The 461,373-nt window shown below is 71.3% G+C and carries 398 protein-coding genes, 1 tRNA gene, 3 pseudogenes, 2 CRISPR repeat arrays and 1 riboswitch (2 of these 405 only partly in view); of the genes and pseudogenes, 238 read left to right on the top strand and 164 right to left on the bottom strand.

What is annotated here, in order from left to right:
* Window positions 1-632: the 3' portion of a cellulose-binding domain-containing protein gene (locus tag Cs7R123_RS23305; RefSeq protein ID WP_212829844.1), read on the top strand. The gene continues 628 nt to the left of window position 1, outside the view; only the last 632 of its 1,260 coding nucleotides appear in the window; its start codon lies off the left edge, out of view; it ends in the stop codon at window positions 630-632.
* 72 nt (window positions 633-704) lie between these two features.
* Here the strand turns inward: Cs7R123_RS23305 and Cs7R123_RS23300 are convergent, their stop codons facing one another.
* Window positions 705-935 (bottom strand): hypothetical protein, encoded by a 231-nt coding sequence (locus tag Cs7R123_RS23300; RefSeq protein WP_212829843.1) that lies wholly within the window; start codon window positions 933-935, stop codon window positions 705-707.
* Between the two features lie 243 nt (window positions 936-1,178).
* Between Cs7R123_RS23300 and Cs7R123_RS23295 the strand changes: the two genes are divergently transcribed.
* A complete protein-coding gene (locus Cs7R123_RS23295; RefSeq protein ID WP_212829842.1) occupies window positions 1,179-2,051 on the top strand; it encodes a fructosamine kinase family protein in 873 nt (290 codons plus the stop codon).
* 80 nt (window positions 2,052-2,131) lie between these two features.
* Here the strand turns inward: Cs7R123_RS23295 and Cs7R123_RS23290 are convergent, their stop codons facing one another.
* The 3 genes from Cs7R123_RS23290 to Cs7R123_RS23280 all read right to left on the bottom strand — a co-directional run bounded on the left by Cs7R123_RS23290 (window position 2,132) and on the right by Cs7R123_RS23280 (window position 5,191).
* Window positions 2,132-2,650 (bottom strand): hypothetical protein, encoded by a 519-nt coding sequence (locus Cs7R123_RS23290; RefSeq protein WP_212829841.1) that lies wholly within the window; start codon window positions 2,648-2,650, stop codon window positions 2,132-2,134.
* A gap of 111 nt (window positions 2,651-2,761) precedes the next feature.
* Window positions 2,762-4,375, bottom strand: coding sequence for a glycosyltransferase 87 family protein (locus tag Cs7R123_RS23285; RefSeq protein WP_212829840.1), 1,614 nt, complete (start codon window positions 4,373-4,375; stop codon window positions 2,762-2,764).
* A gap of 60 nt (window positions 4,376-4,435) precedes the next feature.
* Window positions 4,436-5,191, bottom strand: a complete 756-nt coding sequence (locus Cs7R123_RS23280; protein WP_212829839.1) for a hypothetical protein — start codon at window positions 5,189-5,191, stop codon at window positions 4,436-4,438.
* Between the two features lie 209 nt (window positions 5,192-5,400).
* Between Cs7R123_RS23280 and Cs7R123_RS23275 the strand changes: the two genes are divergently transcribed.
* Both Cs7R123_RS23275 and Cs7R123_RS23270 read left to right on the top strand, forming a co-directional pair.
* Entirely contained in the window at window positions 5,401-5,823 is a 423-nt protein-coding gene (locus Cs7R123_RS23275; protein WP_212829838.1) for a DUF4259 domain-containing protein, read from the top strand.
* A 179-nt stretch (window positions 5,824-6,002) separates the two neighbouring features.
* Window positions 6,003-6,875, top strand: coding sequence for a LysR family transcriptional regulator (locus Cs7R123_RS23270; RefSeq protein WP_212829837.1), 873 nt, complete (start codon window positions 6,003-6,005; stop codon window positions 6,873-6,875).
* Between the two features lie 42 nt (window positions 6,876-6,917).
* Here the strand turns inward: Cs7R123_RS23270 and Cs7R123_RS23265 are convergent, their stop codons facing one another.
* Complete coding sequence (locus tag Cs7R123_RS23265; protein WP_212829836.1) at window positions 6,918-7,871, bottom strand: hypothetical protein; 954 nt, start codon at window positions 7,869-7,871, stop codon at window positions 6,918-6,920.
* Window positions 7,872-8,635: 764 nt separating this feature from the next.
* Between Cs7R123_RS23265 and Cs7R123_RS23260 the strand changes: the two genes are divergently transcribed.
* On the top strand, window positions 8,636-15,604 hold the full coding sequence (locus Cs7R123_RS23260) for an FG-GAP-like repeat-containing protein (protein WP_212829835.1): 6,969 nt from the start codon (window positions 8,636-8,638) through the stop codon (window positions 15,602-15,604).
* 512 nt (window positions 15,605-16,116) lie between these two features.
* Here Cs7R123_RS23260 and Cs7R123_RS23255 read toward each other — a convergent pair.
* Entirely contained in the window at window positions 16,117-16,272 is a 156-nt protein-coding gene (locus tag Cs7R123_RS23255; protein WP_212829834.1) for a hypothetical protein, read from the bottom strand.
* Between the two features lie 282 nt (window positions 16,273-16,554).
* Here Cs7R123_RS23255 and Cs7R123_RS23250 point away from each other — a divergent pair, with 282 nt between their 5' ends.
* On the top strand, window positions 16,555-18,120 hold the full coding sequence (locus tag Cs7R123_RS23250; RefSeq protein ID WP_212829833.1) for an SDR family oxidoreductase: 1,566 nt from the start codon (window positions 16,555-16,557) through the stop codon (window positions 18,118-18,120).
* Here the strand turns inward: Cs7R123_RS23250 and Cs7R123_RS23245 are convergent.
* The 6 genes from Cs7R123_RS23245 to Cs7R123_RS23220 all read right to left on the bottom strand — a co-directional run bounded on the left by Cs7R123_RS23245 (window position 18,039) and on the right by Cs7R123_RS23220 (window position 26,307).
* Window positions 18,039-18,950: an arginase family protein gene (locus tag Cs7R123_RS23245; RefSeq protein ID WP_212829832.1), complete on the bottom strand. Its 912-nt coding sequence runs from the start codon at window positions 18,948-18,950 to the stop codon at window positions 18,039-18,041. The genes Cs7R123_RS23250 and Cs7R123_RS23245 overlap by 82 nt on opposite strands.
* 93 nt (window positions 18,951-19,043) lie before the next feature.
* On the bottom strand, window positions 19,044-20,051 hold the full coding sequence (locus Cs7R123_RS40805) for an N-acetylmuramoyl-L-alanine amidase (RefSeq protein ID WP_212829831.1): 1,008 nt from the start codon (window positions 20,049-20,051) through the stop codon (window positions 19,044-19,046).
* Between the two features lie 163 nt (window positions 20,052-20,214).
* Window positions 20,215-21,573: a cytochrome P450 gene (locus Cs7R123_RS23235; protein WP_212829830.1), complete on the bottom strand. Its 1,359-nt coding sequence runs from the start codon at window positions 21,571-21,573 to the stop codon at window positions 20,215-20,217.
* Window positions 21,574-21,598: 25 nt separating this feature from the next.
* On the bottom strand, window positions 21,599-22,042 hold the full coding sequence (locus tag Cs7R123_RS23230) for a hypothetical protein (protein ID WP_212829829.1): 444 nt from the start codon (window positions 22,040-22,042) through the stop codon (window positions 21,599-21,601).
* Between the two features lie 64 nt (window positions 22,043-22,106).
* Window positions 22,107-25,868: an FHA domain-containing protein gene (locus Cs7R123_RS23225; protein ID WP_212829828.1), complete on the bottom strand. Its 3,762-nt coding sequence runs from the start codon at window positions 25,866-25,868 to the stop codon at window positions 22,107-22,109.
* Between the two features lie 13 nt (window positions 25,869-25,881).
* Entirely contained in the window at window positions 25,882-26,307 is a 426-nt protein-coding gene (locus Cs7R123_RS23220; RefSeq protein ID WP_244872453.1) for an HPP family protein, read from the bottom strand.
* Window positions 26,308-26,726: 419 nt separating this feature from the next.
* On the opposite strand from Cs7R123_RS23220, the gene Cs7R123_RS23215 reads away from it, so the two are divergent.
* Window positions 26,727-28,718, top strand: coding sequence for a protein kinase (locus tag Cs7R123_RS23215; protein WP_212829826.1), 1,992 nt, complete (start codon window positions 26,727-26,729; stop codon window positions 28,716-28,718).
* 47 nt (window positions 28,719-28,765) lie between these two features.
* On the opposite strand, the gene Cs7R123_RS23210 is transcribed toward Cs7R123_RS23215, so the two are convergent.
* Together Cs7R123_RS23210 and Cs7R123_RS23205 are read right to left on the bottom strand one after the other, a co-directional pair.
* Window positions 28,766-30,262, bottom strand: a complete 1,497-nt coding sequence (locus Cs7R123_RS23210) for a PQQ-binding-like beta-propeller repeat protein (protein WP_212829825.1) — start codon at window positions 30,260-30,262, stop codon at window positions 28,766-28,768.
* A 138-nt stretch (window positions 30,263-30,400) separates the two neighbouring features.
* Entirely contained in the window at window positions 30,401-30,574 is a 174-nt protein-coding gene (locus Cs7R123_RS23205) for a hypothetical protein (RefSeq protein WP_212829824.1), read from the bottom strand.
* Between the two features lie 154 nt (window positions 30,575-30,728).
* Between Cs7R123_RS23205 and Cs7R123_RS23200 the strand changes: the two genes are divergently transcribed.
* Window positions 30,729-32,000: an RNA-guided endonuclease TnpB family protein gene (locus Cs7R123_RS23200; protein WP_212829823.1), complete on the top strand. Its 1,272-nt coding sequence runs from the start codon at window positions 30,729-30,731 to the stop codon at window positions 31,998-32,000.
* On the opposite strand, the gene Cs7R123_RS23195 is transcribed toward Cs7R123_RS23200, so the two are convergent.
* The 4 genes from Cs7R123_RS23195 to Cs7R123_RS23180 form a co-directional block, all read right to left on the bottom strand.
* Window positions 31,931-32,395, bottom strand: a complete 465-nt coding sequence (locus tag Cs7R123_RS23195) for a hypothetical protein (RefSeq protein WP_212829822.1) — start codon at window positions 32,393-32,395, stop codon at window positions 31,931-31,933. The genes Cs7R123_RS23200 and Cs7R123_RS23195 overlap by 70 nt on opposite strands.
* A gap of 78 nt (window positions 32,396-32,473) precedes the next feature.
* Window positions 32,474-32,761, bottom strand: a complete 288-nt coding sequence (locus tag Cs7R123_RS23190) for a hypothetical protein (RefSeq protein ID WP_212829821.1) — start codon at window positions 32,759-32,761, stop codon at window positions 32,474-32,476.
* A 187-nt stretch (window positions 32,762-32,948) separates the two neighbouring features.
* A complete protein-coding gene (locus tag Cs7R123_RS23185) occupies window positions 32,949-33,794 on the bottom strand; it encodes a tripartite tricarboxylate transporter TctB family protein (protein WP_212829820.1) in 846 nt (281 codons plus the stop codon).
* A 134-nt stretch (window positions 33,795-33,928) separates the two neighbouring features.
* Complete coding sequence (locus Cs7R123_RS23180) at window positions 33,929-34,519, bottom strand: hypothetical protein (RefSeq protein ID WP_212829819.1); 591 nt, start codon at window positions 34,517-34,519, stop codon at window positions 33,929-33,931.
* A 98-nt stretch (window positions 34,520-34,617) separates the two neighbouring features.
* Between Cs7R123_RS23180 and Cs7R123_RS23175 the strand changes: the two genes are divergently transcribed.
* From Cs7R123_RS23175 to Cs7R123_RS23165, 3 genes are all read left to right on the top strand, one after another.
* Complete coding sequence (locus Cs7R123_RS23175; RefSeq protein WP_212829818.1) at window positions 34,618-35,031, top strand: MarR family winged helix-turn-helix transcriptional regulator; 414 nt, start codon at window positions 34,618-34,620, stop codon at window positions 35,029-35,031.
* Window positions 35,032-35,176: 145 nt separating this feature from the next.
* A complete protein-coding gene (locus Cs7R123_RS23170; RefSeq protein WP_212829817.1) occupies window positions 35,177-35,503 on the top strand; it encodes a helix-turn-helix transcriptional regulator in 327 nt (108 codons plus the stop codon).
* A complete protein-coding gene (locus tag Cs7R123_RS23165) occupies window positions 35,500-36,009 on the top strand; it encodes an SRPBCC domain-containing protein (protein WP_244872093.1) in 510 nt (169 codons plus the stop codon). Before Cs7R123_RS23170 ends, Cs7R123_RS23165 begins: the two co-directional genes overlap by 4 nt.
* 50 nt (window positions 36,010-36,059) lie before the next feature.
* Here the strand turns inward: Cs7R123_RS23165 and Cs7R123_RS23160 are convergent, their stop codons facing one another.
* Complete coding sequence (locus Cs7R123_RS23160; protein ID WP_212829815.1) at window positions 36,060-36,461, bottom strand: MerR family transcriptional regulator; 402 nt, start codon at window positions 36,459-36,461, stop codon at window positions 36,060-36,062.
* Between the two features lie 58 nt (window positions 36,462-36,519).
* Here Cs7R123_RS23160 and Cs7R123_RS23155 point away from each other — a divergent pair, with 58 nt between their 5' ends.
* On the top strand, window positions 36,520-36,936 hold the full coding sequence (locus tag Cs7R123_RS23155; protein WP_212829814.1) for a hypothetical protein: 417 nt from the start codon (window positions 36,520-36,522) through the stop codon (window positions 36,934-36,936).
* Between the two features lie 82 nt (window positions 36,937-37,018).
* Here Cs7R123_RS23155 and Cs7R123_RS23150 read toward each other — a convergent pair whose 3' ends face one another.
* The 5 genes from Cs7R123_RS23150 to Cs7R123_RS23130 all read right to left on the bottom strand — a co-directional run bounded on the left by Cs7R123_RS23150 (window position 37,019) and on the right by Cs7R123_RS23130 (window position 43,664).
* Complete coding sequence (locus Cs7R123_RS23150; RefSeq protein WP_212829813.1) at window positions 37,019-38,590, bottom strand: YbjN domain-containing protein; 1,572 nt, start codon at window positions 38,588-38,590, stop codon at window positions 37,019-37,021.
* On the bottom strand, window positions 38,587-40,377 hold the full coding sequence (locus Cs7R123_RS23145; RefSeq protein ID WP_212829812.1) for an HSP90 family protein: 1,791 nt from the start codon (window positions 40,375-40,377) through the stop codon (window positions 38,587-38,589). The genes Cs7R123_RS23150 and Cs7R123_RS23145 overlap by 4 nt, the downstream gene beginning before the upstream one ends.
* Window positions 40,374-40,808: a YbjN domain-containing protein gene (locus tag Cs7R123_RS23140; RefSeq protein ID WP_212829811.1), complete on the bottom strand. Its 435-nt coding sequence runs from the start codon at window positions 40,806-40,808 to the stop codon at window positions 40,374-40,376. Before Cs7R123_RS23140 ends, Cs7R123_RS23145 begins: the two co-directional genes overlap by 4 nt.
* 386 nt (window positions 40,809-41,194) lie before the next feature.
* Window positions 41,195-42,025 (bottom strand): M23 family metallopeptidase, encoded by an 831-nt coding sequence (locus tag Cs7R123_RS23135; RefSeq protein WP_212829810.1) that lies wholly within the window; start codon window positions 42,023-42,025, stop codon window positions 41,195-41,197.
* A gap of 205 nt (window positions 42,026-42,230) precedes the next feature.
* Complete coding sequence (locus tag Cs7R123_RS23130) at window positions 42,231-43,664, bottom strand: thrombospondin type 3 repeat-containing protein (protein WP_212829809.1); 1,434 nt, start codon at window positions 43,662-43,664, stop codon at window positions 42,231-42,233.
* A gap of 172 nt (window positions 43,665-43,836) precedes the next feature.
* On the opposite strand from Cs7R123_RS23130, the gene Cs7R123_RS23125 reads away from it, so the two are divergent.
* The 3 genes from Cs7R123_RS23125 to Cs7R123_RS23115 are packed head-to-tail and all read left to right on the top strand — an operon-like array spanning window position 43,837 to window position 46,525.
* A complete protein-coding gene (locus Cs7R123_RS23125; protein WP_212829808.1) occupies window positions 43,837-44,661 on the top strand; it encodes a CPBP family intramembrane glutamic endopeptidase in 825 nt (274 codons plus the stop codon).
* Window positions 44,662-44,690: 29 nt separating this feature from the next.
* Window positions 44,691-45,866: a sensor histidine kinase gene (locus tag Cs7R123_RS23120; RefSeq protein WP_244872092.1), complete on the top strand. Its 1,176-nt coding sequence runs from the start codon at window positions 44,691-44,693 to the stop codon at window positions 45,864-45,866.
* On the top strand, window positions 45,863-46,525 hold the full coding sequence (locus Cs7R123_RS23115) for a response regulator transcription factor (protein ID WP_212829806.1): 663 nt from the start codon (window positions 45,863-45,865) through the stop codon (window positions 46,523-46,525). Before Cs7R123_RS23120 ends, Cs7R123_RS23115 begins: the two co-directional genes overlap by 4 nt.
* 176 nt (window positions 46,526-46,701) lie before the next feature.
* Here Cs7R123_RS23115 and Cs7R123_RS23110 read toward each other — a convergent pair whose 3' ends face one another.
* On the bottom strand, window positions 46,702-47,190 hold the full coding sequence (locus tag Cs7R123_RS23110) for a hypothetical protein (protein WP_244872091.1): 489 nt from the start codon (window positions 47,188-47,190) through the stop codon (window positions 46,702-46,704).
* Between the two features lie 506 nt (window positions 47,191-47,696).
* Entirely contained in the window at window positions 47,697-48,659 is a 963-nt protein-coding gene (locus Cs7R123_RS23105) for a bestrophin family protein (protein ID WP_212829805.1), read from the bottom strand.
* Window positions 48,660-49,071: 412 nt separating this feature from the next.
* On the opposite strand from Cs7R123_RS23105, the gene Cs7R123_RS23100 reads away from it, so the two are divergent.
* The 3 genes from Cs7R123_RS23100 (at window position 49,072) to Cs7R123_RS23090 (ending at window position 52,345) form a co-directional block, all read left to right on the top strand.
* Window positions 49,072-50,682: a lipase family protein gene (locus Cs7R123_RS23100; protein ID WP_212829804.1), complete on the top strand. Its 1,611-nt coding sequence runs from the start codon at window positions 49,072-49,074 to the stop codon at window positions 50,680-50,682.
* A gap of 210 nt (window positions 50,683-50,892) precedes the next feature.
* Window positions 50,893-51,831 (top strand): lipase family protein, encoded by a 939-nt coding sequence (locus Cs7R123_RS23095; protein ID WP_212829803.1) that lies wholly within the window; start codon window positions 50,893-50,895, stop codon window positions 51,829-51,831.
* Window positions 51,832-51,979: 148 nt separating this feature from the next.
* On the top strand, window positions 51,980-52,345 hold the full coding sequence (locus Cs7R123_RS23090; protein WP_212829802.1) for a hypothetical protein: 366 nt from the start codon (window positions 51,980-51,982) through the stop codon (window positions 52,343-52,345).
* Between the two features lie 36 nt (window positions 52,346-52,381).
* On the opposite strand, the pseudogene Cs7R123_RS23085 reads toward Cs7R123_RS23090, so the two are convergent.
* Window positions 52,382-53,160 (bottom strand): annotated as a pseudogene (locus Cs7R123_RS23085) (transposase family protein).
* 31 nt (window positions 53,161-53,191) lie between these two features.
* On the opposite strand from Cs7R123_RS23085, the gene Cs7R123_RS23080 reads away from it, so the two are divergent.
* From Cs7R123_RS23080 to Cs7R123_RS23055, 7 genes are all read left to right on the top strand, one after another.
* The gene (locus Cs7R123_RS23080) at window positions 53,192-53,371 is read left to right on the top strand and encodes a hypothetical protein (protein WP_212829801.1); all 180 of its coding nucleotides are present in this window, start codon (window positions 53,192-53,194) and stop codon (window positions 53,369-53,371) included.
* Window positions 53,372-54,405: 1,034 nt separating this feature from the next.
* Window positions 54,406-56,301, top strand: a complete 1,896-nt coding sequence (locus Cs7R123_RS23075) for a hypothetical protein (protein WP_212829800.1) — start codon at window positions 54,406-54,408, stop codon at window positions 56,299-56,301.
* A complete protein-coding gene (locus Cs7R123_RS23070) occupies window positions 56,302-57,975 on the top strand; it encodes a hypothetical protein (RefSeq protein ID WP_212829799.1) in 1,674 nt (557 codons plus the stop codon). It begins immediately after the preceding gene.
* 775 nt (window positions 57,976-58,750) lie between these two features.
* A complete protein-coding gene (locus Cs7R123_RS23065; RefSeq protein ID WP_212829798.1) occupies window positions 58,751-59,200 on the top strand; it encodes a hypothetical protein in 450 nt (149 codons plus the stop codon).
* Window positions 59,201-59,775: 575 nt separating this feature from the next.
* The gene (locus tag Cs7R123_RS40800; RefSeq protein WP_280517325.1) at window positions 59,776-59,904 is read left to right on the top strand and encodes a hypothetical protein; all 129 of its coding nucleotides are present in this window, start codon (window positions 59,776-59,778) and stop codon (window positions 59,902-59,904) included.
* A gap of 196 nt (window positions 59,905-60,100) precedes the next feature.
* Window positions 60,101-61,747: an FAD-binding protein gene (locus Cs7R123_RS23060; protein WP_244872090.1), complete on the top strand. Its 1,647-nt coding sequence runs from the start codon at window positions 60,101-60,103 to the stop codon at window positions 61,745-61,747.
* Window positions 61,744-62,541 carry an SDR family oxidoreductase gene (locus tag Cs7R123_RS23055; RefSeq protein ID WP_212829797.1) on the top strand — a complete coding sequence of 266 codons (798 nt, stop codon included), beginning with the start codon at window positions 61,744-61,746 and terminating at the stop codon, window positions 62,539-62,541. The genes Cs7R123_RS23060 and Cs7R123_RS23055 overlap by 4 nt, the downstream gene beginning before the upstream one ends.
* A gap of 6 nt (window positions 62,542-62,547) precedes the next feature.
* Here the strand turns inward: Cs7R123_RS23055 and Cs7R123_RS23050 are convergent, their stop codons facing one another.
* On the bottom strand, window positions 62,548-63,102 hold the full coding sequence (locus Cs7R123_RS23050) for a TetR/AcrR family transcriptional regulator (protein WP_212829796.1): 555 nt from the start codon (window positions 63,100-63,102) through the stop codon (window positions 62,548-62,550).
* Between the two features lie 413 nt (window positions 63,103-63,515).
* Window positions 63,516-64,490, bottom strand: coding sequence for a helix-turn-helix transcriptional regulator (locus Cs7R123_RS23045; protein WP_212829795.1), 975 nt, complete (start codon window positions 64,488-64,490; stop codon window positions 63,516-63,518).
* Between the two features lie 398 nt (window positions 64,491-64,888).
* Between Cs7R123_RS23045 and Cs7R123_RS23040 the strand changes: the two genes are divergently transcribed.
* From Cs7R123_RS23040 to Cs7R123_RS22990, 11 genes are read left to right on the top strand one after another with little or no spacing between them, the layout of a single operon-like run.
* Window positions 64,889-65,152: a hypothetical protein gene (locus Cs7R123_RS23040; protein WP_212829794.1), complete on the top strand. Its 264-nt coding sequence runs from the start codon at window positions 64,889-64,891 to the stop codon at window positions 65,150-65,152.
* A gap of 33 nt (window positions 65,153-65,185) precedes the next feature.
* Window positions 65,186-66,949, top strand: a complete 1,764-nt coding sequence (locus Cs7R123_RS23035; RefSeq protein WP_212829793.1) for an AfsR/SARP family transcriptional regulator — start codon at window positions 65,186-65,188, stop codon at window positions 66,947-66,949.
* A gap of 17 nt (window positions 66,950-66,966) precedes the next feature.
* A complete protein-coding gene (locus Cs7R123_RS23030; protein WP_212829792.1) occupies window positions 66,967-69,138 on the top strand; it encodes a TOMM precursor leader peptide-binding protein in 2,172 nt (723 codons plus the stop codon).
* Window positions 69,135-70,988 carry a TOMM precursor leader peptide-binding protein gene (locus Cs7R123_RS23025; protein ID WP_212829791.1) on the top strand — a complete coding sequence of 618 codons (1,854 nt, stop codon included), beginning with the start codon at window positions 69,135-69,137 and terminating at the stop codon, window positions 70,986-70,988. The genes Cs7R123_RS23030 and Cs7R123_RS23025 overlap by 4 nt, the downstream gene beginning before the upstream one ends.
* 9 nt (window positions 70,989-70,997) lie before the next feature.
* On the top strand, window positions 70,998-72,581 hold the full coding sequence (locus Cs7R123_RS23020) for a SagB family peptide dehydrogenase (RefSeq protein WP_212829790.1): 1,584 nt from the start codon (window positions 70,998-71,000) through the stop codon (window positions 72,579-72,581).
* 5 nt (window positions 72,582-72,586) lie between these two features.
* A complete protein-coding gene (locus tag Cs7R123_RS23015; protein WP_212829789.1) occupies window positions 72,587-75,301 on the top strand; it encodes a lantibiotic dehydratase in 2,715 nt (904 codons plus the stop codon).
* 11 nt (window positions 75,302-75,312) lie between these two features.
* Window positions 75,313-76,392 (top strand): lantibiotic dehydratase C-terminal domain-containing protein, encoded by a 1,080-nt coding sequence (locus tag Cs7R123_RS23010; RefSeq protein ID WP_212829788.1) that lies wholly within the window; start codon window positions 75,313-75,315, stop codon window positions 76,390-76,392.
* Window positions 76,389-77,549 carry a peptidase M50 gene (locus Cs7R123_RS23005; protein WP_212829787.1) on the top strand — a complete coding sequence of 387 codons (1,161 nt, stop codon included), beginning with the start codon at window positions 76,389-76,391 and terminating at the stop codon, window positions 77,547-77,549. Before Cs7R123_RS23010 ends, Cs7R123_RS23005 begins: the two co-directional genes overlap by 4 nt.
* On the top strand, window positions 77,546-78,457 hold the full coding sequence (locus Cs7R123_RS23000; RefSeq protein WP_212829786.1) for an ABC transporter ATP-binding protein: 912 nt from the start codon (window positions 77,546-77,548) through the stop codon (window positions 78,455-78,457). The genes Cs7R123_RS23005 and Cs7R123_RS23000 overlap by 4 nt, the downstream gene beginning before the upstream one ends.
* Window positions 78,454-79,209 (top strand): ABC transporter permease, encoded by a 756-nt coding sequence (locus Cs7R123_RS22995; protein WP_212829785.1) that lies wholly within the window; start codon window positions 78,454-78,456, stop codon window positions 79,207-79,209. The genes Cs7R123_RS23000 and Cs7R123_RS22995 overlap by 4 nt, the downstream gene beginning before the upstream one ends.
* Window positions 79,206-81,128: a TOMM precursor leader peptide-binding protein gene (locus Cs7R123_RS22990; protein WP_212829784.1), complete on the top strand. Its 1,923-nt coding sequence runs from the start codon at window positions 79,206-79,208 to the stop codon at window positions 81,126-81,128. The genes Cs7R123_RS22995 and Cs7R123_RS22990 overlap by 4 nt, the downstream gene beginning before the upstream one ends.
* A gap of 63 nt (window positions 81,129-81,191) precedes the next feature.
* Here Cs7R123_RS22990 and Cs7R123_RS22985 read toward each other — a convergent pair whose 3' ends face one another.
* Window positions 81,192-81,368, bottom strand: coding sequence for a thiazolylpeptide-type bacteriocin (locus Cs7R123_RS22985; protein ID WP_212829783.1), 177 nt, complete (start codon window positions 81,366-81,368; stop codon window positions 81,192-81,194).
* Between the two features lie 149 nt (window positions 81,369-81,517).
* Here Cs7R123_RS22985 and Cs7R123_RS22980 point away from each other — a divergent pair, with 149 nt between their 5' ends.
* From Cs7R123_RS22980 to Cs7R123_RS22970, 3 genes are all read left to right on the top strand, one after another.
* Window positions 81,518-82,810, top strand: coding sequence for an amidohydrolase (locus Cs7R123_RS22980; RefSeq protein WP_212829782.1), 1,293 nt, complete (start codon window positions 81,518-81,520; stop codon window positions 82,808-82,810).
* A gap of 60 nt (window positions 82,811-82,870) precedes the next feature.
* Window positions 82,871-83,062, top strand: coding sequence for a hypothetical protein (locus Cs7R123_RS22975; RefSeq protein ID WP_212829781.1), 192 nt, complete (start codon window positions 82,871-82,873; stop codon window positions 83,060-83,062).
* 209 nt (window positions 83,063-83,271) lie between these two features.
* Complete coding sequence (locus Cs7R123_RS22970; protein ID WP_212829780.1) at window positions 83,272-85,116, top strand: serine hydrolase; 1,845 nt, start codon at window positions 83,272-83,274, stop codon at window positions 85,114-85,116.
* Between the two features lie 295 nt (window positions 85,117-85,411).
* On the opposite strand, the gene Cs7R123_RS22965 is transcribed toward Cs7R123_RS22970, so the two are convergent.
* Entirely contained in the window at window positions 85,412-86,269 is an 858-nt protein-coding gene (locus Cs7R123_RS22965) for a hypothetical protein (protein WP_212829779.1), read from the bottom strand.
* Window positions 86,270-86,691: 422 nt separating this feature from the next.
* Between Cs7R123_RS22965 and Cs7R123_RS22960 the strand changes: the two genes are divergently transcribed.
* The gene (locus Cs7R123_RS22960; RefSeq protein ID WP_212829778.1) at window positions 86,692-87,117 is read left to right on the top strand and encodes a tautomerase family protein; all 426 of its coding nucleotides are present in this window, start codon (window positions 86,692-86,694) and stop codon (window positions 87,115-87,117) included.
* A 38-nt stretch (window positions 87,118-87,155) separates the two neighbouring features.
* Here Cs7R123_RS22960 and Cs7R123_RS22955 read toward each other — a convergent pair whose 3' ends face one another.
* Entirely contained in the window at window positions 87,156-87,416 is a 261-nt protein-coding gene (locus Cs7R123_RS22955) for a hypothetical protein (RefSeq protein WP_212829777.1), read from the bottom strand.
* A 765-nt stretch (window positions 87,417-88,181) separates the two neighbouring features.
* Between Cs7R123_RS22955 and Cs7R123_RS22950 the strand changes: the two genes are divergently transcribed.
* From Cs7R123_RS22950 to Cs7R123_RS22925, 6 genes are all read left to right on the top strand, one after another.
* Complete coding sequence (locus Cs7R123_RS22950; protein WP_212829776.1) at window positions 88,182-88,823, top strand: MFS transporter; 642 nt, start codon at window positions 88,182-88,184, stop codon at window positions 88,821-88,823.
* Window positions 88,820-89,743: a hypothetical protein gene (locus Cs7R123_RS22945; RefSeq protein ID WP_212829775.1), complete on the top strand. Its 924-nt coding sequence runs from the start codon at window positions 88,820-88,822 to the stop codon at window positions 89,741-89,743. Before Cs7R123_RS22950 ends, Cs7R123_RS22945 begins: the two co-directional genes overlap by 4 nt.
* Before the next feature lie 586 nt (window positions 89,744-90,329).
* The gene (locus tag Cs7R123_RS22940) at window positions 90,330-90,755 is read left to right on the top strand and encodes a hypothetical protein (RefSeq protein WP_212829774.1); all 426 of its coding nucleotides are present in this window, start codon (window positions 90,330-90,332) and stop codon (window positions 90,753-90,755) included.
* Window positions 90,756-91,477: 722 nt separating this feature from the next.
* On the top strand, window positions 91,478-102,706 hold the full coding sequence (locus Cs7R123_RS40795; RefSeq protein ID WP_212829773.1) for a ricin-type beta-trefoil lectin domain protein: 11,229 nt from the start codon (window positions 91,478-91,480) through the stop codon (window positions 102,704-102,706).
* A 16-nt stretch (window positions 102,707-102,722) separates the two neighbouring features.
* Entirely contained in the window at window positions 102,723-103,307 is a 585-nt protein-coding gene (locus Cs7R123_RS22930; RefSeq protein WP_212829772.1) for an Imm1 family immunity protein, read from the top strand.
* Window positions 103,308-103,578: 271 nt separating this feature from the next.
* Complete coding sequence (locus Cs7R123_RS22925) at window positions 103,579-104,781, top strand: FAD-dependent monooxygenase (protein WP_212829771.1); 1,203 nt, start codon at window positions 103,579-103,581, stop codon at window positions 104,779-104,781.
* 97 nt (window positions 104,782-104,878) lie between these two features.
* Here the strand turns inward: Cs7R123_RS22925 and Cs7R123_RS22920 are convergent, their stop codons facing one another.
* Both Cs7R123_RS22920 and Cs7R123_RS22915 read right to left on the bottom strand, forming a co-directional pair.
* Window positions 104,879-106,510: a bifunctional 3-(3-hydroxy-phenyl)propionate/3-hydroxycinnamic acid hydroxylase gene (locus Cs7R123_RS22920; protein WP_244872089.1), complete on the bottom strand. Its 1,632-nt coding sequence runs from the start codon at window positions 106,508-106,510 to the stop codon at window positions 104,879-104,881.
* Window positions 106,511-106,615: 105 nt separating this feature from the next.
* Window positions 106,616-109,687 (bottom strand): AfsR/SARP family transcriptional regulator, encoded by a 3,072-nt coding sequence (locus Cs7R123_RS22915; protein ID WP_244872088.1) that lies wholly within the window; start codon window positions 109,685-109,687, stop codon window positions 106,616-106,618.
* Between the two features lie 229 nt (window positions 109,688-109,916).
* Here Cs7R123_RS22915 and Cs7R123_RS22910 point away from each other — a divergent pair, with 229 nt between their 5' ends.
* The 13 genes and pseudogenes from Cs7R123_RS22910 to Cs7R123_RS22850 all read left to right on the top strand — a co-directional run bounded on the left by Cs7R123_RS22910 (window position 109,917) and on the right by Cs7R123_RS22850 (window position 129,532).
* A complete protein-coding gene (locus Cs7R123_RS22910; RefSeq protein WP_212834428.1) occupies window positions 109,917-110,810 on the top strand; it encodes a hypothetical protein in 894 nt (297 codons plus the stop codon).
* A 72-nt stretch (window positions 110,811-110,882) separates the two neighbouring features.
* On the top strand, window positions 110,883-111,257 hold the full coding sequence (locus tag Cs7R123_RS22905) for a hypothetical protein (RefSeq protein ID WP_212829770.1): 375 nt from the start codon (window positions 110,883-110,885) through the stop codon (window positions 111,255-111,257).
* A gap of 79 nt (window positions 111,258-111,336) precedes the next feature.
* Complete coding sequence (locus Cs7R123_RS22900) at window positions 111,337-111,606, top strand: GlsB/YeaQ/YmgE family stress response membrane protein (RefSeq protein WP_212829769.1); 270 nt, start codon at window positions 111,337-111,339, stop codon at window positions 111,604-111,606.
* Between the two features lie 222 nt (window positions 111,607-111,828).
* Window positions 111,829-113,025 carry a cytochrome P450 gene (locus tag Cs7R123_RS22895; RefSeq protein ID WP_212829768.1) on the top strand — a complete coding sequence of 399 codons (1,197 nt, stop codon included), beginning with the start codon at window positions 111,829-111,831 and terminating at the stop codon, window positions 113,023-113,025.
* The gene (locus tag Cs7R123_RS22890) at window positions 113,018-114,571 is read left to right on the top strand and encodes an AMP-binding protein (protein WP_212829767.1); all 1,554 of its coding nucleotides are present in this window, start codon (window positions 113,018-113,020) and stop codon (window positions 114,569-114,571) included. The genes Cs7R123_RS22895 and Cs7R123_RS22890 overlap by 8 nt, the downstream gene beginning before the upstream one ends.
* A 121-nt stretch (window positions 114,572-114,692) precedes the next feature.
* Window positions 114,693-114,836: pseudogene (locus Cs7R123_RS22885) on the top strand (aspartate 1-decarboxylase); the annotation flags it as partial.
* Between the two features lie 42 nt (window positions 114,837-114,878).
* On the top strand, window positions 114,879-115,088 hold the full coding sequence (locus tag Cs7R123_RS22880; RefSeq protein WP_212829765.1) for a hypothetical protein: 210 nt from the start codon (window positions 114,879-114,881) through the stop codon (window positions 115,086-115,088).
* Between the two features lie 130 nt (window positions 115,089-115,218).
* A complete protein-coding gene (locus Cs7R123_RS22875; RefSeq protein WP_212829764.1) occupies window positions 115,219-116,586 on the top strand; it encodes a DUF6002 family protein in 1,368 nt (455 codons plus the stop codon).
* Entirely contained in the window at window positions 116,586-118,982 is a 2,397-nt protein-coding gene (locus Cs7R123_RS22870; RefSeq protein ID WP_244872087.1) for a non-ribosomal peptide synthetase, read from the top strand. Before Cs7R123_RS22875 ends, Cs7R123_RS22870 begins: the two co-directional genes overlap by 1 nt.
* 70 nt (window positions 118,983-119,052) lie before the next feature.
* Window positions 119,053-120,783, top strand: coding sequence for a polyketide synthase (locus Cs7R123_RS22865; RefSeq protein ID WP_212829762.1), 1,731 nt, complete (start codon window positions 119,053-119,055; stop codon window positions 120,781-120,783).
* Entirely contained in the window at window positions 120,776-123,085 is a 2,310-nt protein-coding gene (locus Cs7R123_RS22860; protein WP_212829761.1) for a lantibiotic dehydratase, read from the top strand. The genes Cs7R123_RS22865 and Cs7R123_RS22860 overlap by 8 nt, the downstream gene beginning before the upstream one ends.
* Before the next feature lie 13 nt (window positions 123,086-123,098).
* A complete protein-coding gene (locus tag Cs7R123_RS22855; protein ID WP_212829760.1) occupies window positions 123,099-126,566 on the top strand; it encodes a non-ribosomal peptide synthetase in 3,468 nt (1,155 codons plus the stop codon).
* Window positions 126,563-129,532: a type I polyketide synthase gene (locus Cs7R123_RS22850; protein WP_212829759.1), complete on the top strand. Its 2,970-nt coding sequence runs from the start codon at window positions 126,563-126,565 to the stop codon at window positions 129,530-129,532. Before Cs7R123_RS22855 ends, Cs7R123_RS22850 begins: the two co-directional genes overlap by 4 nt.
* Window positions 129,533-129,536: 4 nt before the next feature.
* On the opposite strand, the gene Cs7R123_RS22845 is transcribed toward Cs7R123_RS22850, so the two are convergent.
* From Cs7R123_RS22845 to Cs7R123_RS22835, 3 genes are all read right to left on the bottom strand, one after another.
* Window positions 129,537-130,910, bottom strand: a complete 1,374-nt coding sequence (locus tag Cs7R123_RS22845; RefSeq protein WP_212829758.1) for a condensation domain-containing protein — start codon at window positions 130,908-130,910, stop codon at window positions 129,537-129,539.
* A 52-nt stretch (window positions 130,911-130,962) separates the two neighbouring features.
* On the bottom strand, window positions 130,963-132,516 hold the full coding sequence (locus Cs7R123_RS22840; RefSeq protein WP_212829757.1) for an MFS transporter: 1,554 nt from the start codon (window positions 132,514-132,516) through the stop codon (window positions 130,963-130,965).
* A 366-nt stretch (window positions 132,517-132,882) separates the two neighbouring features.
* Window positions 132,883-137,239: direct repeats of the CRISPR family, unit length 28 nt; unit sequence GGATCACCCCCGCGTGCGCGGGGAGCAG.
* A gap of 80 nt (window positions 137,240-137,319) precedes the next feature.
* Complete coding sequence (locus Cs7R123_RS22835; RefSeq protein ID WP_212829756.1) at window positions 137,320-139,404, bottom strand: N-6 DNA methylase; 2,085 nt, start codon at window positions 139,402-139,404, stop codon at window positions 137,320-137,322.
* A 163-nt stretch (window positions 139,405-139,567) separates the two neighbouring features.
* On the opposite strand from Cs7R123_RS22835, the gene Cs7R123_RS22830 reads away from it, so the two are divergent.
* The gene (locus Cs7R123_RS22830; protein ID WP_212829755.1) at window positions 139,568-139,741 is read left to right on the top strand and encodes a hypothetical protein; all 174 of its coding nucleotides are present in this window, start codon (window positions 139,568-139,570) and stop codon (window positions 139,739-139,741) included.
* Between the two features lie 46 nt (window positions 139,742-139,787).
* Window positions 139,788-140,459, top strand: a complete 672-nt coding sequence (locus tag Cs7R123_RS22825) for a hypothetical protein (RefSeq protein ID WP_244872086.1) — start codon at window positions 139,788-139,790, stop codon at window positions 140,457-140,459.
* On the opposite strand, the gene Cs7R123_RS22820 is transcribed toward Cs7R123_RS22825, so the two are convergent.
* The gene (locus Cs7R123_RS22820) at window positions 140,422-141,804 is read right to left on the bottom strand and encodes a serine/threonine-protein kinase (RefSeq protein ID WP_244872085.1); all 1,383 of its coding nucleotides are present in this window, start codon (window positions 141,802-141,804) and stop codon (window positions 140,422-140,424) included. The two genes, Cs7R123_RS22825 and Cs7R123_RS22820, sit on opposite strands and share 38 nt — an antisense overlap.
* A 288-nt stretch (window positions 141,805-142,092) precedes the next feature.
* On the opposite strand from Cs7R123_RS22820, the gene Cs7R123_RS22815 reads away from it, so the two are divergent.
* Genes Cs7R123_RS22815 through cas6e form a run of 7 tightly spaced genes read left to right on the top strand, consistent with a single transcriptional unit; the run spans window position 142,093 to window position 151,899 of the window.
* The gene (locus Cs7R123_RS22815; protein WP_212829754.1) at window positions 142,093-144,201 is read left to right on the top strand and encodes a UvrD-helicase domain-containing protein; all 2,109 of its coding nucleotides are present in this window, start codon (window positions 142,093-142,095) and stop codon (window positions 144,199-144,201) included.
* Complete coding sequence (gene cas3, locus Cs7R123_RS22810) at window positions 144,198-147,041, top strand: CRISPR-associated helicase Cas3' (RefSeq protein WP_244872084.1); 2,844 nt, start codon at window positions 144,198-144,200, stop codon at window positions 147,039-147,041. The genes Cs7R123_RS22815 and cas3 overlap by 4 nt, the downstream gene beginning before the upstream one ends.
* A 34-nt stretch (window positions 147,042-147,075) precedes the next feature.
* Window positions 147,076-148,725, top strand: coding sequence for a type I-E CRISPR-associated protein Cse1/CasA (gene casA / locus Cs7R123_RS22805; protein WP_212829753.1), 1,650 nt, complete (start codon window positions 147,076-147,078; stop codon window positions 148,723-148,725).
* Complete coding sequence (casB, locus tag Cs7R123_RS22800; RefSeq protein ID WP_212829752.1) at window positions 148,722-149,417, top strand: type I-E CRISPR-associated protein Cse2/CasB; 696 nt, start codon at window positions 148,722-148,724, stop codon at window positions 149,415-149,417. Before casA ends, casB begins: the two co-directional genes overlap by 4 nt.
* Window positions 149,414-150,538: a type I-E CRISPR-associated protein Cas7/Cse4/CasC gene (cas7e, locus tag Cs7R123_RS22795; protein WP_212829751.1), complete on the top strand. Its 1,125-nt coding sequence runs from the start codon at window positions 149,414-149,416 to the stop codon at window positions 150,536-150,538. Before casB ends, cas7e begins: the two co-directional genes overlap by 4 nt.
* Window positions 150,535-151,230: a type I-E CRISPR-associated protein Cas5/CasD gene (gene cas5e / locus Cs7R123_RS22790; RefSeq protein ID WP_212829750.1), complete on the top strand. Its 696-nt coding sequence runs from the start codon at window positions 150,535-150,537 to the stop codon at window positions 151,228-151,230. The genes cas7e and cas5e overlap by 4 nt, the downstream gene beginning before the upstream one ends.
* 3 nt (window positions 151,231-151,233) lie before the next feature.
* Window positions 151,234-151,899, top strand: coding sequence for a type I-E CRISPR-associated protein Cas6/Cse3/CasE (gene cas6e / locus Cs7R123_RS22785; RefSeq protein ID WP_212829749.1), 666 nt, complete (start codon window positions 151,234-151,236; stop codon window positions 151,897-151,899).
* Window positions 151,900-152,054: 155 nt separating this feature from the next.
* On the opposite strand, the gene Cs7R123_RS40790 is transcribed toward cas6e, so the two are convergent.
* Complete coding sequence (locus Cs7R123_RS40790) at window positions 152,055-152,177, bottom strand: hypothetical protein (protein ID WP_280517324.1); 123 nt, start codon at window positions 152,175-152,177, stop codon at window positions 152,055-152,057.
* A gap of 89 nt (window positions 152,178-152,266) precedes the next feature.
* Between Cs7R123_RS40790 and cas1e the strand changes: the two genes are divergently transcribed.
* From cas1e to Cs7R123_RS22755, 6 genes are all read left to right on the top strand, one after another.
* Complete coding sequence (gene cas1e / locus Cs7R123_RS40280) at window positions 152,267-152,860, top strand: type I-E CRISPR-associated endonuclease Cas1e (RefSeq protein WP_244872083.1); 594 nt, start codon at window positions 152,267-152,269, stop codon at window positions 152,858-152,860.
* On the top strand, window positions 152,860-153,231 hold the full coding sequence (gene cas2e / locus Cs7R123_RS22775) for a type I-E CRISPR-associated endoribonuclease Cas2e (RefSeq protein ID WP_212829748.1): 372 nt from the start codon (window positions 152,860-152,862) through the stop codon (window positions 153,229-153,231). Before cas1e ends, cas2e begins: the two co-directional genes overlap by 1 nt.
* A 50-nt stretch (window positions 153,232-153,281) precedes the next feature.
* Window positions 153,282-154,895: direct repeats of the CRISPR family, unit length 28 nt; unit sequence CTGTTCCCCGCACGCGCGGGGGTGATCC.
* Window positions 154,896-154,978: 83 nt separating this feature from the next.
* Window positions 154,979-155,299 carry an ATP-binding protein gene (locus tag Cs7R123_RS40785; RefSeq protein WP_280517323.1) on the top strand — a complete coding sequence of 107 codons (321 nt, stop codon included), beginning with the start codon at window positions 154,979-154,981 and terminating at the stop codon, window positions 155,297-155,299.
* A gap of 129 nt (window positions 155,300-155,428) precedes the next feature.
* Window positions 155,429-155,755 carry a hypothetical protein gene (locus Cs7R123_RS22765; protein WP_212829747.1) on the top strand — a complete coding sequence of 109 codons (327 nt, stop codon included), beginning with the start codon at window positions 155,429-155,431 and terminating at the stop codon, window positions 155,753-155,755.
* Between the two features lie 151 nt (window positions 155,756-155,906).
* The gene (locus tag Cs7R123_RS22760) at window positions 155,907-156,071 is read left to right on the top strand and encodes a hypothetical protein (protein ID WP_212829746.1); all 165 of its coding nucleotides are present in this window, start codon (window positions 155,907-155,909) and stop codon (window positions 156,069-156,071) included.
* Between the two features lie 354 nt (window positions 156,072-156,425).
* Window positions 156,426-156,917, top strand: a complete 492-nt coding sequence (locus Cs7R123_RS22755; RefSeq protein ID WP_212829745.1) for a DUF1877 family protein — start codon at window positions 156,426-156,428, stop codon at window positions 156,915-156,917.
* 405 nt (window positions 156,918-157,322) lie between these two features.
* Here the strand turns inward: Cs7R123_RS22755 and Cs7R123_RS22750 are convergent, their stop codons facing one another.
* Window positions 157,323-157,970, bottom strand: a complete 648-nt coding sequence (locus Cs7R123_RS22750) for a TetR/AcrR family transcriptional regulator C-terminal domain-containing protein (protein ID WP_212829744.1) — start codon at window positions 157,968-157,970, stop codon at window positions 157,323-157,325.
* An 84-nt stretch (window positions 157,971-158,054) separates the two neighbouring features.
* Between Cs7R123_RS22750 and Cs7R123_RS22745 the strand changes: the two genes are divergently transcribed.
* Both Cs7R123_RS22745 and Cs7R123_RS22740 read left to right on the top strand, forming a co-directional pair.
* Complete coding sequence (locus Cs7R123_RS22745; RefSeq protein ID WP_212829743.1) at window positions 158,055-158,258, top strand: hypothetical protein; 204 nt, start codon at window positions 158,055-158,057, stop codon at window positions 158,256-158,258.
* Window positions 158,255-159,310, top strand: a complete 1,056-nt coding sequence (locus Cs7R123_RS22740; RefSeq protein WP_212829742.1) for a hypothetical protein — start codon at window positions 158,255-158,257, stop codon at window positions 159,308-159,310. The genes Cs7R123_RS22745 and Cs7R123_RS22740 overlap by 4 nt, the downstream gene beginning before the upstream one ends.
* Before the next feature lie 81 nt (window positions 159,311-159,391).
* Here Cs7R123_RS22740 and Cs7R123_RS22735 read toward each other — a convergent pair whose 3' ends face one another.
* Together Cs7R123_RS22735 and Cs7R123_RS22730 are read right to left on the bottom strand one after the other, a co-directional pair.
* Complete coding sequence (locus Cs7R123_RS22735; RefSeq protein ID WP_212829741.1) at window positions 159,392-161,809, bottom strand: glycoside hydrolase family 3 protein; 2,418 nt, start codon at window positions 161,807-161,809, stop codon at window positions 159,392-159,394.
* Between the two features lie 48 nt (window positions 161,810-161,857).
* A complete protein-coding gene (locus Cs7R123_RS22730; protein ID WP_212829740.1) occupies window positions 161,858-163,150 on the bottom strand; it encodes an MFS transporter in 1,293 nt (430 codons plus the stop codon).
* Window positions 163,151-163,302: 152 nt separating this feature from the next.
* Here Cs7R123_RS22730 and Cs7R123_RS22725 point away from each other — a divergent pair, with 152 nt between their 5' ends.
* The 10 genes from Cs7R123_RS22725 to Cs7R123_RS22680 all read left to right on the top strand — a co-directional run bounded on the left by Cs7R123_RS22725 (window position 163,303) and on the right by Cs7R123_RS22680 (window position 174,580).
* Window positions 163,303-164,310, top strand: a complete 1,008-nt coding sequence (locus Cs7R123_RS22725; protein ID WP_212829739.1) for a LacI family DNA-binding transcriptional regulator — start codon at window positions 163,303-163,305, stop codon at window positions 164,308-164,310.
* 138 nt (window positions 164,311-164,448) lie between these two features.
* Window positions 164,449-165,195, top strand: coding sequence for a GntR family transcriptional regulator (locus tag Cs7R123_RS22720; protein WP_212829738.1), 747 nt, complete (start codon window positions 164,449-164,451; stop codon window positions 165,193-165,195).
* Window positions 165,196-165,335: 140 nt separating this feature from the next.
* Window positions 165,336-166,262: a phosphate/phosphite/phosphonate ABC transporter substrate-binding protein gene (locus Cs7R123_RS22715; protein ID WP_212829737.1), complete on the top strand. Its 927-nt coding sequence runs from the start codon at window positions 165,336-165,338 to the stop codon at window positions 166,260-166,262.
* Between the two features lie 11 nt (window positions 166,263-166,273).
* The gene (gene phnC, locus Cs7R123_RS22710) at window positions 166,274-167,053 is read left to right on the top strand and encodes a phosphonate ABC transporter ATP-binding protein (protein WP_212829736.1); all 780 of its coding nucleotides are present in this window, start codon (window positions 166,274-166,276) and stop codon (window positions 167,051-167,053) included.
* Window positions 167,050-168,774: a phosphonate ABC transporter, permease protein PhnE gene (gene phnE, locus Cs7R123_RS22705; RefSeq protein ID WP_212829735.1), complete on the top strand. Its 1,725-nt coding sequence runs from the start codon at window positions 167,050-167,052 to the stop codon at window positions 168,772-168,774. The genes phnC and phnE overlap by 4 nt, the downstream gene beginning before the upstream one ends.
* Window positions 168,771-169,901: a TIGR03364 family FAD-dependent oxidoreductase gene (locus Cs7R123_RS22700; protein WP_212829734.1), complete on the top strand. Its 1,131-nt coding sequence runs from the start codon at window positions 168,771-168,773 to the stop codon at window positions 169,899-169,901. The genes phnE and Cs7R123_RS22700 overlap by 4 nt, the downstream gene beginning before the upstream one ends.
* Complete coding sequence (locus Cs7R123_RS22695; RefSeq protein ID WP_212829733.1) at window positions 169,898-170,566, top strand: HAD family hydrolase; 669 nt, start codon at window positions 169,898-169,900, stop codon at window positions 170,564-170,566. Before Cs7R123_RS22700 ends, Cs7R123_RS22695 begins: the two co-directional genes overlap by 4 nt.
* Window position 170,567: 1 nt before the next feature.
* A complete protein-coding gene (locus tag Cs7R123_RS22690; RefSeq protein ID WP_212829732.1) occupies window positions 170,568-171,614 on the top strand; it encodes a zinc-binding dehydrogenase in 1,047 nt (348 codons plus the stop codon).
* A 136-nt stretch (window positions 171,615-171,750) separates the two neighbouring features.
* Window positions 171,751-173,961, top strand: coding sequence for an alkaline phosphatase family protein (locus Cs7R123_RS22685; protein WP_212829731.1), 2,211 nt, complete (start codon window positions 171,751-171,753; stop codon window positions 173,959-173,961).
* Window positions 173,962-174,088: 127 nt separating this feature from the next.
* Window positions 174,089-174,580, top strand: a complete 492-nt coding sequence (locus Cs7R123_RS22680; protein ID WP_212829730.1) for a DUF3253 domain-containing protein — start codon at window positions 174,089-174,091, stop codon at window positions 174,578-174,580.
* Between the two features lie 117 nt (window positions 174,581-174,697).
* Here the strand turns inward: Cs7R123_RS22680 and Cs7R123_RS22675 are convergent, their stop codons facing one another.
* Window positions 174,698-175,069 carry a hypothetical protein gene (locus tag Cs7R123_RS22675; RefSeq protein ID WP_212829729.1) on the bottom strand — a complete coding sequence of 124 codons (372 nt, stop codon included), beginning with the start codon at window positions 175,067-175,069 and terminating at the stop codon, window positions 174,698-174,700.
* Between the two features lie 129 nt (window positions 175,070-175,198).
* On the opposite strand from Cs7R123_RS22675, the gene Cs7R123_RS22670 reads away from it, so the two are divergent.
* Window positions 175,199-176,107, top strand: coding sequence for a helix-turn-helix transcriptional regulator (locus tag Cs7R123_RS22670; protein WP_212829728.1), 909 nt, complete (start codon window positions 175,199-175,201; stop codon window positions 176,105-176,107).
* A gap of 182 nt (window positions 176,108-176,289) precedes the next feature.
* Here Cs7R123_RS22670 and Cs7R123_RS22665 read toward each other — a convergent pair whose 3' ends face one another.
* The 3 genes from Cs7R123_RS22665 to Cs7R123_RS22655 all read right to left on the bottom strand — a co-directional run bounded on the left by Cs7R123_RS22665 (window position 176,290) and on the right by Cs7R123_RS22655 (window position 180,459).
* On the bottom strand, window positions 176,290-176,679 hold the full coding sequence (locus tag Cs7R123_RS22665; protein WP_212829727.1) for a hypothetical protein: 390 nt from the start codon (window positions 176,677-176,679) through the stop codon (window positions 176,290-176,292).
* A 134-nt stretch (window positions 176,680-176,813) separates the two neighbouring features.
* Window positions 176,814-179,378 (bottom strand): protease pro-enzyme activation domain-containing protein, encoded by a 2,565-nt coding sequence (locus tag Cs7R123_RS22660; RefSeq protein WP_212829726.1) that lies wholly within the window; start codon window positions 179,376-179,378, stop codon window positions 176,814-176,816.
* Window positions 179,379-179,589: 211 nt separating this feature from the next.
* Window positions 179,590-180,459, bottom strand: coding sequence for a hypothetical protein (locus Cs7R123_RS22655; protein WP_212829725.1), 870 nt, complete (start codon window positions 180,457-180,459; stop codon window positions 179,590-179,592).
* Window positions 180,460-180,607: 148 nt separating this feature from the next.
* Here Cs7R123_RS22655 and Cs7R123_RS22650 point away from each other — a divergent pair, with 148 nt between their 5' ends.
* From Cs7R123_RS22650 to Cs7R123_RS22640, 3 genes are all read left to right on the top strand, one after another.
* On the top strand, window positions 180,608-181,861 hold the full coding sequence (locus Cs7R123_RS22650) for a C39 family peptidase (protein WP_212829724.1): 1,254 nt from the start codon (window positions 180,608-180,610) through the stop codon (window positions 181,859-181,861).
* 177 nt (window positions 181,862-182,038) lie between these two features.
* Window positions 182,039-182,830 (top strand): ABC transporter ATP-binding protein, encoded by a 792-nt coding sequence (locus Cs7R123_RS22645; protein ID WP_212829723.1) that lies wholly within the window; start codon window positions 182,039-182,041, stop codon window positions 182,828-182,830.
* Window positions 182,815-184,704: a hypothetical protein gene (locus tag Cs7R123_RS22640; RefSeq protein ID WP_212829722.1), complete on the top strand. Its 1,890-nt coding sequence runs from the start codon at window positions 182,815-182,817 to the stop codon at window positions 184,702-184,704. Before Cs7R123_RS22645 ends, Cs7R123_RS22640 begins: the two co-directional genes overlap by 16 nt.
* 4 nt (window positions 184,705-184,708) lie before the next feature.
* Here the strand turns inward: Cs7R123_RS22640 and Cs7R123_RS22635 are convergent, their stop codons facing one another.
* From Cs7R123_RS22635 to Cs7R123_RS22625, 3 genes are all read right to left on the bottom strand, one after another.
* Window positions 184,709-185,191 carry a hypothetical protein gene (locus tag Cs7R123_RS22635; protein ID WP_212829721.1) on the bottom strand — a complete coding sequence of 161 codons (483 nt, stop codon included), beginning with the start codon at window positions 185,189-185,191 and terminating at the stop codon, window positions 184,709-184,711.
* Between the two features lie 126 nt (window positions 185,192-185,317).
* Complete coding sequence (locus tag Cs7R123_RS22630; protein ID WP_212829720.1) at window positions 185,318-186,127, bottom strand: hypothetical protein; 810 nt, start codon at window positions 186,125-186,127, stop codon at window positions 185,318-185,320.
* Complete coding sequence (locus Cs7R123_RS22625; RefSeq protein ID WP_244872082.1) at window positions 186,124-186,456, bottom strand: PadR family transcriptional regulator; 333 nt, start codon at window positions 186,454-186,456, stop codon at window positions 186,124-186,126. Before Cs7R123_RS22625 ends, Cs7R123_RS22630 begins: the two co-directional genes overlap by 4 nt.
* Before the next feature lie 130 nt (window positions 186,457-186,586).
* Here Cs7R123_RS22625 and Cs7R123_RS22620 point away from each other — a divergent pair, with 130 nt between their 5' ends.
* Window positions 186,587-187,807 (top strand): sensor histidine kinase, encoded by a 1,221-nt coding sequence (locus Cs7R123_RS22620; protein WP_212829719.1) that lies wholly within the window; start codon window positions 186,587-186,589, stop codon window positions 187,805-187,807.
* The gene (locus tag Cs7R123_RS22615) at window positions 187,804-188,460 is read left to right on the top strand and encodes a response regulator transcription factor (protein WP_212829718.1); all 657 of its coding nucleotides are present in this window, start codon (window positions 187,804-187,806) and stop codon (window positions 188,458-188,460) included. Before Cs7R123_RS22620 ends, Cs7R123_RS22615 begins: the two co-directional genes overlap by 4 nt.
* A 16-nt stretch (window positions 188,461-188,476) precedes the next feature.
* On the opposite strand, the gene Cs7R123_RS22610 is transcribed toward Cs7R123_RS22615, so the two are convergent.
* Both Cs7R123_RS22610 and Cs7R123_RS22605 read right to left on the bottom strand, forming a co-directional pair.
* Window positions 188,477-190,195, bottom strand: coding sequence for a SulP family inorganic anion transporter (locus Cs7R123_RS22610; protein WP_212829717.1), 1,719 nt, complete (start codon window positions 190,193-190,195; stop codon window positions 188,477-188,479).
* A 59-nt stretch (window positions 190,196-190,254) separates the two neighbouring features.
* On the bottom strand, window positions 190,255-191,019 hold the full coding sequence (locus tag Cs7R123_RS22605; protein WP_212829716.1) for a hypothetical protein: 765 nt from the start codon (window positions 191,017-191,019) through the stop codon (window positions 190,255-190,257).
* Between the two features lie 363 nt (window positions 191,020-191,382).
* On the opposite strand from Cs7R123_RS22605, the gene sigK reads away from it, so the two are divergent.
* The 4 genes from sigK (at window position 191,383) to Cs7R123_RS22585 (ending at window position 195,268) form a co-directional block, all read left to right on the top strand.
* Window positions 191,383-192,000: an ECF RNA polymerase sigma factor SigK gene (sigK, locus tag Cs7R123_RS22600; protein ID WP_280517322.1), complete on the top strand. Its 618-nt coding sequence runs from the start codon at window positions 191,383-191,385 to the stop codon at window positions 191,998-192,000.
* Window positions 191,997-192,722, top strand: a complete 726-nt coding sequence (locus Cs7R123_RS22595) for an anti-sigma factor domain-containing protein (protein ID WP_212829714.1) — start codon at window positions 191,997-191,999, stop codon at window positions 192,720-192,722. The genes sigK and Cs7R123_RS22595 overlap by 4 nt, the downstream gene beginning before the upstream one ends.
* A 372-nt stretch (window positions 192,723-193,094) precedes the next feature.
* A complete protein-coding gene (locus tag Cs7R123_RS22590) occupies window positions 193,095-193,709 on the top strand; it encodes a fasciclin domain-containing protein (RefSeq protein ID WP_212829713.1) in 615 nt (204 codons plus the stop codon).
* Between the two features lie 59 nt (window positions 193,710-193,768).
* Window positions 193,769-195,268, top strand: coding sequence for a molybdopterin-dependent oxidoreductase (locus Cs7R123_RS22585; RefSeq protein ID WP_212829712.1), 1,500 nt, complete (start codon window positions 193,769-193,771; stop codon window positions 195,266-195,268).
* Window positions 195,269-195,321: 53 nt separating this feature from the next.
* Here Cs7R123_RS22585 and Cs7R123_RS22580 read toward each other — a convergent pair whose 3' ends face one another.
* The 3 genes from Cs7R123_RS22580 to Cs7R123_RS22570 all read right to left on the bottom strand — a co-directional run bounded on the left by Cs7R123_RS22580 (window position 195,322) and on the right by Cs7R123_RS22570 (window position 198,449).
* Window positions 195,322-197,208 (bottom strand): diguanylate cyclase domain-containing protein, encoded by a 1,887-nt coding sequence (locus Cs7R123_RS22580; protein ID WP_212829711.1) that lies wholly within the window; start codon window positions 197,206-197,208, stop codon window positions 195,322-195,324.
* A gap of 321 nt (window positions 197,209-197,529) precedes the next feature.
* Window positions 197,530-197,712, bottom strand: coding sequence for a hypothetical protein (locus tag Cs7R123_RS22575; protein ID WP_212829710.1), 183 nt, complete (start codon window positions 197,710-197,712; stop codon window positions 197,530-197,532).
* A 35-nt stretch (window positions 197,713-197,747) separates the two neighbouring features.
* Window positions 197,748-198,449: a Clp protease N-terminal domain-containing protein gene (locus Cs7R123_RS22570; RefSeq protein ID WP_212829709.1), complete on the bottom strand. Its 702-nt coding sequence runs from the start codon at window positions 198,447-198,449 to the stop codon at window positions 197,748-197,750.
* 105 nt (window positions 198,450-198,554) lie between these two features.
* Between Cs7R123_RS22570 and Cs7R123_RS22565 the strand changes: the two genes are divergently transcribed.
* Both Cs7R123_RS22565 and Cs7R123_RS22560 read left to right on the top strand, forming a co-directional pair.
* Complete coding sequence (locus Cs7R123_RS22565; protein WP_212829708.1) at window positions 198,555-198,968, top strand: group III truncated hemoglobin; 414 nt, start codon at window positions 198,555-198,557, stop codon at window positions 198,966-198,968.
* A 57-nt stretch (window positions 198,969-199,025) separates the two neighbouring features.
* A complete protein-coding gene (locus Cs7R123_RS22560; protein ID WP_212829707.1) occupies window positions 199,026-199,685 on the top strand; it encodes a TMEM175 family protein in 660 nt (219 codons plus the stop codon).
* Between the two features lie 9 nt (window positions 199,686-199,694).
* Here the strand turns inward: Cs7R123_RS22560 and Cs7R123_RS22555 are convergent, their stop codons facing one another.
* Window positions 199,695-200,096: a helix-turn-helix domain-containing protein gene (locus Cs7R123_RS22555; RefSeq protein ID WP_212829706.1), complete on the bottom strand. Its 402-nt coding sequence runs from the start codon at window positions 200,094-200,096 to the stop codon at window positions 199,695-199,697.
* 80 nt (window positions 200,097-200,176) lie between these two features.
* On the opposite strand from Cs7R123_RS22555, the gene Cs7R123_RS22550 reads away from it, so the two are divergent.
* The gene (locus tag Cs7R123_RS22550) at window positions 200,177-201,109 is read left to right on the top strand and encodes an NADP-dependent oxidoreductase (RefSeq protein ID WP_212829705.1); all 933 of its coding nucleotides are present in this window, start codon (window positions 200,177-200,179) and stop codon (window positions 201,107-201,109) included.
* 145 nt (window positions 201,110-201,254) lie between these two features.
* Complete coding sequence (locus Cs7R123_RS22545; RefSeq protein WP_212829704.1) at window positions 201,255-201,746, top strand: hypothetical protein; 492 nt, start codon at window positions 201,255-201,257, stop codon at window positions 201,744-201,746.
* Window positions 201,747-201,762: 16 nt separating this feature from the next.
* Here Cs7R123_RS22545 and Cs7R123_RS22540 read toward each other — a convergent pair whose 3' ends face one another.
* From Cs7R123_RS22540 to Cs7R123_RS22530, 3 genes are all read right to left on the bottom strand, one after another.
* Window positions 201,763-202,356: an ankyrin repeat domain-containing protein gene (locus tag Cs7R123_RS22540; protein WP_212829703.1), complete on the bottom strand. Its 594-nt coding sequence runs from the start codon at window positions 202,354-202,356 to the stop codon at window positions 201,763-201,765.
* 155 nt (window positions 202,357-202,511) lie between these two features.
* A complete protein-coding gene (locus tag Cs7R123_RS22535; RefSeq protein WP_212829702.1) occupies window positions 202,512-202,796 on the bottom strand; it encodes a hypothetical protein in 285 nt (94 codons plus the stop codon).
* A 188-nt stretch (window positions 202,797-202,984) separates the two neighbouring features.
* Window positions 202,985-203,419, bottom strand: a complete 435-nt coding sequence (locus Cs7R123_RS22530; protein WP_212829701.1) for a hypothetical protein — start codon at window positions 203,417-203,419, stop codon at window positions 202,985-202,987.
* 246 nt (window positions 203,420-203,665) lie between these two features.
* On the opposite strand from Cs7R123_RS22530, the gene Cs7R123_RS22525 reads away from it, so the two are divergent.
* Entirely contained in the window at window positions 203,666-203,950 is a 285-nt protein-coding gene (locus Cs7R123_RS22525) for a hypothetical protein (RefSeq protein ID WP_212829700.1), read from the top strand.
* On the opposite strand, the gene Cs7R123_RS22520 is transcribed toward Cs7R123_RS22525, so the two are convergent.
* From Cs7R123_RS22520 to Cs7R123_RS22510, 3 genes are all read right to left on the bottom strand, one after another.
* The gene (locus Cs7R123_RS22520) at window positions 203,944-204,531 is read right to left on the bottom strand and encodes an HD domain-containing protein (protein ID WP_212829699.1); all 588 of its coding nucleotides are present in this window, start codon (window positions 204,529-204,531) and stop codon (window positions 203,944-203,946) included. The genes Cs7R123_RS22525 and Cs7R123_RS22520 overlap by 7 nt on opposite strands.
* A gap of 101 nt (window positions 204,532-204,632) precedes the next feature.
* Window positions 204,633-205,208, bottom strand: a complete 576-nt coding sequence (locus Cs7R123_RS22515) for a hypothetical protein (protein WP_212829698.1) — start codon at window positions 205,206-205,208, stop codon at window positions 204,633-204,635.
* Between the two features lie 94 nt (window positions 205,209-205,302).
* On the bottom strand, window positions 205,303-205,800 hold the full coding sequence (locus Cs7R123_RS22510) for a PH domain-containing protein (protein ID WP_212829697.1): 498 nt from the start codon (window positions 205,798-205,800) through the stop codon (window positions 205,303-205,305).
* Between the two features lie 272 nt (window positions 205,801-206,072).
* Here Cs7R123_RS22510 and Cs7R123_RS22505 point away from each other — a divergent pair, with 272 nt between their 5' ends.
* Window positions 206,073-206,600 (top strand): SMI1/KNR4 family protein, encoded by a 528-nt coding sequence (locus Cs7R123_RS22505; protein ID WP_212829696.1) that lies wholly within the window; start codon window positions 206,073-206,075, stop codon window positions 206,598-206,600.
* A 100-nt stretch (window positions 206,601-206,700) separates the two neighbouring features.
* On the opposite strand, the gene Cs7R123_RS22500 is transcribed toward Cs7R123_RS22505, so the two are convergent.
* Window positions 206,701-207,006, bottom strand: coding sequence for an MTH1187 family thiamine-binding protein (locus Cs7R123_RS22500; protein WP_212829695.1), 306 nt, complete (start codon window positions 207,004-207,006; stop codon window positions 206,701-206,703).
* A gap of 71 nt (window positions 207,007-207,077) precedes the next feature.
* Here Cs7R123_RS22500 and Cs7R123_RS22495 point away from each other — a divergent pair.
* From Cs7R123_RS22495 to Cs7R123_RS22485, 3 genes are all read left to right on the top strand, one after another.
* A tRNA-Ser gene (locus Cs7R123_RS22495) sits at window positions 207,078-207,150 on the top strand.
* Between the two features lie 55 nt (window positions 207,151-207,205).
* A complete protein-coding gene (locus tag Cs7R123_RS22490; RefSeq protein WP_212829694.1) occupies window positions 207,206-207,640 on the top strand; it encodes a hypothetical protein in 435 nt (144 codons plus the stop codon).
* Window positions 207,641-207,691: 51 nt separating this feature from the next.
* Window positions 207,692-208,051: a hypothetical protein gene (locus Cs7R123_RS22485; RefSeq protein ID WP_212829693.1), complete on the top strand. Its 360-nt coding sequence runs from the start codon at window positions 207,692-207,694 to the stop codon at window positions 208,049-208,051.
* 141 nt (window positions 208,052-208,192) lie between these two features.
* On the opposite strand, the gene Cs7R123_RS22480 is transcribed toward Cs7R123_RS22485, so the two are convergent.
* The 6 genes from Cs7R123_RS22480 to Cs7R123_RS22455 all read right to left on the bottom strand — a co-directional run bounded on the left by Cs7R123_RS22480 (window position 208,193) and on the right by Cs7R123_RS22455 (window position 213,220).
* Entirely contained in the window at window positions 208,193-209,023 is an 831-nt protein-coding gene (locus Cs7R123_RS22480) for a hypothetical protein (RefSeq protein WP_212829692.1), read from the bottom strand.
* Window positions 209,020-209,328 carry a helix-turn-helix transcriptional regulator gene (locus Cs7R123_RS22475; RefSeq protein WP_308442910.1) on the bottom strand — a complete coding sequence of 103 codons (309 nt, stop codon included), beginning with the start codon at window positions 209,326-209,328 and terminating at the stop codon, window positions 209,020-209,022. The genes Cs7R123_RS22480 and Cs7R123_RS22475 overlap by 4 nt, the downstream gene beginning before the upstream one ends.
* Window positions 209,329-209,460: 132 nt before the next feature.
* Window positions 209,461-210,702 carry an MFS transporter gene (locus Cs7R123_RS22470; protein ID WP_244872081.1) on the bottom strand — a complete coding sequence of 414 codons (1,242 nt, stop codon included), beginning with the start codon at window positions 210,700-210,702 and terminating at the stop codon, window positions 209,461-209,463.
* Window positions 210,703-210,902: 200 nt separating this feature from the next.
* On the bottom strand, window positions 210,903-211,889 hold the full coding sequence (locus Cs7R123_RS22465) for a sporulation-delaying protein SdpB family protein (protein WP_212829690.1): 987 nt from the start codon (window positions 211,887-211,889) through the stop codon (window positions 210,903-210,905).
* Window positions 211,883-212,548: an SdpA family antimicrobial peptide system protein gene (locus Cs7R123_RS22460; protein WP_212829689.1), complete on the bottom strand. Its 666-nt coding sequence runs from the start codon at window positions 212,546-212,548 to the stop codon at window positions 211,883-211,885. The genes Cs7R123_RS22465 and Cs7R123_RS22460 overlap by 7 nt, the downstream gene beginning before the upstream one ends.
* A 36-nt stretch (window positions 212,549-212,584) precedes the next feature.
* Window positions 212,585-213,220, bottom strand: a complete 636-nt coding sequence (locus Cs7R123_RS22455; protein WP_212829688.1) for a hypothetical protein — start codon at window positions 213,218-213,220, stop codon at window positions 212,585-212,587.
* A 296-nt stretch (window positions 213,221-213,516) separates the two neighbouring features.
* On the opposite strand from Cs7R123_RS22455, the gene Cs7R123_RS22450 reads away from it, so the two are divergent.
* The 4 genes from Cs7R123_RS22450 (at window position 213,517) to Cs7R123_RS22435 (ending at window position 217,481) form a co-directional block, all read left to right on the top strand.
* Complete coding sequence (locus Cs7R123_RS22450; protein WP_212829687.1) at window positions 213,517-214,872, top strand: PLP-dependent aminotransferase family protein; 1,356 nt, start codon at window positions 213,517-213,519, stop codon at window positions 214,870-214,872.
* 29 nt (window positions 214,873-214,901) lie between these two features.
* On the top strand, window positions 214,902-215,285 hold the full coding sequence (locus Cs7R123_RS22445; protein ID WP_212829686.1) for a thiol-disulfide oxidoreductase DCC family protein: 384 nt from the start codon (window positions 214,902-214,904) through the stop codon (window positions 215,283-215,285).
* Window positions 215,286-215,446: 161 nt separating this feature from the next.
* Complete coding sequence (locus Cs7R123_RS22440; RefSeq protein WP_212829685.1) at window positions 215,447-216,115, top strand: Type 1 glutamine amidotransferase-like domain-containing protein; 669 nt, start codon at window positions 215,447-215,449, stop codon at window positions 216,113-216,115.
* Window positions 216,116-216,290: 175 nt separating this feature from the next.
* Window positions 216,291-217,481 (top strand): cytochrome P450, encoded by a 1,191-nt coding sequence (locus Cs7R123_RS22435; protein WP_212829684.1) that lies wholly within the window; start codon window positions 216,291-216,293, stop codon window positions 217,479-217,481.
* Between the two features lie 54 nt (window positions 217,482-217,535).
* Here Cs7R123_RS22435 and Cs7R123_RS22430 read toward each other — a convergent pair whose 3' ends face one another.
* Together Cs7R123_RS22430 and Cs7R123_RS40780 are read right to left on the bottom strand one after the other, a co-directional pair.
* Window positions 217,536-218,072, bottom strand: a complete 537-nt coding sequence (locus Cs7R123_RS22430; protein WP_212829683.1) for a DUF6529 family protein — start codon at window positions 218,070-218,072, stop codon at window positions 217,536-217,538.
* Window positions 218,069-218,191, bottom strand: a complete 123-nt coding sequence (locus Cs7R123_RS40780; RefSeq protein ID WP_280517321.1) for a hypothetical protein — start codon at window positions 218,189-218,191, stop codon at window positions 218,069-218,071. The genes Cs7R123_RS22430 and Cs7R123_RS40780 overlap by 4 nt, the downstream gene beginning before the upstream one ends.
* A gap of 189 nt (window positions 218,192-218,380) precedes the next feature.
* Between Cs7R123_RS40780 and Cs7R123_RS22425 the strand changes: the two genes are divergently transcribed.
* Complete coding sequence (locus Cs7R123_RS22425) at window positions 218,381-219,055, top strand: GNAT family N-acetyltransferase (protein ID WP_212829682.1); 675 nt, start codon at window positions 218,381-218,383, stop codon at window positions 219,053-219,055.
* A gap of 184 nt (window positions 219,056-219,239) precedes the next feature.
* Here the strand turns inward: Cs7R123_RS22425 and Cs7R123_RS22420 are convergent, their stop codons facing one another.
* Window positions 219,240-219,593 (bottom strand): hypothetical protein, encoded by a 354-nt coding sequence (locus tag Cs7R123_RS22420; RefSeq protein ID WP_212829681.1) that lies wholly within the window; start codon window positions 219,591-219,593, stop codon window positions 219,240-219,242.
* 411 nt (window positions 219,594-220,004) lie between these two features.
* On the opposite strand from Cs7R123_RS22420, the gene Cs7R123_RS22415 reads away from it, so the two are divergent.
* Both Cs7R123_RS22415 and Cs7R123_RS22410 read left to right on the top strand, forming a co-directional pair.
* Window positions 220,005-223,673 (top strand): alpha-L-rhamnosidase, encoded by a 3,669-nt coding sequence (locus Cs7R123_RS22415; RefSeq protein ID WP_244872080.1) that lies wholly within the window; start codon window positions 220,005-220,007, stop codon window positions 223,671-223,673.
* A gap of 228 nt (window positions 223,674-223,901) precedes the next feature.
* Window positions 223,902-224,348, top strand: a complete 447-nt coding sequence (locus tag Cs7R123_RS22410; RefSeq protein ID WP_212829680.1) for a DUF4878 domain-containing protein — start codon at window positions 223,902-223,904, stop codon at window positions 224,346-224,348.
* A gap of 182 nt (window positions 224,349-224,530) precedes the next feature.
* On the opposite strand, the gene Cs7R123_RS22405 is transcribed toward Cs7R123_RS22410, so the two are convergent.
* Window positions 224,531-224,734 (bottom strand): hypothetical protein, encoded by a 204-nt coding sequence (locus Cs7R123_RS22405; protein WP_212829679.1) that lies wholly within the window; start codon window positions 224,732-224,734, stop codon window positions 224,531-224,533.
* A 104-nt stretch (window positions 224,735-224,838) separates the two neighbouring features.
* On the opposite strand from Cs7R123_RS22405, the gene Cs7R123_RS22400 reads away from it, so the two are divergent.
* Window positions 224,839-225,960, top strand: coding sequence for an NAD(P)/FAD-dependent oxidoreductase (locus Cs7R123_RS22400; protein WP_212829678.1), 1,122 nt, complete (start codon window positions 224,839-224,841; stop codon window positions 225,958-225,960).
* 55 nt (window positions 225,961-226,015) lie between these two features.
* Here the strand turns inward: Cs7R123_RS22400 and Cs7R123_RS22395 are convergent, their stop codons facing one another.
* Window positions 226,016-227,449, bottom strand: a complete 1,434-nt coding sequence (locus tag Cs7R123_RS22395; RefSeq protein WP_212829677.1) for an L-fucose/L-arabinose isomerase family protein — start codon at window positions 227,447-227,449, stop codon at window positions 226,016-226,018.
* A 234-nt stretch (window positions 227,450-227,683) separates the two neighbouring features.
* Here Cs7R123_RS22395 and Cs7R123_RS22390 point away from each other — a divergent pair, with 234 nt between their 5' ends.
* Window positions 227,684-230,047, top strand: a complete 2,364-nt coding sequence (locus Cs7R123_RS22390; RefSeq protein WP_212829676.1) for a family 43 glycosylhydrolase — start codon at window positions 227,684-227,686, stop codon at window positions 230,045-230,047.
* A 12-nt stretch (window positions 230,048-230,059) separates the two neighbouring features.
* Complete coding sequence (locus Cs7R123_RS22385; RefSeq protein ID WP_212829675.1) at window positions 230,060-232,012, top strand: family 43 glycosylhydrolase; 1,953 nt, start codon at window positions 230,060-230,062, stop codon at window positions 232,010-232,012.
* Between the two features lie 43 nt (window positions 232,013-232,055).
* Here the strand turns inward: Cs7R123_RS22385 and Cs7R123_RS22380 are convergent, their stop codons facing one another.
* From Cs7R123_RS22380 to Cs7R123_RS22365, 4 genes are read right to left on the bottom strand one after another with little or no spacing between them, the layout of a single operon-like run.
* The gene (locus Cs7R123_RS22380) at window positions 232,056-232,682 is read right to left on the bottom strand and encodes an LUD domain-containing protein (protein ID WP_212829674.1); all 627 of its coding nucleotides are present in this window, start codon (window positions 232,680-232,682) and stop codon (window positions 232,056-232,058) included.
* Window positions 232,679-234,151, bottom strand: coding sequence for a LutB/LldF family L-lactate oxidation iron-sulfur protein (locus tag Cs7R123_RS22375; protein WP_212829673.1), 1,473 nt, complete (start codon window positions 234,149-234,151; stop codon window positions 232,679-232,681). Before Cs7R123_RS22375 ends, Cs7R123_RS22380 begins: the two co-directional genes overlap by 4 nt.
* The gene (locus Cs7R123_RS22370; protein WP_212829672.1) at window positions 234,148-234,891 is read right to left on the bottom strand and encodes a (Fe-S)-binding protein; all 744 of its coding nucleotides are present in this window, start codon (window positions 234,889-234,891) and stop codon (window positions 234,148-234,150) included. The genes Cs7R123_RS22375 and Cs7R123_RS22370 overlap by 4 nt, the downstream gene beginning before the upstream one ends.
* 3 nt (window positions 234,892-234,894) lie before the next feature.
* Window positions 234,895-235,920 (bottom strand): LacI family DNA-binding transcriptional regulator, encoded by a 1,026-nt coding sequence (locus Cs7R123_RS22365; protein ID WP_212829671.1) that lies wholly within the window; start codon window positions 235,918-235,920, stop codon window positions 234,895-234,897.
* A 246-nt stretch (window positions 235,921-236,166) separates the two neighbouring features.
* On the opposite strand from Cs7R123_RS22365, the gene Cs7R123_RS22360 reads away from it, so the two are divergent.
* The 10 genes from Cs7R123_RS22360 to Cs7R123_RS40775 all read left to right on the top strand — a co-directional run bounded on the left by Cs7R123_RS22360 (window position 236,167) and on the right by Cs7R123_RS40775 (window position 247,077).
* The gene (locus Cs7R123_RS22360; protein WP_212829670.1) at window positions 236,167-237,705 is read left to right on the top strand and encodes a sugar ABC transporter ATP-binding protein; all 1,539 of its coding nucleotides are present in this window, start codon (window positions 236,167-236,169) and stop codon (window positions 237,703-237,705) included.
* Window positions 237,702-238,661 (top strand): ABC transporter permease, encoded by a 960-nt coding sequence (locus tag Cs7R123_RS22355; protein WP_212829669.1) that lies wholly within the window; start codon window positions 237,702-237,704, stop codon window positions 238,659-238,661. Before Cs7R123_RS22360 ends, Cs7R123_RS22355 begins: the two co-directional genes overlap by 4 nt.
* Window positions 238,658-239,674, top strand: a complete 1,017-nt coding sequence (locus tag Cs7R123_RS22350) for an ABC transporter permease (RefSeq protein ID WP_212829668.1) — start codon at window positions 238,658-238,660, stop codon at window positions 239,672-239,674. Before Cs7R123_RS22355 ends, Cs7R123_RS22350 begins: the two co-directional genes overlap by 4 nt.
* A gap of 98 nt (window positions 239,675-239,772) precedes the next feature.
* Window positions 239,773-240,747 carry a substrate-binding domain-containing protein gene (locus tag Cs7R123_RS22345; RefSeq protein ID WP_244872448.1) on the top strand — a complete coding sequence of 325 codons (975 nt, stop codon included), beginning with the start codon at window positions 239,773-239,775 and terminating at the stop codon, window positions 240,745-240,747.
* Window positions 240,748-240,822: 75 nt separating this feature from the next.
* A complete protein-coding gene (gene rhaI, locus Cs7R123_RS22340; RefSeq protein WP_212829666.1) occupies window positions 240,823-241,989 on the top strand; it encodes an L-rhamnose isomerase in 1,167 nt (388 codons plus the stop codon).
* 3 nt (window positions 241,990-241,992) lie between these two features.
* The gene (locus Cs7R123_RS22335) at window positions 241,993-244,035 is read left to right on the top strand and encodes a bifunctional aldolase/short-chain dehydrogenase (protein WP_212829665.1); all 2,043 of its coding nucleotides are present in this window, start codon (window positions 241,993-241,995) and stop codon (window positions 244,033-244,035) included.
* 3 nt (window positions 244,036-244,038) lie between these two features.
* Complete coding sequence (locus Cs7R123_RS22330; protein WP_212829664.1) at window positions 244,039-245,511, top strand: rhamnulokinase family protein; 1,473 nt, start codon at window positions 244,039-244,041, stop codon at window positions 245,509-245,511.
* A gap of 95 nt (window positions 245,512-245,606) precedes the next feature.
* Window positions 245,607-246,077: a hypothetical protein gene (locus Cs7R123_RS22325; RefSeq protein ID WP_212829663.1), complete on the top strand. Its 471-nt coding sequence runs from the start codon at window positions 245,607-245,609 to the stop codon at window positions 246,075-246,077.
* Window positions 246,078-246,179: 102 nt separating this feature from the next.
* A complete protein-coding gene (locus Cs7R123_RS22320) occupies window positions 246,180-246,944 on the top strand; it encodes a maleylpyruvate isomerase N-terminal domain-containing protein (RefSeq protein WP_212829662.1) in 765 nt (254 codons plus the stop codon).
* A gap of 10 nt (window positions 246,945-246,954) precedes the next feature.
* The gene (locus tag Cs7R123_RS40775) at window positions 246,955-247,077 is read left to right on the top strand and encodes a hypothetical protein (RefSeq protein WP_280517320.1); all 123 of its coding nucleotides are present in this window, start codon (window positions 246,955-246,957) and stop codon (window positions 247,075-247,077) included.
* A 5-nt stretch (window positions 247,078-247,082) separates the two neighbouring features.
* Here the strand turns inward: Cs7R123_RS40775 and Cs7R123_RS22315 are convergent, their stop codons facing one another.
* Window positions 247,083-249,905, bottom strand: a complete 2,823-nt coding sequence (locus Cs7R123_RS22315) for a LuxR family transcriptional regulator (protein ID WP_212829661.1) — start codon at window positions 249,903-249,905, stop codon at window positions 247,083-247,085.
* A gap of 177 nt (window positions 249,906-250,082) precedes the next feature.
* Here Cs7R123_RS22315 and Cs7R123_RS22310 point away from each other — a divergent pair, with 177 nt between their 5' ends.
* Together Cs7R123_RS22310 and Cs7R123_RS22305 are read left to right on the top strand one after the other, a co-directional pair.
* Window positions 250,083-252,314 carry a M4 family metallopeptidase gene (locus Cs7R123_RS22310; RefSeq protein WP_244872079.1) on the top strand — a complete coding sequence of 744 codons (2,232 nt, stop codon included), beginning with the start codon at window positions 250,083-250,085 and terminating at the stop codon, window positions 252,312-252,314.
* Between the two features lie 353 nt (window positions 252,315-252,667).
* Window positions 252,668-253,738 (top strand): hypothetical protein, encoded by a 1,071-nt coding sequence (locus Cs7R123_RS22305; RefSeq protein WP_212829660.1) that lies wholly within the window; start codon window positions 252,668-252,670, stop codon window positions 253,736-253,738.
* A 26-nt stretch (window positions 253,739-253,764) separates the two neighbouring features.
* Here the strand turns inward: Cs7R123_RS22305 and Cs7R123_RS22300 are convergent, their stop codons facing one another.
* Window positions 253,765-254,508, bottom strand: coding sequence for a hypothetical protein (locus tag Cs7R123_RS22300; RefSeq protein WP_212829659.1), 744 nt, complete (start codon window positions 254,506-254,508; stop codon window positions 253,765-253,767).
* A 127-nt stretch (window positions 254,509-254,635) separates the two neighbouring features.
* Between Cs7R123_RS22300 and Cs7R123_RS22295 the strand changes: the two genes are divergently transcribed.
* From Cs7R123_RS22295 to Cs7R123_RS22270, 6 genes are all read left to right on the top strand, one after another.
* A complete protein-coding gene (locus Cs7R123_RS22295; protein WP_212829658.1) occupies window positions 254,636-256,126 on the top strand; it encodes a hydrolase in 1,491 nt (496 codons plus the stop codon).
* A 161-nt stretch (window positions 256,127-256,287) separates the two neighbouring features.
* Window positions 256,288-256,629, top strand: coding sequence for a DoxX family protein (locus Cs7R123_RS22290; protein ID WP_212829657.1), 342 nt, complete (start codon window positions 256,288-256,290; stop codon window positions 256,627-256,629).
* Window positions 256,630-256,820: 191 nt separating this feature from the next.
* Complete coding sequence (locus tag Cs7R123_RS22285; RefSeq protein ID WP_212829656.1) at window positions 256,821-257,474, top strand: 4Fe-4S single cluster domain-containing protein; 654 nt, start codon at window positions 256,821-256,823, stop codon at window positions 257,472-257,474.
* Window positions 257,471-258,859: a hypothetical protein gene (locus tag Cs7R123_RS22280; protein ID WP_212829655.1), complete on the top strand. Its 1,389-nt coding sequence runs from the start codon at window positions 257,471-257,473 to the stop codon at window positions 258,857-258,859. Before Cs7R123_RS22285 ends, Cs7R123_RS22280 begins: the two co-directional genes overlap by 4 nt.
* A gap of 13 nt (window positions 258,860-258,872) precedes the next feature.
* Window positions 258,873-261,422, top strand: a complete 2,550-nt coding sequence (locus tag Cs7R123_RS22275; protein ID WP_212829654.1) for an AAA family ATPase — start codon at window positions 258,873-258,875, stop codon at window positions 261,420-261,422.
* Window positions 261,409-263,172: a WD40 repeat domain-containing protein gene (locus tag Cs7R123_RS22270; RefSeq protein ID WP_212829653.1), complete on the top strand. Its 1,764-nt coding sequence runs from the start codon at window positions 261,409-261,411 to the stop codon at window positions 263,170-263,172. Before Cs7R123_RS22275 ends, Cs7R123_RS22270 begins: the two co-directional genes overlap by 14 nt.
* Before the next feature lie 58 nt (window positions 263,173-263,230).
* On the opposite strand, the gene Cs7R123_RS22265 is transcribed toward Cs7R123_RS22270, so the two are convergent.
* Entirely contained in the window at window positions 263,231-263,881 is a 651-nt protein-coding gene (locus Cs7R123_RS22265) for a hypothetical protein (RefSeq protein WP_212829652.1), read from the bottom strand.
* Between the two features lie 107 nt (window positions 263,882-263,988).
* Complete coding sequence (locus tag Cs7R123_RS22260) at window positions 263,989-264,927, bottom strand: hypothetical protein (protein WP_212829651.1); 939 nt, start codon at window positions 264,925-264,927, stop codon at window positions 263,989-263,991.
* 155 nt (window positions 264,928-265,082) lie between these two features.
* Between Cs7R123_RS22260 and Cs7R123_RS22255 the strand changes: the two genes are divergently transcribed.
* Entirely contained in the window at window positions 265,083-266,288 is a 1,206-nt protein-coding gene (locus Cs7R123_RS22255; protein ID WP_212829650.1) for an RNA-guided endonuclease TnpB family protein, read from the top strand.
* A 58-nt stretch (window positions 266,289-266,346) separates the two neighbouring features.
* Here Cs7R123_RS22255 and Cs7R123_RS22250 read toward each other — a convergent pair whose 3' ends face one another.
* On the bottom strand, window positions 266,347-267,498 hold the full coding sequence (locus tag Cs7R123_RS22250; protein WP_212829649.1) for a hypothetical protein: 1,152 nt from the start codon (window positions 267,496-267,498) through the stop codon (window positions 266,347-266,349).
* 177 nt (window positions 267,499-267,675) lie between these two features.
* Here Cs7R123_RS22250 and Cs7R123_RS22245 point away from each other — a divergent pair, with 177 nt between their 5' ends.
* The 10 genes from Cs7R123_RS22245 to Cs7R123_RS22200 all read left to right on the top strand — a co-directional run bounded on the left by Cs7R123_RS22245 (window position 267,676) and on the right by Cs7R123_RS22200 (window position 280,646).
* Complete coding sequence (locus Cs7R123_RS22245; protein WP_212829648.1) at window positions 267,676-268,005, top strand: CU044_2847 family protein; 330 nt, start codon at window positions 267,676-267,678, stop codon at window positions 268,003-268,005.
* A gap of 10 nt (window positions 268,006-268,015) precedes the next feature.
* The gene (locus tag Cs7R123_RS22240) at window positions 268,016-272,290 is read left to right on the top strand and encodes a serine protease (protein ID WP_212829647.1); all 4,275 of its coding nucleotides are present in this window, start codon (window positions 268,016-268,018) and stop codon (window positions 272,288-272,290) included.
* A complete protein-coding gene (locus Cs7R123_RS22235; protein WP_212829646.1) occupies window positions 272,287-273,426 on the top strand; it encodes an Hsp70 family protein in 1,140 nt (379 codons plus the stop codon). The genes Cs7R123_RS22240 and Cs7R123_RS22235 overlap by 4 nt, the downstream gene beginning before the upstream one ends.
* Before the next feature lie 7 nt (window positions 273,427-273,433).
* Entirely contained in the window at window positions 273,434-274,333 is a 900-nt protein-coding gene (locus Cs7R123_RS22230) for a GTPase domain-containing protein (protein ID WP_212829645.1), read from the top strand.
* Window positions 274,334-274,348: 15 nt separating this feature from the next.
* Entirely contained in the window at window positions 274,349-275,419 is a 1,071-nt protein-coding gene (locus Cs7R123_RS22225) for a hypothetical protein (RefSeq protein ID WP_212829644.1), read from the top strand.
* Window positions 275,416-276,612 carry a hypothetical protein gene (locus Cs7R123_RS22220; protein WP_212829643.1) on the top strand — a complete coding sequence of 399 codons (1,197 nt, stop codon included), beginning with the start codon at window positions 275,416-275,418 and terminating at the stop codon, window positions 276,610-276,612. The genes Cs7R123_RS22225 and Cs7R123_RS22220 overlap by 4 nt, the downstream gene beginning before the upstream one ends.
* 7 nt (window positions 276,613-276,619) lie before the next feature.
* Window positions 276,620-278,461 (top strand): dynamin family protein, encoded by a 1,842-nt coding sequence (locus Cs7R123_RS22215; RefSeq protein WP_212829642.1) that lies wholly within the window; start codon window positions 276,620-276,622, stop codon window positions 278,459-278,461.
* Window positions 278,458-279,939 (top strand): dynamin family protein, encoded by a 1,482-nt coding sequence (locus tag Cs7R123_RS22210; RefSeq protein WP_212829641.1) that lies wholly within the window; start codon window positions 278,458-278,460, stop codon window positions 279,937-279,939. The genes Cs7R123_RS22215 and Cs7R123_RS22210 overlap by 4 nt, the downstream gene beginning before the upstream one ends.
* Before the next feature lie 137 nt (window positions 279,940-280,076).
* Complete coding sequence (locus Cs7R123_RS22205) at window positions 280,077-280,286, top strand: hypothetical protein (RefSeq protein WP_212829640.1); 210 nt, start codon at window positions 280,077-280,079, stop codon at window positions 280,284-280,286.
* Between the two features lie 36 nt (window positions 280,287-280,322).
* Window positions 280,323-280,646, top strand: a complete 324-nt coding sequence (locus Cs7R123_RS22200; protein ID WP_212829639.1) for a hypothetical protein — start codon at window positions 280,323-280,325, stop codon at window positions 280,644-280,646.
* A gap of 15 nt (window positions 280,647-280,661) precedes the next feature.
* On the opposite strand, the gene Cs7R123_RS22195 is transcribed toward Cs7R123_RS22200, so the two are convergent.
* On the bottom strand, window positions 280,662-281,231 hold the full coding sequence (locus Cs7R123_RS22195; RefSeq protein ID WP_212829638.1) for a GNAT family N-acetyltransferase: 570 nt from the start codon (window positions 281,229-281,231) through the stop codon (window positions 280,662-280,664).
* 171 nt (window positions 281,232-281,402) lie between these two features.
* Here Cs7R123_RS22195 and Cs7R123_RS22190 point away from each other — a divergent pair, with 171 nt between their 5' ends.
* From Cs7R123_RS22190 to mraY, 3 genes are all read left to right on the top strand, one after another.
* Window positions 281,403-281,912: a SigE family RNA polymerase sigma factor gene (locus Cs7R123_RS22190; RefSeq protein WP_212829637.1), complete on the top strand. Its 510-nt coding sequence runs from the start codon at window positions 281,403-281,405 to the stop codon at window positions 281,910-281,912.
* Window position 281,913: 1 nt separating this feature from the next.
* Entirely contained in the window at window positions 281,914-283,068 is a 1,155-nt protein-coding gene (locus Cs7R123_RS22185; protein ID WP_212829636.1) for a hypothetical protein, read from the top strand.
* Window positions 283,069-283,250: 182 nt separating this feature from the next.
* A complete protein-coding gene (gene mraY / locus Cs7R123_RS22180; protein WP_212829635.1) occupies window positions 283,251-284,354 on the top strand; it encodes a phospho-N-acetylmuramoyl-pentapeptide-transferase in 1,104 nt (367 codons plus the stop codon).
* An 80-nt stretch (window positions 284,355-284,434) separates the two neighbouring features.
* Here the strand turns inward: mraY and Cs7R123_RS22175 are convergent, their stop codons facing one another.
* On the bottom strand, window positions 284,435-285,247 hold the full coding sequence (locus Cs7R123_RS22175; RefSeq protein WP_212829634.1) for a hypothetical protein: 813 nt from the start codon (window positions 285,245-285,247) through the stop codon (window positions 284,435-284,437).
* Window positions 285,244-285,930 carry a hypothetical protein gene (locus Cs7R123_RS22170; protein WP_212829633.1) on the bottom strand — a complete coding sequence of 229 codons (687 nt, stop codon included), beginning with the start codon at window positions 285,928-285,930 and terminating at the stop codon, window positions 285,244-285,246. The genes Cs7R123_RS22175 and Cs7R123_RS22170 overlap by 4 nt, the downstream gene beginning before the upstream one ends.
* Before the next feature lie 173 nt (window positions 285,931-286,103).
* On the opposite strand from Cs7R123_RS22170, the gene Cs7R123_RS22165 reads away from it, so the two are divergent.
* The 3 genes from Cs7R123_RS22165 (at window position 286,104) to Cs7R123_RS22155 (ending at window position 287,949) form a co-directional block, all read left to right on the top strand.
* Window positions 286,104-286,604: a Pycsar system effector family protein gene (locus Cs7R123_RS22165; protein ID WP_212829632.1), complete on the top strand. Its 501-nt coding sequence runs from the start codon at window positions 286,104-286,106 to the stop codon at window positions 286,602-286,604.
* Window positions 286,605-286,634: 30 nt separating this feature from the next.
* Window positions 286,635-287,354: a Crp/Fnr family transcriptional regulator gene (locus Cs7R123_RS22160; protein ID WP_212829631.1), complete on the top strand. Its 720-nt coding sequence runs from the start codon at window positions 286,635-286,637 to the stop codon at window positions 287,352-287,354.
* A gap of 70 nt (window positions 287,355-287,424) precedes the next feature.
* Window positions 287,425-287,949, top strand: a complete 525-nt coding sequence (locus Cs7R123_RS22155; protein WP_212829630.1) for a hypothetical protein — start codon at window positions 287,425-287,427, stop codon at window positions 287,947-287,949.
* Window positions 287,950-288,016: 67 nt separating this feature from the next.
* Here the strand turns inward: Cs7R123_RS22155 and Cs7R123_RS22150 are convergent, their stop codons facing one another.
* A complete protein-coding gene (locus Cs7R123_RS22150) occupies window positions 288,017-288,871 on the bottom strand; it encodes a hypothetical protein (RefSeq protein WP_212829629.1) in 855 nt (284 codons plus the stop codon).
* Window positions 288,872-289,055: 184 nt separating this feature from the next.
* Between Cs7R123_RS22150 and Cs7R123_RS22145 the strand changes: the two genes are divergently transcribed.
* Window positions 289,056-289,331 carry a hypothetical protein gene (locus tag Cs7R123_RS22145; RefSeq protein WP_212829628.1) on the top strand — a complete coding sequence of 92 codons (276 nt, stop codon included), beginning with the start codon at window positions 289,056-289,058 and terminating at the stop codon, window positions 289,329-289,331.
* 45 nt (window positions 289,332-289,376) lie between these two features.
* Here Cs7R123_RS22145 and Cs7R123_RS22140 read toward each other — a convergent pair whose 3' ends face one another.
* Window positions 289,377-290,273 carry an MBL fold metallo-hydrolase gene (locus Cs7R123_RS22140; protein ID WP_212829627.1) on the bottom strand — a complete coding sequence of 299 codons (897 nt, stop codon included), beginning with the start codon at window positions 290,271-290,273 and terminating at the stop codon, window positions 289,377-289,379.
* Window positions 290,270-290,815, bottom strand: a complete 546-nt coding sequence (locus tag Cs7R123_RS22135; protein ID WP_212829626.1) for a helix-turn-helix domain-containing protein — start codon at window positions 290,813-290,815, stop codon at window positions 290,270-290,272. The genes Cs7R123_RS22140 and Cs7R123_RS22135 overlap by 4 nt, the downstream gene beginning before the upstream one ends.
* A 296-nt stretch (window positions 290,816-291,111) precedes the next feature.
* Between Cs7R123_RS22135 and Cs7R123_RS22130 the strand changes: the two genes are divergently transcribed.
* The 3 genes from Cs7R123_RS22130 (at window position 291,112) to Cs7R123_RS22120 (ending at window position 298,752) form a co-directional block, all read left to right on the top strand.
* Window positions 291,112-297,852 carry a DUF5615 family PIN-like protein gene (locus tag Cs7R123_RS22130; protein WP_212829625.1) on the top strand — a complete coding sequence of 2,247 codons (6,741 nt, stop codon included), beginning with the start codon at window positions 291,112-291,114 and terminating at the stop codon, window positions 297,850-297,852.
* Window positions 297,821-298,141, top strand: a complete 321-nt coding sequence (locus Cs7R123_RS22125) for a DUF3027 domain-containing protein (RefSeq protein WP_212829624.1) — start codon at window positions 297,821-297,823, stop codon at window positions 298,139-298,141. The genes Cs7R123_RS22130 and Cs7R123_RS22125 overlap by 32 nt, the downstream gene beginning before the upstream one ends.
* Before the next feature lie 377 nt (window positions 298,142-298,518).
* Window positions 298,519-298,752 carry a hypothetical protein gene (locus Cs7R123_RS22120; RefSeq protein ID WP_212829623.1) on the top strand — a complete coding sequence of 78 codons (234 nt, stop codon included), beginning with the start codon at window positions 298,519-298,521 and terminating at the stop codon, window positions 298,750-298,752.
* A 94-nt stretch (window positions 298,753-298,846) separates the two neighbouring features.
* On the opposite strand, the gene Cs7R123_RS22115 is transcribed toward Cs7R123_RS22120, so the two are convergent.
* Window positions 298,847-299,464: a TetR/AcrR family transcriptional regulator gene (locus tag Cs7R123_RS22115; RefSeq protein WP_212829622.1), complete on the bottom strand. Its 618-nt coding sequence runs from the start codon at window positions 299,462-299,464 to the stop codon at window positions 298,847-298,849.
* Between the two features lie 122 nt (window positions 299,465-299,586).
* Between Cs7R123_RS22115 and Cs7R123_RS22110 the strand changes: the two genes are divergently transcribed.
* Window positions 299,587-300,582, top strand: coding sequence for an aldo/keto reductase (locus Cs7R123_RS22110; protein WP_212829621.1), 996 nt, complete (start codon window positions 299,587-299,589; stop codon window positions 300,580-300,582).
* A 48-nt stretch (window positions 300,583-300,630) separates the two neighbouring features.
* Here Cs7R123_RS22110 and sigJ read toward each other — a convergent pair whose 3' ends face one another.
* A complete protein-coding gene (sigJ, locus tag Cs7R123_RS22105) occupies window positions 300,631-301,566 on the bottom strand; it encodes an RNA polymerase sigma factor SigJ (RefSeq protein WP_244872078.1) in 936 nt (311 codons plus the stop codon).
* Between the two features lie 147 nt (window positions 301,567-301,713).
* On the opposite strand from sigJ, the gene Cs7R123_RS22100 reads away from it, so the two are divergent.
* Window positions 301,714-302,787, top strand: coding sequence for a nuclear transport factor 2 family protein (locus Cs7R123_RS22100; RefSeq protein WP_212829620.1), 1,074 nt, complete (start codon window positions 301,714-301,716; stop codon window positions 302,785-302,787).
* A 587-nt stretch (window positions 302,788-303,374) separates the two neighbouring features.
* Here Cs7R123_RS22100 and Cs7R123_RS22095 read toward each other — a convergent pair.
* The gene (locus Cs7R123_RS22095) at window positions 303,375-304,391 is read right to left on the bottom strand and encodes an HNH endonuclease (protein ID WP_212829619.1); all 1,017 of its coding nucleotides are present in this window, start codon (window positions 304,389-304,391) and stop codon (window positions 303,375-303,377) included.
* A gap of 784 nt (window positions 304,392-305,175) precedes the next feature.
* Window positions 305,176-306,555: an IS607 family element RNA-guided endonuclease TnpB gene (gene tnpB, locus Cs7R123_RS22090; RefSeq protein ID WP_212829618.1), complete on the bottom strand. Its 1,380-nt coding sequence runs from the start codon at window positions 306,553-306,555 to the stop codon at window positions 305,176-305,178.
* Window positions 306,556-306,941: 386 nt separating this feature from the next.
* Between tnpB (Cs7R123_RS22090) and Cs7R123_RS22085 the strand changes: the two genes are divergently transcribed.
* The 3 genes from Cs7R123_RS22085 to Cs7R123_RS22075 all read left to right on the top strand — a co-directional run bounded on the left by Cs7R123_RS22085 (window position 306,942) and on the right by Cs7R123_RS22075 (window position 309,584).
* Window positions 306,942-307,628 carry a hypothetical protein gene (locus Cs7R123_RS22085; RefSeq protein ID WP_212829617.1) on the top strand — a complete coding sequence of 229 codons (687 nt, stop codon included), beginning with the start codon at window positions 306,942-306,944 and terminating at the stop codon, window positions 307,626-307,628.
* A 100-nt stretch (window positions 307,629-307,728) separates the two neighbouring features.
* The gene (locus Cs7R123_RS22080; RefSeq protein ID WP_244872077.1) at window positions 307,729-308,634 is read left to right on the top strand and encodes an ABC transporter ATP-binding protein; all 906 of its coding nucleotides are present in this window, start codon (window positions 307,729-307,731) and stop codon (window positions 308,632-308,634) included.
* Entirely contained in the window at window positions 308,631-309,584 is a 954-nt protein-coding gene (locus Cs7R123_RS22075) for an ABC transporter permease subunit (protein WP_212829616.1), read from the top strand. Before Cs7R123_RS22080 ends, Cs7R123_RS22075 begins: the two co-directional genes overlap by 4 nt.
* 45 nt (window positions 309,585-309,629) lie before the next feature.
* Here Cs7R123_RS22075 and Cs7R123_RS22070 read toward each other — a convergent pair whose 3' ends face one another.
* A complete protein-coding gene (locus Cs7R123_RS22070) occupies window positions 309,630-310,328 on the bottom strand; it encodes a helix-turn-helix transcriptional regulator (protein ID WP_212829615.1) in 699 nt (232 codons plus the stop codon).
* A gap of 65 nt (window positions 310,329-310,393) precedes the next feature.
* Here Cs7R123_RS22070 and Cs7R123_RS22065 point away from each other — a divergent pair, with 65 nt between their 5' ends.
* Both Cs7R123_RS22065 and Cs7R123_RS22060 read left to right on the top strand, forming a co-directional pair.
* The gene (locus Cs7R123_RS22065) at window positions 310,394-311,071 is read left to right on the top strand and encodes a hypothetical protein (RefSeq protein ID WP_212829614.1); all 678 of its coding nucleotides are present in this window, start codon (window positions 310,394-310,396) and stop codon (window positions 311,069-311,071) included.
* Window positions 311,068-311,814 carry an isocitrate lyase/phosphoenolpyruvate mutase family protein gene (locus Cs7R123_RS22060; RefSeq protein WP_212829613.1) on the top strand — a complete coding sequence of 249 codons (747 nt, stop codon included), beginning with the start codon at window positions 311,068-311,070 and terminating at the stop codon, window positions 311,812-311,814. The genes Cs7R123_RS22065 and Cs7R123_RS22060 overlap by 4 nt, the downstream gene beginning before the upstream one ends.
* On the opposite strand, the gene Cs7R123_RS22055 is transcribed toward Cs7R123_RS22060, so the two are convergent.
* Window positions 311,780-313,942, bottom strand: a complete 2,163-nt coding sequence (locus Cs7R123_RS22055; RefSeq protein WP_212829612.1) for an MMPL family transporter — start codon at window positions 313,940-313,942, stop codon at window positions 311,780-311,782. The two genes, Cs7R123_RS22060 and Cs7R123_RS22055, sit on opposite strands and share 35 nt — an antisense overlap.
* Window positions 313,943-314,098: 156 nt before the next feature.
* On the opposite strand from Cs7R123_RS22055, the gene Cs7R123_RS22050 reads away from it, so the two are divergent.
* Window positions 314,099-314,743 carry a LysE family translocator gene (locus Cs7R123_RS22050; protein WP_212829611.1) on the top strand — a complete coding sequence of 215 codons (645 nt, stop codon included), beginning with the start codon at window positions 314,099-314,101 and terminating at the stop codon, window positions 314,741-314,743.
* Between the two features lie 35 nt (window positions 314,744-314,778).
* On the opposite strand, the gene Cs7R123_RS22045 is transcribed toward Cs7R123_RS22050, so the two are convergent.
* The 3 genes from Cs7R123_RS22045 to Cs7R123_RS22035 form a co-directional block, all read right to left on the bottom strand.
* The gene (locus Cs7R123_RS22045) at window positions 314,779-315,276 is read right to left on the bottom strand and encodes a DinB family protein (protein ID WP_212829610.1); all 498 of its coding nucleotides are present in this window, start codon (window positions 315,274-315,276) and stop codon (window positions 314,779-314,781) included.
* Window positions 315,277-315,344: 68 nt separating this feature from the next.
* Window positions 315,345-316,622 (bottom strand): glycosyltransferase, encoded by a 1,278-nt coding sequence (locus Cs7R123_RS22040; RefSeq protein WP_212829609.1) that lies wholly within the window; start codon window positions 316,620-316,622, stop codon window positions 315,345-315,347.
* Window positions 316,623-316,695: 73 nt separating this feature from the next.
* A complete protein-coding gene (locus tag Cs7R123_RS22035; protein ID WP_212829608.1) occupies window positions 316,696-317,898 on the bottom strand; it encodes a cytochrome P450 in 1,203 nt (400 codons plus the stop codon).
* A gap of 239 nt (window positions 317,899-318,137) precedes the next feature.
* On the opposite strand from Cs7R123_RS22035, the gene Cs7R123_RS22030 reads away from it, so the two are divergent.
* Genes Cs7R123_RS22030 through Cs7R123_RS22020 form a run of 3 tightly spaced genes read left to right on the top strand, consistent with a single transcriptional unit; the run spans window position 318,138 to window position 321,478 of the window.
* Window positions 318,138-318,989 carry a fumarylacetoacetate hydrolase family protein gene (locus tag Cs7R123_RS22030; protein WP_212829607.1) on the top strand — a complete coding sequence of 284 codons (852 nt, stop codon included), beginning with the start codon at window positions 318,138-318,140 and terminating at the stop codon, window positions 318,987-318,989.
* Window positions 318,990-319,017: 28 nt separating this feature from the next.
* Window positions 319,018-319,896 carry an alpha/beta hydrolase gene (locus Cs7R123_RS22025; RefSeq protein WP_212829606.1) on the top strand — a complete coding sequence of 293 codons (879 nt, stop codon included), beginning with the start codon at window positions 319,018-319,020 and terminating at the stop codon, window positions 319,894-319,896.
* 4 nt (window positions 319,897-319,900) lie between these two features.
* The gene (locus Cs7R123_RS22020; protein WP_212829605.1) at window positions 319,901-321,478 is read left to right on the top strand and encodes an FAD-dependent monooxygenase; all 1,578 of its coding nucleotides are present in this window, start codon (window positions 319,901-319,903) and stop codon (window positions 321,476-321,478) included.
* A gap of 2 nt (window positions 321,479-321,480) precedes the next feature.
* Here the strand turns inward: Cs7R123_RS22020 and Cs7R123_RS22015 are convergent, their stop codons facing one another.
* Window positions 321,481-322,176 (bottom strand): GntR family transcriptional regulator, encoded by a 696-nt coding sequence (locus Cs7R123_RS22015; protein WP_212829604.1) that lies wholly within the window; start codon window positions 322,174-322,176, stop codon window positions 321,481-321,483.
* 152 nt (window positions 322,177-322,328) lie between these two features.
* On the opposite strand from Cs7R123_RS22015, the gene Cs7R123_RS22010 reads away from it, so the two are divergent.
* The 6 genes from Cs7R123_RS22010 (at window position 322,329) to Cs7R123_RS21985 (ending at window position 328,693) form a co-directional block, all read left to right on the top strand.
* On the top strand, window positions 322,329-324,644 hold the full coding sequence (locus tag Cs7R123_RS22010) for a pyruvate dehydrogenase (RefSeq protein WP_212829603.1): 2,316 nt from the start codon (window positions 322,329-322,331) through the stop codon (window positions 324,642-324,644).
* 208 nt (window positions 324,645-324,852) lie between these two features.
* Window positions 324,853-325,338 carry a nuclear transport factor 2 family protein gene (locus Cs7R123_RS22005; RefSeq protein WP_212829602.1) on the top strand — a complete coding sequence of 162 codons (486 nt, stop codon included), beginning with the start codon at window positions 324,853-324,855 and terminating at the stop codon, window positions 325,336-325,338.
* Between the two features lie 23 nt (window positions 325,339-325,361).
* The gene (locus tag Cs7R123_RS22000) at window positions 325,362-325,895 is read left to right on the top strand and encodes a hypothetical protein (RefSeq protein ID WP_212829601.1); all 534 of its coding nucleotides are present in this window, start codon (window positions 325,362-325,364) and stop codon (window positions 325,893-325,895) included.
* 37 nt (window positions 325,896-325,932) lie between these two features.
* Window positions 325,933-327,054 carry an amidohydrolase family protein gene (locus tag Cs7R123_RS21995; protein ID WP_212829600.1) on the top strand — a complete coding sequence of 374 codons (1,122 nt, stop codon included), beginning with the start codon at window positions 325,933-325,935 and terminating at the stop codon, window positions 327,052-327,054.
* An 11-nt stretch (window positions 327,055-327,065) separates the two neighbouring features.
* Window positions 327,066-327,953 (top strand): SDR family oxidoreductase, encoded by an 888-nt coding sequence (locus tag Cs7R123_RS21990; RefSeq protein ID WP_212829599.1) that lies wholly within the window; start codon window positions 327,066-327,068, stop codon window positions 327,951-327,953.
* Window positions 327,944-328,693, top strand: coding sequence for an SDR family oxidoreductase (locus Cs7R123_RS21985; protein WP_212829598.1), 750 nt, complete (start codon window positions 327,944-327,946; stop codon window positions 328,691-328,693). Before Cs7R123_RS21990 ends, Cs7R123_RS21985 begins: the two co-directional genes overlap by 10 nt.
* 1 nt (window position 328,694) lies before the next feature.
* On the opposite strand, the gene Cs7R123_RS21980 is transcribed toward Cs7R123_RS21985, so the two are convergent.
* The gene (locus tag Cs7R123_RS21980; protein ID WP_212829597.1) at window positions 328,695-329,519 is read right to left on the bottom strand and encodes a trans-aconitate 2-methyltransferase; all 825 of its coding nucleotides are present in this window, start codon (window positions 329,517-329,519) and stop codon (window positions 328,695-328,697) included.
* 232 nt (window positions 329,520-329,751) lie between these two features.
* On the opposite strand from Cs7R123_RS21980, the gene Cs7R123_RS21975 reads away from it, so the two are divergent.
* From Cs7R123_RS21975 to Cs7R123_RS21965, 3 genes are all read left to right on the top strand, one after another.
* The gene (locus Cs7R123_RS21975) at window positions 329,752-330,921 is read left to right on the top strand and encodes an ankyrin repeat domain-containing protein (RefSeq protein WP_212829596.1); all 1,170 of its coding nucleotides are present in this window, start codon (window positions 329,752-329,754) and stop codon (window positions 330,919-330,921) included.
* A gap of 129 nt (window positions 330,922-331,050) precedes the next feature.
* On the top strand, window positions 331,051-331,608 hold the full coding sequence (locus Cs7R123_RS21970; protein WP_212829595.1) for an ATP-binding protein: 558 nt from the start codon (window positions 331,051-331,053) through the stop codon (window positions 331,606-331,608).
* 99 nt (window positions 331,609-331,707) lie between these two features.
* On the top strand, window positions 331,708-332,382 hold the full coding sequence (locus tag Cs7R123_RS21965) for a cytidylate kinase family protein (protein ID WP_212829594.1): 675 nt from the start codon (window positions 331,708-331,710) through the stop codon (window positions 332,380-332,382).
* A gap of 55 nt (window positions 332,383-332,437) precedes the next feature.
* Here Cs7R123_RS21965 and Cs7R123_RS21960 read toward each other — a convergent pair whose 3' ends face one another.
* Window positions 332,438-333,481 (bottom strand): trans-acting enoyl reductase family protein, encoded by a 1,044-nt coding sequence (locus Cs7R123_RS21960; protein ID WP_244872076.1) that lies wholly within the window; start codon window positions 333,479-333,481, stop codon window positions 332,438-332,440.
* 100 nt (window positions 333,482-333,581) lie between these two features.
* Here Cs7R123_RS21960 and Cs7R123_RS21955 point away from each other — a divergent pair, with 100 nt between their 5' ends.
* Together Cs7R123_RS21955 and Cs7R123_RS21950 are read left to right on the top strand one after the other, a co-directional pair.
* A complete protein-coding gene (locus tag Cs7R123_RS21955) occupies window positions 333,582-334,538 on the top strand; it encodes a helix-turn-helix domain-containing protein (RefSeq protein WP_212829592.1) in 957 nt (318 codons plus the stop codon).
* 65 nt (window positions 334,539-334,603) lie between these two features.
* Window positions 334,604-335,128, top strand: a complete 525-nt coding sequence (locus Cs7R123_RS21950) for a hemerythrin domain-containing protein (protein ID WP_212829591.1) — start codon at window positions 334,604-334,606, stop codon at window positions 335,126-335,128.
* A gap of 84 nt (window positions 335,129-335,212) precedes the next feature.
* Here Cs7R123_RS21950 and Cs7R123_RS21945 read toward each other — a convergent pair whose 3' ends face one another.
* Together Cs7R123_RS21945 and Cs7R123_RS21940 are read right to left on the bottom strand one after the other, a co-directional pair.
* Window positions 335,213-335,608: a hypothetical protein gene (locus Cs7R123_RS21945; RefSeq protein WP_212829590.1), complete on the bottom strand. Its 396-nt coding sequence runs from the start codon at window positions 335,606-335,608 to the stop codon at window positions 335,213-335,215.
* A 310-nt stretch (window positions 335,609-335,918) separates the two neighbouring features.
* Window positions 335,919-337,178, bottom strand: coding sequence for a triacylglycerol lipase (locus tag Cs7R123_RS21940; protein ID WP_212829589.1), 1,260 nt, complete (start codon window positions 337,176-337,178; stop codon window positions 335,919-335,921).
* Window positions 337,179-337,475: 297 nt separating this feature from the next.
* Here Cs7R123_RS21940 and Cs7R123_RS21935 point away from each other — a divergent pair, with 297 nt between their 5' ends.
* A complete protein-coding gene (locus Cs7R123_RS21935) occupies window positions 337,476-338,099 on the top strand; it encodes a hemerythrin domain-containing protein (RefSeq protein WP_212829588.1) in 624 nt (207 codons plus the stop codon).
* Window positions 338,100-338,115: 16 nt separating this feature from the next.
* Here Cs7R123_RS21935 and Cs7R123_RS21930 read toward each other — a convergent pair whose 3' ends face one another.
* On the bottom strand, window positions 338,116-338,712 hold the full coding sequence (locus tag Cs7R123_RS21930) for a TetR/AcrR family transcriptional regulator (protein WP_212829587.1): 597 nt from the start codon (window positions 338,710-338,712) through the stop codon (window positions 338,116-338,118).
* Between the two features lie 84 nt (window positions 338,713-338,796).
* Here Cs7R123_RS21930 and Cs7R123_RS21925 point away from each other — a divergent pair, with 84 nt between their 5' ends.
* A complete protein-coding gene (locus tag Cs7R123_RS21925) occupies window positions 338,797-339,768 on the top strand; it encodes an aldo/keto reductase (protein ID WP_244872075.1) in 972 nt (323 codons plus the stop codon).
* A gap of 177 nt (window positions 339,769-339,945) precedes the next feature.
* Complete coding sequence (locus tag Cs7R123_RS21920; RefSeq protein WP_212829586.1) at window positions 339,946-340,926, top strand: YihY/virulence factor BrkB family protein; 981 nt, start codon at window positions 339,946-339,948, stop codon at window positions 340,924-340,926.
* 635 nt (window positions 340,927-341,561) lie between these two features.
* Here the strand turns inward: Cs7R123_RS21920 and Cs7R123_RS21915 are convergent.
* Complete coding sequence (locus Cs7R123_RS21915) at window positions 341,562-341,771, bottom strand: CsbD family protein (RefSeq protein ID WP_212829585.1); 210 nt, start codon at window positions 341,769-341,771, stop codon at window positions 341,562-341,564.
* Window positions 341,772-342,055: 284 nt separating this feature from the next.
* Here Cs7R123_RS21915 and Cs7R123_RS21910 point away from each other — a divergent pair, with 284 nt between their 5' ends.
* A complete protein-coding gene (locus Cs7R123_RS21910; RefSeq protein WP_212829584.1) occupies window positions 342,056-343,561 on the top strand; it encodes a protein kinase in 1,506 nt (501 codons plus the stop codon).
* A gap of 55 nt (window positions 343,562-343,616) precedes the next feature.
* Here the strand turns inward: Cs7R123_RS21910 and Cs7R123_RS21905 are convergent, their stop codons facing one another.
* On the bottom strand, window positions 343,617-344,030 hold the full coding sequence (locus tag Cs7R123_RS21905) for an SRPBCC family protein (protein WP_212829583.1): 414 nt from the start codon (window positions 344,028-344,030) through the stop codon (window positions 343,617-343,619).
* Window positions 344,031-344,425: 395 nt separating this feature from the next.
* On the opposite strand from Cs7R123_RS21905, the gene Cs7R123_RS21900 reads away from it, so the two are divergent.
* Window positions 344,426-345,076 (top strand): DUF402 domain-containing protein, encoded by a 651-nt coding sequence (locus tag Cs7R123_RS21900; protein ID WP_212829582.1) that lies wholly within the window; start codon window positions 344,426-344,428, stop codon window positions 345,074-345,076.
* 147 nt (window positions 345,077-345,223) lie between these two features.
* On the opposite strand, the gene Cs7R123_RS21895 is transcribed toward Cs7R123_RS21900, so the two are convergent.
* From Cs7R123_RS21895 to Cs7R123_RS21880, 4 genes are all read right to left on the bottom strand, one after another.
* Complete coding sequence (locus Cs7R123_RS21895; protein ID WP_212829581.1) at window positions 345,224-347,332, bottom strand: diguanylate cyclase; 2,109 nt, start codon at window positions 347,330-347,332, stop codon at window positions 345,224-345,226.
* Between the two features lie 308 nt (window positions 347,333-347,640).
* Window positions 347,641-348,774: an EAL domain-containing protein gene (locus Cs7R123_RS21890; protein ID WP_212829580.1), complete on the bottom strand. Its 1,134-nt coding sequence runs from the start codon at window positions 348,772-348,774 to the stop codon at window positions 347,641-347,643.
* Window positions 348,775-349,231: 457 nt separating this feature from the next.
* Window positions 349,232-349,876: a carbonic anhydrase gene (locus tag Cs7R123_RS21885; protein ID WP_212829579.1), complete on the bottom strand. Its 645-nt coding sequence runs from the start codon at window positions 349,874-349,876 to the stop codon at window positions 349,232-349,234.
* Window positions 349,877-350,197: 321 nt separating this feature from the next.
* On the bottom strand, window positions 350,198-350,677 hold the full coding sequence (locus Cs7R123_RS21880) for an SRPBCC family protein (protein ID WP_212829578.1): 480 nt from the start codon (window positions 350,675-350,677) through the stop codon (window positions 350,198-350,200).
* A 630-nt stretch (window positions 350,678-351,307) separates the two neighbouring features.
* On the opposite strand from Cs7R123_RS21880, the gene Cs7R123_RS21875 reads away from it, so the two are divergent.
* Window positions 351,308-351,805: a flavin reductase family protein gene (locus tag Cs7R123_RS21875; RefSeq protein WP_244872074.1), complete on the top strand. Its 498-nt coding sequence runs from the start codon at window positions 351,308-351,310 to the stop codon at window positions 351,803-351,805.
* Window positions 351,805-352,209: a superoxide dismutase, Ni gene (gene sodN / locus Cs7R123_RS21870; protein ID WP_212829577.1), complete on the top strand. Its 405-nt coding sequence runs from the start codon at window positions 351,805-351,807 to the stop codon at window positions 352,207-352,209. Before Cs7R123_RS21875 ends, sodN begins: the two co-directional genes overlap by 1 nt.
* 82 nt (window positions 352,210-352,291) lie before the next feature.
* Here sodN and Cs7R123_RS21865 read toward each other — a convergent pair whose 3' ends face one another.
* The gene (locus Cs7R123_RS21865; RefSeq protein WP_212829576.1) at window positions 352,292-353,050 is read right to left on the bottom strand and encodes an SUMF1/EgtB/PvdO family nonheme iron enzyme; all 759 of its coding nucleotides are present in this window, start codon (window positions 353,048-353,050) and stop codon (window positions 352,292-352,294) included.
* A 116-nt stretch (window positions 353,051-353,166) separates the two neighbouring features.
* Between Cs7R123_RS21865 and Cs7R123_RS21860 the strand changes: the two genes are divergently transcribed.
* Window positions 353,167-354,057: a site-2 protease family protein gene (locus tag Cs7R123_RS21860; protein ID WP_212829575.1), complete on the top strand. Its 891-nt coding sequence runs from the start codon at window positions 353,167-353,169 to the stop codon at window positions 354,055-354,057.
* Window positions 354,058-354,218: 161 nt separating this feature from the next.
* Here Cs7R123_RS21860 and Cs7R123_RS21855 read toward each other — a convergent pair whose 3' ends face one another.
* On the bottom strand, window positions 354,219-355,211 hold the full coding sequence (locus Cs7R123_RS21855) for a YafY family protein (protein ID WP_212829574.1): 993 nt from the start codon (window positions 355,209-355,211) through the stop codon (window positions 354,219-354,221).
* Between the two features lie 80 nt (window positions 355,212-355,291).
* On the opposite strand from Cs7R123_RS21855, the gene Cs7R123_RS21850 reads away from it, so the two are divergent.
* The 6 genes from Cs7R123_RS21850 to Cs7R123_RS21825 all read left to right on the top strand — a co-directional run bounded on the left by Cs7R123_RS21850 (window position 355,292) and on the right by Cs7R123_RS21825 (window position 360,079).
* Window positions 355,292-356,029: an alpha/beta fold hydrolase gene (locus Cs7R123_RS21850; RefSeq protein WP_212829573.1), complete on the top strand. Its 738-nt coding sequence runs from the start codon at window positions 355,292-355,294 to the stop codon at window positions 356,027-356,029.
* A gap of 9 nt (window positions 356,030-356,038) precedes the next feature.
* Window positions 356,039-357,130, top strand: a complete 1,092-nt coding sequence (locus Cs7R123_RS21845) for a winged helix DNA-binding domain-containing protein (protein WP_244872073.1) — start codon at window positions 356,039-356,041, stop codon at window positions 357,128-357,130.
* A 598-nt stretch (window positions 357,131-357,728) separates the two neighbouring features.
* Window positions 357,729-357,890, top strand: a complete 162-nt coding sequence (locus tag Cs7R123_RS21840) for a hypothetical protein (RefSeq protein ID WP_212829572.1) — start codon at window positions 357,729-357,731, stop codon at window positions 357,888-357,890.
* Window positions 357,891-357,899: 9 nt separating this feature from the next.
* Window positions 357,900-358,484 (top strand): class I SAM-dependent methyltransferase, encoded by a 585-nt coding sequence (locus Cs7R123_RS21835; RefSeq protein WP_280517359.1) that lies wholly within the window; start codon window positions 357,900-357,902, stop codon window positions 358,482-358,484.
* Window positions 358,485-358,773: 289 nt separating this feature from the next.
* A complete protein-coding gene (locus Cs7R123_RS21830; protein ID WP_212829570.1) occupies window positions 358,774-359,424 on the top strand; it encodes a transglycosylase domain-containing protein in 651 nt (216 codons plus the stop codon).
* A 106-nt stretch (window positions 359,425-359,530) separates the two neighbouring features.
* Complete coding sequence (locus Cs7R123_RS21825; protein WP_212829569.1) at window positions 359,531-360,079, top strand: AAA family ATPase; 549 nt, start codon at window positions 359,531-359,533, stop codon at window positions 360,077-360,079.
* A 144-nt stretch (window positions 360,080-360,223) separates the two neighbouring features.
* On the opposite strand, the gene Cs7R123_RS21820 is transcribed toward Cs7R123_RS21825, so the two are convergent.
* Together Cs7R123_RS21820 and Cs7R123_RS21815 are read right to left on the bottom strand one after the other, a co-directional pair.
* Window positions 360,224-360,931 (bottom strand): Clp protease N-terminal domain-containing protein, encoded by a 708-nt coding sequence (locus Cs7R123_RS21820; RefSeq protein ID WP_212829568.1) that lies wholly within the window; start codon window positions 360,929-360,931, stop codon window positions 360,224-360,226.
* The gene (locus Cs7R123_RS21815) at window positions 360,931-361,149 is read right to left on the bottom strand and encodes a helix-turn-helix domain-containing protein (protein ID WP_212829567.1); all 219 of its coding nucleotides are present in this window, start codon (window positions 361,147-361,149) and stop codon (window positions 360,931-360,933) included. The genes Cs7R123_RS21820 and Cs7R123_RS21815 overlap by 1 nt, the downstream gene beginning before the upstream one ends.
* Before the next feature lie 128 nt (window positions 361,150-361,277).
* Between Cs7R123_RS21815 and Cs7R123_RS21810 the strand changes: the two genes are divergently transcribed.
* The 3 genes from Cs7R123_RS21810 (at window position 361,278) to Cs7R123_RS21800 (ending at window position 362,696) form a co-directional block, all read left to right on the top strand.
* Window positions 361,278-361,814, top strand: coding sequence for an alpha/beta hydrolase (locus Cs7R123_RS21810; protein ID WP_212829566.1), 537 nt, complete (start codon window positions 361,278-361,280; stop codon window positions 361,812-361,814).
* Window positions 361,815-361,967: 153 nt separating this feature from the next.
* Window positions 361,968-362,291 (top strand): STAS domain-containing protein, encoded by a 324-nt coding sequence (locus Cs7R123_RS21805; protein ID WP_212829565.1) that lies wholly within the window; start codon window positions 361,968-361,970, stop codon window positions 362,289-362,291.
* 6 nt (window positions 362,292-362,297) lie between these two features.
* Window positions 362,298-362,696: an ATP-binding protein gene (locus Cs7R123_RS21800; protein ID WP_212829564.1), complete on the top strand. Its 399-nt coding sequence runs from the start codon at window positions 362,298-362,300 to the stop codon at window positions 362,694-362,696.
* A gap of 12 nt (window positions 362,697-362,708) precedes the next feature.
* On the opposite strand, the gene Cs7R123_RS21795 is transcribed toward Cs7R123_RS21800, so the two are convergent.
* The gene (locus Cs7R123_RS21795; RefSeq protein WP_244872072.1) at window positions 362,709-364,292 is read right to left on the bottom strand and encodes a PP2C family protein-serine/threonine phosphatase; all 1,584 of its coding nucleotides are present in this window, start codon (window positions 364,290-364,292) and stop codon (window positions 362,709-362,711) included.
* A gap of 233 nt (window positions 364,293-364,525) precedes the next feature.
* Here Cs7R123_RS21795 and Cs7R123_RS21790 point away from each other — a divergent pair, with 233 nt between their 5' ends.
* The 3 genes from Cs7R123_RS21790 to Cs7R123_RS21780 all read left to right on the top strand — a co-directional run bounded on the left by Cs7R123_RS21790 (window position 364,526) and on the right by Cs7R123_RS21780 (window position 366,955).
* On the top strand, window positions 364,526-364,951 hold the full coding sequence (locus Cs7R123_RS21790) for a hypothetical protein (protein WP_212829563.1): 426 nt from the start codon (window positions 364,526-364,528) through the stop codon (window positions 364,949-364,951).
* A gap of 119 nt (window positions 364,952-365,070) precedes the next feature.
* Window positions 365,071-365,613 (top strand): dihydrofolate reductase family protein, encoded by a 543-nt coding sequence (locus Cs7R123_RS21785; protein ID WP_212829562.1) that lies wholly within the window; start codon window positions 365,071-365,073, stop codon window positions 365,611-365,613.
* Window positions 365,614-365,674: 61 nt separating this feature from the next.
* Window positions 365,675-366,955, top strand: a complete 1,281-nt coding sequence (locus Cs7R123_RS21780; protein ID WP_212829561.1) for an MFS transporter — start codon at window positions 365,675-365,677, stop codon at window positions 366,953-366,955.
* Between the two features lie 98 nt (window positions 366,956-367,053).
* On the opposite strand, the gene Cs7R123_RS21775 is transcribed toward Cs7R123_RS21780, so the two are convergent.
* The 4 genes from Cs7R123_RS21775 to Cs7R123_RS21760 form a co-directional block, all read right to left on the bottom strand.
* A complete protein-coding gene (locus Cs7R123_RS21775; RefSeq protein WP_212829560.1) occupies window positions 367,054-368,463 on the bottom strand; it encodes a PepSY domain-containing protein in 1,410 nt (469 codons plus the stop codon).
* 174 nt (window positions 368,464-368,637) lie between these two features.
* Entirely contained in the window at window positions 368,638-369,318 is a 681-nt protein-coding gene (locus Cs7R123_RS21770; RefSeq protein WP_212829559.1) for a DUF1775 domain-containing protein, read from the bottom strand.
* Between the two features lie 258 nt (window positions 369,319-369,576).
* Window positions 369,577-370,194: a LysE family translocator gene (locus tag Cs7R123_RS21765; protein WP_212829558.1), complete on the bottom strand. Its 618-nt coding sequence runs from the start codon at window positions 370,192-370,194 to the stop codon at window positions 369,577-369,579.
* Window positions 370,194-370,715: an acyl-CoA thioesterase gene (locus tag Cs7R123_RS21760; RefSeq protein WP_244872071.1), complete on the bottom strand. Its 522-nt coding sequence runs from the start codon at window positions 370,713-370,715 to the stop codon at window positions 370,194-370,196. Before Cs7R123_RS21760 ends, Cs7R123_RS21765 begins: the two co-directional genes overlap by 1 nt.
* 109 nt (window positions 370,716-370,824) lie before the next feature.
* Window positions 370,825-371,044: riboswitch (cobalamin riboswitch) on the bottom strand.
* A gap of 142 nt (window positions 371,045-371,186) precedes the next feature.
* On the opposite strand from Cs7R123_RS21760, the gene Cs7R123_RS21755 reads away from it, so the two are divergent.
* Window positions 371,187-373,067: a hypothetical protein gene (locus tag Cs7R123_RS21755; protein ID WP_212829557.1), complete on the top strand. Its 1,881-nt coding sequence runs from the start codon at window positions 371,187-371,189 to the stop codon at window positions 373,065-373,067.
* Window positions 373,068-373,109: 42 nt separating this feature from the next.
* Here Cs7R123_RS21755 and Cs7R123_RS21750 read toward each other — a convergent pair whose 3' ends face one another.
* Window positions 373,110-373,874: a carboxylesterase family protein gene (locus tag Cs7R123_RS21750; RefSeq protein ID WP_212829556.1), complete on the bottom strand. Its 765-nt coding sequence runs from the start codon at window positions 373,872-373,874 to the stop codon at window positions 373,110-373,112.
* Window positions 373,875-373,983: 109 nt separating this feature from the next.
* Here Cs7R123_RS21750 and tnpB (Cs7R123_RS21745) point away from each other — a divergent pair, with 109 nt between their 5' ends.
* Window positions 373,984-375,366 carry an IS607 family element RNA-guided endonuclease TnpB gene (gene tnpB / locus Cs7R123_RS21745; protein ID WP_212829555.1) on the top strand — a complete coding sequence of 461 codons (1,383 nt, stop codon included), beginning with the start codon at window positions 373,984-373,986 and terminating at the stop codon, window positions 375,364-375,366.
* Here tnpB (Cs7R123_RS21745) and Cs7R123_RS40770 read toward each other — a convergent pair.
* From Cs7R123_RS40770 to Cs7R123_RS21725, 5 genes and pseudogenes are all read right to left on the bottom strand, one after another.
* Window positions 375,363-375,563 carry a carboxylesterase family protein gene (locus Cs7R123_RS40770; protein WP_280517358.1) on the bottom strand — a complete coding sequence of 67 codons (201 nt, stop codon included), beginning with the start codon at window positions 375,561-375,563 and terminating at the stop codon, window positions 375,363-375,365. The genes tnpB (Cs7R123_RS21745) and Cs7R123_RS40770 overlap by 4 nt on opposite strands.
* 100 nt (window positions 375,564-375,663) lie before the next feature.
* A pseudogene (locus Cs7R123_RS40765) lies at window positions 375,664-375,723 on the bottom strand (hypothetical protein); the annotation flags it as partial.
* Window positions 375,724-375,770: 47 nt separating this feature from the next.
* Window positions 375,771-375,941 (bottom strand): carboxylesterase family protein, encoded by a 171-nt coding sequence (locus Cs7R123_RS40760; protein WP_212829554.1) that lies wholly within the window; start codon window positions 375,939-375,941, stop codon window positions 375,771-375,773.
* 297 nt (window positions 375,942-376,238) lie between these two features.
* On the bottom strand, window positions 376,239-376,580 hold the full coding sequence (locus tag Cs7R123_RS21730; protein ID WP_212829553.1) for a hypothetical protein: 342 nt from the start codon (window positions 376,578-376,580) through the stop codon (window positions 376,239-376,241).
* A gap of 199 nt (window positions 376,581-376,779) precedes the next feature.
* Window positions 376,780-377,052 (bottom strand): hypothetical protein, encoded by a 273-nt coding sequence (locus tag Cs7R123_RS21725; protein WP_212829552.1) that lies wholly within the window; start codon window positions 377,050-377,052, stop codon window positions 376,780-376,782.
* Window positions 377,053-377,269: 217 nt separating this feature from the next.
* On the opposite strand from Cs7R123_RS21725, the gene Cs7R123_RS21720 reads away from it, so the two are divergent.
* Window positions 377,270-377,746, top strand: coding sequence for a hypothetical protein (locus Cs7R123_RS21720; RefSeq protein ID WP_212829551.1), 477 nt, complete (start codon window positions 377,270-377,272; stop codon window positions 377,744-377,746).
* A gap of 866 nt (window positions 377,747-378,612) precedes the next feature.
* Here Cs7R123_RS21720 and Cs7R123_RS21715 read toward each other — a convergent pair.
* Entirely contained in the window at window positions 378,613-380,739 is a 2,127-nt protein-coding gene (locus Cs7R123_RS21715) for an MMPL family transporter (RefSeq protein WP_212829550.1), read from the bottom strand.
* Window positions 380,740-380,793: 54 nt separating this feature from the next.
* Between Cs7R123_RS21715 and Cs7R123_RS21710 the strand changes: the two genes are divergently transcribed.
* Both Cs7R123_RS21710 and Cs7R123_RS21705 read left to right on the top strand, forming a co-directional pair.
* Window positions 380,794-381,339 carry a MarR family winged helix-turn-helix transcriptional regulator gene (locus tag Cs7R123_RS21710; RefSeq protein ID WP_212829549.1) on the top strand — a complete coding sequence of 182 codons (546 nt, stop codon included), beginning with the start codon at window positions 380,794-380,796 and terminating at the stop codon, window positions 381,337-381,339.
* A complete protein-coding gene (locus Cs7R123_RS21705; RefSeq protein ID WP_212829548.1) occupies window positions 381,336-382,247 on the top strand; it encodes a hypothetical protein in 912 nt (303 codons plus the stop codon). Before Cs7R123_RS21710 ends, Cs7R123_RS21705 begins: the two co-directional genes overlap by 4 nt.
* 24 nt (window positions 382,248-382,271) lie before the next feature.
* On the opposite strand, the gene Cs7R123_RS21700 is transcribed toward Cs7R123_RS21705, so the two are convergent.
* From Cs7R123_RS21700 to Cs7R123_RS21680, 5 genes are all read right to left on the bottom strand, one after another.
* A complete protein-coding gene (locus Cs7R123_RS21700; RefSeq protein ID WP_212829547.1) occupies window positions 382,272-383,726 on the bottom strand; it encodes an NAD(P)/FAD-dependent oxidoreductase in 1,455 nt (484 codons plus the stop codon).
* The gene (locus Cs7R123_RS21695) at window positions 383,723-384,010 is read right to left on the bottom strand and encodes a (2Fe-2S)-binding protein (RefSeq protein ID WP_244872069.1); all 288 of its coding nucleotides are present in this window, start codon (window positions 384,008-384,010) and stop codon (window positions 383,723-383,725) included. The genes Cs7R123_RS21700 and Cs7R123_RS21695 overlap by 4 nt, the downstream gene beginning before the upstream one ends.
* Window positions 384,003-385,172 (bottom strand): FAD-binding oxidoreductase, encoded by a 1,170-nt coding sequence (locus tag Cs7R123_RS21690; RefSeq protein WP_212829546.1) that lies wholly within the window; start codon window positions 385,170-385,172, stop codon window positions 384,003-384,005. Before Cs7R123_RS21690 ends, Cs7R123_RS21695 begins: the two co-directional genes overlap by 8 nt.
* Entirely contained in the window at window positions 385,172-386,089 is a 918-nt protein-coding gene (locus Cs7R123_RS21685) for a dihydrodipicolinate synthase family protein (RefSeq protein WP_212829545.1), read from the bottom strand. The genes Cs7R123_RS21690 and Cs7R123_RS21685 overlap by 1 nt, the downstream gene beginning before the upstream one ends.
* 74 nt (window positions 386,090-386,163) lie before the next feature.
* The gene (locus Cs7R123_RS21680; protein ID WP_212829544.1) at window positions 386,164-386,700 is read right to left on the bottom strand and encodes a cupin domain-containing protein; all 537 of its coding nucleotides are present in this window, start codon (window positions 386,698-386,700) and stop codon (window positions 386,164-386,166) included.
* 299 nt (window positions 386,701-386,999) lie between these two features.
* Between Cs7R123_RS21680 and Cs7R123_RS21675 the strand changes: the two genes are divergently transcribed.
* From Cs7R123_RS21675 to Cs7R123_RS21610, 14 genes are all read left to right on the top strand, one after another.
* A complete protein-coding gene (locus Cs7R123_RS21675; protein ID WP_212829543.1) occupies window positions 387,000-388,607 on the top strand; it encodes an ABC transporter substrate-binding protein in 1,608 nt (535 codons plus the stop codon).
* An 89-nt stretch (window positions 388,608-388,696) separates the two neighbouring features.
* On the top strand, window positions 388,697-389,710 hold the full coding sequence (locus Cs7R123_RS21670) for an ABC transporter permease (RefSeq protein ID WP_244872068.1): 1,014 nt from the start codon (window positions 388,697-388,699) through the stop codon (window positions 389,708-389,710).
* Complete coding sequence (locus Cs7R123_RS21665) at window positions 389,707-390,612, top strand: ABC transporter permease (RefSeq protein WP_212829541.1); 906 nt, start codon at window positions 389,707-389,709, stop codon at window positions 390,610-390,612. Before Cs7R123_RS21670 ends, Cs7R123_RS21665 begins: the two co-directional genes overlap by 4 nt.
* Window positions 390,613-390,614: 2 nt before the next feature.
* A complete protein-coding gene (locus Cs7R123_RS21660; RefSeq protein WP_212829540.1) occupies window positions 390,615-391,592 on the top strand; it encodes an ABC transporter ATP-binding protein in 978 nt (325 codons plus the stop codon).
* On the top strand, window positions 391,589-392,545 hold the full coding sequence (locus tag Cs7R123_RS21655) for an ABC transporter ATP-binding protein (protein WP_212829539.1): 957 nt from the start codon (window positions 391,589-391,591) through the stop codon (window positions 392,543-392,545). Before Cs7R123_RS21660 ends, Cs7R123_RS21655 begins: the two co-directional genes overlap by 4 nt.
* Before the next feature lie 9 nt (window positions 392,546-392,554).
* Window positions 392,555-393,796, top strand: coding sequence for an amidohydrolase family protein (locus Cs7R123_RS21650; protein ID WP_212829538.1), 1,242 nt, complete (start codon window positions 392,555-392,557; stop codon window positions 393,794-393,796).
* A complete protein-coding gene (locus Cs7R123_RS21645) occupies window positions 393,793-395,460 on the top strand; it encodes a DUF885 domain-containing protein (protein ID WP_212829537.1) in 1,668 nt (555 codons plus the stop codon). Before Cs7R123_RS21650 ends, Cs7R123_RS21645 begins: the two co-directional genes overlap by 4 nt.
* 3 nt (window positions 395,461-395,463) lie before the next feature.
* Window positions 395,464-395,847 (top strand): nuclear transport factor 2 family protein, encoded by a 384-nt coding sequence (locus tag Cs7R123_RS21640; RefSeq protein ID WP_212829536.1) that lies wholly within the window; start codon window positions 395,464-395,466, stop codon window positions 395,845-395,847.
* Window positions 395,844-396,167: a TIGR04076 family protein gene (locus Cs7R123_RS21635; protein ID WP_212829535.1), complete on the top strand. Its 324-nt coding sequence runs from the start codon at window positions 395,844-395,846 to the stop codon at window positions 396,165-396,167. Before Cs7R123_RS21640 ends, Cs7R123_RS21635 begins: the two co-directional genes overlap by 4 nt.
* Window positions 396,164-397,165 (top strand): LLM class flavin-dependent oxidoreductase, encoded by a 1,002-nt coding sequence (locus Cs7R123_RS21630; RefSeq protein ID WP_212829534.1) that lies wholly within the window; start codon window positions 396,164-396,166, stop codon window positions 397,163-397,165. The genes Cs7R123_RS21635 and Cs7R123_RS21630 overlap by 4 nt, the downstream gene beginning before the upstream one ends.
* A gap of 444 nt (window positions 397,166-397,609) precedes the next feature.
* Window positions 397,610-398,641 carry a sulfate ABC transporter substrate-binding protein gene (locus Cs7R123_RS21625; protein ID WP_212829533.1) on the top strand — a complete coding sequence of 344 codons (1,032 nt, stop codon included), beginning with the start codon at window positions 397,610-397,612 and terminating at the stop codon, window positions 398,639-398,641.
* Window positions 398,638-399,486: a sulfate ABC transporter permease subunit CysT gene (gene cysT / locus Cs7R123_RS21620; RefSeq protein ID WP_212829532.1), complete on the top strand. Its 849-nt coding sequence runs from the start codon at window positions 398,638-398,640 to the stop codon at window positions 399,484-399,486. The genes Cs7R123_RS21625 and cysT overlap by 4 nt, the downstream gene beginning before the upstream one ends.
* Window positions 399,479-400,312: a sulfate ABC transporter permease gene (locus Cs7R123_RS21615; protein ID WP_244872066.1), complete on the top strand. Its 834-nt coding sequence runs from the start codon at window positions 399,479-399,481 to the stop codon at window positions 400,310-400,312. Before cysT ends, Cs7R123_RS21615 begins: the two co-directional genes overlap by 8 nt.
* Window positions 400,309-401,292 carry a sulfate/molybdate ABC transporter ATP-binding protein gene (locus tag Cs7R123_RS21610; protein WP_212829531.1) on the top strand — a complete coding sequence of 328 codons (984 nt, stop codon included), beginning with the start codon at window positions 400,309-400,311 and terminating at the stop codon, window positions 401,290-401,292. Before Cs7R123_RS21615 ends, Cs7R123_RS21610 begins: the two co-directional genes overlap by 4 nt.
* Window positions 401,293-401,380: 88 nt before the next feature.
* Here Cs7R123_RS21610 and Cs7R123_RS21605 read toward each other — a convergent pair whose 3' ends face one another.
* Window positions 401,381-401,797, bottom strand: coding sequence for an Rrf2 family transcriptional regulator (locus tag Cs7R123_RS21605; protein ID WP_212829530.1), 417 nt, complete (start codon window positions 401,795-401,797; stop codon window positions 401,381-401,383).
* A 232-nt stretch (window positions 401,798-402,029) separates the two neighbouring features.
* On the opposite strand from Cs7R123_RS21605, the gene Cs7R123_RS21600 reads away from it, so the two are divergent.
* Window positions 402,030-403,424 (top strand): hypothetical protein, encoded by a 1,395-nt coding sequence (locus Cs7R123_RS21600; RefSeq protein WP_212829529.1) that lies wholly within the window; start codon window positions 402,030-402,032, stop codon window positions 403,422-403,424.
* A gap of 44 nt (window positions 403,425-403,468) precedes the next feature.
* Here Cs7R123_RS21600 and Cs7R123_RS21595 read toward each other — a convergent pair whose 3' ends face one another.
* The 9 genes from Cs7R123_RS21595 to Cs7R123_RS21555 form a co-directional block, all read right to left on the bottom strand.
* Complete coding sequence (locus Cs7R123_RS21595; protein ID WP_212829528.1) at window positions 403,469-403,903, bottom strand: hypothetical protein; 435 nt, start codon at window positions 403,901-403,903, stop codon at window positions 403,469-403,471.
* Window positions 403,904-404,000: 97 nt separating this feature from the next.
* Window positions 404,001-405,194 carry a PP2C family protein-serine/threonine phosphatase gene (locus Cs7R123_RS21590; RefSeq protein ID WP_212829527.1) on the bottom strand — a complete coding sequence of 398 codons (1,194 nt, stop codon included), beginning with the start codon at window positions 405,192-405,194 and terminating at the stop codon, window positions 404,001-404,003.
* Between the two features lie 139 nt (window positions 405,195-405,333).
* Window positions 405,334-406,554 carry an RNA polymerase sigma factor gene (locus Cs7R123_RS21585; RefSeq protein WP_244872446.1) on the bottom strand — a complete coding sequence of 407 codons (1,221 nt, stop codon included), beginning with the start codon at window positions 406,552-406,554 and terminating at the stop codon, window positions 405,334-405,336.
* Window positions 406,555-406,613: 59 nt separating this feature from the next.
* Window positions 406,614-406,970: a YciI family protein gene (locus tag Cs7R123_RS21580; RefSeq protein WP_212829525.1), complete on the bottom strand. Its 357-nt coding sequence runs from the start codon at window positions 406,968-406,970 to the stop codon at window positions 406,614-406,616.
* A gap of 202 nt (window positions 406,971-407,172) precedes the next feature.
* On the bottom strand, window positions 407,173-407,541 hold the full coding sequence (locus Cs7R123_RS21575; RefSeq protein ID WP_212829524.1) for a TraR/DksA C4-type zinc finger protein: 369 nt from the start codon (window positions 407,539-407,541) through the stop codon (window positions 407,173-407,175).
* A 119-nt stretch (window positions 407,542-407,660) separates the two neighbouring features.
* Entirely contained in the window at window positions 407,661-408,851 is a 1,191-nt protein-coding gene (locus tag Cs7R123_RS21570; protein ID WP_212829523.1) for a hypothetical protein, read from the bottom strand.
* Window positions 408,838-409,347 (bottom strand): SigE family RNA polymerase sigma factor, encoded by a 510-nt coding sequence (locus Cs7R123_RS21565; RefSeq protein ID WP_212829522.1) that lies wholly within the window; start codon window positions 409,345-409,347, stop codon window positions 408,838-408,840. The genes Cs7R123_RS21570 and Cs7R123_RS21565 overlap by 14 nt, the downstream gene beginning before the upstream one ends.
* 79 nt (window positions 409,348-409,426) lie before the next feature.
* On the bottom strand, window positions 409,427-409,933 hold the full coding sequence (locus Cs7R123_RS21560) for a GNAT family N-acetyltransferase (RefSeq protein ID WP_212829521.1): 507 nt from the start codon (window positions 409,931-409,933) through the stop codon (window positions 409,427-409,429).
* A 118-nt stretch (window positions 409,934-410,051) separates the two neighbouring features.
* On the bottom strand, window positions 410,052-410,906 hold the full coding sequence (locus Cs7R123_RS21555) for a hypothetical protein (protein WP_212829520.1): 855 nt from the start codon (window positions 410,904-410,906) through the stop codon (window positions 410,052-410,054).
* A 168-nt stretch (window positions 410,907-411,074) separates the two neighbouring features.
* On the opposite strand from Cs7R123_RS21555, the gene Cs7R123_RS21550 reads away from it, so the two are divergent.
* Window positions 411,075-413,090: an FAD-dependent oxidoreductase gene (locus tag Cs7R123_RS21550; protein ID WP_212829519.1), complete on the top strand. Its 2,016-nt coding sequence runs from the start codon at window positions 411,075-411,077 to the stop codon at window positions 413,088-413,090.
* Window positions 413,091-413,099: 9 nt separating this feature from the next.
* Here the strand turns inward: Cs7R123_RS21550 and Cs7R123_RS21545 are convergent, their stop codons facing one another.
* A complete protein-coding gene (locus tag Cs7R123_RS21545; RefSeq protein WP_212829518.1) occupies window positions 413,100-413,615 on the bottom strand; it encodes a hypothetical protein in 516 nt (171 codons plus the stop codon).
* 179 nt (window positions 413,616-413,794) lie between these two features.
* Here Cs7R123_RS21545 and Cs7R123_RS21540 point away from each other — a divergent pair, with 179 nt between their 5' ends.
* Entirely contained in the window at window positions 413,795-414,511 is a 717-nt protein-coding gene (locus Cs7R123_RS21540) for a hypothetical protein (RefSeq protein WP_212829517.1), read from the top strand.
* Window positions 414,512-414,522: 11 nt separating this feature from the next.
* On the opposite strand, the gene Cs7R123_RS21535 is transcribed toward Cs7R123_RS21540, so the two are convergent.
* Both Cs7R123_RS21535 and hisD read right to left on the bottom strand, forming a co-directional pair.
* Window positions 414,523-415,293 (bottom strand): SDR family NAD(P)-dependent oxidoreductase, encoded by a 771-nt coding sequence (locus Cs7R123_RS21535; RefSeq protein WP_212829516.1) that lies wholly within the window; start codon window positions 415,291-415,293, stop codon window positions 414,523-414,525.
* Entirely contained in the window at window positions 415,290-416,600 is a 1,311-nt protein-coding gene (gene hisD / locus Cs7R123_RS21530; protein ID WP_212829515.1) for a histidinol dehydrogenase, read from the bottom strand. Before hisD ends, Cs7R123_RS21535 begins: the two co-directional genes overlap by 4 nt.
* Window positions 416,601-416,843: 243 nt before the next feature.
* Here hisD and Cs7R123_RS21525 point away from each other — a divergent pair, with 243 nt between their 5' ends.
* The 3 genes from Cs7R123_RS21525 (at window position 416,844) to Cs7R123_RS21520 (ending at window position 418,564) form a co-directional block, all read left to right on the top strand.
* Complete coding sequence (locus tag Cs7R123_RS21525; RefSeq protein ID WP_212829514.1) at window positions 416,844-417,671, top strand: peptidoglycan-binding protein; 828 nt, start codon at window positions 416,844-416,846, stop codon at window positions 417,669-417,671.
* Between the two features lie 105 nt (window positions 417,672-417,776).
* Window positions 417,777-417,962, top strand: coding sequence for a hypothetical protein (locus Cs7R123_RS40275; protein ID WP_244872065.1), 186 nt, complete (start codon window positions 417,777-417,779; stop codon window positions 417,960-417,962).
* Window positions 417,963-417,997: 35 nt separating this feature from the next.
* On the top strand, window positions 417,998-418,564 hold the full coding sequence (locus Cs7R123_RS21520) for a DinB family protein (RefSeq protein ID WP_244872064.1): 567 nt from the start codon (window positions 417,998-418,000) through the stop codon (window positions 418,562-418,564).
* A 3-nt stretch (window positions 418,565-418,567) separates the two neighbouring features.
* On the opposite strand, the gene Cs7R123_RS21515 is transcribed toward Cs7R123_RS21520, so the two are convergent.
* The 7 genes from Cs7R123_RS21515 to Cs7R123_RS21485 form a co-directional block, all read right to left on the bottom strand.
* The gene (locus Cs7R123_RS21515) at window positions 418,568-420,130 is read right to left on the bottom strand and encodes a phosphatidylserine/phosphatidylglycerophosphate/cardiolipin synthase family protein (RefSeq protein ID WP_212829512.1); all 1,563 of its coding nucleotides are present in this window, start codon (window positions 420,128-420,130) and stop codon (window positions 418,568-418,570) included.
* Window positions 420,131-420,181: 51 nt separating this feature from the next.
* Entirely contained in the window at window positions 420,182-421,135 is a 954-nt protein-coding gene (locus tag Cs7R123_RS21510) for a sensor histidine kinase (RefSeq protein WP_212829511.1), read from the bottom strand.
* The gene (locus Cs7R123_RS21505; protein ID WP_212829510.1) at window positions 421,132-421,965 is read right to left on the bottom strand and encodes an MEDS domain-containing protein; all 834 of its coding nucleotides are present in this window, start codon (window positions 421,963-421,965) and stop codon (window positions 421,132-421,134) included. The genes Cs7R123_RS21510 and Cs7R123_RS21505 overlap by 4 nt, the downstream gene beginning before the upstream one ends.
* A gap of 154 nt (window positions 421,966-422,119) precedes the next feature.
* Window positions 422,120-422,302 (bottom strand): DUF6767 domain-containing protein, encoded by a 183-nt coding sequence (locus Cs7R123_RS21500; RefSeq protein WP_212829509.1) that lies wholly within the window; start codon window positions 422,300-422,302, stop codon window positions 422,120-422,122.
* Window positions 422,303-422,432: 130 nt separating this feature from the next.
* The gene (locus Cs7R123_RS21495; protein WP_212829508.1) at window positions 422,433-422,969 is read right to left on the bottom strand and encodes a barstar family protein; all 537 of its coding nucleotides are present in this window, start codon (window positions 422,967-422,969) and stop codon (window positions 422,433-422,435) included.
* Between the two features lie 32 nt (window positions 422,970-423,001).
* Window positions 423,002-423,739 carry a HEAT repeat domain-containing protein gene (locus Cs7R123_RS21490; protein ID WP_212829507.1) on the bottom strand — a complete coding sequence of 246 codons (738 nt, stop codon included), beginning with the start codon at window positions 423,737-423,739 and terminating at the stop codon, window positions 423,002-423,004.
* Window positions 423,740-423,781: 42 nt separating this feature from the next.
* Window positions 423,782-424,369, bottom strand: coding sequence for a TetR/AcrR family transcriptional regulator (locus Cs7R123_RS21485; protein ID WP_212829506.1), 588 nt, complete (start codon window positions 424,367-424,369; stop codon window positions 423,782-423,784).
* 73 nt (window positions 424,370-424,442) lie between these two features.
* On the opposite strand from Cs7R123_RS21485, the gene Cs7R123_RS21480 reads away from it, so the two are divergent.
* Window positions 424,443-425,243, top strand: a complete 801-nt coding sequence (locus tag Cs7R123_RS21480) for an SDR family NAD(P)-dependent oxidoreductase (RefSeq protein ID WP_212829505.1) — start codon at window positions 424,443-424,445, stop codon at window positions 425,241-425,243.
* Between the two features lie 54 nt (window positions 425,244-425,297).
* On the opposite strand, the gene Cs7R123_RS21475 is transcribed toward Cs7R123_RS21480, so the two are convergent.
* From Cs7R123_RS21475 to Cs7R123_RS21465, 3 genes are all read right to left on the bottom strand, one after another.
* Complete coding sequence (locus tag Cs7R123_RS21475; RefSeq protein ID WP_212829504.1) at window positions 425,298-426,272, bottom strand: aldo/keto reductase; 975 nt, start codon at window positions 426,270-426,272, stop codon at window positions 425,298-425,300.
* 133 nt (window positions 426,273-426,405) lie between these two features.
* Window positions 426,406-427,071, bottom strand: coding sequence for a response regulator transcription factor (locus tag Cs7R123_RS21470; protein ID WP_212829503.1), 666 nt, complete (start codon window positions 427,069-427,071; stop codon window positions 426,406-426,408).
* On the bottom strand, window positions 427,068-428,354 hold the full coding sequence (locus Cs7R123_RS21465) for a sensor histidine kinase (RefSeq protein ID WP_212829502.1): 1,287 nt from the start codon (window positions 428,352-428,354) through the stop codon (window positions 427,068-427,070). The genes Cs7R123_RS21470 and Cs7R123_RS21465 overlap by 4 nt, the downstream gene beginning before the upstream one ends.
* Before the next feature lie 160 nt (window positions 428,355-428,514).
* Between Cs7R123_RS21465 and Cs7R123_RS21460 the strand changes: the two genes are divergently transcribed.
* Together Cs7R123_RS21460 and Cs7R123_RS21455 are read left to right on the top strand one after the other, a co-directional pair.
* Window positions 428,515-429,309 (top strand): ABC transporter ATP-binding protein, encoded by a 795-nt coding sequence (locus Cs7R123_RS21460; protein ID WP_212829501.1) that lies wholly within the window; start codon window positions 428,515-428,517, stop codon window positions 429,307-429,309.
* An 11-nt stretch (window positions 429,310-429,320) separates the two neighbouring features.
* The gene (locus Cs7R123_RS21455; RefSeq protein WP_212829500.1) at window positions 429,321-431,828 is read left to right on the top strand and encodes an ABC transporter permease; all 2,508 of its coding nucleotides are present in this window, start codon (window positions 429,321-429,323) and stop codon (window positions 431,826-431,828) included.
* A gap of 62 nt (window positions 431,829-431,890) precedes the next feature.
* Here the strand turns inward: Cs7R123_RS21455 and Cs7R123_RS21450 are convergent, their stop codons facing one another.
* Complete coding sequence (locus Cs7R123_RS21450; protein WP_212829499.1) at window positions 431,891-432,532, bottom strand: TetR family transcriptional regulator; 642 nt, start codon at window positions 432,530-432,532, stop codon at window positions 431,891-431,893.
* Between the two features lie 138 nt (window positions 432,533-432,670).
* On the opposite strand from Cs7R123_RS21450, the gene Cs7R123_RS21445 reads away from it, so the two are divergent.
* Complete coding sequence (locus Cs7R123_RS21445; RefSeq protein WP_212829498.1) at window positions 432,671-434,410, top strand: CocE/NonD family hydrolase; 1,740 nt, start codon at window positions 432,671-432,673, stop codon at window positions 434,408-434,410.
* A 154-nt stretch (window positions 434,411-434,564) separates the two neighbouring features.
* Here Cs7R123_RS21445 and Cs7R123_RS21440 read toward each other — a convergent pair whose 3' ends face one another.
* Window positions 434,565-435,326, bottom strand: a complete 762-nt coding sequence (locus Cs7R123_RS21440; protein ID WP_212829497.1) for an alpha/beta hydrolase — start codon at window positions 435,324-435,326, stop codon at window positions 434,565-434,567.
* Between the two features lie 123 nt (window positions 435,327-435,449).
* Here Cs7R123_RS21440 and Cs7R123_RS21435 point away from each other — a divergent pair, with 123 nt between their 5' ends.
* The 6 genes from Cs7R123_RS21435 to Cs7R123_RS21410 all read left to right on the top strand — a co-directional run bounded on the left by Cs7R123_RS21435 (window position 435,450) and on the right by Cs7R123_RS21410 (window position 442,232).
* Window positions 435,450-437,003 (top strand): NAD(P)/FAD-dependent oxidoreductase, encoded by a 1,554-nt coding sequence (locus tag Cs7R123_RS21435; protein WP_212829496.1) that lies wholly within the window; start codon window positions 435,450-435,452, stop codon window positions 437,001-437,003.
* The gene (locus Cs7R123_RS21430; protein WP_244872063.1) at window positions 437,000-437,806 is read left to right on the top strand and encodes a fatty acid desaturase; all 807 of its coding nucleotides are present in this window, start codon (window positions 437,000-437,002) and stop codon (window positions 437,804-437,806) included. The genes Cs7R123_RS21435 and Cs7R123_RS21430 overlap by 4 nt, the downstream gene beginning before the upstream one ends.
* Before the next feature lies 1 nt (window position 437,807).
* Window positions 437,808-438,404, top strand: a complete 597-nt coding sequence (locus Cs7R123_RS21425) for a TetR/AcrR family transcriptional regulator (protein ID WP_212829495.1) — start codon at window positions 437,808-437,810, stop codon at window positions 438,402-438,404.
* A gap of 71 nt (window positions 438,405-438,475) precedes the next feature.
* On the top strand, window positions 438,476-440,080 hold the full coding sequence (locus tag Cs7R123_RS21420; protein ID WP_212829494.1) for a PP2C family protein-serine/threonine phosphatase: 1,605 nt from the start codon (window positions 438,476-438,478) through the stop codon (window positions 440,078-440,080).
* A 291-nt stretch (window positions 440,081-440,371) separates the two neighbouring features.
* Window positions 440,372-441,667 (top strand): glycoside hydrolase domain-containing protein, encoded by a 1,296-nt coding sequence (locus Cs7R123_RS21415; protein ID WP_212829493.1) that lies wholly within the window; start codon window positions 440,372-440,374, stop codon window positions 441,665-441,667.
* Between the two features lie 73 nt (window positions 441,668-441,740).
* Window positions 441,741-442,232 (top strand): DUF3592 domain-containing protein, encoded by a 492-nt coding sequence (locus tag Cs7R123_RS21410; RefSeq protein WP_212829492.1) that lies wholly within the window; start codon window positions 441,741-441,743, stop codon window positions 442,230-442,232.
* Between the two features lie 45 nt (window positions 442,233-442,277).
* Here the strand turns inward: Cs7R123_RS21410 and Cs7R123_RS21405 are convergent, their stop codons facing one another.
* A complete protein-coding gene (locus Cs7R123_RS21405) occupies window positions 442,278-444,311 on the bottom strand; it encodes an endo-1,4-beta-xylanase (RefSeq protein WP_244872062.1) in 2,034 nt (677 codons plus the stop codon).
* 226 nt (window positions 444,312-444,537) lie between these two features.
* Between Cs7R123_RS21405 and Cs7R123_RS21400 the strand changes: the two genes are divergently transcribed.
* The 3 genes from Cs7R123_RS21400 (at window position 444,538) to Cs7R123_RS21390 (ending at window position 448,002) form a co-directional block, all read left to right on the top strand.
* Window positions 444,538-445,551: an MFS transporter gene (locus Cs7R123_RS21400; protein ID WP_212829491.1), complete on the top strand. Its 1,014-nt coding sequence runs from the start codon at window positions 444,538-444,540 to the stop codon at window positions 445,549-445,551.
* Between the two features lie 168 nt (window positions 445,552-445,719).
* A complete protein-coding gene (locus tag Cs7R123_RS21395) occupies window positions 445,720-446,907 on the top strand; it encodes an MFS transporter (protein WP_212829490.1) in 1,188 nt (395 codons plus the stop codon).
* 138 nt (window positions 446,908-447,045) lie between these two features.
* The gene (locus tag Cs7R123_RS21390) at window positions 447,046-448,002 is read left to right on the top strand and encodes a hypothetical protein (protein ID WP_212829489.1); all 957 of its coding nucleotides are present in this window, start codon (window positions 447,046-447,048) and stop codon (window positions 448,000-448,002) included.
* Between the two features lie 39 nt (window positions 448,003-448,041).
* Here Cs7R123_RS21390 and Cs7R123_RS21385 read toward each other — a convergent pair whose 3' ends face one another.
* Window positions 448,042-448,977, bottom strand: coding sequence for an aminoglycoside phosphotransferase family protein (locus Cs7R123_RS21385; protein ID WP_212829488.1), 936 nt, complete (start codon window positions 448,975-448,977; stop codon window positions 448,042-448,044).
* 240 nt (window positions 448,978-449,217) lie between these two features.
* Here Cs7R123_RS21385 and Cs7R123_RS21380 point away from each other — a divergent pair, with 240 nt between their 5' ends.
* Window positions 449,218-450,336: a lytic polysaccharide monooxygenase gene (locus tag Cs7R123_RS21380; protein WP_212829487.1), complete on the top strand. Its 1,119-nt coding sequence runs from the start codon at window positions 449,218-449,220 to the stop codon at window positions 450,334-450,336.
* A gap of 162 nt (window positions 450,337-450,498) precedes the next feature.
* Here the strand turns inward: Cs7R123_RS21380 and Cs7R123_RS21375 are convergent, their stop codons facing one another.
* Window positions 450,499-451,341: a hypothetical protein gene (locus Cs7R123_RS21375; RefSeq protein WP_212829486.1), complete on the bottom strand. Its 843-nt coding sequence runs from the start codon at window positions 451,339-451,341 to the stop codon at window positions 450,499-450,501.
* 219 nt (window positions 451,342-451,560) lie between these two features.
* Here Cs7R123_RS21375 and Cs7R123_RS21370 point away from each other — a divergent pair, with 219 nt between their 5' ends.
* On the top strand, window positions 451,561-452,781 hold the full coding sequence (locus tag Cs7R123_RS21370; protein WP_212829485.1) for an acyl-CoA thioesterase/bile acid-CoA:amino acid N-acyltransferase family protein: 1,221 nt from the start codon (window positions 451,561-451,563) through the stop codon (window positions 452,779-452,781).
* 74 nt (window positions 452,782-452,855) lie between these two features.
* On the opposite strand, the gene Cs7R123_RS21365 is transcribed toward Cs7R123_RS21370, so the two are convergent.
* On the bottom strand, window positions 452,856-454,136 hold the full coding sequence (locus Cs7R123_RS21365) for a M64 family metallopeptidase (RefSeq protein WP_212829484.1): 1,281 nt from the start codon (window positions 454,134-454,136) through the stop codon (window positions 452,856-452,858).
* 211 nt (window positions 454,137-454,347) lie between these two features.
* On the opposite strand from Cs7R123_RS21365, the gene Cs7R123_RS21360 reads away from it, so the two are divergent.
* Window positions 454,348-455,307: a LysR family transcriptional regulator gene (locus tag Cs7R123_RS21360; RefSeq protein WP_212829483.1), complete on the top strand. Its 960-nt coding sequence runs from the start codon at window positions 454,348-454,350 to the stop codon at window positions 455,305-455,307.
* A 59-nt stretch (window positions 455,308-455,366) separates the two neighbouring features.
* Window positions 455,367-455,762: a chorismate mutase gene (aroH, locus tag Cs7R123_RS21355; protein ID WP_212829482.1), complete on the top strand. Its 396-nt coding sequence runs from the start codon at window positions 455,367-455,369 to the stop codon at window positions 455,760-455,762.
* 7 nt (window positions 455,763-455,769) lie between these two features.
* On the opposite strand, the gene Cs7R123_RS21350 is transcribed toward aroH, so the two are convergent.
* The 5 genes from Cs7R123_RS21350 to Cs7R123_RS21330 form a co-directional block, all read right to left on the bottom strand.
* Complete coding sequence (locus Cs7R123_RS21350; RefSeq protein ID WP_212829481.1) at window positions 455,770-456,144, bottom strand: VOC family protein; 375 nt, start codon at window positions 456,142-456,144, stop codon at window positions 455,770-455,772.
* A 288-nt stretch (window positions 456,145-456,432) separates the two neighbouring features.
* Entirely contained in the window at window positions 456,433-456,993 is a 561-nt protein-coding gene (locus tag Cs7R123_RS21345) for an antibiotic biosynthesis monooxygenase (RefSeq protein ID WP_212829480.1), read from the bottom strand.
* A gap of 13 nt (window positions 456,994-457,006) precedes the next feature.
* Complete coding sequence (locus Cs7R123_RS21340; protein ID WP_212829479.1) at window positions 457,007-459,232, bottom strand: xanthine dehydrogenase family protein molybdopterin-binding subunit; 2,226 nt, start codon at window positions 459,230-459,232, stop codon at window positions 457,007-457,009.
* Window positions 459,229-460,224 carry a xanthine dehydrogenase family protein subunit M gene (locus tag Cs7R123_RS21335; protein ID WP_212829478.1) on the bottom strand — a complete coding sequence of 332 codons (996 nt, stop codon included), beginning with the start codon at window positions 460,222-460,224 and terminating at the stop codon, window positions 459,229-459,231. The genes Cs7R123_RS21340 and Cs7R123_RS21335 overlap by 4 nt, the downstream gene beginning before the upstream one ends.
* Window positions 460,225-461,009: 785 nt before the next feature.
* Window positions 461,010-461,373 carry the 3' portion of a hypothetical protein gene (locus Cs7R123_RS21330; protein ID WP_212829477.1) on the bottom strand. The gene runs 236 nt beyond the window's last position, so the window shows 364 of its 600 coding nt (coding positions 237-600); its start codon lies beyond the right edge, outside the window; its stop codon occupies window positions 461,010-461,012.

Raw genomic sequence — 461,373 nt, 5'->3', positions numbered from 1 at the left:
CCGGGGCGTGGACACTGGCCTACCCCGACTGCCAGGGCACCGGCACCGCCGTGGTCGACAGCACCGTGGCCCGCACCGGCACGCGCTCGATCCGGGTCGACGGCGCCGAAGGGTACTGCAACCACGTGTTCCTGAAGTCGACGCGCAACTTCAACCCGCTCAACGGGGTATGGTTCGGCCGGTTCTACGTCCGGCACACCACCGCGCTGCCCGCGTCGCACGTCACCTTCCTGGCCATGCGCGACGCCGCCGACGGCAACCGCGACCTGCGCGTGGGCGGCCAGAACGCGGCACTGCAGTGGAACCGCCAGTCCGACGACGCGACACTGCCCGAGCAGAGCCCGGCCGGGGTGGCGCAGAGCCGCCCGCTGCCGGTCGACCGCTGGGTGTGCATGGAGATCCGCGTCGACGGCCCCGCCGGGCAGGTGCAGACCTGGACCGACGGCAGCGAGGTGACGGGCCTGCGCGTCGACGGCGTACCCACCGCCGACGTGGACCGGCAGTGGCTCACCCGGGCCAACTGGCGGCCGAACCTGACCGACCTGCGGCTGGGCTGGGAGAGCTACGGCGTCGGCGCCGACCGCCTCTGGTTCGACGACATCGCCTGGGGCTCCACCCGCATCGGCTGCTGACCCAGGCAGCAAACGCTGATCGGCACCGGGCGGTACGCGAGTCCGGTGCCGGTCAGCGCCGCCCAGGGCCGGCTACGGCATCCAGTGGGCGACGACCTCACCCGCCGCGATCTGGGGCGGGTTCGGCAGCAGCGACGCCAGGTTGTCCTTCACCCAGTCCGCGGCCCTCGCGTTCGACTCCTCCGCGCCGGCCCGGCTCTCGAAGACGCTCGTCGACACCATCACGCCGTTCCCGGCGTCGACCCAGTAGTAGGCCAGCAGGCCCGGAACCGCGCGGATGATCGGGACGAACCCCTCCTGCACGCGCCGTCCTGCCTCGCGAGGGTCGGCCACACCTTCATAACGACGTACCGTCGCATACATGTGCTGCTCCCTTCCCTGCGTACAGATCCTGGCACAAAGCGATCGGACATCTTGCTTTATAGATCCTCTTATCTACCGGCCGTCTCGCGTCCGGGTCTCCGGCAGGCCCTGCTCCATCCCGTGTCCGCCGTTCATCGGGCCGCTCGGGTCGCGATCCGATGAGCCCATGTCTGGCAGGCCGCAGTGACAGAGCAGGAGCTGCTGCGCAGGAGGTTGGCTGCGTTGGGCCTTCCGGTTCGAGCGGTCGTGCCGGCCAGGGGCGGTGTCATCGCCACCGCAGGTGTGGTGACCCTCGATGACGGGCGGCAGGTGTTCGCGAAGACGCTCGCCGTGCCGCTCGACGGTCTGTTCGAGGCGGAAGCCGAGGGCTTGCGCGCGCTGCGGGAACTCGGCGGAGCCGCGACGCCGGAGGTACTGATAGCCGCACCGGAAGTGCTGGTGCTGGCGGCGGTGCGTCCTCGTGGCGGAGGCGCCGAATACTGGGAGGCGCTCGGCCGGATGATCGCGGACATGCACACCACGGCGATCGGCCCACGTTTCGGCTGGCATCGCGACGGCTGGCTGGGCCGAATGCGGCAGGACAACACCTGGCACGACGACGGGCACAGGTTCTTCGCGCAGCGCCGTATTCTGCGCTGGCTGCCTGAACCCCACGTGGTGGCGGCGTTCGACAAGGCGGAACGCCAAGCGCTGGAGCACCTGTGCGAAGCGCTGCCCGAACTGGTGCCGCCCCAGCCGCCGACACTCACCCACGGGGACCTGTGGAGCGGAAACCTACTCGCCGATCATGACGGCACTCCCGTGCTGGTGGACCCGGCGGTGTCATACACATGGCCGGAGGTGGACTTGGGAATGCTGTGGTGCTCGCCGGCAGAGCCGGGCAAGGAGCGCTTCTTCGACGCATACGCCGAGGTCGCGCCGTTGCACGACGGCTGGCGCGACCGCATGGAGCTGATGTTCCTGCGCGAGGTGCTCAGCACCATCGCCCACGGCGACGATGACTGGGGTGCCGCCGCCTTCGTTCGCCGCCTCATCGCTCCCTTCCGCCGAAGATAGACGGCAAGGTTCTGTCTCGCGGATCATGTCCGTCGCAGGTGGACGTGACGGCCCGGCGGGTGTAGATCGTCAATGGCTCATCAGTTGCAGTTGGCCAGGGCTATCTTGCTGGTCATCGGCCTGCCGAGCTGGAGCCCGGTCATGAGGTTCCCGGCCTCGACGAGATCTGCCGTGTCGAATTCGCCGCTGCCCATTGCTGTCCAATATTCGTCGGCCTCAACACAGGTACCGTGAGGGAACGTCATCTCCATCTCGATCTGTACGGTATCCGCGAGGTGGAGATCGATGTCATCCTCTGCATCTGACGGTTCACCCGGCACTCCGGCGCGCCATTCGACGGCAGGGATGGCGAAACGCCGAGCGAGCAACAACGCCGGCGGACCGTCCGGCCATTCGGCGACGCCGAACTCTACGACCAGCGTGTCCGCCTCTACGTCGTTCCCCCAGCGGTCGAAGAGGCCATCCAGCGGGATCGCGAGGAACGCCCGGAAAGCGCGCCAGGCAAGGTTCACGTCCTGGATGCGATCCGGGTCGCCACCTTCCGCCGTAACCAGTCTGCGCAGTTCCTGGACCCCGTCACGCCACGAGAGAGCTGTCATGGCCACATTTGATCATCCACGTCTCCAGGGCCGGCAGGCCGCGGGTCAAGTCCATGGAGAGTCGCGTAGGACTGCCCACCTGGTGTCTCGGGCTCACCTGAGTGGTCTCTGCTACTTCCACAGGTCCCGGGGCGGATTCTCGATCAGTCTTCCGTCGGCGTCGAATGCGAGGAACTGGGCGTAGTAGAGGTTGGTGCCGGAGAAGCTGAACACCCGCTCCCCGCCGCCGAGGTCCCAGATCGGCACGAAGTGCAGCGGCGCGCCGGGGGCGGTGCGCATCGCCAGCCGGGCGACCCGGGGGCTGACCCACCCGTCGACGCTGGCCCGCTCCCCGTCTGACCCGACCTCGTAGTTGAGAAGGAACAGCCCACCTTGCGTGCCGTCCCGGCTGCACCCGCCGGCACTGTCGCCCCAGCAGACGGACATCTGGGAGAAGACCTGCCGGGTCTGGTCCAAGTCGTCGAGCCGCAGGCCGGGGTCGACGCTCGGGGGCAGCGGCAGCAGCGCGAACACCGCGACGCCGGCTGCGGCGGAGGCCAGGCCGCGTGCCCACACCGACCTCGCCCCGGGCGTGACGGCGTTCTCCCGGGCAGCCTTGCGAGCGGTCAGGGCGCCGCCGAGGCCGACGCAGCAGATCACCGCGACGCTGATACCGCGGATGTTGCTGAACACGAACTGCAGGCCGGGTGTGGTCGCCGATTCGATGGCCAGGTTGCTCACCGACAGCGTCATGATGACCAGCAGGAATGCGCCCGCGGCCCGCCGGGCCGAGCCGGCTGAGGCGACCAGCAGCATTCCGGCGAGCACCGTCCACACCTGATGGTGGGTCCAGGACACGGGGCACGCGGCGATGGTGGCGCAGCCGACCAGCACCGCGGCATGTGCCCGGCGGCCCTCGGTGGCCAGACCGCGAGCCCGCCACAGGGCCAGGGCACAGATCACGGCGACGAGCACGAGCCACACCACGGGGCGGTACTCGGGGCCGATGCCGGCCCGGCCGAGGATGGCGTGCAGCGACTGGTTACCCAGCGACGCCATGTCACCGACCCGCGAGGTGCTGAACAGCGACGTGGTCCAGAACCGCAGGCTGTCTGCGGGCAGCGCGACCGCCGCCACGACGGCGCACCCGGCGAACGCCGCAGCGGCCCGCAGCGCATCCCGGCGGCGTCCGGCGAGCAGGAAGAACACCACGAACAGCAGGGGCGTGAGCTTGATCGCGGCGGCCAGGCCGACGAGCACGCCGCGCCAGCGGGCGGGGGTGATCTCGAGCGCGTCGAGCAGCGTCAGTACGACGACGAAGATGCTGATCTGGCCGAACCGCAGATCGCTCTGCACCGGCGCGGAGACGATCAGCACGCAGGCCAGGACCCCGGCGAACAGTTGCCGCCGGTCGGCGCGGTCCCAACGGGCCGCCAGCGCCACGGCGATCACCACGACGGCCACGACGACCGCCACCAGCCACAGCACGCGCGTCACCGACTCGGACAACCACCCGACCGGCCAGAGCACCAGCGCCGCGAACGGCGGGTACGTGAACGGGTCGCCGTTGTCGGCGGCGTACTCGTACAGCGGACGGCCCGACTGCACCTGCCGCACCGCACCGACGTACACATGCAGATCGGCGAGCCGGTCGAACTCAGGGCGGCGCAGAGCCAGCGCCCCCGACACCACGGCCACAGTCCCGAACACGAGCCACAGCGCGTTCACCCGCCAGTCTTTGAGCATCGCCGCAGGATAGTCGCCGGCGGACGGCGGCGGGTGCCCCGGAATCCACCGGGATTTCGTTCAGTGGACCGCCCCGGTGACCTGCGAGTTGCGGGTGAGACTGTCGAGGAATGCCTCGTAGTCCGCGTGGCCTGGGCCGACGATCCATTCCGGTGTCGTCGCCAGCGGCTGCCCGGCAAGCCGCGCCAGCAGCTCGCGGTACGCTTCGTCTTCGGGGGCGTATGTGTCCCAGAGCAGGCACGGTCCCGGGACCTGCGTGGAGATCTGCCGGTCGTGTGCCGTCACCACGATGTTGAATCGTTCCTCGACATCCATCAGGCACAACGGCCCGCCGACGGACAGCGCGAGCGTCGCGAAGGTCTGCCTGACGGACGGGGACGACAGGAACAGCCGGCTTTGGCCGCTGGTCGCCGGTGTGAAGTCGAAGATCCAGTGGTCGGGCAGCAGTGACGAGCCGTCGGACACCGTGAGATAGACGTAGCCGACGCGGACCCGGGTGGTGCCGTCCGGCCAAGCGCACGCGACGTCGACATGACCCGCCTCGTCGTCGCGGTATGCACGCAGTGGACCGTCCTGCGGAAAGCAGAGCGACAGGTCGAAGCTCGCACGGTCGCGGCCCGCGACCACGTCGGTCAAGTCAACTGTCCGGCCGGCCTCGAAGCGGCAGGTGGCGGGGAGCACCACCGACGTACCGTCGGGCAGGGCCACAGTGGTCCACTCGGTCTCCCGCCGGAAGCACAACGCCGCAACCGCCGTGATTAGGCGACCGACGTCGCGTCGGTGCACGTACACCTGAAAGCTGTAATCGATGCCCATGCCGTCACCCTGGGTTGTCAGCGGACGTCGAGCGTAGCGGAGGGTTGGTCTCCCCGGCATGTCATTTCAAGCAGCACGCGCGGTGCCGGATGGTGATGCCAGCCGTGACGATCGCGCTACTCTGCCGCGGTCCGTGCTCGGTGGCAGGCGCCGACGATGTCGCACCCGGGCGCTAAAGTCGCGCAACATCGCGAGCCCGGAGGCGTGGCATGGGGACCTGGGACATCGGCCCGTTCGACAACGACGGCGCCGCGGACTGGTGCGGCAACCTGCACGATGCCGATCCCGCCGAACGCGTCGGCGTCATCCGCCAGACTCTGCGGCAGGCAGCTGAGGAGAACGGTTTCCTGGACTCCCGCGAGGGGGAGCGGGCTGTCGCCGCCGCTGCCGTCATCGTCTCGCAACTGCCCGGCGGTGTTGCGCTGGCGTCGTCGTATGCTCCCGACTTCCTGACCGACGGCAACCGTCTGGAAGTGCCTGTGGATCTGCCCGCGCTGGCGGTCCGCGCCCTGGACCGGGTCCTGGCCGCAGACTCCGAATGGGTCGAGCTGTGGGAGGAGACCAACGATCCCGACGCCGCCTTCGCGGTGGTCCGCAACCTGCGCGCCGAGCTTCACAGACTGGCGGCGTGACCGAACCGCCCCGCCCGTCCGACACCTTCCATTTCACGAAAAGTGAGCCAGAACCCATAAGGGGTCTGACTGCTGCGACGGAACAGCAGGTCAACGGGGGTCTGGCGAATCGCGGCCGGACGGCGACGGCAAGATCGGTAGACTCCGTCGACCTGGCGCCCAGCAGAGCGGGGGACGGCGTGGAACTGCGGGATATCGAGATCTTCCTGACCCTGGCCGAGGAGCTGCATTTCGGGCGTACCGCCGAGCGGCTGCGGGTGACCCCGGCCCGGGTCAGTCAGGCGATCAAGAAGCAGGAGCGCCGCATCGGCGCGCCGCTGTTCGAGCGCACCACCCGCACCGTGCGGCTGACTCCCACGGGAAAGCATCTCTACCAGGAACTCTCTGCCGGATACCGGCAGATCATGGACGGTCTGCGCGCCGTCGCCGCCAACACGGGCGGGGTGCACGGAGTACTGACGGTGGGCGCCATGGGTGCGCAGCCGTGGCGGATCGCCGACCTGCTCGACCGCTACCGGACCCGCCACCCGGCGGTGGAGGTCCGCCACCGCGACATCCAGCCGACCGCGCCGCTGGACGAACTGCGGGCCCGCGAGGTGGACGTCGCGCTGGTATGGCTGCCGGTCCATGAGCCGGACGTCGCCGTCGGCCCGGTCACCCATAGCTGCGACGTCATGCTCATGGTCGGCGCCGGCCACCCGCTGGCCGGACGCGAGTCGGTGTGCTGGGAGGACCTCGGTGACTGCACGGTGCTGACCGGCACCGCGGTGCCCGAGTCCATGGAGGAGACGTTCCACCCCCGGCACACCCCGTCGGGCCGCCCCATCGCCCGCGGCCCCGCGGTGTCGAACTGGCATGAGCAGATCGCCCTCGTCGCGGGTGGGGACATCGTCTGCGGGGTGGTCGACGACGCCGCCCGCTTCTATGCCTGGCCCGGCATCGTCTACGTGCCGATCCGCGACGCGCGGCCCGCCCAGTGGGCGCTGGTGTGGCTCACGGCGCACGAGACTCCGCTGATCCGGGCGCTCGTCCAGGCCGCCGCCGACGCCTGAGATCCCGGAAGGTGTATCCCGGCCGTGCGTCCTGCGGGAGCTTCACCGACGAGTGTCGGCGCTCCCGGATACGTGATGTGTGCGGCCGAGGTCGGTCACAGCAGGCCACGGTCGCGTAGCCGGGCGCCGGTCCGGCGGCAGGCAGTCGGCCAGGTTCCGTTCCAGGTCGACTAGCTCCAGGTCCACCGGGTACACCACGAAGTCGTCGGTGACCGGCAGGGTGTCCGGCCAGTCGTGGAGGTTGAGCCGGGCCGCCACGGCGCACAGCAGCCGCCGGCCGGTCTCGGATCCGGCGGCGGCATCGAGGTCGTCGGCGTCAAGCAGGGCGAGTTCCTGCCGAACCAGCCGCACCGAAGCTATGTTGTCTAGGTTGACGTGGATACCGACGTCGAAGTCGGCAGGCGCCCAGGCGGCCTGGGGGTCGACCGCCGCCAGGACGGCGCGCTCCCCCTCCGTGGCCGCGCAGAGCTCGATGGACAGCACATCCGATCCGTAGTTCAGCGCGAGGCAGGCGGCAGGCCCGTCGACCGCCATGCTCGCCGCGGTGTCCGGGATCAGCGTGAGCAGTGCGTCCTCGATGGTGCGGCATGCCGCGTCGAGGTCGAATCCGGTCGGCGGACGCTCATAGCGCACCTCGGACCGGCGGCCCATGTCCTCCAGGACGCGGACCAGGCCGCGGTCGTCGTGCTCGGCGGTCAGCACCGAACGCGCCCAGTCGTCATGCTCGATGTCGACGCGGCTGATCCTCCTATCGTTGTACGTGTACACCTCCCGCCCCGAACCGCGCCGCGCGACCAGGTCGGCCGAGCGCATCAACCCGTCCACGTAGCGGTACTCGTGCAGGTAGACAGGCCCGTCAGGATCGAAGTGCGCCTTCTCGACCACGTCGCCGTCGCGGCGGACGAACGTCTCGTAGTACAGGCGGCCGTCGAGGAAGCCGCTGTACTCCTCGGTCACGACGGCTTGGCCCACGGCGTCGAACCCGATGCGCAGCACGTCCCGATCGGCCGGCGGTCGGGCGTCCAGTCGGCGGCCGGCCTTGATCAGGTCCCGTTCGAAAGTGCAGTGGACGGAGGTCGAGTCCCGGCCAGGTATACCAGTTCCAGCGCTGAACAGTCGCGGTCGTGGCTGCCCTTCGAGAGTCGCGCTCGGAAGCGAGCCGGGCGAAGCGCGCTGCAAGGTCGGACACGTCCGGGATCCTATGGGTCGCCCCGCCGGGCCGACCCTGCGTACCTTCGGATCCGTCGGCATCCGGTCGGCGGTCCGGTACGACCGATGGCTGGCGCGCCATGATCTCCGGCGGTCTCCAGCGCCGCCGCGAGCAGCGAGGTGCTGACGCCGCGGCCTTGCAGGTCGGGACATACCGATAGCGGGAGGGCACCACGGCGTCGACGACACCAAACTAGCGCAAACGAGGCCACAACAAGGGGCGCTCCGAGGCTCCTACTTGGCACATAGCACTAGACGGCGCTGTCAAGAGTGCCTCTGACCGGGGTCGGGTCACAGGCCGGCAACGATTGACAATGAAGCTCGGGTCATTTTGGTCATGTCGGATTCGCACCCTTGTGGCCCTCCTTTGTGATCATTAAGGTCTCCCCGCTTACAAATCTTCAAGGGGAGAACTCGTGTCTGCGTCATCAAGACGTGCGAGGCCATTGCATCGGACTCCGTTCGTGCTGGCATCGTCGTTGGCAGCCGGATTGTTGTGGCTGGTATGTCCGTTGGCGCCTGCTGCTGCGGCGCCCGCTGGCGGAGTGGCGGTGGATCGGTCGGTTCCGGTCCGGCCCGGCACGGTGAAGTTGCCGGCGTCGGGAACGCTTGCCGAGGCGTTCAAGCCATCTGCGGTGACGTGGCCGCAGGCAGGCAAGTCGGTCATCCGGATGGCTCTGGCCGCCGACGGACGATCGCGCGCCAAGGGATCGGCTGCGCCCGGGGGGCTGCCGGTGACGGTAACCGCGGTCGAGAACATCCCCGATGTGCTGTCGGGACTCGCGGTCCGCAATCTGCGGAGTGCGGCCGATCAGCCAGCCTCGGTGCAGGTTGAGGTCCTGACCAGGCAGCAGGCTGCGGCAGTCGGCGCGACGCTGCTGATGCGGGTGTCGCGCACGGACGGTACGACCGGCGGCGCGGTGCGGCTGGGCCTGGACTACTCTTCGTTCGCGCACGCTTATGGCGCCGACTGGGCATGGCGGTTGCGACTGTCGCAGGTGCCACCGTGTGCGCTGACCACGCCACAGGCGGCGGCGTGCGGTGTGGCAACGCCGTTGCGATCAGTCAACGACGGTACGGCCGGGCAGGTCTCGGCTGAGATCGTCCTGGACCGCCCGGCGCAGGCGCCGACCGTCGGCGCGCGGACCGTCGAAGGCCAGAGCGCAGGCGCCAACGGAGTCCTGGTGGCGCTGCTTACCTCGGGCGCCTCGTCGGACACCGGCAACTTCACGAAGTCGGATCTGAAGCAGTCGTCGTCGTGGTCGGCGGGCGGCAGCGCAGGCGACTTCACCTACTCCTATCCGATCCAGGTGCCGCCAGTGCCGGGCGACCTGACGCCGCAGGTGGCGTTGAACTACAGCTCGGCTGCGGTGGATGGTCAGACCGCGGGCGGGAACACGCAGCCGAGTGTGATCGGTGAGGGTTGGTCCTACTCGCCGGGGTTCATCGAGCGCACCTACCGCCCCTGTGCCGAGGACGGCGACAGCACCGACGGAGGCTACTCGCCGCTGTTCCCGGAACTGAACCACAATGACCTGTGCTGGCGCCGCAACAATGCGACGATCATGTTGAACGGGAAGTCGTCGGACATCGTGTGGGGTGACGACGGCACGTGGCGGTTGAAGGACGGCGACGGGGAGAAGGTCGAGCTCCTTCACGGCGTGCTGGATTCCAACCAGGACAAGGACGACAACGAGTACTGGAAGGTCACCACCCGTGACGGAACCCAGTACTTCTTCGGCCAGCACACCATGCGTACCGGTGCGACCACGGGTTCGGTCCAGTGGGTGCCGGTGTTCGCCAACCACACCGGTGAGCCGTGTCAGAACACCACCGGGGTCGCGTCGTCGTCGCGGTGCTCGCAGCAGGCGATGCGGTGGATGCTCGATTACGTCCTGGACCGCAACAACAACGAGATGACGCTGTTCTACTCCAGCACCGACAACCGGACTGCTCTGAACGGTAGTGCGAACACGACGCAGAACTACCGGCGTGACATCCGGCCGGTGCGGATCGAGTACGGCACGAACAAGGTGCTGGACGCGGCGACGGTGAAGGCGCGGGCGCAGGTGGTTTTCACCTACAGCGACCGCTGTCTGACCGCGTCGTGTAGTACGCACGACGAGGCGAACTGGCCGGACACGCCGTGGGACCTGGAGTGCACCGCGGCGCCGTGCTCGAACAACATGGTGCCGAGTTTCTGGTCGACCAAGCGGCTGTCGAAGATCGAGACGCAGGTGCTGTCGGGCGGTGTGTACGCGACGGTGGACGAGTGGGCGCTGGAGCACAGCTTCCCGTCGACCGGCACGTCGCTGTCGCCGGTGCTGTGGCTGAACAAGATCACCCACACGGGCAAAGTCGGCGGGACCGCGACCCTGCCGTCGTTGCAGTTCCCGGCGATCACCTCCGGCGGCGGGCGGTCGCAGAACCGGGCCGACTACGACCCGGGTGCGAGCATGGCCTCGCACATGAAGTACCGGATCGTGCAGATCAAGACCGAGAGCGGTAAGCAGATCGACGTTACGTACTCCGGTGACGACGCGAACAACTACGGTGACGGCGCCGACTGCGTCTTCGGCGGCACGCTCACTTTCCCGAACCCGGACGTCAACACCCACCGCTGCTTCCCGCAGTGGTACACCAACCCCTCCGGCACCAGCTCGGGCTGGTCCTGGTGGCACAAACGCGTCGTCATCAAGGTGGTCGAGTCCGACCTGGTGGGCGGCTCCCCGCCGGTCACGACCGCCTACGCCTACTCCACGGCGTCGTCGAACACGAAGGTGCTGTGGGCCCACGACGACGGCGCGGCGGTCTTCGGCTCACCCAGCGGCCGGTCATGGGGCAGCTGGCGTGGCTACACCGACGTGACCGTCACGACCGGACCTGCGGCGGGTACCCGGTCGCAGACGAGCTACCTGTACTTCCGCGGCCTGCACGGCGACTCCACCGACACCGGCACCCGCTCGGTCACCATCACCGACGGCATGGGCCTGGTCTGGTACGACCTGGAGAACCGCGCCGGGCACCAGCTCCAGGAGGCCACCTACGACCAGGCCGGTGGCACCGCCGTAGAGATGGTCCGCACCGAACCGTGGGAGATCACCACGGGCACGCGAACCCTGACGGACTGGGCGACACCGCCAGTCAACCATACGTACATTACCCGAGACCAGGACACGATCCGCTGGGAGTGGACCGGAACGGGCTGGTCGACCCGCGACGTCGTACGCCAGACGTTCAGCACGACCGCCGCCACCGCAGGTCGCCTGGTGGACAGCCAGCAGGAGTACGCGCCGGGTACCGGCCAGGACACCTGCACTCGGTACACCTACGCCGACGCCCCGACCGCGAACATGTACTCGTTCGTATCCCGGACGCAGACGGTCAGCAAGCTGTGTAGCGTCACCCCGACGATCCCAGCGGACCTGCTGTCGGACACCCGCAACTACTACGACACGGGTGCCTGGGGGGCGGCGCCGAGCCGAGGGAATGTCACCCAGTCCGACGCCAGTGACGGGACCGGCTGGGTCATCACCTCTCAGGGAGTCACCTACGACCAGAACGGCCAGGTCACCTCGACTAAGGACGCTCTCGGTCGGCAGACGCAGAGCACCTACTCCCAGAACGCCGACGGCCGTATCACGTCCGTCTCGGTGACCAACGCGGCCGGGCATGTGGTTGCGACGACACTGGACGCCTACCGGGGTCTTGCTGTCCAGGTCAGGGACGCCAACAACAAGATCACAACGGCGACCTACGACCCCATGGGAAGACTGATCTCGGTCACCAAGCCCGGCAATGCCAGTGGCCTGCCAGACACCAGCTACGCCTACGTCTTGTCCAACACGGCCGGCCAACCGTCGACGGTGCAGACCAAGGTGCTCGGTCCCAACGGCAACCAGATCACCTCCTACGAGCTGTACGACGGTTTCATGCACGTGGTGCAGACGCAGGGACCGTCGCCGGCGACCACAGCGGCCAAGCCGAACCAGCGGGTAATCGCCGACACGAAATACGACGACCGTGGACAAGTGGTCAGCACATCGACCTTCAACGACGACACGGCGCTTCCTGGCACCGTCCGGCAGACGTTCAGTGACGACCAGGTCGACAGGCAGACCCGCTACACCTACGACGGTCGCGGCCGGAAGCTGACCGACGAAACGTGGTCACGCAACGTGCTGCAGTGGAAGACGAGCACCGCTTACAGCTGGGATCGCAATACGATCACTCCCCCACGAGGCGGCACACCCACCCAGAACATCGTCGACGACCGCGGCAGTGTGATCGAGAAGCGCCAGTTCCATAGCTTCTCTGATTACCAGGACCTCGTCGCAGGCGACTTCAACAAGGATGGCAAGACCGACATTGTGGCCATCCGTCCTGGCGAGGGCTTCCGTGCAACCTACACCGGCAAGGGCGACGGCACCTTCACCTTCAGCCAGCCGACTGGCACAGGCTGGAACCAGTACCGGGACTGGACCGCCGGAGAGTTCTCCGGCGACACAGCCCCAGACCTCATCGGCGTCCGCAAGTCCGACGGCGCCCTGTGGCGCTACACCAACGACGGCACTGGCGGGTTCCCCACCAACAGCAAGCTGGCCGACGGCTGGAGCGGGCACGGTGAACTCGCCGCCGGCGACTTCACCGGCGACGGCAAAGCCGACCTGGTCGCTGTCCGGTCCGCGGACGGCATGCTGCAGCTGTGGACGGGCAACGGTGCAGGCACCCTGAGCGGACCGACAGACGTCACTGGTGGCTGGGCCGGATACAAGAACCTGGTCGCAGCCGATGTCGACGGCAATGGCAAAACTGACCTGCTTGCCGTGCGCACCGCCGATGGCATGCTGCGCCAGTGGCTTGGTAATGGCAACGGCACCTTCGCCACCGGTACGGACTTGCTCACCGGCTGGTCCAACCGGGTCAACCTTGCCGCTGGCGACTTCACCGGCGACGGCAAACCCGACCTGTTCGGCGCTGACGACGGCGACTTCGCCCTGCAGCGCTGGACACGTAACGCCACGACGTTCACATCGCTGGGAACGTTGCCGCTAACCGCGGGCCAGGGCTACGACACGACGAAGTACGACTACAGCCTGCGCAACGAACTTCTCGGAGTCACCGACCCGGCCAACAACCACTGGGCATACCAGTACGACATGCTCGGCCGGCCGACCACCACAGTCGACCCTGACTCCGGCACCACCGTCAAACAGTACGACAACGCTGGACAGCTTCTCACCAGCCAGGACGGCCGGGGTCAAGTCCTGGCCTACGTCTACGACAACCTCGGACGCAAAATCGAGGTGCGCGACACCAGCTCCACCGGCGCACTGCGCGCCGCATGGACCTGGGACACGGTCGCACTAGGCCAGCCGACCAGCTCAACCCGGTATGACAACGGACTCGCCTACGTCAGCGCGGTCACTTCCTACGACGACGGCTACCGGCCTACCCAGACGACCATCACCATCCCGGCGTCAGCACAGAATGGCGCACTGGCTGGCACCTACACCTCATCGACGCAGTACACCGACAGCGGCGCGACCAAGAAGGTGACCCTCCCGACGATCAACGGCGGCCAGCCCGTCGGTGGCTTGCCGCTGGAGACCGTCACCACCACGTACACCGACCAGGGCCTTCCCGCAACCATAAAGGGCGTGGACGACTACCTCGCCCGAATCGACTACCACTGGGACGGGGCCACCGACCAGACGTTGCACGGCACCTTCGGCAAACAGCTGCGCCAGACAAACAGCTACCAGGAGGCCACCGGGCGACTGGGAGCCCAGCAGATCGACACACAGAACCAGTCCAACCCAGCCAACTTCGACGACAAGTTCACCACCGAGTACAACTTCGACGCCACCGGTAACCTGACCTGGATCGCCGGCAAGACCAACGGCATCCGTGATGAGGCCGAATGCTTCGACTACGATGGCCTGCGCCGATTGACACAGGCATGGACCGAGGCGAGCATCTCCTGCGCCACTCCGCAGCGAGCCGGAGCCGATCCGTACTGGCGTCAGTGGGGCTTCGACATCGTCGGCAACCGGCTCAGCCAAGTCGACAAGGGCCCCGCCGCTGACACGGCATGGACATATCACTACGCGACCTCTGGCCAGACCCACACGCTGACTCAGGTCGACGCCTCAGGACCGCTGGCAGGCGCCAGCGCCAGGGCCTTCGACTACGACGCTGCCGGCAACACCCGCCACCGGCAGACGGAGACCGGAGTGACCCAGGATCTCACCTGGGATCGCGAAGGACACCTGGCCACCTTGGCCGAGGGCACCAACACGATCGCCTACGTGTACGACGCCGAAGGCGCCCGGCTCATCACCCGAGCTGCCGACAGCACGAAGCTCTACCTCGGGAGCACCGAACTCGAACTGAAGACCTCAGGCGCACCACTGGGCACGCGGTTCTACGCGAACGCCGTCCGCAATGCCACCGGGCTCAAATGGACCGTCCAGGACCATCACGGCACCCAGCAGGTGCAGATCGACGCTAGTCAACTGCTTGTCGTCCGCAACCGAACGATGCCGTACGGCGAGGACCGAGGTGCACAGGGGCTGTTCACCGGCGACAGAGGGTACGTCGGCGGTATCAAGGATCCCACCGGGCTCGTTCACCTCGGTGCCCGAGAATACGATCCGGGGCTCGGGCGGTTCGCGTCAGTCGATCCGCTGCTTGATCTCAACGACCCTGGCCAGTGGAATCCATACCTGTATAGCCGCGCCAACCCAACTACCTTCAGCGATCCAAGCGGGCTGATCGACTGCGGCGACATCGGGTGTCATCAATACAGAAACACTGGCGCGCCGGCCCGTACGGCAAAGGGCAAGCCCGTAAAGGAAGATGCGCCATGCGCGCCCAAGTGCCCGATCAATGGACCCGCCTGGTGCCCCGGAAGCTGCCAATTGACCCCGGAAGAGGTCCGGTTCGGCAACCAAACGGCAGTGAATGCATGGCGCTACGGGACATTGACAACACAAACATATTGCGACCATGGCCAAGGTTTTTGCCAGTTCGGCACTGATTACGAGAAGGGCTGGTGCCTGAAGGTAGGACCTTTTGCGTGCCAAATCGCCGGAGATGGTCGAGATTTTGCAGAAAAGAACGCTAAAGCGTCTAAAGACAAATGGAAAGCCAGAGATGGTTTGAAGTGGCAGTACGACGACGAGGTCTGGAATGCGAAACATCACGGCCTGTGGATGGCATACATGGTTGCTAATGGCGTGAGTCCAGAAGATGCGCTCGACTTGGCGTACGCCCACGAATTCAGTTCTAATGACAACGGCACGTCCACATACGGTAGCCGTGACATGCGTATCGATATGGTGAACAACAAGATCGGTATCGCTATTGGGCAGAGGATTCGCGCGATCAGTTCGACTCGGGGAAAATGGGACACGCCCGGCGCCACAAATGAGGAAATCATCTCCGGAGTATTTGCGATGATCCATCTGGATGGCTCGAGATGTGACGGCTGCTTTTCTCTCGATCCGCGATACTGAACCCAGGACGGGGTCGCAGTTAAGGGCTGGACGTAGCACCGGTCGGCAGGCGCTTCGCCGATAGGTGAGGCACTTGTGCCAGAGGGGAACGCTGTACCCCGCCCCGTGGGCGGGTACAGCGTTCCCCTCTCGTGGATGTGAGCTGGGTCCGATGACGGGCCATGCCGCACCGGTTCGGCCTGGAGCCGGACGGCGCCGAGGCGGAGGCATCATCGGGTGGCATCGACCTGCTGGCGGGTACCCCTGCCGATGCCTCGCCGATGGCCGGAGGTTTGGTCGTCCACACAGTGGGCGGGAGGACAGTTCCATAGGCGCACCCAGGATCCGGGTAGGGCAGCGAGGTGGGATGGTTACGGCAGATAAGAGTCGAATGGGCTTCTGGGCGACCTGCTGGGCTCCTTGTGCCATAGTCCCGTTCTGTTGGGCCGTCGCAACGGCAGACCGTTCCGGTGCCCTGCACTGGCGACCTGCCGCTCAGCGAGGGCACAGTCTGGACGTGCAGGCGCCAGCCGTCACACGACGAACCCCATGCTTCGGTATAGCCATACGGCATTCCACGAGATGAAGTCGCACTCCCCGGTTCTCAGGTCGACGGAGATCGGCATGTTGCCCGCCAGTTCGGCGTCTTCCATGCCGTGATCCAGAAGATCGACGGTGTTGTACGGCACGATGAGTCGATTGCCGTCGAGGAAGGCGGCTCCGGCCAGACCCGGATCACGCCGACCCGGCTCGGAAACTGCTGCGCAAGGTACTCGGCCGCCGCCGCGACCGCAGTTCGTTAGTTCAGCACCGGATGATGCTCGCGGCATCGCGCCCCGTCGGCAATCCGCCCCATCCGGGCCCGGAGCTGGCTGAGCGCCGTTGCGGCGGCCATGATCGGCGAAGCACAACCTCGCGGACTAGGGGAGAAGCTGCCCTTGCCGACGCTCCGAACGCCCTACGCTGGGCGTATGGCCGACCAGACGCGGGTGCTCGTCACCGGGGCGACGGGCTACATCGGCGGGCGCCTGGCGCCGCGCCTCATCGAAGCCGGACATCGGGTGCGGTGCGTGACCCGGTCGGTGAACCGGCTGCGCGACGTCCCGTGGGCGGCCAGGGCCGAGATCGTCGAAGGCGACCTCCTGAAACCCGAGGACATGCGCGCCGCGCTGGACGGCGTCGACGTCGCGTACTACCTGGTCCACTCGCTGGGCTCGGGTGACTTCGAGCGGACCGACCGGCGGGCCGCGCAGACGTTCGCCGCCGCCGCGCTGCGGGCCGGGGTCAAACGCATCGTGTACCTGGGCGGCCCGGCGCCGCATACGGGCCCCGGCGGCGGCCTGTCGCCGCACCTGCGCTCCCGCGAGGAGGTCGGGGCGATCCTGACCGCCTCGGGCGTGCCGACGGTGACGCTGCGCGCCGCGGTGATCATCGGGTCGGGTTCGGCCTCGTTCGAGATGCTGCGGTACCTGACCGAGCGGCTGCCCGTCATGGTCACCCCGCGCTGGGTCGACAACCGGATCCAGCCCATCGCGGTCCGCGACGTGCTGCACTACCTGGTCGCGTTCGCGAGCGTGCCCGAGGACCTGAACCGGTCGTTCGACATCGGCGGTCCCGACGTGCTCACCTACCGCGACATGATGCACCGCTACGCCCGGGTGGCGGGGCTGACCCCGCGCGTGATCATGGGGGTGCGCACGCTGTCGCCGTGGCTGAGCTCGCAGTGGGTCGGGCTGGTCACGCCGGTGCCGGGCGCGCTCGCGAAACCGCTGGTGGCCAGCCTGGTGCACGAGGCCGTCTGCCACGAGCACGACATCGAGGCGTACGCCGCACCGCCGCCCGGCGGCCTGAAAGGCTTCGACGAGGCGGTCGCCCTGGCGCTGGTCAAGATCCGTGACGCGGACGTGGAGACCCGCTGGTCGAACGCGACCTGGACGGGTGCGCCGGCCGAGCCGCTGCCGACCGACCCGGACTGGTCCGGCGGCAGCGTGTACCTGGACAACCGCACCAAGCTGGTCGACGCGCCCGCGAGCGCGCTGTGGTCGGTGGTCACCGGCATCGGCGGGGAGACCGGCTGGTACTCGTACCCGCTGGCGTGGGCGCTGAGGGGCTGGTTCGACCGGCTCATCGGCGGGGTCGGGCTGCGCCGCGGCCGCCGCGACCCGGTCGCGCTGTACGTGGGGGAGGCGCTGGACTTCTGGCGGGTGGAGGAGGTCGAGCCGGGGCACCTGCTGCGGCTGCGCGCCGAGATGCGCCTGCCGGGCCAGGCGTGGCTGGAGCTGAGGGTGACCCGCGACCCGGCCCGGTCCGGGCACAGCCGCTACGACCAGCGGGCGGTGTTCATCCCGCACGGCCTGGCCGGGCACGCGTACTGGTGGGCGATCGTGCCGTTCCACGCGCTGATCTTCGGCGGTATGGCCCGCAACATCGCCCGTGCCGCCGAGCGGTCGGCCGATCAGTCCCGGCAGAGCGCCTGGGCGAGCATGTCGACCAGTTCCCGGCCGCAGGCGCCGTCGGGGTCCTTGTCGGGGTTGTAGCAGCCCAGCGACATCCCGGCCAGTGCGGTGCTGCCCAGCAGCGGCCGCAGCAGCGCGCCGAGCTCGGGCAGGCTCAGCCCGCCGGGCATCAGGTAGTCGGTGGCCGGGAATGCGGCCTGGTCCAGGACGTCGACGTCCAGGTGCACCCAGTATCGGCCGGTCGCGGCCGACAGCTGCGCCGAGGTGTGCAGGCCCGCGGCGGCCATGCCGTCGGCCCGCAGCGTGTCCGGGGTGAGCTCCGGCTGGTGGCCGAGCTGCTCGGGCAGCCTGGTGGCGTAGGTGAGGGCTTCGGCGCGGTCGCGGGGGCCGAGCAGGGCGAGCTGGCCGGGCTGGAGCAGGGGTGCGCCGACGTCGGCGGCCCAGGCGGCGGGGCCGACGCCGGTGACGACGGCGATGGGCATGTCGGCGGGTTCGCCGGTGGGGGAGGTGCGGCCGTCGTACAGGTCGAGGTGGCCGTCGAGGTAGGCCAGCGCGGTGGGGCCGAGGGCGTCGCGGGCTCCGGCCAGTGCGCCGGGCAGCAGGGTGCAGCAGCCGCCGATGACGAGGGGGATGCGGTCGGCGGCGAGCAGTCCGGCGACGGCGGCGCGTACCGCGGCTGTGGTTTCGCGGACCGAGGGCCAGGCCAGTACGCCGGTTTCGGGGTCGCGGTCGCGGCCGACGAGCCGTACCGGCAGGTCTCCGGCGTCGGCCGCGCCGACGGCGCGGACCAGGCCGGCGCCGCGCAGCGCGGCGGGGGACAGTTCGGTGCCGAACGGCGGGTCGCCGGCCTCGGGCACGCCCACGCAGTCGATCGGCACTCCGAGCACGGTCGGCCACCGCTCGTCGATCACGTCTGCCAGTGTGGGCGACCGGGTTGAGCTGGGCAAGCGTGCCCGGGTCCGACATGCCGGAGCGGCCCGGGGCCGCTCCGGCGCGTGCGTGGGTCAGACGCGGGTCAGCCGGACGGCGTCGGCGATGACGTAGCCGGTGCCGGAGGTCCACCGGCTCACCCCGACGGCGTTGTAGTCGCCGGCGGCCAGGGTGAAGGTGCCCAGGGTGCGCCAGCTGCCGCCGGTGGCCTGCTGGTTGACGGCCACCGACTGGTTGCCGCCGGTGGTGGCGATGACGTACGGGGTGGAGTTGTTGTAGCCCGGCAGGGCGGGATACCAGACCTCGACCTTGTAGGAGGCGGTGGCCGGGATGTTGAACTTGTACCAGGCCGGGTCGGAGGCTGCCACCGGGTCGGCGTAGCGGTAGTCGGCGCCGTAGCGCTGCGTGGAGTAGGTCGAGGTGCCCCAGCTCGCCGAGGCGGTGAACCGGCCCGCGGTGGTGTTGTCGACGGTCTGTGACCACGACGGCGGGGTGGTCCCGTTGACGAGCTGCATGAAGTAGGTCCAGTTCCACTTCGAGCCCGGGTCGGTGTGGGTGGCGCCCGGGACCTCGTTGTGGCCGATGATGTGGGCGCGGTCGCGCGGGATGCCGTACTTGCTGGTCACGCTCCGCACGATCGCGGCCGACGCCTGGTACATCTCCTCGGTGTACCAGCCGTCCTGCTCGACGTAGCCCTCGTGCTCGATGCCGATGGACTGGGTGTTGTAGGTCCAGTTGCCGGCGTGCCAGGCGATGTCGGACTCGCGGACCATCTGGGTGACCGCGCCGGTCTTGGACACGACGTAGTGGGCGCTGACCTGGGCCGACGGGTTCTGGAACCAGTTGATGGCGCTGGTGTACGAGCCCTGGATCGTGTGGATGACCACGTAGTTGATGTTGTAGTCGGTCTCACGGCTGGCGTCGGTGTAGTTGCTGGTGCTGGCGGGCACCCAGGCGGCCGGGCCGTAGTCGGGGCTGGCGTGCGCCGCGGTGGGCACGGCCAGCGCGGCGCCGAAGGCGAGTGCGAATCCGCTGGCCAGTGCTGCGGCGCGGCGGATCAGTGGGGATCGGACGGATGACATGGGCCCTCCCGGGGGATGGGAAACAGTCGGCCCATAGACATTAAGGAATACACATCTTTGATATCGAGAAACTTCATGTAACAACTCGGTGGCGAAAATTAACTTCAGTCGGTGAAGCCGGGGTAGCGGGCGCCCCGTAGCCGACGGCGTCCGACGGCCGATGTCACGGCGAGGCGACGGGCGAGCGCGCAGCCTGCGCTTCGCCGGTAGCGCCGCGCGGGAAGGCGTTGACCTTGAACCGTCGGCCGGGGTTCGGACCGGGGGTGGCCGTGATCCGCAACGGGCGTTCCGGTCGCATCGGCGAGAGACTCAGCCGGCGGACCAGCATCGCGGTTGTCGCCACGGACAGGACCTGGGTCATCCCGGCGCCGAGGCAGGTGTGGCCGCCGACCGAGAAGGGCGCGTAGACCGCCGCGCTGCGCGCGGCTGCGAAGTCCCGGTCGAGGTCGAACCGCTGCGGATCGGGGAAGTGCTCGGGCAGCTGGTGGGTGACGCAGGTCGCGACGAGTACGCGCTGCCCCCGCTCGATGCGGAAGCCCGCGAAGTCGAACCCCTGCGTCGCGGTCCGGGCGGAGCCGGGCGCCGGCGGGTGGACCCGCAGGGTCTCCATCACCAGGCCATGCAGCGCGGGCAGATCGCGCAGGCGGTCGAACGACAGACGACCGCCGTGATAGGCGGCGTCGACCTCGGCCCTGACCCGAGCGAGCACGGCGGGATTGCGCAGCAGCACGTCGATCATGAAGCTGTAGAGGTAGGCGACCGTGTTGACGCCCGCGAAGTAGCCCTGCAACGCCATCCCCGCCCGCACGTCGAGCGGGTACGGGACGCCGTGCTCGTCGGTAGCGTCGAGCGCCAGGTCGAGCAGGTCGGGGGTGCCGTCGCGCGGCCCGGCCGCCCGCTCGGCGAGCGCGGCGCGGGCGAACCGGTGGATCTCTGCCCGCGACCGGCGGTAGGACGGCCACCGCAGTGCCGCAGCCGGCCATTTCCCGGCGATGGTGACGTCGAGGACGAGCTCGAAGGCCGATCGCAGCGTCTCGAACCGGGCGGCCGAACTCGCCCCGGTGTAGGCGATGGACAGCTGGGCCGCGGCGAGCCGCTGGCACGCGTCGACCACGGACACGGCGGGCTGGTCCGCCCAGCCGTCGAGGATCTGCTCGGTCTGGTCGGCGACCTGGTCCCACCGCGCGGCGAGCAGGTCGCGGGACAGACCGGTGGCGAGCAGTTTGCGCAGGTGCCGGTGCGGGCGGCCGCGCAGCACGTGGACCCGCATGCCGAACTCCCGGTCGAGCCCGCCGAAGCTCTCCTCGCTGGTGAACACCTGCTCGCCGTGTTCGATCAGGAAGCGGTTGGCGGCGGCCCCGGCCATGATGACGAACGGCTGGTTCAGGGCGCGTACCCGGAACACCGGGCCCAGGTCGTGGTAGGAGTCCACAAGGAACTGCTGGACGTCGCCCATCATCTGCAACGCGTTGCCCAGCAACGGAATACCGGGGACGATCGGCGGCGGGGGGCTCAGGGTCACGTCCGGAGATTGTCCGGCACGGATGTCACGACAGCCAGTGCAGCTCCGGAACGAGGGCCTCTGCGGGGATGTGCTCTCGGGCGTTCGGGTGGTCCCCGCCGCCCCGACCGACGACGTCCACGCCCGCAGGGGTGACCAGGGATCGGGCGAACGACAGGACGATCAGGTTCCGGTCGTCGCTGAGGTGCTCCACCCGCCACCGGCTGCTGAGCGGCCGCAGCAGGCCGCGCCCGCGCCAGGTGAACGCCCCGGTCGCCGGGTCGAACCGGTCGACGCCGAGGATCCGTTTCGTGGCGCCGCCGCGGGTGCGGTAGGTGACCTCGTCGCTGAACGTGAGCGGCTCGTCGGCGAGCAGCCCGTACCGGAACATGGGTTGCAGCCGTCGTCCCGACAGCCACATGGGGAAGGTCGTCGCCAGGACCCGCCACTCGCCGGGAAGTGCCTCGCGCAGCGTTTGCAGGTCAAGCATCCGCGAAGCGTACCAACGGGTTCGACTCGCCACCTCGTCGTAGGACGGCGGTGGCGCAGGAGCGTCAGTTCCCGGTCGGCGGTTGGTCGGGAACCAGCAGCGGGCCGCCGTGACCCGGCAGGCCCCGGTCCACCGGAATCGCCTCCTCCACCGCATCGTCGGCGGTGACGCCGTGCGTGCGGGTCTGCCCGGCCAGCCGCGTGTAGTAGGCCGACACCGCGGCGAGCGCGTCACGGGTGGCTTCCAGCAGCGTGGTTCCTGCCTGCTCGACGACGTCGGCCTCGTGGATCTCGAAGGCCCGGATGCCCCGCAGCACGGCGGTCTTCAGGTCGCTGAGCAGTTGGACGTCGGCATGGGCGTACGTGCGGCACAACGCGGTGACCCGGCGGTGGTCGTCGTCGGCCAGCAGCAGTGCCTTGACGGCGGTCACGGAGTTGCGGACCAGTGCGACGTCCGGCTGGGCCGACAGGGCGGCGAGTTCGGTGTCGAAGTGCCGGATGTCCTGCCGCGGGTCGCAGAAGCCGACGGTCTGCTGCCACAGGGTGCGCAGGTCGCCGTGCAGGAGCCCGTCGAGGTAGCTGACCAGGAACCGGCGGTGCCCCTCGATGACGTACTGCGCCTTGAAGGGCGTCAGCTCGCCCGGATCTTCGCCCATGGTGGTGACCGAGGCGGTGAAGCCGTAATCGGCGGTGAGCGCGTTCTTCATCGCGACCAGCATGTACAGGAACCGGACCCAGGTCCGGAACAGTTCCTCCAGCGGCAGCGCGTGCAGGCCGTCCTCGGTGAGCACCACGCCCCAGCGGGCGCCGAACTGAAGCCGGCGCAGGTGGCCGATCTGGTACATCGACAGCTGGGAGTCGATCTCGGCGTTGGCGTGGTGCAGCACCTTGCGGTACGCGGCGGTGGCGTCCATGCCGACGTAGTTGCGTACGATGTGCGGCCCGCCGATGTGCAGGTGGATGAACTCGCTGACGTCGACCACGGCGCCGCCGATCGCCATCCAGTAACCGGCGTCGGGCGTGTCGTGCTGCGCCAGGTCCGATATCTCGACGCGGGGGGTCTGCTGGGCGTGGCCGAGATAGGTGGTGAAGACGTCCTGGGACAGGCGCCCGTCGGCCACCAGCTGGCGCAGGAACTCGCGGCCGTCACCGGGCACGATGTCGGTCAGCGCCTGGAGGACGGCGACCGCGAAACGCGAACTGCCGCAGACGTAGACGGAAGCGCCGCCGCCGCCGTCCGCGACGGGCCGCAGCAGCTCCCAGAGGGCGTCGGCTTCGGCACGGATCACGTCGTCGACCCGGCGCCGCTGCCCGGCACCGACGCTGTGGCGCCGGCCGTCGAAGTGGATCGCGGCTTCGGCGCGGGAGAACGCCACGGACAGGCGCAGCCGGCCCGCGGCGGCCGCATCGTCGAGGTCGGTGTGTTCGACGAACTCGTCCGGTGTCCGGATGCCCAGGTAGAGCCGGTTCTCGCCCGGCCCGGTGCGGGCGGCGACGAACCCCAGGAACGGGGCGATCCCGGATCCGGCGGCGAACATGACGACGGGCCGGGCCGGGTCGGCCGGCAACCGGAACCTGGGCGTGGCCACGATCTGCAGCGAGAGCCGCTGCCGGCCGTCGAGGCCCGCCCGGCGCAGGAAATGCGAGGCCGCGCCCTGCCGTGCACGCGGGTATGACCACGGCGTGCGGGCGGAGGTGTAGGCGAGCCCGGCGACGACCAGTCGCAGGGTGGCCGCCGGTTCGCCGGGCGGCGCAGCAGACGCGATCGAGTACAGCCGGAACGGCTCAGGTGCGATGACCGCGCACAGGGCGTCGTCGTCGGTCGACTCGGCCCGCCACAACCGGGTGACGTCGTATCCTCCCGCGTACAGCAGGTTCAGGACGTCCCACAGCTCCCACTGGTCCTCCATGCGGGCGTCGACGACCCGCTGCCACGCGCCGACGGCCGTGAGCCGCACCAGCCGCTTGGCGACCTCGCGGCCGATCGGCCGGAGCTGGGCGAAGCGCAGCAGCGTCCGCAGCGGCAGGACGTCGACCTCGCCGTAGCCCTCCCGGCACGCCACCGCCGCCCGCCACCGCGGCGTGAGCGGGACCAGTTCGTCGCCGGTGGCCTGCAGCGCGGCGACCGTGCGGCGTACCAGGTCGTCGTCGTGCTCGGCCAGCACGCCGACCCGGTCGCCGGGCAGGTGGTGCACGCCCTGGCCGGTGACGTCGATGTCCAGATAGCAGGTCCAGGCACCGGACTCGCCGGTGACGACCCGGCCCCGGCGGGCGGTCCCGAACACCACGGGCGCTCCTACCGGAGGGCGGCGCTCCTCACGGACGACGGCCAGTTCCCCGTCGACCTTGTCCCAGGTCCGGTCTTTGAACAGGCCTGTGAACCGGGCGCCGGTGGTCACCTGCCGGCCGACCTTGAACGCCACCTCCAGGAAACCGTACGCCTTGATGCGGTGCAGGCCCATCCAGCCGCGGTCGCCGGTGTAGGCGTCGAGCATGGCGTTGTAGACGCCGCGCAGGGCGCTGCTGCGGGAGTCTTCCACGTACTGGCGCACCGACACCTCGCGCAGCGCCGCCACGAGTTCCTGCCAGTGGCGGGGGAAGTATCCGGCGAGGTAGGTGCTCTGCTGGCCGACCATGGTGCCGTAGTCCCTGCGCTCCAGGAACGCGTCCAGGGCGTGGATCTGCGGTTGGGCGGTGCCGCTCGGGCTGGGCGCGCCGTCGAAGATCGGCACTCCGGCGGTGCCGACGGTCTTGGCCCACAGCACCTGGTCGAGCGGATACCGGCCGCGGGGGTTGGGGTCGATCTGCGGGTAGATGGACTGCGTGACGTGCTGCAACCGGTCCAGGATCGTCAGCAGCGCGCCCTCCAGGGCGGCCGGGTCGTCGGCGACCACCGCCTCCTGGGCGTTGAGCATCGCGCCCAGCACGGGGGTGAGCCCCATCGCGAACTCGGTCGTGACCAGGTAGAACACCCGCTCGGCGGCGTTGTTCCAGGTCGGCACGAGCAGGTCCATGTTGTCCAGCGCGCGCGGGCCGGCCGGGTCGCGCAGGCGCCAGTTGTAGAAGAACAGGTCGATGTACGACACGGCCGGGGTCTGCTTGCCCAGGCGGCGCGACACGGTGGTCCACGGTCGCAGCAGCGAGTCGGGCAGCGCGGCCGGCGGGTCGATCGCCATGTACTGGTAGGCGTGGGCGAACACGCCCAGCAGGGTCGAGGCGCGCAGCAGATACCGGTCGGGCAGCGCCTCAGGCCGGGCGTCGAGGACCGGCATCGCGTCGAACGCCCGGCGCACCTGGAGCCTGCGGAACAGGTCGGGCAGCCGGTCGGTCATCTCGTCCCAGGCGCGGTGCGAGTCGGGGAACGCCGTCAGCGGCGGCTGTGCGGGCAGGAACCCGTGCGCCAGCGACAGGAACCCGTCGAGTTCGTGGCCGACCCGCTGGTTGTGCGTCTGCGCGGCCTCGACCACCCGCCGTGCGGCGACCTCAGGCGGGCTGTCCGGCCGCAGGATGGTCCGGTGGGACTCGTCGAGCAGCACGGTGGCGTTGCGGTCGAGGAACGTCCACGTCAGGTCGTACCGGCCGATCCGTAGCCGATCCCCGGTCACCAGCGCCTGGCGGCGGCTCAGCCGCTCGTCGTTGACGTAGGTGCCGTTGGTGCTGTCGAGGTCGGTGAGCACGAGATAGTTGTCGATGATCTCCAGGCGTGCGTGCTGCCGGGAGATGGTGGGATCGTCGAGCGCGACCGCGGCCATGCCGACATCACGGCCGAAGGTGATCGGCAGCGCGCACACCTGCTCGCTGGTCGCCTGGGTATGCCGGTCGGTCACGACCAGCCGGAGCTCAGGAATGGTAGATCACCGCTCGGCACAGGTCGGCGCGTGACAGCGTGCCCACGAGCTTGCCGTCGTCGACGACGGGAAGCCTCCGGATCCCACGGTCGATCATGACGATCGCCGCTCGGGCGAGCTCGTCGGTCGAGCGCACGGTCGCCGCGTCGCGTACGACGAGGGGATCGACGGGGCGGTCGGCGAGGCTGCGGCCCCGCTCCAGGAACAGCTGGAATGCGTCGGCAAGCGTCCCACCGCCGGCGGTGACGTCATCGAAGCCGGGCAGCATGGCCCGCACCAGGTCCTCTTCGGCGAGCGAGCCGACGAACCGGCCTTCGTGGTCCAGCACCATCAGCTGGCCGACCTCTGACACGCTGAGCACCTCAGCCGCCCTGCGGATCGTGGCGCCAAGCCGTATGTACGCAGGGAACGCAGCCATCACGTCGCTTACCCGCACGCCACCTCCCAGGTCCGATCCGCGCTGCCTGTCCGGCGTCCGGCTCGAAGAGCGGTGCTGCCGGGCACCGGTCGAGTTTAGTCAGACCCGGCAGCCGCGGCTGATCCGATGATCGGTGGAGGCCCGCAGCCGGTTAGGACGACGCCGGTGACGCGGGGCGGGTCTCGCGGCCCAAGGCCCCTGCCGGTTCGGGTCCGCTTCCCGGCCAGGTGCGGGGCCGCCGGAGACCGTATGTGTCGTATCGCTTGCCGCCGTGCGCCGTCCCATCGACCTGGCGGTAGAGTCGGCGCCGCGTGGCCTGCCACCGGGACCTCCCCGTCCGCGGTGCCCCGGCGCGCCGACGGCGCCGCAGCAGGCGCCAGGTCGCGACAGTTTCGGCGGACGTGCTACCGGGGGTCTAGGTGCTACACGAGGGTGATCTCGTCGGCGGGCGCTATTTGGTCGAAGCGGTCATCGGCGTCGGCGGCATGGGCCGGGTCTGGCGCGCGACCGACCAGCTGCTGGGCCGCACGGTCGCCGTCAAGGAGCTGTTCGCGGTCGCGGGGGAGACCGGCAACGACGACGTGATGGCACGCGCGGCCGCCGAGGCCAGAGCCGCGGCGCGGCTGTCCCATCCGGGCATCGTCACCGTCCACGACGTCATCGTCGATGCCGACTCCCCGATGATCGTGATGCAGTTCGTCTCCGGCGGATCGCTGCACCAGTACGTCGAGCAGCACGGCACCATGACCCCGACCCGGGCCGCGCAGGTGGGCCTGTCCATTCTCGACGCGCTGCTGCACGCCCACGAGCAGCGGGTGCTGCACCACGACGTGAAACCGTCCAACGTGCTCCTGACCGAGCAGGGCCGGATCTTCGTCACCGACTTCTCGATCGCACGGATCGTGTCCGACGTGGCGCGCAGCCATACCAGCCTGGCGTTCGGCTCACCCGGATACATCGCGCCCGAGCGGATCGTCACCGGCCGCGTGGGCGTCGAAGGCGACTACTTCGGCCTGGGTGCGGTCCTGTACTTCCTGGTCGAGGGCACGCCGCCGTTCTCGCACGACGACCCGGTGGCCGGTATGTTCGCCAGCGCGACACGGCCCCACCCGCCCGCGGTCAACGCGGGCACCGCCGGGCTGGCGGAGGTCATCGAAGGCCTGCTGGTGAAGGAGCCGCGGCAGCGGATGCGCCCGGAACGGGCGCGGGAGTTGCTGCTGGGCGCCTCACCCGGCGGCGCGGGCGGCACGGTCGCACCGGCTGCGGCGCCGGCGACCCTGCTGGCCGCCGACGCGGTCGCGGTCGGCGCCGCCGACGGCCCGCCCGTCTCCACCGTGCCACCGCCGCTACCGCAACCGGTCACGATGAGCCTGCCCGACGTCTCGCCGGCGCCGTCGTCCCCGCAGCTGCCGCCCACCCCGGTGTACGCATCCGCAGCGGTTCCCGCGCGGGAGGCCCACACCCCGCACCTTCCGGCGTACGTGCCCGCCGCCCCGGGCGCGGGCGCCACGGCACGCCCCGGCCGACGCTGGGGACTGCGGCTGGCGATGGCAGGAGCCGTCGCACTCGCCCTGGTCACCGCTGCGGTGCTGATCAAACTCGCCAGCGACCGGGCCGCCAACGGTCCGAACGCGGTCACGGCCAGCAGCTCCGCGCCGTCGCAGCCGTCCCGGGCGGCCCGGTACGCCGAAGCGGTGCTGGCAGCCCGGCCGGTGGACTACTTCCCGCTGCGTGAACGCACCGAGGCGACGGCCGCCAACGTGGCGTCCACGACCGAGGCCACCTACCACGACGTGCGGCTGGCCGCGGTCGAAGGGCCGTTCGGGGCGCAGACGCCGGCGCCCTCGTTCGCCGACGACAACGGCGGCCCGGCCGCCCGGCCCCGGTTCGTGGAGCTGCCGCGCCGCGACTCGCTGCTCAAGGGCAAGGCCCTGACCGTGACCATGTGGTTCCAGGCGAACGGACCGGGCGTGCTGTACGGCACGTCGAAGACGCCGCTGCTGGAGTACGCCGAGTTCGGCCTGGAGCCGTCGCTGTACGTCGGCACCGACGGGCTGCTGCACGCCGGCTACTACGACAGCGGGGTCAAAGGCCTGCCGGTGCGCAGCATGACGACCCGGTCGAGGGTCGACGACGGCCGCTGGCACCACGTCACGCTGACGAAGTCCGCCGACGGCCTGCACGAGGTCCTGTACCTCGACGGGGCCGAGGCGGGCACCCGGCAGCTGAAGGGCCGCCCGGCGTACCTCGTACCGTCCTACGCGTACCTCGGGGCGGGCAAGTGGACGCACTGGGACGCGGCCGCGGGCGACGTGGGCTCGTTCACCGGCGCGATAAGCGACTTCGCCTATTTCGACCGGGTGCTGAGCCCAGAGGAGGTCGCGGGCCTCCAGGCGGCGGCCCGCGGCTGAACACGTCGGCGGTGATCGGCGCTGGGTGCATCCCTGACGGGTGGCAGCTAGCCGACCGAGCAGTCCAAGATCCGCCCGTCGCTGGTGCCTACGAGCAGACGTCCGGGTCCGGCCACGGTCAGTGCGGTCGGTATGGCGGGCACCCCGGCGACGGCGAGCTGCTCGCGCCAGCGTACGGCGCCGTCGTGAAGGTCCAGCGCCACGATCTCACCATCCTCATAGGCGACATAGGCGGTGTTCGCGTCCGCGTCGAGGTCGGTGGCCTTCCGGTCGGTCCGGAATATCCAACGCGGCTGTCCGTCGGTCACCGTGCGCCTTACTACGAACGAGCCACCGGGTTGCAGTCCCTGGCCGTGATGGACGGTCCCGGCGTGGACGAGGCTGCCGTCCGCGATCTCCGCGCCAGGGCCGGCGAAATGTGTCTCCCCTGGCGTCCACGAGTACGGAGACAGGCGACGGAAGTCCTGCTCCGCCGGTTCACGGGGATGCCCGTCTGTCGCCGGATCCTGCAGGTCGGCTGCGGCGAGCCAGGCTTCAGCCGGTCCGGGCGTCCACTCGCGCTCGCGGTCGATCTGCCGAACGTAGATCCGGCTGCCGCGCCGGATACGGAGCCTGCCGCCCTCCCCGGCGGGTGCGACGGCCGGGAGACCGTCGCCGCAGCGCACCAGCGACGCCGGGGCGGCCGACGTGAGCTGCTCCAGCTGCATCCCGTCCTCGGCCGAGAGCCTGACCAGGGGCTGAGGACGTTCCTCCCACTCGGGCCGCATCAGACAGACCCAGACCGATCGCTCGTCGGCAGCCACGACGAGGTCGCGGCCGCCCATGTCGTCCGGAACGATCCCCTGCCGCTCCCCGGAGGGCAGCCAGGACTCCGCCTGAGCACCGTCGAGCGTTGCCACGATCCTGCCGTCGGACAGCTCCTCGACCCCACGGACGTCACGGCGCGGATCCCAGTCCGCGCTCAGGCCGGAGACCGCGCGGCGGGCGTCCTCCCGGCCGTCGAGGCGAGGTGCGGCGACCCGCGGTCCGGCCAGCTCGTCCCCGGTGATCGACCTGGGTGGTACGACTCGCCAATCGCGTCGGCGCACCACCGCGACGTGTCCGTCAGTCCATGCCTGCTTGTCCTGCCAGTCGTCAGGCGGCGCCATCAGCACGCGCAGTTCCTGACCGGTGAGCCATTCCAGGGCGAGCACCTGACGGCCCAGCGGGTCCTCGATGAGTGACACCCCGGCACCTGTTTCCAGGTCCATCAGGAGCAGCTCGCCTTCGAAGAAGTAGCCGCCGTCGTAGCCGCCTGTGCCTACCGCCAGCAGGGGAGACGTGGGATGGAAGGCCATCGCGTGCACGGGGTGTCCCGAGCGGAGGATGGCGCGGCAACCCAGATCGCCGATGCCGTAGACGCCTACCGGCGCTGTACCGAACTTGTCCGTGCCGGCCACTGCCAGCAGGCCACGACTCTCGTCGGCGACGGCAAGGGCGGGTTCACCGATCTCGGCGAAGGGCCGGTCACCGAGAACCCGGTCGATACGCAGCGCGCTGGTCACGCCAACGATCTTCTCACCGGCCGCGCAGACGCACCGCCCTCAGGCACCCTTCCAGCCGAGGAAGTCAGCTCGGCTCGCCTCAGCCAGGAAGGTCTAAACTTACAGATGTCCAGACCGGGCCCTGCTCAAGCTGGAGCATCAGGTCTTCGAGACGCAGATGACGCTCAGGAAGGTGCTCATGGGCGTCCCGGCATACCCGCCGTTGTCCAGAAAGGTCTGCATCACGCCGATCTCGTCGTCGTCCGGGTCGATGTACCACTCCAGGTTGACCTCGCCCGCGTCGCCGTCCTGGCCGCCGCCCACCCCGGTCATCGGATTCCTTCCGTGGATACTTCGGCCTTCAGGCCGGGAGGAAACGGAGCCCCTGCGGAGCGGGACGGGCAATGCCGATCCGCTGCCAGGGCGGACCGGCGTCCACTCGTACCTCGGGCCGGGGTTCGCGGTGTGTCCGGTTAGGATGTGTGGTGTGACCGGGGCGGTGAAGCGGGCGTTCAAGTTCCGCTTCTACCCCACCGATGCGCAGGCTGCGCAGCTGACGCGGACGTTCGGTTGCGTCCGGCTGGTCTACAACCTGGCCTTGCAGACCCGGACCGAAGCCTGGACCCAGCGTCAGGAGCGGGTGAACTACAACGCGACCTCGGCCCTGCTCACCGAGTGGAAGAAGACCGACGACCTGGCGTTCCTCAACGAGGTGTCGTCCGTGCCGTTGCAGCAGGCGCTGCGGCACCTTCAGGTCGCGTTCACCAACTTCTGGGCCAAACGCGCGAAGTATCCGACGTTCAAGTCCAGGAAGCGTTCGCGCCGGTCGGCGGAGTACACCGCCAGCGCGTTCCGGTGGCGCGACGGCACCCTGACCCTGGCCAAGATGACCGAACCCCTGGACATCGTGTGGTCGCGGACCCTGCCGCAGGGCTGTACGCCCTCGACGGTGACCGTGTCGCAGGACGCAGCCGGACGCTGGTTCGTGTCTCTGCTCTGCGACGACGTGATCGTCCAGACCGCCGCCTGCGGCGCGGTCGGGATCGACGCCGGGATCGACAGCCTGCTCACCCTGTCCACCGGCGAGAAGATCACCAACCCCCGGCACGAGCGCACCGACCGCAAACGGCTCGCCCGCGCGCAGAGGGATCTGGCCCGCAAGCAGAAGGACTCGGCCAACCGCGCCAAGGCCCGGATCAAGGTCGCCCGTGTCCATGCCCGCATCGCCGACCGCAGACGCGACCACCTGCACAAACTGACCACTCGGCTCGTTCGTGAGAACCAAGCGATCGTGATCGAGGACCTGACCGTGCGGAACATGATCACCAACCACCGCCTGGCCCGCGCGATCAGCGACGCGGCCTGGCGGCAGTTGCGCACCATGCTGGAGTACAAGGCCGCCTGGCACGGCCGGGACCTGATCGTCGTGGACCGCTGGTTCCCCTCGACCCGACTGTGCTCGACCTGCGGCGCGCTCGCGCAACGGATGCCCCTGGAAGTACGGTCGTGGACGTGCCGCTGCGAAGCCGTCCACGACCGTGACGTGAACGCCGCACGCAACATCCTGACCGCCGGACTGGCGGTGACAGCCTGCGGAGACGATGCAAGACCTCAACGAGAGTCCTCTCGGACGGGGCAGTCGTCGGTGAAACAGGAAGACCCGAGGGCGACCAAGGGAATCCCCGTCCTTCAGGGCGGAGAGGATGTCAAGTACGAGTGGTTGCCGGCCTCCCAGCCACCGCAGCGCTCAGCCTCGTAGTCGTCGGCGTACACGTACCGGCCGTCGACGACACTGATCCCGTAGCCGTGCTGCTCGCCGTGGAACACCACCGTTGGCGGGGGCGTCGCGCACACCACCACCGCGCTGACGCTCCAGCTCGCGGACGTGCCCGACGGCAGCTCGCTGGCGATCGCCCGCGCCGAGTTGGGTATCGACGGGAACGACACCCACGAGTTGCCGAATATCCCGAAGCCGACGTCGTCGAAGCGCACCGCAGCCGTACCCGTGTTGATCTGCGCGTCCATACCCGCCCGGGTCAGCCCCGTAGGGCACTGCGCCACCGCGGACCTCGACCTCGAGCTGTTGGCCACCGTGGTGGCCCGCACGTAGGTCAGGTTCGGGTACGCCGGCCCGCATGCCACGACGACCCGCAACTGCTAGGTCCCCGCATAGCCCAGTGGGAGGTCGGACCGCTCCACGGCCCGCACCAGCAGGCCGTTCTCTATGGCGCTTTATACCGGCTCGGTCCGCTGGATGATCACCTGGTTGGTGGCCCCGAGCACCTGCGCGCCGCCGCCGAACGGGCGGTAGCCCGCCGGGCATTCGGCCCCGAACTCCACGACGGCCGCCGATGCCGGCCGGCTGTACACGGTCCGGTAGACGATGCCCGGGTTGTACGGGTCGGTGTCCGATCCCGGCGGCGGGGGCGCCGCCTGCGCCGACGTCGACGCAGCGGCGAGCAGCGCGACGGCCAGCATCGTCAGCGTCCTGCCGATCGGATGGCGCGAAACCGGGCCCATCTCCGCCTCCTCGACGGTCGCGACGGGACCGCACCCGCCGGTGCCGCCAGGGTGGGCGGTCGTCGAGCGGCTCTCCCCAATCCTGTTGATGATCTGTCCCTGGTACGCGGCTGCCTGACGTAGGCTCGCAGGCCCTCAGGCCGGGGCTGGGACGTCGGCGGTGTGCTGGTGGGCGGGACCGGGTTCGTCAGGCGGGGCCGCTGGTCGGCGGGGGTGCGGCGCTGTCCCATACCGTTGCTTCGACCTTGGTCGTCAGCGAGTCCAGCGCGCCCGACCGCGACAGCGCGACCACCGTGAGGTAGCCGATCCTGCCCGCCCGGGTCTGGAAACACACGACCGAGCCGACCCTCACCTCGACCCGGTGCTGGCCGACGACCATGCTCAGGCGGTTCGCGCAGTCGGCCCAGGTCGGCGGCGAGGTGGCCTCCCATTCGACCATCGCCTCGCCCGCGATCTCGGTATACCCGGTGCCCTGCACGTCGCCGAGAAGGGCATCGCTCGGCGGCACCGAGTCGAGCGAGTAGCCGGGGCCGCCGCAGCAGTCCATGACCAGCAGGCCATGCCACCGGACCCGGACGACCGGTGCGGCGGCCGGAGTCGTCGGGTCGGCGGTCGGCTGCGCGGCCGGCGACGGCGAGTCGGAGGCGGTCGGCGTGGCGGGTTGGCCCGTTGCCGAAGGCTGGCCGGTGGGCGTGCCCCCGTTGTTGTTTGCGGGCGGGTCTATGGGGGGATGCCAGGTCGGCAGAACCAGTGCGACGAGGGCGAGACCGACCGCTACCGCACCCACCAGCCAGAACACCGGCCGGCGCATGATCGCGGTATAGCCGGCAGCCGGACGGCCGCGCTGGTCGTGGACCGCGAGGAGCACCGCCGCGATGAGCATCACCACCGTGAGCAGCCAGATGAACGGCTTCCAGCCAGGCGGCAGCTGGACCGAGTTCACGGCCAGCCCACTGACCAGGGTGAACACTCCACCAGACATGGCGATCAGCGCCGGTATCCGCCACGAGGGCTTGCCGTCGTCCGCGCTCATGTGCCGGTCTCCTCAGCGTCGGATACGGACTCACTATCCCATGTGGACGCTCGCCCCGCCCCGGCGAGATCTAGCTGTCGGATTGGACGACGGGGCGGGTGGACGGCATGCCGGACTGCGGGGCGGGTGTGGGGCTACCGCGTGGTGGACGGTTCGGGCCGGGTGCTGCGGCGGCGCAGGCGCAGGACCGCGGCGGTGATCAGGCCCGCGGTGGTCCACAGGTAGACCGCGGCGAACCCGGCGAACTTGAGCGCGGCTGCGGTCGAGTACGCCAGTGCCAGCGGTTGGCTCACCGAGGACGGGTCCTGTAGCAGCGCGAACGACAGCAGGTTCTCCAGCGCGTCGAAGGCGGGCGCCACCAGGCCGAACGGCACGACGCAGATCGCGATCGCGCGGGCCCGCGTGCCTGCGGGCAGAGCTCGTGCGACGACGAGCAGCAGGGCGGTGAACAACAGGGCGGTGGCGGCGATGAAGCCGAAGTCGACGAACTGGGTCTGCCAGTAGACGCCGAGTGTGCCCGCCCGCTGCATCGTCGTGTACCAGCCGGACAGCTTCTCGCCGCTGAACGAGAGCTGGCCGACGTAGTAGGGGACGGGGTACCCGGAGCGGGCGTAGAACCCGTCGAGGATTGTCTGGGAAATCCGCTGGGTGGCGAAGGCGAGCAGCAGCGCGCCCAGCAGAACCGGCGGGCGGGCGGCGAGGGCGCGGCGGGTAATCCATTCCATGGAATATATGTTGGCCGAGAACGGGTACGCCCGTCAAGTCTTCCGCGGAATACAATTCAGCGATGCATGGCGACCGTCCCGAAACCCAAGGTCAGGCATTGCGTGAACTGGCCATCGTCCAGCAGTTGGCCACCACCCGGCTCAACCGGGCGCTCAAACCGCTCGGGCTCACCATGACCCATACCAGCCTGCTCTTCCACCTCCTGTCGTGTCCGGACGGCGCCTCGATCGGTGAGATCGCCGACGCGATGGAGGTGAACCAGCCCGCCGTCTCCAAGACCGTCGGCGGACTCGCCGAACGCGGCATCCTCACCGTCGAGACGGCACCCGGCGACGCCCGCCGCCGCACCGTGCGCCTGACCGGCCAGGGCCACGCCCTGCTCGGGCAGGCGATGGCGGCCATGCACCCCGACGCGACCCACGTGTTCGCACCGCTCGACGACGCCGACCTCGCCAGTCTCACTGGACTGCTCGCCAGGCTCCGGACCCACCTCGACGCGACCCGAGCCTGATCTGGTCTCTCCGTACGGTGAAACGCAAGAGTCGCCTACGCGCATGTCCCGTCGGCGTCGGATGATCCTGCGCCCGAGCTGCCGCTGCATGTCCTTTTGCCTATGTACCTAGATGGTTACGTAACCGGTCGGGTACATTAAGGTCATGGATGCCGTGCTGAGAGCCGTGGCCGACGAAGGGCGACGTACGATCCTGCGCGCCCTGGCCGACGGTCCGGCCACCGCGGGCGATCTGGCCTCCCTGCTGCCGATCGCTCGCCCAGGCGTGTCCCGCCACCTGCGGGTCCTGCGCGAAGCCGAATTGGTCGAGGTTCGCCAGCAGGCCCAGCGGCGGGTCTACAGCCTCCGCCCGGAACCACTGGCCGAGGTCGACGAATGGCTGAGCGGCTACCGGAATCTGTGGCAGCACCGCATGGCCGCCCTGCACGCCGAAGTCGCCCGAGGCAAACGCGAACGGAGGAGCACCACGTGACCACCCCTGAAGGTCCCCGCATCCTCGGCCACCTCCGGGCGGCCGACGGCACAGGCGTCGTCCACACGCAGGACCGCTTCGACACCAGCATCGACGACCTGTGGTCGGCCCTCACCGATCCCCGGCGGCTGGGGCGCTGGCTGGGCGAGTTCGACGGCGACCTCCGCCTGGGCGGCGAATTCCACGTGCGCTACTTCGGCAGCGGCGCCGAGACCACCGCCCGCGTCGAAATGTGCGAGCCGCCCCTGCGGTTCCGGGTGGTGAGCAAGGACGACAAGGTCATCGAAGCGACGCTGACCGCCGACGGCGACGCGACCGTCCTCACTGTCGAGCATCGCGGCCTGCCGGTGGACCGGCTCCCGGCGTACGGCGCCGGGATTCAGATCCACGTCGAGGATCTCGCCGCTCACCTGGCCGGGCAGGAGCGTTGCGACTCCGACGTGCGGATGGGCGAACTCTACCCGGCGTACCGAGGACTCCAGATCGACGCCGAAACAGCGATCTGATACCGCGGGCCAGCAGCGGCGCGTGCGATCACCGGCATCTCGCCGGGGCGTCAACGCCCAAGGCCATGCCGCGGTGTCGATGCAGCAGCGGATTCTGCCTCGTCGGCCCGCAGCGGACAGCCGGTGCCGACGCGCGCCGCGAGCTCGGCCCGCAGCTCGGCCAGGTCGGCCATCCGCGAGTCGATGACCTGGATCTTGTCCGCGAACAGCGCGGACAGCGCGGCCGCCTGGTCCGGTGCGTCACTCAAGCGCTCGCCGGCACGCGCGATCTCGGCCAGGGAGAACCCGAGGGACTGGGCGGTGCGCACGTAGTGCAGCCAGGGCAGCGTCTCGGGCGGGAAGTCGCGGTATCCGTTGGGCAGCCGCCGCCCGGTGACGAGGCCGACCTTCTCGTAGAAGCGGACGGCGTCCGTGGTCAGGCCGGCCTGGGCGGCCAGTTCTCCGATACGCATGATCCTCTGCCTCCCGGACTTGACCTTGGAGCATACTCCAGGGTTTAGCGTCAGGCACATGAACGCCGCTCGCTATCTTCGCGTCGTACGGGTGAGTGCCTGGTACGACCTGATCGTCACCGCAGGTTTCGCAACGCCGTGGACCTACGCGTGGCTGCACGACGGGTTGTCGGCGTCGGCCGAGGCCTTCGGCTTCGACGGCATCCCCGCGCTCGACCCGATGCAGACGCTGTACGCCAACCTGATGGGATCGGTGGTGGTGGTCTGGGCACTGCTGCGCATCACCCGGGCACTGCCGGTACACGGGTTGCTCGACGGAGCCGCCCGCGCGCTGTTCTCCCTGTGGCTGGCGTACGCCCTCGCTCACGGCGTTTCCGGCCTGCTCTGGGGGTTCCTGGTGATCGAGGTGACGTTCGGCCTGGTCCAACTGGTGCCATGGAGGAGATCCGGCCCGTACCGTGACAGCGTCGTCTGACCAGATCGGTACCGGCGCCCGAGGACAGGCACGAACAGGCGCCGCTGCGGCCACGGCCTGCGGCCGCAGCGGCGCGGCAGGTTCACTTGGGCAGCGCCGTCGCCTCCTCCGCGAACTGCACCCCGGTCATGATCGCGGCATGCATGAGCACCGCCAGCTGAGGTGCGGCCACGCCATGCTCCAGGTCGGTGACGATGTCGCCGGCCAGGATCAACTCACCCTCGCCGGTGTCGTGCACGTACGCCTTCGGCAGCACCCTGTCGTGATTCCAGGCGTTGCAGAACGCGTACGCCTCCATCAGCCGATCGGCGGGCAGCGTACGCTGCACCACCACCCGCACGTGCAGAACCTCGCCGCGCTCGCCCGCCCGGTCGAACGTGAACACGCCCTCGCCCCACTGGCCGACCACCGAGCCTTCCTCGTCGACCTGGTAACGGTCCCCGCGGTCGTCCAGGACCGCCGTGACGGCCTGCACACTCAGCGGCTCGACCAGCTCGTCGCGGCCCTCCGGCGGCAACCCGACCTCCGGGTCCCACGCCGAGACGGGCCGGTCCGGCGGCAACTCGATCCCGTCGGCGACCGGCGCCTCCGCCAGCAGCACCGCGACCCGGCGGGACTGGTGACCCGTGCCGTTGCGGGCGTCGAACCGCTCCGCGAGATCGCGCGCCTGCGCCGCGAGATCGGCGCCGAGCTGCACCACGGTCAGGTCGGCTTCGGCCCGGTCGCCGAACGACGGCCGGTGCACGACCCGGCCGGCGTCGCCGGCCAGCCGGCACGCCAGCGCACCCGCCGCCGCGAACTCCATCGCCGACGACTCGTCATACGGCCGGTCCAGCCAGCTCAGATGCTCGGCGAGGATGTCGACCCCGCGATCGGCGTTGCCGCTCAGCGAGCAGAACCGGATGTGCTCGACCAGGAACGGGAACGCATCGCGCTCATGGCGGTGCCGCCGGTAGGAACGCACGTGCGCCCGCCCGGCCTCCTCGTACCGGCCCAGCCGCAGATACGCCATCTGCGCCACGACCAGTGCCTTCTCCGGCTGCTCGGCACAACCGACCATGCCGCTCAGCACCGGCTCGACGGTCTGCAGCGCCTGCTCCCACTCGCCCCACCCGGCGAGCAGATCGGCCTGCCGCGACGGGTCGCAGCCGGCGCAGTCGCTGTTCTCGTCACGCTCGGCCGTACGCCACCGGTCCAGCCAGCGGCGGGCCTCGGCCTCGTCACCGAGATGGTCGGCGATCCGGCACCGCAGGTTGTAGATGGTCTGCATGCTGTGACCGCCGGCGCGGAAGCGCCGCTCCATGTCGTCCAGCGCGGCGACGGTCTGCGCCAGGCCCACCCGTGGCGTGGTCCGCAGCGTCGCCACCGCCCACTTGTGGAACCAGCGCAGCTGCTCGCCGTCCCAGTCGTCGAACATGGACGGATCACGGTCGAACGCGGCCAGGCACCAGCCGAACGGCGGCAGCATCCGCCACCGCTCGGTGTGGTGGTTGAACGTCTCGATCAGCTCGATCCGGGCGTCGTAGCCGAGCCGCACATCGCCTGCGGCGTCGGCGTGCGCGGTGATGCGCTCCAGCTCGGCGATCTTACTGTCGCCGGGCGGCATGCCTTCGGCCTCGTCGAGGGCGTCGCGCAGGCCGGGCAGGCTGGTCATAAGTTCTCCGTAGGGAAAGCGCGGTCAAGCAGCGCGAGGAACGAGCGGTTCAGCGCGGCGGTGTCCACCGCACGCAACGGGTGATGCCCGGCCAGCAGGGCCTGGCCGTACAGCGCCTCCACGGCATGGCGCAGCGCCGGGCCGGGCGGATACGAAGCGAGCTTGCGGATGAGCGGATGCCGCCAGTTGAGCACCAGCTCCGGCCGGTGCTCCACCGTCACGTCGTCGAACGCCGACAGCACATCGGACCACAGCTCGTCGGCGCTGTCGATGCTGCGCCGCACCGTGTCCTGGGTGCGGGCCTGCTGGCTGACCAGGTACAGGGCGGGCACGGTCACCGGGTCGAACTGGCGGATCAGCGGCACGCAGTCCAGCTCCCGCAGCACGGCACGGGCCAGCTCCAGGAACGGCGCGACCGTCTCCTGCTGGCCGGGCGACAGCGGCTCCAGCTTGGCGGCCAGCTCACCGGAGTCGAGCCGGCGCACCCGGGCCTGCGGATCCACCCTGGACAAGCGCTCCAGGATCTGGGTGTCATAGGCGAAACCGGCATTGACGATCGGCGTCCCGGCCGCGCTTGCGATCGCGGCCAGTGCGCGGAACTCATCCACGGTCTCGACATACCGGATCATCGACCGGCTCTGGCGGAACGTGCGCAGCGGCATCGCGCCGTGGCTCGTCTCGAACGGCAGCCAGGCGTCGACCAGGCGCAGCATCTCGTCGTCGCGGACGGCGAGCGCCTTGACGCCGAGGTGGTGCACCCGTAGGAACCTCGACAGCCGTTCCGGGTGGTTGACCGACAGGTCCAGCAGCCAGTCGCGGATCTGCTCGCCGAGCGCGTCGCGGACCGAGGAGAGCAGGTCGTCCTCGTACAGGGCCTCGCGGCTGGCGGTCGGCCGCAGCATGCTCGTGTCGACCACACACCGGACGAAGAACGCCCACTCGGGCACCAGTTTGTTCGTGTCCTCGTTGAGCAGCATCCGCTTCAGGTAGACGCGGTGCCCGCCCTGGCCCACCGCTGTCGGCGACGCCAGCACGAAACCGACGCCGCGCAGTCCGGCCTCGGGCACGCTGAGGTCGATGACCTCCATCGGGCGGCTGCCCAGGACGCGGGCGCCGTAGTCGAGCAGCGCCGCCCGGCGTTGCTCCGGATCGTCGTAGGCCGCCTCCCACGGAGCCTGCGGCTCCGTCACCCGTACCTGGTCCACCGTCACGTCGACGCTCAGCAGATGGGCGTACGACGACGCGAGGTCGCGCACGGCCGCCGGGCTGAGCCAGTGCTCGGCCCCGGGGCGGGGACGCAGCGTGACCGTGGTGCCGACCTCGGCGCCATCACCCTCGTCCACGGTGTACCGGCCGTCGGCGAAGCCGGACCAACGCACCGCCGGGCCGCCCTTGGCCGAGCGGGACACCACCTCGATGGCGTCGGCGACCATGAAACAGGACAGCAGCCCGATGCCGAACTGGCCGAGCAGGTCCTGCCGGGCGAAGCCCAGGTCATCGCGCTTGGACGTACGTCCGACGCTGGCGAGGAACGTGTGCACCTCGTCCTGGGTCAGGCCGATGCCGTTGTCCGAGATGCGCAGCGCACCGCCCGGCAGCGGTTCGATGACCACGCGGCCGGCGGGGGCGTCGGGGTCGGTGCCGTGCCGCGCGGTGATCGCGTCCGCGGCGTTCTGCAGCAGCTCGCGCACGTAGACGCGGGGACTGGCGTACAGATGGTGGCTGAGCAGGTCGACGACTCCCCGCAGATCGACCTGGAAGCGGTGCTCGGTGCGGTGCTCGGTCACGCCGTCAACTCCGCGGCGGCCTCGGCGAGCCGGCAGCCGCTGGAGATGCCGCAGCCGAGGAGCTGGTCGAGCTGCCGGTGCGACACGCCGCGATGCAGATCGGCCATGACCTCGCCGACGACTCGGGCGGTGCCGTCGTCGTTGACGTGCACGTACGCTTTGGGCCACAGCCGGTCGTGGTTCCAGGCGTTGCAGAACGCGTACAGCCGGGGCACGTCGTCGATCGTGAACCCGGTCGCGGCGAGCGTCCGCACCTGGAGCGACTCGCCGTCGGGACCCTGCCGCAGGAAGTAGACGACGTTGTCGTCCCACATCCCGCCGATGTCGCCGTCGTCGTCGATGTTGAAGCTGTATCCGCGGGCAGTCAGCACGGCCGCGATCAGCTCGTTCGTCAGCGGCATGAGGGTCTGCACCTCGCCATCGGATGGCATGAAATCTGCTCCTGTTCCTGACGTCAGGCAAGGCGGCGACCGTACCAGCCGATGCTGACAACCAGTCGCACCGCCGCAGGGGCCTCGTGCGTACCGATGACGGCGACTGCGATGGCGGACCTGGCGGCGGCACGCGCCGGACGCGACGAGTTCTACTCGTCGGCCTGGCATCAGGCAGCGTCGTGCCTGCGGGTGCGCGTGCCGACAGTCCTGACGCCACGGTGGACTGACCCGGCCGTCGTGGCCGACAACCCAGGGAATTCCCGGTCCCGGCCGTCATGGTCGTGCGCCGCGCCGACCGGCGACGGCATGCCGGCCGGCGTCAATTCTGGGTTGCCGGGCGGCGACAGCGCTGGACCGGGTCGACCGTGGCGCGCCAGGCCGTATCAGCCGATGCCGTCGACCGCGGCCTTGAGTGCGCTGATCGACGGGTCCCAGGTGAAGTTCAGGACGGGTAGGCCGGAGGCGGCGGCATTGCTGTCGCCGCCGAGGACCACTGCCCGCGGCTTGTTGGTGCCCTGGGGGACTATCAGGTACCAGCTGCCCTTCACGTTCGCGATGAACACTTCATCTACCTCCTGGTCGGGCGGGTTCGGGTTGGCGACGTCTCCGACATAGTTCTCGAAATCCACCGTCGCGCTGAAATTCGTCGGACTGCCGGTATTCAGCCAGAGACTGGTGTGCACATGCGGTCCGACACCGGAGTCGCTGCCGTTGGCCGAGGAGCCGGAATATGCGATCGTCTGGCCTCGCGACACACGTTGACCGGTGGCGACGATGATCCTCGACAGGTGCAGGTGCCGGGTGTAGTTGCCGTCGTCATGGGCCATTCCCACCACACGGCCGGTCGCGGCGGAGGTGTCGGTCTTCACGAAACGGATCGTGCCGCTCGCGGCGGCCATGACGGCAGTGCCGGTTCCGACCGCATAATCGGTGCCCGGCTCAGCCGAGGGCGGCGTCCGGTTCCGGTGGTCCTGCCAGGAACTGGAGATCCGGACGATTCCGCACGGCCTCTGATAGCTGCCGGCAGCCTGAGCGGAGCCGGGCAGCAGGGCGAACGCGGCCGACACCCCGGATGCCGCCAGCGCGGCGCTGGTGATGAATCCCCTTCTCGTGAGTCCCCGCAGGTAGGCGATGCCGCCGAGATCCTCGGGCCGCGGATCGCCGTGGCCGAGGATCTGGGGTGGGCCGAGGGGAGGCCCGTCACTGAGGATCATCAATGTAAACTAAGGCTGCTTCCGGTTTAGGGCAAGGATCCGTTCCCGCCAAGTGGCGCGGCGTCACCGACGTCGACCGGAAGAAAGCGGCGGCAAACCTGGCTCTGGACACCTTTCGCGGTCGGGGTCTGGTCGGGGCCGGTGGAGAAGGACCTGTCCTCTCCGCGACCCCGACTCATCGACCCGCTGCCGTGACGAACAGGCTTCAGCTGCACAGACCGCCGCAGGGGCCGCCGCCGCCGGTCGGTGCGGCCTCGCTGGGACTGGGCAGGTCGGGACGTCCCTCGGGCTGTGCCGTGGTGACCCGCGGCGGCGACAGCAGGTTGTATCCGGTGGCGAGGTCCGAGTCGATCAGCGACACGAGGCCCGGGTCGTTCGGGTTCGCCGGGTCGTTCTCGAACCCGGGTGCGGTCCAGCCGTCGACCACGGTGACGGCGGCGCCGCGCATACGCAGCGTCTTGTCGACCATCTCGAACGTGACGACGTCGGTGTCGGCGTCCGGGTCGACGTATTCCTCGTCGTCCGGATCGTCGCTGTCCTCGTAGTGGGAGTCGTCGGTGGTGCAGTTGCTGCCGCTGGCGTCGCAGCTCTGGACGACCTGCGAGGTCGAACCCCAGGACCCGTCCTTCGAGATGTAGGTGGCCGTGGTGACCACCACCGTGCCGATGACCTTGCCGTCATCGTCGCGGACGAAGGTCGTGCTGACCTCGACGGCGCTCGACCCGCCGTCGGGGTGCTCGTGGATGTCGACGTAGGTCACGTTGGTCGTGTCACCGTTGGGCAGGAACGTGGACCGCTTCTCGCGCGAGCCGGTGGAGGTGTCCTGGTGCTGGACGACCGTCGTCGGGCCCTCCGAGCCGTCGGAGTTGGTCGTCGTGACGACGGCTCCGCCCTCACCGTCGCTCCTCGACGTACGCGAGGTGCCGTCGTTGAACTCGTAGTGGGTGCCGGTGCCGCCGTCGATCAGCTTGCTGCTCTTGACCCCACCGTGCTCCTGGCCGAAGGTGTACTGACGCTGGTCCTTGTCGACGGTGATCAAGCTGCCGAACCCGGAGGAGCCGAAGCTGGCGCCTTCCTGCGAGAGCAGGGCGACGTCGATGCCGCCGACCTTGATGCCCGGCATGGAGCCCTTGCCGCCCTTGCCGTTGAGCCCGAGGGTGAAACCGTGCGTCGGGTCCAGGTCGACGCCCTTGGTGTTGATCTCACCGAAGGTCATGCCGAGGTGCTCGATCGTCTTGCGCCGGGAACCCATGTCGAAGGCGCCGAGAACGTCGATGCCGGCCTTGGCGCGTGCGTCGAGGATCTGCTGCGGTACGGCCAGGAACGCGCCGAGGCCAGCCTCGAACGACGGCAGCTTGCGGTCCACGGCCAGCTGCACGACCACGGTCAGCAACGGGTGGCTCGTGGCGTCGTGGGGGTTGGTGCCCGCCATCAGTTCGTCGGCGTCACAGAAGCCGTCCCCATCGGAGTCGACCACCCTCCAGGCGAAATAGCAGCCGGTCGGGTCGCACAGGTGCAGCGTGGCATAGGTGGGCCTGGGGTCGGCGGCATGGGCTGGAGCCGCCGCGCCCAGCGAGGCTCCCCATGCCAGGAACGCTGCGAAAAGAACGGCCTGCAGCCGTCGCGATAGCGAATTCATCCACAGAGGATGGCTATGCATCACGGGATCGGCAGCCTGACGTAAGACAGATCCTTGTCCGATAGCTGGCACGGAACGCAGGGCACATTTCTGGTCATCCCCCGTGCGGGGGATCGCGATTGCTCACTTCATGGTGACGACCGCAGGTCCGTTCCTTCCTAGCGTCTCCGGTATGACTTCGACGGAATTCGCGCATCTGCCGCACTGGTTGCGGCCCGCGGGCGTACGCGGACTGCTCCTTCTTCTCGCCTTCGCCGGCCTGCTCCTGGTCGCCGGGCCGATCGAGTCGGCCGCCGCCGGCCACGCCGTCGCCGGGCTCCTCGTCGGCGCGGCGGTCGCGACGGCGGGCGTGGTCGGCTACCGGGCGCTGGTCGGATGGCTCGAACGCCGACCGGTCCACGAGCTGGCGCTCGGCCCGGCGCCTAGCGGCCTGCTGCGCGCGTTCGGGCTGGGACTGCTGCTGTTCGGCATCGTGATCGGGCTGATCGCGATGTGCGGCGGCTACCGCATCGCCGGCTGGGGCTCGCTGACCGGCACGATCGCCACCTTCGGCCTCATGTGCGGGGTGGCGGTGACCGAGGAGATCCTGTTCCGCGGTGTGCTGTTCCGGCTGATCCAGCAGTGGGCCGGCACTGCGGTCGCTCTCACCGTCTCCGGCGTCCTCTTCGGCGCGTTGCACCTGCTCAACCCGGGGGCGACCCTGTGGGGAGCACTGGCGATCGCGGTCGAGGCGGGCGTGCTGCTCGGCGCCGCGTACACCGCGAGCCGCAGCCTCTGGCTGCCGATCGGCCTGCACCTGGGCTGGAACTTCGCGGAGTCCGGCCTGTTCGGCGCGACCCTGTCCGGATCGGCCTTCCACGGCGGCCTCGTGCAGGGCGTGCCGCACGGGCCCAGCCTGATCAGCGGAGGCGGTTTCGGACCGGAGGCGAGCATCTTCGCGATCACGGTCGGTGTCGCCGCCTCGGTATGGCTGCTCCGTTCGGACCGTTCCCGTTGATCACCGTGCCGCGCCGCTACGCTGCTGCCGTGTCCACACGTTCGCCGCTGCTGCGCGACGCGGCGCTGGCCCTGGCGCTCGCGCTGGTCGCGTTCGTGCCGCCGCTGGCGACCCACGGCACCCGGCTGGGCGAGCTGCCGCACCGCTCGCTCGATGCGCTGGCCGTGGCGGCCGCGTTGGCCCAGTCCCTGCCGCTGGCCTTGCGGAGGAGATGGCCGGCGGCCACCTTGGCGATGGTGGTGGCCGGCTTCGCGGTTCAGGAGCTCCGGGGATACGCGACGTTCGCGAGCCTGGGCCTGCTCATCGCGATCTACAGCGCGGCGGCGCATCAGCACCGCCTCCGCCGCTGGACTGCCGGCGTCGCGACCGCCGGTTATCTGGCGCTCTCGATCGGGTTGCACGTGGCCGGCTCGGCCAACCGCGTCGCCGACTATGTGGTCTTCTATCTCTGTATGGCCGCGGCCTGGCTTCTCGGGGCCTACGTGCGGGCCTTGCGGTCGGCCGAGGAGGTGCGGCGCCGGGTCGAGGCCGACGCGGCCCGCGCCGACGAGCGGGCCCGGATCGCCCGCGAGCTGCACGACGTGGTCGCCCACCACGTGACGGCCATGGTCGTGCAGGCCAATGCGGCCCAGTTCCTCCCGCCCCACTCGGCCCGCGAGAGCCTGACCGCGATCAAGGAGACCGGCAAGAAGGCCCTCTGCGACCTGCGTGATCTGCTCGGGGTGCTCGATCCGGCCCGGGAGGCGCGCCGCGACCGGCTGCCCGGGCTGACCGAACTGCCGCTGCTCATCGAGCAGACCCGGGCGGCCGGGCAACCGGTCTCGCTGATCGAGCAGGGCCGTGCCCCGGTGGCGCTGGGCGCCGGACGGGAGCTGACCGCCTACCGCGTGGTGCAGGAGGCCCTGACCAACGCCCTGAAGTACGCGGCGGGCCGTCCCACGGTCGTCCACCTGGGCTACCGGCCGTCGGGGGTGGACATCTCGGTCAGCACCGCGCCGTCACAGGGACCGGACAGCGCCGACCCGGTGGGCGGGCGCACCGACCGGTCCGGGCACCGATCCGGCGAGCCGATCGGCGGGTCCGGGCGGGGCCTGACCGGCCTGCGGGAACGGGTGGAGCTGTTCGGCGGCTCGCTGTCGGCGGGGCCGGACGGCCACGGCGGATTCACGGTGGCCGCGCACCTCCCGGCCGGGGAAGCCGCATGATCAGCGTGCTGGTCTGCGACGACCAGGCCCTCGTACGGACCGGGTTCGCCACCATCCTCGACGCCCAGCCCGACCTGACCGTGGTCGGCGAGGCCTCAGACGGCAGGGCGGCCGTCGACCTCGCCCGCCGGCTGCGGCCCGACGTCGTCGTCATGGACGTGCGCATGCCGGTGATGGACGGCATCGAAGCCACCCGCGCCCTGGCCGGCGCCGGTGTCACCGACCCGACCAAGGTGCTGGTGGTGACCACATTCAACATCGACGAATATGTGTACGAAGCCCTGCGGGCGGGTGCGAGCGGCTTCCTGCTCAAGGACGCCGACCCGCCCGAGATGGTCGACGCCGTCCGCACCGTGGCCCGCGGCGACGCCCTGCTCGCCCCGGCGGTGACCCGCCGCTTGATCGGCCGGCACGCCGAACGGATCCGCCCGGCCGCCTCAACCATTACCGCCGTCGACGCGCTGACCCCGCGTGAGCTGGAGGTCCTCCGCCTGATCGCGGCCGGTCTGTCCAACGCCGAGATCGCCACCGCCCTGGTGATCGGCGCCGAGACCGTCAAGACCTACGTCGCCCGGATCCTGATGAAGCTCGACCTGCGCGACCGCGTCCAGGCGGTCGTCTTCGCCTATCGCATCGGCCTGGTCGAGCCCGGCGGCTGACGGCCCTACGCCCCGTGCTCTCGCCTGAAGCTCTCGACGACACGCCGCCTTGTCGAGTGCGCCACCGGACGCCGGTTCGTATGGGTCGACGATGAGATCATGCGGAGCTGACCGGACCCGGGTAGCGGGAGGCTACAGCTCGCCTGCGGTTGTGCGCCGTTCGGCGCAGTCGAGCGTCAGGTCGTTTCTCGGATGAAGTCGGCCTCGATCGCGTCGGCCGCCCCTTGCAGGATCACTGCGAATTCTTCCGGTTCGATCTTGGTGACGAATACCCTGCCAAGATCGCCTGGGTAGGGATGCGTTGTCCGCCAGAACGCGAAAACGATCACCAGGACGTCGTCGAGGTAGGCGTAACACGACAGGTTGTCGACGGTCTCGCCCCAGTGCATGAACCAGAATCGTTCCCGGAACTCTGTCTCGTCGGCATGAAGGAGCCGGTAGTTCTCCTCTGGCGAGCATCCAGGAAAGGGGCAGGACGGAATGTCGCGCTGGCGAACCTGTGCAGCGGTAGGCCGGATGAGGCGGAGAAAGGAGGGGATGAAGGCGACGTTGTCGTCGGTCGTTATGCGTTTGCCCGCTGCCCAGAGATCAACGACGCGAAGTGCTGGCGAGCTGGTCTCGCCGAGCTCGACGGCGAATGTGGTCCGATCACCGAATCGTCTCATCAGCTCGGGAGGCTAGCAGCTGGCTGGAGCCGCAGTCGTCGAGTAACCGTGTGGGACGGGTCAGTTGATGGCGTACGCCTGCCAGCGGATCGCGGCATGTCTCTGGTGAGGCGGCGAACCATGCCACTGATCGCGGCCCAGCGGATCATCGCTTCGGCGGTGGCGGGGTGACATTTGTAGTCGCGGGCGAGCCTGCGGTGAGCCAGGCCAGGGATCTCTCGACGACCCATCTGCGGGCGATCATCGCGATCCTTTCTGGCCCGGAGCTTTGCGCACGATGTGCAGAGTGGTGCGCAGAATGCGCTGGCACCACTACTGGCCCTCACCACCCCTGGCTCTGGCAAGCATCACCACCAGCGAGGTTGTCGCCTTGGCCGTCGCCGAGACCCGGCGCCTGTTCAACACGCTGTATCACACCACCCGACACCGCCCATCTGCTGTGCTGGTCCTGCTGGCGACGCCGACACCAGACCCCTGTTCGGACCGGCCACTATCGCCGACGCGAGTTACAGCAGCTCAGCTGCCAAACGCGATTGCCGCACCACGGCCGGTACCTCGACGGATGTGTCGCCCGTGGCCGTGAGCCGCCGGGCCATGACCGAGGCACCGGAGATGTCTTCCACGCCGTCCGCGATCGCCTGGGCGATCTTGTCGATGGGCAGGTCATTGGGATCATGCCCGAACGGCTCTTCGATCTCGACTCCGATTTCATCGATGCCGATCAGGGCATAGGCGATGAAGGCACTTGCTATCGGAGTCAGCCAGCGGGTTGTGTCGGCGATCGCAAACGGCACCGTGGCCGTATACAGCAGCAGTGCCAGTTTGATGTGCTGCGCGTAGGCGAACGGCACAGGCGTACGCACGATTCGTTCACATCCACCGAAAGCATCCTGAAGCGCGGTGATATTCGCATCAATCAACATGACGTGATGGGGTTCCAGCGCACCGGCGCGCGCCAACTCCGCGATGCGGGCCGACATCAACGAGGTCATCATCGGCGCGCGGCCTGCATGAGACCGGAGGACATTCCTTTCCGCTGCGGTCAGAAGGTCGCCGAGTGCGGCCAAGTCCCGCTCGCCTCGCAAGCTCTGCGTACCGAGCTTGAAGAACGCGTTCAGGTATCGGCAGACATCAGCCACCGCCGGCTGCACATCTGGCAGGTCACCGTGAGGGAAGGAGGTCACCTGTCGGGCGAGGTCCCGTGAGCGGGTGACCATCACACCGAGCAGCTTCCGGCCCTCCCAGTACCGCTCATACGAAGCGTTGGTGCGGAACACCAGCAGCAACCCCAGCGCGACACCGATGAGCGTATGCGCGGTGGCCGACATCTTGAATCCGCGCATGCTGAGCAGCGCCGCCACAAGGCCGAGGGCGGCTGCGATGCCCACCCGTACAACCAGCCGCGGTGCGATCGTTCCATGGGACCGCGCCACGACCGATACCCAGTTCTTCGGATCGTAGTCAATCATCAGCAATAGACTTTAATGGTAAAGATCGGGCAGGCGGGATGGGCGCGCCAGGCGGCTCCGTCATCGTTCCCAGCCTGGCTTCCCACGCAAGGCCTCGCCTGAATTGCTCGCCGCGGTCTCGCGGCTGATGCCGAGCACGCCGGTGGCGCTGATGTGCGCTCGCCTGCGGCGCGCTCGCGTAGCTGGCGGGCCTTCCCCGGTGGTCAGGGTGAGTCCGTACTTGGACGGGTGATCGGTCGGCGGACTGCCTCGGCGGACACGTGGTCACGGCCCCGTCATCGGCCCGAGTCCACCCACGACTCTGCCGCGTCATCGACACCAAGGTGAACCGCTACGATATAGTTTGTCCCGATTGTCGGGCTGGCGGAAGATGGAGCCACCCCGGGGAACAGCGTGTGGAGGGTTGCCAACTATGCGGTCCGAGGTGCGGTTGTCTGGTTCCGAGCACAAGCCTGGAACGCTTCTCCATGCCGAGGAGCTACCCCGGGAACTGTGGCCGGTCGGCACGGCGCAGGCCTTCCGCATCGAGTACCAGGGCGTGGACTACCTCGGGGGGCTGCGTTCCGTCGCCGGGTCGGTCTTCGTCCCTGAGGCTGAGTCGACGGGAGCGACCCGGCCGGTGCTGGGATGGGCGCACTGCACCGTCGGGCTCAACAGCAACAACGCACCTTCCCGGGTGGGCCTGCTTCCCGCCGAGCGTGACCACCTCTCGGATTGGCTGCGGCAAGGGTTCGTCGTGGCCGCCAGCGACTACGAGGGTCTGGGGACCGCGGAGCCGCACCCGTACCTCAACGGTGAGGCGATCGCCGACGACATCGTCGACATCGTGCGTGCGGTCCACCAGCTCGACATCTCGGTGGACACCCGCACCGTGATCGGGGGGTTCTCCCAGGGCGGCCACGGCGCGCTCTACACGGCCATCATGTGCACCTCCTACGCCCCCGAGTTGGACCTGCGCGGCACCGTCTCCCTGGCCCCGCCGGTGCGGTTCATCGACTTCATCACGCTCAGGACCGCCAAGGGCGACGAGCACGTCGATGCCCTCGTTCCCGTGGTCCTGGCCGGACTACGGGTGATGCACCCCGAGTTCGCGGCCGAACGGTTCCTCACGGACAAGGGCATGCATCTACTGAACCTGGCCGCGACGCAGTCGATGCGGGCCGTCGAGAAGGCGGCGGCGACCACCAGCAACGACGACGCCGGTTTCACAGGCCTCACCGAGCGCCGCGAGGTACAAGTCCTCCTCGCCTACGCCGATCTTCCGGTCACCCGATGTGACCGTCCGCTGTTCATCGGCGCCGGGGAGCTGGACCCCATTCTCCCCGCGGTACAGGCCGCGGCGTTCGCAGGGGAGATGAAGACCGCCGGCAACGACGTCACCTTCCACGGTTATGACGGGGCCGACCACCTCGAACTGTTGAAGCCCGCAGGGGCGGACGCCTCCGCGTGGGCCCGGGCGCTGGTCGACACCGCATCCCGTGATCTCCGGCCGGCAGAAGGAAAGGACTCCGACAGGGACAGGCGGTTTCGTGTCCTCGATGCCACGGGTGACGGCCACCTCAATGCCGGCGACTTCGAGGCACTGGCGCTGCGGCTGGTACAACGTTTCGGCCAGGCTCCTGGCGCGCCACTGGCCAGGCAGATCCGTGCGGGATACCGCGCGCTCTGGCGCGTCCTGCAAGAACAGCTCGACACCGACGGCGATGGCACCATCAGCCTCGAAGAATTCCTCGCCTCATCCGACGTCGCCACCTCACCGGAGTTCGACCCCACAGTCGAGGCTCTCGCAAGAGCGGTCATCGCACTCGTCGAACCCGACGGCCATGTGCTCACATCGGAGAAGTTCCGCGCCCTACTCGCCGGGTGCGGCGTCGGGGAGAACGAATCAGCCGAGATCTTTGCCGAACTCGACACCAACCGCGACGGCAGCCTCAACGTTACGGAGATCGTCGCCAGCATCCGCGACTTCTGCCTCGGCAAAAATCCTGAGGCCCCCGGCTACTGGCTGTTCGGCCGTGCCTGACCGGCAGGACACGAACTCCCGCATGGGCACGCTCGGCGCGACCGGTCGTCCGGCATGACTCTCGTCGACTCCGCCAGGCCACACCTCCTCGCGGAGACATCGGGCACACTGGCCCGAGCCTCGGCGCTTCCCGCCGACCTGTGGCCCGAGGGCAGCCGGCAGGGAATACGACTACGGTACTGGAGCAGAGGACGACTGACCTCAGGCTCGGTGTTCCTTCCGAAGGCCACGCCATCCGAGGCGGGCTGGCCGGTCGTGACCTGGGCGCACTGCATGGTCGGGATCGGCGGGCCGAACGCTCCGTCGCTGAGAGGCCTGCCCCGCCTCGAACGCATCCACCTCACCGCCTGGTTGCAACGAGGGTTCGCGGTAGCCGCGGCAGACTACCTGGGGCTCGACGCCCACGGGGTCACCCCGTACCCCTATGGGGAGCCGCTCGCCAGCGACATTCTTGACATCGCCCGAGCCGTCAAAGGCCTGGGAGCGCCGATCGGCGCTCCGGTGATCGCCGCCGGCTTCTCACAGGGTGCCGACGTGGCACTGTATGCCGCACTACTGTGGCAGTCCCACGCACCGGAGCTGGACTTCCGTGGGACGGTCGCCTTGGCCCCGCTGGACCATCCGACGTTCTTCACCGCCGTCACCAAGGATGAGGATTCCCCTGTCGAGCAGCTGGTACCTATGCTGCTCGCCGGCGCCCGAGCACACAACCCGACCTTCCAGCCCCGCGACTTCCTGACCGACCGCGGGAACCGACTGGTCGAGCTGGCGGCCATCGCGTCGATGCCGCAGATGCGGGCCGCCTTGGCGCCGTTTCGCAACGGTGACCTCGGAGTCGGCGGCATGGTGCGACGGCTCGACGTCCAACGCGTACTCGCCGAGGCCCGGCCCCCAGTCACCCGATACCAGCGACCCTTGCTGCTGTGCACCACCACCCAGGACATCCTCTCGCCCCCAGGGAGCACAGCGCACCTCAGTAGCCGACTGCGCGCGTGTGGCACCGACGCCACGTTTCACTGCCACGAAGGCGTGAACCACCTATCCGCCCTACCCGCCTCGGCTCACGACAGCGCGCAGTGGGCCCGCGACCTCCTCCAGACACACCCGACACGCTGCATCGCCACGAACTCAGATCGAACGCGATCATGAACCAGGCGACTACTGACTGCGTCCCCGATGACGTGGGACGGGGGACCAATAGCGCACCCCGCCAGCCCTCATCCCCTTTGCATTTATCCCGGCCGACACTCTATTTGCAGGACTGCGGGCGTGACTTCCGGCGCGTATTCTGCGGCTGGTGACCGCTATCTCTTTGATGCTCGCGGTGCCGGACGCTCCCGTGGCATCCGCCTGGTATCAACGCGCTCTCGGCGCCACCGAGCTGTGGAACCTCGGCTCGGTGATCGGCTTGGAGATCGATGGGGCGCCGTTCTTTCCGGCCCAGCCGGAGGGCAACCGCTGGGAGAGCCCGGTTGAGCTGGGCACCACGACGGTACGGGTCGAGGTCTTCGTGGACGACCCGGACTCGTTTGCCAGCGGCGCCGCGGCTGCGGGGGCGGATTACCATGATCCGGTACGAGACCATGAAGCGCCGTGGGGGAGACATCGGCAAGGAGGCTTTTTCGATCCGTACGGGCATCTCTGGCTAAAGCGCGTTTCATAAGGCCGGAAGTCGTTGTGCTGCAACGACTTCCGGCCATTATCGGCCGCTCATGGCGAGGTTGTGCATGCGGGCGATGGCGCTTGCTGCGTGGTGAAGGCGGTCGCCCTTGAGGCGGCAGTCGCGCAGGACCTTCCAATCCTTGAGCCGCCCGATGACGTGCTCGACCCTGGCTCTGACCTGCCGGTGGGCGGCGTTGTCCGCCTCCTGGAGGGGCAGTAGGGCCCGTCCGGGGCGTTTGCGGTGTGGGATGACCGCGCCGGTGCCGTGATAGGCCCCGTCGGCAAGGACGATGACTCCGGCGCGGGCGATGTCGGCCGCGGCGCCGGAGTCACGGTAGGCATGGGCGTCTGCGTGTTGCCCGGCAGTGGCTTGCCGACGGAGGTGACCAGTCGGCTGTCGGCGTCGATGATGATCTGCACGTTCGCCGAGAACCGGTAGTTCTTGCTGGATGCGGCCAGTTCACGGTCACGGACCGGGACCAGGGTGCCGTCGACGATCCAGATCCGATCCGGGGCGTCGGGCAGCCGACGCACCGGGGCCAGGGCCAGTAGCGGACCCAGCCTGCTGATGATCCGGTGGACCGTGGCCGAGGAGATCCCGAACAGCGGGCCCAGCTGACGCATCGTCAGGTTCGTCCCGTAGTACACCGCCACCAGCAGTACTCGGTCGGTCAGCGGCAGCCGCCACGGCCGCCCGCCGCCCGGCCCTTCACCACCCCGGCGGCGCACCACGGTCACCAGCTTGGCGAACTGAGCAGCCGAAAGGCCCGAGAACGCCTCGACCCACACCGCGTCTGCTCCACATAGCACGGTCATAACCGGGCAACGAGAGAACGCGAAGGGGGTTATGAAACGCGCTTTACGCCACTACGTGAAGCAGATCGGTTACGAGGCCGACGACGTCACCGTAGTTCCAGCATCGGTCAGCGACTCGCACAACATCCTGCAGACGGCGCTCGACGTCGCGCCCTGGCACACCGGCGACACCGTCCTCGGCGCGATCGAGGAGCTGAACCAGGCCCGGTAACACGGCCCAGCGGCGTCGACGGTCGGAGTCCTACCGGCCACGTGCGCGGCGACGGCGTCGGCGCCGAGGCTGGCGTAGCTGCGGGTGTTTCAGGCTTGCGGACGACATGCATAAGCCCAACCGTCGGACTGGTGCGATGTTGCGGGCGAGGATGTGTGCTAAGCGCCCTTTGACGTCGTGACTCGGCGATTAGCCTGGCCGTCAGTTCCGCCGAGGGGAGGTTGGACTGCGGCCTCCGACTCCCAGCGACGGACATTGTCCGGCTTGGGGCGCTGGCTTCGTTGGTAGTCGTGTCCCTTCCGTAGCCCGTTTTCCACCTCGTGCATAAGTAGTGCCTGGTCGCCTTCAGCGCCAGGCTGCAACGCGAACTCATATACCCCTGGAGGGTCGATCTCATAGCCGCCTGTTGAGGTGACGGAGCGCGTCGATCACGGCTGGTCTGTCAAATGATGTACTGAGCCCGTTGAGCATGGGAACGAGTGACTTAAGTGCAACGGCCACAACTGCTGGCACGAGGTCGGCCTGGTCTCCAGAGTTTGCCGGTGGCGAGATCGACGGCCCGCTGGGCGCGAAGCCGCGGCTGCTGTAGGACGTCGCCAACTTCGATGACGCAGATCTCAGTTACCTCATCAACACGCTGTAAGTGAGAAGGGTTCTCTGCCGCGGGCTGGATAGTTCGGGCCATGGGCGCCGGATGGTGAACGCGACGGTCATCGGGCCGTGCGCTTGATCACCTCTCTGGTCGGTACCGGAGGGATCGGGGTGGACGTCGCTTACATCCTGCTCGTCGTACCGCTGGGCGACCCCGACGTGGCCGACGTCTGCTTTGTCATCCGCGCTTGCGCGTGACCGTGCGTCGCTCGGCCCGCGTCCAGCCGTGAACTCGAATCACTCGTTTCACGCCAGGATTCATGAAAATCAGCCCTACAGACCGGCCACGGTCGACGCCGCACGTCGTCGCCGCGCCACGTCGTCACGATTTTCACCCGAGGGGTTGACTATCTGTAGTGGACTGATCGCACTAACCTTTGCTGGTGCTGGCGGATCTGACCCTGTCTACGCATCCAGATCTATCGACCTTGGTCGCCGAGCAGCATCACTGGCGGCATCCCGGACACCACCTGCCCATCGTCGTGCTGACAGCCCCCGCCGGCGGCGGCGCGCTCGAAGCCATCCGGGAGCTCGAACACCGGTACCGCGAGCTGCCCAGCGCGCTGATCGACCTCGCGCCGTACCGTGAGGCCACCGTGGTCGACGTGCTCGCCGCGCTGGCCGACCGGCTCAGCCTCGGTCGGCCGCACCGCTCCAGCCTCATCTTCCCTCGGTTCCTGCTCGGACTGCTCGCCGCGCGTTCGCCGAACGCCGACGGCAAGGCGGCGATGGCCGCGCTACAGGCGGACTTCAGCCGCGCCCGGGTGTCCGAGGACCTGCGCGCGGTCGCCGCCAAGGCCACCAGGACCGCCGCCGAGATCGTGAGCGGCGCCAGCGGGGTGCCCCTGCCCGTCATCGAACTCGCCTGGGAGGTGTTCCGCCTGGTCCGCCGGGGCCAGCGGTCTGCCGCCGACCGCTGGTGGATGGCGGCCAACGGCCGGCCGAGCACCGACGCGCTGCTACAGCTGCGCAACGACCTGCGCAGCAACATCCCTGCCGAGGTCGAGCGAGCCGAGCTCAGCCTCGGCGAGGCGTTCCTCGCCGACCTGAGAGACGCCTACCGCGGCGGCGTGTTCGCCGGCCAGCCACCCACGTCGGCGCTGGCCCTGATCGCCAACGTCCAGACCGATGCCGGCCAGCGGCTGCTCGAACTGATCACCCAGGCCCGAGCCCGAGCCGCGGCCAGCCCCGACCCGCTGCTGATCGTGGTGACCGCCGCCGCAGACCTGCGGCTGCTGAACGGCGTCCCGCCTGCCGGCGCCACGGTCCGGCCGATCGAGCCCACGGTGCGGACCTCCTGGCTGCACCCGATCACGATCGACTCCATCACCGAGGATCAGCTCGTCCTGATCGCCGGTGAGGCAGGCGTGATCAACAGCGACACCGCCCGACGGATCTGGCGGCTCACCGGGGGGCACCGCGGGGCTCTGGCGGCGGTGCTGACCCAGAAGCCGTCCGGTGAAGCCCTGCGCAAGCAGCCCGAAGATCTACCGCCCTGGCTGCTGGACGCCTTCGACCCGCCGAGTCACGACCTGTCCCCGCTGGTCGGTGCGCAGCTCGCCGGTTGCCTGCCCGGGATGTCGCCCGAGCTGACCCACCAGCTGATCACCTGCAGCGCGGTCAGGCGATTCGACGTCGTCGAGCTCAGAGCCGCACTGGACTCCGAATCCGCCCGGGATGTGGCCCGGTTGCGCATCGAGATGCAGGACCGGCTCTGGCTCGGATCCGAGGGCATGCTGCATCCCTGGCTGCGGTGGCTGCTGCGCGAGCACCTGCGCCACCGCGCCGATGACGGCCCCTCCTGGGCGGCCGTACACGACCGGCTGCATCAAGCAGCGCGCACCCGCGGCGACACGATCACCACCGCCTACCACCGGCTGGCCGGGTCCGGGCACGAGGACGCCCGTGGCAGGTTCTTCCTCGACGGCCTGCGTGATACGGCGGCCGAACTCGACCGCTGCCTCGACGAGCAGAACGGCACCACCTGGACCGACGCGCTGCTGGCGATCGGCGACGCCCCCAACGGCCTGCCCCGGCGCCGGGCCGTCACCATCGGCGAGCTGACCGGCTGGTCGGCTTCCCTGGGCCGCCGCCGCCAGCTCGTCGCACGGCTGGTCGCGGCGCTGTGGATCGACGCCGACCCGCTGCTGGGAGCGAGATCGGAGATCGCGAGCGAGATCGTGAACCATCTCATCGAGCTGAGCGGCCTGGTTCCCGCTTCAGCCGGTGAACTCATCGCCCTGAGCCGTCGATTCGAACGGAGAAGGAGAACTCTGTAGATGGTCCGCTTGTGGTCCGGAGTGTCGCCCCGTCGGCGCACCCGCAACGTCGTCCTCATCATGCTGGCCCTGGCCATGCTGTCGGCCGGCACCGTCTGGGGTGTCTCGTACCTGAACGAGCTGACCAGCCGATGCGGGACGCCGAGCGCCCTGACCGAGGTCCGGCGTTTCATGGACTCGGAAGAGTGCGTCGGGTTCACCGACGGCAGCCGCCCGTTCGAGGTCAGCGACGCGTTGACGGACATCCAGAAGAAGATCAAGGCGGAGAACGACAAGGCCGGGGACAAGACCCCGCTCAACGTCGTGATCGCCCTCGCGCTGCCGTACGGCGGCCAGGGCGGCGTGACCCCGACCTCGGCGGCCGACCAGCTCACGGCGGCCCACTGGGCCCAACTCGAGGCGAACAGGCGCGGTAACGACGTCTGGTTCCGGCTGCTCATCGCCAACATAGGGCACGACAGCGTGGCCTGGGAGCCGGTTTCGAAGCAGCTGATCGAGCTGCGCCACCGCAAGGAACTGGTGCTGGTCACCGGACTCGGGCAGAGCAAGGAGGGCACCGAGCGCTTCGCCTCCGCCCTGGCCGCGGCGGAGATCCCGATGATGGCCACCCTGCTTACGGCGGATCGGCAGGTCGGACTGGACGCGGCGCCCGGCGACCGCTTCCCGGGAATCCACCGGATCGCCCCGACCAACCGCTACCAGGTCCAGGTCGCCCTCGAGTTCATGCGCACCCGGCCGGACAAGGCCCACGACGGGTGGGAACCCAGGCCGGTCACCCGGGCGAACACCGTGCTGGCGGTCGTCGACGACCCGAAACATCCCGACCCCTACGTCCAGTCGCTGCGGGCCGACTTCAACAGCCTCGTCGCCGGCGCCGACAGCCCTCCCGCCGAGATCTATCTGAAGCTCGTCACTTCGCCGGAGACACCCGGCAAAGTGTTGAACCTCATCTCCGAGGACATCGCCGACCGAGTGCTGGCGTACTGCCCGAACGGCTCGGTGGACACCATCTACCTGGCCGCACGCGCGAAGTACGTGCGCAAGTTCGTGAACAAGCTCGACGAGCGGTGCAGCCCCGACCGGCCCATCACCCTGATCACCGGCGACGATGCGACCGATCTGGTCAACCTGCCGGTCGAGGACGCTGAGGACAAGGACGGCGAGGCGCTGACCGCCGCGCTGTCGCGGGAGAAGCCGGGCGTGCAGCTGTACTACACCGGGTTGGCCCATTCCCGGCAGTGGGCGGGCCGGCCCGAGGCCTCGGACGTGCAGGAGCGCATCGACGCGCTGACCAAGGAAAACGACGGACGGGCGCCCAGCGGGACACAGATGATGAGTTACGACACGCACACCATCGCGTTCCGGGTGGCGCTGAAAGCTCTGACGAAGCGCAAAGACCCCCACCAGCCGCCCATGGAGTACCTGAGCATCCAGGACAGCTCCGTCCTCCCGTTCGACATCCCGTTCTGCGGGACGGTAGGCCCGGTCCGGTTCGCGAGCGAGGCGAAGGCGCCCGTCTACGAGGGTGATGCCATCAGGCGGGCCGTTCCGGTGATCCGGGCCGTGGTCGGGTCCGAACCGGCCGTCTACCCGCTCTTCCCGACAGAGGAGGTCAAGCAGGAAGCTCTCGCCGATCTGAAGGACGACTGCGCACCCACGGGTGGTCCGGCCTAGCGCGGCCGGACCACGGGTCGAACCGCCACGCCGGCCGGTGACCGGCGTGGCGGCGACCCCGTCGAAGCGCTCGGCGAGCAGGCAGGCGGCCTGATGCTCGCCGAGCATCGACAGCGCCGGCAGTGCGGATGGAACCGGCACCCGGCCGGGATCCGTGACTCCCGACAGCACGATCGGCGCCCGCCCACCCGCCTCCGGCAGCATCGAGATCAGCGCCGCCGTGTATGGATGCCACGGCACCGCAAGCACCTGCTCGGTCCGTCAGATCTCGATGATCTGCGCAGGTACATCACCGCCAACCGGTCGGCGAAGCGCCAGCGCAGGTCGTGCGTGACGAGCGCCGCAGGGCCCAGGCCGACAGCGACATCCGCAGCCCGGCCAGAGGCTCGACATCGCCGCGCGATCCCCACGTCGTCAACAGCACACCAAAATCGCCCAATTGAGCAGGTCGTGGTTCCAGATCGGCCATGTCCTGCAGGCATGGCTGGGCGACGGGCCCTCGCGGTCTGCGCCGCCGAGGACGGGACAGGACGATCCAGCCACAACATCGTATGTAGCGTGGGCCGCAGGCACCTGGTCCATGCGGCGTTTCGTCGAGCATGCAACGCCCATGAGCTGCTTCGCGATTACCTCGTCTAGGTCGGTTAGGGACAGCCGACGGCCGGGGTGAGGCCGGTTGGGCGTCGCAGCGGCGGCAGTCGGCTCTCGCGCACTCGAGACAGTCTGCCAGGCCCCTGACAGAAGATGTCAGGGGTAGTCCGCCACGATGGTTGGCATGAACGACTTCGACTTCCTCATCGGCTCGTGGACCGTGGTCAACCGTCGGCTCAAGACACTGTTCGCCGACAGCGACGACTGGGAGACCTTCCCCGGCATCACCACCTGCCGGTCGATCTTCGACGGCGCCGGCAACACCGAGGAGATCATCTTCCCGACGCTCGGCAGCCGCGGCTTCACCCTGCGCCTGTTCGACACCGAGCGAAAGGAATGGTCGCTCAACTGGGCGAACAGCCGCACCGGTCTGCTCTACCCGCCGGTCGTCGGCACCTTCACCGGCGGCCGCGGCGACTTCTACGGCGACGACACGCACGACGGCAAGCCGATCAAGGCACACTTCATCTGGTCCGACATCACACCCACCTCGGCGCGGTGGGAGCAGGAGTTCTCCCTCGACGGCGGACAGACCTGGGAGTCCAACTGGGTCATGGAATTCACCCGAGCCTGACCGAGCGGCTCGGCCCAGCAGCGGCCGAGCCGCACCCCGACCCACCGGCTGCACACCGTGCGATCGGGCCGGTTCTGCGGCGGTGGGCGGGCACAAGTGACCGGCGTGCGTCCGTAAGCTGGGCCGCTCGGCGATCTTGCTCTGCCCCGAGCGCCGCAGGGAGACCGATACTCCACAGCTGGAGCGAACGCACCTACCATCTCGACCACGCCTAACGGCGATGCCTACGCTTCGATCGACCTATCCGCTCCACACACGGACCGGTCGAAGGGTAGCCACCCTCGCTGATCATCTGTCCACGCCCGCCGCAGCCGTGGCATGGTGCAAGGACCTCGAGGCGATCTGGAGCTTGCGGCTGAATCGCCTCCGACGCCTACGCAATGCGCTCGCCCACGGCGGCCCAGCCGCGGCGGACGCCGTCGCGACAGTCGGGCCCTTCGGGATAGAGCTGGCTCGGACCGGATTTGCTTCCGCGCTCCTCGCATAGGCGGCACCTGGTAGCCAGTGGCCTCCTCTTCCCACTCGCTGAGTGCCCAGGCCAGGTGGGAGTCGACGACCAGTCGACGCTGCAACCGATGGACGACACCGCCTGGACCTTCCTGGACGGCCGCATCGACGCGGTACTCACGACGGTCCGGGCCGAGTCTGCGGACCGGGCCGCGCAGGGGCAGGCGCTCACCGCACTGATCACGTCCCTGGGCTGACCGCCCGGATCTCGGCCCGGACCGGATGGCGGGTGCAGGACCGCGGTTCAGTCCGCCGGGCGGAGATCCTCCCGTGGTGCCGATCGTGTTCGGCGCCAAGCGGCGGGCGGCAGGGGAGGTCTTGCGTTTTGCCGGGGCGCGCGTCATCCTTGTCCTCCAACCGGACACATGTGTCCGGTTGGAGGAGGAGTAGATCATGGTGGACTTCGACAGGGAAGTCGACGTCCTGATCGTCGGCACCGGCGCGGCCGGATTCGCCACGGCACTCGGCACGGTCGACGACGGCCTCTCAGCCCTGATGGTGGAGAGCACCGGCAAGTGGGGCGGGAACAGCGCGAAATCCGGCGGCGGTATGTGGCTGCCGAACAATCCGCTGATGCAGGCCGACCGCGTCGCCGACTCTCGCGAGGAGGCGCTGGCCTACCTGGAGGCCACCGTCGGGACCGAGGGCCGGGCCGACAGCCGGGAGCGCAAGGAGGCGTTCGTCGACGGCGTCGCCGACTTCGTCGACACCGCCCGCAGGCACGGCATGACGTTCGTACGCGCACCCGAGTACGCCGACTACTACCCCGAGCGGACCGGCGGCAAGATCGGCCGGGGCATCGAGCACACCCCCTTCGACGTCCGCCGCATCGGCGCCTGGTGGAAGACCTCCCAGGCCCCTGCGGCGATGCCCGTCCTCACCGACGACGTCTGGCTGCTCGGCCGCGCCTGGTCCACGCCCAGTGGCTTCCGCCGCGGCGCCAAGCTGGTCCTCCGCGCGCTGGCCGGCATCCTCACCGGCAAGAAGCTGGCCGGTATCGGCGCCGGCTTGACGGCCTCGTTCCTGCGCACCGTGGTCATCGACAACAAGACCGAGCTGTGGCTCAACTCCCCGCTCGAAGACCTCATCGTGCAGGACGGGCACGTCGTCGGTGCGCGGATCAGCCATGACGGCCGAGTGCTGGCCGTCCGGGCCCGCAGAGGCGTGATGCTCGCCGGCGGCGGGTTCGACGCCAACAAGGCCTGGCGCCGCAGGTACCACGGCATCGACGGCAACCCCTCCGGCGCCCCCGGCAACCTCGGCCGCCCGATCGAGATCGCGATGGCGGCAGGGGCGGCCGTCGAGCTCATGGACGACGCCTGGTGGGGGGCCTCGGTCGCGCCGACGTCGGTCTCCGAGCCATCGTTCATCGTGGGGGAGCGGTCCTTCCCGTACACGGTCATCGTCGACGCCAACGGCGACCGCTTCGCCAACGAGTCCGAGTCATACGTCGACCTCGGCCACCACATGCTCGAACACGACCGGCGGGGCACGTACTGGATGATCGCCGAGCGGCGCCACGCCCGGCGCTACCTGCGCACCTATGCCATGGACCCGAAGGCGAGCCAGGCCATGAAGCGGGAAGGCGTCATGTTCCAGGCCCGCACCCTCGCCGAGCTCGCCAGCAGGATCGGTGTCGAGCCCGCGCGGCTGACCGCCACCATCGAGCGGTTCAACGGCTTCGCCCGCGCCGGTGTCGACGGCGACTTCGGCCGCGGCAACTCCGCCTACGACCGCTACTACAGCGACCCGCTGGTGCACCCGAACCCGAACCTGGGGCCGCTGGAGCGGGGACCGTTCACCGCGGTGAAAGTCGTCGTCGGCGACCTGGGCACCAAGGGCGGCGTGGTCACCGATGCCGACGGACGGGCACTGCGCGAGGACGGCTCGGTGATGGAAGGGCTCTACGCGGCCGGCAACAACTCCGCCGCCGTCATGGGACGCACCTACCCAGGCCCCGGATCCACCATCGGCCCGGCCGTGGTCTTCGGACTGCGGGCGGCCCGCCACATGGCCCGCCACACGAAGGAAGCCGCATGAAACTCGACAACAACGTCTTCGTCGTCACCGGCGGCGGCAACGGCATCGGCGGCCAGGTGGTCATCGGACTGCTCTCCGCCGGCGCCCGCGTCGCGGCAGTCGACCTCAACGCCGCCGCGCTCGGCGCCGTCGCGGCACGGGCGAACGCCGGCGACCGGCTCACCGTCCACGCCCTCGACATCACCGACCGCTCGGCGGTCCTGGCGCTGCCGGACACGGTCGTGGCCGCACACGGGCAGGTCGACGGACTGGTCAACGTCGCCGGCATCATCCACCAGTTCAAACCCCTCAGCCAGCTCGGGTTCGACGACATCGAGCGGGTCATGGCGGTCAACTTCTGGGGCACGGTCAACACCACCAAGGCGTTCCTGCCGCTGCTGCAATCCCGGCCCGAATCGGCGCTGGTGAACGTCGCCAGCATGGGATCGCTGGTGCCGGTCCCCGGCCAGAGCGCCTACGGTGCCAGCAAAGCCGCCGTCAAGCTGTTCACCGAAGGGCTCATCGCCGAGCACCAAGGCATCCAACCCAAGGTCAGCGTGGTGTTCCCCGGCGGCATCGCCACCAACATCCTCGGCAACTCCGGCATCACCATGCCGGGCGCGAACGCCTCGGCGTCCGCCGTCAAGCTGACCTCGCCCGAGCAGGCCGCCCGACAGATCATCGACGCCGTCAGGACGGGTCGGCCCCGAGTGGTCATCGGCCAGGACGCCAGAGCACTCGACCGCCTCGGGCGGCTGGCACCCACCCGCGCCATCCCGTTCATCGCCGCCAAGATGCGCGACTTGATCAAGTAGGGCGGCTCACGGTCGCAACGCGCGGTCGAGCAGGGACCAGGCCGCCTCGGCCGTGGCACGGCGCTCCGACTCGGGCACCTTCGCCACCAGCGAGGCGATCATGCCCACGGCCAGCATCACGTCGTCGACGGTCACCGCCGGGCGGAGCTCTCCCGCTCGGCGGGCCTCGTCGACCACACCGACCAGCGCCGCACGCACCCGGTCGTAGATCGCCTCTAACCGCGGGTCGCGATCGGCACTGGTCACGATGTCGACGAACGCCACCGAATCGATCATCTGCCGGGTCAGGGCCGCGAACAGGTCGTCGACGCCGCAGCCGGGAGCGGCGGACAACGCCTCGATCTCCGCCACGTTCGTGTCGAACGCCGCCAACGCCAGACTGACCCGGTCAGGAAAGTGCCGGTAAAGCACTCCCTGGCCGACCCCGGCCCGTTTGGCGACAGCGTTGAGCGGGGCGTCGATACCATGCTCCGCGAAGACCTCGGTCGCCGCCGCGACCAGCGCCAGCCGGTTCTCCGCAGCGGCGCCCCGACCGCGATTGGCGCGGGGGCGGGCGGTCATCGGCGGTCGAGGCGGTCGATGGTCATACCGCAACAGTACGGGCCGGACCGGCGCGCCCGGCAACCTCCGGCTCGCGGGCAAGAATGCTCGCGTGTGTCAGCGGCTGCGGTCGTAGAGCGGGATCGACATTGGGATGGTCGATCTCGGCCGTGGGCTGGCCGCGGACACCGCCCCTTGCGACGGCGAGCGGCCGGGTCGGCGGGTCGGGTTCCCGAGGTTCCCCGGTACGGCGCCGAATCCTCCGGCAGGCTGGCGCCCTACGCCCTGGCCGGGCCGTCGGGCCAGCCGGTGTGGATGACCGGGTGGAATCTGTACGCGGCAGGCGGAAGCGGCTCCGACACCCTGGGCGACCGGTAACCGCCGTCACCGATACGCGTGTCCGCGCCCCAGCGCTGGTGTGCGTCCGGGCGCGGTCACACCCAGCCCCGGGCGGCGGCCTCGACGCCTGCCTGGAAGCGGCTCTCCGCGTCGAGGCGCTTCATGATCTCGGCGACGGTGCGCCGGACGGTCCGTTCGGACAGGCCTAGCTGGCGGCCGATGGCCTCGTCGGTGCGGCCGCGTCGCAGCAGGTTCAGGATGGCCAGAGCCTGATCGGTCAGACCGTTCTCGTCCACCCGCGTCCGGTCGGCCAGAACCCTGCCCTTGTCCCAGGTCAGCTCGAACAGCAGGCGCAGTGCCGAGACCAGCCCGTGGCTGCGGACCTCCAGTGCGCCGCGGCCGGACTGCCGGGGTTCGGCGGGGATGAGGGCGTACCGGTCGTCGACGATGATCATGCGTAGGGGCACGTCGCTGACGATGCGGCTGTGTTCCCCCTGCGCGGACATCCAGGTGGCGAACGCCAGCGTCTCCGGATCGTTGAGGATGCTCTCCTGGTAGACGCCGCGCACGGTCACCCCGCGGGACATGGCCAGCGGGGCGATGGCGTGGCCGAGGGCGATGGCGCCCGGCGGGATGGCCCGGCCCGCCGTAAGGATGAGGCAGCTCTCCGCCGCGGTTCGGGCGAACTCGGTGAGCCGGTCGCGGATGACGTCCGTGCCCTCCAGCCGGACGATCTCCTCCCGGCCCAGCTCCGGCTCCTGGCTGGCCGCCCGCGCCAGGATCATGGCCCGGGTGACCTGGATTTCGAGCTGCTGCGCGTTCATCTCCTGCTGGGCGCGGTCCAGCAGGGCGAGCAGCCCGATGCGGGGGTTGACCGCCCGTAGCGACCCGGGCTGGCTGTGGGAGGGCTGTACGAGCGCGTGGTCGGCCAGTGCCGACAGGGCATCGTGCACCGCCGACTCCGGGGCGCGGATATGGTGCGCGATGTCTGCGACGTCCCAGTGCGGATGTTCCAGCATGGCCCAGTACACCGATTCGGCTACCGCGGGCACCCCCAGCCGTTCGAGCACCCCATCCTCCGCATTGATAGTCGAGGACGAAGATTAACGGAATTTGACCACGCCGCAATACCCACCTAATGGGACATGGCGTGAATGCGTCCTGGCCGCAGCGTTTCTGCCCGCCTGTCATCCCATGACCTGTCACATGATCTTCATCGTCCCGGCACGTGGGACACCCGGTCGGCTCCATCCGGACGCGGTCCGGAAGCGGCCACGGCCGGTTCCGCCACGACAGCGGATGGTGACACCGTCGTGTTTGGACGGCACGCTCAGTGCGCCCCACACCCCCGGCGGCACCACAGGCGAGGAGTCACCCATGCGCACCCGGCGACGCCGCACGACCATTCCGGCACCGGCCGACGGCTCCGCCCCGGAGCGCTGAGGCCGCCCGTCCCCGGAGATGCGCCGTGCTGCTCACGCGGATCGCGCTGCGCCCGCCCCCGGACACCTGCGCCGGACTGTCCGCCGGTGAGCTGGGCGACCTGCTGTGGCTCAACGTCACCGCCGCCGACGGCATCCAGCACATCCACGCCCGGACGGTTGCCGGCCGCATCGAGGTCGCCGTGTTCACCGTGGCCTCCGAACAGGCCATCTCCGACTACATCGTCGAGCGGATCTGCCGCCGCGCGGTCCGGGTCGTGCCCGCGCTGCGCGGCTGGACCGTCGCCTGAACCCGCCACCACCACCCTCACAGGGAGAACGCCATGAGCGACGGCCCTCCGGCCCGGGAGCAGCGCCTCGACGCGCCGCAAGCCCCCCGGCCCGCGGCCGTGTTCCGTGTGCTCGGGCCGCTGACCATCACCAGCGGCAGCGAGGCGCTGGTGCTGCCGCCGTCGAAGGTGACCTCGCTGCTGGCCACCCTGCTGCTGCATCCCGACGAGGTCGTGTCGACCGGCATGCTCCAGGAGGCCATCTGGGGCGACCAGCGCCCCGGATCGGCCCGCGCCGCGTTGCAGACCTGCGCGCTGCGGCTGCGGCAGATGTTCGCCCGGCACGCCATCACCGGCGCGGTGATCAAGACCGTCCCCGGCGGCTACCGCATCACCGGCAGCGCGCACACCATCGACCTGCTCCACTTCCGCGACCTGGTGAGCCAGGCACGCGACGAGCCCGACCCGGACGCGGAACTGGCCGCCCTCGAGACCGCGCTGAGCCTGTGGCACGGCCCGGTGCTGGCCAACGTGCCCTCCGAGTCCCTGCACCGCGACGTCGTACCCCGCATCGTCGAGGAGCGCGTCCGCGTCATCGAACGCGTCTGCGAGCTGAAGATCAGGCTCGGACGGGACCGGTCCGCGCTGGTCGACCTGTGGGCGGCGACCCGCGCCCACCCCGCCAACGAACGGTTCGCCGCGCAACTGGCCGAGGTGCTGTACCGCACCGGCCGCCAGGCCGACGCGCTGGCCGAGCTGCGGCGCGTCAGAGAACACCTCAACCACGAACTCGGCGTGGACCCCGGGCAGGGCCTGCGCGCCCTGGAACTGTCCATCCTGCGAGGCGAGCGGCCGGCCGCGGCCGAGCCTCCCGCACCGGCAGGCCCGATCAGCATCACCTCGGCGTTCGTCGGCCGCGACGCGCTGTGCCGCGCCGTCGTCGAACGGCTGGCGGCGGGCATCCCGATCCTGGTCCTGAGCGGCCAGCCCGGCATCGGCAAGACGGCCTTGGCCCGCCACGCCGCGCGGCTGGCCGCCGACGCGTTCCCCGGCGGCCAGATCCTGATGGCCATGCGCTCGCCCGACGGGCGGCCGTCGGCCCCCGAGCGGCTGCTGCCGCAGGCGGGACCGCCTGGACGGCGGCTGCTGGTGCTCGACGACGTCGCCGACAGCGACCAGGCGCTACAGCTGCCGGCACTGCTGTCCGACGGCGACACCATGCTGCTCACCAGCCGACTGAGCCTGTCCGGGCTGGTCGCCCGATACGGCGGCTGGCTGCACCGGCTGGAACCGCTCGAACCGGCCGAGTCGGTGCGGCTGCTGGGCGGAGTGCTGGGCCCCGAACGGATCAGCGCCGAACCGGCCGCCGCCGCCGAACTCGCGGCGCTGTGCGAACACCTGCCGCTGGCGCTGCGGATCGTGGCCACCCGCATCCTGCTGCGCTCCCGGATGACCCTCGACGAGGCCGTCGGCTGGCTGGGCGCCGACCGGCTGGGCCGGCTGAGCCTGCCCGGCGAACGCGACATGTCGGTGCGCGCCCGCTTCGACGACGTGCTGGCCCAGGCCGGGCCGGACCACGCCGGAGCGCTGCGGCGGCTGGCCGCCACCGGCCTCGCCGCGATCACCGTCGACGAGGCCGCGGCGACGCTGGACGTCACCACGGCGGCAGCGCGCCGCCTGCTCGACGAACTCGTCGACCGCAGCCTGCTGGAGGAGTCGGCGGCGCACTACCAGGTCGGCGACCTGCTGCGGCTGCACCTGCACGAACCCGCCGCGAGCCACCCGCACCCCGGCCACACGCCACCCCACCTGAACTGACCGAAGGGAGCCCTGCGATGAGCACGGCATACGAGACCGTGGCGCATAGCCGGCCCCGGATGCGCCACGACGTGCTGTACACCCGCACCGAGGACGGGGTGCTGTTCCACAACTCCAACAGCGGCTTCCGGCTGACCTCGCCGACCGCGTACCGGCTGGCGTCGCTGCTCGTGCCGCACCTCAACGGCCGCAACCGGGTCGCCGACATCTGCGCGCCACTGCCCGACGCGCAACGCACCATGATCGGCGAACTGATCCGCGCCCTGTACGACCGCGAGTTCGCCCGCGACATCCCCGACGACGACGCCGACCCGTCGGCGGTGCTGGACCCGGCCGTGGCCGCGCACTTCGCCGCGCAGCTCGCCTACATCGACCACTACGTCGGCGGCGCACCCCGGCGGTTCGCGGACTTCCGAGCGGGCGCGGTGACCGTCCTGGGCGACGGCCCGATCGCCCGGGCGTGCGCGGCCGGGCTGCTGCGCAACGGGGCGGCGTCGGTGACGGTGTCCGCCGGTGTCACCGCAGCACTAACCGCGGACCTGGCCGAACTGGACGAGGCCGGTTGCAGCGTGACAGTGGCCGAAATGCCCGCGGGCCTGAGCGAACCGCGCTGGGCCGACCTGGACGACAGCGGGATCGTCGTCGTCGCGGGCGGCCCGGACGCGCCCCGCGACATCCTGCGACTGCTGGCCGAGGGCATCCCGGCCGGTCGGCTGCTGCTGCCCGCGTGGGTGGCCGGGCCGCGGCTGCTGATCGGGCCGCTGCACGGCCCCGGCCGACACGGCTGCTGGTGCTGCGCCATGCTGCGGCTGGCCGACAACGACACCACGGGCGCCGCCGCACGGGTGTGGCAGGCCGCGGCACTGCCACCCGGGCACGCGGTCGCGGGCGAGCAGCCCGGCGGCCCGCTGGCGGCCATGGTCGGCAACCTCCTGGCGTACGAGGTGTTCCGGCTCGCCACCGGCGCACTACCCGCCGAGACCGACGCCGCCGTGCTGGTGCAGCACCTGGCGTCGCTGGACGTGCTGGCCGAGCCGCTGCTCACGCACCCGTCATGCGGCTTCTGCCGCCCCGGACCCGCCCCATACGACGTCAGCAGTGTGGCGCTGGACCCGCCGCGCGAGGCCGGGCAGGACCCGACCACCGCAGCCGAGGCGGCGGTGGCGCAGCTCGCAGCCCACCAGCCGCTGCTCCAGCCGCACCTGGGCCTGCTGCGCCGCTACGACGACGAGCAGTGGGACCAGACCCCGGTCAAGGCCGGCGGGGTGGAGCTCACCGCAGGCGGCCGCCGCCGCACCGTGACCGCCTTCGACGTGCACCACGTGGCCGCCGCCCGCCTGCGGGCCCTGCGCGCCGCCGCAGTGGCCTACACCGGCCACACCGCGGTCACCGAACCCGCCCCCTCCGATCTGCCCCGCCACGACGCCGCCCGCCTCGGCCTGGCCTCGGGCTGGGCCGAAAGCGGCCCGGCCGCCTGGGTCCAAGCCCGCCTGCTGGCCACCGGCCGTCCGGTCGCGGTGCCCCGGGCCGCGCTGGAACCGTTCGGCCCGGCCAACACCGACCACGCGGTCGAGCCGACGTGCGCCGGCGCCGGCGCGGGCGCCGACCTCGCCGAGGCAGTCCGCGCCGGGCTGGCCTCGGCACTGAGCCACCGTGCCCTGCGCAGGCTGCTCGACGGCGCGGGCGAGGCCCGCCAGATCCGGCCCCAGACCCTCGGCGACACACCCGAGCTGAGGTTCCTGACCAAGTCGGCGGCCAACCTCGGGGTGCAGGTGGAACTGCTCGACCTGGGCGGCGGCCCCGCGCCGTCGGCCGCCACCGTGCTGGCACGCTGCGAGGACGCCGCCAGCGGACGCACCCTGCATGCCCTGGCCACCGACCCGGACTGGACGGTCGCGGCCACCGCGACCCTGCGCGACGTGCTCGGCCAGGCCCAGCTGCTGCGGCAGAAGCCCGGCCGCGACGTCGACACCGGCGACCCGCTGCTGGTCGACTTCGACGCGGCGGCCGTCACACCGGCAGGCGACGCCGACGGCCGACCCGAGGCGCGCGGCACCTGGACCGACGTGCTCGCCGAGCTGCGCACCGCAGGTCTCGACGTGCTGGTCGCCCCAGTCTCCGGCCCCGACCTGGCCCGCGGCGGCCTGATCGCGGTGCGGGTGCTGCTGGCCGCGGAGGCCGACCGGTGACCACATCGGAGCTGGTCTGCGCGGGACTGGCCCGCCTACTGGCCGAGCGCGGCTGCCCGGCGCAGGTGCTGGCACTGGGGGCACGCGACGAGCTGACCGCACCCGCCACCGCCGCGCCAGGCCCGCACATCCTGATCTACGGACGCCACGCCCTGATCAGCCCCATCGGGCCGGCCTGCACGTCGTGCCTGGCCCGCCGGTGGCAGGCGGTGCGCCACCGCGACCTGCGTGACGCACTGGAACTGGGCGGCGACACGGCCGCGGCCGGGCCCTGGCCCTACGCGACCCCGTTCGCCGCCGACCTGCTGCACCACCTCGTGCAGGCCCGGCAGGCGATGCCCGCCGACCCGGTGCTCGGCACGGTCCACCAGGTCGACCTGCAGACCCTCCAGGTGCGGCGGGTGCCGCTGGTGCCCGACCCGGAGTGCCCGGCCTGCGGCCGGGCCGTCGACGACGCGCCCGGACTCGCCCCGGTCGACCTGCTGCCCACGCCCAAGACCAGCCCTACGGCGTTCCGCAGCAGGCCCGTCGACGACTACCGGCTCGACGTCGAGGCGTTCGCCAACCCGGTCTGCGGGGCGCTGGGCGCCACCCTGTGGCAGGACACCACCTCGCTGTCCACATCCCCGGCAATCGGGTCGTTCACCCTGCGCACCGGCCGCTACCTGCGCGAGACCCTGTACGGCGGGCACGCCGACGGCTACCGGCGCAGCTCCCGCATCGCGGTCCTGGAGGGCCTGGAACGCGCCGCCGGGCTGCGGCCGCGCGGCAAGCGCACCGCCGTCACCGCGAGCCTGGACGAACTGGGCGCGGCCGCGCTGGACCCGCGTACCTGCGGCCTGTACAGCGACGAGTTCTACCGCACCAACCCGTACGTGCACCGCTTCGACCCGAGCCGCCCGATAACCTGGGTGTGGGGCTGGTCGCTGCGCGACCGGCGTCCGGTCCTGGTCCCCGAGATCCTCGTCTACTACCACGCGTCCTCGGTCGACGAGCGGTTCGTGCAGGAGACCTCCAACGGCTGCGCGTCAGGCTCGTCACTGGTGGAAGCGGTGTACCACGGTCTGATGGAGGCCGTGGAACGCGACGCGTTCCTACTGGCCTGGTACGGCGGCCGGACCCTGCCCGAGATCGACCCCGACAGCATCGACCGGCCGCAGATCCGCGCCATGGTCGACCGGCTGGCGATGTACGGCTACCAGGCCCGGTTCTTCGACACCAGGATGACCTTCGACATCCCCGTGGTCACCGCCGTGGCGGTACGCCGCGACGGCGGGCTGGGCACGCTGGCGTTCGGCGGCGGCGCCAGCCTCGACCCGTACACGGCGATGACCGCGGCGCTGTGCGAGATCGCCACCGACTCGGTCATGGTCCGGGTCCGGGCCCACGCCGACGAGGCCCGCCTGCGCGCGATGGTCGACGACTTCGGCAAGGTGCAGGGCCTGCACGACCACCCGCTGCTCTACGGGCTGCCCGACATGGCCCGGCACGCGGCGTTCCTACTGGAGCGCGGCCCGCGGCCCGAGACCATGCAGCGGCTGTACGAACACCACCGGCCCGCGCCGCCGCTGTCGGCCGACCTCGCCGACGACCTCGAACTCTGCGTCAAGACCGTCACCGGGCAGGGCTTCGACGTCATCGCCGTCGACCAGACCATGCCCGAGCAGCGCGACCTGGGCGTGCACACCGTCAGCGTGGTCGTGCCCGGCCTGCTGCCGATCGACTTCGGCTGGCTGCGCCAGCGCGCCCCCCGCTCGCCGCGCCTGCGCACCGCGTTCCGGCAGGCCGGGATCCTCGACCGCGACCTGCGCGACGACGAGATCCACTCCGTCCCCCACCCGTTCCCGTGAGGTGCCGCCATGACCGCTGACCCCACCGGCTTCGCCCACGCCTACGCCTCCGCCATCCTGCGCCGCGGCCGCGAGCCCATGCCGCCGACCGACTTCGCCCCCGACTGGTCCGACGCGCCCCGCCGCGGCAAGTACTACCCGCACGCCACCACGTTCCCGCTGCCGGAGCCCCGCCCCGCCGGTGCAGCCCTGGACACCGCGCTGGCCGCAGGCGCCGACACCGACGCCCCGTTCACCACCGAGCTGCTGGCCGGCATGCTGCACCACTCCTACGGCCTGCTCGGACGCAGACTCGGCATCCAGGCCAACACCGATCTGGGCGCGCTGCCGTCCTATGCCCACGCCAACTGGCACCGCGGCACCGCCTCCGGCGGCGGCCTCTACCCGTGCAGCGTCTACTGGGCCGCAGGCCCCGGCGCCGGGGTCACCCCCGGCGTCTACTACTACGCCCACGCCCGCCACGCCATGCAGCGCCTGCTCGCCGGGGACGTCACCGACCGGGTCCGCGCCGCGCTCGGCGGCCACGCCGCAGGCCAGTTCCTCATCATCGGCGTCAAATACTGGCAGAACTCGTTCAAGTACAACAACTTCTCCTACCACGCCGTGTCGATGGACGTCGGCACCGTGCTCCAGACCTGGCGGATGTGGGCGGGCGCGCACGGCCTGCGGATCCGTCCCGTGCTGTGGTTCGACCAGGCGGCCCTCGGCGACCTGCTCGGCCTGGCGACCGACGACGAGGCCATGTTCGCCGTCGTCCCGCTGACCTGGACCATCGCGCCCGCCGGACCACCGCCGCGGACGGCCCCCCGCCCCCGGGTGCGCCACGCCGACCAGGAACGCTCCCGCACCCTGCTGGACTTCGACACCCTGGGCCGGATCCACCGCAGCACCGCAGCCGCGGCCGCGCACCGCCCGGCCGCCGGAGCGCTGGCCGCCGCCGCGGCCCACCCGGTGCCACCGGGGCCGCGGCTGCCGCTGCCGCCCGCCGAGCCCATGGACATGCCCCTGTCCGACGCGCTGCGCCGCCGCCGCAGCAGCTTCGGGCGCTTCCAAGCCGACCGGCCCATGACCGCCGCGCAGCTGTCGGCACTGCTCAGCGCGACCGCAGCCACCGCGGTCGACTGCGAGGCCGCGACCGCCCAGGACGGACCCCTGGCCAAGGTGTACGCCTTCGTCAACCACGTGACCGGCGTACCCGCCGGAGGCTACGAGTACGACCCTGCCGGGCACTGCCTGCGCCGGGTCACCGAGGCACCGCCCGGCATGTTCCTCCAGCGCAACTACTTCCTGGCCAACTACAACCTGGAGCAGGCCGCCGCCGTCCTCGTCCCGACGGTGCGCAGCCACGCCGTGCTCGACGCGGTCGGCGACCGCGGCTACAACCTGGTCAACGCCACCATCGGCGCGATCTCGCAGACGTTCTACACCGCGGCGGCCGCGCTGCGGCTGGGCGGCGGCGTGGCACTGGGCTTCGACAACGTGTCCTACGTGGAGGAGCTGGGCCTGGCACAGACCGGCGAGTTCCCACTGCTGATCATGCTGGCCGGGCACGAACGCGGCGGGCTCGGCGACTACCGCTACGAGCTGCGGTGACCCCCATGCCGACGACGACCCCGACACACACCCCGGCCGGCTGGCGGGCCGGGGACTTCTTCGCCGCCCGGGTGGCGGGCCTGCCGCTGTCGGTGGTCGAACCGCTGCGCTGCCCGGACGCCTGCGCGTGGGCCGACGCCGTCCTCGCCCAGCGCGGGCGGCTGGCCGACGACGGCGCGCACCTGAGCGACCTGCTCCACGAGCTGATCAACGCCAACGACGACGACGCCGCGCGCCGACGGCTGCTGACCCTGCGCCGCCAGGTCTTCAACAACACGCTGCCAGCCGATCCGGCACCGGCCCTGGCCGCCGTCGAGGCCGCCCGCCCGGCCGCGGTCCCCGCCGTCACCGCATGGCTGGACCTGCGGGCCGACCTCGCCCGGCTGGAGCAGGACGGCGGCGCCCGGTTCGCGGCGGACACCGCGCTGGCCCGCACGCACCTGTGGCGGCTGGCCGACGAGCCGCGCCTGCGCGGCGGAATCCAGGTCGCCTCACCGGTGCTCGACGAGCACCTGGCCACCACAGCCCCGCCGGACCCGGCCGCACCCGCGAACAAGAAGGCCCGCCGCACCGAGCGGTCGCTGCTGTCCTACCTGTACCGCACCGCGTGCAAGACGAGCCCGTTCAGCACGTTCACCGGGGTGGCCTGGGGCAGGCTCGAGGACACCGCCGCCGGACTGGACCTGCCGGTCGCCGACGACTGGCACCGCCACACGCGCCTCAACGTCGTGGTCGTGGCGCGGCTGGCCGACCTGATCGCCGCCGACCCCGGCAGGCGCGGCGACCTGCCGGTCGTGCTGAGCCCCGGCTGGCGGCGCGACGCCGACCGCATCCGCTACGTGCGCCACTGGGTCACCGCGGGCGACGACAGCGCCGCGGTCAGCTTCGACTCGGTCCGCGACGGGCTGTTCTTCCTGCGCCGCAGCGGCGTACTGGACCGGCTCACCGCGCACCTGCACGAGCACGGCACCGTCCGCTGGGCAGACCTGGTCGACTGGCTCAGCGCGCAGACAGGCGCCGAGCGGCCCGACGCCGAGGCGTACCTGTCGATGCTGACGCGCCTGGGCATGCTGCGACTGCTGGGCCTGGACACCGACGTGCACGCCGCCGACCCGGTCCGGGCACTGCGCGCCGCCCTCGACCACGTCGACCGGCCCTGGGCGGCGCGGCTGTCCGACCAGCTCGGCGAGGTGTCGGCGCTGGTCGCGGCATACTCGCGGGCCGACCTGGGCGGCCGCCGGGACCTGCGGCACCGGCTGCGAGCCTCGCTGCACGCCGCCGCGGCGACGCTGGGCGCCGACACCGCCGCACTGCCGCAGGCGCTGCTCTACGAAGACGCCCGCATCGGCGGGCAGCCGCTGGCCGTGCCGGCCGCCACCTGGCGCGACATGCTCGGCCCGGACCTGGCCGCCGTCGAGCAGGTGCTGCCCGCCTTCGACCAGACCCTGCCGCACCGGATCATGTTCCACGGCTTCTTCCTGGCCCGGTTCGGTGCCGGCGGCCGCTGCGGCGACCTGCTGCGACTGGTCGACGACTTCCACGACGACCTGTACGACCAGTACTCGGCCTACACCGCCGGCCGCCGCCCGTTCGCCGAGGACGGCACCTACACCCCAGAGGAGAACTGGCTCGGCAGGCCCGAGATGGCCGCGCTGGACACGGCGCGGCAGAGCTTCGCCGCGCGGATGCGGGAACTGGCCGCCGCCGACCCCGACGCGGCAGAGCTGCGGCTGCCGCCGCAGGCGCTGGCCGAGATCGGCTCGCAGCTCGGCGCCGCCGCCATCGGGTTCCGGCCGCAGGGCCACTTCGCGCAGCTCGCGCAGCGCGACGACGGGCCGCTGCTGGTGCTGAACCAGTCCTTCGGCGGGCTGTCGTTCCCGTTCAGTCGGTTCACGCACTGCTTCGACGGCGACCGGCACGACCTGGCGGGGCTGCTGCGCGAACACGCCCGCACGCAGGCGCCCGAGGGAGCGGTGTTCGCGGAGCTGACCGGCGGCGCGGCGACCACCAACCTCAACCTGCACGCCACGCTCACCGACCACGTCATCGTCTGCCCCGGCGAGACCAGCGACCTGCCCGCCGAGCGGCAGCTCACCCTCGACGACCTGCACCTGGCGCACGACGAGGCCGCCGACCGGGTCGTGCTGCGCTCCACCCGACTGGGCTGCGAGGTGATCCCGGTGTACCTGGGCTACCTGATGCCGATGGCGCTGCCGCAGATCCCGCGGACCCTGCTGCTGCTGTCACCGGCGTCGATGATCCGCCTGGACGTGTGGCGGGGCGTGCCAGGCGTGCCCGGTCCCGGCGGGATCACCGCGCGGCCCCGGGTGCGGGTCGGCAACACGGTGCTCAGCCGCCGGAGCTGGTCGCTGCGCGCAGGGGACCTGCCGGCGGCCGGCGACCCCGGCGCCGACCCGCGGGCGTTCCTGGCCTGGCGCGGCTGGCGCGCCCAGCACGGCCTGCCCGCGCAGGTGTTCGCCACGGTCTACCCGGCCGACCCCGGCCGCGTCGCGGCCAACCCGAAACCGCAGTACGTCGACTTCGACAGCCCGCTGTCGCTGCAGGTGTTCCAGGCCGATGTGGACGATCCCGGCGACCGGGTCGTGCTGCGTGAGATGCTGCCCGCCGCGGGCGAGCTGCACGCCCGCAGCGCGCACGGCGCGCACGTGGCCGAGCTGGCCGTGGAGACCTTCCGCACCTACTCCAGGGACGCCCGATGAGGGGAGAACCGATGAACACGGCGCCCGACCTCGCGCCCGGCGGCACCGGCGGCACCGACGGCGCGCAGGCGCCGGGGGAGTGGCTGGCGTTGCACGTCTTCTACGCCGCCAACCCGCAGCCGCTGCTGACCGAGTGCGTCGGCCCGCTGGTGCGCGAACTCACCGAGCAGAACCTGCTGTCGGGGCACTTCTTCATCAACTACTGGCTGGAAGGCCCGCACGTGCGGCTGCGGCTGCGGCCGCGCACTCCCGCCGACACCCCCGCCGTGCGGGCCGCGGCCGAGGCCGCGGTGGCCCGGTTCCTCAAGGCCCGCCCGGCGCTGTACGCGATGGGCTTCGGCTTCCTCGGCGAGCTCTACGACATCCTGTTCGCGCTGGAGTACCCGCAGGGCAAGCCCGCCGAACTGGTCGACGCCGACGGCCGGATGCGGTTGCAGCCCAACAACTCCTTCAGCTACCGCCCCTACGAGCCCGAGTACGGCAAGTACGGCGGCCCGCAGGGCGTGGCGGTGGCCGAGTGGCACTTCCAGCACTCGTCCGACCTGGTCATCGGTGCCATCTCCTCGATGAACCTGCACCTGCGCCCGGTGCTGCTGGGCACCGCCGCGCAGCTCATGACCGTGCTGGCGGGCACGTTCCTGCCCGACCGCGCCGCCCTGCTGGACTTCCTGGACGAATACCACAGGTTCTGGCACCGGGCGTTCACCGGGACCGATCTCATCGGCTCCGACGAGTACGCGCGCATGTACGACGGCGTCGCCGACGAGCTGGGCCGCCGGGTGCGGCTGATCCTCGACCTGCTCGCCGGCGGGCAGGCGCAGCGGCTGCCGGGGCTGCTGCGCGGCTGGGCCGGGCACGCGGCCGAGCTGAAGGGCAAGGTGCTGGAACTGGCCGCGTCGGGCCGGCTGGTCATCAGCACCTGGCGGGGCGGCGAGAAGACGATCACCGACGGCGGCGAGGCACTGGCGACGCTGCTGTCGCCGTACCTGCACATGACCAACAACCGGCTGCACGTCACCATCCGCGACGAGGCCTACCTGTCCTACCTGCTGGCCCGGGTGCTGCGGGAGCAGCCGGCGGTGGCGCGATGACCGGATCGGCGCTGCTGGCCAAGCGGCCCCGGCTGCGCGAGGACCTGCTCGTCTCGCGGGCCCTGCGGCGCGGACCGGACACCGTGCACCTGGTCAAGGACCGGACCGGCGGCCGCGCGTTCGAGGTCACCGCCAAGGAGCACTTCCTCATGGTCCGCCTCGACGGATCGCGGTCGCTGGCCGACATCGGCGAACAGTACGCCGCCCGCTTCGGCCGCCGCCTCGGCGACGACCACTGGACCCGGCTGCTGTGGCTGCTGCACGAACGCAACCTGCTGCACCCGCCCGCCGCGGCGGCCGTGGCGCGACCGGCCGCGGTCGAGCTGCGCCGCGGGGTGCGGTGGTTCGGCTGGACGCTGAGCCTGCCGGTGCTCGCGGTGCTGTGCGTCCTGGCCGCGGCGTCCCCGGCCGCCGTGGCGCTGTGCCTGGACCCGTTGTGGCAGGCCGCCCGCCCGGCCTTCGGCGACCCGGTGAGCTGGCTGCTGCTGGGCCTGCTGGCGTGGATCAGCGCCGCGGCGCACGAGTTCGCGCACGGGGTGGCCGCGGTCCGCCTCGGCGCCACCGTCACCCGGATCAACCTGGTCACGTTGACCTGCCGGGTCGAGGACTACCAGTACCTGCCCCGGCGCGCCCACCAGATCGCCATCGCCGCAGCCGGGGCGGTGGCCAACGGCCTGCTGCTGGCGCCGGTATGGGCCGCGGCGCTGGCCACCGGCCCCGGGCACCCGGCCCACCCGGTGCTGTGCGCGTACCTGCTGGTCGGCAGCGTGCAGACGCTGGTCAACCTGGTTCCGCTGGCGCCCCTGGACGGATACAAGATCGTCAGCCATGCCCTGGGCATGCTCGACCTGGCCACCGAGAGCCGCCGCTACCTGAGCACCCTGCCCCGGCGGCTGCTGCGCCGCCGCGGCCCCGCCTACCCCGCGGGCACAGCCGCGTGGCTGGGCCTCTACGCCGCCTGGTGGCTGCTGGCCGTGGCCGCCGTCGCCGCCGCCGTGAGCTACGGCGCCGGGCGGTGGCTCGAACCCGCCCTGGGCGCCTCCTCCTACCTGCTGCCCGCCGCAGCCGTCACACTGACCGTGGCCGGTTGGCTCGCCCGGCCCCGCCCGCACCGCTCCCGATCAGACAACCCGCAGATTCCGAAAGGTGAGTCATGAGTTCGACCGACGCGCCAGCCATCGTGCTGGACGCAGTGAGCAAAACCTACGGTGAGGTGAGAGCCGTCGACAGCGTGTCGCTGACCGTCGGCCGCGGCGAGTTCTTCGGCCTGCTGGGCCCCAACGGCGCCGGCAAGACCACCCTCATCGAGATGGTCGAAGGGCTGCGGGTCCCCGACAGCGGCTCCGTCAGCGTCCTGGGAATGTCGCCGGCGCCGCGCAATCTCGCGCTGCTGCCGCTGATGGGCGTGCAGACCCAGCGCTCGGCGTTCTTCACCCGGCTGACCGCCCGCGAGCACCTGACCACCGTCGCGGCCCTGTACGGCCTACCCGCCGCGGCAGCCGACAAGACCCTCGCGATGGTGGGGCTGACGGCCTCGGCGAATGTCCGGGTCACCAACATCTCCGGCGGTCAGCGCCAGCGGCTCGCCATCGCCTCGGCGCTGGTGCACGACCCGCAGGTGATCTTCCTCGACGAGCCGACCGCGGCACTGGACCCGCAGGCACGCCGCGACCTCGGGCAGATGCTGCGCGAGCTGAAGGCGACGGGCAAGACCATCGTGTACACCACCCATCACCTCGACGAGGCCCAGGGCCTGTGCGACCGGGTCGCGATCATGGCCGCCGGCAGCGTCCTCGCCCTGGGCAGCCCCCGCGACCTCATCGCCCGCTCGCAGGTGGGCACCCGGCTCATCGTGCCCGCCAGCCGCCTGGCCGCCGAGGACGCGGGCCGGCTCGACGGTGTCGACGGCGTGACCGTCGAGGACGGCACGCTCGTCCTGCGGACCAGTCAGGCAGCACGGGTGCTGGCGGCGCTCGGGGCCAGCGGTGGCCTCGACGACGTCGAGACCCGCCCCGCGACCCTCGAAGACGTCTACCTCGAACTGATGGGAGCACCCCGGGCATGAGCACCTACGCCGCGCTGACCCGCGCCAGCTACAAGGCCACCGTCCGCGACGCGACGACGCTGTTCTTCACGTTCGCGTTCCCGCTGGTGTTCCTGGTCATCTTCGGGCTGATCTTCCGGGGCCGGGAGGTCGCCGACACCGGCCACGGCTATGTCGACTTCATCGCCCCCGGGGTGCTGTCCTGGGGCCTGGCCAGCGCCGCCCTGTTCGGGGTCGCGTTCACCCTGATGCAGTGGCGCGCCGACGACCTGCTGCGCATCATCCGGCTGTCGCCGGCGAGCATCCTGTCGGTCGTCGGGTCTCGCTACGTCGTCGCGCTGGGCATCGGCGTCGCGCAGAGCCTGCTGTTCGTCGGCGTGGCGATGCTGCCCGTGTTCGGCATGCGTCCCGACCCGACCTGGCCGCTGGCGCTGCCGGTGATGCTGCTGGCGGTCACCTCGTTCCTGGCCCTGGGCCTGATCGTGGGCTCGCGCGCCAACACGCCCGAGGCGGTCGCCGGGATCGCCAACTTCATCGTCGTGCCGATGGCGTTCCTGTCCGGGTCGTTCTACCCCCTGGAACTGATGCCGGACTGGCTACAGGCGATCTCGCGGGCGCTGCCGCTGCGCTACGTCAACGACGGCATGGCGTACGCCCTGTCCGGGCAGGGCGACATGAACGACTACCTGCTGGCGTGCGGGGCGCTGGTCGGGTACAGCGTCGTCTTCGCGGTCATCGGCGTACGCACGTTCCGCTGGAGCAACGACTCGTGACCCGCACCGCGACGGGGGCGGCGCCAGCCGCCCCCCTGGCGGCGGCCGCGACCCGACTGCACGACTTCCTGCTCACCCGCTGGGCCCGCACCCGCGCGGGCGACCCGCCCCAGGTGGCGGTCCTCGGCGCCGAGGACGTGCCCCACACCCCGGACCCGGCCCGGCGCGACAGCGACGTGCACCTCAGCGCCGCCGCTGTCCTGATCGGACCGTTCGGGGCACCCCGGGGCGCGGCGGCCTGCGGGCACTGCCTGGCGATCAGATGGCAGCGGCTGCGCACCCGCACCGAACGCGACGCCCTGGAGACCGGCGGCCCGCTGACCCCGGCCGGTCCGTGGCCCCACCTCACCGGCCACCACCTCGACGCGGTATGGCAGCTCCGCCAGCACGTACGCGCCTACCGGCCGCCCGCCCCGGCCGACGACCCGCACAGCGGACAGCTGGCCCGCGTCGTCTCCCTGGACCTGCGCACCCTGCGGCCGCGCACCTTCCCGGTGCTGCCCGAACCCCGCTGCCCCTCCTGCTCGACCGCGCACCCCGACGAGCCCCGGCCGCTGGCCCTGCGGCCGCGACCCAAGCCGCGGCCGGACTCCTACCGCCTGGTGGCCCCCGGTGACTACCCGCTGCCGAGGTCGGCGCTGGCCAACCCCGTCTGCGGGGCACTCGGCGCGGGCACCCAGCTCACGATCACGTCACCGACGACCGCACCGGTCACCGGCAGCGTCTTCGTCCGCGGCTACGGCGGCCTGCTCGACGTGTCATGGAGCGGGCAGTCCACCGGCTACGCCGCCAGCGCCTGCCTGGCCTACCTGGAGGGTCTGGAGCGGTACGCGGGCACCCACCGCCGCCGCAACGTGGCACCGGTCGTCGCCGCGTACCGCGACGTCGCCGACCGGGCGCTGCACCCCGACCGCTGCGGTACGTACCCCGAGCACGTGTACGACACCGACCCGATCCTGCGGCGCTTCGACCCCGACCGGCCCATCCCCTGGGTGTGGGGCCACAACCTGCACACCGGGCAGCCGGTGCTGGTGCCGCGCCGCCTGTGTTTCTACAGCTCCGCCGCCGACGGCGACACGTTCGCCCTGTCGTCGTCCAGCGGCTGCGCCACCGGCAGCTGCCTGGAGGAGGCGGCCCTGTTCGGCCTGCTCGAACTGGTCGAACGCGACGCGTTCCTGCTCGCCTGGTACGGCGGCCTGCGGCTGCCGCGCATCGACCCGGACACCTGCGGCCCGGCCGTGCGGGACATGGTCGCCCGCGCGGAGCTTCAGGGCTACCGCATCCTCGCCTTCGACAACCGGATCGACCTGGACATCCCGGTGGTCACCAGCCTCGCCGTACGCCACGACGGCGGGCCCGGCCTGCTGTCGTTCGCGGCCGCGGCGCACCTCGACCCGCGGCAGGCCGTGGCCGCAGCGCTGGCCGAGTCGCTGACCTACATCCCGCACCAGCCCGCGACCGTACACCGACGCCGAGCCGAACTGGAGGCGATGGCCGACGACTACACGCTGGTCCAGCGCCTGCCGGACCATGCCGCGCTGTTCGGGCTGCCCCGCATGGCCGGCCACGCCGCGACCTATCTGGACGACCGCCCGACCCTGCCGCTGGGCGACGCCTACACCGGCTACCGGCCGCCCGGCACCGGCGACCTGCTCGACGACCTGCGCGCCGTGCTGGACACCCTGCGGCGACGCGGCCTGGAGGCTGTGCTGGTGGACCAGACCACACCCGAGCAGGAGGCGGTGGGCCTGCGGTCGGTCTGCGCCATGGTGCCCGGTCTGCTGCCGATCGACTTCGGCTGGACCCGTCAGCGGGCGCCGCACCTGCCCCGGCTGCGCACCGCGGCCCGGACGGCAGGGCTGGCCCCGGCCGACCTCACCGACGCGGACCTGCGGTTGGTGCCGCATCCCTTCCCCTGAACGCGGCACCGCCGAGGCGCGGCGGCAGGCCGACCGGAGACGGCCCGCCACCGCCTGCGGCCATCAGGCCGAGCAGCTCGTGGTGGAGGTGGTGCTGCTGCACGTCGAGGTGGTGCCCGAGGACGAGCACGAGGCCAGGATGGCCTCGGAGGCGTCCGCGTAGTCGGAGATCGCGAACGTCTCGGACTCCAGCTCGAGGATCTCCTGGGCGAGGGCGTTGAGGTCGGTCTGCGGCGCCATGAGGGGACTCCTGTCGTCATAGGCCGGACGTCCCGGCCCGCTGCCGCCAAGCACACCACGTGCCGCTCACCGATCACCTGGCAGCGGGACGACAGCCCGCTGTCGCCGGGTGACAGCGAAATGACAGCGAAGTGATCTTGACTGGCCCCATGGCGACACGCTCGGCGCAGGCCGCCGCCCCGGACCGCCCGGCCGTCGACGCCGACCTGTCCGACGCGGCCGTGCGGCTCTACCGTGAGCTGCACGCCCACCCCGAGCTGTCCGGCGCGGAGCAGCAGACCGCCGAGCGCTTCGCCGCGGCACTGCGCTCGGCCGGACACGACGTCACCACCGGCGTCGGCGGCCACGGCGTCGTCGGCGTGCTGGCCAACGGGCCGGGCCCGACAGTGCTGCTGCGCGCCGAACTCGACGCACTGCCGGTGGCCGAGCAGACCGGCCTGCCCTACGCCAGCACCGCCACCGGCCGCACCCCGGACGGACGCGACGTGCCGGTCATGCACGCCTGCGGACACGACCTGCACCTGGCCGCCGCAGCCGGGGCCGCCGCCACGTTGACCCGCCGCCGGGACAGCTGGCAGGGCACACTGCTGGTGATCGGCCAGCCCGCCGAGGAGACCCTGCACGGGGCCGCGGCCATGCTCGCCGACGGACTCCACGAGCGCTTCGGCCGCCCCGATGCCGTGCTGGCACAGCACGCGGCCGTGCTGCCGGCCGGGATGGTGGCCCACGGCGCGGGCCCGATCACCGCCGGCGGCGTCACGTTGGAGATCACCATCACCGGGCGCGGCGGCCACGTCGCCACGCCGCACCTGTGCGTCGACCCGGTGGTGATCGCCGCAACCGCCGTGGTGCAGCTCCAAGCCATCGTGTCCCGCCAGACCGGCCCGGCCGACCCGGTGTCCCTGTCGGTCGGCACGATCCACGGCGGCAGCCACGCCGGTGTCATCGCCGACCAGGTCACCCTCGGCGTCACCCTGCGGGCGCTGTCCGAGCCGACCCTGCGGCACCTGCTCGACAGCACGGTCCGCACCGTCCGCGCCTGCTGCGACGCAGGCGGATGCCCCGAGCCGCCGCTGATCCGCGAGGCGTCGCGCAGCCCGGTCAACCGCAACGACCCGACGCTGGCCGCCCGGGTGCGGGCCGCCCACGAGGCGGCGCTGGGCGCCGAGCGGGTCGCCTGGTGGCCGCCGTCGCTGGCGACCGAGGACTTCCCGCTGCTGGGCGACGGCTGCATCCCGACCGTGTACTGGATGCTCGGCACGGTCGGACCGAGCCGGTGGCGCGCCACGCCGGGCGGCAGCGCCGCCGAGAAGATGGCGGCGCTACCGACCAACCACAGCGCGGCCTTCGCGCCGTACGACCGCCTGGCCGTACCCGGCGGCATCCACGCACTGACCACCGCGGCCCTGGCCGTGCTGGCACCGGTGCCCCCGGCTCGGTGACCGCGAAGCGATCCGCGCCGCCGTCCGTCTCCCCAGTCCCGACCCGTGAAGGAGTCCGTTGTGAAGTTCTATGAGCTGATCGGTGTCATCTGGATCTGCGGCATGGTGGTCATCGCGCTGACCTGGATCGTCCTGCGCCATCGCCGGGAGCAGGCGCGGACGGCGGCCGCGGCCGCCGGCGGCTCTGCGGAGCTGGCCGACCTGCGGGCCCGGGTGGCCCGGATCGAGGCGCTGCTCGCTGAGACCGAGTGACGGCCCGGACCGTGGCACGGCGGCGGCCGACCGCGCCCGAGCCGGCCGTCGCCGCAGGGGGCCCGCCTGATGGCCCGTGGCGTCGACCTCGACGGGGCATCGTGCCTGCGCTGAACGATCACCTGGTGCGGGGTATGCCGAGATGCGTCGGGGCCGTCGACAACGGGAGTGCGGCGTACTAGCTTTCGAACATGGATAGGCGTCGATTTATGAACCTCGCCCTGGCCTCCGGGGCGGGAGCGGGACTGTCCAGCCTGGTCGGCGAGGCCGCACAAGCCGCGCCGTTCAACTACTTCGACCGGCGCATCCCCGACGAGGCCCACCTGAAGATCGCCGAACTCGCGCCACAGGGGATCTCCGCAGTCGCCTTCACACCCAGCAACGGCTGGGTCGTCGTGACGCAGACCGGCACCTACTTCGCACGCAACATCCCGCCGGAGTGCTTCACCACGCTCGGCCAGCTGATCGCATCAGGTGTGCAGATCAACTGCGTGGCGTTCCCGCCCGCGGGAGGCAACAGCTGGGTCATCACCGGCAACGGCGGGTTCTTCTGCCGCAACATTCCGCAGGAGTGCGCGGACACCATCGCTCAGCGCTACACCGCAGGGCAGCCCGTGACCGATGTGGCATTCCCCCCAGGCGGCGCAAACAGCTGGACGGTCGCGACCGCCACAGGCTTCTTCGCGCGCAACGTGGACGACGAGTGCTTCCAGATGATGCGCAACCTCACCCAGGCCGGGCGATCCGTGACCCGGGTGGCCTTCCCCTACACCGGCGGATGGACGGTCGTCGCCCAGGACGAGTTCTTCGCCCGCAACATCGACGCCGAGTGCTACCAGCAGATGAACGCGTTCGCCGCAGGCGGCTGGCAGCTGCACACGATCGCGTTCTCGCCGGTCAACAACGGCTGGTCGCTGTGCTCGCGCGGACCGGTACCCCCGCTGCCGCCCGACCCGATCCGCCAGATCGAGCGCATGGTCGGCAACGGCATGGGCATGTGGGCGAGCATGGCCGCCACGGGCGCACCCGGGGTGGCAGCGGCCTTCCTGGTCAACAACCAGATCGCCTGGTCGACCGGCTACGGATGGCTGGAGGCCGGCCAGCCGGTCGCGACCCATCCCGAAAGCGCGTTCCAAGCCGCGTCGATCAGCAAGGCCGTGGCGAGCCTCGGCTTCATGCGCCTGGTCCAGACGTCGATGGGCGCCCTGCCACTCAACGCCGACGTGCGACCCCTGCTCAACTGGCCACTCGGCCAGCGCGCATGTCTGGCCCCCGGACCCGCCCCCACCCTCGACCTGCTGCTGGCACACCGGGCCGGTGTCATCGGCCGCGGCTCCACGTTCCCGCTCAACGCCTGCGCCGGCTTCGACGCCAACTCCGGCGGCGGCTTCTCAGGCTACGGCCCGGGAGTGCCCGTACCCACCCTGCTCGACGTCCTCAACGGGCTGGGCAACTCGCCACGCGTCGAACTCAGCACCACGCCAGGCACGCAATACCATTACTCCGGCCCAGGATTCACCGTTCTGCAACGGATGCTCGAGCAGCGCACCGGCCAGACCCTGGCCCAGTACATGGCAAACCAGATCTTCGCACCGCTGGGCATGACCACCAGCTCATACGACCTCGCACCGGCGTTCCAGCTCGCCGCCGGGCACGTCGGCGGAGCCGTCATCCCCGGCAAACGCAACCGCTACCCCGAATCCGCAGCCGCCGGCCTCTACACCAACGTCCTGGACCTCGGCACGCTGCTCGGCTACCTCAACCGCGCCTGGACCGCACCCGGCGACATTCCGGGCCCCCTGAACAAGGCCAGCGTGACCACGATGCTGAGCCCGGGCCCGACACCCGACATGGGCCGAGGCTGGTTCCTGACCGCACCTGGCACCCCCAACTTCTCCTACAACCACACCGGTTCCAACTTCGGCTTCAAGACCGAGATCCGCGGCTACCCGACCCGCGGCATGGGCTACGCCATCCTCACCAACGGCGACGACTTCAACCTCGTCACGGCGATCGCCGATGCCATCAGGGCAACCTACGGCCTACCCGCCTGACCCGGCCCAGAGGCTTCCAGCGTCGCGAACGAGGAGGACACCCGATGCGCGGCCGACATCGGCGACCTGGATCCGGGACAGGCTGGCCAGCTCAGGGTCGGCCTGAGGCCAACTGCCCCGAGCCGGGACCACCGACGACGATGGTGGTTCACCAAGTCCGGCCGGTGATCGGTGCGGTGGTGCTCCCTTGCCGGTGCACCACCGCCTAGCAGGGAAGAACGACGATGCGACTGGTCACACCCAGCGACTGGTCACACCCACCACAACAGACCCGGCCGGGAAGGCGCCGTGGAGGCTAGCTGCTCAGAGGCGAGCTGGCCGAGCCGCCGAGGTTGCTGCGTACGGTGATCGATTGCGGGTTGGTGACCCAGCCCCGCTGGTCGGAGTAGCGGCCTCCGCCGTTGTTGGTCAGATTGAACATGAACCCGCCGGAGCTGGTGTAGACGCTCAAGATCGCGCTCGGGTTGGTGCTCGTGGCCTCGATCGTGAGCAGGCCCTGCTTCCAGCGCGCCTTGGTGATGCGGACGACGTCGGGCGCCGGGGGCGTCCCGGGGCTGACCGTGACGGTGGCGGTGGCGGTCACCCCGAACCAGCGCGCGGTGATGGTCACGGTCGTCGTCGACGACACCGGCGATGTCGTGAGGTTGAAGGCGCCGGTGGACTGGTTCGCAGCGACCACGGTGTCGGTCGGGACCTGGGCCACGGCCGGGTTGCTGCTGAACAGCTGCACGTTCGCGCCCTGCGTCATCGCCGCACTGAAGCGGACCGTGCCGGTGGCGTTCTGCCCGCCGACCAGGGCCGACGGGGTGAGCGACACCGAGGTCAGCGACGGGCCGGGCGGCGTGGCGGCGTTGACCGACAGGTTGGCCGACCGTGGGGTGTTGCCGACCCAGGCGGTGATCTGCACGATGGTCGGTGGCGCGGCGGCGTTGGTGGTGATCGGGAACGTGACCGCACTGGACCCCGCCGGGACCACTGCCGACGCGGGAACGGCAGCGACGTTCGGGTCGCTGCTGAACACCAGCACCGTGTTGTCGACGGTGTCGGGGAAGGCCAGGGTGACCGTGCCCTGCGCGGTTTCGCCGTCGCGTACGGTCGACGGCGCGATCGACAGCGAGCTGATGATCCCGGTGGCCGCGGCGGGACTCGGCATGAGCAGCACTGAACTGAGGGTTGTCAGGATTGCGAGTACGCTCAACCGGCGCATACGGCCTCCCCAAGGGCTTGTTTCTATCGTCGTGAGTCTATGGGCTGCCTGTGTGGCGCCGCCACCGCACGAAACGACCGTCGATGCACGCGCCGTGGTCGCCACTGACTGCCTCGCTGAAGAGCTGCCATGAGGTCCCAGGTACCGCCGACTTCGCTGTCGGCGTGCCACTGCTGCTGCACGAGGCTTGGGCTTTGGAACCCGACCGTCCGGCGGCATTCAGGCGGGAAAGCTGACGCGTCGACCGCCACCAGCGGTAATTTGATCTGATGAGGCTGCGGCGATCGGGGCACCAGCCCAGGACCGGCGCGGTGACCGTCGTCCGTCGCCCGCCGTCATATCTGAGCGTGCAGGAGCTGTGATCTGCCATGCCGCTGTGGAACGTGTATCACACGCCCGGAGTGTTCACGGCCGAGCAGAAGCGTCGGCTCGCTGCTCGCATCACCGAAAGCTACGAGGCGATCGGGCTGCCGCGGTTCTACGTGATGACGCTGTTCCACGAGACCCGTCCCGAGGACTTCTTCGTCGGCGGGGAGCCGGCGTCGGTCGCGGTCCGCGTCGTCATCGATCATATCGCCCGCCACAATCCTGACCAGGACAGCAGGCGCCGGACGGCCCGGTGGGTCGAGGAGATCCTGCGGCTCGACATCGCAGACATCCCGGGGGTGCACTGGGAGTTCCACGTGGACGAGACCAGCGAGGACCTGTGGATGATCAACGGCCTGGTGCCGCCGCCGGGTGGCTCCGAAGCCGAGAGGCTCTGGGCACGGAACAACGCGACATCGCCCTACTGACGCTCCCGGCCGATGCCACACGCCCGTGCACGGCGCCGTCAGCGCAATGCGGTCTCACCGGCACCTACGGCTCGCATGGCGCGTTCGACGGTTTCCTCGTTCTCGCCGACCGGAGCCACGTAGCCGACGACGTCGCGAGCGGCCGCCTGCCCCAGAGCTCGGGTGATCACCCAGGTCGCCAGGTACTGTGACGCCAGGCAGCCGCCGGCGGTGGCGATGTTGCCCTCGGCGTGGAACGGCGCGTCCAGCACGGTGAGCCGTACGCCTCGACGTACGGCCGGCTGGTCAGGTCCGTGCACGCCGGCATGGTGCCCAGCAGCCCGAGCCGGGCCAGTACGAGCGCCCCGGAGCACTGCGACCCGATCAGCTGCCGCGAAGGGTCGAGCGGCAACAGTGACAGCAGCCGGTCATCGGCGATCACGTCGCGGGTCCTCACTCCGCTGCCGATCAGAACGGCGTCGGCCTCGGTGACGAACTCCAGCGGTCGCTGACCGGTCACCTCGACGCCATTCATCGACGTGACCGATGGCGTGGGGGTGGTGATGAAGGCCCGCAGACCGCTCTTGCGACACCTGTTGATCATCGAGGCGGCGATGAATGGCGTCGAGCTCGTTGAACCCGTCGAAAGTCACCACGGCTACCTGCATCGCCACTCCTCACCTGGGCACGTCCGACGTCAGCGTGCCTGTTGCGGCGCAACTGTGGGTAGGGCCAATCTGCTGCTGCTGGCCTGGACTCCTGCGGCGCAGGCCAGATCCGGCTGCCGCCGCGGCGCAGCCTTCGCTGATACGGACCGGCGCCGCCGGGTGCCCGGTCCGCGGCCGAGAAGTCCGGTCCTACGTCCAGCGGTCCGGCGGCGACCCGGACACGCCGGAAACCTCGCCGATCCGGGCGGCGGTGCGGCCCACAACCTCACGACGCCGGATGGATGGTGAAGGCCACCACGCCCGGACGATACCGGTCGTCGGAGCAGTGCACCGGCCGACCCTGGTCCGTCCAGCTCATCCAGCGGTCGCGCAGCAGCGGGCTGGACCGCCTCGACCCGCAGCAGCGCGTGTGTCGCCGTGTTCGGCGTGCTGCTGCTGGCACTGTTCGTCCGAGACCACCGCGGCGCACTGCCCCCGGCCAAGGTGTCGCCAACGGCCGCTTTCGGGCTGTTGCGCGGACGCCGGTTCCGCACCCTCACCGTGGCCGCGGTACTGCTCGGCCTCAGCACCGTCGGCGACGGCTTCGTGTACCTGATCCTGCAGCGCCGCGACGACCTGCCCGTCCTGGCCTTCCCGCTGCTGGCCGTCGGCACGAGCCTGGCATACCTGCTCCTGTCCATCCCCGCCGGCAGACTGGCCGACCGGGTGGGCCGCTGGCCGGTGATCCTCGCCGGATACGCCGCCCTGCTCGCCGTCTACCTGCTGCTGGCCGCCGGGCAAGGCCCACTGCCGCTGATCCTGCTGCTGTACGGGGCGTTCTACGCAGGCACCGACGGCGTCCTGATGGCACTGGCCGGTTCATTGCTACCCGAAGCGCTGCGCACCAGCGGCCTGGCACTGATCCAGAGCGGGCAGGCGCTGGCCTACCTCGGCTCGTCGGTGCTGTTCGGCCTGGCCTGGCAGTTCTGGGGCGCGCCCGCCGCGTGCCTGGCCGCGGCCGGCGCCGTTGCCGTGGCCCTGCCCGTGTCCGCAATCCTGCTCAAAGGACGTGACTCATGAAATGGCGCATAGTCACCACCGTCGCCGCAGCTGCGCTGCTCGCGGCCGTCGCTGTGGGGTACGCGCTGGCCAGGCCCGTTCCGGCCGTGACCGAAACCGGCGTCGCCCTGACCGGGCCAGGGCTGCTGGTCCGAGACACCGTCTCCGGGCGCATGGCCGTGCAGTATCCCGACGGCACTCGGGCGCAGACGCCGCTGGTCTGCGCCCGGGTGTACGCCGCGGCGGGAACCGGGGCCTGCCTCCGCGAGGGAGCAGGCTCCTACCAGCTCGTGGTGCTCGACAACGCACTGCGGGAGCTGCGCACCGAGCCGCTCGGCGGGGTACCCAACCGGGTGCGGGTCTCGGCTGACGGCCGGATGGTGTCGTGGACCGTGTTCGTCACCGGGGACTCCTACAACACCGGCGAATTCTCGACCCGCACCGGGATCCTCGACACCCGTACCGGAACGCTCGTGGACAGCCTGGAGGGGTTCACCGTGCAGGACGGCCGCCCCAACCAGGACGCCAATTTCTGGGGAGTCACGTTCGCCGCCGACGAGAACCGGTTCTACGCGACGATGTCCACGGGAGGCCGCCGTTTCCTGATGGAGGGTGACTTCGCCACCAGGTCCATGCGGCGGATAGCCGAGAACGTGGAGTGTCCGTCACTTTCGCCGGACAACACCCGCCTGGCGTACAAGAAGATGCTCCCGGACCGCAGCTGGCGGCTGACGGTGCTGTCACTGGCCGACCTGACGCAGACCCCGCTGGCCGAGACGCGCAGCGTCGACGACCAGGTCGCGTGGCTCGACGACCGGACCGTGGCCTACGGGCTGCCGCGCCCTGGATCGGGAGCCGATGTGTGGACGGTACCTGCGGACGGCGGCGGCGCACCACGGCTGCTGGCCGCCGACGCCGAGTCCCCGGCCGTCCTGCGCTGAGGCGGCCACGAGGGCGCCCCACCGTCGGCGTCGAGGTTGCCGCGGACGAGCTTGATCGGACGGTTGTCCGGCGGCAGGCCGGTAGCCCAGACGCCGGTGACGAGCAGGTCCGCCGCCTCCATCCGGGAAGGGCCGGGGTGTGTTTGCCCGCGGGCTTGTTCGGGGTGTCCTGGGCGGCGGCGCTGGCACCTCACGGCGCGGCGTGGCAGTCGAGGCCGAAGCACGCGAACGCGCCGGCGGTCGCGAGTGCTTCCAGGCGGCCGACGCTCAGCCCGGCCCGACGACGGTGACCCGGACGCGGCGATGGTCGCGAGTCGCGGCATGCGGCGTTCTGCGGTCCTGCCGGCCATCATCCGAAGGTGAGTCCGCTGCGATATCTGCTGGCGGGTTGCCCGGTTTGGTGCGGACTGGAGCATGGTTGCGGGACGGGTACCAGCCGCCCATGCACCGAGTCTTGACACGACGGGGGCGCTGCGGGACCTTACTGCCTTGATCTAGTGAGGCGGACGTTCAGGGGGCCGATGTGGGTCGGGTGCGGTTCTGGTGGTGGGGGTGGGCGGTCGCCGCGCTTATCGTGCTTGGTGCCGTGGCATGGCAGATGCTGATCGTCGCAAACGACGGTGTCGATGAGGAGGCAAGCTCTCGGACGTACCGTGACGAAGCCGTGTGTCTGTTGACTGATCAGGACGGGATCCTGAAGGAACCAGCCAAGCAGGTGTGGCTTGGCCTGAGCGACGGGTCGTTACAGACGCTGGTGAAGGTGCAGTACCTGGCCGTCACCGGTGCGCAGACGGCCGACAACGGCCGGACGTTCGTGGCAGGGCTGGCTCAGTCGGACTGCGAGATGATCATAGCGGTCGGTGACGTTCCGGTTCAGGCTGTGCGTGAAAGCGCTTCCCGGTTCACGGGTCAACGGTTCGTGTTGGTGGGTGTCGATGATGGAGCGGGGTTGGAAACGCTGCAAGCGTCGCGAATGGCGGCATGCGATCTCATCACGGATGTATTCGGTTGATGCGTGGCCGGAACTGCACTGATGCGGGAGAGAGCTGCAAACCATAACGACCAACGCGCAGGCCTTCAAAATGGTTCACGAGACACGGTAACGAATTGGTAAAGATTCTTCTCGGTTGACGCAGGTGCGAGTCGGCCAGGTGTCGCCATCAAGTCGGTAACTGTGGGTAGTTGACCGATGTCACTGCCACCATATACATAGGGGAGCATGCGTTTATGGCTTGAGCCGATCCCGTGCGTATGCGGCTGATAGCGGCGGTGCAGGGGCAGCGGTGGGCTGATTGATCTCGGTATGGTGCCGCCTGCCGTTCGCCGAGCAGGGAGTGCAGCCATGCCGAGCCGCCAGCCTCGTTATGTCATAACGACAGCAGTCAGCTCCGGACGCACGCCTGCGTCCGCCGGGCTGCGGCGCCTGGCCGCCGTCGTGGTGGTGACGCTGTCATTGTCGCTAGCAGTTCCCGCCGGGGCAGTGCCGCCTGGTGACGACTTCCCGGTCTCCTGGCTGTGGTCGTGGCTGCGCCCCGGCTGGGCATGGTCGGACAACGACCCGCGGCTGCCGCAGCAGGCGGGGGGCAAAGGCGCACGCGACAGCCATTACACCTCAGCCGATGCCACCCAAGCCAACGGCGGGTCCGGTCGCAAGCCGGTGTCCGTCCCCGGCGCACTGGCAGCCGAGCAGCCGAGCAGCCGGACCCGAGCGGGCAGCCATGGACGACCCCGGCCTTGGACGGCGTCTTCGATGAGAAGACCAGTACCCGGCTAGCTGACAAATCCACGCGCAACAGCACCGCCTACCGCAACGCCGACGGTTCCTTCACCCGCAGACTGTTCACCGGCCCCGTCAACTACCGCGCCGGGGACGGCACCTGGACCCCGATCGACACCAAGCTGGCCAAACGTGGCGACGGCCGACTGCATGTCGCGGCCAACACAGTCGACACCTCGATCGCCGCCCAAACCACGCCTGGCACTGCGTGGGTGACATTGCCGCTTGCGGCTGACCAGTCGGTCGGGTTCTGGCTCGACGGCGCGGCCTCTGTCCAGCCGACGATCGAAGGTTCGACCGCGCTGTACCGCGATGTGCTGCCCTACACCGACGCCGAACTCGCCGCGACGCCGACCGTGGTCAAGGACACACTGATCCTGCGTTCCCCGCTGGCGGCCAACTCATGGCTTTTCCCGCTGCAGACGAAGGGTCTGACTCCGCGGATCGGCGCCGACGGCGGGGTCGAGTTCACCGACAGCACAGGCGTGGTCCGAGCCGGGATCCGGCCGGGCCACATGGAGGACTCCTACGTACGGCTGCCCAGCGGCGACCGCTCCTCTTCGGACGAGGTCACCTACACGCTGGAGGACCACGCGGGCGGGTACGCGCTGCGGGTGACCGCGAGCCGGCAGTGGCTGTCGGACCCGGCGCGGGTATACCCGGTGCGAGTCGACCCGCCGATCGAACCGATCAGCACCTACACCAGCGACGACGTGTTCGTCGACAACGACAGCAGCACCGGGACGTCGAAGCAGGACGGCGACGACCTGGCCGTCGGCTATGACGGCGAAGGTAAGGCCCGGTCGTTCATCCACTTCAACGATTTCGACGACCAGGGCTTCCTCGGCACACGCATCACCGGTGCGACGCTGAAGCTGTACCACACCTGGTCCTGGGACTGCGTCACCCACCTGCCGGTCTATGTGCACAAGGTGCTGCAGTCGTGGACGGTGAGCGCGCTCAAGCAGGACGACACCTACCCGGGCCCGTCCATCAGCAGCCCGATCGGCACGCTGCAGATCGACGACAACTACCCGGCCTGCCAGAACACGTCAGGCAACCGCAGCACCGGCGAGTGGCGCAGTGTCACGCTCAACCCGGCCACGTTCAACGACTGGTCGACCGGAGGAGCCAACAACGGCCTGGCCCTGACCGCCAGCGAGTCCAACGCGGCCGGGTGGAAGCGGTTCACCTCCGACAACTACGTCGGCGACGCGCTTAGCCCAGAACTGGTCCTCACCTACGCCCCGAACACGGCGCCGCAGGTGTCCGCCCAGTACCCGGCCAACGGGTACAACTCCCCGACCCTGACCCCGGAACTGCTTGCCACGGCGGTCGACCAGGACGCGTTCCCGAAGAGCCTCACCTACAAGTTCATCATCTTCGACAAGGACGCGGAGGTGCTCCACGAGTCGCAGGCGCAGAGCACCCGCAGCTTCCAGGTCCCGACCGGCCTGCTGAACTGGAACGAGACCTACCTGTGGACGGTCGTGGCCTCCGACGGGGCGCTGACCTCCGGGCAGACCATGAACGTGCTGCGCACGCCGGTGCCGCAGCCGCTGACGACCTCATCGCTGTCTAGCAACGGCGGCAAAGGCTTCGACCCGATGGCAGGCAACTTCACCACCGAGGCCACCGACGCCGTCGTCGCGACAGTCGGGCCGGCGCTGTCACTGACCCGGTCCTACAACAGCCAGGACCCGCGCACCAACGCGTTCGGTCGCGGCTGGGCAACCCTGGCCGACGCGAAAGTCACCGAGCGGGGCAGCGGCGGCGGCCGCACCGTGGTGGTGACCTACCCGTCAGGCCGAGAAGCCGGGTTCGGCCGCAACGCCGACGGCACCACCTTCACCGCCCCGCCCGGCCGCTACGAAAGCCTGCGCCAGATCAGCGGCGGCTACGAGCTGACAGAGAAGAACGGCACCGCCTGGACCTACACCAAGGTCCTCGCCACGGGCCAGTGGGCACTGACGTCGGTACGTGACATGCAAGGCCGCACCATGACGGTCACCTACACCGGTAACGAGCTGTACCAGCTGACAGCAGCGTCCGGTCGCAAGCTCACCTTCAACTGGTCGACGATCGCCGGGGCCAGCACCCGGCACGTCACCTCGGTCGTGACCGACAAGGCCGTAGCCAGCGACCCGACGTCCACACAGACCTGGAACTACAGCTACCTCGGCGACAAGCTCGCCGGGTTCTGCCCACCGACGACGACGACCGCGTGCACGTCCTACACCTATGAGACGAACTCGGTCGCCCAGGGCATGACGCTGAACATCGGCCCGCACTCCTACTGGCGGCTCAACGAGACCACCGGCGCGACCTCGGCGGCCAGCTCGGTGATCGCCAACGGGCAGACCGACCAGGGCACCTACGCCGGGTCGGTCACGCTCGGCCAGACCGGGCCGCTGGCCGGCGGGGCGACCTCGGCCGCCGGGTTCAACGGCAGCTCGGCACGGGTGGCGTTGCCGGCCGACCTGGCCAGCAACGCCACGTTCCAGTCGGTGAGCATGTGGTTCAAGACCACCACCGCCACCGACGGAGTGCTCCTCGGCCAGTCCTGGGACCCGGTCACCTCGTCGACCACCACCGGCGCCTATAACCCGACGCTGTACATCGGCGCCAACGGCAAACTCGTCGGCCAGTTCCCCACCGTGCCCAAACCCGAAACGGTCGGCAGCTTCGTCGGCTACGGCTCCGGCCGCTGCCTGGACGTCGAAGACGGACTAGCGGTCAACGGCGCCCGGCTGATGATCTACGACTGCGCAGGAGGCGCCGACCAGCAGTGGACCCTCACCGCCGCCGGTGAGCTGCGCACCACCATCGGCGGGGTCACCAAATGCGTCGACGCCCAAGCCGCAGGCCTGGTCGACGGCACCGACGTACAACTGTGGTCCTGCAACAGCGGCAACAACCAGAAGTGGGTCCCGCTGGCCGACGGCCGCATCATGGGCCTGCAGTCCGGCAAGTGCCTGGACGCCGAACTGAACCACACCACCAACGGCACCTACATCCAGCTGTGGTCGTGCGGCTCGGTCCGCAAGACCAACCAGGCCTGGTTCGCCACCACCCACTCCCCGCTACAGACCACCGGCTCGGTCGCCGACGGCCAATGGCACCACGTCGTCCTGACCGCCAACGGCACCAGCCAGACCATGTACGTCGACGGCACCTTCGTCGGCACCAAGTCCGACGCCGCGATCGCCGACATCGACCCGGTCTACAACTACCTCGGCGTCGGGTTCCTGGGCGGACAATGGCCCAACCAGACCCACACCAACACGATCAAGAACACCGGCACCCTGGACTACTTCACCGGCTCGATCGCCGAGGTCTCCGTATTCGACCGGCCGCTGGACGAGGAAGCCATCGCCCAGCTCTACCGGGCCCGCCAGTCCGTCGACCTGCTCACCAACGTGGGCAAGCCCCGCGGCGGCGCCTCCGCGCACGTCACCTACAACCCCAAGACCGGCATGCTCGCCACGGTCACCGACGCCCACGGCAGCGTATGGCAGACCAGCACGCCCGCACTCGAGCGCAGCGGCACCGCCTACGCCGGCGCTGTGCTCGGCGCGGCCCCGACCGACTACTGGCGCCTGGCCGAAACCGGCACCCTCACCGCCACCAACCAGGTCAACGGCCACACCGCCACGTACAACGTGGTCACCCTCAACAACACCGGCGGTCCGTTCACCGACACCAAGGTCGCCTCGTTCAACGGCACCACCTCCTACCTGCAAACCGGCACCGACGTGATCGCCCCCACCACGACCGGGTCGGTCGGCATGTGGTTCCAGACCAGCACCCCGGGACGGGTCCTGGCCGCCCACGACAACCGGCCCGTGCTGTGGATCGGCGCCGACGGACTTCTGCGCGGCGCCGCCCCCGGCACCGCGGCCACCGGTCCGATCACGTCCGTACCCGGTGGCGTCACCAAGTGCATGGACGTGTCCAGCAGCCACCCCGGCTGGGTGGTGATCCACACCTGCCACGGAGGCACCAACCAGAGCTGGACCCTGCAAGCCGACCAGACCCTGCGCTCGGGCGGCAAGTGCCTGCAGGTCGCCGGCACCGCCGCCGGATCACTGGCCACCGCCGTCACCTGCCCTACCACCCCGACGACCGCCCAGCTGTGGGAGTCCTACAACGGCGGCCTACGCAACCCGATCTCCGGCCGATGCCTGGACATCCCCTCCTCCTCGACCGTCGACCAGACCCAGATGCAGCTGTGGACCTGCAACGGCACCCCCGCACAGAAGTGGACCCAGGGCGTCACCGCCGCGAACCGTGTCGACGACGGCAAATGGCACCACGTCGTGCTGACCGGCACCGATACCGTGCAGACCCTCTACCTCGACGGGATCCCCGCGACCACTACCGACGCCTCAGCCCGCGCGGCGGCCCAGCCCGCCGCGCTGCGCGTCGGCGGCGGAGCCACCGGCAACGGCCTGGCCGGCCTAGGCGGCGGTACGACCAGCTATTTCAACGGCAAGATCTCCGACATCGCCGTCTACGCCACCGCGCTGACCAACGAACAGGTCAACGACCAGTTCACCGTCCGCGACACCAGCATCGACATCACCGGCGTCACTGCGGTCGTCACCGATCCCGCCAGCCAGCAGCTGACCTACATCCACGACACCAGCAACCGCATCGTCGCCGAGTCCGACGCCCTAGGCCACTTCACCCTGTACGGGTACGACACCGGCGGGTTCCTGCGCACCGTGACCGACCCCAACGGCAACATGTCGATCAACGAACACGACGTGCGCGGCAACACCCTGGCCACGACCACCTGCCAGGACCGGTCGGCCAACAAGTGCTCCACGACCTACTACGTCTACGACGGCTACCCCACCCGCGACGCCAAGGTCCTCACCCCCGACCCGCGCAACGACCAGGTCCTCGAGGTCCGCGACGTCCGCTCCAACTCGCCGACCGACAACCGGTACCTGACGACGTTCACCTACGACACCGCAGGCAACCGCACCGCCGTCACCAGCCCGGTCACCGACACCACCACCCGCACCAGCACCATCGCCTACACCGGCGCCAACACCGACGTAGCACTGGATCCGGCGACCTACGCCCCGACCAGTCCCGCCGTGTACGTCCCGGCAGGCCTGGCCAAGCAGTCGGTCAGCGCCACCGGCGCCGTGCAGACCAACGCCTACTTCGCCACCGGTGACGTCGCCCAGACCACCGACGCCACCGGCAAGATCACCCGCTACGCGTACGACGGCCTGGGCCGCACCACCAGCCAGACCGAGATCACCGAAACCTTCCCCGGTGGCCTGACCACCCAGCTGGGATACGACAAACTCAACCGCGTCACGACCGTCACCAGCCCCGGTGTCCTCAACCGGGTCACCGGCGCCGTACACACCGCGGTCATCACCAAGGTCTACGACGACGACGGCAACCTGCTGTCACAGACCGTCGACGACACCACCGGCAGCGACGACGACCGTTCCGTGTCGTCGACGTTCAACCTGCTCGGCCAGCAGCTGACCGCCACCGACGCCCGCGGCAAGACCAGCAGCTTCACCTACGACGAGTTCGGGCGCATCGAGACCCAGACCGCCCCCGACGGCACCGTCACCCGCACCGACTACGACCCCGCCGGCAACGTGCTGGACACCGTCATCGTCAACTGGACTGGCAGCCCCAACAACCCGCTGCCACTGCCCGTCGAACTGACCCTGCAGTCCAACACCTACGACCCCGCCGGCCGGCTCGCCTCCACCGTCGACGCCGACGGCTGGACCAACACCTACACCTACACCGACAACAACCTGCCCGCCAAGGTCACCCGCACCGACGGCACCAACACCTTCATCTACCAGCAGAGCACCTACGACAGCGCCGGCAACCTCATCGAACAGCTGACCAACAACGGCACCACCAAGACCACCTATACCGTCGACAACGCCGGACGCCGCACCAAGACCGTCGTCGACCCAGGCGGCCTCAACCGCACCACCGAACTCGTCTACGCTCTCAACGACACCCTGCTGGCCTCCAAGATCACCGACGGCGGCAGCGCCGTGGGCGAGTACGCCGAGTCGTTGTTCGACCCGGCCGGCCGACAGATCGCCAGCACCACCTACACGTCGACCGGCCTCACGCCGGTAGCCTGGTGGAAACTCGACGAGACCAGCGGCACCACCGCCGCCGACGCCTCCGGCAACTCCCCGGCCACCGCCACCGCCGTCACCTGGGCGTCGGGCAAAGCATCGTTCAACGGCACCAGCAGCTGGATCGGCAGCACCGGCCCGCTCATGGACACCACCGCCTCCTTCACCGTGTCGGCGTGGGTGAACCTCGCCGACAAGAGCGTCGACCGGGTCGTGGCCGCCACGACATCGGTCGACAGCGGCGCCATGAACATCCGCTACCAGAAGAGCAGCGACCGGTGGGTGTTCCAGATGCCGTCGGTCAGCGCCGCCCCGCAGACCTTCTACACCGCGACCTCCACCAGCGTGCCCGCCACCGGCGTCGACACCCACCTCACCGCCGTCTACGACGGCCCCGCCAAGCAGATGAAGCTGTACGTAAACGGCAGCCTCCAGGCCACCGTGTCCAACGTCGTCGCGTTCAACGACCACCTGTCCGACTTCCGCATCGGCCGCTCCCGCGGCGGCTACTTCTCCGGCAGCATCGACGACGTCCGCGTCTTCACCAAGGCCCTCGCCAGCACCGACGTCAGCGCCGTCTACAACAACACCGCACCGGCGAACCGCGTCATCCGCACCTACTACAGCCGAGACAACGCCGGCCTGGTCAAATCCGTGCGCGACCCCAACGGCAACACCACCGACCTGGCCTACGACGAAGCCGGCCGCGCCGTGGTCACCACCGCACCCGCGGTGCTCACCGAAACCTACGGCAACAGCCCCGTCCTGGCGCGCCCCGTCACCTCGGTCGGATTCGACACCTTCGGGCAGCAGACCCACAGCAAGGATCCGTTCGGCAAGGTCACCACCAACACGTACAACCACGGAGGCATGCTGCTGACCTCCACCGGCGCGGCCTACACCCCGCCCGGATCGGGCACCCCGATCACCCCGGTCGTCAGCAACACCTACGACACCCTGGGCCGGCTCAAGACCACCACCGACCCCCGCGGCAAAACGTCGACCAACAGCTACGACCAGCTCAACCGCGTTGCGTCGGTTACCGCCCCGGACGGCGGCATCACCCGCTACAGCTACACCAACACCGGCGCGCTGCTGCAGACCACCGACCCCACCGGTGCCGTCACCGCCGCCACCTACGACTACCTCGGCCGCTTGGACAACAGCAGCACCACCGAACGCCTCCCCAGCCCGGCGACGTTCACCACCGACTACCACTACAACGCCGCCGGCTGGCTGTACACCGTCACCAGCCCCCGCGGCGTCACCACCACCTACACCAGCTACAACGCCGCCGGCCAACCCCTGACCGTCACCGACGACGTCGGCAACGCCACCACCTACCTCTACGACACCGCAGGACGACGCACCCGCACCACAGCCACCGACGGCAGCTACACCCAAACCGACTACGACCTGGCCGGGCGGCCCACCGCCACCACCGAGGACGCCGCCACCGGGCCACTGGTCCGAACCACGTCGGCAACCTACGACAACGCCGGGAACGTCCTGTCGTCCACCGACGCCCGCGGCACGACCTCCACCTTCACCTACGACGCCACCGGGGCGCTGGTCAGCCAGATCCAGCCCGCCTCCGCCACCGAGTCGATCACCACCAGCTTCGGCCACGACCTCGCCGGCAACACCACCCGGTTCACCAACGGCCGCGGCGACGCCTTCTACACCACCTACAACCCGTGGGGCCTGCCCGAGTCCACCATCGAACCGGCCACCACCGCCTACCCCAACGCCGCCGACCGCACCCGCACCATCACCTACGACGCCGCAGGCAACCCCGTAACCCAGACCCTGCCCGGCGGCATCACCACGACCACCACCTACGACGACATGGGACAGGTCACCGCCCAGACCGGTACCGGCGCCGAAGCCACCACCGCCAACCGCAGCTACGGCTACGACCTCGCCGGACGCCTGACCACTCTGTCCGGACCAGGCGGCAGCAACACCCTCACCTACAACGACCGCGGCCAGCTCGGCTCCGTCACCGGACCCACCGGCAACTCGACCTTCACCTACAACACCGACACGCAGCTCGCCCTCCGCGACGACGCCGCAGGCCAGACCGCCTACGACTACGACAACGACGGCCGCCTGTCGACCATCACCAACAACGCCAACGGCGTAGCGGTCCAGTACGGCTACAACACCCTCTCCCAGCCGACATCAGTCAGCTACAGCAGCGGCAACACCCGCTGGATCAGCTACGACGGCCTGCACCGCATCACCACCGACGACCTGCGCACCCCAGGCGGCCCCACCGGCGGCACCTCCATCGCATCGATCAACTACACCTTCGACCTCAACAACAACGAAACCCGGAAGATCACCACCGGGTTCGCCGGAGCGGCCGACAACAACTACTCCTACGACCTCGCCGACCGGCTGCACACCTGGAACAACGGCACCACCACCACAACCTACGAGTACGACCGCGCCGGCAACCGCACGCAGGCCGGATCCCGCGTGTTCAACTACAACCAGCGCAACCAGCTCACCACCGACAACCAGGGCAACAGCTACACCTACACCGCACGCGGCACCCTGCGACAAAAGAGCACCGGCACCGTCGCGCTCGACACCCTCGCCGATGCCTACGGCCAGGTCGCCAAGCAGTACACCAGCGCCACCGCGTTCGAGCAGTACGACTACGACGGACTCGGACGCCTCATCAAGACCGGGTTCACCTACACCGGAACCGGAAACACCCTCGCCTCCGACGGAACCACCCTCTACACCCGCGGCCCGGCGGGCGGCGTCATCGGCGAAAAAACCGGCACCGACAAACGGCTCGCGTGGACCGACCTGCACACCGACGTGGTCGCGCAGTTCACCCCGACCGGGACCGCCCTGGCCGGATCGACGGCCTACGACCCGCTCGGCAAGACACTGGCCACCACGGCGATGACCGGCGGCCTCGGCTACCAATCCGAATGGACCGAAACCTCCACCGGCCGCGTCAACATGCACGCCCGCTGGTACAACACCGACACCGGACAGTTCGACACCGGCGACACCGTCGCCAACAGCCCCGTCCCCAACTCGATCAACGCCAACCGCTACGGCTACGCCAACGCCAACCCGCTGACCATCACCGACCCCACCGGCCACTACATCACCGAGTTCAGCGACGCCGTCTTCAACGACACCGGTGACTGGGACTCCCCAGGCCGAGCAGAACTGAACAACGCCCGCATACAGCGAGAAAAAGCCATCGACAAGATGCTCACGGACAAGCAGACCGCGATCATTAACTCGATGCCGTTCTGCCAGCGCCCTGGCGTCGCCGCCACACACAGCGAATGCCCGTTCGCGCAGACCTACGGCGGCAGCGGCTTCAACAGCCGCACCGGCGTGGGCAGCGGCTCCAACCCCAAGAGCTGCCCACACAGCAACTCCGACTGGACCTACGCCAACTGCACCACCGTCGCCACCGACGCCAACGGCAACGTCTACGTAAACGACGTCAAGATCGGCAACAAGAAGGACCTCGGCACCCTCACCATCGCCGGAATCGGCGCGCAGGTCGACAAGCTCATCACCAACTACGGCGGCGGCTACACCTACGAAGGCGACCGCCTCTTCCTACTCAGCCTCGTCATCGACGACGCCATATGGAACGCCGCCCAAGAACAACAGGCACAGGACGAACGCATCAGCAAAGCCAAGTGCGATGCGAGCGTCATCTGCTCATACGTCGAGCCAGCAACGTTCGTCCTCGGTCTGGCCGCCGGCATCGCCTGCGGAGCCATCTCTGCCGGCGCGCTCGCCGCGGTCTGCATGATCGGCACCTCGGCCGCCCTCAACGTCGCCACGGATGCGGCCAAGGGCAACATCCACTCGTGGCAGGACGCTGGCGTCTCGATGCTTTATGGCGGCGCGACCGGTCTGCTCAGCATGGCGACCGGCGGGCTCGGAGGCAAGATCGCATCGGGCCTGCTGTCCAGGGCCGGCGGTGGTCTGCTCACACGCATGGCGACTGGGGCACTGGGCGGTGCGCTGGGCGATGCTGGCTCCCAGTTCGTGCTGACAGGCCGCATCGACCCGCTCGGCATCGCCCTGGCCGCCGGATTCGGCGCGGCAGGTGGGTTCGGCTGCAAGCACAGCTTCGACCCATCCACCGAGGTACTGATGGCAGATGGTGCGCACAAGGCCATCAAGGATGTAGCCGTCGGCGATCGCGTGATCGCGACAGATCCGGAAACCGGTCACACAACGTCACAGCCGGTTACCGATCTACACCGCAATCTCGACACCGACCTGACTGACGTCACCGTCTCCACGGCAGCTCAGCCCGTTGGCGAGCACAGCGATGTCGATGGAAGCGAAGGCAGAAGCACCCGAGGGCCTACGACGGTCCTTCACACCACGAGTCACCACCCGTTCTGGGACGCCGCGACCGAGACATGGAAAGACGCGGCAGACCTGGTTCCTCACGAGTCTGTGCTGGTCAGTCCTGAGGGCAACACTCTCGTTGTCGTCAAGGTCCATAGCTACACCGGCGCCAAAGAGATGCGCGACCTCACAGTCGACGCTTTCCACACGTACTATGTCATTGCTGGCAGTACGCCTGTCTTGGTACACAACTGCCTAAAATCTGTGGCAGACGATCTCCAAACGCAAGCCGTCAACAATCAAACCGTTGGTCAAGCCGTACGAATTAACGCCGACGGAACAGTGAATAGACTCGGTAGTCCACTGGCGAGCGGTGGTAGTCCGCTGGCCCGGCAGGTTGCGGCCTACCTGGAAGGCATTGGAGTAAAGGGGCCGCACGATGGAAAGTATCCTTTCGTAGCGGCAGAGCATCCAGATACGCAGTTCGCCTACTTGCTGCGCAACAATAAAAGCGGGCAGACCTCCGCAGATGTCGTAATCACAAAAGTCGGCGGACCTTGTGAAGGTCCGTACTCTTGCAGCGTAGCCATACCCCGGATCCTCCCGGCGGGATGGTCGATGACGGTGCACTACCCTAATGCCTCGGGCGGGATGAGCAAGACGACCTATGACGGTATAGGATCGCAACCATAGCCTGAGGAGGCCCATCTTGATTCTGAACGTCTTTTTCCGTGACGGCGGTGCCTCTCGTGGTAAATGGCACCATGGCGAGACCAGGCATGAAATGCTTGACCTGGTCTCGCGAGTCATGGCTAATCTCGCGTTCGAAGATTCAGCGAGCCCTTGGGTGTCTCCTGGCGAGGACGCCTGGTTTTGCTTCGCAGAAACGCGTTACGAAAATGAAGGCGATGAGATTGCGCGTCGTCCAACCAGCTTCTTGCGTGTTTCGGTCAACAGGTCGACGCAGTTTGGCGCTCTCATCTGGTTTGCCGAGGGAGAACCTCTCCGCGATTCTGATGGATATGGCGATATTTGGGTCTCTGAGAATCCTGTGCCGCCCAGCTTTGACCCTCGAGTGGTTGCCGATCCAGGCTTTCCGACGTTCCATTCGCCTCGCAGCACTATTCAGGTCAGCGAAGTAGAGAATGCGCTATTGGAATTCTGTCGAGCGGGAACAGGCCGGAGGCCTCAGAGCATCCAGTGGGCCGAAGGCGATCTTGCCGGAAGAAGGGCCGACGAAACTAGATCGGACGTTGTTGACGGCATTTGTTTCGTCGACGATCCATGGGCCTAGCGCGATCTTAAAGGGACCTATGGTCGGTCAGGAAAACCTCTCTACATGAGGCGGGTGTGGCCGAGGCTGACGTGGTCGGCGGTCCGATCAGGGTTCACCCGGTAGTGGCAGTCCCCGCGTCGGGGCCGCCCGCGATCACGTACGTCATCTACCGCCAGGTCTTGCCGGCGCCGTTCATCAGGCCAGATGACCGAGTGAGACGGCCGCGTCACTGGATCGGCTGCACCCGGTCCGCGACACTGCAGGGTAGGGGTGACGGAGGGGGACACCGATGGCCGGCCGCCGGGTTCTGATCTCTGGTGCGAGCATCGCCGGTCCCGCGCTGGCCTACTGGCTGCACGAGTACGGGATGAGCTCGGTCGTCGTGGAGCGCCATGACGGTATCCGCCCGGGCGGTCAGACCGTCGACCTACGCGGGGCGGGACGCACCGTCGCCCGGCGGATGGGCATCGAGGAGGCGGTGCGGGCCGCCTCCACCGGCGAAGACGGGGTTGCTTTCGTCGACGCGCGCGACCGCGTCAAAGCGGCGTTCGCGGCGGCGGCGTTCGGCGGGGAGGGCTTCGTCGCCGAACTGGAGATCCTGCGCGGCGAGCTGGCCCGGCTGCTGTACGGCCGCACCCGCCAGCACACCGAGTACGTCTTCGGCGACCGCATCACCGCCGTCGACGATCGCGAGGACGACGTCTGGGTCTCGTTCGCGCGCGGGCCCGCGCAGTCCTTCGACCTGGTCGTAGCGGCCGACGGTATCGGCTCCACCACCCGCGGGCTGGTGTTCGGCGCTGAGGCGCGGGTGGTGCCGCTCGGCCTGTACACGTCGTATCTGACCATCCCCCGCGCCGCCTCCGACGGCTCGTGGGCGCGCTGGCACAACGCACCCGGCGGCCGGGTCGTCGCGTTGCGCCCGGACAACCTCGGCTCGACCCGGGCCCTGATGTCGTTCCTGTGCCCGCCCCGCGGCTACGAGCGGCTGCCCCCTGGTGAGCAGAAGGCGCTGCTGCGCCGCGTCTTCGCCGGCGTCGGCTGGGAGGCACCGCGGGTGCTGCGCGCACTCGACGGCGCCGAGGAGTTCTACTGCGAACTCGTCGGGCAGGTGCACGCGCCGCGCTGGAGCAGGGGGCGGGTCGCCCTGCTCGGCGACGCGGGATACTGCGCCTCACCCATCAGCGGCATGGGCACCAGCCTGGCCCTGGTCGGGGCGTACGTGCTGGCCGGCGAACTCGCCACCCGCACCGGGCACCGCGACGCGCTGCTGGCCTATGAGCGGGTCATGCGCCCGTACGTGGCCCAGGCCCAGCACCTGCCGCCGTTCACCCCACGCATCGCCCACCCCCGCAGCCGCCTGGGCATCGGGGTGCTCAACACGCTGCTGGCCACCGCCGCGAAACCGACCCTGCAGCGCCTCGCCCAACGCGTCCTGTCACCACCGGCCGACAAGATCGTCCTGCCGGACTACCACGGCCCGGCAGCAGCCTGACCCATCCCGACCGGCGACAGGCGGCGCCTCCGGCGGGATCAGGCATCGCGTATCGGCCCTCGACATCGACATCCGCATAGCCCGACCCTGGCCGTGGTCAGCCCCGAACCACCGGCCGCACCGCCTCGCCGCGGCCGTCGGCGGCCAGCGCGGCGGCCAGGGTCCGGCTCAGCGGCTCCGAAGGCGCCCCTTCCGCGGCGACGGCGTACACGAACCGGTCCGGGCGCAGCACAGCCAGCCCGGCACCATGCCGGGCGAACCACTGCGCCAGCCGCCCGTCCACGTCGGCCACCTCGCGGTAGTCGCCGTCGAACACACCCGGTGCGCTCCCCGCCGCGCACACCCGCACGAACCGCACCGGCAGGCCGCGCCAGCCCGGGTCGGCAGCCACGGCCGGACCCACCGCGGGCCCGACGACCGCGAACCCGTCCCCGAGCACCTCGTCCAGCGGCACCGTACCCACGCCGCCTGCCACGGCCACCTGCGGCTGCGGGAACATCGTCCCTGCCGGACGGCCGCCGACGTGCCAGCCGCGGCGGTGCACCGGCAGCGGCTTGAACTCGAACCGTCGCACGAAACGGCGCACCCGCGGCACGAGCTGCACCCCGCGCAGCACCACGTCGCGCAGTTTCGCCCCGGCCCGGCTGCGGGCCAGGAAGATCCGCCCCACCTGCACGGTGATCCGGGCCATCTCCTCGGTGTGCGGGCGCCGCTCCTGCTCGTACGTGTCGAGCAGCGGCTCACCGGCCCGCCCGCCCAAAACCAGGTCCAGCTTCCACACCAGGTTGACCGCGTCCCGCAGCCCGCTGCACAGACCCTGCCCCATGAACGGCGGCATCTGGTGCGCGGCGTCACCGAGCAGGAAGACCCGCCCGGCCCGCCACCGCTCGGCGACCAGGTGGTTGAACGTGTAGACCGCGGCCCGGCGCACCTGGAACCGCTGCGGGTCGACATACGGCGCCACCAGTTCGGCGACCGCCGCAGGCTGCTCCACCTGCGCGGCGGTCTCGCCGGCACGCAGCATGAACTCCAGCCGGTAGCCGCCGTCGGCCGCGGGCGACACGAACGCCGGCCGCCGCCAGTCACACACGAACCGCGTCCGGTCCAGCCGCACCGCGTCCGGCGGCAGGTCGCCGGACACGGCCAGCCACGGCTCCTCATACTTCGAGCCGCGCAGCTCGATACCGGCCAGAGCCCGGGTGGTGCTGCGCGCTCCGTCGCAGCCGAGCACATACCTGGCCCGCACCTGCCGGGTGCGGCCGCCGGTCAGGTCACGCAGCCGCGCGGTCACACCGTCGGCGTCGGCGTGCAGGGCCTCCAGCGCCACCCCGAGCCGCAGTTCCACGTGCGGGAACCGGCCCAGCCCGGCCCGTAGCGCCTGCTCCAGCCGGGGCTGGTCGAAGAACTGCAGCGGCGGGTAGCCCAGACCGAAGTCCACGTCGGACAGCGTGATCTGCGCGAACGGCCGGCCGGCGCCGTCGGTGTAGTCGACCAGCCCGGCGCTGCGCATCCCGTCGCGCACCTCGGCCAGCAGGCCCGCCTGCTGGTAGATCCGCAGCGCCTCGTCGTCACAGGAGAAGGCGCGGGGCTGGCCGTGCGGTTCGAGGCTGCTCTCCACCACCAGGGTGGTGACGCCGCGCCTGCCCAGCAGGTTCGCGGTGAGCGCGCCGACAGGACCGCAGCCGACGACGAGCACCTCGACGTCGGCCTGGCTCACGGGGGTGGACACGGGTTCTCCTTCACAGGTCAGCGAACACGACGTGCCCAGTACATCCGCCGCCCGTGGAGGCGACGTGGAGCCCGCGTGGAGCGGCCCCTCCACACGGCCACGACCTCAGGCGGGCGGCGACACCGCCGCGACACGCCCGGCGAGCAGCCAGGCGCCCTGCTCGGCGGCGACGGCGGCAGCGGCGGACAGGCCGGCCGGGTCGCCCGTGGCCAGCGCCCGCACCCGCAGCAGTTCCGCGAGGAACACCCGCTCGCCGGTCTGGTCGGCCAGGTCCAGGCCCTCCTGGGCGAGCCGGGCCGCGCCCGCGCGGTCACCGACGGCCAGGTGGGCGTTGGCCATCGCGCCCAAGGAGACGGTGCGGGTGGCCCGCAGCCCCAGCCGGTACAGCCCCTCGTATGCCGTGCGCATCCGCTCCCGCTGGGCGAGGTCCCCGGCGTACACGGCCGCCCACGCCGCGAACAGCTCGGCGGTGGTGACGAAATGCGGCATGCCGTACGCGACGCCCAACTCCCGGAACCGGCGCGCGGCGGCGTGGCCCCGCACCGGTTCCAGCTCCTGCCACTCCAGCCACGCCGCGTACAGGCGGGCGTTGGCCCGGCCGTACGGGTCATCGAGCCGCTCGGCCAGCGCCGCAGCTGCCACCAGGTCCGCTTCGGCGGCGGCCCGGTCCCCGCGCAGCGACCGCACCAGCGCCCGGAAGTTGTACGCCGCCAGCGCCGGCCGCCGGGCCACCTCCCGCCCCAGCACCTGCGGGTCCATCCCGGTCAGCAGTTCCGCCGAGGTCGTCAGGTGCTGCTCGGACTCGGCCAGCCGCCCCAGGAAATAGTAGGCCGCACCCAGCAGGTACGCGCCGGCGGCACGAGTCAGCGGCAGGTCGTCGGCGGCCAGCGGCGCCGCCAGCTCCAGGCAGATCGCGTATTCGGCCCGGTTGGCGGCCAGCTCGCCGAGCATCCACCGCGCCGAGGACAGGTCCGCCCCCGGCGGCACCCGGCCCAGCAGCTCCCGCGCCCGCGCGCAGACCCGGTCCACGGCGTCGCTGCCGATCCCGACCGTGACCTGCAGCAGCGCCGCCCGCCGCAGCTGCACCGCCAGCTCTTCGCCTGCTGTCCCGTTCTGCCCGGCCAGCCGTGCCGCGGCGAGGTCGAGGTGCGCCAGCGCATCCACGTAGGCCAGCCGCCGGGTCGCGTCGTCGGCCGCCCGCAGCAGCCACCGCAGGTGCTCATCCGCATATCCCAGACTCGCCGCGTGCCCGTAGTGGTAGGCGATCTCCGCCGACGCCGCCCCGCCCAGCCGCTCCTGCGCCGCAGCCAGCCGCGCATGCAGCACCGCCCGCCGCGGCGGCGCCAGCACCGCATAGCCGACCTCGGCGAACAGCGGATGGGTGAACCCGATCCGCCCCGGCCCCGTCTCGGCCACCAGCCGCTGCGCATACGCGGGCAGCAGCGCGTCGGCCGCCTCCGCCGCGGGCACACCCAGCACCTCGGCCACCACAGGCACCGCCAGATCCTGCCCGGCGACTCCGAGCACGTCCAGGCAGCCGCGCGCCGGGCCCGGCAGGGCGTCCAGCCGCAGCCGCAGCGTGTCCCGGACGGTCGGTGGCAGCTCGCCCGTTCCACCGTGGCGCAGCACCTCGACGGCGAAGAACGGGTTGCCTGCCGTCCGGGCCAGCAACGCGCCGACCGCGTCCGGGTCCGGTTCGACACCCGTCTCCTGGCGCATCAGCACTGCCAGCGCCGCCTGGTCCAGCCCCGACAGGTCCAGCCGGGCGAAGCCCGGCGTGCGGGCCAGCTCCGCGACCGCCGCGACCAGGCCGGGATCGTGCTCGTACGGCCGCGAGGTCGCGACCAGCAGCGCCCGGGTCGGCGCGAGCGCCCCGGCCAGGTACCGCAGCAGCAGCAGCGAATCGGGATCAGCGGCGTGCAGGTCATCGAGCACCACGAACAGGCCGGATGTACGGGCCGCGGCGTCGATCAGGCGCGCCACCGCCTCATACAGGCGAAACCGTGCCGCCGGATCGGCGGGCGCCTCAGCCGGAGCGTGCGCGCCCAGCGCGGCCAGCGCACCCGCGGCAGCCGCCTCCCCGGCGCCCGGCACCGCGGCCAGCTCCCGCACCACCTGGATCCACACCCAGAACGGCGGGGCCTGCCCCACCGCGGGACAGCGTGCCCACACCACCGGGACGCCGCCCTGAGCAGCCGCCGCGGCGGCACGCGTGACCAGGGTGGTCTTGCCCACGCCCGCCTCACCCGCCACCAGCGCGCCCCGGCCCGCCCCGCCGATCGCGCCGGCAGCCGCCGCGGCCAGCACCTCCAGCTCCGCCACCCGGCCGAGCAACGGCGGCACGGCGGCCCGCGGCGCGGCCGGGCGCGCGGTGCCCCGCGCCGCAGCGTCCAGCGACGGGTCCTGCGCGAGAACCGCCAGGTGCACCGCACGCAGCCGCTCGCCAGGGTCCAGGCCGTACTCACCCGACAACAGGCGGTGGCCCTGCGTGAACACCTCCAGCGCCTCGGCCTGCCGCCCGCTGCGATACAGCGCCAGCATCAGCTGCGCCCGCGCATCCTCGCGCAGCGGGTGCGCGGCCACGAACGACTGCAACTCGGCCAGCACCCGCTGGTGGCCGCCGGCCTCGACGGCCGCCGTGAGCCTGCCCTCGGCCGCCTGCACCCGCAAGCCCAACAGGCGCGCCACCTCAGGTTGGGCGGCGGCCAGCCCGGCGACGTCAGGCAGCGGCTCGCCGCGCCACAGGCCCAGCGCCGCGGCCCAGTCACGCTCGGCGGCGTCCGCGTCACCGGTGGCGTACGCGGCGGCGGCCCGCCCGGACAGCGCCTCGAACCGGGTCAGGTCGACGTCGTCGGGGCCGATGGCGAGCTGGTAGCCGCCGTCCCGGCTGACCAGCACCTGGGGCTCGGCACCGGCGGCCCGGCCGGGTTCCAGCGCGCGGCGCAGCCCCGCGACATGGGTACGCAATGTCGTCTCGGCGCTGGGCGGGGGAGCGCCGTCCCACAGCGCCTCGGCCAGCCAGCCGGCGGACGCGAAGCGACCGGGCCGGATCAGCAGCAGGGTCAGCAGCGCCCGCTGCCGGCCGCTGCCGATCGTCACCTGCTCGCCGCCGCGCCGCACCTCCAACCGGCCCAGCACGCCCAGGCGCAGCCGCAGGGCGGACGGGGGCGCGGTCATGAGGCGGGACTGTCCACGGGCGACATCTTAGGAGAATGCCGCCCGTGACCGACCCCGGACCGGCGGGCGCAAGCCGTGACGCCTCACGAGTCTGGCGAACTGAGCAGCCGAAAGACCGCAGGATGCGGAGCGGGCCGATGCCGCATCGGGTCCGTTTCGCCCGCGCCTGACCGGGCATGTGGCCCAGCGAAGGAACACATCCGACCTGTGAAGGGGAAACATCGTGGATATGGGGAGGGTGCTGACCGACACCGTCAGGTCGATAGCCCTGTTCTTGCCGAAGGCGCTGGCGTTCGTGGGGATCCTCGTGCTGGGCTGGCTCGCCGCCCGCGCCGTTCGCATGCTCACCGACAAGGTCCTGGAGCGGGTGTCGTTCGACCGGCTGGCCGAACGCGGTGGAGTGGCCGCGTTCCTGGCCCGCGGCCGCTACGACGCCTCGGACCTGGTCGCACGCCTGGTCTACTACGCCGTGCTGCTGTTCACGCTGCAACTGGCGTTCGGGATCTGGGGACCCAACCCGGTCTCCGACGTGATCAACGCCGTCGTGTCGTGGCTGCCCCAGGCGTTCGTCGCGATCCTGATCATCGTGGTCGTCTCGGGTATCGCCTCGTGGGTCAAGGACATCGTGTCCAGCGCGCTGGCCGGCCTTTCCTACGGCCGTACGCTGGCCAATGTCGCGTCGGTGTTCATCATCGGCCTGGGCGTCATCGCCGCGCTCAACCAGGTCGGCATCGCCACCAGTGTCACCACCCCGATTCTGATCACGTTCCTCGCGACCGTCGGCGGAATCCTCATCGTCGGGGTGGGTGGCGGCCTGATCCGCCCGATGCAGGCTCGCTGGGAGGGCATGCTGCAGCGGGTGCAGACCGAATCGGGGCGGGTGGCCGAGCACGCCCGCGCCTACACCGCCGGCCAGGCGGACGCCACCCAGCTCATCGGCCAACGCACCTCGACGGTCTACCAGTCGCCTACGGCGACGGCGGAGCCGGAGCCGCCGGTCTTCCTCGAGCAGGCCATGGCCGCTGGCGACGAGAGCGCGCAAGCGGATGTCGACGCGGTCGCGGTGGGCGACGACGTCACACAGAAACTGCGGATGCCCGACGACGGCCACCGCGGTCGTTGAGCACCGGGCCGAGGTGACGCAGGGGCGTCACCTCGGCCGCACCGGACATCTAGCCGAGTGAAAGAGGTTGCCATGTTCCTGCGATGCTTTGCCGGCGTCGCGTTGACCGAGGCCGAGTATGTGTTCCTCGCTGAGCTGCCGCAGGCGCAGTACCAGTTGCCGCACCGGGTGACCTGCGATCTGGAACACGGCCACGACAGCGATCACATCGCGTTCTGCCAGAGCATCGGCGCCGACGAGGAGGCGGCGTGGTGGATCACCTGGAACAGCGACCGACGGATGAGGTCGCTGGTCGAGCTGCCCTTCTGCTGCGACGACTGCATCGCGGCCGACGCCTGCCTGCTTCCCGACGGACACCCGGGCCGCCACAGCTTCGAGCTGACGACCCTCCTTGTGCCACCGTCCGACCTCGATCTGCTGCGACCGGTGCGCTCATCGACACCATGATCGGAACGGGTTGTTTACGGCCCGATGCCGTGGGGCAGTGCATTGTCGTAGCGGATTCCTAGGCGCAAGGGAGAAGGACATGACCGTCGCCGGCATCATCTCGGCCATCATCGTGGGCCTGGTCATCGGCGCGCTGGGACGCCTGGTCGTTCCCGGCCGGCAGAACATGCCGATCTGGCTGACCATCGTCGTGGGCATCGTTGCCGCGCTGATCGGCACCGCCATCGCCCAGGCCGTGGGAGTGGCTGTCACCGACGGGATCGACTGGATCGAACTCGTCTTCCAGATCGGCCTGGCCGCGCTGGGTGTGGCGCTCATCGGTGGCGTCCGAGGCCGTTCTTCGATCTGACCCACTCATCGACCTCTCGGCCCGCGGCGACCCGCCGCGGGCCGAAACCTTCTCCTCAGGCGAGAACCGCAGCCGTCCCGCAGCCCGCGCATTCGTGCACTGTCCGGTTCCCGGCAGCGGATACGGGGGCCGGGAGCGACCTGCGGATGTCCTGTGCGGCAACAGATCGCTGTGGATAAAGGCACGTTTCCGGGCGTCGTACGGTGTGCTAGGAACTGTGCCATGGATCTCAATGCACTGCTCTCGGAGGAGGGCCGTATCGATCCACCAGCCCTCTACGCCCGTCTGCACCGTGCGGGCGACGCCGTGGCGGTGGACGGCGGCGTGCAGGGCTACGCCGTGGCGGTGCACGGATTCGACGCTGTTGCGCAGGTGCTCAAGGACAGCCGGTTCCGGCAGCTGGACGCGGCGTACCTGGACCTGACCACGCCGCAGTGGCGGCGGCACCCGGCGCTGTGGATGCTGCGGGAATCGATGTTCTTCACCGATGGCCCGGTCCACGACCGGGTCCGGCAGATGATCGGGGGGGCGTTCACCGCGCGGCGGGTCAACGCGATGGAGGACGCCGTCGCGGCGCTGACCGACCGCCTGCTGGACCGGCTGGCGGAGCTGGCCGCCGACGGCCCGGTCGAGTTCATGGGCGAGTTCGCCTACCTGCTGCCCAGCAGCGTGATGGCGCAGATGCTGGGCGTGCCGCAGGAGGATCTGGCCTGGTTCCGGCCGCGGGTGCTGGCCATCGGCGCGATCCTCGAACTCGACGGCGGGACCTGGCGCAACATGGTCCGCGCGGACACCGCGGCCAGGGAGCTGAGTGCGTACTTCACCGAGCTGGTCGCCAAGCGGCGGCAGGATCCGCGCGACGACCTGATCAGCCTGCTGGCCGCCGAGGACCTGAGCGACGAGGGCCTCGTCGCGAACCTGATCACGACGTTCAACGCCGGGTTCGTGACCACCACCCACCTGCTCGGCAACGGGCTGACGATGCTGCTGGAACGCCCCGAGCTGCGGGCGGGGCTGACCGCGGGCAACGTCGCGTCCTACGTGGACGAGATGATCCGGTTCGAGCCGCCGGTGCAGATCCTGGTCCGCTGGGCGCCGCAGGACGCCGACGTCCAGGGGCTGCCCGTCATGGCCGGGGAGGCGGTGCTGGTCATGATCGGCGCGGCCAACCGCGACCCGGCGCGCTTCGCCGACCCGGACCGCTTCGACCCGACCCGGCCCGACGCGGGCTCGCTCAGCTTCGGCCTAGGTCCGCACTACTGCCTCGGCGCGGCGCTGAGCCGCCTGGAGGGGCAGGTCGCGTTCCCGGCGCTGTTCGAGCGGTTCCCGAAGCTGGCGCTGGCCGAGCAGGTGAGCGGCGCGCCCAAGCCGCTGATCCTGCGCGGGCACGACACGCTGGCGGTGTCCTGCCATGGCTGATGAGCACTACGTCCGCAGCGGGCTGGCACGGTTCGCCGAGTACGGCGACGCCGAGGCGATCGTGCACGGCGACCGGCGGATCACCTACGTGCAGCTGCGCTCTGCCGTGCTCGGCATGGCCGGGCGGCTGCGGGAGCACGGGGTGCGGCCGGGTGCGGCGGTGGCGGTGCTGGCCGGCAACCGGCCCGAGTCGGTGTGCGCGCAGCTGGCCCTGCACCTGCTCGGCTGCCGGTCGGTGTGGATCGCGCCGAACGCCCCGCCGAGCCTGAGCGCCGAGTACCTCGGGCTGGCCGAGGTCGACGCGTTCGTCTACGACGCGCGTACCCACGCCGAACCGGGCCGGGAACTGGCCCGGCAGGCGCCGGACCTGCCCGTGCTGTGCTTCGGCGCGGGCGGCGCGGGGCCGGACGTGACCGGCCACGGCGGTGCCGTGCTGCCGCCGACGCCGGACACCGAGCCGCAGTCGCTGTTCCAGACCGGCGGGACCACCGGCCGGCCGAAGCTCGTGCATCACCGCCACGACTTCTTCGCCAACGTGTACGCGGCCGCGCAGCGGCAGCTCGACTCCGGCGGCCCGCGGCTGCGGCAGCTGGCCGTGGCCGGGTTCTGGCACTCCAGCCAGCAGGCCTCCGGCTTGATCACGCTGTTCAGCGGCGGGGTGCTGGTCCAGCACGACGGCTTCGACGCCGGGGAGTTCCTGGCCACGGTGCAGCGGGAGCGGATCACTGTGGCGACGCTGCCACCGCCCATGCTCTACCAGGTGCTCGACCACCCGGACCTGGCCGCCGCCGACATCTCCAGCCTGAGCATGCTGTCCTGCGCGGGCAGCGCGATCGCCCCGTCGCGGCTGGCGCAGGCCGTGGCGCGGTTCGGGCCGGTGCTGCTGGTCGCGTACGGGATGAGCGAAGCGACCCTGATCGCCGCGTATCCGGCCGCGCAGCATGACCCGGACCGTCCCGAGCGGCTGGCCTCGTGCGGCAGGCCCGTCGGCACGTCCCGGGTCGAGATCCGCGACGGCGACGGCAGGCCCGCCGCGCCCGGTGAGGTCGGGCAGGTGTGGGCCGCCGCCCGCCTGATGACCTCCGGGTACTGGGGCCAGCCCGAGCTGACCGCGCAGACCCTGGTCGACGGGTGGCTGAACACCGGCGACCTGGGCTACCTCGACGACGACGGCTACCTGTTCCTGGTGGACCGGGCCAAAGACATGATCGTGACGGGGCTGACCTCGTCGAACGTCTACTCGCGCACGGTCGAGGACGTGCTGGCCGCGCATCCGGCCGTACAGGCCGCCGCGGTGATCGGCGTGCCGGACGAGCGGCTCGGCGAGGCGGTGCACGCAATAGTGCAACCGTTTCCCGGCGTCGACGTCGAGACAGACGAATTGCGGCAATGGTGTGTGGAGCGACTCAATTCGTTGTGGGCGCCGCAGACGGTGGAAATCGCGCGACGCCTTCCGCTGACCCCGCTGGGCAAGGTCGACAAGGTGGAGCTCAAGGCCAGGCATCGTGCGGCGAGGGCGTCGGTGTCGCCGCAGAGTGCGCTCTGACGCGTGTAGGACAGGGCCTATGGGGCGCTGTATTTCCATGTAACAATGGCTTGCGCGAAGGAGCAAGATCTTCGCCGTAATCGTCCTATTCGGGCGCAATTACACGGAGGCAAGGCCGCTCATGTTCCGCACCACGCTCAGGTCCAGGGTTCACCGTGCCACCGTCACCCGGGCGGAGCTGCACAACGTGGGATCGCTGGAACCGGATCTGATGGACGCGGCGGACCTGCTGCCCGGCGAGCTGATCCACGTCCTCGACGTGACCGGCCGCATCGCCCCGGTACACAACGATCCCGCCGCCTGACCCATGACCGACCGGCACCACGTCGCCATCGTCGGCAGCGGCTCGCCGGCGACCCCGATCTGCCAGTCCCTGGCGTCGCTCGCACCACGGGGCGGCACTCTGATCGAGGTCACCGTGTTCGCCCGTGACCTCGACGCGGTCGGGGCGATCGTCCACGACTGCCGCAGCCCGGGATCAACGCGCGGGCCGGGCACGCCGCGGCACGGCTGCTGATCGACCTGGTGACCGGCGCCGACGTACACACCAGCCTGCCGGGTCCGCTCGGGCTGCCAGCGGCTGCGGGCCACAAGCCCGACCGCCAACTGACCGAACCCCATCCACCGATCACCCCAGGAGGAGCACGGTGCTCACCACGGCGACCGCTCCGGTCACGCGCAACCTGATCGTCGACTACTACGAGGTGATCGCGTCCGCCGCCGCCCGGCTCGGCGCCGGACCCGGCGGCCCCGCGGGCACCGCGACCTTCGGCCCCGGGTTCGACCTGCCGGAACTCAGCGCCCAGTGGCGCGAGTTCTTCGGCGCGGCCACCGCGACCTGGCGGGAGCTGGGCGCATACGGCGGACACGGGCTGCAGTTCATGGACCTGACCGGCAACCCCGGCACGAACACCACCAAGACGTTCCCGTCCATGCTCATCGTGGCGCGGGCCGTGGAGCACATCCGGCGCACCGGCGAGTCGATCTGCATCTTCACCCCCACCTCGGCGAACAAGGGCATCGCCCTGCGCGACGCCGTCGGGCGGGCGATCGCCGCTGGGCTGGTCACCCCCGAGCAGCTGCGCGTCGTGGTGCTCGCGCCGGGCTCGACGCGGCACAAGTTCCGCCGCGACCCGCTGTCGGCCGACCCCGCGCTGCGGGCCGCGAACCCGCTGCTGCGCTTCACCGGTGACCAGTCCGAGGGGGTGAAGGCGCTGGGCCGGGCGTTCGTCGACGCGTACGCCCAGGAGGCGTACAACAAGCACGGCACCGCGCTGTGGTTCTCCCTGGCGCTGCCCAACTACCTCGTCGCCGACGCCGCCCGCGCCGCGTTCGAGCTCGACGCCGCCCAGGCGGTCGCGGCCGCGCCCCGCTGGCACGCCCACGCCGTGTCCAGCGCCTTCGGGCTGCTCGGCTACAACCTGGGCCGTGACTTGCTGGAGGCCTCCGGTCGCGCGGACGGCTCGCCGCGCCCCGGGTTCCTGCTGGTGCAGCACCTGGGCACCCCGGACATGGTGCTCAACCTGCGCCACGGCACGTTCTCCCGGGACCGGCTGCCCGCCTACCGGCGCGACGCCGCCGGCGTGTGGTCGCAGGACGCGGACCCGCACTTCCCCGCGGTGACCGACGACCCCGACGAGGTCCTCGACCCGACGTTCTACACGCACCAGCCGGTGACCTCGCCCGCGATGAACGACCTCATCGCCGCGTACGGCGGCGACGGCATCACGGTGTCGCGGCGCGAGTGCCTGCAGCGGTATCCGCAGCTGCGCGAGTGGCTGCGCAACACGGGCTGCGAGCTGCCCGCCGACCCGGCGGACCTGCGCGAGTGGTCCATCGTCATGGCGCTGACCGGCGTGCTGAACGCGATCGACCGCGGCCTGGTCCCGGCCGGCCGCGAGATCGTGGTGCACGGCTCCGGCAGCTACCGCGACGACCACTACGCGGTGTACGAGCCCGACGCCGAGGTGAGCACCGTGGAGGAGATCGCCTCGGCGGTCCTGGGCGGCCGATGATGCCCGTCCAGCTGTCCCTCCCGGTGCTCGAACGCCTGGCCACGGCCTGCGGCGTGCCGGTGGAGCAGGCCGCGCGGGCGGCGGTCGCGCTGCTGGCCCGCCGGTATACCGGCCGGGCCGTGCAGACCGTGCGCTCGTCCGGGACCGTCCACCGTTTCGACCTCACCGAAGACGGCACCGTCCGCAGGCTGCTGGCACAGCCCCACCCCGACGGCATGGCGACGCCCACGGCGCCCGACGTGCCGCCGAGCGATGCGGTGGACCGCGGCGCCGACCTGCTCGACCTGCTCGTGGAGTCCGGTGCCGACGGCAGGCTCGCGGTGCACGGCTGCCCGGCCGAGCTCGCCGGGGACTTCGCCGCCGACCTGGTGCGGCTGATCGACACGATGGCCGCCGACCCCGACCGGTCCACCGTGGACCTGCTGCCGGAGTCGGCCTACGAGCAGCGGCGGCCAGGCGACCTGGCCACGCTGCACGGCGGGCCCCGGGTCGAGCCGACCGGCTGGTCGGCCGGGGCGGGGGACACGATCTGCACGGCGTTCGCCGCGCAGGTGGCGCGCCACCCCGACCGGCACGCCGTGCTCGCCGACGACGGGCAGCTGACCTACCGGCAGCTCGGCTCCGCCGTGGCGGCCACCGCCGCGGCGATCCGCGCCGCCGCCGGGGACACCCGCGGGGGCCGGGCGGCGCTGCTGTGCCGGCACGGCGCGACCGCCATCACGGGGATGCTCGCGGCGCTGGTCAGCGGCCGGGCGTACGTACCGCTGGAGCCCAGCTTCCCGGCCGGGCGGCTGGCGCACATCCTGGCCGACAGCGACGCCGACGTGCTGCTCGTCGACGCCGCGCACGCTGACCTGGCGCGCGGCCTCGCCGAGGCGACGGGCCGCCCGGACCTGACGATGGTCCACATCGGCACGCCCACGGCCGACACCGCGGACCTGGTGCCGGCCGGCCTGGCCGGTCCCGCGAACCCGGACGACCCGGCCTACCTGCTCTACACCTCAGGCTCGACCGGCGAGCCGAAGGCCGTGGTGCAGAGCCACCGCAACGTGCTGTTCGGGGTGGCCAACCACATCCGCAACTTCGCCGTCACGCCCGCCGACCGCACCAGCGTGCTCACCTCGTTCGGGTACGACATGGCCGTCACCGACACGTTCAGCGCGATCCTGTCCGGCGCGGCCGCCGTGCCCGCCGACATCCGCGAGCACGGGCTCGGGCACCTGGAGCGGACCCTGTCCCGGCACGGCGTGACGATCTACCACTCCACGCCCACCGTCTACCGCTACCTGCTGGCGAGCCTCGGCCCGCACGGGCGGCTGCCGGGCGTACGGGCCGTGCTGCTCGGCGGCGAGGAGGTCACCCGCCACGACGTGGAGCTGGCCCGCCGCCACTTCGCGCCCGGCGTCGTGTTCGTCAACGGGTACGGCACCACGGAGATCAGCTTCGCTGCGCAGCACCACCTGCCGCCCGGCGCGGCGCTGGAGCACGCGGTCGTGCCGGTCGGGCACCCGCTCGACGGCATCGAGGTGGCGCTCGTCGACGCCGCCGACCGGCGTACCTGCCTGACCGGCGAGGTCGTGGTCCGGTGCCCGCACGTGGCGCTCGGCTACTGGGGCCGGCCGGAGCTGAGTGCGAGCCGGTTCCGGGAACTCGACGGGGTGCGCGCCTACTGGACCGGGGACATCGCCCGGCGACTGCCCGACGGGCGGCTGATCTACCTGGGCCGCGCCGACCGCATGGTCAAGATCCGCGGGTACCGGGTGGAGCTGGGCGAGGTCGAGTCGAGGCTGGCCGCGCTGCCCGGCGTCGGCCACGCCGCCGTCGTCGCGCGCGACACCGTGGGCGCCGGGCCGCAGACCAAGGAGATCATCGCGTACGCCGTGCCGGCCCGCGGCGCGACCATCGACCCGTCGGCGCTGCGCGCCGCCCTCGCCGAGCAGCTGCCCGACTACATGGTCCCGCGGACCGTGGTCATCGCCGACGCGCTGCCGATGGGCCCCACCGGCAAGCTCGACGTCCGTGCACTGCCCGCCCCGCCCGCCCTGGTCACCGGACCGTCCGAACACGACCCCCTGGAACAGGTGATCGCGGCCACCTGGTGCGACGTGCTGGGCGTCGACGGCGTCGACCGCGACGCCTCCTTCTTCGAGCTGGGCGGACATTCGCTGCTGCTGGCCCTGGTCCAGGAGCGGCTGGAGCCCGCGCTGGGCAGGCGCATCGGCATGCCCCTGCTGCTGGAGCACCCGACCGTGGCCGCACTCGCCGCCCACCTGCGGGAGGTCGCGGGCGGGGTCCCGCAGCAGCGCGTAACCGACGGCGCCGAGCGGGCCGCCGACCGGATGCGCCGCCGCCGCGAGGCCCGCCAGGGCACGGCTGCCGCGGAGACGACGTCATGAGCTGCTGGAACAAGCGCATCACCCGGCCCGGTACCACTCATGCCGCCGACGGGCGCAGCGAGGAGAAGGCATGAGCCAGGACGATCTGATCGCCGTCGTCGGGATGGCCTGCCGGGCACCCGGCGCACCCGATGCCGGCACGCTGTGGCGCAACCTGCGCGGCGGCGTGGACGCGATCCGCCGGTTCGGTCCGGTCGGCGCCGACCCGTCCTGGGTTCCCGCGTTCGGGCACCTGGACGGGCTGGAGGACTTCGACGCGGCCCTGTTCGGGTACGCCGACGGCGACGCCGCGCTGCTCGACCCGCAGCACCGGATCTTCCTGGAGCTGGCCTGGTGGGCGCTGGAGGACGCGGCCCTGGACCCGGCGCGTAGCCAGGCCCAGATCGGCGTGTTCGCGGGCTGCGGCGCCAACCGCTACCTGCGTTACCACCTGCTCGGCAACCCGGCCGTGAAACCGGCGGGCACGCTGCCCGACGACTGGGACGACGCCCTCGCCGGGAGCACCAGCGACTACCTGCCCACGCGGGTGGCGTACGCGCTGGGCCTGACCGGGCCCGCCGTGGCCGTGCAGACGGCGTGCTCGTCGTCGCTGGTCGCGGTGTGCCAGGCCGCGCAGAGCCTGCTCGACTTCCGCTGCGACGTGGCCGTCGCGGGCGGCGCGGCGGTGGCCTCGACCACGCAGCGCGGCTACCGGCACCGGCCGGGCGGCACCTGGTCCGCCGACGGTGTCTGCCGGCCCTACGACGCCGACGCCACCGGCCAGGTCTTCGGCAACGGCGGCGGCGCGGTGGTGCTCAAGCGGCTGGCCGACGCGGTCGCCGACGGCGACCACGTGTACGGCGTGCTGGCCGGCTGGGCGGTCGGCAACGACGGCGCGGCCCGCGCCGGGTTCACCGTGCCGGGCGTGGCTGGCCAGGCGGCCGTGGTCGCCGAGGCGCTGGCCGCAGCCGACTGGGACGCCGACACCGTGGGCTACGTGGAGGGCCACGGCAGCGGCACCGCCGTCGGCGACGCCATCGAGATCGAGGCCCTGACCAGGGCCTTCCGTGCGTCCACCACCCGCTCCGGGTACTGCGTGCTCGGCTCGGCCAAGGGCGGCCTGGGCAACCTCGATGCCGCAGCCGGCGTGATCGGCCTGATCAAGGCGACGCTCGCCGTCCGCGACGGCGTCATCCCGCCGACCCTGCACTTCCGCCGCCCCCACCCGGACGTCGACCTCGCGGCGACCCCGTTCACCGTGGACGGTGCGCCGCGGTCCTGGTCAGGCCGGCGCCGGGCCGGGGTCAGCTCGTTCGGCCTGGGCGGCACCAACGCCCACGTGCTCGTCGCGCAGGCCCCGCACCGGCCCGCCCCCACCCCCGCCGAGCGGTGGCGGCTGCTGCCGCTCAGCGCAGCAGACCCGCACGCGCTGCGCGACCTCGCCGGGCGGCTCGCCGCAGGAATGTCCGCGCAGCCGGAAGCACCGCACGGCACCGGACCGGCGGTTCCGGGCGAGCCCGCGTCGCGGTGGGACGTGGCCGACGTGGCGTACACGCTCGCGACCGGACGCCGCAGGCTGCCGCACCGCGCGGGCGTCCTGTGCCGCGACACGGCCGGCGCGGCCAGCGGGCTGGCCGAGATCGCGGCGGGCGGCCCGGCCGCGGTGCCCGCCGACGCCCCCGACGACGCGCGGGAACGACTGCGCCGCTGGCTCGGCACCGGCGACGCCGTCCCGGACGACGGGCAGCCGCTCCCCCTGCCGGGCTACCCGTTCCAGCGCCGCCGCCACTGGATCGACCCGATGGGGGACGGCCATGCCTGAGCCCGACGCCCTGGTGCCCCTGGGCAAGACCGGCTGGCAGGTATGGCGTTCGGCGGTCCTGCGCGCCCCCGGCTTCCCCGCGTCCGGACTGGACCTGCTGGCCGCCCCCGACTGCGCCGCGCACACCGACGCGTACCTGGCCGGCGACCTCGACCGGGCCGGGTTCGACGCCGCGTTCGCCACGGCCACCGCACGGCTGAGCGAACAGCTGGCCGAGATCGCCGCGGACCCGCTGTTCCGTGAGGCGGTGACCTGGCAGAGCCTCAACTCCGTCGAGGCCCTCGACGGCATCGCCCGCACCGGCCCCCGCGCGGCCCGCAACTCCTCGCACCGGCAGCGCGAGATCGTGGTCACCCGGTACTGGCAGCGCTACTGCGGCAAGAACGACACCATCGGCTACTTCGGACCGGTGTGCTGGGCGACCATGTCCGACGACGACACCGCGGTCCGCGTCACGGCCGGTCCCGGACTGGTCCGCGAAAGGGTGGTGGACCTGGAGTGGCGGGCGCTGACCGCGTACGCCGACCGGCTCGCCGCCGACCCGCGGATGCGCCCATGGCTGCCCGTCACCCGGCGGCCCGACCTGGCACTGGACGGCGCAAACCTGCTGGAGGCGGGGATGGTGCCCCGGCCGCTGCCGCCCGCGTCGGCCGCCCTGCTGGCCGCCTGCGACGGCCGGGCCGCGCACGAGGCCGTCGCCGCCGCGCTGGCCGATCCGCGCGCCGGGTTCCGCAAAGACGCCGACGCTTACCTGGCGCTGGCACAGCTGGCCGAGCAGGGGCTGCTGCGATGGGGCATCGACCTGCCACTGACCATCGGCGCCGAACAGGAGCTGCGCCGGCGGCTGGCCACCCTGGGCGACCCGGACCTGCGCGAGGAGGCACTGGCCGGGCTGGCCCGGCTGCTGACGGCCCGCGACGGGCTGGCCGCCGCGGCCGGTGACGCCGCCGCGGTGAGGGCGGCGATGCGGCACCTGCAGGACGAGTTCGTCGCCGTCACCGCCGCCGCCGCGGTGCACCGGCCCGGAGCCACCTACGTGGGCCGGGGCCTGGCCTACGAGGAGGCGGTTCGCGACCTCGACGTCGCCGTCGGCGAACCGGTGCTGTCGCTGCTCGCCGAGACGCTGGTGCCGCTGCTGGCGGCGGCACGGTGGCTGACCGCCGCCATGGCGGACGCGTTCACCGCCACGCTGCGCGAACTGTACGACGAGGCCGCCGCCGACGGGCCGGTCGCGCTGGGCGACCTGTTCGACCCGGCCCGCGGGGTCATCTTCGGCACCGGGCCGGTAGCCGACGTGCTGGCCGACTTCACCGCCCGCTGGACGGCGCTGCTCGGCCTGCACGGCGACGCCGACGGCCCGATCACACTGGACCCGGGTGAGGTCGCGAACGCGGTGGCGCGGGAGTTCGGCGCGGCCGCGCCCGGCTGGCGGGCCGCCCGGCTGCACAGCCCCGACCTGCACCTGTGCGCCGGCAGCGTCGAAGAACTGGTCCGCGGGGAGTTCACGGCGGTGCTCGGTGAGGTCCACGTCGCCTGGCTCACCAACGACAACGGCATCTTCACCCGGTTCCACCCGCAGCCCGGTGCGCTGCGCGGCGCGCTGCACCGGGATCTGGGCGACCGGGTCGTGCTGCTGTACCCGCCGGACTTCCCCGAGTTCACGGCCCGGATGGCGTTCACGCTCGACGGCCCGCAGGACGTGCGGTTGGCGTACACCCCGGCGCCCGTGCCCGACCCGGCGCAGGTGCTGCCGCTGGCCGCGGTGACGGTGTCGCTCGTGGACGGCGAGCTCGTCGCGCACGCGCCGGACGGGCGTGGCTGGCCGCTGATCGAGCTGTTCGGCGCGTTCCTGTCGGCGCGGGCGGTCAACGCTTTCAAGGTCGTCGCCGACGGCCCGCACACGCCCCGGGTCAGCATCGGCCGGCTGACGGTGCACCGCGAGACCTGGCGCACCACCGTCGGCGACTGCGGCCTGGACGCCCCACGCGCCGACGAGGCCGCCCGCTACCTCGCGGTACGGGCCTGGCGCGACCGGCTCGGCCTGCCCGAACAGGTGTTCGTCCGGGTCGGCACGGAGATCAAGCCCTGCTACGTGGACTTCACCAGCCCCGCGTACGTGGCCGCGTTCGCCGCGATGGTGCGCGCCGCCTCCCGCGACGGCGGGCCCGCGGTCCCGCTGACGGTCACCGAACTGCTGCCCACCCCGGCACAGGCATGGGTGCCCGACGCGGCGGGACGGCGCTACTTCAGCGAACTGCGGATGGCAGTCCGCGACCCCGCGCCCGCGCGGCACACCCGGTGAGGAGACGACGCTGATGGCACAGGGCGAGGTGCGGGAGTTCCCCGACCGCCGGTTCCCCGACCTGGTCGCCGACCAGGCCGCGCGCCGGCCCGACGCGGTCGCGGTCCGCCAGTGGGACACCACCGTGACCTACGGCGAGCTGTGCGGCGCGGCATCGGCGCTGGCGGCCCGACTGCGCGCGGACGGGCCACCGGACCTGATCGGAGTGTGCGCCGACCGCACGCCGACGCTGATCACCGCGCTGCTCGGCGTGCTCGGATCCGGAGCGGGCTACGTGCCGCTGGATCCCGCACTGCCGCCGGCCCGGCTGCGCGAGATCGCCGCCGAGGCAGGCCTGCGCACCGTCGTCTGCGACGACCTCGGCACCCGACTGCTCGCCGACTGCGGCCTCGACCTGGTGCCGGTCGGCGCGGCGGGGACCGGCGCGGCACAGCCGTGCCCGGCGTCGGCCGACGACATCGCCTACGTGATGTTCACGTCCGGGTCCACCGGCCGCCCCAAGGGCGTGATGATCCCGCACGAGGCGCTCACCGAGTTCGTCACCGCCCTGGCCGACCTCGCCGACCTGGACGGTGCGGGCGTCATGCTGGGCTTCGCGTCGATCGGGTTCGACGCGTCGGTGATCGACCTGCTGGCGCCGCTCGCCGCGGGCGCCACGATCGCGCTCGCCGGGCCCGAGGACCGCACCGACCCGACCCGCCTGCAGCGCTTCTGCGCCGAGCACCGGGTGAGCGTCGCGTTCCTGCCCCCGGCGGTGCTGCCCATCCTCGACCCAGCCGGGCTGCCCGACCTGCGGGTGGTGCTCACCGGCAGCGAGGCCCCCGGCCCGGAGCAGGTGGCCCGCTGGACAGGCACCGGCCGCCGCTTCCTCAACCTGTTCGGGCCCACCGAGACGACCGTGCTCGTCACCTGGTTCGAGGCCACCGGCAGCTGGGACCGGCCGCTGCCGATCGGCCGCCCCGCCGCCAACCACCGGGTGTACGTCGTCGACGAGCACCAACGCCCGGTCGCCCCCGGCGAACCGGGCGAACTGCTCGCCGGCGGCGTCGGACTGGCCCTGGGCTACCTCGGCGCGCCGGACCTCACCGCGCAGCGGTTCGTCCCCGACCCGTTCTCAGCCGTGCCCGGCGCGCGGCTCTACCGGACCGGCGACCTGGTCACCGCGGGACCCGACGGGATGCTGCACTTCCTCGGCCGGGTCGACCGGCAGGTCAAGATACGCGGGCAGCGCGTCGAGATCGGTGAGGTCGAAGCCGTGCTGCGGCGCCACCCGCAGGTCGGCCACGCCGCCGTCGCCGCCGCCGACGGCCCGGCAGGCACACGGCTGCTGGCGTTCGTCACCGGCGAGGCCACCCCGCAGGAGCTGCGCACCTTCTGCGCAGCCCGGCTCGGCACGGCGATGGTGCCCGCCCACATCACCGTCGTCGCCGAACTGCCCCTGCTCAGCAGCGGCAAAGTCGACCTCGACCGGCTGCTGGCCACCGTGCTAACCGCCGGGGACGCGGCGTTCGCGCCGCCCGCGACGCCGATCGAGCAGCAGATCGCCGAGGTCTGGGCTGAGCTGCTCGGCCTGGCCCGGGTCGGCCGCGACGACGACTTCTTCGACACCGGCGGCCACTCGATCACGGCGATGCGCCTGGTCGCAGCGCTGCGCCCACGGCTGCGCCGCGACATCGCGATCGAGGACGTGCTGCAGGGCCGCACCCTGCGCGCAATCGCCGACCGGGCGCAGGCCGCCGCAACGCTCGGCGACGAGCAGCCGGTGCGCGGCCGCCCGCCCGCCCTGTCGCCGTCGCAGCAGCGCCTGTGGTTCCTGGAGCGCTACTCGCCCGACGCCGCGGCCGCCTACAACATCGTGCTCGCCGAACGGCTGCGCGGGCCCCTGGACGCGGCCGCGCTGCAGACCGCGCTCACCGCGGTCGCGGCCCGGCAGGAGGTGCTGCGCTGGCGCATCCCCGACACCGACGGGGTGCCGCACGCGGTCCTCGACCCGGCCGCCGCCGTGCCGCTGCCGGTGACCGACCTGAGCGCACTGCCCGCCGCGGACCGCGAACGCGAGCTGGCCGCCCAGCTGTCCGCCGAGGCGGGACGCCGGTTCCGGTTGGCCACCGACACGCTGTGGCGCACCCGGCTGTTCCGGCTCGGCGACGACGAGCACGTGCTGGCGGTCACCGCCCACCACGCGGTGTTCGACGGCTGGTCACAGGCCCTGCTCTACGCCGACCTCGCCGCCGCGTACGCCCACGGCCCGGACGCGCTCAAGCCGCTGCCGGCGACCTACGCCGACTACGTGGCCTGGCGCGACGAGCGGCGCCGCCACCGAGCCGACAGCGACCTGGCCTGGTGGACGTCCCACCTGGACGGCGCGCCGACAGTGCTGGAGGTTCCAGGTGACCGGCCCCGCCCGGACGAGCAGACCTACGCCGCCGGATACGCGGGCTGCTGGCTCGACCCGGACAGCACCGCGGGCCTGCACCAGTTCGCCCGGGACCTGGGCGCGACCCCGTCGGCGGTGCTGCTGGCCGCGTTCGGGCTGGTCCTGGCGGCCCGGACCGGCCAGGACGAGATGGTGCTCGGCACCCCGGCGGTGGACCGCCGCCATCCCGACTTCGAGGACATGGTCGGGTTCTTCATCGACATCATGCCGCTGCGGCTGCGCGCCGAACCGGGCGGCAGCTTCGCCGCGCACGTGCGCGCCGCCCGCGACGAGCTGATCGCCGCGCTGGCGCACCCCGAGGCGCCGCTGGAACGGATCGTGCAGGCGTTCGGGCTGGGCGGCCAGACCACCCGCAGCCCGCTGGTGCAGGTGCTGTTCAACGTGTTCAACTTCGCCGCACCCCGCCTCGACCTCACCGGCCTGACCGCCGAGGCGGTGCCGGTGCCCGCCCCCGGCTCGGCGTTCGACCTCACCCTGTACGGCGTCGAACGCGACGGCCGGATGCGGCTGGAAGCCGTCTACAACAGCGACATCTACCAGCAGTCCACGATGGACGAGCTACTACAGACGCTGCGGCAGGTCATCGTCGAAGGCATCGCCGACGCCAACGCCCCCGCGGCCCGGCTCGCGCCCAGCCGCGGCCTGCCCGCCCCCGTGGTGCCGCACGCTAAGGTACGGCCGCCCAAGCCGGACACCGTGATCACGCGGCCACCGGAGACGGCCACCGAACACGCCGTCGCCGCAGTCTGGTGCGAGGTCCTCGGCCGCGACGCGGTCGGGGTCACCGACAACTTCTTCGACTCCGGCGGCGGATCGCTGGCCATGGCCACCGTCCAGCAGCGGCTCAACCGGCTGCTGGGACGCGACCTGCGCGTGGTCGACCTGTTCCGGTACCCGACCGTGCGGACGATCGCCGCCCACCTCGACGGCGCCGGGCACGGCACCGACAGCACCGACGACGCCGTCGAGCAGGCCCTGCGCCGCGGCGCCGCCCGCCGCGCCCGCAACCGGCATCGCACCGCCACCGAAGGAGAACCGCAGTGACCGACGACCTCGACGACGGCGCCGAACCCATCGCCGTCATCGGCATGGCCTGCCGGGTGCCGGGCGCCGCCGACCTCAGCCGGTTCTGGGACAACCTCGCCGCCGGGCGCGACGCCCGCACCGAACTCAGCCGCGAGCACCTGCTCCAGGCCGGCGTCCCGGCCACCGAGGTCGACGACCCCGACTTCGTGCCGGCCGCGTACCTGCTCGACGACGTCGAGAACTTCGACGCCGGACTGTTCGGCCTGACGCCCCGCGAGGCGGCCCTGGCCGACCCGCAGCACCGGCTGTTCCTGGAGCTGTGCCACGCCGCACTGGAGAACGCGGGCTGGGACCCGGCCCGCTTCACAGGCGACATCGGCGTCTACGGCGGCCGCGGCATGGAGAACTACCGGTGGCGCAACATCCACGCCAACCAGGCGATCATGGCGGTCACCGACCACACCACCATCGGCAACGGCAACCACGCCGACACGTTCACCACCCTGGCCTCGTACCACCTGAACCTGCGCGGGCCCAGCGTCGGGGTGTACACGGCCTGCTCGACGTCGCTGGTCGCGGTGCACCTGGCCGCCGAGGCGCTGCGGGCAGGCGAATGCGACAAGGCGCTGGCCGGCGGGGTCAGCATCGAGCTGCCCGCCGACCGCGGCTACCTGCACCGCGAAGGCGCCGCCGACGCCGCCGACGGATACTGCCGGCCGTTCGACGCCGCGGCCACCGGAGTCGTCGCGGGCAGCGGCGGGGGAGTCGTGCTGCTCAAACGCCTGTCCGACGCCGTCGCCCACGGCGACCACGTATACGCGCTGATCCTCGGCAACGCCGTCAACAACGACGGCGCGGCCAAGGTCGGGTTCACCGCCTCCGGCGTGGCCGGGCAGGCCGCCGCCATCGCCAACGCGCTGGCCACCGCAGGCGTCGACCCGCGCACGGTGACCTACGTCGAGGCGTCCGCCACCGGCAGCCCACTCGGCGACGCGATCGAGGTAGAGGCGCTGACCTCCGTATACGGCCGCGGCCAGGGCGACCGGCAATGGTGCGCCCTCGGCTCGGTCAAGTCGAACATCGGCCACCTCAGCCAGGGCGCGGGCATCGTCGGTCTCATCAAGACCGCGCTCGCGCTCGACCACGGCCTGATCCCGGCCAGCCTCGGCTACACCGCCCCGAACCCGGCACTGGACCTGGCCGCGACCCCGTTCTACGTCAACGCCACCCTCGCGACCTGGGACACCGGCACGGCCCCGCGCCGGGCTGCGGTCAGCTCCTTCGGCATCGGCGGCACCAACGCCCACGTCGTCCTCCAGCAGGCCCCGCCCGCCGCGGCCGCATCCCGTCCGGTCCAGGCCGCGCAGGCCGCGTCCGGAGCACGCCACGCCGCCGAAACCACCGGCTCCCTCGGCCGGACGGCGGCGGGCAGGTTCCCTCAGCTGCTCGTGGTCTCGGCCCGCTCGGCGGCAGCGCGTGACCTCGCCGCCGCGCGGCTGGCCGACCACCTCGCCGCCCACGGTGCCGCCGACCTGGCCGATGTGGCGCACACGCTGCGCGTCGGCCGCGCCGAACACCCGTACCGCGCAGCCGTCGTCGCCGCAGACCCAGCCGACGCGGTGGCAGCGCTGCGCGACCCAAGGCGGCGCATCACGGCCGCCGCCGAAACGGTCCCCCGGGTGGTGCTGCTCTTCGGCGACCAGGCCGCCGCACCCGCCGACAGCGGCCTGTACACCGCCGAGCCGGTCTTCGCCGCTGCAGTGGACGAGTGCGCCACCGCGCTCGGGCGCGACGCCCGCGACCTGCTCGTCGACCAGGTGCTGTCGTGCTTCGCCGTCGGGTACGCGGCAGCGCGGCTCTGGCAGTCATGGGGCCTGCGCCCGTCCACGATGCTCGGTCACGGCCTCGGCGAGTACGTCGCCGCAACCCTGGCCGGCGTGTTCGCCCTACCCGACGCCCTGCGCCTGGCCGCCCTGCACGCACGGCTGCTGACCCAGGTCCCGGTCGCCCCGACCTTCACCGTGTCCGCGAGCCCGCAGACCCTGGCCGGGCTGCTGCCCCGGGAAGCGGCCGTCGTGGCCGTCCACGGTCCTGCCACCTGCCTGGTCAGCGGCCCGCCGGACGTATTGGAGCAGGGGCTCACCGACCCGGCGACGGGCAAGCCGATCCCGGTCCGGCGGCTGCGCGCCGACCAGCCGCTACGCGCCGCCGTCACCGACGCGATGGCGGCCGAACTGGCCGCGGCGGTCACGGCCGTACGCCCGTCCGCGCCACTCACCGCCTACCTGTCCAGCCGCACCGGGCAGCCCGCCACCGCCGCTCAGGCGCAGGATCCAGGGCACTGGGTCGCGCTGCTGCGCGAACCCGTCCAGTTCGGACCCGCGATCCACACAGTGCTCGCCGCCGGCCCGGCGCAATTCCTGGAATGCGGGCCGGGACGGCAGCTGGCCGGGCTGGCGCAGATGCAGACACCCCGCGGCGGCCCCGCACCGCTGCACAGCATGCCCGCCGCCGGGGAACCCGCCGACGACGTCACGACCTGCTACACCGCCGCCGCGCGGCTGTGGGCGCAGGGCATGCCGGTGCGGCTCGGCGGCACGGGCCGCCGGGTGCCGCTGCCCGGATACCCGTACGAGCGGGTCCGGCACTGGATCGAACCCGACCCGCCCGGTGCGCCCCCGGCAGCCGTCACACCGGTCGGCACCGTCGCGCCCGGCCGGACCGACACCGGCACGGACGAGCCGGACGTCGCGGCCACCCTCGCGGGCATCTGGTCGGGGCTGCTCGGCGTCGACGCGATCAGGCCCGACGACGACTTCTTCGCCGTCGGCGGCACATCACTGATCGCAGTGCAGCTCATCGCACAGGTACGGGCCGCACTCGGGGTACGGCTGTCGATGCGGGTGATCTTCGACGCGCCGACACTGGACGCCCTCGCCACGACCGTGACGCAGCGCCGGGCCGCGGCGACAGCGCGGGCGTGACGGCTCAGAACCGCTTGACCAGCTCCGACAACCTGATGCCGGGCTCATCGACGACAGTACGCAGCAGCTGCTCGTACCCGTCGGCGAGCCCGGCCACAGTCTGCGGCATCAGCAGGCCGGTGTCGTAGACGAACTTCACCGACAAGCCCTGCGGGCCGGGGCCGGCGTACACCATCAGGTCGTGCAGCACCTTCGGGATGCCCAGCGGGAAGTCCTCCACCCGCAGGCCCGGCAGGGCCAGCCGGCTGGCGACCACGACCTCGTCGTGCAGGAACATGGCCTGGAAACCCTGGGCCCGGCCGGGATGGTGCGGCTCATCCAGCATCGCCACCACCTGCCCCCACGGCAGATCCTGGTGGTCCAGCGCGTCGAGCACCGCCTCCCGGGCGCCCGCCAGGATCTCGGCGAACGTCGGGTCGCCAGACAGGTCGCAGCGCAGCGCCAACGCGTTGTTGAACAGCCCCACCAGCCGCGCCAGCTCGGGGCGCGTACGCCCGATCCCGGCCACCGGGATACCGATCGCGAACCCGTCCTGGCCACTCGACCGCGCCAGCAGCACGTACAGCGCCGCCAACAGCACCATGAACCGGGTGCCGCGCGACGACCGGGCCAGCTCCTCGACCCGCCCGGTCAGATCAACATCGAGGACGCGCAGCACCTCCGCCGCGGGCGCGCCCTTCGCCGCGGGCCGCGGCAGCGCCTCGACCAGCTCCAGCGGCACCAGCCCCGCCAGCTGCCCGCGCCAGTACTCCCGGTCCTCGTCCTCCTTCTCGGTGTCCGCGCCCGCCTGCCACACCGCGAAGTCGCCGTACTGCACCGACAACTCGGGCAGCTCAGGCTGCGTACCGGCGGCCAGGGCCGGGTAGAGCGCGGCCAGCTCGCGGTCGATCACGGCCAGCGACGCCCCGTCGGCGAGGATGTGGTGGACCGTCATCCGCCACACATGGTCGTCGTCGGCGAGCCGCAGCAGCGAGGTGTGCACCAGCGGGCCGGTCTGCAGGTCCAGCGCCAGGCGCCGACGCTCGTCGAGCAGCTCCCGGGCCCGCGGCTCGCGCTCGCCCTCCGGGAGGTCGCGCAGGTCCAGCAGCTCCATCACGATGCCGGTGGGCGGGCCGACGACCTGGACCGGCCCGTCGGGCTTCGCGACGAACAACGTCCGCAGGATCTCGTGCCGGTTCACCACCGCGTCGACCGCGTGCCCCCAGGCGTCGGCGTCCAGCGGCCCGCGCAGCCGGTGCACCAGGTCCACCAGCGGCGACATGCCGCCGGGGTAGGCCGTGCACAGCGTCCACCAGCGGGCCTGCAGCGGCGTCAGCGGCAGCTCGACCAGATGTGACGGCCTGGCGCTGACGGGCGAATCCCATGTCACATCGGTCATGGCGGTTATCTTGGTGTCGCTTCCGGACGGTGTCCAGTCGTTCGTCGGTTTCCTAGCCGCGATCCAGGGCGCGGGTCACGTCGGCCAGTACGCGGTCCAGGTGCGCGACCTGGCCGCGCACCTGCCGGGTCTGGCGCTCGGCCAGCGCGCGGTCGTGCTGGATCGTCTCGTGCAGCGCCGTCCGCAGCGCCGGAACGTCGAGCCGCGACAGCGCGCCGACAGCCGTCTTGGGCACCACCCGCTGCCGCCTCGCCAGGCTGCGCAGCCCCCGGCGGGCCTGCAGGGTCCACAAGCCATCGGCGTAGCGCAGGCTCACCCGCGGCCCGGTGGCCGCCCCGGCCAGGCCGTACAACAGCGGCAGCGGCCTGCCGTCGCCGGGCCGCGGCCGGGGTGGCGCGGTGTCGTTCAGCTCGCGCCACAGCCGGTGGCCGATGACCGGGGTCAGGGTGACGGTGAAGTACATCGCGGTGGCGACCAGGATGGCGTTGGTCAGGCCGAGGTACTGCACCAGGTAGCCGGCCAGCAGCCCGCCCAGCGGCGCGCCGCCGAACGCGACGGCGGTGATGATGCCGCCCATCCGGGACAGCATCTCCTTCGGGGTGCGCTGGTAGATCATCGCGCTGACGGTCGGGTTGAGCGACGACATGGCGATCCCACCGATCAGCGTCACCACGACGATCAGGAGCAGGTCGTCGGTGAGCGCGAGCACCACGAACCGCGGCGCGCCGCCGATGAAATACCCGGCCACCAGCGTCGGGTAGCGCGGCAGGATCGGCGCCAGCCACGCCACCAGCGCGTTCCCGGCGATCAGCCCGACCGCGTACGCGGTGGCGACCGCGCCGAGCGCGGCGGGGTCGTCCATGTTGGCGTACACCCACAGCGGCACGAACACCACGGCGCTGGCCTGGTTGAACAGGTTGGTGAAGAACAGCATCCCGGTGACGGCGCGCAGCAGCCGGTTGCGGCGGAACCAGCCGAAACCCTCCCGCAGCGCGGTGAAGTACGGCGTCACCGGGGCCGTGGCGGCCGACTCCGGGGCGGGCGGCCGGGTCGCGATCGTCAGCGCGACCGCCACCGCGTAGGTGGCTGCGTCGATCCAGATACCGCCGATCGGGCCGAACACCACCACGGCGATGCCGGCCAGCGACGAGCCCGCCAGCGTCGAGGTGCGCAGCACGCCCTCCCGGGTGGCGGCCACCCGGGCGTAGTCGCCGCCGGCGCCACCCATCAGTGGCACGATCAGGGTCACCTTGGCGCGGTCGCCCTGCGCGCGCAGCACGCCCAAGATCGCGACCAGTGCCAGGAGCAGGCCGAACCCGTACCGGCCGGCCACCGCCACGCCGGCCATCGCCACGACACTGCCCGCGTCGGACCACAGTGAGGTGCGCCGGGCCCCGATCCGGTCCTGGAGAGGCGCGGCGAGCACCCCGCTGACCACGTACGTCAGCGTCTCCGCCCCGGCGACCAGGCCGACCTTCACCGGGTCGCCGGTGGTCACCAGCACCAGCCACGGCACCGCGAAGAAGGTCATCCGGGTGCCGATGTTGGAGACGGCCTCGGCGGCGACGAGCCGGACCAGGTCCGCCCGCAGACGTCCGGTGTCCATGCTCGGTCCGCCCGCCCTCGCCAGCTCGGTCAAGGGCTCCTCCGCGGCTGCTACGCGGCCGCCTGCTGCGGTCCGGTGGTCAACAGCATAGATCGGTCCACGGTGGACCGGAGGCCGCCCGGGCGGGTGGCGCGACGACCGGACCGTGGCCTACGGGCTACCGCGCCCTGGATCGGGAGCCGACGTGTATATCCAGCGCGCACGCGGGAGGGATCGCCTCGTCCTGATCGGCGACCACCTCCTACGAGGGGATCGTCTTCCATGCCGCGGCCGTGGTCGGATAGATGAAGGAACCGGCGTTGAAGGACCGTTGAGTGGCCTGCACCCCGTCATCGACTTGGTGCGTTTCTCCACGTGATCTAAGTTGGATCACCCCCGCGTGCGCGGGGAGCAGCCGCCCTGCTTGCTGTAGGTCTGAGTGGCGCCGGGATCACCCCCGCCCGTGTGCGGGGAGCAGCTGGGCGCGATCGTGATCTGCCTGCTGCTGGCGGGATATCCTCCGCGTGCGCGGGGAGCAGTGGATGCCATACGCGTTCCCCGAGATGGGCGCGGGATCACCCCCGCATGCGCGGGGAGCAGCTCGTCGAGTGAGCGATGCCCGTACCCGATTCAGGATCACCCCCGCGTGCGCGGGGAGCGGTCGAGCATGGCGACCATCGTCTGACAGAACGTCGGATCACCCCCGCGTGCGCGGGGAGCAGCGATCAGACCGGAGGTGAATCCGGTTCCCCACTGAATCACCCCCGCGTGCGCGGGGAGCAGGCCTCGGTCTCAGTGAACGAGAACTCCTGGGCGGGATCACCCCCGCGTGCGCGGGGAGCAGACGACCCGCGCGGGGAAGACGGCCGCCCTTTAGGGATCACCCCCGCGAGCGCGGGGAGCAGCGGATGACCGGCTCCAGATGGCGAAGGTACGCCGGATCACCCCCGCGTGCGCGGGGAGCAGCACAGCTCGGGGTCCTCGTTGCTGCACAGCGACGGATCACCCCCGCGTGCGCGGGGAGCAGTCGGACAGGGCGGCCTGCGCCGAGTCCTCGTCCGGATCACCCCCGCGTGCGCGGGGAGCAGATGTGGGCGATGCCGCAGCCCTTCACCCACTGCGGATCACCCCCGCGTGCGCGGGGAGCAGGACAGCCAGATCATGAGGGACCGGACCGCCTGGATCACCCCCGCGTGCGCGGGGAGCAGGACAGGCTGCGGGATGGTGGTGAGGTCGGCGAGGGATCACCCCCGCGTGCGCGGGGAGCAGCGCGGCAGATGCCGCACGACTTGGCCACGTCAGGGATCACCCCCGCGTGCGCGGGGAGCAGCGCGGCAGATGCCGCACGACTTGGCCACGTCAGGGATCACCCCCGCGTGCGCGGGGAGCAGGAAGCAAGCGACCGTATTCCGGGACGCTATGGAGGATCACCCCCGCGTGCGCGGGGAGCAGCACGCTGACGCCCCAGTTAGCCGGGCGGCGGGCGGATCACCCCCGCGTGCGCGGGGAGCAGAGCTCCTCCAGCTTCGGGAAGGCCCCGCCCGCGGGATCACCCCCGGGTGCGCGGGGAGCAGACCCAAGCATCCGTAAGGGGCTTGAAAACGGCGGGATCACCCCCGCGTGCGCGGGGAGCAGGGTCATGGGTTTACGGTCGGCGACAAGGTCAACGGATCACCCCCGCGTGCGCGGGGAGCAGGCGGCCCGGTACCCCGACGTCGAACGGGACAGCGGATCACCCCCGCGTGCGCGGGGAGCAGTCATGGTGGACGCGGCGGCCCAGGGCGTCCCGGGGATCACCCCCGCGTGCGCGGGGAGCAGGGTGATCGATGCCTAAGGAAACGTGTTCCCTCGGGATCACCCCCGCGTGCGCGGGGAGCAGTTGTGCTTGGCGTCCATCGCGTCGACGAACGCGGGATCACCCCCGCGTGCGCGGGGAGCAGTCCGTATCGGTGCGACGTCCGCCATGGTCGTCCGGATCACCCCCGCGTGCGCGGGGAGCAGTCGGCCAGGGCCGTCGACGACTTCGCCGCGGTGGGATCACCCCCGCGTGCGCGGGGAGCAGCCGACCACGCCCAGGACGAAGGGCCGGTTCGGGGGATCACCCCCGCGTGCGCGGGGAGCAGAGGGATGTCAATGTCTTAAGGTCATTCGGATCGGGATCACCCCCGCGTGCGCGGGGAGCAGTGATCATCTTGTATTTCCGCAGGTCAGCACCCCGGATGACCCCCGCGTGCGCGGGGAGCAGTGGAGTTCAGGGGTGTACAGCACAGTGTCGACGGGATCACCCCCGCGTGCGCGGGGAGCAGCGCTTCAGCTGCGCCTTGCGATTCACCATCTCGGGATCACCCCCGCGTGCGCGGGGAGCAGTACTGACCTGTGCCGACTTCCCACATTAGACAGGGATCACCCCCGCGTGCGCGGGGAGCAGGAGAGCCCGTTGATGTCGACCATCTCAAGGAAGGGATCACCCCCGCGTGCGCGGGGAGCAGTCTCCAATCGCGTCCCGATAGGCGCGGATCTCGGGATCACCCCCGCGTGCGCGGGGAGCAGCCGTCCACGACATCGATACGCACATAATCCTGGGGATCACCCCCGCGTGCGCGGGGAGCAGACTCCGGCAGTCGTGAAGGAAGGCGGCAACGCCGGATCACCCCCGCGTGCGCGGGGAGCAGCGTATGACAGTGGATGGACTGACGCTCCCGAAGGGATCACCCTCGCGTGCGCGGGGAGCAGTGGCTGCGGAGTACGCGCTTGTGGGCGGCCTGCGGATCACCCCCGCGTGCGCGGGGAGCAGGAGAGCCCGGGCCTGGCCGCCTGGGCTTTCGCCGGATCACCCCCGCGTGCGCGGGGAGCAGTGGTGGCAGTCGCCGGGCCGCGACGGTATCCACGGATCACCCCCGCGTGCGCGGGGAGCAGCGACGTTCCTGCGCCCGGTGGATGGCGATCATCGGATCACCCCCGCGTGCGCGGGGAGCAGGTCCTCGGCGGGCGATGTGGGGGCGGGGATGGGGGATCACCCCCGCGTGCGCGGGGAGCAGCACCCGGTCGTCCATGGCGCCGTAGCCGAGCCGGGATCACCCCCGCGTGCGCGGGGAGCAGGTCCCTGCGCCGCTGCGTTGGCGGGCCTACGCGGGATCACCCCCGCGTGCGCGGGGAGCAGACAGGAGTAGCACTGTGCGAGTCCGCCTACCTCGGATCACCCCCGCGTGCGCGGGGAGCAGTCGCTGTTGTACCCGTTGTCGTACGCGGTGAGCGGATCACCCCCGCGTGCGCGGGGAGCAGACGCCAAGGCGATGGTCGCCGAGGGCCTGGCCGGGATCACCCCCGCGTGCGCGGGGAGCAGCACAAGTCCTTGTCTCCCAAGGCCCGGACGACCGGATCACCCCCGCGTGCGCGGGGAGCAGGACACCGTCTGGAGGGTGATGGTCTGGTCGGTGGGATCACCCCCGCGTGCGCGGGGAGCAGTGGAGCGGTTCGAGGCCACGCTCACGGGCGAGGGGATCACCCCCGCGTGCGCGGGGAGCAGACGGGGTGCCCACAGTGCCGACACTCACGCGGCGGATCACCCCCGCGTGCGCGGGGAGCAGCTTCCCGGAGCCGGACACGGTACTGAAGAAGCAGGATCACCCCCGCGTGCGCGGGGAGCAGGTCGACCTCGAAGTCGGTGATCTTCCGGGTCGGGGATCACCCCCGCGTGCGCGGGGAGCAGGCCTACGAGCGCTGCTCCCGGCACGGTTACGTGGGATCACCCCCGCGTGCGCGGGGAGCAGGGCTACCTATGCCCTTACCTACCCCTGCCCCCGGGATCACCCCCGCGTGCGCGGGGAGCAGCGGTCCATTGGTGCCGGGGCGGCCGCAGGTTTCGGATCACCCCCGCGTGCGCGGGGAGCAGGGGCACAGCGACTTCGACGGCAACGAGCAGTGGGGATCACCCCCGCGTGCGCGGGGAGCAGGCCTGGACGTGCTCCCACGCGGGCAGCACCTCCGGATCACCCCCGCGTGCGCGGGGAGCAGACCAACGGACGTATGTCCGGAGTCTCCGGATGGGGATCACCCCCGCGTGCGCGGGGAGCAGCGCTTCTGGCGGATGGTGGCGTTCTGCGGCGGGATCACCCCCGCGTGCGCGGGGAGCAGCAGACCATGATCAGAACGTATCGATAGATTTAGGGATCACCCCCGCGTGCGCGGGGAGCAGCGAGGCCTCAAGATCCGTAACGGGCATCTAAACGGATCACCCCCGCGTGCGCGGGGAGCAGCAGCTTCTCCACTGCCTTCTGAGCCGCCCCCGCGGATCACCCCCGCGTGCGCGGGGAGCAGTCGGACAGTCTCAGCTCCAGCACCGCGCCCGGCGGATCACCCCCGCGTGCGCGGGGAGCAGCGCCTCGCGAAGCCAGCGCTCGTTCTTACCGACGGATCACCCCCGCGTGCGCGGGGAGCAGGAGAGGAGAACGACGATGTTGCACGCATCCGACGGATCACCCCCGCGTGCGCGGGGAGCAGTAGCTTTACCTTTCCTCTAAGGGGATGTGAGGAGGATCACCCCCGCGTGCGCGGGGAGCAGCATACGACATGCGGAGTCACCTCTTAGACGATGGGATCACCCCCGCGTGCGCGGGGAGCAGGGCGGTCCGGTGGAACCGAATCAGGTGGAGAACGGATCACCCCCGCGTGCGCGGGGAGCAGCTGAACAGGTGACCCAGCGGCGTCTGCAGGCCGGGATCACCCCCGCGTGCGCGGGGAGCAGGCTTGTTCACCTGCGGCGTTGAAGATCATTGTGTTCGATTTTCTTCACTTGTTCTGTGGCAGAGTCTATCAATGGCTCTCTTAAGGTGTTCCCGTCAGTTGGCCGGAGGCCAGCCCATCGCTCAGACCTCGGGCGAGTGCATCGCCGGCCTCCCCGGCTCGGAGCATGGCCGTGCGGAAGGCTGCCACCCGCTGAAACACGGCGCCCCGATGCTGCTGCTGCTCAAGGGGCATGACAGGGATCGTCAGCCTGCGTAGATCAATCCGGATCACACCGGTGCTGCTGCTCGACGTACGCCCGGCCATACGCACATTGTCGCTCTTGGACAGCATCCCGGCCACGAACCACGGATCGAGCAGGTCGGGATTGACCCGCACCGCCTGGACGCCAGGGTCGAGCGCGGCACCCACCTGCTCCGCCGTCGCGACAGTCGCGGCGACCTCCCGGGCATGCACCGGCACCAGGATGTCCCCAGCCTGCACCCGGGCCAGCGCCGTGCTGTCGGACTGCTCGCTGGTGGCGCTCGGCGGACGTCCGGTCAGCACATCAGATGTGGTGAGCAGCAAGACGCTGGGCGCATCCGCCAGCGTGCGTGCGATCGACCGGTGGATCTCGAGGCTCCCGGAGCGGATCAGGTCCGCGAGCGACACCTGTGACGGCGCTGCCTGCCCAGGATCGGCCGGCCGCACCGCCGGAAGCTCGGCCCGTACGGCATCGAGCAGCCGCTCGAACTCCCGCATGGCCGACATGGTCCGTTCGATGCTGTCCGCCGGATCGATCTGCTGCGGCAGGTGCCGTCTCGGTGTGAGGTCGATCCGGTCGTCCAGCACCTCGATGGCGGGCACGACCCGGTAGACGCCGGGCATGTCGTCGCCGGAAGCCGGATCCAGGTAGGCCTGCCAGGCTCGGCCGACGACCTCCCGCAGCGTGCTGCCCCGGGGCAGGGTGGCCCCGTCGACCATGAGCAGCTGATGGCTGAGCGGCTGGTGCTCGTACGGTCGGGCGAGCACCCAGATCTGGAGCCCGATCCCGGTCGGCGGCATCAGCCCGGCCGGCAGCGCGATGACCGCCTCCAGCGCACCTCGCCGGACGAGCTCGGCGCGGATGCGCCGACCCGCGGGCCGCACCGCACAGGCGGGAGGCATCAGGACGGTGGCACGGCCGCCGGGTGCCAGGTGCGCGAGCGCGTGTTGCACCCAGGCGAGCTCGGGTTCGGTGCGGGGCGGCGTGCCGAACGCCCACCGGGGGTCGAGGGCCAGCTGCTCGTTGCCCCAGCCGTGCAGGCCGAAGGGGAAGTTGGCGGCGATGGTCGGGACCTGCATTCCGGTGAACTGGTCGTGGAGAAGGCTGTCGCCGATGCGTACGTCCGGCGGCCTGGTGGCGGCGACACCTGCGACCTGGGCTCGTGCGTGGACGAACAGCAGCCGTAGCAGCGTGATGATCGCGTACTGCGGCTTGATCTCCTGGCCGTGGCAGTGCAGGGCGGTCTTGGCGGTCAGGGCGCGGGTTGCGGCGGTGTGCAGGATGGACCCGGTGCCGGTGGTGAAGTCGAAGATCTCCGAGATCTCTCCCAGGATGTCGACCATGAGGTCGCAGATGATCTCGGGGGTGGCGGCCAGCCCGGACATCGAGCTGGGGGACGTGACGTACTGCGTGTGCAGGTATTCGAAGGCTCGGTCGGCCGCCATCTCGGTGCTGAGCTGCTGCGCGCCCCGCAGGATGGCTTCGAGCTGCGGCGACCATTCCGTGGGCAGCAGCGGCTCGAGCATCTCCGCCAGGCTTCTGTCGCGGGTGCGGACCCGGGAGAGGAGCTGGTGCGGCGTGGGCAGGCCGCCTCGTGCCGGTTTACCTGGCGTGACCAGCAGGAACGCGCCCGCGATGCAGAGCGCGTCACCGATGTGGGTGGCGGGGGAGTAGTTCTCGATGTGCCGCCACAGCCATTGCTCGGTGGTGGCTGTGGACAGTTTGTTCTGCGTGCGCAGCCACTGTTCGACGGCGCGGGCGTCGAAGACGGGGCTGGTCGCGGTGCCGCCGACGGGGGCGGGGAAGTCCGCGTAGCGGCGGCGCCAGTTGCTCACCGCCGCGCGGCCGACGTTGGCCAGCTGGGCGATGCCGCTCGCGGTCAGGGTGGTGTCGCTGATCTCCGGGCTGCGGTCGCTGCTCACGGGAAGAGGCTAGCGTATCCGCGGCAGTCGTTACCACTGTCGTGACACTGATTGCCGTGAACCGACTTCACGCACGATCCATCGTTGACGGCGCTGTTTGGAGTGTGCTTTCCTGAACCGACGGACGACCGCCGAGCGGCGGTCGCGGAAGCGGAGGTCTGCCATGGCCCGGCGCGGCTACACCACGACGATCGGCAAGTTCGCCAAGGCTCACCACAGCCGGCGGGTGTCGGAGATGCGGATGCTGGGCGAGCAGCTCGAACGCGAGCGCCACGACGACCGCCCGGCCGTGACGTTCCCGATGCACACCGGCGCGCAGGCGCCCGACCGCCACTGATCTCGCCCCCCACCCACCCCGACCTTGAGGAGGATCATGAACATCGTTGTCCGCTCCGACGCCGGCAGCATCGCAGTCACCCGTTCCGTTCGTCGCGACCGGTGCGCGCCGGTTCGCCGCGACCCTCGGTAGCCCCGCACCTGCGGTCGACTACTCCCGCATCCGGCTCGATCCGACGACGGGAGCTGCGATCGCGGCGGCCTACCTGGCCGCTCCGGTGCGCCAGCACGGCGCCCGCGCCGCGTACGCAGCGTTCTGCGCCGAGACGGTGCGCCAGTTCCACTACCTCGTGGGCAGGCCTGCCTACGGCGGGCTGGGCGTGGCGGTGCGCATCGTCGACGAGGATCCGTACCCCGACATGGCGGCGATGATCGCCGACCTGCGCGAACGCCGGCTCAAAGTGTTCGCCAGCGCGGCGTGCGGCAACCCGCATCCCTACCTCAGCGACGCCGAGAACGACATGTTCCGGGCGGTGCACGACGCCTTCGGCCACGCCGCCAGCGGACGCGGCTTCGACGCCGACGGTGAGGAGGCCGCCTGGCGCAAGCACTGCACCATGTACTCCGAGCTCGCCCGGCGCGCGATGACCACCGAGACCCGCGGCCAGAGCTGCGTGCTGTTCGTCCACTACCGGGGTATGCGCTTCCCGGAGCAGAAGGCGGCGCTGCTGCCCGTGGCCTTCAGCGACCTTCGCTCGGTGAGGCTGGCGGTTCGGTGAGCGAGGCGATCTCCTGCCGCAGCGCCGTCAGCCCGGAGTCTGCGGGGCCGTGGACGCGGGCCCGGTCGGCGAGCAGCCGTTGCAGCAGGGTGAGGGCGCGGGCGCGTTCGCCCAGCGCGGCGTGGGCCCGCGCGGTCCGCAGCCGGAACTCGAACTCCTGCCCGCTGCCAGGCCCTTCGAGCCGATGGACCAAGTCGACGAGCAGGCGCCACTGGCGTGCGGCAGGCCGGTGCTGTCCGGCGCCGTGCAGGGCTTCGGCGTACTGGACGTGCAGCTCGATCAGTGCGGCGGGCGGCAGGGCCGTACCGTTGCTGATGGCCTGTTCAAACGCCTGCAACGCGGTGCCGGTGTGCCCGTCGGCCAGCAACCGGCGGGCGTCGTCGGCGGCCTGTGCGGGGTCCGGTGCCGGGCCGGACCGGGCGGCGCGGACGGGTCCGTGCGTCACCCGGCCGATGATCGAGCTGTACGCGCGCATGGCGTCGGTGCCCGGGTCGATGACGCCGGGCAGGTCGGGCAGGTCGGTGGCCAGGACCGAGAGGACGTCGTAGACCTCGCCGGCGTCGCCCGGCCGGTCCGCGGGCGACTTCGCCAGCAGCGCCAGCACGAGTTCCTCCAGCTCGGCCGGGAGGTCCGGGCGGTGCCGGCTGGGCCGCTCGGGCTGCTGGTGCAGCTGCAGGTCGTGCAGCTGCGCGGTGTCGGCCTCATCGAACGGCGCCGCACCGGTGATCAGCTCGTACAGGATGCCGCCGAGGCCGTAGAGGTCGGTGCGGTGGGTCGCCCGCTCCGCCCGGATCTGCTCGGGCGCCATGTAGCCGAGCGTGCCGAACACCTGGCCGCTCTGCGTGATGCGCGAGTAGCGGTCGTCGCCGTACGCGACCGCCAGGCCGAAGTCGAGCACCTTGACCGCGCCGCTGCCGTCCAGCATGACGTTGTCGGGCTTGAGGTCGCGGTGCACCAGCCCGAGCTGGTGTGCTGCGAGCAGGATGCCGCAGATCTGGGCGCCGATCGCGGCGACCCAGGGAACCGGCAGCGGTCCCTGCTCTTCCACGAGGTCGGTCAGGGTCGGCCCGTTGACCAGTTGCATCACCAGGTACGGGCAGCCGTCATGGGTGCCGATGTCGTAGACGGCCGGCACGCCGGGGTGGTCCATGCGGGCGGTGAGCCTGGCCTCGCGGTGGAACCGTTCGACCAGTCCGATGTCCAGGAGGTCCATCCGGAGCTGCTTGACCACGACGTGACGGTCCAGTTGCCGGTCGTACGCACGGAAGACCTGGCCCATGCCGCCACTGCCCAGGTGCAGCCGCTCGACGGTATACCGGTCCTTGAGGTCGGCACCTGCGATCACGGCAACCTCCGCGGATCGATGCCGCCCCTGGTGCGGTGCGGTCCGCGGCCAGCGTATCGGCAACCGTGAGCGCGCCGCGCTCCACACCGGACACGCGGACGCGGAACTTAGCGGCCGTCCGCACTGGCGTCAATGCCCCATATCGGTGAACACGGTAGTCCTTGATTATGTTTGCAAAGCCGGTTCACAAATGCTTTCATGGGTGGTCGGTGCAGATTGGACGATGCCGCACCGGCACAGGACCCTGCGTGCCCTGCTCAGACAGTCATGCGATCGACGGAGGTACAGATGGCCAAGCTCGCGCTGGCGGTGGAGTTCCTCGCGGCATACGCCAAGCTCCAGCCCCCGGTGCGGCGGGCGGTCGAGACGGTGTTCGCGAAGTTCGCCCAGCACACCCACGCCGGGCTGCACCTGGAGAAGCTCACCGGTGCACGCGACCCCAACATCCGCACGATCCGCGTCAACGACTCCTACCGCGGCGTCGTGCTCGCCCTCGGCGACGACCAATACGTCTGGTACGACGTCAAGCCGCACGACGACGCGATCACCTACGCCACCACCCGCGTGTTCAGCGTCAACCAGGTGCTCGGCGTGCTGGAGGTGCGCGACCAGTCCGGCCTGGAGGCGTTCGACCAGGCGCACCCGCCGACCCGCTCGGGACTCTTCGAACACGTCAAGACCGACGAACTGGTCCGTCTCGGCGTGGCCAAAGAACTGGTGCCGACGATCCGGAAGATCGAGACCTACGAGGAACTCGACAGCCTCGCCACGTTCCTGCCGTCACTGCAATGCGACGTACTCAACGGCCTGGCCAGCGGAATGTCCGTCCACGAGGTCTACGAGGAGCTGTCCGCGCGGATCCTCGCCGCCGACATCAACCCCGACGACCTGCTGGCCGCGGCCCGCCGCACCCCCGAGCGGATCGCCTTCGTGACCGGCCCCGTCGAACTCGAAGCGATCCTGGCCCACCCCTTCGACGCGTGGCGCACCTTCCTGCACCCCACGCAGCACGACATCGCCTACCGCCCCGAATACAGCGGATCCCTGCTGGTCACCGGCGGTGCGGGCACGGGCAAGACCGTCACCGGCATGCACCGCGCCGTGTTCCTGGCCTCCCGCCTGCCCGACGACGGCACCCGGGTCCTGCTGACCACCTACACCCGCGCCCTGGCCGACGCGCTGGCCGACCAGCTCCGGCGCCTCACCGACGACCCGGCGGTGCTGAACCGGATCGAGGTCATCAGCGTCGACCGGCTGGCCCGCCGGATCGTCAACAGCCGTCGCGGCGGCAAGCAGCTGAAAATCGCCGAGAACGCGGACCTGCGCACACTGTGGACCGAAGCCGCCGCCCTCGGACCGTCGTTCGTCAACCACGTCGGGACCGTGACCGCGTTCAGCCCCGCATTCCTGGAACGCGAATGGGAACAGGTGGTGCTCGCGCAGCGGCTCGACGACGTCGACCAGTACCTCGCCGCCCCCCGCCGAGGCCGCGGCGACGCTCTGCGCGCCACCCAGCGTCAGCAGGTCTGGGCCGCCATCCAGCACGTCACCGCGCAGCTGTCCCGGCGCCGCGAATGCACCTACCTCCAGCTCGCCGACGAGGCATCCCGCATCGCCGAGCAGCAGCCGCCCGCCTACCGGCACGTCATCGTGGACGAAGGCCAGGACCTGCATCCGGCCCAGTGGCGCCTGCTGCGGGCACTGGTCGCCCCCGGCCCCGACGACATGTTCCTGCTCGCCGACCCGCACCAGCGCATCTACGACAGCCAGGTGTCGCTGGCCGGCCTGGGCATCGACGTGCGCGGCCGCAGCCGCCGGCTCACCATCAACTACCGCACCACGCACGAGATCCTGCGGATGTCGGTGGGCGTGCTCAAAGGCACCACCGCGGTCGGCCTCGACGGTGAGGCCGACTCCCTGCGCGGATACCGCTCGCTCACCAACGGCCATACCCCGAGGCTGACCGGCCACACCGACCGCGATGCCGAGTTCCACGCCCTGATCGAGCGCGTCGGGACCTGGCTGGAACAGGGCGTCGAAGCCGGCGCCATCGGCGTGGCCGCCCGCACCGGCCAGCTGGTCAAGAAGATCACCGCCGTCCTGCGCGAGGCCCACATCGACGTCCACGACGAGCAGCGGGCGGTGCAGGGCGTACGGGTCGACACCATGCACGGCATGAAAGGCCTGGAGTTCCAGTGCCTGGCCGTCGTCGGCCTCGACGACGCCGTCCTGCCCGCACCCCACGCCGTCATCTCCGCCGCCGAGGACCCGCACGGGCACCTCCAGGACATGCAGCGCGAACGCTGCCTCGTCTTCGTCGCCCTCACCCGCGCCCGCGACATGCTCTACCTGTCCCACAGCGGGCAGCCCAGCACGCTGCTGCGCGGTGCCGCGTGAACCAGCCCCACCGCGCCCACGAGTTCGGGCCGCCCCTGACCGACGCGGCCAGGTCCGCCTGGGGCAAGACCGACCGCAAAGGCACCTCCCTGCTCGGCTGGCTGCCGCTGTGGCGCCACCTGGCCGACTCCGCCGACGTCGCCGGACGACTCTGGGACCACTGGCTCAGCCCGGCCGTGCGGCGGCGCATCGCCCGGGAACTGCCCGCGGGCGACGCCGACGGCCGGATCCTGGCCCGCTGGCTCGCCGGCATCCACGACGTCGGCAAGGCCACACCCGCCTTCGCGATCCAGGCCGAGAACCTCGCCGAGCGCATGCGCGACCACGGACTGCACTACCGGCGCGACGAGATCCTGCTCGACCGGGCGAAGGCCCGACACGAGTACGCCGGACACGTCATCGTCGCCAACTGGCTGCAGGACCAGGGCTGGCAGGACCCGAACGCATACGCGGTGGTCGTCGGCGGCCACCACGGCTCGCCGCCGTCGGCCGAAGTCCTGCGCGGCGTCAACCTGCACCCCCACCTGCTCGGCAACGACGCCTGGACCTCGGTGCAGCACGAGCTCCTCGGCTGGATGACCAGCCGCGTCGGCGCCGCCGACCGGCTCGGCGACTGGCGCGGCGTACGGCTGTCGCAGCCCGTCCAGGCGGCACTCACCGGACTCGTCATCGTCGCCGACTGGCTCGCCAGCGCCGAAGAGTTCTTCCCGTACCACCTCGGCGGCAGCGACAGCGACCGGCTCGACACCGGCTGGGAAGCCGTGAGCCTGCCCTCGCCGTGGCGGCCGGCCGCGACCCCACCGGACGGGCAGCTGTTCGCCGCCCGGTTCGAGCTCCCGGCCGGGGCCGTGCCGCGGCCGGTGCAGCACACCGTCGCCGACCTGGCCGAAACCATGCCGGTGCCCGGCATGATGATCGTCGAAGCGCCGATGGGGGAGGGCAAGACCGAAGCCGCCCTCGCCGCAGTCGAGATCCTCGCCCGCCGCACCGGCGCGTCAGGGTGCTTCGTCGCCCTGCCGACCCGGGCCACCAGCGACGCCATGTTCTCGCGCGTCCTGGCATGGCTGCGCCGCCTGCCCGACGCCGACCCCGGCCGCGGCGACCGCGACGTACGGCTCGCGCACGGCAAGGCCGCGTTCAACCCCGAATACGACGACCTGCGGCGCACCTTCCTGCCCAGCGCCATCGCCGAGGACGAGGGCGGCACCGCGATCGGCGTCCACGACTGGCTCGCCGGACGCAAGCGGGTGATGCTGTCCAGCTTCGTGATCGGTACCGTCGACCAGCTCCTGTTCGCGGCCCTGCGCGCCAAGCACCTGGCCCTGCGGCACCTCGGCCTGGCCGGGAAGATCGTCGTCGTCGACGAGGCGCACGCCTACGACGTCTACATGAGCCAGTTCCTCGACCGCGCCCTCGAATGGCTCGGGGCCTACGGCGTACCCGTCATCGTCCTGTCGGCGACCCTGCCCGCCCAGCGCCGAGCCGCACTCCTGGAGGCCTACGACCGGGGACGGCTCGGCCCGCAGGCGCCGCTCACCTGGCGCGACCGGGGCAAGCAACGCGTCGACCACTACGCCGACCTGCGCACCGACCAGCGGTACCCCCTCGTCACGACCTCCGCACCCGAACGCGGCGCCACCGCGACGCCGTGCCCCGGCTCCGGCCGCGACCTCGCCGTCACCGTACGCCCGCTCGACGACGACCTGCCGCACCTGACCGACCTGCTGCGCGACCGGCTCGCCGACGGCGGCTGCGCCCTGGTCATCCGCAACACCGTCGCCCGCGTCCAGGAGACCGCCGCCGTGCTGCGCGCCGCGTACGGCGACGAGATCGCGGTATCGGTCGCGCACTCCCGGTTCATGGCCGCCGACCGCGCCCGCAAGGACCGCTGGCTGCGCGACACCTTCGGACCGCCCGGAACCGGCACCCGGCCGCACCGGCACATCGTCGTGGCCAGCCAGGTCGCCGAGCAGTCCCTCGACATCGACTTCGACCTGCTCGTCACCGACCTCGCCCCGGTCGACCTGATCCTGCAGCGCATGGGCCGCCTGCACCGCCACGCCCGCACCGACCGGCCCACCCCGGTGTCGACCCCCACCTGCTGGATCACCGGCGCGGACTGGACCGCGCAACCGCCCCAGCCGGTCCCGGGCTCACGGCGCGTGTACGACCTGTCGACCCTGTTGCGCAGCGCGGCCGTGCTCCAGCCGCACCTGGACGGCACACCGCTGCGGCTGCCCGACGACATCGCGCCACTGACCCAGCTCGCCTACAGCACGACACCGGTCGGCCCACCCGACTGGCAACCCGCCATGCCCGAAGCCTGGCAGCGCCACCTGGACACCACCGCCGCGAAAGAGACCCTGGCCAAGGGCTTCCGGCTGGCCGAGGTCGGCGAACCGGGCACCGCCCTGACCGGCTGGGTGACCGGCGGCATCGGCAACGCCGCCGACCACGTCGCCGCCGGCCACGTCCGCGACACCGGCGGCGACACCCTCGAAGTCCTCCTGCTGGTACGCACCTCGGCAGGGCTGGTCATCCCGCCGTGGACCGACGGCGGAGGCACCCCGGTGCCGACCGACACCGAACCCCGGTGGCCGCTGCCCAAGCAGATCGCCCGGTGCACGCTGCCGCTACCCCAGCGGATGACCGGCGGCGACCACGGCGCCGAGCTGCTGGCCGAACTCGAACGGCGCGGCGCCTTCCCCGCATGGCAGGACAACCAGTGGCTCAGCGGCGAACTCGTGCTCGACGTCGACACCTCCGGCCGGACCAGCATCGCCGGATTCGACCTGCACTACGACCTGAACGAGGGACTGCTGGTCAACCGCGCCGGCTGACCAGACCACGACGAGATCCAAGAAAGGCGGTGCCATGTCCGTGCCCCGACCACCAGCGTTCAACCTGCTGGACGAGCCGTGGATCCCGGTGCTCGACCGGGCGGCGCGGCGGCGCGACGTCTCGCTGCGGCAGCTGTTCGCCGAGGCGGGCGAGGTCCAGACGATCGCGTGCGAGCTGCCCACCCAGACGCTCGCGGTCCTCAGGCTGGCGCTGGCGATCCTGCACCGCGCCAGCGGCGGACCGCACGGCGAAGCCGCGTGGCGCGAGCTGTGGCAGGACCGCCGCCTCCCGCTGACCGACATCGGCGACTACCTCGACGCGTTCGCCGATCGGTTCGACCTGCTGCACCCGGAGCACCCGTTCTACCAGGTCCCCGACCTGAAGGCCGACAAGGACAACACGTACGGGCTGGAGCGGCTCATCGCCGACGTCCCGAACGGGCTGCCGTACCTCACCACCCGGGCCGCGCAGGGCATGGAGCGGCTCACACCCGCCGAGGCGGCGCTGTGGCTGCTGCACTGCCAGGCATGGGACCCGGCCGGGATCAAGACCGGCGCCGTCGGTGACGTCCGGGTCAAGAACGGCAAGGGCTACTCGATCGGGGTCAGCTCGCTGGGCTCGCTCGGCGCCGTACACCTGGAAGGCGCCACCCTGCTGGAGACGCTGCTGCTCAACCTGGTGCCGACCGCCGCGAACTGGCGGGAGGCCGACGACCGCGACCTGCCGGTCTGGGAGCGGGACCCGCAGAGCGCCGCCGAGGAGGGCGACGCGACCCGCGGACCGTTCGGCCTGCTGAGCCTGTACACATGGCAGTCGCGCCGGATCCGGCTGTTCGGCGACCGCGACGGCATCACCGGCGCGATGATCTCGATCGGCGACCGGTTCGAATGGCAGGACCGCCAGAGCCTGGAACCGATGAGCGTATGGGGCCGCAGCGCCCCGCGCGAGAAGGAGCAGAAACGGGTCGTCTACCTGCCGCGGCCGCACGACCACACCCGCTCGCTGTGGCGAGGACTCCAGACCCTGCTGCCGCCGCAGCCGGCGGCGGGCGGCGACGCCCCCCAGCGGCTGTCGCCCATGGTGCTGCAGTGGCTGGCCCACCTGTGGGTCACCGGCGCCGTCGGCGGCGACCTGCCCGCCCGCCCCCGCGCCACGAGCATCAGCTACGGCACCCAGCAGGCCGTCATCGACGAGGTGTTCAGCGACAGCCTGACCATGAACGTCCAGCTCCTGGTCGAAGGATCCGAGCTGCGCACCGCCGCCGTCGACGGTGCCGCCGACGCCGACCGGGCCGTCACCGAGCTGCGCAGACTCGCGGCCAACCTCGCCCGCGCGGCAGGCGGCTCCGACACCGGCGGTGACGCCGACCGGGCAGCCGAGGAGGCGTACGCGCGCCTGGACAAATGGTTCCGCGAATGGCTGGCCCGCCTGCGCCCCGGCACCGACGCACACCAGGCGAGGCAGTACTGGCAGGACCGAGTCCGGGCGGAATTGCGCAGTCTCGCCCGCGACCTGGTCAACGCTGCCGGTGAGAAGGCGTGGGTAGGCCGCGTGATCGCGGTGGACGGCCGCGACACGCACTACTGCAGCCCGCTCGCCGAAGCGTGGTTCCGCAACGGCCTGGCCCGGGCACTGCCGCTCGCGCCAGCAGCCGACGACAAGAAGAAGGAGGCCACGGTATGACCACAGCGGCACCCGCCCAGCGCGCCGACCCCGACCGCCCCCGCACCCCGGGACGCTCGCGGGGCCCGCTCGGCGAACACGTCGCCGCGACGATCGGCCGGCTGCAGGCCCGGCTGCTCGCCGACACGCCCCAGCCCGAAGCGGTCAGCGCGCTGGCCCGGCTGCGCCGCGGCATCGGCCGCGAGCCCGGCTTCGACTACACCCTCGACCGCTACCTGTCCGTGCCCGAGGAACTGCTCGACATCCGGCGCGACAACGCGGCCGACGCCACCGACACCGAGCACGCCGCACACGACGCGACCACGCTGTACGCGCTGCACCAGCAGTCACGCCGCCAGCGCATGCACGTCGCCGGCCGCGGCCTGGGGCGGGGACTGGCCGACCTGGTCGCCAAGTCCGACGGCCCCGACGGCGTCCGCCGCAGGTTCGCGGCCCTGGGCACCGCCACCACGTACGCCGAGACCATCTACCACCTGCGCAGCCTCATCACCATGCTGCGCGAACACGAGATCGGCCTGGACTACGGGCTGCTCGCCGACGACCTGCGGACCCTGCGCCTGCCCGGCGGGCGCACCCGGATGCAAGCCGTCTGGGGCCGGGAGTTCTACCGCACTCGACCGTCCGAACCCGCCGCCATCGACGAGACCCGCACCGCCACCGACACCACCGACACCGAGGAGAACGCAGCATGAGCCGCACCGTCATCGACGTCCACATCCTGCAGACCGTCCCGCCGAGCAACCTCAACCGCGACGACACCGGCTCGCCGAAGACCGCCGTCTACGGCGGCACCCGCCGCGCCCGCGTGTCCAGCCAGGCCTGGAAGCGCGCCATGCGGCTCGCCTTCGCCGACCTGCTCGACCCCTCCCAGCTCGGCGAGCGCACCAAGCGCGTCGGTGAGGCCCTCGCAACCCGGATCAAGGCGCTGGACCCCGGTATCGGCGACGAGCAGGCGTCGGCGCTGGCCGCCGAGGCGTTCGCCGCGTCCGGCCTGGCCAAGGCCGACAAGAAGAAGGGCGAGGCCAAGGACGTCGAGTCCGGTTACCTGCTGTTCCTCAGCCGCCGCCAGCTCGACAACATCGCCGCCGCCGCACTGGAGGCCGGCCGCTCCGGCACACCGCTGGACAAGGCCCGGTTCAAGGCCCTGGCCGACACCGAACACTCGGTCGACATCGCGATGTTCGGCCGCATGGTCGCCGACATGTCCGACATCAACGTGGACGCCGCCTGCCAGGTCTCGCACGCCATCAGCGTCCACCCCGTCGACAACGAGTACGACTACTTCACCGCCGTCGACGACCGCAAGGCCGACGCCGCCGAGACCGGCGCCGGCATGATCGGCACGATCGAGTTCAACTCCTCGACCCTCTACCGCTACGCCACCCTCGACGTCGACCTGCTGCACAGCACGCTCGGCGACGCCGCCGTCACCCGCGCCGCCGTCGAGGCGTTCCTCGCCGCGTTCGTCCGCAGCATGCCCACCGGCAAGCAGAACACCTTCGCCCACCGCACCCTGCCCGACGCCGTCGTCGTCCGCGTCCGCGACACCCAGCCCATCAACCTCGTCGGCGCGTTCGAGACCCCGATCCGGGAGACCGAGGCCGCCGGGCGGATCAAACTCGCCGCCGAGGCGCTGGCCGCCCACGCCAAGAGCGTCGAGCAGGCGTACGGGGAGCAGCCCGTCGCCACCTGGATCACCCACGTCGGCACCCAGACCGCCGCCCTGGCCGACCTCGGACCCGTGGTGCCGTTCGCCACCCTCGTCACCAGCGTGGGGGAGCAGGTCGCGGCCGCGCTCGGACGGCAGGCATGAGCGTCCTGCTGCTCAAACTGGCGGGCCCCATGCAGTCATGGGGCTCCTCCAGCCGGTTCGCTCGCCGAGGAACCGAGGTCGCACCCACCAAGAGCGGCGTCCTCGGACTGCTAGCCGCCGCCCGGGGCATCCGGCGCACCGAGCCGCTCACCGAACTGCTCGGCCTCGAATTCGGCGTACGGATCGACCAGCCCGGCCAGATCATGCGCGACTTCCAGGTGACACGCTCGCTCGACGGCCGCACCCGCTTCCCGCTCACCTACCGCTACTACCTCGCCGACGCGGTGTTCCTCGCCGCCGTCGGCGGCCCCGACGAGCTGCTGCACGGGCTGAACGAGGCCCTGCAACGGCCCGCGTTCCCGCTGTTCCTCGGCCGACGATCCTGCCCGCCCGCGGGCAGGATCAGCCTCGGCGTCCACGACGGCGACGTCGACGGCCGACTCGGCGACTTCCCCTGGTGCGCCGCCGACTGGTTCCGCAAGCGGGCCGACAGCCGGGTCCACCTGGAGCTGATCCGAGACGCCGGCCCCGGCGAGGCGATCACCGAGACCCAGTGCGACGAGCCGATCAGCTTCGACCCGGCCCGACGGCAGCACGCGTGGCGGCCGGTGGTCCGCCGCCATACCGAGATCACCAACGACCTGGCCGACCGCAGCGTCGACCACGACCCGATGAGCCTGCTGGGAGGCTGAGCGATGTACCTGACCCGGTTCCGCGTCAACACCGCCCGCCGCGGGGCACGCAAGCTGCTCAGCTCCCCGCAGGCGATGCACGCCGCCGTCCGCGCGGCCTTCGCCCGGCCAGAGGACTACGAGCACGACGGCACCCGCAGCCTCTGGCGCCTGGACACCCCCGCACCGGCGACCGTCCACCTGTACCTGGTCAGCCCCGGCCGACCCGACCTCACCCACCTGGTCGAGCAGGCAGGCTGGCCCACCACCGAGACCTGGGACACCCGCGAATACGGGCCCCTGCTCGACAAGCTCCAGCCCGGACAGCGGTGGGCCTTCCGGCTCACCGCCAACCCCAGCCACAGCGGCCGCAAGAACACCGACGCCAAGGAGACCCAGCGGTTCGGCTACCTGCGCGAACACGAGCAGGCCGACTGGCTGGTCAACCGGGCCGACCGGCACGGCTTCACCGTCGCGGCACAGCAGGACGGCCAGCCGAACCTGCGCCTGCACAAGCGGCAGACGCAGACGTTCACCCGCGGCATGGGCACCGTCACCCTGGTCACGGCCACCTACGACGGCATCCTGACCGTCACCGACCCCACCGTGTTCCGGCAGGCACTGACGGGCGGGATCGGCCACGCCAAGGCGTACGGCTGCGGCCTGCTCACCATCGCCCCGGCCGGCTGATGAAGATCCCCGGCGTGCCGCCCGCGGAACTCGCCGACCTGGTTCGCGCCGAAGACCGGATCAGTTTTCTGTACCTCGAACGCAGCATCGTCCACCGCGACAGCAACGCCGTCACCGCCACCGACGACCGAGGCGTCCTGCACATCCCGGCCGCCTCAGTGGGCGTGCTGCTGCTCGGACCCGGCACCAGCATCACCCACCAGGCGATCGCCCTGCTCGCCGACCACGGCGCCACCGTCGTCTGGGTCGGCGAGCGGGGCGTCCGCTACTATGCGCACGGCCGCACGCTGGCAACATCCACCCGCCTGCTCGTCGCCCAGCCGCAGCGGTCAGCCATCGCGACCGGCGCCTCGCGGTGGCCCGCGCGATGTACCAGATGCGGTTTCCGGGCGAGGACACGGCAACCCTCACCATGCAGCAACTACGCGGGAAGGAAGGCGCCCGGGTACGCCGTACCTATCGCGAGCACGCCGAGCGGACGGGGGTCGCGTGGCGCAGCCGTGACTACGATCGCACGGACTTCGACAGCGGCGACCCGATCAACCAGGCGTTGTCGGCCGCGCACTCGTGTCTCTACGGCATCGTCCACGCCGTGATAGTGGCGGTCGGAGCATCGCCTGGGCTTGGCTTCGTCCATACGGGACACGAGCGGTCGTTCGTGTATGACGTCGCTGATCTGTACAAGGCCGAGATCACCATTCCGGTGGCGTTTGACGTCGTCGCAGCGGGAAGTGCCGACATCGCTGCCGACACGCGGCGAGCGATCCGTGACCGGGTGCACGACGGCGGATTGCTGGGACGGTGTGTTCGGGACATCCGCGTACTGCTGCTGCAAACGGCGCCGGCGGGGGAGATCGACGAGGCTTGGCTCGGGCCGGACGAGGTCAGGCTGTGGGACGACAGCGGGATCGAGATCGCTTCCGGGCGGAACTATGCCGGTGCGGATGACGTGGACTTCTGATGGTCGTCATCGTGCTGACGGTCTGCCCGACCGGGCTGCGGGGGTATCTCACACAGTGGCTGCTGGAGATCTCCGCTGGTGTCTATGTGGGACATGTCAATGCCCGGGTTCGGGACCGGCTCTGGGGGAAGGTTGTCGAGATGGCGGGGGCCGGGCGTGGGCTGATGGTGTTTCAGGCGCGGGGGGAGCAGCGGTTGTCGTTTCTCGTACACGATCATCATTGGACGCCGGTTGACCTCGATGGCGTGATGCTCATGCTTCGGCCGGCGGAAGGGGTGGCGAACCCGGCGATGAGAGCGGGATGGAGCAAGGCGTCGCGTCGCCGCCGATTCGGCCGCCGTGATGCGGCTCCTGGCCATGACGCCGAATAGAAGTGAACGAAATCCGAGAAGTTGACCTACAGAATCCCAGGTGAATTAGTCTGTTCCCCGCACGCGCGGGGGTGATCCACGGCACGCCTTTCTCCGTCTCCACGGGGGGCTGCTGTTCCCCGCACGCGCGGGGGTGATCCCTGTGCACCGAATGTGGGCGCGACCTAGAAGATCTGTTCCCCGCACGCGCGGGGGTGATCCTGACGTTCTCCAGATCGTCCCCGACATCGGCGGCTGTTCCCCGCACGCGCGGGGGTGATCCCGACCACACCGGGCGCGTGACCGCGACCCGCTGCTGTTCCCCGCACGCGCGGGGGTGATCCGCGCTACACCCGAGGGACCGATGCTGAAGTGATCTGTTCCCCGCACGCGCGGGGGTGATCCCATGTACTACCGGATCCCGGACGGTCCGCTGAGCTGTTCCCCGCACGCGCGGGGGTGATCCCCCGGTGGTGAACCCGAGGTTGCGCGCGTACTCCTGTTCCCCGCACGCGCGGGGGTGATCCGTCGCTAGTGATGACTGCGGGTGCCACAACTGTCTGTTCCCCGCACGCGCGGGGGTGATCCCAGGGTGACGTAGTCGCCCATGTCTCCGCTGTTCTGTTCCCCGCACGCGCGGGGGTGATCCCTGGAACGGCACGGAAGAGCAGGTGGCACGCTGCTGTTCCCCGCACGCGCGGGGGTGATCCCGCCCCCGGGAACAGGTCCCAGGGGCGTTCCGTCTGTTCCCCGCACGCGCGGGGGTGATCCCTCGGTTGCGTAGTCGCAGGGCGAGCCCAGGAACTGTTCCCCGCACGCGCGGGGGTGATCCCCGGGTGTACCTCGGCGGCACCATGACCAACACCTGTTCCCCGCACGCGCGGGGGTGATCCCCAGTCCGCCTTCGGCAACTTCTGGTCGGGAACCTGTTCCCCGCACGCGCGGGGGTGATCCCGCCTCCCGGCGTGCCGCGGCACGGGCGTAGGACTGTTCCCCGCACGCGCGGGGGTGATCCACGGCATGACACCCGCACAGATTGATAGAGGATCTGTTCCCCGCACGCGCGGGGGTGATCCCTCCATCCTCACCGGGTCCCTATGGGTCGGGGACTGTTCCCCGCACGCGCGGGGGTGATCCGCCCGGGTGGTCGGCCAGCGCGGTCTGGAGGCACTGTTCCCCGCACGCGCGGGGGTGATCCGGCAAGATCATGTTCTTCTCTGTCGCGGACATCCTGTTCCCCGCACGCGCGGGGGTGATCCCCTGCTGGATACCGCGCGGTACGTCGGCGTGTTCTGTTCCCCGCACGCGCGGGGGTGATCCGATGTTCATGGTCTTGGCTGCGACGTCCGCCGCCTGTTCCCCGCACGCGCGGGGGTGATCCCCTCCAGGACCTGAGCCGAAGCCTGGCGGGAGTCTGTTCCCCGCACGCGCGGGGTGATCCCTGCAGGGCGTTGATCTGGTGCCAGCGCCCGCACTGTTACCCGCACGCGCGGGGGTGATCCCCGGTAGGCGGCAAGCTGTAGGGCTACCTCGGACTGTTCCCCGCACGCGCGGGGGTGATCCCGGAACGCGCAAGGCCGTCGCGGACTGGCTGATCTGCTCCCCGCACGCGCGGGGGTGGTCCCTGAACGGAGCGCCTGATGAACAACCTCCCGAGCTGCTTCCCGCGCACGCGGGGGTGATCCCAGTGAGTCCTAGGCCGCCGGTGCGTCGGCATATGGCAGCGGACAGCAGGAGTTCCGGAGTGTGCGGACACGAAGGTGAAGGCGTGTTGGAGTTGCGGATGGTGATTCCCCCGGTTGCGGTGCGCTGGTCGGTGACGGCGGCTACTGTCGGGGCATGGTGCAGCAGCGGCTCATCGTGGTCGATGAGCGGGTGTATCGGCCTGCCGGGTGGTGGACTCGACCTGCTCTGCATCGATGAACTCGGCTACATGGAACTCGACCGCCGCAGCGCTGAACTGCTATTCCAGGTCCTCACCGAACGCGAAGAGAAGAGCAGCGTCGCGATCTCCTCCAACCAGGCGTTCTCCAACTGGACGAAGACGTTCACCGCCCCCGTCTCTGCGCCGCGATCGTCGACCGCCTGACCTTCGGTGGCAACATCATCCAGACCAGGCACCGCCTCCTACCGCCTTGCCTGCACCCGTAGCCAGACGGCCGCCTGAACCGATGACACCAGCAGTGCGAAGTCGCAGCCAGGGACTATGTTGACCGGCGTGAACCCTACTCCCGCCTCCAGCGCATACAACCCGTTCCGTCACTGGATCGACGAACAAGCCCCCAACGCGGCAGCGGCCTGCGCTCTTTACGACGCCACGCTTCTCGCGCTCAAAGCGATACCGGACGACGCCGACACGATCAGCGCAGCCGAGCCAATCCTGCGCGCGTTCATCAACGGGCTCGACGACCTCGACGGCGAAGAGTTCCTCATGGACACCATCCGACGCGAAGAAGCAGGGGATGTGTTCGACGATCTCGCTAGACAAGTCGGAATCCCATCGGAGATCTCCGACGAATGGTTCGACGAGTGGCGAGACTTCTAATACGCCAGCGGCATGTGGCTGAGTGGGCCTAAGACCTGCTCTGATCTGGGCGTATGCCGGATCGGGCGGCGGCGCAGACAGCGGTGGCCACCGCGAGATCATCGCCTGTTGTGGACAAACGGAATAGCTTCGTGGCGGCCGCTGGCCGAGCGTGAACTTTGCCGCATGGTGGCAGGTGTTCGGGGACGCACTGGCCCGCATCGGTACGCGCTTCGCCCGCTCGGAGTCTCGACGCACCGTGCGCGAGCTGCTGTTGGGGCTGCTCGCGCCGATCGAGCGTAAGAATGCACTGACAACAGGTGCCGACGCCAGGTGAATGCCGCGAGCAGGACTTGACCCAGCGTGGGCTGGGGTACGCCCATTGGAAGGGTGTGTCGGTGAGGGCGGGCAGCAGCACGCCGAGGCCGCCTCGGATGATGTCGGCACCGGTGATGGCCTCGCCGACGGCAGGAAACAGGTGCAACCGTAGACCTCGCCCACAGGCAGAGCCACACGATCAGGCCGGGGGAGAGGTCGTCCTGCTCCACGAGGGCGAGTTGGCCGCGCTGCTCCGTGTCGGCGTACTCCTCAACGTGCGCGGGGACGTACGCGGGAAATCTGCACAGCGTCGGTGATCATCTTGTGATGGCATCGCCTTCGCGGCCCGGTGCGCGGTGCTAGCCTCCCGGACGTGGCATGCCGTGGCTATTTCCTCGCCCTCGACGATGAGTGCACTGCGTTGGTCCTGGCAGAGGACGGCAACGATCGCCGACTGATTGAGGTGATCAAGGAATTGGACATGCGTGACGTGCCCGACCAGTGCAGCGTGGACAAGGCGTGGGACGGTATCCACCGGTGTCTGACGGAGGGCAAGCTCGGCAGCGAGGACGGCAGCTATCCGCTCAATGCCGTCGTGCTCGGCGGCCTGCCGCTGCACGAGGGAGAGGGCTACGTCGTCAGCTTCAACACACTGGCCGAGGTCCGTGAGATCGCGGCTGCGCTGTCTGACCTTGATATGCAGCGATTCACTGCAATGTACTGGGCGATTGACCCGGATGAGCTCGGCATGGCGCGGGACGCGGCAGGCCTTCAATATCTGACCACTTACCTGGCGGACGTCGTCGCATTCTATCAGCGGGCCGCGCAGGCGGGCTGGGCGACAGTGTTCGTTGTCGATCAGTAGCTGCGCTTCAGGCATGCATGCCTGCGAGGCCGGGTCAGGCTGCGTTGGCCTGGGCGGGGATGGCGGCGCTGTCGATGGCTTTGAGGCGGTTCTTGAGTCGGTAGGACGGCCCATTGATCACGATGGGTTCGCAGTACTAGCGTCCTGCGAGCAGTGGTCCAAGGACAACAGAATCGTGTTCGCGTCGCGGACTTCGTGTCAGGAGTCAAGGTAACAGCGAATCGTCGGTTCACCCCTGCGGCTGTGCGGAGGAGATGGGTAGAAGCCCACGGGGATGGATCGACCTGATCACCTGCCGGTGGCCACGTCCAGCATTTGACACCTCAGCCTGAAGGTAGTCATGCGTGCGCGGCCCTGGCGCGCCGACTGCATCGGCTGATCGTGATCGGCCGATGTATGTGGTACTCATGCCGCTGTTGTCGGCGGTCTGGCGGTGGTGCCGGGGTCGAATGGTTGGGGCTGTCCTCTGAGGAGTGCATGCAGGCCGGCCTCGAATTCGTAGTCCGGGCCGAGCCGGGTGAGGTGTTCGGAGATCTGCCGGAGGCGTTGGAGTTCTGGCGGCTGGTCGCCGGTGATGATGGCCTGGGCGGGGGCCAGCTGCTGCTCCAGGGCGCAGCCGATCACGTACCGGCTGACCGCGATGAAGGCCAGGACGGCCTGGGTGGCGGTGAACCCCTGCTGTTCGAGGAATTCGATCCGGGCGAGCGCGCTGGCCGGTTCGGGGGCGCGGGGGCCGGTGGCGGCGATGAGCCGTGCCCCGTCGCGTACGGAGAGCAGTGCGCGGCGGAAGCTGACGGCGTTGCGGGTGAGGAACTCCTGCCATGGCTCACCGGGTCGGGGGAGCCGTTCGGTGTGCCACCGGTCGAGGACCTCGGCCGCTGCGGCGTCCAGCAGCGCGGATTTGCTGGGGAAGTGGTGGTACAGCGCCGGTTGGGCTACGTCCAGGCGCTTGGCGATGGCGTGCAGCGAGAGTTCGTCCAGGCCGCGCTCGTCGAGGATGTCGATCGTCGCGGAGACGATGGCGCTGCGTTCCAGCCGTCGCGGATGTGGCACGGGTCAACCCTAGTTTCCTCGCGTGGCACTCTCAAGCTTATCGGTGATAACCTTCGGGCAGGAACAAAGCCGAGAGGTGGAGCCATGACAGATCAGGACGTATGGGAAGGCATTGTGGAGGACAAGTCCCATGCCGCATTCGACGGCGCCAACCTGTACCGCCGGGTGACCGTCCGGGTCGCCGACGGCAGCACCCTGAAGGTCCGGGTACCCCGGGCGCTGTGGCAGGACCTGGCCGTCGGCGACCGCCTGGTCAAGGCAGCGGGCACCGACCCGCGCCGCGCATGACCGCCGAGCCCGGCGCCAAGCGGTACAACCGGATGGCCGCCTGGGTCCTCGTGCTGCTCACACCCCTGGTCGCGGAACTGGCCCTCGGGTCCACCCCGATCAGGATGGCGTGGCTGGTCCTGCTGTGGATGCCCGTCTACGGCGCGGGCGTGCTCCTGATCCGGGAACTGGCCGTCAGACGGCACCGGGGATGGCCCAGCATCCTGCTGCTTGCGGTCTGCTACGAGCTGCTCGAGGACGGCATCGGACTACAGGCGCTCACAAGCCCGCGCCTGTACCACGCGGCCGAATGGGGGGCGCGGCTGCTGGGTTTCAACCTGCCCTACTGGTTCGCCAACACGGTCTACCATGCCGTGTTCACCGTGGCGATCCCGATCGCGCTCACCCAGCTGCTGTTCCCCGCGTTCCGGAGACGGCCGTATCTGGGCCGGTTCGGGCTCGTGGTCACCGCGGTGGTCATGGCCCTGGGCGTGCTCGTCCTGCGCGTGTCGGTCCCGCCGTCCGAAGACCCCGGATTCCAAGCGCCGCTCCCGTTCGTCATCGGCTGCCTCGCGCTGGTCACCGCCCTCGGGGTGCTGGCACTGACCGTGGTGCCGGTGCCGCGCGCACAAACGTCGAGCGTGACGGTGCCCGGCCCGGCGACGCTGTTCCTCACCTCAGGCGCAGCCACGCTGCTGTTCTTCGCCCTGACGTTCCCGATGTTCGGCGCCCGCCAACCGGCCTTCACCAAAGGCCTACTCGTCCTGGTCCCACTCGCCGTCGCCGCCACCGGCCTCGCCTGGGGATACCGGACGCTCACCCGCCTGGCGAACTCCACGGGGTGGAGCGACCGCCATACCCTGGCCCTGATGGGCGGGGCGCTGGTCGCCCACAGCCTCGGCGGCATGATCATCATGGCCGACACCCCGGTCGACCGGCTGGGACTCGTCGGCATCATCATGCTCACGCTCGTGGGCCTAGCCCTGCTCAACCGCCGCATCCGGCAGCGCGAGGCGACCCCCGCCGCGCCGCCGCCATCGGCGCCCAGGCGACCCGCGACCGGGGAACTGTGACGCCGCAGCTTCGCACCTGCGGCACGGTGCCCTGCCGGACCGGCAGGGCACCGCCGTGAACCCGCACCTACCGGGTACAGGTCAAGCCGACGCCCTCCTGCCCGCCCGCCGGGCGGCGGGCGAAACAGCGTTGAGCAGCCCCACGACGCGGTCGAGCGCGTCGAGGCTGAGGCGGCCACCAGCCGCGGCGACCAAGCCACGCAACGGCATCTGGGCGAGGACGGCCTGCACCATCGTCTCCAGGTCGGGGTCACCGACGGGCACCTGCTTGCGGACCGCCGCCAGCAGCAACGACCTCATCCGCCGTCCCAGCCACGTCTGGCGCAGATCCTCGATCGTGGAGTCCGTCGTGTACGGCAGCAGCGGCCGAGCCACCGGCACCGGCCCGCCCAGCAGCACCGCCATCTCCGCGTCGGTCGCGACACTGCCGGCAGGCCCGGCGACCGCCGTCACCACGTCGCCGGACTCGATCCGCACACCGACCGTCGCGCGGATGTCGCGGGAGGAAGCCCCGATCCGCAGCTCGAAGTCCCCCGCCTCCACCGCCCAAGCACCTGCGGCGACGTCCCATACCGCGAAGGCCCGCCGGTCCAGCCGCAGCCGCACCTGCCCGACCTGGCCCGGTTCCAGCCGCACGCGCGCGAACGCCTTGAGCTCCTGCGCGGGCCGGTGCACCGACGAGACCACGTCGTGCACGTACAGCTGCACGGTCTCGGTGCCCGCGCGCCGACCGGTGTTGGTGACCGGCACGGTGACGACCAGGTCGGTGCCCTGCCCGGTGACGGCCGGGGTGCCGTACCCGAAGGTGGTGTAGGCCAGCCCGTGGCCGAACGCGAAGCGCGGTGCGACGTCCCAGCTGTCGTGGAACCGGTAGCCGACGTACGCCGTCTCCCGGTAGAGGGCCTGGGTCGGGCTCGTGACCGGGAAGCTCGCCGCGGCGGCCAGGTCCGATGCCCGCACCGGGAAGCTATCGGCCAGCCGGCCGCCGGGCTCGGTGTCGCCGAACAGGACGTCCACGATCGCCGACCCGGCCGCCTGCCCACCCAGGTACGCCTCGACCAGCGCCGCGGGCTCGTCGGCCCACGGCAGCTCCAGCGGAGCCCCGTTGACCAGGACCACCACCGTGCGGTCATTGGCCGCCACGACCGCACGGGCCAGGGCTCCCAGGTCTTGCGGCAGCTCCAGGCCGGTGCGGTCGATCCCTTCGGCCTCGGACCCGGACGGCACGCCCAGCATCAGGACGACGGCGTCGGCGCGGGCCGCCAGCGCCACCGCTTCGCGCCGCTGCTCGGTCGTCGAAGCGCCGGTCTTCGGGTCGTAGCCCGCCGCATAGCTGAGCTCGGCCGACCCGGCCAGCCGGGCACCCAGCGCGTCCAGGACGGTGTCGGTCCGCCACGGGTTGACGTGGGAGCTGCCCACGCCCTGGAAGCGGGCGTGCTCGGCGGCGGCCCCGATCACCGCGACGTGCCCCGACGCCGCCAGCGGGAGCAGCCCGTCGTTGGTGAGCAGGACGGTGCCTGCCGCCGCGGCCCGCCGGGCCAGCTCGTGATGGGCGTCGCGGTCCACGACCGCCTGCCCGTGCTGTGCGAAGGCCTGCGCGCAGCGCAGCGACAGCGCGACGACCCGCTCGGCGGCCCGGTCGACGTCGTCCTGGGGCAGCTGCCCCGACTCCACCGCGAGCAGGACCCGGGCGTCCCAGGCGCCGGCGCCGCCGGGCATCTCCAGGTCCAGTCCAGCCCGCAGCCCGGCGACGCGGTCGAACACCGCCATCCAGTCGGACACGACCAGCCCGTCGAATTCCCACTCCTGCCGCAGGATCCCGGCGAGCAGGTACCGGGACTCGCCGGTGTGCTCGCCGTTGAGCAGGTTGTAGGACGTCATCACCGTCCAGGGCCTGCCCTCGGTGACGGCGATCTCGAAGCCGGTCAGATAGATCTCGCGCAGGGTGCGTTCGTCCACTACCGAGTCCAGGCGCATGCGCGAGGTCTCCTGGTTGTTGGCGGCGAAGTGCTTCACCGACGCGCCGACGCCCTCGGACTGCACGCCGCGGACCAGGGCGGCGGCGGCCTTGCCGGCCAGCAGCGGGTCTTCGGACAGGTATTCGAAGGTGCGGCCGCCGCCCGGGTGGCGTTTGATGTTCAGCCCGGGTCCGAGCAGGACACCCACGCCCTCGGCGCGGGCTTCCCGGCCCATCGCCGCCCCGATCTCTTCGAGCAGCCGCTCGTCCCAGGTCGCGCCGAGTGCGGCACCGGCCGGGAAGCAGGTGGCGGGCACGGTCTGCCCGATGCCGACGTGGTCGGCGTCGGCGACCTGCTTGCCGACGCCGTTGGGTCCGTTGGCCAGGATGACCGCGGGTGCGCCCGGTGCCGGTTCGGTCGACCACATGCCCGCGCCGGACAGCAGTTTCACCCGGGCGGCGGGGGAGAGACCCTGGACGATGCGTCGTGCCTGCGCGTCGACGGTTTCGGTGGTGGGGGCGGTGCCGTGTTCGTGGTTCATGGTCTGTCGTGCCCTGTCGTCATCTGTCGGTCGGTGGTCGTGGGTGGGTCAGCGCACTGCTTTGATGGGCCAGACGGCGAAGGCGCCCAGGACGCTGAGGGCGATGCCGACGGGGAACAGGCCCGCGTAGCCGAACGCCAGCACGATCGCGCCGGCGACGCCGGGGGCGAGGGTCTGCGGCAGGGTGGCGGCGATGTTGACCACGCCGAGGTCCTTGGCGAACGACTTGGCCGAGGGCAGGACCTCGCTCATCAGGGCGGTGTCGACGGCCTGGAACATGCCGAAGCCGAACCCGGAGATGAACATCATGAGCGTCCAGGCGGTGACGTCCTGCCACATCCAGGGCAGCAGCAGCGCGACGGCCGTGGTGATCGCCGAGCCGAACACGAACGGCTTGCGGCGTCCGACGCGGTCTGACAGCGGCCCGGACACGACCGTGGCGAGCAGGATGCCGACCAGGCTGGTCAGGCCGAGCACCGGGATCATCGATTCGGGTTCGGCGACGTGGAAGTAGTCGGTGAGCAGGAACAGCTGGTAGCCGGTCACCGCGAAGTAGCCGGTGTACAGCAGCAGGCGGCCGAGGAAGGCCCAGGCGAAGTCGGGGTGCTTGACCGGGTTGATCCAGAACGTGCTGAGGAAGTCGCGCAGCCGGAACGGTTCGCGGGCGGTGCCGGTGCTGGGGTGGTCGGGGTTGGCCATGGTGAACAGGCCGAGGGCGAGGACGGAGACGGCGGCGAAGATGAGGTAGCCGGCGGTGATGCTGTCGAAGAACACCGATCCGACCACCTGGCCGCCGAGCGCGCCGGCCATCACGCCGATGCCGGTCAGTGCGGAGAACGTGCCGCGGCGGGCGGCCGGGACCCGGTCGGGCATGATCGCGCTGAGGGGGCCCTGGGCGAGGTTGTAGCAGATCTGCACGAGCGTCCAGGCGATCACGACGCCGGTGAGCGTGCCGGCGAACGCGAGGCCGGTCAGGGCGAGTCCGCCCGCGAGCGTACCGATGATCATCCATGGTGCGCGGCGGCCGAACCGCGACCTGGTGCGGTCGGACAGCTGCCCGGCCACGGGCTGGGCGATCATCGCCGCGAACGCGCCGATCGTGGCGACGAGGGCGAGGTTGGCGACCTTGTCCTGCTCGCCGAACAGCACGGTGATCTGCTGGGGGAGCAGGACTCCGGGGATCGCGCCCCACAGCATGAAGATGCCCAGGTTGGCCGGGATGATCCAGCCCATGAGGCGGCGCATGCCCCGTACCGGAGGGGGCGGGTCCTGGACGCCTGGAGCGTCGGCGGTGCCGTCCTGGTCGAGTGCGGGTGCGGAGAGGTCGGCGGAAGCGGACATGGGGGAGCTCCAGGGCGTCGTCGATCCGAAGGGAAGCAACTAACACGTGTAAGTTAGGTGGGGACGATCGCACCCGCCGACGCTCATGTCAACAGGCGGCCAGGCGATACCGTGGCACCGGGCGCGAGACGTGCCACCCCGAGGGAGCGACCATGACCCGCAAGAAGACGCCGGACCGGCGCGCCACCAGCGCCGACGTCGCCCGCGAAGCCGGCGTGTCCCGAGCCACGGTCAGCTTCGTCCTCAACGACACCCCGGGCCAGACCATCCCCGAGGACACCCGCCGCCGGGTGCTCGCCGCCGCCACCGCGCTGCGCTACCAGCCCTCGGCCGCCGCCCGCGTACTGCGCAGCGGACGCTCCGACATCGTCCTGCTGCTGATGCCCGGCTGGTCCAGCGGCGAGCTGGTCGCCCGCACCCTGGACGTGATGTCGCAGGAGTTCTCCGAACGCGGCATGACCTTCCTCGTCCACCCCCGGGCCGGCTCCAACCGGCACCTGTCCGACCTGTGGCGCGACGTCACCCCGGCCCTGGTCATCACCGTCGACCCGCTCGGCCCGCACGAACTCTCCCAACTCGACGCCGCGGGCATCGCCCACCTGCCGTTCCGGCTGGGCGAGGACGGCGCGGCGCTGGGCGCCTCGCAGGACACCATCGGGCGCATCCAGGCCGAACACCTGGTCGGCCTGGGACACCGGCGTCTGGGCTACGCCATGACGGCCGACGCCTCCCTGATCCCGTTCGCCGAACCGCGCCTGCGCGGCGTCGGGCAGGTCTGCGCCGAGCACGGCCTGCCCGCCCCGGTCGTGCTGAGCACGCCACCGGGCACGGCGGCCGGGCAGGCCATGCGCGCGTGGCGCGCCGCCGGGGTCACGGCGGTCGCCGCGTACAACGACGAGGTCGCCCTGGCGCTGCTGGCAGCCGCCCGGCAGACGCAGGTCGTGGTGCCCGACGACCTGGCCGTCATCGGCGCCGACGACATCGGCGCGGCAGCCCTGGCCTCTCCGCCGCTCACCACCGTCCGCTTCGACCCGGCGACCCTGGTCCCCGCCCTGGTCGCGTCGATCCTGCGAAGCATCGGCCGCGACACGGGCGAGCCCGGCCCGGCCACCGCCCCGGCCGAAGTGGTCGCCCGTGGCTCGACCAGGCGAGCCCGCTGACGGCTGCGGTGAGCCGACCTGCGCCGCCGTCCGACCGGCGGCGGCCTGCTCATGACGTGGCCGCGGCCTCCGCGAGCCGCGACACGACCAGGATCACCGCACGATCAAGGCGTCGGGCCGGTACGTAAAGTGAGCGCCATGTCGGCATCGATCTACCAGGCGGGTGTTCCCGCGCACGGGCGGGTACCGAAGTACTACGCGGTGAAGGCCCTGCTGTTGGACGAGATCGCCACCCTGGGGGTGGGGGCGCCGCTGCCGCCGGAGCGCGACCTGGCCGCGCGCTACGGGGTCGGCCGGTCCACGGTGCGGCAGGCGATCTCCGAGCTGACGATCGAGGGTCGGCTGAGCGCTCAGCAGGGCAGGGGGACCTTCGTCGCCAAGCCGAAGCTGATCCAGCCGCTGTCGCTGGTCAGCTATACCGAGTCGCTGCGGGGTATGGGATACCAGCCGGGTCGCATCGTCATCACGCTCGACGAGATCGCCGCCGACGAGGAGCTGGCGGGGGAGCTGGAGATCGCACCGGGCGAGCCGGTCATCCACCTTGAGCGGGTCCTGCTGGCTGATGGGGAGCCGCTGGGTCTGGAGAGCACCTACCTTCCCGCCGATCGCTTCCCGACGCTGCTGGAGGTGCTCGACCCGACCGGGTCGCTCTACAAGTGCATGCAGGACGAGCTGGGTGTGGTGTGGGCCGAGGCCACCGAGCGGATCGAGACCGCCCTGGCCAGTCCGCGGGAGGCGCTGCTGCTGCAGACGAACCCGGCGCTGCCGATGCTGCTGATGCAGCGGCTCAGCAGGGACCCGGGCGGGGTGCCGATCGAGCGGGTCCGCGCGCTGTACCGCGGTGACCGGATCGGCTTCCAAGCCCGGTTGATAACGGAACGGTAACAGGTCCGTACCTTACGGTCTGCTTCATCTGGAAGTACGGACCGTTGGAGGCGAGTTCACCTCCGCTCCCTACCTTGGCGATCGCTTGACGCTGCAATGCGATCTCCGCGGGCTCATGCCCGCGCCAGGAAGGGTTACCAATGAAGATCTCCGCTCGTGGCCTGCTGGGCGCAGCCGCCGCGGCCGTATTGATGCTCGGCATGGCCGCCTGCTCCGCCGACAAGGACACCCCGGCACCGGGCGCCTCCACCGAGGCGGGCACCTTCGCCAAGGACCCCGGCACCCTCGTCTTCGGAGTCGTGCCGGACACGGCCTCCACCCAGCAGAACTACCAGCCGCTGCAGGACTACATCGCCAAGGTGACCGGGCTCAAGGTCGAGTACCGGGAGTCCTCCGACTACGCCGCGCTCATCGAGGCCGCCGTCTCCGGCAAGGTGGACGTCGCCAGCTTCTCCGGCTTCACGTACGTGACGGCCAAGAAGAACGGCGCGAAGATCACGCCGTTCGCCTCCATCATCACCAAGGCGGGCCAGGAGCCCGGCTACTACTCCGAAGCGGTCGTCCCGGCCAACTCCCCGATCACCAAGATCGAGGAGTTCAAGGGCAAGAAGGTCTGCTTCGTCAGCCAGACCTCGACCTCCGGCTACCTGTACCCCAGCTACAACCTGATCAAGGCCGGCATCGACCCGACCAAGGACATCACGCCGGTCTTCGCGGGCAAGCACGACGCGTCGGCGCTGAAGGTCTCCCAGGGCACCGAGTGCGAGGCCGGCTTCGCCGAGGACGTCGCGGTGGAGGCCCAGCCTGGCCTCAAGGTCGTCAGCAAGACCTTCGTGGTCGGCGCCCCCATGGTGGTCTCCGACGGGCTCCCGGCGACCCTCAAGCAGAAGATCGTCGACGGCCTGCGCAACCTCACCATCGACCAGATCCAGGCCGCCGGCATCGCCAACGCCGACAGCGACAACTTCAAGAAGACCTTCTACGCCCTGGCGCCGGTCGATGACGCGAAGTACAACGTCATCCGCGAACTGTGCCAGACCACCAAGGCCACGGCCTGCGGTAACTGAGGCTCACCACGATGACTGTCAGCGACACGCCCGCCGTCGAGATCGACGGGCTCAGCAAGACCTTCGGACAGATCTCCGCGGTACGGGATGTGTCGCTGACGGTCGACCGCGGAGAGACCGTCGTCCTGCTGGGACTTTCCGGTTCCGGCAAGACGACCCTCCTGCGCCACCTGAACGGCCTCGAAACGCCCAGCACCGGCCGAGTGCGCGTGCTGGGCCAGGACCTCGGCGCCCTGCGCGGACGCGACCTGCGCCGCCTGCGCGGCCGCATCGGCATGGTGTTCCAGCAGTTCCACCTCGTCAGCCGGCTCACGGTCCTCGAGAACGTACTGACCGGCTCGCTGGCCACCCTGCGCGGACCCCGCATCGGCATCGGGTCCTATCCACGCGCCTACCGGCACCGCGCCCTGACCCAGCTCGACCGCGTCGGCCTGCTCGACAAGGCATACCAGCGGGCCGACGCGCTGTCCGGCGGCCAGCAGCAGCGGGTCGCGATCGCGCGGGCGCTGATGCAGGAACCGGCGATCCTGCTGGCCGACGAGCCGGTCGCCTCACTCGACCCCGAGTCCAGCGACCAGGTGATGGCCCTGCTCCAGCAGATCGCGGCAGAGGACCGGTTGACGGTCATCTGCAGCCTGCACCAGGTCGAACTCGCGCTGGCCTGGGGACGGCGGATCGTGGGGATGCGCGACGGCGCCGTCGTGCTCGACACCCCGGCGGCCGAGCTGACCCGCGAGGCGGCGATGCAGATCTACGGCCGCCGGACCGCGTCGCTGGCGGGCGCGCTATGAGCGCACGGTCGGCGCTCCAGCCACCCGTCCCGGCCACCGTCACCGAACGGGTCGGTGCCCGCCCCCGCCCGCGGACGTCCACGGTGGCGGCGGTCGGCACGCTGGCGGCGATGCTCGTGTTCGCACTGTGGTCACTGTCCACCCTCGACTTCACCGCCGACACGTTCACCGGCGGCCTCGACCGGGTCGGCCCGTTCCTGGACCGGATGCTCCCGCTGCGCTTCCCGCCGACCGCCGACCTGCTGGAGTCGATCGGCATCACCCTCGGCATCGTCGTGTGCGGCACGGCGCTGTCGGCGCTGCTGTCGGTACCGGTCGCCTACCTCGCCGCCCGCAACACCAGCCCGTACCGCTGGCTGATCCCGGTCGGCCGGGCGGTCGGCGTGGTCGCCCGCGCCGTACCCGACGTCGTGCTGGCCATGGTCTTCGTGCTGCTGTTCACGCTGGGCTCCCTGCCGGGCATCCTGGCCATCGCGCTGCACTCGGTCGGCATGATCTCCAAGCTGTTCGCCGACGCGATCGAACAGATCGACGAAGGACCCCGCAACGCGGTACGGGCCACCGGCGCGTCACGGTCCCAGCAGTTCTTCTCCGGCGTCTTCCCGCAGGTGCTGCCGTCATGGATCGCCACCACCCTGCACCGGGCCGACATCAACCTGCGCGGCTCGGTCCTGCTGGGCTACGCCGGTGTCACCGGACTCGGCTACGACCTGCGACTGTCGCTGGACTCGCTGAACTACCGCCAGGCGATGGCATACGTACTGGTCATCTTCGGGCTCTGCGTGCTGTTCGAGATCCTGTCCACCGTGATCCGGGCCCGGCTGCTCGGCACCGCCCCGACCGGCCGCAGCCTCGGCGCGCGCATCGCCCGGGCCACCCGCCGCCCCGCCCCGGCACCGGCCGGACCGGGCTTGCCGCCGCGGCTCACCGTCGACGCCGCGATGCGGCGCCCGTGGACCAGCGAGCGGATCACCTCGGCGGCAGGCCTGCTCGCCACGGTCGCGGTCCTGGCCGCCGCGGCGGTCTGGTCGAAGGCCGCCTGGCTGGACCTGTTCGGCTTCTGGCCGCAGATCCCCCTGGTGACCGAGCGGACCTGGCCGCTCTCGATCTCGCCACGGACCTGGTCCGACGTCGCCGACGCCCTGCTGGTCACGCTGCAGATCGCCGCGGCGGCCACGCTGCTGAGCGCGGCGGCCTCGCTGGTCGCCGGACCGCTGGCCGCCCGCAACGCCGCCCCGAACCGGATCGTCCGGGCCGCGGCCCGCACGGTCCTGCTGGTGATCCGGGCGATCCCGGAGCTGATCCTGGCCATTCTGCTGATCATCCTCAGCGGGCTCGGCCCGCAGGCCGGCACGATCGCCCTGGCCGTCGGCGGGGTCGGGCTGCTCGGCAAGCTCGTCGCCGACTCACTCGAAGAGGCGCCACGAGGGCCGCAACTGGCGGTGCAGTCGGTCGGCGGCACCCGAACCCAGGTGTTCTTCTCGGCGACGGCGCGGCTCAGCCTGCCGGCGTTCGTCGGCAACACCCTCTACCTGCTGGACACCAACATCCGGTCGGCCACCCTGCTCGGCATCGTCGGCGCGGGCGGCATCGGGTACTACCTGGTCGACGCCACCCGGGTCTCGCGCTACGACCAGGTGGCCGCGTTCATCGTGATCCTCGTCCTCGTCGTCCTGGTCGTCGAGAGCATCTCGTTCCTCATCCGAAAGGCCCTGCGGTGACAGCAGACGGATACGACCTCGCGGTCGTCGGCGCCGGCATCGTCGGACTGGGTCACGCCGCGGCGGCACGCGAGCGCGGTCTACGGGTCGTCGTCGTGGACCGGTCGACCGAGATCATCGGCGCCAGCGTCCGCAACTTCGGACACGCCTGCCTCACCCCGCAGCTCGGACAGGCCCGCGAGTACGCCGAGCGGACCCGCGAGCTGTGGCTGCGGTACGGGGCGCAGGCCGGATTCTGGGTCAGCGAGTCCGGCACGGTCGTGGCCGCCCGAGCCGCCGACGAGCTGGCAGTGCTCGACGAATGGAGCCGGGGCGAACCCGGGGTGACCCTGCTGGACGCGCAGGAGCTGTCCGAGTGGGCGCCCGTCGTCGGCGCGGTCGGCGGCGCACGGCTGCCCCGGGACCTGCAGGTGGATCCACGGCAGGCGGCACCGGCCCTGGCCCGGCACCTCGAGCGCGGCGGCGTCGAGTTCCGGTGGCGCACCTCCGCGCTCGGCGCGGAGCCCGGCCTGCTGCACACCTCCCGCGGGCCGATCCGCGCCGAGGCGATCGCCGTCTGCGTCGGTCACGACGTCGACCACCTCTACCCGGCGCTGGCCGAGGAGCGGGGCGTGGTGCGCTGCGGCCTGGACATGATCAGAGTCGAGGCCGGGGCGCTGCCGGCGCAGGTCCGGGTGCCGGTGTTCACCGGGTGGTCGCTGATGCGGTACTCAGGATTCGCCGTGACCGCCGCGGCGGCGTCCGTACGCGACCGGCTTGCGGCCCAGCACCCCGACCTGTACGCGCTCGACCTCAACCAGATGTACACGCCGCAGCGCGACGGGTCGCTGCTGGCCGGTGACACCCACTACCGGGGCCTGGCCATCACGCCCTTCCAGGCGGAGTCGTCCTTCGCCGCGCTCGAGACGGTCACCCGGGACCTGTTCGGGGTTGCGCGGCTGCCGGTGAGCGAACGCTGGCAGGGAATCTACGCGTCGGCGCCGGATGAGTTCCTCATCGCGGCGCCGGTCGACGGGGTCCGGGTGGTGTCGGTCACCACCGGCATCGGTATGACCACCGGCCTCGGCCTCGGTGACGCCGTCGTCGCCGAACTCTTCGGTACCAGAGCAAAGGAAGTACGGACATGAGCTTCGAAACAGTGGTCCTGGACCTCGCCGGGACGACCGTCGCCGACGACGGCCTCGTCGAGGAGGCGTTCACCCGGGCCTTCGACCGGGTCCGTCCCGGCGACCCCGACCGTTCGGCGAGCCTGGACTACGTACGGGCCACCATGGGCCAGTCGAAGATCGAGGTGTTCCGCGCGCTGGGTGACGAGGCGACGGCGCAGCGGCTCAACATCGCGTTCGAGCAGGCGTACGCCGAACTGGTCGGGCAGGGCCGATGCGAGCCGATCCCCGGCGCGGTCGAGGCCGTCGGCGAACTGCGCCGGCGGGGGCTGGCCGTCGTGTTCACCACCGGTTTCGGCCGGGCCACGGCCGACGCCGTCATCGACGCCCTCGGCTGGCAGCAGCTGGCCGACGCCGTGCTCACCCCGGCCGAAGCCGGTCGGGGCCGGCCCGCGCCGGACCTCGCCCTGATGGCGCTGCTGCGCACCGGAGCCTCGTCGGTGGGCTCGCTGGTGGTGGTCGGCGACACCGAGTCCGACGCCGCCTGCGGCGTGGCGGCGGGGGCCGGACTCGTCGTCGGGGTCCTGACGGGCGGCCGGTCGGAGTCCGCGCTGCGGGCGGCGGGCGCCCACGAGGTGATCAGCAGTGTCGTGGAGCTGCCGGCACTGATCGACGCGCGAGTCTGACATGGACGCCCGCGTGCGCTACGCCCGCTGGGACGGGGTCGGCCGCCCGTTCACCGTCGTCACCTGCCCCGAGGTCGAGCCGGCCCCGGGAGAGGTCCTGGTCGAGATCGAGCTGGCCACGGTATGCGGCAGCGACCTGCACACCGTGGCCGGGCGCCGGTCCGCTCCGACACCGACGGTCCTGGGCCACGAGCAGGTCGGGCGCGTGGTCGCCGTGGGCGAACCGGTAGGCGCGCAGCGCTGCCCGGTCGCGCCGGGCGACCGCGTGGTCTGGTCGGTGACGGTCTCCTGCGGAGCGTGCGGGCGCTGCGCGCGGGGGATGGAGCAGAAGTGCCTGCGCCTGCGCAAGTTCGGGCACGAGCGGATCGACGACTCGTGGACCCTCAACGGCGGGTTCGCCACCCACGCGCTCCTGCCCGCCGGCACGGCCGTGGTCCCGATCCCGCGCGGCGTTCCCGCCGGGGTGGCGGCCCCGGCGTCGTGCGCGACGGCGACCGTGGCCGCGGTGCTCGACGCGGTGTCGGCGGTAGCCGACCGGCGCGTCCTGGTGACGGGAGCCGGCCTGCTCGGCGTCACGGCCACGGCGATGGCCGCCCAGGCCGGCGCGGAGGTCGTCGTCTGCGATCCCGACCCGGGCAGGCGTGCGCTGGCCAAGCGCTTCGGCGCCGCGTACGTGGTCGCGCCGGACGCGCTGCCGGCCGAGGTCGACATCGCGTTGGAGCTGTCCGGCGCGGCTGCGGCGGTGCAGGGCTGCCTCGGCGCGCTCGCCGTCGGCGGCCACGCCGTGCTGGCAGGCTCGGTCCTGCCCGGCCCGACCGTGGCGATCGACCCCGAGCGGGTGGTCCGTGGCCTGCTCCAGGTGACCGGGGTGCACAACTACCGCCCGGCACACCTCGTCCGCGCGGTGGAATTCCTGTCCGACAACCACGACCGGTTCCCGTTCGCGGAGCTGACCGGGACCCCGTTCGGACTGTCCGCCATCGCCGCCGCCGTGGCCGCGGCGGACGGCTCGCCCGCGCTACGCCAGGCGGTAGATCCGCACCGCTGAGAGTCGATGCATCTCAGAGCGCCGATATGTAACACGAAGATAACAGGTACGGACCTTTGTCGACGGATCCGCCGGGGGCATCGACCGGCGAGATCCACCGGCACGGCGCCGCACCCATACCGAGAGGAAGGGCACCTTGCTCCGCAGACTCACCGCGCCAACCCGCCACGCGATCGCCCTCTCCACCACGGCCGCCCTGGCCGCCGGACTGCTCGCGGCCGTCGGCTCGCCCGCCGCGGCCGCCACCATCACCACCCAGACGTTCGAGACACTGACCAGCCAGCTACAGCCGGCACTGGACGAAGCGACCCCGGCCGCCACCCTCGGCTGGACCCACACCGCCCCGGCCGGCTGGTCGGTCACCGTGCAACCGGCCATGCCGGACGGAGTGCGGGAGTGGAAGGGCTGGACGTTCACCACCATGCCGTTCTGGACCGCCGCCGACGGCCAGGACCGAGCCAACTTCACCCGCGCCTCCGGGGTGTTCGCCGTCGCCGACCCCGACGAGTGGGACGACCGCGGCAACCCCACCGCCACGTCGACCTTCGACTCGACCCTGACCAGCGCACCGGTGACCATCCCCGCCGGCGCCACCACGCTGTACCTCGGCTTCGCCGGCCACTACCGCCAGGAGGGCAACCAGAAGGCCGACGTCACCGTCACCTTCAACACCGGGGCCACCTCGACCGTCCTGCACTACGGGCCCAACGCCGCCGACGCCAACGCCGGCGCCGACGCGCAGAACCAGTACGTCACCCGCTCGGTGACCGTGCCCACCGGCGCCACGACCGCCCGCCTCGCCTGGCGCCTCTACGACGCCGGCAACAACTGGTACTGGGCGATCGACGACGTGACGGTCGCCGACACCCCGATCACCGCACCCCCGGCCCCGGTGCCCGACCCCATCGCGACCCCCACCCTGCCCAAAGGCGTCAGCACCGACAAGACGCTGGTCATCGGCCTCGACGGGCTGCGCAACGACAAGATCTCGGCCGCCAACTCGCCCAACCTGTGGAACCTGATCACCAGCGGCCTGTACGGCACCAGCCTCCTGTACAGCGCACCGATGGCCGCCACCTCCTCCGGCCCCGGCTGGTCGACCATCGCCACCGGCGTATGGCCCGACAAGCACGGCGTCGTCGACAACAGCTTCACCGGCAAGAACTACGGCCAGTACCCGGACTTCCTGACCCGCATGGAGCAGGGCCGCCCAGCCCTGTCGACGTTCGCCGCCGTCGACTGGGCCGACCTGGGCAACCAGGGCACCTTCGGCACCGCCGTCGACAGCCGCATCGTGCTCGACGGCGACGCCGACGGCTACACCCGCGACGACGCCCGCATCGCCGACGTCGCCGCCCGGGTGCTGCGCGACCGCAACCCCGACGCCGCGTTCGTGTACCTCGGCGACATCGACGCCGCCGGCCACTCCTCGGGCGCGGCCAGCGCCGCGTACCTCGCCACCCTGTCCCGCTCCGACGCCCAGATCGGCCAGCTCCTGGCGGCCGTCCGCGCCCGGCCGACCTACGCCGCCGAGCGGTGGCTGATCGAGGTGGTCACCGACCACGGCCATACCGACGCCGGCGGCCACGGCGGATCGTCCATCGCCGAACGACGCACCTTCGTCATCGCCAACGCCCCCGGCATCGCCGCCGGTCAGCGACCCACCGACACCCGGCTCGTCGACGCGGCCGCGACCGCCCTCACCCACATGGGAATCACGATCAACCCGGCCTGGAACCTCGACGGCCGCAGCCTGTTCACCGCACGCGGCGACGACTTCGACGCCGCCTACCCGGCCCTGTCGACCCGGGTCGACGAGACCGGCATCCCGGCCGGCCTGCTCGGCTTCACCCACACCGGGGTCAACGGCTGGACCGTCGACAACAGCCGGATGCCCGCCGGCGGCGTCAGCGAATGGCGCGGCTGGAGCCTCACCACCGACGAGTTCTGGACCGGAGCCCAGGCCGACCAGTCGCGCGAACTCGGCGTCCGCGGCCGCGGCGTCGTCGCCGTCGCCGACCCCGACGAGTACGCCGACAAGGCCGGCGGCACCTCGTTCGACTCCTCCCTGAACTCACCCGCCTACACCGTCAGCGGCCGCACCTCCGTCACGCTGCGGTACACCACGCTGTACCGCCAGGACGGCACGCAGAAGGGCGACGTCCTGGTGTCGTTCGACAACGGCCCGGCGACCACGGTGAAGACCTACCGCGCCGACGCGATCGCCCGGGACGAGGCCCTCACCGTCGCAGTACCGGCCGGGGCCACCTCCATGCGCGTCACGTTCCGCCTCTACGACGCCAACAACTCCTGGTACTGGATGGTCGACGGCGTCAACGTCCGCTGACACCCGACGCACCGCCCGACGGGCGGGTCACGGCCCGGACCGGGTCGGGACCCGCCCATCTGCGGCCTAGCTCGACGCCGTGGGTGATCCGGCCGGGCGCCCCTGCTGAACAGGCGACACTGGGACCATGGACCCAGGCGACGAGGGCGCGGCAGGGGCGGACGGCCGGTACCTGATCGTGTCCGGCCGGCGATGGCGGACCACCGACCCGGCCATACCCGGGTCACTGCGCCAGGAACTGGTGAACGAGCTGATGGCAGCTCGCCGGCTGGTTCGCGGCGATCCGCGACCGGCCCGCCGACGGGTACAGGACGCCAAGGTGGCGTTGGGGGAGCGAGGCGACCCGTGGTGGGCACCGACCCCCGATGGCCAGCGAGTGCGGCTGGCGGCGGCCATGCGTGCCCTGCTGTGCCATCGCGGCCCCGACGCCACCATCTGCCCCAGCGATGCGGCCCGGGTCGCCGGCGGCAAGGCGTGGCATGGCCTGATGGACGCCGCCCGTGAGGTGGCCGGTGAACTGTCGCGGCAGGGCATCCTCGCCGTCCGTCAGCACGGCGTCGACGTCGACATGGCTGCCGCCGTCGGACCCGTTCGCCTCGCCCGCGGTCCCCGGTGGTGAGACGGTGAAGAGCGCGCCGTTCGGGCCGACGACTGAACCGGCACCACCCAGGGCACGGAGTCGCCGGTGCCGGGCGGTGCGTCCTTGACGAGGCGCCGACCCGGCGGCCGCCCACGCCTACTTCGCGACCGCCATGCAGCACAGCACCAGGGCGGGACCCGCGATGGCGATCGTTCCCACGAGCAGCGGAGACCGTACGTGGCGGTGCACCGCCCAGGCGATCAGCACCAGGACAGGTGTCAGCGCTATCAGCAGCATCGGGCTGAGGTACAGGACGAAGACGAGGCTGAGCACGGGAGAGCAGAGGCCGCAGCTGTCGTCGGTCTGCTCCGGCTTGAGCAGGAGAGTCAGTACCAGCGCAGCGTCGGCGACGACATACCAGCCCACGGCGACCAGGACGCTCCACCACACGCGCGGCCACGAGGTCTCGAATCTCGGTCCCGTCGGCGGGAACAGCACTATGTCGCGGGAGTCGTCGGTGTCGGCCACGGCGTCAGTGTGATCCAGACCGGGCCGGGCCGCGGCCGCCGAAGGTGAATACCGGGCCAACTCTGCCCGGCTGACGAACACCGCCGACGCCGCATGCCGCCACCGCCGGGGCGTCGTAGAGTCATCGAGGTGGATATCAGCCCAGCGTTGGCTCGGGCGCTGCGGACCGGCCCCTTCGAGGAGGCGCTGGCCACCGCCCTGGATCAGTCCGGCCTGACGCTGGACCGGGTCCGTGACCACCTCGCCGAGCGCGGGGTGCAGGTGTCACGGGCGACCCTGTCCTACTGGCGGCGCGGGCGGTCCCGCCCGGAACGCGCCACCTCGCTGGATGCGGTGTCCTGTCTGGAGGAAGTCCTGGGCCTGCCCGCGTCCTCGCTGCTCAAGCTGCTCGGACCGCGCCGGGCGCGCGGCCGGTGGGTGGACCATCCGCCCGGCACGCTGCCGCGCAGCAAGCTCTGGCCGGCCGGGCCGATCCTGGCGCACCTGGCGGCCCCGCCGGACGGGGCGGTGACGGCCCGCGCGGTTCACGACGTGGTGCGCCTGGCACCGGACGGGAGCGAGCGCAGCCTCACCGTGCGCCTCATCGTGGAGGCCTCGATGCCCGGTGTGCAGCGGATTCCCGTTTACTACCAGACGGATCAGGGCGCGCGGGAGCCCGCCACGCTGCTGCGGGTGGACTTCGGCCGGGGCGGCCGGGTGGTGACCGACCGGCGTACGGGTCTCACGGTCGCCGAGATCATCTTCGACCACCCGCTGGGCAAGGGCGAGCGGACGATGGTGGAGTACGAGTTCGGCTTCGCCGACGGGGAGGCCCTCGACAACTACCACCGCCGGTTCACCCGGCCGGTCGAGGAGTATGCGCTGGTGGTCGACTTCGGCGGCCGGATGCCGGCCCGGTGCCACCGGTTCACCCGGCGCACCATCGACGGTCCGGAGAAGCCGATGGGCGAGGTGTGGATCGGTGGCACCGGTTCTGCCCAGTTCGTCGGCAGGGACATCCAGCCGGGGATCGTCGGCCTGCGCTGGTCCTGGAGCTAACGGCCTGCCACAGGACGATGGCCGTCTAATCCGCTGATTCCGGCGGGCGATGAGGCAGGCTTGCTGCGATTGTCTCTCGGGTTACGCGGGCGGCTATGGCTCGTCCGCCGGAAGCGTTCGGTCGGCCGATCGCGACGGTCGAGGGTCAACGGCTGCAGCCGAATTCTGTCGCCCGGCGACGATCACGTTCCTGGGGGGTCAGGGAACTGACGGTCGCATTCTTCGCATAGCGTGAGTACGGTTCTGCGCCATTCGCGCAGCTCCGCAGCGGCACCGCACCATTCGCACACCGACTTGGACCGATGTGTGAACTCGTCGGTGATCGCTTCCAGCATGGCGGACTGTCCGCTCGACCAGTACGGCTGGCCTTCTACCCGTGGGTGGGGCAAGGCCTGGAACGCCAGCAAGCCGTGCTTCTGCTCGATGTTCACCAGCACGTACGTCGGAAACGCCGCTGCCAGCTGCTCGTGACACTCCTCCACGAGGGAACGCCAGCCCTCGCCAACCCAGGCGACGTCGAAATCATCGCCGGCATGAACGCGTAGCCGATTGATCAACTCGGCGCTGTTCATCGGATCGAGGCACCACACAAACAAAGGCTGACACATGCCTCGCGGTCGACAAACCAGGAATCAGCGCATTACCCGGCCGACTCCAAGGGACGCGACACTGGCCGAGGCCGGGGTTGCCGGCCTCGGCGCAGTGATCAGTAGAGGAAGATGAACCAGTAGAACGTCGCCGACGAGGTGGCTCCGGCGGCGTCGGTGACCCGTACCGTCGGGTGGTAGTTGGCCCAGGTGGTCGGCGTGCCGGAGATGACACCCGTGCTGGTGTTGAGCGTCAGGCCCGCGGGCAGGCCGGTCGCGGAGAACCGGTAGGGGGTCGTGCCGCCGGTGGCGTTGAGCTGCACGCTGAGCGAGGTCCCGACGGAGCCGGTCAGGGTGCCGGGGTTGGTCAGCGACAGCGTGGTCGGCGTGCTGACGGTCACGGTGAGGCTGTAGTTCGCCGAGTGGGTGACCGAGCCGGCGGTGCCGGTCACGGTGATGGTGTAGGTGCCCGCCGCCGTGGACGACGCGCTGGTGATGGTCGCGGTGGAGCTCTGCCCGGGGTTGACCGTGGCCGGGCTGAACGAGACGGTGACGCCGCTGGGGGCGCCGGAGGCGGTCAGGGTGATCGCACCGGTCGGGGTGCTGCCCGCGACCGTGCTGACGGTCGTCGACGTCGACTGGCCTGCGGTGACGCCACCCGAGGCGGGGCTGAGCGACATGGTGAAGTCCGCCGGCGGCGGCGTGGAGCCGACGGTCAGCGTGTAGGTCGCGGTGTGGGTGACCGACCCCGCCGTGCCGGTGACCGTGATCGGGTACGTCCCGTCGGCCACCGACGAGGTGCTGGTGATGGTCGCGGTGGAGCTCTGCCCGGGGTTGACCGAGGAGGGGCTGAACGAGACGGTGACGCCGCTGGGGGCGCCGGAGGCGGTCAGGGTGATCGCGCCGGTCGGGGTGGTGCCCGCGACCGTGCTGACCGTGGTGCTCACGGACTGGCCGGGCGTGATGCTCCCCGAGGTGGGGCTGAGCGACATCGTGAAGTCCGCGGGCGGCGGCGTAGAGCCGTTGACCAGGGCGTCGGCGAGGGCGTCACCCTTGAGCGAACCCCAGCCGGTGCACAGGTCGTAGCCGGTGCCCGCGCTGTAGGTGCCGTTGGTCCCGGACGTGACGTCGTGGAAGAGCGTCGCGTACGTGGAGCCGGTGGCGAGTCCGTACACCGTGGGGTTGAGCTGGCCCATCCGCGGCTTGCCCGCGGCGCGGGCCTTCTGGTTGACCATCGCGATGTAGCCCGCCCACAGCGGCGACGACAGGCTCGTCCCGCCGACCGACTGCCACGAGCCGTTGGTGTTGACCGACAGCGCTCCCGCGCTGTAGTCGGCGAGCAGCGACACGTCGGGCACCGAGCGGAACTGGTTGGACCCCGTCTGCCACGACGGGCGCGCGTAGATCGACGAGTAGGCCCCGCCCGAGCGGGTGTTGCCCGAGCCGCCCTGGTTCCAGCAGGTCTCGGCGCTGTACGTGCCGGCGGAGTCCGAGGTGGTGAGCTTCGTGCCGCCGACCCCCGTGAACAGCGGGTCGCTGGCCGGGTAGTCGGCCTGGATGGTCGAGTTGTCGCCGTTGTACCCGCAGCCGGTGGCACCCCAGTCGCCCGACGCCGACAGCAGCGTCACGCCCTGGGCGACCATCTGGGTGTACGAGTCGTGCGAGGCTGAGATCGGCGACGACTCGCACTTCTCGCCGAGCAGCCACGACCCCGACAGGATGGTGATCTGGTTGTCGGACGCGATACGGGCCATCTCGTGCACCCAGGCGGCGTCGCTGTTCGGGGCCTCGTAGACGATCTGCGCGGCCTTGGGCGCGAACGCGGCGACGGCGTCGATGTCGAGCGTCACCTCCAGCTGGTTGCTGCCGGGGGTCGGGAATCCGCCGTCGACGGCGACGACCGTCGGGGTGACCTGCGGCTGCCCGAACTGGTTCGTCCAGGTGTTGATGTCGGCCTGCTTGAACCCGTCGAACTCGATGAGCCCGACCGTCTCGCCGGTGCCGTCGTAGGCGCCGGACAGCGTGCTCATGGTGTACGCCTTGCGCAGCTGGGCGGGGGTGTAGCCGCCGCCGGGACCGGTCGGCCCGGCCGGGCCGGAAGCGTGGTGGAACATGGCCCGGTCGGTGAGCCCGGCGACGGCCCGGACGATGCCGGACAGGCTGCTCGGCACCGAGGGTGCCCGGTCGGGGGCGAAGAAGCCGGTCCCGTCAGCGGCCGTGTAGGACGAGACGGTGGTGCCGAACGCGGCGGTCGCCTGGGCGAGCGAGCCCTTGGCGGTCACGACCAGCCGGTTGCCGGTGACCCCGGTGACCTTCAGCCCTTTGCCGGTCAGGTATGCCTTCACCGCGTCCACATCGGCCTGCGTGGGCGCGAAGCGCTCGTTGTACTGAGCCGGGGTGAGGAACCGCCGGTAGAGCTGCGACGCCGGGTCGCCGACGGCCGCCACGAACGCGTCGAGGGCCGCCTGGTCGTGGGGGCGCAGGGCGACGGAGACGCTGACGGTCCGGGCCTGGTCGGCGCCGCCGACGCGGGTCGCGCCGGAGGGTATCGGATCGGGTCGGCTGGCGAGGGCGACCAGCCGGGGTGCGGCGGTGTCCCCGCTGTGCGCCCAACCGGCGGCCGGGGTGGCGGTCGCGGCGGCGAGGGCGAGGATCACCGCCAGGGCGGTACGAAGGCGTGTCATGTGGACGCTCCCAGGATGTAGGGGTGTGGCGGGAACGTAGCCACCCCGGGGGCGCGCGGTGAAGGTGATAGTGAAACGTCAATTCGTTGCGGATGGCGCCGGTGGAGGGGCAGCGCCGCGGCCGTCGCCGTTCAGTCGCGTTCACAGAATTGGCGGCCGCCGCGGCGGCTCCCGCCCCGGTCCTATTTCCTGGGGCGGGAGCCGCCGTCGATCAGGAGACGGTGACCGGGACCAGGTTGATCATGTACCCGGCGGGTGGCGGCGCGCAGACGGAGTAGACATTGATGGTGCGGGCCACGGTGCCGTTGTTGCGCAGGCTGACCATCCAGAGTCCGGCGCTGCTGGTGCTGTCGGGCGCGTTCTCCTGAAGCCGGATGTTGAAGTCGCCGCTCCCGGCGCCGACGACCTGCTCGCCGCCGGTCAGGATGACCTCGCCGGCCGGGCAGACGTAGGCGAGGGTGCGCAGGAATCCGCCCGCCGCCACCGTGTGCGGGGTCGAAACGGTGTGGTAGCCGGGGAACGGGACAGCGCAGACGGCGTAGTGACCGATGGTGTGGGCCACGGTGTCGTTGTTGCGCACCGAGGTGAGCCACACCGACAGCGATCCTGATACGCCGGGGGCCGATTCCTGGATGCTGGTCTTGAAGTCGGCCGAGCCCGAGCCGACCACCGCCGCGCCACCGCCCAGGACCACGGTGCCGCCGGGGCAGGTGGCGACGTTCCGGCTGTAGCCCCCGGCCGCGACGGTCACGTCCGTGCGCACGATCTGGTAGCGGGCCGGAGTGTCGGCGCAGACGGCGTAGAGGCCGAGGGTGTGCGAGACGGTGTCGTTGTTCTTCACGGCGCTCAGCCACACCGCCAGCCCGCTCGCCGAGCCGGGCGCGGACTCCTGGATGCTGGTCTTGAAGTCGGCCGAGCCCGACCCGTTCACCGCCGCGCCGCCGCTGAACACCGCCTTCCCGCTGCCGCAGGTCGCGCTGCTGCGAACGAACCCGCCACCGGCGGCCTGCGCCGGAGCGCCCGGCGCGAGGGCGGCACCGGCCACGGCGAGGATGCTGAGGCTGAATCTGAGAAGCTTCATGCCCGGGACACTACATTTACGCAGCTTGATGCAAGGTCGGCTGTGCGACAGCGGCACGGCCTGCCGATGACGGACCGATCAGGCATTGTGAAACATCTCTTCCTCACGAGAGTCTCTAATGAAGCTTCCCATCGTGAGTGGAGGATTCATGGAGCGCAGGACAGTCCTCAGGGCGACCCTGGCGGCAGGCGCCTCGATCGGTATGGCCGGGGCGGCCGCCCCGGCGTCGGCGAAGCCCACGCCGCCGCCGGGACCGCGCAACATCGTCTACAAAGGCTGGAGCTCCGACGCCGACTTCGGCACGGGAGCCCACCTCGGCACCACGGCATCAGGTGGCGCACTGCGCCTCACCTCGGCAGCCGGCCAGTTCACGTATCTCGGCACCAGCTACGACCACGCCAGTTGGACCTCGCCCGTGGTCACCAACGGCTTCGGCGCCACCCAGGCGATCGCGTCCTGGACCGCCGACACACCCGGCGCGACCTGGGTGCAGACGGAGCTGCGGGGCGTGACCGCCGCCGGCAACACCACCGCCTGGAAGATCATGGGCCGGTGGGCCGCGGACGACACGAGCGTGCAGCGCACCTCCGTGCCCGGACAGACCGACGCCGACGGCGGCATCGCCATCGACACCTGGACCGCGGCCACAGGCCGGGAACTGACCAGCTGGCAGGTACGGGTGACGCTGTACCGGCCGGCCGGCAGCTCCCTCACCCCGGTCGTGCGCAGCCTCGGCGCGGTCGCCTCCGCCGTGTCCGGCGCCGGCACCGCGACGTCGCCGGCCGCCGCCCAAGGGATCACCCTCAACGTGCCGCAGTACTCCCAGGAGATCCACGCAGGGCAGTACCCGCAGTACAACGGCGGCGGCGAAGCCTGGTGCAGCCCCACGTCCACGTCGATGGTGACCGCATACTGGGGCACCGGCCCCACGCCCGCCGACTACGCCTGGGTCGACCCCGGCTACGCCGACCCGTGGGTCGACCACGCCGCCCGCAGCACCTACGACCTGAACTACAACGGCACCGGCAACTGGCCCTTCAACACCGCCTACGCCGGCCGCTTCGGCCTGGACGGCTTCGTCACGCGGCTGCGCTCGCTGAACGAGGCGGAGAAGTTCATCGCCGCCGGCATACCGCTGGTGTTCTCACTGTCGTTCGGCAAGAACGAGATCCCGGGCCTGTCCTACTCGACCAACGGGCACCTGCTGGTGCTGGCCGGCTTCTCCGCGACCGGCCAGCCGGTGCTGAACGACCCCGCGTCCGCGACCGACGCGGCCGTACGCAAGACCGTCGGGCGTGCCCAATTCGAAGCGGCATGGCTGCGCAGCAGCGGCGGCGTCGTGTACGTGATCAAGCAGCCCGGCGTAGCCCTCCCACCCGCCCCGTCCCAGGCGAACTGGTAACCGCCGCACCAGCCGCACCGACCTCAGCCGGACACCGGTCGAGGTCTGGCCGACATCGTCGGCGCGGTCAGGGCCGGCCTCCACCGGATTCGTCGAGGGCTGAACAAGCCCGCGGACCGGCCCTGACCGCAACGGCACGGACCCCGCCGCGGGCGCCGAGCCGGTAGCCTGCCGTCCATGAAGGACACTCCGCCGGACCCCGACGGCCACGAGCGGGCTCCGGCACTGCGGCTGACGGGACTGCTCAAGGCCTTCGCCGACACCGTCGCGGTGAACCACGTCGACCTGACCGTGCCCCGCGGCTCGTTCTTCGGCCTCGTCGGGCCCAACGGCGCGGGCAAGACCACCGCGCTGTCCATGGCGGTGGGGCTGATGCGGCCCGACGGCGGCCGCTGCGAGACCTTCGGCGTCGACGTCTGGGCCGACCCGGTCCGCGCGAAGTCGCTGCTGGGCGTCCTGCCCGACGGGCTGGCCCTGCCCGAACGGCTGACCGGCCGGGAACTGCTGACCTTCATCGGGCAGCTGCGCGGCCTGCCCGACGACGTGGTGTCCCGGCGCACCCAGGAGCTGCTGGACGTCATGGAGCTCGGCGATGCCGAACGCACCCTGGTCGTCGACTACTCCACCGGCATGCGCAAGAAGATCGGCCTGGCCACGGCGCTGCTGCACGCGCCCCGGCTGCTGGTGCTCGACGAGCCGTTCGAGGCGGTCGACCCGGTGTCGGCCGCGGCGCTCAAGTCGATCCTGGTGCGGTTCGTCGCCGCAGGCGGCTCGGTGCTGCTGTCCAGCCACGTCATGCCGCTGGTCGAGCAGTTGTGCGACACCGTCGCGGTGATGGCCAAGGGCAACGTGGTCGCCGCCGGACCCCTCGACGAGGTACGCGGCGACGGCACCCTGGAGGAGGCGTTCATCCGGCTGGTGGGCGTCGACACCGGGGCGGGCGAGGGGCTGTCGTGGCTGGCGTCCTGATCCGGATGAAGCTGGCGATCATCCGGCACTCGATGACCGGCGGCAAGGCCATCTGGATGATCGCCGGAGGGGTCCTCGGGATCGCCGCGGCCGCCGCGACCATCTGGCTCAGCCTGATCCAGACCCCCGACCCGACGGTCACGGCCGACCTGCTCGCCGCGGTCTACCTGATGTGGGCGCTGGGCTGGGTCGTCGGGCCCGTCTGGGGCGGCTCCACCGTGCTGCGCGCCGAGCACTTCGCGCTGCTGTCGGTGCCGCGCCGGCGGCTGGCCGTCGGGCTGCTCGGCGCGGCCTTCGTCAGCGTCACCACCGCCGTGACACTGCTGGCGTTCCTGAGCCTGCTCGTCTACGCCGCCCGCCTGGGCACCGGCCCCGCACTGGTGGCGGTGCCCGCCGTCGCGCTGGAGCTGGTGTTCGTCGTGCTGCTGTCACGGATCGCCACGGTCGTCTTCGGGGTCGTGGCGAAGTCCCGGATCGGCGCGGCGTTCACCGGCGTCATCCTCGCCGCGATGATGGTGCTGGCCCAGTCCGGCTGGATGGTCGCCGTCGCCGTCAAAGTGTCCGGCGTGCTCACCACAGGCTTCGGACCCGGCTTCGCCCGCACCGTACGGGCCGTGCCGTCCGGCTGGGGGCTCGTCGCCGTCGAGGCCGCCGACCAGGGCCGATGGTGGGCGGTGCTGACCGCGCTCGCCGGGCTGTGCCTGATCATCGTGGCGCTCCTGCTCGGCTGGAGCCGCAGCCTCGGCACGCCGAGAAGCGCCAGGGCCACCATCCGCGGCTCGCGTGACGTACGCGCGACCGGCCGCGGCCTGTTCGCCGGGCGCACCGGCGCGGTGCTGCGCAAGGAGCTGCGCACCTGGTGGCGTGACCCCATGCGGACCCAGGCGGTGTTCGTGCCGCTGGCCTGGGCACTGGGCACCGCCCTGCTGCCGCTGACCTTCGGCGCGAAGGTGCTGCTGCCATGGGCCGCCCCGGCACTGGCCGTGATGGCCGGCACGGCCGCGTCCAACCTGTACGCCCAGGACGGCACGGCCCTGTGGCTGACCCTGACCACCCGCACCGAGCACGCGGACCTGCGCGGCCGCCAGCTCGCATATCTGCTGGTCTTCGGCCCGGTCACCCTGGCCGTCGCCGCGGCCTTCACCCTGTGGAGCGGACTGAGCTGGACCTGGCCCTGGGTGCTGGCGTTCGTCCCCGCGATGCTCGGCGGCGGGGCGGGACTCGGCGCGCTCATCTCCGTGGTCGCGCTGGCCCCCGGCCCCGACGCCCACCGGCGCCCCGACAACCCGCTCGAGCACGGCGACACCACCGGCCAGGCGACCATCATGTTCTGGGGCGGCTGGCTGCCCGCGATCCCCGCGGCGGTGCTGCTCACCCTCGGCACCGCCCAGGACAGCACGCTCCTGCGCTGGTCGGCCGTGCCGGTCGGCGTCACCACCGGAGCCTTCCTCGCCTGGTGGCTCGGCCGGGTGGCGATCGGCCGGCTGTCGGCCCGCGGCCCCGAGCTGCTCTTCCTCATGCGCACCGGCCGCAGCGCCAAAACCGTCACCAAGGTCGAAGTCGGCAGGCCGGACGTGTGGAAATCGGTCCTCGGCTGGACGCTCGGCTCGATCGCGCTGTTCCCGCAGGGCATCGTGCCGATCGCCTTCCTGCTGACCGGCGTCGGCGTGAAATCGTGGTTCCTCGCGCTGTACCTGCCCGGCCCGCTGCGCTGGCCCACCGCCGCGGTGATGGTGCTGCTCGGCTCCTACCTCTACTACCTCGCCATCAAGGCGGGCATCTCGAAGAAGTCCCCGGCACCGGACACCGGCGACGCGCCGCCCGACCACCAGCCTGAAGAACCCCGGCCGACCGCGCTCACCCACGGCCAGTGAGGGCTCACACCGGCGGCAGCAGGACGAGCGCGTGGTTCTTCGGGCCGCGGAACGCCAGCTCGACGTGCTCGCAGCGGCCACCCAGGGCGCGGTGGTGGGCGGTGATCGCGGCCAGCAGCTCGTCGCGGCCGAGCTTGCGGTCCCGGTCCCAGAAGTTGCAGCAGGGTACGACCAGCACGGGGCGCACCCTGGCCGAGTCGACCACCTCGCGCAGCGCCTCGTCCGGGTGCAGGCCCACGATCAGGTCGTAGTAGTCGGCCAGCGCCGCGAGGTAGGGCTCCGCCCGCGCCGGAACGCCCTTGAGCGTCCAGCCCCGGGGGTCGACGACCTCGGCCTCCAGGCCGAACCGCTTGCGCAGCAGCCGGGTCAGCATCCCCTGTCCGCCGGCCACGTCAGCGACGTACCGGGCCTGCGGGAACCGCGTCGTGATGAACTCGGCGAGCACGTCGAAGCGGGTCTCGTCACCGTGGAACCGGTGCCGGGTCACGGCGTACCGCGTGGGTTCTCGGTCATGTGAGCGGCCTCCTGTCCTCGCCGACCATCAGATCACCCGTGCGCAGAGCCCTCGGCGGCGAGGCACCGCGCTGGACGGCCCGGAGCCACGAGCCCCGGCCTACGCCGGGGCCGCCTGCGGGAGCAGGCGAGCCTGCCGCGCCCGATGGCGCCGGACCAGGAGGTTCGCATACACGAGCAGGAAGATCGTCACGTGGATCGACGCCTGTGTGACGAACATGAACAGGTATGCGGGCAGGGTCCGGCCGTCGAAGAACAACTCCATTCCGTACGGATCGAAGCGCGTGACCATGGCCCAGTAGGAGATCGGCACGGCGATCGCCACGACGCCCCAGGACCATGAAGCGCGGCTGAACCGGCCGGCCAGGGTGCACAGCAGGCTGGCGCTCAGCGCCAGCCGGAGCCCGTCGCCCGCGTGGGACCGGTTGAACGCATACCCTTCCAGCAGCGGCCAGGCCGTCACCACGACGAACAGGATGCCGAAGATCCAGAGTGGCACGAGCGCCGGGCGGATCAGCTGCGTCACCCCCGTGGTGACACCTGCGCAGATGATCCCCAGCAGCACGGCGCCCACCATGCCGCCCGCTCCGGCCCATGCCTGCCAGACGATGCTGTACTCGTCGTAGAAGGTGGTCCACTGCAACGACAGCTGGACGTAGAGCATCGGCAGGACGGCGACGAGCACCAGCGACAGCACCGTGTGCGCGAACGTCCGGCCCGGCCGGACCACGACCGCCGGTTCCCGATGCGGCCGTGAGGTGGCCAGGCTCCCCGCGAACCGCAGCCGCCGCGCGGTGCCGGGCATGGCGTGCAGCTCCGCCCGCCATTCGGCGAGCATCTCCTCGCGCACGTCCTGCGGCCAGCGCCGGGCCGCCGCGGTGAGCAGTGCCCGGCAGAGGTGCTTGATCATGCGGTGACCTCCTTGGCGGCGGGGTGCGCCGCTCCCGTCCTCGTCTGCTCGTGCAGCTCGGCGAGGCGCTGGCGGGCGATCGGCAAGGCCGCCGCGGTGACCCGGTAGTACGCGCGGGCGGGGCGGCCGGCGGCGGCCGGGTCGATGTCCTCCCAGCGCTTGTCCAGCCAGCCGGCCTCGGCCAGCCGGGCCAGGATCGGGTACAGCGTGCCGCTGGGCAGCCCGGACGACTGCATCAGCTCCATTCCGTAATGGTCGCCGGCGGGTTCGGCGAGCAGGGCCGCCAGGACTCGTGCCACCGGCACGGTCAGGCGCAGTTCGGTATTCATGGTAGGGAGTCTACATAGGGTAGATCCGCGCCATCAGCCCCGGTGATACCGGAAGGACGCCGGGTGTAGCCCACGGGCTGACGTCCGCGGGCCGATGCCCCCGCGACCAGCTCCTGCCTAACATCGGCGCATGAATCCGAACCCACAGCTCATCGCACCGGCGATCGCGAGCCGCCCGCGATTCAGCCTGTCCCCGGCGTCGGCCACGGCACTGCGCTGGATCGCGCTCGCGCTCTACCCCGTCGTCCTGTTCGAGACGGTCCAGGACGGGTTCCGCAACCCGTTCGGCGTCCCCTACCTGGGCAGCCTGCTGCCGCTCCTGACCGTGGCGCTGCCCGCGGTGCTGCTGCGGCGCCGACCGGTGGCGGCACTCGCCCTGATGCTGCTCGGCGCCACGGTGCTGCCGTTCCTCGGCAACGACCAGTGGGCCGCGCCCTACCTGCGCGACGTGAGCAACCTGCAATACCTCGGCATCGACCTGACCGTGGCCTACCTCGCGGCCACCCGCTCCCGCCGGGTGTCGGTGACCGCGGCAGCCGTCACCCTCGTACTCCAGGTGCTCATCACCGCCGGCTCCCCGCAGCGCTCGCCCGACCTCGCGAACGCGACACTGCTGCTGGTCCTGGGCATGGCAGCGGCCTGGATGGGCGGCTACGTCGTCCTCGAGCGCCGCCGGCACACCGCGGCGGCGCGCGTGCAGGCCTCCCACCAGGCGGTCACCGACGAGCGGCTGCGGATCGCCCGCGAGCTGCACGACATGGTCGCGCACAGCATCGGCATCATCGCCATCCAGGCCGGGGTGGGGCGCCGCGTCATCGACACCCAGCCGGCCGAGGCCCGCAACGCCCTCGCCGCGATCGAGGACACCAGCCGTGACACCCTGGCCGGGCTGCGCCGGATGCTGGGCGCGCTGCGCCAGGCCGACACCGGACCCGCCCCGCTGGACCCCGCGCCCGGTCTGGCCGACCTCGACCGGCTGGCGGCGGTCACCGCCGATGCCGGGGTGCGGGTCGACGTACGCCGGACCGGGTCGGACCGGCCGCTGCCGCCCGACCTGGACCTGTCGGCGTACCGGCTGATCCAGGAGGCGGTCACCAACGTGGTCCGCCACGCCGGCACCGACACGTGCACGGTGCTGGTCGAGCAGCGCGACGGCGAGCTGCTCCTGGAGATCGCCGACGAAGGCCGCGGCGGTGTCGTCGGCCCCACCGGATTCGGTATCGCCGGGATGCGCGAGCGGGTCGCCCTGCTGCACGGGGAGCTCGCCGCCGGCCCGCGCCCCGGTGGCGGGTTCGTCGTCAGGGCCCGGCTGCCGCTGCCCGGCCCGTACGGCCCGCAGGCGTCGTCGTGACCGTGCGGGTGCTGCTCGTCGACGACCAGCCGCTGATCCGGGCCGGGCTGCGGGTGCTGATGGCCGACAGCCCCGACCTGGAGGTGATCGGCGAGGCCGGGTCGGGGGCGCAGGCCGTCGCACAGGTCGCCGAGGCCCGGCCTGACGTCGTGGTGATGGACATCCGGATGCCCGGCATGGACGGCATCGAGGCGACCCGGATCATCACCTCGGGCGCCGACGCTCCGCAGGTGCTGATCCTGACCACGTTCGACGACGACGAGTACGTCTACGGTGCGCTGCGCGCAGGCGCCAGCGGGTTCCTGGTCAAGGACATGTCGCTGGAGGACATCCTCGACGCGGTGCGGGTGGTCGCCGCCGGCGACGGGCTGATCGCGCCGGGGGTGACCCGCCGACTGATCGCCGAGTTCGCGGGGCGGCCGGAACCGGCCCGTCCGCCCCGGACGGTGGAGGGCGTCACCGACCGGGAGCGTGAGGTGCTGACCCTGGTCGGGCGGGGCCTGAACAACGCCGAGATCGCCGCCGAGCTGTTCATCAGCGTGGCCACCGCCAAGGCGCACGTGGCCAGGCTGCTGGCCAAACTCACGGCCCGTGACCGCATCCAGCTCGTCATCATCGCGTACGAGCAGGGCCTGGTGCAGCCGCCAGGCTGACCGGCCGGTGCGGCTGTCAGCTCGTGGTCTCCGGCGTGGTCGCGGGACGCCGTCGTACGCGCTGCTGTTCGGCCAGCGCGTACGCCTGCTCGACCGACTCCATGATGCGCGGCGTCTGCGCGACGAGGTGTTCGGGGTTGAGGTTGGCCAGCTGCGGGTTGCGGATCAGCAGGTCCCGGAACCGGTCGGGAACCCCGGCCATCACGAACGAGATGCCCTGCGCGTCGAGGCGGCCGACCCGGTCGTCAAGAGCCTTGAGGAACGTCGCCGAGGGCACGTCCACCGCGCCGCGCACCGACAGCACGACGGCCGCGTCGGTGGCGCCGGTGGTGTCAGGCCAGTCCTGGTCGATACGGCCGACCTCGGAGAAGAAGCCCGCGCCGTCGTAGTGCAGGACCGTGGTGCGGCCCGACGGCAGGTGCGCCGGCGGGTCGCCGATCTCCCAGCCGCCGTCGCCGCGCCGGAACTCCAGCAGCCTGCTGCTGCGGGTGACCGTGATCGAGGTGAGCAGGATCGACAACGCCGCGCCGAGGAAGATCGCATATTGCAGCGGCAGCGCGGTCGTGGCCGCGAAGGTGACGATCATGGCGATGGCAGAAGGCCACGAGGTGTGCAGCACGAGCATGATGTCGTTGCGGCGCCGCTCGATGAGCTCGGCGCCGATGACGAGCATGATCCCGCCGATGACCGCCATCGGGATCAGACCGGCGTAGGGGCCGACCAGCAGCACGATGACGGCGAGGAAGACGCCGGCGAAGATGCCGGCCCAGCGGGTGTGGGCGCCGGAGCTCTGCGCGATGCCGGTACGCGACAGCGACCCGCCCGTGGGCAGGGCCCCGAACAACCCACCGGCCAGGTTCGCCACCCCCTGGGCGCTGAAGTCCTTCGACGCGTCCGGACGGGAGCCGTCGGGGTTGACCACCGCGGCACCGATGCCCGCCGCCTGGGCCAGCGCGACCAGGGCGATCGCGACCGCGCCGGTGGCCAGGGCGGGGACCGCGCCCAGGTCGGGCAGGGTGAACGGTGGCAGTGAGCGGGGGATCGCGGCGATGTCGGCCACCCGTTCGACGTCGGTGCCCAGCAGCACCGTCGCCGCCGTCACCACCAGCAGGGACAGCAGCGTCGCCAGTGACCGGGTCGGCCGCCAGAGCCGGAACAGCAGCCAGGCGGCGACGGTCGCGGCTGCCACGATCACCACCGGGGTCTTCCAGCGGCTGAGGTGGATCAGCGCGTCGGCGAGCTTGCCGACGGTGTTGGAGCTGCCCGGGCTGTAGCCGGTGGCGTCCTTGATCACCCCGGCGATGATCTGCAGCGCGATGCCGACGGTGAACCCGGTCATCACGGCGGTAGACACGTACGACATGACCGACCCGAGCCGCAGCAGGCCCAGGATCAGCATCACCACGCCGACCAGCACGGTGAGCGTCGCGATCGCGCCGATGTCGCCGGTGTCGAGCCCCGCGGCCTGCAGCACGCTGCGCGCCGACAGCGCGATGGCGCTGGTGAGGGTCGTGACCATCAGGACGGTGCGGGCGAACACGGAGCCGAGGATGGTCGGGACCACCCCCGACCACAGCCCGAGCGGCGCGGCGAACCCGCCGATGCTGGCGTAGGCGACGCCTTCGGGAATGGAGAACAGCCCTGTCACGAAGCCCGCGACGGCGTCACGGCCGGTGGGGCGGGGGATGGCCCGCAGCCGCCGCGCGACGGTGTTCGGCGTCGGGTCACCGGTCATGTCGCTGTCCGTTCTTGATACCGCTCGTCGGGTGGTGGTCCGGGGTGTGCCGGGCGGCCTCAGCCGCTGGGCACCGCTGTTCCGGCGGCGCGGCGCAGCCGTACGAGCAGGATCGCGCAGAGCATCAGCAGCCACGCCGGGAAGAGCAGGAGCAGCCAGGTGTCGAGCGTGGCGGCCAGGAACAGGGTCAGCCCGACGGCGACGCTGAGGACGAGGAACCACCTCGGCATGATCCTGGTGTGCCTGCCCAGGGAGGCAGTGGTGAGCACGAACATGGCGGCCATGCGCATGGCGAGGATGACCGACACGAGCCTGCCCAGCTGCGCGAAGCCGCGCATGGTCGCCGGGTCGGCCACACCGTCGCCGAACTGGGCCACCGCGGCGCCGACGCTGAACGCGGCCGCGGCGACCAGTTCGAGCACGATGTAGCTGAGCCCGGCCCCCAACTGAAGGTTGGAGAACAGCACGTGCTCGGGCCGGCCCTGGTGGGCGATCCACATCCGCAGCGTCGTGATGAACCACAGGAAGGTGATCGCCGCCAGCGGCATGAGGTAGATCCCGGCCAGCAGGACCTGGCGGCGGGTGCCGGGATCCAGGTAGTACTCCAGCACCGTCTGGTCGGGATCGCCGGCGCTCGGGACCCGGTGCAGGATCAGGAACGCCGCGGTGAACAGCACCGCGTGGGCCAGTCCCATCACGACGGCCAGCCGGGCGGCCCGCATCGCGGCCGGATCCGGCACCGCCGCCGGTGCGGGACCGGGTGTCCGCCGGTCCGCGTTTGGTCGCGCCGCCTCGGCCGCCGGTGGGTGGTCCGGCTCCGCCATGGACGACCTCCGCAGTCGGCATACGCGGACGATGGCCGCATGTCGGCGAGCATAATGCGGAAAATGATCCGGATGCTGGCTGTTTGAGCAAGTCAGACCCCGGCCCGGCCCAGCGGGCCGTTCTGCGTGATCTCCAGCGCCCGCACCTGACGATGATCGCGGTGGCCGTGCCGCTTCCCGAGTGAGGGGCGAACGCCGACCTGAGCCCGGCTCCCGCGCTGGTCCGGACACCGAGCCAGGTTCGCAGGTGTCCGGCATGCCGTGTGAGATTCTGCGGAAACCGACCCATCCGCGTGCCAATGCGTGCCGAATCCCCTGCGTCGTCGAACAGCAGCGATCTTGACCATGCCGAAAGGTGGGACCGTGAACGGTGCCGACCAGCCCAACCCGCGGTACGACCACCTGACCCGCGTTCCCGGCCCGGCCGAGCCCGCCGACGCCGAGACACTGCTGCGGGCGGTGGCCCGCGGCGACGAGGCGGCCTTCACCCGCCTGTACGAGCTGGTCGCCCCGCGGGTGTACGGCCTGGCCAGGCGGGTGCTGCGCGACCCCGCGCAGGCCGAGGAGGTCGCGCAGGAGGTGCTGCTGGAGGTGTGGCGCACCGCCAGCCGCTTCGACCCGGAGCGCGGCTCGGCCACCGCGTGGGTCTTCACCATCACCCACCGGCGTGCCGTCGACCGGGTCCGCGCCGAACAGGCGGCCCTGGACCGGATACAGCGCCTGACCCCGGACCCGGTTCAGACACCGGCCGACGATGTCGAGGACCAGGCCACGACCCGCCTGCGTCGGCAACAGGTGCGACGCTGTCTCAACACACTCACCGACCTGCAACGCGAGGCGATCACCTTGGCCTTCTACGGCGGATACACCTACCAGCAGGTGGCCCAGCTGCTCGGCGCCGGGCTGCCGTCGGTGAAGTCGCGGATGCGCGACGGCCTGATCCGGCTGCGCGACTGCCTCGGGGTGGAGGTGTCGGCATGAGCGACATCCACTCGCTGGCCGGACCATACGTGCTGCACGCACTGGACGAGCCGGAGCGGGCTACCTTCGAGCAGCACCTGAGCGGGTGCGCGACGTGCGCGACCGAGGTCGCGGAGCTGACCGAGACCGCGGCCCGGCTGGCCGACGACACCTGGTCGGTGCCGCCGCCCGCCCTGCGCGAGCAGGTCATGACCCAGGTGCGGCTGACCCGGCAACTGCCGCCGACCCGAGCCGTCCGCAGGCGACGCGCGCCGACGCGGTGGTGGCGCCATCCCGCGCTCGCGACCGTGGCGGCGTGCCTGCTGGTCGCCGCCATCGCCGCCGGGGTCACCTACACGGTGCAGGAACAGCGGCTGCGCGGCGAACGGAGCGCAGCCCAGCAACTCGCCCGGGTGCAGGCCGTGCTGACGGCACCGGATGCGCAGCTGCGGACCACCACCGTCGCCGGCGGCGGCCGGGTCACCATGGTGGCCGCGCCCAGTCAGGACTCGGCAGTGATCATGCTGGCCGCGCCGCCGCCCGGCGCCGGCCGGGCCTACCAGTTGTGGCTGATACAGGACGGCACCCCGCACTCGGCCGGAGTCCTGGCCAGCGGGCAGGGCACCGCCACACACCTGGTGAGCGGACTGGGCGCCGCCGACGCCCTGGGCCTGACCGTCGAGCCCGCAGGCGGCTCGGCCGCGCCAACCCTGCCGGTCCTGGCGCAGTTGACCATGGGATAGCCGACCCCGAAAGCCAGCTGCAAGACCGTCAGTCCTGTCACCACCGCGGGCACGTCCGGCCGGGACCCGTGCCCGCCGATCCACCGGCTACGGCCGGATCAGGGCAGGCTCACCGTCGGCCTGCCCTGATCCGGCCGCGGCCGCCGACCGGCGTACGCGTGATCCACCTCGTGGCCATCGGGACAATGCGCCATACGTGACCCGTCAGGTACGGCACCGCGTGCGAGCCTCGTTCGTCGGACCCGGATGCCAGGACCAACACCGCAGATAACGTGAATCAGATTTTTCTGGAATCAACCCATCCGCGACGGTGTGACCGCCGAATCCCCTGTGTAGTCGGACCCCACCGGGGTCCCGCCAGGGAGGGTCACCATGAAGTCGAAGAAGACGTTCGCCGCCGTTCTCGTCACCGGTCTGGCCGCGCTGGCCCTGTCCGCGTGCGGCGCCGGATCCACCACCGCCGAGACGTCCACCGCCACGTCGGCGTCCAGCGGCATGTCGGCCGCGCCGGCCGGGGAGTTCGGGCCCGGCTGCGCCGCGGTGCCCACCGACCCGTCCAACGCCGGCAGCTTCGAGGCGATGGCCAAGGTCCCCGTCGCCACCGCCGCATCCGGCAACCCGCTGCTGTCCACGCTGGTCACCGCGGTCAAGAAGGCCAACCTCGTCGACACGCTCAACGGCGCGCCGGCGGTCACGGTGTTCGCGCCGACCAACGACGCGTTCGCGAAGATCCCCAAGGCCGACCTCGACAAGGTCCTGGCCGACAACGCCACCCTGACCAAGATCCTCACCTACCACGTGGTCGCCGGGAAGATCTCGCCCGACCAGCTCGCCGGCACCCACAAGACCCTGCAGGGCGGCGACATCAAGGTGACCGGCTCGGGCACCGACTTCACCGTCGACGGCGGCGCCAAGGTCGTGTGCGGCAACGTGCAGACCGCCAACGCGACCGTCTACATCATCGACTCCGTGCTCATGCCGATGTGACCTCACCCATCCAGGGCCCGCCGGTCACCGCCGGCGGGCCCGCCCCGGAAGGCCGCGCCATGCCCACCCCTGTCCTCAGGCCCGCCATCGCCGGTGTGCTCGCCGCCGCCGCAGGCCTTGCCGCCGCGGAACTGTGCGCGGCACTGCTCCGGCCCGAGTCGTCACCACTGATCGGCATCGGGGCCTCGGTCATCGACGCGACCCCCACCCCCGTCAAGGAATACGCGGTCCGCACGTTCGGCACCTACGACAAGCCGCTGCTGCTGGCCTCCGTGGCCGTGGTGCTGACGGTCGCAGCCGTCGGCCTGGGCATCCTGGCCCGGCGGCGGCTCCGGCCGGCGCAGGCCGGAGCCGCCGCCCTGGGCCTGCTCGGGGCGGCCGCGGTCGCGTCCCGCCCGTCAGCCACCGCGCTGGACGTCGTGCCGTCGCTGCTGGCCGCCGTGGTCGCCGCCGCCGTTCTCGGGCTGCTCACGAGTCGGCTGCCCAGGCCCGAACCCGCCGCCGAGGTGCAGGCGGGGCGGCGGCGCTTCCTGACGACCGCCACGGCCGTGGCAGGCTCCTCCCTGGTCGCCGGTGGGCTCGCCACGATGATCCGTGAGCTGACCTCGGGCTCCGCCGAACGGTCACGAGCGGCGATCGTCCTCCCGCCACCCGTGCAACCGGCCGGTCCCCGAAACGCGACGCCAGGCTTCTACACCCCCGTAGCGGACTTCTACCGCGTCGACACCGCCCTCACCGTTCCCCGCATCGACGCCGCGCAGTGGCGGCTGCGCGTCCACGGCATGGTCGACCGGCCCCTCACCCTCGACTTCGACCAGCTCCTGGCCCGCGGACTCATCGAACGCGACATCACCCTCAACTGCGTCTCCAACGAGGTCGGCGGCCCCTACATCGGCACCACCCGCTGGCTCGGCGTGCCGCTGGCACCGCTGCTGCGCCAGGCGGGCATCCGACCCGGCGCCGACCAGGTCGTGGCCCGCTCCGTCGACGGCATGACCCTGGGCACGCCCGTCGAGACGATCCTCGACGGCCGCGACGCGATGCTCGCCGTCGCCATGGACGGCCGGCCCCTGCCACCCGAGAACGGGTTCCCGGTGCGGATGCTGACCCCCGGCGTCTACGGATACGCCGGCTCCTGCAAATGGATCACCGAGATCGAACTGGCCCGCTTCGCCGACTTCGACACCTACTGGGTCCGCCGCGGCTGGGCGCGCCGGGCACCTGTCAAAACCGCCTCACGCATCGACCGCCCCGCCCCCTTCGCACAGGTGGCATCCGGAACGGTCACTGTCGCCGGCGTGGCGTGGGCCCAGGGCCGCGGCGTCCGTACCGTCGAGCTCCAGATCGACGACGGGCCGTGGCAGCAGGCCGAGATCCTGCCCACCTCCGGGACGGACACCTGGGTGCAGTGGCGTTACCGCTGGCAGGCGAGCTCGGGCGGCCACCGCCTGCGCGTCCGAGCCACCGACGACACCGGCCAGACGCAGCCCGAGCGCCGCGCCACCCCGTTCCCCGACGGCGCCACCGGCTGGCACACCCTGGCCGTCACCGTCAGCTGACCCGCGGCCGGGTGGCCCATCCGCCCGCCGGCCTGACACGGTGTGACACCCGTTCACGGCCCGTCGTCGGCACCGCCGTACAGCGACACCCCGGAACCGCTGCGCTTGGCCTGGTACATCGCCTCGTCGGCCTGCCGCAGCAGGGTGTCGAACGCGGTGTCGGTGCCGACCGCGACGCCGATGCTGGTCTTCGCGTGCACGGTGTCGTCGCCGTCGAGGCAGGCCGTGTGGCCCACCCCTTCGAGGAGGCGGTCGGCCGTGCGCACGGCGGCGTCGGCCGTGCTGTCGCGCAGCAGGACGACGAACTCGTCGCCGCCGAGCCGTGCGACCAGGTTGTCGTGGCGCACCATCTGCCGCAGCCGCTGGGCGACCGCCATCAGCAGCTGGTCGCCGACATGGTGGCCGAAGCGGTCGTTGACCTCCTTGAAGCCGTCGAGGTCGAGCAGCAGCACGGCGTTGCTGCCCCGGGCTCGGCCGTCGTCGCCGAGCTGCTCGTCGAGCAGTGTGCGGTTGGCCAGGCCGGTGAGGCTGTCATGGGTCGCCTGGTGGCGCAGCCGTCGCTGGAGGTCCTTGGCTTCGGATACGTCCCGCAAGTTGATCACGATTCCGCCGACCGACGGGTCTTCCAGCAGGTTCGTGGAGATCAGTTCGAGGTGCTTGAGGGTGCCGTCGTGCAGCTGTACCAGCAGTTCGTCGCGTTGGGCAGGCGGGCCGTAGAGGGGAGCCAACCACTCCCGGGAGCCGTCGGACTGCTGGGCCGCCAGTATGTCGCGTGCGGGTCTGCCCTCCGCTTCCTGCGGCGAGATGCCCAGCACGGTACGCACCGACGGACTGGCGTAGGTGATGCCGCCGGTGCGGTCGACGACCAGCGTCACGTCGGAGGTGTTCTGCACCAGTGAGCGGAAGCGCCGCTCATGCGCGCTGAGCGTGGTCATGGTGGCGTCGAGTTCGGCTATCAGGCGGTCGTTGTCCGTCGCGGTGATCTTCTGCCGCACCGTGACGATCGCCGTGATCAGCGCCATCCCGGTGACGACACCCCAGGTCGCGGTGGTCAGTCCGTCTCGCCAGAGCTGCAGGATCAGCAACGCCTGGGCGGCCGCGACGGCGAGGTACGGCAGCGTCCCGCTGATCCTCCGCGGCGGCGCCACCGGACGGCTGGCGGTGTACGTGAGCCGTTCGACCTGGGGCGTCATCGCGAGCAGTGCCCCGGAGACCAGTTTCAAGGTGAACAGCAGCCGCGTGTCGGGCTGCGGGCCGGTCAGCCCGTCGGTGGCGATGCCGATGGACAGCAGCAGCAGCGCCGAAGTGCCGGTGGCGGCGGTCGCGGGCGTGAACGGAGCCGATCCGCTGAGGATCAACCGCACCATCGCGTACGCCGCAGCCACCAGTACGCCGCTGGCCAGCAACGTCAGCAGCAGGTCGACCTCGTCGACCGGCCGTGCGCCGGTGCTGTGGGCCAGTGCCCAGGTGAACACGGCCACGCTGCACATCACGGTGGCCGCGTCCAGGCCGATGCGCAGCCGCTGGCGCCCGGCCACGTTCAGCGGCCAGGTCAGCATGGGCCAGGTGACGGCCGCGAAGCCCGCCACCGCCAGGGCCTTGGTGATCAGCATCGGCGTGGTCGCGACGGGCCAGGCGCCCAGTCCGGGCAGCATCTGCACGATGGACCCGGCCGTCAGGAAAGCGCCGCCGACCGCCGCCCAGCGCCAGAAGGCACGGGTGCGCGGGTCGGTGGCCGCACCGTGCCGGGCCTGCTGGAGCGAGCCGACGGCGTTGACCCCGTACAGCACACACAGCGCCCCGTACATGGCCGGACGCGGACGGGGGCCGAACCCGATGAACATGCCCGCAGCGGCGGTGAACACGGCGATCCCCAGGATCACCGCCCACGCGTACCAACGCCTGTCCCTTCCGGCCGGGGCCGCAGGTGTGCTCGACATGGGCGTCCACCTTTCGGCGCAGGACGTTGGCGAGCGTGGCGGTCGTGCACCACTCCGGGCGCATCCATGGAAACGACGCCGCGTCTTCGAGCAGCGCGGAGCTGCTCTACGCCATCACCATAATCCTCAGGTCAGACCACGGCCGCGGGCGCGGTTCGGTGCGCTGAAGCCGACCTTCCCAGCGTGAAAACGTCGTCGGGAGGTGATTCGACCTTGCTGAGGCAATTCAGCCGGCTGCGCGAATCGACCGGCGAACGCTGTGGTCGGCAGGGTGCGTCGGCAAGGGCGCAGCACAGGGATCACGAAGACATGGCGCCCGAGTCAGACGCGGGGGTGCCCGAAGCCGTGCGGCAGGGGCGGGATCCGGTCGATGAGGGTGCGGGCCGCTTCGATCACCAGCAGCCGGTCATAGGTCAGCGCGATGTCGTAGGTGGGCTCGGTGTCGGCTGACTTGGGCCGCGTTCGCCCCTGCCGTGCCCGCTCAGCGCGACGTTGAGCGGGCACGGCCGTCGAGCAGCCGCACCGGGACCCGGCGGGTTTCAGGCGCCGAGGGTGCGCCGTACCGAGGCCTCGGTCTGCTCGGCGGTGACGCCCGCGCCGTGCAGCAGCGCGACCACGTCGCCCTCGCCCAGGGCCAGGACGCCCAGCAGCAGGTGCTCGGTGCCGATGTGGTCGTGGCCCAGCCGCAGCGCCTCGCGGTGGCCCAGTTCGAGGGTCTTCTTCGCCGCCCCGGAGAACGGCACCGGCCCGGCGGTCTGCTGCCCGGTCGACGGGAACCGGGCGGCGACCGCCGCCGCCACGGCCTGCGGGGTCGTGCCCGCGTCGGCGACGGCCGCGGCGGCGGGGGTGCCCGGCACCGACAGCAGCGCGAGCAGGATGTGTTCGGGTCCGATGTGCTCGTGTCCGGCGAGGCGGGCGATCTCCTGCGCCTGCACCATGGTCTGGCGGGCGGCGTCGTCGTAGCGGGCGAAGACGCGCAGGTCGTTCTCGCCGCCGCCTTCCTTGGGCACGAACCGCTTCTGGGCGGCCTGCTTGGTCACGCCCATGCTCTGGCCGATGTCGGTCCAGGAGGCGCCGGAGTGGCGGGCGTTGTCGACGAAGTGGCCGATGAGGTGGTCGGCGAGTTCGCCGAGGTGCTGCCCGAGCAGTACGGCGTCGCTGAGCTGGGCCAGCGGGTCGCTGCCGGGGTTGCGCTGCTTGATGGCGTTGATGAGGTCGTCGAGTCGCGGAGTGTCAGCCATGCGTCAACCATAGGTTGACGATCGCGTGCCGTCAACCACAGGTTGACGGCAACGTCACACCGCAGGAAGCGGACGAACTTAGGGTCACCTCAGTACGGTCGGATCATGGGCGACATCACCGGCAGGGACGACATCACCACCCTCGTGCAGACCTTCTACCAGCGCGCCTTCGCCGACCCGCTGCTCGGCCCGATCTTCGTCGACATCGTGCGGATGGACCTCGACGCACACCTGCCGACCATGGTCGACTTCTGGGAGACGGTGCTGCTGCACGCCAGGACCTACCGCGGCAACACCCTCCAGGTCCACGTCGCCCTGCACCAGGTCGCGCCGCTGCACGGCGACCACTTCCTGCGCTGGCTCCAGCTGTGGCACGCCACCCTCGACGACCTGTTCACCGGCCCCGTCACCGAACTGGCCAAGACCCAGTCCACCCGGATGGCCTGGTCGCTCCAGCGCCGCCTGGGCGGCGACACCGGCAGCGAATTCACCACCATCGGCGTACGCGCCGACGCCTGACCGGCCGAAACCCGGCTCGCGCCCGCACCGGCCCGCACCGGCCCGTAGGGTGATCTCGTGGGCCGAGGCGGCGGGGTCGCGAACAGGTTCTATCCGCGCGACAGCGTGGAGTTCGGCCGCGTGCTCGCCTTCAGCGACGGCCTGTTCGCCATCGCGATGACCCTGCTCGTCGTCGAAGTCGCCGTGCCGAAACTCGTCCACGAGAACGACGTCCGTGAGCTCGCCCGCGACCTCGGCGACCTGATCCCGAACTTCGTCGGCTTCTTCCTGTCCTTCGCCGTCATCGGCCGCTACTGGATCGCCCACCACAAGCTGTTCAGCCTGCTGCGCGGCCTCGACCTCGGCATGATCGCCCGCAACCTGCTCTACCTGGCGTTCGTGGCGTTCCTGCCGTTCCCGACCGCGCTGCTGGGCGACTACTTCGGCAACCCGCTGGCCATCACCGTGTACGCCGTGGTCGCCGGGCTGGTCAGCGGCATGGAGGTGGTGCTGCTGCGCCACAGCTACCGGGCGGGGCTGCTGCGGGTGCGGCTCACCACCGAAGTGCTGCGCTGGGGCACCATCGCCTCGATGCAGCCGGTCGTGCTGTTCGCACTGTCCATCCCGGTCGCCTACTGGAGCACCCTGGCGGCCGTCGGCGTGTGGTTCCTCGCCATCCCGTGCGGCGTCTTCCTCAACCGCAGCCGCCCGGAAGGCGGCGAACTGCTGGAAGCCTGACCGCAAGGCTCAGTCCGCGGCGCCGTCGTAGGCCTCGCGGGCCTGGTGCACCTGCTCGATGTGGGTCTCGGCCCAGGACTTGATCGCGCGCTGCACAGGCAGCAGGCTGTGACCCAGGGCGGTCAGCTCATAGTCGACCCGGACCGGCACCGACGGGGTCACCGTCCGCGACACCAGGCCGTCGCGTTCCAGCGTACGCAGCGTCTGGGTGAGCATCTTCTGGCTGGCGCCGGGGATCACCCGCGACAGTCCGCTGTAGCGCAGCGGCCCGTCGGCCAGCGCGCTGATCGCCAGGGTCACCCACTTGTCGCTGAGGGTCGCCAGCAGCTGGTGGCCGGGGCACTCGGACAGGAACGCGTTGTACTCGTACCGCTCCTGCTCGCGCCGCTGCGCCGCCGATACCGTCGCCATAGGACTCTCCTTCGCGTACGTTACGCACTCGCAGGTACCTACTTACCACAAGAGAGTGTCCGCGACTAGCGTTCTGAGACATGAGAGCTGTGATCATCCGCGAATTCGGTGGCACTGAAGTACTGGAAGTGGCCGAGGTGCCGCTGCCGCAACCCGGCCACGGCCAGGTCCGCATCCACGTCCACGCCGCCTCCGTCAACCGCATCGACCTGTCCACCCGCAACGGCGCCCTGGCCCACGCCGGTCTGCTCGTGCCCGCCCCGGTGACCGGCCTCGGCTGGGACGTCTCCGGACGCGTCGACGCGGTGGGCTCCGGCACCACCCGGTTCGCCGTCGGCGACGCCGTCATCGGCCTGCGCGACGTCCTGTCGGCGCCCGGCACGCAGGCCGAGTACGTCGTGCTCGACCAGGGCGCGGTCGCGCCCGCACCGTCCAGCGTCACCCTGGTGCAGGCCGCGACGCTGCCCCTGATCGGACTGACCGCCGACCGGTCGCTGGCCATGACCGGGCTGACCGCCGGTCAGACCCTGCTGGTCACGGGCGCGGCGGGCGGCGTCGGCGGGCTGGTGCTGCAACTGGCGGCGCAGCGCGGCATCCGTACCGTCGCCGTGGCCGGCGAAGCCGACGAGCAGCTGGTCCGCGACCTGGGCGCGACCTGGTTCACGCCCCGCACCGACCAGCTCGCGGCCCGGGTCCGCGAGCTGGTGCCCGGCGGAGTGGACGCGGTGATCGACGCCGCCGTCATCGGAGTCGCGGCACACGAGGCCCTGCGGGGCGCCGGGACGTTCGTCGCCCTGGTGGCCCCGTTCGCGCCGCCGCCCCTGCGCGGCACCCGGGTGCTGGTCCAGGAGGTGTACGCCGACGGTGCCCGCCTGGCCGAGCTGTCCGCACTCGTCGACGCGGGCGTGCTGACCCTGCGCGTGGCCGACACCCTCCCGCTGGAGGACGTGGCAGCCGCCCACGACCGCCTGACCACGGGCGGCCACCGCGGCCGGCTCGTCCTGACGCCCTGAACGGCGCCCGCACCCGGCCCGCGCCCCGAACGGCGCGGGCCGGGCAGGCCCGGACCATCGCGCGCACTCCCGCCACCGATCGATGCGATGAAGGGCAGCCGGGCGGCGGAGGGTGCCCGTTGAAGATCCCCGCTAGCGTGCCGACGTGCGAAAGATAATAGGAACGATCCTCGTCTTGTACGCGCTGCTGCTGGGCTTCACGCTCACGCTGCCCTTCGCCACCACCTTCGGCGGCGCGAAGGTCGAGACGGTCACCGTCGCCGACCCGGCCGCCTGCCACGGTGCGATCGGCTTCGCCCCCTTCGCCGGGTTCCCGCAGCGCTGCGACGTCACCTGGACCACCGAGGACGGCAAGACCACCGGCACCCTCTACGGCCAGGCCGTCGACGGCCTCACCAAGGGCACCAGGCCGCCGACCTCGGCCGTCCACCAGCTCGGCAACTACGCCTTCACCGCCCCGATCGGCAACGGCCAGCTCATGATGGCGTGCCTCGCGCCGCCGATCCTCTTCATCGGACTGCACGCCCTGAGCCGCAGGCGCCGCAGGCGCCACCACCACGGCGGCGGATTCGACCTCGACCTCGACGGCGACGATGACGACGACAGCGACGACGGAGGTGACGGCGGCGACGACTGACGCCGCCCGCACACTGTCACGCGCCGGTGAGCACCGCGGCCAGCTCGCGGTGCCCCAGCTTGCGGGCATGCGCCAGCGCGGTGACGCCGTCCTTGTCCGCGATGGACGGGTCGGCGCCCGCGCCCAGCAGGATCCGGGCGATCTCGACATACGGCGCGGACCCGTCGCCGAGGATCACGCACTCCAGCAGCGCCGTCCAGCCGAGGTTGTTGACATGGTTCACGTCGATCCCCGTGGTGACCACCCGGCGCACATACTCGACGTGGCCGCGCTCGCTGGCCGGGATCACCGACACGCCGCCGTAGCGGTTGACCACGGTCAGGTCGGGCCCGGCCGGCAGCAGCACCTCCAGCATCGGCACGCTGCCGGTAACGCCGGTGACCAGCCACGGGGTGTCGTGGCGGTCGTCGGAAGCGTCCGGGTCGGCGCCCGCCGCGACGAGCACCTTCGCGACCTCCACGTGGTCGGCCGCAGCAGCCAGCAGCAGCGCCGTACGCCGGTGCCCGTCACGGGCCTCCAGTGCGGCGCCCGCGCGCAGCGCACCGGCCACGCCGTCGGCGTCACCGGCTGCGGCGGCCGCCAGCAGGTCCTGATCGGGGGAGCGGGTCATCGGGTTCTCCTTGCTCGGTGCGGTAGGGGTGCACGCGGCCAGCGCCAGAGCGCACGGCAGCACGGTTCCATAAACGCTGGCCTATCTCGTCGAGTTCGATCTTCGTACAGTCGATGAGATAGGCCAGCGTCTACATGCGGGCCACCGGTCGCGGCTCAGGCCGACACGAACGCGTGCGGAGGGTAGACCACCGCCTGGTCGGTGACCCCGACCTCGGCCAGGATCGGCTTGAGCACCTCGGCGAAGCGCTGGCACGCCTCCTCGGACTCCCACACGTCGACCACCCGGAAGCCGTGCGGGCTCTGCCCGGCGACGTGCACCAGCAGACCGGAGACGGGCCAGTCGTCGGTGCTCTCCATGCGGCCGAGGCCGCCGGTGAGTCTGCGGACGATCTCGTCGTACCGCTCCTGCGTCAGCGTCGGCCCCTCGTGAATCAGCACGACCGCCATCGTGATCCCCCGTTTCGATCTTGAATGGTGGGATCAGCATAGTTCTGTAAACGGCCTGCCCAGTACGTGAACACACAGATGGATGCAGTTCAGGCGCCTCAGCGATATGCCCGACCGACCGAGAAGATCATTCACGCGACGGTGGATGGGCCCATGCGGGAGCCATGGGCAGGGCCCGTCTACCCCACGGGGCAGTCCTTCAGGAGCGGGTACATCACTATGTCGACATACCAGTCGCCGCCGAGTCCCTCGGGCTCCACGGTGACGGTGCTGCCCGGGGCCACGTGCGCGAGGAAGTACGGCAGGCGCTCGGAGACCGGACTCTCGCAGTAGGACGTGGCGTGCGCCTGGTAGTCGGTCCACCGCAGAACCGTGATCTCCTTGCCGTCCACCAGCACATGGGCCTGGCCGGGCGTCTGGGACGTACCGATGATCCCGAAGCTGGTGCTCCAATCGGTCGGCAGCTCATGCGGCCCGGCCGCGTCGATGCGCACGACCTCGGCGGGTGCGGGCGCTCGATGCAGGACGAGCAGGTGCGACGGTGAGCCGACCTCCGGCCGCGTGATCAGATACATGGTCCAGCAGAACGCGACCACGACCGTCCCGACGATCATGACCAGCATCCCGGCAACGCGTCGGTAGTCCCGCTCGGCCCTGTTTCTGGGGCTATCGGAGTGCTTCGCTGGAGCCTCGGTCCGATCGATCGCCATGGCTGTCATGGTCGCACACACCCGCCGCCGTCCGACCGACGCTCTTTGGGGTCGACCAGGCCAGAGCCAAGGCTCTGGTTGCCAACGTCGGCGGTGATGGTGGGATGGGAAGCGACGTTACTCGGCGGCGGAGAGGGTGGGGTGGGCGCCGTGGGGTCTGATGATCGTCCGGAGGCGAGGCTGCGGGTCGAGAACTGCGGTGACGAGTTGATCGAGTTGGTGATCGAACCGTACGGGCGTGATTACTGGCTGAAGCCCGGCGAAGGTGTGTTGGTGACGACCGTCGGAATCGGGGGAGACGCGCCCTGGCCCGGAACGACGAGGCAGGACGAACCGTTCGAGGTCGACCACCGGCACGGCTCGGTGACAGTCCATGCCAATGGCGTCGACGCATACGTGAACAGTGCGGACGCGGTAACGAGCGGTCCTCAATGATCTAGGGGATTCGCGCTGATACGTGCAGCTATCCCGCCGTTGGTCGCCTGTGCCGCCGCGCTACCAGGCTTGCGTTCGGTCTGATCCTTGAACAGCTCGACGAACTGCGCACCGAAGTCGAGCCTCGGATACGCCTCCAGCACCTCCGCCCGCAGCGCCGTCGGAAACTCCGTAGCGCGGCGTCCGGAGACATCCCAGCTCGTCGCGACCTGGAGCAGGTGGGACTCGGGATCCTCGGTCGCTGGAACGTCCTTCCGCATGTGGCGCACGATGATCTCATCGGCGCGAGCGCTTCGATCCGCCGGCCAGCCGGCGGCTATGCCGAACGCCCAGGCAAGGTGCCCGCCCGCCTCCTCGAACGGCACCGTGTGGCTGTCGAAGGGCGTGGTCAGCCCGATGTCGTGCAGCATCGCGGATACGAAGTACAGCTCGTCGTCGAACGCGACATCGTGAGCGTTCGCGTAGGCCACTCCCCACAGGTAGGAGCGGACGGAATGGTTGAGCAACGCGGGCGAACAGAAGCGCGTGGCGACGTCAAGAGCCGCACGAGCAGTAGGCGTGGTGGGAAGCCCGATCGACATGTCGTCAAGGGTATCGCCACACGGACTGCGCCTCCGGCAGCCCAGAGCCACGCCGGTGAGCGTCTGCGCTATCCGACTGCGGTAGCGGTCACCGTTCACGGTTACCGGATGGCCGGCAGCCGGTCGTCGGGTTGTGGCGGCCGTCGGTTGTCGAGCCAGAAGCTGTAGCACCGCAGGTAGGTTTCGAGATCCGTGGCGATGTGCCGGGCATAGTCGGTCAGGCCTGCCAGCAGGTCTGGTTCGTCGGCATTCCTGCTGGCTTGATTGATCCAGTCGAGCACGAAGCGGCGGTCACACCACCATTCACGCACGCTGCTCGGTGTCCAGTGGTCGTCTCCGTCGGCAGCGTAGCCGCTGCAGACCTCGGCGACTGCGGCGCTGAGAACGGCGTGCAGCTGCGCATGATCGACGGGCTGCCGGTAGACGAACTCCTGGCCGTCATCGTCGTACAAGACGTGGCGGGGTGCGTAGATCCGGCCGGTCCAGCAGGTGTCGGTATCCCCGCAGTAGAACGGGCCCGGCACGTTGAGCCGGTTGCGTTCGTCCCACCGTCCCCGCAGGTAGGTCTCGGGCGCGCCGAGATGATGGAACGTGCCGCCTGGATTGTCGAAAGGCAGCTGTGCCGAGGACGCCACGGCGGCAGCCGGATCCCAGTAACCGATCAGGTCGTCCAGCACGGGCATATCCTCCCACCGATCGGTCCGACGTGCCCGACCGGCAGCGGATGGCATAGCTCACCACGATGGCAGCGGCGGCCTTCGCCCCGGGCGCTCACTGGTCGGCCGAACCGGTGCGGCTCTGCTGTACCAGTTCCTGAAGCGTCTCCAGCGCGATGGCGAAGTCCGCCGTCGGCAGCGAGATGCTCGGATTCTGATATCTCCGAGAGCCCACCCCGTATGACACGCGTCCCAGCAACGGCAGCACGTCGGTGCCCTGCACAGGCAGTTCCAGCCGCTCGCCGTCGACGAGCTCCAGCCAGATCGCCGGGTTCGAAGTCTCCGTGTGGCGTGACCGTTTGCGATAGACGGACCTGATCTCCTCCCAACCCACGATGCGGTTGCCCATGTCCGACCGCACTCTGACCCCGCGCGGCCCGACCTGGATGCCCACCAGGTACTCGTGCCTGAGGATGAAGAACCCGAGGCTCAGGAACACATAGGCGCCCGCCCAGGTCGCGACCGTCGTGAAACCCTTGATGATGGTCAGCCACGTGAGCCCGACGAACGCGAGGACCACGACCACCTGAAGGAAGAAGTTGAAGATCTGCATACCGGTGACGGGATGAGGGCGACGCCAACGAAACATGCCTGCATTGTCGTGACGAGCGCAAGTCTCCACGCCGGCGCAGCTCGCGGCGGATCGACGGCTCAGCATGGTTGCGGGTGAGGTTCCGGTCGGCCGGACGTTGACGACCCGAGACATCCGCGATCGTCAGGCTGAAATCACCCGTTCCCGGTCCGCGGCCGACGTCGATCGAAGTCGCGTACTGCCGCTCACCGGTCGGCCGCACGATCGGCTGGGCAGGCTCTAAGCTGCTGGCTGTGCTTCATCGGGACTTGCCGGCCATGCTGGCCGTTGCGCTCAAGGCGCCCTTCGCCACCGACCACGAGGGCCATGACTTCGAGCCTTCTGACGAGTTCGATTCGTTGGAGGAGACCGCGGAATGGTGGACGGCCTGGACCGGCAACGAAGACGCCGGCACGCCGCCTTTCCGTGTCTTCGGCAAGGACGGCTCGGGCGGCCTGGCGGCCGTCTGGCTGCGCGACCCGGACGCTGCGATCGAGACCCAGCCGGTGGTGTTCCTCGGCTCCGAGGGCCAGCTGGCCGTGATCGCCAAGAGCCTCGGTGACTTCCTGTGGCTGTTGGCCGACGGCGTCGGTCCCTTGGAAGCGGTCGACGGCCTGAATCGCGTGCCCGAGCCGATTCCCGAGCTCATCGCGCTCGCCCCCGGTGAGCCGCGCTCGATCGAGGAGGTCCTCGCCGAGGCCGAGACGATGCTGGCCGCCCTGGAGGAGCTCGTCGAGGAAACCTGCAACGGCCCATTCGACGACGACGGGGAACCGCTCTAAAAGAGTCTGCGGTACGCGCGACCGGCGAGGATCTCGTCGGTGGTCTTGCCGCGTCCAGCGTTGCGAACAGGCTCGTGACCTCGGCGCGAAGGCAGGGACCTCAGCCTGCGGCGAGGTGGCGCTCGACGGTGGCGACCTTCGACTCCAGGGCGCCGCTCACCCCGTCGCGCCAGTCCAGCTTGAGCACCAGGCCCACGCGCGGCGACTTCGCCTTGACGGCCTCGGTCGCGGCCTTGATCACGGCCATGACCTCGTCCCAGGACTCGCCCTCGACGGTGGTGAACATCGCGTCGGTGCGGTTGGGCAGGCCGGAGGCCCGCACGACCCGGACCGCCTCGGCGACGAGCGCGCCGACGTCCTCCCCGGCACCGACGGGCGAGACACTGAACGCGACCAGAACCGACATGCCGCGACGCTACCACCGCAGGTTCGCCAGGGCCGCGGACCCCGATGATCGTCTACTACACTGCGGGCGGCGGGGCCGTAGCGCAGAACTCGTCGCGTCGCATTGCTCATGCGAAGGACGCCGGTGGAAATCCGGCCGGTCCCGCCCCCGTTCACCGACAGGTGGCCGGAAGTTTGCCCCGCCCGCCTACGCTGCCGACGTGACGCAGGAGGCGCGCAGAGCGAGAACTCCCTGGCCGGCCGTGCTCATGGTGCTCGCGGTCTGCCTGGGCGTGCCGACGTACTTCGTCTATGCGTACGTCTCCGACGCGCAGACGGTGAAAGAGCTGCCGGGACCGGCCGCCGCGTATTTCGACGCGCTGATCGCCGGGGACCACGGCAAGGGCTACGACCTGATGTGCCAGAGCCGCCGGTCATGGGCCACGCGCGAGGAGTGGCGGGGCGACCGCAACATGGAACCCCACGTCGTCGGATACCGCGTGATCAAGGGGCGGGTCAACCGCGACACCGAAGGCCCGATCTCGTACAGCGTCGAGATCGAACTGCGCTACTCCGACGGCGGCGTCGAGCGGATCTCCCTGCCCATGGTGCAGGAGCACTCGGCGTGGAAAGTGTGCACCGACCGGGGCTACTGACCATGCCGTCCAGGGGCGGCGAGCGCAGCCTCCGCCCGGTACGGTCAGCCGATGCCGTCGCCCCGTGATCTGAATCCGGTGTCCGGGACCTCCGCCGTGCCGAAGCCGGGCGGTGCGGGCCAGGTGATCGGCTGCGCGCTCGGCCTGCTGGGCCATGCCGTCAGCATCGGCGTAGTGCCGGCCGTCCTGCCTACGGTGCCGCCCGGCACGGACCTCGAGTCCGGCGGCAGATTCGGCGTGGTCTTCACCGCCGTGTGCCTGCTCGCCGGGACCCAGACGCTGCTGCTCACTACGGTCGTGTTGCTGTCCCTGGGCCGCGGAGCCGGTTGGCGCAGAGGGCTGTGGGCCGGGTGGGCGGCCGGGCTGGCCTCCTGGCTCGGGCTGCTGGCCCTGTGGATCGCCACCGGCTGACGGCGGCGACCACCTGCCAGTGGCGGCCGACATCGGCTGGGTGCCAGGTCGTCGCAGCCCGGCGGCTCCTGCGTGGCATGTGGCCGCAGAAGTCGCCGGGCTGAGCGGCCCGGCGCGTGCGGCCGGACGGATCTGTGCGGGCTACGCGGGCACGGGCGGCACGGTCACCTGCGCTGGGACGGCCCGGTGGCGCCGCGCCAGCTGGTGCGCGTACACGAGCAGGAAGATCGTGACGTGGAGCAGCGGGCTGATACCGACGAGGAAGGCGAAGGCCGGCACGGTCCTGCCGCCGAAGAAGTACTCCATCCCCATGGTGTCGAAGTGGCTCAGGGTGCTGTGCATGTGCCTGAACCAGAACGAGACCGCCACGGCGACCACGACGATGTTCCAGGAGAGCACTGGCCGCCCGCCCCTGGCGACCAGGACCGCCAGCATGCCCAGCGCACCGGCGCTCAGCGCCCAGCAGGTCAGGTCGATGAGGGTCGACCTGAACGGGAGCCTCTCCACCAGGAGGATGCCGACCGTGGTCATGTAGGGGACGCCGACGGCCCACAGGGGTACGAGCACCGGGCGGATCAGCTGCGTCACCCCCGTGGTGACACCTGCGCAGACGATCCCCACCACGGCGGCGGCCACGATGCCGGCCGCGCCCACCCACGCCTGCCGGGCGATGGTGCCCGTGTCGAAAGAGGTCAGCAACCTGAAGGCGAACCAGGGGTACAGCACCGGCACGCCCGCGAGCACCGCGAGCGACAGCAGCATGTGCGCGAGGTTGCGCCCCGGCCGGACCACGATCGCCGGCTCGCGGTGCGGCCGTGAGGTGGCGAGGCTCGCCGCGTATCGCAGCCGACGCGCTGTCCCCGGCATGGCGTGCAGCTCTGCGCGCCACTCGGCGAGCATCTCGGCCCGCATCTCGGTCGGCCAGCGCCGGGCCGCGCTGGTGAGGAACGCGTGGCACAGGCGCCTGATCATGCGGTGGCCTCCTTCGCTACGGTGTGGGTCGGCACGGTCCTGGTCTGCTCGTGCAGTTCGGCGAGCCGCTGGCGGGCGACCGGCAGCGCCGCCGGGGTGAGCCGGTAGTACGCGCGGGCGGGGCGGCCCACCGCGGACGGGTCGACCTGCTCCCACCGCTTCTCCAGCCAGCCAGCCTCGGTGAGCCTGGCCAGGATCGGATACAGCGTTCCGCTGGGCAGTTCGGACGATTGCATCAGCTCCATTCCGTAGTGGTCGCCGCCCGGGTCGGCGGCGAGGGCCGCGAGGACTCGTGCGACAGGCACAGTCAAGCGAATCTCGGCGATCATAGTAGAGACTCTACATAGGGTAGTGCGGTGGAGATAGCGCGGGGTTCAGATTTCCCGATGCGACGAACGGCGGGCCGGGCGGCGGCGGCGGATTGTCGGGCGTGGGGTTCACGACGCCGATGCGGCGACCTCGACCTGGTCGCCTGCCGGTGCGTCGGCGATCGACTCGCGGGTGAGGAACCGTTCGGCCAGGCGTACCGACGGGTGGAACCCCGCGACGGCCAACAGCGAGATGCCCGCGATCACCAGCCAGCCCGCGCCGGGTAGGCCGGCGGGGTGCCACGACATGGCCAGGAACGTGTACAGGGCCGGTGCCCAGCGGCCGCCCAGGGTGCTGAACACCTCGGCGACGCCGCCGTACTCGCCGCGTCTGGCGGGGTCCATGAGCTTGGCCTGAAACGCCCAGTTGGCGCCCGAGAAGTACAGCTCCGCACCGGTCACGGCCACGTGGCCCAGCCACACGAGGAGCATCGTCACCAGTCCGGCCGTGCTGTGCGTGGCCATGGTGATCAGACAGGCGGCGACGAAGAAGAGGCCGGCGATGCGTACCGAGCGAAGCGCGTCCGAGGTCGTCTCGACTCCGCGTGAGGTGTAGGCGGGCAGGAAGATGCACAGCACCGTGTTGGTGCCGAACAGCCATGCCAGCAGCCAGTGCGGCGCGTCGGTGGCCTGCACCAGCCACAGCGGGATCACGACGTTCAGCAGGACCTGGTTGGTCCACATCGTGCCGCTGAAGAAGCTGCTCAGCATCCAGCCGACGTTGCGCAGCGGCCCTCGGCGGGCCGGCTTCACCGCCGAGGTCCGCCGTCCGGACGCCGACCGCGCGAGGTCGTGCGGCGCCCGCGGCAGCCGGGCGATGAACACCGCGTTGAGTATCCCGATGGCCAGGGTGAACAGGGGCATCCACCGGATCAGGGCCAGGTCGTCGACGGCCAGTGCGACACCGCCGATGAGCGCGCCGAGGGTGAAGCCGACGTTGAGCGCGGAGTACATGTAGGCCTGCGTCGCCACCCGTTCCTGTTCGGGCATCACGTCCAGGACGTAGGCGTTGCGGCCGGCCCCGGCGGCGTTCTCGACGATCTCGAAGCAGACGACCATCGCGAGGTAGCCGCCGAAACTGGTGATGAACGGCCAGGCGCCGAACATCATGGCCGCCACGAACGCGCCGACCGCCCACATCCGCTTCGGTCCGATCCGGTCGGTCAGCTTGCCCGCGGGGTAGGCCAACAGGAACGACACGACGCCGGCGGCGGTGAGCCCGAGCCCGACCTGCGCCGCCCGCAGGCCGACCACCTGGGTGAAGAAGACCGCCGAGCCGGTGAGGAACGTGCCCTCCGCGGTCGCGAACAACAGGGACTGGGTCGCGAGCCGCCGCGACAGCGGCGTCGGTGGGATCAGTCGGCGCAGGGATGCTCGGAGTGGAAACACGGGCCAATCTGACCAGGAACAGCCGCGGTCCTCACCCGAATTACCGACGGCGGCCGCGCCATCGCCCGCCCCCCCGGTATGACCATGTCGGGTGGACGGGCGACGGCGCGACCGCCTGGAGTTCAGGAGGTGGCCAGGTCCCGCGCGGTCACCGTGGCGGGTGGCGAAGCGGGGCGGCGGGCCCAGGACGGCAGCTCCCCGGGCACCAGGCGGCGCAGCCGCTCCGGCACCCGCACCTGATGCCCGATCGGCAGCAGGTAGAGCAGCAGCGCGCCGCTCATCGCCAGGTCGAAGCTGATCAGTCCCATGGTGAGCGCGATCAGGTCGTGGAAGAGCAGCCCGGCCCACAGCAGCAGCCGCTTGGCCGGTGGACGCAGCAGGATCGCCACGGCCAGGGCGAATTCGAGTGCTATCGAGGACCAGGTGAGCAGCGACACCCCGACCGGTGAGTCGGTGATGACATCGGTGAGCGGGCGCAGCCAGTCGGGTGCGCCGAAGGTCGGGTGACGCAGCCAGTAGAACATCGCCGTGCCGTCGGACCACTCGGCCACGCCCATCTTGGCGACGGAGGCCTGGAAGTACAGCACCGCCACCTGGACCTGGATGAGCAGCAGGGCGACGTACGCGGCGACGCGTCCCGCGCCGGTGCGCCCGGCCGGCGGGGCCTGCCAGTGCCAGCGGCGCGGATCGGTCAGCGTCAGCGGGATCAGCAGCAGCGTGAGCACCGTGGTGATCTGGTCACCGCCGTCCTGGATGGTGACGTTGGCGATCAGGCTCCACGACACGTACCAGTGCGCGAGTCCGGTGATGCGCGGACGCCAGCCCGCCGCGGTCACCAGCAGCACCACGACGCTCAGCCACCGGGCCGCCTCACCGTGCCAGGCCGGCACCAGGCACCACACGCCGGCCTGGGTCAGGCCCAGGCACGTCGGCGGGACCACCCCCGTGGACAGTGGGGACATCAGCACCTCGGGGGAGGTGGCCAGCAGGGTGCCGAGGGTGCCCAGGGCCAGGACGGTACGGCCCAGACCCAGACCCGAGCCCCACGGTGCCGCCGCCATCCGAGCGCGTGCCCACCGCCCCAGCGAGCTCAGCGCCCGGGTCAGCACGTCACCCTCACCCGTACGACCTTCGACGGCATGACGGTCGGCAGATCGTGCCACGCCCATGGCAGCACCTCCTGGATGGCCACCCCGACGTCACCGCAGATGGTGCGGTGCGTCGAGAAGTTGATCACGGTATGTTGCGGGGACAGCTCGGACAGGCACTCGATGGGCGTGCGGCGGCAGGCCGACCAGTCGTCGCTGGGCACCTGCCGGAGCACGAGCGCCATCTCGGTGCCCTGGGACCGGGCCAGCCGGTCCAGCCCCATCAGGTTCTCCACGTTGGCCTGCGGACCCGCGTTCAACGAGTGCCAGGCACCGCCGGGACCCAGTCCGTACACGGTCGCCTCCGGGTCCTTCGGGCTCTTGGTGAAGAACGCCCAGCCCTCCGGCATCAGCGACCGGATCACCTGCTTGTCGTAGAACGGAAGCTTGAACGCCGTGGCCGGCAGCGCGGCGTGCAGCACGTACCCGGCCAGGATCATCGCCAGCACCGCGACCGTCGCGACCCGGCGGCCGAGCCGAAGGTCCTCGTGCTCGGACGCGGGCGGCGGAGCGGAACCCAGTCCGTCGTCCCGGCCGTCGTGCTCGGCCCCCGCGCCGTCGCCCTCGGCACCGGCGTCTCTGGTGGTGCGGTGCTGCAGCACCGCGCTGCGGTCACTCATCTTCGGACTTCCTCCCTTCGCTGAACCGTCGGTACGTCAGTAGGCCTTGGCCTGGAGGTTCACCGCGATGTTGCGGATCATCACCTCCTGGACCAGGTCCAGCACCTTCGCCGCACCCGGTTCGGCGGGCCAGACGATGGCCGCGAAGACGACGGCGAAGGCGGCTGCGGCGACCTCCACGTACAGCGCGACGTCGTTGTCGATCCACAGGATGTCGCCGTTGTACAGGGACAGCTCGCTGTCGAGCGTGATCGCCGTGATCAGGTGCTGCTTGCTGATGCCGTCGATGACCCTGTCCACGGCCTGGAGGATCAGGTCCTTGCCGTACAGCTTCTCCAGCACGTCCTTGGCGAGGACGGCGAGCTGACGCAGCGCGTCCTGGACCTTGACCGGGTCGCCGCTCTGGATCTGCTCGGCGAAGGAGCTCCCCGCACGCCAGCCCGCGACCGCCTCCGCCACCGCCGCCTCGCTCTTGAGCAGCACATCGGTGCGCTCGGGCCGGGGACGGTTCAGCGACGACAGGTACCCGGCCGCGGGCCCGTCGTTGAACAGCACCGCGACCGCCAGGTCCGCCGGCTTGAACACCGGCACCCCCGACCGGTCACCGGCATTGCCCGTCCCCGGCTGGACGAAGCCCACCAGCGCGGCCACGGCCAGTCCGGCCGCCCCCACCTTCCAATGCCTGCGTAGCGAGCCGAGTATTCCCACTCCACTCCCACCCTTCTTCTGCCGACCGGCCCCCGTCGGGCCGGTCGACAGCAAGCGTGTGGAAGTCCGAGCGCCGCGGACAGGGCCACTGGACGCCGCCTTCGCCGCCGCAGTGGCCCTGTCCGCACCTCCGACGGCCGTCGACCTGGGCCACAACCTGAGCACAACCGGAGCACGACCGCACCACAGGCGAGCCTGCGTAGATCTGTGCCGTGCCTTATCGACAGCCTTTGACGGTCGCCGTGACGCTCGACCGCAATGTGACCCGACCACTGCGGGAACAGATCGCCGAGCAGGTCGGCGCCGCGGTGGACGACGGCCTGTTCCCGCACGGGGTGCGGATGCCGTCGACCCGGACGCTGGCGGCGGCGTTGGGCGTCTCCCGGGGAGTGACCGCCGAGGCGTACGACCTGCTGGCCCAGCGCGGCTACCTGCACAGCCTGCGCGGGTCGGGCACATACGTGGCGGCTGCCACCGGTGCCGGTGCCGCCTCCCGGCTCCCGCGCGAACCCCGCGCTGCCGAGGTCGACCTGCGGCCCGGGCAGGCCGCCGGTGAAGCGTTTCCGCTGGCCGCCTGGCGCAGGGCGTGGCGGTCGGCCAGCTTCCGGACGCCGCCGACGACCGCCATGCCGCAACTCGGCCTGCCCGAGCTGCGGCATGCGATCGCTGAGCACGTCCAACGCAACCACGGAGTGTCCCTGACCGGGCGCGAGGTCGTGGTCGCCGCCTGCCGGGCGCATGCGCTGCGCGCCGTACTGGAGGCGCTGGACGCGTGCGGTCCCCGGGCGGCGGTCGAGGAACCGGCCCCGCCGACCCTGTGGCGGGCGGCCGCGGACGGCAGCGGCCGGCCGGTGGCGATGACGGTCGACGACCGGGGCGCCTGCCTGGACCAGGTGCCCGGCAGCTGCCGGGCGATGGTGCTCAGCCCCGGCGCGCACCTGCCCTTCGGCGGGGTCCTGTCGGCCGACCGCCGGGCACAGGCGGCCCAGTGGGCCGACCGGACCGGCGGGACGCTGATCGAGATCGCCGGCGACCGGCATCCGTCGCCGGCCGCCGGCCAGCTGCCCAAGCTGCTGTCGCTCACCGGACCTGCGCGGTCGGTGCTGGTCGGTGACTTCTGCGAGGTGCTCACGCCGGCGCTGCAGATCGGCTACGCGATCGTGCCCAGCCGGCTGGCCGCGGCGGTGGGCCGACGGATCCGGGACCAGGCCGTTGCGCCGCCGTACGTCTCCCAGCTCGCGATGGCGCGCCTGCTGTCCGACGGCACGGTCGAACGGCTGATGCACCGGCTCAGTCTGATCGACGAGCAGCGGCGCAGGGTGATGGTCGCACAGGCTGCCGCGGCCGCGCCGTTACGTCCGCTCATCGCCGGTGCGGCGGGGACCGCGCTGCTGCCGCTGCCCGGGATGGATGCCGGGCGGATCGCGGCAGCACTACGCGACCAGGGTGTACGGGTGTCGACCTTGAACCCGTACCACTTCTCGGCCGCGCCCGTGCGTTCGGCACTGGTCCTCGGGTACGGCCATCTCACCGAGCCCGCGCTGCGCCGTGGACTCTCGACACTCGCCCGGCTGCTGACGCCGGCCATGCCGACGCCTGCTCGGGTGTCGGCATGAAGGGGGCGGAACCCATGCCGGAACCCGCGATGCCGCTGCTGGTGTACGACGGGGACTGCGGCTTCTGCACCCGCAGTGTGCTCTGGCTGCGGTCGATCCTGTCGGCCTGGCCCGACGCGCGTCCGTGGCAGGTGCTGGACCTGTCGGCCCTGGGCCTGACACGCGCGGACGCGGACACGGCCGTTCAGTGGATCTTCCCGGACGGCGGTTCGGTCTCCGGCGTGCAAGCGTTCGCCCAACTGTTCCGGTATCAGCCCGAATGGAGATACCGCCTGGTGGGACGCCTGCTCGGGACGGTTCCGCTGCGATATCCGGCGGCGGTGGTCTACCGGTGGATCGCCCGCAACCGTCACCGGCTGCCGGGCGGCACCGCGGCATGCGCCGTGTCCGCAGGCCCGCCCGGCAGCAGATGACGGCGAGTCGCCGTTGTCTCCGCAGCTAGGTTCCTAGGATGCCTAGGGGTGGTGAGCCGGACCTCTGGCGACACGGCTCGTATCCGGGCGGCGGCGGTGGATTGTCGGGAGTGGGAGATAGCCTCCGGTCACCTTGATGAGATCACCAGGAAAGGGACGTGATGAAGCTTCTCCTTACCGACTCGGGCATCCAGAACAGGAGCATCCGCGACGCGCTCGTCGACCTGCTGGGCAAGCCGATCGAAGAGTCCACCGCGCTGATCGTCCCTACCGCGCTGCACGCCCAGCAGGGCGGTGCCGTCCAGGCATACCGGGTGGTCAGCGGGCAGGAGGACAGGGCGCCCATGGCCCAGCTGGGCTGGAAGTCGCTCGGCCTGCTGGAGCTCACCGCGCTGCCGAGCATCGGCGAGCAGCGCTGGGTCCCGCTGGTCGAGGAGGCCGACGCCCTGCTGGTCGAGGGCGGTGATCCCATGTTCCTGGCCTACTGGATGCGCGAGTCCGGCCTGGCCGGCCTGCTGCCCACGCTCAGCGACACCGTCTACGTGGGGCTCAGCGCGGGCAGCATGGTGATGACCCCCCGCATCGGCGAGGACTTCGTCCGCTGGAGCCCGCCCGACGGCGGCGACCAGACGCTCGGCATGGTCGATTTCGCGATCTTCCCGCACCTGGACTATCCCGGGATGACCTCCAACTCCATGGCCAACGCCGAGAAGTGGGCCGCCGCGATGCCGATGCGGGCGTACGCGATCGACAACCAGACCGCCATCAAGGTGACCGGCGCAGACGTCGAAGTCGTCTCCGAGGGGCAGTGGCGACTGTTCAACTCCTGAGGTGTCCCGCCGCCCGTCCCGGCCGCCGCATGCGACCCCGCGGGGCCGCGGTCAGCGGCCGGGGACGGGTGCGGCCGCAGGCAGCGCGGATGACGCCGGCAGATCCCCCGGCCCGCTTCTCGGCCTGCCTTTGTGGACACTTATGGCCTGCGTGCGGTTGTGCCAGACTCGCCGAATGACAGCGACGGCCGACGGCCTCACCGGCGATCCACATGAGATGCTCGGCCAGCTGCGCGCCGCCGCTCCGGCCCACCGGATCCCGCTCGGCCCCACCAAGACCGGCTGGCTGGTCACCCGGTACGCGGACGTGAAGCGCGCGCTCAACGATCCGCGCCTGTCGAAGGCGGCCCTGAAGGAGGTGCGGCTCACCGGCAGCCTGCCGCTGCCGCCCGAGGTCCAGGCCGCGACGAGCACCCACATGCTCAACGCCGACCCGCCGGAGCACACCCGGCTGCGGCGGCTGGTGTCGAGGTCGTTCACCGCGCGGCGGATCGAAGGGCTGCGTCCCCGCGTCGAGCAGCTCACCCGCGACCTGCTCGACCGCCTGGACGGCAGGGACGAGGCCGACCTCATCGACGACTTCGCGTTCCCGCTGCCGTTCCAGGTGATCTGCGAACTGATCGGACTGCCCGACGTGGACCGCGACACCTTCCGCGGCTGGACCAACACGATGGTCGCGGGCGCCGCGGTCCCGCCCGAGGAGACGAACGCGGCGGCGAGGGCGGCCGCGGGGTATGTCGCGCAGCTGCTGGAGCGCAAGCGGGCCGAACCGGACGACGCGCTGCTGAGCAGCCTGATCGAGGCCAGCGACGCCGGTGACCGGCTGAGCGCCGACGAGCTCAGCTCGCTGGTGTTCGTGCTGCTGCTCGCCGGGCACGAGACCACGGTGAACCTGATCGGCAACGCGATCTACGTGCTGTTGCAGCGGCCGGAGCTGGCGGCGGCGCTGCGGGCCGACGAGTCGCTGCTGCCGGCGGTGATCGAGGAGACCCTGCGGTATGAGAGCCCGGTGAAGAACGCGACCCTGCGGCTGGCGGTCGAGCCGGTGACCTTCGGAGACGTGACGATCCCGGCGGGGGAGATCGTGGTGCTCTCGTTGATGTCGGCCAACCGCGACGGCGGGTCGTTCGCGGCCGCGGGCGAGTTCGATCCGCACCGTCCTGACGCTGACGGCCACGTCGCGTTCGGCCACGGCATCCACTTCTGCCTGGGTGCGCCGGTCGCCCGGCTGGAGGCGCAGGTGGCCGTCGGTGCGCTGCTGCGCCGCTTCCCCGCGCTCCATGCCGCCGTGCCGCTGGAGGAGCTGCGGTGGCGGCCGGGCCTGATCATGCACGGCCCCGTCCACCTGCCGGTCCGGCTGACGTGAGGCTGCTGCCGCTCGGGGGCATCGGGCACGCTGCGTGTCCGGCCGCCGGGCGGCTCAACGGGTGGAGAAGTACCAGGCCGCTGACGTGAGGATCGTCGCCACCAGGACGGTGAACACGGTCCCGCCCACTGCCGGAAGGACCCAGCCGGCCAGCCCCGGCCTGGTCAGGACGAGCATCTTGACGGTGAACACGCCGAAGAACAGGCAGCCGAGCAGCGAGTGCAGCAGCACGCGGGTGTCGTAGTGCTGGAACCCGATCCCGTACAGGCAGAAGACTCCGATCGGCACGGCGGCGAAGAACGCGATCCGGCCGGACCAGCGGTGGACGGTGCTGATCCAGGGCGCGGGTGTGATCGCACGGATCCTGCCGTACATGGCGAGCGCCGACACCAGCTGGACCAGTGCGAAGACCGTGACGACGGTGGCGAGCCAGCTCTTGACGACGATGAGGTGCTCGAAGCCGCTCACCCGGAAGACGACGCTCGCGCCCCGGTGGTTGGCGCCGTAGACGCCGAGTGCGACGGAGACCAGGGCGCCGATGAGCAGGGGGAGCAGCAGTCGCGCGCTGTTCCGGGCCGGCGCCTGGCTCACCGCGTCACCACCAGCCCGTAGTTGTCACCCGCGTGGTGCACCATGACGCTCAGAATGGAGATGATGAGCGCGATCAATGCGCCGACGGCCAGTGTGATGACCGGTGACTTGATCTTCATTGGCGACGACCCCGATCCAGCGGAACGCCCGCAGACCGAAACTATCAGCCGGACAACCTGGCCGAAGGCTGTTCGGACCGGACCTGGACCTGCTCCGCTGACAGCCCGCGATCACCGCGCGGCGTGACCTGGCGCACAGTTGTCGATGCCCCGGAGGCGCCCGGCACCTTCTCAAGATCTACTGGACGGATGGAGGAACTGAGCGACCTGACGACCAGATGGGTGCACGGCTGGGTGGCCGCCCGGTCCCTGCCCGCACCCGAGGACCTCGGGGACGGATGGCGGGTCCTGTGCCACCAGCCGGGACGCGACATCGAGATCTTCGCCCGGCACGCCGACCACGACCCCGCCTCGGTCGCCAGACTCGCCGCCCGGGTCGCCGACACCGCCCAGACGACGTGGCTGACCGTGCCCACCACCCGCCCCGAGCAGACCGCATCGCTGCTCCAGGACCACGGGCTCACGCTGCTCAAACGCAACGAGCAGCTGATGACGGCAGACCTGCGCGCCCAGGCGCACCACGACGTGCCCGCGCCGTACCGGCTGCATCTCGAACCTTCCGCCTCGGGGCTCTACGTCGAGGTCCGCGATCCGGCCGCGGAGGTCGCCGCTCGCGGAGCGGTCGGCCTGACCCGGGACGGCGCCGTCATCGACCGCATCCTCACCTGGCCCGACCATCGGCGGCGCGGCCTCGCCAACGCCGTGATGAGCGCACTCGCCGACGGCGCGCTGCGGCAGGGGATCGGATCGGGCCTGCTCATCGCCAGCGAGGACGGCCAGCGGCTCTACACCGCACTGGGCTGGACCGCGGCGGCCCACGTACTGATCGCCACCGCGCCCGGCATGGTCCGACCTCAGGACTGAGCGAACGCGGCCGCCCGCTCGCCTGCGCCCGGGTGTCACCGGACCAGGGCATGCCGGACAGCGTCGCCGCATGCACGGCGCGGTTCCCGGTGATCAGATTGTGATCACCGGGAACCGCGGTATTCAGGCCACCTTGGACGGAGACGTGGGCGCCACCACCAAGCGGATGCCGATCACCTGCCGGTCACAGCGGGCCGATCCGCCGGTGTCGCCGCGTCAGGCCGCGCAGTCCGAGGCGATGCGCGTGGGGCGTCGCCCGACCCGATCCGCAAGCCGCGCGGCTGTCCGGCCGGAGGCGTCGGGCGGCCGGTCCGGCGCCCCGGGTCGTGCGGAGCCGTACCGTCATCCGCTCCAGGACGGTGGGCTTCGCCGGGTCGTCGCGGCGGGTGCAGAGCGTGAGGAGCCAGGCGTCGAGGAGCCCGGCGTCGACGTCGACGCGGAAGGTGCCGTCTTCCCGCACGCGCTCGGACGCGCAGAGGTGGCGACGGCGAAGGACCGGTGGCAGGCAGGCAGGCACGGCTGCCCGGTTTTCGAGCATGGAGATACACCCATTCCAATGAGAAGTCCACAGCAGGAAGGCACGCGGCGCACAGGCGCGACGCGCGACAGGTTCAGCGCTCGGTGGGTCTCAAAGGAGGTACAACGGACGGTCCTCAGCTCGATGAGATGGCTGAGCGGCACGTTAGCGGCCCGCGGCGGCTCCGGTCCACCGGTTTCGCGCGCCTGCCGGTGCCATCGGCGCTGCGAAATGTCGGCAGATCGAAGGTATTGACTCCCATGGGGGCGGCATCTACGGTTGCTGCACTGGCAACCCAGTGAAACGTTTCAATGCCCGGATATGCCATCTGGCCGTCCCAAGCCTCGCGCATGCCGTATCCGGGTCCTGTCGCCCTCAGGAGTAGGTATGCCGCATCTGATGATGAAACGGCACTGGCGATGGTGTGCGGCCGTGACGGCCGCCTTCGTCGCGATCTCCACCGCCGTCGTCGCCTGGACCGTCCCCGCCCAAGCCGCAACCCCCGTGAGCGTCTCGGGCGCCCACTGGATCTGGTATCCCGAAGGATCCCCCGCGAGCAGCGCGCCCGCCGCCGACCGCTACTTCCGGAAGGTCTTCACGGCACCGTCGGGCGGCATCAGCGACGCCCAGCTGGTCATCACCGGCGACGACACGGTCGACGCGTGGCTCAACGGGATCCCGCTGGCCGGGTCACCCCGCATGACCGACTCGTGGAAGCAGGCGCTCTACATCGACCTGCAGGCCGCGCTGCGTCCCGGCGCCGCCAACACCCTCGCGGTGGTGGCCCGCAACACCGCGGCCGGACCGGCCGGAATGATCGGCCGGGTGCACGTCACCGGCTCCACCACGGTGGACTTCACGACCGACGGGTCGTGGAAGGCCTCGCAGAGCCCGGCCGCCGGCTGGGAGCAGCCGGGTTTCAGCGACAGCGGCTGGCCCGCCGCCGCTGACCTGGGCGCCTACGGCATGGGCCCGTGGAACTCCAACGTGCTCGGTCCGGACACCGCGGCCGGTTCGCCGCTGAGCGTGGCCGGTGCGACCGTGGAGCGCCGCGCCAACCCCCTCGGCGTGGACGCGGCCAAACCCCGCCTGGGCTGGAAGCTCGGCGCGTCGACAATCCAGCAGCGCCAGGGTGCCTACCAGGTCATCGTCGCGAGCACCGCCGCGCTGGCCGGGGCGAACACCGGCGACGTCTGGGACAGCGGCCGGGTGGCCAGCGTGAAGTCCGTCGACGTCCAGTACGGCGGACCGGCGCTGGCCTCGATGCGCGGCTACTTCTGGCGGGTGCGCGTGTGGGACGCCCAGGGCCGCGTCGGCCCGTGGAGCGGCACCCAGACGTTCGAGACCGGCCTGCTCAACTCGGCTTCGGAATGGCAGGCCGCGTTCGTCGGGCAGCCCGGTTCCGCGGTGGGGCTGAACGGCTCGACCTGGATCTGGTACCCCGAGGGCGACCCGATCGCGGGGCTGCCGCCCATGACCCGCTACTTCCGCCGGACGTTCAGCCTGTCCTCGGTCCCCTCCGGCGGCACGCTCGTGGTGACCGGCGACGACACCGCCGACGTGTGGGTCAACGGGGTGCAGGTCAGCACCTCGGCGCGGGTCACCGACTCGTGGAAGCAGGCGGCGGTGATCGACCTGGCCGGCCGCCTGACCACGGGCACGAACGCCATCGCGATCTCCAGCCAGAACACCACGCAGTCGCCGACCGCCGTCATCGCCCAGCTGACCATCCCGGGCGTCTCGACGATCAACACCGACGTGTCGTGGAAGGCGTCCCAGACCAACCCGTCGGGCTGGCAGCAGGCCGGGTTCAACGACAGCGGCTGGGTGGCCGCCCGCGCGCTGACCGCGTACGGCACCGGGCCGTGGGGCGCCAACGTCGTGGTACGCCGCGGCGCGCCCCTGCTGCGCAAGTCGTTCACGGTCGGCAAGCCCGTGGCGTCGGCCCGGCTGCTCACCACCGCCCTGGGCCTGCACGAGACCCGCCTCAACGGGGCGAAGGTCGGCACCGACGTGCTCGCGCCGGGCTGGACCGACTACAACAAGCGCCTCCAGTACAAGGTGTACGACGTGACCGGGCAGATCGTGCAGGGCACGAACGCGCTCGGCGCCTGGCTCGGCGACGGCTGGTACTCCGGCAGCATCGGCATGGCCGGATCGCAGCGCTACGGCACCCAGCCGTGGTATTCGGCGAAGCTGCTGCTGACCTTCACCGACGGCACCAGCACCACCGTGACCACCGACGGCAGCTGGAAGTACGCGCAGAGCCCGATCACCGCCGACGACCTGTACATGGGCGAGCAGTACGACGCCCGCAAGGTGATCTCCGGCTGGGACGCGGCCGGATACGACGACGCGGCCTGGACGGCGGTGGCCGTACGCTCGGGCACCCTGCCCGCGCTGGTGTCCCAGGTGGACCCCGGCGTGACCGTGCAGCGCCAGCTCACCCCGGTCTCGGTGACCCAGCCGCAGCCCGGAGTGTGGATCTTCGACCTCGGCCAGAACTACGCCGGGTGGGACCGGCTGCGGGTGACCGGCCCGGCCGGGACCACCGTGACGCTGCGCCACGGTGAGGTCCTCAACGCCGACGGCACGCTCTACACCGCGAACCTGCGGGTCCCGGGCCTGGCCACGGACCGGTTCACCCTGGCCGGCACGGGCGGCGAGGAGATCTTCGAGCCCCGGTTCACCGTGCACGGGTACCGGTATGTCGAGGTGACCGGATTCCCCGGCACGCCGACCGCGCAGGCGATCACCGGCCAGGCCGCGTGGACGTCCGGCGTGGCCCTGGGCACGCTGACGACCTCCAGCAGCCTGATCAACCAGATGCAGAGCGCGATCGTATGGGGGCAGCGGTCCAACATGCTGTCCATCCCCACCGACTGCCCCAACCGGGACGAGCGCCTCGGCTGGACCGGTGACATCGCCAGCTTCGCGGCCACCTCGACGTTCAACGTGGACGTGACCGGGTTCCTGGACAAGTTCGCCGACGATCTGACCGACGCGCAGCAGTCCAACGGCGCGTTCACCGACACCGCGCCGTACGTGTGCTGCGGTGCCGGGACCGCCGGTTGGGGCGACGCCGGAGTGATCGTGCCCTACACCATGTGGCAGCGCTTCGGTGACACGAAGGTCATCGACGACCACTTCACGGCCATGACGCGCTGGGTGGACTACCTGCGCAGCACGGCCGCCGCGGACCTGATCCGGGACCAGGGCGGCTACGGCGACTGGCTCAACGTCAACGACGACACCGCCCGCAACGTCATCTCGACGGCGTTCTTCGCCCACTCGGCGCGGATGGTGTCGCAGATGGCGGCCGCGACCGGGCACACGGCGGAGGCGTCGAGCTACGGCACCCTGGCCGATCAGGTCGCCGCGGCGTTCACCAGCCGGTTCGTCGCCGGCGACGGCACCGTGTCGGGCAACACCCAGACCGGGTACGTGCTCGCGCTGGCCTTCGGGCTGCTCCCGTCGAACCTGGTCGCTCCGGCCGTGAACAAGCTGGTGGCGAAGGTGGCCGCGTCCGGCGGGCACCTGACCGTCGGCTTCCTCGGCGTGGAGAACCTGCTGCCGGTGCTGGCCGACAACGGCCGGGCCGACATCGCGTACCAGATCCTGCTCCAGACCTCGTATCCCGGCTGGGGCTACATGCTCAGCCGGGGCGCGACCACGATCTGGGAGCGCTGGGACGGCATCCGCACCGACGGCAGCTTCCAGGACGTCGGGATGAACTCGTTCAACCACTACGGGCTCGGGTCGGCCGGCGACTTCCTCTACCGGCAGGTCGGCGGGCTCGGCCCGGCGAGCCCGGGATACCAGTCGCTGCTGGTGGCTCCGCGTCCCGGCGGCGGGCTCAGCTCGGCGAAGTCGGCGTACGAGACGCCGTACGGCCAGGCGGTCAGCGACTGGACCAGCAGCGGCGGGACGTTCACCCTCCGGGTCACAGTGCCCGCCGGGGTGACGGCGCTGGTCAAGGTCCCGGCGACCTCGGCAGCCGTGGTGAGCGCCCCGGCGCAGGCGGTGCCCTTCGGGTACGGCTCCGGCGCGGCGTCCTACTACCTGCCCTCGGGCAGCTACACCTTCACCGCACCCGCCTGACCAGCCTCACCCCGAAGGTCCGATGGCCGCTTACCGGTCATCGGACCTTCACTTTCATCGTCAGGCGTCGAGTCGGTTACGGCGAATGATCGGCGGCGGCTCTCGCCGAGTTGAGCAGGTCGTGCAGCGACGTCACCGTGGCGTCGAAATCGGCTGAGGCGAGCACCGGACCGACGTTGTTCCGCGCACCAGCCGTGAGGCCTTGCGTTGATCGTTCATATTGGCGCCATGACTTTCGTACCGCCACCGCCGCCCCCGGCGAAGAGCAATGTCAAACGCATCCTCGTCGTCGTCGCCATCGTCCTGGCGCTCTGCTGCGGCGGCGTCATCGCGGGCGGGGCGCTGCTGTTCCGCGGCGTCGAGGAGGCGACCGCCCCGGCCCGCGACGCTGCGGTCGGCTACATCCAGGACGTCACGGCGGGGGATTACCACGGCGCGTACGGGCGGCTGTGCGACAAGGTCCGGACCGAGACCTCGGAGGCGGAGTACACCCGGATCCAGGCGGCGCAGCTGAAGATCAGCAAGTACGAGGTGATCGGCACCAGTGTCAAGACGATGAACACCACCACCAGCGCGGTCATCACCATGCGCATCACTCAGGCTGAGACGGGAGCCGTCATGACGCAGAGCTTCCCGTTGCTCAAGGAGGACGGGCAGTGGCGGGTGTGCGGCTGAGGCGGCACTGCCGGACACTGGGGCCGGCGCAACAGCCATACCCACCGGCCCTGCGGGCCAGTTGAACGGCCGGTGGCATGCCGGATCGGCATGCCACCGGGCCGCGTGCGAAACATGCCGATGGCGGGGCCTGGGCGGTCAGACCACGGTGACGGGAGCAGCACCGTCGGCCGTCAGATCGGCTACGGCGACTCGTTCCGGGGAGCACCTGCGCCGCGCAGTGCGATCCGCGATCCGAGCCCAGCTGAGAACACCATGCCCAGGACCACGAGAAAAGCAGCCGAGACCCGGCCCTGGGTAAGGAAGATGGCCACCGGCGGCAGAGCGTAGATGACCACGGCCAGAGAGAGCAGCCAGATCGGGGTCCTGCTGAACAGCGCATGCATCCCGCTGTTATACCGCCCGTAGTCAACGGCCGCTCGGCCGCTTGCAGCAGTTCGCCGGGGTCACGCTCACGGTGAGCGGAAGCGGCCCGTGGCACTGTATCGGTATGAGACATCGCATTGCGGTGGTCGGGGGCGGCCCCGGCGGCCTGACCTTCGCCCGGGTGCTGCACCGCCACGGCCATCCCGTCACCGTCCTCGAACGCGATGCCGCCCCCGACGCCCGCCCCCCGGGCGGCACGCTGGACCTGCACGAAGGGCTGGGCCAGCTCGCGCTGGACAAGGCGGGGCTGCGGGACGGGTTCCAGGCGCTGTCCCGCCCCGAAGGGCAGGCCATGCGCATCCTGGACCCGGACGGGACCGTCCTGCGCGACTGGCGACCCCGACCGGACGAACTGGCCAATCCCGAGATAGACCGCAGGCAGCTGCGTGACCTGCTGACCGGCCCGCTCGACGTCCAGTGGGGCCGGGGCGTGGCACAGGTGGTGCCGGGCACCCGCGACGGCGTACTGGTCCATTTCGCGGACGGGCGGCAGGAGACGTTCGACTTCGTCGTCGGCGCGGACGGCGCCTGGTCCCGGACCCGCCCCGCGGTGTCTCCGGCGACGCCGCAGTACACCGGCGTCACCTCGGTCGAGACCTCCCTCGACGACGTCGACACCCGCCACCCCGACCTCGCCCGGCTGATCGGCGACGGTTCCATGGCCGTGTACGGCGTGAACCGAGCCGTCGTCGCCCAGCGCAACAGCGGCGGTCACATCAAGGTCAACGCCCGGTTCCGCGCACCCCTGGAATGGCACCGGAACCTGGACCTGGCCGACGACGAAGCCGTGCGATCGAACCTGCTGGCCCTGTTCGACGGCTGGGCCACGCCCGTCCTCGACCTACTCCGCCACGGGACCGCCTTCGTCCACCGCCCTGTCTACGTCCTGCCCGTGTCCCACACCTGGACCCACGTCCCCGGCGTGACGCTGCTGGGCGACGCCGCCCATCTGATGCCGCCGCTGGGGGCGGGCGCGAACCTCGCGATGCTGGAAGGCGCCGAACTCGCCGAGACCGTCGCCATGCTCGGCTCCGGCGAGCTGGACGACGCCGTCCGCGCCTTCGAGGAGCAGATGTGGGCGCGGGCCGGCAGGTGGGCGAAGATCACGACCGCTGGCCTGGAACGCCTGGTGAGCCCGGACCCCGCCGAAGCGATCGCCCACTGGGACAGAGTCAACCCGTCCTGACCGCCGAGCACGAGAGGGCCGGCCCCACAGCGGCCGGCCCTTCTCCGGCACCCGCTCAGACGACGGTGATGGGCAGGTCGAGCAGTTCGGCGACCGCGCGCAGCTCGGCGACGCGGTGGCCGGTGCCCAGCGCCCAGTGGTGGGCGATGCCGCTGGCCGACCAGTCGTCGGTCCACTCGCCGGGGTCGCGGCCGAAGTCGATGCGCGACGACGTGTTGCCGATCGCCAGCAGCGGGCCGGGCACCGCCCGTCCCTCCGAGGCGACCAGCGAGAACCGGCCGGTCCGGTCCTGCGCCAGCCCGCACAGCGTCACCGGGCCGTGGCTGACGTCGAACTCGACCGACACGCCCCAGCCGCGCTTGCCGTGGAAGACGCCCAGCCCGCGCAGCATCGGCTTGCCGGAGCTGATCGCCAGGTGCGCGGGGCCGTCGTGGCCCATCTCCACCACGTTGTCGGTGAAGTTGAGCGCCTGCAACTCGGTGAACGAGCCGCCCGCGCCGAGGCGGTCCATCAGCAGCATCGCCAGCGACGTGCGCAGCTCGAACTCGCCGCAGGCGGGGATGCCGCGCGCGGTCAGCAGGGAGGCGCCGAGGATCATCCCGGCGCCGACCCGCTCGTGGGTCTCCCCGTCGAGGCCGCGGTGGTAGTAGGCCAGGGAATCCAGGTCGAAGTCCTCGACCAGGCGGTCCAGCGCCACCGAGACGGTGGCGGCCCAGCGGAAGTCGTCGTCGGCGACGGTGACGTCGAGCTGGAAGACGTCGCGGGCCAGGTCCATCCGGGCCAGGGTCTCGGCCTCGGTGACCTTCTCGGTGCGTACCCGCAGGTCGTCGATCTCCAGGATCTCGACGTGCCCGCCGAGCTGTGCCGAGACCAGGGTGGGGTCGGTCGACACGTCCATCATGCCGGGGTAGAGGTGGCCGAGCAGCCCGTGCCGCCCGTGCCGGAACGCCGCCCGCACGCCCGCGGCCTTGACCCACCGTCCGATGCGCAGCCAGGCGGCGTCGGATTCGAGGTAGCCGGAGACCGAGCGCACGTCGATGCCGCAGCGGCGGAAGGCGTTGGTCATCTCCGGCAGGGGACAGGCGCCGCAGTAGGCCAGCCACGCGCCGGTGTCGAAGGTGGCGTGGTCCATCGCCTCGGTGGGCTGGAGGTTGAGCAGCAGCACCGGGGCGCCGGTGCGCTGGGCGACGGGCACCAGCATGTTGGCGGTCATGTACGTGGTGAGGAAGCCGATCACGAGGTCGCAGTCGGCCCGGCGCAGGGTCTCGGCGGCCGCGGCGCCCTCCCGCGGGTCCGAGATGAACCCGGCGTCGATCACCTCGCAGTCCAGCTGCGACAGCCGCTGCGCCACGCGGCGGGCGGACTCCTGCAACTGCGGCAGCAGGTTCGGGAACTGGGGCCAGTACGCGCCGAGGCCGCCCGACACCAGGCCGACGCGGGTCTTGCGGGGAGCGATCCGGGCGATGCCGGGATGCGGCTCGGTCAGCATGCTGGCTCCTGACGCAGCGTTGAAATGTTTCAAGTTTGAGCCACGACGGTAGGTCGACTCGATCGGGCTGTCAAGAAGATCCCTCGGATTTGGAGCCTGAACGTTGCGGGCGTGTGCCCGTGGCCTTGACCCGTTCACGTTTTTGACCTTAGGCTGAAAACATTCGCTCCTGAAACGTTTCAATATCTGCATGCGCTCTTCGTGGCTGTCCCACCACATCGAAGGAGTATCCCCATGCGGCGACTACTGGCACTGGCCTGCACGGTCATGGCCATGATCTGGCTCGTACCCGCCCCGGCACACGCCGACGTCGCCGTCACCGTGATCAACGGTGACAGCGCGGGCAACCAGATCAGCCGATTCGACACCGACGGCAACGCCCTCGACGCACACGACGGGTCCCTGCTCCAGGTGGGCGACCTCTACTACCTCTACGGCACCAGCTACAGCTGCGGCTACACCTACAACGCCGGGCCCAACAGCGGCGGGTTCTGCGGCTTCAAGGCCTACAGCTCGGCGGACCTGGTCCACTGGAACGATCGCGGCTACATCGTCGCGCCCGGCCAGTGCCAGTACTGCTTCCGCCCGCACGTGATCTACAACCAGTCCACCGCCACCTACGTCATGTGGGCGGACATGGGCATCGGCAACAGCTACGGCGTCTTCACCAGCCCGACCCCGGCCGGGCTGTTCACCCGCCAGGCCAACCCGAGCCTGGCCGTCGGCGGCGCCGTCGACGAGGCCCTGTTCGCCGACAGCGACGGCAGCGCATACGTCATCCACAACACCACGATCGTCAGCGCCGGTCTGACCGCCGACATGGTCGTGGAGAAGCTGACACCCGACTACCTCAACACCACCGGCCAGTACGTCCGGCTCGGACTCGGCAACGTCGAAGGCTTCGCCGCGTTCAAGCGCAACGGCGTCTACCACGTCCTCATGTCCGACCCCACCTGCGCCTACTGCGCCGGGTCCACCGGCGAGGTCACCGCCACCTCGATGCTCGGACCCTGGTCCGGCGTCTGGTACGACCCCAACGGGTTCGACATCAACAACAACCGGCCGCAGCCGCGCAACCGGTCCCGCATCGTCAACGCCGACAACTGCGGCGGCCAGCCCCTGGCCGTCCTGCCGATCACCCGGACCGGCGGCACCGACTACCACTTCGTCTCCGACCGCTGGGTCGCCAACCTGCCCGCGGGCAGCAACCCCAACCAGTCGCTGGCCAACTTCTACCTCGGCCCGCTGACCTTCGACGGCGTGGGCACGCTGCAGAACTTCACCTGCGCCAACACCGCGAGCGTGACCCTGCCGGGCTCGCCGACCGGCGCCTACACCGCCTCGCCGGACCGCGACCAGCACAGCGGTTTCGACGGGTTCCGGCACTACTGCGACATCGCCGGCAACGTGTGGCGCCAGCAGAGCTTCACCCCGTCGCGCACGGGCCTGCTGGCCAGCGTCTCGGTCACCACGTTCCAGCGCAACCAGCCGACCCAGCCGCTGACCGTCGACATCGTCGACACCGCCACCGGCGCGCTGCTGCAATCGTCGTCGCTGGCCCCGGCCACCGTCGGCTGGGCACCCGCCGCGCTGGCCGTGCACCCCAACGTCGCGGTCACCGCCGGGCACAGCTACACCGCGCGCCTGCACACCGCCACCACGCAGGGGTGCTACGGCTTCGAGTACAACGACGCGAACCCGTACCCGGGCGGGTCGGAGAGCTACAGCACCAACAGCGGCGGCGGCTTCACCGCCGAACCGGCCCGCGACCTCAAGTTCACCACCGACGTGAACACCGCCGGGGCGTACGTGCCCGAAGGGCTGCCCGCCGGGTACACGTACTGCGCCGGTGAGGGCGGCACGTGTACGTTCACCGGGACCCGCACCGTCGCCTACGGGGCGGGCGGCTACCGGTACACGACCGCCACCGGTTCCGCGCCGTGCGGGATCGTCGCGTTCGGCGGCGACCCCGCCGTCGGGGTGCTCAAATCCTGCTACGTCGCTCCGGCAGGCGGCCCGGCCGGGTACACGCAGTGCGCCGGCGAGGGCGGCACCTGCTCGTTCACCGGCACCCGGACCGTCGCGTACGGGTCCGGCGGCTCCTTCGCGTACACGGTGGCCGGCGGCGGCACCGCCTGCGGTGTCGGCGCCTTCGGCCGCGACCCGCTGCCCGGCGTGCTCAAGTCCTGCTACCTCGCGAGCACCGCGGCGCCCGCCGGAGGCTGGCAGCAGTGCGCCACCGAGGGCGGGACCTGCGCGGTGAGCGGACCCTCGACCGTCATGTACGGCACCAACGGCAGCTTCCACACCCGCCAGGCCGGCGCACCGGTGCAGTGCACGGCGGCCAACTTCGGCGGCACCCCGCCCGGTGACGGCGCCAAGGCCTGCTACGTGGCCACGGGCGGCCCGGTCGGCTACGGCGCGGCCTGCGCGGCCGAGAACGGGACCTGCTCGTTCAGCGGGTTCCGCACCGTCGCCTACGGCGCCGCCGGGCGCTTCACCTACCGGTCCGTCAGCGGCGGAACAGCCTGCACGAACACGGCCTTCGGCCTCGATCCCGTCTACGGGACCGCCAAGAACTGCTACCTCGCGCCCTGAACGGAGACCCCCATGTCCAGAAAGCACAGAACCAGGCTCGCCCACGCGGGCGCGCTGCTGGTGCTGATCGCCGCCCAGCTCCTCGCCGGGCCCGCCCCGCAGGCCAGCGCGGCCTACACCACCACGATCACCAACTTCGACGCCGCCGGCAACCAGGTCGTCCGCTTCGACACGGCCGGTAACGCGGTCGACGCCCACGACGGCGACCTGGCGCTGTTCGGCGGCGTCTACTACCTCTACGGCACCAGCTACGACTGCGGCTACCAGTGGAACGGCGCGGGGACGCCGTTCTGCGGGTTCAAGGTGTACTCCTCACCCGACCTGGTGCACTGGACCGACCGGGGCAAGCTCTTCGACGCCACCACCTCGACGTGGCAGACGCGCTGCAACGGCAGCACCTACGGCTGCTACCGCCCGCACGTCGTCTACAACAACAGCACCGGCCAGTACGTGCTGTGGATCAACAGCTACGACAACGTCAGCGGGTTCCACGTCTTCACCAGCACCCAACCGACCGGCCCGTTCACCCAGACGGCCGACCCGACCCTGGCGGTCAACGGCGGCGCACCCGCGAGCGGGCTGAAGAACGGCGACCACGACACCTTCGTCGACGACGACGGCACCGCGTACCTGGCCTACACCGACTGGGTCAGCGGCGGCGGGATCGTCGTCGAGCGGCTCAACGCGAGCTACCTGTCGGGCACGGGCAGCTATGTCCGGGTGACGCCGAGCTCCACCGAGGCGCCGGCCCTGTTCAAGCGCAGCGGCACCTACTACCTGACGTACTCCGACCCCAACTGCGGCTACTGCTCCGGCACCGGCACCTCCTACCGCAGCGCGACGTCGGTCCTGGGCACCTGGTCCGGCGGCACGAACATCAGCACCAACTCGTGCGGCGGGCAGCCGTCGTTCGTCACGCCGATCAGCCTGACCGGCGGCACGGCCTACCTCTACGGCAGCGACCTGTGGAACAACGCGGCGCCCAACGAGGCGCTGGCGAACTTCTACTGGGCACCGCTGACCTTCTCCGGGTCCGCGATCAGCACCATGACCTGCCAGAACACGGTCACGCTCGCGCTGACCACGGGCTCGGCGGGAGCACAGGACACCGTCACGGACCTGGACCAGCACGACGGGGTGGACGGGTTCCGCCGCTGGGCCGACATCGGCCCGGTGTCGCGCATCCAGACCTTCGTGCCGTCCCGCAGCGGCACGCTGACCAGCGCGTCGCTGACGACGTTCCAGACCGGCAACCCGAACGCCGGGCTCACCTTCGACATCTACCAGGCCAACGCGTCGTTCCAGCCCACCGGATCGCCGCTCTACACCGTGACCGTCCCCGCCTCGTCGATCGGCTGGTCACCGCGCTCGGTCACGATCAACCCCAACATCTCGGTCACGGCGGGCACCCGCTACGGCATCGTGGCGCGCTCGACCACCACATCCGGCCTCTACGGCTGGGCCTTCAACGAGAACGCGCCCTACCCGTCGGGCGGCAGCGCGTACAAGAACAGCAGTGTGAACTGGACGGCCGAGACCAACCGGAGCCTGAAGTTCCAGACCACGGTCGGCGCCAGCGGCGGCGGCTGGACCTACTGCGCCGCGGCCGAGAACGGCACCTGCTCGGTCTCCGGCACGGCCGTGGTCCGGTACGGGGCCGGCAGCTCCTACCTGTACAAGACCGTGACCGGCAGCATCGGCTGCAACCAGACCGCGTTCGGCGGCGACCCGATCTTCGGCACCGTCAAGCACTGCGACAGCTCACCACAGCCGTCGGGCAACGGCTGGACGTCCTGCGCCGTCGGTGAGACCGGCACCTGCACGTTCGCCGGCACGAAGTCGGTCGCCTACGGCGCCAACGGTGCGTTCGTCTACCAGACCGCGACCGGCAGCATCGGCTGCAACCAGACCGCGTTCGGCAGCGACCCGATCTTCGGCACGGTCAAGTCCTGCTACTACAAATAACCAGTGATCATCCGGCGGCCGTCGAGGGTGACCTCGGCGGCCGTCACTCGTCGGCGACCAGCACCACGATGAGGGTACGGGGCCCGTGGACACCCTCCACCCGCTGCAACTCGATGTCGCTGGTCGCCGACGGGCCGCTGATGAAGGTCAGCGGCCGCCGGGGGTCGACGCGGGCCAGCAGCTCGGGCACGGTCTGCACCACCTGCGCCGCGTGGACGACGCAGATGTGCCGGTCCGGGACGAGAGTGATGGCGCGGCGGCCCTGGTCGGCCGAACCGTCCAGGACGATGGTGCCGGTGTCGGCCGCTGCGGCGGCGCACGCGGTCAGGACGGCGTCGGTGCGGTCGAGCTCAGCGGGAGACAGGGTCCCGTCGTCGACGACGGCCTGCGGGGGCAGCCAACCCACCGGCAGGCCGGGCGGCACGACGACCCGGTCCAGGCCCTCCAGCACCGTGGCCAGCACCGACTCCAGCGTCCGAGGTGTCGCCGGGTGCACGGCCGCCCGGTAGTCGACGAGCCGGTCGGTCAGCAGGTGCAGCAACTCGGGTGCGCCCGGCGGATGCTCGCCCGTGCGCCGGTAGTCACGCGGCACCTCGGCGGGGACGGCGGCACCGGACAGGGCGTGGCCGATCCGGGCCAGCACCTCGTCGCGGGCTGATGGGCTCGTCATTGCTTCCCCCGGTTGCTTCGCCACCAGTCTCGGAAGGTCTGCGCCGGCGGGGCCGGCGCGTCGCGGGCGGTGGTCCACGCCGACAGCGGCGGTGGCAGCCTGCGGATCCGGCCGCGCCGGGCGAGCAGCCGCCCGAGCCGGGCCGACCGGCCCGCCCACGCGAAACGCCGTGGTGAGGCCATGACCCAGGACGCGGCGGCCATCGCGACGGCCTCGGCCGAGGGCAGCAGGTGAGCTTCGGCCCGCTCCTGCGTGGTACGCCCGCGCAGGTGCACCAGCAGCGACGGGATGTCGATGCGCACCGGGCACGCGTCGAAACACGCCCCGCACAGGGTCGACGCGTACGGCAGCGACGGGTTGCCCGGCGTGCCGGTGAGCAGCGGGGTCAGCACCGCCCCGATGGGACCGGGATACACCGACCCGTACGCGTGCCCGCCGGTGCGCTCGTAGACCGGGCACACGTTCAGGCACGCGCTGCACCGGATGCAGTGCAGCGCCTCCCGCCCCACCTCGTCGGCGAGCACGGCGGTACGCCCGTTGTCGAGCAGGACCAGGTGGAACTCCTGCGGCCCGTCGCCGGGGGTGACCCCGGTCCAGGCCGACGTGTAGGGGTTCATCCGCTCGCCGGTGGACGACCGGGGCAGCAGTTGCAGGAACACTTCCAGGTCGGACCAGGTGGGGACGATCTTCTCGATGCCCATGACGGTGATCAGGGTGTCGGGCAGGGTGAGGCACATCCGGCCGTTGCCCTCGGACTCGACGACGAGCAGGGTGCCGGTGTCGGCCACCGCGAAGTTGGCGCCGGACACGGCGACCCTGGCGGTGAGGAACTTGCGGCGCAGGTGGGCGCGGGCGGCCATGGCGAGCGCGCGGGGATCGTCGGTGAGCGCGGGGTCCGCGCCGGGCATCTCGCGCAGGAAGATCTCGCGGATCTCGGCGCGGTTGCGGTGGATGGCCGGGACGAGGATGTGCGACGGCGTGTCCTGTCCGAGCTGGACGATCAGCTCGGCGAGGTCGGTCTCCCAGGCGGCGATCCCGGCCTCGGCCAGCGCCTCGTTGAGTCCGATCTCCTGGGTGACCATCGACTTGACCTTGACGACCTCGTCGGCGCCGGTGGCGCGGACGAGATCGGTGACGATCCGGTTCGCCTCGGCGGCGTCGCGGGCCCAGTGCACCGTGCCGCCGCGCGCGGTGACCTCACGTTCCAGCCGTTGCAGGTGTTCGGCCAGGCGGGACATGGTGGCGGCCTTGATCGCCTGACCGGCCAGGCGCAGCTGCTCCCAGTCGTCGACCTCGGCGACGACGGCGGCGCGCTTGCCGCGGATGGTGGCGGTGGCGGCCCCGATGTTGCGGCGCAGCTGCGTGTCGGCCAGCGCGTCGCGGGCGGCGTCGGGAAACGGCCGCCTCGCGTGCAGGGCCGCGACGTCGGCGGGTGCGTGCGCGGGCATGCCGAGGAAGACCCGGCTCATGACCCGGCGCCCGTCTCGGTGGCGGCGAGGATCTCCGCGATGTGCAGGGTACGCGTGCCGGAGGACAGCCGGCCGAGCCCGCCGCCGATGTGCATGAGGCACGAGGAGTCGCCGGCGGTGAGGACCTCGGCGCGGGTGGACAGCACCCGGGTCATCTTGTCGGCCAGCATGGCGGTGGACGTGTCGGCGTTCTTCAGCGCGAACGTGCCGCCGAACCCGCAGCACTGCTCCGCGTCGGGCAGCTCGATGAGGCTCAGCCCCCGCACCTGGCGCAGCAGCCGCAGCGGCTTGTCGGCCACGTGCAGCATCCGCAGCGAATGGCAGGTCGGGTGGTAGGTCACCCGGTGCGGGAAGTACGCGCCGACATCGGTCACCCCCAGCACGTCGACGAGGAACTCGCACAGCTCGAAGGTCTTCGCCGCGACGGCGGCCGACCGCTGCGCGAGCTGGTGGCGGCCCAGGCTCCGGGCGACGGTGGCGTGCTGGTGGCGGACGGACCCGACGCAGGAGCCCGAGGGGGCGACGATGGCGTCGGCGTCGGCGAACACGTCGGCGTAGTGCTCGACCAGGGGCAGCGCCTGGCGCTGGTACCCGGTGTTGATGTGCATCTGGCCGCAGCACGTCTGGGCCTGCGGGAAGACGACCTCGTGCCCGAGCCGTTCCAGCAACACGGTGGTCGCCTGCCCGACCTGGGGGAACAGGGTGTCGGACAGGCACGTCACGAACAGGGCGATGCGCATGCGCTACTTCCTGCGCTTGGTCGGCACGGGTTCGCTGGACTGGCGCACGACGAGTTCGGGGCGGAACACGACGTGGCGGTGCTCGTGCCGGTCGGGTTCGTTGACCTCCTCCAGCAGCAGCTGGGTCGCCGCGCGGCCCAGCTGCTCGCGCGGCTGGCGCACCGAGGACAGCGGCACGGCCGCGGCGGCGGCGAACTCGATGTCGTCGTATCCGACGATCGCGACGTCATGCGGAACGCGCACGCCGCGGCTGGTCATCTCCTGGAGCAGGCCCAGCGCGAGCAGGTCGTTGGCGCAGAACACGGCGGTCGGGCGCTCGGCGGCGGGCAGCTCGGCGATCTCCTGGCCGGCGGTGCGACCGGCGGCGACGGTGAGGTTGGTCGTGGCAACCAGCCGGACCTCCGGTCCGCTGGCCAGCGCGGCCGTGAAGCCGGCGTACCGGTCGGCGACCTGGCGGATCGTCAGCGGGCCGCCGACGAACGCGATGCGCGGGTGGCCGAGTTCGCGCAGGTGGTCGGCGGCGAGCTGGCCGCCGAGGACGTCGTCGACGGCGACGGAGCAGCGGTGGTGGCTGCCCGACCCGCGGTCGACGAGCACCACCGGGATGCCGTGTTCGACGAGCTGGTCCAGTCGCGCGTCGTGGGTCTCGTTGACCGGGGTGATCAGCACTCCGAGGACGCGCTGCTCGTTGAGGATGTCCAGATGGCGGCGCTCGCGCGCGACGTCCTCGCCGCTGTTGAAGATCATGACGTTGACCCCGGCGCCCTCGGCGGCGATCTCGGCGCCGCGCATGACGTCGGTGAAGAAGGGGTTGCCGAGGTCGAGCGCGACCATCGCCACGGTGCGGCTGCGCCCGGCGCGCAGCTGGCGCGCGGAGTCGTTGCGCACGTAGCCGAGTTCGGCGATCACGTCGAGCACGCGGCGGCGGGTGGCGACGGCCACGGCGTCGGGGTGGTTGAGCACATTGCTCACGGTCCCGATCGAGACCCCTGCCCGGCGGGCAACCTCCTTGATGCTGACGTTGGCCATGGCTCCTCGGTGGTGTGACGGAGGGTGGGACCGCCCCGGGGCTCGGAGCGGCTTCAGCGTACGCCGGAACTGAAACGTGTCAACCGCGTCAGGATCAGGTTGCCCGCTAACGAAATGAGCACTCGGAGCGGTTGTGGGGACTGAACTGTTGACAGTCCGGCAACCGAATCGTAGCGTACGTTCCACCCGAAGCCCGAAACGATTCAAATTGATCTTAGTGCAGGTTCCTGCGAAGGGAGGACCGCGGTGGCAGACACCGGAACACCAGCGCTGCTACAGGTCGACGGCCTGACCGTGGAGTTCCCCGGCGTACGCGCACTGGACGGCGTGCACTTCGACGTGGCGGCCGGTGAGGTCCACGCGCTGGTCGGCGAGAACGGAGCCGGCAAGTCCACGCTGCTGAAGGTCCTCGGTGGACTGCACCGGCCCAGCGCCGGGGCGATCACGCTCGGCGGAGCCGCCTACCGCCCCCGCCGTCCCGCCGACGCCGTGCACGCCGGCATCGCGGTCATCTACCAGGAGTTCAACCTCTACCCCGATCTCACCGTCGCCGAGAACGTGTTCTCCGGCCGGGAGCCGATCCACCCCCTCACCAGGGGCATCCGCTATGCCGAGATCAACCGCCGTGCCGCGGAGCTGTTCGCCACCCTCGGGGTCGCCATCGACCCGGCCGCGCCGGTGAGCAGCCTGACCGTCTCCGAGCAGCAGCTCGTCGAGATCGCCAAGGCGCTGTCGGTGGACGGCCGCATCATCGTCATGGACGAGCCGACGGCCGCGCTGTCGGCCGACGAGGTCACCCGCCTCCTGGACGTGGTGCGCCGCCTGCGCGCCGAGGGCCGCAGCGTCATCTACGTCAGCCACCGCCTCGACGAGGTTTTCGCGGTCGCCGACCGGGTCACCGTCCTGCGCGACGGCCGCCACGTACGCACCGTGCCGCTGGCCGAGACGAGCACCGACGAGCTGGTGCGGTGGATGGTCGGGCGGGACGTCGCGGCCCTGTTCCCGCGGGGCGACGCCGTCAGCGGCGAGGTCGTGCTGGAACTCGACGGGGTCAGCGCGGGACGGCAGCTGCGCGAGGTGTCGATCACCGTACGGGCGGGGGAGATCGTCGGCATCGGCGGTGTCGCCGGAGCCGGGCAGCCCGAACTGTCCCAGGTGATCTTCGGTGCCCTGCCGGTGACGGCGGGCCGGATGCGCCTGGGCGGCGAACCCTACCGCCCGGACGGCCCCGCCGACGCGATGCGCGCCGGGATCGGGTTCCTGCACGAGGACCGCAAGGCGGCCGGCATCCTGCCCGACCTCACCGTGCGCCACAACGTCACCATCTCCGTCCTGGACAGGGTGCGCGGCGCGCTCGGCCGCCTGCTGTCACCGGCGGCGGAGCTGGGCGTCTTCTCCACCTACCGCGACCGCCTGGCCATCCGCGCCACCGGGCCGGACCAGCTCATCGGGCAACTGTCCGGCGGCAACCAGCAGAAGGTCCTGTTCGGGCGGGCACTGGCCCCCGGCGGGCGGCTGCTGATCCTCAACGAACCCACCCGGGGAGTCGACATCGGTGCCAAGGTCGAGATCCACCACCTCATCAACGAGATCACCGCGCAGGGAGCCGGCGTGATCATGATCTCCAGCGATCTGCCCGAGCTGCTCGGCATCAGCGACCGCGTCTACGTCCTGGCCGGCGGCCGCGTCGCCGGGCACCTGACCGGCGACGACCGCACCGAGGAGAACGTCATGACGTGCGCCAGCACCGGTCGGCGGATCTTCTCGCCGGAGCCGGTGTCATGACCGCCCTGCTGCGCCGGGCACCGCTCGTGCTGCCCCTGCTCACCGTGATCATCGCGCTCGCGGTCGCCACCGACAGCTTCCTGACCGGCGCGAACATAGAGAACGTGCTGGTCGCCGCAGGGATCGTGGCGCTGCCGGGCCTGGCCATGACCTTCTGCCTGGCGATGGGGGAGTTCGACCTGTCGGTCGGCTCCACCGTCTCCCTCGCCGGAGTCGTCTGCTGTAGCGCCCTGATCGCCGGTCGGCCGCTGGCCGTCGCGATGGCGCTCGCGCTCGTGGTCGGCGCCGTGATCGGCCTGGCCAACGGCCTGGTCGTGACGAAACTCGGGGTCACGCCGTTCATCGCGACCCTGGCCACGCTCGTCATCGTCCGGGGCGTCGCCCTGGCCTACTCCGACGGGCACGACCAGATCATCAGCTCCGCCGGTCTGAAATACCTGGTCGGTGGGCGTCCGCTGGGCGTACCGATGCCGATCGTCCTGGTCGCCGTCGCGACCGCGGCGGCGTGGTGGGCCATGAACCGGACCCGGTTCGGCCGCTGGGTGTGCGCGATCGGGTCCAACCGCGAGGCGGCCCGCGTGTCCGGCCTGCCCGTCGACCGCATCCGCATCGCGGTCTACACGCTGGTCGGCATCGCGGGCGGCGCCTGGGGCCTGCTGATCTCCAGCCAGTTGCAGAAGGGCAACGGGCAGCTGGGCCTCGGCTTCGAGCTCGACGCGATCACCGTCGTCGTCATCGGCGGGACCGCGTTGCTGGGCGGGCGGGCGTCCATCGTGGGCACCGTCCTGGGCGCGGTGCTCATCGAGACGATCCGCAACGGGCTGAACCTGCTCAACACCCCGCCGGCGTACCAGCGGATCAGCGTCGGGCTGCTGCTCATCGCCGCCCTCGCCCTCAAGGGCCTGCGCCGCGCCGACACCACCGTCGTTCCGACCGCCCGGGAGGCGACCTCATGAAGACCTCGCTGGGCAGGCTGTGGGACACCTGGGGCATCACCGCGATCCTGCTGCTGCTCCTGGCTGTCGCACCGGTGGTCACCCCGGACTTCTTCAGCCTCGACAACGCGCAGTCGGTGCTGCGCGAGAGCGCCTACCTGGGCATCGTCGCGGCCGGGATGACCTTCGCGATCGCCAGCGGCGCGTTCGACCTGTCCGTCGGCGGGCAGCTGGCCCTGTGCAGCGTGGTGTCGCTCATGGGCTACGCCGCGGGCGGCACGGCGCTGGCCGTCGCGGCGGCGCTGGCCACCGGGCTCGCCTGCGGGCTGGTCAACGCCAGCCTGATCACCCGGCTGCGGGTGCCCCCGTTCGTGGCCACCCTCGGCACCCTGTTCGTCTTCCGGGGCGTGGCCTACATCCTCACCCAGGACGGGCCCAAGACCCTGCCCTACGACCAGATCGGCTCGCCGTTCGTGAAGATCGGCGGGCTCGACGTGGCCGGGCTGCCCCTGCCCTTCCTCATCATGCTGGCCGTCTACGGGGCGGCCTGGGTGCTGCTGCGGCGGACCGCCACCGGCCGCCGGGTGCTCGCCTACGGCTCCTCGCCGGAGGCGGCCCGGTTCTGCGGGATCTCCCCGACCCGGCTGCGCTTCTTCGTCTTCGCCCTGGTGGGAGTCAGCGTCGGGATCGCCGCGCTGACCTACATCACCCGGGTGTGGACAGCCGACGGCTCGGCCCAGGACGGGTTCGAACTCAAAGTGATCGCCGCGGTCGTCCTCGGGGGCACCAGCCTCAAGGGCGGCAAGGGCACGTTGATCGGCACCTTCTCCGCGGTGCTCCTGGTCAGCGTGCTCAACGACATGCTCGTCAGCCAGGGGGTGCCGTCGGCCTACCAGCGCATCGTGCTCGGTGGAGTCCTCATCATCGCCCTGACCATCGACGGGCTCCGTACCCGCTTCGCCGCGCCCGGCTCCCTGCGGCGCGCGGTGACCGGACTGGGCGGGCGAACGCCCAAACCGGGCCTGGCCCGGTGAACCACAGCACGGCGCTCCGGCGCCGTGGGCACGGCGGAATTGAAACGTATTAACCCCATGTATCCGTCCACATTTCGCACGGAAGGAGCATCACCGTGATGCTCAAGAAGGTCCTCGTCCCGCTCGCCCTGACCGGCGCGCTGGTCCTGGCGGGCTGCTCGGACTCCAACGCGCCCAGCGGGGACAAGGGCGGCGACGACAAGGTCGTCGTCGGCTTCTCGGTCTACGACATGCAGTACGAGTTCTTCCAGAAGATGGAGAAGGGCACCCGCGAGGCGGTCGCCGCCAAGGGCTGGGAGTTCAAGCTCCACGACGAGAAGAGCGACGAGAACGAGATGGTCACCGGCGCCCAGGCGCTCATCGACCAGGGCGTCGACGTGCTGATCATCAGCCCGTTCAAGCCCAGCGCGCTCGGCCCGATCATCGCCAAGGCCAAGGCCAAGGGCGTGCCGGTGATCGTCGACGACATCGGCGGCGGCGGTGCCCCGTACGACGCGATCGTCATCTCCGACAACGCCGGCGGCGGCAAGCTCGCCGCGGAGTACATGGCCAAGCAGATCGCGGCCAACGGCAAGACCAGCAAGAACGTCGCCTCGATCACCTGCGAGCCGTCGGCGGTCTACGCCGCCCGCCGCAACGCCGGGTTCAAGGAGGCGATCGAGGGGCTCGGCTTCAAGGTCGTCGCCGAGCTGTCCGGCAACTCCAAGGCCGAAGAGGGCTACAAGGTCATGAAGGACATCATGGCCAAGAACCCCGACGTCGCGGGCGTGTTCTCCTGCAACGACCCGATGGGTGTCGCCGCGGCCAACGCGGTCAAGGACGCCGGCAAGAACCCGGTCACCGACATCGTCACCGTCGGCTTCAACGCCGACCCGGAGGCGCTGACCGCGATCAAGGGCGGCGGCCTGGCCGCCACCGTCGCGCAGGACCCCGCCGCGATGGGCGCCCTGACCGTGAAGCTCGCCGGCCAGGCCCTGAGCAAGGAGGCGATCACCTTCGGCAACGCGGCCGAGCGGGAGGTCTTCAACCCGGTTCTGCTGGTCACCAAGGACAACGTCGCCACCATCAAGTAACGGCGGCCCTGGTGCGGGCGGCGCGAGCCGCGCCGCCCGCACCGTCACCCCGTTCGGCGTAGCACAGGAGACGATATGAACGACCACGCTGCCGTCAAAGCGGCCCTGCGGGCCATGCCCATCGAGACGCCGTCCTGGGCGTACGGCAACTCGGGCACCAGGTTCAAGGTGTTCGCCCAGCAGGGGGTACCCCGCGACGCGTACGAGAAGATCGCCGACGCGGCGATGGTGCACCGCCTGACCGGCGCCGCGCCCAGCGTGGCGTTGCACATCCCGTGGGACCGGGTGGACGACTTCGCCGACCTGGCCCGCTTCGCCGCCGAGCAGGGGATCGCCATCGGCGCGATCAACCCGAACGTGTTCCAGGACAACGACTACAAGCTCGGCAGCGTCTGCCACCCCGACCCCCAGGTGCGCCGCAAGGCCCTCGACCACCTGCTCGAATGCGTCGACATCATGGACGCCACCGGCTCGTCGATCCTGTCGCTGTGGTTCGCCGACGGCACCAACTACGCCGGCCAGGACTCGATCGCGGCCCGCCAGGACCGCCTCGCCGACGCACTGTCGCAGACGTACGACCGGCTCGGCCCCGACCAGCGGATGCTCGTGGAGTACAAGCTGTTCGAGCCGCACTTCTACAGCATGGACCTGCCGGACTGGGGCACCTCCTACGCGCACTGCGTGGCCCTGGGCGACCGGGCGCAGGTCCTCGTCGACACCGGCCACCACGCGCCGGGCACGAACATCGAGTTCCTGGTCACCGTGCTGCGCCGCTTCGGCAAGCTCGGCGGCTTCCACTTCAACAGCCGCAACTACGCCGACGACGACCTGATGGTCGGCGCGGCCGACCCGTTCCAGCTGTTCCGGATCATGCACGAGCTCGTGCGCGCCGACGCGATCGCGCCTGAGGCCAACGTGGCGTACATGCTCGACCAGTGCCACAATCTGGAAGCCAAGGTGCCCGCGCTGATCCGCTCGGTCCTCAACGTCCAGGAAGCCACCGCCAAGGCGCTGCTCGTGGACGCCGACGCCCTGGCCGCCGCGCAGCTTCGCGGCGACGTCCTGGGCGCGCACGCCGTGCTCATGGACGCGTACGCCACCGACGTGCGCCCGCTGCTGGCCGAGCTGCGCGAGGAGATTGGCCTGGACCCCGACCCGATCGCCGCCTACCACCGCAGCGGCTACCAGCAGCGGATCGAATCCGAGCGCGTCGGCGGCCAGCAGGCCGGATGGGGAGCCTGACCGATGCCGCAGCACAGCAGCACGCCCGCCGAACTCGTCGCCCGTTCCCGCCGCCTCGGCGCGGACCCGCGCAACACCAACTACGCGGGCGGCAACACCTCCGCCAAGGGCACCGACCTCGACCCCGTCACCGGCACCGACGTCGACCTGCTCTGGGTCAAGGGCTCCGGCGGTGACCTGGGCACGCTCACCGAGGCCGGGCTCGCCGTCCTGCGCCTGGACCGGGTGCGCGCGCTCGCCGACGTGTACCCCGGGGTCGAGCGCGAGGACGAGATGGTCGCCGCGTTCGACTACTGCCTGCACGGCCGCGGCGGTGCCGCACCGTCGATCGACACCGCCATGCACAGCCTCGTCGACGCCGCACACGTCGACCACCTGCACCCCGACGCCGGTATCGCGTTCGCCACCGCCGCCGACGGCCAGGCGCTGACGCAGGAGTGCTTCGGCGACCGGGTGCTGTGGACGCCGTGGCGCCGGCCCGGCTTCCAACTGGGCCTCGACATCGCCCAGCTGCACCGGGACAACCCGCAGGCCATCGGCGTGATCCTCGGCGGGCACGGCATCACCGCCTGGGGCGCTACCAGCCACGAGTGCGAGGCCAACACCCTCGAGATCATCACGCGGGCGCAGGCGTTCCTCGACGAGCGCGGCAAGCCGGAGCCGTTCGGCACCATCCTGCCCGGATACGAGCCGCTGCCCGAGCAGGAGCGGCTGGCCCGTGCCGCCGCCCTCGCACCCGTCATCCGGGGCCTGGTCAGCACGGACCGGCCGCAGGTCGGGCACTTCACCGACAGCGACGTGGTGCTGGACTTCCTGTCCCGCGACGCCCACCCCCGGCTGGCCGACCTGGGCACCTCCTGCCCGGACCACTTCCTGCGTACCAAGGTGAAGCCCTTGGTGCTCGACCTGCCGCCCACGGCGTCGCCGACGGAGACGATCGCGCGGCTCAAGGAGCTGCACGCCGACTACCGGCAGGAGTACGCGCGCTACTACGCCCGCCACGCCGAACCCGGCTCGCCGCCGATGCGCGGCGCCGACCCGGCGATCGTGCTGGTCCCCGGCGTGGGCATGTTCTCGTTCGGCGCCACCAAGCAGACCGCCCGCGTCGCGGGGGAGTTCTACGTCAACGCCGTCAACGTGATGCGCGGCGCCGAGGCGATCTCCACCTACCAGCCGATCGACGAGGCGGAGAAGTTCCGCATCGAATACTGGGCGCTGGAGGAGGCCAAGCTCGCCCGGCTGCCCAAACCCGCCCCGCTGGCCGCCCGGATCGCCCTGGTCACCGGCGGCGGCTCCGGCATCGGCCGCGCCATCGCCCACCGGCTGGCCGCGCAGGGCGCCTGCGTCGTCGTCGCCGACCGCGACGCCGAGGCCGCCCACCGCGTCGCCGCCGAGATCGGCGGCACCGACCTCGCCGTGGGCGTGGCCGCCGACGTCACCGACGCGCACGCCGTCACCGCGATGATCGACGCGTGCGCGCTGGCCTTCGGCGGCGTCGACCTGGTCGTCAACAACGCCGGACTGTCGATCTCCAAACCGCTGCTGGACACCACCGAAGCCGACTGGGACATCCAGCACGACGTGATGGCCAAGGGCTCGTTCCTCGTCGCCCGCGAAGCCGCCCGCACCATGATCGCCCAGGGCATGGGCGGCGACATCGTCTACATCTCCAGCAAGAACTCCGTCTTCGCCGGACCCAACAACATCGCCTACAGCGCGGCCAAGGCCGACCAGGCCCACCAGGTGCGCCTGCTCGCCGCCGAACTCGGCGAGCACCGCATCCGCGTCAACGGCGTCAACCCCGACGGCGTCGTCCGCGGCTCCGGGATCTTCGCCGGCGGCTGGGGCGCGCAACGGGCCGCCGTCTACGGCGTACCCGAGTCTGAACTCGGCGCGTTCTACGCACAGCGGACGCTGCTCAAACGCGAAGTGCTGCCCGAGCACGTCGCGAACGCCGTGTTCGCCCTCGTCGCCGGGGACCTGTCGCACACCACCGGCCTGCACGTGCCCGTCGATGCCGGCGTCGCCGCCGCGTTCCTGCGCTGAACCATGGCCACGGACACCGTCACCGTCGCGGCAGCCGACCTCGGCGCCTCCAGCGGCCGGGTCATGGTCGCCCGGGTAGGCCCGGAACGGCTCGGCCTCACCGAGGTCCACCGCTTCACCAACCGGCCCGTACGCCTCGGCCCGACCCTGCACTGGGACGCGCTCGCCCTCTACCGGGGCGTCCTCGACGGACTCACCGCGGCGGCGCGTACGGCCGGCGGGCTCGACGGGATCGGTATCGACTCCTGGGCCGTCGACTACGGACTGCTCGACGGCACCGGTGCGCTGATCGGCAACCCGGTCAGCTACCGGGACCATCGCACCGACGGAGTGATGGAAGCCGTACACGCCCAGGTCGGCGCCGAGCACCTCTACCGCACCACCGGGCTGCAGAACCTGCCGTTCAACACCGTCTACCAGCTCGTGGCGGCACGGGACACGCCTGCCTTCGCGCAGGCACGGCGGCTCCTGCTGCTGCCGGACCTGCTGGCGTACTGGCTGACGGGCGACGACGGCGCGGAGATCACCAACGCGTCCACGACCGGACTGCTGGACGCGACCTCGCGGACCTGGTCCGAGTCGCTGCTGGCCGCACTGGCACTGGACCCGGCGCTGCTGGGCACGCTGCGCCAGCCCGGTGAGCAGATCGGGCGCCTGCTGCCCGCGGTGGCCGAGGAGACGGGGCTGTCCACCGCGGTGCCGGTCATCGCGGTCGGGTCGCACGACACGGCGTCGGCCGTGGTGGCCGTCCCGGCGGCGAGCCCCCGGTTCGCGTACGTGTCCTGCGGGACGTGGTCGCTGGTCGGGGTCGAGCTGCGGGCGCCGGTGCTCGACGAGGCCAGCCGGGCGGCGAACTTCACCAACGAGATCGGTGTCGACGGGACCGTCCGCTACCTGCGCAACGTCATGGGACTGTGGCTCCTCCAGGAGTCGGTGCGCACCTGGAGCGCCTCGGGGACCGAGATCGACCTCGACGCGCTCCTGCGGGCGGCCGCCGGGGAGCCCGGACTCGCCTCGGTCATCGACCCGGATGATCCGCTGTTCCTGCCGCCGGGGGACATGCCCGCGCGGATCAGGCAAGCCTGCCTGCGTACGGGCCAGCCGGTGCCCGAGTCTCCCGCCGCGCTGACACGGTGCATCCTGGACAGCCTCGCACTCGCGCACGCCCGGACGGTGCGGCAGGCGCAGCAGCTGTCGGGACAGGACGTCGAAGTCGTGCATGTCGTCGGCGGCGGGGCGCGCAACGCGCTGCTGTGCCAGCTCACCGCCGACGCCTGCGGTCTGCCGGTGCTCGCCGGGCCGGTGGAGGCCACCGCACTCGGCAACACGCTCGTCCAGGCCCGGGCACTCGGCGCGGTGACCGGTGAGCTGGCCGAACTTCGCGGCCTGATCCGCGCGCACACGTCACTGGCCGCCTACGCGCCCGGTGGCGACGCGCGGGCCTGGCGGCTTGCGGAATCCAGGGTCCACGGGTAGCGGGACCGACCGCATCCACGTCGCCTCCGGCAGCGGCCGGTGAGCGCCTCCACCCGAGGCTCCTCACCGGCCGCCTGCTTGGTTAGGGTGCGGGGATGACGAGTGCACCCCGGGAGGCGGAAGCGCGGATCGGTCCGATCGGCGCGCTGCTCTGCCGTCTGGCCTTCCTGGCCATCTGCCTGCCCGGACCGGTCCTGCTCGCCTTCGCCCTGGCGCTGGACGCCCAGGCGCCGCCCCAGGACTTCTGGGGCCTGCTCGCCGGAGGCGTCATCACGACGATCGCCGGTGTCTGCTTCGGAGTCTTCGGCTTGCGCCTGGTCACCCGCTCGCGACGCGACGCGCGCCAGCTCGCCGCCACCGGTGTCGCCGCGACGGCCGAGGTGATCGCGGTGGAGCACCACCTGGGCGGTGAGGACCCCGGGCTGAAACTGCGCCTGCGGATCAGCGGGTCCGGGTTCACGGCCTTCGATGCCGAAACGACCCGTCCCGACGATCCGGCACTCGTGCCCGGTGCGCTGCTGGCCGCGCTCGTGGACCCGGCAGACTGTCTCTATCGAGTCGCTTAGACCTGAAGTCCACGGTGCGCATGGACGGCTGCCTCGCCCCGACCGGTGACCGGCGCAAGAAAACCGATGTCGGTTGTCGGCGCGTGGTGCTAAAAAGCCTCAGTGGAAAAGAATCTTGCGTTCGCTGACCTGCTGCGGCTGATGGACGAGCGATCGACCGCTTTCCAGGCGGCGGTCGCTGCGGCACCCAGCCTCGAAGTGCAGGTGCCGACCTGCCCCGAGTGGACATTGTTCGACTTGGTGCAGCACCTGGTGGAGGGGCGCTACAAGTGGGCCGCCACCGTCGCCGCGGGGCCCGCCGACGCTCCTGCGACCTTCTCCGCCCCAGCGGCGCCCCGGGAGCGCGAAGCCCTGCTGACCTGGTTCGCCGGCTCGGTACGGGAGCTGCTGGACGCGCTGCGGGAGGCCGGACCGGACCGTGGCTGCTGGACGTGGTGGGGTGATTCGCAGTCGCCGCAGACCAGCGGTGCCGTCGCCCGCCACCAGCTCCAGCAGCTCGCCGTGCACACCTACGATGCCCAGGTCACGGTGGGCGCCCCGCAGCCGCTGTCCAGCCAGGTGGCGCTCGACGGGGTCGACGAGTTCCTGACCACCTGCTGCGCAGGAACGGAACCCTGGCCGCACAAGCCGGTAATCGTCGACTACCACGCCACCGAGGGCCGCTCCTGGCGGCTCTGGGTCTCCGACGGCCACACGCGCACCGCCGAGCTCCCGCAGGGCACTACCGCCGATGAGGCCGTTGAACGAGCCGACGTAACCGCCTGGGGCACCGCCCACGAGCTGGTCATGTTCTTCTACGGCCGGATTCCCGCGGCGTCACTGCGTACCGAGGGCGACCAGGGCATCCTCGATCAGCTCCACACATAGAAGCTGAGGTATGGAGAACCTGACCGCCTATGCCCAGGAACGGCTCTCAGTGACGCTGACCCCGCGCCAGCGCAATGAACTCGGCCTTCCTCCGGCGCTCCAACTACGGGGCGGTCGCGCCGGCGGCGCCTGACGACGTCAGGTCGGCCGGGACAGGTTGCGGACGAGCTGGGTGCGCGAGCTGACGCCGAGTTTGGCGTATACGCGGGTCAGGTGGGCTTCGACGGCGCTGACGCTGATGAACAGCCGGTCGGCCGCCTGCCGGTTGGTGCACCCGGCCACGACCAGGTCCACCACCTGCTGCTCGGTCGCGGTGAGCCCACCAGCCGTCTCGGCCCGCTCCGGCACCCGCCCACCGACCCGCCCGGCCTCAGCGCGGGTCGCACCGGCAAGCCCGGCCGCCCCCAGCCGCTCGAACCGCTCCGCGGCATCCTGCAGCAGCGTCCGCGCCTCCCGGAACCGCCGCTGACGCCGCCGCAGCGTGCCGAGCGCCACGAGCGTACGGGCCTCGTCGAACGGCAACCCGAGCTTCCGGTACCGGTCCAGGGCATCACCCAGCGCCGCTTCGGCGGCGGCGTCGCCACCCGCCGCGTCAGCCGACGCCTTCGCGGTGGCCACGACCGCGGACAGCAGGATCCCGCGAGCGCGGGCCGCCCCCGCCCGCGCCCACGGATGGTCCAGCTCGGCCGCCGTCTCCTCCAGCCGCTTCAGCGTGTCCCGGGCCTCCTCGAGCCGCCCCGCCTTCACCAGCGCCTCGATCAGATCCGGCACGACCGGGAACGCACCCGGGTCGAGGTACTCACCGTCGGCCGCGTCGGCCGCCACCTGCGACAGCAGCGCGACTGCGGTCTCGGCGTCACCGTCGAACAGCGCCGCCTGCCCCGCCGTACGGCGGGTCTCCAGGTGGTGCCAGAACACCGGTCCGGCGTCAGGCTGGGCGGCCACCTGGTCGACCTCCCGCAGCGCCTCGGCCGCGAGCCCGCGGTCACCGGTGCCCGCCGCGACGGCCGCCCGGATACGCCACAGCACCTCAGGGGGCAGGAACGCCGAACCTTCGTCGACGAGTTCCTGCTGGATCCGGGCGGCGGCGGTCCAGTCCCCGACCCGGATCGCGGCCTCGAACAGATGCAGGCTGAAGATGACCAGCGACAGCTCCTCCCCCCGCTCCCGGGCGAGCTGCTGGAGGCCTTCCAGCAGCCGCTGGGCACGGCTCATCTCGCCGCGCCACATGGCCCGCACCGCCCGGATGCGATCACCCTGGTCGTGCAGGGCGAGCTCCGTCAACGTGCTGGCGTCCATGGTGGCGAACCGGGGTTCGGGGTCGATGCCGAGCAGCACCTCCATCCACCCGGCCTCGCTGACGGCCTGGGCCCGTGCGGCGGGGTCGTCGAGGCCGCCGGTGATGTCGGCGGCTTCCGCGGTCCAGCGCAGACCCTGCGACACCGGCACGATGCCGAAGGCCACGCCGGCGTTCGCGCGGTGGGCGAGGACCTGCGCCCGCAGCCGCGGGTCGGCCTCGGCCAGGACCTCCTCGTACTGCTCCGGCGACAGCTCGATGCCGGTCAGCTGGGAGAGCAGGAGCCGGGCGCGGGCCCGCAGCGGGCCGGGCGGCAGTGCCGGCAGCTGCGGGGCGAGCAGGGCGGCGCCGGTGTCGTGCAGCCCGGCCCAGAAGTACCGGTCGACGGCGGCAAGCAGCCGCTCGTCGTGACGCGGATCGGACCGGGGCGTGAACCGCCAGGCCTGCTCGGCCAGTTCGGCGGCGGCTCGCATACCGCCCCGGTCGATGGTGGCGTCGGCGACCCGGGCGAGCTCGTCGGCGATGGCGGCATCGGGCGGGATCGCGCCGAAGGCGGCGTGCCGGGCGCGTTCTTCGGCGTCGACGGCGGTGTCGGCGATGATCCGGTGCAGGTGGCGGCTCTGCGACGGCGGCGTCTCGGCGCGGGCGACCGCGCCGATCAGCGGGTGCCCGAGCCGCACGTGGTCGCCGCGTACGACGAGCAGCCCGGCGGCGGTGGCGTCGTCGAGGCCGTCGTCGGGTCCGGTCCGGTCGGGATCGTCGCGGGTGAGCACCTCGCGGATGAGGCCGAGGCGCGGATTGCCGACCAGCGAGGTCACCAGGACGGCCCGGCGGGCGGCGGGGGAGGCCGCCGCCAGTCGCGCGCTGACCAGGGCCTGTAGCGACGAGGGCAGCGGCAGCTCGTCGCCTGCCCCGATCGGGTGCTCGCTGCGGCGCAGCGCCTGGGCGATCTCCAGGGCGAAGAACGGGTTGCCGTGGGACAGCTCGTATACGCGCTGGGCCAGGTGGGTCGGCACGCGGCGGTCGAGCAGGCTGCGGATCGCCTCGGGCCGCAGCGGCGGAAGCTCCTCGGTCGCGGACTCGGCGCGCAGGTCGCCCAGGTGCGGGGCGAGACCGTCGCCGCCGTACGCGGCACCGGGTTCGGTGCGGCGGGTCAGCAGCACCGTGACGTGCTCGTCGCGCAGCCGCCGCAGCGCGTACGCCACGGCCGCGGTGCTGGCGGCGTCGAGCCACTGGTCGTCGTCGATCGCGATCAGCACCCCGCCCCTGGCGGCCAGGGTGCGGACGATGGCGAGCAGCCCGGCGCCGAGCGCGCGGGGGTCGATGGGGCCGCTGTCGTCGCGCAGCAGCGCGGCGTCCACGGCGCGGCGCTGCGGCGGGGCGAGCTCGGCCAGCACGTCGGGGCCGATGTGTTCGAGCAGGTCACCGAGGCCGCCGTGGGACAGCCTGGCCTCCGACTCGCACGCCCGGGTCTGCAGGACCGCGTGCCCGCGCTGCTCGGCGTCGGTGACCCCGGCCTCCCAGATCGCGGTCTTGCCGATGCCGGCCTGGCCGGTCAGGAGCACGACCTGGAATCCGGCCGCCTGCCGGGTGATCGCGGAGCGTACGACGGTGATCTGCTCGTCGCGTCCGAACAGCTCACGTCCGGTTGATGCACCGCTCACGCCAACGCCTTTCAAGATCCTGGACGCGACTGTATCGGAGCGGCACACGGCGGTGACACCGGCAAACGTAGGGGATACCCCACTACCGCCGGATGGTCTTCGGGCGGAGGGTGTACCTGCGTGAACGCGGCCGTGGAGCACATACCGGCCGTACCCCCTCGGTTTAGGAGCATTCAGGTGAGGAAGACCCTCGCAGCTGTCGGCGTCGCGGCCGCCGTGGTCGCGTTCGTGGCCGTGCCGACGTCAGGAAGCGCGGCCGTGCTGGACGCGGCGGCGACCAAGGCCGGGTCCGTCGGCGCGAGCCCCGCGGACATCCACGCCTCGGCAGGGGACGGCTACACCGTGGCCCGCGTCGTGCGCGACCCCGACGGCACCACCCACACCCGGTACGGCCGCACCTACCGCGGCCTGCGCGTCTACGGCGGCGACTTCATCGTGAGCAAGGCCGCCAACGGCCGCGCCGCCGGTGCCATGAGCGCGCTGCGCTCGTCGCTGACCCTGAGCACCACGCCGAAGGTCGGCGCCGACCAGGCCGCGAAGTCGGCCCGGGGCCGCTTCTCCGGCTCGGTCACCTCGGTGCGCACCGCGGAGCTGTTCGTCGACGCGTCCTCGGGCACGGGCCGCCTGGCCTGGGAGAACGTGGTCGAGGGCTGGCAGGCCGATGGGCAGACCCCGTCGCGGCTGCACGTGATCACCGACGCGGTCAGCGGCGCCCACATCGGGCAGTTCGACGAGATCGAGACCGTCGCGGGCACCGGCGCCAGCCTGTACAGCGGCAGCGTCACCGTCGAAACCGCGCTGTCGGGCTCGACGTACACGATGGTCGACCAGGTGCGTGGCAACGGCCGCACCTGCGACATGAACAACGGCACCTCGACCTGCACCACCTTCACCGACGCCGACAACACGTGGGGCACCGGCACCACCGCCAGCCGTCAGTCGGCCGCCGTCGACGCGTACTTCGGCGCCGCGAAGACGTTCGACTACTTCAAGAACACCCACGCCCGCAACGGCATCTTCGGCAACGGCCTGGGCGTGCCCAGCCGGGTGCACTACGGCAACGCGTACACCAACGCGTTCTGGGACGGCTCGCAGATGACCTACGGCGACGGCGCGGGCAACGCGCGTCCGCTGGTGGCGCTGGACGTGGCCGGGCACGAGATGAGCCACGGCGTGACCGAGTCGCTGGTCTCCGGCGGCCTGACCTACTCCGGTGAGTCCGGCGGCCTCAACGAGGCCACCTCCGACATCTTCGGCACCGCGGTCGAGTTCTACGCGGCCGTCGCGGCGGACGCGGGCGACTACCAGATCGGCGAGAAGATCAACCTCAACGGCAACGGCACGCCGCTGCGGTACATGTACAAGCCGTCGCTGGACGGCGCGTCGGCCGACTGCTGGTCCACCACCACCAAGAACCTCGACGTGCACTACTCCTCGGGTGTGGCCAACCACTTCTTCTTCAACCTGGCCGAGGGCACCGGCGCCACCGCGTACGGCACCAGCACCCCCTGCGGCACCGCCCCGGCCGTGGTCGGCATCGGCCGCGCCAAGGCCGAGAAGATCTGGTACCGGGCCCTGGACGTCAGCTTCCTGTCCAACACGTCGTACGTGAACACGACCAGCCCCGCCAACACCGCCCGCGCCCACACCCTCACTGCGGCCACCTTCCTCTACGGCTCCTGCTCGGTCGAGTACAAGGCCGTCCAGGCCGCGTGGACCTCGGTGAACGTGGCCGGCAACGACGTCGCCTGCCCCGCGGCCAACGACTTCTCCCTCACCGCGAACCCGGCGACGGGCACGGTCTCCGCGGGCACCTCGCTGACCACCACGGTCACCGCGAAGCTGGTCAACGGCGCGGCCCAGACCGTGGCCCTGACCGCGTCCGGCCTGCCGACCGGCGCCACCGCGACGTTCTCCGCGACCTCGGTCAGCTCGGCCAACGGCAGCTCTGCGCTGACCGTCACGACCGCGGCGACGACCCCGGCGGGCACGTACCAGGTGATCGTCACCGGCAAGGGCACGGGGGCCACCCACACCGCCACCTACACCGTGACCGTCACCAACCCCGGCTGCTTCGCGACCAACGGCACCGACGTCGCGATCCCGGACAACACGACGGTGGCCAGCACGGTCGCCCTGAGCGCCTGCGCCCGCAAGGCGTCGGCCACCAGCACCGTGCCGGTCGCGATCTACCACACCTACCCCGGTGACCTGGTCGTGGACCTGGTCGCACCCGACGGCACGGTGTACAACCTGTCCAACCGGGCCGGCGCCGGCACCGCCAACATCATCAAGACGTTCACCGTGAACCTGTCCGCCGAGAACGCCGCAGGCACCTGGACCCTGCGGGTCCGCGACGCCGCCACCGGTGACACCGGCCGCATCGACACCTGGACGCTGTACCTGTAATCCTCGCCCCTGCGCATCGCCGAAGGCGCCACCCGGTTCGCGGGTGGCGCCTTCGGCGTGCATCCCAGCGCACGTGCCGATCGTGACGGGCCGTCCCGTTCCTGGCCGCAGTGCCACGGGAGACTTCATCGCTTCTACGCGCGCGCACCGCATGGTCGCGCAGTCGCAGCCGTCCAGTAGCAGCCGATCCGGATCGTGCATGGCGGGCCGAAAACAACTGGTGCTTTCCACGGCTGGTCCGATCTGATGTCGTTGCGCCATTCCGCGATGACCTACGGACGGGCGGTCGCCCCATGCGGTCTGCGCAGCGCCAACCCTCGGCCAGCATGACGACGCGTGACGGAGACGGATAGGTGAACGAAGTCTGGGAGCGGCTGACCTCGCAGGCCCGCGACCGGGTCGACGCGGCCTTGCTCGATCGCGGCCTGCTGGCGGCGATCGTCGTGCTGCGCGAGGAATGCGGACTCGACCCCGCACCCAGCCTGTACGAGGCACAGGAGGCCGTGACGCGGCGCCGAGCCCGGCTGATCGATCGCGGCGTGGTGGAGGCGGAACCGCAGCGGGTCGTCGACATCTCCGGCGTCCTCGCGGCGGCGAAGGCGATCACCTGTTCCGTCGTGGCGGTCGAGGCGGTGTGGGACGGTGATACGCAAGGCTGGACGGTCGACCTGGTGGCGATCGTGGACCGTCCTGGGCGGCACCACGACAGCTTCGACGAGGTGCGGCTGGCGTCGATCCGCCACGGCGGCGATCTCCGACTGTTCAACGGGCAGGTCCCGCCCTGGCCGGAGGCAGCCGAGGCCCAGCAGGTCGGCGAGGCCGTGGCGGCCCGCCTGCGCGTGCCGTTCCACTTCACCAGCCCGCAGACGCCCGACCTCGACCTGCCTCGCTGGCGGGATGGTCGGCCTGCCTCCATCCACCAGCAGCGGTACCGCTACGTCGGCCCGGCGGACCTGCTCGCCGCCGTCACGCAGGACGCCGGCGGCCACCGGGTCACCTCCGTCGACGAGCTGGCCGCGTGGATGGCGGCGCTGGCACCGGCCGAGCGCCGCGAGCCCCACACGTTCATCGTCGATGTGGCGGGCGACCTGCGCGTCGCGCCCAGGCGCAGCGAACACGTCGCGTGCGCGGGCGGCCGTCCGGTGCTCAGCGCCGGCGAGATCGGTTTCGCCGGGCAGGACCGGCACTGGGCGGTCGCCGAGGTGACCAACCAGTCCACCGGATACTGCCCGGAGACCTCCTCGTGGCAGGCGGTGGCCGCCGCCTGCGAGCGAGCCGGGCTGGAGCACCCCCGGGGGTTCACCGCGGCATTCGAGTTCCGCCGCTGCCCGGACTGCTGCCAGATCAACATCGTCAAGGACGATGACTTCAGCTGCGCCGCCTGCGGCGCGGACCTTCCGCGCGAATGGAACGTGGCACGCTGACGTCCGCGCGGCCCGCGCGGCTCGGTTCACGCTGGCGGAGTGGATACCCCGACAAGGCCCGGCCGCTCGTGCCCGAAGCGCAGCTCGCACCGGTCGACGATGCCCAGTGCCGGGTCGCTGCGCTGGGGTTCGAACCACGCCGACAGGGCCGTCGGCCCGACCCGGACCAGCAGCGCCCGGCCGCCGTACCCGTCGCCTACCTCGACGACATCCGTGCCGGACTGCTCGGCGTCGTCGAGAAGGGCGGCCACGTCGACCGGCGAACCGTCGCGGTGCAGGTCCTTGGTCGGCACGATGGCCGACATGATCATCAGCCAGCCGCTCGGCACGTGCAGGGTGCCGCCCTGGAAGGGCTTGGTCAGCGGCGCGGCGATGAAGTCCCAGAAGGCGTCGGAGCTGAGGAGACGCTCGACGGAACCGGCGGCCGTCGGGAACTCGGCGTCGGCGGCGGGGCCGCCTTTGCGGGTCGCCATGAGAAGCCCGGTCGGCGTACGGAAGACCGTGTGCCAGCCGTTCTCTCCCATGGTGACGCCGAGGCCACGGCGCCCGGCGCCGAGGTCGACCTCGACCACGTCGTCGTCGAGGGAGTCGAGCATCACGCGATGCCAGTCCGAACCCGCCGGGTCGTACGGGTCCGCTGACGTCGCGTTGGTGTCACCTGCCCAGTCGCCGATTTCACCGGCGTCGGCAAGCAGCATGGTCGCGCATCCTCCACCACTGCTGATGGCGCGACCCAGCAGCTCCAGCGAGGTGTCGGTCGATGGGTTCACCCGTACTCCAAAGTCCTGTCGTCTACCACCACGGCCACTCGGCGCCCGAACTGCCGGACCGCGGATGGCACAAACTGGTGATCACCGCCTATCGTAAAGGGATAAACGGGCATCGATACTGTGCGGCATGGATCACTCCACACGTCTGACCCGTACCGCCAGATTCGCACTGGTCGGCGCCGCCACCGCGCTCGCCGCCACCGCCCTGGCAACCGTCGCCGGGATCGCCGTCCCGCACGCCGCCACCGCGGCAGCCGCCAAGCACCGGGTGCTCTTCGACAACTCGAAGGCCGAGACCGCCGGCAACGCCGACTGGATCATCGGCACCGGCATCCCCGACCCCACCACCCAGAACCCCAACCCCACCAGCGAGACCAGCTGGACCGGAGCACTGTCCGCCTGGGGCGTGGCCCTGCAGCGGACCGGCGCCTACACCCTGGCCACCCTCGCCGCAGGCAAGACCATCACCTACGGCAACACCGCCAACGCGCAGGACCTGGCCAACTTCGACGAGTTCGTCCTGCCCGAACCCAACGTCCTGCTGAGCGCGGCCGAGAAGACCGCCGTCATGAAGTTCGTCCAGAACGGCGGCGGCCTGTTCATCGTCGTCGACCACACCGGCAGCGACCGCAACAACGACGGCGCCGACTCGCCCAAGGTCATCAACGACCTGATGACCAACAACAGCGTCGACAGCACCGACCCGTTCGGCTTCAGCGTCGACCTGCTCAACATCGCCAGCGGCTTCCCCCGGGCGGTCACCGCCGCGACCAACCCCGTCCTGCACGGCTCCTTCGGCAACGTCACCGGCGGAGCGATCTACAACGGCACCACCGTCACCCTGCACCCCGCGAACAACCCCAATGCCAAGGGCCTGCTCTACGTCAGCGGCGCCACCCCCGGCGGCAACACCGGCGCCTTCTTCGCCACCAGCACGTTCGGCAGCGGCCGGGTCGCGATCTGGGGCGACAGCTCCGACATCGACGACGGCACCGGCCAGTCCGGCAACACCCTCTACGACGGCTGGAACGACACCGGCGCCACGAACGCCGCGCTCGCGCTCAACGCCACGGAATGGCTGGCCGGAACGGGCACCACCACGCCGCCCAGCCCGTCCCCGGCACCGACCGGCGGCACCTCGTGCACCCCGGCGCAACTGCTGGTCAACCCCGGTTTCGAAGCGGGTCCCGGCGTCGGCTGGACCGCCACCTCGGGGGTCATCACCAACTCGTCGGGCAACACCCCGCACAGCAACGCGTACTACGCCTGGCTCGACGGCTACGGCACCGCCCACACCGACACCCTCGCCCAGGCCGTCACCATCCCCGCCAGCTGCGCGACCGCCACCTTCAGTTTCTGGCTGCACGTCGGCACCGCCGAGACGACCACGACCACGGCGTACGACACCCTGAAGGCGCAGGTGCTCAACTCGTCCGGCACCGTCCTGACGACCCTGGCGACCTTCTCCAACCTCAACGCCGCCACCGGGTACACCCAGCGCAGCTACAACCTCGCCGCCTACCGGGGCAGCACGGTGACCCTGAAGTTCACCGGCGTCGAGGGCTCGACCCTGCAGACATCGTTCCTGCTGGACGACACCGCCCTGAACGTCTCCTGAGCGACACCGGCGGGGCGGGCCCTCCCGCCCCGCCGGGCTGACCGTTCACCCCCCGGCCGTGTGACCGAGCGCACCCGGAAAGCGGTCACAGCGGCGGTTCGACACGGGTCGTATCACCGATGGCGCAACGCCATCGGCACGTACCCACAAGGAGACTTCTCATGTCGACCACCACGGCCGTCGTCACCGTCCTGACCGCCCTCTGGGTCGGGTTCTCCGCCTTCTCGCTGCTGCTCCGGGCCGCGTTCGTCGTCGACCCGCTGCGGACCTACGGCGTACCGGAGTCGTGGTGGACCCCGCTGGGGCTGGCCAAGGCGGCCGGGGCGCTCGGGCTGCTCGCCGGGCTGGCCGTCCCGGCGATCGGGATCGCCGCCGCCGTCGCCCTGGTGTGCTACTTCCTCGGCGCGATCATCACGGTGCTGCGGGCGCGGTCGTACCAGACGGTGGCGTTCCCGGCGCTCTACCTCGCCCCGGTGGCGGTGACGCTCGCCCTGCTCGCGTGATCGGCGGCGCGTCGGCCGAGCGCGGCAGGCGCGCGGCGATCCGGCCTGGGCAGGACCGCCGCGGGCGGGGCAACCGGCGTCATCCGGTCGGCTCCGCCCCGGCATCCGTCCATCCAGGGTGAACCACCGTGCGGCCATTGACCACATCGGACCCGTGCCCAAGGATCGTGGTATCGCCAGACGTCGCTAGCTTGGGGGACGGCATCCTGCCCGACATCGTCAACGTCGCCGCCACGTGCGTGGGCACTGCCGCGCTCGGGCCGGGCCACCGCTCGGTCGTCTGGGTGCAGGGCTGCCCGTTCGACTGCCCCGGATGCCTGGCGCCGGACTGGATCCCGCAGCGGCAGGCACGGCTGGTCGATGCGGAGACACTGGCCGAGGAGCTGCTGAGCGACGCCGCGGTGGACGGGCTGACCCTGTCCGGCGGCGAGCCGATGGGACAGGCGTCCGGCCTGGCCGCCACCGTCCGCGCCGCACGCCGCCGGCGGGAGCTGTCGGTCATCTGCTTCACCGGCTTCAGGCTGGAGGCGCTGCGGCGGCGGCCGCCCGGACCGGGAGTCGAGGAGCTGCTGGCAGAGGTCGACGTGCTCATCGACGGCCCGTACCGGGCCGACCGCAACGACGGCGTCGGGCTGCGCGGCAGCGACAACCAGCAGATCCACCACCTCACGGACCGGCTCGCCGGGTTCGACCTGGGCTCGGGTCCGCGGCGGGCCGAGGTGCGGCTGCGCGGCCGCGAGGCGCTGATCGTCGGCGTGCCGCCAGCGGGCCTGCAGGATGCGTTGGAGCAAGCGGTCGCGCACGCCGGCGCGAATCGTGTGATCAGGGGAGATCGGGACACATGAGCGGCCAGAAGCGGATCGTCATCGACCAGTCGGAGTGGCTGCGGGTGCGGCGGGAGGCCTCGCGCGTGGCCCGCCTCGACCAGGCGCTGCGGGACGTCCCCGGCGTGATCGACAGCATCCGGAGCCAGACCGAAGCCGACCTGACCCGGATGGCCGACGACATCGACCGGCGCCAGCAGGCGGCCGAGCAGGTCATCGCCGGGCTCGGCGAGCAGGCTCGCGAGCTGGAACGGGAGACGACCCGGCGGCTGGACCGGATGGCCGCGGCGACCGCCGAGTCCGTCCGCCAGCACGCCGGACAGCTGCGCCAGGAGACCAGGGACCTGATCGCCCGGCAGGAGGTGGCGTGGCGCGGCGAGCTGATGGCGGAGCGCCAGCTGCGGCGCGAGCAGATGCAGGCGCTGTCGGCGCAGGTGGGGACGCTGGCCGAGGACCGGGACCGGGCCATGTCGGCGGCACAGGCTGAGCTGCGCGACGCCGGGAAGCTGCATGACCTGATCCAGAGCACGCTGCCGCACGAGCGGTTCGCCCCCGGTGAGCTGGCGTCGCTGCGCAAGCGGCTCAACACCGCGAGTGCGAACGCCGCGCAGGGTCAGTACCAGGCGGCGCTGGCGGTCGCTCAGGGTGCGCACCATGACCTCAGCGACCTGCTTCTGTCCGTGGAGCTGCGTCTGCGGGAGTGGGACCTGACCAAGACGATGGTCGCCGAGTCGCTGCTGGCCATCTCGACGCTCATCGACCGGCAGGCGGTGCGTCCGGTCATCGACGAGCAGGGGCGGCCGCTGCCGAACGTCACGCTGGACGTCGACTTCTGGTCGCGGGGCGCGCTGGCCTCGCTCAAGACCGAGGTCGGCGAGCAGCTGGCCCGCGTACGCCAGGACACGTCCCTGACCCTGCAGCAGCTGCGGCAGGTCGCCGAGCAGGACGTGCCGCGGCTGGAGCAGCGGCTGGGCGCGGTGCTGCAGGGTGCGGAGGAGCGGCAGCTGGCCTCGCAGGTGCGGGTCAACGTGGCGGACATGGTGGTGGAGACCCTCGACCAGGTCGCCGGTTACGAGCTGGTGCCCGACGCGGCCGGGTACGCCGCGGGCGACCAGCGCGGGGCGTTCCTGGCCAAGCTGCGTCACCAGAACGGTGACGAGATCGTGGTCGACGTGTCCCCGGCCGAGGACGACACCAGCGGCTGCGTGCTGCGGCTGCACTCGTACGACCGGGCCGGTTCGGCGGTGGACCAGGCGTCGCGGGCGCGGCAGGTCACGGCGTCGCTGCGGGCGCGCGGCCTCGACAGCGGTGAGGCCGCATCGGAGGCGCCGCGCGCCGACCCGGCCAAGCAGGACGTCGAGCGCGCGGTGCGGCCGGCGTCGCTGCCGACCCAGCAGCCCTATTGATCGGACCGGTGACATGTCTTCTGCGCTGGTGGAACGGCTGGCCGAGTGGCGGCTGCCGGGCGGTGACCCGCTGCTGGTGGTGCACGGCCCGGCGGTCGACGACGTCTTCGTCGGGCACGACCTGGTCGTGCGCTCGTTCCAGGAGGTCCTCTGGGAATACCTGGCCGCGGAGGGGTTCAAGCGGATCGTCTTCAGCTCGGTGCGGGACCCGGTCTACTTCCGCGACCCCGCGTCGCGGGCGTCGTCGCGGCGCCAGCAGGAGCGGCCGAGGGCCCGCAGCGGGCTGATGGGCTCGGGGTTCAGCGGGCCGATGGGCAACCGGGTCGTCGTCAACCAGTCCGGCGGCGACGCGGCGGCCGCGCCCGCGCCTGCGCCCGCGGACCTGGGGATGCCACCGCCGCCGAGGATGGCGCTCACTGACGAGCACGGGCTGCTCATGCTGGACCATCTCATGCGCCAGTCGCAGGTGCGCACCGCGGTCGTGCTGACGCACGCCGAGGAGTCGCTGCGCTACACCGAGGCGGGCCGGACCATGGCGCACATGGTCGCCGACTGGCTGGAGCACGCGGCGGCCGAGGGCAACCTGTGTGTGTTCGTGTTCCGCCACGACAGCCTCGACCAGGTGCGGGACTTCCTGCGGGATCTGCGCCGGGTGCCCCGGCTGGAGACCTACGTGGACGACCTGGCCCGGCGTCCGGGCGCCGCAGGCGCGGTCGTCGGGTTCCCCGAGGAGCACGAACTGGGCCGCCTCGTACAGGTGGCGCGGCTGCGCGACGGCCTGCGCGTCGGTGACTGGCCGGGGCTCGGGGCCGCCGCGCAGGCGATGGCGTCACGCCAGGCCCGCGCCCGGGACTGGCGGGCCTGGCTGCGTCAGCTGACCGCCTCCGGCGCCCCGTTCAGCGGGGCGGAGCTGCGCGCCCGGGGACTGGTCGCCGGAGCCCTGTCCGACGGCCGTAGCGCCTGGGACCGGCTCGCGGAGATGCCCGGCCTGGCCTCGGTGAAGTCGCACCTGGAAGCCAAGCGGTGGCGCCTGGCCGCCGAAGCGGGCCTGCGCGAGGCCGGTCGCGGCGGCGCCGGCGAGGTCGAGTCGCTGCACCTGGTGTTCACCGGCAACCCGGGCACCGGCAAGACGACCGTCGCGCGGCTGGTCGGCGAGATGTACCGGGAACTGGGCCTGCTGCGGCGCGGACATGTGGTCGAGGTGCTGCCGGTCGACCTGGTCGCCGGGTACGTCGGGCAGAGCGCGCAGCAGACCAACCGCAAGATCGACGAGGCCCTCGACGGCGTGCTGTTCATCGACGAGGCATACGGCCTCACCGAGCGCACCGACGACTTCGGCAAGCAGGTCATCGACACGCTGCTGGCACGGATGGAGAACGAGCGCCACCGCCTCGTCGTCATCGCGGCCGGCTACCCGGAGCAGATGGAGCGGTTCGTCACCGCCAACCCGGGACTGACCAGCCGCTTCCGGACCACCATCCACTTCCCCGACTACGCCGCCGACGAACTGCTGGCGATCCTGCTCGCCCGGCTCGGCGACGCCGGGCTGCGCTGGACCGACGAGTTCGCCGCCGAGGTGGCCAAGGCCGTGACCGGCCTGTCGGACGCGAAGCAGCCGCGGTTCGGCAACGCCCGCGCGATGCGCGACCTCGCCGACGACGTGAAGACCGCGTGGGCGGGACGGATCCGCGGCGACGTCACCCAGCCGCTGACCCCGGCCGACATCCCCGAGCGGTACCGCTTCTTCCTGCCGTCGCCGCTGCCGGTGGCCACCGACCTGTTCGCCGAGCTCGACGGCATGGTCGGGCTCGCCGCTGTACGGCAGTCGCTACAGGCCCTGGCCGACCGCACCCAGCTGCGCCGCCGCCGCGGCCTGGACCGCCTCGTCCCGCCGAGCATGCTGTTCCTCGGCTCGCCCGGCACCGGCAAGACGACCGTCGCGCGCACCGTGGGGCAGCTGCTGCGCTCGCTGGGCCTGCTGCGCCGCGGCCACGTCGTGGAGGTCACCCGCCAGGACCTCGTCGCCGGTTACGTGGGGCAGACCGCGACCAGGACCCTGGAGGTGATCGAGCGCGCGATGGACGGCGTGCTGTTCATCGACGAGGCATACAGCCTGGTGCGCGGTGGAGAGAACGACTTCGGCCGGGAGGCGATCGACACGCTCACCGCCGAGATGGAGCGGCACCGCGACCGGCTGACCGTCATCGCGGCCGGCTATCCGGCGCCGATGGAGGCGTTCCTGGCCGGCAACGTCGGACTGCGCTCGCGGTTCACCGAACGGGTCGTCTTCCCGGACCTGCGCGAGGACGAGCTGCTGGAGGTGCTGCGGCGGCTGGCCGCCGCCGAACGCTACACGCTCGGCCCCGACGTCGAGCGGCGCGCACTGGCATGGCTCGGCGCCCAGCGCGCGACCCGGCCGGCCGAGTTCGGCAACGCCCGCGTGGTGAAGTCGCTCTTCGCGAAGATGGAGGCCAGGCTCGCGGGGAGGCTGGCCGCCCAGCCGCCCGAGCCCGGCGCGCTGGTGGCCTTCGACAGTACGGATGTGCCGGATGCACGCGGCTGAACCGTCGACCGGGCTGGGCCCGGATCCCGTGCCGGCGTGCCCGGTGTGCCTGCGGCCCGCCGGCGAGGACGCCGACTGCGGCAGTTGCCACTGGACGCTGCGGACCGCGTTCCGGATGGGGGCGCCCACCGACACGGAGCTGCGCGAGTTCGAGCAGCGGCTCGCCACCGAGCAGCGCGCCTTCGACCTGGCGGCGGCGGTGCGCGCGGCCGGGTTCCCGGCCCGCGGCGACGACGCGATGCTGGCCCGGCTGGAACGCTTCGTCCGGTCCGGCCCGGTGTCGGAGGTGGAGCGCAGATCGGCCCGCCGCGAGATCCTGGCCCGCGACACCCGCGTGTACCGGGCCCGTGCCACCGCCGACATCGCCGCCGAGACCATGCCCGCCTCGTCGACGCCCGCGATCCTGGTCGAGGTGGACGCGCGCGGCGTGACCGCCACGACGTTCGTGCGCGGAGCGGACGGGCGGCCCCGCGAGCACGAGCCGCCGCGGTCGTGGCCGTGGCGTTCGCTGCTGCCGCACCTGCCGCTGGAGCCCGACGAGCAGCGGTTCATGCTGGCCGGCGGAGTCGGCCGGCGCGAGCTGGACCGGTCGCGGCTGGAGGCGGCCGCGACCGAGGGCCTCGGCGTCGTCGCCGGTGTGCCGTCGGTGGTGGTGTGCCGGCTGCCCGGCTGGCCGGTCGCCGAGCAGGTCGTGGCGCTGCTGCGCCAGCGCGGTGCCAGTGTCCTGGCCGTCTGGTCGCCCGCCGACGAGGCGGCCGGCCCGCGCAGCAGCGGGCCCGTCACCGGCTCGGGTGCCGACGCGTCGGGGCAGGCAGCGGTCGGCGGAGGCCGTACCGGCGCCCCCAGCGCACCGCCCGCACCGGCCCGGCCCCGGGAGATCCACCCCGTAAGTGGCCTGACCTGCATCGCGGTGCCCGCATCGGTGCCGCTGCTGGTAGGCGGCGACGCCGACGGGACCGCGTCACTGTGGGACCTGCGCAGCGGCGAACTGCTCGAACAGCGGCGGCTGCACGCCGGGCCGGTCACCTCCGTCGACGTGGCGGCCGACGGCCAGACCGTGGTCACGGCCGGTCAGGACGGCGCGGTCCGCGTCTGGCGGATCGGGCCGGGCAGCCCGGTCACACTGGCCACGGTGCACCAGGGCTGGGCGGTCGCGGTGCGGCTCGCCCGGCTGGGTGCGTTCAGCCTCGGCGACGCGGGCTCGCTGCACTGCTCGTCGCTGTCGGGCGCCCCGGACGCGTCGGGGTTCCCGCTGCCGGTCGGCTGGGACGCGGCGACGGCGCTGGCGGCCTGTGCCCGCAGCGACCTGGTCGCGGTCGGCGGTGCCGGTGGGCTGGTGCGCGTCGTCGACAGCCGCACCGGCGACGTGCAGGCGCAGCTGCCCGTCGGGACCGACGTCACCGCGCTGGCCATGGACGCGGCCGGGAACCGGCTGGCCGTCGGCGGCCTCGACGGGTCGGTCCGGCTGTTCGCGCCGGCATCGGGTGCGCTGGTGGCGGAACTGACCGCGAACCGGTCCGCGGTCCGCTGCCTGGCGGTCACGGCGCAGGGCGAGCCGGTGGCCGGGTTCGCCTCCGGCGAGGTCCGCCTGTGGACGGTGGAGCAGGCGCGGACCGAGCAACCGGGCGGGGTGCTCGGCACCCATGCCACCGCTGTCGTGGGGGTGGCGGTGGCCGACGCCGACCTGGTGGTCAGCGCCGACTCTGACGGGCTGGTCCGGCAGTGGCGGACCGGCGGCCAGAGCCGATGACCGAGTCGGCCGGTCCGGTCATCGGCGCCGGCCGGCCGCGCGCGGTGCGGCACTGCGATCATTCATCCAGGTAGGCGGATCCCGTCGGCGTGAGCGTGAAGGCCTCGTTGAATCTGGCGTCACTCCGACGTATGCCGAGCAGGATCAACGGCGCCCCCGGGGACCCCACTTCCACGCCGAACGGATTCGTGAAGTGCAGGCTGACCGACTCACGGGTGGGATCGTCCACGGCGTAGAGGATGGTCCTGGGGTTGTTGCGGCTCTGGCTCCCGAATATGGCTGACGGCGGCCCGAATTCCGCGATCGTCTCCTCGTAGCCGCAGTCCACGGCACACCATCGCGCCGCCTCATCCTGAAGGCGCGCGTATTCGCCGGGCGTCATCAGGCGATCGACCGCGAGCCAACCGAGCCGCCACGCCAGCTCGCCGTAGACCGAGCCGGACGCCCCGTCGTCGTAGTAGTCGGGAAACATGCCATGGAACGCCCCTCGGACGCCGATCGAGCTGAATGCTCCCCGGGACCGCAGGCCTTCGACCGCACGATCCCAGTGGTCGGCCGCTCCGTCGATGTAGGCCACGGAGCGAGCGAGCAGCTCGATGACCAGATCGCCGCCGAAGGTCGACGGGCGACGCATAGCCACATTGAGTTGATCGATGTGATATCGACGTACGTCGTCAAGACTCGGGCGGTGCGGGATCGTGGCGTTCACGCGGCGATGTTCTCACGGGGTGTCCCAGGTGTCGGTGTCCGCAGGTTCTCGGGGTTGCCAGCTGCACCGGCCTGCCGAGCCTGCCCGGCCGGAACCGGCGGCGGCGGTCAGACCGCGGCGTCGCTCCAGCCGACGATGCGGTGCTCCTGCGTGTACTCGGCGCTGCGCTGGTCCAGGGCGTCGCGCAGGGCCCGGTCGGCGTGTTCGAGCTGCGCCGCGGCCTGGTCGAGCACCGCACGCACGGCGGCCAGCCCGTCGCCGGCCTGCCCGGCTCCCGGCTCGGCCGCCAGCGCCGCGAGGATCCGCCGGTCGGCCTGCTCGTGGGCGTGCAGGGCCACCAGCCGCTCGGCCCGCTCCACGGTGAGCAGCTGCTGCCGGTCGCGCATCCGCGCCAGGGTGTCGTGAGTGGTGTGCAGTTCGGACTCCTGGGCGAGCAGATCGCCGTGCACGACGTCCAGTTCGGCCATCACGGCCCGTACGGGTTCGGCCAGCGCCGCCGACCGGTCGCGGGACAGGCGCAGCAGCTCGCGGCCGCCGTCGGCCAGCTCCGGTTCGATGCCGCCGACGTCGTCGCGCAGCCGGGCGACGCGGTCGCGGATCAGGTCGCGGTGTGCGCGCAGGTCCTCCAGGGCGGCGACGAGCCGCTCCAGCCGCCGCAGGTCGTTGATCTCCTGCCGGAGCTGCTCGTGCTGGGCGGCGCGCTGCTGGAGCTGGTCCTCGTTCGCGCGCAGCTCGTCGAGGGTCGTCCGGGCCTTGGCCACCTGTTCCTGCGCCTGGCGCAGCCGCGTGGCCTGCTGGTCCAGGTAGGCCTCGACGTCGGGGCCGGGCTGGGCGGCCGCGACGAGCGCGGGCACCTCGCCCAGCAGCCGTGCCGAGGCGGTGAGCGCGTCGTCCAGGCCGATCACCACGTCGATGGGGGCGGTCGCACCGGGCGCGTTGACGGTCTGGGCGGCCCATTCGATCGACCAGCGCAGGGCTTCGAGGGCGCCGGCCGGGCCGTCGCTGCTCAGCGCCTGGTAGACGCGGGTCTTCGCCTCGTCGGTCATCAGATTCCTTCCGTAGATACTCCGGCGTTCAGGCCGGAGAGGAAACCGAGCCCCTGCGGAGCAGGACAGGGAAAGCCGATCCGCCGCCAGGGCGGACCGGCGTCCACCCGTACCTCGGCCTGAGGGTCGCCGTGTGTCCGGTTAGGATGGCAGTTGTGACCAGGACGGTGAAGCGGGCGTTCAAGTTCCGCTTCTACCCCACCGACGTGCAGGCCGCGCAGTTGTCGCGGACGTTCGGGTGCGTCCGGCTGGTCTACAACATGGCCTTGCAGGCCAGGACCGAGGCGTGGACGCAGCGTCAGGAGCGAGTGAACTACAACGCGACCTCGGCCCTGCTCACCGGGTGGAAGAAGACCGACGACCTGGCGTTCCTCAACGAGGTGTCGTCCGTGCCGTTGCAGCAGGCGCTGCGGCACCTGCATACCGCGTTCACCAACTTCTGGGCCAGACGCGCGAAGTATCCGACGTTCAAGTCCAGGAAGCGCTCGCGCCGGTCGGCGGAGTACACCGCCAGCGCGTTCCGGTGGCGCGACGGCACCCTGACCCTGGCCAAGATGAACCAACCACTGAACATCGTGTGGTCGCGGACCCTGCCGCAGGGCTGTACGCCCTCGACGGTGACCGTGTCGCAGGACGCAGCCGGACGCTGGTTCGTGTCCCTGCTCTGCGACGACGTGATCGTCCAGACCCCCGCCTGCGGCCAGGTCGGGATCGACGCCGGGATCGACAGCCTGCTCACCCTGTCCACCGGCGAGAAGATCACCAACCCCCGGCACGAGCGCACCGACCGCAAACGGCTGGCCCGCGCGCAGAGGGATCTGGCCCGCAAGCAGAAGGGCTCGGCCAACCGCGCCAAGGCCCGGGTCAAGGTCGCCCGTGTCCATGCCCGCATCGCCGACCGCAGACGCGACCATCTGCACAAACTGACCACTCGGCTCGTTCGTGAGAACCAAGCGATCGTGATCGAGGACCTCGCCGTACGGACCATGGTCAAGAACCACCGCCTGGCCCGCGCGATCAGCGACGCGGCCTGGCGGCAGCTGCGCACCATGCTGGAGTACAAGGCCGCCTGGCACGGCCGGGACCTGATCGTCGTGGACCGCTGGTTCCCGTCGACCCGGCTGTGCTCGACGTGCGGCACGCTCGCGCAACGGATGCCGCTGGAGGTACGGGAGTGGACGTGCCGGTGCGGGGCCGTCCACGACCGTGACGTGAACGCCGCACGCAACATCCTGGCCGCCGGACTGGCGGTGACAGCCTGCGGAGACGACGTAAGACATCAACGAGAATCCTCTCGGACGGGGCAGTCGTCGACGAAACAGGAAGACCCGAGGGCGACCAAGGGAGTCCTCGTCCTTTAGGGCGGGGAGGATGTCAACGTGGCGGCTCCGTTCGTGGTGGCGACGGCTGCGGGCGGCTTCACTGCGACAGCGGGAACAGCTGGGGCTCGGCGCCGTCTGCCGGCCGCAGCACCAGCACGCCGGGCCCGAACCGGCCGGCCCACAGGCCCAGCCGGTAGCGGCCGGGCGCGGGACGCGGTTGCAGGGTGACGGTCCAGGCGGAGGTCACGGCCGCGGGGTCGGTGTCGTGCACGTCGACGGTGAGCTGCCGGGTGGCGTCGACGTCGACGGCCAGCTCGTGCCCGTCCCAGCCGACGGCGAGGTTGGGCTGCCCGGTCGGGGTGTGCAGGGGCACGGACTCGGACCGCAGCCGTCCGGCCCATACCCGGGAGGTGGGCAGGCGGACGGCGAAGCGGGCCGGTTGCTCCACGGCCCGCACCGACTCCTCGGCCAGCAGCAGCGCACCGGCGGCGCAGTCGCGCGGCGCGGCGGCCAGCGCCGCCGGCAGCGGGCGGCCGCCGACCTGCGCCGGGTGCGCCAGCGGCGGGAAGTCGCGCAGCGGCCCGGTGGTCACGACCTGGACGGTCCCGGTCGGGGCGGTGGCGGGCAGGGCCCGCGCGACGCTGTCGGTGAGCGCGGCCTCGATGCCCGCGTACCACTCCAGCACCTCGCCCGCGGTGTAGCGGCCGGTGCCGGACCGGCTGTACAGCGGTGTGCCGCGGTAGCGGGAGTGGCGGCAGCGCGGCAGCACGCTGGCGGCGCGGGCGTGCGCGGCGGCGTCTGCCTGGGCCACCGCCTCGCCGAGGGCCTGGCGGACCGGGCCGGTGTCATCGGCGACCCGGCGCCCGGCTGCGCCCAGCGGCCGCACCTGCGCTGATTCGACCTGGTACAGCGCGGCCGTGGCCAGTTCGGGGGTGGGTTCCAGGACCAGGATGAGGTCGGCGCCGCCGTCGGCATACCGGGCGGCGGTGGCCTGGCTGCGGCGGACCACCGACCGCAGCGGCAGGCGCAGCCGCTCGACCACGTCGTGGTGCAGCTGCTCCAGGTGGCGCGCACCGTCGCGGGCGCCGTCGAGCCAGTGGTCGGCCACGGCGGCGGCCACGGCGCGGACCCGGCCGCCCGCCGCGAGTTCGTCCAGGGCGCCGCGGCCGTCGTGGATGGTCTGCCGGCCGTCCAGCTCCCGCACGGCGACGGTGACGGCACCGTCGGCGACGTCCAGTCCCACGATCACGCGCGCACCACCCAGCATCGACCGGTCGTTCGATGGCTCAGGGTAGTCCAGGCCGGGCGGTGGCCGCGGTCGCCGAACGGGTTGGACAAGTCCGCCGGTTCAGCCAACTCACGTACCAGCCAAGGTCCTTGCAACAATTTGGACACCGTGGTTGCAGAACTCGATATTGGAGACGGGTTGAGCGAGCTGGTGCGCTTCCAGACCGACGAGGGAGCCGAGCTGGTCGTCGAGGTGGACGACGACGCACCCGGGTTGGAGCGGATCTCCCGGGACTCACACGGGGTGGCGCAGGCCACCCGGGACCTCGAGGCCGCGCTGGCGCAGGTGCAGCCGTCGCTGCGCAGGGTCGTCGCGATGGTGCGCTCGCTGTCGCCCGACTCCCACGAGGTGGAGTTCGGGCTGAAGCTGAACGCCGAGGCCGGTGCGGTGATCGCGAAGACGTCGATCGAGGGCCACTTCGTCGTCCGTATGACGTGGGAGGGCCGCCAGCGTGGGGCCGGAGCCTAGCCCGGCGGCGTTGCGCGACCGTCCGCCGTGGCTCGTCGGCATCCGGCGCGGCCTGGGCGAGCCGGTGATCGGCGCGGGCTTCCTGTGCGCCGACGGGACGGTCCTCACCTGCGCGCACGTGATCGACCCGGCCATGCCCGACGCCGCACCCGAGAACACGGTGTACCTGGAGTTCATCTTCGCCGGGCCGCACGAGTCCGTCGCGGCGCAGGTGATCGGCTGGCACCCGGGTCGCGGCATAGTCGGCGACGTGGCGGTGCTGCGGCCGGCGTCGGTGCCGGGCGGGGCGGCCCCGGCACCGCTGGCCTCGACCCTGACCGGTGTCGCAGGCGACCACGCGCACGTGTACGGCTTCCCGACCAGCGGCGACGGAGTGCGTCCGGCGACCGTGCTGATGGAGGGCCGGGCAGAGACCGAGTGGCTGGCGATGCGCAGCGAGACCGACCTCGGGTCGGCGGTCACGCTGGGCTTCTCCGGCGCACCGCTGTGGGACATCGAGCGGACGGCCGTCATCGGCATGGTCGTCAGCCGGGTGCGGCCGGGCTCCAAGGCGCCCGACCCGCGGATGGCGTTCGCGATCGCCGCCGACGAGCTGGCCGGATACTGGCCGCCGCTGGCCGAGGGACTGCGCCACCACCTGTCCGCGCCGGAACGCGAGGCGCTGGAGAACCGGCTGGCCATCTCGCTGCGCGACGGCCACGTCCCGCGGGTCCGCGACGTGGACATGCACGACATCGGGGTCTTCCGCTCCCGGTACGTCGTGGAGGGGCAGGAGCCGCCGGCATACGTGCGCCGCACCCTCGACGAGCCGCTGTCGCAGGCGCTGGCGTCCAAGCGGTTCGTGGTGCTGGTCGGCGACTCCAAGGCGGGCAAGTCCCGCACCCTGATCGAGGCGCTGCGGCAGGACCTGGGCGAGGCCCGGCTCGTCGTGCCGGCCACGCCCGCCGACCTCACCCCGCTGTCGCGGATGCGGCTGGGCCCGGTCCCGGTGGTGGTCTGGCTGGAGGAACTCGACCGGTGGCTGGTCACCCCGTCCGGGCTCGACCTGAAGATCCTCGACCGGTTCGCGGCGGCGTCACCGCCGACGCTGGTGGTCGCCACGATGACCGGGGCCAACTACGACCGGGTGACCGCCGCCGGCGACTTCAACCGGACGGCGCAGACGGTGCTCGGCCGGGCCACCACGCTGTGGCTGGCCACCCGCCTGGACGATGCGGAACGCACCGAGGCCGCCGCGGCGTACCCCGGGGAGGACTTCACCGAGCGCAGCATCGGCGCCCAGCTCATCTCCGCGCAGGTGCTGGAGGCGCGGTTCCGCGCCGCCGCCGCCGCCGACCCGGTCGCCTACGCCGCCGCACGGGCGGCCGTCGACTGGCAGCGGGCCGGCATCGACCGTGCGGCGCCCCTGTCGGCGCTGCGCGCGATCATGGACGACCTGCTGGCCGAGCAGCAGCGCCCGGCCACCGACGACGCGTCGTTCGCCGCCGCGCTGGCCTGGGCGACCGCGGAGGTCAACGGCTCCCCGGCCCTGGTGGAGCGGTCGGGGCCGGACGCGGTGCGCGCCTTCGCCTACCTGGTGGACCAGCTCGACCGCGAGGGCAGCCGCGACGCCGCCCCGGTGGCCGCGGTCGTGTGGCCGCACGTGATGCGCGAGGCCAGGGCCGAGGAACTGGTCAAGGTCGCCACCACGGCGTACAGCCGGAACCTGCCCGAACTCGGTGAGCAGGGCCTGCGCGCGGCCTGCGCCAGCTCCGACGAGCACACCCGCGCCTGGGGCGCGCTGCTGCTGGGCATGGTGCTGGCCGATGACGAACCGGCCGAGGCCACGCAGCTGCTGGAGCAGGCCCACGCCTCGGACCAGCCGGAAGTCGTCGGGCTGGCCAAGGTGTTCCTGGCCCTGCTGCTGCTGAAGGCGGGCGATCTCGTACGCGCCCAGACCCTGCTCGAGCAGGCCCTGGCCGCAGACGACCCCGACGTGTCGCCGCTGGCCGGCAGCCGCCTGGGCAACCTGCTGGTGAACCAGGGCGAATACGGCCGCGCGCTGCTGACCCACAAGCCCGCCGACCTGCCGATGCAGGGCGAGGCCGGCCAACAGCTGGGCGCCGTGGCCGAACTGGTCTGGCAGCACCAGGCCCTGCCCCTGGCCCAGACCAGCCTCGGCGCGCTGCTGCTGGACCGCGGCGAGTTGCGCCGCGCCCGGACGCTGCTGGAGCGGGCGCTGGAGTCCGGCGCCGACGACGTGACCCCACTGACCCAGTCCAGCTACGGCCTGCTGCTCATGCTCGAAGGCGAGTTCGAGCAGGCCGAGCAGATGCTGGAGGCGGCGATCGCGTCACCAGTGCCCGCGGCGTCGCTGAGCGCCACCGTGTCGCTGGCCGTGCTGAGAGGCCAGCAGGGCGACGCCGACACCGCGGCCGAGATGCTGGCGCAGGTCGCGCACTCCGGCGACGTCGAACAGGGTCCGCGCGCCGCCGACCTGCTCGGCGACCTGCTGCTGAGCCGCGACGACCTCAGCGGGGCGAAAGAGGCGTACGCGCTGGCGGTCGGGTACAGCCATCCCGTGTGGTCGCCGGTCGCCCAGACCGACCTGGCCGTGATCGCCCAGCGCGAGGAAGACTGGGACGAGGCCAAGCGGCTGCTGGTCGCCGCGGCCGGGCAGGCCGGCGACTCGGTGCACACGCTGCGCGCGACCGACCTGCTCGGCGACCTGCTGGCCCGCCAGGGCGACACGGCCGGCGCCCGCGCCGCCTACGAGCGGGTGGCGGCCAGCGGCGACCGCGACTGGGCCCCGATCGCGCAGATCGACCTCGCGCAACTGGCCTACCGCGAGGGCGACGTAGCGGAGGCGATGCACTACCTGCGGCTGGCCGCCGCCTCCGACAGCCCCGCACACGCGCTGCGGGCCACCGACTTCATCGGCGACCTGCTGATGATCCAGGGCGACATCGAGGGGGCGCGCGAGCGGTACGAGTACGTCATCGCCTCCGAGCACCCCGAGTGGGCGCCGATCGCCCGGTTCGACCTCGGGGTCCTGGCCGTGGCCGACGAAGACCTCGACCTGGCCGCCGAGCAGTTCCAGCGGGTCGTCGCGGAAGGCAACCGCGACTACGCCGCGGCGGCACGCCTTCAGCTCGGGCAGGTCCACTACGAACGCGGCGACCAGGAACAGGCGCGGGCGCTGTTCCTGGAGGCCGCCGAGTCGGAGGTCCCCGACGCGGTGCAGCAGGCCCGCTTCGCGCTGACGACGGTCGCACTGGAGCACGGCGACCTGAGCCAGGCGGCCCAGTGGCTGGAGCTGCTGCGCGGCGGCGACGCCGATGCCGACGCCGTGGCGCTGCTCGCGGTGGTCCGTACGCGGATGGCGCGCCTGGACCCGCCACCGGCCGAGCTGTCCGGCCTCGGCGGACCGCTCGGCACCGACGCGCTGGTCGAGGCCGCCGAATACCTGTTCTCGCTCAACGGGATCGACTACGCCGCGGAGCTGGCCGAGCAGGCCGCGGCGGTGTCGCCCGGCCCGGCGGCGTGGGCGCTGCTGGGCCGGGTGCGGCTGGCCCAGCGGGACCTGGAGCACGCGCTGGCGCTGCTGTCCGACGCGCTCCAGCAGTGCGAGCCGCCGCTGGAGTGGCAGGTCCGTCTGGACCTGGGGCGGACACTGTCCCGACTGGAACGCGACGACCAGGCGCGGCACGTGCTCCGGCCGCTGGCCGAATCCGGCGACCTGGTGCACGGACCCGCCGCGATGCTGCTGCTGGGCCAGCTGGCCGAGCTCGGCGGAGAACTCCCCGTCGCCCGGTACTGGCTGCGGCAGGCCGCTGAGCTCGGTGACGACGAGGTCGCCGACGAAGCCCAGGAGGTGCTGGACGGGCTGATCCCCGGCCCCGAATCGCCACCGCGCGACAGCCCGGACCTGCCGGGCACCGGCAGCGCGACTCCGGCAGCCGACTCCGCCCCACCCCTGCCGGACCCGGTGCCGCCCGCAACGGCCGAACCGCTGCCGGCCCAGGTCGCGGTGCTGCTGGGCGAACTCGCCGCCGCCGAGGGCGCGCTGGATGAGGCGCAGGCCTGGTGGGCGCAGGCCGCCGCCGGAAGCGACGGGCAGGCACGCCTGCGGGCCCGCCTCGGCGCCGCCGCGGTCCTGGTGGAGCAGGGTGCGATCGAGGAGGCCGGACCACAGCTCATCGAACTGCTGCGCGCCGGCGGACCCGTCGCCGCGGCGGCCGCCCGGCTGCTCGACGACATCGAACTGGCGCGGGCCGGTGCGAACCTGCGATGGAGGGCGACGTGACCGAATGGCATCTGTCGATCGACTTCGGCACCTGCTACACCACGGCCGCGACGAAGTCTGACGGGCAGCCGCAGCTGCTCGAGATCGAGAACAGCCGCTACCTGCCGTCGCTGGTGGCACTGGACGACTCCGGCACCCTGCTGACCGGCAAGGCCGCGACCCAGCTCGCGGCCCAGTTGCCCCACCAGGCCGAGCGGCTGCCCAAGCGGGCGCTCGTGCACGACACGGCGGTGCGGCTCGGCTCCCGCACCGTGGAGTCGACGCGGCTGGTCGCCGCGGTGCTGCGCCGGGTACACGAGCACGCGCTGGCGACCTACGGCGGGCAGGCGCCGGCCACCGTACGGCTGACCCACCCGGCGGCGTGGGGGGTCGAGGAGCGGGCCGCGCTCGGCAAGGCGGCCCAGGAGGCCGGCATCAGCGATCCGCAGTACGTGGCCGAGCCGGTCGCGGCGGCGGCCTACTACGCGGCACGCGACGGCCTGGCCGCAGACGCCACCGTGGCCGTGTACGACCTCGGCGCGGGCACCCTGGACACCGCCGTGGTCGGCGCGCCGCAGGGCGGGTTCACGGTGCTGGCCATCGGCGGCGACCCGGGCCTGGGCGGCGAGGACCTCACCGACGTGCTCCGCGAGGTGCTGGCCGGGCACGCGTACCAGCGCGACCCCGGGCCCTGGCGGGCGATCTGGTCACCGGACACCGACGCGGCCCGCCGCGAGCAGGCCCGGGTGCTGCGCGACGTGGCCGACGCCAAGGAGGCCCTGTCCACGGCCACCCGGGTGACCCTGAGCGTGGCCGGATACCCCGACACCTTCCTGGTCCAGCGGCCCGAGTACGAGTCGGCGATCGAACCGCTGCTGCGTACCAGCCTGGACCACCTCACCGACACGGTCGAGCGGGCGGGCCTCACCGTGGCGCAGCTGTCCGCGGTCGTGCTGGCCGGCGGCGCCAGCCGCACCCCCCGCGTCTCCGACCTGATCACCCACCAGCTCGGAGTGCTTCCCCGCACCTGCCCGGACCCGAAGGCGGTGGTCGCCCTGGGCGCGCTGTGCGCCGAGCCCCCGGCCCCCGCCCGGCCCGCCCCGCCGCGGCCCGGCCCCGTCCCGCGTTTCTTCCACGTCGACCGAGAACTGGATTAGGAGCACGATGGCGATGAAGGTCGTGATGCTCGGGCAGAGCGCCGCGGGCAAGACGACATATGTGTCCCTGATGTACGCGCTGATGATGCACGGCGGGGCGGGATTCACCATCCGGGCCAAGCACCCGCTGGACCACGAGCGTCTCATCCGGACCGCCGAAGCCGTGCTGACCGGCGCCTATCCCAGCCCGTCGGACCAGCGCTCGGTGTTCGAGTTCGTGCTGCAGCACGAGGGCAGCGACGTGTTCGAGTTCCAGTGGCGCGACTACCGGGGCGGCACGCTGACCGAGCGCACCGACAGCCCGCAGGCGGCCGAGATGCACCGCGACCTGCGCGACGCCGACGGCATCATGATCCTCTGCGACTCGGTGAAGCTGCTGACCAGCCCGGCCGTCGGGCGCGAGGTCCGCACCCTGGTCAACCACGTGCAGCGGGCGATCTCCGAACGCCATGACGTGGCCACCCCGCTGGTCATCGCCGCGACCAAGGCCGACCTGGTCGACATCGAGGACGAGAAGGTCTGCGACCGGCTCGCCGAACCGTTCCTGCCGCTGATCGAGGCGGTCGCCTCCAGCCGCCACGTGATCGGGACGTTCGTGCCGGTCGCGTGCGGACCGGAGCAGTTCAACGTGCACATCCCGGTGCTGTGGATGCTGCGCTTCGGCATCATCGGGCGGGCCCAGCAGCTGGAGCGGACCATCCAGAGCCACATCGACCAGATGCAGCGCCACCAGAACAACGACACCCTGGGCGACCGGTTCGGCGCCTGGTGGAACGGCTACACCCCGCAGTGGCAGCTCGCCGAGCGGTCGCGCAACTCCGCGGCCGCGGAACTGGCCCGGTACGAGCCGCTGATCGCACCCGCCGACCAGCTCGGCGAGATCCTCCAAGACGTCCCCGGATTCTGAACTGGACATGTGACGATGACCGCGAATATTCCCAAGGTGAACCTGACGGTGCTCGGCGCCAGCGGGTCCGGCAAGACACTGTTCATGCACGGCATGTACGCCGCGATGTCGGCCGGGGTGGCCAACTACTTCCTGTACACCAAGGACCCGGACGACGACATCGACCTGATGGACGCCTGGAGCGCGCTGTGCGAGACCGGTGAACTGCCCCCGGCCACCAGCGTCGACGGGCAGAAGCGATACGACTTCGTGCTCAAGCACGGGTTCGACAGCCTGCTGACCATCGACTGCGTCGACTTTCGCGGCGGTGTGCTGGACGTCAAGACGACCAGTGCCGACGACGCGAAGGAGATCCACGAGCGGCTGCTGGTGACGGACACCGTCTACATGGTCCTCGACGGCCGGCATCTGGGAAACTGGATCGCCGCCATCAAGGACCTGCCCGAAGGTGAGTCGTTGACGCTCAACCCCGGCAGTGACCCGATGCGTATCGCGAAGATGTCGAGGCTGCTCGACGATGCGGTCACCGCGCGTCGCGCTCGGGGCCAGCTCGCCCCGTCCGTGGTCGTGCTGATTACCAAGATCGACCTGATCCCGGCGCTGAGCGGGCTGGAATGGAAGAAGGCCCGCTCGATCGCGGTGCGGCAGCTCCAGCACATCATGCCGAAGATCTTCCAGCCGGGCATCACCGCGCTGATCTGCCCGGTCCAGGTGGGCCGGTTCGGGCTGGAGCAGTATACGAAGGTCGACCCGAGCGAGGTCGACCCCGTCGGGGTGCACCTCCCGTTCATCTTCTCGCTGCTGTACTACCTGACCGAGACCCTCCAGCAGCAGAACGCCGAGATGGCCGCCTACCGCGCCTCGCAGTCGGAGTCGGCGGCCAAGCTGCGGGAACTGGAGGGCAAGTTCACTGCCCAGCTGTTCCAGCGGGGCGACATGCGCCGGATGCGTGAGGAGATCGACCAGCTGGACGGGCGGATGAGCGAGCTCGGCGGGCGGATGAGCACCGACGAGTCGACGATCGCCAAGCTCGTCGAGCAGCTGGCCAAGTACCCCATCATCAAGGACGGGCGCTTCCAAATATGAACCAGCACGAAGAGTACGAGGTGGCGTCCGCGCCCGGGTGGGCTCCGGTGGTGTTCGGCCGCACTCGCAACGCCGACGTGTGGTGGCGGGCCGTCCCGGCGGGCGTGTCCCACCGCGACTGGCTGACCACCGCCGTCGGCGCGGTCGTCGACGGCGGGCACCACCTCGACCGCCCCCGCTTCCTGATCAGCCGGGACAGCGCGGGGAACATGCTGGTGGGTGTCGCCTGCCGGGCCGCGCAGCTGCATCCCGAGATGAACAGCCACGAGAACCGGCCCCTGCACACCTTCGTCGGCTGGGTCGCCCCGGCCAGCACGCCTGACCCGCCGACACTGGCCGAACTGCGGGAACACTGGCAGGAGTGGGCCGGGCCGGTGTACACCCACTGGGTGGGCGGCGACTGGGACAAGCACCTCAGCCAGTTGCGAGACCCGCACATCACCGCGCCGGAGCACGCGCCATGGCACGACACCCGGGCGGGTCGGCTGCCCGAGCGTGAATCCACGATCGACGATGACGGACAGCAGCTGCGGCTCAAGGTCAAGGACGGCACCTGGCTCATTCCAGCCGCGAAGGCTGAGCATTTCTGGGAGCTGGCGTTCACCAGCTACGAGCCGTTCGCCGTGGTGTTCGGCTGGCAGCAGCAGCGCCAGGCACGTCGCCGCGGCGCGACCCATGTCGTCGTCGACGACGTGGACAGGTTCGCCTTCGAGCCGTCGCCGACGGTCAGCGAGGCGGACGACCGCCAACGCAGCAGTCCGCAGGCACCTCCGGGAACCCCGAGCGGGTGGACGTTCAGCAACGAGAGTCCCACCCACCCGGGTTCGCAGCAGGCGCCGGAGCAGTCGCCTGACCTGATCGACCGCCTGACAGGTGGAGCTCGGAGTGCCAGGGACTTCGCCCTCGGTGCCGTCGACGGCGCCTTCGATCGCATCACCGGGCGGAACAAGCCGAGCAGCCCTCAGCACGGTCCGTATGACGATGGGCGACGCGACCCGCTCCAGCCGCGGACGGTTGACGAAAACTACAACATGACGGGTTTCAAGGCGGGCAAGTCGACCGGTGCGGCGGCGGTGCAGCCCGATCCGGAGCCGGTCCAGCGGCCGGTGCCGCCGCCGGGGCCGGTGGTGGGGCGTACCGGGCAGGCCAGCCCCGACGAGGTCGACTACGACAAGCTCTTCGGCGACGAGTGAGGTCCAGGTGTCCCAGTCAACCCATCCGCTGACCGAGCCGGTCGTGGCAGCCTGCGCCGACGCGTCCGCGGCCGTGGCCCGGCTCGGCGAGCAGCCCGAACGCGACCGCCTGGCCGCCGCGATCCGCGAGGAGAGCGACCGTATCGGCGCCGACGCCGCGACCCTGGTCGTGGTCGGGGAGAAGAAGCGCGGCAAGAGCTCGCTGATCAACGGGCTGGTCGGCCGGCCGGGCCTGCTGCCCGTCGGCGTCGACGTGGCCACGAGCGTGCACCTGGTCGTACGGCACGCGGACCAGCCGTGCGCCTACGCCCACCTCGAAGGCGAGTCCGGCCGCCGGGAGATCGGCCTCACCGAGGTCGAGACGTACGCGGCGCTCGACCCTGCCACGCAGCTGCCCCGCCGTGACGACGTGTGGCAGGTGGAGATCGGGGTGCCCGCGCCGCTGCTGGCCCTGGGCCTGACCGTGGTCGACACGCCCGGGGTGGGCGGCCTCATCGCCGGGCACACCCAGATCACGATGGCGACGCTGGCCCGAGCGGACGCGCTGCTGTTCGTGGTCGACGGATCGACCGAGCTCACCCGGTCGGAGCTCGACTTCCTGCATCGCGCCAGCGAGCGCATCGCCACGGTGTACTTCGTGCTCACCCAGATCGACAAGCACGACGACTGGGACAAGGTCCTGGTCCGCAACCGCGACCTGGTCCGCGAGCACGCACCCAGGTACGAGGAGTCGCCCTGGTTCCCGGTCAGCAGCCGGGACAAGTCCGACGCCGACGCGGCCACCGAGGCAGGCGAGCACGCCCTGGCCGCGCGCAGGCTCGACAGCAGCGGTTTCGCCGCGCTGCTCGGCGCCATCGACGAGGGGGTGGCCCGGCGGGCGCAGGAGATCCGGCTCGACAACGCGCTGCTCGTGGCGCGCGCCGCGCTCGACCCGCTGCTACAGCGGTTCGAGCGGCACCTGCGCTCGCTGGCGCAGGATCCCAAGCTGTCCGCGGAGATCCACGCCCGCGAGATCGGGCTGCAGCAGCTCGACAGCCAGAACGCGACCTGGCGCGCCACCCTCAGGGAGCGGATGGAGGAACTGGAACGCGTCCTGCAGCTGGGCTTCCGCCGCAGCCTGAACGACCTGCGGACGCTGGGCGAGCAGAAGATCCACACATCGGACGCGGCCGGGCTGTCCGAGCTCGCCGCCGACCTGGAGGACGGCGTACGCGGCCTCTGGCTCCAGCTGGAGGAGGCTGCCCGGCAGGGCATCGCCACCGTGTCCGCCGAGGTGGCATGCAACTTCAACGGCGCCGACTCCGCCGCCGGCCGCGAACTGGAACTGCCGGAGCGGGTCCGCGCCCTGCCCGAACCGATCCGGCAGACCCGCGACGACAAGGGTGTGCTCGCCACCGTCGAGCGCGCCATGCCGCACGGCGGGGCCGGGCTGCTGACCTTCGTCGTGCTCGCGGCGATCACCGGCGGAGTGCTGCTGCCCGCCGCGGCGGGCATCGGCGTGATGGCGGGCCTCATGGGCCGGCGCAAGCGCCGGGAGGACCTCGAACGCGCCCGCGGCGACGCCAGCCGGTACCTGCACCGGGTCGCCAACGAGCTGGAGACCGAGGTGCCCGCACGCATCCACGACGGCATCACCGCCACGACGGCCAGGCTGACCGAGTCGATCTCCGAGCGAATCCGGCAGGAGCGGACCCGGCTGGAGCGGGAACTTGCCGAGCACCGGCTGCACCTGGCGGCCACGGTCGAGGAGCTGGCGCGCCTGCGTGAGCGGGCCACCGTCGACACCGACGAGCTGCGGGCCGTCAGCAGGCGCCTGGCCGAGCTGCAGACCCGCCTCGGCGCCCAGTGACGGCCCGGACATCGGGTCCGCTGTGCGCCCAGCTGGCGGAGATCCTCGCAGCGGCCAGGCCGGCGCTGCCACCCGGACGCTTCGCGGCGGCGGTCGGCGCCGTCGCCGACCGCCTGGCGGACACGCGGCTGCGCATCGCGGTCGGCGGCCGCGTCAAGGCCGGCAAGTCCACGCTGATCAACGCTCTGGTGGGCCAGAAGGTCGCCGCGACCGCCGCCGTGGAGTGCACCATGGTCGTGGCGTGGTTCCGCCACTCCCACCAGAACCGCATCGAGGTGCGCCACGTGGACGGGCGCGTCACGACGGTCGCGTCCCGGCCCGGCGGCGGTGTCCCGGACGAGTTCGGTGAGCTGGGCGTGCCACGCGAGCAGGTCCGGGAACTCGTCGTGCACGTGGTCAACGAGCGCCTCGACACCGACTACACGATCATCGACACCCCCGGCATGGACTCGCTGTCGGGGCTGGACGACGTGGCCATGGCCGCACTGGCCGAGGCCGACGCGCTCATCTACGTCATGCCCCACCCCGGTGAGGGCGACGTGGCGGCCCTGGAGGCGCTGCGCCGCAAGGCGAACGGCGCCCTGACGGCGGCGAACGTGCTCGGGGTGCTCAGCCGCATCGACCTGCTCGGCGACGGCATCTCAGACCCGTGGCCCCTGGCCACGCAACTGGCGACCACGTACAGCGCGAAACTGCGCGGGCTGATCGCGACCACGGTGCCCGTCGCCGGGCTGCTCGCCCAGACGGCGGTGGGGGACGGGTTCGGGGAGGCCGACGCGCAGCTGGTCGCGCGACTGGCCGACGCAGATCCGGCCGACCTGGCCGAGGCCCTGCGTTCGGCCCGCAACCTGCGGGAATGGCACAGCTGCCCGATCGGCGCCGACGAGCGGGAGCGGCTGTCGCGGCTGCTGAGCCGGTACGGCATCCGCTGCGCGGTCGCGGCCGCCCGACGCGGCGTCAGCGGGGCGCAACCCCTGCTCGACGAGCTGAGGCGCAGCTCCGGGGTCGACGAGTTGAACAGGCTCGTGTTCAGCACGCTGGTGGCCTCAGCCGACCGGCTGCGCGCCTCGTCGGCGCTGGCGCGGATCGACCTGGCCGGTGCCGCCGCGACCACGGAAGCCGAACGCGACGTGTACGAGGCGCTACGGGCGAGGCTGGCCGAAGTGCGCCGCCATCCGCGGATGCGGCAGGCCGAGCTGACCACGGCACTGGTCGACCTGGCCACCCACCGGCTCAGCCTGGAGGCGGCCGACGAGCAGGCGCTGGTCCGGTTGGCGACCGGAGCCGACGACCGGGAGTGCCTCGGCCTGGCCGCCGACGCGGACCCCGGCGCCCTGGTCGCCGCCGCGGACGCGCAGGTGCGCCGCTGGCGCCGGCTGGAGGGCTCCCCGCTCCGCGTGGTCGCCAGGCACGCCCGGACCGCCCGCGAGGTCTGCGAGACGATCTACTTCCACAGCGCCACCGGATCCGGCGCCTGACCAGCGGCATCGCCGGGCGGTCACACCAGTCCGTCGTTATAGGACGAAGAACTTCGGTTATTCGGTCGATGGCGCACGCATCCCGGTCTGCGTAACGTACTCACCGGCGCCCTTCCACTGACGAGCGGGGGCAACTCGTGGGTAACTGGTTCTGCATCGGGGTCGGCGCGGTCATCGTGGGCGGCCTGCTCGCCTCGTTCGGCGGCGGAGTCGGCCCGCTGGGCGAACGCATCGGAGCCGAGAACAAGACACTGGCGGTCATCGGCATGCTGCTCGTCGTCGCCGGCGTCGGGATCGTGGCCCTCGAAGGCTTCCTGTACTTCCACCAGGCGCGCAGCGCTCGTTGAGAGCGCAGGCGGTCACGACGACAGGCGAGGGTCGGCATGGGTGAACTCACCGAGATCTACCATCGGCTGATCCAGTTGCGCGCCGAGGTCGCCAGGGCCACCGCGTCGGGAATCTCCGGACGGAAGCTCGCGCAGCTGGTCGGCCCGGCCACAAACGCGATCATCAAGCTCGATACCCAGCGAACGATCGCAGGCATGGCGCGTACGGACACGGTGGAAGGGCTGCTCAACGCGCCGTCGCTGGCAGACGTCGCCGCGGATTCCCAGATGGGCCTCGCGATCACCAGGATTCCACTGGCCGGCTACAGCCTCGCATCGATCGATGCCGCCATCGCGGCAGTGGCAGGCCGGCTGAGGTGAGGCAGCCGCAGTCGCTCAGCGGGCCGGGACCGGCCCGGACGGCTGCCACTCCCGTCTGAGCAGCCCGTAGACCCACGAGTCGGAGACCTCGCCGTTGACGACGCAGTCCTCCCGCAGCGTCCCCTCACGCACGAACCCGAGCTTTTCCAGCACGCGGGCAGAGGCCGTGTTGCGGGTATCGGTCTCCGCCTGGACGCGGTTCAGGTCCAGCGTGTCGAAAGCCCACCCCAGCAGAGCGCGCGCGGCTTCCGTCGCATAGCCGTGGCCCCACGCCGCCTCGCCGTAGCAGTAGCCCAGCGACGCGCTGCGGTAGTCCGGATTCCACCGGTTCAGGGTGCACCAGCCGACGAAGGCCCCGTCGGAGACACGGTCCACGGCCAGCCGCACCCCGGTGCCCTCCTCGGCCATCCGCCGGCACGCCGCGAGGAACCGCTCGGAACGCGCGCGATCGGTCCAGGGCGGCGAGTCCCAGTAGCGCAGCACGTAGGCGCTGCTGTGCAGCGCGAAGAGGTCGTCGGCATCCGCGTCGTCGAACGGACGCAGCCGCAGGCGGGCGGTGTGCAACGTGGGAGTGGGCAGCGGCATGCGCGTCATATTCCTTCGGTGATCGGTGGCCGATCAACCAGACACCTGACGCCGGTCACTCGCAACGGGTTTTCCCGGCGCCCGGAAAGCCCGCGCCGATAATCTCCTGCCGATCCGGGCAACCCCGGCCCGCCCGTCCCGTGTTCGACGGGTGAGGACGAGGAGGACGGGATGGCCAAGGACGTCGACGGGTTCCGCGAGTTCGTCACCGGCCGGATGGACGGCTGGCGGCGTACCGCGTACCTGCTCTGCGGCGACTGGCACGCCGCCGACGACATGGTGTCGGCGGCGCTGACCGGCCTGTACCGGCACTGGGACCGGGTGTCGCGGATGGAGCATCCCGACGCCTACGTGCGTACGTCGATGCTGCGGGCGATGCTCAACGAGCGCCGCCGCCCGTGGCGCCGCGAGCGCACGGTCGAGTTCCTGCCGGAACGGGCCGCCGACGTGCCCGGCGCCGACGGCGTCGACCAGCGCCTGGACGTCACCGCCCTGCTCGCCGAACTGCCGGCCCGCCGCCGCGCCGTGCTCGTGCTGCGCTTCTTCTGCGACCTGTCGGTCGAGCAGACCGCTGCCGAGCTCGGCTGCTCGACCGGCACCGTCAAGAGCCAGACGTTCCGGGCCCTGGAGGCGCTGCGCGCGCGCCTCGGGGGCACCGGACTGGTCGCCGAGGAGGCATGAGATGCACGACCTGACCCACCGGATGCGCGCCGCGGTGGACGCCCCGCCGCCCAGCGGCATCGATCTCGACTCGTTGATCGCCGCAGAGCAGCGGCGTTCCCGCAGGCTGCGCTGGGCCGGCTCAGCCACCGGCACCGCCGCGCTCGTCGCCGCCGTACTCACGTTGCCGCTGCTCGTCAGCGGGGGTGGCCGTGCCCCGGTCGCCACCGCGACCGGCTGCCCCACCCCTGCTCCCGCCGCGGTGTCGACCGCGACCGGTGCCGTCGGGCCGCTGCCCGGCGGGTGCGCGCAGACCGTGACCCGGCTCGCCGCCGCGGTGCGCGGCAGCCTGGCCGCGCTCGCGCCGCAGGCGCAGATCACCGCGCACGACCCCACAGCGTTCGTCTACAACCGGCGGTTCGCGCAGTATGAGGCGCTGTTCGACCTGGCGCTGCCGGACGTCCGCGGCTTCGTGGCAGTCGAGGCAGGCCGCGCGCCGCAGGTGGCGCCGACCCGCAACGACCAGTGCGACGGCGCCACCCCGATCAGCACGGCCTGCGGCTACCAGCGGACAGCCGACGGGGCCGTGCTGCTGTCGGTGGCCGACTGGGGCTTCAACCGCGCCCACGCGTACCTGCCCGACGGGACGATGGTCAGCGCGTACAGCTACGTGGACGCCGTCCACTCCGGCTCGCCGCCGCTGACTGTGCGGCAGCTGCTGGAGCTGGTGCAGGCCGACGGCCTCGGGGTGTTCCCCGACGGACCGGTGGCGCCGTCCCCGGCACCCGACAGGGCGCGTGAGCAGCTGTCGGCCCAGCTGGCGACGTTCCTGCGGGCGCGGCTGCCGGACGCGCGCATCGACGTGCCGCAGATGCAGGGGTCGCCCACCGTCGGCTTCCGCACCCGGGTGGACCTGGGCGCGTACGGCAGGCTGGCGGTCTCGTTCACCCCGGCCTGCGCGTACGGCGCCTGCCCGTCGCCGCCGGTCTGCCTCGGCAACCGCAACGGCACCTGCGGCCTGGGCGGGTTCAGCCAGCAGGGCGCGGGCGGCACGGCCGAGACGGTCCGGCTGCTGCGCCTTGACGACGCCGTCGTCGAGATCTCCACGGACGGCCCGGTCCACGCGGAGCTGGCAGGACGAGGCGTGATCGACCTGGCCGAGGCACTGCACTACTGAGAGCAGCAGGGTGACCAGTCGGGAGATGGTCGGCCGGGAGCAGCCGAACAGCTCCCGCCTGGTTGCCCTGCTTGCTGCCGGATGGCAAGCTCACGTCCTGTGATCGATGATCTCGTGGGGGACCACCTGCACCGCCGGCTCAGAGACGCCGTGAGAAATCCGGATCTCGCGGCGGGCCGCTGGTGAGGGCAGTCATCGTCGCGGCCGCGGTCGCGTTCATCATCTCCCTGTGCGGCACCCCGGTCGCGGTCCGCGTCTTCACCGCGCTCAAGGCCGGCCAGCCGATCCGATCCCTCGGGCTCGCCAGCAGCCAGGGCAAGAAGGCCACGCCGACGATGGGCGGCGTCGCCTTCATCGTGGCGACCGTCCTCGCCTACGTGGCCGGGCACATCGCCCTGATGACCCTGCCCGAACGGCAGATCGCGCAGGAGGGCCCGACCATGACGGCCCTGGTCCTGCTCGGGCTGTTCGTCTTCTGCGGCGGGGTCGGCTTCCTCGACGACATGCTCAAGGTGCGCAGGCGCAGCTCGGACGGCCTGTCCGCGAAAGGCAAGCTGCTCGGCCAGGCGATCGTCGGCGGCGGGTTCGGCATCGCCGCGCTCTATGTGGCCAGCACCAACGGCCAGACCGTGGCCAGCGAGCACATCTCGCTCATCCGCGACATCAGCTGGCTGGACGTCGGCAAGGTCGGCACGGTGATCATGTTCGTCTTCGTGATCACTGCGATGTCGAACGGCGTGAACCTCACCGACGGCCTCGACGGCCTGGCTACCGGCGCGTCGGCCCTGGTGTTCGGCGCATACGCGCTGATCGGCTTCTGGCAGTACCGGCACTGGTGCGCCGACGACGCGTACGTCCGCGTGAACGACTACTGCTACCAGGTCCGGGATCCCCTGGAGATCGCCATGATCGCGGCGGCGGCCGCCGGTGCCTGCGTGGGCTTCCTATGGTGGAACACGTCCCCGGCGCGGATCTACATGGGTGACGTGGGCTCGCTCGGGCTCGGCGCCCTGATCGGCGGTCTCGCGGTGGCAACCCGCACCACGCTGCTGTCGGTCCTGATCGGCGGGCTCTTCGTCATCATCGCGACCACCTGGGTGATCCAGATCGTCTCGTTCCGGACCACCGGTAGACGTGTCTTCCGAATGGTGCCGCTGCACCACCACTTCGACCTGGCCGGGTGGAGCGAGGTCAACATCGTGGTTCGGTTCTGGACCGTGGCCGGCGTCTGCGTGGCGGCGGGCCTGGGCCTGTTCTACTCGGACTTCCTGGCGGCCGCGACATGAAGCGAGCACTCCGGGCAGTCCATCCGTGATGCCGGGCCCCGGCGGATCGTGCGGCCAGGGCCCGGCGCCTTCGGGCGGATCTACCGCCGGCGCACACCGTCGAGGACCCGGCCGACCCAGCTGAGCACCGCGCCGATCCCGAACACCGCGATGCCCTGGCGGGCCAGCAGCGGGGGAAACTCTCCGCTGGGCGGTGTGTGCATGTCGGAGGCCATGAAGCCGATCAGCGGATAGAAGAACATGCACATGCCCGCGATGCAGCCGAGGTAGCCGACGGTCTGGAGCAGCCCACCGAAGCCGCGCAGCGGTGCCGAGCGCGTGCCGGCCGCATGATGGTCTCCGGGGTCCGGGCCGGGAGCTGCGGTCCGGCCGGGCGGCCGGGGCGGGGTCGGCGGATTGCGGTGCGAGCGGGGCCGCTCCCAGCCCTGGATCACCGCACCGAGGCCGGTGATGACGCTGCCGACCACGGCTCCGGCCGCGGCGGTGGCGAAACTCGTGCGGTCGAGGGTATCGCTGAAGAAGCCGATCCGCGCGAAGTAGATGCCGACACTGCCGGTGCTGATGAGGATCCCGGCGCCGCGCAGCAGGCCGCCGAAGCTGCGCAGGCCGCCGCGCGGGATGTCGTCGAAGGCGTCCTCGATGCTGTCCTCGACGACACCGCGCAGCACCGCGGCACTGGGACCGGTGTAATACCTGTCCCCGATGTGCACCGCGCCGCTGCTCTCCACGTAGTAGTTGTGGCCGCCGATCTGCGTTATGCCGCGGGAATTGGACAGCACCGTCTTGAGGTATTCGCGGTCGTTGACGCCCGCCGTGCCGTCGGCGATCCGCTGAATGGTCTCGAATACCCGGTCATCGTCGGACGCGCGCCCCTGCGAATGGTGCGCGCTCAATGGTGCTCATCCCCGATGTGGATGTTGTCGCCGCTCTCGATGTAGGTGCTGAAGCGGCCGGACATGTTGATCGTCCGCCCGCCCGCAGCGGGCGGGACCGGGGGAGTGCCGCCGGTGTCGCCGGTGCCGGTCGGGGTGCCCGGTGCACTCGCGGACGCGCCTGGCAGCCACAGCCAGGCGTCGGTCTCGGTCTCCTTCTCCCGGACCCGGACCCGCCGGAAATGCTCGCGGGCCAGGCCGCCCCGGCCGCTGTCCACCCAGTCCCGGTACACGCTGTCGGACAGGACGACGACGAGGTCAGTCCCCTGCGACTCCTCCAGGGCCTGCCGCGCCTCGCGCGAGGAGCCCAGCCGGGTGGCGCCGACCACCGCGCGGCCCACGAATCCGTTGGCGCCCTGCTCGACCTCCCCCTCGTCGGCCGCCAGGCGCAGGCGCAGCCGGCCCAGCGGTCCGGGCCGCAGGTTGTGGCGGTGCAGCGCGGCGGCCAGTTCCAGGCAGAAGTCGCCGATGACCAGGGGCGCGGCGCTGTCGACGGGGACCAGCGCGAGCTCCTCGTCACCCTTGGCCTGGCGGTGCCAGCGGCTGCGGTCCACCCCGGCGCGCGCCCCGGCGACGTCGAGCAGTTCGATGAGCAGCCGCTGGATCTCCAGCTGCCCGGGATCGGTGTGGCGCCCGTATCCCATGACGTCGACCGAAAGGCACAGATAGCGTTTCCTCTGATCCTGCTGGGGCATCACAGGCCTTCCCGTAGCGGCGTTTCCGCGGCGGAATTCGCGTCAGTGGAATCATCGCCGAAGCGGCCCGGGCGATACCGCAATTCTACGGGTTGTGTGGACACCCTTCTACTCTTCGATTCATGGATGAATCGGTACGGGATCTGGCCTGGCGGCTGCATGCGGTGCAGGAGGCCTCGGTCGCCCGGGTGGACGTGAAGGCGTCGATCATGCTCGCGCTGGAGGGGCTGCTGCTGGTGGCCGCGGCGACCGGCCAGCAGTGGGTGCGCAACGCCGAACGGGGCGCCTGGGCGCAGTCCCTGGGCCTGGTCGGGGTGGCCGTGCTCACGGTGGCGATGCTGCTGGCCGGGGCGGCGGTGCTGCCGCTGGTCGGTTCGGCGCGGCGCGCCAGGGCTGAGCGCGCCGACAACGCCATCTATTTCGGACACGTCCGGCACTGGGCTGAGGCCGACCTGGCGGCCCGGCTGCGGGACCTCGACGAGAACGGCCAGGTGGCCATGCTGACCCGGCAGATCGTCGTGGTGAGCCGGCTGAGCTGGCACAAGCACCGGCTGCTCCAGGGCTCGGTGATCCTCACGCTGTCGAGCCTGGTCATGCTGGTCATCGGATTCGTCGCCGTCTAAACTGGACCCCAGCGTACCGTGGGAGCGGCGATGAGCGTGGTGAGCGCGGCAGCAGTGCCGTGGCCGGCGGCGAGCTTCCTCGGCTCGCTCAGCGACCGCGACCGCCAGGAGCTGCTCAGCGCCGGTGTCCGGCGGGCGATCCCACCGGAACGCCGCCTGCTCACCGAGGGCGAGCAGAGCCGCCACGTCGAGCTCATCGAACGCGGCTTCGTCAAGGTCACCGCGATCGCGGCCGACCTCACCGAGACGGTCCTGGCCATCAGAGGGCCCGGCGACATCGTCGGTGAGCTCGCCGCGGTCAGCGGCAACCGGCGCGCGGCCACCGTGACCACCTGCGGCCGGGTCGTGTCAGTGGTGGTGCGGCGGCCGGCTTTCGAGGCGTTCCTGGCCGCGCACCCGGCGGCGGCGGCTCAGCTGACCCGCGTGGTGGGAGACAGGCTGCTGTGGGCCAACCAGCGCCGGGCCGACTTCGCGAGCTGTCCCACCAAGGTCCGGGTCGCGCGCGTGCTGACCGACCTGATCCCGGTCTGCGGCAGGCCGGGCCCCGGCGGCGGCCTCATGGTCGGCCTCACCCAACCCGAGCTGGCCTCGATGATCGGGGGCAAGGAGTCCGCGGTCCACAAGGCACTGCGGGAGCTGCGCGCCGCGGGCGTGATCGCGACCGGGTATGGCCAGATCGCCGTCCTCGATCCGCATGGGCTCGCCGACCTGCGAGATCTCACAGAAGCCGGATTTTCACCGGATCGCTGACCCGCGAGTGCCCTTATCTGGACGGGACCGGCTCACCGAGGGCCGGACCGAGGCCAGAGGAGGCAGGACCGTGAAACGGCGAAGCATGACGGCGATCGCGGCGATCATCGGCGCGCTGCTGGTGGCAGGCTCGGGTGTGGCGTACGCCAGCGGCATCTCGCAGACCGGCACCCAGTCCAGCGTGCAGATCTTCACCGGCGATCCCGTCGCGTGGACCATCAACACCGTCGCGACGTGGAGCGACGTGCCCAGCACCACCGTCCAGGTGGTCGTCCCGGCGGGGACCAACAGGATCGTCGACGCCAGGTTCAGCGCGGAGTCGCTGTGCGCGGGCACCGCCACCGCCTGGTGCGCGGTGCGGATCATCGTGGTCAACAATGCCACGGGCACCGTCACCGAGTTCAGCCCGGTGGCCGGCGTCGACTTCAAGTTCGACACGCCGGGAACATCCGAGCAGGCGCGCAGCTTCGAACGCTTCTCGCCGTCGCTGGGGCCGGGCAACTACTCCATCAAGGCGCAGGCGCTGCGGATGAGCGGCATCACCACGCTCACCCTCGACGACTACGTCCTGGCGGTCAACGTGGTCAATCCCTGACCGTCCGCCCGAGCGGCGGTGGCGGCCCGGCACCGACCGGGCCGCCACCACCGGGGGAGTGGCCGAGTCATCTGCCGGGTGCGGATGATGACCCGTAGGTAGGGGTCGTACGGCAGTCAGGTACGGGGCTCCAGCGCCAGGCTTGCGCCTGCGGCCAGCCCGACGCGAGCCCTTGCGCCAAGGTCCCGCCGAACGCGACCGTCGCCTCGTGGGACGCGTACGCGATCCAGCTCAGCGAATCGTCGCACCACACACCTTCAGCGCCCGTATACCGCGGCGTCATGAGGCCCACTTCGACCTCGTATTCGGGGCCGTGCTCGCGTAGCTCGACCACCCGGCGCACCCCGAGCCGGCCGAGCACGGCCCGGACGGCGTCGATGTTGGGCTCCTCCCACATGGCGTCGCCCCGGAGGATCACGACGTCGCTCGGGATCTCGGCAGAGATCATCGGATGCCAGGCCAGGCGAACCACACCGAAACGTTCCTGTAAGCGCTCCCGCCAGTACATCGACTCGGCTGTCGTCATGACGCGCCGGTAGCCGACCGGATCGGCCGGTAGTTCCGGCATGGTGGCCCACTGCTGGACCTGCTGTAGGAAGCGGGCCCGCTCCTGCGCGATGGCGCGGGCCTCGACCTCGTCGTCGGGCTGCGTGAACACAGATCCGGCTTCGCTGCCCGCCCGCGACAACGCCTTCACGAGTGTGCTGGCATCAGGAAGATCATCCCCGTCCAGGCGCTCGATCTCGATCAGGATCGCGTCCACGACGTTGTACCGGGGATAGATGCTCCTGGCTTCATCGGTGTAGTGAAAGCCGTCGGCGGCTCGCCCCTGACCGGGGAGCCCGGCGTAGCGATCCGCCAGCTCGGCGTATCGCACCATCAAGTAGCGCCTCGCCGTGTCGTGGAGTGCCTGTGGATTCACGGGAGAATCCTCTCAGCGCTGTACTTGGCCGCGCGTCGAGTTTTCGCGACAGGCGACGGTGATCCCGCCAAGGGTCTGCCTAATCTTGGCAGGTCTTCGAATTACGGGTGGCGGTGAGGAGGCTGGCGGTTTGAGCGGCAACCGGGTCAGGATCCGGGTCGCGGGTAACACCGGTGGTCCGGCGTTGTTCGCGCTGAGAGCGAAGGGATACGTGGTCGAGCTGAGCTATGTCCGCGACGCTTCCGGTGAGTACGTGGCCGAGTACGCGGCCCGGAAGGACGGGTGCCTGCTCAGCGCCGATACCGCAGAGGCGCTGCTCGGGCTCGCCGCGATGTGGGAGGTGCGTGGCGATGCCTGGAGCACGTGCACCGACGACGAGCGGTCCTGGCGTGACGCCCTCGAAGAGGCGGCACCGGTCTACGACAGTGACGGCGACGTGGTGGACGAGGACGCGTACTGACCCGACGGCGCGCCCTCCGCGAAACCAGCGCCTCCCACGCCGCCGCTACCGTCCGATCGCCTTGTGGGCGAGCCCTCGCGCCAGCAGCCTGATCATGTCGCGTCTGCGGGGTTCGTTGACGATGATGAAGTCGTCGAACCGGTGCGCGCCACGCTTCCCGGCAACCGCGTGCGCCGCGTCCCGGACGGCCCTGAGCTGGTCGACCGTCATCTGCGGTGCGCGCTCGCCCGGCTGGTAGGCGGCGCCGAGCGGGAAGTCGCGTCCGGGCTCGGCGGACATCTCCACGTGGCAGCCGAGGACGTGCGTGACGTGATGCTGTTCGGCGTAGGCGGCCAGCCGGTCGAGGGTGGCCAGGAAAGCGGGGTAGTCGAAGGCGTAGAGCCGTCCGGGCAGCACCGTGTCCCCGGTGAGCAGGAAGCCGGTGCGATGGTCGTGGACGGTGATCGCGGCTCGGTGGTGACCCGGGGACGACAGGATCGTGAGCTCGCGCTCGCCCAGGTCGAAAGCGGCGGCGTCGAGCGGCGAGGCGTCGGCCAGCCCGAAGAACTCCCGGACGCTGTCGGCGTCGCGGCCGACGACGGTCGTGTTCGGCCGGTCGGTGAACTGCGGATCGGCGGCCACGTGGTCACCGTGGCCGTGCGAGTGCGCGACCACCAGCGGGTATGCCGGGTCACCGGTGGCCTGGGCGAGCAGGTCGTCGACGGTGGCCCGCAGCGGGAACAGCTCCGGGTCGGCCGTGGCGCCGGTGTCGAGCAGCAGCGCGCGCCGGTCGCCGATGAGCAGGTACATGAACGGTGCCTCGTAGCTGACCGTCTTGCTCTGCCGCAGGATCGCGGTGCGGTCGTCGTACCGGTGGACCTGGATGCCGGGCTCGGTGGTGCGTGCCCGGCGCGGCGTGCCGTGGTTCCAGCGGACGTCGAGACTGCCGGTGGTCTGGGTCATCGGGGTTCTCCCATGGGGGTGGCGGCGAAGAAGAATCGGACGTGCCGCTGATCCGGCGGCGTGTCGGCGCTGCGCTGGAGGTACGGTGCGAGCAGTGCGGTCCACTTGGCTTTGAGGTCGGCTGCCTCTTCGGCGGTCAGCGCCGCGATGCCGGACGTCATGCCGAGCCCGGCCCGCCAGGCCGGGTCCTCGTCGTGCTCGCGGTCGACGTAGGCACGGATCGCCGCGGTCTCCCGGTCGACGACGGTGCCTTCGAGCTGCTGGCGCAACAGGTGGTCGGTGCCGGAGTCGATCCGCATCGTGGGCTGCCGGGCCGCGACCCGCCATTGGCGTTCGCGGCGGTCCTCGCCTGCTCCGGCTTCCTCGACGAACCCGTATTTCGCCAGTTGCCGCAGGTGGAAGGAGCAGTTCGCCTGCGGGACGCCGAGCACCCGCCCGCACTGCGCGGCCGTGGCGGGACCGGTCGCGCCGAGCAGTTGCAGCAGGTCCAGCCGTAGGGGATGGGCCAGGGCCCTGATTGCCTGAGGATCGGTGACGCGCATATGTCAAAGACTACTTTGGCATATGCGTAGTGTCAAAGTAGTCTTTGGCTTTAGAGGTCTGTTCCGGACTCCTGCGGGCTGTGCGGCTGGTGCGCGGTCCGGCCGCCACAGGTGTTCGCGTGCTGGCGTCCGGGTCCGTATCACGGGTGGGCAACGATCACCGGCCGTGGTCAGGGCACATTGGACCTGTCGGATTTGCACTCTTGTTGGCGTCCATCGAGATCATTAGAGTCTCCCCGCTATCGATCTTCGTTAGGGGAGAGCTCGTGTCTGCGTCATCGAGACGTGCCAGGCCAGTGCACCGAATTCCGTTGATACTGGCGTTGTCGTTGGCGGCAGGGTTGCTGCCGTTCGTTCCTCCGCTGACTCCTGCGGCCGAGGCTGCCGTCGGTGTGTCGGCGGATCGCTCGGTCCCCGTCCGGTCAGGAACGGTGCAGCTGCCACCGTCTGGCACGCTGGCCGATGCGTTCAAGCCGTCACCGGTGGCGTGGCCGAAGGCGGGTAAGTCGGTCATCAGGATGGATCTGGCCGCGGACGGCCGGTCGCGTACTAGGGGTGCCGGTGCGCCGGGTGGGTTGCCGGTGACGGTCACCGCGGTCGATCACGCCCCCGACGCATTGTCGAGCCGCCCGGCCAGCGGTCTTCGGACCGCAGCTGATCAGCCTGCCGCGGTGCAGGTTGAGGTCCTGGGCAAGCAGCAGGCCGATGCGGTCGGTGCGGCGCTGCTGATGAGGGTGTCGCGTACGGACGGCGGGACCGGCGGTGCGGTTCGGCTGGGTCTGGACTACTCGTCGTTCGCGCATGCTTATGGTGCTGACTGGGCGTGGCGGTTGCGGTTGTCGCAGGTGCCGCAGTGTGCGCTTAGCACGCCGCCGGTCGCGGCGTGCGGTGTGGCGACGCCGCTGGCGTCGGTCAACGACGGCAAGGCCGGCCAGGTCTCGGCTGAGATCGCTCTCGGGCAGCCGGTGCAGGAGACAGCTGCTGGTGCCCTAGCCGCCGGAGCGCAGAACGCGGATGCCGCCGGAGTCGTGGTGGCGATGTCAGCGGGTGCCACGTCGGAAGTCGGCAACTTCACGAAGTCGGACCTGAAGCAGTCGTCGTCGTGGTCGGCGGGCGGCAGCGCGGGCAACTTCAACTACTCCTATCCGATCGAGGTCCCGCCGGTGCCGGGCGGGTTGGCGCCGCAGGTGGCGTTGACTTACAGCTCGGGAGCGGTGGACGGGCAGACTGCAGGCGGGAACACGCAGCCGAGCGTGATCGGCGAGGGCTGGGCGTACTCGCCCGGGTTCATCGAGCGCGCCTACCGCCCGTGTGCGCAGGACGGCGATGACACGGATGGGGGCTACTCGCCGCTGTTCCCGTCGCTGAACCATGGAGACCTGTGCTGGCGCCGTAACAATGCCGCGATCATGCTGAACGGCAAATCGTCGGACATCGTGTGGGGTGACGACGGCACGTGGCGGTTGAAGGACGGCGACGGGGAGAAGGTCGAGCTGCTCCACGGTGCGTCCGGTTCCAACCAGGACCTCGACGACAACGAGTACTGGAAGGTCACCACGCGGGACGGGACGCAGTACTTCTTCGGCCTGCACACGATGCGGTCGGGCAACGGCACGGGTTCGGTGCAGTGGGTGCCGGTGTTCGCCAACCACACCGGCGAACCCTGCCAGAACACGACCGGGGTGGCGTCGTCGTCACGGTGTTCGCAGCAGGCGATGCGGTGGATGCTCGACTACGTCCTGGACCGCAACAACAACGAGATGACGCTGTTCTACACCTCCGACTCCAACAAGACTGCCCTGAACGGCAGTGCGAACACGACGCAGAATTACCGGCGTGACATCCAGTTGGCGCGCATCGAGTACGGCACGAACAAGGTCCACGACGCCGCGACGGTGAAGGCGCGGGCGCAGGTGGCGTTCACCTACAGCGACCGCTGCGTGACCGCGTCGTGCAGCACGCATGACGAGGCGAACTGGCCGGACACGCCATGGGACCTGGACTGCACCGCGGCGCCGTGCTCGAACAACATGGTGCCGAGCTTCTGGTCGACCAAGCGACTGACGAAGATCGAGACGCAAGTGCTGTCCGGCGGCGTGTACGCGACGGTGGACGAGTGGGCGCTGGAGCACAGCTTCCCGTCGACTGGCACGTCGCTGTCGCCGGTGCTGTGGTTGAACAAGATCACCCACACGGGCAAGGTCGGCGGGACCGCGACCCTGCCGTCGCTGCAGTTCCCGGCGATCACCTCCGGCGGCGGCCGGTCGCAGAACCGGGCCGACTACGACCCGGGCGCGAGTATGGCCTCGCACATGAAGTACCGGATCGTGCAGATCAAGACCGAGACCGGCAAGCAGATCGACGTCACGTACTCCGGTGACGACGCGAACAACAACGGTGACGGCACCGACTGCGTCTTCGGCGGCACGCTGACGTTCCCGAACCCGGACGTCAACGCCCACCGCTGCTTCCCGCAGCTGTACACCAACCCATCCGGCAGCACGGCCTGGACCTGGTGGCACAAGCGCGTCGTGACCCAGGTGGTCGAGTCCGACCTGGTGGGCGGCTCCCCGCCGGTCACCACGACCTACGCCTACTCCACGGCATCGTCGAACACGAAGGTGCTGTGGGCCCACGACGACGGCGCGGCGATGTTCAGCACGTCCAACGGCCGGTCGTGGGGCAACTGGCGCGGCTACACGGACGTGACAGTCACGACCGGCCCGGCTGCGGGCACCCGGTCGCAGACGAGCTACCTGTACTTCCGCGGTCTGTACGGCGACTCCACCGACACCGGCACCCGGTCGGTCACCATCACCGACGGCATGGGCCTGGTCTGGTACGACCTGGCGAACCGGACCGGGCACCAGCTCCAGGAGACCACCTACGACCAAGCCGGCGGCACCGCCGTCCAGCGGATCCGCACCGAACCCTGGGAGCTCACCACCGGCACCCGGACCCTCACCGACTGGACGACACCCGCGGTCAACTACTCTTACATCACCCGCGACCAGGACAAGATCCGCTGGGAGTGGACCGGCTCGGGCTGGTCGACCCGCGACGTCGTACGCCAGACGTTCAGCACCACCGCCGCCACCGCAGGCCGACTGGTGGACCGCCAGCAGGAATACGCACCCGGCAACGGCCAGGACACCTGCATCCGATACACCTACGCCGACGCCCCGACCGCGAACATGTACTCGTTCCTGTCCCGGGAACAGACCGTGAAGAAGCTGTGCAGCGTCACGCCGACGATCCCTGCGGACCTGCTGTCGGACACCCGCAACTACTACGACAATGGTTCCTGGGGTGCGGCGCCCAGTCGCGGCAACGTCACCAAGACCGACGCCTACGGCGACACCGGCTGGATCACCACCTCCCAGAACCTCGAGTACGACGACTTCGGCCAGCTGACGTCCGCGAAGGACGCACTGGGGCGCCAGACCACCACCACCTACGCGCCCAACGGCGACGGGCTGACCCAGACCGTCACCGCGACCAACGGCGCCGGGTACTCGACCATCACGAGCCTCAATGTTCACCGCGGTCTCCCGGCGACGGTCACGGACGCCAACGGAAAGGTCACGACGGGCACCTATGACCCGCTGGGACGCCTGACATCGGTCACCAAGCCGGGCAACGCCAGCGGTCTCCCAGACGTCGCCTACACCTACTCCATCACCGGCTGCCCGAACCCGCCGACCGTCTGCAGCCCGAGCTGGGTGCGGACCGACACGCTCGGGCCGAACGACAACCAGATCAGCTCGTACGAGATCTACGACGGACTCCTTCGCATCCGGCAGGTGCAGACCACCGCACCGGACAGCAAGCGGGTCGTCAACGACACCACCTATGACCAGCGCGGCCTGGCAGCAAAGACGTCGGCGTTCTACAACAACGCCAGCGGGCCGACCTCGACTCTGCTCGCGTTCAACGACGTGGACGTGGATCGCCAGTCTCGCTTCACCTACGACGGTCGCGGCCGCAAGCTCACCGACGAGCTGTGGTCGCTCAACACGCTGAAGTGGAAGACCAGCACCGCCTACCAGTGGGACCGCACCTCGGTCACCCCGCCGACTGGCGGCACCGCCACCCAGGACGTCTATGACGATCGCGGCAACGTGGTGGAGAAGCGGCTGTACCACGGAGCCACCCCGGCGGGGGCATACGACACCACCACCTACGGCTACAACCTGCGCAATGAACTGACGTCAGTAAGCGACGCGGCCGGCAACGACTGGACCTACACCTTCGACCTACTCGGTCGCAAAACCGCAGCCAGCGACCCTGACACCGGCACGACGCAGATGAGCTACGACAACGCCGGACAGCTGACCACCAGCACCGACGGCCGCGGCCAGGCCCTGACGTACGTCTACGACAACCTCGGCCGCAAGACCAAGCTGCACAACGGCACCACCACCGCCGGTCCGCTGCTCGCCAGCTGGACCTACGACACCGTCGATCTGGGCCAGCTGACCAGCTCCACCCGCTACGACGGCAGCCTGGCGTATGTCGTGACGGTCAGCTCCTACGACGACGGCTACCGGCCCGAGTCGGTAAAGGTCACCGTTCCCGTCTCGACCCCCAACGGGGCGCTTGCAGCCGACTACACCACGGTCAGCACCTACACCAACAGCGGCGCCGTCAAGACCATCACTCCGCCGCTGGCAGGCGGCCTGCCGGCCGAGACGATCACCACGACCTACACCAATCAGGGGCTGCGTACCACGGTCAAGAGCGGCATCGCCGACTACATCTCGTCGCTGACCTACCGCTGGGACGGCGCCGTCAAGGAGACGGTCAACGGCACCGCCGGCAAGCAGGTCCGCCGCACCAACACCTGGGACGCGCCCACCCCGCGTTTGACGGTCAACCAGATCGACACCGAGAACCAGGCCACGCCCGGTACCTGGGTCGACCGGTACACCACCAGCTACGGCTACGACGACTCCGGCAACGTCACCGCCATCGCCGGGAAGACCAGCGGCATCACCGACCAGGTCGAATGCTTCAACTACGACTACCAGCGCCGCATGACCAAGGCATGGACCGAAGCCACCTGGAGCTGCACCACCCCGCAACGCACCGGCTCCGACCCGTACTGGCGAGAGTGGTCCTTCGACGTCGTCGGCAACCGCCTCACCCAGACCGACAAGGTTCCCAGCGGCACCAACACCAGCTGGACCTACACCTATCCGACGCAGGGCACGGCGCAACCCCACGCGTTGGACACGATCGTCGCCACCGGGCCGCTCGCCGGAACGCCCAGCCGGTCCTTCGACTACGACACTGCCGGGCACACCAGCCTCCGACAGACCGAGACCGGCGCCACCCAGAACCTGACCTGGGATGCCGAAGGGCACCTCGCGACCCTCACCCAGGGCGGCAACGTCACGTCATACCTCTATGACGCAGACGGGAACCGTCTGATCAGCCGGGCTCCCACCAAGACCGTTCTCTATCTCGGGGATACCGAACTAGAACTGCCCAGCGGCGGCTCGCCGCTGGGAACCCGGTACTACGAGGACTTCGCGGTCCGCAACTCCACCGGGCTCACCTGGACCGGCGCCGATAACCACGGAACCCAGCAGATCCAGATCAATTCGGCCACCCTGGGCGTCACCCGCAACCGCACCATGCCCTTCGGCGAGAAACGCGGGGCGCAGGGGCTGTTCGTCGGCACCAAGGGATTCGTCGGCGGGACTCTCGACGACACCGGCCTAACGCACCTCGGTGCCCGTGAGTACGACGCGGGGACCGGTCGCTTCATCTCGGTCGATCCGATCATTGATCTGAACGATCCGCGGCAGTGGCATGGCTACGCGTACTCCGGGAGCAATCCGGCGACGTACGCCGATCCGACCGGGCTGATCTGGTCCGAGTTCTACGAGAACGACCGCAACGACCGTCAAGGATTGTGCGGCGACGGCACCGTATACAAGTGCGCCGCGAACTATGTGAACAACTACTACTACCTTGAGGAGAAATTCAGCGGACCGCCCGAGGATCCAGATGCCTTCGCCATCATCTCGGACGTAGTCGTCGGCTTCACACCGTACGGCGTCCTTCTGGACATCAAGGACGCCATCGTATGCGCCAACGACATCTCGTGGAGCTGCAGCGCTGCGGCGGGCCTCGCGTTCATCCCCCTGATCGGTGACCTCGGCAAGCAGTGCGTCCGGCACTGCGACGAACTAGTCGATCTCGGCGAAGGCGTACTCAAGAAGACCGATGACGCACCCAAGGTGCCGAAGGCCTGTAACAGTTTCGATCCCGACACGCCCGTGTTGATGGCCGATGGCACGACCAAGAAGATCAAAGACGTCGGCCTCGGGGACGAGGTCCTGGCTTCTGACCCCGAAACGGGCGAGACACGTGCCGAACCCGTGACACAGCTGCACCTGAACGACGATACGCAGCTCACCTCCGTTATGGTCGATGATGGACATGGCTCGGTGTCGGTTCTGGAGACGACCTGGGAGCACCCGTTTTGGTCAGTCACGCGGGAGCACTGGGTCCCGGCTAGTGTTCTGCGCGCGGGCGAGATCCTGTCGAGTGTCGGTGGTGATGTTGCGGTTCAGGGAATCCGCAACAGCATCGGCTCCAAGGCCATGCACAATCTCACCGTCGCCGAGATCCACACCTACTACGTCCTCGCGGGTAATTCGCCTGTTCTGGTTCACAACACCAATGGTTGTCCGACAGGCGAATTGTCTGACGCCATGCGGGACTTGCTGGCGAAAAGGGCGGGGTTTACCGGCGGCGGCCAGCGGTACATTCTTGATGAGAATTTGTCGCCTGCGTTGGCCGAACTATTGAGAGCTAAAGGCATTAATGTTCGCGGCGTTAAGGAAATGGGCCTTGGCGGTACCAAGGACCCTCAGCTGCTGCAATTGGCTGAGCAACTGGGTGCTAAGATAATCACGCGCGACAGAGGCCGCCAGATGGACGGTGGATTCGGCGACCTGTCTGTTAATGTCGATCGGCGAGTGACTACCGTGGATGGAATCCTGCGAATCCTGCTGGGGAGGTGAGATCGTGGCGGAACATGTAGGCCGGAGTAAGAAGACCCTCGATGGTATTCACGCGCGTTGGATCGCGCGACGTCACCGGAACACGGACGATCTCACATACCGCGACGAGTGGTACGACGAACAATGTGGCGGTTGTAGGTTCTGGTTCCCCTTGGCAGGCGAAATGGGTTCTGACTACGGTGCGTGTGCAAATGGAGACTCTCCTTTCGACGGGCGAGTAATGTTCGAGCATGATGGGTGTGCGGCGTTCGAGGAAGCCGACGAATGGGTAACTCCGGAAAGTATGTGATCTGGTAGCAGGGGCACGCAGAAAGTAACGTGCACCGAATTACCAGCCTGGCGACTGAGCATTATTGGATTTGCGGAGTGGCACCTTGCTCATATGGGTGCCACTCCGTTTGCGTTCTGACGGTAGGAGGAATACCGTCCAAATTGAGTTGCGCCGGACTGGGGTGTTTCAGTCGCGACGACCTTCAATATTGGCGTGAGGGACGACTCGGTCCATATGGGTTCGCTTCGTTGAGCTCAGATCAAAGCTCGGCGGCTTCAGGCCGGTGGTAGGCGCAGGTCGGAGGATCGGCTCGTGCTGAACGTCCTTCGAGCGGCTGGTGGCCGCCATCGTGTTCTACGCATCGGACCAGGTCGCCCTCGAAGCGCGGCCCGACCATGTCATCGGTCCTGGGCGTGCTCGGCGGGTCGGGCGACGACGTGCTCTCGACCACGGTGGCCGCCCGTCTGGTCGGCAACGGCGGTGCGGACTGGCTGATCGGCTCGGACTTCGACGACGGCATCGTCGCCGAGGACGGTGCCGGCGGCGACCTGGTGCTCGGCGGCCTCGGCTACGACCAGTGCCCGGTGGATGCGGGCGACACCGTCTCGGGGTGCGAAGTCGTGTGGTGACGAAGGCGCCGGCCATGGCGGGTGATGACAGGTCCCGCCATGGCTGCGCCTGTCCAACGGCCGGTCGGCCGTGTCGGGTCTGCCGGAGCGCGTGTCAGTCGTACAGCGATGACAGCCAGAGATGGGTCAGGGTGTCGACCAGGACCTGCCGGTCGTCGAACGGCGGCACCCCGCAGGCGGCGAGGTAGTACAGCCGTTCGCCGGTCCAGGTCAGCGCCGCGGCGAGCGCCGGAACGTCGACGCCGTCGAGCCGGGCCGCCATGGCGGGGTCAGCCGCCCGGTCGGCCTCGATCCGGGCGATGGTGGCGTCGGTGAACGTCTGCATCTGGACGAGCCACAGTTCGCGCAGCTGGGGATCGGACGCCCAGCTCTCGACGATCGCGCGCAGCACGGCCGCGTTGGACAGCCACAGCCCGGCGCCCGCGTCGATGCCCGCCCGCAGCGTCTCGCGCGGTCCGGCCTGCGCCTGCACCCAGGGCTGCGCGGCCTCGTGGCCCGCACCGACCGCGCGGCGCACGAGTTCGGCCAGCACCGCCTGCTTGCCCGCGAAGTAGAAGTAGAAGCTGGCCCGGGAGACCCCGGCGGCGGTGATGACCTCCGCCACGCTGAGCGTGTCGAAGGTGCGTTCCCGCAGCAGTTCGCGGAGTGCGTCGAGGATGCGCTCGCGCAGGTCGGCGCTGCCCCGGTGGGGTTCGTCGCGTCGGGCCGTCATACGGCACAGCATACGGTACGCCCCGTCTGGACAGTATGACCAGACACGCTGTATGGTCGCGCCATGACACAGGTCATCGGCTATTTCGCAGTCAGCGATCCCGTCGCGGCGGCGGTCTCCGCATGAGGTGCACGACGTTCGGCCGCAGCGGTCTGCGGGTATCCGAACTGGCGCTCGGCGCGATGACGTTCGGGGAGCAGGGAGGCGTGGGCGCACCGATCGAGGAGTGCCGGCGGATCCTGGACGCATACGACGAGGCCGGCGGGAACTTCGTCGACACGGCCGTCAACTACCGCGGCGGCGCCAGCGAGGAGTTCCTGGGCACCCTGCTGGCCGGGCGGCGCGACCGGTTCGTGGTGGCCACGAAATACACCGTGACGCGCGACCCCGCCGACCCCAACGGCGGCGGCAACCACCGCAAGAACCTCAGGCTGTCGCTGGAGACCAGCCTGCGCCGGCTGAACACCGACCACATCGACGTCTACTGGGTGCACATCTGGGACCGGCACACCCCGATCGACGAGACCATGCGGGCACTGGACGACGCGGTCGCCGCCGGAAAGATCCTCTACATCGGTGTCTCGGACACGCCGGCCTGGGTCGTCTCCCGGGCGAACACCCTCGCCGAGTGGCGCGGGTGGACCGCTTTCACCGGCCTCCAGGTGCCCTACAGCCTGATCAACCGGGACGCCGAGCGGGAACTGCTGCCGCTGGCCGAGGCGTACGGTCTCAGCGTGACGGCCTGGAGCCCCTTGGGCGGCGGTGTGCTGTCCGGCAAGTACAACCACGGCACGCCCGCCGGAAACGCGCGGCTGAACAGGGACTCGATCAGCGACCGCGACCTCGGTGTGGCGCGGGCCGTGCAGCAGGTCGCCGACGAGCTGAACGCCACCCCGGCGCAGGTGGCGCTCGCCTGGACCCGCCTGCGCGACGGCGTGCTGCCTGTCATCGGCGCCCGGTCCGTCGCCCAACTGCACGACAACCTGGGCTGCACCGCGGTCGTGCTGCCGCCCGAACTGGTGGCGCGCCTGGAGGCGGAGACCCGGTTCAGCCCCGGCTTCCCGGTCGACTTCATCGAGCAGAACAGGGGATGGGTGCTCGGCGCGGCCGCCGTCTGACGCTGGGCGCCTCCCCCCGGGAGGCGCCCAGCCTGGTGCAGACCCGTCTCAGCCGATCCGCCAGGGCCGGAGCTTCTCGGGGTTGCGTACCGCCCAGATGCGCCTGATCCGGTCGCCCGCGATCTCGAACGCGAACACCGTCGCGACGTCGCCGTCCTGGTGCGCGACCAGGCCGGGCAGGCCGTTGACCGTGCACTCCGAGAACGTCGTGCGATCACCCGCCACCTGCGCGATCTCGACGTAGGCACGGGCGATCCGCACGCCGCCCACGATCGGGTGCAGGTGGGTGGGGGCCAGTCCGCCGCCGTCGGCGGTCGCGGTGGCGTCGGGGTCGAGCAGGCTGATCAGGGCGTCGACGTCCTTGGCCGCCCAAGCCGTCCGGAACCGCCTGACGACGGCGGCCTGCCCGGCACTCGGGCCCGCCGGAGTGCGTGCGGTGCGGACCCGCCGACGGGCCGACGAGGCCAGTTGGCGGCACGCCGCCGGAGTGCGGCCGACGATCTCGGCGACCTCGCCGAAGGGATACCGGAAGACGTCGTGCAGCACGAACGCGACGCGCTCGGCCGGGGTCATCGCGTCGAGGACCACCAGGAAGGCCATCGTCACGGACTCGTCGAGCGTGACCTGGTCGGCCGGGTCGACCCCGCCGCCGGAACGCCCGGCCGCCCAGCCCGCCGACCCGGGCAGCGGCTCGGGGATCCAGTCGCCCACGTACGTCTCCCGCCTGGCCCGCGCCGAGCCGAGCAGGTTCAGGCAGAGGCGGCTGGCGACGGTCATCAGCCAGGCGCCGGGCGAGCCGACGGCCTGCTGCTCCCGCTCCGGCATGGCATACCAGCGGGTGTAGGTCTCCTGCACGACGTCTTCGGCCTCGGCGAGGGATCCGAGGAGCCGGTATGCGAGGTTGATCAGGCGGCGCCGCTCGCCCATGATCGCGCTGAGACCGGGGTCGCGCTGGTCCCCGCCAGGCTCGGTACTGGTGGTCATGGTCCGGACGTCTCCCTCGCTCGCCGTGCCTGTACCCCCTTTCGACCGGACAGCACACCGGAATGTGAGGTCCGCGCGCCGCCTCACATTCCGCCGGGCTGCGTTGTCGTACCGGTGAGGACGACGACAAGACCGAAAGGAACTCCGATGAACGACTTCCAGGCCGTCGCGGACCGCGTCGAGATCGAGGCACTGCGCGGCGAGTTCACCGATGCGGCGATGATGCGCGACCGGCCCCGCCTGGCGTCGCTGTTCACCCCGGACGGCGCCCTGCGCATGCCCAACATCCCCGTCGAACTGGTCGGCCGCGAGGCGATCCGCGCCGGAGGCGAGCGGCTGCAACGGCAGTGGGACTTCTTCGTACAGAACACGCATCCCGGCACGGTCGTGCTCGACGGCGACACCGCGACCGGCCGCGCCTACATCCAGGAGATCGCGCGGACCGTCGACGGGCGCCAGGGCCTGAACTACGCCGTCTACCACGACCGCTACCAGCGCACCGCGGAAGGCTGGAAGTTCACCGAGCGGGTGTACGAGGTCAGATACCTCGACACCTCCCCGCTGGCGGGCACGGCCCCCCACCCGGTACGGGACACCGAGACCGGCCCGGCCGGGTCCTTCGCCGAACCGGCGTCGGCCGGCCGGCTGGAGCGGGCGGCCGCCGCGCTGCGTGCCAACGGCTTCGCCGCCGAGATCCTCGACGACGCCGCGGCCGCGCGCGCCCGCGTCCGGACCCTGATCCACGAGGGCGCCAGCGTGCTCACCGGCGCCAGCGAGACCCTGCGGCTGTCCGGCATCGACGAGGACATCAACACCGGCGGCCGGTACGACGCCATCAGGCCGCGCGTCCTGGGCATCGACCGCGCCACCGGCGCCGACGAGATCCGCAGGCTGCTGGCCTGCCCCGACTTCGTCGTCAACAGCGTCGCCGCGGTCACCGAGACCGGCTCGCTCGTCCTCGCCTCGGGCAGCGGCAGCCAGCTGCCCGCCAACGCGGGCGGCGCCGCCCACGCGGTCTGGATCGTCGGCGCGCAGAAGGTGGTGCCCGACCTGGACACCGCGCTGCGCCGGATCGAGGAGCACGCCCTCCCGCTGGAGAGCGCCCGCGCCCAGGCGGTGTACGGGATGCCGAGCGCCGTCAACCGCCTACTCGTGCTCAACGCCGAACCCCGCCCGGGGCGCGGCACCGTGCTGCTGCTGCGGGAGGCCATCGGATACTGAGAACGCCGAGAGGTACACGCCGGGATGGGCAGACGGCTTCGACCGTGCCACAGTCGGCGTGCCGTTTCGCCCTGCAACTGGGCCTGAGCCATCTCGGCTGGATTAGCTAACGACGCGTTGTAGGCGGACAAAGCTGTTGTCCAGGAATGAAATCACAAGGGTCGTTGCGTTACAACTGCAGATTCCCGAAATCGGGCCCTTGCCTTGGCAATCCACGGATCGATGCGACGGAACTGGATGGCTTCATCTTGGCCTTCCTCATAGCCAGCCTCGATCAACTCGAATATTCCTAAACCCATCCCGATGACGACTATCATGTTGTTCTTGTGCCCTTCATGGCCAAACCGGTGTTTGTTCAACTCGTTGCGCTCACTCCGATGCGTGATCCCGACATGGTGTCGTGGTACACATGCCCAGATCGCCGGTAACCGGGAATTCCGGAGGCAGCCCGCCAGGGCTCGCCGCCCCCGGGGGGATCGTCACCCTGCCCGTTCTCGACCTTCTCCCGAGTACGGACGGGATCTTGATCCTTCTTGTGACGATTGAATAATACCGGCAATGAGGAAAGCGGGCGCACTGGGTGAAATTCACGGAAAGACTTCTGCGATCTCGTCGAATTCGTATTCCGCAGAATCGATGACGACGGTGCGTGCTGCGTCGCCTGGTGCTGCGAGATTCCATCGCACCGTCATCTCGAAAGTGACGCCGACCTGCACTCTCTCTGGTGCCGTATAGTGTCCTCGCCTGGCGAAACTCGGGTCGATCATGTCCTCTGCGACGTCGAATTCTCGCAGGAGTCCGCCGAGAAATCGGATGACAACGGCCGGACCATCACGGTGGTGGGAAGTGACAATCAAATGGAGAGTGTTCGCTGCGGCCAGCGTCGGCGTGCCCACCCATAAGCTTTCGCGGCAGTATGTTTCGGTGCGTTGGTCAAGTCCGGTGATCAACTGGTCCAAGACCGACTCGATGATGCATTCAACCGAGTCGGCACAGATGTCGGTAACTACGCGTAACGCAAAACGTCCCAGCTTGTCAATCGAGATGATCACTGCCTGCCCGCTCACGTCCAGGTGACGCAAGGACGCGAAGTCGCTGGCCTTTTCCTCGTCGATCTGCCCGAAGATCCGTACGATCTCGGGAGCATGTTCTATGAAGACTTGACGGATCCTTGGGTCATACGGATTTGCGTATCGGGCCTTGACGAATGCTTTGGCTATGGCGCTGGCGCTGGGGTAACTTCGGGCGTGTCGCTCGACCTTGGCCGCATGACCGGTAGCGGCGTCAAGAAGCGTGGTCGTTATGAGCGCGGCGAGTAGATCCCGGTTGGACTTTCTGCTGTTGCAGTGGCTGCACGCGGGTGCGAGATTGGCGGGTCGGTCGACGTGGAAGTCGTCATGCAGGCCGTGCAGCTTGATTAAATCTGCTAATCGATTGGGGTCGGTATCGCGCGGAATGATGTGATCGATTTCGACCTCGGGGAAGGTTAGTGGCCTGCCACAAGAGTAGCAGCGTTCATCCCATGCTTTGAAAAGCGACCATCGCAGCGGAGTGTTGTCGCCGCCGCGATACCCGATGACACCGGGAGGAAGTGGTCCGGTCACAGGTGACCACCGCGGTCTGCTTCAGTACAGACGTGAGGGTGGAGACGGGGAAAGGAGCTGGGCACAATCCACCCTTCAACGCTGGTCACTTCACCGAGTTATACCGCATCGGGGTAGGCGCGGCGAAGGTCCGGATAGCTTGCTCACCGATCGGGTAGTGGGTTGCTGTGCTGGATGCATCGGTTCGCCGACCGTACCCTCGCCTACCGGCGACGTCCCCCGGGTGAGTGATGCGCGGTTTATCCGCTATAGATGGATATGGTGTCAGCTGTAGCGAGAGAACTTCACACCACGCTGCGCGATCTCGGCGCTGGCCAGACCGCTGTCGAGTGGATCGCGGTCCGGCAAAGGACCACAGCGTCAGCCGGGGCCCTTCCGGGTCGCGGCGGTTCTTGGAACTCCGGCCCAGTAGCGACAGATACCTTCTGGAACGGGCATCCTCCGACACTCGCGCCGGCGGCAGGCCGCCGCACTCCGCACGCCATCGATAGCCGGTCTTGCGCCCGATCTTCAACAGTCGGCAGGCCTCGACCGTGCCTAACCCTGAGGTCACCAGTCGCCAGTACTCCGACTCGAGTTCGAGCCGCCGTTTCCGCCCACGTCGCGCCATCAACACGCCTCACATGATCAAGGGTGTTGCGACAAGTACTAGAACCCGCCCGTCGCTAGGGGGTCACGTTTCGGCCGTCGTTGACAGCTCGCACACCAGATCTGAGCGACGACCTCGCCCAGTTCGTGCGCGCCAGCTGGCGCGAGTACTACCACCGTTGCGTCCAAGCGCACTCTAGTGAGCGCTCGTGTTGCTGTCGGCCGTTGCCGGTCGACGGTCCCCGTCTGACCCACCATGGTGGTGCGGGGTGGTCGCTTCACAGCCACCTGCCGCCACAGGGGCGGTCTTACGGTCGGCTCCACGGCCGTTTTGCGTCTGCCGGCCACTCCGGTCGACGTACTGCTTCAGGTTGATCGCTGCGTTCAGGTCGCGGTCAATGCGCAAGCCGCAGTGCTCGCATCGGTAGGTCCGTTCTTGCAGTGGCAGCTTGGGTTTCGCCGCGCCGCAGGACGAACATGTTTTCGAGGATGCGAACCAGCGGTCGGCGACGACCACCCGCCCGCCGTTCCAGGCGGTCTTGTATTCCAGTTGCCGTCGCAGGGTGGCCCAGCCGGCGTCGCCGATGTGCCGGGCCAGCCGTCGATTCGCCAACATGCCCGCGACGTTGAGGTCCTCGACCACCACGGTGCCGTACGTCGCGGCCAGGGTGGTGGTGAGTTTGTGCAGGCCGTCGGTACGCAGGTTCGCGACCCGGGCGTGCGCGCGGGCCAGGCGGGTCTTGGCCTGCTGCCAGCGGCGGGACGGTTGCTGTCCGGTGCGCCGGTCGGGGCCCTGCCTGCGGGACAGGGTCCGGGCGGCGCTGCGTAGCCTGCTGGACGCGGCGGCCAGGTGGCGGAGGTTGGGCACGATCTGGCCGGTTGACAGGACCGCCAGGCTCGCGATACCGACGTCTACGCCGACGGTCTGCTGCGGATGCGCGGGGGTGCGGGTAGTGCGGGTGACCTCCGCGGTGAACGACACGTGCCAGCGCCCGCCGGTGTGCCGGACCGTGGCCGACAGGATGCGGGCGGTGCCCGCGTGCAGACGTCGGGCGAGTTTGCGAGTCGACTCGTGGGTACGGATACGGCCCAGCCTGGGCAGGGTCACGTGGTGGCGGGTGTCCTCGACCCGGATCGTGCCGGTGGTAAAGCGCACCGACGGCACGGCCCGACGGCGGGACTTGAGCCTGGGGAACCCGACCCGGGGTCCAGCGCGGCGGCCACTGCGGGAGGCTGACCAGTTGCCTAAAGCCTTGGCCAGTCCATGCAAACCAGTATTGAAGGCCTCCTTCGAACACTCTGACCACCACGGCGCCACCTGCGGCTTGGCTATATTCCAGGCGCGTCGCAGAGCGGGCAGGGTCCAGTCCAGCGCGGGAGTCAGTTGCTGTTCGGTGAGGCCGTAGGTGCGTTCGGCGGCACGCTGGTCGAAATTGGTGCGGACTGCGGTCAATGCCCAGTTGAACGCAAATCGACCTGCTCCGGCATGCCGACGCAGGTCGCGGTCCTGCGCGGGAGTCGGATCCAAAGCGAAGCGATAACCCTGTACCACGACTTGACAACCCACATCGGACACAACGTTCAGGCTAGTCGCCGGGTGCGACAATACCTGCCAGCAACAGATGTTACTCCGACGCCGGGCTCGACGACTCATGGGAGCTGGCGGGGCGTGGTCCCCGCTTGCCATGCGAGCCACCGACTTGGGTGTCGGTTGAATGCTTGGCAGCCCGCTGCGCAATGGTGGGCGACCCGTCATTGCGCAGCGGCCGGCAAGTCGGTTATGCCGCGCTCAATGGGCACTCCGGTGACACCTTGTGGGTCGGAGCCGACGACGGTGACGACAGCGCGATCACCTGTCGCGGCCGCCCCCACCCTCCTCGGCTATGTCGGCGACCCCAAGGTGCATCTGTTCCCACCGCCATCGCGGCGTCGCACGCGAGCCAGGCGGCCCGGACGCGCGCTATGGCAACGGTTCTGGCGGGCAACGACGCCGTCGACATGCTGCGGCAGCGGGTCGAGCCCGGCATCCGGCGGCGGGCCGTCATCAGATCGCACAGCATCGACCTGCTGACCCGCCGCCGCGTCCCGCCCGGCGACCTCACCGTGTCGGCGGCCGGTCCGGCGGACGAGCCCGAGATGGTCGACCTGTGGCACCGTACGGCCGCCGCCCGCCAGTTCGCCCCGGTCTGCGACGCGTTCCCGCTCACCCGGCCCGACCTGGACTACCTGGTGGCCCGGCGTCCCGGCGGCGGGCTCGCCGGGTTCGTCGGCCTGTGGGACCAGCACGCCATCAAGCAGATGCGCGTCACCGGCTACTCGCCCCGGCTGGCCGCCGCCCGGGTCGCGTTCAACGTCGCGGCCCCGCTGCTGCGGGCGCCCCGCCTGCCGCGACCGGGCGGGGAACTGAGCTACCGCACGGTGGTCAACCCGTGCGCACCCGATCCACATACGTTGCGTGCCCTGCTCGTAGCCGCCTGCAACCGGCTGCACGGGCGGCACTCGTTCCTCACCGTCGGCCTCGACGTCCGCGATCCGCTCGCCCAGGCGCTGACCGGCCTGCGGGCGCAGCCCACCGACGTCGACCTGCTGTGCCTGGGCGGACCGGCCGACCTGGCCGCCCCGATGCACTTCGAGATCGCCACGGTCTGACCTGCCCGACCGACCGCGCCACCCGGTTCTTGCGTCCCGCCGATACCTAGAACTACTATGCATCACGCTTCTATGCATCGGACGGAAGGGGAGCTGGTCGGTGGCCGACGATGGTATCGCTGTCAGCGGACTGACGAAGCTGTACAAGAACGTGCGCGCGGTCGACGACCTGTCGTTCACCGTCAGCCCCGGCCGGGTCACCGGCTTCCTGGGGCCGAACGGCGCGGGCAAGACGACCACCCTGCGCATGGTGCTGAACCTGGTCCGTCCCACGACGGGGACCGCGACCATCGGGGGACGGCGCTACGCCGACCTCACCGACCCCATCCGCAAGGTCGGCGCGCTGCTGGAGGCGTCGGGCGCGCACCGCGGCCGCACCGGCCGCAACCACCTGCGCATGCTGTGCGACGCGGCCGGGATCCCCGCCGGCCGGGCCGACGACGTGCTGGACACGGTCGGGCTGACCCCGGCCGCGAACCGCAAGTTCAAGGGCTACTCGCTGGGCATGCGCCAGCGGCTGGGCATCGCCGCGGCGCTGCTGGGCGACCCGGACGTGCTCATCCTGGACGAGCCCGCCAACGGCCTGGACCCCGAGGGCATCCGGTGGATGCGGGGCCTGCTCAAGTCGCTCGCCGACGAGGGCCGCACGGTCCTCGTCTCCAGCCACCTGCTGTCCGAGATGGAGCTGCTGGCCGACGACGTCGTGATCATCGCGGCGGGCAAGCTGATCCAGCAGGGTCCGATGGCGCAGGTCATCGACTCGGCCGGCGGCGCGCAGCTGCTCGTGCGCACGCCCCGCCCGGACGCGCTGCTGGCCGAGCTGGGCGCCGCGGTCACGGCCACGCCCGCCGAGGGCGGAGCGCTGCGGATCGTCGGCGCGGACGGGCCGACGATCGGTGCGGCGGCGATGCGGGCCGGCGCCGAGATCCACGAGCTGACCGTCGAGCGGCGCGACCTAGAGAACGTGTTCCTCCAGCTGACGGCCGGAAAGGCAGACATCCGATGACCGCGACAGTCCAGGCGCCCCCGGCCGCGCAGCGCCCCGTGATCGCCCACGTCGGCATCCCCGGGCTCCGGCTGGTCCGCAGCGAGATCCGGAAGATAACCACCACCAACGCGTGGTGGCTGTTCGGCATCGCGTCGCTGGTCTTCACCGGGCTCGCGCTGTTCATCAACATGGCCGAGGCGTCCGAGCACCTCGCCCGGGCGCGCGACACCGCCGCCGTGTTCAAGCCGGGCCGCAACATGAGCGCGGTGGAGATCGCGGCGGCCAGGGCGGAGTTCGCGCAGCTGCACGACCTGCACCTGCAAGCGGTCAACGCGGCCGGCAACATCTTCACCAGCGGCCAGTTCTTCGGCCTGCTGCTGGTGATGCTGCTGGGCGCCCTCGTCATCACCAACGAATTCCAGTACCAGACGGCGACGGCCACGTTCCTGACCACGCCGCAGCGGACCCGCGTGGTGTTCGGCAAGCTCTTCGCCGTGCTCGGACTCGGGCTCGTCTTCTGGCTCGTGTCGCGGGCCGTGTCGTTCGCGGCCGGGCTGGTGTTCTTCCACAACCTCGACCTGACGAACTCCCTGGGCGAGTGGCCGGTCCAGCGGGCGATCATCTTCAACCTGGTCGCTTACCTGCTGTGGGCGCTGCTCGGCTTCGGGCTCGGCACGCTGATCAACAGCCAGATCGGCGCCGTGGTCACCGCGATGGTCATCTACCTCGGCGGGTTCGTGGGCGGGATCGGCGTGTTCAACCTCATCCGGAACTACCTCATCCACGGTGACTGGGTGCTGACGTCCGCCGTCGTCATGCCGCCCATCGCGTCGCAGGTCATGGTCTCGCCGGAGAAGCTGTACCCGCAGGCCGCGCAGTGGTGGGTCGGCGTGCTGGTCATGATCGGCTGGGCGATCGTCGCGGGCGCCATCGGCATCGTGCTCAACCGCCGCCGCGACATCGCCTGACGGCGGGCCGGACGCGGCCTCGACGACGCCGGAGGCCGCGCCCGGCTAGTCGATGTCAGGGAGTTCCAGCAGGCGGCGGAGCGCGATCTTCCCGGCCGGGGTCGTCCGCACCGCCCTGCTGGAACCGATGCGCACGACCCATGCGTTGTCGAGCAGCTGTCGGCACAGCTTCGCCCCGGCTGTGCCGGCCAGATGCTGGCGGCGCTCCGTCCAGTCCAGGCAGCCGCGGGCGAGCGGCCGTTTCGCGGGCCGCAACTCGTCCGGACCCACCTTCAGCACCTCGGTCAGCCAGGCCAGGCCAGCCGGGGTGAGGGCGAAGCCGCCCGTCTGATCGAGCAGTCCCGCCACGGTCATCGCGTCGGTTATCGCCACCCCGAGCCGCCCGGCCAGGTGGTCGTAGCAGGTGCGGCCGCGTCGCAGGGCGGCACTGGCCGTCGTCTCCCGCAGCCCGTGCGCCGGGGCCGGCCGGGGGCTGGTGTGGGCCGACAGGTCCTCGATCAGTTGCGCGACCGCCGGACCGCTGAGCTGTACGTATCGATGGCGGCCCTGGCGCCGCTCCACGAGCAGCCCGCCGCTGATCAGGCGGTGCAGGTGCTCGGTCGCGGTGGAGGGCGCGACGCCGGTATGGGCCGCGAGCTCGCCCGCGGTCCAGGCCCGGCCGTCCAGCAGTGCCAGGCACATGGCCGCCCGCGTCTGATCGGCGAGCAGTGCCGCCAGCGATGCCAGGTCAGATGCCGTGTTCATCGTCCCATTGTGGGCGCGGGTCCGTTCGGCCGTCACCGAACTGTCGCGGCCGTAGCGTTTGCCGTATGCAGACGATCCACGGCCCTGACGCCGTTCTCGCCGTACTGAACGACCCCCTGTTCGCGGTGCCGCCGGTCCCGGCGGCGCAGGCCGGGGTGGCGTGGCTGCGCGCCACGGTCGGCCGGTTCAGCAGCGGACCGGCGTACGAGCGCCGCCGGGCGCTGTCGGTCGCGGTCCTGGCCGCCATCCCGCTGGCCGCCCTGCGCACCTCCGGTTCGACGCATCCGGTGCAAGCACTGGCACGCGCCATGGGCGTCCAGGACGACGTCGTCGGCCTGGTGCGCGACGTCGCGCAGGCCTACCAGCCGGGCAGCGGCGACGACGGGCGCGCCGACGCGGCCGTCGGCGCGCTGGTCGCGGTGTTCGGCGGCCGGTACGACGAGCCGACCGCGGCCCGGATCGGAGTGCTCGTCCAGGCCTGCGCCGCCACCGCCGACCTGATCGACAAGGCGCGCCGGCACCCGGTCGAGGACGTGCTGCGCGACCAGCCGCCTGTCCCCGCGACCAGGCGGTGTGCCCTCGTCACGACGACGGTCGGCGAGCTCACCATCGAAGCGGGCGAGGTGGTGCAGGTGCGGCTGTCCGGCGAGCTGGCGTTCGGCGCCGGGCCGCGCCGCTGCCCCGGCCGTGCCCATGCCCTGGCCCTCGTCGAGGCGAGCCGGGCCGAGGAGGCGGCGGCATGAGGGACTTCGCCGCACTGCACCGCGCCGGTGACCCGCTCGTGCTGCCGAACGTGTGGGACGTCGCGTCCGCGCGCAGCCTGGCCGACGCCGGTTTCCCGGCGCTCGGCACGACCAGCCTCGGCGTCGCGGCCGCGAGCGGCCTGCCCGACGGCCTGGGCGCCACCGCCGCCGAGACGCTGCGCCTGATCAGGGCACTGGCGACGCTGCCGGTGTGCCTCACCGCCGACATCGAGACCGGCTCGGTCGAAGCCGCGGCGGCCGTGGCGGCATCCGGGGCCGTCGGCGTCAACATGGAGGACGCCATGGGCCCGGCCGCGGCCCACGCGGCTCTGATCAGCGCGGTCAAGCAGCAGGTGCCGGGGTTGTTCGTCAACGCCCGCACCGACACCCACTGGCAGCGGCCCGGCGACCTGAGGGAGACGCTGCACCGGGTACGGCGCTACGCCGACGCCGGTGCCGACGGGGTGTTCGTCCCGGGTCTGTCCGAACCCGCGGACATCGCCGCCGTCGTGGCGGCGGTCGACCTCCCGGTCAACATCCTGTTCCTGCCCGGCAGGCACACCGTCGCCGAACTGGCCGACCTCGGCGTACGCCGGATCAGCACCGGTTCGCTGCTGTTCCGGGCCGCGCTGGCGGCGGCGGTGCGGACCGCCGAGGCCGTCCGGGACGGCCTTCCGATCGCGACCGGCCTTCCCTCGTACACGCAGGTCAACGCCGCAGCTTCGGCACCGGCGCCGGGATGACCTCCGGCACGGGCGGACGCCCGCGCGTGCCGGCCGCGACGCTGCGGGAAGGCCACCAGTTGGCCCGGCCGAGCAGGGACATCACCGAGGGCAGCAGCAGCCCGCGCACCACGACGACGTCGAGCAGCACGGCCACGGCCATGCCCACGCCGATCTCCTTGACCGCGACCAGCTGCCCCAGCGCGAAGCCGAGGAACACCACGCCGATCGACACCGCCGCCGCGGTCACCACCGGCCCCGTCGCGACGATCCCGGCCAGCACCGCACGGTCGTTGGCACCGCGGTCGTCGCCGGTCCGCCGGGACCACTCCTCCCTGATCCGGGCCAGCAGGAACACCTCGTAGTCCATGGACAGGCCGAAGACGAACACGAACAGCAGCAGCGGCGTCGTCAGGTCCAGCGCCCCCCAGGGCTCGAACCCCAGCAGCGCCGAGCCCCAACCCCACTGGAACACCGCGACCAGCACCCCCAGCGTCGCCAGCATCGTGAGCAGGTTCATCAGCAGCGCCTTCACCGACGCGACCACCGAACCGGTGAGCAGGAACAGCAGCAGCGCGGTCGCGGCGACGACCACCGCCAGCGCCACCGGCAGCCGCTCGGCCATGGCGTCCTTGGCGTCGACGAGCTCCGCGGCCGGGCCCGCCACCAGCACGGGCACCGGCGTGTCCAGCGCCCGCAGCTCGCGCACCAGCCGCTGGACGTGCTCTGCCGCGGCCGGGCCGGCCGTCTCCACCTCGGCGATGACGGCCTGGGCCGGCACGTGCTCGCGCAGGTCCACATCGGTCACCCCGGGCAGGGCGCGCATCCGGTCCAGCAGCTCCCGGACCCCGGGCGCGTCGGCGGCGGCGTCGATCACCACGGGCACCGGCTGGGGGTACTTCGCCGCGAAGTCGCGCTGGACCGCCTCGTACGCCAGCCGGGCCTCGCTGCCCGCGGGCAGCGACCGGGCATCGGAGTCGGCGAGGTTCACGTGCAGCAGCGGCACGCTCAGCGCGAGCAGGCCCGCGGTCACCGCCAGGGCGACCACGGCAGGCCGGCGCTGCGCGAACGCGGCCGACCGCGCCAGCAGCCCGGGGCCGCGCCGGGCGGGCCGCCGCCACACCCAGGTCCGCGTCCCCGGCGCCGGGATCCGCCGGTGCGCCACCGCGATCAGCGCGGGCACCAGGGTCAGCCCGGCCGCACCGGCCAGCACGACCACCAGCGCGCCGCCCAGCGCCATCGCGGCCAGCAGCGGCTCCGCGAACACGAACAGGCCCGACAGCGCCACCCCCACCGCGAGCCCCGCGACCAGCACCGCCCGCCCGGCCGTGGACACCGTCCGCGCCAGCAGCTCCGGCACCGGCGCACCGGGATCGGCCGCCCGCTCCTCGCGGAACCGGGCCAGGATCAGCAGGCTGTAGTCGACCGCCAGCCCCAGGCCGAGCAGCGTGACCACGTTGACCGTGTACTCGCTGACCGGGACCGCACTAGCCAGGCCGGTCAGCGCCAGCAGCGTGCCCGCGACGGTGGCCAGCGCCGTACCCAGCGGCAGGCTGCTCGCGACCAGCCCGCCGACGATGAGCACGAGCACCCCGCACAGCACGATCAGCGCGACCGACTCCCCGAACGCGGCATCGGCGATCGCCTGGTCGCCGAAGTCACGCTCGGCGAGCAGCTTGCCGCCGACCAGCACGCGGGGCGCGTCGATGCGGTGCAGCGCGGCGGCCACCCGGTCGGCCACGGCCAAGGCCTCGTCGTCGCCCAGTTCGGGCGACAGCTCGACGACGACCAGCGAGCTCTGGTTGTCCGATGAGATCTGGCCGGAGCCCGCGGTGTACGCGTCGGTGACCTTCACGACGCCGGGGATCGCCCGGACCTCGTACATGATGCGGCTGGCCTGGCTGACCAGGTCGGTGGCGAAGAAGTCCCGGCCGGAGACCACCGCCACCAGCTGCTCGCCCGTCGGGGTCAGCTCGTCGATGCGGGTCTGGGCCCTGGACGACTCCGCGTCCGGGCGCAACCCGTCCAGCGACTGGGTCCGGTCGTAGACGCCGCCGCCGAGGACCGCGCCGCTCAGGGCGATCACGGCCCAGACGGCGAGCACGGCGTACCGCCACCGGGCGACAGTCCGACCGAGCCGTGCGAGCATCGCATCCTCCTGAGGGGCGGCCGTCCGATCTGGGCGGTCGCCCCGCCATGAGATACCGCCGGTTGCCCGAAATCAAGATGGTCGAAGCCGGTGATGCGGCCACCTCCTGGCGATTGGCCTTCGACACGGCCGCCGCCCGCCTGACAGGATCGCCTCATGATCAGTCTTGCTGCGGCGCTCGGAGTCGCCACGGTGGCGCTCGGCATGGTGCTCACTCCCGGCCCGAACATGATGTACGTCGTGTCCCGCAGCATCGGCCAGGGGCGCCGCGCGGGCCTGATCTCCCTCGCCGGCGTCGCGGTCGGCTTCGTCGTCTACATCGTCGCCACCGCGCTCGGGCTGTCGGCGCTGTTCACGGCCGTCCCGGAGCTCTACCTCGGCGTGAAGATCGCCGGCGCCGCCTACCTCGGGTACCTGGCGTGGCAGGCGGTCCGGCCGGGCGGCACCTCCGTGTTCGCCCCGGTGGAACTGCCGCCGCATCCGCCGTACCGGCTGTTCCTGATGGGCCTGGTCACCAACCTGCTCAACCCGAAGGCCGCAGTCATGTACGCCTCGCTGCTTCCCCAGTTCATCGACGTCCGGGCCGGCCACCTGCTGCTGCAGAGCCTCCAGCTGGGCACCGTGCAGATGTGCGTCAGTCTCACGGTGAACTCGGCGCTGGTGCTCATGGCGGGGACGATCGCGGGGTTCCTCTCCCGCCGCCCGAGCTGGCTGCGGATCCAGCGGTACGTCACCGGTTCGATGCTGGGCCTCATCGCGGTGAAACTGGCCACCGACCCGGGCCGGCCCAGCCCGGCCTGAGGCCTGTCCGGAGCAGACCCGCGAGGCCAGGGCGCCTACTCCCCGGTCTGACCGTCCACCGCCTCGCGCAGCATGTCGGCGTGGCCGAGATGCCGCGCGTACTCGTCGATCATGTGGTGGAAGACCCAGCGCAGCGAGTGCTCCTGACCGGTGTCCGGGTGCCGGCCGACCACCTCCAGCGACCGCTCGGCGGCGATGCGGCGGGACACCTCGACCTCCGCCCGCCAGATGCCGAACGTGTCGTCCCGGGTCGCGGCCTCGATGTCGTCGAAGTCGGCAGTGGACGTCGCGAACAGCGAGCCTGGGAACGCGTCGGCGATGACCGCCTGGAAATACCACCGCTCGACGGCGGCCAGGTGCCGCACGAGCCCGGCCAGGGACAGCCGGGAGGTCGGCACCGACCGCCTGCGGAACTGCCGGTCGTCCAGGCCGTCGCACTTGCGCACCAGCGCGTTGCGCTGGAACTCCAGGAACGCCTCGACCACCTGGCGCTCCTCGGCCGTGCCCGGCAGCTCGAATCTCTCGTCGATCATCGGCGGATCGTATGCGGGACCTACGACGACCGGCAGCCCGAGCACCTCGACCCGGACGTGCGCCGGGCTCAGGCGGCGATCAGCTCTTCCAGCAGGTCGCCCGCCGTGCTCGCGCCACCGGCCGCGGCCAGCTTCGCCCCCAGCTCCCTGCTGCGCCGGGCGTGCTCGGGCCGCTCCAGCAGGTGCCGCACCGCGCGGCGGACCCGGGCGGCTCCCGGCCTGCCCGTGTGCAGGTTCCGGCCGACCCCGGACCAGGCGACCCGCCGGGCGACCTCGGGCTTGTCCAGCGACGCGCCCGCGACCACGAGCGGCACACCCGCCTGCACCGCGGCCAGCACCCCGTTCCAGCCGCCGTTGGTGACCATCACGTCGGTGAGCGGCAGCAGCTGGTCATGCGGCAGGAACCGGGCCGCGCGGACGTTGTCCGGCACCGGCCCGAGCGCGTCGACCGGAGCGCCGCCGGTCGTGCACACCACGAGCACCCGCTCGCCGGCGAGCCCGGCGATCGCCGGTTTCAGCAGGTCGGTGAAGTCGACGTCGAGCGTCCCCTGGGTCACGTGCACCACCGGTATGCCGTCGGCGCGCGCCGCGACGACCTCGGGCCACCACGCCGGGAGTTCCTGCGGGGAGGCCGCGACGGCGAGCCGGCCGACGAAGTGGACGTGCGGCGGCAGATCGCCGCGCGGATAGTCCAGTCCGGGCACGCCCTGCGCCAGCACCAGATGCGGCGAGAGCAGGCTGTCCATCCCGCCCGTGGATGCGGGCAGTCCGGCGGCGGCCCGCATCCGGTTCAGCATCGGGTCGACGACCCGGGCGGCCACCGCGTGCAGCACCGAGCGCAGGGCCCGGTCGCGGACCCGCCCGAGCGGACCCCTGGCGGGCAGGGCCGGGAACCCGGGCGGAGGCAGTTCCCGGCTCTCCAGCGGCAGCGGCGTCACCGCCACCGAGGCCCACGGCAGCCCGAGGGTCTCCCCGGCCAGCGCGACGCCGAATGCCAGGTGATCGGTCACGAACAGGTCGACCGGTTCGCGCGAGGCCTCGGCGAGCAGGTCGGCGGCCTGCCCGGCCCCGGTGCCCAGGAGCACGTGCTCGACGTTGGCCATACCGCCGCGCAGGCCTTTGCCGTCGCCGACCGGAGGGAACGTGGCCGCGAGATCGCTGTCGTCGAAGTCGGTGGCCTGCTGCCACGGCAGCCACCGCGCGCCCACCGCGGCGAACCGCTGCGCGTACTTCGCGCCGGTGTAGGCCAGCACCTCGTGACCGCGACCCGCCAGCTCACCGGCGACCGCGGTCATCGCGCCCACGTGACCGGCGAACGGCATCGACGCCACCACAATCCGAGCCATGCCGACACAGTAGTGGCGCCCGGCCGGACCGGAGGCGCCGCGGGTCACCGGGAAGATCAGCCCGGGTCTCGGCTCACCAGCTCACCGGCATCCGCTCGACGCCGAAGACGGTGGAGCTGCGGAACTGGAGCTCGGCCGGGTCGGCGGCCAGGGCGAGTCCGGGCAGCCGGGCGGTGAGCTCGGCGAAGGCGATACGCAGCTCGATGCGGGCCAGCGGCTGCCCGATGCACTGGTGGACGCCGAAGCCGAAGGCCAGGTGCGAGTGGGCGGCACGGTACAGGTCGAACTCGTCGGGCCGCTCGAACGCCGCCGGGTCGCGGTTGGCGGCCGACAGCAGTGCGATCACGCCGTCACCGGCCCGGATCCGGTGGCCGCCGAGCTCGGTGTCGGCCGTGGCGACCCGGCCGAGGCCGGTCCGGATGATGGTGAGGTATCGCAGCAGCTCCTCGACGCCGCCTTCGATCAGTTCGGGCCGTTCGCGCAGCCGCGCGAACTGGTCGGGGTGGCGCAGCAGCACCAGCGTGCCGAGGCTGATCATGTTGGCGGTGGTCTCGTGCCCGGCGACGAGCAGCAGCATGGACAGGCCGACGAGGTCCTCGGCGGTGATCTCACCGGTGGCGACCCGCTCGGTCGCGAGCCGCCCGACGAGGTCGTCCGAGCCGCCCTGGCGCAGCTTGGCCGCGACGAGGTCGGTCAGGTAGGCGCGCAGCTCGTCGCCCGCGGCCCGGATCTGCGCGAGGGCGGCCTGCCGGTCGAGCATGGTCTGGCTGAGCTGCTGGAAGAACGCGTGGTCGGTGTAGGGGACGCCCAGCAGGTGGCAGATGATCATCGAGGGCACGGGCAGCGCGAACCGCTCGACGAGATCGGCCGGCGGCCCGGCGGCCCGCATCGACTCGATCGCCTCGACGATCGTCTGCTGGATCAGGGGCTCCAGCCGCCGCATCGCCTTGATCATGAACTCGGGTGTCAGCATGCGGCGGAACACCGTGTGGTCGGGGGCGTCCATCCCGATGAAGAAGCCGGCCTGGCGGCTCTTGTCCATCAGCGGCGCCTCCCGCAGCAGCGGGAATCCCGGCCGGCTGAAGTCGCTGGAGAAGTCCGGGCTGCGCAGCAGCTGGCGTACGTCGTCGTGCCGCGTGACCAGCCACGCCTGCCGACCGGTGGGCAGGGTGACCTGCCCTATCCGGTCCAGGCACGGCACCGGGGCGGGCAGCAGCGCGTCGCCGTCGGGCTGTACGAACGGGAACCGCACGGTCGGCAGTGGAGTGTCCGGCATGCGGCGAAGCTTCGCATGGCGCTGCGCGGTTGTTCAACTGCTCTGAGTTACTCGTCGATGAACTCCGTAGGACTGCGGCGCGGTCCCGCGGACGGCGACCCGAACCGCTCGCTCGGCGTCCTGAAGTCGGCTGTGTTGTGGGCATGTTGCCGCCGAGGGTTGCTGTTATCACATATAGCGGATAGCGTGAGCGCGCAGGGCTCGCCAGAACAGCACTGCTCAGAGCACTGGAGGAGCGCGTGCGCGTTTACAACCTGGCCGGCCGACTGGCGCTCGGCGTCGGCGCCGACGGCGCGGTCGACGTCGAGACCGCCAGCGAAGGCCGGTTCACCAGCAGCCCGCAGGCCGTCTACGAGCGGTGGGACGAGTTCGCCGGCTGGGCCCGCGGCTTCGCGGGGCCGGCCACGCTGGCCGTCGACCCTGCGCGGCTGGAGGCGCCCGTGCCGAGGCCGGCGCAGGTGTTCGCGATCGGCCTCAACTACCGTGATCACGCCGCCGAGGCGGGGCTGGCGCTGCCCGACCGCCCGGTGGTGTTCACGAAGTTCCCGGCCTCGGTCACCGGCCCCAACGGCGACATCGAACGGCCTGCCGGCTCGGTGGACTTCGAGGCCGAACTGGTCGCGGTGATCGGCCGGCGCGCGGAGCACGTCGCGGCCGCCGACGCCTGGGACCACATCGCGGGTTTCACGGCCGGCCAGGACCTGTCCGAGCGGGAGCTGCAGTTCGCCGGGTCGGCCCCGCAGCAGTTCAACCTGGGCAAGTCCTACCGCGGCTTCGCCCCGATCGGCCCGGCGCTGGTGACGCTGGACGAGTTCGCCGATCCGGGCGACCTCGAACTGGGCTGCCAGGTCAACGGCAGGCAGATGCAGAAGGCCCGTACCGCCGACATGATCTTCTCCATCCCGCAGCTGGTGGAGTACCTGTCCGCCGTCCTGCCGCTGCTGCCCGGTGACCTGATCTTCACCGGCACCCCGAGCGGCATCGGCTGGGCCCGCCAGCCGAAGGAGCTGCTGCAAGCAGGCGACGAGCTGGTCACCTGGGTCGAGACGATCGGCCGGATGCGGCACCGGTTCGTGGCACCGCAGCGATAGATCCCTGAAATCCCACGAGGAGGCCCCGATGGCGCAAGCACCCGACGACATTCGATTCACCGTGGACGGCCTGACGATCACGGCCCTGACCAAGGGCCGGTCAGCTGCCGGCAAGCCGCTCATCGCGGCCCTGCACGGTGGCACCTACTCGGCCAGATACTTCGACGTGGCCGGCTCCGGCCAGGGCTCGTTCATGGACCTGGCCGCGGCCGCCGGATACCAGGTGGTGAGCTTCGACCGTCCCGGCTACGGCGGCAGCACCGCCCTCGAACCGCAGGCCAACACCTTCGAACGGCACGCCCGGCTGCTCAACGAGGCGATCGGCCAGGCGGCCGGCGACCGGCCGGTCCTGCTGGTGGGGCACTCGATCGGCGGGATGATCGCCCTCATGATCGCCGGACGGCACAACGACTTCCGGCTGATCGGCGCCTCGGTCACCGGCATGGGCGCGGTCATCCGCCGTGGCGGCGCCGCCGAGGCGCTGGCCTCGCTGCCAGCCGACGCGACCATCGACCTGCCCTACGACCAGCGGGACCTGGTGATGTTCGGCCCGGCGGGCACGTTCAGCGCCGACGGCGTCGAGCAGGCCCACGGGGCGTACGCCCCGGTGCCGGTGCGGGAGCTCATCGCCGCCCCGCAGTGGGCCGACGACATCCTGCCCGGCCTCGCTCCCCGGATCGACGTGCCGGTCCACAACGCGCTCGCCGAACACGACGCGCTGTGGGACAGCACCCCCGACAACGTCGCGAGGTTCGCCGAACTGCTCACCGCCGCCCCCTTCGTCGACGCGAGCATCGCCCGCGGCGTCGGGCACAGCATCGACCACCACACCCTCGGGCACGCGCTGCACCTGCGGCAGCTGGCGTTCGCCGAGGAGTGCGTGTTCTGGCAGACCCGGGGACACTAGCCTGATGCCGGATACACAGGTCATCGTGGCCGGCGGCGGGCCGGTCGGGCTCGCCGCCGCCGTCGAACTCGGCCGGCGTGGCATCCGGGTGCTGGTCGTCGAGCCGCGCCGGACGGTGTCGCACGCCCGCCCCCGGTGCAAGACGGTCAGCGTGCGGTCGATGGAGCACCTGCGCCGGTGGGGCATCGCCGACGAGCTGCGCAGCCGGGCGCCGCTGTCGACCGACTGGACGCAGGACGTCGTGTTCTGCACCTCGCTGGTCGGGCGGGAGCTGTCGCGCTTCACCGGGGTGCTGGGGCTGGCGGCCGAGGGCGACCGCTTCCCGGAACTCGGCCAGCAGGCACCGCAGTACGTGCTGGAGGAGCTGCTGCGCGACGTGGTGTGCGGGCTCGCGTCCTGCACGCTCGTCACCGGCCGCAGCGTCACGGACGTGGCCCAGACCGACGACGAGGTCCGGGTGACCGTCCGCGACGAGGCCGGCCTGGAGACGACGGTGACGGCCGAGTACCTGATCGGCGCGGACGGTCCGCGCAGCACCGTGCGGGAGCGGATCGGCGCCGTCTACGACGGTGAGCACGCGCTGCGGCCCAACTTCGGGATGGTGTTCACCGCCCCCGACCTGTGGGCCCGGGTCCGCCACGGTGCCGCGGTGCACTACTGGATCGTCAACGGGCAGGCGCCTGCGCTGATGGGCCCGATCGACCGGGACGGCACCTGGTGGATGATCGCGTTCGGCGTGGGCCGGGAGACCGGCGAGCGCGACGCGCGGCAGCTCATCGCCGCCGCGGTCGGTGCGGAGGTCGACGCGACCGTGCTGTCGACCGACCCATGGACGGCGCGGATGCAGATCGTCGACCGGATGTGGCTCGGCCGGGTGTTCCTGGCCGGTGACGCCGCCCATCTCAACCCGCCGTTCGGCGGGCACGGGCTCAACACCGGGCTCGGCGACGCGGTCGACCTGGGCTGGAAGCTGGCCGCGGTGCTCGACGGCTGGGGCGGCCCGGCGCTGCTGGACAGCTACGAGAAGGAGCGGCGGCCGATCCAGGAGCGGGTGATCCGGGAGGCGACTGCGAACATGGCCGTCACCTCGACCGAGCTGCTGGCCGACAACCTCGACGCCGACGACGAGGCCGGCCGGCGGGCCAGGGCCGCGGCGGACGACCGGATCCAGGCGACCAAGCGGGCGGAGTTCCACTCGCTGGAGCTGGTGCTGGACATCCGGATCGAGGACTCGCCGGTGGTCGCCGGCGGGGACGCCGCCGTCGGCGGTCGGCTGGCACACCTGTGGCTCGGTGGTCGGTCACTGTTCGACGAGCTGGGGCCGGGGTTCACGCTGCTGGTCCTGACCGAGGCGGCCGCGGGCCGGGCGGACCTGGTCGCGCGGGCGGCCGAGGACCGGGGGGTGCCCCTGCGACGCCTCGACCTCAGCGGCCGTGACCTGCGGTCGCGCTACGGGGCCGACCTGGTGCTCGTACGCCCGGACCAGTACGTCGCATGGTCCGGCGACCACCCGCCGGCGCCCGCCGACCTGATCGACCGGGTACGCGGGGCCGCCGACGGCCCTGCCGCGCATGCGGGCTGACGTCAGCTGCCCGCGTCCGTGCGCGGCGGGGCAGCGCGGTGATCCTTGCGCAGGGCCAGCAGCGCGATCTGCTCGTTGTGCGCGAGGTGCTGGTGCATCGCGCTGGCCGCGATCTCCGGGTCGCGCTGGCGGAACGCCGCGACCAGGTCGACATGCGCCTGCTCGCGCCGGTCGTGCTCGTGCGGATCGGGATCCAGGCTGCCGAACCCGATCCGGATGTAGCGTTCGGCGGCCCGCCCCAGTGTCAGCAGGATCCGCAGGTCCCAGCTCGTTGCGGCGGGAGCCAGCAGGGCCAGGTGCCACGCGTGGTGCGCTTCGTAGATCTCGTTCATGGTGCGCCGCTCGTCGCCGAACTCAGAGGCTTCGCGCTGCAACCGGTCGAGCTCGGCGTCCGACAGCAGTCGGCAGGAGCGCTGGGCGATCTCGGGTTCGAGCCGGCGGCGCAGCCGGTAGATGCTCTGCAACTCGTCGAGGTCGAGCGGGGCCACGGCGGCGCTGCGGCCCGGCCGCATGTGCACCAGCCCCTGGCTTTCCAGGCTGCGCAGCGCCTCCCGGATGGGGATGATGCTGACCTGCAGCATCTCGGCGAGCTCGCGCAGGGAGAACTCCTGGCCCGGCGCCAGCGCCCCCGACAGGATGGAGCGGCGCAGCTCCGTCATCACCTGGTCGGCTACGGACCGGGACTCGATCGGGCGCACGGCCGCTGATCCCACTTGCAGCCTCGCTCTCAGCTGTCCACGTCAACGACATCAACTATAACGGCGATCAGCCTCAACCAGGCTGAGGGTCCACGGCCGCACTCTCGAACGGTGCGCTATATATGATAACAATTCCTCGAAGGGGGTACGCGATGACGGTGAGCACAACCGGCGAGCAACTTCGGCACAGGGTGCTGTCCGAGGTCGAGCAGCGAGTGCTGTGGCTGTCCACCGCGATGATCGACCATGCCAACCGGGTCCGGCCGAATCCGAGCGGGCTGAAGGTCGGCGGCCACCAGGCGTCCAGCGCCTCGATGACGACGATCATGACCGCGCTGTGGTTCGACCGCCTGACCGCGGCCGACCGGGTGTCGGTCAAACCGCATGCCTCCCCGGTGCTGCACGCGATCAACTACCTGCTCGGCGACCTGGGGGAGGAGTATCTGACCACGCTGCGCTCCTTCGGCGGCCTGCAGAGCTACCCCAGCCGGTCCAAGGACCCCGACCCCGTCGACTACTCGACCGGGTCGGTCGGCATCGGGGCGACCGCGCCGATCTGGGGCGCGCTGGCCCGCAGATACGTCAACGCGGCCGGGGCGGCGGCGGGCGCGGGCAGGCAGTACTCGCTGGTCGGTGACGCCGAGCTCGACGAGGGCGCGGTCTGGGAGGCGATCCTCGACCCGATGGTGGCCGGCCTGGGCGAGGTCTGCTGGATCGTCGACCTCAACCGCCAGTCCCTGGACCGGGTGGTGCCGCACCTCGCGGCGACCCGGCTGCAGACCATGTTCGCCGCGGCCGGCTGGCAGGTGCTGACGGCCAAGTACGGCACGGTGCTGGCCGGATTGTTCGAGCGGCCCGGTGGCGAGGCCCTGCGGCGCCGCCTGGACGAGATGCCCAACCCCGAGTACCAGCGCCTGCTGCGGTGCACCGCGGCGCAGCTGCGGGACCGGCTGCCCGGCGGCGGGCCGGACGGGCAGGCGCTGCACGGCCTGCTGGCGACGCTCGACGACGCCGTGCTCACCGCCGCGATCCGCAACCTGGGCGGCCACGATCTGCGCGCGCTCGGTGAGGTGTTCGACGCGATCGACGACACCCGTCCGACGGTGATCTTCGCGTACACCATCAAGGGGTACGGGCTGTCGACCGAGGGCCACCCGCAGAACCACTCCTCGATGCTGACGCTTGCGCAGCTCGACGCGCTGGCCGAGCGGGTCGGCATGTCGGTCGGGGCGCCGTGGCGGCGGTTCGACCCGGCCTCCCCGGCGGGCCGGCTGTGCGACGAGGTGGCCGCCCGGCTGCACCGCGACCCGGCGCCGGCCGCGTCACCCGCGCCGGTCCCGACCGACCTCGGCCGTACGCCGACGGGCACCGGCAGCACGCAGGCGGCGCTGGGTCGCACCCTGCTGGACCTCACCCGACAGGCCCCGCGGGCGGCGTCCCGGATCGTCACGGTCTCACCGGACGTGGCGTCCTCGACGAACCTGGGCGGCTGGATCAACAAGGTCGGGGTCTGGTCGGCCGACCACCGGCACGACTGGTTCGCCGACGACCCGGAGACGATCCTGCACTGGCGGGAGCGGCCCACCGGGCAGCACATCGAGCTCGGTATCGCCGAGGGCAACCTCGTCGGCCTGCTGGGCGAGCTCGGGGCCACCTGGAGCCGGTGGGGCGAGCCGCTGCTGCCCGTCGGGGTGCTCTACGACCCGTTCGTGGAGCGGGCCCTGGAACCGTGGTCGTTCGGGATCTACGCCGGGGGCCAGTCGATCCTGGTCGGCACCCCGGCCGGGGTGACGCTCGCGGCCGAAGGCGGCGCCCACCAGTCCATCAAGACGCCGTCCATCGGGCTGGAGCAGCCCGGCTGCGTCAGCTATGAGCCGGCGTTCGCGATCGATCTGGAATGGACGCTGCTGGCCTGCCTGGCCCGGCTCGGCCGGCCGGACGGCGGCAGCGCCTACCTGCGGCTGTCGTCGCGGCCGGTCGACCAGGCGCTGGCGGAGGTGCCGGCCGACGCGGCGGTCCGGGAGCGGCGCCGGCGGCAGGTCGTCGCAGGCGGCTACCTGTGGCGCCGGGCGGACGGCAGGCCTGATATCACGATCGCGGCGATGGGCGCGTTGATGCCCGAGGCGCTCGCGGCGGCCGGACGCCTGGCCGCGGTGGGAGTCGCGGCCGACATCGTCTGTGTGACCAGCCCCGGCCTGCTGTTCGAGGCGGCGCAGGCGCGGTCTGGGCACGGCGACGGCCCGAGCTGGATCCTCGACGCCGCCTTCCCCGCCGACCGGGCCGCGCCGCTGGTCACCGTCCTGGACGGACATCCGCACGCCCTGGCGTTCCTGGCCGGCATCCACCGGGTCCGGGCGAGCCACCTGGGCGTGACCCGCTTCGGCCAGTCCGGTGACCTGGCGGAGGTCTACCGGTACCACCGGATCGACGCCGACAGCATCGTCAGCGCAGCTCTCGACGTCCGCTGAAGGTCTTTTCAGGGCCGTCCCGGCCGTGCGCCTATTGCTGTTATCACATATCGCAAGTAATCTCGGAGAAACAAGCGACGACCCGCCGGTTCCGGTGACGCCTCCGCCGTCCCCGGGCGCAAAGTGCGGTAAGCAGGGAATATCGGGCGGCCGCCGCGCGCAGCCGGCGCCATCACCTTCAGCACACACCGTCCCCTAGGAGACCCACATGACGTCTCAAGCCGACCTCACCCGCGACGAGATCATCGCCGCCAACCTCGCCGCGGTCGACGTGCACTTCCACAACGAGAACGTCGAGAGCATCGACAAGGCCATCTCCGTCTACACCGACGACATCGTGTGGGAGGTCCCGGCCCGCGGCCTGGTGCTGCGGGACGTGGAAGAGGTCAAGCGGGAGTACCTGAAGATCTTCAGCTCGATGAACATCCACAAGATCACCAACCTGCACCGGTTCGCGACCGAGGAGTGGGTGTTCGACGACAGCATCTTCGAGTGGACCATCACCGGCGACGGCTTCCGCAACGCCCCGTTCCCGGTCGGCACCACCGTCAGCATCCGCCTGCTGCACGCGTTCAAGATGCGCGACGGCAAGATCTGCCGCGAGCACGGCTACGAGATCTGGCGCGACATCAACGACCGCGACCGGGTCAACGACGACATCCCGGCCGACGCCACCGTCGAAGTCTTCCACTGACCCCCGCGCCGCCGCCAGCCGCGGTGACGCGCCCGACCGACGGCGCCGGGGCGCTGCCCGGACACCGGCAGCGCCCCGACGCCGAGCACGACACCAGCAACGAAGGAGCCTCCATGGCCGACTGTCTGATGTGTACGCAGGAGAACGCCGACGACAGTTCGGTGGTGTTCCGCGACGACCTGTGGGCCGCCGAGGTCGTCGCCGGATACGACGTCCCGGGATGGCTCATCCTGCGGGTGCGCCGCCACGCCGAGCGCATCACCGGCCTCGACCACGCCGAGCTCGCCACGTTCGCCCAGCGGGCCCAGGACGTCGTCGCGGCGGTCACCGAGGTCACCGGCGCCCCGGCGACATACCTCATGGTCTTCGGTGAGGCCTACCCGCACTTCCACGTGCTCATCGCCCCGCGCGGCGAGCAGGTGCCCGCCGAGCTGCGGGCCGGCAACATCCTCAACCTGCGCCGCGACCACGCCGACCCGGCCGCCGCGGCCGCGCTCGTGCCTGACCTGCGCGCGGCCTTCCACCGCCGCGTCCACGCCGCCCCCCACCCCGCGTGAACCCCCGCCGACCGCCGCACGAAACGAGCGCCCGGACATGTCATCCGCCACAGCCATCAGCAACGTCCGGGTCTTCGACGGAACACGGCTCGGCGCCCCCGCCACCGTGCTCCTGCAGGACGGACTGATCAGCACCGGCCCGGTCCCGGCCGGAGCCGACCTCGTCGACGGCGGCGGCGGGACGCTGCTGCCCGGCTTCATCGACACGCACGCGCACGTCGACGAGGCAGCCCAGCTGCGCGCGATGGCCGACTGGGGCGTGACGACCGTGCTGGACATGGGCGCGCCGAACCTCGACGCGACCATGGACCTCAAGGACCGCCCCGGCCTGCCCGCGCTCAGATCCGCGGGCCGGGTGGCCAGCGGACCCGGCTCGATGTTCATCACGAAGATGGGCTTCCCGCCGTCGACCGGCGTCACCGGGCCCGACGACGCGGCCCGCTTCGTCGCCGACCGGGTCGCCGAGCGGTCCGACTACCTGAAGATCATCGTCGAGGACCCGCAGATCCCCGGCGCCAGACCGCTGCGCGCCGACACCATCGCGGCCCTGGTCACCGCCGCGCACGCGGCCGACCTGCGGACCGTGGCCCACGTGGTCAGCATCGACACCATGCGCACCGCGCTCACCGCCGGCGTCGACGTCCTCACCCACACACCGGTGGCCGGCACCCTGGACAGCGCCTTCAGGCAACTGCTCGCCGAGCGGCCCGTCACCATCATCCCGACCCTGGCGATGATGGACGGCGTCGTACACGCCATCGGCGGCCGGCTGCACATGCGGCTGCTGTCCCTGGTCGTGCCAGGACTGCGGATGAGATACCGGCACGCCGAATCGGTCGTGGCGGCATTCCGGCAGGCCGGCAAGACCGTGCTGGTCGGCACCGACGCCAACGGCGGCCACGGCTCCCCGTTCCAGCCCCCGTACGGGCAGTCGCTGCACGACGAACTCGCCCGCCTGGTCGCCGCCGGGCTGACCCCCGTCGAGGCGCTGCGCGGCGCGACATCGCTGGCCGCCGACACCTTCGGCCTCAGCGACCGGGGCGTGACCACCCCCGGCAGCCGAGCCGACGTCGTCCTCGTCGACGGCGACCCGACCAGCGACATCGCCGCCACCCGAGCCGTCCGCGGCGTATGGATCGCCGGCGACCGGGTCAAGTAGGAAGGCCACCGTTGATCCTCGTCACCGCCGCCCACGGCAACCAGGGCCGCCTGCTCGTGCCGAAACTGCTCGCCGCGGGCCTGCCGGTCCGCGCCTGCGTCCAGACCGAAGCCTCCGCCGCGCGGCTGCGCGCCCTCGGCGCCACGGACGTGGTCGTCGGCGACCTCACCGAGCCGGCGACCCTGACCCGGGCCGTCCGGGGCGTCGAGCGGATCTACCACGTCGGCCCCACCCTCCACCCGCGCGAACGCGACATGGGGTTCGCCGTCGTGGACGCGGCACGCGCCGAAGGCGTACGGCACTTCGTGTTCAGCTCGGTGCTGCACGCGATCACCACCGACCTCGTCCAGCACGAGATCAAACGGGACGTCGAGGAGCACCTGCTCTCCGCCGGGCTGGAGTTCACCATCCTCCAACCCGCCAACTACATGCTGCCGCTCAAACTCCGCCCGGTCTTCGAACGGGGCGTCTTCGAGCTGTCCTGGTCGCTGGAGCGCCGCCAGTCGCTGGTGGACCTGGGCGACGTCACCGACGTGGCATTCACCGTGCTGACCGACGGCGAAAGGCACGCCGGAGCCACCTACGAGCTGGTCGGGCCGGGCCGCTACACCGCGTACGAGCTCGGCGAGATCATCACCCGGGTCCTCGGCCGGCCCGTCGAGGTCCGCGAGATCGACGCCGACACCTACCTCCGGGCATGGGTCGGCGACACCGACCCGCGGCAGGTCACCCACCAGGTCCGGGTGCTGCGCGCGATCACCGCCCGCTACAGCAGCCACGACTTCGTCGGCAACGCCAATGTGCTGACCTGGCTGCTGCGGCGGCCGCCCACCACGTTCGAGGAATACGTACGCGACCAGTACGCGGCGTACACCAGGGGAGACAGCCCATGGACCTGACCGGCAACACGATCCTGATCACCGGCGGCGGCTCCGGCATCGGCCGCGGCCTGGCCGAAGAGCTGCACCGCCGCGGCAACCACGTCATCATCGCCGGCCGCCGGGCCGCGCCGCTCGACGAGGTCGCCGCAGGCTGCCCCGGTATGAGCACCGTGTGCATGGACGTCGCGGACGCCGCCGGCATCGCCCGCGCGATCCCGCAGGTGCTCGCCGAACACCCCGCGCTCAACGTCGTCATCAGCAACGCCGGTGTCATGCACGGCGACGACCCCGGCCGGCCTGTCGACGACGACCTGCTCACCGCCACCGTCGCCACCAACCTGCTCGGCCCGATCCGCCTGGTGTCGGCGCTCATCGACCACCTGCGCCGGCAGCCTTCGGCGACCGTCGTCATGGTCACCTCGATGCTCGGCTACGCGCCGCTGGCGTCGTCGTCGGTCTACTCCGCGACCAAGGCCGCACTGCACTCGTACACGCTGTCGCTGCGCTACCGGCTGCGCGGCAGCTCGGTGCGGGTCCTGGAGATCGCGCCGCCGTACACGCAGACCGGGCTGATGGAGGTCAACCTCACCGACCCCCGCGCCATGCCCCTGGCCGACTACCTCGCCGAGACCCTCCGGGTGCTGGAGACCGACGAGGTCGAGGTGCTCGTCGAACGGGCCCGGCAACGCCGCGACGCGCAGCGGCCCGACGAGGTAGGCGTGGTGACCCGGTTCAACGACCTCATGAGCGGCCGGTAGTTCAGAACCTGCCCCGCCTCGCGCCCGAGTCCGCGGCCGCAGATCTCGCGGCCGCCGGGCTCGGCCGGAGCTCGGCCCGCAGTTGCAGGAACCGGAACAGTCCCGGCCTGCCGACGACCGCCTGGTACCGGTCGACGACGGCGTCGATGAACACGGGACCGTCCGCCGCCGGCAGCCGCGACGTCCAGTCCGTGAACCCGACCGCGCACCACTGGGCGAACTGCTCGCGTGAGCCGAAGTCCCATTCGCGGTCCGCGACCGACTGCCCCGTGACGTCCAGGCCCGCGCTGCCCGCGATCCCGGCCAGGTCATCGGGATCGATGTGCACGTAGGGCGGCGCGAAGCCCGCGAAGGCGGGCGCCCAGCGCGGATCGCGGCACACCTCCATCGTGACGCGCTCGACGCTCGGGCGGGGACCGTGGCAGACGAACTGCACGAGCACCCGGCCGTACGGGTCGAGCGCCGCCGCGATGTTGCGGAAGGCGGCCTGCTGGTCGGGCACCCAGTGCAGGGCGTTGAACGAGACCACCAGGTCGAAGTCGGGCCCGAACGCCATCGTGGTGACGTCGCCGACCTGGAACGACACGTTCTTGGCCCGGTCGTCGGCGGCACGGGCCGTGTCGATCATGCGCGGCGACGCGTCCACGCCGACGACCGAACCCGCCGGCACCCGGGCCGCGATCTGCCGGGTGACGTACCCGTCGCCGCAGCCCACGTCGAGCACGCGCTCGTCGCCCGCGACCGTGAGGGCGTCGAGGGAGGCCGTCGCCATCGCCCGCTGCAACCCGCTGACGCGCACGTAACCGGCGCCGTCCCAGTCGGCCATTCCATACCCCCAGTGACAGAGACGCTTTTGCCGACATCATCGCGCGAGGCAGGCTGGTGCGGTTGGTTTGCCGGGTAACTCCTTTTCGTTCTCTCGGGCCGTGGTAATGACGTGCCGCCACTACTCCGGGGGACGATCAGGCCGGCGGACTTCCTCCTGGCGGCGACGACCATCCGTGGTGAGAAGAGATCCGCGGGTCGGTGCGCCGGGCGGTTCGGAGCAGAATGCAGGCGTGATCGTGGGGACGGACGACCAGGATGACTACCTGACGGAACAGTGGGTGTCGCGGGCGGTTCGCGAGGGCGACGCCTCCGTGCTGGAGCGGGCGCTGGTCGAGGCCGCAGGTCGCGACCATGTTCAGGTGGTCGAGATGCTGCTGGACGCCGGGGTGCCGGTCGGGTCGCGCCTGCGGGGCATCGTGCCGGAGCTGAGCTCCAGCGCGCTCATGTACGCGGTCTGCGACGGGGCCGCCGGGACGGTGGAGTTGCTGATCCGGCGAGGTGGGCTGGCCGCCGAGCCGCAGGACAGCCCACCGAGTCTGCCGCGTATCGCGCTCGCTTCCTGCATCACGGGATCAGGCGCGCACCTGGCGACGTTGAGCACGCTGCTGGCCCACTCCGCGCCCCTCGCGCCGGGTGAGGAACCGCTGCTGGTGACGGCCGTGCAGGAGGGGGCCCCGCCCGTAGTGCTGAGGGAGCTGCTGCGGCACGGGGCGTCACCCGACGAGCACCGCTCCGACGGAACACCCGCGCTGGTCATGGCCGCCCGCCGCGGCGACGCGGCCGCGGTCGATGTGCTGCTTCAGGCCGGCGCGGACGCCGACGCCGCCGACCGGCACGGCCGCACCGCACTCATGTACGCCGTGGAACGCGACGAGCAGCAGGTCGTCGCCGTCCTGCGGCTGGCGGGGGCCGACGTCCACCGCGCCGCCGCCGACGGCGCGACGGCGGTGACCCTGTCGAAAGGATGGACCTGGCAGACCGCCAAGGACCTCCTCGGCGTGGTGACGATCAACCTGCCGCTGGCGGCCCGGCGGACGGCGATGCTGCTGCAACCGCAGCGGCTGCGGGTCCAGGGCGACCCCGGCGGGTTCGAACTGTGGGCGCTCATGATCGAACACGCTCTCGGCGTCGATGACGACGAACCCCTGTACCGAGTGCTCAAGGACCCTGTGGCGGCCGACGTCCTGGCGGCCAGACTGCGCGAGGGACACCGCCCCGGGCGGTACGGCGCCTGGAACGTGCTCGCCCTGTCAGCGGCGGAACTGCACATCGTCACCTCGGCGATGTTCGTCTGCGAGCACAGGTCGCCCGGGCCGCTGCCGGGCGGCCTGGACCGGGCAAGGGTGCGCGACTTGCGGGACGACCTGCGACGTATGTATCAGAAGGAAGATCTGAGGTGATATGGACGAGATAACCGGATCATCCTGAGATCCTGCGGCGGTCTTGCCGAAACGACCGGTCGAAACGATGATCGGAACAGCCCCGTGTGGGTATACGGCGCGGTGATGCCGCCTGCCGATGGAGTGACCATGACGCCCGACGTTCGCCGCCTGAGAGCAAGCCGCCTGCGCCTGTACGGAGCGCACCGCGCGGCCCTCGCCGGTGCGCGCGGCGCCGCCGCTGCCCGGCAGGCGAACCCACCCGAACCGGTCGCTCCGGCAGACGAGGTGCCGTCGCGGCCGCAGGAGCACCTGACCGTGCCCGGCCCGTTCACCCGCCAGTCCCTGAGCCTGCTGCGGGCGCGGATCCAGCAGCTGGCCGATCCGTGGCGGCTGGACAGCCAGACCGTGTTCGCGCTCGGCGCGGTCGCGACCGAGCTGGTCGTGAACGTGGTCCGCTACGCCGACGGCCAGGGCAGGCTGCACCTGTCCCGCTATCCCGGCTGGGTGTTCTGCCAGGTGACCGACAGCGGCCCCGGCATGGGACGGCCGTGCACGGCCGGCTGGCAGCCGCCGACCGAGGAGCAGAGCTCCGGGTACGGCCTGTGGATCGCCCGCTGCTTCTCCGACCGGCTGACCATCGACTCCGGCCCGCTGGGCACCGCCGTCACCGCCAAGATCGCGGCGACCGCCGCCTGGCCCGGCTGACCAGGTCGGCCGGGTATGTTCCCACTGCCGTCCGGACCACGGGCCCGGCATGCGGTCGGCTCGACACCGCGGTCTTCGCGAGATCAGGACGGGCAGGACATGGGTCGGGGCAATCGGGACGAGATGCTCGGCCGCCTGGCCGAGGCGGTCGGGTCCGTGACCGTCGCACACCCGACGCGGGTCGCCGTCGACGGACCGCCCGCCGCGGGCAAGACCACGCTCGCCGACGAGCTGGCCGCCGTCCTGCGCACGCAGGGCCGCGACGTCATCCGCGCGACGATCGACGATTTCCTGTTCCCCCGGGCACGGCGCTATCCGCGCGGCGAGTACTCGGCTGAAGGCTGCTACCTCGACGCCCACGACCACGACGCGCTGAACCGGGTGCTGCTCGATCCGCTCGGCCCCGGCGGAGATCGACGCTTCCAGCACGCGGTCTACGACCGCACGGCGGATACGGTGCTGTCCGCACCGGTCACGACCGCCCCCGCCGACGCCGTGCTCGTCTTCGACGGTGTCTTCCTCATGCGCCCGGAACTGATCGACCGGTGGGATCTGCGCGTCTTCGTGTCGACCGCGCTCGAGAAGACCGTGGACCGTGCCGTGATCCGGGAGCGCCAGGTGTCCTCCCGTGCCGAGGTCGAACGGCGCTGGCGCGAGCGCTACCTCCCCTCCCAGCAGCTCTACTTCGCCACGGTCCGCCCGACCGACCAGGTCGACATCATCGTCCACAACGACGAGCCCCAGCAGCCGGTCTGGGAGACCCGGGCCCGCTGACCGTCCGTTCGCCCCGGCGTGGTCGACCGGTGCGCTGCGCGGCGGTCGGCCGCTGTCACGAGACCGCCACGACGCCGGGCAGCTCGACGGTGAGGTGGACCGACAGCGCGCGGAGGAAGTCGGCGGCGTCGAACGCCGCACCGGGGGAGACGGCCCCGGACGTCTTGACCTGTCCGGTCAGGACCCGGTGGACGGCCTCCACCGCCAGCGGCGCGCTGATGGCGTAGATGTCCTGGCCACTGGCCGTGGCACGCCGCCGCACGCCGCCGGCCTGCACGACGACGTCCACCAGGAAGGTCTGCGCCGACCGGCCGCGCTCGTCCACGGCCGACGGTGCCGGGGTCTGCGGCGAGGACAGGTCACCGGCCGCCTCGACGGCCATGTAGGTGTGGACCTCGGACACGGCCAGGTGGCTGGGGATGGTCACGATGTCGGCCATCGAGAACCGGCCGAGCACGGTCCGGGTGCCCATGGGCTCGGGGAAGTCCCACCGCAGCGTGGGCAGGGCGTCGTCGTGGTATTCGATCCGTCCGCCGCTGTAGCGGACCCGCCGGCCGTTGCGGCGGCTGTGGGACACCGCGCCCGCGATCCGGGTGCCCTCGGTGGGGTGCCAGCTGCTGAGCCCGTACGCGACGTGGACCTCCTCCGCGCCGGTCCAGTCGCCCATCGCGGCAGTGGCCAGCAGGTCGGCCAGGCCGCCGTAGAACGCCATCGCGGGGACCACGACGGTGCCCGCCTCGCGGGCGCGGTCGGCGAAGTGGGCCAGGGTGTCCAGGTTGGCCTCGATCTCGGCGGCGACGTCGACGTACGGGATCCGCGCCCGCAGCGCCGCCTCGATCACCGGGGCGGCGGTGGTGGCGAACGGCCCGGCGCAGTTGACGACGGCGGCGGCCGCCGCCAGTGCCCGGTCCAGCGCGGCCGGGTCGTCGACCGGGGCGGGCCGGGCCTCGCACCCGGTCTCGGCGGCCAGTTCCGCCAGCTTGCCCGCGTCGCGACCGGACAGGATCGGGACGTATCCGCGCTCCAGCAGCTCGGCGACCACGAAACGTCCGGTGTGGCCGTAGGCGCCGTACACCACGACGGTGTTGTCGGTCTTCATCATCTCTCCCAAGTGCTCGATCTCGTTGCAGATGCAATCATCGCGGTGCCGCGTTCCGGGCACGAGTGGCGGGAACGCCAAGGTGCGTACACTTTCGGACATGCACACTGTGGCCCTGGCCGTGACGGACGGGATGCTGCACTTCGAGCTGGCCGCCGCCTGCGAGATCTTCGGGTCGTCCCCGCCCGGCCTGGAAGACCGCTGGTACGAGCTGTCGCTGTGCGGCGCGGGCCCGGTGGCCGCGGGCCGGTTCCAGGTGCGGCCCGACCACGGCTGGGACCAGCTCGCCCGCGCCGACACCGTGATCGTCCCCGCGCCCGCCGACGTGGACCTCGCCCCGCCGGGGGAGCTGGTCGACGCGGTGCGGGCGGCCTACGACGCGGGTGCCCGGGTGGCGTCGCTGTGCACGGGCGCGTTCGTGCTGGCGGCCGCGGGCCTGCTGGACGGCCGCCGCGCGACGACACACTGGGCGCACACCGACGCCCTGGCGGCCCGCTACCCGAACGTCGCGGTGGACCCGGACGTGCTCTACATCGACAACGGGCAGGTGCTCACCTCGGCGGGCAAGGCCGCCGCGATAGACCTCTGCCTGCACCTGGTCCGCCTGGACCACGGCTCGGTCGTGGCCAACACGGCGGCACGGCGGCTGGTCGTGCCGCCGCACCGCTCCGGCGGCCAGGCCCAGTTCATCAGCACGCCCATGCCCGCGCAGACCGACCATCCGCTGGCGCACCTGCTCCCGTGGGTCATCGACCGGCTGGACGAGTCCCTGACCGTGGAGGACCTGGCCCGGCAGGCCAACATGAGCTCGCGCAACCTCGGCCGGCACTTCCGGTCGGTCACCGGCACCACGCCGCTGCAATGGCTGCTCACGCAGCGGATCCGCCGGGCACAGGAGCTGCTGGAGACCACTGACGACAACGTCGACAGGATCGCCTCGGCCATCGGGCTGGGCACCGCCACGACGCTGCGCCGCCACTTCAACCGCACCGTCGGCGTGCCGCCGGACACCTACCGCCGCACGTTCCGCCGCGGCGGCCACCGGCCGGTTCACTGACCGCAGGGCCGGCACCGGCCGTGTCGGCGGGTTTGCCAGGGGCGTGCTGCGGTAGAAGGAATGGCATGGACGACATCACCGCACTGATCCTCGACGACCATGCCGCCTTCCGGCGAGGTTTCGCGCGCCTCGACGACGCGAAGGACGCTGAGCAGATGCGTGCCGTCTGGGAGCCGCTCGCGCTTCACCTGGAGATCCATGCCGAGGCCGAGGAGCGCATCCTGTACCCCCACCTGCTGCGGCGCGGCGGCGAGCACGCGGACGAGGAGAGCCTCGACGCCATCCGCGACCACAACAAGATCCGGGATGCGATCGCCGAGTCGCGCAGGCACGAGGTCGGCACCGATCCGTGGTGGTCGGCGGTGTGGCGGGCGCGCCGGGAGAACACCGAGCACCTCGGCGAGGAGGAGGACGAAGGGCTGCCGGACTTCCGGCGCCATGCCAGCGACGAGCTGCGGGCCCGTCTCGGCGCGCAGTGGCTGGCCTTCTACGGCGAGCATCCCTCGGGCAAGGGCCTCACCTTCCGCGACAAGGACCCGCAGCGGTACGTGGCCGCCGCCCGGTCGCAGTCCCGCCCGGCCCAGGCCTAGCGGCGGGTTCGGCCGCCGGAGACGGCGGAACCGGAAACGCCCCGCCGACCTGGACGCACCAGGTCGGCGGGGCGGTCGGACGACTTACTTGGCGCCCAGGCAGAGCAGCTTGTTCGTGCCGTCGGTCTTGATGATCTGGACGAAGCTGACGGCACCCGGGACGGAACCGCACACCGCCTCCGCGTCGGCAGCGGTCTTGCCGTCGGCGACCTTCAGGATCTTCGCGGCGGCCTTGGCGTCGGTGCACTCGACCGGCTTCGGGGTCACCGCGACCGCGGTGGCCGACGTCGGCAGGATGTCGACGCACTTGCCCTCGGCGTAGGCCACGTCCACGGCCTTGCTCAGCAGGTTGTACGCGAGCACGGCGCCGCCGCCGCACACGACCAGCACGATGACGGCGATGATGAGGAAGATCTTGCCCTTGCTCTTCTTCTTGGGAGCGGGCGTCTCCGGGCTGACCGGGTTGAACGGGTCTGACATGTCACGCCTTCGGTGAGGGGTTGGAAGCTGACCGGCGACACCCTACTGGTCAGGCACAAGTTCTCGCGAACCCGTTACCGGGCGAGGGGCGACGGGTCACCCTGCGGAGTGCTCTGCGCGTCCGTCGGCGCGGCCGTCCGGGCGCTGCCCCCGTTGACTTCGTGCAGTTTCGGGGAAGCTGCACGAATCATGGTCGTGATTGGCGCACTTTCCCCGAAACTGCGCCAAGCACCGCAGGTGAGGGGGAGGGGGAGGGGAGGGGGTAGTCGGGGTGGGCGGGCCGTGGGGACGGCCCGCCCACCCCGGGTGGTCATCCGGCCGCGACGATCTCGTTCACGATCCACGCGCCGAGTTCCTCGGTCATGGTCGTGTGTCCTTCGTTGCGGCTGGCACACAGGAAGGCGTCGAGTTCGCTCTGGTCCGGCGTGATCGGGCGGTAGAGCGCGTTCTGGTCGTCGACGTCACCGGCGGCGACGGCGCTGATGCTGGGGATGAAGCAGGACGTGGCGATGACGCCCTCGTCCACCGCGTTGCCCAGCAGGCCCATGAGCAGGGCGGCCAGGCCGAAGCTGCCGGGGTCGCCCGCCGGGGACGGCATGGTGAACAGGCCGCCGGGGGCGCCGTCGACGGCGGGCAGACCACCGGCGCGGACCGAGATCGGCTGGTCGCCTGCCTTCTGGAGCCTGGCGACCACCTGGTCGCCCTGCGCCTGGGTCTTGAGCCACGTGTCGCTCAGCGTCCTGCCGTTGCCCCGGACCGCGGTCACGTCCGGCTTGACGCCGTTTCCGGTGCCGGTGTCCACCCCGTTGGCGACGCCGATCCTGCGGACGTTGCGCGGCCAGCCCCCGACCTCGTCGAGTGCCCGCAGGAACGCCACCCGCTCCGGGGCCTGCTCCGCGGTGTCCCCGATCTTCTCGAGGTGCCACCGGGCCATCTGCCGGGCGGCGGGGCTGTTGAGCAGCGCGGCGAACTGGCGCAGGGCGGGGCCCACGGTGGGGTCGTCTGCCCAGTTGTCCGTCGCGAAGTGCATGAACGCCTGGAGCGAGATCGGGAACCAGGCGCCCTGGTGGGGCGAGTCGTAGGAGAGGTAGACGGACGTCTCGTGGTCGGGGAGCGTCGGGTCCTGCTCCATCTTGGCCAGCGCGTAGCGGGTGACCATCCCGCCCATGCTGAAACCGCCCACGACCAGCTTCGCCCGGCCCACCCGCTCGGCCAGAGCCCGGCGGATGCAGTCGACGGCGGTGTCGGCGTTGTCCGTGATCGACGCCGTCCGGTTGTCGTAACCGAGGATGATCACGTCACGACCGCAGGCGTGGAGCTCGGAGACGAAGCGGAAGTCGCCGTTCTCCTCCAGGCCCTGCCAGAGCTGGTCGAGGTTGCTGGCCCCGCCGGAGAAGCCGTCGGACAGGATGACGGGCCGGATGAGCTGCCTGCGGTTCAGCGGGCTGTAGTAGACCCAGGCGGTTCCGCCGGCGAGAGGCCATTCCTCATGCGGCTCCGGTGCGGGGGGAAACGAGGAGCGTGCCCCGGGTGAGGCCGGTCCCCATACGTCGACGACGGGTACGGACATGATCAGCTGACTCCTTGCGCGGTTCGCGGGTTGGCCGAATGGCCGGGGGCTCCGCAAAGGTGATCGCGGGGCCGTACCGCCCGAAACCATAGTTACAGAATGCGTACGCACAGTGACTGTAGGTAGTGCGGGCGAGTTGCCTCCGGTGAGTGGGCCGCGGTGCGGTGGCAAGATCCGGCCCTGTTCGGCATCGGCGCAGCCAGACATATTCCGGGCGCCCGTTTTAGGCGGAAGGCGGTGTAATACCACGGTGGCGCGGGTAGACGTGAACGGAGAGAGTCGACCTTGGAGGCTGTCATGAGCCAGACCGCGCGCGCCGGATCGCGCCAGCAGAAGTCCACCGCGACCGCGGCACGCAAGTCGGTGTCGAAGGACGCCGCCTCAGCCGTGGGCAAGCCGAAGACCACCGCGAAGAAGTCGATCGTCGGAAAGGCCGCGACCACCGGGCAGGACGCGATCGCCCTGCTGAAGGCCGACCACAAGACCGTGGAGGGCCTGTTCAAGAAGTTCGAGAAGGCGGGCGACAGCGCGTACGCGACCAAGCGCCGCATCGTCGACGAGGTGATCACGGAGCTGACCCGCCACGCCTACATCGAGGAGACGATCTTCTACCCGACCGCCCGGCAGGCCGCACCCGACACCGGCGAGCACGTCCTGGAAAGCGTCGAGGAGCACCACGTGGTCGCCTGGATGCTGTCGGAGCTCGGCGGCGCCGATGCCCGGGACGAGCGGTTCGACGCGAAGATGACGGTGCTGATGGAGAACGTGCGCCACCACGTCAAGGAAGAGGAGCAGGAGTGGTTCCCGCAGGTTCGCAAGGCCATGGGCCGCAACCGGCTGCGGGAGCTGGGCGAGCGGATGCAGGCGGCCAAGGCCGACGCCCCGGCCGACCCGCTGGCCCTGCGCAGCGCCCGCGCCTGAGCCTGGGCCGGGGCCGTCAGGCGGCGAACGCCGGGGCGAGCTGATCGAGGTAGCGCTGGACCAGTTCCACGAGCTCCTCGATCGGCTCCGCGGCGTCCCATTCCTCGAACGCCGTGCTGAGCGCGGCGTTCGCGACGGCGAACTGCAGCCGCGCGGCGGCGCGCCGCTGCTCGGAAGCCTCGTCGACCACCCAGGTGCGCAGCGGCCTGGTCAGCGGGTCGTTGCCGCCGTACAGGTTGGGTGCCGCCCCGGCGTCCGCCGACTTGAGCTGCTTGACCGCCAACAGCCAGTCGGACAGGTCGCGGGTGCACTGCACCAGCATCGCGGTCAGAGAGGTCCACGGCTGCTCGCCCGGCGGCCGCGAGGTCCACCGCTGGCGCCAGCGTTCCACCAGGTCGGGGTCGGGGTCGGTGAGGACGGCTTCCTTGCTGGGGAAGTAGTTGAAGAACGTGGTGCGGGCGACGTTCGCCGCGGCGGCGATCTGCTCGACACTGACCGCCGCATAGCCGTGCTGCAGGAACAGGCGCAGCGCCGCCGTACGGATGGTGTGCTGGACATCGCGCTTCTTGCGCTCGCGCAGGCCCGGCTTCGACGGCGAGGGGTCGGTGGTCACCAGACCAGTGTAACTATCCTGGACTCAGTACAAATTTGTACTCAGTTCAAGTAGGCGATACGGTCGGAGGACCGCAGCACACTCATGAAGGGCACCACCATGCAGCAGCGCAGCCTCGGGCAGCAGGGCCTGGCGGTCTCGGCCGTCGGCTTCGGCGCGATGGGCATCTCCTCGTTCTACGGGCCGGGTGACGAGCAGGGGGGCGTCGCGACCATCCGCCGCGCCCACGAGCTCGGCGTCACCTTCTTCGACACCGCCGAGCTCTACGGCTGGGGCGAGAACGAGAAGATCGTCGGCAGGGCCGTCAGGGACTTCCGGGACGACATCGTGATCGCCACGAAGTTCGGCTTCAAGCCCGACTTCAGCCTCGACAGCCGTCCCGAGCACATCCGCGAGGTGGTCGACAACAGCCTGCGCTACCTCGGCATCGACACCATCGACCTGCTCTACCAGCACCGCGTCGACCCGGCGGTGCCGATCGAGGACGTCGCGGGCACGGTAAAGGAGCTCATCCAGGCGGGCAAGGTCAAGTACTTCGGGCTGAGCGAAGCCGGGCCGCAGACGATCCGCAAGGCCCACGCCGTACAGCCGGTGTCGGCCCTGCAGACCGAGTACAGCCTCTTCGAACGCGCCGCCGAGCAGCTCTTCCCGACCCTGGACGAACTCGGCGTCGGCTTCGTCGCGTACTCGCCGCTGGGCCGCGGCTTCATCACCGGCACCGCCAAACCCGCCGGGGAGTACGACCAGAACGACATGCGCAACCGCGACCTGCGCTGGCAGCCCGGGAACTTCGAGAAGAACGTCGAGGCCGTCGAGCGGCTGGGCGCCCTGGCCGCGTCGAAGGGCGCGACCGTCGCCCAGCTCGCGCTGGCCTGGCTGCTCGCCCAGGGTGAGCACATCGTGCCGATTCCCGGCACCCGCAGCCCGCGCCGGGTCGAGGAGAACGCCGGAGCCGCCGGGCTGGACCTCACCAAGGCCGACCTCGCCGCCATCGACGAGATCCTGCCCACCGGCGGCTACGGCGCCCGCTACGCGCAGCTGCCCACCTGGGTCTGACCGGCGTACCGCCGCTGCGGAGTGCTCCGGCGGCAGGCCGGTCCCGAACCGGCCTGCCGCCCGCTCGGGGCGCGGGTGGGCAGTTCGCGGGCGCCGCACCCATACCATCCGATATTTCCGATAGATGCCGCCGGGAAACGGTGATTGACCGGCGGCTGATCGCGGTATGTACCCGCCATGTCTGACCGCTCCGCACCGACCGCACCGCCGCCGGACGCCGGACCCCGCAGCCCGGCCCAGTTGGACCGGCACGCCTGGTGGGCCGCGCTGCGCCGCACCGTCAAGGAGACCGACCGCGACAACCTCCAGGTATGGGCGGCCGCGCTGACCTACTACGGGGTCCTGTCGCTGTTCCCCGGCCTGCTGGTGCTGGTCGCGGTCGTCGGGCTGCTCGACGACGCCCTCGTCGGCCAGGTCCTGGGCGAGGTCACCCCGATCATGCCGACCGCGGTGCGCGACATCCTGACCGCCGCGCTGGCCAACGTGCAGGCCAACGGAGGCAAGGCCGGGATCGCGGCGATCATCGGCCTGGTGGTCGCGCTGTGGTCGGCCTCGGGCTACATCGACGCGTTCCGGCAGGCGTCCAACGCGATCTACGACGTACCCGAGGGGCGGCCGCTGTGGAAGCGGCTGCCGATCCGGCTCGCCGTCACCGTGGTGACCGGCGCGCTGCTGGTCGCCAGCGTCCTGATCGTGGTGCTCAGCGGGCGGCTCGCGGAGGCGGTCGGGGGCGTGCTGGGGCTGCCGGAGGCCGCCGTGGCGACCTGGAAGGTCCTGAAGTGGCCGGTGCTGGCGGTGCTGGTGTCCGTGCTGTTCGCGGTCTTGTACTGGGCCTCGCCCAACGCCAGGCAGGGCGGGTTCCGCTGGATCAGTCCCGGCTGTGTGGTCGCGGTCGTGCTGTGGGTCGCCGTGTCGGCCGGGTTCGGCCTGTACGCCGCGCACTTCGGCTCGTACGCCGCGACCTACGGCAGCCTCGGCGGCGTCATCGTGTTCCTGGTCTGGCTGTGGCTGTCGAACCTCGCCCTGCTGTTCGGTGCGGAGCTGGACGCCGAGCTGGAGCGGCAGCGCGCCATCGCGGCCGGCCACCCCGCCGACCAGGAGCCCTATTTGCAGGTGCGGGACGACCGTGCCATCGGCGACGACGGCGGGCAGCACTGAACCGACGAGGGGTTGATTCCGTACAGTATGTGAACAGTTACTTTAAGTGAAAAAATCTTGGTCTAGAGCTGGACGATCGAAGGCATGCGCACGTAGCGTGGTCGTCAGCGGCGCGACGCTCGACGAGGAGCCCAGCGAGGCCCAGCTCAGACGATGTTTTCGTCAAGCGGCACCGAGCGGAGCGCCAGAGGGGGATGGGTGACGAACCGTTGGGGGACGGTACTCACCCGCATAGAAGAGGTCGGCGGTCGCCAACGGGGGTGGGCGACCGCCCGACCTCTCTCCCGATTCGTCCTCGACACCCGGGACGGCTTGACCTCAAGTGCGCTTGAGGCCCTACCCTGCCGTCCGAGGAACCGCTGCCAGCGCCGCAGCGGGTCGGCCAGCTGGGCGCAGAAGGCGGGTAGATCGTCGGGCTTGCGGCTGCTGATCAGCGGGAACAACAGCCCTCGTACCCCGCTGCGCGGCGGCCCGAAACCGGATTCGGTGGGCCTGTCGCGGCGTCAAAGCCCGGGCGGCGGGTCCTGGAGTCGTACGTCGTGCCAGGCCACTTCGCGGGTTCATGTTCGGCTGAACCCGGCGCCGTCCGGCAGGACACAGCCTGCCGGACGGCGCGCCAGCACCCCGACCGCAGCTCAGCGCCGCTGCTCGGTCTCCTGCTCGTCGCGGTCGCGACCCCGGACGGCGTCGCGCAGGTCGTCGCCCACCTGGGCCGCCTTCGCCTTGGCCTGCTCGGCGACACCCTCGGCCTGCAGCGAGTGGTTGTCGGTGGCGTCACCGAACTTCTCCTTCGCCTGCCCGATCAGCTCCTGGGCCTTGTGCTTGGCCTCGTCCACGGCACCCACGGTCAGCTCCCTTCGACGGTCTGATACTGACCGGCGTCTGCCCGGGTCCGTACCCGGCGAAACCTCGGGTGGCGTACGCCGCGACGTGTTTCGGCACGTCGGCCGCCGGGCAGCGGACTGCCAGACACTGGTCGACACCGCCGTACGGGAACCGGGCGGCATCGACGTCCTGGTCGACAACGCGGCCTACCAGATGATCCACGAGACCGCGCCCGCGTCCGGTGCCGGAGGCAATGAACTGCCTTCGTCCGTTATCTTCCGGTCCAAGCGGGTAGGTGCCCGGCATGGCACCAACCCCTCCGCCGGTACTCGGGCGGCGCTACCGACTCGTGGAACGGCTCGGCGCCGGCGGCATGGCCGTCGTCTGGCGCGGCTACGACGAGGTCCTGCACCGGCCCGTGGCCGTGAAACTGCTCAGTCCCTCGCTTGCGGCGCAACCGGATGCGCTGGCGCTGCTGCGAGCGGAGGCCCTGGCGGCCGCGAAACTGTCCCACCCGCATCTGACCGCCGTGTACGACTACGGTGAGGAGACCGCCCCCGACGGGCCGGTCAGGCCGTACCTGGTGATGGAGCTCGTCGAAGGCGTGACGCTGTCGCAGGCGCTGCACGCCGCCCCGCAGGGCCTGGGCCGCGACCGCACCGTGGAGATCACCGCGCAGGCCGCCGGGGCCCTGTCCGCCGCACACGCCCGCGGGATCGTCCACCGCGACGTCAGCCCCAGCAACATCATGCTCACCGCCGACGGCGTGAAAGTCCTCGACTTCGGCATCTGCGTTCTGTCCGGCACGGCCGACGACAGCGACGAGCTGGTCGGCACCGTTGACTACATGGCCCCCGAACGGGTCGCCGGAACCGGCGAGGTCACCGCCGCCTGCGACGTCTACGCACTGGGTTTGATCTTCTACCGCTGCCTGACCGGAATGCTGCCATGGCCGCCAGGCACCCCGACCCAGCGGCTGCGCGACCACATCCGCCAACCGCCCCGCGAGCTGCCGACCGTCGACGGACTGCCGCCCGATCTGGCGGCCCTGTGCATGGCCTGCCTGGCCAAGGATCCGGCGCGACGGCCCACCGCCGCCCAGGTCGCCGTGCAGCTGGGTCCGCATCCCGCCGACCTGCCCGCGGCGGCGCCCGACGCCGACCAGGAACCCACGCGCGTGCTCGCCATGTCCGCCGCCAGCCTGGACACCGCCCGCCTGGCGGAGTCGAGGCGATTCGCACGCGACCGCATACGGCTGCGGCCCACACCGGTGGCAGCCACGGCCGCCCTGCTCGCCGCCGGGCTGGCGGGCGTCGCCGTAGTCGGGGGCACCGGCGCCACCGACCACGAGGGCCGCGCCGAGGCCGCCGAACCGCAGCGGTGCGATGTCGTATACGACGAGCGCCTCAGCGCAACCGCCTACGACGCGACGGTGACCATCCGCGCCAACACCCGCCGGCCCGCAGCCAGCTGGCGGCTGACCTTCACCAGCGGCCACGACGACCCCATGCGCGCGCAGGTCCCGGCGCGGCTGCTCCAGCAGGGCCGACGGGTGTCGGTCACCGCACCGGACGGGCTGGAGCCGGGGCGTGCGGTGGTCGTGCACCTGACCGGAGGCCGGGCCAGGCCCGTGGGGCGGCCCGAACAGTTCTCACTGGACGGCCTGACGTGCCAGAGCACCAGCAGCATGGTCGAGGAGGTGGCCGCCAGTCCTCGTGCGACGGCCGTCCCCGCTGACGATCCGGGTGACGGCTCCTCAGACGACGGCGGCAAAGGCAAGGGCAAGGGCAAAGGCAAGGGCAGAGGATGACGACGTACGGGCGGCACCTGCCGGTATCGGGCTCAGGTTCCGTCCCGGCCGGCGGTCACCCGGCGGAATGCGTCGCCAGATGCTGCGCGATGGACTCCAGCGCCTCGTCGAGAGCCTCCTGGATGCCCGGGTGGTCGTCGGCGGCGTCGATCTGCAGGCTCAACAGGGTCGACTCGCCGCCGCCGCGGGTCACGGTGAGGGAACCGTGGTAGTCGCGATGCTCGGGCGAACCCCACGTGATCTCGTGCTTGGCCTCGTCGGTGTGGAACCACGCCTCGCCCGAGACCCGCTCGGTGTCGCCGTCACCGTCGGTGTCGACGACCGCCGACGTCTGCACCCGATCCGGCCCGACCTGCCGGGCGGAGGTGATGCGGGGGAAGTATTCCGGCAGATTGGCGGGATCGGCCAGATAGGCAAAGGCGTCGGTCACGTCGTGGTTGATGCGCTTCTCAGCGTGGTAGGTCGTCACGTCAACTCCTCCGGTCACCATGACGGTACGTGGTACCTCACCTGCGCATCCCGCGTTTGCGGCGATGCACCGGCCCGGACGGTGTCGCCTCGGTGCGGCCCCATCGGGCCGATTGCGGGGAACGTGGCTGGACGTGCTGACGGTGGCTCTGGTCATGTCGCGCGGGCCTGAGGCCGGCCGCTGAAGGCTGGTCGCAACCGTGCGCGTCGACGGGTTCCTGGTCCCGGTCGGCGACCGACGCAAAGACAGTTACCCCTCCGGCATGTACTCCGGCAAGCGCCACCGCTGCGGGGTCATAGCGAGGTCAGCGGGTCGGTCGTCGGGTGAGATGCGGCCGAGCCATAGCCCTGCTGATGACGCCCGCGGCGGCCACGCCGTCTGTATGCTCTCGGACCATGTACTTCACGCCTGGGCAGACGGTGCTGCGCCGATGCTGGCGTGGGGGGCGGATCACGTTCCTGCAGGCCGCCCGCGTAGTGGAGGACGACGCGCGGGGCCTGCTGCTATGGCTTCCCGCTGGTGTGACGTACTGGCGGCTCATGACCGAGGACGGACGCAACCACCACGATGGCACGGTCGACGAGCTCGGCGCGGACGCCATGCTGCAGCCGCTCACCTGGATCGGTCACGACGTGCTGATGTGGCAGCGCTCCGGTGAGCCGTGGTCGGTGTGGTGGTTCTTCCGGGCCGGGCATTTCGTCGGCTGGTACGGCAATCTGGAGGACTCCTTCGTCCGCTGGCGCGATGCAGACGCCTGCGGAATCGACTTCGCCGACAACGCACTGGACGTACTGATCGAACCCGATCTGAGCTGCCGCTGGAAGGACGAGGCCGAGTTCGTGTCCAGGACCGGACACCCTCACTATTGGAACGCGGCCGAGGCGGGGGAGATCAGGGCCGACGGAGAGCGTCTGATCAAGGTGGCGGAGTCGGGGGAGTTTCCGTTCGACGGCACCTGGTGCGACTTCCGTCCCGACCCGACGTGGCCGGTTCCGCAGCGCACGCCGGGCTGGGACCGTCCGCAGGCAGTGAGAACTCGTCAATAGCGAGGTCAGCGGTGCGGGGTATGGCTTTTCATCGCGCTGCTGGCCATTCTGTTCGTGTCTTACGACGGATTCTTGCGGCTGCCGGTCGACGACGGCGACCTCACGGCGGCCGGGATCATGACCGCGGCTGTACTGACGGGAGAGCACTCAATCGCAACGGTCGGCGATCTCGCCCTCGGTGAGGAGCGCGAGGAAGGCGTCCAGGACCGCAGGGTCGAAACGGGTACCCCGGCCCGCTTCGAGCATGAGGCGGGGCGAACCCGGGACCGGCGGGTACGGCGATGACGTGCCGCACGCATCGGCCCACGCGTCGCAGACGGCGATGATGCGCGCGCCGATGGGGATTTCCGGGCCGGCGAGGCCGCGCGGGTGGCCGGTGCCGTCGTGGCGCGCGTGATGGGCGGCCAGGACCGGCACCAGGTCGGGGCGGTTCGCCAGCTCGCCGAGCCGCCGCGCGGTCTGCTCGGGCCGGGTGCGGCAGTCACCGCCGAGGTCCGGAGCCGGTCGGGTGCCGCGGTCGTCAGGCAGGTCGTGACGGTGGTGGCGGCAGCCGTCGAGGTCGGCGCAGGCGAGGCCCCGCAGGCGCGCGGCGGCGGCGATGCGCTGCTGGGTCGCCTCATCCAGGCCGAGCCGGGCCGCCGTGGTCCGGGCCCAGCCGCTGATCGCGGCGCTGCGGAAGCCGTCGCCGCAGATCCGGTCGGTCTCGTCGGCCAGCCATATCAGCGCCGGCGGGAGGCCCAGCGCCGGGGCGGCGTCTACCTGCCCGAACGCTCCGCAGCCGAGCACCCGGTCGCGGCCCAGTGCCTTGGCGCCGTACAGCGCTCGGTCGGCGGCTTCGATGACGTCGTCGACGGCGAGCCGCCCGCCGTGGTCGGCTGGGTCGGCGCAGGCGACTCCGAACGAGGCCGTCAGGGGCAGCGGCTCGGCCACTCCCGGCACCACGACCGGGGCCGCGCGCAGGTCGGCGCGCAGCCGTTCGGCCAGGTCCAGCGCCGCCCGGCCGTCCGTGTGCGGCAGCAGGCAGACGAACTCCTCACCGCCGTAGCGGCAGAGCAGGTCGCTGCCGCGCATCGGGCGCCGCAGCCGGTCGGCGACCTCGGACAGCACGGCGTCCCCGACGGAGTGGCCGTAGGTGTCGTTGACGGTCTTGAAGTGGTCCAGGTCGACCAGGATGATGCTCAGCGGGCCGTGGTCCGCCGCCGTCGCGGCGGCGAGCTTCTCCTGGAAGTAGCGCCGGTTGTAGAGGCCGGTCAGTGAGTCGGTGATGGCGGCGGTGCGCAGCTGCTCGGTGAGCCGGGCGCGGTCGCGGGCGGCGACGATCTGGCGTACCAGCAGACCCATCAGCAGCAGCAGGGCGACGGACAGCGTCACCCGGCTGATATGCCCGACCAGGATCATGTCCGCGAGGGCGAGGCTGCCGACGATCAGCACCGCGACCAGGGCGGGCAGGAAGGCCACCTCGCGGGCGGCCAGTGGCTCGCGTTCGTCGGCGGGGTGGCGGCCGGCCATCAGCGCGGCCAGGCACATCAGCACCGCCTCGACCTGCCAGCCCACATTGAGCCAGGTCGCGCTGGTGTACGGGTGCAGCACGCTGAGGTACGCGTAGATCGCGTCCATCACGACCGCGAACCCGAACGCCACCCCCACGATGATCATCGCGCTGGGCACCCGGCGCGGGGCGACCAGCAGCAGCGCCCCCAGCATCGCCACGATGATCACTGAGAACACCGGGTAGAGGAAGTTGACGAACTCGGCGGCGTGCCAGGTCTCCGGCACAAGCGGGGCGATGACCACCTGCCAGCCGATCGCCGCCCCGGCCGCGGCCACCAGCAGCGCGTCGAGCAGCCCGCGCAGCCGCAGGCCCAGGCCGACCACGATGCCGAGGATCGTGAACACGTAGCGCAGCAGGTAGAAGAGGTCGGCGAGGGTGGGCACCGGCGGGCCGCCGGGCGAGGTGTACACGTAATAGGCCCAGGTCAGGTCGCCGGCCAGCCACAGCAGGCTCGCGGTGAACAGCAGCCGCCAGGCAGTGCGGCTGCGACCCGTGGCGCGCCGCGCGGCGTACCGGCTCAGGCCGACGAAGGCGGCGATGGGGACGAGGTAGAGGATCTCGCCGGTGAAGTGGGCCAGGCTCGGCGTGTCGCGGCTCAGGTAGATCAGCGTGGCGTACAGCAGCAGCCAGCCGAGGCACCCCAGCGCGAAGCCGAGCAGAACCCGATCGCGGCCGTCCGACGGCACCCGGTCTTCGTGCACCATTCCCCGTGCCCCCCGTGCTGACCCGCCGGCATGGTGCCTGCCCAGCCACTGTGTCCGCATTGATCACCATACATCGGGTTTAATGCTAGTCTGGTTCAGGTGGATCGAGTCGTCGAGGCGGAAGGTCTCGGCCAATGCCTGCCGCAGCGGTTTCAGCTAGGTGAAGTCGAGTTCGCCCATGATCCGGACTGCAGGTAGTGCGGTCGACGGGACGGCGATGTCCGCTCGTGGACCTGGCCGAGACTCTGTGCCGATCCTGGACGGCAAGGACCGCTCGGCGCCGGCAGCGCGGGGGTCACCGTACGGACCTACGCGAACGGCGAGATCTGCGTGATCGCTTGCAGCCGTGGCACGAGGGTGCGCGCAGCGTCGATCACGATGTCGCGGTCGTAGCTGACGATGACGTCGAACTCCCGGCTGCCCTCGCCGGTGCCCGGACGGCCGCGATCACCGGCGAACAGGGCGCACGCGAAGTAGGTGCCGATCACGATGACGTTCCACTCGCGGATGAGCGGATCCTCAGGGGGCAGTGCGGCACCGCGTACGCCGGGAGCCGGTTCGTCGGGCATGTTCGCGCCGAACGCGGCGACCAGGAACGCGTGGCCCGCCAGCTTGCGGTAGCGGTCTTCAGCCTGCCGGAAGTACCGCAGGTCCTGGAACGTGGACAGCAGCACGATCGATTCGCGGGAGAGGCTCTGGCTTTCGATGTGCCTGCTGAGGGGGATCAGCAGTTCCTTGGTGGTGGGCCGGGCGGTCCGGTGCCGACTGGCGTGTTCGAAGGGAGTGGTCGGCCCGTCGCCGATCGTCGGAACCCGGGGGAGCTGCGGGCCTGGGTCGGGGAAGTGGCCGGGCAGCACACCGGGCCGACCGAAGTACCAGCCCTGGCCGAAGGTCGCGCCCATGGAGGAGGCGACGGCGAGGTGCCGTTCGGTCTCGATGCCCTCGGCGAGGATGACCGCGCCGGTGCGTTCGGCCTCGGCCAGTGCGGCGTTGACCACGCGGGAGACCCGGCCGGTGGTGCGCTCCTGCACGACGGTGCGATCCAGTTTGATCACTTCCGGGGAGACCAGAGGCAACGTGGCGAGGGTTACCGGGTTGGCCCCGACGTCGTCAAGGGCGATCCGGGCCGACCGGGCCCGCAGCCCTGCGATGGAGGCGACCAGCGCTGCGGGATCGCGGTCGAGTTGGCGTTCGGTGATCTCGACGACCACCTGGAGTTCTCGGTATGCCCGCTCGTTCAGGTCGGTCAGATCAGTGGGGCAGGCAGAACGCATCGACACCGGCTCGACGTTGACGAAAATGAGCCGGTACGCCGCCGACAACGGCCGCTGGCTGTGGCCGGTCGTGGTGGCCTGCGCCGTCGTGATGCTGGTGCTGGCCGTGAAGTGGATGCTCGCGGTGCTGCTCGCCACCGACCGGCTGCGCGCGGTCGCGTTACGCACCGAACCGGACACCGGCGAGCACACGACCCTGGCCGCACCCGCCCTGGAGGAAGCCGTGCGGGACCAGATCGAGGCGTACCGCGGAGTCGCCTCGGCGAAGGTCCGCCTCCTCGGCGAACCGCAGAAGCCGATCATGGCTGTGGGGGTACGGACCTCAGCCCCGGGCAGCTGGCGGCGCTGTGCGACCGTATCGAGCAGGGGGCTCCGGCAGACGCCCGCCGCGTGCTGGGTCGGCCGGACCTGCCCGTGCGCGTGGACCTCGACACCGGCCGCCGACCGGGCCGGGTGGTATGAGTGCCGCGGCAAACGTGGGGCAGGTAGTCGGCGGCGTTCTGGTGCTGATCCGGAACCGCCTGACGAGATCGGCCGGGCGCGCCCGGCCGATCTCGGCGACACCAGCCACGGTGCATCGTCTCCAGAACCCCAGCCAGAGCCGTCCGACACCGCAACAGGGCGGTCAGGGTGCGGGTGAAACCGCGGCCAAGTCGAGTCCGCGAGCGGCCACCACCTGGGCGCTACCGTCGGCCAGCCGGTAGCACAGGCCCACCACAGCGGCGTTTCCTGCCTCGACCCGCTCGGACAGCACCCGGGAGCGGTCCAGGATGAGCTCGACCGTGTGCCGGATGTGCTCAGCCAGGATCTCGTCGGGTTCGAAGCGGCCTGCGGCCCGAGCGGCCAGCACGCTGGGCGTCACCCGCTCGATGACGTCGCGGACGTACCCGCTGGGGGACATGCCGTCCTCCAGCGCGGCGCACGCGGCGCCGACCGCGCCGCACGAGTCGTGGCCGAGGACCACCACCAGCGGACAGTCGAGCACGGAGGCCCCGTACTCGATGCTGCCCAGCACCTCCGCGCCCATCACGTGGCCCGCGGTGCGGACCACGAACAGGTCGCCCAGGCCGCGGTCGAAGATGATCTCCGCGGCCAGCCGGGAGTCGGAGCAGCCGAACACCACGGCGAACGGGCGCTGGCCTGGCGCGATCTCGGTGCGGCGGGTCGCGTCCTGGTTGGGGTGCTCCGGGGCGCCGACCACGAACCGCTGGTTGCCGGCGAGCAGCAGCTCAAAGGCTCTCTTCGGGGTCGGGGACTTGATCTCGGCCATGGTCGAAGCGTAGGCCAGGCTTCACGTTCGCGCAGTCTGCTTTCGTGCGCCGGTATTGGCGCGCGACGCCTCGGCCGATAGGTCGCCGCGGTGCGGCGGCGCGACGGGGTCCAGCTGGGGTGAGCCTGGCCGAGGCGATGGTGCGGATGCGCGCACACGCCTACGCCACCGACCTGAGCCTTCTCAGGTTGTGCTGGAACGTCTCTGCTGCGTCGTGGCGGGCGCTGTCGGTGACGAGCTGGGCGATGGTCGCCCGCCGCACGCCGTCTGTCCGGCCACCGGATCGGCATGCGTGCGGCGGCTTCCCGATCGATCCCGGTCTCACCGTGAGTCGGGCTGCGAGCCCGGGGCGCTGACATTGCCCCGCCAGGCTCCGGTCTCGTGACCGCGCTGCTCGACGAACTCCTTGAACCGTTCGGCGTCCTTCTTCACCTGTCGGCTGTCGGCTCCGATGGCACTGCCGATGTTCTCGACCATGCCCTCGGGCTCCCAGTCCAGCTGCACCGTCACCCGGGTGTCGCTGTCGCCGAGCCGGTGGAACGTGACCACCCCCGCGTGGCGGGTGTCGCCGCTGGTGCTCTTCCACGCGATGCGCTCATCCGGATGCTGCTCGGTGATCTCGGTGTCGAATTCTCGCTTCGCGCCGGCGACGCTGACGACCCAGTGGCTGTGGGTGTCGTCGAGCTGCCGGATCGATTCCACCCCGCCCATGAAGTTCGGGAAGGACTCGAACTGGGTCCACTGGTTGTAGGCCGTATGTACCGGGACGTGTACATCAACGGACTCGGTGACCGTACTCATCGCTGACCTCCGCAAAATAGGGCGTTTCGCAGATACCCGACTCAACAGGCGCTTAAACCGCATGCCGCCTGGTTGCTGGGGTGGGAGTGCGACAGTGTCGACCGTTGAGATCGCGGACCATCTGGTCGTGCGGGTCAGCGGTGAATGCGACATGGGCGTCAGCGATCAGCCGGCCGCTGCGCTGAGGGCGGCGACGCAGTCGTCACCGCGCGCGGTGAAGTGGTGTTCGCCGGTCCCGCCGGCCTGGCCCGGGTCTGCGGATTCGTGCGCAGCGGGGAGGCGGCCTGGCGATCGTGGCGCGGGTGTGCGAAGAGGTGACGTTCGCGGCAGGCGGAACCATGGTCCGACAGCGGATGACCCAGCAGCCGTCCCGGTTCGCAGCCTCGACGGCGGTCCAGCAGGTCCAGGGCGCCGTGCAGGTGGGCCATGGCGGTGGCGGCAGCCCGACGACATCGCCGATCGCCAAGATGACGCGGCCGTTGGGAAGGGGCAGCGTGTGGTGCCAGTCGCCGCGCGACGCGCGCCTTGTCCTCGGCGGGCAGGCATCACCGCTGCCGACCAGAGGTGGACGCTTTGGTAAAGACGCGGTCGGCTTGACCTCAAGCCAGGTTGAGGTTCTAGGGTCTGGGCGTGGATCACGCCAGCACCACGGAGCTTATGAAGGACGCCTTCCGCCGCTACCCGACCGGGGTGGCGGTCATCACCGCGACCGGGTCGGAGGGTCCGGTAGGGCTGACTGCGTCAAGCGTCGCGTCCGTATCGGTCGCACCGCCCGCCGTGTCGTTCTCCGTCATGGGTACGCCGTCGGCCCGCAAGCTGCTGCGGGCGCCTGCCTTCGTGATCCACCTGCTCGGGGGCAGGCATGCCGAGCTGGCGCGGAATTTCTCGCTGGCCGGTGGCCCGCGTTTCACCGCGGAGCAGGGGTGGGCGACCCTGCCGTCCGGGGAACCGCTGCTGACCGGGGCGCTGGCCGCGCTGCGGGGTGCGCCGATGCACCTGGTGCCGGTCGGCGCGGCAACCCTCGTCGTGGCCTCCGTGACCGACGTGCTCCTCGGGCCGGACGACGGCCGGCTCATCTACCACGCCAGGCAATTCGTCACCGCACCGCTGTCGCCGGAAGGAACCTGATGCGACTGTCAACCCTGCTGCGCCCGCGCATCGTCGTGAGCGCTCACTGCGACCTGCCCTGCGGGGTGTACGACCCGGCGCAGGCCCGGATCGAGGCCGAGTCGATCAAGGCCATCTGCGAGAAGTACCAGGCCAACACCGACCCCGAGTTCCGTACCCGGGCGCTGGTGATCAAGGAGCAGCGGGCCGAGCTCGTCAAGCACCACCTGTGGGTGCTGTGGACCGACTACTTCAAGGCCCCGCACTTCGAGAAGTACCCGCAGCTGCACCAGCTGTTCAACGAGGCCACCAAGCTGGCCGGCGCGGGTGGCGCGAAGGGCCAGGCCGACCCGGCCGTGGCCGAGCAGCTGCTGGGCAAGATCGAGGAGATCTCCAAGATCTTCTGGGAGACCAAGCAGGCCTGACGGGCCGCGTGCGGGGCAGGCGGAGAAACCTGCCCCGCACGAGATCCGGACAGCGGCGGAATGCGGGCGGCGCGGTGCCTGGCTACCCGCGGGGCGGCAGTGGTGCAACCGGGCGGATCGCGGTGAACCCGGCCTGCTCATACCGGGTGGCGGCGAGCAGCAGCAGCCATTCGTCGCAGCCCTGCCACGGGTAGACGTCGGACGCGCCACCGCGTACCGCCCTGGGCCCGGCTCCGGTCCGTGGGCGGGCATCGGCCGGGGCGCCCGCGAACCCGGGTATCCACACGTCGGCGCAGATCTCGTTCGCCGAGCCCATCGCCACCAGCCCGAACGCGTTCTCGGCGGCGGCCGTCCGCTGCTCGTCGCCGAAGTCGTCGAGCAGCTGGTCCGCGCCGGGTTTCGCGTCACCGCGGAAGGTCAGGGTGGTGGTGCCCGCTCGCGCCGCGTACTCCCACTCCGCCTCGCTCGGCAGTCTGAACGGCAGCGCTTCGAGCAGGTCGTCCAGGTCGTCGTCGACCCGGGCCGTGGTGGAGTCCCCGTCGGCGTAGCCGTCCGCGTACTCGGGCAGCCAGTGCCGGACCTGCGTGACCGTCAGCGGATGCCGGGCGATCAGGAACGGTTCGACGCGCACCTCGCGTACCGGCTGGGACTCCTTGGCGTTGGCGAAGAACGGTTCAAGACCGTCTTCGGCCCCGCCGGCCCGCTCGATCGCCCGGACCGCCGCCAGTTCCGCGTCCGACAGACCCATGCGGAAGATCCCGCCCGGCACCTCCCGGAAGACCACGCCGGATGGAACGTGCCGCCGGGCCGGTCGCCCGGCCACGATCTCCTCAGCCCACATGGCGCCGAACGTTAGCAGCCCGGCCGCGGCAGGTCGCGGCACCGACCGTGCCCGCAGGTACGGTCGGTGCCGCGGGGTCGGCGCGGCTGTGGCGCGGGCTGCTACCGTCGGCCGGTATGGACCCCCACCCCGCCGACCGTCCCTCACCTTCCGGCGAAGCGCAGGCCGCACCGCCGCTGCCCGACGACTCCGTGCTCCAGGCGCAGAACTCCGTCATGGTCCAGCGCAAGTCGTGGCGGGACCGGGCGGTGAAGGTCGGCGGCGGCTCTGTCGCCGTCGGGGGCGGAGCCCTGAAGCTGCTGGGCAAGGCCGCACTGCTGGGCAAGGTCGGACTGTTCACGCTGCTGAAGTTCAAGACCCTGCTCAGCATGCTGGTGTCCGTCGCCGCGTACGCGCTGTTCTGGGGCTGGAGGTTCGCGGTCGGGTTCGTGCTGCTGATCTTCGTGCACGAGGTCGGGCATGTCTTCGTGCTGCGGCTACAGGGCGTGAAGGCCAGCGCCCCGATGTTCCTGCCGTTCTTCGGCGCGTGGATCACGATCGAGGGCGAGCAGCGGTCGGTCGCGCAGGAGGCGGTATCCGCGTTGGCGGGACCTATCGCGGGCCTGCTCGGCGCGGCCGCCGTGTTCGGGGTCGGGGAGTCGGTCGACTCGGACCTGCTGCGGGCGCTGGCCTTCACCGGATTCCTGATGAACCTGTTCAACCTGCTGCCCGCGTTGCCGCTGGACGGCGGCCGGGTCGCGGGCGCGCTGCATCCGGCGATCTGGCTGGGCGGTATGGCCACGGCGGTCGGGCTGCTCATCTGGCATCCGTCGCCGGTGTTCTTCTTCGTCCTGGTCTACGGCGGCATCGAGACGTGGCGCCGCTGGCGTGGGCGCAAATCGGGGCAGGCCGCGCAGTACCTGTCGGTCGCCCCGTCGGTCCGCTGGCAGATCGCCGGAGCGTACGTGCTGACGGTCGCGGTATGCCTGATCGGCATGGACGCGGCCTACGTACCCCGGACGTTCTGATCTGTAGCAGGGACCGGTTGGTCGGGCAGCCTGGTTCTTCCAACTACAGCCACTGGCCTGCGACTACGTCCGCTGGCGGGGCTCTAGAGCGTTGTCTAGGTCTAGAGCGGACGACAAAAAGATCATCGACGTGTCCGCTTAGTTGACCTGGACATGGCGGTTCAGCCTCCATCCTCTGATTGCCGCGGCGTCTCCTGAGGCCGCCGAGTCGCGGCCGTCGCGAGCTGTTGAGCTAGATCTTTCAGGGCTTGGCGCAGTTCGTCTGGGCTGTGGATGGTGAAGGGCCATTCCAGGGAGGCGAGTAGGTGGGCCATGCCGTCCAGCCGTTGCACCCGCGCGTGCATCAGTACGCCGGTGGGTTGGGGGGTGAGGATGGCGACTGTCCGGGGCAGTCGTCGGGCGATTTCATCGATGGGTCCGTTGATCAGTACTTCGACTTGCCAGGGGTAGGGCGTCTGGGCCAGGGATGTGGTGAGGTGGGAGACGGGGTCGAAGTTGTCCGGGAGGGTGAAGGTCTCGACGCGGGCGGTGATTGATTCGATCCGGTCGATGCGGAATGTGCGTAGGCCGTCCCGCAGGTGGTCGTGGCCGATGAGGTACCAGCGCCCGGCGTGGAAGACCATGCCGTATGGGTCGACGTCGCGATCCGTGTGCTTTTCGCGCCAGGATTGGTAGCGCAGCCCGACGGTGCGGCCGGAGCGCGCTGCTTGTGCCAGGGCCAGTAGGACGCCTGCCTCGGGTGCCTGCGCGACCACGGTGTTGGCAGTGAAGGACAGGGTTTCGCGCATGGCCGCAAGCGGCTCCCGCAGGGATATCGGGAGCACTCGTTCGATCTTGGAAAGCGCGCCGGCGGTGGCTGGGGAGGTCGTGGTCATGCCCAGACGCTCTCCGGCCAGCAGGCCCAGAAAGACCGCGAGGGCTTCATCGTTGGTAAGCATCAATGGCGGCATCCGGTAGCCGCGGGCCAGCTGGTAGCCGCCGAAGCGGCCTCGTTCCGACTCCACGGGAATTCCCAGATCGCGCAGATGCGACATGTATCGCCGCACCGTGCGAACGTCCGTTCCTAGGCGGTCGGCTAGCTCTGTGCCGGTGAGCCGGGAGTGTGTCTGGAGGAGTTCGAGCAGTGCCAGTACTCGCGTCAATGGGTGTGACATGGACCACTCAATAATTGAGGGCGGATTCTGTCCTGTATCCACCCTACCCTCGCTTCAACATCCGAAAGCAAGGAGACGACGTGGCTACTTTCGTGCTGGTACCTGGCGCCTGGCTGGGAGCCTGGGCTTGGGAAGACACCGCCCGCGCGCTGCGGGCGCACGGTCACACGGCGCTGTCGGTGACACTTACGGGCCTGGGGGAACGGGCTGATCTCGGCACGCCGGAAACCGGTCTAGACACTCACATCGACGACATTGCAACGTTCATCGAGGAGCAGGACCTGCACGATGTCACCCTCGTGGCACACAGCTACGCGGCGGCCCCTGTCACCGGTGCCGCAGGCAGACTCGGCGCGCGACTGCAGCGCCTGGTCTATCTCGACAGCGCTCCATTCGCCGAGGGCATGTGCATGCTCGACCTCATGCCGCAAGAGGTCGCAGATCAGCTGCGCAAGCAGGTTGCCGAGTATGGAGGCGGTTGGCGGCTTCCGATGCCGCCGTTCGAGTTCCTCGGCTCTGACAGCACCCTCGAAGGACTCGGCGTACCCCAGCGCGACCTTATGCGCGCCCATGCCACGCCACAGCCCTTCCGGACCTACGAGCAGCGGCTCACCGGTTCCGGCGAGCCCGGTCCTCACGTGGACCGTGTCGTGATCGTCTGTAACGACTTCCGGGCTTTGCTGGATGCTGGAGTGCCAACACTGGCGTTCCTCAACCAGCCGCCGTGGCGGCGCTTCGACCTGCACACGGGGCACTGGCCGATGCTGTCCGCCCCCGCCGAACTCGCCGACACCCTCAACGCAACCGTTTCTTCCTGAGGAGGCAGAGTGACGACCCCGACGCTGGGACAGGAACGTGTACGCGGCATGCGGGCCCGCGCACAGGCCATCGGCGGCGGGGTCAGGCACGACTCGGCCGCGGCGGTTGTACGGCGAGTCTTCGCCGTACAGGCCCAGAACGCCGTCGCAGCAGAACTGGGCATCCGGGTCCGGGGCCGGTGCATCAGCGCAGAAGACATCCGTGCCGCATACGAGGACGACCGCAGCATCGTCCGCAACTGGTTCATGCGCGGCACCCTGCACACCATCCCCAGCCCGGATGCCCGCTGGGTGCAGCGGCTCCTCGGCCCCCGCATCCTCGCCGGCACCAGCCGCCGGTACCACCAACTCGGCTTGAACGACGACCTCCGCGACCGCTCCGACCGCCTCATCAGCCGCGCCCTCGCTACCCACGGCCCACTCACCCGCCCCGAACTAGCCGAGCGCCTCACCACCCTCGGCGTTGACCCGACCGGTCAGGCACCCTTCCACCTGATCCGCCACGCCGCGCTCTCCGGCATCGCCTGCCACGGCCCTCGGAGCGCCAGCGAAGCCACGTTCGTGCTGTTCGATGACTGGCTGCCTGCCACCGCCGAAGATGCCCTCTGGCAAGAAGACGCCGCCGCCACCGAACTCGCCCGCCGCTATCTGAGCGCCTACGCCCCCGCCGAGGTGGAGGACTTCGCCAGCTGGTCGGGCCTGCCGATCACCCTGGCCCGACGCGCCTGGAGGAAGCTGGCGCAATCCGGCCTGATCACCGACTACGGCGCCTTGGCTGCTCCCGCTGGAGGGACGAATGAATCGCAGGACCCGCTGAGCGAGCCCGATGTGCGCATGCTCCCGGCATACGACAACTACCTCACTGGCTACCGCAGCCGTGAACTGTCCGTACCCGCCAGCTACCAGCGCCACGTCTGGCCAGGCGGCGGCCTCATCCGACCCACCATCACCGCTGACGGGCTCGCTGTCGCCACATGGAGCCGCCGCGCCGCCGGACGCTCCATCAGCGCGGACCCCTTCGAACCTTTATCGCCTCAAATTCAGATCCAAATCGGCGCTGAAATGACCGCCGTTACCCGATTTCTCCTGCCCACCCCCTGAAAGCCGCCTTCGCCGGGCGCGCGGCGGCGGGCGTTGCTTGCCAAGACGCGAGTTGAGGCCATACTCATCGCATCCATTCAAATATTTGAGGATATCTATGAAACTGCGCGCTCTTCTCACTGCCCTCGTGATGGCAGCTGCCGTTGTGGCTGTTCCGGTCGCAGCCGTCGCAGCCCCACCCTCTGCCGACTTCTGTATCCCCATGCCGCCGCCGCCCTGGTCCTGCGAGTACTACTGAGGTCGCAGCAGCTTGCCGGTCGTGGATGTGGTTGCGGGCTGAAGTCGATCTATCCGCAGACATGAACGGAACTCCGGCAGGACTGTCACCACATCGACAGCCGTCGCCGGACGTCAGTTACTACCGTCGCCCGGCCTGGAAGTTTCGGCAACCTTAGCTACGTTCTCACTGCCGCAGTCGCCAACGTCGACCCCGTCACGGCCCACACCGCTGCTCTGCAGGCTACGGCGGCCCACCCTTGGCGACGCCATCGCTCTGTTGTAGGGCACGAGCGGTGACCCCACCCGCGTGCCGTCGAGGACACCGCGACCGCCCGAATATCAGGTGCGCCAAGGCAGGGCGGCATCGACACTTGCCACCATGACCGATGTTGTTGCCGTGTACGAGCCCGGTGGTGAGCTCGACCGCATGGCCGCCGAGGCCAACCGGCTCGAATGGGAACGCACCTATGAGCTGTTGCAGCGGTGGCTGCCGGCCGCACCTGCGAGGGTGCTCGACGTAGGCGGCGGTCCCGGGCGGTAGGCGCGCTGGCTGGCCGATCGCGGCTACGCCGTGACGCTGTTCGACCTGGTGCCTTTGCATGTTGAAGCCGCACGCGAGCGTGCGGTGACCGCATATGTGGCCGACGCACGCCGGGTGCCGCGCCCGGATGCGTCGGCCGATGCCGTCCTGCTGCTCGGTCCGCTGTACCACCTACCGGACCCGGCCGACCGCGCCCAGGTCCTGGCCGAGGCCCACCGGGTGGTGCTGACCGGCGGAGTCGTGATCGTCGCCGGGATGTCGCGGTGGGCGCGGACGCTGGTCAAGGCGGCCGAAGGCGTCCTTGCCGACCCGGGATGGCACCGGCACACCCTCGCGGTGATGCGCTATGGTCGCGACGCCGACGGCGACGCCTGGGACCGCTGCACCTACCGCCACGACCCGGACGAGCTGCGTGCCGAAGTGCAGGCCGCCGGGTTCGGCGACGTACAGGTGGTCGGGGTCCAGGGGCCCGCCGGTGCGTGGGCTCGGCGCGACCCGGCCCTGCATGAGCACGCCATCGAACTGGCCCGCGAGGCCGAGGTCGCGATGGCCGCCTGCCCGATCCACCTGCTCGCCTACGGCGTCAAGAAGTAACCCTCGCGCCGCCAGCGCCGCGTCGGCATCGAGGTCACGTGGGACACCGACGCCGCACCGGTGACCGAATGCGACCTCGCCGAGCAGCCCCTGGCGGCAGGGCCACCCACGGGCGGACCACTGACGTTCGGCCCGTACCAGCTGCGAACCTTCCGCCTGCCGCCGGTGGACTGAAACGCTGCGTCCGGCCGGCTCCACGGGGAGCCGGCCGGACCGCCCGGTCACGTCCGCTGCACTCCCGCGACAGCTCGGGACTGTGGAACTGCGCCCGTACGTCTACCGTGTCCACATGACCGTCGATGTCGAACCACGGCCGGCTGCCGCGCCGTCTCCGCAGCGCCGGGGCCTGCGCCGGGTCGCGGTGGTCCTGATCGGACTGCTGGTCGCCGGGGGAGGTCTGCTGGGCCTGGCCGACTACTACATCTCCACCGTGCCGGAGCCGAGCCCGATACGCGCCAATCACCCGATCGTGATGGACGAGCTGCCGGGCGTGGTGACCTACGCGTTCGTCGCCGCCATCGACCCGGACTTCTACTCCGTCTCCGACGGCAACATGTTCACCACGTCGCTGATCACCCGCCGCTACGTCCTGCTGGCCAGCGGCGACACGGACGCCGACGAGTCCAGCTGGCGGATCCGGATCATGGCAGGCAAGTTCGAGGAGAAGTACTCCGGGACCGAGATCCTCGGGTTCTACCTCGCCGGCGCCGACTTCGGCCGCGGCACGGTCGGCCTGGTCGACGCCGCGCAGGCGTACTTCGGCAAGGAGCCCAGGCAACTGACGGTCGCCGAAGCGGTGCTGCTGGCGGTGCAGCTGCATCCTGACCGGCCGCAGCCCGAGGAGGGATGGAGCCGGATTCTCGACGTGATGGTGCAGCAGGGCAGGCTGAGCCAGGCCGAGCGCGCCGCGCTGATATTTCCTCACGTCAAGGGCAGCTGACCCGCCGCACCCCATGGGGCAGGCCTGAGGCGCCAGTACGCCCGGCTGACGGGCCTGTCCGCCAGCCCTCGACGCGTTCACCCGACACGATGCCCCGAGGCCCCGCATGCAGCGCTACATCATCACCGGTGCACCTGGCGCCGGCAAGACGACGACACTCGCGGCGCTGCGAGGCCGTGGATACGCCGTGGTCGACGAGGCGGCGACCGAGGTCAACATCCGCCTGCGGGCCCTCGGCCGGGACGAGCCGTGGCGCGACCTCGGGTTCATCGACGCGATCACGCTGCTGCAGCGAGAGCGCCTGGAGCAGCCCGCACCGCCGGGGACCGCGGTCCAGGTCTTCGACCGATCGCCGATCTGCACGCTGGCCCTGGCCCGCTTCCTCGGGCTGCCGGTGACGCCGCTGCTGGCGGGGGAGGTCGACCGTATGGTCGCGGAGGGGGTCTATCAAACGCGGGTCTTCTTCTTCCAGCTGCTCGGGTTCATCACGCCCGCGGCGGCTCACCGCGTCAGCCTCGCGCAGTCGGTCGCGTTCGAGCGTTTCCACGTGCAGGCCTACCGGGACCACGGCTTCGACCTGATCGACGTACCCGTCGGCACCGTCGAGGAACGAGCGGAGGTCGTCGACCGACATATCCGGTCCCGGGCTGTGTAGCCCGGCTGGCTCCCGCCCGCTCCTCACCGCCGACAGCTGTGTACGAGTGGCCTCGATCTGCGGGCTGATTGCTCGCTGAGAGCGTCACCGACCGTTTGCCGTTGTCCGGATCTGCCCACGAGCGGTTACCGGCATACCGGAATGTCAGGTGACGATCAGAGGGGCGCTCGACGCGCCGGAGGTGACCGCGCGTCCGGTGGTGCGCTGATAGCGCGCGATGAGGTTGTCGCGCCGCGGCCGTAGCCCGATGCGGCGTTCGATGCGAAGCAGCACATTGCGCTTTGGCGGCGGGAAGGTGTTCGCCAGGTCCATAAGCAGTGCTGAGGTATCCACGCCTATGGTGCGCAGCACCCACGAGGCGCCGGGATCGAGCGCGACCAGGCACAGCGCGAGGTGTTCGGCTCGGTGCCCGCGCTCTCGGCGGGCCAGCGCCAGCCGGAGGGATGCCTCGTAAGCCGCCTGCGCATCAAGCCCGAGCCGCGGGTTCATGCGTGCGCATCGCCGTCGCGCTTTGGCAGCTCCGAGCGGCAGCAACGGCTCCCGGGCAGGAGCCCGATCCAGGGCCGTCGGACTGAGGCGGGACAGGATCTGGGTCAGGTCGATGCCCAGCGGTGCCAGGGCGTCGCGGTCGGCTGCCGCCCCGGCACCCAACGGCGCGGCCTGGTGCACCGCTCCTGCGATGGCCGCTTCGGTGGCGCCGTGCCGAGCCAGGACGGCGCTGACGGTGCTGCCCAAGGTGGTGAGGGCCAGTAGAAGGTGCTCGCTGCCGGTGCGTGGATGGCCGAGGCGGCTGGCTGCGGCCATGGCCCCGTTGACCGTACGGCGTAGATCCGGGTGATCGCCTCGGAACATCAGACCTCCTCCTCGCGGCGGTACTTTCGGTGCACGGTCTGCTTGGTGACGCCCAACCGTACGGCGATGTCCTGCCAGGACCAGCCAGCTCGTCGGGCTGCCGCAACCTGTTCAGCCTCAAGTTGTTCGATGAGGCGGCGAAGTCGGGCGACCGCCCGAAGCGCGACGTCAGGATCGCTTCCGTATGCGGCCGACTCAAGGTCGGCGAGTGCTGGCACGACGTCAGCATATGCTGACGTCAGCGCGCTCGTCAACAAATGCTGACGAGCGGTGGCGCGATTCAGCGCTTCGTCACGTGGCAGGTGGTCGACGGAGCTGACCCAGGCGGGCGGTATCGTCCCTCGGCATGCAGCCAAACGCGATCATCTTCCACGGAACGGGAGGAAATCCCGAGATCCTGTGGTTTCCGTGGCTGGGCGAGCGCCTCGCCCAGCGGGGGTACTCCGTCGAGATCCCGCACTACCCGGGCATGAACTCCGAGCCGGTCGCGACCCTACTGCCGAAGGTGCTGGCCGACCACCACTTCGATGAGCGCACGGTGCTCGTAGGGCATTCCGGCGGCGCCGCGTTCCTCCTGGCCCTGCTGGAGAGCCTCGACGTGACAGTGGCGCAGGCGATACTCGTGGCGGGCTACTCGACCCAGCCCAACGCCTCGGACGAGCCGGTGCTCCAGGCCTCCTACGACTGGGAGGCGATCAGATCCCACGTCCGCGACATCTACTTCATCAACTCCACCCAGGATCCGTACGGCTGTGACGCCGCGCAGGGCCGGGCCATGTTCGACCGTCTCGGCGGCACGCAGATCATCCGCGACGACGGGCACTTCGGCGACTACAACCAGCAGTACGACACCTTCGAACTGCTCGACCGGCTGATCGACTGAGCGGGTGCTCCGCCCGGTACGGTGTCCGCCCGCGGCGCGTTCAGGTGAAGGTGAAAACCAGCCCTGAGAGGGGACATCTCGCCAAGCGCAGCGAGTACGGTGAGATGATGGCGACCGGTCCGTCGATCGTCGCCAGATGGGTGCTGTTGCGGTATGGGAGTGTTGACGGTGTCGACCGTCGAGATCGCGGACCACCTGGTCGTGCGGGTCGGCGGTGAATGCGACATGAGTGTCAGCGACGAGCTGGCCGTCGCGCTCACGGCGGCGACGGCATCGTCACCGCGGACGGAGGTGGATCTCGGTGCGCTCCGGTTCGTGGACTCCAGCGGACTCCACGTCCTGGTCATGGCCTATCACGCCGCCCAGTCGCGCCGGGCGGTGCTGTACGTGACGAACGCCGTCGGCATGGTCGCGACGGTGCTGGAGCTGACCGGGGTCGGCGCGCTCCTGGCCCCGCCGTCGCAGGACGCGCGGTGATCGGCGATGGGCCCCGCTGACGACGTCCGCTCCACGACCGGCGAAACGGTCTTCGCCGCGCCCGGCGACCTGGCCCGGGTCCGTGAATTCGTGCGGGATCAGGCTGCCGCGGCAGGGTTGACGATGAGGCGGGCTGAGTTGCTGGCGCTGGCCGTCAACGAGCTGATGGCGAACACGCTCGAACACACGGGCGGCACAGGCGTGGTGCGGGTGTGGACCGATACAGGCGCGGTGGTCTGCGAGGTCGAGGACCGGCAACCACGTGGCGCCCGGCGGACAGGGGCGCCGGTGATGCCGGTTGCGGAAGCGCCGCGCGGACGTGGTCTGGCGATCGTGGCGCAGGTGTGCGACGAGGTGTCGTTCGCGGCAGGCGGAACCGTGGTCCGCGTGCGGATGAGCCGCTGACGCGGCTGACGGTCAAAGCCGCACCTGGATGCTCAGCAGGCAGGTGTCGTCGAAGGGGCTGGCCGCGCCCAGCAGGGTCTCCAGATGCGTCAGTGGCCTGCCGTCGGGGTGAGCTGCGGCGGCGGTCATCGTGCGGGCGACCTCGCGCACGGTGTCGGCGGTGTCGCGCCCACGGCGTTCGACCAGACCGTCGGTATAGAACAGAAGCAGGTCACCGGGGTGGAGCCGGCACATGGTCTCCGGATAGTCGGCCGTGGCCGAGGCCCCGAGGAGCAGTCCGTCGACCCGGGCCAACGGCCGGGTGCGGCCTGCGTGATGACGCAGCGGCACCGGGTGGCCCGCCCGCGCCCAGCGCAGCGTGCGGTCAGCCGGCTGGTAGACGGCGATCACGGCGGTGCCGGTGGTGCCGAGCCGCAGGCAGAGCTGGTTGAGATGGGACAGCAGCCGTCCAGGTTCGCAGTCCTCGACGGCGGTCCAGCCGACCAGGGCGTAGCGCAGGTGAGCCATGGCCGTGGCGGCAGCCAGCCCGTGGCCGACGACGTCGCCGATCGCCAGGATGACCCGTCCGTCGGGCAGGGGCAGGGCGTGGTACCAGTCGCCCCCGACGCGAGCCTTGTCCTCGGCGGGCAGGTACTGGACCCACAGGTCGAGGTCGGCGAGGGTGAAGGGGCCGTCGGGCAGCGGCTGGATGATCTGCTGCAACTGCCCGGCGAGCCGCTGCTCGGCGACCATGGTCAGCTCACGTATCCGCAGCTCCTCCTGGAGTCTCTCGACGTCGGTGCGTGACGTCTCGCGCGCGGTGACGTCCTGCACCACGCCGTAGAGCTTCACAGGCTTGCCGGCGGCGTCGCGTGCGGTGTCGGCGAGCAGCCGCAGGTGCTTGACCCTGCCGCCGACCCGGACGCGGATAGTCAGGTCCGAGACCAGACCGCTGTCGAGCATCTGCCACGCGGTCTCCCGCAGCGGCTGGTCCTCGGCGACGATGTACGCGGCCTGCTCCGCGGTGCTCATCGGGCCCAGCGCCGGGTCGCGTTCGAAGATCCGGTACATGCCTGGCGACCAGCTGATCCGGCCGGTGAGCAGATCCGTCTCGCCCCAGCCGAGATTGCCGAGCAGCTCCGTCTGCTCCCGGCGGCGCTCCTGCTCGTCCAGCCGCCGCCACCACACCATCAGCCCGCCGCACACGCGGTGCACGGCCACATCGAACAGCGACGTGGCGACGACCCCGTCACCGTCGGCGTGGTACTGGAAGTCCGGTAGCTGCCGAGGCAGGCCGTCGGCGTACACCTGGTGGTAGAGGTCCCACAGCGGGCCGCTGACCATCCCGGGATACAGGGCGCCGATACGGTGGCCGAGCCGCTGCTCGCCGCCGCGTCCGGCGACGTCGTCCGCCTGCGCGCCGATCGCGGCGATCTCGAAGTCCGCCACCTCGTCCCCGTCGTCGAGGACCGGCAGCAGCCAGGTGCAACTGGCCGGAAGCCCCGACAGCAGCTCCCGCACCACGGGTCGCATCGACCGGCCGACGGTCAGCAGTTGCGCCTGCATCGGGCCGCCGGACGGTGTCTGGCGGTCACCGGCCGAAGTGTCGCCATCCACGGCCACTAGCGTAGACCGCCGACCGGCACGCCGATACGGGCTGCAGTGCCGTCAGGGCCGCCATGTGACGGCGTCGTCGACCGGCGACCTGTGCAACGTGGACGTCGCTGATGCCGATGTGGCGCAGCAGGCCCTGCGTGCGCAGGCCGACGTGTGTAATAATAGATGTTCTTCGATTGACTTCGAAGAGCGCCCGCTCGTCTTGACAGGCATCCTCACCCCCGGAGCCGCTCATGTACGCACGACTCGCAGCCCTGACCATTGCCCTGCTTACCGCCGTCGCCGCGACCCTGGCGGTGACCTCGCCGGCATACGCCGTCGCCGGGAGCGCCGCCTGCCACGTCCAGCCGGGCCCCAGCGGCTACACCAGCTCCTGTGGCACCGGCACCGCCGCGTTCACCTACGTCGTGACGTTCCAGGTCAGCGGCGCCGCACCGGGCACCAGCTTCACCTGGGGAGTGAGCGGAGCGAGCGCGAGCAGCTCCTACGGCTGCGGCAGCGCCGACTCGTACTGCACCAAGTACATCCCGTCCGTGCAGGGCGATCGAGTCCTGTCGGCGACGGTCGGCCTGAGCCTGGCCGGTCAGACGACCTACACCTACTCCGACGCCTTCATCCCGGCGACCTGCGAACTGGGCGGCTGGCCGGTCCTCTGCTGATCCTGCACCTCCGCGCCGGGGTCGGCCGACCCGCGAAACCCGGCCGACCCCGCCGTGCCTGCCCATGGCTGATTTGATGCGTATCGTCCGGTGTACCCCATCGCCGGTACTCTTGCAGGATGCGTCCCCTTCGGTACTCCATCAACATCACCCTGGACGGGTGCTGCGATCATCGCGCGATCCCGGCGGACGAAGACCTGCACCGCCACCACCTCCGGAACATCGACCAGGCCGATGCCCTCCTCTTCGGCCGGGTGACCTACGAGATGATGGAGGCGGCGTGGCGCCCGCCGGCGGGAGCGGACCCTGAGCAGGTGGAGCCCTTCGCCCACTCGATCGACGCGGCGAAGAAGTATGTCGTGTCGAGCACCCTGGACCAGGTCGACTGGAACGCCGAACTCGTGCGCGGGGACCTGGCCGGGGTCGTTCAGCAGCTCAAACGGGAGCCGGGCCACGGACTGCTCGTGGGCGGCGTCCAGCTCCCACTGGCGTTGGCGGAGCTGGGACTGATCGATGAGTACGAGCTCGTGGTGCATCCCCGGCTCGCGGGCCACGGGCCGACGCTGTTCGCGGGGCTGTCGAAGCACGTCGACCTGAAGCTGGTGAGCCGGTCGGAGCTCGGCTCGGGTGCGGTGGCGATGCGATACGAGCCGAGAGGGTAGCGCCTCACCGCTGCCGGAAACCGTTTGATCCAGCCAAGGCACGCTGGCACGCTGGCTTCCCGTGTCCGAAGCAGAAACAGCCGAGGAGACCGGCTCCGCGTTCGCTCGGCCGCTGCGCTCGGCCGCCTTCCGGTGGTTCTTCGCCGGTCGCTCGATCTCCATGGCCGGCAGTTTCATGTCGCCGGTCGCCCTGGCGTTCGGGGTCCTGGAGATCACCGGCAGCGCGGCCTGGCTGTCGGCGGTCACGGCCGCCGCAGTGGTCCCGATGGTCGCGATGATGCTCTTCGGCGGCGGCATCGCCGACCGCTACCGCCGCGACACCGTGCTGCGGCTGACCAGCCTCGGCGCGGGCGTCACCCAGGTCGGCGTCGCGGTCCTGCTGCTCACCCACCAGCACCCGGCGCTGCTGCTCCCACTGTCCGCCTGCAACGGCGTCTTCCAGGGGATAACCAGGCCCGCCCTGCGCGGCATCCTCTCGAACCTCGCCGTCGGGCACGGCCTCCAGCAGGCGAGTTCACTGCTGGCCGCCGCGGGCAACACCGCCCGGATCGCCGGCCCGACCGCCGCCGGTCTGCTGACCACCTCCGTCGGGGGCGGCTGGGCGATCGCCGCCGACGCGGCCTCGTTCCTGCTGGCAGCAGCCTGCTTCGGGCGGATGTCGCTGCCCGACCTGCCGCCACGCGCCGAGGACGGCCCGACGATGCTGCGGGACATGCGGGAGGGCTGGACGTACTTCAGGTCCCAGCCGTGGATCTGGGCGGTGACACTGGCCTTCGCCGTCTTCAACGCCACCAACATGGGCTTCTGGCAGATCCTCGGCCCCGTGATCGCCCACGACACGATCGGTGCCGAGGGCTGGGGCCTGGTGCTGAGCGCCCGCGGCATCGGTGCCCTGGCGGCCAGCGCGGTCCTGATGAAGCTGCCGCTGATGCGGCGGCCGATGGTCCCCGCCCTGTCCTCGATGGCGCTGGCGACCCTGCCGCTCATCCTGCTCGGCGCCGGGGCGGACCTCGGCTGGCTGTTCGGAGCGTCGCTGCTGGGCGGGGTGGTCGCCGAGTTCTTCACCGTCGTCTGGGAGACGGTCAACAACACCCACATCCCCGAGCGCCTGCTCTCCCGGGTCGGCGCCCATGACGAGTTCTGGTCCTCGGCGTCCTCCCCGCTCGGGCAGTTGTCCGCGCCGGCGCTGGCGGCGGCGTTCGGGACGGCGCCGATCGCCGTCACCGGCGCCGGGATCGCGGCCGCGGCGATGCTGCTGGCGGCCCAGGTGCCGTCGCTTCGCCGGATCGAGCTCGACCGGGATCCGGCGCGGACCGAGCAGGACGACAGCCCGGCCCGCTGACTCAGGTCCCGGGAGTGTCCGCATGCGGGAGCCCCTCGACCGGGTCGACCCGGCGGCTGAGCCGCATGCGGACCGTGGCCCGCTACTGCGACACCTGCTCAGCCGCCGATATCGGCGGCCGCAGGACGCAACCGGGCCACGGCACCGGCAGCCAGGTCGATGAGCAGGACCGCCACCAGGCTCAGACCCAGCAGCGGTATGGCGAACCCGACCGCCGCGGCAGCGGCGAGCACGGCCGGGTGCGGCGAACGCCAGGTGCCGCGCGACGGTGGCGCGCCGAGCTTCCAGCGCGCGCGGGTCGGGCGGCGGCGCCACCACATGCGGTATCCCCACCCGATGACCGCGATCAACCCGAGGGCCACGGCGGCGAGAACAAGCTGGTTGAGCAGGCCGAACAGGACGCCCATATGGGCCTGGACGCCGAAGGTGGTCAGCTTCGACAGCAGCGGCTGCTGATCCCAGGTGACGGTGTCCACGATCTGCCCGGTCAGCGGGTGGACCGCGATCCTGTCGCGGTGGACGGGCCAGGTGTTGTCGACCTGCCCGACAGTCCAGGCCTGGCCCTGCTCGGCCGAGGTGATCGTCAGCGGCCCGGTCAGTCCCGCCGAGGCGGCCGAGGCGGCGATGGCGTCGAAGTCCGCGGCGCCTCCTGCGGCGGCGCCGCCGTGGTGGCTGTGCTCGTCCGAGGGCGGGGCGGCACGGTCGAGGCTGAGGTTCAGGGCGACGGCGTCGGAGTTGAGAGCGCTGCGCAGCCAGCCGAAGTTGGCTCCGGCGTACTGGGACCAGGTCAGGCCGGTCGCGGACAGGAACAGCAGCATGACGGCCGCCCAGAGGCCGGTGGTGGCGTGCCAGGAGCGGGTGCGGCGTACGCCCGCCCTGGCGGTGGTGTCGGGTAGCAGCAGGCGGCGGGCGGTGCGGCGGGCGTGGTGGTGTCGCCACCACAGGATCAGCCCGCCCAGGACCAGGACCCATAGCCACGAGGCGGCCAGTTCTGAGTAGACGCGCCCGGTTTCGCCGAGGTTGAGGTTGGAGTGCATCTGGTCCAGCCACGTCGTGGCCGGCGTGGACCCGAACCAGGTGGTCAGGATGCCGCGCACCTGACCCGTGTACGGGTCGACGTAGGCCGTCCGCTGCTTGCCGCCCAGCTCCGGCAGCGCGAACTCGACCTTCGTGGTGGCGTCGGCGGCCGCGGCGGGGTGCACGGCGACGAGGGTGCCGCCCGGGACCGCGGCCTGGGCGGCGGCGACCTGCTGCGACAGCCGGACGGTGGTGCTGCCGACGGCGTCGACGTGCAGCTGGTCGTGGTAGGCGATCTCGTCGACCTGCGGGCTGAACGCGTATGCCAGGCCGGTGAGGGCCAGCGCGAGCAGAAACGGGGCGACGAGGATTCCGGCATAGAAGTGCAGGCGCCGCAGCAGCGGACCCAGACCGGTCTGCAGCGTGCTGCGGGGCTGGCCGGCGGAAGCCTCATCGGGTATGGCCGGTGCGGCGGTGACGACGGTGGACATGGAGTGCTCCTGGGAGGCGGGACCGAGCAGTCGCCCGGACAGTTGCCACCTAGTCGTCACGAAGTGCGTGGAAGTTCCTGAACGTTGTGGGAGGTCTGATTCGACGTCCTGCCGGCATCCGGGCGTGCCAGGCGGCGGCCCCGCATCGGACCGCCGCTCGCGGGCATCGCTCTCTCAGGACGCGGTGCCCGAACGTCCGCGCCGGACCAGCCACACGGCTGCTCCCGCGACCAGCAGGGCCACGACGACGGCTGTGGCGATCCAGCCCGTGTTCGACGGGGAGGCGCTGTCGGCGGCGGCACTGGCCGAGACCTGCGGGCTGGCGGCCGCAGAGCCCGTCGGCGCGAGCGCCGACGCGCTCGGCACTGCCGACGGACTGGCGGCTGCGGGCTTGAGGCTGACGAACGGGGCCGGGTTGCTGTCGGAGGCCGCGCCGATCCAGCGGTCGACGTCGCCGTTGCCGTAGGTGACCAGTGTCTTGAACACCAGCACCGTCGCGGCCGCGGGCAACTGTGCGAGCGTCACGGTGAACGCGGCGTCGGTCCCGGTCCTCAGCGCCGGACCCGCCACGGTGAATCCGTCGCCGGTGGGCTTCAGTGCCCAGCCCGCAGGGCCGGACGCCAGGGTGACCTCGGCCGGGGTGATGCCTTCGGGCAGCACCATCTGGACACTCTTGATACCGGCAGCGTCGCTTTCCGCCTCGGCGTTGACCTTCAGGGTCGCGTTCGTCGCACCGGCCTGGGCCGGTTTCAGCTCGATCTCGGTATGCGCGGAGGCGGGCAACGCCATGACCGCCACCGCCACGGCTCCCGCGGCGGCTACCACGGCGACCCGGCCCAGAACCCGACCAAGCATGACGTTCCTCTTCTCACCAGATCGGCAGACCGGCCCACCGACGTTCGGTAGTCGTCGCGTCAGGCGCTCCAGTTCCCGGCGACGCGACCCGTTTTTCATAGACGCTGGCCTATCTGGAGGACGATTTTCCAAGATCTGTCTTCTAGATAGGCCAGCGTCTATTGAAAACCGGGGCGGACAGCGCGGGACTGCGAGCCGGACAGGGGCTCGGCAGGGTCAGCGGGTGCGCACCGGCCCCGGGGCACCGCCGACCGCGGTTCAGCTCAGCGCGAGCTTGACCCCCAGCCCGATGAACACCGCCGCACAGCCGCGCTGCATGCGTCGCTGCCACGTGTCGAGGCGCCCCGCGAGCCGTCCGGCGCCCGCACCGAGGCTGACGTCGACGATCAGCTGGACGGCGATGAACAGACCGCCCAGGGTGATCAGCTGGGTGGTGAGGTGCCCCCGGCCCGGGTCGGCGAACTGGGGCAGGAATGCGAGGCTGAACAGGATCATCTTCGGGTTCAGCAGGTTGGTGACCATGCCGCGGCCGAACGCGGCGGGCAGTCCGGGTCGTTTCAGCTGCGGGCCGCCGCCGGTGCCGTGGGTACGCAGCAGCGCGTGCAGACCGAGCGCGATCAGGTACGCGGCGCCGAGGTAGCGGATGGCGCCGAACACGACCGGCGAGTCCGCGATCAGCCCGGCCAGACCTGCCACGACCGCCGCGACGTGGACGGCCTCACCTGCGGCGACCCCGCAGGCCGCGGCGATGCCGGCACGCGAGCCGTAGCGGGCGCCGTTGGCGATGACGAACATCATGTCAGGGCCGGGAGTGAGCATCAGCAGGCTGATCGCCGCCAGGTAGCCGGCAATGACGTGCAGGGGCAGGTGTCCCATCACAGCCCGCCCGGGTGCGCGCCCAGCGCCCGTCGCAGGGCCAGCCGATGTTCCCGGCGGATCTGCGCGAGTTCGTACCGGCGCTGGTCCTCGGTGGTCTGGGGTATCAGCGGCGGGACCGGCCGCGGCTGGCCGAGTTCGTCGACGGCGACCATGACCAGGTGGGCGGTGGCCACCGGGGTCGCTGGCACGGACCGGTCCCAGCGGTCGGCGGTGACGGTGACGGCGACTTCCATCGAGGAGCGTCCGGCCCAGGTGATCCGGGCATGGACGTGGACGACGTCGCCGACGCGTACGGCCTCCAGGAACGCGGTCTCGTCGATGGCGGCGGTGACCGCCGGTCCGTCGGAGTGGCGGGCGGCCACGACTCCCGCCACGGAGTCGACGAGGTTGAGAATCCGTCCGCCGTGGACGGTACCCATCAGGTTGGTGTGATGCTGGTCCATGATCTGCGACAGGGTCAGCTCGGAGACGGCCGGGGATCGCCCGGCAAGCGTCGGCGATGATGCGGTGGTCGGCACTCGTGCGTCCTTCCCTCGAAAGCACACCGCTCGACCACACTGATGTCCGGGCGCAGGGCAGCACACCACCCCGCTCCTGACCCACCCGCGAGGCCGGCGGCAGCGCACACGGCGTGTGCGCGGCGCGGGCAGGTCTTCGGACTCGCGGACCCGACCGGATGTCTCCGGTCACCTACTGGCCGTCGCTTCCCAGGCCGCAGCCCAGTGCTCTGTTGACGGCGGTCGTTCCCGCTCACCGCTGCGGGGCAGCCCCGGATTCCCACCGGGTTCCCTCTTACGACACCTGCCGCACGTATCCCGGCAGGTGAACCAGCGCCGGCCCGAGCATAGCCACCAGCTGAGGACGAACCCCAGCCCCGGCGCGGTGGCATCGCTCACGCAGAGCTCCCCGGCCGTGCCAGGAAGGCCGCCCGCCGCCACCCGGCGCCTGACGGGCCGGCGATCCTGGACCGCCTTCGCTACCTTGTGCCGATGCGCCCTTCCGGCCCCCGTCTGTACACCCTGCTCGCGCTGTGGCTGGTGCCGCTGTTCGTGGTGCGGACGGTCTGGCACCTCGCGGCCGACGACCAGCTGCGGGTGGTGAACGCGACCCTGGTGTTCGGCGGGGACGACGCGATCCTGACCTGCCTCACCGCCGTCTGGTGGACCTGGGCCGTCCTGGCCGCGGTCGCCGTCCTGGGATGCCGCCCCGATCCGCTGCGACAGGCCTGGCGGGCACTGCCGGTGGCGGTGACAGCCCTGGTGGGCAGTGTGCTGTCGTTCGCCGCGGGCTTCCTCGCCCTCGGCACGGCGATTCCCGGCGGTGCCGTCGCCGTCGGAGTGGTCGCCGCGATCGTGCTCGTCGTGCTCATCCCCGTCGTCGCCCGCCTGTCGGTCGCCGGTGTCGTCGCCGTCACGACCGACGACCGCGGTCTGTCCGCGTTCTCCGGCGCCTCCCGGCTGGTCCGCGGACGTGCCCTGCCAACGGCTGCGATGGTGGCGTTCGGCGTGGTCGCACCCGCGTTCGCGGCGGCGTGGGCAGCCGAGGCGACCCGGCCGTCGACCTTCGGGCTCGGGACCCTGCACTGGCTCGCGACAGACCTCGCCTTCGTCGGCGTCGCCGCCATACAGGCAGGGGCGCTGCACGCGGCTTACCGCAACCGCCTGCCCGCGCCCGACGCCGCTGACGCTGCCGCGCCGGGCTGGGCCACCGCGTCGCGGCGCCTGGTGACCGCCGCAGGCGGCCTACTCGCACTGTCCACGCTGCTCGCGGCGGGTTCGGTCCGGGCGCACCGGTTGCCGGAGGTCTCGACGCTCACGGGCCCGGACCTCACCGCACGGATCGCGATGGCCTGGCCCGCCGGCCGCCATCCCATGCTCATCGGGCAGGGCGGCATCCAGGACTGCCTCGACGAGCTGTGCAGCAGCTTCACGAACACCGCTCTGGGGATCCTGATGTACCACCCGTCCGGCTCGGCCGCAGTCGCCCCGGACGGATCGGTGTTCGCGCTGGGCCGGGACGTGCTCGCGTACTGCGACGCGCAGCGCCACTGCCGGCATACGACGGGCATGTACGAGACGCTCTCGCATTCGGCGGCCGAGGCGGTCGCGCTGTCGGTGGACGGAGAGCTCCTGATCGCGACCGCGACACCCCTCGGTTCGCGCGAGGAGGCCACCCAGGTCGAGCTCGGTCTGATCCACTGCCGCGACGTCCTGTGCGCCGACGCGCGTACGACGAAGCTCGGGGTGGTGTCCGCCAGCATGAAACCCGCCGACGGCTGGCGGCAGCAGATGATCGCCGTGGGGCTGGACCACGCGCAGCGCCCGATCGTGGCGTTCCGGCCGGTCAGCGGCGAGGGCCGGAGCACGTCGCCGACTGTCGGAACGTGGTTCGAAACGGCGTCGGCCGTTCCCCTCGCCACCATGTGGGTCGCCAGGTGCGACACCGCGGACTGCGGGCACGCCGGCGTCGCCGAGCTCGCGCCCGGTGACGTCGAGGAGCTCGCCGCGCTCCAGTTCGATGCCATGCTCGGCTGCCTGCGGAGCACGTGCGGTGTGGATGTTCCCGTCGCGACGGTCGCGCGGCCGCAAGGCGGCGTCTACGCGATCGTCGTCGGACCGCGCCCGCACGACGGTCTCTGGCTTCAGGTCGGCACGCCGTCCGACGAGATCCAGGCCACCCTGCTCGTCTGCCCCGATGCCACGTGCGCGCATGCCCGCCGCATCCCGATCTGGCGCGGCCGGCTCGGCACGAGCAACTGGCCGATGCCGCTGCCGGCCGGGATCTGGACCATGGCGGTCAACCCGGACGGGAGCCTGCTGATCGCCCAGCCGATGCTGCACCCGACCGAGGTGTTCGCGGTCCGGCCCTGACCCGGCGGATGCAGCGCACCCGGGTGGTACTGCCGCTGCGTGCTATCGCGCATGCAGCGGCAGCGCTGCGAACCTGAAGTCCTGCCACAGCAGCCGCGAGGCCTCTTCCGGGTAGGCGTCGACGGTGGACGGCGAGTCGAACAGCTTCGTACGGCGGCGCTCGACGTCGTACGAAGCCCAGCCGGGGTCGCCGTGCGCGGCGAACGCCGTCCACGCCTCCCGGATCTGCGCGGACAGCTCGTACGCGGCCGGGGCGGGCGGATCGCCGATCAGCGTGGTCGACTGCCCGCCGCTCAGGTTCCCGAAGGCGAGCGGCACGTCCAGGCCGTGGCAGGCGCCGAGGCCGCCACCGAGCCCCGGCGCGGACCAGGTCAGCTCGTAGAGGTGGACTCGGCCGCCACCGGCGAGCTGCGTGTCGGCGAGGTGGAGGCTCGGCATGCGGAACAGCCAGTCGCCGTGGACCAGCTCGTACAGTGCCTCGTCGGTGGCGTCGGGGAAGGCCCGCCGGTATCGGCGGGCGCCGTCGGGGCCGGGGGCGAGCAGCCGCAGCACGGCCTCGGCCTGCTCGGGCGTGACCTGTCCGAGCACACCGTCGATCAGGCTGAACAGCCGGTGCTCGTCCCGGGTGTGCCCCACGATCAGCTCGACGTGGCAGGCGGCACCGTCGGCCGAGGCCTGCCAGGGCTTGGCCGGCAGGACGTCGCCGTCGACCACGAGCGCGAAAACGATCGGCCGGTGGGCGATGAGCCCCCAGCGCTTCCGCCACTGGGAGATACCGGCGGAGACCGCATTACCAGCGAAGGGCATCGAACTGTTGCCGGTTAGGTGAGCTTTGGCATGCTTGAGTGTGCATCGGTGTCCTCGGGGCGAGGGATGGTGGCGGGTGTTGTCATACCGGGTGTCTAGCCTCTGCTGTATGTCCGATGTGGCTGGTGGGGTGGTGGTGCAGGCGTATCGTTTCGCCCTGGACCCGACCCCGGCCCAGGACCGAGACCTGCACCGGCATGCCGGTGCAGGCCGGTTCGCGTTCAACTGGGCCCTGGCCGCGGTGCGTGCCAACCTCGGCCAACGCGCCGCCGAACGCTCCTACGGCCTGGCCGACCAGCAGCTGACCCCTGCGCTGGGCTGGACTTTGCCCGCCCTGCGCCGCGCCTGGAACACGGCCAAACCGCAGGTCGCCCCGTGGTGGGCGCAGTGCTCGAAAGAGGCCTACAGCACGGGCTTGGATGGTCTGGCTCGTGCGTTGGGTAACTGGTCGGCGTCGCGGTCGGGCCGCCGGGCCGGGCCGCGGGTGGGGTTTCCGCGTTTTCGGTCGCGTCGGCGGGTGGTGGCGTCGGTGCGGTTCACGACCGGCACGATCCGGGTGGAGGACACCCGCCACCACGTCACCCTGCCAAGACTCGGCCGGATCCGCACCCTTGAGTCGACCCGGAAACTGGCCCGGCGCCTGCACGCGGGCACCGCCCGGATCCTGACGGCCACCGTCCGGCACACCAGCGGGCGCTGGCACGTGTCGTTCACCGTCGAAGTCACCCGCACCACCCGGACCCCCTCACATCCGCAACGCACCGTCGGCGTCGACGTCGGCATCGCCAACCTAGCGGTGCTGTCGACCGGGCAAATAGTGCCCAACCCCCATCATCTGGCGAACGCGTCCGGGCGGCTGCGTAGCGCGGCCCGGACCCTGTCCCGCAGGCAGGGCCCCGACCGGCGCACCGGCCAGCAACCGTCCCGCCGCTGGCGGCAGGCAAAGACCCGCCTGGCCCGCGTGCACGCACGGGTCGCGAACCTGCGCACCGACGGCCTGCACAAACTCACCACCACCCTGGCCGCGACCTACGGCACCGTGGTCGTCGAAGACCTCAACATCGCAGGGATGATGACCAACCGAAGCTTGGCCCGGCACATCGCCGACGCCGGCTGGGCCACCCTACGCCGACAACTGCAATATAAGGCGGCCTGGAACGGGGGGCGGGTGGTCGTGGCCGACCGCTGGTTCGCCTCCTCGAAGACCTGTTCGTCCTGCGGCGCGGTGAAACCCAAGCTGCCGCTGCGGGAACGGACCTACCGATGCGAGGACTGCGGCCTGATCGCGGACCGCGATCTCAACGCAGCGATCAACCTTCAGCAGTACGTCGACCGGAGTGGCCGGCAGACGCAAAACGGCCGTGGAGCCGACCGTAAGACCACCCTCAGGGTGGCAGGTGGCTGTGAAACGACCACCCCGCACCATCAACCTGGTGGGTCAGACGGGGACCGTCGACCGGCAACGGACGACTGCAACACGAGTACTTACTAAAGACCACTCAGTTGCAACGGGAGAAGAACGTGCCCGGCACGCTCTGCGCGATCGCCCGGCGGCATGCGGCATGGCGGGCAGCGCGGCGACCGAACCGCCGCCTGCGGACCGCCCGAAGCCGTGATGCGGTCCGGGTCGCCGCCGAACATCCGGATGTTGCCGCGTACCCACTGGAGGGCTGCGACCTGGTCGAGCAGTCCCCGGTCGACGGGGCCCCGTCGACCTGCGCGAAACCTTCATGCCCAGCCGGTAGTTGAGGGTGACGACGACGGTTCTGCTCCTGGCCAGAATGCCGCCGTCGTATTCCGGCAGGGCGGCGTGGCCCATCGCATAGCCGCCGGGGATCCACACCAGCACTGGCAGCTGTGCCGCCGGATCCGGTTCGGGTGTCCAGACGTTTATGGTCAGCCAGTCGTCGCCGCCGGGGTCCTAGACCGCTCGGAGCAGGCTGGACTGCGGGGGTGGCGGGCCGAATGCGACCGCCGGGCGCACACCGTCCCAGCTGCGTACGGCTGCGGCGTGGCGAGACGGAGGGGGCCGACCGGCGGCTCGGCGAACGGGATGCCGCGGAACACCGCCAGCCCCGCCTCCCGGCTGCCGCGCAGCGCACCTGCGGGGTGTACGGACTTCCGGCGCCGACTCGGACGGCTTGCTGGCTGCCATGACGACTCCCAGGCGGTCTCTGCTCCGTTCGTACCCGGCGGAGCCTCCAGCGGCAGGGTTGCGCGGGCAAACGGATTACGGAGGCGCTCGTCTTTCGCCGACAACCAGAGGGCTAGCTGAGCAGATCCACGTTGCCGTGGCTGGTCGGCGCTGGATCATTTCGTGCATGTTCCGCAGCGCCACCGCTGGACCGCCTGAAATCGGCCAACCTATCTGGTCCGCACGATGCAGACACCTTCATCTCGATGGCTCCAGCCGCGGTCCGTGTACTGCCAGGTTGCCGGATCGGCCAGCACCTCGGCCAGATCCTCTCGGTCCAGCACCTCGTAACTGCCAGCCGCAGCCAGATCGGGCGAGAGTCGGCGGACCTCAACGACCCCTCGGTCGACGAGTCCGAGCAGCGCGTCCGCAAGCAGGGGTAGGTGCGACAGTTGCTCCTCGGGCTGTTGATCAGTGCGCCAGTCGTGCAAGACGCCGGGCAACAAGTCGTGCTCACCGGCGTTCAGCAGCAGGCAGCTCTCCTCATGACTGAGCTCGCCGGGCGCATCCATGCGCAGATGGTGGCACTTCTCCTTGCCGGGGACCAACCTGCCTGACCGGCCCCCAAATCTTCCGAGTTGCCGCGTCACGGTCGTTGAAGCCCACGTGCGAGGTGGGCTGTACACGTAGTGGCGCCAACGGGCGTGTGCGAGGTCAAGGCCGCTGCGGTTCATCACTGCTGTGTGCACGGCAACCCTCGCCGAACAGGATTCAGCCCGCTTTCACCAAATCCGTGAGACCTACGACTGTCGCTATCAATCCGACCAATGCGAAGAATATGCCGCCGATCATGTTCGACCGCCACGACTGTTGCGCAATCAGCCGTCCGCCCAGAGTTCGAGCTCGCTTCCGCATCCCGTCTGGATCTCGACGTTTCCTCAGCGCCAGCAAGATCCCTAGGCATCCGAACGCAATGAAATACAAGCCTGCCAACAGAGTTTCGGTTGGGGTGGCCTGACGTCCGGCGGCATAGCTGGCGATCACGAGAGCCACCATAGTGCGCATGCGCCACCCACAACGTCCGGCTTGCAAGCAGAGGGTCGCAGGTTCGAACCCTGCCGCACCGCAGTCGAGACCAGGTCGTTTGGCCTGGTCTTCGCAGTATCTCGCTTGCTGGTTGGTTGCCTGTGGCCTACCGTGATCGATCGCTGGAACACTGACTCGCCGACTGGCGTCGCGCGGATGTTGCACGGAGCTGACAGTGCTTGACGACACCCAGGTCCAGACGCTGGCCGAGATGGTGCGCTCATACCTTGACGACCCCGAGGTAGCGCTGAGGCCCGACGAGCTCGAGCGGGAGATCCGGCTGAACACCTGGCGGTATGGGGTATGCGGCCCGGTCGACGTCGAGGCGACCGTGATGGCGCTGGACGTCGTGCAGCGGGAGCTGCGTCGGCGCCTGGCCGACCAACCGAACCCGGGCACCTTCTACGCCTGGTACGACGAACAGGCAGGCCAACTCAGGTGCTCATTGACCTCAGCTTCCCCAGGCCGGTTGCCGTTCAGCGGCACGTACCGCGTCACCGGCGACGCCGCCGAAGTCGTCGCCCTGGCTGCCGCTGACCTCGATCCGGGCCACGTACCGTCCGATGACCTGACCGAGATCACCCGTTCGATCAATGACGACGAGGCCATTCCGCTCCCTGCCTTCCCGGTCTGGGCTGTCGTCGTCCGCTGAGATCTGTTCACTGAGCTCTCGACCCTGAACCTACGGATTGCTCGCAGAATGGTCGACGGTGGTCGAGTAGGAGACTGTAGGTGCGATTGCCGAACGGGCAGAGTCAGCCTGAGACGGCGACGTCGCCGTATTTAGCTGCTGTACGGTGTCGCGTGGACCCGGGCGCGGCGTCTCGCAACTGTCGCGGCGGTCTGGGTAGCGGAAACGCCTACGGGGAGGGATGACCTTATGAGCGCTTCTGAGGATGTGTCGCCATGTGGTGTCTGTGGCCTACCCGTAGACGACGCGCATGACCGCATGGGGCACGACACCGCTACGGGCAGGCCTGGCAAGAGGGTGGACTACGTTGTGCTCGGCAAACGCGGCGGCATCGCGGAGTACCAGGGAATTGAAGATCGCTCGCGTATCTACAGGACGGACGCCGCGATTTTGGCAGTACAGCTGGGAATTGACGAGTCAGCCCTCATCGGCAGCCTGTTTAGCTGCTGGGTCTCACCCGCGGAGCACGGTGTCATTCGAAGCGACTTCAGATGCATTTCCGGCGTCCGTTGAGCCTCGATGTGCGAAACCGCTACAGGGGCGGAGCGGCAGCCGGTGCCAGGTTGCATATTTGGCGGCTGCCGGTAAATCCGTCGCGAGAGCTACTGGCGACGCATCTCGCTTCGCCGCGTCCTGCGTCTCTCGCGCTGGACCGTGAGTGAAGCTGCCGCCAAATATTCTGGCTGGTTATGGGAAATCGCTGATTATCGTGGTGCTCCCGGCAGGAATCGAACCTGCGACCTGCGGTTGGGCACCGCTCCAGCCTGAGGGCAGAGGGTGGCGCGGACGGTGATCCGTCCGCGCCACCCCGGCTGAGCCGACCGGCTTCAGCGGCCGGTCACAGTCACCGCGTTGAGCTGCTGGTCGGCCGGGTGGTCGCCGGGTGCCTCGGCGGCGGGGTGCGGCTGCCGCTCCGGACGGGACGGCCACCAGAAGCGGTGCCCCAGCAGCATGGCGATGGCGGGTACGACCAGCGTGCGTACGAGCAGCGTGTCCAGCAGCACGCCGATGCCGACGATGATGCCGAGCTGGGTCAGCACGATGACCGGCAGCACCCCCAGCACCGTGAACACGGCGGCGAGCAGGATCCCGGCGGAGGTGATGACCCCGCCGGTGGCAGACAGGGCCTTCAGCGTCCCGGCGCGGGTGTCGCCGCGCCGCTCGGTCTCCTCCCGGGCCCGGCTGACCAGGAAGATGTTGTAGTCGACGCCGAGGGCGACCAGGAACAGGAACGCCAGCAGCGGAACGCTGGCGGCCAGCGCGGGGATGTCCAGGAGCTTGAACACCAGGCTGGCGGCGCCGAGGCTGGCGGCGAAGCTGCCCACGACCGTGACCAGCAGCAGCAGCGGCCCGACGAGCGAGCGCAGCAGCAGGACCAGCACCAGCAGGACGACGGCCAGGACCAGTGGTGCGACGACGGTGTTGTCGCGGGTGTTGGCGTCGCGCTGGTCGAGGTCGGCGGCCGGCTGCCCGCCGACCAGTGCCCGCGCGTCCGGGATCTGGCCGAGGCGTTCACGCAGTGCGGTCACGGCCTGGTCGGCGGCGCCGGTGCCCGACTCGGCGGTCAGCCGGACGGAGAACTGGGCCAGGGTGCCGTCGGTGGAGATCTCGGGGCGGCCGACCGAGGCCACCCCCGGGGTCTGGCCCGCCGCGTCGACCGCGGTCTGGGCGGCGGCGGTGGTCGTGATCGCGGTGACCGGTTGCGAGGAGCCGGCGGGGAAGTGCCGGGCGAGGGTCTGCTGCGCCTGCACCGACTCGACCTCGGTGCGGAACTGCTCGGTCTGCGACAGTCCGATCCGGGTGGTCAGCAGGCCGGCCGACAGTGCGGCCAGGATGACGACCGCGACGGCCAGCACGGCGGCGGGGCGACGGGCGACCAGGCCGGCGGTGCGGGCCCACAGGCCCGACTCGGTCGCGTCGGCGCTGCCGTGGGTCGGCACGCGCGGCCAGAACGCGCCGCGCGGCACGCAGGCCAGCGCGGCCGGGAGCACCACCAGGCCGAACAGCAGCGCGATCGCGACGCCGACAGCCGCGGCCACGCCGAGGGTGCGGTTACTGGTCAGGACCGCGGTGAGCAGGGTCAGCAGCGCCAGGATGACGGTCCCGGCGCTGCCGATGATCGCGGGCCCGGCCGAGCGTACGGCGGTGGCCAGGGCCGCCCGCCGGTCGGCGGTGCGGCGCAGCTCCTCGCGGTAGCGGGAGATCAGCAGCAGGGCGTAGTCGGTGCCCGCGCCGAACACCAGCACCGAGACGATGCCCGCGACGGAGGCGTCGGTGGGCTCGCCGATCAGCTGTCCGACGCCGGGCAGCAGCTTGGCGGTGACCTGGTCGGCCAGGCCGATCACGGTCAGCGGCAGGAGCCACAGGAACGGGCTGCGATAGGTGATCAGCAGCAGCAGTGCGACGACCGCCGCGGTGGCGGCCAGCAGGGTGGTGTCGGCGCCCGCGAAGGCGGCCGAGATGTCGCGCCGGAACGCGGCCGGGCCGGTCACCTGGGCGCCGAGCCCGTCGGGCAGCCGGTTGTCGCGCAACCGCTGCCGCAGCTGGTCGACGGCGCTGTTGGCCGCCTCGTCGTCCAGGTCGGGGGTGAACGGCAGCACGACCAGCGCGGCCGCGCCGTCGTCGGAGAACTGCGGCGGCGGACCCTGCCCGATCCCGGCCACGCCGGTCAGCGCGGTGGCCGTGTCGGCGATCGCGGTGCGGTCGTCCGGGGACAGGGAGCCCTGCGGGCGTTCGAACACGACGATCGCCGAGGTGGTCCGGCCGCTGGCGAACCGGTCCAGCAGCGCGGTCACGGCGGTGGACTGCTTGCCCTCGGGCAGGCCGTCGGTGGGCTCGGCCTGCGGCTGCGCGGGTGCGTTGAGCAGTGCCAGCGTCGACAGGGCCACGGTGACCAGCAGGATGAGGACGGCTCCGGTCCGGCTGGTGATCCAGGTGGCGATGCGCTCGCCCATGGTGGTGTGTGCTCCTCGTTCCGGCGGGCCTCGGGCCCGGGGGATATTATTTCGATGACCGAAAGGTTCGGTAGTCGAAATGTTAGACTGTCGCTCGTGGCCCGGCAAACCGAACCCCCCTCCGAGCGCGCAGCGGTGCTGCGGGAGCTCATCACGGCGCTGCAGGAGAGCAGCGTCGAGAGCGACGTGCTGGTGGATGTGTTCGCCCGTGCCCACGCGCTGCACCGCAGCGACCTCAACGCCGTCATGTGGATCACCTCGGCGGCTCGGGACGGTCACCCGCTCACGGCCGGCGAACTCGCCGCCAAGCTGGGTCTCGGGGCGTCGGCCACCACCTCGCTGATCGACCGGCTCGAAACATCGGGGCACGTCGACCGGGTCCGTGACCCGCACGACCGGCGGCGGGTCACGTTGGCGGTGCGGCCCTCCGCCCAGCAGATGGCCGTCGACTTCTTCCAGCCGCTGCGCACCCGGATCGAGGCCGCGCTGGATGGACGCGATACGAAGGAGCTGCAACTGGCCGCGGACATTCTGCGCGCCATGACCACGGCCATCGTGGACAGCCGTGAAGCCGCCCGCCAGGCCGGTGCGGCCGGATGAGCCGCAGTGAAGCCCGGCTCGACCGGCGGGTGGCCGCGCTGCTGGCAGCCCGGGCCTTCGTGGAGATCCGGGCGCTGGCGGGCAGCGCCCATCGCGCGTCGCAGACGAGTTCTCCGGCCGAAGACCTGGAGCGCATCAGGTTCCTGGCCAACCTGTGCCACAACCTGCCGGGAATCACGCAGCCGAGCCGGTGGCGACCGTCGCGCACAGGAAGCGCCCCCAGCAGCCGCGAGCAGGCGATGGCCCGACGGCCGATGGGCTGGACCTGGCACACCGCAGGCCCCGAGGGGCGCGCCTGGATGCTGAGCCACATCCGGCAGTACCACCCGACCTGGACGCCGCCGCCTGCGCTGCCGACCGCCCGCGCGGAGGCGCTGCCGCTGACCCTGGGCCAGCGGCTCGGGGTGCTGCTGCGGCGCTGGCCCGTCCAGACTCCGGCCGGGCGCGAACCGCTGCCCGCGCAGTCACAGGTCCTCAAAGCGCTGGACAGCGCCGCGATCTGCGAGCTGTACGCCGAAGCCGGGCGGCGGCGACTCGGCCTCGGCAAGGGCGGCCCCTGGCTTCCGGCGCACCTGGACCCCGACGGCGTCCACTACGTCGTGCCCGATCCGGCCTCCTACTACTGGCCCGGCAACGGCGACGGCCGGGACGGCAAGATCGCCTGGTGGCAGTGCTCCGTGCTGCTGCGGATGCGCAACGGCGAGCAGGTGAGCGGGATGGTCGCCGTCATGCCGGAGACCTTCGCGGCGCTGCCCTCGACGCTGGCACGGACGCAGCAGCTCCGGCTCTTCCACCGGGTCCGGTCCATCGAGCGGGACCTCTATCTCTGGAGCCGTGACCACAAAGCCGAATGCGACCCGCAGCGCTGCGGGTACGACCCGGCGCCGGACCCGCCGCAGACTTCCTGACCGCGCCGCCGTGAGGCAGGGAGGTCACGGGCGGTCGGCAGCCAGGGCCGCCAGCGGCACCGGCTTGACCGGCGCCTGGGCGGTGAAGGTGCCCACCTGCTCGGGCGTGCGCCCGGTCTGCTCGGCGACGAAGCGGCAGACCCCGGGGGCGCAGGAGCGGCCCTGGCACAGGCCCATGCCCGCGCGGGTCAGCAGCTTGACCGCGTTGGCGGTGCCCAGGTGCGGGTGCTCGGTCAGCGCCCGGCGGATGTCACCGGCGCGGACCTCCTCGCACCGGCACAGTGTCGTGTCGTCGGTGACCAGCGCGCTGAGCAGCGCCGGGTCGGGCGCGAACCGGCTCAGCACGGCGGTGGTGAAGCGCCGCCGCCGGGCCAGCAGCCTGCGTACCGGGCGGGACAGGGTCGCGGCGCGGGCGGGGTCCAGCAGCCCGAGGTCCTGGAGCGTCCCGTACGCGGCCAGCCGCCCCTCCACCTCGGCCTGCTCCGCGCCGGCGACCCCGGTCAGCTCCCCGGCGGCGCTGACCCCGGGCACGCTGGTGCGCAGCCAGTCGTCGTGCTCGACGACCCAGCCGCCCTCGGCGTGCCGCCACGCCACCGCGCACCCGGCCTGGCGGGCCAGCTCGGTGGACGGGACGAAGCCGTACCCGACCGCGAGCACGTCGCACGCCACGGTCCGCTCGGTGCCGGGCACGGGTGCCCCGGCCGCGTCCACCCTGGACAGGATGACGGTGTCGAGGGCGCCGTCGCCGGCGGCGGACCGGATCACGGTGCCGAACCGGACCGGCACCCGGGCGCGCCGCAGGGTGCGCAGCGCGGCGGCGCCCTCGGCCAGCTTGCCGAGGTTGCCGAGCGCGGCGGGCACGGCGCGCGGACCCGGCACCAGGGCACGGGGCCGCTGGCTGAAGGCGACCTCCGCGACGGCGGCTCCGGCGGCGACGAGCTGGGCGGCGACGACCAGCAGCAGCGGGTGCCCGCCGGCCAGCACGAACCGGCGTCCCGGCAGCAGCCCCTGTGCCTTCACGAAGGCCTGGACGCCGCCTGCGGTGAGCACGCCGGGCAGCGTCCAGCCGGGGAACGGGACCGGCAGGTCGTACGCGCCCGCCGTGAGCAGCAGCGCTGCCGGTTCCAGCACCCGCCCGCCGTCGGGGGTGTGCACGCCGATGCGGAGGCGGCCGAGGGCCGGGGCCGGTCCGGCGTAGTCGTCGAGCCCGGCGCGGGTGCCGAAGACGCCCCACGCGGTGGCGTCGGGCAGCCAGTCCACGTTCGGCGCCGCCGCGGCTTCGGCCAGCAGCGCCCGCCCGGCCCCGGCCTGCCTGCCGGAGCGGGTGAACCCGACCGGCGGCTGCCGGTAGATCTGCCCGCCGGGCCGCTGCTGCTCGTCGACCACGAGCACCCGCGCGCCGTGGCGGCCGAGCGTCGCGGCTGCGGCCAGCCCGGCCGGGCCCGCGCCGACCACGACGACGTCGGGCTGCCCGCTCATCGCGGCGCCCCGGTCCGCACGGTCAGGCCGGGCCGGACCCGGACCTGGCAGGAGCGCTGGAAGGGCTGGCCGTCGACGGTGACGACGCATTCGAAGCAGGCGCCCATGTTGCAGTACGGCGCCCGCGCCGCGCCCGAGGCGGTGGCGCCGGTGGCGCGGCGCCCGGCGGCCAGCAGCGCGGTGGCCAGGGATTCCCCGGGGTACGCGGTGACCGGCTCGCCGTCGACGTCGATGGTGACGGGGCCGGGGCGGTCCAGAGCGGTGCGGACGGCGGTCTCAGACAAAGTTCAGCGCTCCAAACCGGGCGGGGGAGTAGTCGTCCAGCGGCAGGTCGGGCTCGGTGCCGAGCACGGTCGCGGCCAGCAGCCGGGCGTAGGTCGGCCCCAGCGTGAACGCCGAGCCGCCGGTGGCGGTGTACAGGCCGGGGCGGCGGGGCACCGCCCCGAGCAGCGGCAGCTGGTCGGGGGTCAGCGTGGTCATGCCCGTCCACGAGCGGATGACGGGCAGGCCCATGACGGCGGGCACGACGCGGGCCGCGTCGGCGTTGCCGGTCAGCGACTCGTAGCGCAGCTCCGGGTTGCGGTCGAGGTCGACGCGGCCGCCGCGGGTGACCAGTTTGGCGGGCCAGCCGCCGCCGAGCAGGATGTTGCCCTCGGCGGTCTGCTTCATCGACAGCCTCCGCCCGACGTGCTGGATCAGGTGCGGCAGCAGGGCGGTGGTGCGGGCGGTGGCGCTCATGGTCAGCCCGACCGGGAACGCGGGCAGCCGGACGTCGGCCATCGCGGCCAGTTCGGTGGTCCACACCCCGGCGGCCAGCACGACGGTGTCGGCGGTGTCGGTGCGGCCGTCGGAGCCGGTCAGGTGCCAGCGCCCGCCGTCGCGGTGCAGCGCGGTGACGCGGTGGCCGGTGCGCAGCTCGGCGCCGTGGTCGGCGGCGGCGCGAGCGAACGCCGGGGTGACCAGCCGCGGGTTGGCCTTGCCCTCGCCGGGCAGGTGGGCGGCGGCCCGGACACTGTCGGCGAGGTATGGCGCCAGCTCCCGCAGCCGGGTGCCTTCCAGCACGTCGACGTCGAGGCCGTACTCGCGTTCCAGGGCGGCTTTGCGGTCCAGGGCGGCGACCTGCGCGGGGGTCTCGGCGAGCATCAGCCCGCCGCGCTGGGCGACGCCGCACGGCAGCCCGAGCGCGGTTTCGAGCCCGGCCCAGGTGCGCATGGCGTCCAGGTGCAGCGGCAGCGCGCGGGCGGCCAGCCGGGCGGCGTCGTCGCCGTGCTCGACCATGCGGTATTCGAGCTGGAAGTGCAGGCTGCCCGCGTTCTGGCCGGAGGCGTGCCGGTTGAGCTGGTCCTTCTCGACGAGCAGGACACGGGTGCCGGCTTTGGCCAGGTGCCAGGCGACGGCGCAGCCGAGCAGCCCGCCGCCGACGACCGCGGTGTCGTAGCGGGCCATCAGATCAGGTCGAGCTCGGCCAGTGTGGCCCGGACCCGGGCCTGCTGGTCGGCGGTCAGCGGCAGCAGGGGGCGGCGGACGTGCCCGGCCGGGACGCCGCGCAGCGTCAGGGCGTGCTTGAGGATCGCCTGGGCGCTGGCGAACCTGGCGCCGTAGTCGGCGCCGAACCAGGTCTCCATCAGGACCCGGTCGCGGGCGCCGAGGCGGCGGGCCCGGTCGAGGTCGCCGTCGGCGACGGCCCGGAAGAAGCCGGGGTGGTCGGCGCCGAGGACGGCTCCGGCACCCATGAGGCCGTCGCCGCCGATACGGGTGAGCAGCTCGATGCCGGTCTCGCTGGTGGGGATGCCGAAGTAGCGGACCCGGTGCCGCAGCGCGACCAGGCCCCGGACGAAGCCGCCGAAGTCGGGGGTGGAGTTCTTGACCGCGACGACGGTGGGCAGGTCGGCGAGCCGGGACAGCAGGTCGGTGTCCAGGTCGACGCCGGTGCCGCGGGGCCAGTTGTAGACGCACAGCGGGAGGTCGACGGCCTCGGAGACCTCGCGGTAGAAGGCGAGGATCTCCTCGCGGCTGGGCACGACGTACGGAGGCGGGGTGAGCAGGATGCCGTGCAGCCCGGCGGCCTGGGCGGCGCGGGCGTGGCGGATCGCCTCGGCGGCGGTGTAGGCGTTGCAGCCGCCGAGCACGGTCATCCGGTCGCCGACCTGCTTCGCGGCGGCGGTGAACAGGTCGGCGCGCTCGTGTTCAGTGAGGCTGAACCACTCGCCGGTGGTGCCCGCGACGACGATGCCGTGCATCTGCTGGTCGGCCAGCCAGTCGAGCTGGGCGGCCCAGGCGGCGAGGTCGAGGTCGCCGGTGGCGGTGAACGGGGTGGTGACGGCGGGGATGTAGCCGTGCCAGTCGACGCTGTCGCGGTCCATGGCGGGTCCTTCCGTGGCGCAGGGGGCATCGGCCCGCCGGTGGGGGCGGGCTGTGCGGCGGTGCGGTGGGGCGGTTAGGGGGTCGGCGGGGTCACCGCGATGACCAGGCGGGCCGGTTCGTCGCTGGTGTTGAGGTAGCGGTGCGGCAGCCGGGAGTCGAACGTGACGGACTCGCCGGTGGCCAGCTGGTACGTGCTGCCGCCGATCTCGGCGGTGACCGTGCCGGCCAGCACGATGGCGCACTCGGTGGACGGGTGCGACCAGGGCTGGGCGGAGCTGGCGTCACCGGGGGCGAGGTCGGCCTGGAGCACCTCCAGGTCGCCGCGGCCGGGGGTGAGCCGGTCGTAGGAGATCTGGCCGGGCGGTGCCGCCAGGCGGCTGCGGGCGCCGGGGCGGCTGATGTACACCGCCGGGGCGTCGGGTTCGCTGAACAGCATCGCGATCGAGGTGTCGAACACCCGGGCGAGTTTGCGCAGGGTCGACAGGCTCGGGTCGGTCGCCCCGTTTTCAATCTGGCTAAGCAGAGCCGAAGACACGTCGGCTTCGGCGGCCAGCTGGCGCAGCGTATAGCCGTGCTGCTGGCGCAGCTCACGGAGCCGGTCGCCGAGCATCGGGGCCTCCACTAGATAAGTTTCGCTGAACTTGTTTGACTAAACTACACGAGCGTGTTTAGTGTGGTCAACCAGAGCGGTAATGAGTCCCCTCATAACCAGCCCTTACTGCACAGCACCGGGCGCACCCGCGTCCGTCCACATCAAACACGTGCGGTCGACGCCGGGGGAAACCCGGCTCCCTCCGTACACCCGAAGGCGCGCCGCCGGCCGCATGCCGGCCCTGGAATCGCCGGTCCTCGGCAAGAGCCATCCTCCCGTGCTCACCGTGGACCGGCCCGAAGGAAGGTAGGACCAGCATGTCGGTGAACCCCCGCCGACTCCGCGCCGCAGCGCTCGCGCTCGCCGCGATCACCACCGCCTCCGCCACCGCCGCCTGCACCGCCGGCAGCGGCGGCGGCAACGCCGCGGGCGGCAGCGACACCCTGACGGTCGACACCTCGTTCGTCATCAAGACCCTCGACCCGGGCCGGGTGTACGAGGCGACCGGCGTCACCGCCACCCACGCCCTCTACGACACCCTGCTCACGTTCAAGGGCTCCGACGTCAGCAAGCCCGTGCCGGAGCTCGCCGAGTCGTACGAGGCCTCCGCCGACGCCAAGACGTTCACGTTCAAGCTCCGCGACGGCGTGAAGTTCTCCGACGGCACCCCGCTGACCGCCGACGACGTCGTCTTCTCGCTCAACCGGCTGAAGAACGTCAAGGCCAGCCCCGCGGTCATGGTCACCGACCTGACCGCGAGCAAGACCGACGACAAGACCGTCGTGGTCACCTCCGCCCAGCCCAACCCCAACGTCCCGGTCGTGCTGGCCATGTCGGCCACCGGCGTCGTCAACTCGAAGGTCGCCAAGGCCAACGGCGCCACCGACGGCGCCGACGCGGCCTCGGCCGACACCGCCCAGCAGTTCTTCGACAAGAGCTCCGCCGGCAGCGGCCCGTACGTCCTGAAGTCCTACGACCCGTCCTCGCAGGTCGTGCTGGAGGCCAACCCGAACTACTGGGGCACCAAGCCCAAGTTCCACCGGGTGGTGCTGCGCAACATGGACGTGCAGACCCAGAAGCTGACCATGTCCCGGGCCACCGCCGCCGAGGTGTCGCTGGACATCTCCGGCAAGCTGCTCGACGGGCTGCCCGACACCCTGCTGACCTCGGGCGTCCAGGACACCATCTACTACCTCATCCTCAACGCCGACCCGGCCGTGTCGCCGGTGACGTCGAACCCGAAGTTCCGCCAGGCACTGCGGGCCTCGATCGACTACCAGGGCGTCGCGGCGCTGTACGGCAAGGGCGCCGGCCCCGGCGCCGGACTGGTCGCCCCCGCGTTCCCGGGCACCCTGCCCGCGGGCGAGGAGGGCAAGCGCGACATCACCCTGGCCAAGCAGCTGCTGGCCGAGGCCGGGCTGACCAACCCGACGGTGAAGTTCACCTACCCGACGATCACCTACCGCGGCGTCGACCTCGGCACGGTCGCCACCAAGGTGCAGGGCGACGCCGCCGAGGCCGGGATCACCCTGGAGCTCAACCCGCAGCCGCTGACCTCGTTCCTGGACGTGATGCGCAGCGGCAAGATGGCGATGGGCTTCAGCCCGCAGAGCCTCAACTACCCGGTCGCCGACTCGCTGGTCAACAACATGGCACCCGGGGCCGGCAGCGCCCTGCGTGCCGGCTGGACCGTCGAGCGGGCCGACCCGGCCGTCGTCGCCGCAGGCCAGAAGGTCGTGTCCACCCTGGACCCGGCCGCCCGCGCCGAGGCGATGAAGGACTGGCAGCGGCTGATGAACCAGCACTCGCCGTACCTCGTGATCGCCAACAACTCCGGCATGAACGTCGCCACCGCCGACCTCACCGGGGTCGAGTACACCCCGGCGGGCTGGCAGATCGACCTCGCCGCGATCGGTACCAGGTAATGACCGCGAGCACCACGGAAAACCCGGGAGCGGCCGTCACGGCCGCCCCCGGGCCCCGCCCCCGCCGTCGCTTCAGCCACCGGCACCCCATGCTGGCGTACCTGGCCAAGCGGCTGGTGATCACCGCCGGGCTGCTGCTCGGCGTCACCGTCCTGACGTTCGGGCTGGTCCAGGTCGTGCCCGGCGACCCGGTCACCGCGAACCTGTCCGACCAGGCCCTCAACGACCCGGCCGCCGTCGCGGCGTTCCGCGCCAAGTGGGGCCTGGACCAGCCCGTATACCTCCAGTACTGGCACTACCTCCAGCACCTGCTCACCGGCGACCTCGGCACCTCCCAGCAGACCGGCCGCGCCGTGGCCGAGGACCTGCTGCACTACGTGCCCGCCACCATGGAACTGGCCATCCCGACCATGCTGCTGGCGCTGCTGCTCGGCACCGGCATCGGCATGCTCGCCGCGGTCCGCAACGGCCGGATCACCGACCAGCTCATCCGCGTCGGGGCCCTGCTCGGCCTGTCCACCCCGCCGTTCTGGCTGTCGCTGGTCGTGCTGTACCTGTTCTTCTACCAGCTCGGACTGTCACCCAGCGGCGGACGCCTGTCCCCGGGCTTCACCCCGCCCGACACCGTCACCGGCATGTACACCGTCGACGCCGCCCTGTCCGGGCAGTGGGACCTGGCCTGGGACGCCGCCCAGCACCTCGTCCTGCCGGTGCTGGTGCTGACCTGCCTCACCGTGGCGATCCTGGTCCGGTTCGTGCGCTCCTCGATGCTGGAGGTGCTCCAGCACGACTACATCAAGGCCGCGTACGCCAAGGGCCTGCCCACCAGCCTCGTGCTGCGCCGCCACCTGCTGCGCGCCGGCCTCGTCCCCGTCATCACCGTCTCCGGCCTGGCCTTCGCGTCGCTGCTGTCGGGCACGGTGCTGGTCGAGAACATCTTCGGCTGGCCGGGCCTGGGCCAGTACGCCTACCGCAGCGCCAGCGCGCTGGACCTGCCCGCGATCCTCGGCGCCAGCCTGTTCGTGGCCCTGGTCTACACGCTGGTCAACCTCGCCGTCGACCTGCTGTACGGACTCATCGACCCCAGGATCCGGTTGCAATGACCAGCCTCGCCCACACCGACCCCAAGGCCGCCAAGCCCCTGAACCGCCGCCGCTGGCTGCGCCGGGTACGCGGCGCCACCGCCGGCCGCCCGATCTGGCGTCAGCCGGTCACCGTCGCCGCCCTCGCGATCCTCGCCGCCTGGCTGCTGATCGCCCTGGCCGCGCCGCTGATCGCCCCGCACGACCCCATCGCGCAGAGCGCCGACACCTACCAGCCGCCCGGCGGCGCCCACTGGTTCGGCACCGACTCCCTGGGCCGCGACGTGTTCAGCCGAGTCGTCTACGGCGCCCGCCTGTCCATCCCGCTCGCCCTGGCCATCGTCGCGCTCGCGCTGCTGCTCGGCGGCCTGCTCGGGCTGGTCGCCGGATACGTCGGCCGCTTCCTGGACGAGGCCGTGATGCGGCTGACCGACCTGGTGTTCGCGTTCCCGCAGATCATCCTCGCCATGGCCGTCACCGCCGCGTTCGGGCCCAGCACCGGCAACGCGATCCTGGCCCTGGTCATCGTCTCCTGGCCGGTGTACGCCCGGGTCATCCGCAGCGCCGTGCTCACCATCCGCGGCGAGGACTACCTCAGCGCCTCCCGGCTGCTCGGCGTCGGCCCGATCACCACCCTGCGCCGCGACGTGCTGCCCAACAGCGTCGGCCCCGCCATCGTGCTGGCCACCCTCGAACTCGGCAACGCCGTACTGCTGCTGGCCGCCCTGTCGTTCCTCGGCCTCGGCCCGCGGCCGCCCGCCGCCGAATGGGGCTCGATGGTCGCGCTGGGCGCCCAGGACCTGTCCATGTGGTGGGTCAGCGTCTTCCCGGGCCTGGCCATCCTCACCGTGGTGCTGGCCTTCAACGTCCTCGGCGACGCGCTGCGCGACCGCCTCGACCCCCGCTACATGAACGGACGCTGACGATGGGCGCACTCCTCGACATCGACCGCCTCGCCGTGGCCCTGCCCGGACCCCGCGGACCCCTGCCGATCCTGCACGACGTCTCCCTCACCGTGGGGGAGGGCGAGCTCGTCGGCATCGCGGGGGAGAGCGGCTGCGGCAAGAGCATGACCGCCCAGACCGTCCTCGGGCTGCTCCCGCCCGGCGCGAAGGTGTCCGGCTCGGCCCGTTTCGACGGCGACGAGCTGCTCACCCTGGACCGCAAGGGCTGGCAGCGGGTACGCGGCCGCGGCATCGCGATGGTGTTCCAGGACCCCACCGCCGCCCTGCACCCCATGCTCACCGTCGGCACCCAGCTCACCGAGCACATGCGCATCCACTTGCGCATGGGCCGCAAGGCCGCCGAGCGCCGCGCCGTCGACCTGCTCGACCAGGTGCGCCTGCCCGACCCCGAACGCGCCCTGCACGCCTACCCGCACCAGTTCTCCGGCGGCATGCGCCAGCGCGTCGCGATCGCCAGCGCACTGGCCGCCCAGCCCCGGCTGCTCATCGCCGACGAGCCCACGACGGCGCTGGACGTCACCGTCCAGGCCGGCATCCTGGCGCTGCTGGACCGGCTGCGCCGCGAGACCGGCCTGGCCGTCGCGTTCATCACCCACGACCTGGGCGTGCTCAGCGCCCTGACCGCCCGCAGCTACGTGTTCTACGCCGGACGCGTCGTCGAGGCCGGGCCCACGGGAGCGCTGCTCACCGAGCCCCGGCACCCGTACACGGCCGCGCTGCTGGGCGCCCGGCCGCACGGCGGCCAGACCGGCGTGGCGCTCACCCCGATCCCGGGCAGCCCGCCCGCGCCCGGCGAGCTGCCGCCCGGCTGCGCGTTCAGCCCCCGCTGCGCCCACGTGCGCGACGAGTGCCGCAGCGGCGTGCCGCCCCTGCACCCGGCAGGCCCCGACCGCACGTCGGCCTGCGTGATCCGTACCGAGCTGGAGGTGGCCGCGTGACGCTGCTGGAGATCGACGCCGTACACGTCGAGCACAAGCCGCGCGGCCGGGCGCCCGTTCGGGCCGTGGCCGGGGTAGACCTGAGCGTGGCGCCGGGGCAGATCGTGGGGCTGGTCGGGGAGTCCGGGTGCGGCAAGTCGTCGCTGGCCCGGGTCGCGGCCGGGCTCACCCCGCCCAGCGCCGGGCAGGTCCGCTACGCCGGACGCCCGGTCACCCCGCTGGGCTGGCGCCGCCGCAACGCCGACGAGGTGGGGTTGCAGATGGTGTTCCAGAACCCGTACGCCTCGCTCAACCCGCGCCGCGCCGTCGGCGACCAGCTGCTCGACGGCGTGCCGGCCGAAGTCGCCGGCCCGGCCCGGCGCGCCCGCGTCGCCGAACTGCTCGACCGGGTCGGCATGCCCGCCACCGCCGCGAGCCGCTACCCGCACCAGTTCTCCGGCGGGCAGCGCCAGCGGCTGGCCATCGCCCGCGCCCTGGCCCCGCAGCCCCGCGTGATCATCGCCGACGAGCCGGTCACCGCCCTGGACGCCTCGTCGCAGGCGCAGGTGGTGAACCTGCTGGTCGGGCTGGTCCGGGAACTGGGCATGGGGATGCTGTTCATCTCGCACGACCTGGCCCTGGTGCACGAGATCGCCGACGTCACCGCGGTCATGTACCTCGGGAAGATCGTCGAGACGGCGCCGACCCGCCGGTTGTGGGAACAGCCGCTCCACCCGTACACCCGTGCTCTGATCGACGCTGTGCCCCGTATCAGCGCGCAGCCCGTGCTCCCGTCGACCCTGGCCGGTGAGGTCCCCGACCCGGCCAACGCCCCGGCCGGATGCCGGTTCGCCCCGCGCTGCCCGCACGCCTTCGACCGCTGCGCCGAAGCCCCGCCCACCGTCGCGACCGGACCGTCGGCCGCCGTCGCCTGCTGGCTGCACCAGCTCCAGCCCCAGCCCGCCCACCTGTAAGGAGGCAGCATGTTCCGCCCTGTCGAGCAGGTGCTCGTCAACTGCTCCGTCTACGACGCCGTCAGCGACACAGTCCTCACCGACCACGGCGTCTGGGTCGACCCCGACGGCATGATCCGGGCCGTCGGGCCCGTCGACGACGTCCTGGCCGAGGCACCCGGCCGCACGGTCGTCGACCTCGGCGGCGGGTACGTCATGCCCGGCCTGACCAACATGCACGTCCACCTGTCGCTCGGCCTGCCCGGCCACTTCGGCGACGAGGTGCACCGCTCCGACCAGGCCGAACTCGTGCTGCTCATGGCCGACTCGGCCCGGCGCACCCTGCACGCGGGCGTCACCACCGCCCGGCTGGTGGGGGAGAGCCGCTACGCCGACTTCGCGCTGCGCAAGGCCATCGACAAGGGCGCCGTCGACGGGCCCCGCATCTTCACCGCCGGGCACGCGCTGTGCTGCACCGGCGGCCACGGCTGGGACGCCGACGCCCTCGAAGCCGACGGCGCCGACGGCTTCCGCAAGCTCACCCGCCAGCAGATCCGCGCCGGCGCCGACCTGATCAAGGTGTGCATCTCCGGCGGCATCGCCGGGCAGCACGAGGCCATCGACACCCCGCAGCTGCTCGACGACGAGATGGCCGCCGTCATCCAGGTCGCCCACGACTGGGGCCGCAAGGTCACCGCCCACGCCGGACCGGCCGACTCCGTCCGCCGCGCCGTCGAGCTGGGCCTGGACTGCGTCGAGCACGGCTACGAGCTCACCGACGACGTCACCAAGCTCATGGCCCAGCGCGGCGTCTGGTACGTGCCGACCATCGTCGTCAGCCGCTGCGAGCAGTTCTTCCGCGACTCCGGCGTGCCCGGCTGGCTCATGGACCGGGCCCTGGGCGCCGGACCCCGGCACTGGGAGAGCCTGCAACTGGCCATCCGCAACGGCGTCCCGATCGCGCTGGGCAGCGACATGCCGCCGCACGCGGGCTACGACGAGACCAGCGCCACCGTCCGCGAGCTGGAGTTCATGGTCGACGCCGGGATGACCGTCGCCGACGCGCTCAAGTCCGCCACCGTACGGCCCGCGCAGTGGCTCGGCGCCGACGACCGGCTCGGCACCGTCGAGGCGGGCAAACACGCCGACCTGATCGTGCTGCGCGACGACCCGACCCGCGACATCGCCGCGCTGCGCACCCTGCACCTGGTCATGAAGGGTGGCGTCGTGTACCGCGACGACACGAACGCGACCCGGAGGTTCGCCCGATGACCACGATCACCGAGGTCGCCGACGGCTACCTGGCCGCGCTCGCCGCGACCGACCCCGACGCCGCCGACGTCGTGGGCCGCCCGCTGCCGCTGCGGTTCGGCGACCTCTCCCCGGCCGGGTTCGCCGCCCGTGCGGACCTGGACCGGACCACTCTGGCCGCGGCGCGCAACGCCACCGCCGCCACCACCGCCGAATACGCGCTCCAGGCCGCCCTGGTCGACCGGCTCGAAAGCGACCTCGCCCTGTACGACGCCGGGTTCACCACCCGGCTGCTCGCGCCGCTGGCCACCCCCGTGCACCTGACCCGCCAGGTGTTCGACCAGCTGCCGCGCGACACCGAGGACGACTGGACCGTCGTCGCCGAGCACCTGGAGGCGCTCGGCGGGGCCCTGGACGCATACGCCGCGACCCTGCGCGAGGCCGCAGACCGGGGCCACCTCGTCGCCCGCCGCCAGATCCTCGCCGTCGCCGACCAGGCCACCGCCTGGATCACCACCGACGACTTCTACGGCAGGCTCGTCGCCGCCCACCCCGGCGGCGGCTGCCACGACCGGCTCGCCGCAGGCGCTGACCAGGCCGTCGCCGCGACCGGCCGGTTCGTCGAGTTCCTGCGCGCCGAACTCGCCCCCCGCGCCGGGACCGTCGACGGCGTCGGCCGCGACCTGTACGCCGTCACCTCCCGCAGCTTCCTCGGCGCCCAGGTCGACCTGGACGAGCTGTACGCCTACGGCTGGGACGAGCTGCGCCGCACCGCCGACGAGATGCGGCAGGTCGCCGCCGAACTCGGCCACCCCGACACCGCCGCCGCCATGGCCGCCCTCGACGCCGACCCGGCGTGGCGCGTGACCACCGGACCGGCCCTGGAGCAGTGGCTCAACGAACGCGTCGAGCAGGTCACCGACGCCCTCGACGGCACCCACTTCGACATCCCCGCCCGGACCCGCCGGGTGCAGTGCCGGATCAGCCCCGCCGCCTCCGGCGTCATGTACTACACCCCGCCCGACGCCACCCTGACCCGCCCCGGCGCCATCTGGTGGGCGGTGCCCGGCGGCCAGCCCGAGATCCCGGTATGGAGCCACGTCGGCACCCTCTTCCACGAGGGCCTGCCCGGCCACCACCTCCAGTTCGCCGTCACCATGACCACCGATTCGCTGCACCCGTGGCAGCGCCACCTCTGCCACGTCCACGGGTACGCCGAAGGCTGGGCGCACTACGCCGAGCGCCTGGCCGACGAGCTCGGCCTCTACCGCGGGCCCGCCGAACGCCTCGGCATGCTCTGCGGGCAGATCTGGCGCGCCGCCCGCATCGTCATCGACATGGGACTGCACCTGGACGCCTCCATCCCCGCCGGCAACGGCTTCACCGACGCCGACCGCTGGACCCCCGAACTGGCCGTCGACTTCCTGTCCACCGTGGCCGGACTCGACCGCGCCACCGCCCGCTTCGAAGTGGACCGCTACCTGGGCTGGCCCGGCCAGGCGCTGGCGTTCAAGGCCGGGGCCCGGCTGTGGGCCCAGGCCCGCCGCGACGCCGAGACCCGCGCCGGCGCCGCGTTCGACCGCAAGCGGTTCCACGCCGACGCGCTGCGGCTGGGCCCGATGGGCCTGGACCCGCTGCGCGCCACCCTCACCGCCCTCCACCCCGCTCCGCACCCCGAGGACTGATCCGTGACCACCCCTGACATCGCCGCGGTCATCACCGCGATGTACCGGTCCCTGGGCGACCGCCCCGGGTTCGACGCCCACCTGCACCCCGACCTGACCATCTGGGAATCGGACGCCCCCGCCCTGCTGCACGGCCTGCCCGCCCTGGACGACCTGCGCGACCGCCGCGCCGCCGCCCGCACCGGCGCCCCCGCCCGCGGCTCGGTCACCGTCAGCCCCGAGGAACTGCTCACCGAGGCCTGGGACGGGACCGGCGTGGCCCGCTACCTGCTGCGCGCCCGCTACGCCGACGGCGGCCGCGACGACGTCTTCCGGGTCACCGACGTGCTGCGCCGCGACGAGACCGGCTGGCGGATCGTGCACCACCACGCGGAGGCCCTGTCATGACCGACGAACCCGTCACCGACCTGTACGACCTGCGCGTCGTCGTCGAGCGCATCGAGGGCCGCTCCGTGTGCGGCCTGAAGGTCGGCGACTACATCGACCTGACCGAGTCCAACCGGCTGTCCACGCCCCCCGGCGGCCACTTCTGCCTGTACGCCCTGGCCGCGTGCATGCCGCTGCTGCCCGCCAAGCAGCGGCCGCTGCCGCCCGGCGACTGGCTGGAGACCGACTGCCACGTCGCCTGCCCCGACCCCGACGAGCGGCTGATCATGCGCATCGAGCGCACCCGCCGCCGCACCATCCCCACGGAAGAGCTCACGTGACCCAGCGCCTCATCGGACTCGGCGTGCAGTCCGACAAGACCGCCGCCGAGTACGCCGCCATCGCCCAGCTCGCCGAACGGCACGGCTTCGACACCCTGTCGGTCTTCGGCGACCTGATGTACCAGCCGCCCATCTTCCCGCTGCTCGTGGCGGCGCAGCACACCAGCCGGATCACGCTCGGGCCGGCGTGCCTCAACCCGTACACGATGCATCCGGCCGAGATCGCGGGCCAGGCCGCGGCACTCGATCTCGCCTCCGGCGGCCGCGCCTACCTCGGCCTGGCCCGGGGCACCTGGCTGGACCAGGTCGGCGTGGCGCAGGCCCGGCCGCTGCGCCGGCTGCGCGAGACCGTCGACGTGGTCAACCTGCTGCTCGCCCAGGACCCGTCCGGTTACAGCGGCAAGGAGCTGACCATCGCCCCGGGTACGGCCCTGCGCTACACCCCGCACCGGCCCCGGGTGCCGCTGCTGGTCGGCACCTGGGGGCAGCGCACCGCCGAGCTGGCCGCGGCCGTCGCCGACGAGGTCAAGGTCGGCGGCTCGGCCAACCCGGGGATGGGCAAGACCATGCGGGGCTGGCTCGACGCGGCCGCGACCGCCGCCGGGCGCAAGCCGTCGGAGGTGGGGCTGACCCTCGGCGCCGTCACGGTCGTCGACGAGGACGGCGCCGCCGCCCGGAGCCTGGCGCGCACCGAGGTCGCCATGTACCTGGCCGTGGTCGCCGATCTCGACCCGACGGTCGAGATCGATCCCGAGCTGCTGGCCCGGGTCCAGGCGCACGTCGGGCGCGGCGAGCACGTCGCGGCGGGCGCGCTGATCGGCGGCGACCTGCTCGACCTGTTCGCGTTCTCCGGCACCCCGCACCAGGTCGCCGCCCAGGCCGAGGCGCTGTTCGCGGCGGGGGTGACCCGGATCGAGTTCGGCACCCCGCATGGGCTGAGCCCGATGCGCGGCGTCGACCTGCTGGGCCGCCGCGTCCTGCCGACCCTGCGCGGCTGAGCGCCACCACGAAGGCCCGTGTCCGCCGACCCGGCGGCGCGGGCCTTCGTACCTTCGGCTGACCGGGAAGTTCGCGGGCGGAGTGCATGATGGCCGCACCCGGTACGTCCGGCGCACCGCCGGTCGCCCCTTCGGCGATGCGCCTATGGCCCATTCGGCTGTGCATTCTCGGGCATATCGGAAACTGCGGATGATGTTGATCGGCTGCGGAGCCAAAGTCTTGAAACCCTAGCGGTTTAGTGGGATATTCATTCCGTGGTCGAGCCGGACCGCGCCGCCACCTGGCGGAGGCGGCCGGAGCGTGGCATCGGTGCTGCGTGCGGTAACTCGATCGACCACCTGCACCTAGTCAGCTGCACCCCCCTTTCATTGCTGATAAACCGACCACACCGGACCGGTGGGGATCGGTGCGCTTCCGCGCGCCCCGAGGAGGACAGGTTCCGCATGAAGAACCGGATCAGAGCAACCGTCGCGCTCGCCGCTGCCGCCGTACTGGCGCTGTCGGCGTGCGGTGGCAAGGAAGACAACAGCGGCACGCCGGCTTCCGACACCACGCTGCACATCGTCGGTTTCGCGGTCCCCGAGCAGGCCAACAAGGCGATCGCCGCGGCCTGGAACAAGACCGACGCCGGTAAGGGCGTCAAGTTCCAGACCTCCTACGGCGCCTCCGGCGACCAGAGCCGCGCGGTCGTCAACGGACTGAAGGCCGACTACGTCCACTTCTCGGTCTCCAGCGACGTCACCCGCCTGGTCGACGCCGGTCTGGTCGAGAAGGACTGGAACGCCGGCCCCACCAAGGGCATCGTGTCCTCCTCGATCGTGGTGCTCGCGGTGCGCCCGGGCAACCCGAAGGGCATCAAGGGCTGGGACGACCTGATCAAGCCGGGCGTCCAGATCGTCACCCCGAACCCGGCCTCCTCCGGCTCCGCCCGGTGGAACGCGCTCGCGGCGTGGGGCCACATCACGGCCAACGGCGGCACCGACGCCCAGGCCACCGACTTCCTGACGAAGCTGTTCGCCAACGTCGTGTCGCTGCCCAGCAGCGGCCGCGACGCCACCACCGCCTTCCTCGGCGGCACCGGTGACGTGCTGCTGGCGTACGAGAACGAGGCCATCCTGGCCACCCAGGCGGGGGAGAAGTTCGACTGGGTCGTCCCGGCCACCACGATCCTGATCGAGAACCCGGGCGCCATCACCAAGAACGCCGACCCGAAGGCCAAGGACTGGCTGAGCTTCGTGCTCAGCAAGGACGGCCAGCGCCAGTTCGCGCTCAAGGGCTTCCGCCCGATCATCGAGGGTGTCGACACCACCGGCATCCAGGGCGTCAAGGACCCGGCCAACCCCTTCCCGACCCCGGCGAAGCTGCTCACCGTGAGCAAGGACTTCGAGAGCTGGTCGGCCCTGTCGAAGAAGTTCTTCGACGAGAAGGAAGGCCTCATCGTCAAGATCATCGCGGCCTCGGGCAAGGCCAAGTGACGGCGACGGCCCTCACGACGGATCGGCCGGCGGTCTCCCGCCGGCCGATCCGGCATGGACGCCCCCTGACCTGGGTCTCCGGGGTCGGCTTCGGCGTCACGATGCTCTGGTTCAGCCTGCTCGTCCTGATCCCCCTGACCGCCGTCGTCGTCACCGCGTCGACCGGCGGCTGGAGCGGGTTCTGGGACGCCGTCACCAACGAGCAGACCCTGGCCGCGATCGAACTGACCGTCGGCACCGCGTTCGCGGTGACGGTGGTCAACGTCGTCATGGGCACCCTCATCGCGTGGGTGCTGGTCCGCGACCGGTTCTTCGGCAAGCGGGTGCTGGAGGTCCTGATCGACATCCCGTTCGCCCTGCCGACGATCGTCGCGGGTCTGGTGCTGCTGGCGCTGTACGGGCCGAACAGCCCGCTGGGCGTCGACATCGCCAACACCCGCACCGCCGTCTTCCTGGCGTTCCTGTTCGTCACGCTCCCGTTCGTCGTCCGCACCGTGCAGCCCGTGCTGGCCGAACTGGACCGCGACGTGGAGGAGGCGGCCATGTCGCTGGGCGCGAGCCGGTTCACCGTGTTCCGCCGGATCATCCTGCCCAGCCTGACGCCCGCCATCGCGGCGGGCGCCGCGCTGTCGTTCGCCCGCGGCGTCAGCGAGTACGGCTCGCTCGTGCTGCTGTCGGGCAACCTGCCGATGAAGACGGAGGTCACCTCGGTGCGCATCCTCAGCAGCATCGAGAACGACAACCTCGACAGCGCCGCGGCGGTCGCCACGATCCTGCTGGTGATCTCGTTCATCGTGCTGGTCGTCGTCGACACCCTGCAGCGGAGGCTGGTGCGCCGTGGCTGAACTGTCCCACCGCCGCACCCGCACCCGCCGCGGCCCGATCGGCTACCTGATCCGCCTGCTCGTCATCGTCTACCTGTTCTTCCTGGTGGCGTGGCCGGTGTACCTGGTCGCCAAGAACGCCTTCGCCGACGGCACGGACAACCTGACCGGCCTGCTCGAAGACCCCGACATCGTGCACGCGCTGGGCCTGACCGTGCAGGTCGCGCTCATCTCCGTGGTGATCAACACGGTGTTCGGCGTCGGCATCTCGATCCTGCTGGTCCGCTACGACCTGCCGGGCAAGCGGTGGCTGAGCGCGCTGCTGGACCTGCCGCTGTCGGTCTCCCCGATCGTGGTCGGCCTGGCGCTGGTGCTCGTCTACGGCGGGCGCACCGGCTGGTTCGGCCCGGCCCTGGAAGGCGCCGGTTTCCAGGTCATCTTCGCCACCCCGGGCATCGTGCTGGCCACGGTGTTCGTGGCGCTGCCGCTGGTGATCCGCGAGGTCGTGCCCGTCCTCGAAGAGGTCGGCGAGGAGCAGGAGCAGGCCGCGCGCAGCCTCGGCGCCAACGCCGCGCAGACGTTCCTGCGGATCACCCTGCCGTCGATCAAGTGGGGCGTCATCTACGGCGTCGTGCTGAGCCTCGCCCGGTCGCTGGGCGAGTTCGGCGCGGTCAAGGTCGTGTCGGGCAACGTGCTCGGCGACACCCGTACCGCCACGCTGGTCGTGGAGGAGAAGTACCTCAACTTCGACAAGCCCGGCGCGTACGCCACCGCCTTCCTGCTCGCCCTCGTGGCGGTGGCCTGCATCATCGTCGTCTCCGCCCTCCGCCCTAAGGAAGACCGTTGAGCATCGAGATCACAGGAGTTTCCAAGCGTTTCGGGGACTTCGTCGCCCTCGACGACGTGTCCGTGAGCATCCCGTCCGGCGGGCTCACCGCCCTGCTGGGGCCGTCCGGCGGCGGCAAGTCGACGCTGCTGCGGATCATCGCCGGGCTGGAGACCGCCGACACCGGCCGGGTCGAGATCGAAGGCGTGGACGCCACCCGGCTGTCGCCGCAGAAGCGCAACGTCGGCTTCGTGTTCCAGCACTACGCCGCGTTCAAGCACCTGTCGGTGGCCCGCAACGTCGCGTTCGGCCTGGAGATCCGCAAGAAGCCCAAGGCCGAGATCCGCGACCGGGTCGACGAGCTGCTGAAGCTGGTCCACCTGTCCCAGTTCGCCGACCGGCTGCCCGCGCAGCTGTCCGGCGGCCAGCGCCAGCGCATGGCACTGGCCCGCGCGCTGGCGGTGCAGCCCAGCGTGCTGCTGCTCGACGAGCCGTTCGGCGCCCTGGACGCCAAGGTGCGCAAGGAGCTGCGCGACTGGCTGCGCCGCCTGCACGACGAGGTCCACGTCACCACGGTCTTCGTCACCCACGACCAGGAGGAGGCGCTGGAGGTCGCCGACGAGATCGTCGTGATCAACGAGGGCCGCGTCGAGCAGGTCGGTTCGCCCGACGAGCTCTACGACCGCCCGGCCAACGACTTCGTCATGCGGTTCCTCGGCCCGGTGACCGAACTCGGCGGCCGCCTGGTGCGCCCGCACGACCTGCAACTGCTGGTAGACAGCACCGATCCCGGCGCGGTGTCGGGTCGGGTCAGGCGGGTCACCCGCATCGGCTTCGAGATCCGGGTCGAGGTGGCGGTGGGCGACCAGGACGTCACGGTCACCCTCAACCGCAACGAGTTCCTTGCGCTGGGCGTGCAGGTCGGCTCCGACGTGCAGGTGCGGGTCGCGCCCGAGGTCGGCGCGGTGCAGAGCCGGTCGCAGGCGGTCGGCGCCGTCTGACCGTCGTACGAGGTGCCCAGGCCCGCGGGCCCGGCGGTGGACGTTGCTGTCGCCCACCGACGAACCCGCGGGCCGCCTCGTGCCGGCGTCAGCCGCCCGTCTCTGTCAGCTGATCCAGCAGGTCGCGCAGGCTCGTGCTGTTCAGCATGCCGCCAGCCGCCGCGTGCAGCGACCGCCAGAACAGCGGCAGCGCGCGGGCCGAGCCGACGTAGGTGATCGCGTGCGGCGGGCGGCCCCGGATGCTGCTGAGCTCGCCGCTGACGGCGCGCATGACGTCGCCGATGGAGATCAGCTCGGCGGGCCGGGCCAGGCTGTAGCCGCCGTCGTTGCCCGCCCGGCTGAGCAGGAGCTCGGCCCGGCGCAGGTCGTACAGCAGCGGGGGCAGGTAGGTCGCGGGGATGCCCTGCCGGGCGGCGAGCTGGCTGGTCGACACGTGCGCGCCACCGGCCGCGGCGATGGCCAGCATCGCCTGCACCGCGTAGTCGTGTCTGGCCGTGATGTGCACTGCCTCGCGCAATCCTGTTCGGACGGCAGGAACTATTCCTACTATTTCTATAGGTTATATGGTTGGTCGGGTCGGGCGCAATGCCGCAACCCGGACTGCGAAAGTTGTTCACCTACAACGCCGATATGAACAGTAGGGTATTGCGGTCCTGGTCGGACAGACACAGCGATCGGCAGGAGAACCTGTGCCCTCATCCGTTCCGCGCCGGCGCCCGCGCCGCACCGCACTAGCCTTGGTCCTCGGCGTGCTGGTCGCCGCCGCATCCCCCGCCGTCCCCGCGAGCGCCGGCTATCCGGAGTTCGGCCCGCCCGCCCCGCAGAACCCGGCGACCGCCCCCGCCGGAGGAGCCAGCAGCCACGGCGACAGCGCCTCGGCCAAGACCTTCGCCGAACCCGGACCGGCCGGAGCGCCGCTGACCGCCACCCGGGCCACGCTGCTGGCAGCCTGCCCGACCCTGCTGCACGGCGGCGACGGGCAACTGCTGGCCCTGTGCACCGACGTGCTCGGCCAGACCCCGGCGGTCCACCTGCTCGACCGCGGCACCGGCAACTCGCTGGCCAGGCTGTCCATCGCCAAGGGCAACCTGCTCGGCGGCGTCTACGCCTACCTCGACGACACCGACCAGGTCGTGGTCGTCGACGGCAACCGCGACCTGCTGCGCATCGCGCACAGCCGGGGCCTGTTCGGCATCTGGACCCTGCGCGTGACGCAGAAGGTGTCGCTGGCCGCCGCAGTGGCCGCCGACGACTCGGTGGTCGGCGTGCTGGCCGGCTACGACCGCCGGGTGTGGTTCATCACCGCCGCCGGCACCGTCGGGGTCTACGATCCGGCCACCGGCAGCGTGAACGCCTACCGTCTGCCCGCCGGCGAGCGCATCGCCAACAGCCTGTCCACGGTGCCCGCAGGCGTCGCCGTCACCAGCGACCACGCCCTGTACCTGTTCGCCGCCGACACCCCGGGCATCCCGGTGCTGCGCTGGCGCCAGGCGTACGACCGCGGCCCGGCCCGCAAGCCCGGCCAGCTCAGCTGGGGCAGCGGAGCCACCCCCGTCTTCTTCGGACCAGCGACCGGCACCGAGTACGTGGCGATCACCGACAACGCGTCTCCCCACATGAACCTGCTCGTCCTGCGCGCCGCCGACGGCACGGTGCTCTGCACGCGGCCGCTGTTCACCGGCAAGCCCGCCAGCGGCACCGAGAACGCGCCCGTGGCCGCCGGCCGCAGCGTGTTCCTCACCAACTCCTACGGTTACGACTACCCGGCCCTGCCCGACGACGCGGGCCCGAGCGTGCCCGAGGACGCCCCGTTCACCGGCGGCCTGACCCGCGTCGACGTCCGCGCCGACGGCACCGGCTGCGACGTGGTGTGGGAGACGGGCACCCGCTCGGCGGCGCTGCCCCGGCTGTCGACCGCCGACGGCAGGCTGTACACCGCGGTCCAGGACGGCCTGCTGGGCGACCTCGACCCGTTCTACTTCGCCGCCGTCGACGCCCGCACCGGGGCCGTGTCCGACCAGCTGCTGCTGGGCTCGGCCCTGGTCAACCCGCTTCAGACCGCGGGCACGTCCCGCAACGGGGTGTACTACCAGGGCACCGTCACCGGTGTCGTACGCATCGCCCGTCAATAGGGCGACGGCAGGCGTCCCGCCTCCGGACGGGGCGCCTGCCGGGATCAGCCCTCGGGCAGCGAACGGCCGGCGGGCACGAACAACAGCTCGCCGGGCTCGCTGGGGTGCAGCACCTGCTGCCAGCGCGCCTGCTGCTCGGGGCGCGGCATCCAGTCGGCGAAGGGCAGGTACCAGCACCGCCAGACGATCCGCAAGGCCAGGAACAGGCCGTAGAAGGGGATGAGCAGCAGCACGATGTCCCGCCACCGGTAGCCGACCCGCGTCGCGGGAACCCAGACCGCGAATCCGAGCAGCACCAGCGTGATCCGGGCGGCGGCCACACCGTCGGCCCGCACCGACAGCGCGTACAGCAGCAGGACCGCGACCTGATGGGCGACCACCAGCAGTGCCGCAGTCGTGACGGCCGTAAGCGCGACGCGCCACCCCCACGACCTGGGCCGCCTGCCCTCGGGCCTGGCGTTCGGCGAGGTCCTGACCATGAGTCCTCCTGCTCGGCTGCGGCCCGCAGGGTAACAACGCCCGGCATCCCGCCATCCGCCACCGATTCCCGCCCTGGGCACGCTCCACGGACGAGGGTCACAGCCGGACCCGGCGGGAGGCCTCGACCGACCATTCGACGAGCATCAGCGTCGCGTCGTCCCGGGGCGGCCCGACCTGGAACTGGGCCAGCTGCCTCGCCAGCTGCCGCAGGGTCTCCGGGGCCGGCAGCTCTGCCAGCTGCGCCCGCTCGGCGAGGTCGGCCAGCCGTTCCACCCCGAACGGCGTCCCGTCGCCGTCCCTTGCCTCGGTCACCCCGTCGGTGTAGAGCAGCAGCCGGTCACCGGGCTCCAGCGAATCCTCCCCGACCTCGCGGCGTGCGTCGCCCAGGCCGAGGGGCAGGCGTCGGCCGCCGTCAAGCTCACCGACGGTCCGGCTGCGCCGCAGCAGCAGCGGCGACGGGTGCCCGGCGTTGACGAAACGCAGCTCACCGCTGTCGGTGTCCAGCTCGCAGAACAGCCCCGTCACGAACGCGTCCCGGCCGAACTGCTCGGTCAGCGCCAGCTCAGCCTGGTCGACCATGCCGAGCAGGTCGGCCCCCCACCGCCGGGCCGCCCGGATCGCGCCCAGCGCCGTCACGGACATGACCGCGGCGGGCAGCCCCCGGCCGACCGCGTCCAGGACGAGGAACCGTACCCGAGGACCGTCGAGGGAGTAGTCGAACACATCGCCGCCGATGTCGTACCGCGGCTCCAGGATCGCGCTGACGACCACGCTCTCGGAGGCGAACGTCAGCGGCGGCAGCGTCGACCAGACCATCTCCCCGGCCACGGTCATGGGCTGGGTGCGCCGCAGCTGGCGCAGGGTGTCGCCGTAGGGCATCTTCACCGCGAACAGGTGCCCGGCGAGGTTGACGTAGGTCTCGCACCACTCCTGCGCCGCCGCGGGTCCACCCTCGTCCGCCACCAGCTCGACGACGCCGAGGCGCTCGGTGCCGTCCACGAGCGGGATCCAGCTGCGCTGGGGCGGTCCCCGGTCGGCGTGCTGCGTGGCGATCGCGGTGTATGCCCGGCCGGCGAGGCTGGTGTCGATGCTCAGCGAGGGCCCCAGCGGCTTGCCGCGTTCCGGCATCGGGCGCAGGCAGCGCTGCTCCACGTCGGCCAGGTAGCAGGTCGCCTGCATGCCCAGCGGCCGAAGTGCCGCGTTCACGCACTCGGCGACCTGCTCCGGCCGCGCGTGCTGGACGAGCTGCAGCAGATCGATGACGGCGGCGTGCCACGGGTCGTAACGCATACGGATCAGTCCGGCGGAGTGAAGGTCGGTTTGTCCATGATCAGGCAGTACCCGTCCACGCGGCGGGCCACACCTACCGCGAGCGGCGAGCTGGTGCACGCTGGCCGGGCCGGGCCGGGCCGGGCCGCGGCAGGCGGGGTCACCGAGCCTGGCCGTCGGCCAGACTCGCGAGCCGGCCGGCCAGGAAGGTCCGCTCGGCGTCGTTGGCGGTGAGGGCCAGGGCCCGGTGGTACGCCTCGCGCGCCTGCGCGCCGCGCCCGAGCCGGCTGAGCAGGTCCGCCTGCACCGCCGGCAGGTACTGGTAGTTCGCCAGGCCAGGGTCCGCCGACAGCCGCTCGACCTCGGCGAGGGCGGCCTCAGGCCCGGCGACCATGGCCAGCGGCACGGCCCGGTTCAGCGCGACGACGGGGGAGGGCCACACCCGCAGCAGCGCGTCGTACAGCTGCACGAGTTGCGGCCAGTCGGTCGCGTCATAGGTGGGCGCCTCGGCGTACAGCGCCGCGATCGCCGCCTGGAGCACGTAACGGCCGGGCGGCCCGGCGCGCAGCCCGGCCACGATCAGGTCGTGTGCCCGGGCGACGGCGGCGCGGTCCCAGCGGGCGCGGTCCTGGTCCTGTAGGCGCACGAGCCTGCCGTCAGCGTCGGTCCGGGTGGCGCTGCGGGCGTGGGTGACCAGCAGCAGGGCCAGCAGCCCGCGCACCTCGGGCTCGTCGGGCATCAGCTCGTGCAGCATCCGCGCCAGGTGCAGGGCGCGCTCGACCAGGTCGGCGCGCACCAGGTCCACGCCGGACGGTGCGGTGTGCCCGGTGGTGAACAGCAGGTGGACCACCGCGAGCACCGGCCGCAGCCGATCGGGCAGTTCGGCCGGCCGCGGCACCCGGTACGGGATACGCGCGCCGGAGATCTTCTTCTTCGCCCTGGTGATCCGGGCCGCCATGGTCGGCTCCGACACCAGGAACGCCCGCGCCACGTCGGCGGTGGGCACCCCGCACACCAGCCGCAGCGTCAGCGCGATCTGCGCCTCCTGCGCCAGCGCCGGATGGCAGCAGGTGAAGATCAGCCGCAGCCGGTCGTCGGGCACCCCGCCGTCCGGGTCCTCCTCGTCGCTGAACAGCCGTTCCATCGCCGCGTCCGCGACCGCCTCCTCGGGCTCCACCAGCAGCGGCAGCTTCGCCCGGAACGTCTGCTCGCGCCGGACGGCGTCCGTGGCGCGCCGCTTGGCCGCCGTGGTCAGCCACGCCGCCGGGTTGGCGGGCACGCCGTCGCGGGCCCAGCTCAGCACCGCGGCGGCGTACGCCTCCTGCACGCATTCCTCGGCCAGGTCCAGGTCACCGGCCACGCGCGCCGTCGCGGCGAGCACCAGGGCCCAGTCGCGGCGGTGCGCGTCGACGATGGCCGCCTCGACGGCCGCCCCCCGGTTCATCGGGCGGGCGGCGCCACGGGGCCACCGCCGGCGACCGGCCGGACCTCGACTCCGCCGCCCATCTGGCAGGCCGGGTTGAGCCGCGCGATCGCCAGGGCGGCGTCCAGGTCGGGCGCCTCCAGGATGTAGAAGCCCGCCACGACCTCCTTGGCGTCCACGAACGGGCCGTCGGTGACGACGTCGCCGCGGATCGAGGTCGCCAGGTCGCGCGGGGTCAGCGCGTACGCCGCGCGCACCGCGCCGGAGCGCTCCAGCTCCTCGGCGTGCCGGTCGTGCGGTGCGGTGTCCTCGGCGGTGGCGTCGGCGCTGTGGGCGGAGTCGCCGGCGTAGATCAGGACCGCGTACTGGGCCATGTCGGGGCTGCCTTCCTGCTTCGTGTTCTCGGTCGGTACGCCTGTACGTCGAACGGCCCGCGCGAATTCGACAGACTGTACGGCAGAACTTTCCGCAGGACTCGGCACGAGCATCCCGACCGCGCCGCGAAGCCAGCGGAGGACCCGCCGCGTGTCGCGGGGGTCCTCCATGTGCCGGCCGGGTCGCGGCGGTGCCGCAGGGTCAGCGGTTGCGGCCGGCGGTGCCCTGGCAGGGGACGCAGTGGGTCGCCCACGGCATGATCTCCAGGCGGCCCGGCGGGATCTGGCCGCCGCAGGACTCGCAGGTCCCGAGGGTGCCCGCGCTCCAGCGCTCCAGCGCCGCCTCCAGCCGCTGCAACTGCTCCCGCAACGCGGCCGACACCAGCTCCTGCTGCGCGCTCTCGGAGATGAGCAGGCCGGCGTCGGCGACATCGCCCGGACCCTGCAACGTCACGTGGAGCTCGGCGCGGGCCAGCGCCTCCAGGCGGACCTGCTCGACCGCTTCCTCATAACGCTGCTGCAGCAGGCGGCCGATGTCGTCCATGGACGGGCTGCTCGCCAACACCGTCATCTCTGGCTCCTCACGTGTACGCGTTCGACTGGGGAATCCCCTTCGGGTGACTGTTAAACGCCGAAGTGCCGAAAGGGGTTCGGGTCCCCGGCGGACCGATCCGCCGGGGACCCGCCGCGTCACAGGCGCAGCTCGGTCCAGGTGGTGCCGTCGACCGAGTGCAGGATCTTCGCCTTGGCCGGATCCCGGTCGGTGATGCGCACGTACCGGCCGCCGTACCGCTGCATCGGGACCGCCTGCGGCGCCGGGGTGAACGCCGTGCCCGTCGCGCTCACCTCGAACTGCGCGGAGTGCTCGTAGTCGAACACCAGCAGGCTGCCGTCGAAGCGGACGACCGCGCCGAGCCCGAAGTCCTGCGTGCGTTTCTGTAGTCGCAGGGTCAGCGGCTGCCAGTGCACGCCGTCGTCGGTGGTCCGCCACGCGCGGCCGCCTACGGCGTCGAGGGCGTACACGATGCCGCCCTGGTCGGGCAGGACCGAGTCCGCGCTGCCGAACCCGCCGCCGCCCAGCCCGCCGGGCAGGGGGACCTGGTGCCAGTGGCGGCCGCGGTCGCGGCTGGCCCACAACCAGGTATGGGTGTCGTCGCCGCCGTACACCCAGGCGCTGCCGTCGGCGCCGAAACGCACGTCGGCGAGCAGGCTGATCATCGGTGTCGGCGGCGGCGTGGCCAGCATGGCGGAGGTGCCGTCGGGCCGGAGCACCACGATGTCGATGTCGGCACCGGCGTTGGACTGCACGAAGGCCAGCCCGCCGACCGGGATCTCGTCGACCGTGCCCTGCGGGGCGACCGGAGGCTGGGTCCAGGTGCGCCCTGCGTCTGCGGTGAACCAGCGGCGGGTGCCGTCGTAGTTGTCGAGCGCGACGTGCTGCCCGTCGAGCGCGTGCAGGTTCAGCGGCGGCCCGAGCGCCGGTCCGGGGTAGGTCATCTCCGGGACGGGATGGGTGGACCAGGTCGCGCCGCCGTCGGCGGTGGCGGCCAGCGCGGCCTGGCAGGTGCCGTCGAAGCAGGACGCGGCCAGCGCGAACCCGTGGTCGGCGTCGGGGAACGCCAGCGTGGGCGGGTCCATGGCCAGCTGGGCCGAGCGGGTGGGGCTGGGCAGGGCGGGGTCGGGCGCGCCGGTCGGCCGCAGCCCCCAGACGACGCCCGCGACAGTGGCGAGCACCGCGACCGCGCCCAGCGCCGCCGTGACGGCGATCCGGTTGCGGCGCCGCCGCCGGTGCACCCGGGCCAACATGGTGTCGGCACCGGCGCCGGGCAGGCCGGACAGGCGGCCGACCTCCTCGCGCAGGGCCTGCTCAAGATCGTGCATGGGTCTCACCTCCCACACCTTCCGGGGCGAGCTGCTGGCGCAGCGCGGCCAGGCCGCGGGCACGCAGTGAGCGCACCGTGGCGGGCCGCCGGTTCAGCAGGGTCGCCAGCTGGTCATCGGACAGGTCGTCCAGGAACCCGAGCACCAGCACCGCCCGCTGGTCGCGGGGCAGCCGTCCCAGCGCGCGCCGCAGCAGGTCGCGGGCGTCGACGCCCGCGTACGCGTCGGGCCCCGGCCGGTCGTCGACCAGCGGAACCAGTTCCGGCCTGCGTCGCCTGGTCCGCCAGGCGCTCAGGTATGTGTTGAGCATCGCCGTCTTCGCGTACGCGACGGGATTGCCGTCGCCGTGCACACGCCGCCACGCTCCGGCGACCTTGACCAGGGTGTCCTGGATCAGGTCGTCGCCTGGCCCGACCGCACCGGTCAGGGCGTAGGCGTATCGCCTGAGCGTGGGCAGCGCGGCACGTACGAACTCGTCGAACGAATGATCGGGCACCGATCGCCACCTCCCACCCATGAAGTACGCGCGGTGCCGCCGTCCTGTTGCATCCCGGGCGCGCGTATTTCGGCGCGGGTCAGCACAGGTCCTCGGCGAGCAGGTCCATCAGCAGCCCGTCGTGCCAGCTGCCGTCGGGACCCCGCTCGTAGCGCCGCATCACGCCGACCGGCCGGAAGCCGACCTTCGCGTAGCAGGCGATCGCGGCGGTGTTGTCCGCGGCCGGGTCGATGACCAGCCGGTGGTGGCCCCGTTCGGCGATCAGGTGCCGGGCCAGCGTACGCACCGCGTCGGAGCCGAGGCCGCGCCCGTGCACCGCCGGGTCGAGGTAGAGGTCCATGCCCGCGTGGCGGTACATGGCGTCGCTCTCCTCGTGCCACTGGATCGCGCCGACGACGCGGCCGCCGTGCTCGATCGCCAGCAGCTCGACGTCGGGATCGGTGAGGTCGTCGGCGATCTCGGCGGCCAGGTCGCCGCCCTGCCAGCGGGCGTGGACCTCCGGCGTGGACCGGATCGCGACCAGCGCGTCCACGTCGCCGGGTCCGGCCGGTCGCAGCGTCACGCGGTCGCCGTGCAGCGTCGTCATGCCGCCACGGTACGGCCCGCACGCGCCCAGATCATCAGAGTTGCCGGGCAGTCGGGCGTGTTTCGGGCACTCTTACGCCCGACTGCCCGGCAACTTGCCCACGCTCGGGCACTCGGCCTCAGAGGTAGCGCGGGACGATCTGGTAGCCGGGCAGGGACGTCGCGCAGACGGCCAGCAGGGCCACGGTGCGGGTGGCGGTGCCGTTGTTGCGCATGGCGGTCAGGAACAACCCGAAGCCGCCCGCGTCGCCGGGTGCGCTCTCCTGCGTCACGACCTGGTAGTTCGCGCCGCTGGAGTCGATCACCTGGCCGCCGCCGCCCAGCACCGCCTTGCCCGCAGGGCAGTTGGCCGTCGTACGCAGGAACCCGCCCGCGGCGACGGACACGTCGCGGCGGACGACCTCATAGCCGGTCGGCGGGTTGGCGCAGACGGCGAAGAAGCCGATGGTGTGCGCGACCGAGTCGTTGTTGCTCACCGCGGTCCGCCACAGCTTCAGGGCGCCGGCCATGGCCGAGTCGGGGCCGGTCTCCTGGATGACGGTGCGGAAGTCGGCGCTGCCCGAACCGACGACCTGGGCGCCGCCCCCGAGGACGACCTTGCCGGACGGGCACACCGCGTACGTGCGCAGGAACCCGCCCGCGGTGACGACCGCGTCCTTGCGGACGACCTCGTAGCCGGACGGCGCGGTGGCGCACACGGCGTACAGGCCGATGGTGTGCGCGGTCGAGTCGTTGTTGCGGGCGGCGATCAGCCACAGCGATCCGCTGGGCGACGACTCCTGTAGCACGGTGCGGAAGTCGCGGCTTCCCTCCCCGGCCACCTGCGTGCCGCCGGCGACGGCGACCTTGCCGGTGGGGCAGGCCACCGTGGCGCGGGTGAACCCGCCCGGTGCCACCGAGGCGTGCGCGGGGGCGGCCGGGATGAGTACGGCCAGCGCTGCGGCTGCGGCTGCGGCCAGGATTCGACGTGTCACGAAGTTCCTCCATATATCTCGATGGAGCGATTTCATGGGCGACCGTACGGCCCTCCGGCAACGGCTGCGCGACCGGGGTTGACATCGATCGGGGTGAGCGCCGATTCTTGGGGGCCGGGTGCGGCGGCGCGCTCCTGTCCTGGTCTGCTGTCGAGCTGGAGCCGTCTGATGCCGTACACCCGCCGCCATGTCCTGCGCCTGGGCGCCGCGACCCTGACCGTCACCACGGCCTCGGGTCTGGCCGTGCCCGCCCTCGCCGCGACCGTCGTCACCGCCGACCTGGTGGTCTACGGTGCGACCTCGGCGGGCATCGCCGCGGCGGTGACCGCGCGGCGGCTGGGCCGCACCGCGCTGATCGTCGAGCCGGGCACGCATGTCGGCGGCCTGTCCACCGGCGGTCTCGGCATGACCGACAGCGGGGTCACCGCGGCGATCGGCGGTCTGGCCGCCGAGTTCTACCGGCGGGTGTACGCGAAGTACCAAGGCACCTCGGTCACCGCGACCTCGCCGACCCGGTTCACGTTCGAACCGCATGTCGCCGCGGCGGTCTTCGACGACCTGCTGGCCGAGGCGGGCGTGCCGGTCTACCTCGGCGCCCAGCTGACCGCCGTCACCAGGGCGGGCACCCGGATCACGGAGCTGGCCTGCGACAACGGGCAGGTGTTCCGGGCCCCGATGTACGTCGACGCCACCTATGAAGGCGACCTGATGGCCGCCGCGGGCGTCGCCTGGACCGTGGGCCGGGAGGCCAACAGCGTCTACGGCGAGACCATCGACGGGGTGCAGCTGCGCGGCGGGCACCAGTACAACCGGTTCGTCGACCCGTACGTCACCGCGGGCAGTCCCGCCAGTGGGCTGTTGCCGGGCATCTCGGCGGCCCCGCTCGCGCCCGCGGGCAGCGGCGACGACCGGATCCAGGCGTACAACTTCCGGATGTGCCTGACCCAGGCCGCCGACCGGGTCCCGTTCGCCAGGCCGAGCGGCTACGACCCGGTCCGGTACGAGCCGCTGGCCCGCTACGTGCAGGCCGGCTACACCGGGCCGTTCTTCACGACGCACGCGGTCGGTGGCGGCAAGACCGACTCCAACAACGACGGTGCGTTCTCGACCGACTTCATCGGCGCCAACTACGCCTACCCGACGGCATCCTATGCGGCGCGGGGCGGCATGGTCGCCGACCATCGCACGTACCAGCAGGGCCTGATGTGGTTCCTGGCCAACGATCCGCGCGTGCCCGCCTCGATCCGCGCCGCCACGGCGTCCTGGGGCCTGGCCGCCGACGAGTTCACGGGCAACGGCGGCTGGCCCACCCAGCTGTACGTCCGCGAGGCCAGGCGGATGGTGTCGGCGTACGTGATGACCGAAGCGGACTGCCGGGGCGGGCGGGCCGCCGCGGACTCGGTCGGGCTGGCCAGCTACACCATGGACTCTCATAACTGCCAGCGCGTCGTGGTGTCCGGCGCGCTGAAGAACGAGGGCGACGTGCAGATCGGTGTGCCGCAGCCGTACCCGATCAGCTACCGGGCCATCGTCCCGGCCGCGTCGCAGTGCGAGAACCTGCTGGTCCCGGTCTGCCTGTCGGCCAGCCACATCGCCTACGGCTCGATCCGGATGGAACCGGTGTTCATGATCCTGGGCCAGTCCGCCGCCACTGCGGCGCATCTGGCGATCACGGCCGGGTCGGCGGTGCAGCAGGTGCCGGTCGCGATGCTGCAGGCCCGGCTGCGCGCCGACGGGCAGCTGCTGACCTGGCCGCCGACCGCTTCTGGCGAGATCATCGTCGACAGCTCGACCTCGGCCGGGGTGACCCGGGCGGGGGTATGGCTGAAGTCCACCTCCATCAGCGGGTACTGGGGCCCCGACTATGAGCACGATGACAACGCGAATAAGGGCGTCAACCGCCTGCGGTTCACGCCGGCGATCCCGACTGCGGGCGCCTACCAGGTGTTCCTGCGCTGGACCTCGCACGCCAACCGGGCGAGCAACGTGCCCGTCGACGTATGCGCGGGCGGCACGGTCACCACCCGGACCGTCGACCAGCGCGGCGGGGGCGGCCAGTGGGTGTCGCTGGGCACGTTCACGCTGCCCGCCGGGTCGTCGCCGTCCGGCGCGAGTGTCCTGATCCGCACCGAGTCCACCGACGGCTACGTCGTCGCCGACGCGGCCCGCTTCCTGCCGGTGTGAGCGGCGGCCTCAGGCGTGCGGCGGGGCCAGCACATGGCCTGCCTTGTCCCGGCAGACCGTGTCCGGCCTGCGCGCCGTCGCGGCGTGCAGGACCGACCGCAGCGCGGCCTCGGTGCGCGCGGAGACGATCACGGCAGGCTCGTCGGACTGCCAGTTCAGCCGGACGAACCTGGCCGACAGCGGCTCGGGCCAGATCGCGTCCGGATGCTCGTACGGCGCACCGACCGGCAGGCCCGTGGCCTCGGCGAGCTCCGCTGCGGACCAGCCGGTCAGCCCGGCCGTGTGCACCCGCATGTGCAGCCCGTCCGCCGGACCGGGGTAGGCGGCCAGGGAGGGCGCCATCGGCAGCACGACGTCGAGATCCGGTTCCAGCCAGATCGCGCCGTCGGCGTCGCGCCACCGTACCGACAGCACTTCGCAGCCGAGGAACTCCAGCTCGGTCCGGTCCGGGTCGCCGGGCCGGCCCACGTTCCACACGTCCGGAATCGGCGTCGCGGCCGGATTCGTCGCGGGGTGGTCGGTCATGCGGTCTCCTCGGGCGGCCGGGCTGTCGCCACGTTGGACGGTGCTGCGGACATGACGATGGGGCGCGCGGACGGCGACGGCAAGGCGGCGCGCCGCAGGCACTCATGGATCGATATACGACAGTTGCGGCAGCGGCCTGTCGCGGTGCGGGGCACGGGCTGCGGCGGCATCATCGAGTCGTGAGCCGCCCTGGACAGCCTGTCGCCGTCGATGTCGCCGAGCAGCTCGACTACTACCTGGTCTACGCGAACAGCCGGGCGCGCGGGCGCGGCCTGCCGCCCGAGGGACTGGTGCTGGAGGAGTTCGTGCTGCGGCCCGACGGCACCACGTCGGGACTGGACAGTGCGGGCTGGACCGGCACCGGTGCGGCCTGGTGGACGGCGGCGGCGTTCAGCCGGGGGCTGCGGGCCGACGTCCGGTTGCGGACGCGGGTGGCCGTGGTCGGCCGTACGGGTGCGCAGGCGGCGTACCGGCTGCTCGGCGGCGGGGAGCTGCCCGCCGAGCCGCAGCTGCGGCGCCACTTCCTGGACCGGTGGGAGCTGCCGGTCTCGCCGGTGCCCGTCCAGGCCACCGGCGAGGACCGGGTCTACCGGGTGCTGTTCGCGGGCGAGTTCGCGGGAGACGGACTGCGGGCGCTGCGCGGCGGCTGGCGGATGCCGCCCTTCGACCGCGCCGACGACGCCGCGCACGGGGTGGCGGGGCGGACCCGGCGGACCGTCGACGGGCAGGCGGTGTCCTGGACGCTGCGGCGCGTCGACCCCGACGCGGCCTGGGCGGTCGACGCGGCCGTGGCCCGCCAGGCCGCGTCGACCAGCGCCGCCGAGCTGCTGCACCGGCTGCGCACCGAGGTCCGCGACCAGGGTCTGATCCCGGCCGGGGTCACCCGGCTGCGCTGAGCGCGGGCGCCTCAGCGTCCGATCATCCCGGCGGACAGGTCGATGTCTGCCCCGGTGAGGCCGGGCATGCGCAGCATCGCCACGACGGCCGCGCCCACCTCGGTCTCGGTGACCATCCGGCCCAGCGCCGACCGTGACACGAACGCCTCCTCGGCCTGTGCGTAGCTGGTCCCGGTGCGCTCGGCCTCCAGCCGGAAGTTGCGGTGCATCCGGGGGCCGTCGACCGGCCCGGGGGACAGGCAGTTGACGCTGATCCCGTACGGCCCGACCTCGTGCGCCAGGGTGAACGTCAGCCCGAGCACGGCCATCTTCGACGCGGTGTACGGGGTGCGGCGGGTCAGGGGCCGCTTGCCGCTGACCGACGCCAGGTTGACGACGTCGCCGCCGCGCCGCTCGATCATCGGCGGCAGGAACTCCCGGCACATGAGGTAGACGCCGCGCACGTTGACGGCGAACACCTCGTCCCACTCTTCCGGCCGCACCCGCACGAGCTCGCGCACCGGCCCGGCGATGCCCGCGTTGTTGACCAGGATGGACACCTGTTCGTCGGCCAGCTCGGCGCCCAGGGCGGCGACCTGCTCGGGCTCGGCGGTGTCGCAGACGGCCACGCGTGCGCCGCCCGGGGCGTCCGCCAGCTCCTGCGCGACGGCGTGCAGGGTGGCGTGGGTGCGGCCGACCAGGAGCACCCGCACTCCCGCCGCCGCCAGGGCGTGCGCGGTCGCCCGGCCCAGTCCGTTGCCGCCGCCGGTGACCAGGGCGGTGCGGCCCGCGAGGCCGGTCACGGCCGGGTCCACCGGTGGTCGGACCAGGCGAGTTCGTCGCCGCCGTACTTGGCCGCGCGGACGTCGCCGGAGCGGGCGTGGCCCTCGAACAGCTCGACCCGGCTGGCCCGCCCGCACAGCCTGCCCAGTTCCACACTGGCCGCCGGTTCGAGCACCTCCTGATAGGTGACCGTCTTGAGGTAGCGGCCCACCCACAGCCCGCCCGTGTAGCGGGCGCCCTGCCGGGTCGGCAGCGTGTGGTTGGTGCCGATCACCTTGTCGCCGTAGGACACGCACGTCGCCTCGCCGAGGAACAGCGCGCCGTAGTTGCGCATCCGGTCCAGGGCCTGCCGCGGCTCGCGGGTCAGCACCTGCACGTGCTCGCACGCGAACCCGTCGGCGACCGCGTACGCCTCGGCCAGGTCGGCCACGACGAGGACCTGGCCGTGGTCGCGCCACGCGGGGCCGGCGAAGTCGCGGGTCGGCATCGTCGGCAGCAGCTGCTCGACGTGGGCGATCACCTGCTCGCCCAGCGGCCGCGAGGTGGTGATGAGGATGGCGGGGGAGTCCGGGCCGTGTTCGGCCTGGCTCAGCAGGTCGACCGCGACCACGAACGGGTCGGCGGCGTCGTCGGCGATGATCAGGATCTCGGTGGGCCCGGCCAGCAGATCGATGCCGACCTCGCCGAACAGCTGCCGCTTGGCCTCGGCCACGTACGCGTTGCCGGGTCCGGAGATCATGGCGACCGGGGCGAGGGTCTCGGTGCCCAGGGCCAGGGCGGCGACGGCCTGGACGCCGCCGAGCAGGTAGATCTCGTCCGCACCGGCCAGATGCATCGCGGCCACGGTCGCGGCGGGCACCTGCCCGCGGATCGGCGGCGTGCACGCGGCCACGCGCTCCACTCCGGCGACCTTGGCGGTGACGATGGTCATGTGGGCCGAGGCGACCAGGGGGTATCGGCCGCCCGGGATGTAGGCCCCGGCCGCCGCCACCGGGATGCTGCGCTGGCCGAGCCGGACACCGGGCGAGGTCTCGACCTCGAAGTCGTGCAGCGACCGGCGCTGGTGCTCGGCGAAGGCGCGCACGTTGGCCTGCGCCGTACGGATGTCGTCGAGCACCTGGGCCGGCACACCGGCGACGATGCGGTCGACCTCGTCGGGCGCCAGCCGGAACCGGTCCGGGCTCCACGAGTCGAACCGCGCCGACAGTTCCCGCACCGCCTGATCGCCGCGCTGCCGCACGTCGGCGATGATCGCGGCCACGGTCTCGCGCACCCCTGCCGGTGTGCTCGCCGAGACCGGTGGGGCCGTCTTGAGGTGGATGGGCACGTCCTGCCTCCGATCGCCGCGGGCTGCCGCGCACCGCCGGGCGCCGAGCGTAGCAGTTTGGAAACGCTGTTTCCATACCGCGTACTCGGCGCGGTGGCCCATGAGCCGCGCCCCCGGCCCCGCCGGCCGGGGCCGCGGTGCTGTAGCGACCTTGTACCGCTCGTGTAGTGCCCTGCCCTACGGTCGTGCCGACATCGACACAGGCGGCTCCGATCAGGACGCCGCCGTATTCTGGGAGGCGCGATGCCCACGAGGAGAGCCCTGGCCGCGGCCGCACTGGCCGGTGCGCTGGCGGCGGCGAGCGGGGCGGTGCCGGTGCACGCCGCGCTGCCGACCGTCGACATGGAGGCGGTCGTCAAGGCGGCGCAGATCGACCCCCGGCGGGCCGACACCGCGATCACCCCGGGCAGCCGCGACAGCGTGCTGCTGGTGGAGCGGGCGCTGCGAGACCTCGGCCTGCTCGCCGCGGCCTACGTCGACGGGCACTTCGGCACCAAGACGATCGACGCCTACGCCGCCTACCAGCGGTCGCTGGGATACACCGGGCTCGACGCGACCGGCCTGCCGGGGCCGACCTCGCTGCGGCTGCTCGGCGACCAGCGGTACACGGTGATCCGGTCCATCTCGCCCGGGGCGCGCTCGACCTTCCGGGGCGTGCCCGTCAACGCCCGCACCAAGGCCATGGTGCTGGAGGCCGAGCGGCTGCTCGGGTTCACGCTGAGCTTCGACCAGGGGTCGTACAGTCCGGGCAACGATCCGACGTCGGCGGGCACCCACGACGGCGGGGGCGCGCTGGACGTCTCGGTCACCGGGATGACCGCCGCGGTGCGGACCACCGTGGCCAGGAGGCTGCGGCAGGTCGGCTTCGCCGCCTGGGTGCGGACCCCGTCTCAGGGCGACTGGCCGTACCACATCCACGCGATCGCACTGGCCGACACCGACCTGTCGGCTCCGGCCCGCAACCAGGCCGGGGACTACTACCTGGGCTTCAACGGGCTCGCCAACCACGCGCCCGACGACGGCCCGGTGGTCGACCCGAAGGTGACCTGGGAGGAGTACCAGCGGGCGTGACCGCCCGCCGCTGCCGCCGCTGACGGCGACGATGTTTGCCCCGTGCCACGGCGGGAATGCCGATGCCGGGGCGGCGCCGTCGCCGCCCGTGGCCGAGGAGGCGACATGCAGCACGTGCGAGGCGACATGGCATTCGGCAGCGTGGTGGACCTGCCGGTCGACGCCGGACCGGCGCCGTTGGCCGAGCCGGTCTGCGACGGCTGCGGCCGGCCGTCACCGTGTGCGGCGGCCGAGCACGCCGTACGCGCGGAACTGGCGGCCGAATTCGCGTGGAGCTATGCGGGGCTGTGACCGCCACCCTGCACGACCGTGGAGAGGAGCCGGCGTTGACGCAGGTCGAAGCGGGCTATCCCGAGCCGCCCGCCGTCGGCGGCGAGGCCGAGACGCTGCTGGGCTCGCTGGAACGGCAGCGTGCCACCTTCGCGTGGAAATGCGCCGGTCTCGGCGAGCACGCGCTGCGGATGAGGGTCGGGGTCTCGCGGGTGACGCTCGGCGGGCTGCTCAAGCACCTGGCGTACCTGGAGGACCTCAACTTCACCTGCGGCCTGGCCGGCGGCGACCTGCCGAAACCGTGGCGCGACGTCGACTGGGCGGCCGAGCCCGGCTGGGACTGGCGCTCCGCCGGCCGCGACCAGCCCGCCGAGCTCTACGGGGTATGGGAGCAGGCGGTCGAGCGGTCGCGGCTGGCGGTCTCGCAGGTGCTGCTGTCCTTCGGGGTCGACGCCGTGTACACCGCACCCGGCGGTTCGCGGCTGACACTGCGCCGCCTGCTCGTCGACATGATCGAGGAGTACGCCCGGCACACCGGCCACGCCGACCTGCTCCGGGAGGCGGTCGACGGCCGCGTGGGCGAGGACCCGCCCGGCCCGGCGTACCCGTTCCAGATCGGCTAGCCGTCAGAACCGGTTGCGCATGCGCATCGTCCGGGGACGGCCGTCCGGGTCGCAGATCAGCTCGTAGATGATGCGAGCGGGAAGCCGCTGCCAGCCGCGCACCTTCGGCGGCTCGTAGCGGCGCAGCCGGGCACGCGGCCGGGGACCTGCGCCTCCCGCCGCGTGCCAGCCGTCGAGTTCCACGGCCGCCGCCGCGAACGCCTCGAAGGCCGCCTGGGCGTCGCCCAGCCGCGGATCGGGCGTGCCGTCACCGCCCAGATGCTCACTCATCAGCTCCAGGCGCAGGTCGCGGGCGTACGTCGGATCGGGTCCCTCGTCGACGACCGCGCACGTCAACTCGGAGTCGTAGGTCCACGACCGCAGGTTGAAATTGTCCGAGCCGACCGTGGCCCAGGCGTCGTCCACGATGCACGCCTTGGCGTGCACGTAGATCGGCGTACCGGCGGCGTTCTCCAGGCCGTAGACCGCGACCCGGTCGCCTCCCGCCCGGCCCAGGACCCGCATCGCCTGCTTGCGCCCCCACGACTCGGCCATGGCGATGGACGGCGAGGCGGCGTCGGGAGCCAGCGGCACGACGCAGATCAGGCGCAGGCGCGGGTTGGCGCGCAGGGCGCGGGCGAACGGCTGGATGACACGGGCCGACCACAGGTACTGATCCTCGACGTAGATCAGATCCTGCGCGCGGGCCAGCGCCTTGAGGTAACCCCGGGCGATGCTGCGCTCCCCACGCGGGGCGAACGGGTAGCGGCCAAGCTTCCGGCGCGGGTACGTGCGCAGCACCTGGACGCTGTGCGTCCCGCAGGCGGGCGGATCGGGCAGCTGCTCAGGCAGCGCCGGGGCCTCGGTCCGCAGCCGCGACAGCCGGTCGCGCAACCGGTCCAGCAGGTTCAGCGACAGGCGGCTCGGGTCGGCCCACCGCTCGCGGAAGACGTGCTCGACGTCGCCCACCGCCGGGCCGCGCAGCTCCAGCTGGATGTCGTGCCAGGGCGGGTTCGGGCCGTAGACCGCCGCCATCGGCGGGGCGAGCGGATCACCGCGGTGCTCGGCGTCGTCGTTGCGGCCCCGGGACAGGTCGATGCCGCCGACGTAGGCCACGTCGCGGTCCGGGCGGCCCTGGTGGCGTACCACGAACATCTTCTGGTGATGCGATCCGCCGAACCGCACCCGCATGTCCAGCAGCACGTGGGCGCCGGCGGCCTGCAACTGCTCGGCGAGCTGCCGGTTCTGCGGCGAGCTGAAGTGCAGCCAGTCGGGGTGCGAGCGCCACAGCAGCCCGTACACGCGCACGCCGCGCCGGGCGGCGTCGCCGAGCACCTTCGTGACCTGGGTGCGCGGCCCGTCCAGCCGCTCGTCGGGGTCGCCGCGCCAGTCGGTGAACATCACCACGTCGCCCGCCCGGGTCGCGGCCAGCACCTCGACCAGCTCGTGGAAGTAGGCCGCGCCGTGCACGAGGGGGCGGGCGCGGTTGCCCCGGGTCCAGGCCAGGCCGTCGGCGCGCCGCCGGTCGATGCCGGTGGCCGGGTTGCCGCGCTCGTCTGCGGACAGGAACCATAAGTCGGGGGTCACGGCAGCGACGGTAGCGGCATCGCCGCCCCGGCGGCGAGGCCGCGGTGCCGTTCAGGCGGGAGCGTCGCCCGCGATCAGCCGGATCGTGAACCCGTCGGGGCCGGTGCGCAGCGACACGTACGCGCACAGCTGGTGCGCCAGCCACAGTCCGAGCCCGCCCGGCCCGGCACCGGGCACCAGCCCGGCGGTCGGGTCGGCCGGACCCGGTCCCCGGTCGGCGACGGTCACGATGATCCGGCCGGGCGCCGCCCACGCGCTCAGCCGCACCGGCGCCCCGCCGTGCAGGCGGGCGTTGGTGACCGCCTCGCTGGTGCTGAGCAGCAGCCCGTCCAGGTCGTCGCCGGTGAGCCCGGCCGTGCGCTGCAACGCCGCCACCGAGTGCCGGGCCTGCGCGATCTCCGGATCGACCAGCCACAGCGCGGGCGGCCCGGCCTCCAACGGCTCCGTCCAGGACGCCACCGCCGTGGACAGGAACGTCCGCGGACTCTGGTACGTGCCGCTGGCCTCCCGCCGCCCGTCGGGGGTCACCACGTGGCTGTGGGTGCGCAGCGCGTCCTCGAGCACGTGCGCCGGGGCGGTCCGCGTGTCGTACGGGCACAGCCCGTACATCGGGAAGGCGTCGTAGACCTCGTTGGCGGCGGCCTCGTAGCGCGCCCACCACTCCCACGGCACGCCGACCCCGGGGTGCGGCACGTCCCCGGCGATGCGGATCTGCGCCGCCCCGGCGGCCACGTACTCGGCCAGCATCTGCTGGTGCCTGCGGATCGCCACGGCCGGGCGCAGGTAGTGCCCGTCGCCGTCGATGAAGACGACCCCGCTGCCCGGACCCAGCGCCTCGCGTACGAGATTCTGGTTCCGCTCGCCGAACAGGGACACGGCCGGCTCGCCGGCCGCCAGCCCGTCGCGCAGGAACGGCAGCACGACCGCGAGGAACTGCTCGTCGGAGCCGTAGAACGCCGCCTCGTGGAGGATGCCGTGGTGCCCGGCCGCCGGTCCCGATCTCATGACGCCGACACCCGCAGCTGCGGCAGGTCCAGCAGTTCGGTCAGCAGCCGGGTGGCGCCGCGGGCGGTGTGCAGCACCGCGGTGCCGCCCCGGGCCTGGACGTGCTCGGCGAGCCGCATGAGTCCTCGGTGGTCGATGAAGGTCAGGTGCCGGGCGTCGACGGAGATCTCGCCCCCGGCCGGTGCCGCGTCGGCGTGTTCGAGTGCCGTCCGGAGCAGCGCGTGCCCGGCCAGGTCGACCTCGCCCGCCAGGACCATGTCGATCCCGGGCTGGTCGGACGCGAACAGCCGCAGCGGGGCCGACGAGCTCCTGGCCAGCGGATGCATGCAGGCCAGCTCGGCGATGGCGGCCGGGTCCAGCCGACCGCGGTGGTAGCCGCACATCGCGGCGAACGGATGGCGGGTCATGTACACGTCGACCAGGTGCTCGTAGCGGGCGAACGCCGACCGGTCGGCCGGGGTGCGCACGAGCGGGGTGGCGTCGGCAGCCACCCGCAGGCCGGTGTAACCGGCCGCGAGTGCCTGCTCGGTGGCCTGCGCGTAGGCGCGCACCTGCGCGCGGGGCTCGGCCAGCAGGCTGCGGTCGTAGATGCTCAGGTCCTGCACCCTGGCCGCGCCGCTGGCCCGGGCGGCGGCGAACCCGCCGAACCCGTCGAGCTCGGCCGCACCGGCGGACTCGGCGAGGTAGACGACCTGCTGGCCCGCGGCGAGGCCGTCGGCGAGAAAACGGGCGGCCAGCGTCCGGAATTCGTCGTGTGTGTCGAACGCCCAGCAGAGGTGGTCGCTGCGGCCCAGGCCGTCGACCGCGTCAACGAACCCGCTCTGGCGCATTCGCCGAAACTACCACGGCCGGGTCCTGTGGGCATCGCCGCAGCTCAGAAGCCAGATCTGGGCGTATGCGGCCACTGGCGCCGGTGGCGGCACGACCCGGTAGGCCATGGTCGCCACGACGGTGTTTCGCGGTCCGCGTCCGGCCCCGGATGGTTCAGCCCTGGGTGCGTCGCAGCCCCTCACGCAGTTCGTCGTCGGACATCACGAGGTACACCACCGGGCAGTCCTCGGGGCCGGTCACGTCGAGCTGGCACAGCGTGCACGGCTGGCCGGGCCGGAGCGGGCAGCGCGCGTCGGGTCGGGTCCTCACCGCGGTCCGGGTCGATGCAGCGGGCATGTCCACCAGCCTCGCACCTGGCCCGGCCCCGCGTACGGGCCGAAGGTCCCGAGTCCGCCGCGACGTCCATCACCGAGGGCGTGCGGACGAGCACACCTCATCGGCAGGCGGTGGCGCGGCTCACGGCCGGTCAGTCGGCGCGGCGTCGGGAGTCCAGCCACTCGGCCCCGTTCCACATGACGGGGGAGGCGCCGACGGGCTCGAACCGGATCTGCGGATCGTCGCTTTGCACCAGGCACATGAGGCGCCGGCCGAACAGCAGCGCGCTGCGGGAGTGGGCCGCCATGAGGTCGAGGACGCTCTGCGCGGTCTCCGGCGACCTGGCGGCGAAGGCGTCATACCCGGTGAAGACGAGGGCGAGGCCGGTGGTGCCCGGCGCCCACCCGTAGCCCTGGTCGACGACGTCGCGCAGGCAGTCGTTGAGGGCGTTCAGGTTGCCGCCGTAGTAGTCCGGGAAGTCGAGCGCGGCGGCGATGTCGCGATGCAGATCCCGATCCGATGACCAGCGCGCGGCGTCGACGCGCGTCACCTGGTAGCCGTGGGCTTCCAGCCAGGTCAGCGTGTCGTGCAGCACCTGCGGGCGCCAGAACAGCGTCACCGGGCTGTTCCTCATCAAACGGAACGCGAGATCCTGGCGCAGGTCCGCATTCGGGTCGAAGGCCGCCATGACAGGGACGTTAGCCCAGGTCGGCGAGCGCGTCACGCGTCTGGGAGCAGCGTCTGCAGGCGCTCCCGCAGTCGCCGGGCTTCGCGACCTCGGTACGAGCCCAGCACGCTCTCCAGGGTCTCGCGCACCTCCGGGTCGGGATGGTCGACCAGGTACGCCAGTTCCTCGGCGCCGCCCCTCCGGCCCCGGCCCAGCTCCCACAGCACGTCGACGATCTCGTCTGCGTCCGTCGCGGCCCGCAGCCGCGCCATCAGCTCGTTCTTCGGGGTGGGCGGCTCGTCGTAGGGATAGCGGCGGCGCAGCCTGGCCACGTTGGGCGTGCCGGGCTGGACGCAGGCTGGGCAGGTGCACGGCCGCCTGCCGTGGGCTCCGGGCAGGTAGCGCCAGCCGACACCCTGCGGGACGGTGCGGATCCGCCGCACCTCGGCAGCCGTGACCGCGCGAGGCAGGAACACCTCGTAGCCACGGGGGTCGTCCAGGGCGCGGATCGCCGCGACCGCCTGCGCGGCGGTGGCCACCCGCGTCGCGGCACCGTAGTGCCCGAACGTCACCGGCTCGTCGTCGGGCAGCCGCAGGTGGACCGCGACCAGCACGCCCGGGTGCCAGCGCCGCAGCTCACGTGCCCACTGGTGGGTGAGGGTGAACGACGCCAGCACCGGCATGCAGTACACGCCACGCGCCCCGGCGGGTCCCCGGCTGCGGGCGGCGACGCCCGTGCGCTCGATGCGCCGTCCAGACGCCGCCGTGGTGATGTGTACGAACTCCGCCATGCCCGGGATGCTATCCAGCGGGTCGTCGGCGCCGCCCTCGGATTACGGCGACGGCGTCGCGGGCGGCTCGGTGACCGCCGCCAGCATGCGGGTGAGGTGTGCGGTCAGCGCCGCCGGGTCGGCGTCGCGCAGTGCGGGTGTGCCGATGATCCGGCGCATCAGCCATGTCCCGGCGATGAGGGCCAGTCCCAGCTCTGCCCGTTCCTGCGGGTGCGGGCCCTGGAGGGCGTCGGTGAACCGGGCGCCGACGTGCTTCTCGACGGCGGCCTGGATGATCTCGGCGGCGCGCGGGTCGGCCGCCGACCTGAGCATCAGCGCGAACGGCCCGAGCTCATCGGTGTCCGGCGCGGTGCGGGCGACCAGGGCTTCCGCCGTCTCGGCCGCGAGGTCGCGGGCATCCTGCGGGACCACGGTCGGCTGCGCGAACGAGACGTCGACGACTTCGGCGAACAGGCCTTCCTTGGAGCCGAAGTACCGGTTGACGAGCATGGCCGTAACCCCGGCGTTCGCCGCTATCTCCCGCACGCCCACCCCGGTGTAGCCGTGCCTGGTGAACGCGGTGACCGCCGCGTCGAGGATCGCCTGGCGGGTATTCCCGGCGTGGCGCCGCCTGTTCGTGGCAAGGGTCATAGCCAATAAGTCTACAGGTGGCAACCTCGCGGCGTAGTCTACGTGTGTAGACAAAACGCGTTAAGGAGTTCTCATGGATCTGCAACTGGCAGGACGCCGCGCACTCGTCACCGGGTCGACGTCCGGACTGGGCGAGGCCATCGCCCGGCTGCTCGCGGCCGAAGGCGCGCAGGTGGTCGTCCACGGCCGCAGCGCCGCACGCGCGCGGGCGGTGGCCGACTCGATCACCGGCGGTGGGGGCAGCGCCTCGATCGCCCTCGGCGACCTCGCCACCGACGAGGGCGCCGACCAGGCAGCCCAGGACGCCCTGGCCGGTGGCCCCGTCGACATCCTGGTCAACAACGCCGGGGCGTACGAGCACCTCGACTGGTCCGCCGCCCGCCCCGACATCTGGCTGGACACCTACAACGTCAACGTCGTCTCCGGCGTACGGATGATCCAGCGCCTCGTCCCGGCGATGCGCGAGCGGGACTACGGGCGGGTCGTCACCATCGGCGGCGGTCTGGGCCTCCAGCCGTTCGGCAACCACCCGCACTACAACGCGTCCCTGGCCGCCCGGCACAACCTGGCGGTCTCCCTCGCCCGCGACCTGGCGGGCACGGGCGTCACCTCCAACGTCGTGTCGCCCGGGGCGATCCTCGTCCCGGCCGTTCAGGACTTCCTGACCAAGCTCGCGCCGGACCGCGGCTGGGGCGGGACCTGGGAGGAGATCGAACACAACTCGGTCCGGGAGATCGTGCCCAACGACCGCGTGCGCTACGGCAGGCCGGACGAGATCGCCGCGGCGGTGGCGTACCTGTGCAGCACCTACGCCGACTACGTCAGCGGGGCCACGATCCGGGTCGACGGAGGCACCGTCCGCGGCGCCTTCTGACACCCGGCCGCCGCCGTCCGCTCCGGCGGGCGGCGGCCGGCGTATGTCGCGGGGTCAGCGGGGCGTCGGGGTGCGCTGCTCGATCAGGTTGCGCCGCTTAAGATCGGCCCACAGCGCGGCGGGGATCGGATGGTTGAACATCGCGATGTCGTCTTCGAGCTGCTCGGGTGACTTCGCGCCGACCAGCACCGTCGCCACCGCCGGGTGCCCCAGCGGGAACTGCAGGGCCGCGGCGCGCAGCGGGACGGCGTACAGGTCGCACACCCGGCGGATCGCCTCGACCCGCTCCCGCACGTACGCGGGCCGGTCGGTGGCGGGCGCCCCGGCCAGCAGGCCCCGGTGCAGCACCCCGGCCGCCATCACCCCGATGCCCCACGCGGCGCAGCGGGGCAGCAGCAGGTCCAGTCCGGACTGGTCGAGCAGGGTGTAGCGCCCGGCGAGCAGGAAGCAGTCGAACCCGGGGTCCTGCTGGTCGCTGCGCCGCCCGATCGCGGCGTACTCGGCCAGCAGGCCGGTGTGGTCGGCGCTGGCGCTGATCGCGCCGATCGTCCCGGCCGCCCGCAGCTGGACCAGGGCCTTGTATCCGCCGCGCAGCGCCTCGTCGGCGCGGCGCACCGGGTCGTGCAGGTGCACCACGTCGAGCCGCTCCACGCTGAGCCGGTGCATGCTCTGCTCCAGGCTGCGGTGCACGCCGTCGTAACTGAAGTCGAACTGCGGTCCGGGGCTGGGGTCGCCGAGCCACAGGTAGGCGCCGCCCGGCTCGTTCTGCCGCCCGACCTTGGTGGTCAGCACGTAGTCCTCGCGCGGCCGGTCGGCCAGGGCGCGGCCGGTGTGGCGTTCGGCGCTGCCGTCGCCGTACTCGGGGGCGGTGTCGAACAGCCGCAGGCCGCGCTGCCAGGCATGGTCGATGACGGCGGCGGCCCCGTCGGCGCGGCCGAGGGCCAGGCGCCCGACCGCGGCCAGGTTGAGGCCCATCCGTGTCACCTGGAGCCCGCTGCGTCCCAGGCGCACCCGGTGGCGGTGGTTCACGCCGTGCCTCCCGTCCTGGACTGCCTCGCGGCGGTGCCGCCGACCTCCAGCATGCAGGCTACGGCGCCAGGCGCAATACGTCGCGATAGGCCGAGTCACGTGTGGCCGGGCTCGCACCGCCGTCGCGGCCGCGTCAGCGCGGGTGCGGGCCGGGGTCCAGGCGGGCGTCGTGCACCAGGATCGCGGCCTGGACCCGGTTGGCCAGGCCCAGTTTGGCCAGCGCCCGGCTCACGTGCGCCTTCACCGTCGCCTCGGCCATGTCCAGCTCGCGGGCGATCTCCGCGTTGGACAGCCCCCGCGCCACCGCCCGCACCACGTCGCGCTCGCGGTCGGTCAGCACCGCGAGCCGGGCCCGTGCCTGGTCGGTCACTGACGGGCCCCGCTGCGCGAACGAGCTGATCAGCCGCCGGGTCACCGTCGGCGACAGCATCGCGTTGCCCGCCGCGACGGTGCGGACGGCCTCGGCCAGGTCGCGCGGGGGAGTGTCCTTGAGCAGGAAGCCGACCGCCCCGGCGCGCAGCGCCGCGTGCACGTACTCGTCCAGGTCGAACGTGGTCAGCATGATGACCCGGGGCGGTTCGGGCAGCTGCGCCACGGCGGCGGCGCCGGTCAGCCCGTCGGTGCCGGGCATGCGTACGTCCATCAGCACCACGTCGGGGCGGTGCCGCCTGGCCGCGTCCACGGCCTCGGCGCCGTCGCGGGCCTCGGCGACCACCGCGATGTCGCCCGCCGCCTCCAGGATCATCCGCAGGCCGGAGCGCACCAGCGCCTCGTCGTCGACCACCAGCACCCGGATCATGCGGGCTCCTTCCGTTCGGCGACCGGTTCCGGCGGGTCGGCCGGGATGCGGGCGTACAGGGTGAACCCGCCGTCCAGCCGCGGCCGCGCGTCGACGCTGCCGCCCGCGAGCGCGACCCGCTCGCCCAGCCCGACCAGCCCCAGCCCGCTGTCGGGATGCGCCGGGACCGGGTGCGACGGCGCGGCGTTGTCGACCGTCACCACCAGCTCGTGCGGCTCGTGGCGCAGCGTGACCGTGGTCGGGACCGGCCCGGCGTGCTTGGCCACGTTCGTCAGCGCCTCCTGCACCACCCGGTACGCGGTGCGCTGCGCCGACGGCGACACCTGCTGCGGCCGCCCCTCGTCGATCCGCCGCACCGGCAGCCCCGCCGCGCGGCTGGACTCCAGCAGCCGGTCCAGGTCCGCCAGCGTCGGCTGCGGGGCCAGGTCGGTGCCCTCGGCGCCGCCGGGCGCGCGCAGCATCCCGAGAACCTCCCGCAGCTCCTGCATCGCCTCCCGGCCGGTGGTGCGGATCAGCGCGGCCTCCTCGGCGGTACGCGGATCGGCGGTGCTCACCTCCAGCGCCCCCGCGTGCAGCACCATCAGCGCCACCCGGTGCGCGACGACGTCGTGCATCTCGCGGGCGATGCGGCGGCGCTCCTCGGCGCGGGCGTGCTCGGCGCGCTCGTGCTGCTCGCGCTCCAGCCGTTCGGCCCGTTCCCGCAGCTGGGCGAGGACCTGGCGGCGGGCGCGCACCCACAGCCCGAACACGAACGGCAGCACCACGGTCATCGCGACCCAGCCCAGGCCGGTGAGCACGCCGCCCAGGAGCAGGCCGCCGGTCATACCCTCGTAGAGCAGGTCGCTGTGCATCGCGCTCCAGCCCACCGGCACCCCGACCAGCGGCACCGCGACCAGGAAGAACGGCCAGGCCCGCCCCGCCCGCTGCGGCGGCCCCGGCCGGCCCGCCCCGGCGTAGTACGAGGCGACGAACACCGCCGCGCCCATCGCCAGGGCCAGGTAGGCGACCAGCGAGCTGACGAACAGCGGCCACCGCCACCGGCGCACCAGCGTCGCGCTGACGGCGCAGGCCAGCACGCAGGCGGCCACCAGCCACTGGGGCGAGTCGTGGACCCGGCTGTCGAACAGGTACAGCGCCGGGCGGAAGGGCGAGACGAACGAGCCCACGAACACGGCGAAGCCCAGAGCGAGCGGGAACAGCCGGTGCGCGATCCGGCGCGGCAGGCGGCCCGGTTGCAGCCACGACGGCAGGCCCGGCACCGCCTCCGCCCTGACCCGCTCCATCGCCCGCTCCCGTCCACGCCGACCGTTCGCCCCCGAGCCTAGGCAGGCCCGGCGCCGGGCCGGACACTACTTCCGTCGACCCGACCCGCTACTTAAGTAGCAGGGCGAGATCGACTCTCGCCGGACGGCAGGACCGCCGCGGGGCGGCAGCGTGGGCGCCATGACCAGTTTCGAAGCCGCGGTGAGCGCGGAAGACCTGACCAAACGGTACGGCTCGGGCGACGCCCAGGTGGTCGCGCTGGACGCGGTGACCGTCGCGTTCGGCCGCGGCGAACTCACCGCGATCATGGGCCCGTCCGGGTCCGGCAAGTCGACCCTGATGCACTGCCTGGCGGGTCTGGACACCCCGACCGGCGGCCAGGTGTGGCTGCACGGCTCCCGCCACGGCAGCCCCGACCGGGTGGAGCTGAGCGGCCTGCGCGACGACGCGCTGACCGCGCTGCGCCGCGACCGGATGGGCTTCGTGTTCCAGGCGTTCAACCTGCTGCCCACCCTGACCGCCTGGGAGAACATCACCCTGCCGCTGGAACTGGCCGGGCGTCGCCCCGACCGGGCCTTCGCCGACACCGTGATCGACGCCGTCGGCCTGCGCGACCGGCTGCACCACCGCCCGTCGCAGCTGTCCGGCGGCCAGCAGCAGCGGGTCGCCTGCGCCCGCGCCCTGGTCAGCCGCCCCGACGTCGTGTTCGCCGACGAACCCACCGGGGCGCTGGACTCCCGCACCGGCGCCGAGGTGCTGGGGTTCCTGCGCCGCAGCGTCGACGAGCTCGGCCAGACCGTCGTCATGGTCACCCACGACCCGGTCGCGGCCGGGTACGCCGACCGGGTGCTGTTCCTGGCCGACGGCGTCATCGTCGACGAACTGCGCGACGCCTCCGCCGACCGGGTCCTGGACCGGGTCCGGTCCCTGGAGTCGGCCGCTCGGGGCCGTACGAGCGTCGGGGCGGGTGCCTGATGCTGCGGGCGATGCTGCGCGATCTGCGCGCACACCTGGGCCGGGTCGCGATGACCCTGGCCGCGATCGTGCTCGGGGTGGGCTTCGTCGTCGCCACCTGGGTGGTGTCGGACTCCGCCGCCGCCACCGTCCGCGGCGGCGGGCAGCGCACCGACCTGGCCGCCCTCGTGGAAAGTGACGCATCCCGAACGGGGATAACCGAGCAGGCCGTCGCCCGGCTGGCGGCCCTGCCCGGCGTGACCCGCGCCGAGGGCGTACGCACCGGCTACGCCGCCCTGGTCCGCGCCGACGGCAAGCTCGGCACCACCACCTGGCCCGACGCGGGCGGCACCGACTGGGACGGCTCGCAGCGCTTCGCGCTCACCGCCGGGCGCGGCCCCGAGCGCTCCGGCGAGGTCGCGCTGGAGCAGCAGGCCGCGACCGACGCCGGGGTGGGCCTCGGCGGCACGGCCCGCATCCTGCTCACCGACGGCCGCAACGACACCGCGACCGTGGTCGGGCTGTTCACCTACCGTCCCGCCGGGCGCGAACTCGACCCCGGGGTCGCGTACGACCCCGACACCGCCGCCCGGCTGCTGCACCGCCGGGACGAGGCACCCGGGACCGCGCCCGGCTTCGCCCGCGTCGAGGTGTCCAGCCCCGACGAGCCCGCCGTCCTGGCCGCCGTACGGGCCGAGCTCGGCTCCGGCTTCGAGGTGCGCTCCGGCAGCGAGCTGCGTACGCAGCTGGAGAAGTCCGCAGACAGCGACGCCGACATCATCCGCAAGGCGCTGCTCGCGTTCGCGGCCGTGGCCCTGATGGCCGGGGTGTTCGTCATCGCCAACACCTTCACCATGCTGGTCACCCAGCGCACCCGCCAGTTCGCGCTGCTGCGCGCGGTCGGGGCGCGCCGGGCCCAGGTCCGCCGGGCCGTGCTCGCCGAAGCGCTCGTGCTCGGCCTGGTCGGGTCGACGCTCGGGGTCGGCCTCGGTGTCGGGCTGGGCCTGCTGGCGATGCGGGTGCTGCCGGTCGCCGACACGGTGCGCTACGCCGTGTCGCCGTGGGCGATCCTGCTCGGCTACGCCGTCGGCGTCGTCGTGACAATGGTGTCGGCCTACGGGTCGGCCCGCCGCGCCGCCCGGGTGTCGCCCATGGCCGCGCTGCGCACCGACGCCGCCGTCCCGCGCCGCTCGCTGGTCCTGGGCACCGTCCTCGGCCTGCTCGCCGTCGGGGCGGGCGTCGCGCTGATCGCGACGACGAGCGCCGAGACGCTGGACGAACCGGCCCGCGTCCAGGCGATGGCCGGGGCGGTGCTCGCCTGGGTCGGGCTGCTGCTGATGGCACCGGTCCTGGTCGCGGGCGTGCTGCGGCCGCTGTCGCGGCTGCTCGGCAGGCGGGGCGGGCCGGTCACCCGGATCGCGCTGCGCAACGCCGTACGCGACCCGCGCCGCACCGCCGCCACCGCGTCCGCACTGATGATCGGCCTGTCGCTGGTCAGCGCGTTCGCGACCGTCGGCCAGACCCTCGCCTCCGGTCTCACCGACGAGGTGCGTGCCGCGGTGCCGCAGGAGGCGGTCGTGCTGCGCGCGGCGGCGTTCGGGATCCTCGACGACTCCGCCCGCACCACCGCTGCGGCGGTGCCCGGCCTCGGTGCGCTGGCCGCGCCGCAGCTCGGCAGCGCACAGCTGGTGCCCGCGAGCGGCCGGCCGCTGGAGGTCGACGTCACCGCCCTCGACCCCGCCGCCCTGGGCACGGCACTGCGGCCGCAGCTGGTCTCGGGCCGGGCCGACCTGCGCGGCGGCATCCTGCTCGACCAGCAGCGCGCGGCCGAAGCCGGGCTCGGCGTCGGCGACTCGGTCCGGCTCCGGTTCACCACCCCCGACAGCGCGGGCAACCCGGCCCACGTCGAGGTCCAGACCACCGTCGCGGGCCTGCACCACGGCACCGACCTGCTGCGCGGCGTCGTGCTCGACCGGTCCGAGCTGCCCGCCGGACTCGACACCTACACCGACACGATGGTCGCCGTCGGCGCCGACCCGGCCGCACTGCGCACCGCCCTGGACCGGGCGTTCGCCCAGCGGCCCGACGTGGTGGTGATGGACCGCGACCAGCTGCTCGACGAGGTGCTGCGACCGTTCAACCTGGTCCTCGGCCTGGTGTACGTGCTGCTCGGCGCCGCCGTGGTGATCGCGGTGTTCGGCGTCGTGAACACCCTGGCGCTGTCGGTGCTGGAACGCACCCGCGAGCTGGGCGTGTTCCGGGCGCTGGGCGCGTCCCGGCCGCTGGTGCGCCGCACCGTACGCCGCGAGAGCGTGGTCATCTGCCTGTACGGCGGCCTGCTCGGCATCGCGGTCGGCGTGCTGCTGGGCGGGGTGATGCAGTACGTCATCCTGGCCAACCCGGTGTTCTCGATGTCTGTCCCGTGGCCGACCGCCGGTGTGGCGCTGGCGGGCATGGCGCTGGTCGGCGTGCTGGCCGCGCTGTGGCCGGCCCGCCGCGCGGCCCGCGCCGACATCCTCGCCGCGATCGCCTCGCAGTGACCCGCCGCCCGCAGTTCCCGCAGGTGCCGACAAGCCTGCGGGGCTGCGGGCCGCCTCGGCCGTCAGACAGGGTGCCGGTGTCCGGGCGCAGGCCCGACCAGGATGAGCTGGATGGCCGGGGCGACGGTGGCCACGATCTGCTCGGTGTCCGCGGCGGCCAGCACGGGCACGCCGATGACGCGCCGGCTGGTGATGATGCCGACCAGCATCGCCGAGGCCAGCCCGACGCGCAGCATCGCGTCCTGCTCGTCGTGGCGGGTCCCGCCGGTGATCCCGTGGCGCAGCCGGGACTCGATGAAGTCGCGTAGCTGCGCACTGGCGTCCTCGTTGACGATCGCGCCGCGCAGCATCGCCATCAGGGGCTCGGACTCCTCGGCGACCTCCTCCCACGCGGCCAGGTAGGCCCGGACCACCCGCTCGCCCAGGTGCTCGTCGGGCCCTTCGAACGCGGTGTCGAAGCGCCTGACCGCCGAGGCGGGGATGGCTCTCACCGCGGCGAACAGCTCGTCCTTGGTGCCGAAGAACTGCATCACCTGGGAGGCGTCGACTCCCGCGTCGGCGGCGACGCGCCGGATCGTGGTCGCGGCGAAGCCGTCGGTGGCGAAGCGCACCCGTGCCGCGTCGAGCACCGCCTGGCGGGTGCTGGCGGAGCCGGACCGGCGCCCCCGCCGGGCCTTGGGCGTCGGTTCCTGGGGTGCGGTCACCGGCCGAATGTAACCCAGCACCCATTTCTCAACAAGCGTTTATATTTTTTCTCAACAGGTGTTTATATTTGACGGGTCCAGACCTAGGGTCGTGACCACGTCCGAGCCCGCTGGGGCCACCCGCTGAAGGAGTCCGCGATGAGCAGTGACTTGACGATGTACACCGCTTCCGGGCCGCTGCCCGCCGCCCGCACCGGGGTGCTGACCGGCTTCGCACCGGGCACCCAGACGCTGGAGGCCGGTTTCCGGATCGCCCCCCAGTTCCGGGACCTGCCGGTCGACGTCGTGCTGGATAAGGACGTCGCGGTCACCCTGCGCGACGGCGTGACGATCCACGTCGACGTCTTCCGGCCCGCCGGGGACGAGCAGGTGCCGGTGATCGTGGCGTGGAGCCCGTACGGCAAGGGCCAGGGCACCTCGGCCAGTGTGATGGGCGTCTTCGGTCTCGTCGGGCTGAGCAACCAGACCGTCTCCGGACTGGCGAAGTTCGAGGCACCCGACCCGGCGTACTGGTGCGCCCAGGGCTACGCGGTCTGCAACCCGGACGTGCGCGGAGTCGTCGACTCCGACGGCGACAGCGTGCTGTGGGACCGCCAGGAGGGCCGGGACTGCTACGACCTCGTCGAATGGCTGGCCGTCCAGCCGTGGTGCACCGGCAAGGTCGGCATGAGCGGCACCTCCTACCTCGCGGTCGCGCAGTGGTTCACCGCCGCCGAGCAGCCGCCGCACCTGGCGGCGATCAACCCGTGGGAGGGCGTCAGCGACGTCTACCGGGACCTGGTGCTGCGGGGCGGGATGCCCGACACCGGGTTCGCCGCGCAGTTGCAGCACGGGAGCTTCTTCGGCCGCAGCCGCAAGGAGGACGTCCTGGCCGAGGCCGAGCGCTACCCGCTGATGAACGAGCTGTGGGCCGACAAGATCCCGGAGTTCGACCGGATCGCCGTGCCCGCCTACGTGGTAGCCAGCTACTCCAACACGCTGCACACCGCCGGCACGTTCCGCGCCTGGCGGCGCATGGCCTCGCCGGACAAGTGGCTGCGCATCCACAACAGCCAGGAGTGGCCCGACTACTACGACGCGGCGAACGTCGAGGACCTGCGCCGCTTCTTCGACCACTACCTCAAGGGCGTCGACAACGGCTGGGAGCAGACGCCGCACGTCCGCTACTCCGTGCTCGACCTGCGCGGCGGCGACGAGGTCGGCGTGCCCGCCGACACGTTTCCGCCCGAAGGCACCGTCTCGCAGCGGTTCTACCTCGACGCCCGATCCCGCTCGCTGAGCGTCACGGCCCCGTCCGAGCAGGCCGAGGCGGCGTACACGGCGGACGCCAACCCGGGCGCGGTCTCCTTCATCACCCGGTTCGACGTCGAGACCGTGCTGGTCGGCTACCCCAAGGCGCACCTGTGGGTGGAGGCGCGCGACGCCGACGACATGGACCTGTTCGTCCTGGTGCAGAAACTCGACGCGTACGGCACACCCCTGGCCGCCTTCACGGTGCCCAACCAGAGCGCGATGGCCCACGACCTGACCGACCACGGCGCGACCATCCTGCGCTACAAGGGCTCCGACGGCCGGCTGCGCGTCTCGGCGCGCCACCTCGACCCGGCCCTGTCGACCGATGACGTCCCGGCGCACACCTTCGACCGCGTCGAGAAGCTGTCCGCAGGGCAGATCGTCGACATCGAGATCGACCTGCTGCCCGTCGGCCTGAGGTTCAGCCCGGGGGAGCAGCTGCGGTTCATCGTCAGCGCCCGCAACCTGCTGGGCACGATGATGCCCGGCATCCGGGAGTACGTCGGCGCCAACAGCGGCCGGCACGTCATCCACACCGGCGCAGCGACCCCGTCCTACCTCCAGCTGCCGGTCCGGACGCGCTGACCGCAGCCGCCGTCGGCGCCCCAGCGGGGGCCGACCTCGTCCGCGACGTCACACGTGTGGGGTTGTGGCCACAACCCCACACGTGTGAGCCGGACACTGCGAGGCCGGCCGGCCGGACGCGGCGCGGCTCGGTCCGACGGGCGGCGGCTCGGGCTCAGGACTGCCCGGCCGCGGTGGCCGACACCGGGTCGGTCAGGAAGGCCAGGACGATGTCGTCCAGGTCGCCGCCGAGCAGGGACACGCCGTGGTCGGCGCTGGAGCGGATGATCAGCCGCTTGTGCGTGGAGACCGACAGGCTGTACAGCTCCCTGGCGTGGTCGGGGAAGGTGCCGTCGAGGTCCCCGGCGGCGAAGATGGTGGGCACGGCCAGCGTCTTCACGGCGGTCGTGGCGTTGGCGTCGTACACGGTCGGCGCGGACAGGGCGATCACGCCGTCCACGGGCGGCGTGGTGGCTGCTGCCGCGGCCAGGGCGATGGTGCCGCCGCGCGATGCTCCGAGGACGAACACCCGCTTGGCGCCTTCGGCTCGCAGGTGGGCGATCGCGGCCTGGGCGACCTCCACGGCGTCGCGGGAGGTGATGTCCGGCGCCAGCGTCCGGTAACCCTTCTGCGCCAGGACCAGCGCGTACGGGTACCACTGGCACATCGTGCCGTCGACCTGGTGCAGCAGCACCACGCCGGTGTCGCCGCTGCCCGCCTCGATCGCGGCGGTCATGTTCTGCCCAGCGCCGGTGACGACGACGAGCGGCCCGCGGTCGGCCAGGCAGTCCGCGTCGGCGGTGTCGATGACCTGCTGCCGCGCGGCCGCGGCCGGATCCGTCGGCTGCGCCGATCCCGGGCCGCCGCACCCGGCGGCTGCGGTCAGTGCCCCGGCCAGCAGAAGGCTGGCGATCAGGGCCTGCCGGACAGGGATCAAGACGTTTCTCATGCGCATCGAAACGCCCGAGCCGACCGGTCCGGTTGCCGGGCGGCGCGGTGTCCGCGGCCGGAAGCCGTTGTGCCCGTTGACGGGAGGCGGGAACGACTCTAATTTGAACGTATGTTCAGAACAGATGTTCAGAACCTCGTCCCGGCGGGCACCCGCCCGCCGCGCGCCCTGCCGCGGCGCTGCGACGTCGCAGTCATCGGCGGCGGCATGTCCGGCATGGCCACCGCCCTGCGCCTGCAGGCCGACGGACTGTCCACCGTGGTCTTCGAAGCCCACGGCCACGCGGGCGGCTGCGCGGGCTACTACCGCCACCGCGGCTTCTCCTTCGACGTCGGCGCCACCACCCTGGTCGACTTCGCCCCCGGCGGCGTCGGCGCCGAACTGCTCGACGCCACCGGCCTGACCGGCCTGGACGGCCACGACCTGCCCGGATACGTCGCCTGGCTGCCCGACCGCACCGTCACCCTGCACCGCGACCCGGCCCGCTGGCACGCCGAGCGGCTGCGCGCCCTCGGCGACACCCGCGCCCACCGCCGCTTCTGGGCCGGGCTCGACCACCTGGCGCACGTGTTCTGGTCGGCCAGCCGCGCCGGCATCCGCCTGCCCGTACGCACCCCCGCCGACGCCCTGCACGACCTGCGCGCCGTCGGCCTGCGCCATTGGCCGCTGGCCCGGCACCTGAACCGGACGCTGGGCGACGAGCTGCGCCGCCACGGCCTGCGCGGGCAGGACAGCCTCGTCGCACTGCTCGGCATGCTCGTGGAGGACACGGTGCACAGCGCCGTCGACCGGGCGCCGCTGATCAACGCGGCGCTCGGCGTCACGATCCGGGGCGCGGGCCTGAGCCGCCACCGGGGCGGCATGCACGGCTTCTGGCGCCGCCTGGTCGCCCACTACCGCAGCCTCGGCGGCGACCTGCGCACCGGCTGCCGCGTCGAGCAGGTCACCGGCCGGGCGGGCGCGTTCGCGGTGCACACCCCGCGCGGCACCGTCACCGCCGCGACCGTCGTCAGCGCCGTCCCGGCCCAGCTGACCGCCGCGCTCGCGCCGCCGGAGGTGGCCGCCGGGCTCGGGCCGTACCTGCGGCGCGACGAACCCGACCTGGGCGGGGCGGTCGTGGTGTTCCTCGGGGTGCCCGAGGACGAGGTGGCCGAGCACGAGTTCACCCACCACCAGCTGCTGCACGACTACGCGCGGCCGCTGGGGGAGGGCAACAACATGTTCGTGTCGGTGTCCGGCCCCGGCGACCTCGACAGCGCCCCACCCGGCCACCGCGCCGTGATGATCTCCACGCACACCGAGCTGGGCGACTGGGCCGGGCTGTCCGAAGCCGACTACGCGGTGCGCAAGGAGGAGATCGGGCGGCGGCTGATCGGGTATGCCCGGCGCGCCTACCCGAGGCTGGGGGAGCGGGCCGTGGTGTGCCAGGTGGGCACGCCGCGCAGCTACCAGCGGTTCACCGGGCGGCCAGGAGGGGCGGTCGGGGGCGTACGGCAGACGCCGGCCAACACCAACCAGCACGCCCTGGGCCACCGCAGCGCCCTGCCCGGGTTCTGGCTCGTCGGCGACAGCACCTGGCCCGGTCTGGGGACCGTCGCCTGCGTGCTGGGCAGCCGGATCGTCGCCGACGGCGTGCGGCGCGACACCGCGGCGGTGGCCCGGTGAGCGCCCCGGGGCTGCCGAGCCTGGCCGAGGTCGGCGCCGACCTGCTGCCCGTGACGGGGCGGCGGCGCTGGCTGGCGCTGCTGCGGCCGTACGCCGGAGTCGGGCTGTTCGTGCTCGCGGCCTGGCGCGGCTGGTGGTGGCTGACCCCGCTGCTGGTGTTCGGGGTGTTCGTCGCGGTCGTGACCGTCACCCACGACGTGGTGCACCGCAGCCTCGGGCTGACCGCGCGCCAGACCGAGTGGGCGCTGTTCGCGATGGGCGTGGTGCTGCTGGAGAGCGGCCACGCCTACCGCGACACCCACCTGCAGCACCACCGCCTGTTCCCGTCCGACGACGACCCCGAGGGCTACCCGGCCAGGCTGACCCTGCTCGGCGCGATCGCGTACGGGCCGGTGTTCCTCGGGCGGCTGTGGTGGTGGGCGTTCCGCCGCGCCGCGGGGGACGCGCGCCGCCGCGCGTGGCTGCTGGTCGAGGCGGTGATGCCGGTCGCGGTGCTGGCCGGCGGGGTGCTGCTGTGGCCGTACACCCCGGGCCTGCTCGTCTACGCGGTGATGGCGGTCGTCGGCAGCTGGGTGTATCCGCTGCTGACCGTCTACCTGCCGCACCACCGGTACGGCGACGACCCGCTGACCCAGACGCGTACGCTGCGCGGCAGGATCATCCCCGCCGTCTTCCTGGAACTGACCTACCACCTGGAGCACCACCTGTACCCGCAGATCCCCAGCCACCGCCTGCCCGAACTGGCCCGCCGCCTCGATCCGCACCTCGCGCGCGCCGGGGTCAGGCCGGTCCGGGTGATCTGAGGTGCCCCGCGCCGACACCCGCGCCCGTGTCCTGCGGGCGGCCGTCACCACCCTGGCCGCCGAGGGATACGGGCGCACCACCGCCCGCGCGATCGCCCGCACCGGCGGGTTCGCGCCCGGCGTCATCTACTACCACTTCGCCGACCTCGACGACCTGCTCGTGGCGACCGCCCAGTTCACCAGCGACGCCCGGCTGGCCCGCTACCGGGCCGAGCTGGCCGGGGCGGCCTCCTTCGCCGACGTGCTGGAACGCCTGCGGCGGCTGTACGCCGAGGACGGCGCCGAGGGGCACATCGCGGCGGTGCAGGAGCTGGTCGCGGCCGCCAACAGCAACCCGCGGCTGGCCGAGCAGGTGCGCGTCCAGACCGCGGTCTGGCAGGACTTCGCCGCCGACACCATCGAGGGCCTGCTGGCGGGGACGCCGCTGGCCGAGGTGATTCCGGTGCGAGAGCTCGCCACGGCCGCGGTCGCCATGTACCTGGGCATGGAACTGCTGTCGCACCTGCACGCCAACCGGCTCGGCCCCGAGGCCCTGTTCGACGCGTCTCAGCGGTTCGCCCCGCTGCTGGACAGCCTGCGCCCCGATACCGACTCCTAGCCGCCGAATGCGGGCGGCGTCCCGGATGGTCTCCTAAGATCGATTCGTGAGGGTCGTGCCTGGTGGTCGCCGTGTTCCGTGACGCCGGCCGTCTGCTCCACAGCTATGAGCGGGTCGACTGGGCGGCGACCCCGCTCGGACCACCGGAGCAGTGGGGCCCGACGCTGCGTACGGCGCTCAGCATCACCCTCAACAGCCGCTTCCCGGTGACCCTGCTCTGGGGGCCGCAGTACGTGCTGCTCTACAACGAGGCGTACGTCGAGCTGATCGCGGGCAAGCACCCGGCGGCGCTGGGCCGCCCCGCCGAGCACGTGTTCCCGGAGGCCTGGGATGTGATCGGCCCGCTGCTGGACTCCGTACGCGAGGGCGGCGGCCCGGTGCTGATGCAGGATGTGCGGCTGGACCTGCACCGGCACGGCTTCCTGGAGGAGTGCCACTTCACCTTCGCGTACTCGGCGGTGCGTGGGGCGGGCGGCGTGATCGAGGGCGTCATCGACATCACCGAGGAGGCGACGGGCCGGGTCGTGACCAGGCGCAGGCTGGAGGCTCTGGGCCGACTGGCACAGACGCTGGCCGAACTCGACGACGTGGAGCTGCTGTCGGAGCGGGTCGCGGCGGCGCTGGAACCCGCGGCGGCGGACGTGTCGGACGTGCGCGTCCACCGGCTGCCCGACGGCCACGACGGCCACGACGGCCACGACGGCCACGACGGCCACGACGGCCACGACGTCAAGCGTGACGACCTGACCGTCCTGCGTACTGCCGACGGGCCGCTGGTGCGGGTGCCGCTGCCCGCCGTCGGTGACCCGCCGGTGGAGTTCGTGCTTTCGGCGTGCCTGAGCGACGCGCTGGCGGTGGACGACGGCTACCGCACCTTTCTGCGGCTGGTGGGGTCCACCACCGCCGAGGCCGTCGCCCGCATCGCCGGGCACCAGGCCGAGCGGCGGGTCGCGGAGCTGGAGCGCAAGATGTCCGAGACGCTCCAGCTGAGCCTGCTGACCGAGCCGGCCGTGGACGACCGGGTGGAGATCGCCGTCCGCTACCGGCCCGCGGCCGAGCGGGCGCACGTCGGCGGTGACTGGTACGACTCGTTCGCCCTGCCCGACGGGCAGCTGACCGTGGCGATCGGCGACGTCAGCGGGCACGACCGGCGGGCGGCCGCCGAGATGGCGCAGATCCGCAACCTGCTGCGGGGTATCGCCTTCACGGTCCAGTCGCCGCCGTCGGCGATCCTGTCCGCGCTGGACCGGGCGATGGCCGTGCTCGGCCCCCGCACCATGGCCACCGTGCTGCTGGCCCAGCTGGAGCCGGTGCGGGACGGGGTCCGGGTGCTGCGCTGGGCCAACGCCGGGCACCCGCCCCCGGTGCTGCTGCTGCCCTCCGGGCAGGCCCACGCGCTGGCGGCGCGGCCGGAGCCGCTGGTGGGCTTCGTGAGCACCGTGGCCCGGCACGACCACACGGTCGAGCTGCCGCCGGGCGCGGCGCTCGTGCTGTTCACCGACGGTCTGGTGGAGCGCCGCCTACCCGACCGCACCCACTCGCCGGAGCACCTGCTGGAAGCGGTCACCGATCGCCAGGACCTGTCCGCCGAGGACCTCTGCGACGAGATCCTGGACCGGTTCGGCGACCGGCTCGAAGACGACGTGGCCCTGACCGTCGTCCGTATCGCCCGGTGACGGCGGCGCGACCGCGCCGACCCGCCGACCCCGATCCGGGCTGAGCCCGTTCTCCGGATCTGCCGGACCGGCCCGACCGGATCACGGTCTGGACACAATTCGCGGGGCCTCGATCGCCGGGATCGGCCTGCCGCACAGTTCATCCATGCCGACCATCGTCCAATGACGATGGTCGTTGCCTGCTGGGCCTGAGGCGTGCTGCCACGTGCATCTACCGATGGCATTCGATGTGTGGTAAAAGCCTTCTAGCAACAGCGATCAGTTGTAGGAAATCTTCAGGGAGGCGCGCGGATGGGAAGGGCTTTGGCACGCATCGGAGGTGTGGTCACGGCGGCGGTGCTGGTCGTGGCCGCCGCCGCGACGGCCGCACCGGCACAGCAGCTCGGCGGCCGCAACGCCGTCACCAGCAACGGAAACCAGGTCACCGTGGCCGCTGCCGCGCCGCTGGCCGTCACCGCCCCGCAGCCGGGGACCTACACCGGCAAGGGCTTCGAGACCTGCGCCGCCCCGTCGCAGTCGAACATGAACGCCTGGCGCACCAGCTCGCCGTACCGGGCGGTCGGCATCTACATCAGCGGGGCCAGCCGCTCGTGCTCCCAGCCGAACCTCACCGCCACCTGGGTCGCCAACCAGGTCGCCAACGGCTGGCACCTGATGCCGATCGAACTGGGCTACCAGGCGCCGTGCGGCACCCGCGCCCCGAAGATGTCCGCTGACCCGACCACGGCCCGGTCGCAGGGCCGCACCGCGGCCAACAGCTCCGTCAGCGCGGCGCAGGCGCTGGGCCTCGGCGCCGGCAGCACCATCTTCAACGACATGGAGGCGTACCCGACGGGCGCCTCGTGCAAGGCGGCGGTGCTGTCGTTCCTGTCCGGCTGGACCGAGCGGCTGCACGAGCTGGGCTTCGTGTCCGGGATGTACTCCAGCGGCAACTCCGGCATCAAGGACGTGTGCGCCGAGTACGACAACCCCGCCTACACCCGGGTCGACCAGCTGTGGATCGCCTGGTGGAACGGGGTCGCCGACACCGACGGGGGCACCTACTGCCCGGACGCGTACTGGGCCGACCACCAGCGGGTGCACCAGTACACCGGCGGCGGCAACGAGACATGGGGCGGCGTGACGATGAACATCGACCACGACTACCTCGACCTGGTCGCCCCGGGCTCGCCGCAGCAGTGGAGCGTGACCGTCGACAACGCGACCGCGGGCGGCTTCACCGCCAGCGCCAACTGGGGCACCTCGTCCTACTCGCCGCAGCGCAACGGGGCCGACTACCGGTTCGCCTCGCCGGTGAGCTCCAGCGACGTCGCCTGGTTCCAGGCGGACCTGCCCACGACCGGCGCGTACCAGATCTCGGTGTGGTACCCGGCCGACCCCGGCTACAACAACCTCGCCCCGTACATCGTGGCCGCCACCGGCGGCAACCAGTCGGTGTACGTGAACCAGCAGGCCAACGGCGGCCAGTGGGTGAACATCGGGACGTTCACGCTGGCGGCCGGGGCGGGCAACAAGGTCGGCGTGAGCCGCTGGACCAGCGGCACCGGCTACGTCATCGCCGACGCGGTCCGCATCACCCGCGTCTGACAGGCGGGGGCGCGGGTACTGGGAGGCACCCGCGCCCCACCCGGCCCTTGACGCGGCCGAGGATCATCGGCGTATGCGGGGACGGATACCTCTGATCCTGGTCGCCGGTGTGCTGCTGCTCGGCTTGACGTCCTGGTGGTACGTCGACCGGCGGCTCGAAGCACACCGCCTGCGCACCACCGGAGTGCAGACGGTCGGCCGGTTCGACTGGGCGGGCTCCAAACACGAGCACCTGGTGGTCGACTACCGGGTCGACGGCGTGGGCAGGCGGCAGGGCTTCGAGTGCGTCAGGGCGGTCGAGGACTGCCCGCAGGGGTCGACCGCCCTCTGGTACGACCCTGCCCGGCCCGACCGTTTCGTCACCGCGTCCGGGCATACCGACTACGGCCTCGCCCGGACCCTGGTGCTGCCGGTGGCCGGAGCGGGCATCCTGCTGACCGTGGTGGGGCTGCGCATCGTCTGGGTGTCGCGGCGGCCGGCCCCGGAGCGTGCGCCCCTCGGCCCGCGACCGGGCCAGGCACCGGCCGGAACCAGGCGCGCCCGCAGGCGCCGGCGCTCCTCCTGAGCGAGCCGGCGCGGGTGCCGGGAAGGCACCCGCGCCGGCTCGGGCTCAGGCCGCGGAGCAGGTGGTGTTGTTCAGGGTGAACGACGTCGGCACCGCGTTGGCGCCGCTCCAGCTGCTCAGGAAGCCGAACGACTGGCTGGCCAGCGGCGCGATCGTGCCGTTCCAGCTCACGTTGGTCACCGCCACGTTCGCCCCCGTCTGGGTGTAGGCGCCGTTCCAGGACTGGTTGACCACCTGGCCGTTGGCGAACGTCCAGCGCAGGGTCCACCCGGTGATCGGCGCCGACCCGGCGTTGGTGATCGTCACGTCACCCTGGAACCCGGTGTTCCACTGGTTGGTGATCGTGTACTTCACCCGGCACCCGACCGGCTGCGTGCTCGTCGACGGGGACGGGCTGGCCGACGCGGACGGGCTCGCCGAGGGGCTGGGCGAGGCGCTGCGCGACGGGCTCGGCGACGCGCTGGGCGACGCACTCGGCGAAGCCGGGGCCGACGGTGAGGCCGTGCCGACGATCGCCCAGTATGCCTCCTTGGCCTGCAACGACACGTCGAACAGCAGCGGGAAGTCCTTGCGGCTCACCGGGTAGCTGTCCAGCCACGTGTTGTCGTCGGCCAGCCCCCACAGCGTCACCGAGGTCAGGTTCGCCTTGTACTTGCGGTACACGTCGAACCAGGCCTTGTACCGGGCCGCCTGGCGGGTCAGCCGCTCGGCGGGCGCGGTGGTGAAGCTCTCCGACGAGCTGGTGTAGATGCTGGTGTCCATCTCGGTGATCTGCTGCTCCACCCCCAGCGGGATGAACTTGGCGATCATCGCGTCGACGTCGGCACCGGTCGGCCAGTCGACGTTGCCGTGCATCTGGTGGCCGACCCCGTCGACCGGCACCCCCTCCGACTTCAGCTGGCTGACCAGGGCGTACAGCTTGTCGCGCTTGGCGGCCACGTTGGTGTTGTAGTCGTTGATGTACAGCTTCGCGTTGGGCGCCACCTGCCGCGCCACCCGGAACGCGGTCCGGATGTAGTCCAGGCCGGTGATGTTGTACCAGGTGCTGCGGCGCAGCCCGTCGGACTGGTTCTCGTCGATGACCTCGTTGACGACGTCCCAGGCGTAGATGTCGTTGGCGTAGCGGGCGCCGACCGCCCGGATGTGCGCCTCCAGCCGCGACAGCAGCAGCGTCTTGTTCGCCGCGGTCGCGGTCATCGGCTGGCCGCTGGCGTCGTTGAACACCCAGGCGGGCGTCTGCTGGTGCCACACGAACGTGTGCCCGCGCACCTTGATGCCGTTGGCCTTCGCGAACGCCACGATCGCGTCCGCGTCGGTGTAGTTGAACACGCCCTCGGTGGGCTCGGTCGCGTCCCACTTCAGGGCGTTGCCCGGGGTCAGCGAGTTGAAGTGCTTGGCCAGCAGCTGTCCGTGCTCGGCCAGCAGCTCCGAGCGCCCGACGGCCGCCCCGATGGGGAAGTCGTTGGCGAACACCGTCTTCAGCGACGGGATGTTCGTCTGGATCGGGCTCGCCGGGACGTACGACAGGGTGAAGTCGTCGATGTGGAAGGAGGCCGTGCCGCTGACCGTCTCGACGTACACGGCGAAGAAGTCGGCGTCGTTGGCCAGCGTGTACGAGCCGGTCAGCTGGGTCCAGCCCGACTCGGTCACGTTGGTGCTGTTGACGACCTGCTCGTAGTTGACGGTGGTGCCCAGGCGCCGCTCCACGCTCATACGCAGCTGGGCGGTGCCCGCCCCGGTCGCGGTCCGCGCCCACGCCGAGAACGTGTAGCGCACCCCCCGGGTGACGGTGGACAGCAGGTTGCGGCTCGGGCCGTTCCATGCGGCGGTGCGGCCGCTGGTGAGCAGACTGCGGCTGCCGCCGTGCGCGGCCGCGGTGCTGTTCGCGACGACCTCGACGGTGCCGCGCATGGCCCAGCTCTGGGCCGTGCCGTCCTCGAAGTCGCTGGTCAGGACGGTGACAGGGTCCGCGGCGCGGACCGGTTCAGGGGACAGGGCGATGACCGCGGCGGGCAGCGCGGCGGCCAGCACGAGCATGCCGAGACCGGCGTGCAGGCGTTTCCAGGACAGTGGATGCACGTGGGGTCCTCAACGGGCGTGCGCGCCGTGACGCACCCTGCCCAAGGGGTACGGCGGTCGCGCGAAGTGCGGACGCCTGCGACCCGCCGACTCCCGAAAGGCGTGCCGACCGCCGCGGCGCGACGGTTTGCCCGGAAGGCGATCCGCGTCGATGCTATGAGCGCCGACCCACGACCGTCAAACAACCGTGTTGCACCGTCGATCGGCCATCGGCGACGCTGGCCCCGTGACGATCTCGGGACCGGCCGGAACCCGCCCGCCCGCGCCCTCGGTGAAACGCCTGACCCGGCTCTACTGCACGCTGCGCGCCTGCGACGAGGGCGTGCTGTTCTTCCCGGTGTACGCCCTGCTGTTCGCCGACGTGGGATTGAGCACCGCCGAGATCACCACCCTGTTCCTGATCTGGGGCGGCGTGGCGTTCGCGCTGGAGGTCCCCTCGGGCGCCTGGGCCGACGCGTTCTCCCGCCGCAGGCTGCTCGCCTTCGGCGCGCTGCTGCGCGCGGCCGGGTTCGCCGTCTGGTGGCTGTGGCCGACCTACTACGGGTTCGCCCTCGGATTCGTGCTGTGGGCGGTCCGCAGCGCCGCCAGCTCCGGCACCAAGGAGGCGCTGCTCTACGACGAGCTGGCCGCGATCGGCGCCGCCGACCGGTACAAGGCGATCGCGTCGCGCGCCGCGACCCTGGCGATGCTGGCCATGCTCGCCGCCACCCTGCTGGCCGCCCCGGTGTACGCCCTCGGCCAGCGCTTCGGCGCCGGATACGCCCTCATCGCGATCGGCAGCGTCCTGGCCTGCCTGGGCAGCGCCGTCGCGGCACTGGCCCTGCCCGAGCAGCCCAAAGCCGAACGCGTCGGCGACGGGCTGCGCGACTACCTGGCGAAACTGCGCGGCGGACTCGCCGAGGCCCGCGGCGACCGCACGGTGCGCCGGGCGCTGGTGGTCGCGGCGACCGTCCCCGCGCTCGCCGCGTTCGACGAGTACGTGCCGCTGCTGGTCCGGGACCTCGGCGTCGCCACGGCCGGGGTGCCGCTGGTGCTGGCGCTGATGATGGCGGCGATGGCGGGCGGCAGCGCCCTGGCCGAACGCTGGCACGCGTCCCCGGTCGCGATCGGCGCGACGGTGGCGGCGGTCTCCGCGCTGTTCGCGCTCCCGATCGTGCTGACGGGGCTGCTGGCCGCCCGCTGGCTGCCCGCGTCGCCGCTGGGCGGCGCCGCCGAACCAGCTGTCGCCGAGACCGCCTGACCGGGCGGCCGCGTGCGGTCCTTGATCGGCATCGGCGGTCGGATGGTGGGCTGGTGGCCAACGGCACGACCGCAGGCAGCGATCATCAGCTGGGAAAGCCCTCCCTGGTCGGCCTGGTCGACCCGAACGCCTTTGCCGAGACCGTGATCATGGGCATAGGGTGCGGCCGTGCGCGACATCCCCCGGATCGTGTGGATCCTCGCCGTCGGCCGTTTCGTCAACGCCGCCGGTTCCTTCGTCTTCACGTTCCTGTTCCTCTACCTGACCGGGCCGCGCGCCCTGTCGCTGACCCAGGCCGGGCTGATCAGCGGGGCGCTGGGCGTCGGCCTGCTGGCGGGCAACCTGACCGGCGGCTGGTTCGGCGACCGGTACGGCCACCGCCGCATCCTGCTGCTCGCCTCCACCGTCGCCGGGGTCGTCACGCTGCTCGTGCCGTGGACCCCGGTGGCGCTGCTCGCGGTGTCGACCGCGGTGCTCGGCTACAGCGGGGCCACCGCGGGAACCGCCCAGGGCGCGCTGACCGCGCTCGCGGTGCCGACCGGCGACCGCCGCCGGGCTGTCGCGATCGGGCGGGCGGCGTTCAACGCGGGCTGCGTCATCGGGCCGCCGCTGGGCGCGCTGCTGGCGGTCGAGCACTTCACCGCGCTGTTCGTCATCGACGGGCTGGTCCTGCTCGCCGTCCGCGCCGCGACCGCGCTGCTGCTGCGGGCCGAACCGGCCCCGGCCGCGCCGTCGGCGCGGGCGCTGCCCCGGTTGTGGCCCACGCTGCGTACCGACCGCGCGCTGCTGGCGCTGCTGCCCGCGATCGTGGTGATGGATGTCGTGTACCGGCAGCTGTACTCCACGCTGCCGGTGTACCTGCGCGACCACGGCCGGCAGCTCACCCTCTACGCCACCCTCATCGCGGTCGGGTCCGGGCTGATCCTGCTGCTGGAGATCCCGGTGACCATGCTGCTGCGGCGCCGGTCCGCCCCTGCCATCCTCGGCATTGGGTATGCCCTGGTCGGCGCCGGGATGGCGATGTTCGGCCTCGGCACGGCCGCGGGGACGGTCATCGCGGCGATGGTGGTGCTCACCGCGGGCGAGATCCTCTACAAGACCACCGCGACCGCCCACGTGCTCGACCGGGCGCCCGACGGGCTGACCGGCCGCTACCAGGGGCTCTACACCGCCGCCGCCACCAGCGGCACCATGCTCGCCGCCCCGCTGGGCGCCGCCCTGTACGGACTGGCCCCCGCGGCCCTGTGGCCGGTGTGCGCGGTGGCCGCCGCGGGCTGCGGCATCCTGGCCTGGCGTTCCGGCCGCGCCGAGACACCCGCGACCGCGCCGGTGCCGCAGCCGCTCAGCCCGGCGTAGGCCCGTCGCATCGGTCGGTGTTCGCCGACCCGGACCGGCCTTCTTGACGGTGGCGGACCGTCCAACGGAGACTTAGCCCCGGCCGGAGAGCGCTCTCCGAATCTCCGGCCGTGTCCTCCTACTCCCTGGAGTCCATACATGAACCGTCGACGGCTCGCGCTGCACTTCGGCGCCGTCACGATCGCCGCCATGCTGCTGGCCACCGGCGCCGCGGCGCCGGCCTCCGCGCTGACCCTCGGCAACACCGGCAGCGGCCGACCCGCCCTGGCCCTGGTGGGCACCCGGATGTACATCGCCTGGGCCGGATCCTCGGGCACCGCCGCCGCCAAGGAACTGGTCGTCGGCTACTCGACCAGCGCCGGTCTGCGCATCACCAAGGTGCCCGGCACGGAGCGGGTCCCGCAGGGCGAGGGTGCCGCGCTGGACGCGGACGGCACCGGGGTCTACCTGGCCTGGCCCGCGGGCGACAACGGGAACACGCTGACCGCCGCGTACACGACCGGGGCGGCGCTGACCTGCCGGACCTCCTTCGCCGGGGTCGTCTCCACGCACGCGCCCGCCCTGGCCACCGATCCCGCCGGGGTCCGCTATCTGGCCTGGACGGACACCGCCGGTCACCTCAACGTCGGCCGTCTCAACAGCACCGCCTGCGCCGGCGGCGGCACCATGACGCTGACCAACCGGGTGGTGCTGCCGGAGACCAGCGTCGCGGGTCCGGCACTGGTCTACGACGACAGCGGCAGCAGCAACCTGGGCCTGGTGCTGGCCTGGACCCCGGGCGACGCCGCGCACAGCATCCAGGTCGGCTCGTTCACCGCAGCGGCGACGCTGAGCCACCGGTCGCAGGTCAACGCCCCGGTCGGCAGCATCGCCGCCCCCGGCCTGTCCTCGGCCACCGCCGACCTGTACATCACCTTCCGCGGCGACAACGGCTCGGTCTTCTACGGCTACTCCGAGGGCTGCATCCCGACCTGCTTCTACGCCAGCGACCTGGGCGAGCAGGCCGCCGCCGGAGTGGGGCAGCCCGCCGACGGCGACTACCACTACTACACCTACTTCGACCCCACCGGGCACCTGGTCATCTCGCACCTCTGACCGCCCGGCCGCCCCAGCCGGAAACCCCGGCTGGGGCGGTCACAGGTCGGCAAGGACGCGGGCCTCGCCCATGACCGCCGCGCCCCCGCCCACGTCGCCGTGGTGGGCCAGCCACAGGGCGGTCTCGACCCGGCGCGCCACCGCCCAGGCGATGATCCGGGCCGGGTCCAGGGCCAGCGCCTCGGCCAGCAGATCGCGGCGCGCCGCCAGCACCCGGGCCGGATCGGGCCGGGCGAACGGGTCGTCGACCTGCTCCAGCAGCGGCCACGGGTCGTAGGCGGGGTCGCCGGTCATCGGCTTCGGGTCGATCGCCGCCCAGCGGCCGTCGCCGCACGACAGCACGTTGCCCGGGTTGAAGTCGCCGTGCAGCAGCACCCGGCGTCCGGCGGTGCCGGGGAGCTCGCGCAGCAGCCGCGCGCCCTCGGCGACCAGGCCGGGGTCGTAGCCGGGCCGCAGGCGGGCCATGCGCTCGTCCACCAGGTCGGCCCAGTGCGCGGTCACCGCGTCCAGGGCGTCGAACCCGCCGGGTGGCTCGGCCTCCCACAGCCGGTTGAGCAGCTCCGCCCCGATGCGCAGGCGTTCGGCGGCGGGCGCGGGGGAGTCGCCCAGCGGCAGGCCGGGTTCGCAGCGTTCCAGGAGCAGGACGTGATGCTGCGGATCGTGGGCCAGCAGCCGTACGGCGCCGCTGCCGTGCCAGTGCCGCAGGGCGGCGGCCTCGCCCTGCATCTCCGGGTGCGGCCAGGCGATCTTGACGATGGCGCGGGTGCCGTCGGGCAGCCGGGCCGGGGCAACCCAGCTGCAACTGCCGCCGTGCAGCGGCGGGGACAGGGTGAGCCCGAAGCGGTCGCGCGCCTGCTCGATCAGTTCGGGCAGGCGGGCCAGCCACGGGCGGGCCTCGGCGATGCGACCCAACTGCTCGACGACCGGCAGGGTCGGCGGGACCGGGTCGAACGGGAGCGGTGCTGCTTGATCCACCGGGCCAGGCTAGCGGCTGGCGGGACCGCGCCGATCCGCGCATTCATTGACACATTTATTGTAATGTGTAAAGTTTAGCCGGGCATGCTGCGGGAGCCACGCAGCCACATGACCGGTTCGGGTGCCGGGCACGCATCCGACCGACGCAGTCCGACCACGCGCGTACCAGGCGTCAGCGGACCGGGCCCCGCGCCACTCCAGCGCGCGTGACATCCGTACCCACGATGTCTTGGAGTCATCATGTCCGCAATCGCCGCCACGCGCGGCAGACTGATCATCTCGTCGCTGGTCGTGGCGTTGACCTCGATCCTGCTGATCACCACGGCCCTGGCCAAGGTCGCCGACGCCCACGGGAACGTGGTCGACCCGGCCTCGCGCAACTACGGCTGCTGGCAGCGCTGGGGCAGCGACTTCCAGAACCCGCAGATGGCCACCCTCGACCCCATGTGCTGGCAGGCCTGGCAGGCCAACCCGAACACCATGTGGAACTGGAACTCCCTGTTCCGTGAGGGTGTCGCGGGCAACCACCAGGCCGCCATCCCCGACGGCCAGCTGTGCAGCGCCGGGCGCACCCAGAACGGCTTCTACGCCTCACTGGACACGGTCGGCGACTGGAAGGCCCAGAACATCAGCAACAACTTCCGGATCAAGCTGTTCGACGGCGCCCTGCACGGCGCCGACTACATCTGGGTCTACGCGACCAAGCAGGGGTTCAACCCGGTCACCCAGCCGCTGAAGTGGAGCGACCTGGAGCTGGTCGGCCAGATCGGCAACACCCCGGCCTCGCAGTGGACCGCCGAGAGCGGCGGCGGCGTGTCGATCCTGGTCAACGGCAACGCCCCGGGCCGCACCGGCCGCCACATGCTGTACACGATCTGGCAGGCCAGCCACCTGGACCAGTCGTACTACTTCTGCAGCGACGTGAACTTCGGCGGCACCAGCAGCCCGTCGCCGTCGGTGTCGCCGTCGCGGTCGGCCTCGCCTTCCCCGTCCCCGTCGGCCTCGCGCTCGCCCAGCCCGTCGCCGTCGGCGTCCCCGTCGTCCTCCCCGCTGCCCGGCGGCTGCTCGGCGTCGTACACGCTGACCAACCAGTGGCCGGGCGGGTTCCAGGGCGAGGTCAAGGTGACGGCGGGTTCGGCCGCGATCACGAAGTGGACGGTCACCGTCAGCTTCACCAACGGGCAGTCGATCACGCAGGTCTGGAACGCGACCGCGGCCACCCTGGGGACCTCGATCACCGCCAAGAACGTCTCCTACAACGGCAGTCTCGCGGCAGGGGCCAGTACGGCGTTCGGCTTCCTGGGCAACGCGCCCAGCGGCGGCAACGCCGTACCGACCATGACCTGCTCGCCGGTCTGACCTGCGGCAGTGCGGCCGAATCCGGTGCCCGTCATCGGGTTCGGCCGCACCCTACCTCTCGCAAGTTGCCGGGCAATCGGGCACCCGGCGGGTCCGGATACCCCCGATTGCCCGGCAACTTCGCTACGGGTCCGCGCGGCGCCGCGTCGTCGTACCGGCTGATCAAGCCGTCGCGACGAGGTGCGCGAACGCGATCGGCCGGTCGGCGACCGCGTGGAACTGCGACGTCACGTTCTCGTTGATGCCCCACCAGTACCCGAGCACCGCACCGGTCGCGTCGGCCTGGACGACCAGGTAGCCCTTGCCCACGCCGTCGTACTCGGTCGCGCCCGCCGCGCGGGTGTCGGGGAAGTTCAGGTACGTCGAGGCCGGGTTGGTGCTGGCCACGCCGTGCGGGTTGCTGGTCGCGTCCACCACGCTGACCGCCCACTCGATCGTCGCGGCGTTGCCGTCCCGCTCGACCTGGGTGCGCCCGGAGTAGAACGCCGTGTGCCCGGTCGGGTCGCCCGCGCTGGAGTCGCTGCCGCTGTACTTGATCGCGATCAGGTCGCCCGGGATCAGCTCGGTGACCTTCGTCCGCCGCGCCAGGTTCGGCACCGTGTCGGCGGCGAACTTCGCGTAGTACTGCGCCGACGTCGGGCTGGTGCTGCCCAGGTACGTGCTGAAGTACGTGTCGTCGGCCCAGCTGTAGGCGGCCTTGAGCGACATCGTCACGAACGGCGCGCACGTGGTCTTCGCCTCGTACGTGTACGGCGAGCCCGGCGTGCCCCACACCACGGAGTTGGCCCCGCTCGGGTGCCCGTTCTTGCCCGGGTAGTAGTTGTACGTGTTCTCGCCCGGCCAGCCGATCAGGTTCAGGTTGTCGACCGCCTCGTTGGCCTTGGCGATGCCGTACGACGAGTAGAACAGGTCGGGGTCGGCGCCGGCCGCGGTGGGCGCCAGTGCCAGGGACGCGAACGCGATGGCGGACGCGAGCAGTGCGGCGGTGGCCCGGTGGAGCCGCATGGGTCTTCTTCTCCTCGAAAGCCGCGGACGGACTGTCCGCTGTGGTCGCCGACGATTCGACCACCGCCGCCACCGCGGCCGAGGCACGAAGCCGACACGTGCGCCACCGGCAGCCGACAGAACCCCCGTGAGCGTGCGCACACCCTGTGACCTGCACCATGTCCACTCCGGACACGTAAGCCGTCGCGGCGGTCGCCGTCGGCGGCTAGGGTCGCCATCATGCGACGGTGGTGGATGTCCGGCCTGCTCGGTGCGGCCGTGATCCTGCTCGCCGCCACCGCCTCGGCCGGTCCGGACCGCGACTGGTCGGCCAGCGTCGCGATCGACGCCCCCGACGCGCTCGCCGACCAGCCCGTGCACATCCGCTTGTACGGCATCCCAGCCGGTCGCGCGGTCACGGTGAGGCTGACGGCCGCCGCCTACGACCGCTCGCAGTGGCGCTCGCAGGCTCTTTTCACCGCCGACGGCACCGGCACCGTCGACCTCGACCGGGCTGCCTCGCTGGGCGGCACCTACTCCGGGGTCGACGGCATGGGGTTGTTCTCGTCGCTGGTCCCGCCTGCCGGGGACCCCGACCGGGTCCAGTTCCTGCCGCTGTTCCCCGAGGCGGCGGCGTCGTACGAGGTGAAGCTGACCGTGTGGGACGGCCGACGTGCCGCCGGCGGGCGGGTCCTGCACCGGATCTGGACCGGCGCGGGCGTGACCCACCAGGTGCTCACGCCCGGCGGTGACGGACTCGACGGTGTCTACTTCGCCCCGCCGGCCACGGCGCACGGCGTCGCGGTGCTCGCGTTCGGTGGGTCCGAGGGCGGCAACGGGGAGAAGTACACCGCCGCGCTGCTGGCCTCACACGGCGTCCCGGCCCTCGCCCTGGCCTACTTCGCCCGCCCCGGGCTGCCCGGCGCGCTGCGCGACGTGCCACTGGAGTACTTCGACCGGGCCATCACGCGACTGCACGAGCTCAGCGGCCTGCCGGTCGTCCTGCTGGGCTTCTCCCGGGGCACCGAGGCGGCGCTGCTGTCGGCCGAGGCGTTCCCGCGCTGGGTGCGCGGCATCGTGGCGTACGCCCCGACCGACACCGTGCACGCCGGCTATCCGTCGGGTGCCGAGGCCTGGACCCTGCACGCCGCGCCGGTCTCACCGGGCACCCGCCTGAAAGCGGTGGTGCCGCTGCTCGCGATCGCCGGGGACGCCGACGGCCTGTGGCCCTCGGCTGCGGCCGCGCTGGCGCTGGGCGGCAGCGGTGCCCGCGTGCTGATCTACCCCGGCGCCGGGCACCTGGTCGGCACCTTCCCGTACCTGCCCGCAGGTGTCCGGCCCACCCACCCGCTGACCGGCGCGGAGCTGGACATGGGCGGCAGCCGGGCGGGCGACGCCGCCGCCCGCCGGGACGGCTGGCCCAGGGTGCTGGCCTTCCTCGGCGCGCCGACCGCGCCCTGACGGCAGCATCCGCGGCGGCTCACACGTGTGGAGGTGTACATACACCTCCACACGTGTGCCGCGGACGCACAGGGTCAGGGGACGCTGTAGCCGAAGGTGTACGAGCCGGACCCGGTCACCGACTGGAGCAGGTACGTGTAGTAGCCCGCGGTGCCGCTGTAGGTCAGGACCTCGTCAGGGCCGCTGGTCGCGGCGGTGGCGACGGCGGCCCAGGCCGAACCGTTCCACTTCTGCAACTGGAGGTTGAAGTCGGCGCCGGTGGGACCGTCCAGGCAGGCGCGGTGGGTGCCGGAGTTCGCGGTGTAGTAGTACGTCCCGTCCGGCTGGAAGACCGAACCGCCCGCGGCCAGGCTGCCGGTGCGGGTGTTCTGGTAGCCGGTGCACACCGTGCCGCTGCCGCCGATCTTCGAGCGGATCGCGCGGTCCATGGCGTCCAGGCCGATCAGGTTGAACGGCTTGCCGAGGGTGCGCATCAGCGAGTCCTGCGACGGCCGGTAGATGCCGTTGGCGTACTGGTGGCCGCCCTGGAAGCAGCCGATCACACCGCCGTCGGGGGTCGCCCGCCCGGCGTAGGCCGACCACTTGCCGCAGCTCGACGACTTGGTGACGTTGGGCTCGGTCGGCTCGGCGCCGGTGTAGGTGGTCCCGGCGGTCCAGTACTCGTCGGCCAGCCCGCCCACCGAGTGTCCCAGCTCGTGGATCGCGATCTGCCCGGCCTGGGCGTTGGCACCGGCCACGGTCGCCAGGCTCGGGTACCCGGCGCCGCCGTACTTGCTGGTGTTGCCGACCGCGACGATGGCGTCGACGGCGGGGGCCTGCGCGGCGTATTGCTTGGCCTTGGTCTCGTTGAGGCACAGCAGCCGCTCGATGTTGCCGCACCAGAAGTACATGTCCAGCGCCGTGTTGCGGCTGATGCCCTGGGTCGGGTCGTTGTCCACGCCGGACTCCGCGGACACCACCTCGACCAGCCACACGTTGACCGAGCCGCGGTAGGTGCTCCACGGGGCCGTGGCGGCGATCTCGTCCCACTTGGCCTGGGCGTGCTGACGCAGCAGGCCCATCTGCGACGAGGTGTACCCGTCGCCGACGATGACCAGGTCGAACCGCTCGCTGGACGGGCCGGTGTCCTGGATCGCCACGACGGAGGCCGCCGCGGCGGCGGCCCGGCTGTCGGCGCTCATGGCACCGGTGCGCTCGGTCGGCAGCAGCATCGGGGTGATGGTGCCGTCGGCCGAGAACACCTCCCGCCACTGCCGGTCGGACTGCGCGGGCACGGCGGCGGCCGGGGCGGAGGTGAGGGTCAGGGCCGCGGCCAGCAGCGCGGCCGCGAGGAGAGGCAGGGGACGTCGGCGCATGGGCGCCTCCTCTATGAGGGGGTACGGGGCACGCCAGCCGGGCCGTGCCCCACGTGGACATCGATGACCGTGTCTGGCTGGCGTTCACTGTGCGGGCCCGCCCGGCCGGGGCGGCAATCCCGGCTCGCCATAACCGCCGGGTGATGGGCGCGCGCGAATACGGCTCGCGACCGCCTTCCGCGCGCGGCGCGGGTGGCATAACGTGGCATCGATGGAGCTCGAATTGCGCCATTTGCAGGCTCTGTGCGCGATCGCCGACGCCGGTAGCCTGACCAGGGCCGCGACCCTGCTGGGCGTCTCGCAGCCGGCGCTGACCGCGCAGCTGCAACGCGTGGAGCGCGAACTCGGCGCCCAGGTCTTCCTGCGTGGCAGGCACGGGGTGACCCCGACCCCGCTGGGCCAGTACCTGCTGACCAGGGCCCGCGGCATCGTGCTGGCGGTGGAGGAGCTGCGCCGCAGCGCCCGCCAGCACACCCCCGCGCAGCGGCCGGTGATCCGGCTCGGCGGCATCGCCGGCGCGGTGTCGGTGGGCCTGGCCGACCGCCTCAGCGACCTGCTGCCCGAGGCCGAGGTCCGGCTGACCACCGAGTACTCGCCGCGCCTGCTGTGGGACCTGCTGCTGGCCGACCGCCTCGACGCGGTGGCGATGGTGGACTATCCCGGCTTCCTGCTGCGCCAGCCGGTGTCGGTGCTGGCCGAGGTGGTCGCGGTCGAGCCCGTGTTCGTCGCGATGTCGCAGCGGCACCGCCTGGCGGACCGGGACTCGGTCGACCTGGCCGAGCTCGCCGACGAGCCGTGGGCGCTGAGCCCGCCGGACGGGTCGGGCTGGCCCGACTGCTTCCTGGTCGCCTGCGAGCAGGCCGGATTCACCCCGCGCGTGCTGTACACGGTCGCCGACGCGCTGCCGCTGCGGGAACTGGTCGCCACGCGGAGGGCGATCGCCGCCTGCCAGGCGGTCTTCGACAGCACTGACGGCGTGGTGGTCAAGCCGCTCACCGGCGACCCGGTCAAGATGCGGCACCTGCTGGTGTGCCGCGGCGACGCGCCGGTCGCGCACCTGTTCGACCGCCTGGTGCGGCTGGCGCGGCAGGCGTACTGGGCGTACGCCAGCCGCCGCCCCCACTACCAGGACTGGCTGCGGGCCAACAGCGTCGCGGCGACCCCGGACTGACGGGCGAGACCGCAATCCCGGAGCAACGCCCGAGCCGGACGGCACCTACACTGGACCTTGTGCCGATCAGGGCCGTACGCGGCGCCACCCAGCTGGAAGTCGACGAGCGCGAGCACCTGCTGGAGCGGGTGACCGAGCTGGTGAAGACAGTGCTCCACGCCAACGACCTCGCCGACGAGGACTTCGTCAGCGCGATCTTCACCGCGACCCCGGACATCCACTCGGAGTTCCCGGCGTACGCGGCGCGCCTGATGGGGATGGCCGACGTGCCGCTCATCTGCGCCCAGGAGCTGGACATCAAGGGCGCGATGCCCCGGGTGATCCGCCTGATGGCGCACGTGGAGACCGACCGGCCCCGTGACGAGGTCACCCACGTGTACCTGCACGGGGCCGCCGCCCTGCGCCGCGACCTCACCCACGTCTACGCCAAGCCCGACGAGTCGGGCCAGCGCTGACGATCCGTTACAGGTACGGCCGCGTGATGATCTCGATGGCGTGCCCGGCCGGGTCCTTGAAGTAGAACCCCCGTCCACCGTGCTCGGTATTGGTCTGCCCCGGCCGCTGCAACTGCGGGTCGGCCCAATACGTGATGCCCTGCTTCTCGACGTACCGGCGGCACCGGTCGAACTGCTCGTCGTCGACGAGGAACGCGTAGTGCTGCATCTGGATGTCCACCGGCGGCTCGGCGAACTGGAGCAGCACACCCCCGTCCAGCAGCACGTTGACGAACAGCCCCCATGAGGGCGCCTCCGGCAGCCCGAACAGCTCGCGGTAGAAGGCGGCCGAGGCGTGCTTGTCCTTGGCGGCGACGATGGTGTGGTTGAACGTGACTGACATGCGTACCGTCTTCCGGTCGATCCGAAGACCCGTACGGAAGTGCACAGCGTCCATCAGCCGCACCGATGAGGAAGCCCCGAGGGCACCGACGCCCCGGATCCCGCGCGAGACGACACTTGAGTCGCGTCAATCTCGGCGTGGCGGCTGAAGTAGCCAGAACCTCCGGGGGTAGGCCCATCTGGGGCGCGAAGCGACGCTAGCACACCGGTGATCGCCGTCCTCGGTCAGATCATGGCCTATCGGCGCAGATTCCGACCGAGGACGGCGATCATGCCGCCCGCGCGGCGGTCAGGAGCCGGAGTAGAGGAAGCGGCGCAGCAGGCGGCTGAGCAGGGGCATCACCGCGTACGTGAGCAGGGGCGACAGCATCAGCGGCAGGACCGCCGCGCGCAGGAACAGCGGCAGCGGCATCGCCGCGACATGGGGCGCCCCGATCAGCTGGAACAGCACCACCAGCGGATACACGCCGATGAAGGACACCACCGCCATCTTCCACTTCGGCGGCGGCAGCACCGGGCGGCCGGGCAGGCTGAACCAGGTCTCCATCCCGGTCGTGGTCTCGCGGGGCTCGGACTCCTCGGCGATGCCGTCGAGGTGGCGTACGCAGTCGGCGCGTTGCGGCGAGGTCAGCCAGGCGCTCAGGTGCGTGCCGTTGTCGAACCGCAGCACCGCGTGGTAGTTCCGGTCCGGAGTGGCCGGGCGCAGCCACGTCACGCCCTGGTGCCCGGGGAACTTCGACGACGCCGCGTTGACCGTCCGCAGCCAGTCCTCGAACTCGACCTCCCGGCCCGGCGCGACATCGAACGTGAACAGCACCGACACCGGCTCCAGGTCGACCGAGGGCGACACCGTCAGCCCCCGCCTAGAGCAGGTCTTCGATGGTGATCGGCAGCTTGTGCAGCCGCCTGCCGGTGGCGTGGTGGATCGCGTTGGCGATCGCGGCGGCGGTGCCGACCATGCCGACCTCACCGACCCCCTTGACGCCCAGCGGGTTCACGACCGTGTCGGTCGACTCGATCGTCTCGATGACCACGTCCGGCGCGTCGGCGTTGACCGGCACCAGGTATTCGCCGAGGCTGGCGTTGGCCCAGCGGCCGTCGGGGCCCATCTGGGTGCCCTCCAGCAGCGCGTGGCTCATACCCCAGATCATGCCGCCCATCAGCTGGCTGCGCGCGGTCTTGCGGTTGAGGATCCGCCCGGCGTCGAACACGCCGATGAGCTTGCGGACCCGGACCAGCCCCAGGTCGGGGTCGACGGCGACCTGCGCGAACTGGGCGCCGAACGTCATCGACCCGGCGCTGGTGTCCGGCGGCGGGTTCCACGTGCCCACCGCCTCGGCGTCGGCCATGAACGCCCGCTGGAGCAGCGCGGCGTACGTCTCGCCGACGTCGGGGCGCTCGCGCAGTGACATCCGGCCGTCGGTGACCGCGACGTGCTGCGGGTCGGCGCCGTGCAGCGGCGAGCGCGGGTCGGCGGCGGCCTGGGCGACGAGCTGGTCGCGCAGCGCCGTGGTCGCCACGTGCACGGCGGCGCTGACCATTCCGGCCCCGGCCGAGCCGACCGCGGCGGCGGTGTTGGGCAGGTCGCTGTCGCCGTACTGGAAGCGGACCCGCTCCAGCGGCACGCCCAGGCCGTCGGCGGCGACCTGCGTCATCGCGGTGGCCGCGCCGGTGCCGATGTCGGAGATGCTGGCCTGCACCACGGCGCTGCCGTCGGCGTAGAGGCGGGCGCGGGCGCGCTGCGGGTTGCCGGGCTGGTAGCACGGGTAGGCGCTGGTGGCCATGCCCCAGCCGAGCAGGGTGTTCCCGTCGCGCAGGGTGCCCGGTCGCGGGTCGCGCCGCTCCCAGCCAGCGAGTTCCGCACCGCGCTGATAGCACTCGCGCAGCTTCTTGCTCGACCACGGGCCGCCGGCCGGGCTGGTGTCGGCGTGGTTGCGCAGCCGGATCTCCAGCGGGTCCAGGCCGAGCTTGTCGGCGAGCTCGTCCAGCGCGGTCTCCAGCGCGAACATGCCCGACGCCTCGCCGGGGCAGCGGGTGAACGTCGGCGTCATGGTGTTGGCCCGGATCAGCCGGTACACGCCCTCGTAGTTCGGGCAGGCGTAGAGCTGCGACGCCACCCCGAGCGACGGCTCGGCCCAGTCGTCGAAGTGCGAGGTGGGGGAGAGCTTGTGATGGCGTATGGCCGTGAGCCGCCCCTGCCCGTCGGCGCCGAGGGTCAGCTGTTGCTCCTGCGCCTCGCGGTGCCCGACCGAGCTGAACATCTGCTCGCGCGACAGCGCCAGCCGCACCGGCCGCCCCACGTGCCGGGCGGCCAGCGCGGCCAGCGCGGGGTGGTCCCAGATCATCGCCTTGCAGCCGAAGCTGCCGCCGACGAAGTTCGTCACCACGCGGATGTGCGAGGGCATGACGTTGAGGAGTTCGGCCAGGGTGTGCAGGGTGGCGTTGGGACCCTGGGTGGCGTCGTACACGGTGAGCCGGTCGCCCTCCCACACCGCGGTGGTGGCCGAACACTCGATCGGATTGTGGTGGTTGGCCGCGTACCGGTAGCCCAGCTCGACGGTGACCTCGGCCTGGGCCAGCCCGGCGGCCACGTCGCCGCGCTCGACCCGGCCCGGCAGGAACCCGCCGAAGATCCGCTGCGCCTCGTACGCCTGGTCGCGCCCCTGCTCGACCGTGGTGACGAACGGCGCGGCGGCGTAGTCGACGTGCAGCAGCGTCGCGGCGTGCTCGGCGCGCTCCAGGGTGTCGGCGACGACCACGGCGATGTGCTGGCCCGCGTAGTGGACGACCTCGTCCTGCATCGGGAAGAACGTCTGCCCGGTCGCGGCGGCCCCGGCCAGCGACGGCATCAGCGGCGGGACCGACCCGCCCTTGGGCAGGTTGAGGTGGGTGAGCACCGCGAGCACCCCTTCGGCCTGCTCGGCGGCGCGGGTCTCGATCGAGATGATCCGCCCGGCCGGGATCCGCGCGCCGACGACCACCGCGTGGACCAGGCCGGGCAGCGGCACGTCGGCGGAGTACCGGCCCGCGCCGGTGACCTTCGCCGGGCCGTCGACCCGGTCGAGCGGGCGTCCGATCGCGGTGGTCACGGCGTGGCCCCTCGCGCGGTGACGGTCTCCAGCGCGCGGACCATCGTGCGCCGCGCCAGCTCGATCTTGAAACCGTTCATGGCCCGCGGCACGGCGTCGGCCATCTCCTCGCGGGCGGCGTGCAGGAAGTGCTCGTGCGTGGCCGGACGGCCCAGCAGGGCGTGCTCGGCGCGCCGGGCCCGCCACGGCTTGGTGGCCACCCCGCCCAGCGCCAGGCGCACCTCGGCGACCCGGCCGTCCTCGACCCGCAGCGCCAGCGCGACCGACACCAGCGCGAACTCGTAGCTCTCCCGGTCGCGGACCTTCAGGTACAGCGAGTTGCGGGCCGCCGGCAGGGGCGGGACCTCGATCGCGGTGATCAGGTCGCCGTGGCCGAGCGGGTGCTCGCGCTCGGGCGTCTCGCCCGGGGCGAGGAAGAAGTCGTCGACGGCGTACGCGTGGTGCCCGTCGCGGTTCTGCACGTGGATGATCGCGTCCAGTGCGGTCAGCGCGACGGCCGCGTCCGACGGGTGGGTGGCGATGCAGTGCTCGCTGGTGCCCAGCACGGCGTGGCCCCGGTTGACGCCGGCCAGCGCCGAGCAGCCCGCGCCCGGCTCGCGCTTGTTGCACGCCGCCTCGTGGTCGCGGAAGTACGAGCAGCGGGTGCGCTGGAGCATGTTGCCGCCCATCGAGGCCATGTTGCGCAGTTGCGCCGACGCGCCCAGGATCAGCGCCTCGGCCAGCAGCGGGTAGCGCTGGGAGACGATCGGGGACATGGCGACGTCGTTCATGCGCGCCAGCGCGCCGAGGCGTACGGCGCCGTCGGGCTGGAGCTCGATGTGGTTGATGGGCAGGTCGTTGATGTCGACCAGGCGCTGGCTCGGCTCGGCGTAGATGCGCAGCATGTCGACCTTGGTGGTGCCGCCGGCCAGGTAGGCGGCGTCGGGGTCGGCGGCGACGGTGGCGATCGCGGTGGCGACGTCGGCCACTCGGCTGTAGCTAATGGCTCTCATGCTCTGGGTGTGTACCTTTCTCGCCATGGCTTCACCCCCTGACCTGGGTCACTGGCCAGGTAATTCACGCGGCCGGTACGTCCGACAGTCCAACAAGCGAGAGGGCGAGAGCGAGGCATGCCCGCCACGTAGCGGGACGTGCATCTCACCCCGTTCGAGCGGTACCCGATGCCGCCCGGGTTCGTAGGTATGAGGATATCGGCCTTTCAGGCTTTTCCGGCGTAGAAAGTATCGAGTTCGGGAGCAGGCCAGCCAACATTTAGAGACCCTCTGAAGCGGCGTTAGTTCCGTCGGAAGATCATCTGGCGCGTGTAAGAGCCCTCGGCGGCCGGGGTGCGATCCGGCGTGCCGAGGGCTCATCTCAGAGCTTCGGTGGTCGGTAGGAGGGATGGGGCGCCATCCGGGCCGGCGATGATGCCTTCTCGGACTACGCTGGCGCTGCTGTCACTTCCCAGGCAACCGAGCCGTCGGACTCTAGGAGCTGGACTGTCAGAGACTCTGTCAGGTCGGGAGGCAGTGTCGCGTCCACGAACCACGTACGCGGCCGTTTCCCCAGCTTGCCGTGGTCCCCGCCGCTGCCCCCCGGCAGTTCCATTCCCGATGCGGTAGCGACACGGACGGACCTCATGTCCGGCTGCCACTCTTGGTCATCGGGGGACTGAGGGGGCGGATAGGCCGGGCCTTCTATGACCAGGTAGAGCCGCTGGTCCGAAGACGCGGCGACGACGAGACGAATCTCAGCGTCCGACTGATCTCCCTCGGGTAGCCATATGCTCATGGCACCCTCACACGATGTCCGCGCACCCCTCCAAACTTACAGCCTCGCCGGGGTAGGGATTGAAGTGCTCGTAGAGCATGTCACCGTTGCTGTCGGCCTCCGCGTACCCGAGCAGCTTCCACCACGTCGAGTAACCCCAGTCCACGCAGTTCCGCGTCGGGTTGTCGCCACCGCTGCCCGTCACGTACTTCCACCCGTCGCCGTACTGAACGGTGGTGATGTCGTCCGAGGTGGGGCCGTTCCACAGGCTGACGCGCAGCCGGATGGAGATGGCCGCCGAACAGGTGGCGGAGATTCCGAAGTGCATCGTGTGGCTGGTCTGGTTACCGGAATAGGTGGGCTTGGGGGCGCTCCACGCGGTACACGTGATC

This window comes from Catellatospora sp. TT07R-123, from assembly GCF_018327705.1.
Classification (GTDB): domain Bacteria; phylum Actinomycetota; class Actinomycetes; order Mycobacteriales; family Micromonosporaceae; genus Catellatospora.
This window is presented reverse-complemented; position numbering and strand designations above follow the sequence as displayed.

What these genes read in the sequence shown, in the direction of transcription:
- Cs7R123_RS22980 (WP_212829782.1), top strand. Translation starts at nt 81,518, where the DNA reads ATGGCGACACGCTCGGCGCAGGCCGCCGCCCCGGACCGCCCGGCCGTC.
- Cs7R123_RS21545 (WP_212829518.1), bottom strand. Translation starts at nt 413,615, where the DNA reads ATGACCGACCACCCCGCGACGAATCCGGCCGCGACGCCGATTCCGGAC.
- Cs7R123_RS22745 (WP_212829743.1), top strand. Translation starts at nt 158,055, where the DNA reads ATGACAGATCAGGACGTATGGGAAGGCATTGTGGAGGACAAGTCCCAT.
- Cs7R123_RS22480 (WP_212829692.1), bottom strand. Translation starts at nt 209,023, where the DNA reads ATGATCAGGCGCCTGTGCCACGCGTTCCTCACCAGCGCGGCCCGGCGC.
- Cs7R123_RS21335 (WP_212829478.1), bottom strand. Translation starts at nt 460,224, where the DNA reads ATGAGAGCCATTAGCTACAGCCGAGTGGCCGACGTCGCCACCGCGATC.
- Cs7R123_RS23160 (WP_212829815.1), bottom strand. Translation starts at nt 36,461, where the DNA reads ATGCGTATCGGAGAACTGGCCGCCCAGGCCGGCCTGACCACGGACGCC.
- Cs7R123_RS23060 (WP_244872090.1), top strand. Translation starts at nt 60,101, where the DNA reads ATGGTGGACTTCGACAGGGAAGTCGACGTCCTGATCGTCGGCACCGGC.
- Cs7R123_RS21995 (WP_212829600.1), top strand. Translation starts at nt 325,933, where the DNA reads ATGTCATCCGCCACAGCCATCAGCAACGTCCGGGTCTTCGACGGAACA.
- casA (WP_212829753.1), top strand. Translation starts at nt 147,076, where the DNA reads ATGTCCGTGCCCCGACCACCAGCGTTCAACCTGCTGGACGAGCCGTGG.
- Cs7R123_RS21860 (WP_212829575.1), top strand. Translation starts at nt 353,167, where the DNA reads ATGGACCCCCACCCCGCCGACCGTCCCTCACCTTCCGGCGAAGCGCAG.
- Cs7R123_RS23100 (WP_212829804.1), top strand. Translation starts at nt 49,072, where the DNA reads ATGCGGTCCGAGGTGCGGTTGTCTGGTTCCGAGCACAAGCCTGGAACG.
- Cs7R123_RS23280 (WP_212829839.1), bottom strand. Translation starts at nt 5,191, where the DNA reads ATGGGCATCGATTACAGCTTTCAGGTGTACGTGCACCGACGCGACGTC.
- cas5e (WP_212829750.1), top strand. Translation starts at nt 150,535, where the DNA reads ATGAGCGTCCTGCTGCTCAAACTGGCGGGCCCCATGCAGTCATGGGGC.
- Cs7R123_RS21560 (WP_212829521.1), bottom strand. Translation starts at nt 409,933, where the DNA reads ATGACGACGCTGCACGGCGACCGCGTGACGCTGCGACCGGCCGGACCC.
- Cs7R123_RS23030 (WP_212829792.1), top strand. Translation starts at nt 66,967, where the DNA reads ATGAGCACGGCATACGAGACCGTGGCGCATAGCCGGCCCCGGATGCGC.
- Cs7R123_RS22220 (WP_212829643.1), top strand. Translation starts at nt 275,416, where the DNA reads ATGAACCAGCACGAAGAGTACGAGGTGGCGTCCGCGCCCGGGTGGGCT.
- Cs7R123_RS21635 (WP_212829535.1), top strand. Translation starts at nt 395,844, where the DNA reads ATGACCGACGAACCCGTCACCGACCTGTACGACCTGCGCGTCGTCGTC.
- Cs7R123_RS23185 (WP_212829820.1), bottom strand. Translation starts at nt 33,794, where the DNA reads ATGAGCGCGGACGACGGCAAGCCCTCGTGGCGGATACCGGCGCTGATC.
- Cs7R123_RS21455 (WP_212829500.1), top strand. Translation starts at nt 429,321, where the DNA reads ATGCTGCGCGATCTGCGCGCACACCTGGGCCGGGTCGCGATGACCCTG.
- Cs7R123_RS22680 (WP_212829730.1), top strand. Translation starts at nt 174,089, where the DNA reads ATGGACCCAGGCGACGAGGGCGCGGCAGGGGCGGACGGCCGGTACCTG.
- Cs7R123_RS22630 (WP_212829720.1), bottom strand. Translation starts at nt 186,127, where the DNA reads ATGATCAAGCACCTCTGCCGGGCACTGCTCACCGCGGCGGCCCGGCGC.
- Cs7R123_RS22295 (WP_212829658.1), top strand. Translation starts at nt 254,636, where the DNA reads ATGGATCACTCCACACGTCTGACCCGTACCGCCAGATTCGCACTGGTC.
- Cs7R123_RS21490 (WP_212829507.1), bottom strand. Translation starts at nt 423,739, where the DNA reads ATGGCGGAGTTCGTACACATCACCACGGCGGCGTCTGGACGGCGCATC.
- Cs7R123_RS23180 (WP_212829819.1), bottom strand. Translation starts at nt 34,519, where the DNA reads ATGGAATGGATTACCCGCCGCGCCCTCGCCGCCCGCCCGCCGGTTCTG.
- Cs7R123_RS23220 (WP_244872453.1), bottom strand. Translation starts at nt 26,307, where the DNA reads ATGGCTGCGTTCCCTGCGTACATACGGCTTGGCGCCACGATCCGCAGG.
- Cs7R123_RS22565 (WP_212829708.1), top strand. Translation starts at nt 198,555, where the DNA reads ATGGGCGACATCACCGGCAGGGACGACATCACCACCCTCGTGCAGACC.
- Cs7R123_RS22280 (WP_212829655.1), top strand. Translation starts at nt 257,471, where the DNA reads ATGAGCGGCCAGAAGCGGATCGTCATCGACCAGTCGGAGTGGCTGCGG.
- Cs7R123_RS21465 (WP_212829502.1), bottom strand. Translation starts at nt 428,354, where the DNA reads ATGGAGCGGGTCAGGGCGGAGGCGGTGCCGGGCCTGCCGTCGTGGCTG.
- Cs7R123_RS22370 (WP_212829672.1), bottom strand. Translation starts at nt 234,891, where the DNA reads ATGCGCATCGCCCTGTTCGTGACGTGCCTGTCCGACACCCTGTTCCCC.
- Cs7R123_RS22510 (WP_212829697.1), bottom strand. Translation starts at nt 205,800, where the DNA reads ATGCAGATCTTCAACTTCTTCCTTCAGGTGGTCGTGGTCCTCGCGTTC.
- Cs7R123_RS22610 (WP_212829717.1), bottom strand. Translation starts at nt 190,195, where the DNA reads ATGACCGGTGACCCGACGCCGAACACCGTCGCGCGGCGGCTGCGGGCC.
- Cs7R123_RS22660 (WP_212829726.1), bottom strand. Translation starts at nt 179,378, where the DNA reads ATGACACGCCTTCGTACCGCCCTGGCGGTGATCCTCGCCCTCGCCGCC.
- Cs7R123_RS22735 (WP_212829741.1), bottom strand. Translation starts at nt 161,809, where the DNA reads ATGAACCACGAACACGGCACCGCCCCCACCACCGAAACCGTCGACGCG.
- Cs7R123_RS40780 (WP_280517321.1), bottom strand. Translation starts at nt 218,191, where the DNA reads ATGAAGATCAAGTCACCGGTCATCACACTGGCCGTCGGCGCATTGATC.
- Cs7R123_RS22590 (WP_212829713.1), top strand. Translation starts at nt 193,095, where the DNA reads ATGAAGTCGAAGAAGACGTTCGCCGCCGTTCTCGTCACCGGTCTGGCC.
- Cs7R123_RS22540 (WP_212829703.1), bottom strand. Translation starts at nt 202,356, where the DNA reads ATGACCCGCTCCCCCGATCAGGACCTGCTGGCGGCCGCCGCAGCCGGT.
- Cs7R123_RS21435 (WP_212829496.1), top strand. Translation starts at nt 435,450, where the DNA reads ATGTTCAGAACAGATGTTCAGAACCTCGTCCCGGCGGGCACCCGCCCG.
- Cs7R123_RS21460 (WP_212829501.1), top strand. Translation starts at nt 428,515, where the DNA reads ATGACCAGTTTCGAAGCCGCGGTGAGCGCGGAAGACCTGACCAAACGG.
- Cs7R123_RS21730 (WP_212829553.1), bottom strand. Translation starts at nt 376,580, where the DNA reads ATGGATGCGCCCGGCGAGCTCAGTCATGAGGAGAGCTGCCTGCTGCTG.
- Cs7R123_RS22530 (WP_212829701.1), bottom strand. Translation starts at nt 203,419, where the DNA reads ATGATCGTCGGGACGGTCGTGGTCGCGTTCTGCTGGACCATGTATCTG.
- Cs7R123_RS23065 (WP_212829798.1), top strand. Translation starts at nt 58,751, where the DNA reads ATGAACGACTTCGACTTCCTCATCGGCTCGTGGACCGTGGTCAACCGT.
- Cs7R123_RS21945 (WP_212829590.1), bottom strand. Translation starts at nt 335,608, where the DNA reads ATGTCAGACCCGTTCAACCCGGTCAGCCCGGAGACGCCCGCTCCCAAG.
- Cs7R123_RS21685 (WP_212829545.1), bottom strand. Translation starts at nt 386,089, where the DNA reads ATGGACCGCGACAGCGTCGACTGGCACGGCTACATCCCCGCCGTCACC.
- Cs7R123_RS21785 (WP_212829562.1), top strand. Translation starts at nt 365,071, where the DNA reads ATGCGTCCCCTTCGGTACTCCATCAACATCACCCTGGACGGGTGCTGC.
- Cs7R123_RS22270 (WP_212829653.1), top strand. Translation starts at nt 261,409, where the DNA reads ATGCACGCGGCTGAACCGTCGACCGGGCTGGGCCCGGATCCCGTGCCG.
- Cs7R123_RS22385 (WP_212829675.1), top strand. Translation starts at nt 230,060, where the DNA reads ATGTCCAGAAAGCACAGAACCAGGCTCGCCCACGCGGGCGCGCTGCTG.
- Cs7R123_RS22910 (WP_212834428.1), top strand. Translation starts at nt 109,917, where the DNA reads ATGGGGAGGGTGCTGACCGACACCGTCAGGTCGATAGCCCTGTTCTTG.
- Cs7R123_RS22405 (WP_212829679.1), bottom strand. Translation starts at nt 224,734, where the DNA reads ATGCATGCGCTGTTCAGCAGGACCCCGATCTGGCTGCTCTCTCTGGCC.
- Cs7R123_RS22230 (WP_212829645.1), top strand. Translation starts at nt 273,434, where the DNA reads ATGGCGATGAAGGTCGTGATGCTCGGGCAGAGCGCCGCGGGCAAGACG.
- Cs7R123_RS22730 (WP_212829740.1), bottom strand. Translation starts at nt 163,150, where the DNA reads ATGTCCGCTTCCGCCGACCTCTCCGCACCCGCACTCGACCAGGACGGC.
- Cs7R123_RS23190 (WP_212829821.1), bottom strand. Translation starts at nt 32,761, where the DNA reads ATGGGCCCGGTTTCGCGCCATCCGATCGGCAGGACGCTGACGATGCTG.
- Cs7R123_RS22555 (WP_212829706.1), bottom strand. Translation starts at nt 200,096, where the DNA reads ATGGCGACGGTATCGGCGGCGCAGCGGCGCGAGCAGGAGCGGTACGAG.
- Cs7R123_RS22365 (WP_212829671.1), bottom strand. Translation starts at nt 235,920, where the DNA reads ATGGCCAACGTCAGCATCAAGGAGGTTGCCCGCCGGGCAGGGGTCTCG.
- Cs7R123_RS23110 (WP_244872091.1), bottom strand. Translation starts at nt 47,190, where the DNA reads ATGAGACGATTCGGTGATCGGACCACATTCGCCGTCGAGCTCGGCGAG.
- Cs7R123_RS21710 (WP_212829549.1), top strand. Translation starts at nt 380,794, where the DNA reads ATGACCGAAAGGTTCGGTAGTCGAAATGTTAGACTGTCGCTCGTGGCC.
- Cs7R123_RS22645 (WP_212829723.1), top strand. Translation starts at nt 182,039, where the DNA reads ATGAAGGACACTCCGCCGGACCCCGACGGCCACGAGCGGGCTCCGGCA.
- Cs7R123_RS22025 (WP_212829606.1), top strand. Translation starts at nt 319,018, where the DNA reads ATGGCGCAAGCACCCGACGACATTCGATTCACCGTGGACGGCCTGACG.
- Cs7R123_RS21390 (WP_212829489.1), top strand. Translation starts at nt 447,046, where the DNA reads ATGAACCGTCGACGGCTCGCGCTGCACTTCGGCGCCGTCACGATCGCC.
- Cs7R123_RS21820 (WP_212829568.1), bottom strand. Translation starts at nt 360,931, where the DNA reads ATGTTCCGAGGCGATCACCCGGATCTACGCCGTACGGTCAACGGGGCC.
- Cs7R123_RS22880 (WP_212829765.1), top strand. Translation starts at nt 114,879, where the DNA reads ATGACCGACCGGCACCACGTCGCCATCGTCGGCAGCGGCTCGCCGGCG.
- Cs7R123_RS22965 (WP_212829779.1), bottom strand. Translation starts at nt 86,269, where the DNA reads ATGCCGAGTCCCGCCGCGGCCACCGGGATCATCAGCTCGCTGTCGATC.
- Cs7R123_RS23125 (WP_212829808.1), top strand. Translation starts at nt 43,837, where the DNA reads ATGACTTCGACGGAATTCGCGCATCTGCCGCACTGGTTGCGGCCCGCG.
- Cs7R123_RS21935 (WP_212829588.1), top strand. Translation starts at nt 337,476, where the DNA reads ATGAGCCAGACCGCGCGCGCCGGATCGCGCCAGCAGAAGTCCACCGCG.
- Cs7R123_RS22355 (WP_212829669.1), top strand. Translation starts at nt 237,702, where the DNA reads ATGACCGCCCTGCTGCGCCGGGCACCGCTCGTGCTGCCCCTGCTCACC.
- Cs7R123_RS40805 (WP_212829831.1), bottom strand. Translation starts at nt 20,051, where the DNA reads ATGTCATCCGTCCGATCCCCACTGATCCGCCGCGCCGCAGCACTGGCC.
- Cs7R123_RS22395 (WP_212829677.1), bottom strand. Translation starts at nt 227,449, where the DNA reads ATGCTGACCGAGCCGCATCCCGGCATCGCCCGGATCGCTCCCCGCAAG.
- Cs7R123_RS21350 (WP_212829481.1), bottom strand. Translation starts at nt 456,144, where the DNA reads ATGTCAGTCACGTTCAACCACACCATCGTCGCCGCCAAGGACAAGCAC.
- Cs7R123_RS21925 (WP_244872075.1), top strand. Translation starts at nt 338,797, where the DNA reads ATGAAGGGCACCACCATGCAGCAGCGCAGCCTCGGGCAGCAGGGCCTG.
- Cs7R123_RS21855 (WP_212829574.1), bottom strand. Translation starts at nt 355,211, where the DNA reads ATGTCACACCCATTGACGCGAGTACTGGCACTGCTCGAACTCCTCCAG.
- Cs7R123_RS21985 (WP_212829598.1), top strand. Translation starts at nt 327,944, where the DNA reads ATGGACCTGACCGGCAACACGATCCTGATCACCGGCGGCGGCTCCGGC.
- Cs7R123_RS22445 (WP_212829686.1), top strand. Translation starts at nt 214,902, where the DNA reads ATGCCGCTGCTGGTGTACGACGGGGACTGCGGCTTCTGCACCCGCAGT.
- Cs7R123_RS22900 (WP_212829769.1), top strand. Translation starts at nt 111,337, where the DNA reads ATGACCGTCGCCGGCATCATCTCGGCCATCATCGTGGGCCTGGTCATC.
- Cs7R123_RS23290 (WP_212829841.1), bottom strand. Translation starts at nt 2,650, where the DNA reads ATGACAGCTCTCTCGTGGCGTGACGGGGTCCAGGAACTGCGCAGACTG.
- casB (WP_212829752.1), top strand. Translation starts at nt 148,722, where the DNA reads ATGACCACAGCGGCACCCGCCCAGCGCGCCGACCCCGACCGCCCCCGC.
- Cs7R123_RS22500 (WP_212829695.1), bottom strand. Translation starts at nt 207,006, where the DNA reads ATGTCGGTTCTGGTCGCGTTCAGTGTCTCGCCCGTCGGTGCCGGGGAG.
- Cs7R123_RS23050 (WP_212829796.1), bottom strand. Translation starts at nt 63,102, where the DNA reads ATGACCGCCCGCCCCCGCGCCAATCGCGGTCGGGGCGCCGCTGCGGAG.
- Cs7R123_RS21965 (WP_212829594.1), top strand. Translation starts at nt 331,708, where the DNA reads ATGGGTCGGGGCAATCGGGACGAGATGCTCGGCCGCCTGGCCGAGGCG.
- Cs7R123_RS22065 (WP_212829614.1), top strand. Translation starts at nt 310,394, where the DNA reads ATGCAGACGATCCACGGCCCTGACGCCGTTCTCGCCGTACTGAACGAC.
- Cs7R123_RS23130 (WP_212829809.1), bottom strand. Translation starts at nt 43,664, where the DNA reads ATGAATTCGCTATCGCGACGGCTGCAGGCCGTTCTTTTCGCAGCGTTC.
- Cs7R123_RS22330 (WP_212829664.1), top strand. Translation starts at nt 244,039, where the DNA reads ATGGCCACGGACACCGTCACCGTCGCGGCAGCCGACCTCGGCGCCTCC.
- Cs7R123_RS21650 (WP_212829538.1), top strand. Translation starts at nt 392,555, where the DNA reads ATGTTCCGCCCTGTCGAGCAGGTGCTCGTCAACTGCTCCGTCTACGAC.
- Cs7R123_RS21485 (WP_212829506.1), bottom strand. Translation starts at nt 424,369, where the DNA reads ATGACCCTTGCCACGAACAGGCGGCGCCACGCCGGGAATACCCGCCAG.
- Cs7R123_RS21550 (WP_212829519.1), top strand. Translation starts at nt 411,075, where the DNA reads ATGCCGTACACCCGCCGCCATGTCCTGCGCCTGGGCGCCGCGACCCTG.
- Cs7R123_RS22165 (WP_212829632.1), top strand. Translation starts at nt 286,104, where the DNA reads ATGGATGAATCGGTACGGGATCTGGCCTGGCGGCTGCATGCGGTGCAG.
- Cs7R123_RS21380 (WP_212829487.1), top strand. Translation starts at nt 449,218, where the DNA reads ATGTCCGCAATCGCCGCCACGCGCGGCAGACTGATCATCTCGTCGCTG.
- Cs7R123_RS22275 (WP_212829654.1), top strand. Translation starts at nt 258,873, where the DNA reads ATGTCTTCTGCGCTGGTGGAACGGCTGGCCGAGTGGCGGCTGCCGGGC.
- Cs7R123_RS22620 (WP_212829719.1), top strand. Translation starts at nt 186,587, where the DNA reads ATGAATCCGAACCCACAGCTCATCGCACCGGCGATCGCGAGCCGCCCG.
- Cs7R123_RS22860 (WP_212829761.1), top strand. Translation starts at nt 120,776, where the DNA reads ATGCCTGAGCCCGACGCCCTGGTGCCCCTGGGCAAGACCGGCTGGCAG.
- Cs7R123_RS22290 (WP_212829657.1), top strand. Translation starts at nt 256,288, where the DNA reads ATGTCGACCACCACGGCCGTCGTCACCGTCCTGACCGCCCTCTGGGTC.
- sigJ (WP_244872078.1), bottom strand. Translation starts at nt 301,566, where the DNA reads ATGACCACCAGTACCGAGCCTGGCGGGGACCAGCGCGACCCCGGTCTC.
- Cs7R123_RS22160 (WP_212829631.1), top strand. Translation starts at nt 286,635, where the DNA reads ATGAGCGTGGTGAGCGCGGCAGCAGTGCCGTGGCCGGCGGCGAGCTTC.
- Cs7R123_RS23070 (WP_212829799.1), top strand. Translation starts at nt 56,302, where the DNA reads ATGGTCCGCTTGTGGTCCGGAGTGTCGCCCCGTCGGCGCACCCGCAAC.
- Cs7R123_RS21690 (WP_212829546.1), bottom strand. Translation starts at nt 385,172, where the DNA reads ATGGCCCGCTACGACACCGCGGTCGTCGGCGGCGGGCTGCTCGGCTGC.
- Cs7R123_RS22100 (WP_212829620.1), top strand. Translation starts at nt 301,714, where the DNA reads ATGAACGACTTCCAGGCCGTCGCGGACCGCGTCGAGATCGAGGCACTG.
- cas7e (WP_212829751.1), top strand. Translation starts at nt 149,414, where the DNA reads ATGAGCCGCACCGTCATCGACGTCCACATCCTGCAGACCGTCCCGCCG.
- Cs7R123_RS21750 (WP_212829556.1), bottom strand. Translation starts at nt 373,874, where the DNA reads ATGCCCTTCGCTGGTAATGCGGTCTCCGCCGGTATCTCCCAGTGGCGG.
- Cs7R123_RS22925 (WP_212829771.1), top strand. Translation starts at nt 103,579, where the DNA reads ATGGCCGGCCGCCGGGTTCTGATCTCTGGTGCGAGCATCGCCGGTCCC.
- Cs7R123_RS22375 (WP_212829673.1), bottom strand. Translation starts at nt 234,151, where the DNA reads ATGAGCCGGGTCTTCCTCGGCATGCCCGCGCACGCACCCGCCGACGTC.
- Cs7R123_RS22135 (WP_212829626.1), bottom strand. Translation starts at nt 290,815, where the DNA reads ATGCGCGTCACCGATCCTCAGGCAATCAGGGCCCTGGCCCATCCCCTA.
- Cs7R123_RS22075 (WP_212829616.1), top strand. Translation starts at nt 308,631, where the DNA reads ATGACCGCGACAGTCCAGGCGCCCCCGGCCGCGCAGCGCCCCGTGATC.
- Cs7R123_RS23150 (WP_212829813.1), bottom strand. Translation starts at nt 38,590, where the DNA reads ATGACCAGCCTGCCCGGCCTGCGCGACGCCCTCGACGAGGCCGAAGGC.
- Cs7R123_RS21410 (WP_212829492.1), top strand. Translation starts at nt 441,741, where the DNA reads ATGCGGGGACGGATACCTCTGATCCTGGTCGCCGGTGTGCTGCTGCTC.
- Cs7R123_RS22440 (WP_212829685.1), top strand. Translation starts at nt 215,447, where the DNA reads ATGAAGCTTCTCCTTACCGACTCGGGCATCCAGAACAGGAGCATCCGC.
- Cs7R123_RS23035 (WP_212829793.1), top strand. Translation starts at nt 65,186, where the DNA reads ATGAGCGACGGCCCTCCGGCCCGGGAGCAGCGCCTCGACGCGCCGCAA.
- cas1e (WP_244872083.1), top strand. Translation starts at nt 152,267, where the DNA reads ATGTACCAGATGCGGTTTCCGGGCGAGGACACGGCAACCCTCACCATG.
- Cs7R123_RS21880 (WP_212829578.1), bottom strand. Translation starts at nt 350,677, where the DNA reads ATGAGTACGGTCACCGAGTCCGTTGATGTACACGTCCCGGTACATACG.
- Cs7R123_RS23015 (WP_212829789.1), top strand. Translation starts at nt 72,587, where the DNA reads ATGCCGACGACGACCCCGACACACACCCCGGCCGGCTGGCGGGCCGGG.
- Cs7R123_RS21415 (WP_212829493.1), top strand. Translation starts at nt 440,372, where the DNA reads ATGGGAAGGGCTTTGGCACGCATCGGAGGTGTGGTCACGGCGGCGGTG.
- Cs7R123_RS22695 (WP_212829733.1), top strand. Translation starts at nt 169,898, where the DNA reads ATGAGCTTCGAAACAGTGGTCCTGGACCTCGCCGGGACGACCGTCGCC.
- Cs7R123_RS22870 (WP_244872087.1), top strand. Translation starts at nt 116,586, where the DNA reads ATGCCCGTCCAGCTGTCCCTCCCGGTGCTCGAACGCCTGGCCACGGCC.
- Cs7R123_RS21960 (WP_244872076.1), bottom strand. Translation starts at nt 333,481, where the DNA reads ATGAAGACCGACAACACCGTCGTGGTGTACGGCGCCTACGGCCACACC.
- Cs7R123_RS21715 (WP_212829550.1), bottom strand. Translation starts at nt 380,739, where the DNA reads ATGGGCGAGCGCATCGCCACCTGGATCACCAGCCGGACCGGAGCCGTC.
- Cs7R123_RS22390 (WP_212829676.1), top strand. Translation starts at nt 227,684, where the DNA reads ATGCGGCGACTACTGGCACTGGCCTGCACGGTCATGGCCATGATCTGG.
- Cs7R123_RS21625 (WP_212829533.1), top strand. Translation starts at nt 397,610, where the DNA reads ATGAAGAACCGGATCAGAGCAACCGTCGCGCTCGCCGCTGCCGCCGTA.
- Cs7R123_RS23140 (WP_212829811.1), bottom strand. Translation starts at nt 40,808, where the DNA reads ATGCCATCCGATGGCGAGGTGCAGACCCTCATGCCGCTGACGAACGAG.
- Cs7R123_RS21595 (WP_212829528.1), bottom strand. Translation starts at nt 403,903, where the DNA reads ATGGTCAGGACCTCGCCGAACGCCAGGCCCGAGGGCAGGCGGCCCAGG.
- Cs7R123_RS21705 (WP_212829548.1), top strand. Translation starts at nt 381,336, where the DNA reads ATGAGCCGCAGTGAAGCCCGGCTCGACCGGCGGGTGGCCGCGCTGCTG.
- Cs7R123_RS22985 (WP_212829783.1), bottom strand. Translation starts at nt 81,368, where the DNA reads ATGGCGCCGCAGACCGACCTCAACGCCCTCGCCCAGGAGATCCTCGAG.
- Cs7R123_RS21920 (WP_212829586.1), top strand. Translation starts at nt 339,946, where the DNA reads ATGTCTGACCGCTCCGCACCGACCGCACCGCCGCCGGACGCCGGACCC.
- Cs7R123_RS22815 (WP_212829754.1), top strand. Translation starts at nt 142,093, where the DNA reads ATGGCCAAGCTCGCGCTGGCGGTGGAGTTCCTCGCGGCATACGCCAAG.
- Cs7R123_RS22335 (WP_212829665.1), top strand. Translation starts at nt 241,993, where the DNA reads ATGCCGCAGCACAGCAGCACGCCCGCCGAACTCGTCGCCCGTTCCCGC.
- Cs7R123_RS23055 (WP_212829797.1), top strand. Translation starts at nt 61,744, where the DNA reads ATGAAACTCGACAACAACGTCTTCGTCGTCACCGGCGGCGGCAACGGC.
- Cs7R123_RS21670 (WP_244872068.1), top strand. Translation starts at nt 388,697, where the DNA reads ATGCTGGCGTACCTGGCCAAGCGGCTGGTGATCACCGCCGGGCTGCTG.
- Cs7R123_RS22060 (WP_212829613.1), top strand. Translation starts at nt 311,068, where the DNA reads ATGAGGGACTTCGCCGCACTGCACCGCGCCGGTGACCCGCTCGTGCTG.
- Cs7R123_RS21840 (WP_212829572.1), top strand. Translation starts at nt 357,729, where the DNA reads ATGACCGATGTTGTTGCCGTGTACGAGCCCGGTGGTGAGCTCGACCGC.
- Cs7R123_RS22140 (WP_212829627.1), bottom strand. Translation starts at nt 290,273, where the DNA reads ATGACCCAGACCACCGGCAGTCTCGACGTCCGCTGGAACCACGGCACG.
- Cs7R123_RS22260 (WP_212829651.1), bottom strand. Translation starts at nt 264,927, where the DNA reads ATGACCGACGAGGCGAAGACCCGCGTCTACCAGGCGCTGAGCAGCGAC.
- Cs7R123_RS23285 (WP_212829840.1), bottom strand. Translation starts at nt 4,375, where the DNA reads ATGCTCAAAGACTGGCGGGTGAACGCGCTGTGGCTCGTGTTCGGGACT.
- cas6e (WP_212829749.1), top strand. Translation starts at nt 151,234, where the DNA reads ATGTACCTGACCCGGTTCCGCGTCAACACCGCCCGCCGCGGGGCACGC.
- Cs7R123_RS22435 (WP_212829684.1), top strand. Translation starts at nt 216,291, where the DNA reads ATGACAGCGACGGCCGACGGCCTCACCGGCGATCCACATGAGATGCTC.
- Cs7R123_RS21955 (WP_212829592.1), top strand. Translation starts at nt 333,582, where the DNA reads ATGCACACTGTGGCCCTGGCCGTGACGGACGGGATGCTGCACTTCGAG.
- Cs7R123_RS22200 (WP_212829639.1), top strand. Translation starts at nt 280,323, where the DNA reads ATGGGTGAACTCACCGAGATCTACCATCGGCTGATCCAGTTGCGCGCC.
- Cs7R123_RS23005 (WP_212829787.1), top strand. Translation starts at nt 76,389, where the DNA reads ATGACCGGATCGGCGCTGCTGGCCAAGCGGCCCCGGCTGCGCGAGGAC.
- Cs7R123_RS21800 (WP_212829564.1), top strand. Translation starts at nt 362,298, where the DNA reads ATGGGCCCCGCTGACGACGTCCGCTCCACGACCGGCGAAACGGTCTTC.
- Cs7R123_RS21805 (WP_212829565.1), top strand. Translation starts at nt 361,968, where the DNA reads ATGGGAGTGTTGACGGTGTCGACCGTCGAGATCGCGGACCACCTGGTC.
- Cs7R123_RS22655 (WP_212829725.1), bottom strand. Translation starts at nt 180,459, where the DNA reads ATGAAGCTTCTCAGATTCAGCCTCAGCATCCTCGCCGTGGCCGGTGCC.
- Cs7R123_RS22225 (WP_212829644.1), top strand. Translation starts at nt 274,349, where the DNA reads ATGACCGCGAATATTCCCAAGGTGAACCTGACGGTGCTCGGCGCCAGC.
- Cs7R123_RS23250 (WP_212829833.1), top strand. Translation starts at nt 16,555, where the DNA reads ATGGCCGACCAGACGCGGGTGCTCGTCACCGGGGCGACGGGCTACATC.
- Cs7R123_RS22410 (WP_212829680.1), top strand. Translation starts at nt 223,902, where the DNA reads ATGACTTTCGTACCGCCACCGCCGCCCCCGGCGAAGAGCAATGTCAAA.
- Cs7R123_RS40775 (WP_280517320.1), top strand. Translation starts at nt 246,955, where the DNA reads ATGGAGAACCTGACCGCCTATGCCCAGGAACGGCTCTCAGTGACGCTG.
- Cs7R123_RS23105 (WP_212829805.1), bottom strand. Translation starts at nt 48,659, where the DNA reads ATGATTGACTACGATCCGAAGAACTGGGTATCGGTCGTGGCGCGGTCC.
- Cs7R123_RS22550 (WP_212829705.1), top strand. Translation starts at nt 200,177, where the DNA reads ATGAGAGCTGTGATCATCCGCGAATTCGGTGGCACTGAAGTACTGGAA.
- Cs7R123_RS22420 (WP_212829681.1), bottom strand. Translation starts at nt 219,593, where the DNA reads ATGCTCGAAAACCGGGCAGCCGTGCCTGCCTGCCTGCCACCGGTCCTT.
- Cs7R123_RS22585 (WP_212829712.1), top strand. Translation starts at nt 193,769, where the DNA reads ATGCCCACCCCTGTCCTCAGGCCCGCCATCGCCGGTGTGCTCGCCGCC.
- Cs7R123_RS22665 (WP_212829727.1), bottom strand. Translation starts at nt 176,679, where the DNA reads ATGAACAGCGCCGAGTTGATCAATCGGCTACGCGTTCATGCCGGCGAT.
- Cs7R123_RS22840 (WP_212829757.1), bottom strand. Translation starts at nt 132,516, where the DNA reads ATGGACACCGGACGTCTGCGGGCGGACCTGGTCCGGCTCGTCGCCGCC.
- Cs7R123_RS21885 (WP_212829579.1), bottom strand. Translation starts at nt 349,876, where the DNA reads ATGGCCGAGATCAAGTCCCCGACCCCGAAGAGAGCCTTTGAGCTGCTG.
- Cs7R123_RS22715 (WP_212829737.1), top strand. Translation starts at nt 165,336, where the DNA reads ATGAAGATCTCCGCTCGTGGCCTGCTGGGCGCAGCCGCCGCGGCCGTA.
- Cs7R123_RS21445 (WP_212829498.1), top strand. Translation starts at nt 432,671, where the DNA reads ATGAGCAGTGACTTGACGATGTACACCGCTTCCGGGCCGCTGCCCGCC.
- Cs7R123_RS21370 (WP_212829485.1), top strand. Translation starts at nt 451,561, where the DNA reads ATGCGACGGTGGTGGATGTCCGGCCTGCTCGGTGCGGCCGTGATCCTG.
- tnpB (WP_212829555.1), top strand. Translation starts at nt 373,984, where the DNA reads ATGTCCGATGTGGCTGGTGGGGTGGTGGTGCAGGCGTATCGTTTCGCC.
- Cs7R123_RS21895 (WP_212829581.1), bottom strand. Translation starts at nt 347,332, where the DNA reads ATGGTGCACGAAGACCGGGTGCCGTCGGACGGCCGCGATCGGGTTCTG.
- Cs7R123_RS22085 (WP_212829617.1), top strand. Translation starts at nt 306,942, where the DNA reads ATGGCAACGGTTCTGGCGGGCAACGACGCCGTCGACATGCTGCGGCAG.
- Cs7R123_RS23170 (WP_212829817.1), top strand. Translation starts at nt 35,177, where the DNA reads ATGGATGCCGTGCTGAGAGCCGTGGCCGACGAAGGGCGACGTACGATC.
- Cs7R123_RS22520 (WP_212829699.1), bottom strand. Translation starts at nt 204,531, where the DNA reads ATGTCGATCGGGCTTCCCACCACGCCTACTGCTCGTGCGGCTCTTGAC.
- Cs7R123_RS21910 (WP_212829584.1), top strand. Translation starts at nt 342,056, where the DNA reads ATGGCACCAACCCCTCCGCCGGTACTCGGGCGGCGCTACCGACTCGTG.
- Cs7R123_RS21830 (WP_212829570.1), top strand. Translation starts at nt 358,774, where the DNA reads ATGACCGTCGATGTCGAACCACGGCCGGCTGCCGCGCCGTCTCCGCAG.
- Cs7R123_RS22010 (WP_212829603.1), top strand. Translation starts at nt 322,329, where the DNA reads ATGACGGTGAGCACAACCGGCGAGCAACTTCGGCACAGGGTGCTGTCC.
- Cs7R123_RS23080 (WP_212829801.1), top strand. Translation starts at nt 53,192, where the DNA reads ATGAAACGCGCTTTACGCCACTACGTGAAGCAGATCGGTTACGAGGCC.
- Cs7R123_RS22865 (WP_212829762.1), top strand. Translation starts at nt 119,053, where the DNA reads ATGAGCCAGGACGATCTGATCGCCGTCGTCGGGATGGCCTGCCGGGCA.
- Cs7R123_RS22035 (WP_212829608.1), bottom strand. Translation starts at nt 317,898, where the DNA reads ATGCCGGACACTCCACTGCCGACCGTGCGGTTCCCGTTCGTACAGCCC.
- Cs7R123_RS21645 (WP_212829537.1), top strand. Translation starts at nt 393,793, where the DNA reads ATGACCACGATCACCGAGGTCGCCGACGGCTACCTGGCCGCGCTCGCC.
- Cs7R123_RS22190 (WP_212829637.1), top strand. Translation starts at nt 281,403, where the DNA reads ATGGCCAAGGACGTCGACGGGTTCCGCGAGTTCGTCACCGGCCGGATG.
- sodN (WP_212829577.1), top strand. Translation starts at nt 351,805, where the DNA reads ATGCGACTGTCAACCCTGCTGCGCCCGCGCATCGTCGTGAGCGCTCAC.
- Cs7R123_RS22580 (WP_212829711.1), bottom strand. Translation starts at nt 197,208, where the DNA reads ATGTCGAGCACACCTGCGGCCCCGGCCGGAAGGGACAGGCGTTGGTAC.
- Cs7R123_RS22120 (WP_212829623.1), top strand. Translation starts at nt 298,519, where the DNA reads ATGTCATCGGTCCTGGGCGTGCTCGGCGGGTCGGGCGACGACGTGCTC.
- Cs7R123_RS23115 (WP_212829806.1), top strand. Translation starts at nt 45,863, where the DNA reads ATGATCAGCGTGCTGGTCTGCGACGACCAGGCCCTCGTACGGACCGGG.
- Cs7R123_RS22125 (WP_212829624.1), top strand. Translation starts at nt 297,821, where the DNA reads ATGGAATCCTGCGAATCCTGCTGGGGAGGTGAGATCGTGGCGGAACAT.
- phnE (WP_212829735.1), top strand. Translation starts at nt 167,050, where the DNA reads ATGAGCGCACGGTCGGCGCTCCAGCCACCCGTCCCGGCCACCGTCACC.
- Cs7R123_RS21825 (WP_212829569.1), top strand. Translation starts at nt 359,531, where the DNA reads ATGCAGCGCTACATCATCACCGGTGCACCTGGCGCCGGCAAGACGACG.
- Cs7R123_RS21900 (WP_212829582.1), top strand. Translation starts at nt 344,426, where the DNA reads ATGTACTTCACGCCTGGGCAGACGGTGCTGCGCCGATGCTGGCGTGGG.
- Cs7R123_RS21470 (WP_212829503.1), bottom strand. Translation starts at nt 427,071, where the DNA reads ATGATCCGGGTGCTGGTGGTCGACGACGAGGCGCTGGTGCGCTCCGGC.
- Cs7R123_RS22020 (WP_212829605.1), top strand. Translation starts at nt 319,901, where the DNA reads ATGCCGGATACACAGGTCATCGTGGCCGGCGGCGGGCCGGTCGGGCTC.
- Cs7R123_RS22595 (WP_212829714.1), top strand. Translation starts at nt 191,997, where the DNA reads ATGAGCGACATCCACTCGCTGGCCGGACCATACGTGCTGCACGCACTG.
- Cs7R123_RS21865 (WP_212829576.1), bottom strand. Translation starts at nt 353,050, where the DNA reads ATGTGGGCTGAGGAGATCGTGGCCGGGCGACCGGCCCGGCGGCACGTT.
- Cs7R123_RS40800 (WP_280517325.1), top strand. Translation starts at nt 59,776, where the DNA reads ATGGACGACACCGCCTGGACCTTCCTGGACGGCCGCATCGACGCGGTA.
- Cs7R123_RS21505 (WP_212829510.1), bottom strand. Translation starts at nt 421,965, where the DNA reads ATGCGCCAGAGCGGGTTCGTTGACGCGGTCGACGGCCTGGGCCGCAGC.
- Cs7R123_RS22720 (WP_212829738.1), top strand. Translation starts at nt 164,449, where the DNA reads ATGTCGGCATCGATCTACCAGGCGGGTGTTCCCGCGCACGGGCGGGTA.
- Cs7R123_RS21675 (WP_212829543.1), top strand. Translation starts at nt 387,000, where the DNA reads ATGTCGGTGAACCCCCGCCGACTCCGCGCCGCAGCGCTCGCGCTCGCC.
- Cs7R123_RS21365 (WP_212829484.1), bottom strand. Translation starts at nt 454,136, where the DNA reads ATGCGCCGACGTCCCCTGCCTCTCCTCGCGGCCGCGCTGCTGGCCGCG.
- cas2e (WP_212829748.1), top strand. Translation starts at nt 152,860, where the DNA reads ATGGTCGTCATCGTGCTGACGGTCTGCCCGACCGGGCTGCGGGGGTAT.
- Cs7R123_RS21660 (WP_212829540.1), top strand. Translation starts at nt 390,615, where the DNA reads ATGGGCGCACTCCTCGACATCGACCGCCTCGCCGTGGCCCTGCCCGGA.
- Cs7R123_RS21500 (WP_212829509.1), bottom strand. Translation starts at nt 422,302, where the DNA reads ATGCCCGCTGCATCGACCCGGACCGCGGTGAGGACCCGACCCGACGCG.
- Cs7R123_RS22425 (WP_212829682.1), top strand. Translation starts at nt 218,381, where the DNA reads ATGGAGGAACTGAGCGACCTGACGACCAGATGGGTGCACGGCTGGGTG.
- Cs7R123_RS22170 (WP_212829633.1), bottom strand. Translation starts at nt 285,930, where the DNA reads ATGGGATACGGGCGCCACACCGATCCCGGGCAGCTGGAGATCCAGCGG.
- Cs7R123_RS22845 (WP_212829758.1), bottom strand. Translation starts at nt 130,910, where the DNA reads ATGACCGATGTGACATGGGATTCGCCCGTCAGCGCCAGGCCGTCACAT.
- Cs7R123_RS21755 (WP_212829557.1), top strand. Translation starts at nt 371,187, where the DNA reads ATGCGCCCTTCCGGCCCCCGTCTGTACACCCTGCTCGCGCTGTGGCTG.
- Cs7R123_RS21810 (WP_212829566.1), top strand. Translation starts at nt 361,278, where the DNA reads ATGCAGCCAAACGCGATCATCTTCCACGGAACGGGAGGAAATCCCGAG.
- Cs7R123_RS21770 (WP_212829559.1), bottom strand. Translation starts at nt 369,318, where the DNA reads ATGCTTGGTCGGGTTCTGGGCCGGGTCGCCGTGGTAGCCGCCGCGGGA.
- Cs7R123_RS21765 (WP_212829558.1), bottom strand. Translation starts at nt 370,194, where the DNA reads ATGGGACACCTGCCCCTGCACGTCATTGCCGGCTACCTGGCGGCGATC.
- Cs7R123_RS22110 (WP_212829621.1), top strand. Translation starts at nt 299,587, where the DNA reads ATGAGGTGCACGACGTTCGGCCGCAGCGGTCTGCGGGTATCCGAACTG.
- Cs7R123_RS21980 (WP_212829597.1), bottom strand. Translation starts at nt 329,519, where the DNA reads ATGGCCGACTGGGACGGCGCCGGTTACGTGCGCGTCAGCGGGTTGCAG.
- Cs7R123_RS22005 (WP_212829602.1), top strand. Translation starts at nt 324,853, where the DNA reads ATGACGTCTCAAGCCGACCTCACCCGCGACGAGATCATCGCCGCCAAC.
- Cs7R123_RS22350 (WP_212829668.1), top strand. Translation starts at nt 238,658, where the DNA reads ATGAAGACCTCGCTGGGCAGGCTGTGGGACACCTGGGGCATCACCGCG.
- Cs7R123_RS22690 (WP_212829732.1), top strand. Translation starts at nt 170,568, where the DNA reads ATGGACGCCCGCGTGCGCTACGCCCGCTGGGACGGGGTCGGCCGCCCG.
- Cs7R123_RS22970 (WP_212829780.1), top strand. Translation starts at nt 83,272, where the DNA reads ATGAACCTCGCCCTGGCCTCCGGGGCGGGAGCGGGACTGTCCAGCCTG.
- Cs7R123_RS40275 (WP_244872065.1), top strand. Translation starts at nt 417,777, where the DNA reads ATGCAGCACGTGCGAGGCGACATGGCATTCGGCAGCGTGGTGGACCTG.
- Cs7R123_RS21590 (WP_212829527.1), bottom strand. Translation starts at nt 405,194, where the DNA reads ATGCGTTACGACCCGTGGCACGCCGCCGTCATCGATCTGCTGCAGCTC.
- Cs7R123_RS22195 (WP_212829638.1), bottom strand. Translation starts at nt 281,231, where the DNA reads ATGCCGCTGCCCACTCCCACGTTGCACACCGCCCGCCTGCGGCTGCGT.
- Cs7R123_RS21570 (WP_212829523.1), bottom strand. Translation starts at nt 408,851, where the DNA reads ATGCACGATCTTGAGCAGGCCCTGCGCGAGGAGGTCGGCCGCCTGTCC.
- Cs7R123_RS22325 (WP_212829663.1), top strand. Translation starts at nt 245,607, where the DNA reads ATGACGAGTGCACCCCGGGAGGCGGAAGCGCGGATCGGTCCGATCGGC.
- Cs7R123_RS21950 (WP_212829591.1), top strand. Translation starts at nt 334,604, where the DNA reads ATGGACGACATCACCGCACTGATCCTCGACGACCATGCCGCCTTCCGG.
- Cs7R123_RS22485 (WP_212829693.1), top strand. Translation starts at nt 207,692, where the DNA reads ATGCCGTCGCCCCGTGATCTGAATCCGGTGTCCGGGACCTCCGCCGTG.
- Cs7R123_RS22650 (WP_212829724.1), top strand. Translation starts at nt 180,608, where the DNA reads ATGGAGCGCAGGACAGTCCTCAGGGCGACCCTGGCGGCAGGCGCCTCG.
- Cs7R123_RS21775 (WP_212829560.1), bottom strand. Translation starts at nt 368,463, where the DNA reads ATGTCCACCGTCGTCACCGCCGCACCGGCCATACCCGATGAGGCTTCC.
- Cs7R123_RS22050 (WP_212829611.1), top strand. Translation starts at nt 314,099, where the DNA reads ATGATCAGTCTTGCTGCGGCGCTCGGAGTCGCCACGGTGGCGCTCGGC.
- Cs7R123_RS23275 (WP_212829838.1), top strand. Translation starts at nt 5,401, where the DNA reads ATGGGGACCTGGGACATCGGCCCGTTCGACAACGACGGCGCCGCGGAC.
- Cs7R123_RS23230 (WP_212829829.1), bottom strand. Translation starts at nt 22,042, where the DNA reads ATGCTTGACCTGCAAACGCTGCGCGAGGCACTTCCCGGCGAGTGGCGG.
- phnC (WP_212829736.1), top strand. Translation starts at nt 166,274, where the DNA reads ATGACTGTCAGCGACACGCCCGCCGTCGAGATCGACGGGCTCAGCAAG.
- Cs7R123_RS22895 (WP_212829768.1), top strand. Translation starts at nt 111,829, where the DNA reads ATGGATCTCAATGCACTGCTCTCGGAGGAGGGCCGTATCGATCCACCA.
- Cs7R123_RS22115 (WP_212829622.1), bottom strand. Translation starts at nt 299,464, where the DNA reads ATGACGGCCCGACGCGACGAACCCCACCGGGGCAGCGCCGACCTGCGC.
- Cs7R123_RS21510 (WP_212829511.1), bottom strand. Translation starts at nt 421,135, where the DNA reads ATGAGATCGGGACCGGCGGCCGGGCACCACGGCATCCTCCACGAGGCG.
- Cs7R123_RS21940 (WP_212829589.1), bottom strand. Translation starts at nt 337,178, where the DNA reads ATGTCCGTACCCGTCGTCGACGTATGGGGACCGGCCTCACCCGGGGCA.
- Cs7R123_RS21575 (WP_212829524.1), bottom strand. Translation starts at nt 407,541, where the DNA reads ATGACGGTGTTGGCGAGCAGCCCGTCCATGGACGACATCGGCCGCCTG.
- Cs7R123_RS22055 (WP_212829612.1), bottom strand. Translation starts at nt 313,942, where the DNA reads ATGCTCGCACGGCTCGGTCGGACTGTCGCCCGGTGGCGGTACGCCGTG.
- Cs7R123_RS22045 (WP_212829610.1), bottom strand. Translation starts at nt 315,276, where the DNA reads ATGATCGACGAGAGATTCGAGCTGCCGGGCACGGCCGAGGAGCGCCAG.
- Cs7R123_RS21360 (WP_212829483.1), top strand. Translation starts at nt 454,348, where the DNA reads ATGGAGCTCGAATTGCGCCATTTGCAGGCTCTGTGCGCGATCGCCGAC.
- Cs7R123_RS22855 (WP_212829760.1), top strand. Translation starts at nt 123,099, where the DNA reads ATGGCACAGGGCGAGGTGCGGGAGTTCCCCGACCGCCGGTTCCCCGAC.
- Cs7R123_RS22890 (WP_212829767.1), top strand. Translation starts at nt 113,018, where the DNA reads ATGGCTGATGAGCACTACGTCCGCAGCGGGCTGGCACGGTTCGCCGAG.
- Cs7R123_RS22380 (WP_212829674.1), bottom strand. Translation starts at nt 232,682, where the DNA reads ATGACGAGCCCATCAGCCCGCGACGAGGTGCTGGCCCGGATCGGCCAC.
- Cs7R123_RS22945 (WP_212829775.1), top strand. Translation starts at nt 88,820, where the DNA reads ATGAAATGGCGCATAGTCACCACCGTCGCCGCAGCTGCGCTGCTCGCG.
- Cs7R123_RS22185 (WP_212829636.1), top strand. Translation starts at nt 281,914, where the DNA reads ATGCACGACCTGACCCACCGGATGCGCGCCGCGGTGGACGCCCCGCCG.
- Cs7R123_RS22605 (WP_212829716.1), bottom strand. Translation starts at nt 191,019, where the DNA reads ATGGCGGAGCCGGACCACCCACCGGCGGCCGAGGCGGCGCGACCAAAC.
- Cs7R123_RS23020 (WP_212829790.1), top strand. Translation starts at nt 70,998, where the DNA reads ATGACCGCTGACCCCACCGGCTTCGCCCACGCCTACGCCTCCGCCATC.
- Cs7R123_RS22400 (WP_212829678.1), top strand. Translation starts at nt 224,839, where the DNA reads ATGAGACATCGCATTGCGGTGGTCGGGGGCGGCCCCGGCGGCCTGACC.
- Cs7R123_RS21480 (WP_212829505.1), top strand. Translation starts at nt 424,443, where the DNA reads ATGGATCTGCAACTGGCAGGACGCCGCGCACTCGTCACCGGGTCGACG.
- Cs7R123_RS22960 (WP_212829778.1), top strand. Translation starts at nt 86,692, where the DNA reads ATGCCGCTGTGGAACGTGTATCACACGCCCGGAGTGTTCACGGCCGAG.
- Cs7R123_RS21665 (WP_212829541.1), top strand. Translation starts at nt 389,707, where the DNA reads ATGACCAGCCTCGCCCACACCGACCCCAAGGCCGCCAAGCCCCTGAAC.
- Cs7R123_RS21790 (WP_212829563.1), top strand. Translation starts at nt 364,526, where the DNA reads ATGTACGCACGACTCGCAGCCCTGACCATTGCCCTGCTTACCGCCGTC.
- Cs7R123_RS21525 (WP_212829514.1), top strand. Translation starts at nt 416,844, where the DNA reads ATGCCCACGAGGAGAGCCCTGGCCGCGGCCGCACTGGCCGGTGCGCTG.
- Cs7R123_RS23000 (WP_212829786.1), top strand. Translation starts at nt 77,546, where the DNA reads ATGAGTTCGACCGACGCGCCAGCCATCGTGCTGGACGCAGTGAGCAAA.
- Cs7R123_RS21970 (WP_212829595.1), top strand. Translation starts at nt 331,051, where the DNA reads ATGACGCCCGACGTTCGCCGCCTGAGAGCAAGCCGCCTGCGCCTGTAC.
- Cs7R123_RS21580 (WP_212829525.1), bottom strand. Translation starts at nt 406,970, where the DNA reads ATGGCCCAGTACGCGGTCCTGATCTACGCCGGCGACTCCGCCCACAGC.
- Cs7R123_RS23205 (WP_212829824.1), bottom strand. Translation starts at nt 30,574, where the DNA reads ATGACCGGGGTGGGCGGCGGCCAGGACGGCGACGCGGGCGAGGTCAAC.
- Cs7R123_RS23135 (WP_212829810.1), bottom strand. Translation starts at nt 42,025, where the DNA reads ATGATCCTCAGTGACGGGCCTCCCCTCGGCCCACCCCAGATCCTCGGC.
- Cs7R123_RS22830 (WP_212829755.1), top strand. Translation starts at nt 139,568, where the DNA reads ATGGCCCGGCGCGGCTACACCACGACGATCGGCAAGTTCGCCAAGGCT.
- Cs7R123_RS22905 (WP_212829770.1), top strand. Translation starts at nt 110,883, where the DNA reads ATGTTCCTGCGATGCTTTGCCGGCGTCGCGTTGACCGAGGCCGAGTAT.
- Cs7R123_RS21375 (WP_212829486.1), bottom strand. Translation starts at nt 451,341, where the DNA reads ATGCGGCTCCACCGGGCCACCGCCGCACTGCTCGCGTCCGCCATCGCG.
- Cs7R123_RS22995 (WP_212829785.1), top strand. Translation starts at nt 78,454, where the DNA reads ATGAGCACCTACGCCGCGCTGACCCGCGCCAGCTACAAGGCCACCGTC.
- Cs7R123_RS23010 (WP_212829788.1), top strand. Translation starts at nt 75,313, where the DNA reads ATGAACACGGCGCCCGACCTCGCGCCCGGCGGCACCGGCGGCACCGAC.
- Cs7R123_RS22040 (WP_212829609.1), bottom strand. Translation starts at nt 316,622, where the DNA reads ATGGCTCGGATTGTGGTGGCGTCGATGCCGTTCGCCGGTCACGTGGGC.
- Cs7R123_RS22915 (WP_244872088.1), bottom strand. Translation starts at nt 109,687, where the DNA reads ATGACCGCGCCCCCGTCCGCCCTGCGGCTGCGCCTGGGCGTGCTGGGC.
- Cs7R123_RS21700 (WP_212829547.1), bottom strand. Translation starts at nt 383,726, where the DNA reads ATGAGCGGGCAGCCCGACGTCGTCGTGGTCGGCGCGGGCCCGGCCGGG.
- Cs7R123_RS22740 (WP_212829742.1), top strand. Translation starts at nt 158,255, where the DNA reads ATGACCGCCGAGCCCGGCGCCAAGCGGTACAACCGGATGGCCGCCTGG.
- Cs7R123_RS22070 (WP_212829615.1), bottom strand. Translation starts at nt 310,328, where the DNA reads ATGAACACGGCATCTGACCTGGCATCGCTGGCGGCACTGCTCGCCGAT.
- Cs7R123_RS21495 (WP_212829508.1), bottom strand. Translation starts at nt 422,969, where the DNA reads ATGGCGGCCTTCGACCCGAATGCGGACCTGCGCCAGGATCTCGCGTTC.
- Cs7R123_RS23155 (WP_212829814.1), top strand. Translation starts at nt 36,520, where the DNA reads ATGAACGCCGCTCGCTATCTTCGCGTCGTACGGGTGAGTGCCTGGTAC.
- Cs7R123_RS22725 (WP_212829739.1), top strand. Translation starts at nt 163,303, where the DNA reads ATGACCCGCAAGAAGACGCCGGACCGGCGCGCCACCAGCGCCGACGTC.
- Cs7R123_RS22625 (WP_244872082.1), bottom strand. Translation starts at nt 186,456, where the DNA reads ATGAATACCGAACTGCGCCTGACCGTGCCGGTGGCACGAGTCCTGGCG.
- Cs7R123_RS22570 (WP_212829709.1), bottom strand. Translation starts at nt 198,449, where the DNA reads ATGGCTGACACTCCGCGACTCGACGACCTCATCAACGCCATCAAGCAG.
- rhaI (WP_212829666.1), top strand. Translation starts at nt 240,823, where the DNA reads ATGAACGACCACGCTGCCGTCAAAGCGGCCCTGCGGGCCATGCCCATC.
- Cs7R123_RS22345 (WP_244872448.1), top strand. Translation starts at nt 239,773, where the DNA reads ATGCTCAAGAAGGTCCTCGTCCCGCTCGCCCTGACCGGCGCGCTGGTC.
- Cs7R123_RS22460 (WP_212829689.1), bottom strand. Translation starts at nt 212,548, where the DNA reads ATGAGTGACCGCAGCGCGGTGCTGCAGCACCGCACCACCAGAGACGCC.
- Cs7R123_RS21680 (WP_212829544.1), bottom strand. Translation starts at nt 386,700, where the DNA reads ATGCTCGGCGACCGGCTCCGTGAGCTGCGCCAGCAGCACGGCTATACG.